The following is a 449,795-nucleotide window of genomic DNA, read 5'->3' on the forward strand; positions in this document are numbered from 1 at the left end:
CGGTCTCGTCGGTCTACGGCGGCCGGATGGTGCATGTGCCCGAATGCGCCGCCTGGACTTGGGACGCGCGGCCTTACCCGTTCTTCCCTGCGCTCACGGATGTCTGGACGGACGGCGGGAACTGGCGGCTCGGACACTGGCTGACTGGGCGTCTCGGCGCGGTGTCGCTGGCCGCACTGGTCCGGCACCTTTGCCTGCGCGCGGGGCTACCCGAGGACCGCATCGACGTCACCGGGCTTTGGGGCGCGGTCGAAGGTTACGCCATCACAGCGCTGGAAAGCCCGCGCGCGTCGATCGCCACGCTGGCCCGGCATTTCGGCTTCGACGCGGTCGAGACCGAGGGCGTGATCCGGTTCGTGATGCGTGGCCGGGCGGCAGTGGCGAGCGTCTCACCGGAGGACCTGGTCGCCGCTCGAGAAGGCGAAGTCGTGGAACTCACCCGCGGTCAGGAGACCGAACTGCCGCAGGCCCTGAAGTGGCAGGTCGCCCGCGCCGACGAGGACTACGAGGCCGCGCAGGTCGAGGCCCGCCGCATCACCGTCGACACCACCCGGATCCCGTCCGAACCCTTCCCCATGGCGGTGCCGCCCGAGGAAGCCGAGCGCTGCTGCCGCCGTGCGCTGATGGAAGCGTGGGTGGGGCGCGAAACGGCGGCGTTCCGTCTGCCGCCGTCGCGCCTCGCGCTCGATCCGGCCGACGCGATCCGGCTGGAGCATGACGGGCGGCTGGTCGACCTGCGGCTCGTCTCCATCGCCGACGCCGAGGCGCGCGGGATCGAGGCGGTGCGCCAGGACCGGGAGGCCTACGACCTGCCGCCGGGAGCCCCGCGGCCCTCGGCGCTGTCGCAGGTGGTGGTGTTCGGCCCGCCCGAGGCGGTGCTGCTCGACCTGCCGCAGCTCACCGAGGACCAGCCGGCGCATCGGCCCGTCGCTGCCGCCCATGCAACACCATGGCCGGGCGCGATGGCGGTGTTCCGCAGCCCCTCGGCGGACGGCTTCGAGCTGCTCACCAGCTTCGGAACGCGCGCAAGGATCGGGACGCTTGTCTCCGACTTCTACGCCGGACCGACCTCGCGCTTCGACCTGGGCAACGTGCTTGTGGTCGATCTGCTCACCGGGACACTGGAAAGCGTGACCGACTTGAGCCTCTTCGGCGGTGCCAACGCGCTAGCGATCGAGGGCGCGCCCGGCACCTGGGAGATCGTCCAGGCAGGCGCGGCCGAACTGGTTGCCCCGGGCCGGTACCGGTTGACGCGGCTGCTGCGCGGCCAGCGGGGCACGGAAGGCAGCATGGGCAATCCGGCGCTAGAGGGCGCGCGGGTGGTGGTGCTGGGCGACAGCCTCGCCTCGCTGCCCATTGCAGAGGCGGACCTCGGCATCCCGTGGAACTGGCGCATCGGCCCCGCGAGCCGTCCGGTCAGCGACAAGACCTATGTGGCAAAAGCCTTCACGCCTACGGGTGTCGGGCTGCGGCCATTCTCTGTCGCGCATGTCGCGCAGCCGTGGCGCAGGCCGCGTACTGTCGGCGATCTGACGATCCGCTGGACGCGCCGGTCCCGCGCGCTCGCAGCGGACAGCTGGGGCGGGCTGGAGGTGCCGCTGGGAGAAGAACAGGAAGGCTACGATGTCGAGATCCTCGACGGCGCGAGCGTGAAGCGCATGCTGACTGCGACCACCACCAGCGCGGTCTACACCGCCGCCCAGCAGACCGCCGGCTGGGGCGCGCCGCTCGGGCCCGGCGACACGCTCGACGTCCGCATCTACCAGCTCTCCGCCCTCGTCGGGCGGGGCGCGCCCAAGACCGTCACGCTCACGCTCTGAAAGCCAACCCATGTCCGACGCCACGACCCATCTCCTGTTGCCCTACATCCTCGCGGCACAGGCCCAGAAGCATGTCACCCACAACGAGGCGCTGCGGATCCTCGACGGGCTCGTCCAGCTCTCGGTTATCGACCGCAACCTGACCGCGCCGCCTCCCAGCCCCGCCGATGGCGACCGCTACATCGTCGCCTCGGGTGCGACGGGCGACTGGGCGGGCTGGGATCTGAACGTCGCGCTCTGGACCGACGGGGTGTGGCTGCGCCTTCCGCCGCGCACCGGCTGGCGTGTGTGGGTCGAGGACGAGGGGCTGCTGCTGGTCTACGACGGCACGGGCTGGGTCGGGACAACCCCGGACACGCTGCAGAACCTCGCGCTGCTTGGGCTGGGCACGACGGCGGATGCGTCGAACCCGTTCTCGGCCAAGCTCAATGCCGCGCTCTGGACCGCGAAGACCGTCGCCGAGGGCGGCACCGGTGACCTTTTCTACACCATGAACAAGGAGGCGGCAGGCGACGATCTCGGGCTGACGCTGCAAACCGGCTTCGTGACCAAGGCCCTCGTCGGCCTCTTCGGGTCGGACCGCTTCCGGCTCGCGGTCTCCGCCGACGGCAGCGCCTTCTTCGACGGGCTCAGCGTCGACAACACCACTGGCATCGTCGACCAGCCCCGGCTGCCGCGGTTCAAGGCGTACACGAACTACGACAACTATGTCGGCGTCGGGACCTGGACGAAGATCGGCCTCAACAACACTAACTACAATGACCAAGGGGCCTTCGACGCTGCGAACAACCACTTCGTGGCGCCCGCAGACGGCACATACCTCTTAGGCGCGACGCTGATGTACAAGGTCAACGCTAGCACGTCGGCGCGGATGAGCGGGCGGCTCGCTTTGAACGGCACGACCGAGATCCGCGGTTCGCGCGGCGAGATAAGCGGCGCGCATTTCTCCGAGTCCACGGCGCTCTGGCTACAAACGATGATCGCGCTCACCGCCGGCGATACAGTCGAGCTGCAGGGTAACTTCCGCGCCGCGGATGGCTATTTCGCAGCCGATCAGACCTCGTTCTGGGGCTGCAAGGTCGGTTGAGCGTGCGTCCAAGTTAAGGGGCATCTCATTGCGGCTACGCGTCTCTGGCGCCGATTTCGATGTCGTCTTTCTCGGATCGCAGCCATGCCGACAGGCTGTCTAACGACGCGACAATTTGATCCGGTTTCCGAAGCGCGCACTCCCACACGGTTGCAACGCGCCAGCCGTCGTTCAGAAGCTTCCCGCGAACCGCTGCGTCCCGAGCGACATTCGCGGTGAACTTGGCCTGCCAGAACGCCTGGCGGGTCGATGGTGTGGTGGTGTAGCGGCACCCCTCGTGACGATGCCAGAAACAACCATGTACGAAGACGACGGCGCCATACTTCGGCAGAACGAGGTCCGGTCGACCGTGGACCGTCTTCGAATGGAGCCGGAATCGGAAACCGCGCGCGTGCAACGCCCGTCTCAGCGCTAGCTCGGGCTTCGTGTCCTTCCCCCGGATCCCAGACATCATTCGGGAGCGGGTCTGCTGATCCACAATATCTGTCACATGCGTCCTGGTTTTTGTCCCTGAACCTGGTATACACCGGCTGAATGAAGTTCGTCAGGAGCCTGATTTGCCTTCGACTTTCGGCATCGTCGATCTGTTTGCCGGCCCCGGCGGACTTGGCGAGGGGTTTGCATCCCTTGTCGAGGAGAGCCACGCGCCGTTCAGGATCGGAATTTCGGTCGAAAAGGAGGCTTCGGCGCAGCGCACTCTGACGCTGCGCGCGTTTCTGCGCGAGTACCGGTCGCGTCATGGCAGCTTGCCGCAGCAGTTCATCGATTTCCATGCGGGTCAAACTTCTGAACCGGACTGGGCGGAAGTCGACGCGTCTGCTTGGCGGTTGGCCACCGAGGAGGCCCGCGGTCTCGAACTTGGCACCGAGGCCGCAGCAACGGCGATCGATGCCGCCATCGAAAAACTGAAGTCGGGGTACGACGACACGATCCTGATCGGCGGCCCGCCGTGTCAGGCCTACTCCCTCGTGGGTCGGGCTCGCTCGAGGGGCAAGGTCGGGTATGTGCCTGAGGAAGATGAACGGCACTACCTGTTTCGCGAGTACATCAGGGTGCTCGACAGGCTTCGGCCGGCAGCCTTCGTGATGGAGAACGTCAAGGGCATGTTGTCCTCGACGGTCGAGAGCAGGCTCGTGTTCGAGATGCTGATGGAGGACCTCACCTCCTTGGGGAGTGGTCATGGCCATCAATACGAACTCCGTGCCATTCGGGTTGAAGGCGGGCAGGTCAACCTGAGGGAGGCGGTGCGACCTTCGGACTTCGTCGTGCGCGCCGAAGAGTTCGGGGTTCCGCAGCGGCGTCACCGGGTGATCCTCGTCGGGATCAGGTCTGATCTGGCTGGCAAGGCGGCGGGCGCCAGCATGGCCGTTTCCGAGCGGACGCGGACGGTCAGTGACGCTATTGGCACGATGCCGTGCTTGCGCAGTGGCATCAGTCGAGGGGCGGATAGCGCGGCAGACTGGCGGCAGGAGGTTGTCGAAGCCGCGAGACTGCTGGCGCGCATTTACCCCGAGAAGGAGAGCGAAGCGCTCCGGAAGGCATTCTCTTCCGTTGCAAGGCGCATGGCGAAGGAAGCCCCGGTCAGTCGGAAGGACACGCGACTTTCTGACGGCTACGGGAGTTCAAACGATGAACTGCTGAACTGGCTAGAGCGTCCGGACCTTCGCGCAATCGCCCAGCACGAGACGCGGGGACACATGGCGTCTGATCTTGGCCGCTACCTGTTCGCCTCCGTGTTCGGGGCTGTCCGCGGCTATAGCCCAAAGGCCGCCGATTTTCCTCTCGTGTTAAGCCCGGATCATCGCAACTGGCACAGCGGGGTGTTCAATGACCGGTTCCGGGTCCAGCTGGCCGATGAGGCCTCAACCACTGTCACGAGCCACATTTCGAAGGATGGTCATTACTTCATCCATCCCGATCCTCTGCAGTGCCGCAGCCTGACGGTGCGCGAAGCTGCGCGACTTCAGACATTCCCCGACGACTACCTGTTCATGGGCAACCGGACCCAGCAGTACGTCCAGGTCGGGAACGCCGTGCCGCCGTTTCTGGCACGCCAGATTGCAGGGCTGGTCCTGAGCGCGCTGGCTTGAGGGCAGGATGCTCAAGCATCCGGCAATCCCTCCGACAACCACTTCGCCTCCGTTGGCGATGACACGACGCACAGATATGCCCGCGCCCTCGAGAAAGCGACATAGGCAAGTTCGCGTCGGTCCATCTCGTCGCCGCTGACGATCAGCACTATTGCAGGTCGTTCGAGCCCCTTGAATCGGCGCACGGTGTCCACGACCACGTCCTCGAGTGCCATGATCTCGGCATCGGTAAGCGGAATGCTGGTCCCGCTGCTTCTCTCGAGGAAGCTCGCCCGGGCGGCAGGGCCGTTGACGAGCACAGCTATGTCACCGGGGGCTACTTCCTCGTTGAGAACGAGCCTTCGAAGCTCCCGGTACGCCGCCTCGACCTTCGCGTCCGGACTCTCTGCGCTGACCCACGACACTTCCAGGCCATCGGGCCCGTCCGCGACAATGTCTGGTCCCGAATAGTGCACCGATGCAGCCTTATGGATGTTCTTCGTATTCCTAAGGTTTCGGGAAAGGCGAACCGGAACCACGCTTAGATCGCGAGCGCCATCGCCAGCACTCTCGTAGACCCGTTGATTGCTGTCCATGAATACGCGGATACGTCCATCGGGCAAAAGGCATGCATCCAGTGCGATCCACCAGTCGTCGCGGAAATCCTGACCTTCGTCGACGATGACGGTGTCCCATCGGAGTGCAGGCTGAGCCTCCATCGCGCGATAGAGAGCATTCGGAAGCGCGCTCTCGTAGAGTTCCCTTTCGCTGATCCCGGAAGGCGCCGAGATGCCTGTCTGCCGTGAGATCCGCCCGCACAGTGCATGAAATCCGGCAACGGTGAGGTTCTCGACGTTCTTCAGCTTTCGTTCGAGATTCCTTGCCAGCGGACGACTGTGACAGGTCAGGAGGGTCTTTCGCCCGGCCTCCGCGGATCTGAGCGCTTCCTCGATCGCTACAACCGTTTTACCAGTACCTGCACCACCCCGAACAAGTGCTCGCGGGATATCGGCGATCATGTCGAGGATCTGGTACTGGGACGGCTCAAGGACGCGAAACTCCGTATCGGCTTCAGCCAGCGCGGCCCCAATCCGGAAGCTCAGCGTAAAAGGATGCGCGAGAAGGCGTTCCAGCGCAGCAATGCCATCACGCCCGAGCGGCTCGCAGTTGTCGGGGCGCTGGCCAGCCTTGAGACGCTCGGAAATCCATGCGTCAAGCCCAGCGTGAAACTGCCGTGAACAGCAGAAGATCCGGGTCGGCCGATCCGCGCCAAGATTGCCGGGAGGCGCGCCGGCGCTTGGGAAGATCACCCCGTGAGCAGCATGAACAAAGCGGCTTCGCCACCTCGGTGAATCATTCAGCCGTTTCAGGATCTCATGTTTCGCGCTGCGCGCTTGTGCAACAGGATCCTTGATCTTGTGGACGAACCTGCCGTGATCCGTGCTGCGCCATTGGCCGTCTCTCGGGTCAAACGAGATTTCCCTGCCGCCTTTCACCTCGATTGCGAGGATGCCGTGCTCGGGATGTGCGATCAGAAAATCGCATTCGCCATCCTTCTCGTTTCCGAGCCTGTCGGTGCCCAGCCAAGGGCTCGAGTAGAAGACATGGAAGCTGTCGTCGAGCACCTCGGCGAGGCGATCGTAGACGCGAACCTCTGCCTTTCGCCTCGGATCGTCGAGGACCGAACGAGGAAGTTTTTTGGGCCAGAGCACTGCCATCAGCTTCTCCGAAGCATCTCTTCAAAGTAGCCGAGACCCGAGCCCGTCCCGTCGCCGGTGAGGAGCGCACGGTCGAGGAAGCTGTTGAACGCTTCACACGACGTCTCCGGGACAAAACAGCAGGCGTGGCACACCGAATGGGAGTAGCTTTTCTCGGCTCCCATCATGTCGGTGATGCAGAGCGGGTCCGAAGAGCACCATTCGATCGCATCGATTGCACGTTGGAGGATGCCTGCAATGCGCCCCGCCTTCCCCTGACGTTCAAGCCCACCGAGCGTCCCATCCGAGTCCGGGGTCGCGGTATAGATGAGAAGTCCCGCCATCTGCTCCTCGCCAGTACCGGCATAGATCCTCTCCTGGAGAGATGCCGAGGAGTAGCCGCATTCGAGGGTAAGCTGACGCATGAGAGCGTGCGCGAGGGTGTGGCAGAGCATGTATCGCGGGGTGATCGCCTGAGGTGGCTTGGCGTCTTCTCCGTACCGTTCCTTCCAGTCGGCCTGATGCCGCGTCTCGCACTCGGAAACGCGCGCCACGACGTCTGGTCGGTTTTCCCAGCTTGACAGGCGCTCCTCGTTCAGAGCGAGAAAGATGCCCTCGCCGCGAACCTCGATGGCTGGTAGCCATTCAAGCGGCTCCTTGGAGAGACGAGCCACCTCTGGCGAGTCTGGATCGCCTGGTGGGTTGATGCGGGTGAATCCCTTGATGGCTCGCACCTCTCTTAGCCGGACAGCCCTCACGACCCTTGCAATCCACGGGGCGATTTCCGCGGCGACCGCCTCCCGGCGTGTCTCGAAGTCGATGTCGGGGGTTCGACTGCGACCGGGTTCCGTGACGAACTGTCGATACTCTGCTGGTCTCAGATCATCGGTCCGCAGCTGTCCGTAAGACGTCAGGCGGGCACGGATCGCTTCCGCCAGTTCGGCAGGGGACATTTCGAGTTCCTTTAGAACGCTCTCAAGGTCGCCCTTCGCAAGGAAGTCGATGTATTCCTCGAGCTTCGACAGGTCGTCGAGGTTCGTCAGAGAACTCCACCAGTCACCAAGCACCTCCTGAAGGCGGTCTGACCAAGGTGGAATGCTCAGCGCTGACTCCGTCACGGCGAAATACAGGTTCGACGCTCCTCGTTGAACGGCGTACTGCTCCTTGCCGCAGTTCTCATTGCCATCGGCCAGCCATGGTCGATGGCCGCGGCATTTGGGGCCGCGTTCCCACGTCTTCTTGGAAAAAACGCCATCCATAGATCGGCGTGCGCCGCACTTCGAGCAGCTGAGGATCAGACCGGCGAGGCCTGGTCTCTCTGACCGCAGGACAAGCCCCGGATGGCGATCCGTGTTTTCCCGTTTAGCGACTGAGCACTCCGGCTTGTGTCCGACCCACCAGTCCCACGGAAACTCGTCAACATGCCCATGCTTGCATGCCATGACGAAGCGAACAGGAATGACAAAGACCTTGCTGTCGCCATGGGCCTTTTCGGTGCACGTCGGGCAGTAACGGTAGGCCTTTCCCGGGTCGTTCTTCCATCGGCGCTCCGGCTTTATGACATCGCAGCTGGGGCATTGCAGCCATTTCGGGAAGCGCACGGCAACCAGACGCCGGGTATCCGGATCGTCATCCTTTCCCCGCTCCAGCGTCACAGGGGGCGTTCTGAATCCCTTGACGCGGAGCTTTTTCTGGAGGCGCGTCTCGCGGATGACCTGCGGGTGCGCCAGTCCCGCCGGAGGGAAGGACTGATCCCATTCCTCGAGCCCTGCAGCGATGCCAGAGACGGCTCCTCCACCTGCTCTGAAGTCCACGACGGAACCGGGACCAAAGGTAGAAACGACTGCGCTTCGCCGCAGCTCCTGCAACTCATTCTTCATGCGTATCGTCCTTTGCCCTCAGTACTGGGGCCATCCTGAATGGGGTTCCGGCTTCGACGGTCCGCATGGAGTTGAGGGTAGGCCAGGCGGCGCCAGCATCGCGGCCGGCAGCTCGACGAGCGGCAGCGCGCTCTGCGCTCTGCAGAAGGGATTTCCCTCCCTTGTAGTCGCTCCAGTAGACCGTCGGCGATCTTGCTCGCCATATATCGAGGCGCCGTTCGAGTTCATCCCGCACGGCCGTCTCTTCCGGATCGATGCGTTTTGCCCGCTCTACAAGGAGGTCGATGAGATCCATTGCCTCGTCTTCCGCCTCGTCTTCCATTCGAGGGGAGTCTAGCATGTCCGGAACCAGATGGCGTACTGCCGCCACAAGAGCGGCATGCAGCGCCCTGTCGCGAGCACGCGAGGCGAAGGGTGTGACGCTTGTCGCCTCAACGTCCCTGTACAATGTGCGGTGCCAGCTGCAGAACGTCTCGAAATGCGAGCGATCCCTTGCCTTGGCGTTGTTTAGGACCGAAACGACCAAGCCGCTCACGTCACCGCGCCCGACGCGGCTCGTTGACTGGATGTACTCTGCGATCGTCTTTGGTTGCCCGTTGACGAGCATCAGTCCCAGTCGGGAGATGTCGACGCCGACACTCACCATGTTAGTCGCAAGCACCGCATCGACTGCGCCAGGAGCCCCAACCTTGATATCGAGAAGATCGAGCATCTCGCGGATCTCCTCCTGCGTCCGGCGAGAGGTGAGTTCTTCGACGTTGCTCAGAGGGCGCTTCTCTTCCGAGCGAGCGTTCGCGTAGAGCGCGATACTGTCGGTGACGTCATCCTGCATCAGTACAAGGGCGCCGCCGAGCTCCCGAAGGGAGTTGAAGTAGCCGACAAGTGTCCAGTAGGCGTCCCGACGGACATCGTCGCTAAACGCTCCGAAGACAGTCTGCAGCAGGGAGCCAGCCACTGCCTGAAGGGTGAACTTCGCGGATCGGCCCGCTGTCGTGACCCCGAGATATCGCCGTCCTTTGGCGCTGGGGCGGCGGTCGCGCACCGCAAACCCTGAATCGTCATGGTCGATGGCCGGCGGCGGAAACTGGAACGCCTCGCGATCGAAAAGCGCCAGAACCTGTTCCGGCGCCCTGCGGATCGTAGCCGTCGAGCCGATGACCTTGGCGCGATGTCCGCGCGCGGCGAACATCAGGTCGAAAGCGGACTCATAGACGCCAGCAATTGTCCCAAGCGGACCCGAAATGAGATGAAGCTCGTCCTGGATGATCAGGTCAGGAGGGGACCCTTCCGAGACGGCAAACAGGCTGTTGGTTCGCTTTTCTCGGACCACCTGCGCGAACTTGTCTGCCGTTCCAATGATCAGCGTCGGGCGGATGTCGTAGACATCATCGTCGACGGTATGGACCGGAAGCAGCCCGCACATCGCGCATTCGGGGTTCTCGCACGAAACCTCCACACGCGATGTCGGGCTTGCTATCGACCAGTTCAGCTTCGAATCGCAGGCAGGGCAACGCGCGAGTTGCTTTGGCGAAGCCACCTCCTGCGAACGCTGGACGATGGAAGCGTAAGCGGCGGTCCGCTTGTTGGGGGTGGCATCACCACCAACCCACAGGCCTATCGAGAAAGGCTCTCCGCCCTGAAGCGGCAGTCCCTCGGGTGCGGCTACCCGACCAGTGCGGATGGCCTCAAGGGCCACGATCATTGCGGCGGAACGCGCAAACTGCTGGGTTGTAAGAAGACGAAGGGTGTAGCGCATTAGGGCGCAAACGCCGCTGTGGTCGTCCGCATTGTCTGAGAGGCGGCGGTAGACGGCGATGCACGCGATCAGCGCCAGATAAGCCTCGGTCTTACCGCCACCCGTCGGGAACCAGAGCAGGTCCATGACTCCTCGGTGTTCGTGATCCCGGATCACCGACGACGGTGCGCTCAGAAGCAGAAAGCCCAGCTGGAACGGGCGCCAGCGGAGGGAGCCGTGACGGCTCTTCGACTTGTCCCACGAGTGCTGCAGGTGCATGGCGAAGTTTGCCAGCTGGAACGCTCTCCGCAGCCTCGGGTTGGCGCCGAGTTCATCAACCGAGGCTCGCATGCGATCCAGAGCCTTGTCGCACTGGATGAGATGTTCCTCGGCAACATGCTTCAATGCAGGGGCGACGTCCCCGGCATCTTCCAGCCGCTTCCTCTGCGTCTCGATCCACCGTGCATAAGCGTCGCAGAAGGTGACAAGTCCGTTCCTAAGGGTCGTCGGGTCGGCAGAGGCCAGCGCCTCGGCCAGGAGGGGGTCGAAGGTCCCGCGCTCACTCCCCAGCTCGGCGAAATATGGATGACCATTGGGATCCACGCCCTCGACAATGGCCGAGGGTAGCCATGTTGCTGCAACCCATAGAGCATGGGGGCGTGAGCCTGCTGAAGCCTCTGCCTCTTCCCACTCGGCCGAACAGACGTGGCCGACGGCAAACTCTGCGACGTTCCTGTAGAGAAGCGCTCCGCTTTCTTCGTCTGTCAAAGTGTCCGTTTCGCCGCCAGTCGTCGGTCTATCCGGAGCTGTACGCCTTGCAGGTTTCGGGACCAGAAGAGTACCGACGCAGGGTTCTATGCGGAGCGAGGTCTGAAAAAGAGATGCCGCCTCGATCTCGTTTCGGTCTTGTTCCGGCACCATCGAATTGACCAGAGCAAGGGTTACCAGGACCGTATCCGCAGCCTTGATGCATCTGACACTAAGGGAAACGTCGGGAAGACCTTCGCTGTGTTCGGCGAGCCGGATCTCGCGCGTCGGGCCGGGCGATAATTCGAGGGCTGCAATCTCGACACTGTGAGATTGCCGAGTCCATACGTCGCCATCGTCGCGTTTCTCGGCCCGATAGGTCCCAAAGCTGCAGACGACGCGTACCTGCGCGATACCGTCCGCCTTTGCGCTGAAGGATATGCCAGCGACGGACGGTTTCTGGACCGATCCGGTCCGGACCGCATCGCTTTCGCCATTGCTCTCCTCCGCGGCGCTCGCACCTGCTGTGCCGAGGCGATCGTCATCCTCACCCGACATGCTAGTTCGCTGGGGCCAGAGGATGCCGGTCAGGTAGACATCGGAAGGCCGGGCTGGAAGTTCCTCGTCTTCGGCGCGGGGGCCGACAAGGTCTTGGGCGAGCCTGAGCGCAACGACGTCTCTGTCCTCTGATCTGTCCTGCATCGATATTACTTTCGTTGAGTCTTGTAAGTTGGGAAAGCCGCAAGCCTTGGCTTGAGAATAAATCCAGTAGACGCCCATGGCTCATGTAAAGATGCAACTGTTTCATCTTCCGGCGAGAGCACAATCGATGAACAGCCTTGCGCCCGGACACTTTCGATTAACTCAGGGGCATTGTATGCTTTACTGCTAGTGGTGCAGGATAGTTCCCGGACATCTCGTGAGAAGTTGTCCGACATCATGCCAACGCACCTAGCGGTATCATCAGTGTCAATACCATATTTGAAGCCCACGCCTTGTCGGCGAGAAAGGCGGAAAACCATGACGGATTGCGCCGAGGCAGCTAGGTATTTTTGAGCGGCTGACGCTTCAGCGCGTTGAAACCCTTGCATTCCGACAAGCCCACTCACCTCAATGTCGCCGTTTCGACCGACTTCAATTGAAACCCGCTGCTCAGAAAAATTCTGACTGGAATGGAAATTACGCCCCGAATATAGCTTTTGAGCCCAAGAATGTTCTCGTGGCACTACGTATAGCTCCTTGCGCGCACGCGTCGCACCGACAAAAAGAACGCGCGCCTCTTCCACGACGTCCTCCACGGAGCGCAATTTGCGTGCCGTTGGCATCATGAGAATTACTACGTCGGCCTCGCGTCCCTTGCTGGCGTGGATCGTACTTAACGTGAAGCCTTCCAGTCCAAATTCAGTTTCAGCGATTTCAATGGGAGGACGCCTTCCTGCCAACCGGCGCCTTAGCTGAAGAATGTCTACTACATCGCCACGCCGACCCGCCAACTTCAGCAGTGCATCCCAAGCGAGAAGCCACCCCTCTCTGGCAGAACTCTCCTCGCCAATATTGCCGCGCCAAAGCTCAGAAAACCTCTCCCGAGAGACAAATGGCTCTCGAAAATCCGAGAAGCATAGAGCCAGCCAAGCGGGTAATCCCGGCTCATACCCCGTCAAACGAAGCCTGTGCGCATCCATCTGCCCTTGCGAGAACTCAAGGACATCCGCCCGGTTTCGAAATAGAACCAAGAGGTCCTGCGGCGCATCCTTTGGATATTGCTTGAGGAAGCTTTCAATGTCACCGGCGGACAGGTTTTCGATTGCACCCGCTACCCACTCGCGGAGCTCCATCACTTGGTGCTCCGGCTTCATCAATTCCGTCCGCAATTCGGAGTAGATTGTCTTGAGTTGCGGGGTTGACGTTCTGTGAACTTCACTCAGAGATAGCACAGAAAAGTGACCGCAGACACCTGCGCGAACACGAACCAGCAGAGAGCTGTCCGTCTCCAAGTTATTGCGTCTAGATTTTCTTTTTGAGAACCCATATATTGCTTGGGCTTCGTCCGCGAATACCGTTACGCCGCAATCAGGCGGGAGAAGCTTGATCATCGTTGCGATAAGCTCTGCACGACGGCCCTCAATGTCCTGCGCCTCATCAATAACTACATACTCAAGTCTCGACTGTTCCTCGGCCACGTCTTCATCAGTTTTCATTAATGAAATAACGCGATCAATGTTATCATCATAGGACTGCGTCACGCGAGCATTTGGATCGTGGCCTGATCTGATTGTCCAAGCGTGTGAGTCAATAGTTGCATTGCGAACAGCATATGAAGCCTCTCCGACATACGAATACAAGCGTTTTCGTATTTCTGCCGCCGCTGCTCGCGTGAAGCTGATCATCAATATGTTGCTTGGCTCAATATCTTCATTTGCGATCAGGTGTGCAAGGCGAGCGCAAGCAACAGCAGTCTTGCCTGTCCCTGGGCCTGCTTCAACGACCAAGCGAGCACCACTGCTTTCAGTGATTACACGCAACTGATCGGCGTCCCATTCTGTGATCAGATGGCTTGCTTCGGGGGGCTTTTGTTCGTTCAATATTGCTTCTCACTCGTAAACTCGCCTCGCAATTGCGTTCGACGGCCCGTGTAGTTTGTTCGTCGGTCAGGGTTTTTCGCTACTGCCTCCGACGAAAAAAGAAGAAGGGGGGGAACGCCGCGATCCTCGGTGCGAGCACGAAGCCCGATGAGGCCCACGGTTCATTAAGTGTCTCGAGGTCGCTGTCATCGGGACCCAGCACGATTGTCGCGCTGCCCTGACCCCGGACATGGTTCACGTAGCCAGGCGGCTTGTGGCTGTGCCTCTGCTTTCTTTTGTCGAGTATCTCCCACAGGTCAAATGTCAGACTACGCGACATGACCCCAACACAGGGACCTCCGTCGCCGACCCGGATCCTGTAGCGCCAGTCGAGTTCGGGATCTGCTTCCAGCTTGTAAGACGTGACCACATCCGCAGCTTTCGCGAGGAAAGCCTGACCGGTTTTCGCGTCGGCCGCACTGAACTCGCTGCGGCCAACAAGCCCGCGAGCGGTGATGTCGCCATCGCGACCGACTTCAACCATCGTGGACTTGCCGTTCCTCGCAGACCTATGAACTCGGCCCGATGCGAGCGTTGACGCTCGAAAAGCGTTGCTTTCCCCGACGATAAGGGACGTACGCGCGCGTGTGGCGCCGACGAAAAGGACTCTTGCTTCCTCGGCCTCGTCCTCGATCGCCTCGAATTCTGCGCCGTTTGGAAGCAGCAACACGACGTTGCTCGCCTCACGCCCCTTGCTGGCGTGGATCGTTCCGACGATCGGTCCCTGAAGGCCATACTCGGGGAGGGTCAGTTCCACCGGAGGACGGGCCTGGCCCAGCCGCCTTCTAAGCTTCTGCATGTCGACAGAGCCATCTCTGCGCCCTGCAACGCGCAAGAGGTGCTGCCATGCGTCGGCCGGCCCATAGTGCGGCGCAGCCTTGTTTTCGATCCGCGTAGCCCAGAGATCGAGGAAATGCCGCTCGGCCAAGTACGGCTCGACGAAATCCGAGAAGCAGATTGCGAGCCACGCCGGGAGCGTCGCTCCGTATCCCGACAGGCGCAGCCGATGAGGGAGGTCACAGAACTGTGCCGCCATCAGCACTTCGCCGCGGGTTCTGAAGAGCAGAAGATCGTCTCTTGAAAAGTCGGCGACCTTCATCTCGGTCCACTTCAAGCCCTTCCTGTCCGCAAACTCCCGGATTCTTTCCGCCGTCTCGGCGTGAAAGCCGTCGCGATGCCTGTTCTTGTCGAGGACATCCTTGCGCAGGTCGGAGAAGATCTTTTTCAGTCCCGGCGAGGACGTGCGATAAATCTCCTTCAGGATCAGCGACTCGAAGCCCAGAGATCTTTGTGCGCGTAGCCTTTCGAGAAGCGTCCTCCCGGGCTCGGCAGCGCCGCCCTTGCGATTTCCGAGGCTGTCGTCCGAAAACCCATAGATGGCTTGGGCCTCGTCAGCGAAGACTGTGACACCACAATCAGACTGCAATCTCTTCAACAGTTCTTCGATCAGGTCTGCCCGCTGTCCTACGAGGTCCTGTGCCTCGTCAATTACGACATGCTCGACCTGTGACAGTTCATCGGCCACATCCTCGTCAGACTTCAGGAGATCGATGATCCGGGCGATGTTCTCCTCATAGGACCCGGTCAGCCTCGCATTCGGATCGTGCCCGGAGTGGATGGACCATGCGTGAGAGTCGATCGTCGCTATCCTGATCGCAAAGGAGGCGTCGCCGACGTAGGAATGCAGCCGCGCACGAATTTCTGCTACTGCGGTCCGGGTAAAGCTGATCATCCAGGTATTGCTCGGCTCGACATCCTCCTCACTGATCAGGTGAGCAAGGCGCGCGCAGGCGACGGCAGTCTTGCCGGTTCCGGGGCCCGCTTCGACAACAAACCTGGCATCTGCTTCAGCCTCGATCACTTTAAGCTGTTCAGCGTCCCAATCAGCATCCAGAGCCGCCTGATTGACAATGTTCATGCTGACAAAATCCCTGCTTGAAACACTACATGCCCGTTAGATGACTGCTCACCGCGCTCGAACTCGATATGCCGATAGCGTCCTTGTTCAGCAGCACGATCTGCTGGTTCTGCGGCTTCCTCGCCGCCGGATCTGTGTCGAGTCCAAGCCTCCTCAGCGCGTAGTAGAGCAGCGCGCGCCGGACCTTGACCGTAGCCTTGCCGCTTCGCATGCCGTAGTCGAGCGCGATGACCTTCGCCTGCGTTTCCGAGAGGTCTGGATGGGGGGCGATCTCCAGCGTGATCTCGGAATGCCAATCGCTGTCGTTGGCAGCTGAGGCTTCGCTTTCCCGTGAGCCTCGGATCTTTAGCATTCGCGACAGCAGGAAGTCCTTGAAGCACTCGTCCGTCAGACAGAACGCTCGAGTGTGCCAGCGGAAGCCGTCGAACGCGATGGCGTGGGGCGCGATCCAGCGCCAGCGCGGCTCCGGGCTGGACAGTGATTGGTACTTCGCCTCGACCGCCTCTGACCGCCGTATGGCGCCAACGACCGAGCGGAGCGTCTCCGGGTTAACTCCACGTACCGGCGTCGGGGCGGACGCGTAGGGCGGGAGATTGGCTATCCAGGAGTCCTCCCGGTCGAGGATCCCGTCAGAGAGTGAGCGTAGCTGCGCGAGGTAGCGGCTCGCATCGGGCTGAAGGAACTGCGCCTTGAAGTCCGAGCCGCGGACATACGTCCGCGCGCTCTTGTCGTAGACCATGTTGTCCGGCGCGAAGCCGATGTAGCGATTCAGGTCGGTGGACGCCTGGTTCACCGATACCCCGAACTGGTCCATCAGATCTCTGCGGTTCACATGTCCCTCCCAGAACAGGCGGAACTCTATGAATTCAAGGCGTTGCTCGACGCCCCAGCGAAGTTCCGACCTGTCGTTTTCCATTACGCTCCCCGGATCGGGCAGTGCGCACCCTAACTATGCGCGCCCATTTTCTGGGCCTAAGGCGAGGCTAGCCGATCTGGGGATGTGGCGCAATCGGAATGCCACGCAAATCAGAGCTTTGGAGTAACACCACGGATGTGGAGGACGAGGTCAGCGTCAGTTGGCCGGGACGTTCTGATCAGACGTGGCATTCATTACGTCGCGTTCGAAGGCCTCGATATCGGCGATGCGGTAGACGACGCGCCCTCCGATCTTCATGTAGACGGGTCCTTCGCCGGCCCACCGCCACCGCTCCAGGGTGCGGTGCGAAATGGTCCAGCGTTCCGCGAGTTCTTTCTGGTTCAAACAAGTTGGTTTCATCATCGTCTCCTTCTTCGCAACGCACAGCGGTTGCAGAAGGACGAAGGCGTGAAAGAAAAAGAGAGGCAAGTCAGTGTCTCGAGGCGCCCTGCGCAAAGGCTCCGCGGCCAGCGCAGAGCCGTCAACGCACCCGGCGAGAGCGAGAGAAAGTAATCGTATCGGACGCTATTCCCAGAGAAACGTGGCAGGTGGTCGGAATTTGAACCTGCCCGCTGAGCGGAGTTTTTGCGTATCGCCTTCCCTCCGCCACCGCACCCCCAACCCTTCCAGTTCTCGCGCGTCGCGGGCCCGGTCAGGATGCTGCCCAGGCGGCCATCGCGGGCAGCAGGGTGTCGAGGATGGACTGGAAGGCCGCGACGATGTCGGCCGGCTCGTCGCTTGCGGCGGCGATCCGGTTCTTGAAGTCGCGGGTCTTGATGACCCGTTGATCGCGGTCGCGCAGCAGGGTGAGGCTGATATCGACGTCGGCCATCACCGCCTCGCCCAGGATCTCGACCTGGAAATCGTCGATACGGGTCAGCAGGGCGAGATCGGGCACGGGTCCGCCTTCGCTGGGGCCGACATAGCCCATCCGCCCCGTCCCGGCGATCGAGCGGACGAGGAGCGACTGCATGACCGCGGGCAGGGTGTCGGCCCAGCGGGCCTCGGGGAGATAGGTGATGGCCACCGGGTCGGGCTTGACCATGATGCGGTCGGTGGCGATGGCGGCGGGCGCATTGGGCAAGGGCACCAGGAGGGTGCGGCCCGATCCACCGCGCGAGGCCGATCCCTGCGGCGGCGTCAGGTCATAGGTGTCGAGCGGCGTGGCCGCGGTGTTGAGCGAGCTGATCGCGCTGCATCCGCCGAGCGAGGCGACGGCGCCCAGCATCGCGGCGCGGCGTGTGAGGGTCAGGGCGGGCATCATGTCATCTCCGATATTCAGGGACGCGGTCATCCAGGAGGAATCGCGCAGGGTCTCGTTCGATGCGGCGCACCAGCTTCTCGAGCGACTGGACCAGGGTCCGGGCCTCGCCGCTGAGGCGCCCCAGTTCGTTCAGGCCGTTGCCGGTGAAGTTGCGTATGCCGGGGGCGGCGGCGGTGACGGTGCTTTGCACCTGCGCCACCACGTTGTCGGCCCGCGCGATGAGCGCGCGCAGGTCCGAGGTGATCTTCGGCAGGTCGTCGGAAACCTGGTCCGCCGCGCTCCCGATCCGGTTCGTGGCCGCGCGGATATCGGCCAGAACGGGGGCGAGATCGGTGGATATGGCCGCGTCGGCGCTGTCGAAGGCGCGCTCGGCCGAGCCCAGCGCGCGATTGGCCGCCACGAGCGATCCGTCGATCCCGTCGAGCGTGGCCGAGGCGCGCTCGAAAAGCCGGGTGGCGGTGTTCATGGCGCTCCTCGTGTCCTCCGCCAGCGGCGTGAGCTGGTCGGAGAAGCCGGTCAGGTCATCCGCCGCCCTCTCGACCGCATCCGAAGCGGTCGAGACGGCGCTGCGGATATCGCCCATGACGGCGGGCACGTCATCGTTGATGATCGCCTCGACCTTGACGATGGCGTTGTTGGCATTCGCCAGCACCTCGCGCGCGTCCGCGACCAGGCGCGTTCCATCGCCCGCCACCAGCGTGCTGACGCTGTCGGACGCGGTCGTCAACGCGTCGAACGAGGTGCTGGCATCGGCGAGCGTCTTCTCCAGTTCGGCAAGCCGCGCGTTCAGAAGCGTCGCCGTTTCGTCGAAGCCCTCGAGCGTGCTTTCGGTGCGGGTCGAAATGCTGTCCACCGCGGCGTTCAGCGCCTCGACGGTATCGCCGATCTGCGCGACGATGACCGGCACCTGCTCGCGCATCAGGGTCTCGGCCTGGGCGAAGGCCGCGCCGGCGCTGTCGATGGCGGCGCGGGAGTTCCCGATGGTCTCGTTGGCGGTGTCGAAGGCGCCCGTGGCCGCGTTCAAGGTGCGGTCGGCATTGGCCAGCGTGGTCTCGGCCGCGGCGCCCAGCGTCTCGAGCCGTTGGCTGAAGCCCGATATCTGCGCCGTCGCCTCGGACACGGTCTCGGTGATGCTGGAGAAATCGCTCAGCGCCTTCTCGAGCCCGCCCGAGGCGTTGCTGAGGTTGCGAAGCGTGGTTTCCACGTAGGCCTGGTTTTCCGGGCCGGCGATCTTCTGGAACCGCCTGAGAAGCTCGGTCGCCTCGGCGATCAGGTCGGGCGCGTCCTCGACCAGCTGTTGCACGGTGGAGCGGCGCGAGGGGATGATGGGCGGCGTCTCGTCGGGCGAGGTCAGGGGCGGCGCGTCGGCGTTCGGCGTGGTGAGCGAGATATAGGCCACCCCGGTCACGCCGGAGGAATTGAGCTCGGCCACCGTGCTCTCGAGCACGGGCGTCGTCGCGTCCACCTCGATGCCGACATAGACCTTGGAGGGGTCCGGCTCGTGAATGCGCAGGTCAATGACGCGGCCCACGTTGATGCCGTTGAAGACCACGTCCCCCGAGGGCGAAAGGCCCGAGACATCGTCGAAGAGGATCGCGTAATAGGCATACTGGCGGTCGAGCTGCACGCTCGAGAGCCACACGGCAAAGCCGAGGCTGCCGATGATCCCGAGGAGGGTAAGCGCCCCGATCAGGATGAAATTCGCGCGTGTTTCCATTACCGCATCTCCTCGGTTCCGGCCGTTCCGAGAGCGGCGCGCGCACGGGGGCCGTGAAAATATTCATGGACCCAAGGATGATCCACCTTCAGCATTTCCTGCATCGTGCCGACCGCCAGCACCTTCTTCTCGGCCAGGACGGCGATACGGTCGCAGATCGCGTGGAGCGAATCCAGATCATGCGTCACCAGGAAGACCGTGAGGCCCAGGGCCGCCTGCAACTGGCGGATGAGCGTGTCGAAGGCCGCCGCGCCGATCGGGTCCAGCCCCGCCGTCGGTTCGTCGAGAAAGACGATCTCGGGGTCGAGCGCGATGGCGCGGGCAAAACCGGCACGCTTGCGCATCCCGCCCGACAGCTCGGAGGGGAACTTCGTCAGGGCGTTCTGCTGCAAGCCGACCATGCGCACCTTGATCCCGGCCAGCGTCTCGCGCAGGTCGTCCGGCAGATCGAGCTGTTCGCGCATGGGCGCCTCGACGTTCTGGCGCACGGTCAGCGACGAGAAAAGCGCGCCGTCCTGGAACATCACGCCCCAGCGGCGGCGCAGGGCCCGGTATTCCTCGGGCGAGGTGCCCTGCACGCTCTCCCCGAAGACCTCGATGCGGCCCGCGTCGGGTTTCAGAAGCCCCACGATCTGCTGCAGGAGCACCGATTTGCCCGTGCCCGAGCCGCCGACGATGCCGATGATCTCGCCGCGCTGCACGTCGAGGTCCAGGCCGTCATGCACCACGTGATCGCCGAAGGCCTTGACCAGCCCGCGCACCTTGATGATCGGCGCCCCGTTATCCGTGTTTGGCGCGTCCATCAGATGCCTATCAGCGCGAAGATGACGGAAAACAGCGCGTCGGCCACGATCACCATGAAGATCGACAGCACGACCGAGGTCGAGGTCAGCCGCCCCAGAGATTCCGCGTCGCCCCCCACCTTGAGCCCCTCGTAGCAGCCGATGATCCCGATGATCAGCGCGAAGAACGGCGCCTTGATCATGCCGACCAGGAAATGCCAGACATCCGTGTTGCTCACCAGCCGCGCCTGGAAGACGGCGGGCGACACGCCCAGCTCGATCCATGACATGATCGCACCGCCCACCAGCCCCGATATGTCCGAGATGAGGCCCAGCACCGGCAGCATCAGGATCAGCGCCAGCACGCGCGGCACGACGAGGATGTCGATGGGATCGAGGCCGAGGGTGCGCATCGCGTCCACCTCCTCGCGCATCTTCATCGAGCCGATGGCGGCGGTGTAGGCCGACCCGGACCGGCCCGCGACAATGATGGCGGTCAGCAGGATCCCCAATTCGCGCAGCACGGAAATCGCGATCAGATCGACGACGAAGACCTCGGCGCCGAACTGTCGCAACTGCACCGAGCCCTGGAAGGCCAGCACGACCCCGATCAGGAACGACATGAGCGCCACGATGGGGATCGCGTTCCAGCCGACCTCCTGCATGTGGTGCACCAGCGACGTGAGGCGCAGCCGGCGCGGATGCAGGAATGTGTTTCCCAGCGAGGCGATGACCTGCCCGAGAAAGCTGGTCAGCTCGACCGCGATCTTGCCACTGACCGCCGTCTTGCGCCCCAGCGCCTCGAGCCGGTCGGCCAGGCTGCGGCGGGGGGGCTGTGGGCCTTCCTCGGGGGGCATGTTGCGCCGCACCGCCTCGAGCAAGTGGTGCTGCGCATCGTCCGCGCCCTCGATCGGCACCTCACCGCCGGTCGCGGCCAGGCGCTGCTGCATGTCGACGACATACCACGCACCGGCGGTATCCATGTGGTGGATGTCGGAGAGGTCGATGACCTCGGCGCCCTCGGCGCTGCGCGTCAAGCTGGCGACGTTCTCGATCAGGAGACTGCCGGACAGCAGCAGGCGCCCGTCCGACACGGTCGCAGCCGGGGGTCGCGGACCCCCGCCAGCGCCCTCCCCGCGCCGGTTCATTCTGTCACCTGACCGGTCCACGAACCGCTTTCCTCCATTCCTCGCCCCGGCCTGCAACGCCCGAGCGGCAGAAAACGGCCATCGAGTTGATATGCCCTGAACGGGCAGGGTATGCCAGCGGCGGCCGAATATCCATCACGCCTTCCAGGTTGCCTGCGCGATCCGCCGCAGGATCATCGCGGTATCCCGCATCATCGGCGCCGCGACGCATCGCCGCGCCTGCGACGCTTTTCCCGGCCCTTCAGCGCCTCGAACCCTACGATCACGTCCAGAAGCTCGGTCGTGATCTCGCTTTGGCGGACCGACCGGGTTTCGCCTTCCAGCTCCTCGAGGTTCTCGTCCACCGACTGTTCGGCCTGCTGCATCCGGGCGAGGCGGGCGGCGTTTTCCGTCACCAGTGCCTCGGCCGCCGCGCGGTAGAGCGTGGCAAAGACCAGGTTGCGCACCAGGGCGGCCAGGAGATCGGCGGCGGGCATCGAGAAGCGCGGCAGGCTGCGCGACACCCAGGGCCTCTGCGCCAGGTCGTCCAGCATCCGGGGGTCCAGCGGCAACAGCGTTTGTGTCACCGGCGCCTGAAGGCCATGCGCGCCGCGCTGCGTGTAGATCAGCGTGGCGGCCAGGTCGCCCGGTCCCGCCTCGGCGCGCAGCGTGTCGAGCCGCGTGACCAGCTGGCCCGCGAGGCGGATCAGCCCGTCCACGTTGGCGGGCGGCAGCAGCGTGACGGCGGGCGTCACCCCCTCGCCTCCGAGCGCGTCCTCCATCTGGGCGCCGACGCAGATGACCCGTGCCGTGGCCGCGTGCGGATGCGCCGCCACCTCGCGCGCCAGCAATTCGTTGTAGTTCCCGCAGAGGCCGTGGTCGGAGCCGAGCACGATCAGCACCCTCTCGGACCGATCGGTGGCGGCCTGCACGATGGGGCCGTTGCAGCGCAGGAAGCCGTGGAGACCGTCGAGCACCGTCTCCCGCCAGGCGTCGATCGCCTCGGCGGCCTGTTCGTAAGGGGCCGCGTTGATCGCCGACATCGTCTTCATCGTGCGCACGATGCCCCGGATGCTCTTCATCGTGGCGGTGCGGCGGGTCAGCCGTTCAAGCGTCTGTGCCATGGGCGGCCTCCGACAATGCGGCGCGGGCGGCATCCACGATGCGGGCGCGGTCCTCGTCCCCCAGGCTGCGGCCCGAGGCGATGATCCGGGCGGTCTCGCTGTCGTTTTCGCGCGTGTCGCGGCGGATCCGGTCCGTCGCGGCGGCGATGTCGCCCTCGGCCACGTCATCCAGCAGGCCCGCCATCGCGCTCAGCAGCACGGCCAGTTGTTCATCGGCGGGCATCGGATCGCGCTCGGGCTGGCGGAGGGCCGCGCGCACGGCCGCGCCGCGCGCCAGCCTTCGGCGCGTGTCGTCGTCGAGGCGTGTGCCGAAGCGCGCGAATTCCTCGAGCTCCTCGAATTGCGACAGGGTCACGCGCAGGTTGCCCGCCACCTCGCGAAAGGCGCGCGCCTGTGCCTTGCCGCCCACGCGGCTGACCGAGACGCCCAGATCGACCGCCGGAAACTGGTTGCGCCGCACGAGGCGCGGCGAGAGGTAGATCTGCCCGTCGGTGATGGAAATCAGGTTGGTGGGGATATAGGCCGAGAGGTTCTCGGCCTGCGTCTCGACCACCGGCAACGCGGTGATCGACCCGCCCCCGACATGCTCGGCGAATTGTCCCGCCCGCTCCAGAAGGCGCGCATGAACGTAGAAGATATCGCCGGGGAACGCCTCGCGCCCCGGCGGGCGCCGCAGGAGCAGCGACAGCTCGCGGTAGGATTGGGCATGATGCGTGAGGTCGTCGAAGACGATCAGGACGTTGCGCCCGTCCGCCGCCAGGTCCTCGGCCATCGACATGGCGGCATAGGGCGCGACATAGGAGAGGCCCGGCGCCTCGTCGTCACCGGCGGCCATGACGATGGTGCGCTCGCTCATGCCGCCGTCGCGGATCGCCCCGATCACCTTGGCCACCGCGTCGCCGCGCTGGCCGATGGCGCAGTAGATGCAGAGCACACCCGTGTCCCGCTGGTTCAGGATCGTGTCGACGGCGATCGAGGTCTTGCCGGTCTGCCGGTCGCCGATGATGAGCTCGCGCTGGCCCAGCCCCACGGGCACGGCGGCATCGACGGCCTTGAGCCCCGTGGCCAATGGCCGCGAGACGGGCGCGCGGTCGAGGATGCCGGGGGCTTCCATCTCGATCGGGCGGGTGCGGTCGGACCGCACCGCTTGCACCCCGTCGCGCGGACGCCCCAGCGCGTCGACGACGCGGCCGAGCAGGGCGTCCCCCACCGGCACCGCCATCACCCGGCCCGTCCGGCGCACATCTGCGCCCGGCACGATGCCGCCCGTCTCGCCCAGGAGAACGACGCCCAGGCGGTCCTCTTCCAGGTCGAAGACGACGCCCATCAGTCCGCCGCCCAGGTCCAGAAGCTCGTTCACCAGCGCGCGGGCGAGACCCGTGACGATGGCGATCCCGTCACCCAGTTCGGCCACCTGCCCGATCTCGCTCAGTTCCGGTTCGGGCGCGGGGGCGTCGAGCAGGGTTTGCAGGAGGCTGTCTTCATGCGGCATCGGCCCGCCCTCCTCCGTGTCGCGCATCCGCCAGTATCCGTTGCAGACCGTTGACATAGCTGTCGGCCGTCCATCCCAGTTGCGCGCCGCCCACGCGCAGGTTGAGGCCCGGCGACTGGTCGGGATCGGTGCGGAAGACGACGCTCGTCCCGGGCATCGCCTGCGTGATCCGGCGGGTCAGATCGCGTTGCAGATCGTCCGGCAGCGCGGCCTGCGTGGTGATGACCGCCTCGGGGCTGTCGCCCGCGGCGTCGGCCAGGTCTCCGGCCATGTCCCGCAGGCGCTCGGCGGCGCGCGCGACGATGCGCTGCTCGAGCGTCTCGCCCGAGAGATCGCGCAGCGCCTTGCGCAGAAGGGCAAGCAGCGCCGAGACGCCGCGCAGTTCCAGATCGGCGGCGAAACGGCGCGCTTCGTCGGCGCGGGCCTGCTCGAGCGCGGCCTGCTCGCGCTCCAGCCGCGCGCGGGTGGCGGCCAGGAGCGCGTCACGCTCGGCCTCGGCCTCGGCGCGCACCTCCTCCAGCACGCCTTCGCGGCCCGCCTTCAGCCGCGCGATCTCGGCGCGGTGCTCGGCCTGCGCCGCCTCGGCCTCGGCGCGGATGCGCCCCGCCTCCGCCATGCGCTCGGTGATCTGGCGCTCGCGCGCGTCGATGCCGTCGAGGATCGGGCTATAGAGAAACCGCTTGAGCAGCCAGACCAGCACCAGGAAGTTGACGATCTGCGCCGCGACGGTGATCCAGTCGATGGACATGGCCTAGCCGCCCGTTCCCGGCGCCGCCGCCTCGAGCGCCGCGTTCCAGAACGGGTTGGCGAAGAGCAGGATCATCGCCACGACGAAACAGTAGATCGCGGTCGACTCGATCATCGCGAGGCTGACGAAGAGGGTGCGCGAGAGGGTGCTGCCCGCGTCGGGCTGCTGCGCGATGGCGCTCAGCGCCGAGGCGGCCGCCCGTCCCTCGCCCAGCGCGGGACCGATGGCGCCGATGGCGACGGTCAGCCCCGCGGTGATGATCGAGACGGCGGCGATGATGGAAAGATCGGTCATGTCTGCTCCTTTGCATTCAGGGTCTCGGGATCCGCCGTGGCGGACGAGATGTAGACGGTGGCAAGGATGGCGAAGATGTAGGCCTGGATGACGCCGGTCAGCAGGCCCAGCATGTCCATCACCACCGGAAAGAAGAACGGCGCGACGCCCAGGAGGATCGCGGCGATCACCGCGCCGCTCATGACGTTGCCGTAAAGGCGGATCGCGAGGCTGATGCCGCGCGACACCTCGCCGATGATATTGAAGGGCAGCATGATGATGTTGGGCTCGATATAGCTGCGCAGATACCCCCCGAGCCCGCGACTGCCGATCCCGAAGAGCGGCACCGCCACCAGCACCGCGAGCGCCAGCCCCGCCGTGGTCGAGAGCGACGCCGTGGGCGCCTGCCAGCCGGGCACGATGGCCAGCATGTTCGACACGATGATGAAGAGAAAGAGCGTGCCCGAGAAATAGAGCAGCCTCCGGTCGGGCCGCGCGCTGATCTCGTCGATCTGGCCCTGGATGGTCAGCACGATGGCCTCCAGCACCGTGCGCCAGCGGTTCGGCGGCACGTCGGGGCGCAGGTTGCGGGTGACGAGGATCGAGGCGCCGGTCAGCAGGGCCATCACCGCCCAGGTAAAGACGATGGTCGCGTTGATGCCGACACCCGCGATGGTGAAGAGGATCGTGTCGTCAGGCGTCAGTTTCATGACCCGATCCTCTCCGCCGGGGCGGTCCGCACCGCGCTTACCAGCAGGAAGCGCAGGACCACGAAGGCCAGCGCGAACCCGACGATCGCCGCGGCGCCCAGTTGCGCGATCGCCCAGCCCGCGGCCAGCAGAAGCGCGATACGGATGGCCGCGCTCGTCATCAGCACGGCCGCGGGGCGCGCGCGCCGAAGCGCCAGGCGCATCCCCCAGGCCAGCCCTGCGAAGTAGAGCGCGCCCGAGGCCGACCCGGCCAGCGCGCCGATGGCAAGGAGGGTCCAGTTCATGCTTTCGATCATTCGCCCTTCTCCTTCTCGATCCATGCCCAGGCCAGCGCCGCGCCGAGCACCACGCCGCCGAGGATGAGCGCGATGGTCCAGCGGAACTCCTGCGGGTAGGCGGCGTCCAGCCACAGCCCGAGGAACGCGCCCGCCACCGTGGGCACCGCGACCGACCAGCCGATGACGCCGAAGACCCCGATGCCGCGCAGCGGGCTGGGGCCGGGATTGTCGCGCGCCTTCTGCTTGCGCGCGGCGCTGCGCGCGATGCGGTCCGCGGTCTTGCGATCGTCGCTCATGGCTGCGTCCTCAGCCCCGCGAAGCGGCGCACCATGTCCGCCTCGAGACGCGACAGGGCGGCGCGCGCGGCGCGCTCTTCGTCCTCCATCGTGTCGAAGAAGTCGCCCACCACCGCGTCGAGCGACGCCATGTCCGGCGCCTCGACCCCGCGCTGCACGGCGATGTCGACCTCATGGCCCTTCTTGACCAGCGTGCCATCGTCGATGCCGAAGATCCGCTCGCGCCCGTCCCCCTGCGTCACCAGCAGGACCGAGGGCACCAGCGCGGTCACGAAATCGACGTGATTGGGCAGGATGCCGAAGCCGCCATCCGCCGCGACACCGCTCAGCCGCGTGGCGGGGCCATCGAACAGCGCCGTGCCGGGCAGCCGGATCCTGACCTGCATCTCATCGGCCATGCTCATGCCGCGTCCTCCAGCTCGCTCAGCGCGCCGATCATGTAGTAATCGCTTTCGGGACGATCGAAGCTCTCCTGGTTCAGGATCGCCTCGCAGCCGTCGAGCGTGACCTCCATCGGCACCAGCTTGCCGCCCGCGCCGGTCGCGCCGGCGACGGTGGTGAAGGGCTGGGTCAGGAACCGTTCGAGCCGCCGGGCGCGCGCCACGATGGCGCGGTCGTGCGCCGACAGTTCCTCGATACCGAGCATCGCGATGATGTCGCGCAGATCCTCGTATTCGGCCAGCGTGCGGCGCACCGCTCGGGCGATGTCGTAATGGCGCTGGCCCACCACGCCGGGCGTCAGCATCACCGAGGCCGAGGCCAGCGGATCGACCGCCGGGTAAAGCCCCTCGCTCGCGCGTTTGCGCGACAGGACGACCGAGGCCGAGAGGTGCGAGAAGATATGCGCCGCCGCCGGATCGGTGAAATCGTCCGCCGGCACGTAGACCGCCTGAATGGACGTGATCGCGCCCTTGCGGGTCGAGGCGATGCGTTCCTGCAATTCCGCCAGTTCGGTCGCCAGCGTCGGCTGATAGCCCACCCGGCTGGGCATCCGGCCCATGAGGCCCGACACTTCCGAGCCCGCCTGCACGTAGCGGAAGATGTTGTCGATCAGCAGCAGCACGTCCTGACCGCGATCGTCGCGGAACCATTCGGCAATCGTCAGCGCCGCCTTGCCCACCAGGAAGCGCACGCCGGGGGCCGCGTTCATCTGGCCGAAGAGCATCACCATCTTGTCGCGCACGCCCGCCTCGCCCATCTCGCGCCACAGCTCTTCGGCCTCGCGCGACCGCTCGCCGATGCCGCAAAAGAGGCTCACGCCGTGGTGATGCTCGACCGTGTTGTGGATGAGTTCGCTGAGCAGCACCGTCTTGCCGACGCCCGCGCCCCCGAAAAGGCCGGTCTTGCCGCCGCGCTCGATGGGGGCGAGAAGGTCGATGGCCTTGATGCCGGTCTCGAGCACCTCGGCGCGCAAGGTCCGGTCCGCGAGGCGCGGCGGCGCGCCGTGGATCGAGCGGCTGTCCGCCCCTTCGGGCGCGGGCAGCCCGTCGATGGGCGCGCCGAAAACATCCAGCATCCGGCCCAGAACCGCCTCGCCCACCGGCACGCGCACCGGGCCGCCAGTGGCGCGCACGGGCGTGCCGAGGCCGAGCCCCTGCACCGCGCCCAGCGCGATGCAGCGCGCGGCGCCGCCCTCGACGAAGCTCATGACCTGCAAGGCCACGTCACCGGCATGGAGCAGGTCGTCGATCTCGGGGCCGTCCGCGGGGAAGAGGACATCGACGATCCCGCCGCGCACCGCGACGATATGGCCCATGGGCCCGGGATCGGAGGCGTCAGGCATAACGTGCCGCGGATATCGCGCCCTTCAACCGCGGCGAGAGACCGACCAGCAGCACGCCGAAGACACCGAGGAGCGCCGCGTCGATCGCGGAGCCACCGGGCAGGTAGGCCGCCGCGATGGGGATCAGCAGGAGGAACGGGATCGTGCAGGTCGTCGGAAAGCGCGTTTCCGGGGCCAGGTCATGGTCGGAACGGGGCGTGGGATCGAAGGACATCGGTCAGCTTCCTTTCGCAAGGGGCGCGCGCGCCGAGACGGTATCGCGGGTTTCGACGGACGGCTCCGTGGCCATCTTCTACCGGGCGGGAAGGCGGCTCATTAACCTCGGTCAATGACCGGTTCGGTGGCGGCGCGGAACCCCGCGATGCCACGTCCGGCCCGCAGGCTGCGCTACGGCCAGTCGAGCCTCAGCGTCGTGCCCCCCTCCCCGCCCGTCAAGGTCAGGGTGGCGCCGATACGCGCGGCACGGCGGCGCATCGACGCGAGCCCGTGGCCGCGACGCGCCGGCGCCTCCATGTCGAGGCCGCGCCCGTCATCGGTGAGGCAGAGGTGCCGTCGTCCGGTCTGCACGGTGATGCAGCTTGCCTGCGCGTGCTTGCTCGTGTTGGTCACGAATTCCTGCACGATGCGCAGCAGGTCGATGTTGCTGGAGGGGCCGGGATCGGGCATCTGCGGCTCGTCTTCCACCTGCCAGTCGAACCGCAGCCCCTGCCGCTCCAGCATCGGCTCGAGCCGCGCGCGCATCATGGCGAGCAACCCGGCCACGTCGCCGGGATTGTAGAGGCTGTCGATGATCAGGCCCATGTCGGTCTGCGCCTCTTCCAGCAGGTCGCGCAGATGGGGGTCGGCATTGTCGGAGTGGCGCAATCCGGCCAGCGCGTTCACGAGGTGCCCGCCCACCCCGTCATGCAGGTCCATCATGATGCGCTGGCGTTCCGCGGTCAGCAGCATCTCGCGTTCGCGCGCCTTCAGCGCATCGGCGGTGCGGCGCAGGGTCTGCGAGCGCAGGATCACCCGCTCGCGCAGCTTCGCGGCCAGCGCCTCCTGCCGGCCGAGCGCGGTCACGAGTTGCATCAGGACCAGCCAGCCGGTGACGAACATGAACACCATCGGCATGAACTGCCCCAGTTGCATCGCGACGGGCGGCGGGCGGAGGTAGAAATAGAGCGCATCGTGCAGGGCGAGCGCGGCGGTGACGCTCATGGCGACGTAGAGCGTCGCGAACCGGCCCGGCGTGGTGAACCGGCGGTCGCGCAGGAAGATCGACAGCAGGTAGATCGTGATCACCAGGGCCACCGCATGCACCAGCGCGGAGGCGGCCAGCAGCCACTGGGGCCAGGCCAGGGCCATGACGAACATGACCGGCACCGAGCCGAGGGCGAAGGCCAGGGTCGCGGTCTCGAACCCGTCGGGCCGGCGGCGCAGGAAGCGGCGGATGAACCGGTGCAGCGCCGCGATCAGGATCGGGACCGACACGGTCCAGAGCGCCTGCCAGAGCGGCGCCGGAAGAGGTGGGCGCGTCGAGGCGTAATGCAGGCTCAACACCGTGGCCGCGGCACCCGCGATCGCGGCCCAGCGATAGACCTTGTCGCCCCGCCGCGTCACCGCGAGGCCGGTCATCCCCACGGTGCAGAGCAAAGCCAGAAGCAACCCGAACCGCGCCACGTCACGGGTCAGCGTGGCCCGCCACAGATACGCGTCGCGCAGCGCCGCGTCCGGCCCCGCGTGAAATGGCATGAGCGACACCTCGAACCAGGGCGCGCTGCGCAGCACCAGGTCGACCGGCGCCTCCCCGGCCTGCAACGGCTCGGGGACGCGGACATAGGCCGGACGGTTCCAGTGCCAGGGCGTTTCGGCGCCCGTCGCGGTGCGCAGCACGGGCGTCTGCCCCACGAACACGGTCAGCGCGTCGCTGAACAGGGGGAAGAACATCGCCTGCGGCCCGTCGCCCCCTTGGGCCGTGGCCCCGGCGGTCACGCGCAGGCGCACCACGTCGCCGACGGCACCCGAAAGACCGCCGAAAAAGGGCAACGGAACCGGATCGCCGACGCATTGCGCCTGCGGTGCGGGATCGGAACAGAGGATCGCCCGGTCGATCATCGTCGCACCGGGAAGCGGCGTGACGCGGCCGGGCGCCAGCCAGACCAGCGCCGCCAGCAGCGTCAGCGTCAGCAGCACCGAAAGGGTGCCGCGGGCCAGACCGCGGCCCGCTCTCACAGAAGCCCGAACCGCGCCGCGATCGCCACGGCCTCGATGTTCGAGCGGGCCTCGAGTTTCCGGTAGATCGCGTTGATGTGGGTGCCGACCGTGCTGATCGAGATGGAAAGCCGCTGCCCCACCTCCTCGCGCTTGTAGCCGCGCGCGACGAGACGCAGGATCTCGAGCTCGCGCGGGGTCAGTTCGGGCGCGTCACCCCCTGCCGCCTCGGGCTGCACCCGGTCGACCATGGTCAGAAGGTGGCGGGCGACCTGCGGGCTGATCGGGCTGCCGCCCGCCAGCACGGTGCGAACCACCTCGGCGGCGCGGTCCAGCGCCTCGAACTTGAGCATGTAGCCCCGCGCGCCTGCACAGATCGCGTCGACGACATTGCGTTCCTCTCCGAAGACGCTGACGACGATGGTCTCGCAGGGCCAATCGGCCTTCGCGACGGCGCGCACGATCTCGAGCCCCGATCCGTCGGGCAGGCCGAGGTCGCTCAGCACGATACGCGGACGCAACCGGTGGAGCGCCTCGAGACCGTCCTCGACGCTGTGGGCAACGCCCGCCACCCGCAGTCTCGGAGAGGCGGCGATCTCGCGTCGCAACTGCTCGGCCGTCTGGTGCCGGTCCTCGACGATGAGAACCGATGCAACGGCGTCCGGGGACGAGGAAGCGTCGTTGGTCATGTGACGTCGATGTCCGAGCATGAGAACCAGATGCCGAGGTTACTTGAGCGCCCGTCGATTCTACAATCGCCGGATCCGTCTAGGGGCGCGAGAAAAATCGCGCCGTCCGTCTCACGTCTCCGCGGTTTTCCTGCCCCCTGCCGCGCGGCGGAAGATGCGGGTGACGATGACGAAGAAGAGCGGCACGAAGATCACGCCGAGCACCGTGGCCGAGATCGTGCCGCCGAGCACGCCCGAGCCGATCGCCGTGCGCCCGCCCGAGCCCGCGCCGGTGCTGAGGACCAGCGGCAGCACGCCCAGCGAGAAAGCCATCGAGGTCATCAGGATCGGGCGGAAGCGCTGTTCGGCCGCGATCGCCACGGCGTCGATGATGCGCTCGCCCTCCTCGTATCGTTCTCGGGCGAATTCCACGATCAGGATCGCGTTCTTGCCCGTCAGGCCGATCACCGTGAGGATCCCCACCTGGAAGAACACCCCGTTCTCGAACCCGCCGAGCCACGCACCGACGAGCGCGCCCAGCACACCGATGGGCATGGCGAACATGACCGCGAAGGGGATGGACCAGCTTTCGTAGAGCGCCGCGAGCGACAGGAACACCACGGCGAGCGACAGCGCGTAGAGCAGCGGCGCCTGGTTGCCCGACTCGCGCTCCTCGAGCGAGAGGCCGGTCCAGGCGAGCGCGTAGCCGCTGCCGAGTTCGGCCACGATGCGCTCCATTTCGGCCATCGCCTCGCCGGTGGTGACACCTGGCGCGGGCGTGCCCTGAAGCTGCATCGAGGGCACGCCGTTGTAGCGGTAGAGCCCCTGCGCGCCGTATTCCCACCCGGCCTCGGAGAAGTTCGAGAAGGGCACGAGGCCGCCCATGGCGTTGCGCACCCGCCATTTGTCGATATCCGACGGCACGGCGCGGGCGTCGGGTTCGCCCTGGACGTAGACGCGCTTGATGCGGCCCTGGTCGATGAAGTCGTTGACGTAACGGCCCGCCCAGGCGATCTGGAGCAGTTGCGCCACGTCCTCGGGGGTGAGGCCCATCGCGCCGGCCTTGCGCCAGTCGATGTCGAGATTGAACTGCGCCGCGTCCTCGAGCCCGCTGGGACGCGCGGAGGCGATGAGCGGGCTTTGCGCGGCGGCGCCCAGCACGCGGTTGCGCGCCGCGACAAGGTCGGCGTGGCTCTGCCCGCCGCGGGCCTGGAGGTAGAAGTCGAAGCCCGAGACGTTGCCGAGCTCGATCACCGAGGGGGGCACGATGGGAAAGACCTGCGCATCGCGGATCTGGCTGAAGGCGCCGAAGGCCCGGCCGGCGACGGCCTGAACGCTCTGGCCCGGTTCCTCGCGCTTCTTCCAGTCCTCGAGCTGCACGAAGGCGATGCCCATGTTCTGGCCGCGTCCCGCGAAGCTGAACCCGACGACGCCGAACATGGATTTGACCACCCCCTCCTCGGCCACGAGGAAATGATCCTCGACCTGTTCGAGCACGTCGAGCGTGCGTTCCGCCGAGGCGCCCGTGGGGGCCTGGATGAGGGTGAAGAGGATGCCCTGGTCCTCGTCAGGCAGAAACCCCGTGGGCGTGCGCGCGAAGAGCGCGACCATGACGCCCACCAGCACGAGATAGACGACGCCCACCCGGAAGGGCCGCCGCACGCTCCAGCGCACGGTGCCGGTATAGCCGCTGGTGAGCGCCGCGAACCCGCGGTTGAACCAGCCGAAGGGCCCGCCCTTGCGGCCATGCGCCTCGACATCCTTGGCCTTGAGCAACGACGCGCAGAGCGCGGGTGTCAGGGTGAGCGCGACCACGACCGAAAGCGCCATGGCCGAGACGATGGTGATCGCGAATTGCTGGTAGATCACGCCGGTCGAGCCGGGGAAGAAGGCCATCGGCACGAAGACCGCCGAAAGGACGAGCGCGATCCCGATGAGCGCGCCGGTGATCTGGCCCATCGACTTGTGCGTCGCCTCGCGCGGCGAAAGGCCCTCCTCTTCCATGATGCGCTCGACATTCTCGACCACGACGATCGCGTCATCCACCAGAAGCCCGATGGCGAGCACCATGGCCAGCATCGTCAGCGTGTTGATCGTGAACCCCGCCGCCGCCAGCACGCCAAACGTGCCCAGAAGGACGACCGGCACGGCAAGCGTCGGAATGAGCGTCGCGCGGAGGTTCTGGAGGAAGAGGAACATCACCAGGAAGACGAGACCGATGGCCTCGAAGAGGGTCTTGACCACTTCCTTGATCGAGATCTCGACGAAGGGCGTGGTGTCGTAGGGGATCACGTAATCGACACCCTCGGGAAAGAAGGCCGCGAATTCCTCGAGCCGCTCCTTCACCGCCTCGGCGGTGTCGAGCGCGTTGGCGCCCGAGGCGAGGCTGATCGCCATGCCGGCCGCCGGATCGCCGTTGAACCGCGCGATGGTGGCATAGCTTTCGGCGCCGATCTCGACCCGCGCCACGTCGTCGAGCAGCACGAGGCCGCCATCGGTCTCGGAGCGCAGGACGATCTGGCGGAAATCCTCGGGCCGGCTCAGCAGCGATTGCGCGGTGATCGTGGCGTTGAGCTGCTGGCCCGCGACGGCGGGGCGATCCCCGAAGGCGCCGGCCGAGATCTGGGCGTTCTGCGCCGAGACGGCAGCCACCACGTCCGACGGGGTCAGCTCGAACGCGGCGAGCTTCGACGGATCGAGCCAGATCCGCATGGCGTATTGCCCGCCGAAGACGTTGACCGACCCGACGCCCTCGATCCGACTCAGCTCGTCCACGAGGTTCGAGACCATGTAGTCGGCGAGATCGACCTGTTCGAGCGCGCCATCGGTCGAGATGAGGCCCACGACCATCAAGAAGCCCGCCGAGGATTTCTCGACGGTGATGCCCTGCCGCTGAACGGGTTCCGGCAGGAGCGGCGTCGCCCGGCTCAGCTTGTTCTGGACCTGCACCTGGGCGATGTCGATGTCGGTCCCCGTCTCGAAGGTGAGCGTGATCTCGGCGCGGCCCGCGGCGGTGGAGTTCGAGGAGAAATACCGCAGGCCGTCGAGCCCTGTCATCTGCTGCTCGATCACCTGCGTCACGGTGTTGGCGACCGTGCTGGCCGACGCGCCCGGATAGGTGGCGGCGACCGATACCGAGGGCGGCGCGATCTGCGGATACTGCGCCACCGGCAGGAGCCGGATCGCGAGAAGGCCCACGCCCATGATGAGGATCGAGATGACCCAGGCAAAGACGGGGCGGTCGATGAAGAAACGGGGCATGTCAGGCCGGTCCTCGCGCGGGGATCATTGCTCTGCGGTCTCGGGCGCGGACTGCGCCTCCGCGTCGCCCCCGGGCTCGGCGTCGGCATCGGCAGCGCCGCCCGCCTCAGGCGCCGCACCGTCGCCATGGGCTTCGGCGCGCGGCTCGGGGGTCACGGTTCCGCCCGGCGCGGTCTTCTGGAACCCGGCGACCATGATGCGTTCGCCCGGTTCGAGCCCGGCCTCGAGCACCCAGTCGCTGTCGCGATCCTGGATGATCTCTATGGCGCGCTCCTCGACCGTGTCGGCGTCGGTCACGACCCAGACGATGGGCCGCCCCCGCCGGTCGCGCTGCACCGCCTCCTGCGGGACGAGGATGACATCCTCGGCCTTTTCCACCGGCATCTCGACCTGCACGTACATTCCCGGCAGCAAGAGAAGATCGGGGTTGGCGAACTGCATCCGAAGCGTCACCACGCCGGTTTGCGGGTCCACCTTGGGCTCGGCCGCGTTGAGCCGCCCGGTATGGGCATAGTCGGTCCCGTCGGCCAGCGTGAGCCGCACCGTCCCGTCCGCGCCCGCAAGCGCCTGCTGCGTCTCGCCCCGCCGCCAGCGCAGAAGCTCGGCCGCCGATTGCGTGACATCCACGTAGACCGGATCGATCCGCCGGATCACCGCAAGCGGCTGCGCCTGGCTCGCGGTGACGAGCGCGCCCTGGCTCGTCTGCGAAAGGCCGATGCGGCCCGAAAGGCGCGCGCGGATCGTCGTGTGCGACAGTTCGATCTCGGCGGCGTTGAGCTGCGCACGCGCGAGCTGGAGCCCCGCCGCCGCCTCGTCACGCGCGGCGATCGCGTCGTCGAGGGCGCGTTCGCTCACGATGTTGCCGGCCTGCAATTCCTGCAGCCGCGCCGCCTCGCGCGCGGTGGCACCCGCCTGCGCCTCGGCCTGCGAGACGCGGGCGCGGGCCTGCTCGACGGTGGCCTCGTAGCTCGCCGGATCGATCCGGTAGAGCGCGTCGCCGGTCTCGACCTCGCCGCCCTCCTCGTAAAGGCGCTCGATGACGATTCCGTTCACCTGCGGGCGCACCTCGGCCTCGGCCGAAGCCGCGACACGGCCGGGCAGCGTGGTGGTGAGCGTGACGTTCTGCGGCTCGACGGCGATGACGGTGACGGCGGGAGGCGGCGGCGCACCTTCCTGCGCGTGGGGGGCAAGCGGCACGAGGGCCACGAGGAGGAACGAGAGCAGACGGGCGAGTCGGGACATTGCGATCCTCGCATGGGGACGACGCGAAGCGGGCCCGCGCGGATCGGAAACGATGCGTGCGGCGGCGGCGCCGTCGGCGTGAACGGACGGGTCTGGGCGTCACGTTGACCATGTATCGCAAGCAAGAGCAAGCCCGCACCACGGCCGATGGCCGGGGCCCCGCGCGAAAACGCCAGCCCGCAAGGGCTGGCGCTTCGACAGGGTCATGACCTGGAACGGTCAGTCCTTCCACTCGGGAAGTGCCTTCATCTCGTCCTCGGTCATGTCCACGATCATGCGGTCATTCTCGCGCGAGATCTGGTCGAGATTGATGACCACTTCCTTCTCGCCGATGCCGAGGAAGCCGCCCACTTCGGCGGAAACGGCCATCGCCTTGCCGTCGCGGGTGAAGAGCACGTCCTCGATCTCGCCGATCTTGTCGCCGCCGGTGGTATAGATGTCTGTGTCCTCGATCTTCTCGACCGTGGTGCCGAAAGGTTCGATGACGACCTTGTCGAATTCCACGAGGTCGGTCGCGGATTGCGCGGTGGCGACCCCCGCGATGCCGGTGGCCATGATTGCGGCGAGTGCGGTTGTGGTGAGCGTCTTCATGTCGTTCCTCCTTTGCGTGTCGGTGACAGTTGCAAGGCCAACGGCCACCGCGCGCGCATGTTCCAGCGGCGTGGCGCAGAATCTCCGGGCACGGCGCGATGCCGCTCAGCGATGCCGCTCACCGGACGCGCGGAGCGGTCGCGAAGGGCGCGTTTCGCTTGGCCCTTGCGCCTCTTCTCCCAGCCGGTCGAGCCAGGCCCGGCCCAGCCGCGCGGTGGTGGCGGCGAAACCGGGGGCGAGCTTTCGCGGCTCGGGGGCCTCGATGTGGCTGCCGATCCACGCCAGAAGCGCCATGCGACGCAGCATGACGAACGTGTCGATCTCGGCCTCTTCCCCGGGCGAGAGGTCGCGGACCGAGCGGTAGCCCCGGACCCATGCGGCCTTGATCGCCGGGATGCGGGGGTCGTCCTCGATGAAGCTGATGGCGGCCGCGAAATCGTAGAGGAACCAGCCCCAGCCACAATCGTCGAAGTCGATGAGGCGCGTGCCGCCCTCGTCCACCAAGAGGTTGGCGAGGCGCATGTCGGCATGGATGAGGTTGAAGCGGTCGGGCGGCCGGCCGAAGGCGTCGAGCCGCGCGCGCACCCTCTGCTCGACGCGCTCCAGCACCTCGCGGATCTCCCCGGTCACTTCCGGCGCGTCGCGCCAGTCGCCCCAGGTGGCGCGGGGGCCGAACACCGCCTCGGCGTCCCAGGTGAGACGCTCGAACCGGGCGGGTTTCTCCCAGTGCAGGACATGCGCGTGACAGCGCGCCGCGATGGCGCCGAGTTCCTCGAATCCCGGCGTCAGGTCGCCCCTCTCGTCCGGCGCGGTGCCCTCCACGAAATGAAACAGCACCATGTGGCGTGGCGCATCGAGCCCCTCGGCGCGGCCCGTCTGGATCGGGTCTCCGTTGCGGCCCGGATAAAAGCCCGGAGTCGTGACCACCCCCGACGCGCCGAGCGCCTCGAGCCAGGCCAGCTCGCATTCGATGGCGCGGCGGCTGTGGTAGTTCTCGCGATGGATGCGCAGGACGGCCCGGAAGCCGCCGGCGCCTTCGACGAGATAGGTGGCATTCTCGGCCACGTTGAACAGTCGTGCAGTCGCCCCCTCCGGCACCGCGTCCCAGAGCGGCAGCGCGGCTTGCGCCATTTCGCCCAGATGGCGCAGAAGTTCTGCCAGCGGCATGTCCGGCGTCGACATCTCGTCTCCCGTCACGTCTTTCGCGGCCTCGCTATACAGACCTCTGCCGTCGCGGCCTAGATCCCCCCGAACACGGCCTCTCCCGCCACGTATGTCGCGACCACCCCGATCTCGTGGATCCGCTCGGGCGGACAGGTGAAGATGTCGGTGTCGAGGATCGCGAAATCGCCCAGCATCCCCGGCACGAGCCGTCCCTTGAGATGCTCCTCGCGCCCCGCGAAGGCGCCGAGCGTGGTGTAGGCTTCGAGCGCTTCGTGCACGCTGACCGCCTGGCTCGCGTCGAGCGATGCCCCCGACGACGTGACGCGATTGACCATCGAATGGATGCCGCGCATCGGGTTCGGGTGGCAGACCGGCGCGTCGGAATGGCCCGGCGCGATCACGCCCGCGTCTATCATGTCGCGGTGCGGCCACATGTGGCGCATCGCCTCGGCGCCCCGGTTGGCGATGTAGGCGTCGCCCAGATCATAGGCAAAGCCGGTGGCCGACGAACAGATCACCCCCATCCGCTTCAGCCGGTCGAGGATCGGAGGCGTCACGTTGCAGCAATGCTCGACCCGCATCCGGTGATCGTCGCGCGGATGCGCGTCGAGCGCGGCCTGGAACCCGTCGAGGACGAAGTCGATGCCCCGGTCGCCCACCCCGTCCGCACCCACCAGCAGCCCCGCGCCATGCGCCTGCGTCACCCGCTCGTTGAAATCGCCCTGTTCATAAAGAAGCATCCCGCAATTGTTCTCGGGCTCACCCAGCACGCGCTGGCCGACATAGGGCGTGTAATAGGCCGCCGTGCGCCCCGAGGTGGAGCAATCGGGGCACCATTCGACCCCGGTGAGGCGGATCCACTCGTCGCCCATGCCCGTGCGCCAGCCCGCGCGGATGATGGAGCGGATGAGCTCGTCCTCCCGCCCCGAGGCGAGAAGCCCGACGCGCAGGCGCAGGTCGCCCGCCTCGCGCATCATCTGGTAGGCCTTGATCCCGTTGGTCGAGGCGAGAGAGTTGTGCACCGAGGTGATGCCGAACCCCGCGAACCGGTCGAAGACCTGTATGAGGCCGCTCGCGAATTGTTCGGGAGTATAGCCGTCCTGGATGTGGTTCACGACCTCGTGCGCCGCCGTCTCGCGCAGAAGCCCGGTGAGGCGGCCCGTCGCGGGATCGCGGTCGAGCTTGCCGAAGGGCGGGTCGGGGCTGTCGTCGGTATAGCCCACCGCCGCCATCGCCGCGCTGTTGACGAGGCCCAGATGCGCGTCGCGGCGATAGATGAAGACCGGGTTGTCGCCCGCCGCGGCATCGAGTTCCGCAAGCGTCGGATAGCCGCCCATCCGCGTGTCGTCGAAGCCGAAGCCCACGAACCATTCGCGCGCCGGCTTGCCGCGCAGGTCGCGGCGGATGAGGCTCAGCAGGCCCTCGCGGTCGGGACGCAGCTCGCCCAGGTCGATCCAGCGGCCCAGCCGCGCGCCGTGCATGTCGGGGTGACAATGGCTGTCGATCAGCCCCGGGATGACCGTGCGCCCGCCACAGGCGATCACGTCCGCGTCGGGCGCGAAGGCGCGGATGTCGGCGGTGGCGCCGGTCGCCACGATCCGCCCGCGCGAGAGGGCCATCGCCTCGGCGAACTCGCCCTCGCGCCGCATGGTGGCGATCTTGGCATCCACCACGATGGTATCCACGCGTTCCGATTGCATGATCCGTCTCCTTCCCAGGTCGGCGGGAGCGTGGCACGGAGACGCCCGGTCGGGCAAGGGGAAGGATCAGGCGAGGCGCGACAGGAACCCGCGCAGGGGCGCAAGGAAGAGGTCGGGCCGCTCGACAAGACCCAGGTGCCGCAGCCCCGGCAGGATCACCACGTCGGCCTCGTCCATCTCGCCCGCGATGGCCCAGCTCATCGCCGGGGTCGAGCCGATATCGTCCTCGCAGGTCATGACGAGCGCGGGATGGCGCAGCCGCGGAACCGGGCGGATCAGTTCGGTCACACCTTCCGCCAGCACGCGGCGGGCGGCGGCGTAGCCCTGGGGATCACAGGCCAGCACCGCCTCGCGCACGCGGGCGACGCGCTCGGGTTCGGCGTCGCGGAAATCCTCGGTGAACCACCTTGCGAGCGCCGCGTCGAGCGTGGCGGCGGGGCCGCCCTCGGCGCTCGCGCGGGCCTGCGCCTCGACCTTGCGCTGAAGTGCCTCGCCCCGTTCGTGCGGCGAGTTGAGGATCGCGAGGCCCGAGACGCGGTCCGGGTGGTCCATCGCCACGCGCCGGTTGATCATCCCGCCCAGCGAGAAGCCCACCAGCGCCGCGCGCGCGATGCCCGCCGCGTCCATCAGCGCCGTGACCTGCGCGCCGAGCGCCGCCAGGTCGAGCGCGCCTTCGGGCGGCGCGCTCTCGCCGTGGCCCGGCAGGTCATAGCTCAGGACGCGGTAATCGCGCGCGAGCTGCGGCGCGATCCGGTCCCATGTGACCGCGCGCGACAGCCCGAGCCCGTGGATCAGGACCACCGCCGGTGCGCCCTCGGGCCCGGCGAGATCATGGGCGGTGGCCACCGTCACGTCAGGTTGAGCGCCCATCCGAACCCCTCCTTCAGCGTGCGTTTCGCGAGGTCTCCGGCCTAGACACCCGCGGGGTTGTCGACGTCATGGCCCATCTCGCGCAGGTCGGCATAGCGGTCGCCGATGCGATGATTGGGATGTCCGCCGATCGACGCGCCCAGTGCCACGACGATCTCGTCATCGGCGGGGGCGTCGGGAATGACCGTGTGGATCGTCTGGTAATGCGAGCGTTTCCCGCCATCGTCCTTGTGCATGAGCGGGATGACGAGCGCGGTGCCCGGTCCGCCGCGCGTGTTCGAGAAGACGAGGTAGGATTTCGCGCCCACCGCCTCGCGATAGCGGTTGCCGAACCAGAGCGAATGGGTCAGGCCCTGCCCGTGCTCGTTCTCGCCGCCGATGCCGGTGACGGACGCCTTGCCGTATCCCTCGAGCCGGTCGCCCGTGACGGTGAGGATCATGTCGGTCAGCATCTGGCCCAGCACGGGGCCGTGTTCGCGGATCTCGGGGCCCAGGTCCTCCACGTGGCCGCGCCCGAACCACGGGTTGCGGATGATCGCCATGGCAGCGACGAGCGTGGTGGGCTCCGCCACCTCCTTCCAGCCTTCCTTGTGCGTGGTCTGCACGAGGGTCAGCGTGCGGCGGATCTCAACCGGCATGGGCCATCTCCTTCGCGTCGGCGAAGGCGGGCATCACCTTGTCGATGAAAAGCCGCAGCGAGCGTTTCTGTTGCTCCATGTCCATGCCCATCGAGGCGTAGTAGATGAACGCGTCCACGCCCAGCGCCTCGTAGGCGCGCAGCTTCTCGGTGACCGTCTCGGGATCGCCGAAAAGGAGGTTTTCCTCGAGCATCGCCGGATCGACACGGGCATTTCCGTCAAGCTCCTCGAGGGGGACTTCCTCGGGGAAGCCGTTCACGACCTCGCCCTTCTTCATCATCAGGTTGCCGAACTGCGCGAGAACGTGACGGATGCTGCGCAGCGCCTCCTCGCGGTCCTCGCTGGTCTCGTAGACCGCGCTGTGCCGCATGAGCGCCCAGGTCCCGTCAAAGCCCTTGCCGTGCTTGGCGACCGCGTCGTCGAGCCGCTGGCGATAGGTCTCGGCCTCGGCCATGGGCATGGTGAGCGGCCAGCTCATGATGTTGCAGCCGTGCTCGACCGCGTAGTCGAAGGTGATGGGCGCGCGCGCGGCGACCCAGACCGGCACGCGCTCCTGCACGGGCTTGGGGCAGGACGTGGCGGTGGGGAACTGCCAGAACTCTCCGTCATGGGCGTAATCGCCCTCCCAGAGCTTCTGCACCACCGGTAGCATCTCCTGCATGTAGCGCCACGAATCGCGCTGATCGAGGCCCGGCTTCATGCGGTCGAACTCGCGCTGGTAGGCACCCGAGCCGATGCCGAACTCGAGCCGGCCGTCGCTCAGCAGGTCGAGCAGCGCGGCCTCGCCGGCAAGGTTGATCGGGTGCCAGTAGGCGGCGTTCACCACGCCCACGCCAAGGCGGATGCTGGACGTGTGTTCGCCCCACCACGTCAGCATCTGGAACGGATTCGGCGCGATGGTCATCTCGATGGCGTGGTGTTCGGCCGCCCAGGCGATCTCGAACCCGGCCTCGTCGGCCATCTTCACCATCTCGAGCGTGTGATCGCGCACCGCCTTCATGTCGGTCTCGGGGCTCATCCGCTCGAGGTTGATGGCAAGGTGGAATTTCATCGCGCGTCTCCTTTCGTCATCTCATCTGGAAGGGGTTGGACATCGGCGTGTCCGAGGTGTTCATCCACACGGTCTTGGGGCGGGTGTAGTCATAGACGGCCTGGAACCCGCTCTCGCGGCCATGCCCCGACGCCTTCACGCCGCCGAACTCGGCGATGGGCGAGACCGCGCGGTAGGTGTTGACCCAGACGATCCCTGCCCGCACGCCGCGCGACATGCGAAGCGCGCGCGCGCCGTCGCGGGTGAAGATGCCCGCGGCCAGCCCGTGCTCGGACCCGTTGGCGAGGGTGAGCGCTTCGGCCTCGGTGCGAAAGCGCAGCACGCTCAACACCGGGCCGAAAAGCTCAGTATCCACGATGGCGAGGTCGGGGCGCGGACAGTCCACGATCGTCGGTTCGAAATAAAGGTCGCTCCCCTGCCCCGCGGCGCGCTTGCCGCCGCAAAGGACGGTCGCGCCCTCCTCGGTGGCGCGGGCGATGTTGGCCTCGATCGTCTCGACCTGGCCCGGCGTGCAGAGCGGTCCCATCTGCGTCGCCTCGTCCATCGGGTCGCCCAGCCGCACCTCGCGCGCGATGCCGGCCATGCGCTCGAGGAACGCGTCGGCCACATCCTCGTGCACGACAAGCCGCGAGCCCGCGACGCAGGACTGTCCCGAAGCCCCGAAGATGCCCGCCACCGCGCCGTTGACCGCGCTTTCGAGATCGGCGTCGTCGAAGACGATGAAAGGCGACTTGCCACCCAGCTCGAGGCTCACCTGGGCAAAATTCGAGGCCGAATTCATCAGCACGTGCCGCGCCGCCACCGGCCCCCCGGTGAACGAGATCCGCGCGACGAGCGGATGCGAGGTGAGCGTGCGCCCGCAGGGATCGCCGTGCCCGGTCAGCAGGTTCACCACCCCGTCGGGAATGCCCGCCTCGGCAAAGAGCCGCCCGAACTCGAGAAGCACCGCGGGCGCGTGTTCCGAGAGCTTGAGCACCACCGTGTTGCCGGCGGCGAGCGCGGGGCCGAGCTTCACCGCGGTAAGGAAAAGCTGGCTGTTCCACGGCACGACGCCCGCCATCACGCCCAGCGGCTCGCGGCTGGTGAAGACGAACATGTCGGGCTTGTCGATGGGCAGGGTGTCGCCCTGGATCTTGTCGGCGGCCCCCGCGTAGAAATGGAAGAATTCGCTGATGTATTTCGCCTGCCACCGCGTCTCGGCAAAGAGCTTGCCGGTGTCGCGCGTCTCGATCTCGCCCAGGCGCTCGGACTGATCGGCCAGCAGATCGCCCAGCCGGCGCAGGCAGCGCCCGCGCTCGGTCGGCGTCATCCGCGCCCAGGGCCCCTCGTAGCAGGCGCGGTGGGCGGCGCGCACGGCGCGGTCCACGTCCTCGGCGGTGGCCTCGGGCACGCTGGCCCAGACCGCGCCGGTGGCCGGGTTCATCGTGTCGAAGCGCGCGCCGTCGCCCGCATCGACCCACGCGCCGTCGATCAGCATCTGGTAGGTTTTCGTCACTGTGGATACCCTGTTCGTCGCATCGGCGCGGACAATCGCACAGCGGATCAATTCTTGAAAATGAAATGTTTCGCTTTACAAGTTCGGAAACTTCGAATTTGGAGCCCGTCCCGATGAACATCACCTCGCTGCGCACCTTCATCGCCATCGTCGACACCGGAAGCCTCGTGCGGGCGTCGCAGGTGCTCCATGTCACGCAATCCACCGTGACCGCGCGGCTCAAGACGCTCGAGGACGCGCTGGGCCAGCAGCTCGTCAACCGGCAGAAATCGGGCGTCACCCTGACGCCCGCGGGCACCAAGCTGCTGCGCTATGCGCGGATCATGACGGGACTCTGGCGGCAGGCGCAATACGAGACGGCGCTTCCGGCCGGGCTGAGCTCGGTCTGTACCTTCGGCTGCGACCGCGAGCTCTGGCACGGGCCGGGACGGGCCTTCTTCGACGGGGTGGTGTCGGGTCATCCGGACATGGCCGTCTCGGTCCAGCAGGGCAGCGGGCGCGACCTCGAGGACTGGCTTGCCTCGGGACAGGTGGACGTGATCCTGACCTACGACGCCATCACGCGCGGCAACCAGACGGTGCATCCGCTCCCGCCCGAAGAGCTTGTCCTCTACTCGGACCGGCCCGAGACGCCCATCGACTCCGATCCGCGATATGTCTTCGTCGATCACGGCGAGGAGTATCGCCGCCAGCATGCCGAGACCTACCACGATGCCGGGATCGCGCGGATCAGCTTCGACAGCTCGTGGTGGGCGCTGCAATTCCTGCTCGAGCGCGGCGGCTCGGCCTACCTGCCGCGCGCGCTGGCCGCGCCGCATGTGGAACGGGGCGCGCTCCACGTGCTCGAGGCGCCGGTCTACCTGCGCAAGAAGAACCTGATCGTGACCGACACGGCGGCGGAGAACTGGCCCTGGTTCGACGCGCTGGTCGAGACGCTGAAGGCGCCCCTGCACGCCTGATCCACCCGGCCGGGCTCGGCAGGGGGCACGCCCCCTGCATCATCCGGGGCGCGGCTTACTTCTCGGTGTCGTCCATCTTCGAGGCGTTCAGATGCGCGTAGTTCTGTTCGCCCACGCGCTCCAGCAGGTCGAGCTGCGTCTCGAGGAAGTCGATATGTCCTTCCTCGTCATAGAGAAGCTGGTCGAAAAGGTCCTTCGAGGTGTGATCGCTCACGCTCGCGCAGTATTCCCGCGCCTCGGTATAGAGCGCGCGCGCCTCGATCTCGGCGGCGAGGTCGCATTCGAGCGTTTCCTTGGGCGTCTGGCCGATGCGCAGCGGATCGAGCTTCTGCAGGTTCGGGTGGCCCTCGAGAAAGATGATCCGCTCGATCAGCTTGTCGGCGTGGTTCATCTCCTCGATGCTTTCCTCGCGGCTCTTCCGGGCCATCGCGCCGAGGCCCCAGTCCTCCTGAAGCTTGTAGTGGACCCAGTACTGGCTGATCGCCGTCAGCTCGCTGCGGAGTGCCTTGTTGAGGTATTCAATGACTTTCTTGTCGCCCTGCATATCTCTTTCCCTGTGTTGCCGGGGCCCGCAGGCCGCGGAGTTCCATCGGTATCTCGAGGTTATCGTTTCTGCGCATGGTGGCAAGGAAGAGCGGCATGCATCCGCCACAATCGGCCCGCTTGCCCAGCGCGCGATAGACCTTGCCTGCGGTGACGAGTGTCGCGGGGTCCGAGGCACGCATCCAGTCGATGGCGGCGTCGATGTCGCGGTCGGTGATGTTCTGACAGTGGCAGATGATCATGCGTGTGCGTCCCGGCCCCGCATGGAAATCATTTCGTCAGGATGAGCTTGCCCGCGCGGGTGATGCGCAGGGTATAGAGCTGATCGCCGAGCTGGATGCGCGCCTGGTCGCGCCCCTCGGTCAGGTCGGTGGCCTTGTAGACCGGAAAGCTCTCGACGGGCGGATTGGTGGTCTGCTTGATCATCATGGCGGTATGCTCCCTATGTCGCTCGGGGGCGTCGAGATGGTCGAGCACGGTCTCGAGGCCGAGGCCCGTCATCTCGCAGCCGATCACGGCATCGAGGATCTCGGTCCGCTCGCTCTGCGTCGCTCTCATTCGACGTGTCCCTGTTCGGCGCTGGCATCGGGCTTGCGCGGTCTGCTGAATCTGGCGTCCGGCTGGCCGCCCCGTGCGGGGTGGCGTGGCTGACGAGTCTTTTTCTGATTTATTTGCTCAGGTATGTCAATCCGGGTTTTTCACTCGGGCTTTTTTCCGCCCTCGAGAAGCTCGAGCACGGCGCGCGCGGCGGCCTCGGCGCCGGGCCGCGCCTGCATCGCGCGCGACGCCGCGCCAAGGCGGTCGCGCATCGCCCGGTCGGCCAGAAGCCCTTCGATCGCCGCGCGCAATTCTGCCGCCTCCCAGCCCCGCCGGACCATGTGACGGCCCGCGCCCACCGCCTCGGCCCGCTGCGCGTTGTCATGCCCGTCCCAGCAATAGGGCATCACCAGCGACGGCACCCCGTGATAAAGCGCCTCGCAGAAGCTGTTGTTGCCGCCGTGATGGATGAAGAGCGCGGATTGCGCGACGACCGAAGGCTGCGGAAACCATCCGGCGAGATGGACGTTGTCGGGCACCGCGTCGAACGCCTCGATGAAGGCGCCCACATTGACCAGAAAGCGCGCCTCGATGCCCGCGAAAACCTCGATCATCGCCTGCGTCAGCGCCGTGTCGATGGCGCCGAGGCTGCCGAAGCTCATGTAGACGAGCGGACCCTCGGTGCCCGCCGGAAAGGCGGGCGGGTCGAAGCGTGCCTCGTCGCGCACGCAGCCCTCGAGAAAGACGAAGCGCTCGGGCGGCAAGGGGGCCGCGCGCGGATAGCGCACGATGCCGGGGGCGAGCAGGAGGTTGAGATGCGGCGACGTCTCGAGAAAGCAGCCCTCCGGCAGGGGCGCGAGCCCGTGGCGCGCCCGGAACGCGGCATAGCGGTCATGCGGGGCCCGGGTCGCGCGTATGTATGCCGCTTCGAACGCGGCGCGGGCCCCGGCATCCTCGGGCGGAAGGCCCGAAAGGTAGGGTGGCACGTTCGGGTCCGGTATCTCGGTCTCGGCGCAGGACACCACCCGCACCCAGGGCACGCCCGCCGTCGCGATGGCGGGAAACATGATCACGTTGTCGAGCAGGATCGCGTCGGGCCGGATCCGCTCGAGCAGCGCGGCCAGCCCCGCCTCGGCGGCCTCGACCGTATCGACGATCGCCTCCCACGTGGGCGCCACGTAAGTCGGAAGCTGCGCCACCGGGTCGAGGTCGAAATGCGGCAGGTGGGTTGTGATGAAGCCCTGCCAGTAGTCATCGGCCTCGCCCGGCCCGTCGCCACCCGCCGTGTCGGGCAGATGGTATTCGCGGAAGCCGTATTCGGCGAAGACACCGGTGAAGCCCGGATGGCAGATGAAGACCGGGCGCGCGCCCATGCGCCGCAACTGCTGGGCAATGCCCACGCAATTGAGCGCGGCACCGAAGCTCGCCTCGGGGAAGAGCGCGATCACCGGCCCGCTCATCGGCGTGCCCCCCGCTTCATCGGGGCGAAGCCGCGCGTGGCGGCCTCGGTCCGGCGCGCGCGCGACCGGCGCAGGTGCAGCACCATGTGATCGGCCGCAAGTTCGAACTGGCCCCGCTCGAGCGCGTCGAGAATGTCGAGATGCTCGCCCAGCGCCTGGCGCAGGCGGAACTCGGGGATCGTGGTGTCCTTCTGGGTGGCCTGGCGCAGCCGGTGATGGGTGAGCAGGGTGCCCCGCAGGAACCGGTTGCGGCAGCTTTCGGCAAGCGCGCCGTGAAACTCGCAATCGAGGCGCAGGAAGCCCTGTGCCGTGAGCGCGACCGGCCCGCTTTGCAGCAGGTCGTCGATCTGACCGCGCAGCACGTTCGCCCGCGCCGGATCGAGGGCGAAGCCGGGCGCGAGGATCGCCTGCGGCTCGAGCGTGAGGCGCATCGCGTAGCTGTCATCGATGGCCTTGGGAGAATCGAACATCGGCTGAAACGCCCAGGCCCGGCCCGGAAGCTGCGCGACGATCCCGTCCCGCGACAGTATTTTTAGCGCATTTAATACCATGTGACGTGACGTGCCATACCGCCGCGTCAATCCGCTCACCGACTGCACGTCGCCGATCCGCCGCTCGGCCCGGTCCGCCAGGATGCGCGCCGCGAGCGACCCGTCCTGCGCGTCGAGCGCGCTCGCGACCCGCGCCAGGTCGTCGGGTTCGGCCCGGCGCAGGAAATACCCCTCCTCTTCGCGCCATTCGAGAATCTGCTTGCTTTCAAGCAGCTTGAACGCTGCGCGGATGGGTGTCCGCGACACGCCGCAGGCGGTCGAGAAGCGCTGCTCGGGCAGGTGGTCGCCCTGCCTCAACCCCTCTTCGAGCACCACGCCCAGCACCTGCTGCGCGAGCGCGATGTGGTTTTGCCTTGCGTTGCGCCGGGTCTCGGCCATGCCCCTCACCCTTTGCCGCCCAGGCCGGGCCCCGGCGGGCGTCGGACAGAACAGCGAATACAAGTTGACGTATTTTTTCAGTCAAGAATACTTACTGCATAACGGTCAACAAGAACCGTGCCAAATCATTTCGCGAACGCGCCCCGCCCGGGCGCCCGCGGGTCCGACAGACGAATGGAGGTTTCGACCCATGATCCGACAAAGTTTCACCGCCACGGCCACCCTCGCGCTGGGCCTCGCGGCGCTGCCCGCGATGGCCGCCGATCTCACGGTCTCGAACTGGGACGGCTACATGGCCCCCGACGCGATCGAGAGCTTCAACGAAGAGACCGGCCACGACGCCGAACTTGTCCTGCACGCCACGAACGAGGAGATCATGGGCAAGCTCATCGCCTCCAAGGGCAAGGGCTATGACGTGGTGTTCGTCTCCTCGCCCTTCGCCGAGGTGCTCCACAATCTCGGCCTCGCCGAGGAGCTCGATCACTCGAAACTTCCCAATCTCGAGAACCTCTACGAGGAGGCCACCCGGCTCGAACACGATCCCGGCAACCAGTTCTCGGTGCCCTACGCCTGGGGCACGACGGGCCTCTGCTATCGCTCGGACCTCGTGGACGAGCCGGAAAGCTGGATGGCGCTGCTGCAACCCTCGGACGACCTCAAGGGCAAGACCACGATGCTCGCCACCGACCGCTGGCTTCTGGCTGCGGGGCAGTTGGCCAAGGGATATTCCGTCAACGAGACCGACCCCGACAAGATGGCCGAGGTGCGCGACCTGCTCATCGACGCCAAGGGCACGCTGCTGGCCTATGACGACACGACCTTCTACGCCAAGCTCGTGTCGGGCGAGGCCGAGATGGTCCATGCCTGGGACGGCTGGTGCAACTACGGCATCGCCGAGAACCCGGACATCAGGTACACGATCCCCGAAGAAGGCTCGGACCTCTGGGTCGACACGATGGTCATCCTCAAGGCGTCCGAGAACAAGGACGCGGCCTATGACTTCGTGAACTACATACTCGGCGCCGAAACCCACCGCTGGGCGGCCGAGAACATCCTCTACAAGGTGCCGAACGAAGCCGCGATGGAGGGGCTCGACCCGTCGCTCATCGAGACGTTCCCCAACATGGGGATGAGCCCCGCCGAGATGATGCAATACGAACAGCTCCGCGACGTGGGCGAGGCGCAGCGCGACTATTCCCGCACCGTCTCGGAGATCAAGGCGGCGAACTGAGCGCGCCTTGACCAGAGCGGCCGGCGCGCTCTCCCCGCGCCGGCCCCACCCTGCCACCGTCCTTTCGCGTGTGTGATCCGTAACCGATGCAAGACCGCAAGCCGCTCACCCTCATGACACCGGCGCTCGTCTGGCTGAGCGCCTTCATGGTCGTGCCATGCCTTCTGATCCTCGCGCTGGCCTTCTTCCGGCGCGGCCTCTACGGCGGGATCGACTACACGCTGACGCTCGAGAACCTCGCGCTGGTGGTCGATCCGCTCTATGCGTCGATCTTCCTGAAATCGGCCTGGATCGCGGGGCTCGCGGCGCTCATCGCGGTGGTCATCGGCTATGCCGCCGCCTATGCCATTGCCGCCATGCCCCGCCGGCATCAGCCCTGGCTTCTCTTTCTCGCGGTGCTGCCCTTCTGGTCCAACTATCTCGTGCGGACCTATGCCTGGATCGTGCTCCTGAACCGCGAGGGGCTCATCACCGGCCTTGCCCGGTGGATGGGGTTCGAGGGCGAGTTGCCCAAGCTTCTCTATACCGAGCCCGCCGTCGTGGTGGGACTGGTCTACAACTACCTGCCCTTCGTGATCCTCGCCTGCTACGCGCCGCTCTCGCGTCTCAACCCCGAGATCGAGGAGGCATCGCGCGACCTCGGCGGCTCGGGCTGGACCACGTTCCGGCGCGTCACCCTGCCCATGACGGTGCCGGGCATCGCCACCGGCTTCGTCTTCGTCTTCGTCCTCTCGATCGGCAATTTCGTGACGCCCGCGCTGCTGGGCGGCGGACAGTTCCAGATGATCGGCAACCTCATCTACGCGCAGTTCCTGACCGCGAATGACTGGCCCTTCGGCGCGGCGCTGTCGATGGTGCTCATCGCGATCATGATGGTCCTGCTCACCGCCCAGACCTACGCGGCCGAGCGCGGCTCGGGCGCGCGGCGCGAGGAGGGCTGAGATGAAATCCGCGCCCCTGCCCCTCATGCTCACGATCCTCGGGCTCACCTTCGCGTTCCTCTACGTGCCGATCTCGGTCCTCGTGGCGCTGTCGTTCAACGAAAGCGGGTTGCCGACCGCCTGGACCGGGTTTTCCGTCAAGTGGTATGGCGAGCTTCTTCGCAACGGTGACATCCTCAAGGCCGCGGGCAACACGCTCATCGTGGCGCTGGCCTCGACCCTTCTCGCCACGCTCCTCGGCACGCTCCTGGCCGTGGGGGTCGAGATCCGGCGGCGCAAGGGCCGGTTTCTCGAGACCATCATCTTCGCGCCGATGATCATTCCCGACATCGTGCTGGCCATCGCGCTGCTAAGCTTCTTTTCGCTCCTGAACGTCACCATGGGGCTGCACACGATCATCGTGAGCCACGTGGTCTTCAACCTCGCCTTCGTCTGTGCCGTGGTGCGCGCGCGACTGAAAAGCTTCGACTGGTCCATCGTGGAGGCTTCGGCGGACCTCGGCGCGGGGGCGGTCACGACGCTGCGGCGCGTCGTGCTGCCGGTGCTCAGCCCCGCGGTGATCGCGGGCGCGCTGCTGGCCTTCACCCTCTCGGTGGACGAGTTCATCATCGCCTTCTTCACCGCGGGGGCGGGGCGCGATTCGATCACGCTTCCGATGCAGATCTTCGCCATGATCCGTTTCGGCGTCACGCCCGAGATCAACGCGCTCTCGACCATCGTGATGGCGCTCTCGGTCGTGATGCTCACGCTGTCGCAGCGTCTCAACCGCGGGAGGCTGCCGGGCCAATGACCGAACCGCTTCTTGCACTCGATCGCATCACAAAGGATTTCGGCGCGGTCCGCGCGGTGGACGGGGTGAGCCTCGACATCGCCGAGAACGAATTCTTCGCACTTCTGGGCGCGTCCGGCTCGGGCAAGACCACGCTCCTGCGGATGCTCGCCGGGTTCGAGACGCCGACAGAGGGCGAAATCCGGCTGGACGGCCGCGACATCTCGCGCGTGCCGCCCAATCACCGGCCGGTCAACCTCATGTTCCAGTCCTACGCGCTTTTCCCGCATATGAGCGTGGCGCAGAACATCGCCTACGGGCTCGAGATGGAGCGCCTGCCGCGCAGCGAGATCAGGGCCCGCGTGGACGAGATGCTCGAGATGATCCAGCTTGCCCCGCTGGCCCGCCGCAAGCCCGATCAGCTCTCGGGCGGTCAGCGGCAGCGCGTGGCGCTGGCGCGCGCGCTGGTCAAGCGGCCGCGGCTCCTGCTTCTGGACGAACCGCTGGGCGCGCTCGACAAGAAGCTGCGCGGCGCGATGCAGCTCGAGCTGAAGCGCATCCAGGACCAGTTCGGGATCACCTTCATCGTCGTCACCCACGATCAGGAAGAGGCGCTCGTGATGGCCGACCGCATCGCGATCCTGAAGGATGGCGCGCTTCTCCAGTGTGGCACGCCGCGCGACATCTACGAGCGTCCCGCCAGCCGCTTCGCCGCCGACTTCATCGGGGTGATGAATTTCCTGCCCGCCCGCGTCGACCGGGGTGCCCTCGTGGCGCGGGACGGCACCCGCATCGCGGCCTCCCTGCCCGAGGGCGCCGGCGAGGGCAGCGAGGTCGCCGCCGCGATCCGGCCCGAGCGTCTGCATCTCGGTGCGGAGGGGCACGACAACGGCGTGACGGGCCGTCTCGTGGCGATGGCCTATCACGGGCTTGACCTGCAACTCCATCTCGAGACCCCGCTCGCGCCCGAGCCGCTTCTCGTGCGGCTGACCGCGGGCGAGGCCGAGGGGCGCGAACTGTCCGAGGGGACCGAAATCACCGTGGGCTGGTCCGCCCGCGACACCCGCGTCTTCAAGACCTGATTAACCAATGCACCGACGTCATACCGACGTGGATACCGACATGGATACCGACGCCGAAAACCGACAGGAGAGAGACCATGGCACAGAAAACCTTCGCATTCTTCCCCGAGGCCGCCTTCGGCCCCGCGCTCAATTCCGTGGGCATCGCCCAGGCCGTCGAACGGATGGGTCACAAGGCCGTCTTCCTCAGCGATCCGGGCTTTGTCGAGGTCTACGAGGGCTACGGCTTCGAGGCGCATCCCGTGGCCCTGTCCGAGCCCATGCCGCCCGAGAAGATGGCCAAGTTCTGGGAGGATTTCATCAACTCCCATATTCCCAATTTCCGCAAGCAACCCATTGATCAAATTGACAATTACGTCAAGGAATGCTGGGAGGCGATCGTCGACAGCGCCAAGTGGGCCGAGAAGGACCTGCCCGGTGTCCTGGCCAGGATCCAGCCCGACGTGATCTCGGTCGACAACGTGATCCTGTTTCCGGCGATCAAGCAATACGGCGTGCCCTGGGTGCGGATCATCTCCTGCTCCGAGAACGAGATCGAGGACGAGGCGATCCCGCCGCACCTGTCGGGCATGTCCGAGGACGACACCGAGGGACACGCGAGATTCCGCAAGAAATTCAACGAGGTAATCAAGCCCATCCATGACGATTTCAACGAGTTCCTGAAATCCACCGGCGAGGATCCCTACCCCTTGGGCGAGTTCTTCGAGCCGTCCCCATACCTTAACCTGCTGCTCTATCCCGAGCAGGTGAAATACGATCGCGCCAAACCGCTCGACCCCGAGAAGTTCCAGTATCTCGAGGGCTGCGTGCGGCAGGATGAACCCTACGAGGTTCCCACCTTCGAGAAGAACAACGACGGCCCGCTCCTCTATGTCTCGTTCGGCTCGCTCGGGGCGGGCGACACGGACCTGATCAAGCGGATCATCGACGTGATCGGCAACTCGCGTTACCGCGCGCTGGTCAACGTGGGCGACTACATGGAGGAGTATGGCGAGACCCCCGGAAACGTGCACCTGGCAAGCTGGTATCCGCAGCCCTCGGTCATCCCGCAGGTCGATGTGGTGATCCACCACGGCGGCAACAACTCCTTCACCGAATGCCTCTATTTCGGCAAACCCGCGATCATCATGTCCTATGTCTGGGACGGGCACGACAACGCGATGCGGGTTCAGGAAACCGGCCACGGCTTCCGCATGGACCGCTATGACTGGTCCGAGGACGATCTGAAGGAAAAGATCGAAAAATGCCTTTCCGACAAGGAGATGCAGGCCAGACTTGAGAAGACGTCGGCGCATATGCAGGCGCAGAACGGTCAGGAGAAGGCCGCGCGCCTGTTGATCGACCTCGCGGAGAAAAAGGGATGACGAAGCTCGACTCCTCGGCCCCGCATATCCACGGGGCCACCACCTTTGACGATCTCGTGGACTGGGGGCCGCAACCCGACATGCTCGAGGGGCAATCGCATTCGACCGGGCGGCTTCTCTACAAGGGTCCGGGCAACTCGCCCGAGACCGGCATCTGGGTCTGCACCCCCGGGCGCTGGCGCCTGAGCCTGCCGCGCGACGAGTTCTGCCATTTCGTCGCCGGTCGCGCCACCTATCGCTCGGACAGGGGTGAAGAGATCGAGGCAACCCCCGGAACCTGCGTGCTTTTCCCGCAAGGCTGGTCCGGCGAATGCGAGGTGCACGAGACCTTGCGCAACATCTACATGCTGACCTGAAGGAGGCCCGTAATGACAACGACACCCGTGATGCGAAACCCGCTCGACGTGACCGACACGGTGGACTGGGGGGTCATCCCCACCATGATCGAAGGCGAAAGCCGCACCTCCGGCAAGGTGCTCCACAAGGGACCGAACGGCGAAAGCGAATGCGGCCTGTGGATCTGCACCCCCGGAAAATGGGAGTGCCACGTCACCTCGGACGAGTTCTGCCATTTCCTCGAAGGGCGCTGCACCTATGTTCATGAAGAAGGTGAGATCATCGAGATAACTCCCGATACCGCCGCGTTTTTTCCGAAGGACTGGAAAGGTTTCTGCACGGTCCACGAGACCGTCAAGAAGGTCTACATGATCCGCTGACCGAAAGGAGGGCGCCATGACCGGCATGACCGATCCGCGCTACTATCTCTGCCCCCGCTACCATTCCAGCGACGGGCCGTCCCGCGACGTCATCGACCCTGCCACGCTTGCGCGGGTGGGCGGCCGGGCGGAGGTGACCGAGGACGAAATGGCCGGGGTGCTGGCACGTCTCAACGCGGCCCAGGAGGGCTGGGCTGCGACCGATGCCAAGAGCCGCGCGCAGGTTCTCCACCGCCTTGCCAACCGGATCGAGGCCACGGACGTGACCGACTGCGCCGTCCTGATGAGCCGCGAGATGGGCAAGCCTTATCCCGAGGCCATCGGCGAGGTGGCGAACTGCGCGCCGGTCTTTCGCTACTTCGCCGAAATGGCGCGGGACGAGGCGGGCAAGGTCGCGGGCACCACGCAGACCGGATCGCTGCAATACGCGCGCTACGAGCCGCTGGGGGTCTCGGCGCATATCATGCCGTTCAACTTCCCCATCCTGCTCATGTGCTGGACGGTCGCGGCCTCGCTCGCGGCCGGAAACGCCTGCGTGATCAAGCCGGCGGAAGCCACGACGCTCTCGACGCTCAAGTTCATGGAGGTCTTCGACGACCTGCCCGCGGACCTCGTCGCCTGCCTGCCGGGCGGCGCCGACCTGGGCCGCGCCTTGGTCGAAAGCCCGCACACCCATGCCATAGCCTTCACCGGCTCGGTCGCGGGCGCCAAGGCGGTGGCGCAGGCCGCGGGCGCGCGCCTCAAGCCCGCCGTGATCGAGGCCGGCGGATCCGATCCGATGATCATCAGCGCCTCCGCCCCCCTCGACGTGGCGGCGGCCGGCGCGGTCACGGGCGCGTTTCACATGTCGGGCCAGGTCTGCACCTCGACCGAGCGCATCTACGCGGTGGACGCAGTGCATGATGCCTTCGTCGAGGCCTTCGCGGCCGAAACGGCGCGGCTGCGCATCGGCAACGGCCTCGAGAAATCCGAGATCGGCCCGCTGGTCAGCGAAGCCGCGCGCGACAAGGTCGAGACGCTGGTGGCCGACGCGCTCGACAAGGGCGCGACGGCCGTCTGCGGGGGGCGGCGGCCGGCCTCGCAGAATACCGGCTGGTTCTACGAGCCAACGATCCTCACCGGCTGCACGCCCGAGATGGACATCCTGCATCACGAGGTCTTCGGCCCCGTGGTCGCAGTCGTCCGCGTGCCGGATTTCGACGCCGCGATCGCGGGGGCCAATGCGTCGCCCTTCGGGCTGGGCGCGTCGATCTTCACCACCGACCTGGCCGAGGCGCACGAGGCATCCGAGCGGTTCGAGGCGGGCATGGTCTGGATCAACAATCCTCTCATCGACAACGATGCCCTGCCCTTCGGCGGCTGGAAGTCCAGCGGTCTCGGGCGCGAGCTGGGGCGCATGGGGCTCGACGCGTTCCGCCGCACCAAGATGGTGATCCTCGATCACAAGCCCGTCCGGCAGGACTGGTGGTATCCCTATCCCGACGACTGGTTTCTCGAGGGGGGCGGCCGGAGCCATGTCTGACGCGGCGTCCCGTGCGGCCCGCTTTCGGGAGGCGGAGCGCGACCCCGTGTGGTTCGCGGCCCTTCCCGCGCGGCCCTGCACGGCGCTTGACGGCGACGTCGAGGCGGATCTCGCCATCGTCGGGGGCGGTTTCACCGGACTCTGGACGGCGCTCGATGCGCGCAGGAGGTGGCCCGAGGCGCGGATCGTCATGCTGGAGGCGGCGCGCTGCGGCCAGGCGGCGAGCGCGCGGAACGGTGGGTTCTGCGCGCCGAGCATCTCGCACGGGGTGGGCAACGCGCTCGCCCGATGGCCGGACGAGGCGGCCACGCTGATCCGGTTGGGACGCGAAAATCTGGACGCGATGGAGGCCGACTTGGAACGGCTGGGCATCGACGCCGATTTCGCCCGCCCCGGCAAGCTCACCGTTGCGGCTCGGCCGTGGCAGGTGGCGGGCCTGCGCGAGATGGCCGGGAGCTATGCCCGCTTCGGCATTGAATGCCGCTTGCTCGAGGGGCGCGCGCTGGCCGAGAGGCTCGACAGCCCGGCCTATGCCGCGGGGCTTTTCGAGCCGAACTATGCGCTGGTGCATCCGGGCAAGCTGGTGGCCGGGTTGAGGGATGCCGCGTTGTCGCAAGGCGTGGAGCTTTTCGAGGAAACGGCCGTGACCGCGCTTGCGCGCGAGGGCGAGCGCATCCGGTTGACGACACCTACCGGGACAATGCGCGCGGCGCGTGTCATGCTGGCCACCAACGCGGCCGAGCCGCTTTTGCGGGGGTTGCGCCGGGCCATCGTGCCGATCTTCGACTACACGCTCGTCACCGCGCCGTTGAGCGAGGCACAACTCGCCCGGACGGGCTGGACCGGCGGGCACGGGATTGCCGATAGCGGCAACCAGTTCCATTACAGCCGCAAGACCGCCGACAACCGCATCCTCTGGGGCGGCTTCGACGCCGTCTACCACAAGGGGAGCCGCCGCGATGCCACGCTCCTGAATCGGCCTGAAAGCTACGAGCGGCTTGCGGCGAATTTCGACAGGGTTTTCCCGTCGCTCTCGGATGTGAGGTTCGAATATGCCTGGGGCGGCATCATCGACACGTCGGCGCGCACGACCTTCTTCGCGGGCACGGCCCATGGCGGCAGGGTGGGCTACGCGATGGGATTCACGGGCCAGGGGGTTTCGGCCACGCGGTTCGGGGCGCTCACGGCTCTCGACCTGCTCGAAGGGCGCGAGACCGAGCGGACCGCGCTTCGCATGATCCGCCGCCCGGTGCGCTTCCCGCCCGAACCGGGGCGGTCGCTTGCCATCCGCCTCGCGCAGCGCGATCTCGCACGGGAGGATCGCACCGGGCGTCGCTCCCTTTTTCTTCGGGCTATGGATCGGTTCGGGATCGGGTTCGACTCCTGACGTCAGTGGTCGAGATTGTCGAGCCTCGGGTCCTTGGCCTCGTCGTGCATGGCGGCAAGCTCGCCCAAGGTCACGGGTTTGAGCGGGGGGCGAATGCGCAGATACCCCGTTTCGTCTGGTGTCTGGCCAGTCGCCTCGGCCAGAAGCGCGGTGACGGCCAGACCGCAATATCGCCCCTGGCACGGTCCCATCCCGGCACGGCCGAACGCCTTCGCCTGGTTCGGGCCGAGACAGCCGAGCGCGGCATAGCGGCGAATGTCGCCCGCGCGCACCTCCTCGCAACGGCAGATGATCGTGTCGTCCTCCGGCAAGAGCGCGGCGGCATTGGGCGGATATGCAGCGTCGAGAAAGGGCCGGATCGCACGTTCGGCGTCGAGCTGGCGGAAGAGCGGCTGGGCGAGCGCATCGCGCTGACCCTTCGAGAGCGCGCCAAGCCGCATCGCGATGTCGAGGGCGGCGAGACGTCCGCCGATCTCGGCGGCGCGGGCGCCCCCGATCCCCGCCCCGTCGCCCGCCACGTGCACCGTCGTCCGCTCGGTCGCGCCCCAGCGATCCACGACCGGCGCGAAACAGTGCTGTGCGGCGTCCCAGCGATGGGGAACCCCGAGCGAACGCGCGGCCTGCGTGTTCGGGACGACACCGTGGTGCAGATAGACGGTCTCGCAGGCGACGCGGCGCGCCTTGCCGGCCAGCTTGAAACGGACGGCTTCGGCCCGCGCGGCACCCTCGATGACGATATCGCGCGCGCCCTTGTGGCGCGGCACACCGGCCCGCCGAAGCTCGGCCAGAAGCGACATCCCCTTGCGTAGATAGGGCCAGCCGCGCAAGGCACCCCCCGCGTGGCGCAGGGCACGGGCCGTATCGGCGGTGGTCTGCGTCTCGATCAGCGCGAGGGGGGGACTGCCCGCGCGCACCATCTGGACCGCGACCAGGTAGAGAAGCGGCCCTGCCCCCACGAGCACCGCGCGCCGCGCCGCCACGCCCGATTGCTTGAGCAGGATTTGCCCCGCACCCGCCGTCATGACGCCCGGCAGGGTCCAGCCCGGCACCGGCATCGGCCGTTCGAGCGCGCCCGTGGCCAGCAGCACATGGGCGCCCGTCACCTGCGCCGCGGCGCCGTGCCGCGTGTAGGAGACCACGCCGCCCTCCTCGATGGCCCAGACGACCGCACCTGCGAGATGCGTGATCCGGTCTTGCGCAAGTGCGCGAGTCAGGCGGCGGCCCTCGGTATACTCCGCCCCCAGACGCGCCGCGCGCGACTCGGGCACATGGTCCACGTCGCGATAGATCTGCCCGCCGGGTCGGGCCTGTTCGTCGAGCAGCGTGACGGAAAGCCCCTGGTCGGCGGCCGTTCGCGCAGCGGCCATGCCGGCCGGACCTGCGCCGATGATGACGAGATCACTCCGGGTCACGCCAAGCCTCCGAACTGGGGGCGCGAGAGATGTGCAGACCATCGCGCACCTCGGTCATGCAGGCCTGCCGCGTCACGCCATCGATCTCGACAAGACAGTCGAAACAGGCGCCCATCATGCAGAACGGCCCGCGCGGCGCACCCGAGACCGGCGTATCGCGAAAGCGCGAGACGCCTGCAACCAGGAGCGCCCCGGCCAGGTTCGCACCCTCTGGCAGGTCGAGCGGCGTGCCGTCGAACCAGACGCGTACCCGCGCGCCACCCGGCTCGGTTTCAAGAAAGGTCGAATCTGTGCTCACCGAACACCTCCAGGTCGGGCGCATCCTCCGCTGCTTCGAGCCAATCGGGCAAGCGTCGGGCATGCGCGGCGGCAAGGGTGATGCCGCTGTGACAGGTCACGAGGAAGGCACCGGGCATCGTCCTGCTTTGCGCGTAGATCGGCAGGCCGTCGGGTGACAGGACCCGCAGCGCGCCCCAACTGCGGACAAGCTGCGCGCGGGCGAGCGCCGGGTAGGCGGCGATGGCATCGGCGGCTAGAAACGAAAGGCCCGCCTGTGTCACGCGGTCGTCCCTGCCCACCTCCTCGTTGGTGGCGCCGATCTGGATGCCGCCCTCGTTCACTTGCCGCGCGACAAGCGACGGGCGGCGGATGATCGGCGGCAGTTTCTCGGTGATGAGCACCTGGCCTCGCTGGGCGCGTATGGGGGCCTTGAATCCCAGTTTCGGGCCGAGCTCGGCAGCCCCGAGACCGGCGGCGAGGACCACGCGGTCGGCCGCGACCTGCGTGCCATCGGCGCAGGAGAGCCGGAACCCGTCCGGCTTCGTCACGTCCGTCACGGTCTTGCCCGTCAGCACGGTGCCCCCGCGGCGGCGCACGTCATCGGAAAGCGCCATCAGGAGGTTCAGCGGATTGGCGTGACCGTCCTGGTGGTGAAGGATCGCGCCCGCCACCTTGGGGCCGATATGCGGCTCTTCGCGGCGCAGGGCGTTGTGGCCCAGCACCTCGAACGGGTAATCCCCGCCGAGATGCGCCTTGAGCGCCTCGTATCGTGCGACCGTCGCGTCGAGCGTGTCCTCGGAGAAATGGAGATCGAGCCCGCCGCGCTGCTCGAGCGCCGGATCGCGGCCCGTGGCATCGTGGAGCTCGGCCGCGAAATCCTTCCACGCCCGCGCCGAGTCCTGCGACCAGCGGGCGTAGCGCGGCTCCTTCAGGCCCTTGCCCTGGATCCAGACGAGACCGAAATTGCCCCGGCTCGCCCGAAAGGCACCGTCGCCGCCATCGAGGACGACGACGCGCTTGCCCCGGCCCAAAAGACCCCAGGCGACCGACAGCCCGACGACACCGCCGCCGATGATGGCATAATCCGCGTCCAACCGGCCTCGTCCCTTTCCTTGCAGCGCCGCCGCGCGGGCGACATCGCTGCCCGCTCACACGGCCCCATTTGCAGGATTGCGCCGCGGTTTGTCGAGCGGCATCTCGCAGTATGGGCCGATCATCGGGGTCCTGGCCGGCATCGGTTTGGAACCGCTCTGGCCCACCCGCGTTGATCCCCCGATCTCGAACTGCCCCGGGTCCATCGCCATGCTCGACCATCGCCAGCTTCCTGTTGGACCTGCCGTCTGCGACCTCCCGGCGCGTTTCCCCTCCTCGCTCACCCTACGATCGAACCGAATACCGCCGATCTCGTCCTTGCCGCGCCGCGCATCCGCTCCGCTCGACCTCGAAAATCCCTAGAAAGCATTTCCCGATCATGTTGGACCTTCTCAAGAGATTCGTGATTCCGATCACCGCCGCCATCCTCGCGATCGCGGCGCTTGTGCTGTCGCGGATCGACACCTCGTGGCTCTGGCTGCTGGTGATCGCCGTGCCGGTGGTGGTGCTGGGCATCTTCGACTTCATGCAGCGCACCTGGGTCATCACCCGCAACTATCCGGTCGCGGGTCGCCTGCGATGGCTGTTCTACAAGCTCAGACCCTACCTGCGGGCCTATATCGTCGAGGATGACCTGAGCGGCACGCCCTACTCTTTCGAAGCACGCAACCTCGTTCATGCCCGCGCGCGCGGCGAGACCGACACCAACCCTTTCGGCACCGAACGCAACACCGACGATGCGAATTACCACTGGCTGCTGCATTCGATCGACGCCACCGAGAACCCCGAGAAAAGCCCCCGTGTCGATGTGGGAAACGACCAGACGAGGAAGCCCTATTCGGCCTCGATCCTGAACATCTCGGCCATGAGCTTCGGCTCGCTCAGTGCCAACGCGATCAAGGCGCTGAACCTCGCGGCCAAGACGGGGGACTTCTACCACGACACCGGCGAAGGGGGCTTGAGCGACCATCACCTCTGGGGTGGTGGCGATGTCGTCTGGGAACTAGGCTCGGCCTATTTCGGGGCGCGCGACGAGGACGGCAATTTCGACCCGGAGGCCTTTGCCGACAAGGCCCAGAACGACGCGGTGAAGATGACCGAGATCAAGCTGAGCCAGGGCGCGAAGCCCGGTCACGGTGGACTTCTTCCCGCCGCGAAGGTCACCGAGGAGATCGCGAAGGTCCGGCAGATCGACGCGCACCAGGATTGCCTGTCGCCGCGCAGCCATTCGGCCTTTTCCACCCCGATCGAGATGCTCGAATTCGCCGCGCGGATGCGCGATCTTTCCGGTGGCAAACCGGTGGGGATCAAGCTCTGCGTGGGTCAGCCCTACGAGGTCTTCGCCATCGTCAAGGCCATCCGCGAGACGGGCATCACGCCAGAATTCATCGTTGTGGACGGTGGCGAAGGCGGCACCGGCGCGGCCCCGCTCGAGCTGTCCGACTGGGTTGGTCTGCCGTTGCAGGAAGGCTTGATCCTGATGCGCAACGCGCTCGTGGGTGCGGGGTTGAAGGACAAGATCCGGCTCGTGGCGAGCGGAAAGGTCTATTCCGGCATGGGACTTGCGCGCAACATCGCGATGGGCGCCGATTGGTGCAACGCCGCGCGGGCCTTCATGTTCTCGATCGGCTGCATCCAGGCACAGCGTTGCCACCTCGGGACCTGTCCCACCGGCGTGACCACGCAGGACGCCTGGCGCCAGCGCGGCCTCATCCCCGAGGTGCAGGGCGAGCGCGCGGCGCGGTTCCACGCCAAGACGCTCAGCTCGCTATCCGAGATGGTGGCCAGCGCCGGCCTCACCCATCCGCACGAGTTGCAGCCGCATCACATCATGCATCGCATCGGGCCCGAGAAGGCGGCGACCCTCGACCGCGTCCACGCCTTTCTGCCCGAGAACGCGCTGATCGAGGCGCCCGACGACACGATCTATGCCGAGTGGTGGAAGGCCGCGCGGGCCGAGAGTTTCAAGCCGGCGACCGACCTGGTGACACGACGATCCAGCAACGAGCCCGCGATCGCGGCAAGTTAGGAGGACCCCATGAGCAAGACGGTTTCCGAGATCATCGTCGACACGCTGCAACAGGCCGGCGCACGCCGCGTCTGGGGCATCGTGGGCGACACCATCAACCATTTCACAGACGCGGTGCGCGAATCCGACCTCCGCTGGCTCCATGTCCGGCACGAGGAGGTGGGGGGATTTGCCGCCGGCGCCGAAGCCTATGCCACCGGCGAGCTTGCCGTCTGTGCGGGAACCTGCGGGCCGGGCAGCCTGCATTTCGTGAACGGCATCTACGAGAGCCACCGCAACGGGGCGCCGGTGGTGATGATCGCGACGGACGTGGCGCGCAGTGAGGTGGGCCTCGGCTTCCCGCAGGAGGTGGATCAGCGCAAGGTCTACGAGCAATGCTCGGTCTTCTGCGAATACATCTCGCATCCCGACCAGGCGCGGCGCATCACGGCGATGGCGGCGCAGGCTGCCCTGAACGAGCGCGGTGTGGCCGTGGTCATCGTCAACGGCGACATGTTCCCCGAGACGCCCGACGATGACCTCGCGTGGTCCGTGCATCGGCCCGCGCCGGTCATCCGACCCTCCGACGCCGACCTGCAACGACTGGCCGAGGCGGTGAACGAGGCGCAGAAGGTGACGATCTACGCCGGGATCGGCGCGCGTGGCAGCGGAGGGCAGGTGGTGGAACTGGCCCGGAAGCTGAACGCGCCGGTGGTCCACAGCACGCGCGCCAAGGAGTTCATCGAGCCCGACAATCCCAACAACGTGGGCATGACCGGCATCCTCGGGAACGGCGCGGGGCTGAAGGCGATCGAGGCGTGCGATCTCATGCTCTGTCTCGGCAGCGACTTCGCCTACACGCAGTTCTGGCCCGACAAGGCGAAGGTCATCCAGATCGACACCGATGCGACCCACCTGGGCCGGCGTGCGCCGGTTCACATGGGCCTCGTGGGCGACGTCGGTGCGACCCTCGACGCGCTCATGCCGAAGGTCGAGGCCAAGGAAGATGACGCGCATCTCGCCACGGCCCTCGATCACTGGAAGGACGACCGCGAGACCTACGAGAAACGCGGGCGCGAACACGATGCGGATCTCATCCATCCGCAATTCGTGACCCAGATGCTGGACCGCCTCGCGAAGGACGACGCGGCCTTCACCGCCGACGGGGGCAGCCCGATGGTCTGGGCGCTGCGGCACCTCACGGCGACGCGCGACCGCAGCTTCCTGATCAGCCTTCTGCATGGCACGATGGCCAATGCCTACCCGCAGGCGATGGGCCTTGCCGCCGCCTACGAGGGGCGGCAGGTGATCGCGATGTGCGGCGACGGCGGGCTCACGATGCTGCTGGGCGATCTCCTGACGCTCAGGCAGGAGAAACTGCCGGTGAAGATCATCGTCTACAACAACGGCTCGCTCGCCTTCGTCGAGATGGAGCAGCGGGTGGAGGGGCTTCTGGACGCGTACACCGATCTCGAGAACCCGGATTTCGCCGAATTGGCCCGCGTCTGCGGCATCGCGGGTCACAAGGCCACGAGCGCGGACGACCTCGAGGCGGCGATGACCGCGTGGCTGGCCGAGGACGGCCCTGCCCTGCTCGACGAGCCGGTCAACTCCATCGAGCTTGTCATGCCCCCCGAGGTCGAACCGGGCCAGGTTCTCTCGACCGCGCTGTTCGGGGCCAAGGCGGTGACACACGGCCGGATCAGGGAGGTGGTCTCGCTCCTGCGGGACAACTTCCTGCGGTAGGGGCGCGATCATGGCCCGCGTGATCATGGCGCCCGGAAGGAGGAGAGACGTGAGCCCGCGCATGCTGTTTGCCATCCTCGCTGTCGCGCTGCTCGCCTGTCCCGTGCCGGCGCTGGCCCAGGACAGTTTCCTGACGCCGCTCGGGCCGGTGGCCGAGGCCCAGCGCGGCCACCTGATCCGCGTCACGCTCGTCACCATGATCGCCATCGTGCCGGTGCTTATCGCCACGCCGGTGATCCTCTGGCGGTATCACCGCACGCAGGATCGCGCGAAGTATCGCGAGGACAGCCTCTACCGCCCGGACTGGCAATTCTCGGGCCCGCTCGAGGCGGTGATGTGGGGCGTGCCCTTCGCCATCATCGCGGTTCTCGGCTGGTGGCTCTGGCACGAGACGGACCGGCTGGATCCCTACGAGGCGCGCGGACCCGACCCGCTCGAGGTGCAGGCGATCGGGCTCGACTGGAAATGGCTGTTCATCTACCCGGACGAGGAAATCGCCACGCTGAACGAACTGGTGATCCCGGTGGATCGCCCGGTGCGCGTGGCGCTCACCACCGATACGGTGATGCAGAGCTTTCGGATCTCGGCGCTTGCCGGGCAGATCTACGCGATGCCGGGAATGCGGACCGAGCTGAATTTCAGCGCCTCCCGCCCCGGCACCACGCGCGGCGAGAACACGCAGTATAGCGGCAAGGGGTTCGCCGAGCAGAGCTTTGCCGTGACCGCCCTGCCCCGTGACGACTGGCGCGCTTGGCGCATGGCCGCCGCGGACCTGACGCTCGACCGCGCGATCTATGCAACGCTCGGTCGCGCGGCCACCCCGTCCGAGACGATGGAGATGCTGGGCCTCGGCGACCGAAAGGCGGCACGGTTCGACCTGGCCCTGCCGGGCCTCTTCGACGAGGTGATGGCGCGCTACCATCAGGGTGCGCCGGTGCCCGCGCGGCGGCAACCCGGCGCCCCGAGCTACGCGGGAGGCGTCGATGAGTGATCCCGTGTTCGGCCGGCTGGATTGGCGCGTCACGCCCTTCGACGATTTCTGGCGCAATCCCACCGCCAACGAGGCCGTGGCCTCGGGCGCGGCGCTGGTGGTGATCCTGGGCGCGGTGGCGGTGGCATGGTTCCTCACATCACGACGGCTCTGGCGACCGCTCTGGCGCGACTGGCTGACCAGCGCGGATCACAAGAAGATCGGGATCATGTATGTCGTTCTGGCCGGCGTGATGTTCCTGCGCGCGGTGGCGGAAGGGTTCGTCATGCGCACCCACCAGGTCACGGCGCTCGACGGCGGGTTCCTGTCGCCCGATCATTTCGCGCAGCTTTTCAGCACGCACGGCACGATCATGATCTTCTTCGTCGCAACACCGCTGATCACGGGTCTCATCAACTTCGTGGTGCCGCTTCAGATAGGCGCGCGCGACATGGCGTTTCCGGTGATGAACCAGGTGAGCCTCGGTCTCACCGCGGCGGGCGCGGGGCTCGTCATGATATCGCTCGTCGTGGGGCAATTCGGCACCGGCGGCTGGACCATGTACCCGCCCTACACCGGCGCGACATTCAGTCCTGGCCCGGGGGTCGACTACTGGATCTGGGCCATCGGCATATCGGGGATCGGCTCGACCCTGTCGGGGATCAACTTCGCGGTGACGATCTACAAGATGCGCGCGCCCGGGGTGCGATTCCTGCGGATGCCGATGTTCACCTGGACCGCGCTCACCACGGCGATCATGATGGTCTATGCATTCCCGCCGCTCACCGTCTCGAACGCGATGCTGGCCCTCGACCGGTATCTCGATTTCCATTTCTTCACGAATGACCTTGGCGGCAACATGATGCATTATGCCAACATCTTCTGGATGTTCGGCCACCCTGAGGTCTATATCGTCGTCCTGCCCGCCTATGGCGTCTTCTCGGAGATCTCGTCCACCTTCGCGGCCAAGCGGCTCTATGGCTACAACAGCCTCGTGATCGCGACGCTGGCGATCGCGGTCATCTCCTTCTGCGTCTGGCTGCACCACTTCTTCACGATGGGCCAGGGGGCGAGCGTCAACGCGGCCTTCGGAATTGCCACGATGATTATCGCGGTGCCCACGGGGGTGAAGGTCTATGACTGGCTCGCCACCCTCTACGAGGGTCGCATCCGCATGAGCGTGCCGATCATCTATCTCACGGGGTTCTTCATCCTCTTCGTCTTCGGCGGGCTCACGGGCGTCATCCTCGCCAATCCGACACTCGACTACCAGGTGCACAACTCGCAATTCCTCGTCGCCCATTTCCACAACGTACTGATCCCGGGCACGCTCTTCGGCGTCTTCGCCGGTATCCATTACTGGTTTCCGAAGGCGTTCGGCTTCCGCCTCGACGAGCGGCTGGCGCGGCGGGCGGCCTACCTGTGGTTCGCGGGCTTCTGTCTTGCCTTCCTGCCGCTCTACTGGCTCGGCCTGATGGGGATGCCACGGCGCGCGGCAAGCTACGAGAATGCGGCCTTCGAGTCCGTCATGTGGCTCACCTTCGCAGGGGCCGTGATCGTGCTCGCGGCGCTTGGCACGATGATCTGGACCTTCGTGGCAAGCGCGCGCAACCGGGCGGCACTCGCCTGCCCCATCGGCGACCCCTGGGACGGACGCAGCCTTGAATGGGCAACCGCGGCACCCGCACCCGAATGGAACTTCGCGGCCACACCCGAGGTCGAGGCGCTCGACCCGTTCACCATCGAGAAGGCCGAGGGCGAGCCCTATCAGCCGGCCGAGTGCTACGAGGACATAGAAGTTCCGAGAAACACGGCGATGGGCGTCGTCATCGGGGGCCTGACGGGCGTGATGGGCTTTGCACTCGTCTGGTGGATGTGGTGGCTTGCGGCACTGGCGCTCGCTGGTGTGGTCGCGGCAATCGTCGCGCGGGCCTTCGTGACCGACACCCACCAGCGGATCGGCGCGGATGAATTGAGGCAGGCCCACCGCGACTTCCTGGACCGGGTGGCGGCAACCGAGCCGGTGAACCGCGACCTCGAGATGACATCGCGCAATCGCGGTCGCGCCGACCCGGAGGCCCCGGCATGAGCGAGAACGTCCATCCCGGCATCAACCTCGGCGCCAGTCACGGCGAGGCGCATCACGGGTCCGAGCGCACGGCCTTCGGGTTCTGGATCTTCCTGATGAGCGATCTCGTCATCTTCGGTATCCTCTTCGCAACCTATGTCGTGATGCGGCCCAACCTGGCCGGGGGGCCGGGGCCGAGCGAGCTCTATGACCTCAAGAGCATCGCGAAGCAGACGGGCCTGCTTCTGGCAAGCTCCTTCACCTTCGGGCTGGTGAGCCTTTCGATGAAATACGGAAGCCGCACGGGCGCGGTGGCGTTCTGGCTTGTCATCACGGCGGCGCTGGGCACGGGGTTTCTCTATCTCGAGATCAAGGATTTCGCGCGCATGGCGGGTGACGGCGGCATCCCGCAGCGCAGCGGCTTCCTCTCGTCGCTCTGGGCGCTCGTCGGGCTGCACGGACTCCATCTTGTCGCGGGGCTCGCGTGGATCGGCGTGATGCTGGCCCTCATCACCGCGCGCGGCCTGTCGGACGCGGTCAAGTCGCGGCTGCTGCTGCTCGGGCTCTACTGGCATTTCCTCGACCTGATCTGGATCGGTATCTTTTCGGTCGTCTTCCTTGGAGGCATGGCATGAAACGCGAAGCGAGGTCCGAGTTGCGCCGCTACGTCACCGGCGCCGCGCTGTCGGCAGCCTTCACCGTTCTCGCGTTCTGGGCGGTGATGGGTTCGTCCCTGCCCCGGATGACGGCCCTCTGGGTCGTCGGGCTGAGTGCCATCGCCCAGATCGCGGTGCAGTTGAGGTTCTTTCTGCATATCGGCTGGCGCCAGAAACGCGAGGATCTGCAACTCATCCTCTTCTCGCTGCTCCTGCTTGGCCTGATGATCGGCGGCACGATCTGGATCATGTCGAGCCTCGCCTCGCGCATGTAGCGGACGGGACGGGCGGTCAACGCGGACCGGATCTATCCCGGCGCGCGGAGGCCACAACCGGCTCCCGCAACATGTTCGATCGCCGCCGCGACCCTGAAAGCTCTCGCATCGTCGAAAGAGCGGGCTACGACCTGCACCCCGACCGGCATGCCGTCGGCGTCGAAACCGACCGGCACCGACAGGGAGGGCAGTTCCCCCAGCATGTTGAAATGGGCGGTCGTCACCCAATCATAATCGGAATTGAGGCAAACGCCGTTTACCCGCATCTCGGTCCACGGCATCTGATCCGCACGCACGCGGTTCGTCAGGACCACGGGGCAGATCAGCGCATCGTAACGCGCGAGAACCGGCTCGACCGCACGATAGAGCTGCCTGGCCATATCGTAACTGTCCGTCAGGTCGCGGAGCGAGCAGGACTTCATCAACTCCGCTGTCCATCTGGTGTAGTCGCATAGCTCGTCGCCGTGCCGGTCCATCATGTCGCCGAACCAGGGGGCTGAAAGGCAGGCGGAATGACGCAACGCGAGGTCGCCGACACCCTCGGGCCAGTCGATCTCGGGCTCCTCGATTTCGGCACCATGCGCTTGCAGCTTGGCGATGACACCCCGGATCGCCGCGACGATGCCGGCCTCGGGCATGGTCTTGCCCGGATCAAAGGACGCCGCGAGACGCAAGCCGCCGGGTGCGGGTTCGCGCGCTTTCAGCGTCACCCTCTCGCGCAGGGACGTGATGTCGGCGGGATGCACCCCGCTGATGACGTTCTGGAGCAGCGCACAGTCGGCCACGCTGCGCGCCATCGGACCGATGACGCTGTAGGGGTCGAAGCCTTCGACCGGGTCGGGCACCCTGCCATGCGGCGGCTTGTACCCGACGACGCCGCAAAGGGCGGCGGGCACGCGGATCGACCCCGCGCTATCGGCCCCGATGGCCAGCGTGCTCGTGCCCGCGGCGAGGCTCGCCGCCGCACCGCCGGACGAGCCGCCGGGCGTGCGCTCGGGGTTCCACGGGTTGCGCGTCACACCCCAGAGCCGCGTGGCCGTCACCCAGCCGAAGGCGAATTCGGAGGTGGTGGTGCGGGCGTGGATGATCCCACCGGCCTGCCTCACCCGCTCGACGACGGGATGATCGGTGTCGGCGCGATGACCCTTGAACACCAGGCTGCCGCGCGAGGTGCAGGCGCCTTTCTGATCCAGCACATCCTTGATCGTGACTGTCAGCCCCTCGAGCGGGCGCGGATCGGCGGACCGGGACATGTAGCGCGCCTCCGCCGCCCTTGCCTCGGTCATGGCCGTGTCGAAGAACGTCTCGGTAAAGGCGTTGATCTCCGGTTCGACCTTTTCCGCCCGCGCGATCTGCGCCCGGAGAAGCTCGACGGGAGACAGATCCCGGCTGCGGAACATCTCGAGCGCTCTGACCGCACTCAGGTAGCACAGATCGTCCGCCTCGGTCTGATCGGGCCTTTGGAGCATCATTGCAGCCCTGTCCCCGACCGGCGCTGCATGTTGCGGCTGCCCTGGCTGATCAGGCGGTCGGTGATGATCGACAGGAAGGCGATGCCAAGCCCCGCGACGATCCCCTCGCCCGGCTGGACCTTGGAGATCGCGACGAGCGTGTCATGCTCGAGGCCGCGCGTGCCGACAAGCGCGGTTATGACCAGCATCCCGAAGGCGAACATGATGGTCTGGTTGATCCCCAGCATGATGTCCGGCAAGGCGAGCGGCAGTTGCACGTTCGTCAGCTTCTGCCAGCGGGTGCAGCCGGCCATCTCGCCCGCCTCGATGCTGGATCGCGCGACGTTCTGGATGCCCTGCTTGGTGTAGCGCACGCCCGGCGGCAGGGAATACGCGACGATGGCGACCAGCCCGGCGAACTCGCCGACGCTGAACAGCATCACGACCGGGATCAGGTAGACGAAGCTGGGCAGCGTCTGAAGCGTGTCGATGATCGGCGTGACCACGCGGTCGGCGCCGGGGCTGAGCCCGGCCCAGATGCCGACCGGCAGCGCGATGATCAGCGTGACGATCACCGACAGGAGCACGAGGTAGAGCGATACCATCGCGCCGTCCCAGTAGCCCGTGACGGCAATGAAGCCCAAGAGGCACGCACTCATGACCGCGAGCCGCACGCCGCCGATGGCGTAGGCGACCGCCGCGATGACCGCGACAAAGCCGATCCAAGGCACGTTCAGAAGAAAGGTCTTGGTCGGGCGCATGATGTAGGTGATCGTGGTGTCCCGCAGCGCCGCGATCTGGCTGTAATAGGTATCGCCGATCCAGGTGATCGCGTCGTTCCAGAACGATCCGGTCGAGATCGTAGCGGCCTTCGGGTAGTCGTAAAGCGCGGGAAAAACCTGTCCCAGCAGAACGAGCAGGAGCGTGACCGCGATCCAGCCGGAGATCAGCGGATGACGTTGCCAGAGGGGTTTGGCCGCCGCCTCCACGTGATCCGGGCGGCTGAGGGCGATGGCGCGCGAGATCCGGTCCAGCATGATCGCCATCAGGGTAATGGCGATCCCGGCTTCGACCGCGTTGCCGATCCTGAGCGCCTTGAGTCCCTGATACACCTCGCCGCCCAGCCCGCCGGCGCCGATGACGGATGCGATGATGACCATCGCGAAGGTCAGCATGATCACCTGGTTGAGCCCGATCAGCAGGTTCTGCCGCGCGGCAGGCAGCAGCACCTGCCACATCTTCTGCCGCTTCGTGCAGCCTGCCATGTCTCCGAAATCGGCAATGTTGGGCGGCACGCGCTGCAGCGCCAGCGTCGTCACCCGCGCCATCGGCGGCATCGCGTAGATGACCGTCGCGATCATCGCGGCCACCGGGTTGAACCCGAAGAGCAGCAGAACCGGCACGAGGTAGGAAAAGGTCGGGATGGTCTGCATCACGTCGTAGATCGGCATGAGGATCGCGTTCGCCGTGGCGTTTCGATACCCTAGGATGCCCAGCAGGATGCCCAGCACGAAGCTGACGAACACGGCCACGACCACCGAGGACAGCGTCAGCATCGACGAATCCCAAAGACCGAAGACGACGAAATACACAAGCGAGAAGAGCGAGAAGAGCGCCACGTTGCGCCCTGCGGCCCAGTAGGAGAACGCGGTGAGACCGATGATCACGGAAGGCCACGGCAATCCGCGATAGGTCGTGACCTCGCCGCCCTCGCCGTAGAACTCGAATCCTTCGGACAGGATCCCTTGCAGCAGCTCCATCGGGATCTTGATCAGGTCCGCCAGTCCCCGGGTCATTTCCGCGACGGTGATCCCGCCGATGGCCATGTCGTTCACAACATACTTGACGGCGGTCGTGGTCGCCCCGGCGATGCCCCAGACCCAGGCCTCGGGATATTCGCGCAGCCACGCGAAGGCGTCGCCCGTCATCAGCAGGAGAACGTTCAACAGGATCGCGGCAAGGATCAGGCCGGATTTCAGGCTCATCCCGTCACCGCTGCCGGTCTGTCTGAGGACGCGCGTGTTCATGCGCGCTCGCTGCGATTGAGAAGCACCGCCGTCACAGCCCCCCGGTCGAGCGCGCCGATCACAGCGCCGCCCGCATCGGCCACCGGAAGGGCGTGCGGCGCCGCCAATGCCTGTTCGGCCACGTCGCCGACGAGAGCAGCAGCCTCGACCGGCGGGCCGCTCAGGCCGGGCCGCACCGGCCCCATCACGGACCGCACTGTCACCACCTTGCTGCGCGGCACCTTCTCGGTGAACTTGGCGACGTAATCATCCGCCGGGTTGGTGATCAACTCCTCCGGCGTGCCGATCTGCACCACCCTGCCATCCGCCATGATCGCGATACGGTCGGCCAGCCGGATCGCCTCGTCGAAGTCATGGGTGACGAAGACGATGGATTTGTGCAGCAGGTTCTGAAGCCGCAGGAACTCGTCCTGCATCTCGGCCCGGATCAGCGGGTCGAGCGCCGAAAAGGGCTCGTCCAGGAACCAGATCTCGGGCTCGGTGGTGAGGCTCCGGGCGATGCCCACGCGCTGTTGCTGACCGCCGGACAGTTCGTGCGGCAGGTAGGACTCGCGCCCCTCGAGGCCGACCAGTGCGACCATCTCGCGCGCCTTGGCGTGCCGCTCGGCGCGGGATTTCCCCTGCACCTTCAGAGGGAAGGCCACGTTGTCCAGAACCGTGAGATGGGGCAGCAGGGCAAAGTCCTGGAACACCATGCCCATTACCTTGCGACGTATCTCGATGAGATCCTGGCGCGACGCGGTTCCAAGATCGGTGCCCGAGACCATCAACTGACCCATCGTCGGCTCGATCAGGCCCGTCATGCAGCGCAGGATGGTGGACTTGCCCGACCCGGACAGGCCCATGATGACGAATATCTCGCCCTTGCGGACGTCGAAGCTGACGTCGCGCGCGGCCGGGATGAGGCCATGCGCGGCAATGATCTCATCGCTGATGGCCTCGCCATGGCGGGCGACAATGTCATCGGCATTGGCTCCGTAAAGCTTCCAGACCGATTTGCAACTGATCAGCACCTCACCCGCCGGGATCGTGTTGTCTTGAGTCAAGGCGTGAACCCTCATCATTCGGAATGGCGCGGCATCGGGGCCAGGTCGAGATGCGGACCCGGTTGCCAATGAGCAACCGGGCCAGCGTCGCTTTCGGCTTTCGCCGTTGGGTGTCAGTTGATCCAGGCGGACCAGACCTCTTCGTTCTCGGCCATCCAGGTATCGACGGCGTCTTCCAGCGGGGTGCCGTCCACGTCGATGCTGCGGAACACGTCGGCAAGCTGGCTGTCGCTCAGCTCGAAGGCGTCCATGATCGCCTTGGCTTCGGGTTCCTCGGCCAGCAACTCGGAGTTCGCATAGACCCAGAGCGAGCCGGTCTTGACGCCGCAGTCATGCGTGGCGTCGGGGTTCGTCCCCCACGCGGGATCGGTATAGCACTCTTCCTCGAATTCGGGGAACTGAACGAATTCGCCCTCGTCGCTCATGAAATACCAGTGCGGTGTGTAGCCCCAGCCGATCACCGGCTCGCCGCGCCGGGCGGCGGCGGAAATCGTCGCGACCATGGCGGCCGCGCTGCCCGAGGGGATCGGCTCGACGTCGATGTCGAACGCCGCGGCCATTTCGGAGACGGGCATCACCCAGTCTGCCGGCCCTTCGACGAACCGGGCCTTGGGCGCGGTTTCCGCCGTGGCGAGCGCCTCGATGCAGGCCGGCTCCTTCAGCGCCTTCCAGTCCGGCAAGCCCGGGCAATGCTCCTTCAGGCTCAGCGGGTACCACCAGCCTTCGGCAGAGCTGATGCCGGTCGATCCCACGTTCTCGGCCTTGCCGCCTTCGGTCGCGTCCTCGCACAATTCCCAGGTCGACTGCCAGCAGATTGTGTAATGCAGATCGCCGGTCTGGATGCCGGAAAAGCTCGCCGTGTAATCGGCTTGAACATAATCGACGCGATAACCCGCCTCGGCCAGTGTGCTCCCGAGGATCCTGGCGATCACGTCCGAGGGCGTGTCGCTGACCAGCGGCACGATGACCGGCTCGGTACGGTCCGCTGCAAAGGCAGGTGCGGCCAGGCCGGACAGTGCCATGGCGGCAAGCGCGAGGCCCGTGGATGCATGCAGTTTCATTTTTTCTCTCCCTGTCGATATCGGGCTGCGTTTCGCCGGTGCCTATGAAGGGATCAGACCTTGTCCAGGTCGACCCGCCAGATGAAAGCCCCGTTCGGCATGAGAACGCCCCGTGTCACTCCTGCGATGATGCAGAGAGTCCGATATGTGCAGAAGTCGCTACTTGCGCCTGAAAAGTACACATATAGCGACAGATTTCGCCGTTACCTAGAAGTCCTGCCATGGGTGCCCGATGAAGCCGTCCTCACCGTCGGAAATGACATTCGCAGTGGCGGCCCGGATATCGTCCGGGATCACCGGATCATCCTTGTCGAACAACCCGCAAGCCCCGAGCGTCGCGCGCAGGTCGATATCCTGCCCCAACGCTTCCCACACCACGCGGTAGCAGGCGATGTCGCGGCTGGTGGCGCTGCTGATCCCGAGGCTGAGGCCGGTGAGAACCGCCACCTGGTCCATCCGGGCGGGATAAAGGATGGTTGTCCACATCATCTGCCCGGCCTTCTGCTCGCGCTCATGCACGAAGATCCGCTCGCCGGTGTGGAAGGCGACGCCGGTATATTTCAGCATCCGTCGCGCGCGGCGCTTGGCCAGCGCGTAGTTCTCGATGTTCTTGAGATAGGTAAAACCGCGCTCGGAAAAGAGCCGCATGAGCGAGCACTGTATCTTGCCGGGGAATTCGATCGGCCGATAATAGCACCTGTAATACCCGATATACTCGGCCATGTCGCGCGAGGCGGACGGATTGATCCGGTGCAGCTTGGAGATGTATTCTCCAAAGGGATCGATCTCCGGCCCTTGCGGCTTGCGAAGCGCGACAAGCTGACGAAAGGCATTCTGGTCCATCAGGATTTCATGCTCTTCCACACCGAAGTAATCACAGATCGCCTGCATGTTGGCCAGTGAAGGCCGGCTGCTGCCGTTCAGGTAGCGATGGAACTGTTGGCGGTTGATGCCCAACTGCTCGCAAACGCGGGAAATGGATTTCGCGTAGCTGCAAAGAAGCCGCAGGTTGTTGGGAAAATTCGTGCTCGGCATGGATCCACCCGGTCGTTTCGGCTGCGTGAAGATGGGTGTCACGTTGCCAGCTGCCCATCATCCCGTGGCAACGACAACGGGACGCACCCCCGGCCTCCGGTGTATTCGACCCGGCGCGTCCTGACAAACACGGCGACGGATGGCCTCTTGGCCGGATTGCAGGGGGATCGGGCAAGTGGCAATCGAAATGGGTTTGGCGCCGTCGAGGATGCAGCGCTTGTCCACATCGGCGATGCGTTTCGCAGGGGGAGTCCCGCTCAGGCGGCTTGCGGTTCGCGTGGCTCTTCCGACGGCTTCCACGCCGTTGTCGGTGCCAGGTCGCTGCAGGAGGCACAGGTGCCGGCCTGCGCACGATACCCTTCCGAGCGTTGCGCCGCCTCCTCCGCGGGCAGCATCCTGCCCTTGCGCCAGCGCCCATGCAGATAGAGACCCGCCCCCATCAGCGCCGTTGCAACCATGCCCGCCGGAAAGGCCAGCCACAGCGCGTCCGCGCCCAGCAGCGGATAGAATCCGAAGGCAAAGCCGAGGCGCACCGGGTACATCGAGATCACCATCACCACGAGCGGCCCGATGACATAGCCATTCGCGCGCATCGTCCCGAACAGCACCTGGGCCACGCCGAAGAACAGATATCCCCAGGTCGCGAGGATCTGGATCCGCGCCCCGATGGGCACTGCCGCGCTGTCGCTGCCGAGGAAAAGAGCCAGAACGGTTTCGTCGAACGCCGTGAGCAGTGCAACAACCGTACCCGTGAGCAAGAGGTTGAAGACCAGCCCCCAGCGGGTGATCCGTGACACGCGGTCCCACTTCCCGGCGCCGATGTTCTGCGCCGCCATGGCGCTGGCCGCGGCGCTCAGCGCCATGGCGAGCATTTGCACGTAGGTCCATAACTGCTGGGTTGCGCCGTAGGCCGCCGTCGTCTGGACACCCTCGCGATTGATCAGCGACAACATGGTGAGCGCCGCCGATGAGATGACGATCATCTGAAGGCCCATCGGCAGGCCCTTGGATATCATCGAGATCAGGATCGTGCGGTCCGCCAGCAGATAGCGCAATTCCGGGCCGCGCAAGGCGAGCACGGAACCACGCAGGTAGATCGTGGCGACCATTCCGATCAGCGCCAGCGTATTGGCGGTGGCCGTGGCAAAAGCCGATCCGAATATGCCCCATTCCGGAAACGGGCCGAGACCGAGGATAAGCACCGGCGTCAGGATCAGGTCGATGCCCACGGACACGACCATGAACCACAGCGGCGTCATGGAGTCGCCGGTGCCGCGCAATGCCATCATGAACAGCGTGAACGTCAGCGTTGCAGGCATCGCAGTGAAGATCATGCGCAGATAGGTCAGGGCGAGGTCGGCCGCGCTTGCCGGTGTGCCCAGAAGATCAAGCAACGTGGGCGCAAGCAGCCAGCCGCCGGCGGCGATCAGCATGCTCAGCGGAATGATGCTGCCAAGCGCGGTCCCGATGGTGCGCCGCGCCAGATCCGCGTCACGCCGACCCACCGCCTGACCGATCAGGATCGTGGACGCCATGCCGAAACCGAAGACGAAGGACACCAGCAGGAACATCAGGATATTGCCATTCGCGGTTGCGGCCAGCGCCTCCTCCCCCAGGAAGCGCCCTACCCACACGGCATTGATAGACCCGTTCAGCGATTGCAGCGCCGACGACCCGAGCGTCGGCAGCGCGAACAGGATCATGGTCAGGGCAATCGACCCTCTGGTCAGATCGCGGCGGTTCTTGGCGGGAATACCGGCGTCGGTCACGCGCTGCCCCTTGCTTCACCCATCGAACCCCACGGGTTCGGTTGCTCTGAAAGCTTTCGGCAACGACAGTCTACCGGCCCCGCGGATCGATATCCGAAGACCATGGGCGCGGCGATTGCCGCGCCCTCCGTGCGACGTCAGCCCGGCGGGCTTCGAAGTCCCGGCCACCGAGGGGACCACGAGCGCGGTGGCGCTCGTTTTCAGAAACAGAGGAAATGTCCTGACGCTGACAACGGCAAACGGGAATTCCAACAAGAGGACCGCGTCGGATGGCGCCCCTAGGGGCGTGACGATGCGGGATCGTCGGCGCACACAGTGCCGCGGCAGGCGCTTGCCTACAGACTGCACTCCCCCCGCCCCCGGCGGGCGGGATGCCTCCGCGTGCTATTTTGGAAGTTGCCGCTGTTCCAGCGCCTCCTCCTCACCATCCAGTTTCATGACGTCGGCGCTGAGAGGGTCTGTCGTCATGCAGGGCATCCAGCGGATCGCTGGTCAGCTACGCGGAGCTTTCCGCCCTTCGCCGCGGGTGCTCGGCACTTTTCGCCGCCGGGAAAGGCATCGTAAATAGGGCGGATGGACTAAGCCGCTCCGCGGCATTGGCGTTCTTGACTGATGGCGCGAACCGCCCGTAACGATGCGCTCTTTGCGATCTTCCTGACCTGCCTGACGATTGGGGCCTTCTCAATCGATAGACAGGTGGCTTCCATGACAGAGGAGAGAGCAACACCGCTGCGCCGCCGGATGATCGAGGATATGAACATTCGGGGTTTGGCCGGCTTCACGCTGCGGATATGAGCTTTCTGGGTCCACCGCAGGATGGCCACCGGTGCGCTGCGGCCCGCATCGAAAAACCTTCAGGAAAGCGGTCTTTCGCAGCGCTGTTCACGAATGACCGATATGCGCAGCGATCCGACCCAGACGTGACGGCTGAGAAGCAGGGGCCTGTGATAACGTAGCCAGTTGGCGCCGTTCATTCGCCTTACGGTCCCCTGACGCTCGCACACGGTGTGGCGCTTGCCTGAAAAAGCAATCGTTGCGGAGTTGCTCTTGTCCGCGTTTGGCTCGTAGCAATTTGCAGTTAGACGTCAGAGGGAGGCTCGATCGTGGAGACATTTCATATCTTGATAGGTCAGGACACGCCGCATATTGCTTGGTGGCAGATGAGTATCCGCGCCGGAATCATCTTCTTTTACGCCATCTTGCTTTACCGGGTCGCACCGCGACGATCATTCTCGAATCTATCGGCTCAGGACATTGTTCTGACCGTTGTTCTGGGATCAAGCCTGAGCCGCGCACTCACAGGCAACGCGCCGTTGCTCCCCACGCTCGCGGCTACCGGCCTGCTGGTCATTCTCTATGTTGGCGTGACCGCCCTGGCACCACATTCGAAGACCGTATCGCACCTCGCAAAAGGTCGTCCCATTACTCTGGTTGACAATGGAGACGTCAACCACGGGGCGTTCCGGAAAGCGCATTTCGGCGAGAACGACATCTCGGAACTGTTGCGGCTGAATGGCTTGCGGGACCTTTCGGAGGTCGAGGAAGCACGTCTTGAACGGAATGGGCAGGTCAGCGTGATACCGAAGAGCAGCACCTGAGAGCCGGGGGAAGGATTCTACCCCCGGACCCGACTGGGTTATTTTCCGTTATGGCTATCCACATAGCCCCGCACGAACTCCTCAAGCTCCGGTGTGTCGCATTCAAAGCCCATCTCTTCGGCCTTCCTGATGACCTCGGCGCCGCTCATTCCCTTTTCGCAGCCGATGTGCATCATCACGAACCCGCCGGACCGCTTGCCGGAGGCGCGGTGAACCAGCGCCAGGGCGGGCAGCTCAGTGGCATTTCGGCGGAAGTCGTCGACGAGGTCCACCGAGAGTTTCTCGCCGTCGACCGGATGGTGAAGGAAGGTCAGGCCGGCCTCTTGCGCCTTTTGACCTTCCTCCTGGGTTTCATCTTCAGCTTCTTGTCCTCGTCATCGGTTTGCATGTTGATGAGAGACTGGCAGCCTTCCTGCGCGGCCTGCCGGATTTGATCGGCGTCAGGCGCGAATTTGGCGATCGTGAAGTGATCGTTGATCTGGACTGTATCTTGCATGATGTCCTGCTTAACTCGGCACCTCGATTTCATAGTTGGCGGCCTGCCAGGCTTTCCAGCTTCCGGGTACGTTGCGCACCCGGTCGAAGCCGTTCTTTTTCAGCAGGCTTGCGGCGACCGAGGCGCGAAATCCGCTGGCGCAGTAGGTGGCATAGGGGGCCGAGCGATCGAGATCGTTTATCTTCTCGCGCAGTTCGCCAAGGAAGGCATGTCGCGCGCCGGGGACGTGCCCGCCCTCCCACTCGTCGGGCTTGCGCACGTCGAGCGGCTGCAAATCCTCCGCCTCGTTCAGCTCATGCACGGAAATCTGCGGGATCTGGGCAAACTCTCGCCCGGTTTCGCGCCAGGCCGCCATGCCGCCGGCAAGGTAGCCCCCGAAGTCGGTGAAACCGGTGCGCCACAGCAAGCGCAAGACGTCGGGTAAATCGCCGTCATCGTGCAGAACCAGGTGTATCGGCCTGTCAGGATCCAGCAGCCAGCCAGCCCAAACCGACAGCTCCGGCCGAGCGCCGATATTGAGGCTTCCCGGCACATGCCCTGCGCCGAAGTCCATCATGTCGCGCACGTCGAGAAGCTGCGCGCCGCTTTCCGCGGCCTCGGCAAAGCGGTCCACGGTCATCGGCTCGATCCGGGGCAGGTTGCGCAGAACCTGCGGACCCTTGGAATTCACCTTTTTCATCCGCGGATAATGCGTGGGAACCGGCGGTGCGTCCCCCAGGATCGCTTCCTTGAAGTCCTCCAGATCCTCAATCCGGGCATAGCTGTTGAAGCGCCGTTCGTAGCCGATGGTCGAGGACATCCGGTCGCCGATGTCCGGCCCACAGGCCGAGCCCGCGCCGTGGCAGGGATAGATAATGACGTCATCAGGCAGCGCCATGAAGACATCGCGAACCGTGTGGAAGAGCTTTTCCGCCAATTCCTCGGACTGGTCGTCGCCCAGCAGGTCGGGCCGGCCGACACTGTCGACGAAGAAGGCGTCGCCCGAAAGCACACCCCAGGGCGTGTCCTGGTCGCCGTCGTAGAGCAGGTAAGACATATGCTCCGGCGTGTGGCCGGGTGTTAAGCACGCCTTCATCCGAATGCCGCCAAAGGTGAACTCGTCACCATCCCGCACCGGCTGGTGATCAAAGTCGTATTCAGCGCCGCCCTCGGTACTGACGTACAGTTTGGCCTGCCCGCCAAGCCGATCCACCAGCTCGCGGGCGCCGCTCAGAAAGTCGGCATGGATATGGGTTTCAAAGACATGGGTAATCGCAAGGCCGAAGCGCCGGGCGGTCTCGAGATAGATCTCCACGTCGGGGCGCGGATCGACAACGGCGCAAGTGTGGGTCTCGTCGTCGCCCAGCAAATAAGAACATTCGGCGACGCCATCGGCCAGGATCTGCTCAAAGCGCATGGTCATGATTGGTCCTCCTGTCGGGTAAACTCGTCTCCTTCAAACCAGTTCCGTGCGCCGGGCGGCATTCGCCGGCCCCGAAAACCACCGGCACGGGGCGCCTCTGCTCGGCGCGGGTCCGGGGTCAGCTTTTGCTCGGAAGCGAAGCGGCGGACGCGGCATCATCCCGCTCCTCGCCGAGACTGCACACCGCTTCATGCTGGCTCAGGAAAATCTCCCCCGTCAGTTCTTCCAGCAGGTGGCTGCGCCTCAGGCGGTCCATGACCGGCCCCTTGACCTCGCTCAGATGCAGGCGGATGCCGGATTCGCAAAGGCGCTTGTTGATCACCTCCAGCGACTCCAGCGCCGAAAGATCGACCTCGTTCACGGCGGGGAACATCAGCACCACGTCGGTCAATTCCGGCTTTTCAGCCGCATAGGCGGCAACCTGATCCTCAAGATAGCGTGCGTTCGGAAAATAGAGGCTCTCGTCCACCCGCAATGACAGGACATGCGGCTGGGTCTCGACCTTGTGGCGCAGCACGTTGCGAAAATGCTCGGTGCCCGGCACACGGCCCACCACGGCCATGTGCGGGCGCGATGTCTTGTAGAGGTGTACGAGGATCGAGGTGACGACCCCCGCCGTCACCCCCAGCTCGACCCCCGCCAGCAGCGTCAGCAGAATCGTCACCACAACAGCGGCAAAGTCGGCGCGACTGAAGGCCCAGGCGCGCTTGAGGATCGACAGGTCGACGAGGCTCAGCACGGCTACGATGATCGTGGCCGCCAAAGTCGCTTTGGGCAGATAGTGGATCAGCGGCGTCAGGAACAGCGCCGCCAGCGCGAGGCCGAGCGCCGTGAAGGCACCGGCGGCGGGCGTCTCGGCGCCCGCATCGTAGTTCACCACCGAGCGCGAAAAGCCACCGGTCACCGGAAAACCGCCGGTAAAGGCCGCCCCCATGTTGGCGGCACCAAGCCCGATCAGCTCCTGGTCGGGGTCGATGCGCTGGCGTTTCTTCGCGGCCAAGGTCTGCGCGACAGAAATGGACTCCACAAAACCGATGATCGAGATCAGCAATGCGGGCACCGCCAGTTGTCGGATCAAGTCCGGCGAAATCGAGGGCATTGTCATCGGAGGCAGACTTTGCGGCACCTCGCCCACGATCGCGACACCACGCGCGCCCAGATCGAAGACCCAGACCGCAAGCGTAGTGGCGGCGATGGCCAGAACCGGCCCTGTCTTGGCTCCGATGTCGGCCACCCGCGGGCCAATCCCGAGCCGCCGCAGGAGCGGCTTCAGCCCGCCGCGCACCCAGTAGAGAAAGGCCGTGGCCGAACCACCAAGCGCGAGGGTGATCACGTTTACGTCGCCCAGATGCGCCCAGAGGCTGGCAAGGATCTCGATCAGCGTGTGACCCTCGGCCTCGATCCCCAGGATGTGGCGCAGCTGGCTGGCCGCGATCAGGATGCCGCTCGCGGTGATGAAGCCTGCGATCACCGGGTGCGACAGGAAATTGGCGAGAAAGCCCAGCCGCAACAGCCCCAGGGCAAGGAGCATCGCGCCGGAGAGCGCCGCCAGAGTCAGCGCCGCGGCAGCATAGTCCGCCGTTCCGCTTTCGGCGACGTTACCGACCGCCGCGGCAGTCATCAGAGAAACCACCGCCACCGGCCCGACCGCCAGCGCCCGCGACGTGCCGAAGATCGCATAGAGAATGATCGGCGCGATCGACGCGTAGATCCCGGCCTCGGGCGGCATCCCTGCCAGCAAGGCGTAGGCCAGCGATTGTGGGATCAGCATAATCGTGACGATCACCGCCGCGACGGCATCACCGGTGAAGGCAGTGCGGTCATAGCGGCGCCCCCAGTCGAGGATCGGGAAGTAGCGCGACAGCGACATGGTCTTGGGTCCGGTCATGGTGAAGGACATGCGGGCGGCTGGAAGGCCGCCCGTAAAAGCTTAGTCGAAACGGTTGACCGGCAGCTTCAGGTAGTGATTGCCGTCATCCTCCGTGTGCGGCAGCCGGCCGCCTCGTAGGTTGACCTGAAGGGCCGCGAGGATGCGGTCCGGCAGCGGCAGCGTCGCGTCGCGCTCCTGTCGGCGCTTGATGTAATCATCACGATCCGTGCCGTCCTTGACGTGCTTGTTGTTCGCCTTGTGCTCTGCAACCGTCGCTTCCCACATCGGCTCGTCGCGGTCCGGTCCGCCGTAATCGTGACCTACGAAGAGGCGCGTGTCCCCGGGCAGCCCCAGGATGTCCTGGATCGAGTCCCAGAGCTCGGTCGTCTTGCCGCCTGGGAAGTCCGAGCGCGAGGTGCCGATATCAGGCTGCATCAGCGTGTCGTGCACAAAGGCCGCGTCGCCACAGACATAGGTGATCGAGCCCAGCGTGTGACCTGGCGACAGCATGACCTTCACCTCCAGTTCGCCAATCTTGAACGTTTCGCCCTCCTCGAAAAGGCGGTCGAAATCACGCTGCGGATCGAAGGCCTCAGGCAAGTTGTAGAGGTCGGCCCAGATCTTCGCGATCTCGGGAACCAACGCACCGATGGCGTTGGGCGCGCCGGTGCGCTCCTTCAGATGAGCCGAGGCCATGACGTGGTCGGCATGGGGATGTGTGTCGAGAACCCACTGCACCTCGAGCCCATTGTCTCGCGCGAGATCGAGCACTTGGTCCATGCTCTCGGTCGAGAAACGATAGTTCCGGTGGTCGAAGTTCCAGGCCACGTCGATCAAAGCGGCCTTCTTCGTGGTCGGATCGGCGCAGATATACTGGATGGAGCCCGTGTCAGGTTCGTAGATCCCCCAGATATCGGGGCTGCCCTTTCCAGTCGAAGGCGAATGGCGGACGACCCGGGATTTCAATGGGTCACTCATTGCGTTGCTCCTCTCGTTGCAAGAGGGTTGTCGGGAACGTGGCGGGCTGCCCACATGCCGATCAACATGAAGGGCACGAAGACCAGCGTGCCCGTGGCGGCGATGGGCAGCGCAGTCAATGCCGGGCCGGGGCAGAAGCCGCCTAGCCCCCAGCCAATGCCGAAGATGGTCGCGCCGGCGATCAGCTTGGGCTCGAGGTCGCTTTTCTCCGGGATGCGAAACTTGCTGTCGAAAAAGGGCCGGCTGCGCGAGCGGGTGAGCCAGGCGAAACCCGGCGCCGTGACAAGGATGGCGCCGCCCATTACGAAGGCGAGGCTGGGGTCCCAGCTGCCGAAGAGATCAAGGAAGTTCAGCACTTTTGCCGGGTTCGCCATGCCCGAGATGATCAGGCCAGAGCCGAACATCAGGCCCGAGAGCAGTGCGAATATCTGTTTCATCAATCAGACCTCAGATCAGGTGGCGGGTGACGAGGACGGTCGCGATCGCCGCTGACATGAAAACGATCGTCGCGACGATGGACCGGGCCGAACCGCGGGAGATACCGCAGACCCCGTGGCCGGACGTGCAGCCGCTTCCGAACACGGCGCCGAAGCCCACAAGAAGACCGGCCACGGCCATCAGGATCGGGTTGGAGGGCACCCATTGCTGTGGCCACTCGCCCGTAACCAGCAACCAGAGCGGTGCAGCGAGCAGCAGGCCAAGCACGAACAGCGCCGAGACCCCACGCGCCTCACCATCGCTGCTTCGCGCGAAGATGCGCGAGGTCAAACCGCTGATACCGGCAATACGCCCGTTCGTGGCCATCAGCAGCACTGCTGACGCGCCGATCATCATGCCTCCGCCCAGCGACAGCCAGGGTGTGAATGTAGTCTCCATATCTCGCCTCCGTGACAGCACGCGGGGTCGTGCGCGCTTGATGTTGCCTACCACCGAATATATATCGACTTTTGAATATTCAAGACGGAGAATGTAAATGTCCGGTGAAGACCTGCTCGAAGGCGACATCAAGAGTGCCTCTGAGTTGATGAAGATGTTGGCCTCTGAGGCTCGCCTGCGGATATTGTGTCGTCTGGTGGAGGGCGAGCGCTCGGTCGGCCAGCTCGCGCAGGCCTGTGGTGTCGCGCAGCCCACAATGTCGCAACAACTCAAGCGACTGAAAGATGCCGGCCTGGTCGACAGTCGTCGGGAAGCTCAGACGATTTACTATAGGCTGGCAGGAATTGAAGCCGCCGCCGTGCTGGAAACCCTGCACAGGTTGTATTGCGCGCGTCAACGCTGATTGCTGTCCACTGAAACGACCATGGCAACTTGAACAAGAAGGTCGATAAACGGCTTGCCTCGCTGGGCACTATTCCTATCGCGGGAGAAGCCTCCCACCTCACCAAGCTCGGAGTGTCAGCTGTTGGCAAAAATGGGCAATTCTTCTGACCAGCGGGAGAATTGAGCAATGTTGGGACCGAGACAGGAAGCGCAGGCCGCACTCTTCTACGAGTTCTCGCTGGAGGATCATGTTCCCCAAGATCACCTGCTTCGGTCCATTGATCGGTTTGTCGACCTGAGCAGCATCCGCACCCATCTTGCCGGTTTCTACAGCCATACAGGTCGTCCGTCGATCGATCCCGAACTGCTGATCCGGATGCTGCTGGTGGGGTATTGCTTCGGCATCCGTTCGGAGCGGCGGCTGTGCGAAGAGGTGCATCTGAACTTGGCGTATCGCTGGTTCTGCTGCCTTGACCTGAGTGACCGGGTCCCGGATCACTCGACGTTTTCGAAGAACAGACACGGCCGGTTCCGCGACAGCGAATTGCTACGCCACCTGTTCGAGACGACCGTCGCGCGGTGCATCGAGGAAGGGCTCGTGAGCGGGCAGCGCATGGCGGTCGATGCCAGCCTGATCGAGGCGGACGCGAACAAGCAGAACTCGACACCGAAGGAGGACTGGGACTCGGCGCGGATCGACCCGGCCGATGCGCCCCGTGCGGTTCGCGAGTATCTCGACACGCTGGATGAGGCCGCGTTCGGTGCCGCCAGCGAAGTGCAGCCCAAGTTCACGTCGCATTCCGACCCCGCCAGCCAGTGGACAGCGGCGCGCAAGGGTCCGGCGTTCTTCAGCTATTCCGACAACTACCTGATCGACACGGATCATGGTGTCATCGTCGATGTCGAGGCGACAAGATCGATCCGGCAGGCCGAGGTCGGCTCGACGGAGACGATGCTCGATCGGGTGAAGACCAGGTTCGACCTGCATCCCGAACGCCTGATCGCCGACACTGCGTATGGCACCGCGAAGACGCGCGCCAGATCGCGCGCGACATCGCCAAAACCAAGCAATATGAAATCTCGATGAAGCTCCGAAAGAAGATCGAGATGCTCTTCGTCCACCTCAAGCGCATTCTCGGCCTCGGACGACTCCGATTGCGCGGCCCATGCGGCGCGAACGACGAATTCCTCCTCGCCGCCACCGCCCAGAGCCTCCGGAAATTGGCCAAGGTCTTTCCCGCACCGCAGCAAACGCGAAAAGCGTAACAAGCAAGGCGCCTGCGCCAATCACGAGCGCCAACAGTCTGCGCTCGCGAACAGTTGTTTTTCCACGGAATCGGCCGGAACCGGACAATCGACATCGCGCTGAAGCCGATCGTTCCAGATGATGCCGTGCTATGCAGCGACGGCCTCAAGTCCTATCGGGCTTTCTGCAAGAAGCACGGCCTTACGCACTACGAGGTCGCGAACAAGTCTGGCCAACGGGTCGTCGCCGGGGCATTCCACATCCAGAATATGAATGCGCTTCACTCGCGATACGACGCCTTCATCAGGCCGTTCTGCGGGCCGGCGACGAAGTATCTCTACCGCTACCTGAGGTGGTTCCGGCTCCGCACCAAGATCACACCAGAAGCCGCTTTCAAGAGGATCCTTGAGGCATACTGATCAGGAGCCGGAACATTCCCAACACGGTATCGCGACACAGCCATTTTTCTTGGTCCAGGCGACCAGTTCGCCGTGTCCCGAAAATGCGCTCGCCTCTTGCTCCAGTCGACCAAAAAACGACCGCACTGATCGTTCGAATATCTCCTGTCACCGATAATTGCCTGGTGCGAAGTAACCTCTACCGCGCCCTTCCGCCTCAGGTGGACGCAGCCATGGCAATCCTGCGATAACCGGCCTCGCCATGGTAGAAGCCATTGCTGAGCCCCGCATCCCCGATCAGCGCCGCGAGGCGTGCATCGGCCTCCCGCAGCGGTACTTGCCCGTCCAGGGCGTCGCGAAAGACCTGGGCCACGGAGACCATGTCCACCGCCTGGGGCATCAGGCGCAGGTGGCTGACACCATCCGCCACCAGTCGCGAGGTTTCCGGTAGAAGGTCCATGTAGCTTTCGGACTGGGTCTGGATGCCGTTCACCCGCAAGATCGGCTGTTCATCGCGGGTGCGTAGAGGCATGCCGTCGGGATCCTCCTCGCAGACGAATTGACAGTTGTCCTTGGTCCGGCCATGAGCACGGGCGTGGTAGCAGCGTGCCGAGACGGCGAGAGAGACGCGGCCAAAGACCTGAACTTCGACGCCAAGCCCCAGGTCGCGGGCCGCGCGCGCTGCCACAGCAATGGCCGGGGCCGGCATTTCGGAAGGCAGGCAGACATGGGTCGCGCCCTGCGCGGCCATCCATCCGATCGTCGCCTCGTTGTAGGCATTCATGAAGGGGCCGATGCGGTGTGGTTGCCGACCCCGCGCAAAGAGGCCCGCCGCGTTGTTGATCTCGATCTCGGGCGCGTCCATCGCGGCCAGATCTTCGGTCGCCTTGCGCTCGCGCTTCAGCATCACCTCGGCCAGCGTGGACAGGATCACCCGCTTGCCCGCCCGCTCCAGCCGGTCGATGGTGGCGGGCAGGTCGGCCTCGTGAAAGGGCGCGCGCTTGGAGCAGATCACCTCGCCCAGATAGACCTCGTCCACCGGGGCCTCGTCGGCGATGCGCGCGTAGAAATCGCGGCGCTCTTCGGCGGACCAGTGATACGCGATCGGGCCGAGTGTCAGTTTCGTCATGTCGTTCACCGCCATTTCTTGGTCTCGAATGCGCCTTGCGTCTGTTTCTGCCCCTCGGTCAGGGCGATCAGGTCGGCCATGTTCGGCTCGCGCCCCGCGCGGATGTCGTCCACCGCCGCGCGGAAGGCGCGCACCACCCCCCGCACATAGCTTTTCGAGCGTTGCCGGCCCTCGATCTTGAAGGCATGCACGCCAGCGTCGATCAACTCGGGCAGGAGGCGCGAGAGGTTCAGGCTGATCGGCTCCTCGAAGGCGTAATAGCCCTCGGGACGGTTCGGCGCGGTGTAGCGACCCTTGCAGATGGTCGGGTAGCCGGCCTTTTCCTCGGGACCGAAACGGTCGATGGTGAACCCGGCCAGCTGCGAGGACATCGAGCCGTCATCGCCGCGCCGGTATTCCACGTCCGACGCGGGCGAGCAGACGCCGTCCATGTTGGTCGATTGCCCGGTCAGGTAGTTGGTCAGGCTGCACCGCCCCTCGACCATCAGGCCGTGGTTGCCGAAGATGAACGTCTCGATCTCGCAGGGGATTTCCTTGCGGATCTGGCGGATCTCCGGGATCGTCAGGATGCGCGGCAGCACGACACGCTTGACCCCGAAATTCTCGCAATAATACCGGATTGCCTCGGGGCTGGAGGCGGCGGCCTGCACCGACAGGTGCAGCCTGACTTCCGGATGGGTCCGCGCGATGTAGTCGGCCACGCCCATGTCGGCGACGATGAAGGCATCAACGCCCAGCTTTGCCCCGGTATCGGCGGCTTGGCGCCACAGATCCACCTTGCCTGCGGGGGGATAGGTGTTGAGCGCCAGCAGCACCTTGGTGCCGCGCTCATGCGCGTAGGCGACCGAGGTCGCCAACTCGTCCGGCGTGAAGTTCAGCCCCGGAAAGTTGCGCGCGTTGGTGGCGTCCTGGAAGCCGCAATAGACCGCGTCGGCCCCCGCGTCGACGGCGGTGCGCAGCGCGGCCGGCGTGCCCGCGGGGCAGATCAGTTCGGCAAGGCTCATGTGTTGTCCCGTTCTCTCATGTCGTCAAGGTAACTCCGCCGCAGGCGCGCCAGGATCGCGCGGCCGGGACGGCCGAACATCGCCGCCGTCTCCTCGGCGAGCGAGCCGTCCATGTCGTCGAGCGCATTGCGCAGCCGCACGACCGCCTCGGTGTCGCCGCTCACCTCCAGATCGCGCGAGAAGAAGGCCGCATCACCGTCCTGTTCGGCGTCGATCAGCTCCAGCAGCAGCAGGAACCGGCCGCGGATCGTGGCACCGGCCCGGGGTGCCGCATCGCGCGGCACGGCGCGCAGGACCAGGGCGTTCGGATCCGGGCGCAGATGCAGCGCGAACGGCAGTTCCTGCGGATCGATCAGGAAGTCCGTCGCCTGATGCGCCCCGAGCCGCGCAAAGAGCGAGGGATGCCGCACCGCGATCTGGCGGACGATCCGCGTCAGGATCGGCTGCACAGCGAGGCAGGACAGCCGCGCCACGACCCCTTCACCGGGTCGGCGCCAGGCGGGCGTTTCGCTGCTGATACTCATTACCGATCCTTTCGTTGCGCGGTTGGGACTGTCCCGATCAAGCCTGTTCCTCGAGCCGCGGAAACAGCACCTCGTCCTCCAGATACCTATGCTCATCGAGATCCTCCGCCAGCTTGCCAAGCCCGGCGTAAAGGCGCCGCCACGTTGCACAGGCATTGCGGGGCAAGCGGAAGCCGTGGGTGATCGCCGCGATCCGGTTCAGCGCGCTCTGCTGACTGTCGTGGTCCTTGTTCAGGTCCGGAATCGATACCACTGCGTCCCGGACGGTTCCGGATCGGAACGCGGCAAAGACTCCGTCCTCTTCGGCGCGCATGTGCGCCTCCAGCTCAGTGGTCATCGCTTCCAGCGCCTGCGTCAGCCCGTGCGGCGTGTCAATGTCTTCGGGATGGGCCTTTTCGACCCTTCGGGCGAGTGCGATCAGTTCAGGCAGCTCGCGCCGGTGTGTGTCGTGAAAACGGACCCGGATATGGTCGATCAAGGCTTCGGTCCGGATAGGCGTCTCGGCGGCGGGCATTCAGACCTCCTCTGCTTGGGACTCTTCGAGGTTAATGACGGACCGGCACCAATCGAGGATGGCCGTCTCGTCGGGCTCCAGCGGGCGGGCCATGCCTTCCGCGAAGTCTTCGAAGGCCGCGAGATGGGTGTCGGAGAGGCCGGTCAGGACCGGCACTGCCCGCGAGAGCGCTTCGGCGATCAGCGCGCTGAACCCGCGCCCCTGTGCTTCGCTCAGGACGAACTTGTTCAAAACGACGATGTCTGCGCCCTCTGCCTCCGGCCGCGCGCACGCCGGTCCGACGGCGTCTTCCAGCGCCCCGGCATCCATCCGGCAAGACGCGGAACCGGCGCCCAGGTCCTGCGTGATGCGGGTGAACGGGGCGACGGTTTCGGTCAGCAGCTGATCGGTCATCCCGCGCGCCGGCGCGGACATGCTCGCCAGCGTTGTCATGGCCGTGCCTCGCCTTTGAACCTCGGGCAAGTACGTCGTTCTCCGGCAGATTCGACGTCGACAAGCGCGCCGGTCGCGCTCGGGACGTGGGCTTGTGGATGGTCAATCATCGCAGGCGCTCTGTCAGGTGTGCCGCCGCGTCTTGCTCGGGCAGTCGTGAATTAGTATCTGAAATGCGCATATCACTGTCGGAATGCGCATTTCAATTACCAAACTGGGACCGCGACCTCGCGCCTCACCTCCTTCACCGACCACGGCGTGCGCGTTCTGATGCGTATGGCGGGCGAGCCCGACCGACCCGTCACTGGGGCCGGGTTGACAGTTGCGCCTCGATCAGCGCTTCCAGGCGCATGTTCGGTTCGGGCTTGAAAGAGTGTTCGGTTCACGGGCTACGCAAGGCCGCCGCCGCGCGCCTGGCGGAGTTGGGATGCACCGAACAGGAGATCATGGCGATAACCGGCCACCGAACCAGTAAGGAAGTGACGCGCTACACCAGAGCGGCGAGTCAAAAGATCCGCGCCGAAAGCGCGCTCCGCCGCCTGTCAGGAGAACAAAGCTAAGACAAAAGTGTCCCACCTTTTCCCGACATGTCCACCAGTGGGACAAAATCGGGGTCTAAGTATCTGAATTTACTTTGAGGTTTTTTATAATGGTGCCCGGGGGCGGAATCGAACCACCGACACGAGGATTTTCAATCCACTGCTCTACCCCTGAGCTACCCGGGCACGGGGAACGGAGGGCCGTTCGGGTGCAGGCGTTCTAGGGCAGCGTCGGGGGGGTGTCCAGAGGGTTTTCGTCGAAAAACCTCAATGCGGTTTTCCATCGGGATCGGTGTCGCGTTCCAGCGTCGCGTCGAGAGCGGCCTCGACGTCCTCGGGGTCCGTCGAGGGAACGGCGTATTCGCCCGAAAGCCATTTGCCGAGATCGATCCGGGCGCAGCGCCGGGAACAGAAAGGGCGCATCGTCCGGTCGGTGGGTTTGCCGCAGATGGGACAGCTCATGTCAGGATCTCCGCCAATGGCATCCGTTCGCGCTTTCGTTGAAGTTCGAAGTGCCCAAGCGGCGTCCAGCCGACCAGCGCCGTTTCGATGCGGTCAGCACGAAACGCCGCGCGCAGGGTGCTCTCGAAGAGTTTCCGGTCCTTCTTCGCCATCGGCGCGAGATCGAGCGTGACCTGTCCGCCCAGGCCCCGCAGCCGCAATTGCCGGGGCAGATCGCGGGCGGCGGCAAGATTGACCTTGAGCGCGGCGGCGGGCGACGTGTCGCTGCCGGCGTTGACGTCCACGGCGATGAGCGCGCGGGTGGGCTCGATCCACATCGCGCCATCGCGGCCCAGTGCGACCCGCGGTGTCCGAAGCCCGTCGATGAGGTCGAGCACCCCCTCGGTCTCGAACGCCCCGGCCCGGGCGATCACTGTGGCCGGCATCGACCATTCCCGCCAGGCGAAGGCATGGGGTCCATCACCGTCGAGCAGGGTTTCGGGCGCGCCTTCACGCTCATTCGTGATCTTCTCGGCCACGTCTGCCATCGCCGTGATATCCTCGGCTATGGCCTCGTCGTCGTTCTCTTCCTCACAGGAGGAACGCAGGATGAGACCCATCGGCCGCCCGCCCATCATGTCATGAGCAAGCTCCAGGAGCGCGTCTCGTCGCGCCTCGTCGCGGATGGCGCGCGAGATGTTGAGGCCCGGCGCGTCGGGGGTGACGATCGCGTAGCGGCCCTTGAAAAGGAGTTTCGAGGTCACGGGCACGGCCTTCCCCTGCTCGGCCCGGCCGGACACCTGCACGAGAAGCGGCTCGCCGGGCCGCAGCCCCTTGGCCTGGCGCAGGAACGCGGTGCCGTCGGGAATCTTCAGAAAGCTGCCCCCCTGCCCCTTCACCGGCCGGTCGATCGTGGCGCGGTATATGGTGCCCACGGGCGGAACGGTCTCGTCCGCGACGATCAGGTCCGCAAGCTGCCCGTCCTCCAGCAGCGCCGCCGCCTCGCGTCCGTCGAGCTGATCCAGAATGATCGTGTGAGAGCTCATCGGGCTCCTTTCCAGACGGGATACCCCGCTGCCATCAGAAGGTTGGCCGTCTCGGCGAGCGGCAGGCCCACCACGGCGGAGAACGAGCCACTGATCCACGGGATGAAGGCGCTGGCCGGTCCCTGGATGGCATACCCTCCGGCCTTGCCCTGCCAGTCGCCGGTCGCCACGTAGCCCTCGATCTCGGTCTCCGAGAGGCGCTTCATCCGCACGGAAGTGACGACATCACGCTCCCAGCTTTGCGAGGCGCGGCGCAGGGCGATGGCGGTGATGACCCGGTGACGGCGTCCCGACAGCATCCGCAGGAAGGCGCGCGCCTCGTCCGCGTCCGCCGGTTTGCCCAAAATGCGGCGCCCCACCGCCACGGTGGTATCGGCCGCGAGAAGCAATTCGCCCGCGCCGCAGGAAACCGCCGCGGCCTTTTCCGACGCCATGCGCCGACAATAGGCGCGCGGAAGCTCGGCGCGGCGGGGGGTCTCGTCGATATCGGCCGGCCGCAGATCGTCCGGCGTCACGCCGATCTGCGCCAGAAGCTCGCGGCGTCGCGGGCTCGCCGAGGCGAGAACCAGGCGGGGTGCGGGATCGTGGGAAACTGTCATCATTGCACCCGCTCGGCCTACGGGGTGCGACCGCACCCCGCCAGCGGCGAAACACCTTGCCGCACGAGGCGAAGCGCCGGCTCCGCCCTATTTGAAACGATAGTTGATCCGACCCTTCGTGAGGTCGTAGGGGGTCATCTCGACCTGCACCTTGTCGCCAGCCAGAACACGGATGCGATTCTTGCGCATCTTGCCTGCCGTATGTGCGATGATCTCATGGCCGTTCTCAAGCTCGACCCGGAATGTCGCATTGGGCAGGAGTTCTTTCACGACACCGGGAAATTCGAGCGTATCTTCCTTGGCCATGTTGTCTCCTTGCTAATGGGGCTCCGCCTATCCTGCGGAACGCATCTTAAATGGTGCGGTTTCGCGGCATATTCAAGCGGATTGTTACCTGAGCGCCTCAGGTGTGACCCGCGCGTCGCGCCCTGTCTGCTCGTCCCAGTGCGTCCGGTTGAGCACGATACCGTCGCGGCGCACATGCTCCACCGCCGCGAGGTCGATCTCGCCCACGGTCCAGCCGGGCGTATCGAGCGTGCCTTCCGCCAGCACCCCGGTCTGGGGAAACCCGGTATCGGGCGGGCCGAAGATGCCGCCCATGCCGGTGTTCTGATCGACCGCGTAACACCACTCGGCCGGCCCGACCACCGACGACATGACCGAGACGAACTGCTGCTCGAGTGCGCGCGCCATGGCGCCGATGCGCACTCGCCAATACCCCGCCAACGCCTCGGTGCAGGAGGGCACGAGCAGGATGTCGGCGTCATGAAGTGCCCGCCCGAACGCGGGATATTCGCTGTCATAACAGATGAGCACGCCGATCTTGCCCAACGCGGTGTCGAACAGGCGCAAGGGGCCGCCGGGCACCACGTCCCAGGGGTCGCGCTCGAACCGGGTCATGATCTGCTTGTCCTGGATCCCCATCGCGCCCGTCGGGGTGAACAGGCGCGCGCGGTTCACCGGGCGCGGACCGTAGGTTTCATCGAAGACCGGGGCCGAGCCCGCGAGAATGTGGACACCATGCTTGCGCGCGAGTTCCGAATGAAGCGAATCCGCGTCGGGAATCCGGTCCGAGACGGCATGCAGGCAGCGCTCGAGGTCGTTCGCCACGTCCGGTCCCGACAACATGGCCAGCTCCATCGCGCCGTATTCGGGAAAGACCAGAAGCTCCGCTCCCGTCGCGGCGCCGTTCGCGACCCAGTCAGTCAGCTTCTCGGCATAGGCGCTCCAGCTGTCCAGCGGATCGAGCGGATAGGCGGCGGTGGCGACTTTCATCGGAATCGTCCTTTCGCGGAATTGGATGCGGGTCAGAGGTAACGCGCGCCCCGGCCCTTCGCAATGGGCGGGCGTGCTCAGGCGGGTTCGCCGTCGGTGAACTGAAGCCGCGCGAGACGGGCATAGAGCCCCCCCTCGGCCACGAGGCTTTCATGCGTGCCCATGGCCACGATGCGCCCCTCGTCCATCACGACGATGCGGTCGGCCTTCTTCACCGTGGCAAGGCGGTGGGCGACGATGACGGTCGTGCGGGTGCGCGCCATCGCCTCGACCGCCCGTTGCACCGCCTGCTCGCTTTCGGCGTCGAGCGCGCTCGTCGCCTCGTCGAGAAGCAGGACCGGCGCGTCGCGCAGGATCGCGCGGGCGATGGCGATCCGCTGCTTCTGTCCGCCCGAGAGCATGACGCCGCGCTCGCCGACATAGGTGTCATACCCCTCCGGCAGCGCCTTGATGAAGTCATGCGCGGCGGCGGCGCGGGCGGCATCCTCGACCTCGTCATCGGTCGCGTCCAGCCGGCCGAACCGGATGTTCTCGCGCGCCGAGGTGGCAAAGATCACCGGGTCCTGCGGGACCAGCGCCATGTGCGCGCGGAAATCCCGGCGGAGCATCTTCGACAAGGGCACCCCGTCGAGCGAGACGGTGCCCGCGTCGGGATCGTAGAACCGCTGCAGGAGCTGGATGATCGTCGTCTTGCCCGCGCCCGAAGGCCCCACCAGCGCGACGGTCTCGCCCGGCGCGATATGCAATGTCAGGTCGCGCAGGGCCGGCAGGTCACGGCGCGCCGGGTAGGAGAACTGCACATCGTCGAAATCGAGCGCGCCCTTCACCGGGGTCGGCACCGGCTCCGGCTTCGCGGGGTCGCGCACCGCGTCCTCGGCGCCCAGCAGCTCGACCAGCCGCTCGGTCGCGCCCGCCGCGCGCTGCAACTCGCCCCAGATCTCCGAGAGCGCCGCCACCGATCCCGCCACGAGGATCGCGTAGATGACGAACTGTACGAGCATCCCCGCGCTCATCACGCCTTCGCGCACGTCCCGCGCCCCGATCCAGAGCACGCTGACCACGCCCGCGAAGACGAGGAAGATCACGATCACGGTCATCACCGCCCGCGTCAGGATGCGCCGCCGGGCCGCGTCGAAACTCTGCTCCGTCAGCACCGAGAAGAGCTTGCGGCTGGCGGTCTCGTGGGTGAAGGCCTGCACCGTCTGCACGCTCAGCAGCGCCTCGGACGCATTGCCGGAACTCTGCGCGATCCAGTCCTGGTTCTCGCGGCTCAGCACCCGCAGGCGCCGGCCGAGCGTGAGGATCGGCACGATGATGAGCGGCACGATGAGAAGGACGAGTCCGGTGAGCTTGGCCGAGGTGAAGACCATCAACACCAGCCCCCCCACGAAGATGAGGAAATTGCGCAGCGCGATCGACACCGAGGAGCCGATGACGCTGAGGATGAGCGTCGTGTCCGTCGTGATCCGGCTCAGCACCTCGCCGGTCATGATCCGCTCGAAGAAGGCGGGGCTCATTCCGATCACGCGATCGAACACGGCCTTGCGGATATCGGCCACCACCCGCTCGCCCAGCCGCGTTACGAGTGCGTATCGCAGCCCCGTCCCGAGCGCGAGCAGCCCCGCGACAAGAAGCGCGGCGGTGAAATACTGATCGAGGATTTCGCCGTTCGCGGCGTTGAAATTGTCGACCACCCGGCGCACCGCCATCGGCAGGATGAGCGAGATCGTGGCCGTCAGCACGAGCGCCAGGATCGCGGCGCCGAGCAGCAGCTTGTAGGGACGCAAGAACGGCCAGAGAGCCGAGAGCGACCCGACCCGTTTCGACCCCTCGCGTTCGGCAAGTTTCGGATCGCTGTCGGCGCGCCGTGGCATCACAAGCTCCTTTTTTTCGGGCCGTTCTTGGAGAGATCGCCGGACGGGGTCAAGCAACTAGGAAGAAAACCTTCCCGCCCGCGACGACCGGCCTCACTGGTTGGCGCGCTCGGCCTCGATCTCACGCCAGCGCGCGACGTTCTCATTGTGCTCTTCCAGCGTCTCGGCGAAGGCATGGCCGCCGGTGCCATCGGCCACGAAGAACACGAAATCGGTCTCGTCGGGATTGGCCGCCGCCCTGATCGCTTCCTCTCCGGGGTTGGCGATCGGCGTCGCCGGAAGCCCGTCGATCACGTAGGTGTTCCACGGCGTCTCGGCGCGAAGCTCCGACTGGCGCAGGCCCCGGCCCAGCGTGCCCTGCCCTTCGGTGATGCCGTAGATGACCGTCGGGTCGGTCTGAAGCCGCATGCCGCGGTTGAGACGGTTGACGAAGACGCTCGCGACCCGGCCGCGTTCCTCTGCGATGCCGGTTTCCTTCTCGACGATCGAGGCCAGTTTCAGGAGATCCTCGGGCGTCTCGAGCGGCAGGTTCGGATCGCGGTCCTCCCATGCTGCGGCAAGGATCGCCTCCTGTGCCTCCTGCATCTTGTTGAGCAAACCGGCGCGGTCGTCCCCCTCGCGCACCTCGTAGCTGCGCGGCGCGAGCATTCCCTCGGGTGGAATGGCCTCGATCTCGCCCTCGAGCACATCGACGGATTTCAGGGCATTCGCGATCTGCCAACTGGTCGCGCCCTCGGCGATGGCTACGCGGTAGCGCGTGTCGGCCTCCTCACGGACCTTGAGGAATTCGGCGGGCGGTTCATCCTCGCCGGGGGTGAATTCGGCCTTCTCGACAAAGCGATCCGTCGCGGGATCCAGCTCGCGCACCTCGACCTCTGCGTCGGTCACACCGATGCGATAGACCACCTCGGTGCCGCAGGTGCTTGCCCCGCCGCGCGTGATGAGGTCGACGATCTCGCTCATGCTGGCACCCTCGGGAATGAGCCAGCTTCCGGCCTTGAGCGCCTGCGTCTTGTCCGCGTAATCCGCCCCGATCCGAAGAAGCGAAGGATAGGTGATCGCCCCCTGCTCTGCCAGATCCCGGGACACGGTGCGCATGTTGGCACCACTCTTGACGCGCAGGCAGACGGGTTCGTCGAGCGGCCCCTCCGCGGTGTATTCGGCCTGCCCCCAGATGATCGCGCCCCCGAGCAGAAAGGCGATGACGACGAAGAAGGTAAGCGCGTTCGAGGCAATATGCCGCCACATCAGCGGGGCGTCCCGATACAGAGGCTCGCGTTCGTGCCGCCGAAACCGAAGCTGTTCGACATGGCCACGCGCACCTCGCGCTCTTTCTTCTGGTTCGGGACAAGATCGAGCGGCGTCTCGACCGCCGGGTTATCGAGATTGATCGTGGGTGGCACGACCTGGTCGCGCACGGCGAGGATGGCAAAGATCGCCTCGATCGCGCCCGCGGCCCCCAGCAGGTGGCCCGTTGCGGACTTGGTGGAACTCATCGCGGCCTTGCCGGCGGCATCGCCCAGCAGGCGTTCGACGGCCTTCAACTCGATCGTGTCGGCCATGGTCGATGTGCCATGCGCGTTGATGTAGTCGACTTCGGACGGGTCGATTCCCGCATGACCCAGCGCCATCTTCATCGCGCGATAGCCGCCGTCGCCGTCCTCGCTGGGTGCGGTGATGTGATAGGCGTCGCCCGACAGGCCATAACCCAGTACCTCGGCATAGATCTTGGCGCCCCGTGCCTTGGCGTGTTCGTATTCCTCGAGCACGACGATGCCTGCGCCCTCGCCCATCACGAAACCGTCGCGGTCCGCGTCATAGGGCCGGCTTGCGGCCTTGGGATCGTCGGCACGCTTGGTGCTGAGCGCCTTGCAGGCGTTGAAACCGGCGATTCCGATCTCGCAGATTGCCGCCTCGGCCCCGCCTGCGACCATCACGTCGGCATCCCCGAACATGATCAGCCGCGCCGCATCGCCGATGGCATGTGCGCCGGTAGAGCAGGCGGTCACGACCGAATGGTTCGGCCCCTTGAAGCCGAAGCGGATGCCGACCTGCCCCGAGATGAGATTGATCAGTGCGCCCGGGATGAAGAAGGGCGACACGCGGCGCGGCCCCTTCTCGTGGATGAGGAGCGTCGTCTCTTCGATCGAGCGCAGCCCGCCGATGCCCGACCCGATCATGACGCCGGTGCGCAAAAGGCTCTCCTCGTCCTCGGGCATCCAGCCCGCATCGCGCACGGCCTGGTCGGCGGCGGCGATACCGTAGAGGATGAAGTCGTCGACCTTGCGGCGCTCCTTCGGCTCCATGTAGGCGTCGGCGTTGAACGTGCCGTCCGAGCCGTCGCCCAGCGGCACTTCGCAGGCATAGGTCGTGGCCACCCGGGAGGGATCGAAGCGCGTGATCGTTCCCGCGCCGGATTCGCCCGCCAGCAGACGTGACCAGGATTTCTCGACCCCATCCGCGAGCGGCGTCACCAACCCGAGACCCGTTACGACGACACGACGCATGCAGTTGCCCTCTTTTCACACTCGTTTGCGCCTCTTACCCCGCCTTGCCCCCGATGGGCAAGACCGGGCGGCCCGGCGGATCGGGAACCCGCCGGTCATGCAGGCATGCAAATCGTCAGGTGAATTCGGCCGTAGGCTCCGAGGAAGGCTGCGCGATCGCCAGCGCCTCGGCCAGGTCCACGTCGCGCGCCATGAGAGCACGTCCGATGAGGGCGCCCGAGATGTTGGGCACGTAACGTAGCCGGGCCACGTCGTCCACCGTCCGTATGGTCCCCCGCGCGATCACGGGGTGGCGCGTTTCCGCCGCGAGGCGCGTGATGAGACCGAGGCTTGCATCGCTGTCGCCGATATTGGCGTCGATATCCGTGACGATGATTCCCGCGAGCGGCGCCGTATCGAACGCCTTGATGAACTCGGCCGGGTCGAACGCGCTCTTGCTGCGCCAGCCCTCGGTCATGACCGAGCCTTCGAATATGTCCACCGCAAGGACCATCTGGTCGGGATGATACTTCGCAAGCTCCCGCAGCAGGTCCGGGTCGTGCGCCGCCATCGTGCTCACCACGATGCGCCCCGCGCCCTTGTCGATCCAGCGCTCGACCTGGTCGCGCGCGCGGAAACCGCCGCCAAGCTGCACGGGAATGCCCACCGTGCGGATGATTTCCTCGATGAGCTCGTTGTTGCCGTTCTCACCCTGGAGACCGTCCATGTCGGTGATATGCATCCATTCCGCACCGGCCTCCACGAAGCTGCGCGCGGTCTGGACCGGATCGACATGCCACAGCACCGCCTCTTCGAGACGCCCGCGCGTCAGCGTGACGCATTTGCCCTGTTTCAACTCCAGTGTCGGATAGATGATCATTCCTGCGGCCCCTTTTCACTCAACCGGCTGTCCGGCCCTGCCGAAGCGTCCCGGCCCCGGCATTATGCAATGTCCGCGAGGGCGCGAGTTATCTCAAATCGGCATCGCGCGGTCCAATCGCGGCGCCCCGCGCATTTCCCTCCGGCCGGGACGGAACGAAACCGCGCATCGGCGGTTGTCCCGTCGAGCCGGTCGAACGGACCGGCGTGGAACACAAGACGATTTGGACAGGAAAGGTATCTGACCATGAAACTACTCACGACAAGCGCACTTGCCCTCACCCTCGGCGTGACCGGAGCGATGGCACAGGATGCCCCGAGCTCGGACGAACTCGCCGGGATGAAGGGCGACCTGATCCGCAGCCGCGACATCACCGACGCGGAAATCTACACCACGAATGCCGCGGATGACGAAGGCTGGGACGATGCGGACTATACCGCGGTCGATCCCGAGTGGAACCAGATCGGCGAGATCGAGGATCTGGTCCTGTCGAAGGACGGCAAGATGATCGGCATCGTGGCCGAGGTCGGCGGTTTCCTCGACATCGGCGACAAGCATGTGGCCCTCTCGGTCGACGATGTGAAGCTCGTGCCGGTCGACGACAAGTCCTTCGTCTACGTCACGCGCTACAGCGAAGAACAGCTCGAGGCGCTGCCAAGCGTCGACGAAGGTTTCTGGGACTGATCCATCCGGTCCGCGGAAAAACAAAGGGCGAGGTGATCCGTCACCTCGCCCTTATTCCGTTCTGTGGCCCGCCTCGGAAAGAGGCCGGCCGGATCGCGCTTATTGCGCTTCCTTGATGAACTTCACCGCATCGCCGAAGGTCTGGATGTTCTCGGCCGCGTCGTCGGGAATCTCGATGCCGAACTCTTCCTCGAAGGCCATGACAAGCTCGACCGTGTCGAGGCTGTCGGCGCCCAGATCGTCGATGAACGAGGCGTTTTCCGTGACCTTGTCCTCTTCGACGCCCAGATGTTCCACAACGATCTTCTTCACGCGCTCTGCGATATCGCTCATGCCAAAATCCTTTTCGTTTCTTGGGCTCCTGGCCCGTTCGCCGGCCCGGCTCACTCCGGCTCCGGGGGTTTCATTTTGCCCAACGGGCAGAGTTCACGGCCCGGCCCGCAAGGGGCCGCCCCGGCCAATCAGCGCCGCCTATAGCATATGGCGGGCCGTTGGCAAACGGTTTGTCCAGAATGGGCATTCCCATCCGCAATGACAAGAGGCCGCGCCATGGGAAGGCGGGCTAGAGCATCGCCATCCCGCCGTTCACATGCAGTGTTGCGCCGGTGACATAACCTGCCTCGGAACTGGCCAGATAGAGCACGGCCGCGGCGATTTCCTCGGGCGTTCCCATGCGCGCGGCCGGGATCTTGTCGTTGATAGCGGCCTTCTGATCGTCGGTCAGCTTCTCGGTCATCGCCGTGGCGATGAAACCGGGCGCCACGGCATTCGCGGTGATTCCACGGCTCGCCACCTCGTAGGCGATGGATTTGGTCATCCCCACCATCCCCGCCTTGGACGCGGCATAATTGGCCTGGCCGGGATTCCCGGTGGCGCCGACGATCGAGCTGATGTTGACGATCCGGCCCCAGCGGGCCTTCATCATCGGGCGCATCACGGCGCGACAAAGGCGCATCGTGCTGGTGAGGTTCACGTCGATCACCTGCTGCCATTCCTCGTCGGACATCCGCATGAAGATCTGGTCGCGCGTGATCCCCGCGTTGTTGACCAGGATATCGAGCCCGCCCATCGCCTCGATCGCCTGTTTCGGCAGCGCGTTCACCGCCTCGGCATCGCCCAGGTCACAGGGCAGGACATGCGCGCGGTCGCCCAGCTCGGCGGCCAGCGCCTCGAGCGGACCCTCGCGCGTCCCGCTCAGCCCGACGCTCGCGCCCGCGCCATGCAGCGCCCTCGCGATGGCCCCGCCGATCCCGCCCGATGCGCCGGTCACGAGCGCGCTTTTCCCTGTCAAATCGAACATGCTGGCTTCCTTTCTGCCTCATCGCCGGATCACCCGGCGTTCAACGCCTCGACCGCGGCCTTCACGTCTTCGGGCGTGCCCACCGCGCGGCAGGTCGCCTCCCGCGAGATGCGCCGTATCATCCCGCTCAGCGCCTTGCCCGCCCCGATCTCCCAGAACTCCGTGACACCCTGCGTGGTCATGTATTCGACGGACTCGCGCCAGCGCACCGAGCCGGTCACCTGGCTCACGAGGAGCGAGCGTATCGTCGCCACGTCCTCGACCTCCTTGGCGAAGACGTTGGCGATCAGCGGCACGCGCGGTGTCGCGATCTCCACGTCGTCAAGCGCCTCCGCCATCACCCGCGCGGCGGGCGCCATCAACTCGCAATGAAAAGGCGCGCTGACCGGCAGGAGCATCGCGCGCTTGGCGCCCTTTTCCTTGGCCAGATCCACGGCACGCTCGACCGCGGCCTTGTCACCCGAGACGACGACCTGGCCGGGATCGTTGTCATTGGCCGCCTGGCACACGTCCCGCCCGGCCGCCTCTGCCGCGATCTGGCGCACGGTGTCGAAATCGAGGCCGAGGATCGCCGCCATCGCGCCCGCGCCAACCGGCACGGCCTCCTGCATCGCGGTGCCGCGCGTCCTGAGAAGCCGCGCGGTATCGGCCAGGCTGATGGATCCGGCGGCGGCCAGCGCGGAATATTCACCCAGCGAGTGCCCTGCGACGAAGCTCGCGGCCTCGACGCTCACCCCCTCGGCCTCAAGCGCGGCCATCGCGGCGAGCGACGTGGCCATCAGCGCGGGCTGTGCGTTGCGCGTCAGGGTCAGTTCATCCTGCTCGCCCTCCCAGATCAGGGAGGACAGCTTTTCGCCTAGCGCCTCGTCCACCTCGTCGAAAACGGCGCGCGCCTGCGGGTAGGTATCGGCGAGGGCACGGCCCATCCCGATGGTCTGGGCGCCCTGGCCCGGAAATACGAATGCTCGGGTCATGCTCTGCGCCCCCTTCCCTATCTTCCCTGTTGTTGCATGCAGGCGTTACCGTGCCACGCGGAAGGGCGCAACGCAAATGGCGGCGCAGAGCCGATGTGCGCGGGTGCGGATTGCCGGCGACCGCGTCGGTGCTAAGATCAAACGACACGCATCCGACCGGAGCCAACCCATGCCCCTCGGCAACAGCCACACGACCTACGGATCCGTCACCAAGACCTTTCACTGGCTGACGGCGCTCCTGATCCTCACCAATCTCGGGCTCGGGATCTGGGCCACCAACATCGCGCAAGCGATCGAGGCGCCCGACGTCGAGACGACCGACGCGACCGTGGCGCGAGCGACCTTCCTCTTTTCGCTGCACAAGACCATCGGCGTCACCGTCTTCTTCGTCGCGCTCGCCCGCATCGCCTGGGCCATCGTGCAGCCGAAGCCGGGGCTTCTCAACGGCGACGATCCGCTCGAGGCACGCCTGGCCGAGACCGCGCATTGGCTCCTCTACGGCTCGATCGTCCTTGTTCCACTCACCGGCTGGGTGCACCACGCGGCGGCGACGGGGTTCGCGCCGATCTGGTGGCCCTTCGGGCAAACGCTGCCCTTCGTGCCGAAGAGCGAATACGTCTCCGAGTTCGCCTCGACGCTGCACTATATCCTGCAATGGGTGCTGATCGGAACGATCGTCGCCCACGTCGCCGGCGCGTTCAAGCATCACCTGATCGACGGCGATGCCACGCTGCGGCGGATGCTGCCCGGGCATGGCGGCGCCGAACCCACGGCCCGGCAACCGGGCCATGTCCTGCCGGTGATCGCCGCGCTTGCCATCTGGGCCGCGGCGCTGGGCGGCGGGGTTTGGCTTGGCTGGTTTCCCGAGCGTCACGCGGGCGCCGCCACCGCCGCGTCAAGCAGCGCCGAGAGCGACTGGCAGGTGCAATCCGGCACGCTTGCCATCGAGGTCATGCAAATGGGCTCGGCCGTCGAGGGGCGGTTCTCGGACTGGAGCGCCGATATCACCTATGACGAGACACCGGACGCCGAGGGTCGCCACGGCGACGTCACGGTCACCATCGCCACCCCGTCCCTCACCCTCGGTTCCGTCACCGAGCAGGCGATGGGCAGCACCTATCTCGCGGCCGAGACACATCCGACGGCACGCTACGAGGCGGACCTGGTGGACCGGGACGGCACGCTCATGGCGCTTGGCACGCTTACCATCAAGGAACAGGAACAGCCGCTCGACTTTCCCGTCCAACTCGAGATCGACGGCGACACCGCACGCGCCTCCGGCACCGCGGTGGTCGACCGGCGCAGTTTCGATATCGGCGGGAGCGTGAACGATCCCTCATCGCTCGGCTTCGACGTCACGATCCGCTTCGAACTCACCGCGACGCGGGCCACCGAATGAAAAAGGGCCGCCCGTCACGGGGCGGCCCTGAAACTCCGGTCTCGGACCCGATCACTCGGCCTTCTGCGCCTCGATCGAGATCGTGACATCGAGCTCATCGCCGACGTTGGGCGCGAACTTGCCCGCGCCGAAATCGGACCGCTTGATCGTCGTCGTCGCCTCGAACCCGAGCGTCTCCTTGCCGTTCATCGGATGCTCCGCCACCTTGTTGAGCTTCGCATCCAGCGTCACCGGCTTCGTCTCGCCGTTGATGGTCAGATCGCCCATGATCTTGGCCGTGTCATCGCCCGTCACCTCGATTCCGGTCGACGTGAAGCTCACCATGTCGCCCTCCGCAGTGCCGAGGAAGTCCTCGGACATCATGTGCTGGAACCGCTCTTCCCAACCCGTGTAGAGCTTGTTGGTCGGGATCGACACCGAGACGGACGAGCTCGCCGGGTCCTCCGCATCGAACATGATCTCGCCTTCGAAGCCCGAGAAGGCGTTGTAGGTCTTGGAAAATCCGAGGTGGTCGTAGGTGAACATCACCTGGCTGTGCGCGGGATCGAGCATGTACTTCTCTGGCGCGGCCAAGGCCGCCCCGGCGCCAAGAACAAGGGTCGCTGCGGTCGCAAAAACGATGGATTTCATTCCCAATCTCCCGAAAATAGGTTTTCTTATGGAAGGGAGTGTAACCCGGTTCGACCACACGGCAATCCCGCAGGGCTCAACAGACCCTGTGTGTGGGCAAACATCCGCGCGTGATGTCAGCCGAGGTCGAAGGCGTCCTTGAGGGCGCGTGCCATCTGCGGATCGGCCACGGGCAGCGACAGGACCCGGCGTCCCGCCCCGTCATGCGCCGTCATCCAGCCGTCGCGCAGCACGACTTCCCGGAGCGCGTCGAAATCATGCGCGATCTCGGCCCGGACGTGGCCGGCCCGGTCGAATTCGATCATCGTGACGCGGCGGGCCTCTGGATCGATGCGGATCTCGGGAAGGGCATTGCGGCGCCCGGCGTTCAGACCGTAGATCGCGGCGACCCCGAAGCCGACCGAGAACGCGGCCCGGATCACGTGGACGATGACGTCGCCTGTCTCGACCGGCATCATCCAGACGCCCAGGGCCGCGAGGATCGCGACAGCCGCGATGAACCGCCAGCCCAGCGAGGTCAGGAAGGCAGAGCCGCTCCCGGTCTCGGCAAGCCTGATCTCGGGCATCTGCGGCAGGGCGCGGTCGGGCATGATCGTGTCGGGTAGGGATGTCATCGGGGTCTCCTCGTCTGTTGCGTTAACCTTGACCACCGATTGCGACGCGATTGCGGCGGCAGGCGGGCGTTAATCGGACACCTGCTCGGCACCGGCCCTCCCCCTTGTGCGCAGGCGCGATCCGGGGTATGTGCCCGCGTCCGGCTGCAGAGTTTTTGAACCGCGCAGTCTCTCGTGGATGGGCCGCAGCCGGGTTTACCGCGTCCATCCTTTGAAATGCGCCTTGATAGAAATGGAGTTTCCATGCCGCTTTACGAGCATGTGTTCATCTCGCGCCAGGACCTGTCGAACACGCAGGCCGAGGGCCTCGTCGAACATTTCGGCGGAGTCGTGACCGACAACGGTGGCAAGGTCGTCGATACCGAGTACTGGGGTGTCAAGACGATGGCCTACAAGATCAACAAGAACCGCAAGGGCCACTATGCCTTCATGCGCACCGACGCACCGGCCGAAGCCGTGCAGGAGATGGAGCGCCTGATGCGCCTGCATGACGACGTCATGCGCGTGCTGACCATCAAGGTCGACGAGCACGAGGAAGGCCCCTCGATCCAGATGCAGAAACGCGACGAACGTGGCGACCGCCGCGAACGCCGCCCGTAAGGCAAGGAGACGAACCCATGGCTGCAAAACCGTTTTTCCGCCGTCGCAAGGTCTGCCCCTTCTCGGGCGAGAACGCGCCCAAGATCGACTACAAGGACACCAAGCTCCTGCAACGCTACATTTCCGAGCGTGGCAAGATCGTGCCCTCGCGCATCACCGCCGTCTCGGGCAAGAAGCAGCGTGAACTGGCCCGCGCCATCAAGCGCGCCCGCTTCCTCGCCCTGCTGCCCTACGCCGTGAAGTAAGGAGAGAGACATGCAAGTTATCCTTCTCGAACGCGTGGCCAAGCTGGGCCAGATGGGCGAAGTCGTCGACGTCAAGCCCGGCTATGCCCGCAACTACCTCCTGCTTCAGGGCAAGGCGCTCACCGCCTCGAAAGAGAACATCGCCGCCTTCGAGGACCAGAAGGCACAGCTCGAGGCGCGCAACCTCGAGACCAGGAAAGAGGCCGAGAAGATGGCCGCCGATCTCGATGGCAAGCAGTTCGTCGTGATTCGCCAGGCCGCCGATTCCGGCGCGCTCTACGGGTCTGTCACCACGCGCGACGCCGCGCAGACCGCCACCGACGAGGGCTTCTCGCTCGATCGCAAGCAGGTACTCATCAAGCAGCCCATCAAGTATCTGGGCCTGCATGACGTCCACGTGACGCTGCACCCCGAGGTCGAGGCCACGATCACGCTCAACGTCGCCCGCTCGCCCGAGGAGGCCGAGCTTCAGGCGTCGGGCAAGTCGATCCAGGAAGCGGCAGCCGAAGAAGAAGCCGCGGCCGATTACGAGATCGCCGAGCTCTTCGAGGATATCGGCTCCGCCGCCTCCGACGACCAGGACCTCGCGGAAACGGTCGAGGAAGTCCTGCCCGAGACGGAAGGCGACGACGAGGACGACAGCTCGAAAGGCTGATCCCCCTCGACACCGGACATGAAAGGCCGCGCATTTCCTGCGCGGCCTTTTACGTGCGGCCCCACTTTCACGTTCCCCCGCGGCTCATGTCGGGGGCTTCACCCCCGCCCTCGCGCCGGATATGGTCACGCGAGCTTTCGAAAGGGCATATGTCATGAAAGTTGTCGTCATGGGCGCCGGTGTCATCGGCGTCACAACAGCCTACTATCTCGCCAAACATGGTGCCGACGTGGTCGTGATCGACCGCCAGACCGGGCCGGGCCTCGAAACGAGCTATGCCAATGCGGGGCAGCTCAGCTATGGCATGACCTCGCCCTGGGCCGCGCCCGGCATCCCGATGAAGGCCGTCAGGTGGATGTTCATGAAGCGCCGCCCGCTCTTCATCTGGCCGCTCATCAGCCCGACCATGTGGAAGTGGTGCGTGCAGATGGTGCGCAACTGCAACGAGGAAAGCTACAAGGTGAACAAGGGCCGCATGGTCCGCGTCTCGAGCTACTCGCGCGACGTGATGCCCGATCTCATCGCCGAGACGGGCATCGAGTATGACGGCCGCGCGCAGGGCACGCTTCAGCTTTTCCGCACCGAGAAACAGGTCAAGGCATCGAAGGCCGACCAGGAGATCCTTGCGGAGTACGATTCGCCCTACGAGGTGCTGGACCGCGACGGGTGCATCGCCGCCGAACCCGCGCTGGCACATGTGCGCGAGAAATTCGTCGGCGGGTTGCGCCTCACTGCGGATCGCACCGGCGATTGCCGCATGTTTACCATCGCGCTGACCGAGAAATGCGTCGAGATGGGCGTCGAATTCCAGTATGGACAGACGATCAGGTCCATCGCGACCGAGGGCGACCGGATCACCGGCGTGGATACCGAAATCGCGGGACGGATCACCGGTGACGCCTACGTCTGCGCGATGGGAAGCTACGCGGTGCGCGTGCTCAATCCCATCGGGATCAAGCTTCCCGTCTATCCGGTCAAGGGCTATTCGGTGACGCTTCCCGTCGTCGATGACGCGGGCGCGCCGCAATCGACCGTCATGGACGAAACGCACAAGGTCGCGATCACGCGCCTGGGCGACCGCATCCGCGTCGCGGGCCAAGCCGAGATCGCGGGCTATTCCAACCGCCTCGGGCCGCACGCGACAGATACCGTCAAGCACGTCATCGGCGATCTTTTCCCCAAGGGCGGCGACCTCTCGCGCGCCGAGGGCTGGACGGGCCTGCGCCCGATGACGCCCGACGGAACACCGGTGCTGGGACCGTCGCGTTACGAGAACCTCTTTCTCAACACCGGGCATGGCACGCTGGGCTGGACCATGGCCTGCGGCTCGGGCCGCGCGGTTGCGGATGTCGTGCTGGGCCGGACGCCGGAAATCTCGTTCGAGGGGCTGACCGCCGCGCGTTACCAACGCTAGGCGGCGACGCGGGGGCGGGGCATACCGGCCCCGCTCGCGCACCGACACGATACCGACGTGGATACCGACGTAGATACCGACGTGCGAAAATCGCCCGGTTCAGGTCATCCCGAGCGCTTCCTTGTACATCTCCAGAACCGCCTCTTCCTCGGCGATATCATCCTTGTCGCGCTTGCGAAGCGAGATCACCTGCCGCATGACCTTGGTGTCATAACCCCGCGCCTTGGCCTCGGCCATGACCTCTTTCTGCTGATCCGCGATATCCCGTTTCTCGGCCTCAAGCCGTTCGAAACGCTCGATGAATTGACGAAGTTCATCCGCGGTCACGCGGTAATTGGCTTCCGTGGCGTCCTGCATCTGCTCGCTCTCCCTAGCTGCTGCCCAGCCCGAAACCGGGCCGGCCGTTGAGGGAAAACATCACGACCGCCGCGTCCGGGCGTTCGACGGTTTAAGGCGATTTCACCATCCGCCGCAACCGGTCAAATGACCCCCGCCTTGCCCTGCCCCCCCGACTGCGATAGGCCACCCCAGCACAGCCACGGGACTTGCAACATGGACACTTTGATCTGGCTCGGCGCCGCGACCTCGCTCATCGGCCTTCTGGGCCTTGTCTGGTGCATCTGGCGTGTCTGGACCGTGCGCCGGTCGGGGCTGTCTGACGACGCGCTGAGGCGCGAGGTTCAGAAGGTCGTGCCGGTCAATACCGGCGCGCTGTTGCTGTCGATGGCGGGTCTCATGCTGGTGATCCTGGGCATTATTCTGACGTCCTGAGAAACGCGTCGAAATCGAAGGGCCGCGCGAAGAAATCCCGTCCCTCCAGAACCATCGCTTCCCAGGCCGGCACCGGTCTCAGCGTGCTTCCCTGCCCCGCGCCGAGTGCTTCCAAATTCCTCAAGAGGGACAGAAGGCCTTCTTCATCGGCCTGAAACAGCATCCCCCCGCGCGCGGCCTCGACGCGGGTCAGATGGACAAGTAGCATCTCCGCGTCGGCAGGTCGGAAAACCACGCGATGGCAAAGCGCGTGCAGCACGACGTTCACCATGGCACCAAGCAAACCGCGCTTTGGTGAGATGATTCCGGGCCCATCTCCCGAAGCCTGATCGTCCGGTGCGCGCCAACCAGCGCATTCCGCGAACCACGCCAGCTCCCCGGCGGCCCGATCGGTGCCCAGCCTCCGCATGATTTCAAACGGTCCTCGTTCAGCACCGAGGGTCTTGGCGGCCCCGTCGATTTCCGTCTCGGACCAGCCCATTGCGCGAAGGTCGAAGGCGGCGGCAAGATATCCGGCCCCGAGCCACCGGGTTGCACAGCCGGCGCCCCGTCCGCTCCGAATCACCACCGGACAAACAGACCGCGCGAACGCCGCCGCGCGGGCAAGATCACCCTCGCTCGAAACCGGACCCGACAGCTCCGCAACGGTGACGTCATCGTGGGGCGTGCCCATCCAGAGCGCGGGGATCGTCGTGTCCATGGTCAGGCCAAGCCGAACCGTGCCTTCCGGAGCCGGCGTTCCGGCGTAAAGCGTGATTACGCCATCGTCGGCCGTCGCACCATTCAATGCCAGCCTGCCCAGGGCCGCGTCCCGCTCCTCGCCCGCGACCTTTCCGCGGGACACCGCCCGGTCCAGCGTCTCTTTGATCCGCCGCGCCAGTTCCTCGGATTTTTCCGATCGAAACTCCACCGTCCAACCCTTCACGAGCGCTCTCGACCCGAAGGCGACAACCTCCCCATCTTCGCCTTCCAGGGACATTCGGCCAGGATGGGTGACTTGAGTCGAGAGATGCGCCGGAAGCCGGGCTTGCTGCGCCACGATGGCCATGTGGCGCGCGGCCCGCGCACGCGGCGCGTCGCGGCATTCCGCGCCGAGGCAGCTTTCGAGCGCGACGCCTTGCTCGAACGGCAGGAGAAGCGCGGCCTCGACCGTGCGCAGGGCCGCGCCCTCGGGGCTCGACATGTCGGACATCCGGGATTGGATATCCCGCACGGACTGAAGATAGGTGCGCGGATCGTTGAGCCCCATCCTGCGATCCCTGGTCCGGCGCGGCGACGTCTTTTTCGCAAGAAACCGCACAGCCTCATCCACCGCGTCACTCTCGGCAAGATGATCGACCAAAGGCCGCGCGACCGGATCGGTGGCCCGGACGGCCTTGGCCGTGAGCATGAGACGTAGCGCGGTCTGCGCCCCGACGAGTCGCGGAAGACGCTGCGTGAGGCCACCGCACGGGATCATGCCAAGCTGCAACTCGGTCACCGCAAGCCGGGCCCGTGGTGTCGCAACCCGGAAGTGGGCCGCCAAGGCGAGCGAGAGAGCGGCGCCACTGACCAGTCCGTCGAGCAGGATCGCGACGGGGACCCGCGCGGCTTCGATCCGGTCGCAGAGAGCGACCATATCGCCGATGGTCTCCGCGTCGCCATAGGCCGCGATATCGAGACCGGCCGACAAGCGTCCGTTTGCGCCCGCTATGAGGATGCCGGTAGTCGAGGTTTCCGCGAAGGCCGCGTCGAGGGCGCGCGAGAGATCGTCGCGCATGGATGCGCTGAGTCCGTTCACCGGCGGGCACGAAAGCACGAGTGTGACGATGCCATCGCGCTGAGATGTCTCGACCCTCACGGATTCGATGTCATGGCGATCCCCATGTGGCACCAGTTCGATTGCGCCGGGGCCGAACGGTCAGCGAGAGGTTCGGCACCTCGATCCGGTCCCATTTGACGCGAAACCCGCTCACCTTGGCAAGGTTGAGTTGAGGGCGGCGTGATCGCCGGGTCACCTGTCACAGCTCAACGGTCCCCACGGAACGACGCATGGGATCGCTCCGCCCACGCGGGCTTTCGACGCTGGTCCCTAGGATTTCATACCGGCATGTTGTCGAAGATCGCCTCGACGGCCTCTTCCTCGAGCGAGCGCAACATCTGGCGCGCGCCACGTGGTGGCATGTCACCCGAGGCTTCGCGCATGGCGATCATGTAACGCAATTTCGGAATCTTCGAGAAGCGTTCTTCGGGCGAGTACGCCTCGAGCGTCCGGATGAGGCCTGAAATGCTTTCCTGTGACATGGTGTTCATGATTCCCCCCTTTCAGCAGCATCAGCATCGCATGTCGGTTCGCGCATCTTCTCGACCGTGCGAGACAGGTCGCCGAGCCGGGCAGCATTCGGGGCCTGTCGAAACAACCATACCATGTTTCGGGCGCACCCAACTTGCGCTTTGTCAAAGAAGGACGTTCTTTTGCGAATTTCCGCCCGTGGCTCACACCGTTGTCATCGTGTTTCCGCCGATAGGGCGTTGAACCCGGTTTTCAGGCATCGAGAGGATAGGTTTCCTGCGGATCAGCCGCCTCGGGGCGCGGAGTGTCCTCCTCATGGTCCGCCAAAGCGGACGTGCCGGCCGGATCTGTCTCATTCGGTTTCGACGCTGTCACCGCGCCTTCCGTGGCTGCGCGGTCGCTCGTTTGGGAGACAGGCGGTGGCATCGGCCCGGCACCATCCGTTCGTCCACTCGATCGACGCGGTGTTTCCGACGAAACGAGTCGCACCGCGCGAGCGCCGTTCATCTGGCCAAGCCGCGCGCCGGAAACGAGGTGACGCCCCACGCCTTCGACACGCAGCAGGAGATCCGGTCCGATGTCGAGCGGAACTCGATTGCCGACCGCGAGCTTCATCACCTCGTCGATAGGCATGGACACGCGGTCGAGGACTGCATCGAATGTGACCGTAGCCTCCACCACGACGGATGCGAGCGCTCGCCCCCGTTCGGGCGCCGCCCCCTCGCCGTCGCGCTCTTCGGGCGGCAGGTCGACAACCGGCAGCGCGATTTCGATGAGGCCCAGGCGCATCCCGTCGGCGAGCGAGGTGGAGACGCGGAACAGGTGGAACTCCTCGGACTCGAGCGACAGGTCGAGATCATGCGCGTTTTCCAGCATGGCACCGTATTCATAACCGCGCCATGTTTCCGCCCCCTCTTGATCGGAGAGGAATCCGGCCAGGCGCGACAGGGTGTCGTCCAGAAAGGACGCCACCAGTGCGGCATCCGTGCGTGTCACCGGCCGTTCGCCAATGGCGCGGTCGGTCACGCGCCCGATGGTCTGCTGCTCGATGATGGAGGCCAGCGCGCCACTATCGAGCCGCGCCGCCCCGCGCCGCGCGCCCTCGATCAGGATCAGCAGCCCCGGGGCCGCGAATGTCTTTATCAATTCGCCGCGCGACACCTGCGATTGCTCGAGCGTTGTGACAGCGAGCGCGAGGTCCATGGTGGCGTCCGCGGCCTTGGCGAGCGCCAGGCGAAGCGCCTTGGCGGGTGACATGGCGCGCGCTTCGAACCCTTCCCGCGCGGTGCGGGCCTTCCTCGAGATCACCCTGTCGGAGGCGTCGGCTTCCATTCTTGATAAACCCGTAGCGATCTGCGTTGCCGGGCCACTCTACCGCGCGTTTGGTTACCAATCCCCTTACAGCAACCTCACGCCGCCCGGGGTCTCGCCAGCATCTCATTGGAAAGCTCAACCCGGAACGCCGGTCGTTCGGCATCGGCAAGATAGCGGATCTGCCCCCCGAGCCGCGCCATGATCTCGCGGCAGATGGCGAGGCCGAGCCCAGCTCCACCGGCCCGCGTCTCGCCCACGCGGGAAAATTTCTCGAAGATCAGTTGCTGGTGATCCGGCGGCACACCCGAGCCGTTGTCGATGAAATCGAGTGCGACGCCGCCGGGGATCTCGTGCAACTCGAGCCAGAGCTGCGGGTCGGGCGCATCGCAGTATTTCTGGGCATTCGACACGAGGTTGATGAAAACCTGTGCCAAGCGGTCGAGATCGGTGTCCAGCACCACGTCTTCCGCTCCTTCGGCCGGATGTACGACAAGCGCGCTGCTTTCTCCGCCCGTTGCGGCAATGGCGCGGTCCAGCAGATCCGATAGACGGCCCTCACGCCTGTTCAGGACGATCTCGCCGCTCTCGAGAACGCTCAGGTCGAGGAGGTCGTCGAGAAGCCGCGTGAGCCGCTTCGCCTCGTCGTGGATGATGCCGGCATAGCGGGCCTGGTCTTCCTTGCCGAGGCCGTCGGCATCACGGAGAATTTCCGAGAAGGCGCGGATCGAAGTCATGGGGGTCCGGAGCTCGTGACTGATCTGCGACAGAAACCCGTCCTTCTGGATCGAGATCTGCGTTAGCTTCGCGTTCACTTCCTGCAATTGGCGGGCCGTATCGGCAAGCTCGGCGGATTTCGCCTCGAGCCGCGAGGAATACTGCATGATCTGCGCGGTCTCGTCCGCCACCGCAAGAAGGTCGTCGACCGAGACATGCGCGCCGCCGATGATCTGGGATATCATCGCATGCGCAGTGGCCGATCCGACGGAACCCGCCAACTCGCGCTCGAGCAACTCGATGAAATCGGTCGTGGGTTCCGGCAGGAAGCCGGAAAGCCCCTGGATCGCCGCCGCTCGGCCAAAGAGCTTCCGCGCCTCCTCGGGGCCCATGATGCGCTGCGCCATGATGAGAAGGTCTTCGCTCTGGGCCATGCCGGCATGCCACCCGCCCGAGATACGCGAATGCTCGAAGACGTTGACGAACTGCGCGCCCTGGAGCCGTTCCTGCGGGGAGGGGAACCCCAGGATCGACACGGTGACGAAGGTCAACAGGTTGAGAGATAGGCTCCAGAGCATCGCGTGGAGCACCGGATCAAGCCCGCGCGCGCCGAACATGGCGTACGGCCTGAGCCAGCCTTGGCCAAAAAGACCGTTGTCCATCACGTCCTGCGGGATGACTGCGCCCGCGCCGAGGCCGGGCAGGAACAGGCAGTAGAGCCAGACGGCGAAACCGATGGTCAGCCCTGCCAATGCGCCGCTCCTCGTGGCGCCACGCCAGAGAAGCCCGCCGACGAGCGCGGGAAGAAACTGCGACACGCCGACGAAGGCGATGAGCCCGATGGCTGCAAGCGCGGTCCCCCCGCCCGATACACGGAAATAGAGATATCCCAGCGAGACCACCGCCGCGATGGAAAGCCGCCGTGCAATGAGCGCGACGCTGCGGACATCCCCCGACATTACCGCCGTTCCCCCGGTCATCTTCAGCCAGATCGGCATCACGATATGGTTTGACACCATCGTCGAAAGCGCGATTGAGGCCACGATCACCATGGAGGTCGCCGAGGAAAAGCCGCCGATGAAGCTGAAGACGGCAAGCCCATCCTGGCCGGCCAGCAGAGGAAGGGTCAGGACGAAGAGATCCGGGTTGGACCCTGCCGGCAGAAGCTCGAGCCCCATGACGGCGATGGGCACCACGAAAAGACTCATCAACAGGAGATAGGTCGGAAAGGCCCAGGCCGCGGTGCGCAGGTGACGCTCGTCCTGGTTTTCGACCACCATGACCTGGAACATGCGAGGCAAACACAGGAAGGCGGCGGCCGACAGCATGGTAAGACCCACCCAACGCCCGCTCGAGACCTCCCATGTGGCGATCTCCGACGCGTCGATCCGCGACAGGAGGTCCACAGGCCCCTGCCCCAGCCCCCAGACCACGAAGATGCCGACGGCAAGAAGCGCGCAGAGCTTCACGACCGCCTCGAGCGCGATCGCCATCACCACCCCGTGATGGCGTTCGTTCACATCGAGGTTTCGCGTTCCGAAAAGGACCGTGAACAACGCAAGCCCTGCCGCGATCCACAAGGTCGAAAAGCCGGAGGTCGCTGCGGGATCCGAGGCCGGATCGGTCTGGGCAAAGGCATTGATCGAAAGCGTGACGGACTGCAACTGCAGCGCGATGTAGGGCGTGGTGCCGATGACGGCGATCAAAGTCACGAAAACGGCAAGCAGGTTCGACTTGCCATAGCGCGACGACATCATGTCGGCGATCGACGTGATGCGCTGCGCGCGTCCTATCCGCACCATCCGGCGCAGTATGGTCCACCACCCGATCATGACGAGCGTGGGGCCGAGATAGATCGTGACGAATTCCAGCCCCGAGCGCGCCGCGAAGCCGACCGCGCCGTAGAAGGTCCAGGCCGTGCAATAGATCGACAGAGAAAGCGTGTAGATCACGGGCGAGCGCAGCCATGCTCCCCGGCCGCGCCGGGCCGCGCGATCCGCGGCGAATGCGACGCCGAAGAGCAACACCACGTAACCCAGCGACACCGTCAGAAGCAGGTTGAGAACGCTCATCTCTCGTCGGCTTCCTCGTCCGGTGGGCGCTCCGCCATCTCCTGCGTTCCGTCCTCTTCTCCCGACTCAAGGTCACGCGAAACGATGACGGACAGGACGCACAATCCGGCCCAGACCGGAAAGAGAAAAAGGATCACCGTGCTTGTCCGCAGATCCGGCCCGCCCCAGACCATCGGCAACAGAAAGAGGCCCGCACCGAAGAATGGCAGGAGCGTCGCCGCGTCGGTCATCCTGCGCCTGCGATAGGTGCGCCGTTCGGTGAAAACGGGATCGCGCCAGCGTTTCATCCGTTCATCAGATCCTGCACGGCCTCGAGCACGGCGGCATTTGCGAAGGGTTTGGTCATGTAGCGACTGGCACCCGCGCGTTCGGCCATATCGCGGTCCCGTTTCTGCCCGCGCGCGGTAAGCATCAGGACCGGGATGTTCCCCAACTCGTCATCCTGCCTGAGTTCCTGGAGAATATCGAAGCCGCTCTTGCCCGGCAGCATGACGTCCAGAATGACCACGTCCGGCCTTTCGCGCCGCACCGCCTCGACCGCATCGACGCCGTTCGAATGGGTTCGGACGGTAAGGCCGTTGCGCTTCAGAACGAAACCGATGGCTTCGATTATGTTGGGCTCATCCTCGATCAGAAGCACGTTTGGTGCCATTCAATCGGCCTCCCCTCCGATCAAATTCTCCGGGCCCACTATCACGAATGGTTTTCGCCCTGTCAAAAGGCGTCTCGAAGGATCGACGGCTCTCGCCGCGCGGTGCAGTCAGGACGTGGACAGATCCGGCAGGTGATGCCGGTATCCAGCGTCGGCTCGTGATCGTCGGGAGGGCGAGATGCCGGCACCAGAAGCATCTGCGCGCGCCTCAGCGGTGGCATCTGGTAGCCCGAAGGGGGTTCGACCTCGGAAACCGCGAAAGCCGTCATCCAGCGTGGATCGCGACCGGTCTGCCGCACGGCCAGTCTCAATGGCTGGCCCGGTTGCCCCAGCGCCAGGTAAAGCGGCCAGAGCGGACAGGCCCCCACCCCGCGCGGCACCGCGAACCCCGCCACCGGGCGGCGTTGCGTGACCGCCCCCGCGCCGTCGCATGCCACGTGCCCAAGCTCTCCGACGAGCGCCTCGGGCAAATGCGCGAGCCTGCGCATGACATCCGGCAGACCCACGCCCAAGTCGCCGGCAAGCGCCACCGGATCGACGCCCACGCGCCCGATCATATCGGTCATCTGCCGAAGTGGCAGTTCGGAGGCCAATTCGTCGTAGGCCTTCAGCCATTCGAGGGCGAGAGTGCGCCCACCGTCCGAGCGCAGTTCCTCCGCACCCTCGACGATCTCGGCGGGGGCCGCCCCCGGCTGCTCGAGCGCGGGAAAATGATGGCCGCGTGCGTCGAGAAATGCGTCGAACTCCTCTTGCGGGGTCAGCGTGCCGGTGTGTTCGCCCGGAGGCGTCTCGAGATACGAGACGAGCGCGGCCGCCCCTTCGGCAAGTCTGCGGCTATCCTGATGGATGTTGCGATGGAACCTGTCGAGCCACCCGGTCTCGAGATCGGGCGTCTCGACCAGGATCGACGCGGTGGATCGGATCGCGGTGACAACGCTCAGCACCTCGTGCAGTTTCCCGGCCAGATCTGGGTCATGGCTCAGACGATCGGTCAGGGCCTCGACTGCCTGTTCGAGCCGACCGATCTCGCGTCGCCCCCGGATGAGAAGCTCGGCCCAACCGGGAAATCGTTCCGCGAATTCCTCGGCGGCGGCGAGGTCGAGGCCCTCGTCCGCCACCGCCTTGGCAGCCTCCCGCAACCCGCCCACAAGCGCGGCCGCCGGTCCGCGGGTCAGCAGGGCGGGTTCGACTTTCAGGGCATCCGCGATGTGAAGAACGAGACCGCCCGCGATTCTGCGCCGGTTGTGCTCGATGAGATTGAGATAGGAGGGCGAGATACCGACCTCTTCGGCAAGATGCGCCTGCCTGATGCCCAGCGCGAGACGACGCTCGCGGATCCGGCTTCCGACGAGGCCGATTTCCCTCGCGTCATTTTCCCCCATGAATCAAGGTCCTAGCCGCTCTCTGACAAGTTTTTTACAGATTACCTGATTTTTGTTTTCATTTCTTTACAAAATTATCATGACTTCAGAATGACTTGTTGAGTAATTTTCGGAATGCGCAAATCATGCATTTGCATTTTCATGCCGTCCCGCCGCAGCACGTTGAGGAGCCTGCTGCCCGGTGACGTTCAACACACTGGGAGGACTTCATGTCAAAATCCAATTTCACGCGTCGCGGCCTGCTCAAGACCGGCACCATCGCCGGTGTCGGCCTCGCGATGCCGACGATCTTCACCGCATCCTCGGCGCGCGCCTTCACCAATGAACCGACGGGCGATACCGTCACGCTCGGCTTCAACGTGCCTCAGAGCGGCCCCTACGCCGACGAGGGCGCGGACGAACTGCGCGCCTACAAGCTGGCGGTCGAGCACCTGAACGGCGAAGGCGACGGCGGGATGATGCAGACCTTCTCGTCCAAGGCGCTGCAAGGCAACGGCATCATGGGCAAGAAGGTCGAGTTCGTCACGGGCGACACGCAGACCAAGTCGGACGCCGCCCGCGCATCGGCGAAGTCGATGATCGAGAAGGACGGGGCGGTGATGATCACCGGCGGGTCGTCTTCGGGCGTGGCCGTCGCCGTGCAGGCGCTCTGCCAGGAAGCGGGCGTCATCTTCATGGCGGGCCTCACGCACTCCAACGATACCACGGGCAAGGACCGCAAGGCCAACGGCTTCCGCCACTTCTTCAACAGCTACATGTCGGGCGCGGCCCTCGCGCCGGTACTCGCCGAAGCCTATGGCAAGGATCGCAAGGCCTATCACCTGACAGCCGACTACAACTGGGGCTATACCACCGAAGAAGCCATCAGAGACTCGACCGAGGCGATGGGCTGGGAGACTGTGAACGCGGTCAAGACGCCGCTCACGCAGACGGACTTCTCATCCTACATCGCACCGGTGCTTCAGTCGGGCGCGGACGTGCTGGTGCTCAACCACTACGGCGGCAACATGGTCAACTCGCTCACCAACGCGGTGCAGTTCGGCTTGCGCTCGAAAGAGGTCAACGGGAAGCAGTTCGAGATCATCGTGCCGCTCTACTCCGAGCTCATGGCGCGGGGCGCGGGCGAGAACATCGCCGGCATCCTCGGCTCGCAGAACTGGGACTGGAAACTCGAGAACGAGATGGGTGACCGCTATGTCGGCACCAACGCCTTCGTGCAGTCCTTCGGCGACAAGTACGGCTTCCCGCCCAGCCAGGCGGCGCATACCTGCTACGTGCAGACCCTGCTCTATGCCGATGCCGTCGAGCGCGCCGGCAGCTTCGATCCCTGCGCGGTCGTCGAGGCGCTCGAAGGCTTCGAGTTCGACGGTCTGGGCAACGGCCCGACGCTCTACCGCGCCGAAGACCACCAGTGCTTCAAGGACGTCGTCGTCGTGCGGGGCAAGGAGAACCCGGAGAACGAGTTCGACCTCGTGGAGATCGTCAAGGTCACGCCGGTCGACCAGGTCACCTATGCTCCCGACGCCCCGCAGTTCGGCGGCGCGGAGGCAAGCCTCGGGTCCTGCAGCACCGGCGCGTAACGCGCGCTGAAAGGCCGGTCATGGCGACGGCTCGCGTCGCCATGACCCTCCCCTTCCATCCGGCCGATGGGCGCATCTTCACGGGCGCGCTGCCATCCCGGCCACCTCTCCGGCAGCTATCGGCCCGGAGACCCCCTGTTACCGTGGGACGGAACACATGGACGCATTTCTGCTGCAAATTCTCAACGGGCTCGACAAGGGCTCGGCCTATGCGCTCATCGCGCTCGGCCTCACGCTGATCTTCGGCACGCTCGGAGTGGTGAACTTCGCGCACGGCGCACTCTTCATGCTGGGCGCGTTTTGCGCGGTGACGGTGAACAAGCTGCTGACGCTGGGCTTCGTCCCCGAGGAGGCTGAAAACACGAGTGTCGGCGGCTTCAGCTTCGGCGCGGCGAAAGAGACGCCATATGTGGAATACTGGTTCGGCGAATCCGTCGGATCGGCCCTCGTCGACTGGGCGGTACCACTCTCGATACTCTTTGCCATCCCGGTGATGATCGGCATCGGCGTCGCCATGGAGCGCGGGCTTATCAAGCATTTCTACAAGCGCCCGCATGCGGACCAGATCCTGGTGACTTTCGGTCTCGCGATCGTGCTTCAGGAGATCATCAAGTATTTCTACGGCGCCAACCCCATTCCCACGCCCGCGCCCGACGCCTTTCGCGGCTCGTTCGATTTCGGCGCGATGCTGGGCTTCGATCCCAACACGATCATCTATCCCTACTGGAGGCTCGTCTATTTCGCCTTCGCTGCAGTCGTGATCGGCGCGGTCTTCGCCTTCCTGCAATTCACCACCTTCGGCATGGTCGTGCGGGCGGGCATGGCCGACCGCGAGACGGTTGGCCTCCTCGGGATCAATATCGACAAGCGGTTCACGATCATGTTCGGCATCGCGGCCGCCGTCGCGGGGCTTGCGGGGGTCATGTATACGCCGATCAACTCACCGAACTACCACATGGGCATGGATTTCCTCGTGCTCAGCTTCGTGGTCGTGGTGGTTGGCGGCATGGGCTCTCTTCCCGGCGCCGTTCTCGCGGGATTCCTGCTGGGCATCCTCGAAAGCTTCGCCTCAATGGCAGTCGTGCTCGAGACCCTGCCCGGCATCAACCAGATCGTGATCTACCTGGTCGCCATCATCATTCTGCTCACGCGTCCGCGTGGCCTCATGGGCCGCAAGGGCGTGATGGAGGACTAACACATGCTCGGTCTGAACAAGAAAGACTTCCTGCTTCTGCTCATCGTGACGGCGCTCGCGATCCTGGCGCCCTTCATTCTGAACCCCTTCCCCGAAGGCTCCACCATGGCGCAGTTCAACGCGGGCTATCCCGACCTGATGCAGCGCTTCGTGATCTTCGGCATCTTCGCGATCGGCTTCAACATCCTCTTCGGTCTGACGGGCTACCTTTCCTTCGGGCACGCGGCCTTCCTCGGCGTCGGCTCCTACGCGGCGATCTGGATGATGAAGCTTCTGACCATGAACGTGCTACCTGCGATGTTCATGGCCATCGTCGTGGCGGGGATCTTCTCGCTGCTGGTGGGCTACATCTCGCTGCGGCGGTCGGGGATCTACTTCTCGATTCTGACCCTCGCCTTCGCGCAGATGTCCTACGCGCTGGCCTATTCGGTGCTGACGCCGATCACGGGCGGCGAGACCGGGCTTCAGCCCAAGCACACCGATCCGCGGATCCTCGACGGCGCGAGCGACGGCTTCCTGCCGCAGGCCAACCTCTTCGGCCTAGACATGGGCGCCAGCCTCGAGATCAACGCCGGCAGCTGGCTCTTCACGCTCAACGCGGGATACTACCTGGCCGCCTTCATCATGCTTCTCAGCTTCTATCTCTCGATCCGTATCTTCCGCTCCCCCTTCGGCATGATGCTGCGCGCGGTGAAATCGAACCAGCAGCGGATGAACTACACCGGTCTCAACACGCGGCCCTACACGCTCGCGGCCTTCGTGATCTCGGGCATGTATGCGGGTCTCGCCGGCGGGCTGCTCGTGGCGATGGACACGCAGGTCGGCCCCGAGCGGATGTTCTGGACGGCCTCGGGGGAAGTGGTGCTGATGACGATCCTCGGCGGCGCGGGCTCGCTCATCGGGCCGGTGCTGGGCGCGGGCATGATCCGTTACATGGAAAACATCGTCTCCAAGATCAATGAGGGCATCCTGCATCAGTGGTTCTCGTTCCTGCCCGACGGGCTCGAGGACGTCATGGTCGCCATCGTCTATCCCTTCGTGGGCAAGGGCTGGCACCTGACGCTGGGTCTGATCTTCATGCTGGTGGTGATCTTCCTCCCCGGCGGACTTGTCGAGGGCGGGCAGCGCATCGGCCGACTGTTCCGCCGCCGCGACAAGAAGGCGGGCGGGGTCGAGGACGACGCCGCCCAGCAACGCAACCCCGCCGAATAAGGAGGCGCGAGATGGGAATTCTCGAAGTCAAGAACGTGAACAAGCGCTTCGGCGGGTTGAAGGCCCTGAGCGACGTCAATCTCAGCGTCGAGGAAAACACCGTCCATGCCATCATCGGGCCCAACGGCGCGGGCAAGTCGACCTTGCTCAACTGCCTCATCGGCAAGCTCATTCCCGATACCGGAAGCGTCTTGTTCGACGGGCAGTCGGTCCTGGGTCGGAAGCCCTACGAGATCTGCCAGATGGGCATCTCCCGCGTGTTCCAGACGCCCGAGATCTTCGGCGATCTCACCGTGCTGGAAAACATGATGATCCCGATCTTCGCCAAGCGTGACGGGGCCTTCCGAATGCATGCGCTCGAGATGACCGGCAGCGAACGCGAGATCATCGCGCAGGCCGAGAGCATCCTCGAAAGCCTCAACATGGCCGACAAGCGTCACATGCACACCGCCTCGATGAGCCGTGGCGACAAGCGGAGGCTCGAGATCGGCATGTGCCTCAGCCAGAACCCCCGGCTGCTGCTGCTCGACGAGCCGACCGCGGGAATGGCGCGCGCCGACACGAACAACACCATCGACCTGCTGAAACAGATCAGGGACGAGCGCGACATCACCATCGCGATCATCGAGCATGACATGCACGTGGTCTTCAGCCTGGCCGAGAGGATCACGGTGCTCGCGCAGGGCACACCGCTCGTCGAGGACACTCCCGAGAAGATCAAGGGCCACCCCAAGGTCCGCGAAGCCTATCTGGGCGAAGCCGCCTGACGCGGCGAAAGGAACACACCGATGACCGAGAGACCCGATTTTTCCAAGCATGCCAACCAGGCCGCCACCGCGCCGGCGTTCCTGTCGGTCTGGGGGCTGCAATCCTATTACGGCGAAAGCTACATCGTGCAGGACATCAGCTTCAATGTCCACGAGGGCGAGATCCTGGCGCTTCTGGGCCGCAACGGCGCGGGCAAGACCACCACGCTGCGGTCGATCGCGCGGATGGACAATCCGCAGGTGCATCACGGCGAGATATGGCTCGACCATCAGCCGTTGCACAAGATGAACTCGCACCAGGCGGCGGTGGCGGGCATAGGCCTCGTCCCCGAGGACCGGCGCATCATTCCCGGTCTCACCGTCGAGGAAAACCTTCAACTCGCCCAGATCGCCCCGCCGGTCGGCTGGTCCATCGAACGGCTCTACGATCTTTTCCCGCGTCTCGCCGAGCGTCGCAAGCAGGAGGGTGTGACCCTTTCGGGCGGCGAGCAGCAGATGCTCGCCGTGGCGCGTGCGCTGGCACGCGACATCAAGGTGCTGCTCCTCGACGAGCCCTACGAGGGGCTCGCCCCCGTGATCGTTGACGAGATCGAGAAGACGCTGCGCATCATCAAGGAACAGGGGATCACCACCATCCTCGTCGAGCAGAACGCGGTGCGCGCGCTCAACCTCTCGGATCGCGCGATCATTCTCGACACCGGCGGGATCGTTTTCGACGGAAGCGCGACCGAGGTGCTCGAGAACGAGAAGCTGCGCGCCGAATACCTGGCGATCTGACACCTCCCGGCGGTCGCGGGTTGCACTGCCCCGCGCGCCGCTTCAGTATCCCTTACCAAACGTCACCCCCAAGTCAAAGGTGCCCCATGTCCGACAAGACCTATCCGCCCTCCGACGAGATCGTGAAGAACGCCCACGTGGATGCCGCGACCTACGAGAAGATGTATGCGGCGTCCATCGACGACCCCGAGGGGTTCTGGAAGGAACACGCCCAGCGGATCGACTGGATCGAGCCGTTCACCAAGGTCAAGAACGTGGATTTCACGCTGGGCAACGTGTCGATCAAATGGTTCGAGGACGGCAAGCTCAACGTCGCCGCCAATTGCGTCGACCGCCACCTTAAGGACCGCGGCGACCAGACAGCGATCATCTGGGAACCCGATGATCCCGAGGGCGAGGCGCAGCATATCACCTATCGGCAGATGCACACGCATGTCTGCAAGTTCGCCAACGTTCTCAAGGCGATGGGCGTGGGTAAGGGTGACCGCGTGGTGATCTATCTGCCGATGATCCCGCAAGCGGCCTATGCCATGCTGGCCTGTGCGCGGATCGGTGCAATCCATTCCATCGTCTTCGCGGGCTTCTCGCCCGACGCGCTTGGTGCGCGGATCCATGGATGCGATGCCAAGGTCGTCATCACCTCCGATGGTGCGCCGCGCGGCGGACGTGTGACCAATCTCAAGGACAACGTGAACAAGGCGCTGCTGAGCGATTACGACGACGTGAAATGTCTCGTTGTCAAACACACCGGGCAGCAGATCGCCTGGCGCGACGGTCTGGATTTCTGGCTGCACGAGGAGGAGGAGAAGGTCTCCGATGACTGCCCGCCCGAGCCGGTGGGCGCCGAGGATCCGCTCTTCATCCTCTACACCTCGGGATCGACAGGCCAGCCGAAGGGCGTGGTTCACACCACCGGCGGCTACCTCGTCTACGCGGCGATGACCCACGAGATCACGTTCGACTACCATGATGGCGACATCTACTGGTGCACGGCCGATGTGGGCTGGGTCACGGGCCACAGCTATATCGTCTACGGGCCGCTCGCCAACGGTGCGACGACGCTCATGTTCGAAGGGGTGCCGACATATCCCGACGCGAGCCGTTTCTGGCAGGTTTGCGACAAGCACAAGGTCAACCAGTTCTACACCGCCCCCACCGCCATTCGCGCGCTGATGGGCCAGGGCGACGACTACGTGACGAAATGCGATCTGTCGTCGCTCAAGATCCTGGGAACCGTGGGCGAGCCCATCAATCCCGAGGCATGGAACTGGTATAACGAGGTCGTCGGCAAGGGCCGCTGCCCCATCGTCGACACCTGGTGGCAGACCGAGACGGGCGGGCACATGATGACCCCCCTGCCCGGTGCCCACGCGACCAAGCCGGGCGCGGCGATGAAACCCTTCTTCGGCGTGAAACCTGTCGTGCTCGAGCCGCAATCGGGCGACGAGATCCAGGAGAACCCCGCCGAAGGTGTGCTCTGCATCGCCGATAGCTGGCCGGGTCAGATGCGCACCGTCTGGGGCGACCACGAACGCTTCGAGAAGACCTATTTCTCGGACTACAAGGGTTACTATTTCGCCGGCGACGGGTGCCGCAGGGATGCCGATGGCGACTACTGGATCACGGGCCGCGTCGATGACGTGATCAACGTCTCGGGCCACCGCATGGGCACCGCCGAGGTGGAAAGCGCGCTTGTCGCGCATCCCAAGGTCTCGGAAGCGGCGGTCGTGGGCTATCCGCACAAGGTCAAGGGACAGGGCATCTATTGCTATGTCACCCTGATGGGAGGCGTGGAATATACCGACGATCTCAAGGCCGAGCTGCGCAACTGGGTCCGGCAGGAGATCGGGCCCATCGCGTCGCCGGACCTGATCCAGTGGGCGCCGGGCCTGCCCAAGACCCGCTCGGGCAAGATCATGCGCCGCATCCTGCGCAAGATCGCCGAGAACGACTACGGGTCGCTGGGGGACACGTCGACGCTGGCCGATCCGACGGTCGTGGAAGACCTGGTCGAGAACCGGATGAACCGCGACTGACGCGCAGGTCGGATGCGCGGCAAGATCGCCCATCCCCGGCGGGATCAAGCCTCTCGTCGGGGTCGGAGGGCTTGCGCGCGACAGGCATCCCGAGTGCATGGCCCTACGCCGCGGCCCGTGCCGGCGGCGGCGAAAATGGCGCATTTTCCACATCGGTATCCATGTCGGCATCCACGTCGGTATTACGTCGGTGCATTGACCCCTGGCCCGCGAACCTCATCCTCCTGCCGCGCAGCCGGCGAATTCGGCAGAGGCCTGCCGCACAAGTCCGCTTTCCTAGGTCTCGCGCATGGCCTATAAGGGCTGAAAAACCGAACACGGGTTCGGGCCTGTCCCGAAAGCCCCTGCAATGGTCGAGGAACTTGATGGCACAGAACAAGCACGAGGACGACGTCGCCTTCATCAGGGCGCTGGCGGAACTTCTCAACGAGAACGACCTGACCGAGCTTCAGGTCAAGCGCGACTACGGCGAGGATGACAGCCTGAATGTCCGCGTGAGTCGCCGCAAGGAGGTCGTGGCCCATGCCCAGGCCGCTCCAGCGCCCGCCCCTGCCCCCGCGCCGCACGCGCCCGGCGCACCCGCGCAGGCCCCCGGCGCCACCGCGCCGCAGGGCGAAACCGCCGAGGACCCCGCGAGCCATCCCGGCGCCGTCACCTCCCCGATGGTCGGCACCGTCTACATGCAGGCCGAGCCGGGCGCCCCGAGCTTCGTCAAGACCGGAGACCAGGTGAGCGAGGGCGACACGCTGCTCATCATCGAGGCGATGAAGACGATGAACCACATTCCCGCGCCGCGCGCGGGCACGGTGAAACGCATCCTCGTCGAAGACGGCGCCGCCGTCGAATACGGCGCGCCGCTCATGATCATCGAATAAAGGCCACGCCCCTCATGTTCGACAAAATCCTCGTCGCAAACCGGGGCGAAATCGCCCTTCGGGTCATCCGCGCCGCGCGCGAGATGGGAATCAGGTCCGTGGCCGTCCATTCCACCGCCGACGTCGATGCCATGCATGTGCGCATGGCCGACGAATCGGTGTGCATCGGCCCGCCTCCCAGCACCGACAGCTATCTCTCGATCCCCGCGATCATCGCCGCCTGCGAGGTCACGGGCGCGCAGGCGATCCATCCCGGCTATGGCTTCCTGTCGGAAAACGCGAATTTCGTGCAGATCGTCGAGGATCACGACCTCACATTCATCGGCCCCACCGCCGAACATATCCGCGTCATGGGTGACAAGATCACCGCCAAGGACACGATGAAGGCCCTCGGCGTGCCATGCGTGCCGGGCTCGGAAGGGGGCGTCCCCGACCTCGCGGCGGCCAAGGCGCTCTGTGACGAGATCGACTATCCGGTGATCGTCAAGGCCACGGCCGGGGGCGGCGGGCGCGGCATGAAGGTCGCGAAGACCGCCGCCGAACTGGAACGCGCGTTCATGACCGCACGGTCCGAGGCCAAGGCGGCCTTCGGCAATGACGAGGTCTATATCGAGAAATACCTCACCACGCCGCGCCACATCGAGATCCAGGTCTTCGGCGACGGCAAGGGCCGCGCCGTTCACCTGGGCGAACGCGACTGCTCGCTCCAGCGCCGCCACCAGAAAGTTCTCGAAGAAGCACCCGGCCCTTGCATCTCCGACGAGGAACGCGCGCGCATCGGCAAGGTCTGCGCCGACGCCGTGGCCCGCATCAACTACGCCGGGGCAGGCACGATCGAGTTTCTCTACGAGAAGGGCGAGTTCTATTTCATCGAGATGAACACCCGCCTCCAGGTCGAGCATCCCGTCACCGAGGCGATTTTCGGCGTCGACCTCGTGCAGGAACAGATCCGCGTGGCCGAGGGGCTTCCGATGTCCTTCACGCAGGAGGATCTGATCATCAACGGCCATGCCATCGAGGTGCGGATCAACGCCGAGAAGGTGCCCGAATTCTCGCCCCGCCCCGGCCGCATCACGCAGTTCCATGCGCCCGGCGGCCTTGGCGTGCGGATGGATTCGGCGCTTTATGACGGCTATTCGATCCCACCCTATTACGACAGCCTCATCGCCAAGCTGATCGTGCACGGCCCCGACCGCAAGGCCGCCATCGCGCGGCTTCACCGCGCGCTGGGAGAGCTCATCGTCGATGGCGTCGAGACCACCGTGCCGCTCTTTCACAGGCTGCTGGACGAAGAGGCGGTGCTCACGGGCGACTACAACATCCACTGGCTCGAACAGTGGCTCGAGAGCGATCCCTTTTCCTGAACCGCCGCGCCACGGATCGCGGCGGCCTTCGCGAAACAGATCATGTCCGACGCGTTCCGTCTCACCCCCGCCATGCTTCTCAGGGCCTACGCAGCGGGGATGTTCCCGATGGCCGAGGGGCGCGATTCGGACGAGCTTTTCTGGGTCGACCCGGAGGCGCGGGGCATCTTCCCGCTCGAGGGATTCCACGTCTCGCGGAGCCTTGCCCGCCGTGTGCGCAAGGCCGACTACCGCGCGTGTCTCAACGCGGATTTCACGGGTGTCATGCGCGCCTGCGCCGCCCGAGAAAGCACCTGGATCAACGATACCCTACTCAGCCTCTATACGGACCTGCATCGGTCCGGCCACGCGCATAGCGTCGAGATCTACGACGGCGACGGTCTTGCGGGCGGCGTCTATGGCGTGACGCTCGGGGCGGCCTTCTTCGGCGAGTCGATGTTCTCGCGCCGCACCGACGGCTCGAAACGGGCGCTCCTGCATCTCGTGGATCATCTGCGGCGAACCGGGTTCCGGCTGTTCGACACGCAGTTCCTGACCGATCACCTGGCCTCGCTCGGCGCGGTCGAGATCAGCCGCGCAACCTATCGCGCGGCACTGGCCGACGCGTTGGTGCGGGATGCCGACATGACCTCCCGCCCGCTCGACCCGGATCACGCATCGGTGTTGCAGCGCATGACCCAGACGTCATAACGCGGATGGTCGAGCGCGTTGAGCGCGGGCGCCGAGGCGATCATCCAGCCCGAGAAATAGGGCTCGGGGCGATCATCCTCCTGAATGGTGAGAAACGCGTAGGCGTCGCCCGCCGGGTTGCCCGCCGGATAGCGACACTCGCCGAGATTGATCGTGAGCCGCCCGAAGCGCGAGGATGTGGCGTTGGGCATCTCGATATCGCGCACCTCGCCATTCACCTTGTCGAGCGCGCGCAGAAGCGCGCCCGAGCCGGTCTCGGCCTGCTGCTGCGCGGGCGCGAGCGATGCGGCAAACAGAAGCGCGGCCGAGACAATTGCGGGGGCGCGCCTCATTCCCCGGCTCCGTCGCCGCTGTCGTCGCCCGCCACGAATTTCATCAGAAGCGAGATGAGGCTGACCGACCCTTGGGTGAATTCGACCGTGTCGCCGGGGGCGAAGGCGAAGGGGGAGCCGCCGGGCAGAAGTTCCACGAAATTGCCGCCCAGCAGGCCTTCGGAAGCGATCGCCACCGCGCTGTCATCGGGCAGTTCGATCCCTTCGCGCACGGTGAAGGTGGCGCTGGCGCGGAACGTCTCGGGGTCGAGTTCGAGCGCCGTGACGCGGCCCACCTTGACGCCAGCCATACGCACATCGGTGCCCAGATCGACACCGTCGGCCGAGCGGAAACTGGCATGCAGCTCGTAGCCATCCGAGCCGCCGCCCAAGCCGGTCAGCTGGCCCGCATAGACGAGAAAGCCGATGGCGACGGCCAGGACGACACCGCCGACGGCCACTTCGGTCGTGTTTTCGGCCATGTCGCTACTCCGGCTTCCAGGCCTCGTAATCGCGGCGCTCAACGGGGTCGGGCCGGCGGATCGACCCCGCGGGCGCGTAGGCGAGCGCGGTGCCGGTCAGGTTCTCCTGGTGCGGCTTTTCCCAGGGTTTGCGCGGCAGGGGACGCTCGGTCGGCGGCTCCTGGTAGGTGTGGTGGAGCCAGCCGTGCCATTCCGGGCTCACGCGACTCGCCTCGGCCTCACCGTTGAAGATCACCCAGCGGCGCGATCCGTCCGCATTGCGGTAATAGATGTTGCCCTCGTTGTCCTCGCCCACCTTGGTGCCCTTGCGCCAGGTGTAGAACTGCGTGTTGAGCGTGCTGCCATGCCACCAGGTCGCGGCGCGCAGGAGCGATTTGAGAATGCCCATCGGGTCCTCCGGAACGTGTCGGTTCAGATATGCCGCATCGGCGAACAAAGGTCCAGCACTCGAAACCGGTGTCCCCGACCATCGCGACACTCCGCCGGAAAGCGCGGAGTCGCTCGCGACCAGGCGCCTTCCTTTGGAAAAAACACTCGTCCGAGACGGGGCCGGGAACGGCCGGGGTTCGCCGCGCGCCGAAGCCGTGAGGGCCCTCGTGCGAAACCGCTCAGCCCGCGCTGGCGCTCGCCTTCGCGTCCTCGCCCTTCGGGTCGGCGTAGATCATCAACGGCGCCGCGTCGGAGGTCACCGCCTCTTCGTTCACGACGACTTCCTCGACATTCTCCATGCCGGGAAGTTCGAACATCGTGTCGAGCAGGATCCCCTCGAGGATCGAGCGCAGGCCCCGTGCGCCGGTCTTGCGCTGGATCGCGCGTTTCGCGATCGCCGAGAGCGCGTCGTCGGTAAAGCTCAGTTGCACGTTCTCCAGCTCGAAGAGGCGCTGATACTGCTTGACGAGCGCGTTTTTCGGCTCGGTCAGGATCGTGACGAGTGCCGGTTCGTCGAGATCCTCGAGCGTCGCGATGACCGGAAGCCGGCCCACGAATTCGGGGATGAGGCCGAACTTGAGCAGGTCCTCGGGCTCGAGATCCTTGAAGATCTCGCCAACGCCGCGGTCGTCGTTGTCGCGCACGTCGGCGCCGAAGCCCATCGCGCTGCCCTTGCCGCGCTGCGCGATGATCTTGTCGAGACCAGCGAAGGCGCCGCCGCAGATGAAAAGGATGTTGGTCGTGTCCACCTGCAGGAATTCCTGCTGCGGATGCTTGCGCCCGCCCTGCGGCGGCACGGCCGCGACCGTGCCTTCCATGAGCTTCAAGAGCGCCTGCTGCACCCCCTCGCCCGAAACGTCGCGGGTGATCGAGGGATTTTCCGACTTGCGCGTGATCTTGTCGACCTCGTCTATATAGACGATGCCGCGCTGGGCGCGTTCGACGTTGTATTCGCTGGCCTGCAGAAGCTTGAGGATGATGTTCTCGACATCCTCGCCCACATATCCCGCCTCGGTCAGCGTCGTGGCATCGGCCATGGTGAAGGGCACGTCGAGGATGCGCGCCAGCGTCTGCGCCAGCAGCGTCTTGCCGCAGCCCGTCGGGCCGATCAGCAGGATGTTGGACTTCTGCAGCTCGATGTCACCCGACTTGCCCGAGTGGTTGAGCCGCTTGTAGTGGTTGTGCACCGCGACCGACAGAACGCGCTTCGCGATGGCCTGCCCGATCACGTAATCGTCGAGCACGTCGCAGATCTCGCGCGGAGAGGGCACGCCCTCCCCCGACTTGAGACCCGAGGCGCGCGTTTCCTCGCGGATGATGTCCATGCAGAGTTCGACGCATTCATCGCAGATGAACACCGTCGGGCCCGCGATGAGCTTGCGCACCTCGTGCTGGCTCTTGCCGCAGAAGCTGCAATAGAGGGTGTTCTTGCTGTCGCTGCCGGAACTCTGGGACATCTCTTACCTTTCGGGCTCTCACCTTTGGGGGTTGCGGGGCCGGTGGGATGACAGCTTAGGGCAGGCGCCCTGCAGTCACAATCCGAAAATCCGGCCTTCGCGGTCTTATGCCTTGCCGTCGCTCTCGGGCTTCTCGCGGTTCTCGACGATCTCGTCGATGAGGCCCCATTTCTTGGCTTCCTCGGGCGACATGAAGTTGTCGCGCTCAAGAGCTTCCTCGACCTTCTTCAGGCTCTGGCCCGTGTGTTTCACGTAGATCTCGTTGAGCCTGCGCTTGAGCTTCAGCGTCTCTTCGGCGTGGATCATGATATCGGTCGCCTGCCCCTGGTAGCCGCCCGAGGGCTGGTGGACCATGATGCGGCTGTTGGGCAGCGAATAACGCATGCCGGGCGCGCCCGCCGTGAGCAGGAGCGACCCCATCGAGGCCGCCTGTCCGATCACGAGCGTCGAGACCTTGGGCCGGATATACTGCATCGTATCGTAGATCGAGAGGCCCGATGTCACCACGCCGCCGGGGCTGTTGATGTACATGCTGATCTCTTTCGAGGGATTCTCGGCCTCGAGATGCAGAAGCTGCGCGACCACGAGCGACGACATCCCGTCATGCACCGGGCCGTTTAGAAAGATGATCCGCTCCTTCAGGAGGCGCGAGAAGATGTCATAGGCCCTTTCGCCGCGGCTGGTCTGTTCGACCACCATCGGCACGAGGGTGTTCATGTATGTCTCGAAAGGGTCCGTCATGTCCGCCTGCCTCATCCTGTTTCGCCGGACCTTACGCCCGATATCCTAACGGAGTCTTAGTATCGCGCCCAAGGCGCCGCAAGGGGCGGAATCCCCGGCAGGCACCCCGCCGGCCCTCACGTTTGCTTGTGATCGCGCGCTGCAGGATACATGCTCGCGTATCCGCGCAACCAGCAGCAGGAGGACGCCATGGCGCGAAAGAAAGGCCGCAGCTTCGCCATCATCGGTCTCGGAACCTTCGGCACCGCCGTGGGGCGCGAACTCGCGCGGTTCGGGAACTACGTGCTCGGGATCGACACCGACCCCGCCGCGGTCAACCACCTGGCCGAGACCCTGTCGCAGACGGTGGTCGCCGACGGCCGCGACGAAGACGCGCTCAAGGAAGTGGGGATCGGCGATTACGACGTGGCGCTGATCGCCATGGGCGAGCATCTCGAATCGTCGATCGTCACGGCGATCACGCTCAAGATGTCGGGGGTTCCCGAGGTCTGGGCCAAGGCCGTGAGCCGCACCCATCACCGGATCCTGAGCAAGCTCGGCGTCGACCGGGTGGTCAACCCCGAGGAGGAGATGGGCCGCCACATCGCGCAGATGCTGCACACGCCGCTCGTGCGCGACTATCTCAGTCTCGGGAACGGCTATCACGTGGTCAACATCGTCGTGCCGGAGCGCCTGGCGGGCAAGACGGTGGGCGACCTGGACCTCGGCGAGACGTTCGACCTGCGGTGCATGGCGGTGATGGACGGCAGCACCCACAAGGGCACGGGAGACGACCTGCGCCTGGCCGAGGGCGACCGCTTCGTCCTTCTGGGCGCGCGCGACAACCTGCGCCGTTTCACCGACACGGTCTGAGCCGGGCCGGATGACACGCAGCCCGCTTTATCGCCGCCTGCAAAGGCTGCCCGCGCCGGCCCTGCTGGCGCTTCTCTACCTGGTGCTGGTGGCGACGGGGTTCGTGGTGCTGCAACTGCCCGTGTCGCACAATGATGCCGTGGGGTGGTCCGAGGCCCTCTTCACCGCGACCTCCGCCGTCACGGTGACGGGGCTGACGGTCGTCGATACGGGCCGGGATTTCACCCTTTTCGGCCAGATCGTGATCGCCGTCCTGATCCAGCTGGGCGGCATCGGCCTCATGACCTTCGCGATGCTGCTTCTCTCGGCGCTGGGTATCCCGATCGGGATGCCGCAGCGGATGGTGGTCCGCCAGGAACTGAACCAGAGCTCGCTTTCCAACCTCGCCATCCTCGTCCGCCGCATCGCGATCACGGCGCTTGTCGTCGAGACGCTTGGCGCGGTGGCGCTGCTCACGGTTTTCGTGCCCGAGTTCGGCTGGACCGCGGGTCTCTGGCACGCGATCTTCCACTCGGTCTCGGCGTTCAACAACGCGGGCTTCGCGCTTTTCTCCGACAGCCTGTCGGGTTGGGTGACGGACCCGGTGATCAATACCGTGATCCCCCTCATGATCATCGTGTCGGGCCTCGGCTTCGTGGTGATCGGCGACATGATGCAGACGCGCCAATGGCGGCGTTTCTCGCTTCACACGAAGCTCATGCTGACCGGGACGCTGGCCCTGATCGTCTGGGCGACGGGGACATTCGCGGTGCTGGAATGGACGAACCCGGCAACGCTTGGCGGGCTCGACACGGTGGGCGGCAAGCTGACCGCGTCCTGGTTCCAGGGTGTGACCCCCCGCACGGCCGGCTTCAACACGATCGACACCACGGCCATGCGCGACGAGACCGCGTTCATGACGATCGCGCTCATGCTCATCGGAGGCGGCTCCACCTCGACGGCGGGAGGGATCAAGGTCACGACCTTCATCGTGCTTCTGCTGGCCACCGTCGCCTTCTTCCGTCGCCGCGAAGAACTTCATGCCTTCGGGCGCAGCATCGGCACCGAGGAGGTGATGAAGGTGCTGGCCCTCACGATGATCTCCATCCTGCTCATCATGGTGACGCTGTTCCTCCTGATGATCCTCGAGGACAACGATTTCATGCATCTCAGCTTCGAGATCGTATCGGCCTTCGGGACCGTCGGGCTGACCATGGGTGCGACCGGGGACCTGAGCACGGCCGGGCGGTTCATCGTCATCTTCGTGATGTTCGTGGGCCGCGTCGGCCCGCTCACGTTGGGCTTCTTCCTCGCGACCCGGTCCCGGCCCCGCGTGCGCTACCCCGACGGGCAGGTTTACCTGGGATAGCCGGCGCTCCGAACTCTGCAGGTCGTTCGCGCGCCGGTTCTCTACCCCGGCTTGACCGCGGCGCCCATGCGCGCCGCGCGGCGGCCCGGTTCCTCGCGCCCGATCGAGCGGCAGAGGATCAGCACCGGGATCAGCCCGAAGGCCATGAGCGCGAGCGAGGGCACAGCCGCCTCGTTGAGCCGCTCGTCGGCGGCGAGGCGATGCGCCTGGACGGCGAGCGTCTGGAAGTTGAACGGGTGCAGGATCAGCGTCGCGGGCAGTTCCTTCATCACGTCGACGAACACGATCAGGAGCGCCGTCATCACGCTCGTCCGCGCCACCGGCAGATGCACCCGCATCAGGAGGCGCGGACCGCTTTGCCCCAGCGACCGGCCGATGGCGTCGAAATGCGAGGGGATGGTGGCCATGCCGCTGTCATAGGCATTGAGCGCGGCGGCCATGAAACGCGCCATGTAGGCCAGCACCATGAGCCAGATCGACCCGGTGATCAGAAGCCCCGTGTCGATGCCGAAGCGCGCCTCCATGACCGCGTCGATGGCGTTATCGAGCGCGGCGAAGGGCACCATCAGCCCGACCGCGATCACGCCACCGGGCACCGCGTAGCCAAGGCCGGCGCCGATCACGAGGCCCTTCGAGACGCGCGTGGGCCGGGTGCGCGCGCGGTAGCCGATGACGATGGCTCCCGACACGGTGAGCACGGCCGCCAGCGATGCGAGCATAACCGAGTTCAGCATGAGGTCGCGGTAACGCGGATCGAGAAGGCTCTGCCCGCTGCCGAGCGCCATGCTGCCCAGCATCACCACCGGGATGACGAAGCCCACGATGACCGGCGCCGCGCAGAAGGCGGTCGCGGCCCAACCCCGCGCGCCCCTGAGCCGGCCACGCTCCATCGCGTCGAAGCGGGCACCGCGCCCCGCGGTGCGCACCTTGCCCCGCTGCGCCCGCTCGAGCCCCGCGATGAGCAGCGCGAAGCTCAGCAGGCAAAGGGCCAGTTGCGCCGCCGCCGCCCGGTCGCCCAGGCTGAACCACGCCTGGTAGATCCCCGTCGCGAAGGTGTCGACGTTGAAGAAGGCGACCGTGCCGAAATCGGCGATGGTCTCCATGATGGTCAGGAGCACGCCCCCCACGATGGCCGGCCGTGCCATGGGCAGCGCCACGCGCCAGAAGGCGGCAAAGGGCCTGCGCCCCAACGTCCGCGCGACCAGATAGGCATTCGAGGATTGTTGCCGGAAGGACGCGCGCGCCAGCAGGTAGACATAAGGATAAAGCACCGTGGTCAGCATCGCCGCCGCGCCGCCGATCGAGCGTATCTCGGGAAACCAGTAGTCGCGCGGCCCCCAGCCCGTCACGTCCCGCAAAAGGCTCTGGACCGGGCCGGAATGGTCGAGGAACGAGGTATAGGCGTAGGCCAGCACGTAGGCCGGGAAGGCGAGCGGCAGCGCCAGCGCGATCTCGAGAAGCCGCGCGCCCGGAAACCGGTAGACGGTGACGAGCCACGCCGTGCCGGTCCCGATCACCGCCGTCGACGTGCCCACCACCGCAACGAGCACGAGCGTCGTCGCCGTATAGCGCGGCAGGACCGAGGCAAGCACGTCGCGCCAGACCTCGAGATCGCCGGTGACCGCCGCGAGCGCCGCCGCCACGATGGGCGCGACGCACAGGATCGCGACGATCCAGGCCAGTGCATTGAGCAGACGTTCGATCTCGTGCCTCCTTCCGGGCCCCGTGGTGCGCGAGGCGCATCCCGCGCCCGGCCCCTTTCCCGACGCTTTCGATCAGTATTCCCGCCCGCCGCCGGCGTCAATCTCGCCTCTTGCGGGTGATTCCACCCCCGTTCGGCCCCGCGCCTCCAATCGGCTTGAAACATTGACAAAGACCACGGGACCGGCGGGAGTGAAAGATTTCGCCGGGCGCGACCCGCCTGACGTAAAGTTATCTCTGCCGCCCTGCCCTTTACACGCCCCTGCAATTGCGACAGGCTCACCGGCGATCGCCGGAAAGCTCCGCTCCGCGGCGTTTTCCCGCATCCACTAGGGAGATATCACATGAAGACAATCCGCAATCTTGCCACCGCCACGGCGCTCATGCTGGGCGCGGCGGGCCTCGCGTCGGCTCAGACGCTCAATTTCGCCTATGACGCCGATCCGGTCTCGCTCGACCCGCATGAGCAGCTTTCGGGCGGCACGCTGCAGCTTTCGCACATGGTCTTCGACCCGCTCGTGCGCTGGAACAAGGACCTGGGCTTCGACCCGCGCCTCGCCGAAAGCTGGGAGCGCGTGGACGACACCACGATGCGCTTCAAGCTGCGCGAAGGCGTGAAGTTCCACTCGGGCGACGAGATGACCGCCGAGGACGTGGTCTACACGATCGAACGCCTGAAATCCTCGCCCGACTTCAAGGGCATCTTCTCGGGCTGGACCTCGGCCACGGCGATCGACGACTACACCGTCGAGGTCAAGACCGATGGTCCCTCGCCGCTCATCCTGCACACGGCGACCTACGTGTTCCCGATGGACAAGGACTTCTATACCGAGGGCGGCGACGAGATCGCCAAGCACGGCGACAGCTTCGCAAGCCAGAACATCTCGGGCACCGGTCCCTTCACCGTGGCCGAGCGCGAGCAGGGCGTGCGCGTGGTCTTCGAGCGCAACCCCGACTACTGGGACAGCGAAAGCCCCGGCAACGTGCAGACCGCGATCCTGACACCGATCAAGGAGGCACCCACGCGCGTCGCGGCGCTTCTCTCGGGAGACGTGGACTTCATCGCGCCCGTTCCGCCCACCGATCTCGAGCGGATCGAGGCGGACGACAACGTGAACCTCGTGACCATGAGCGGCACGCGCGTCATCACGCTTCAGCTCAACCAGAAGCGGAACGAAGCCTTCGCCGATCCCAAGGTCCGGCAGGCCGTGGCCTACGCCATCAACAACCAGGGCATCGTCGACAAGATCATGAAGGGCTTCGGCACCGTCGCGGCGCAGAACTCGCCCGAGGGCTATCTCGGTCACAACCCCGATCTCGAGCCGCGCTACGACCTCGAGAAGGCGCAGCAGCTCATGAACGAGGCGGGCTACGAAGACGGTTTCTCGGCCACGATGATGTGCCCCAACAACCGCTACGTGAACGACTTCAAGATCTGCGAAGCGGCGGCGGCGATGCTGGCCAAGATCAACATCGACGTGGACCTCACCACGATGCCCAAGGCCCAGTACTGGCCCAAGTTCGATGAACGCGCGGCGGACATCATGATGATCGGCTGGCACGCCGATACCGAGGATTCGGCCAACTTCTTCGAATTCCTCAACATGACGCCCAACCCCGACACCGGGCGCGGTCAGTACAACTCGGGCAACTACTCGAACGAGAAGGTCGACGAGATGACCATCGCGACGCTGACCGAGACCGACCAGGAGAAGCGCGCCGAGATGCTCCAGAAGATCGAGAAGATCCTCTATGACGACGCGGCCTTCATCCCGCTGCACTGGCAGGACCTGGCCTGGGCGGCGCGCAAGGGCGTGAATATCGAGCCCGTGCTCAACGTCATGAACTTCCCCTATCTCGGTGATCTCGTGATCGAGGAATAAGACATTCGGGCGGGCCGGTTCCCCGGCCCGCCTGTGCTATCCGTACCGGATCAGGTGCGGGGCAATCTCGCCGAGCCCCACGCCGCCTGCCCCCCTCCAGCCGCTGCCAGAGACACCACAGCTCATGCACATCATCGCCTTTCTCATCCGTCGCGCCATCCAGGCCGTGATCGTGATGTTCGTCATTTCGCTCATCGGCTTCTCCATTCAGGACAACCTGGGCGATCCACTTCGCGAGCTCGTGGGTCAGTCGGTCTCGGAGGCCGAGCGCATGGCCCTGCGCGACCGGATGGGCCTCAACGATCCCTTCTTCGTCCAGTATTTCCGTTTTCTCGGAAACGCGGTTCAGGGCGACCTCGGCACCTCCTACTTCTTCAAGCGCCCCGCGCTCGACGTCATCATGGACAAGTTCCCCGCCACGTTCGAGCTCGTGCTGGGCGCTGTTTTCATCTTCCTGTCGCTCTCCATCCCCGGTGGCATCTACTGCGCCATCCACCGCGACTCGTGGATCGCCAAGACCATCATGACCGCCTCGATCGTGGGCATTTCCATCCCGGTCTTCCTGACCGCGATCCTTCTCGTATGGCTCTTCGGGGTCGAACTGGGCTGGCTTCCGGCCTTCGGACGCGGCGAGACGGTCGAGCTTCCTTGGGGTTGGGACACCGGGTTCCTCACGCTTGACGGCCTGGCACACCTGATCCTGCCCTCGATCGCGCTCAGCTCGATCATGCTGCCGCTGTTCATCCGTCTCATCCGGGCCGAGATGATGGAGACGATGGGCACCGACTACGTGCGCTTCGCCCGCGCCAAGGGGCTCTCGACCGCGCGGGTGCGTTACGTGCACGCCTTCCGCAACACGCTTCTGCCCGTCGTCACGGTGGGCGGCCTGATGATCGGGACGCTCATCGCCTACACGATCCTGACCGAGACGGTGTTCCAGTGGCCCGGCATGGGCTTTCTCTTCCTCGAGGCGGTGAACCGCGTCGATACGCCGCTCATCATCGCCTACATCATCGTCGTGGGCCTCATCTTCGTGGTGGTAAACACCATCGTCGACTTCATCTACACGCTCATCAACCCGATGGTGAAACTGCCGGGGGCCAAGGCATGATCAACTGGAACACCATTGTTAAGCGTTTCTTCGCGGATCCGGTCGCCATCGGGGCGGGCGTGGTCCTGCTGATCCTGACGCTGATGGCCGTCTTCGCGCCGCTCGTCGCGCCGCAGAACCCCTATGACCTGATGCAGCTCGACATCATGGACAGCGAGCTTCCGCCGGCCTGGGCGCCGGGCGGTGACGACCGCTACCTGCTCGGCACCGACGCGCAGGGGCGCGGGGTGCTCTCGACGATCATGTACGGCACCGGCATCTCGCTCATCATCGGCATCGGCGCGGTGATCGTGCAGGGCGTGCTCGGCGTCACGCTGGGTCTCATCGCGGGCTACAAGGGCGGCTGGATCGACAGTTTCCTCATGCGGCTCGCCGATATCCAGATGTCGCTTTCGACGCTGATGATCGCGATCATCGTGCTGGCGCTCTTCCAGGCCGCGTTCGACGCGAACATCTACGCCGACTGGGCCATATTCATGCTGATCCTGATCATCGGCATCGCCGAATGGCCCAAGTTCGCACGGACCGTCCGCTCGTCGGTGCTGGGCGAGCGCAAGAAGGAATACGTGGACGCCGCGCGCGTCATCGGTCTTCCCGCGCGCAAGGTCATGTGGAAGCATATCCTGCCCAACACGCTGACGCCGGTGCTGGTCATCTCGACCATCCAGGTGGCCGAGGCGATCATGACCGAGGCGGCGCTGTCGTTCCTCGGGCTGGGCATGCCGGTCGACCGGCCCTCTCTCGGCTCGCTCATCCGGTCGGGGTTCGAGTTCATCTTCTCGGGTCAATACTGGATCACGCTCTATCCCGCGCTCGTGCTGGTGGCGCTGGTTCTGGCATTGAACCTTTTGGGCGACTGGCTGCGCGATGTGCTCAATCCCAAACTGCGGCGGGGGGACGACTGATGGCGATGCTGGAAATCGACGATCTGCGCGTGGCCTTCCCGCGCGGCAAGACGGACGAGATCGAGGCGCTGCGCGGTGTTTCCCTGCGCCTCGAGCGGGGCGAGCGACTGGGCGTCGTGGGCGAGAGCGGTGCGGGCAAGTCGATGCTCGCCTTCGCGATCCTGAACCTCATCGCCGAGCCGGGCCGCGTCAGCGCGGGCGAAGTCCGCTTCGAAGGCGAGAACCTTCTGAAACTCTCCGACCGGCAGATCCGCTCGATCCGCGGCAACCGCATCTCGATGATCTTCCAGGATCCGATGGTCACGCTCAACCCGGTCCTGACCATCGGCGACCAGATGATCGAGACGCTCAAGGCGCATCGCCGCATTTCCCGGCGCGAGGCGCATCGCCTGTCGGTCGAGAAGCTCAAGCTGGTGGCGATCCCCTCGGCCGAAAGCCGGATGGACGCCTATCCGCACGAACTTTCGGGCGGGCTCCGGCAGCGGGTGGTGATCGCCATCGCGCTTCTGACCGATCCCGAACTGATCATCGCGGACGAACCCACGACCGCGCTCGACGTGACGATCCAGGCCGAGATCATGGCCCTCATCCTCAAGCTCTGCCGCGAGAATGACGTGGCGCTCATCCTCATCACCCACGATCTCGGTGTCGTGGCCGAGGTGACGCAGAAGATCATGATCATGTATGCGGGCAAATGCGTCGAGACCGGCGAGACGCGCGCGATCATCGACAACCCGCAGCATCCCTATACCTCGGGGCTCCTCCAGGCGCTTCCGCAGAACTCGGAACGCGGCGCCAAGCTTTACCAGATACCCGGCTCCATGCCGCCGATCACCAATCTGCCCACGGGCTGCCCGTATCACCCGCGCTGTCCGCGTGCGACCGAGGAATGTCGCGCCTTCATGCCCGATCTCAAGAACGGCGTCGCCTGCTATCACCCGCTTCTGACTCCCGAGGAAACCGCATGACCGAGGTTCAGACCGCCCCCGACACGCGCGACGAGGCGAACACCACGCCCCTCGTCGAAACCCGCGGACTCGAGGTGCGTTTTTCGCTGCCCACCCACTTCCTCAGCCGCGAAAAGCCCGTGCTGCACGCACTCAACACCGTGGATGTCGCCATCGAAGCCGGTGAAACCTTCTGCGTCGTTGGCGAATCGGGCTGTGGCAAGACGACACTCGGCCGCGCGATCATCGGCCTTCAGGAGCCGTCGGCGGGCGAGGTTTACTTCAAGGGCGAGCGCATCGACCAGATGGACGAGCGCCGGCGCAAGCCGGTGCGCCGCGACATGCAGATGGTATTCCAGAACCCCTATGCGTCGCTCAACCCGCGCCGCAACGTGTTCGACACGCTGGCGGAACCCGTGCGCCACCTGATGCCCGAGAAATCGAAGGACGAGGTGCGCGCCATCGTCGAGGACGTGCTCGCCGCCACCGGCTGCGATCCCTCGTGGCAGCGCCGCCTGCCGCACGAGTTCTCGGGCGGTCAGCGGCAGCGGATCGCCATCGCCCGCGCCCTCGTGACGAACCCCGCCTTCATCGTCGCGGACGAGCCCATCTCGGCGCTCGACGTGTCGATCCAGGCGCAGATCCTGAACCTGCTGACCGATTTGCAGGCGGAACGCGGGCTGACCTATCTTTTCATCACCCACGATCTGAGCGTCGTAGAGCATTTCGGCACCCGCGTCGCCGTGATGTATCTCGGGCAGGTTATGGAGCTTGCCGATACGCGCACGCTGTTTTCCACACCGAAGCACCCCTATACACGCCTCCTGCTCGAGGCGATCCCGAAGCTCGAGGGCGGATCCTTCGACAAGCCGCGCACGCCCGGTGAATTGCCAGATCCGGTCAACCTGCCGGTCGGCTGCCCCTTCGCCCCGCGCTGCCCGCTCGCGACCGAGATCTGCCGCAAGGAACGTCCGCGCCTGCGCCGGCTCGAGACGACGGCGACGGACGTGGCGTGTCATCACACCGAGTGATTTCACCCAAATATCGCTTTTGTACTGTTCGGGGCGGAACTCCTGTGGATAACTCAACGCTCTCGGGCGCTTGAGATGCTGCCGCGAGGCACCGCCGTCGCCTTCAGGATGGCGTGAACCTCCGCGCCGGGGCGCAACTCCAGCTCCTCGGCCGCACGCGCCGTGATGCGCGCGAGGATGCGGTCGCGGCCCATCGCGAGTTGCACGGCGACCCCCGGCCCCTCTCCGCGGTGAAGCGCCGTGACCACGGCGGGCAGCACGTTGCGCGACGACAGCCCCTCGGGCCGCCCGCGCGCGATCAGGACATCGCTTGCCAGGATACGCACACGCACCCGCGCGCCCGGCCCGACCCCCAGGGCGGGCAACAGAAGCTCGCCGGCATCGAGCCGCAGCCGCGTGAGCCCATCCGCCTCGTGCGCCGCCACGGTCGCGGTGAGGATCGCACCCGCCTCGCGCACGCCGACAAAGGGCAGCGCGGCGGGATCGCTCAGCACCTCCTCGACCGGACCCTCGATCACCACGCGCCCCTCGTTCAGCACGATGATCCGGTCGGCAAGCCGCGTGACCTCGGCGAGCGAATGGCTGACATAGAGGATCGGGCAGGCCGCGTGGTCGCGCAAACGCTCGAGATAGGGCAGGATCTCTTCCTTGCGGGGTGCATCGAGCGCCGCGAGCGGCTCATCCATCAAGAGGATGTCCGGCCGCGACAACAGGGCCCGCGCCAGCGCCACGCGGCTCGCCTCCCCGCCCGAGAGCGCGCCGGGCCTGCGATCCATCAACGCACCGATCCCCAGCATCCCGATCACCGCCATCTCGTCATTTTCTCCGGCGGGCGCGAAACGCTGGCCGAAGCGGATATTGCGGGCGACACTCATGTGCGGAAAAAGCCGGCTGTCCTGGAAGACGTAGCCCACGCGCCGCTTCGCCACCGGCACCGCCACGCCACGGTTCGTGTCGAGCAGCACGCGCGCGCCGAGCGTGATCCGCCCCTCGTCAGGGCGCAAGAGCCCCGCGACCGCGTTCGCCACGGTCGTCTTGCCCGACCCCGACGGTCCGAAAAGCGCAGTCACGCCCGCCCCCGACTCGAACTCCGTCTCGAGCGTGAAACCCGCGAAGCGATGGCGAAGCGCGACCGAAAGGCTCATGCCCGCCCGATCCCGCGCGCCACGCGCCGCGCCAGCCATTCCGAGATCAGCACCGCGCCCACCGCGACGATCACCGACAGGATCAGGAGCCGCATCGCCGCCGTCTCGCCGCCCGGAACCTGGAGCCAGGTATAGATCGCCGTCGGCAGTGTGCGCGTCTCGCCGGGGATGTTGGCGACAAAGGTGATGGTCGCGCCGAACTCGCCCATAGCCTTGGCGAAGCCCAGCACGACGCCCGCGAGGATCCCCGGCGCGATGAGCGGCAGCGTGACAAGCGCGAAGACATGCAACCGCCCCGCGCCAAGCGTCTCGGCCGCTGCCTCGAGCTTGGGATCCACCGCTTCAAAGGCGAGACGTATTGCCCTGACCATCAACGGAAATCCCATCACGCCCGCCGCCAGCGCCGCGCCCGTCCAGCGAAAGGCAAAGACAAGGCCGAACTGTTCGAGAAACCCGCCGATCGGCCCCTGCCGCCCGAAGGTCAGAAGCAGCAGGTAGCCCGTCACCACCGGCGGCATCACCAGCGGCAGATGCACCAGCGCGCTGAGCCAGGCCTTGCCCGGAAACTCGCGCCGCGCCAGCAGCCACGCCACCCCGACAGCAAGCGGCAGCGCCACGAGCGTGGCCCAGATCGAGACCTTGAGCGACAATGTCAGCGCCGCCCATTCCTCGGGCCGGAGCGTCATGGTGCCGCCACCGGCAGGAAGCCGTGCCTTCCGAAGATGGCTTGGCCCTCCCCCAGCATGTAGTCAACGAATTCAGAGGCTTGCGGATGATTGCTCGCCCGGGTGATCGCCGCGCCGTAGCGGATCGGGCTGTGCAGGCTCTCGTCGATCTCATGGAGCACCCGCACCCGCGCGCCCTTCGCATCGCTGGCATAAACCACACCGAGTGGCGCCTCACCGCGCTCGACCAGCGCAAGTGCCGCGCGCACATCGCTCGTCTCGGCCAGATGCGGCGAGAGCGCGCGCCAGAGCCCGGCTGCGTCCATCCATTCCTTCGCGTAGATCCCGGCCGGGACGGACAGGACCTGCCCCACGGCCATCCGCCCATCACCCAGCCGGTCCAGAAGCGCCTCCGGCGTCAACTCGGGCAGGTCGGCCGCGCCCTCCGGCGCGATGAGCACGAGCCGGTTGCCCAAGAGCGTGAGCGTCGCGCCCTCTCTCAGCGCGCCTTCGGCCTCGAGCCAGTCGATCCACGCCGTGTTGGCCAGGATCACCACGTCGGCGGGCGCACCCTGCGCGACCTGCCGCGCGATGCTGCCCGATCCGCCGTAGGAGATCACCGCGTCACCGGGCCATGCGACGCGCATCTCCTCCAAGGCCCCGCTCAGCGACGCCGCGGCGAAGACCCTCAGCGGCTCGGCCCCGGCGGCCTGGACCGAAACGAGGCAAATACTTGTGAGAAAGGCGAAAAAACGGATCATGGGCCGCAGTATTTCGCAAAGCTTCCCCCCGCACAAGCGGTGGCGGCCTGTGGCCCCTTTGCCGAACCGCGCCGCGCCCTGCCCGCTTCCCTCTGGCGAAACCGGGGCGATCCGCAATATCCTGCGGGAAAGATATTGAAGTCCACCAAGCGGATAGGCACCATGGCCGGTCAGGCCCCCATCGCCCTCGAGGGCTACGACAAGAGCGAGATGCGGTCGCAATTCGCGGCGCTCTGCTTTCGCATGCGACAGGACAAGCCCGAGATCCTGCTCGTCACGACGCGCGGATCGGGGCGGTGGATCCTGCCCAAGGGATGGCCCATGCCCGGCAAGACCCCGGCCGAAGCCGCCCTCATCGAGGCGTGGGAGGAAGCGGGCGTGAAGGGCAAGGCCTATGATCGCTGTCTCGGCGTGTTTTCCTATGCCAAGTCGCTGCACCCGTCGCACGAGGCGCCGTGCCTCGCGCTGGTCTATCCGGTCAAGGTCAAGACCCTGCTCGCCAAATTTCCCGAATCCGATCAGCGCAAGCGCAAGTGGATGCGCCCGAAACGCGCGGCCAAGGCCGTCGCCGAACCCGAGCTTGCGCAGCTCCTGCGCAATTTCGACCCGCGCGTGCTGGACAAGCCCGCGCATAGTTCAAGTTGAATTCGCACCCCGGATCGCTATCTAATTCCCTAGCTGTGCAACCGGAAGAGACATGATCAAGTTCACCCTCAGATGCCCTGACGACCACCGCTTCGAAAGCTGGTTCAAGTCGGATGCCGCCTACGACGCGCTGCGGGAGTCGGGCCATATCTCCTGTGCCGTCTGCGGCAGCACCGATGTCGAGAAGGCGCTGATGGCCCCGCGCGTGCAGGAAAGCCGTGCCCGCCCGGCCCGGCCCGAGGCACGCCCCACGCCCGAGACGATGGCCCGCGCGATCGCCGAGATCCGCAAGCATGTCGAAGCGAATTCCGATTATGTCGGCGGCAATTTCGCGCGCGAGGCACGCGACATGCACGAGGGTGTCGTGCCCGAACGCGCCATCCATGGCGAGGCCCGCCCCGAGGAGGCCCGGCGCCTGATCGAAGATGGCGTGCCCATCGCCCCCCTGCCCTTCACCCCGAAGGCCAGGATCAACTGAAAGGCGAAGAGATGCATGTCGTCATCACCGGGGCCAGCCGGGGCATCGGCAAGGCGCTGGCCGAACGCTACGCCGGCGCTGGCGCCCGCGTGACTGGGACGAGCCGGTCGGACGGCGGCGATGCAACGCTCGACGTGACCGACCCCAAGAGCCATGCTGCCTTTGCAAGCTCGCTCGGCCACGACGCGGTCGATCTCCTGGTCTGCAATGCAGGCATATATCCCGACAAGGGAGAGACGCTCGACACGGGCTATCCGCCGGCGATGTGGGCCGAGGCGATGGCCACCAACGTGACCGGCGTTTTCCTGTCGATTCAATCGCTTCTCCCGCATCTTTCGCGCAGTGACCGCCCGCGCGTCGCGATCATCTCGAGCCAGATGGCCAGCGATACGCTCGCGCCGGGCGGAAGCTATGTCTACCGCGCGTCGAAGGCCGCGGTGCTCAACCTCGGCCGCAACCTAGCCACCGACCTCGCGCCGCGGGGCATCGCAGTGGGCATTTACCATCCGGGCTGGGTGCGCACGGACATGGGCGGCGACAGCGCCGCCATTTCACCCACCGAGTCCGCCGACGGGCTGCATGCGCGGTTCGATGAGCTCGACCTCGACACGACCGGCTGTTTCAGAACATGGGACGGACGGGAGCACCCGTTTTGACCTCTTTCAGGATCAGGCAATGACCGGCGGCACCGATCTCGACGCGCTTCTGGCGGGCATGCGACCCACGCTCGCGCCCGAAACCTATGTCTTCGCCACCCGGCCCGATGGCACATGGCCCGATACGCTACGCCCCCGCATGATCTTTCACGAAGCCGAGGGCACGACCCTCGTCATCACGCGGTCCGAGGCCGAAGCGGCCGGGCTGGATCACGAATTTCCCTGCCGGATGATCACGCTCGACATCCATTCCGCGCTTCATGCGGTGGGCTTCATCGCCCGCATCGCGACCGAACTCGCGGCGCACGGGATGGGGGTGAACCCCGTCGCGGGGTTCTTCCACGATCATCTTTTCGTGCCCGAGGACCGGGCCGGGGATGCCATGGCGATCCTCGAGAATCTCTCGCGCGAAGGCTGAACCGGAGGGCGTGAAAAAGCCGCGCGGAACGCTCTTCCGCGCGGCACCATCTGTCGGATCGCCGCACGCCGTGGCGCGCGGCATCGCGGGCCTTAATGCACCGTCACCGGATGCAGGTCATTCTGCCGCGCCAGCACGAAGGCCATCCCGCGCTCCCGCACCAGGGCGAGTCGCTCGCCCATGGCGCTGTGAACGGCATAGATCGTCTCGGCACCGGGCAATTGCGCCCGGATCTCCTCGGGCAGTTCCGAGACGGCGACGGGGCGGACATAGGCGATGCGCGCCTCGTCGGTCATGTTGAAGTCATAGGGCGTATTCATGACGTCTGTCCTTTCTCTATACGTATGGTCTGAACCACCTTTTCGGGTTCCGCGCGGGTGAGGTCGATGTGCAGCAGGCCGTTTTCCATGATCGCGGCCCCCACCTCGACCCCGTCGGCAAGGACGAAGGAGCGATGGAATTGCCGCGCGGCGATGCCACGATGCAGGAAGATGCGATCGTCCGCCTCGTCCCGCTGGCGCCCCCGGATGACAAGCTGCCGGTCCTCGACCGTCACCGACAGATCGCCCTCTCCAAACCCCGCCACGGCTAGCGTGATACGGTAGGAATTGTCCGAGGTCTGTTCGATGTTGAACGGCGGATAACCTTCGTTGCCGGACTTGGCACTGCGTTCCAGAAGGCGCTCGAGCTGTTCGAAGCCGAGCATGTAGGGGTGCGCCCCCAGAGAAAGCTTGGTCATTGACACGTCCTTTATCAAGCGACTGGTCCATATGCGCGGCCCCTGTCAAAGGCGACCACTTGACCTGAATATGGGGCGTTGCGGCACCCTCTGCAAGGTTTCGGATGCAGGAATGGTTAGCACGCCAACCCGTCCGGGCCGGATCGCGGCATCGTCGCAACCACGGGATTTACTTGGAAAATTTTCGGTTTTGCACTATAATCCGGCGGCAATCCCGTGAGAATCAGACAAGGATCAGATCGGCAATGACGGCATTCGGCGATCTCTCCATGAAATCCGATGACGTGCTGCGCGTCGAACTGATCGAATTCAAGCGGCAGCACCACGATCTCGACGTCGCGATCCAGGCGCTCGAGGAACGCGGCGCGCGCGATGCGCTCACGATCAAGCGTCTCAAGCAGCAGAAGTTGCGCCTCAAGGACCGCATCACCTGGATCGAGGATCGGCTCACGCCCGACATCATCGCCTGAGCCGCGCCCCGGGGCCGGACCCGGGCCTTGCTGCACGCGCGCGCAGCTCCCTCATCGCCCGCTTGTCACCGTCCGCTTCATGCGTATAGTGCCGCACTCCATAACCTTGGGAAGGGGCGCGAACATGGTCAGCGTGGGCATCATCATGGGCAGTCAGTCGGACTGGCCCACCATGCGCAAGGCCGCCGAGATCCTGGACGAGCTTCAAGTTCCCTACGAGACCCGGATCGTCTCGGCTCACCGCACGCCCGACCGGCTCTGGGACTACGGCAAGACCGCCGCCGAGCGCGGTCTCAAGGTCATCATCGCCGGTGCGGGGGGTGCGGCGCACCTGCCGGGGATGATGGCCTCGAAAACCCGCGTCCCGGTCGTGGGGGTGCCCATCGAAACCCGTGCCCTGAAGGGCGTCGACAGCCTTTATTCCATCGTCCAGATGCCACGCGGCTATCCCGTGGCCACCATGGCCATCGGCGAGGCGGGCGCGATGAACGCGGGGCTGATGGCCGCCGGCATCCTCGCCACCACCGACGCGGCGCTGGCCCGGCGGCTCGACGACTGGCGCGCGGCGCTTTCCGCTTCCATCCCCGAGGAGCCCTCCGATGACTGATCCGCTCGCCCCCGGCGCCACCATCGGCATCCTCGGCGGCGGTCAGCTTGGCCGCATGCTCTCGGTCGCCGCGGCGCGGCTGGGGTTCAAGACATGCATCTTCGAGCCGGGCGGCGACTGCCCGGCGAGCCACGTGGCCAACTACCACTTCAAGGCGCCCTATGACGACGAGGACGCCTTGCGCGCCTTCGGCGACGCCGTCGATGTCATCACCTACGAGTTCGAGAACATCCCCACCTCGGCGCTCGACATCCTCGAAAGCCTCGCCCCGGTGCATCCGGGCCGCGAGGCGCTCCGTGTGAGCCAGGACCGCATCACCGAGAAGGACTTCCTGACCGATCTCGGGCTTCGCACCGCACCCTATGCGCAGGTCGACGACGCGGCGGGCCTTGTCGCCGCGATCGACCGCATCGGCACTCCCGCCATCCTCAAGACCCGCCGTTTCGGTTATGACGGCAAGGGTCAGGCGCGGCTCTCCTCGCCCGACGATGCCGAGGCGGCCCTCGCCGACATGAACGGCGCGCCCTCGGTGCTCGAGGGGTTCGTCGCGTTCAGCCACGAGGTCTCGGTCATCGCCGCGCGCGGGATGGACGGGTCGGTGGCCTGTTTCGATCCCGGCGAAAACGTGCATGAGGGCGGCATCCTGCGCACGACCACGATCCCCGCGCGGCTTTCGACCTCGCAGCGGACCGACGCGGTGCTCCTTGCCGGCAGGATCCTGAACGCGCTCGACTACGTGGGGGTCATGGGGGTCGAACTCTTCGTCACCGACGATGGCCTCATCGTGAACGAGATTGCGCCGCGCGTGCACAATTCCGGGCACTGGACGCAGAACGGCTGCGCCGTCGACCAGTTCGAGCAGCATATCCGCGCGGTTGCGGGCTGGCCACTGGGCGACGGCTCACGGCACGCGGACGTGGTGATGGAAAACCTCATCGGCGATGACATGGACCGCGTGCCCAGGCTCGCGCGCTCCCCCGACTGCGCGCTGCATCTTTACGGCAAGGCCGAGGTGAAGCCGGGGCGCAAGATGGGCCACGTCAATCGGATCGCGAGGCCCGAGCGCCCGGCCTGACGCCTGCGGTCGATGTCCGGACCAATCATGATCCGCCGCTCACGAAACGCGCGGCGGCCTCGCCGCTCATGTAGCTGATACGCCCGCCCGCGATCGTCGCGACGACCCTCAGACTGCCGGGCTCGAGCACCACCAGGTCGGCGCGCCGACCGGGCTGTAGCGAACCGCGATCGGTGAGCCCGAGAATACCCGCCGGCCCTTCCGATATGAGCCGCCATGCGTCGGACAGGTCCAGCACACCCGATCCGACCAGGAGCCGCACCGCGCGGGTCAGAGACGGATAGTGATAATCCGAGGCGAGCGCCGTCACCTGCCCCATCATGACCTGCTCCGCGGCGCTCACGTTGCCGTTATGCGACCCGCCGCGCACCACGTTGGGCGCACCCATGACAACCGGATCGCCCGCGTCCCGCGCGGCCTCGACCGCCTCCGCCGTCTCGGGGAACTCCGCCACGCGCACGCCCCGCCCGCGCCACTCTGCCAGCGCCTCGGCGGTCCGGGCGTCATGACATCCCATCAACACCCCGCGCCGGCCGAGCCGCGCGCAAAGCGTGTCGAGCGCGACGGGCACCTCGTCCATCCGCGCATGCATGGCCTGCATCATCTCGAGGTGCCGCTCGGGATTTCGGCCCACCTTGAGCGCCTGCCCCGTCAGGCGCGGCGGGCGCTTGCCCTGCTCGAGCGCATCGTGCGGCAGGTGATCGTTGAAGACAACGAACCGCACGCCATGGCGTGCCACGACCTCTTCGGCCGCGCCGTAATCGTCGAGCATTGCCACCTCTAAGCGCATCTGCAGATGCAGATCGGTCGCAACCCGCGCCCGCGCGGCGGCGACGCCGCCAAAAACCGCCTCGGCGAAGTCCGGGCCGCGCATCCCCCCTTCCCAACTGTAGAACTGCGCGAGGACGGCACTCGTGATCCCGTTCGCGGCCAGTTCCGCCTCGGCCGAGAGCAACCCCGCCTCCACATCCTTCATCGCGCCCCGCCGCGGGGCAAGATGGCGCTCGAACCCGTCGCCGTGAATATCCACGATGCCGGGGGCCACGAGAAACCCGCCGAGGTCGATCTCGCGCCCCGGCGCATCCGAGACGATGCCGCCATCCGCCAGGCGCACGGGCGCCTCCGCCACCCCGTTCGGCACGAGCACATCCGCGCCGACGAGCCGCAGGTCGAGCGTGCTCACCGCTCCACGTCCAGGAATTCCGTGCCAAGGTCGATCACGTCCGAGAACCCCAGGTCCCGGTCGAACTTCCCGTCGCGCAGGAACGCCACCACCTGCGCGATCACCAGCGGGTTGTTCATCATGAACGTATGCGTCACCGGCAAGGTGAGGTGATCCGCCATCCCCTCGACCTTGGTCGAGGCGACCGACACCTTGCCGTCATCCGGCCCCTCGATGAGGCTCGAATAATAGGGGTTGAGCGAGCGCGATCCCGCGATCACGCCAAGCTCGAAATCGACATCGGGCAGGTTCTCGGGCACGCCCTCCGGCCCGGTTTCGAGCTGCGCGCCCGCGGGTCCGTTGATCCATGCGAAAAGCTCCAGCCCCCCCAGCTCGTCCACAAGTTGCGAGCCGTGGTTGGGCGGGCCCAGCATCACGACGCGGCCCAGCCGCTCGGGCCGGTTGTCGCGCAGCCAGTGCCGCAGCAGGATGCCGCCCATCGAATGCGTGACGAAGTGGACCCGTGACTCGCCGCACCGCGAGATGGCCTTGGGCAGGGTGTCCGTGGCCAGACGCTCGATCTCGGCCCGCGTCGAGGGATAGCGCGGCGCGATCACGTCATATCCCTGCACCTCGAGCGTCTCCTCGAGCACCCTCATGGAATTCTCGGTGCGCGCCAACCCGTGCAACAGCACGACGCAATCCGCCATGGCGCCCGCGGGAACCGACACGAAAAGGAAAAGGAGGATGAGCCGCACCATGCCCCCTAGATAGCGATCCCCCCGCGCCGCGCAATGCCGCCCGTAACGGCACTTCGCGCGACCTGCCGAAAAATGCTCACGGTTCCGCGATATCATCTCGCATTCGGGCCCCGCCGTTGCCGCGCGGGATCACGCCCGGCAGGTCAGGTGAACCTGTTGTCCCTCGGGAAGCCGCGCGGAGCCATGCGACCCGCGCTCGCGCGTTTGCCGACCCATTCGGCCAGCGCGGTCTCGGTGCGCGTCCGTCCGGCCGGATCGTGCCAGCTCAGCCCCTCCTCAAGCGTGAAGGTTATCGCATCCGACAAGCCGCCGTCCTTGTACTTTTGCAACCTCACACCCTTGCCTCTTCCCATTTCCGGCAGATCTTCCAATGGAAAAATCAATACTTTGCGATTTTCGCCCACAACGGCCACGTGATCCCCCGTGGCGGGCCTGCAAAGTCGCGCCTGCGCCTCGCCCCGGACGTTGAGCACCTGTTTCCCGGCCCGCGTCTGCGCCAGAACCTCGTCTTCGGGTACGATGAAGCCGTCGCCTGCCGAGGACGCCACGAGGAGTTTCCGCCCCGGCACGTGGATGAAGAGATCGACGATCTCGGCCTCGTTGGGCAGATCGACCATGAGGCGCAGCGGCTCGCCCATGCCCCGCCCGCCGGGCAGCGCCGCCGCCGACAGGGTGTAGAACCGCCCGTTCGACCCGAAGACCAGCAGGCGGTCGGTCGTCTCGGCATGGAACATGAAGCGCGGACCGTCGCCATCCTTGAACTTCAACTCGCGGGCCAGGTCCACATGGCCGGACATCGCCCGGATCCAGCCCATCTGGCTGCACACGACCGTGATCGGCTCGCGGTCGATCATCGCCTCGAGCGGCACCTCCTCGATCTCGCCCGCCTCGGCGAAGGTCGTGCGGCGCGCGCCCACGTTGCGCCCGTCAAGCGTGTAGCCCTTGCCGAAGGTCGCCTTCACCTCGCGAAGCTGATCCGCGATCGCCGCCCATTGCAGCCCGACGTCCTCGAGCAGGTCCTCGAGCCCCGCACGTTCCTCCATCAGCGCGTCACGCTCGGCCAGAAGCGCCATTTCCTCGAGCCGCCGCAATGCGCGCAGCCGCATGTTGAGGATCGCCTCGGCCTGCACGTCGCTCAACCCCTCGTGATCGCCCGGCGCGGGCGGCACGTAGTCCGCCTCGTCGCGGGCGCGCACGAACTCCCGGCCCCAGTCCTCGCGCATGAGCGCGGGTTTGGGCTCGTCGTCATAGCGGATGATGTCGATCACGCGGTCGAGATTGAGGAAGGCCACGATCAGCCCCTCCAGCACCTCGAGCCGATGGTCGATCTTCTCCATCCGGTGCCGCGAGCGGCGCTCCAGCACCTCGCGCCGGAAATCGAGAAAGGCGCGCAGCACCTCCTTCATCGAGCAGACCTTGGGCGTAAGGCCGTCGATGAGCACGTTCATGTTGAGCGAGAAGCGCACCTCCAGGTCGGAGTTGCGGTAGAGCATGCCCATCAGCATCTCGGGATCGACGTTCTTCGAGCGCGGCTCGAGGATGATGCGCACGTCATCGGCGCTCTCGTCGCGTATATCGGCGAGCACCGGGACCTTCTTGGTCTGGATGACCTCGGCCAGCTTCTCGATCAGCCTGGATTTCTGCACCTGGTAGGGGATTTCCGTCACCACGATCTGCCACTGGCCACGGCCAAGATCCTCGGTCTCCCAGCGGCAGCGCAGGCGGAACGATCCGCGCCCGGTGCGATAGGCTTGCGCGATGTTCTCGGCCGGCTCCACGATCACGCCGCCCGTCGGGAAGTCGGGGCCGGGAACATAGTTGAGGAGCGTGTCGTCGCGCGCATCGGGCGTCTTGATGAGATGCAGGCAGGCGTCGATCAGCTCGGCGATGTTGTGCGGCGGGATGTTGGTCGCCATCCCCACCGCGATCCCGCTCGACCCGTTGGCCAGAAGGTTCGGGAAAGCCGCCGGCAGGACCACCGGCTCGGTCAGCGTGCCGTCGTAGTTGTCGCGGAAATCGACCGCGTTCTCGGCCAGCCCCTCGAGCATCGCCTCGGCCACGGCGGTCATCCGGGCCTCGGTATAGCGCGAGGCGGCCGGGTTATCGCCGTCGATATTGCCGAAATTCCCCTGCCCGTCCACCAGCGGATAGCGCACCGCGAAATCCTGTGCGAGCCGCGCCATCGCGTCGTAGATCGCGGCATCCCCGTGCGGATGGTAGTTCCCCATCACGTCGCCCGAGATCTTGGCCGACTTGCGGAACCCTCCCGTGGAACCCAGGCGCAATTCGCGCATTGCATAAAGGATGCGTCGGTGCACGGGCTTCAGCCCGTCGCGCGCATCGGGCAGCGCCCGGTGCATGATCGTCGAGAGCGCATATGTGAGATAGCGCTCGCCGATGGCACGGCGCAACGGCTCGGCCACCTCGTCGGGGGTCATGTCGGGATCGTCCAGAAGGTCGCTCATGACCGACCTGATAGCTTCGGGCGATGCGACGGTAAAGGCGCTTCGGAACGAGGCGATGGCGATTTCCCGTCAGGGGCCGGACCGAATCGTGTAGGATGACATAAGGGCGGCGGTATTCGCCGCTCCCGTCCGGGGGGATGATATGTGGCGTTTCATAGTGGTGAGCTTCGGCTTTCTGGGGTTTGCGTTCTACGAATTGAGCGGCGGTGCCGACTACCGCCCGCACGAGGATTCTCTCCAGGCGCACATGCAGCGTGAGCGCGACAGGGCAGCGACACTGACCCGCGTGGCCGAGGCCGACGCGGCCACCCCGGCCCGACGCACCGACAAGGGCGACAAGGGCGACGAAAAGGCAGACGATTTCGACGTGGCCACGACGCGCACCATGACGCGCGACACGGACGAGGTCGATGCCGCGGCCATCGATGCCGCCCTCACGGCCGCGCTCGAGAAGGAAAAAGGCGCCGGCATCACCGCCACCACCGAAGCCACCGTCATTCCCGCAGCGGCCACCCGTGAGGCGGACACCCCTGCTGCCGGCGTCACGACGTCGGTCATCGGGCTTTCCGAAGTGACGCAGCAGGCGGATGATGGCGCGCAGGTAACACTTGCCTCGTCGGGTAACGCCAACGGGTTCGGCGCCTTGGGCGCGGCGCTCAGGATCGACATGACCGGCGCCTCCGGTGCCGGTGACGAAGGCAGTTCCGCCTCCGGGGTCACGCAGGTCGCCGTGGCCGACAGCGCCGCCGCCGATATCCGCCGCGTGACCGGCAATCTCGTCAACATGCGGGCCGGGCCGGGAACGTCCTATGGCCGCGTCGATCAGCTCGCCGAAGGCGCGCGCGTGCGCGTGCTCGAGGATCTGGGCAACGGCTGGCTGCATCTCGAGGTCGAGGAGACCGGCCAGGTGGGCTACATGGCCGACTGGCTCGTCACCGCCAGCAACTGAGTGCCGCCACGCCGTTTTTCGTTGCGCCGTCCGCGCAGTCCCCGCATGGTCGCGCGCATGAGTGACAGAAGCATTCTCATCACCGGCTGTTCCTCCGGTATCGGGTACGATGCCGCCCACGGTCTCCGGGCACGTGGCTGGCGCGTCTTCGCGGCCTGCCGCAAGGAGGCGGACTGCGACCGCCTGCGCGCCGAAGGCTTTGAAAGTCCGCGCCTCGACTACCAGGACGAGGCCAGCATCCACGCGGCCCTGACCCAGGTGTTGGACACCACCGGCGGACGGCTCGACGCGCTTTTCAACAATGGCGCCTTCGCCAATCCCGGCCTGGTCGAGGATTTGCCCACCGATGCGCTCCGCGCGATCTTCGAAGCCAATCTCTTCGGCTGGCACGCGCTGACCCGCGCCGTGATCCCGGTGATGCGCGCGCAGGGGCATGGGCGGATCGTGCAATGCTCCTCGGTTCTGGGCTTCGTCACGATGCCCTGGCGCGGCGCCTACAACGCCTCGAAATTCGCGCTCGAGGGTCTCTCGGACACGCTGCGGATCGAGATGCGCGGCACCGGCATCCATGTCAGCCTGATCGAACCCGGCCCCGTCACCTCGAATATCCGCGAGAACGCGATCCCCCATTTCGAGCGCTGGATCGACTGGGAAAACGCCCCCCGGCGCGAAGATTACGCGCGGCTGCGCCACCGTCTCTACGAAAGCAGCGGCCCCGACACGTTCGAGCTGCCGCCCTCCGCCGTCACGCGCAGGCTCGTCCACGCGCTCGAGGCGCGTCGGCCCCGCGCGCGCTACTACGTGACGACGCCGACCTACCTCATGGGCACGCTGAAGCGGCTCCTGCCGACCCGCTGGCTCGACGCGGTGATCGCGAAGGCGGGTTAGGGCAGCGCCTGACGCAAGGCCCTGGTCCGGCCTTGAAGCCGACGGGAGCGCTTGCCGCTTGACCGGGCGCGGGTGGCGGGGCATCACTTCGGGTCATGATCATCTTGAAGATATTGCGGCGATCCGAATGGGACCGGCTGCGCGCCGAGGGCCACAGCGACGGCGCCCCGGTAGACCTCGCCGACGGCTACATCCACTTCTCGACCGTGGCGCAGGCGCCCGAGACGGCAAGGCGCCATTTCGCAGGCGCGGGCGACCTGATGCTCGTGGCCGCCGAGAGCGAGGCGATGGGCTCGGAACTGAAGTGGGAGCCCTCGCGCGGCGGCGAGAATTTTCCGCATCTCTACCGCGAATTGCGCCTGACCGACGTGATCTGGGCGCAACCCCTTCCGCTCGTCGGCGGCCAGCATCAGTTTCCCCCCGGCCTCGCATGAGTGCGCTGGAACGGCTCGGCCTCTACGCGCTGCACCGGCTCGACCCCGAAACCGCGCATGACTGGGCGATCCGGGCGCTTCGCGCGGGCCTTGCGACCGGTCCGGGCACTGTGACCTCGCCCCGGCTCGCCAGCACGGTGGCCGGGCTGGCGCTTCCCAATCCCGTGGGCCTTGCCGCGGGGTTCGACAAGAACGCTCGCGCGCTGCATCCGCTGGCCCGCGCGGGTTTCGGCTTTGTCGAGCTGGGCGCCGTCACTCCCCGCCCGCAACCGGGCAACCCGCGCCCACGGCTCTTTCGCCTGGCCGAGGATCGCGCCGTCATCAACCGCTTCGGCTTCAACAATGACGGCATGGAGGCGGTCGCGCGGCGCCTGGCGCAACGGCCCGAGACCTGCGTCATCGGTCTCAATATCGGCGCCAACAAGGACAGCGCCGACCGCGCCGAGGATTTCGCGCGCGTGCTGGCCCATTGCGGACGCCACGTGGATTTCGCGACGATCAACGTGTCCTCGCCCAACACCGAACGCCTGCGTGATCTTCAGGGCGCCGAGGCGCTCCACGGCCTTCTGGGCAAGGTCATGGAGGCGCGCGACTGGCTCACCGGCGAAACCGGCCGCGGCCTGCCCGTCTTTCTCAAGATCGCACCCGACCTCGACGAGACCGCCCTTGCCGAGATCGCCGAAGTGACCCGCGGCGCCGGCATCGCCGGGATCATCGCCACCAACACGACACTTTCGCGCGATGGCCTCGTCAGCGCGCATCGTGACGAGACGGGCGGGCTTTCGGGCCGGCCGCTCTTCGAGCGGTCGACCCGCGTTCTGGCCCACCTGTCGCAGGTGACCGGGGGCACCTTGCCGCTGATCGGCGTCGGCGGCGTCGCCTCGGCCGAGGACGCCTATGCCAAGATCCGCGCGGGCGCGAGTGCCGTGCAGCTTTATTCTGCCCTCGTCTACGAGGGGCTGAGCCTCGTGCCGCGCATCGCGCGCGGGCTCGACGCGCTCCTGGCGCGCGACGGGTTCGCGAACGTGGCCGAAGCAGTGGGAACCGACAGGGAGACTTGGCTGTGAGCACGATCATCTGGCACAATCCGCGCTGCTCCAAATCGCGCGATACGCTGGCGCTTCTCGAGGCGCGGGACGAGGCGCACGAGGTGCGGCGTTATCTCGACGACCCGCCCTCCGAGGCCGAACTTCGCGAGGTGGCGAAGATGCTGGGCACCGGCGCCGGAGGCCTGTTGCGCGCGGGCGAGGCGCTGGCCCGAGAACTCGGACTGCGCCGCGATGATCCCGAGGATCGCCTTTTCGCCGCCATGGCCGCGCATCCCCGCCTGATCGAGCGGCCCGTTGTCATCAAGGGCGACAGGGCGCGTCTCGGACGCCCGCCCGAACAGGTGCTGGAAATCCTGTGAAGGCGCCTGCTGCTCTCGTTGCGCTGATGCTGATCGTGCCGGGCATGGCCAGCGCCATGTGCCTCTGTCTTCGCTGCGTGACCGGCCCCTATGACCGCTACACCGCCGCGTCGGCGGACATGAGACCGACGATCGAACCGGGCCAGTGCATGATCTTTCACACCGCGCCCGCGCCCGAGGAGATCGCGCCGGGGCGGGTGATCGCGTTCACGCATCCCGCTGCCGACAGGCAATATGTCAAGAGGATCGTCGCGACCGCCGGACAGACCGTGGCGCTCGAGCGCGGCGTGATCCTCATCGACGGCGTGCCGGTATCGCGCCGGAAAACCTCCGACTACCACCAGAGCCGAGCGGCGGACGGACCGTCCGACACCCTTCCCCGCTGCGATCCATCCGCCGCGAGGGGCGAGACCTGCGCCATCCCGCGCTTCACCGAAACGCTGGGCCGCGCGGCCTACGACGTGCTCGATCTTGGCGAGACATGGCTCGACGACATGCCCCCCGTCACCGTGCCCCGGGGCCACGTCTTCGTGCTGGGTGACCATCGCGACAACTCCATGGACAGCCGCCAGCCGCTCGCGGCGGGCGGGATCGGCCCGGTGCCGGTCGGAAACATACGCGGCGTTCTGGACGAGATCCGGGAGTGACCCGCTAATCGCCCGACGCCCGTTCGAGCGCGGGATATCTCAGCCCAAGCGTCACGCCCCGCGCCACGAAACTGATGAGAAGCGCGCACCACAAGCCATGATTGCCGAGCGTCGGCACCAGTGCCAGGGCTGCCAGCACGTAGATCAACAGGCTCACCGCCATCATGTCGCGCATGTCGGCCGAGCGGGTCGCGCCGATGAAGATGCCGTCGAACATCCACGCCGCAAGACCCACGAGAGGCGCGGCCACCATGTAGGGCAGGAAGACACGGGCCGCCTCGCGCACCTCGGGCGCGGTGGTCATCACGTCGATGATCGCGCCCCCGGCCAGCGCGAAGGCGAGCGCCAGGCACAGGTTCGATCCGAACGCCCATTGCGAGGCGACGATCGCCGCGCGCCGCACCCGGGACCGGTCACGCGCCCCGAAGGCCTGTCCCACCAGCGCCTCCGCGGCGAAGGCGAAGCCGTCCATCGCGTAGGCGGTCACGCTCAGGAATTGCATCAACACCTGGTTCGCGGCCAGCGTCACGTCGCCGAACCAGCCGCCGAGCAGCAGGAACGAGACGAAGATCGTCTGGATCATGAGCGAACGCAGCAGGATATCCATGTTGACCGCCGTCATGTTCGACAAGGCGTCGGCGTCGAAGACGCGCGGCCAATCGCGCCAGGCGGGCACCCGGAACGCATCACGGCAAAGCCAGAACCCGAGGGCAAGCCCGCTCCACTCGGCCATGAATGTGGCGACTGCCACGCCCTCGACGCCCCAGCCGAGTCCCAGCACGAACCAGAGGTCGAGCACGATGTTGAGCCCGTTCATCCAGACCTGGAGCATCAGAACCGCGCCCGTCCGCTCGAGCGCGACGAGCCAGCCCGTGATGCCGTAGATCGCGATCATTGCGGGCGCGCTCCAGACGCGGATGGCCATGTAGTCGCGGGCCAGCCCCTCGACCTCCGCGCTGGCCGGCGAGACCCGGAAGGCGGCCCAGAAGATCGGCCATTGCAGGACGATGATGGCCGCGCCGGCTCCCAGCCCGATCATCAGCGCGCGCGTGAGCATCGCGGCCACCTCGCCCGTGCGCCCGGCACCCTGCGCCTGGCTCGTGAGACCCGTCGTGCCCATCCGCAGGAAGCCGAAGATCCAGTAGATCGCGGTCAGGATGATGGCGCCCACACCCACGGCGCCGATCGGCGCCGCCTCGCCCAGCTGGCCCACGACGCCCGTGTCCACCACGCCCAGGATCGGGACCGTGGCGTTCGAGATGACGATGGGAAAGGCGATGCGCGCGACGCGCCCATGCGTGATGGGCCGCGCCGGTTCAGCCATCCTGCCGGGGCATCAGGAAATGCCCTTGCGCCTGCGCGAAGGGGCGCTCGCGGTTGTCTTGCCACGCCTCGACATGGACCGAGCCATAGCGCCGCCCCGAGCGCGTCACACGGGCGCGCGCATAGGCATCACGCGGCAAGCCCGAGCGCAGGTAATCCACCGTGAAGTCGATGGTGCGCGGCAGGCGCGGCATCGTGCCGCCCGCCATCGCCTCTGCATCCACCTCGCCGCTCTCGATCAGCGGCCAGAGCGTCGCCCAGCTCAACCCGATGATCGCCGTCGTCTCGAGAAAGGCCGCCGTCGCGCCGCCGTGCAGCGCGGGCAGAAGGGGGTTGCCGATCAGCTTGTCGTCATAGGGCATCAGCGCCGTGAGCTCGTCACCCCGCCGCTCGAACACGATGCCGAGGAAGCGGATGTAGGGCACGCCCTCGACCAGCGCGGCTAGGGCCGCGTCGCGCCGTTGCTTCACCTGCTGCACCGGCTCGGGTTTTCTCGGTCCGCTCATGGCCCCCCCTGCACGGTGAATGTCCCGGTCGCGGTCGCGACGGGACGGTCATCGTCGCCATCCGTGGCGGTGGCGCGCACGAAGGCCACGCTTCGGGTGATGTGGTGGCATTCGGCCCGCACGCGGATGGTGGCGCGCGGCGTCGCGGGACGCATGTAGTCGATCCTGAGCCCGATCGTCGCCGTCGCGCCCATCAGCCTCGGATGCGACATCGCGGCCGCCCCGCAGGCGGTGTCCATCAGGGCGCTCACCGCGCCGCCGTGGATCACGCCGGTCTCCGGGTCGCCCACCAGGTCCTCGCGCCAGGGCATCGACATGATCGCCACGCCACCCCCCATGTCCTCGGGCTCCATCCCGAGGGCAACGGCATGGGGCAGCGCGGAAAAGAACTTGCGCGCCTTCTCGAGCCGTGCGGCGGCGTCGCGCTTGTCGGTCATGGCGGTCACGCTCCGCGTCCTGGGGTCCGGTCGCGCCTTCAATAATCCCATCCGGACCCGTTCGCCACCTCGAATGCGGCCGATCCCGGCCGCGGGGGTTTATTCGGTCCCGGATTTGGGGCAAGCTGGGGCTCCGACACACCTTTTCCCCTCCACCGGGGCAATCGCCATGTCCGACAAACGCCTGTCACTCAAGGAAATGTGCGCGAAATTCGATGTGACGCCGCGCACCCTGCGCTACTACGAGTATATCGAGCTTCTCGAGCCGGAGCGCGAGGGCCGCTCGCGCTTCTACGGCCCGCGCGAACGTGCGCGCATGACCCTCATCCTGCGTGGCCGGAAATGGGGCTTCTCGCTCGAGGAGATCCGCCAATGGCTCCTGATCTACGAAAGCGAGGGCACCGAGGCCCAGATGCGAAGCCTGATCGAGCTTGCCGACCGTCAGCTCGAGGACTTGGCCCGGCAGCACCGGCAACTGTCCGAAGCCATGACCGAGCTGCGCGAGATGCGCGACAAGGTAGCGGGCGACTTGCCCGACACATGACCCGCGCAACAGAAAAGGCGGCCGCAACCGCGACCGCCTTTCCCTGTTCATGCTCTGAAACTTAGCCGTCGAATTCGGGCTGCGCCTCGAGCTTCTCTTCGGTCGAGTCGATATAGACCCTCAGGTCATCGCCTTCACCGCGCAGGATCTGCAGTTCGTCGAAGGTCACGGCGATCTCCTTCTCGCCGATCCCGAGGAAGCCACCCACGTTGATGACGGCCTGCTGGACCTTGCCGTTTTCATCGAGCACGAGATCACCGACCTCGCCGACGCTCTCGTCGTTGATGCCATAGACCGACTGGCCGACCAGCGCATCCGAGGTCAGTTCCTCGACCTTGGTCACCTCGGCATAGCCTTCACGCTCGACATTCGGGCGCGTCAGCATCGGGCGATCCATTGCCGTTTCGGTGCCGGCCTCGCTTTCGAGATTCTGCTCTGCGTTCTCGGCAGTCTGCTCGGCTTCGTCCGCCGCACTTTCGGCAGTCTGCTCGGCTTCGTCCGCGGCGTTCTCGGCGCTCTGCTCCGCTTCTTCCGCAGCATTCTCCATGTTCTGCTCTGCGTTCTCGGCGGTCTGCTCCGCGTCGTCCGCCGCGTTCTCGGCCATCTGTTCGGCCTCGGGCTCGGCGTTGACAGTGCCGTCGGTGTCGGCATTCTCCATGCCGTCACGCTCGCGTTCGACACCCGGCGCGTTTTCAAGCTCTTCCTGGGACACGTTCACGACCAGGAACCGGCCCGCGCCCTCGCCTTTCTCATGCAGAACCTTGATCTGCTCCATGGGCAGCGCGACGTTCTTTTCGCCGATGCCGAGGAAGCCGCCGACGCCGATGATGGCGACCTGCACTTCGCCCTCGGAGTTGACGATGAGATCGTTGATTTCGCCGATGTTATCCCACTCGCTCGTCGCTTCCGCTTCGATCTCGGTTTCCGCGGCCATCTCCTGCTCGGAGCTGTAGACGCGCATCCCGATCAGGTCCGATGCGTAGAAATCGGTCTCGGCGTTGTACTCATATGCGCCCATCGCGTCGTGGTTCTCGGCATAGGCCGTGCCACCGCTCAGGACGAGAGCTGTTGCAGCTGTTGTCAAAAGACGTTTCATTGTTACCTCCGTTACGTGTCACTTCGAAACTCGTGATCATCCAACGTGGAAACATGCGGGCTGTTCCGCCCCCGCTCACGTTTTTTTGAGATCGCGCGAGCAATCGCCCCGGGAGGGGCTTGAAATTGACGCAACGTAGCACTTACGTAAACGTCAATCGACCTTTATGGTGCCGCTCGACCTTCCTCGACCGGGCGCCACACCCCCGTGACCACAGGACAGAAACGATGACCAGCACAGACCAGGAATTCACCACCATCCGCGAGATGTGCGACACGTTCGACGTGACGCCGCGCACCTTGCGTTTCTACGAACAGAAAGAGCTTCTCGCGCCGCGCCGCGAGGGACAGAAGCGCCTTTTCACGCGCCGCGACCGCGCCCGGCTCAAGCTCATCCTGCGTGGCAAGCGCTTCGGCTTCAGTCTCGAGGAGATTCGTCAGCTTCTCGATCTCTACGATACGGGCGATCAGCAATATACCCAGATGAAAGAGACGCTCGCCGTGGCCTCCGAACGCCTCGCGGCGATGCAGGCGCAGCGCGACGAGCTCGATCAGGCCATCGACGATCTGCGCGAACAGATGGATTGGGTGCGCAATATCCTGCGCTCCATCGAGCCGGCCACGAAGGCCGCGGAATAATCAAGACCGACAGAGGACAAGACGCCATGCCCCGCTACACCGCCCCCGTCAAAGACATGCAATTCATTCTTCACGACATGCTTGACGTGTCATCGGACAAGACGCCGGGCTATGGCGAGCTCGATCGCGATTTCACGTCCGCCGTGCTCGACGAGGCGGGCAAGCTGGCCTCCGAGGTCCTGTCCCCGCTCAACGTCGTCGGCGACACCGAGGGGTGCCACCTCGAGAACGGCGTCGTGCGCACGCCCACGGGCTTCAAGGCGGCCTTCGACCAGGTGCGCGAGGGCGGCTGGACCGCGCTCGACCTGCCCGAGGAGTTCGGCGGACAGAACATGCCGTATATCCTCGCCACCGCGGTGGGCGAGATGTTCTCGGGCGCCAACCAGGCCTTCACCATGTACCAGGGCCTGACCCACGGCGCGGCCTCGGCGATCCTCGCCCATGGCACCGATGACCAGAAACAGACCTACCTGCCCAACATGGCCTCCTGCGAATGGACCGGCACCATGAACCTGACCGAGCCGCATTGCGGCACCGACCTCGGCCTCATGCGCACCAAGGCCGAGCCGCAGGATGACGGCAGCTACGCGATCACCGGGCAGAAGATCTTCATCTCGTCGGGCGAACATGACATGGCCGACAACATCATCCACCTCGTGCTGGCCAAGATCCCCGGCGGCCCCGAGGGCATCAAGGGCGTCTCGCTCTTCATCGTGCCGAAGTTCCTCGTGAACGACGATGGCAGCCTCGGCGAGCGCAACGGCGTCTCCTGCGGCAAGATCGAGGAGAAGATGGGCATCCACGGCAACTCGACCTGCGTGATGAACTACGACGGCGCCAAGGGCTGGCTCCTGGGCGAGGAGCACAAGGGCATGCGCGCCATGTTCACCATGATGAACGAGGCCCGCATCGGCGTCGGGATGCAGGGCGTGGCCCAGGCCGAGGTCGCCTACCAGAACGCGCTCGACTACGCCAAGGACCGGCTCCAGGGGCGTGCCGTCACCGGCGCCGAGAATCCCGACGGCCCCGCCGACCCGCTCATCGTGCATCCCGACATCCGCCGCAGCCTCATGGACCAGAAGAGCTTTGCCGAGGGCGCGCGCGCCTTCCTGCTCTGGGGCTCGCAGCTCATCGACCGGGCCCATCGCGGCGGCGACGAGGACGCGCATGGCATGATTTCCCTGCTCACCCCCGTCATCAAGGGCTTCCTTACCGACGAGGGCTACGACATGACCGTGCAGGCCCAGCAGATCTATGGCGGTCACGGCTATATCGAGGAATGGGGCATGTCGCAGTTCACCCGCGACGCCCGCATCGCCATGATCTACGAGGGCGCGAACGGTGTGCAGGCGCTCGACCTCGTGGGCCGCAAGCTCGCCCAGGACGGCGGCAAGCACGTCATGGCCTTCTTCGACATGGTCAAGACCTTCTGCAAGGAGAATGACGGCGAGCCCATGGCCGACTTCGTGGAACCGCTCAAATCCGCGTCCAAGGATCTTCAGGCGGCCGGCATGTTCTTCATGCAGAACGGCATGAAGAACCCCAACGCGGCACTTGCGGGCTCGACCGACTTCATGCACCTCTTCGGCCATGTCTGCCTCGGCCTCATGTGGGCGCATATGGCGAAAGCGGCGCAGGCGGCACTGGCCCGCGGTGACGGCGACGCCGATTTCCTCGAGGCCAAGCTCGCCACCGCGCGCTACTACATGACCCGCCGCCTGCCCGCCACGAAGATGCATCTCGCGCGCATCGAAAGCGGGGCGGACCCGGTGATGACCCTCGCCGCGGAGCAGTTCTGACGGCATGATGGGCAGAAGACCCATCCGACGCGTCCGGCGGGCAGATGTCCAGCCGGGCGCCCGGGATGGGAAGGACGCATACCTCACGCGAAGGACCGGACCATGCCGAAACGCTTCCGCCTGACCCGCCGCTTCAACGCCGCGATGACCGAGGACGGCTATCGCCGGCTCAAACGCTTCGCGCAGGAGGCGGGCCTCGACGAGGGCGAGGCGCTCTCGTTCCTCTTCGAGAATTTCGACAGCGTGATCGACGAGGACACGTTCGGCCACCGCCTGCGCATCTTCAATTCGGAACTCGAGGCGCGCAAGCGATGATCCCGGGCGCGTGCGGCATGGGGCGGGACCGCCTTCGGCGAGAGTATTCGGGGCAAGATGAAGGGGCGCGCGTCCACCCCGCCCCGGGCACGGGCCTCATGGCACCGGTCTCGGGAGCGGGGCTTCACCTTGCACGCCCATCGGCTCTCCAGCCTGTGACGCACGGCCAGATTGGCACGTCAGCGTTAACGAGAGATGAACGCGCCCCTTCATCTTGCGGAAAATACTCCACGGGGGTGCGGGGGTGTGAAACCCCCGCCTTCGACGGTGCATCCCGCGCACAGAGAGGAAACTAGGACCATGACCACCCGACTTCACTGCTTCGGCGAATCCGGCAATGCCTACAAGGCCGCGCTCGCGCTCGAACTGTCGGGTCTCGACTGGGAGCCCGTCCACGTGGATTTCTTCGGCGGCGCCTCGCGCACCGAGGAGTTCCGCGCGCTCAATGTCATGGGCGAGGTGCCGGTCATGGTCGACGGCGACGTGACGCTGACCCAGTCGGGCGTGATCCAGCTCTATGTCACCGAAAAGACCGGCCGCTTCGGCGGCGCCACCCCCGAGGAGGCGCGCGAGGTGATGCGCTGGATGTTCTGGGACAACCACAAGCTCTCCAGCCAGGCCGGCATGACGCGCTTCCTGATGAATTTCCTGCACGAGGAGAAGCGGCCCCGGGATGTGATCGGTTTCATGCAGGGCCGCCTCAAGGCCGCCTACCAGACCCTCGACACGCATCTCGCGGACCGCGACTGGATCGTGGGCGAGGACGTGACCAATGCCGACCTCTCCTGCTGCGGCTACCTCTTCTACCCCGAGCCCTTCGGCTTCGACCGCGCGGACTGGCCCGAGATCGACCGGTGGCTTTCGAACATCGAAGGCCTGCCCGGCTGGAAACACCCCTATGACCTGATGCCCGGCAGCCCCGCTGACCGTGCCTGAAGAAGGAGACGAGTAACATGACCGACGCCTATATCTACGACGCCGTGCGCACCCCGCGTGGCAAGGGCCGCAAGGACGGTGCGCTGCACGAAGTGACCGCCGTGAAACTGTCGACCGAGGTGCTGAACGCATTGAAGGACCGCAACGGACTCGAGGGCCACGCGGTCGAGGACGTGATCTGGGGCAACGTGACCCAGGTGAAGGAACAGGGCGGCTGCCTCGCGCGGACCGCCGTGCTGGCCTCCGATCTCGACGAGAGCATTCCGGGCCTCGCCATCAACCGCTTCTGCGCGTCCGGCATGGAGGCCGTGAACCTCGCCGCGAACCAGGTGATGGGCGGCGCGGGCGACGGCTATATCGCGGGCGGGGTCGAGATGATGGGCCGCGTGCCCATGGGCTCAGACGGGGCGGCCATCGCCGTCGATCCCTCCGTCGCGATGGAGACCTATTTCGTCCCCCAGGGCATCTCGGCGGACATCATCGCCACGGAATACGGCTTCACCCGCGATCAGGCCGACGCCCTCGCGGTCGAATCCCAGAAACGCGCCAAGGCGGCCTGGGATGACAAGCGGTTCGACAAGTCGATCATCGCGGTGAAGGACCAGAACGGCCTGACGATCCTCGATCACGACGAATACATGCGCCCCGGCACCGACATGCAGGCGCTTGGCTCCCTCAACCCCAGCTTTCAGCAGATGGGCGAGGTCATGCCGGGCTTCGACGCGGTCGCCAAGCTGAAATACCCGCATCTCGAGAAGATCAATCACATCCACCACGCCGGCAACTCCTCGGGCATCGTTGACGGCTCGGCCGGTGTGCTGATCGGGTCCAGGGCGTTCGGCGAGAAATGGGGCCTGAAGCCCCGTGCGCGCATCCGCCAGACCTGCAAGATCGGCACCGATCCGACGATCATGCTCACCGGCCCGGTGCCCGCGACGCAGAAGATCCTTGCCGATTCCGGCATGAAGATCGGCGATATCGACCTCTTCGAGGTGAACGAGGCATTCGCATCCGTGGTCCTGCGCTTCATGCAGGCCTTCGACGTCGATCCCGACGTGGTCAACGTGAACGGCGGCTCGATCGCCATGGGCCACCCGCTGGGTGCGACGGGGGCGATCATCATCGGCACGCTGCTGGACGAATTGGAGCGCACCGACAAGGAAACCGGCCTCGCCACGCTTTGCATCGCGTCCGGCATGGGCGCGGCCACGATCATCGAGCGGGTGTGATGTCTGCAGCCCTCCTCCCACGATATGCCCCCCTCCCTGACCCTCCCCACGAGGGGGAGGGAACGGACAGGGCGCAACCGTGCCGCGCAACCCTCCCCTCCCCCTCGTGGGGAGGGGCCGGGGGTGGGGGGCCGCTGCAATGACCGGGATCACGCCGGAAACCCGCGCCCGCGCGAAGGCACTCCGCCGCGACATGACGTCTGCGGAAAGAACCGTCTGGCGCGGCCTGCGCGATCTCAACCGCGCCTTCGGCTTCCACTTCCGCAGGCAAGCTCCAATCGGCCCCTATATCGCCGATTTCGCCGACTATTCCGCGCGGCTGGTGATCGAGATCGACGGCGGACAGCATGATGCGGAACAGGACGCACCGCGCACCGACTGGCTGACCGGCGAAGGCTTCCACGTCCTGCGCGTCTGGAACAGCGACGTGACCGACAACACCGAGGGCGTGCTGGCACGCATCCTCGAGACACGACTGGAAAGGGAAACGACATGACCGATTTCACCATGAAAACCGGCGCCGACGGCGTCGCCATCATCACCTGGGACACCCCCGGCAAGTCGATGAACGTCATGAGCATGGAGGCCTGGCCCCAGCTTGACGCGCTCATCGACGAGGCGCTCTCGGATGACGCCGTCAAGGGCATCGTCATCACCTCCGGCAAGGACGGCTCCTTCGCCGGCGGCATGGATCTCAACGTCATCGCCAAGATGAAGGAAAGCGCGGGTGACAATCCCGCCCAGGGCCTCATGGACGGCCTCATGGGCGCCCACGCCATCCTGCGCAAGATCGAGCGCGGCGGCATGGACGACAAGAACAAGGGCGGCAAACCCATCGCCTGCGCGCTCCCGGGCACCGCGCTCGGAATCGGGTTCGAGATCCCGCTCGCCTGCCACCGCATCTTCGCCGCCGACAACCCCAAGGCCAAGATCGGCCTGCCCGAGATCATGGTCGGCATCTTTCCCGGCATGGGCGGAACCACGCGACTTACCCGGTTGCTGGGCGCGATGGCGGCCTCGCCCTTCCTGCTCGAGGGCAAGCTCTCGGACCCGAAGAAGGCCAAGCAGGCCGGCCTCATTCACGAGGTCGTTCCGGCGGATGAGTTGATCGACAAGGCCCGCGAATGGGTTCTCTCGGAGCCTTCGATCGTCAAGCCGTGGGACGAAAAGGGCTACAAGATGCCCGGGGGCGAGCCCTACCACCCGGCCGGGTTCATGACCTTCGTGGGCGCCTCGGCCATGGTCAACGGCAAGACGCAGGGCGCCTTCCCGGCGGCCAAGGCGCTCTTGTCGGCGGTCTACGAAGGCGCGCTCGTGCCCTTCGACACCGCGCTCAGGATCGAGGCGCGCTGGTTCACCAACGTGCTGATGAACCCGTCCTCAAGCGCGATGATCCGCTCTCTCTTCATCAACAAGGAGGCGCTGGAGAAAGGTGCGAACCGCCCCGACGTGCCGGACCAGCGGGTGAAGAAGGTGGGCGTCATGGGCGCGGGCATGATGGGCGCGGGCATCGCGCTCGTCTCGGCCATGGCGGGGATGGAGGTCGTGCTCATCGACCAGAAGCAGGAGGCGGCCGACCGCGGCAAATCCTACACAGCCCAGTACATGGACAAGGGCATCAAGCGCGGAAAGGCGACCGAGGAGAAGAAGGCCGACACTCTGAACCGCATCACCGCGACCACCGACTACAGCGCGCTCAAGGGCGCGGACCTCATCGTCGAGGCGGTGTTCGAGGATGTGGGCGTCAAGGCCGAGGTCACGAAAGAGGTGCTGAAACACGTCGGGAAGGACTGCATCTTCGCCACCAACACCTCGACCCTGCCGATCACCGAACTGGCCAAGGCCAGCGACAACCCCGAGCAGTTCATCGGCATCCACTTCTTCAGCCCCGTGGAAAAGATGATGCTGGTCGAGATCATCAAGGGACAGAAGACCGGCCCCCGCGCCGTGGCCAAGGCGCTCGACTACGTGCGCCAGATCCGCAAGACGCCCATCGTGGTGAACGACGCGCGGTTCTTCTACTGCAACCGCTGCATCATCCCCTATATCAACGAGGGCCTCCGCATGGTGGGCGAGGGCGTGGCCCCTGCCCTCATCGACAACGCCGCGCGGCAGCTGGGCTTCCCGGTGGGGCCGCTGCAACTGGTGGACGAGACCTCGATCGACCTCGGCGCCAAGATCGCCCGCGCCACGAAACAGGCGATGGGCGACGACTACCCCGACGAGGCGGTGGACGAGATCATCTTCTGGATGGAAGGCGAAGGCCGGCTGGGCCGCAAGTCGAACGCGGGCTTCTTCGACTATGACGAGAAGGGCAAGCGCCTCGGCTACTGGGAAGGTCTGGCCGAGAAATACCCCCATGCCGAGGAGCAGCCCGACCTCATCGAGGTGCAGCATCGCCTGATGTTCGCACAGGTGCTCGAGGCCGTGCGCGCGCTCGAGGAAGGCGTGCTCGAGGACATCCGCGAGGGTGACGTGGGCGCGATCCTGGCGTGGGGCTTCGCGCCCTGGTCGGGCGGGCCATTCTCGTGGCTCGACATCATCGGCGCACCCTATGCCGCCGAACGCTGCGATGAGCTGACGAAGGCGTTCGGCGCGCGCTTCAGCACACCCGACCTCCTGCGCGAGATGGCCGAGAAGGGGCAAGACTTCTACGACCGCTTCGACCAGCAGAAATCGGCGGCCTGACCTCCGCCACGCGCGCGCTCCGGCCACCTGCGACCGGGGCGCGCGACCCTTGTTTTCCCCGCTTGAACAACCCTGCCCCCGGTGGCTAATGTCGCGCAGTCATCGCGCCTAACCGGAGCGTCCGAGGTGAACAGGAAACACTCAGCCCCCGAGACCGGGCCGCTTCACACCCTGCTTTTCGATCACGCGCCCAACGCCTACCTGGTGCTCGATCCCGATCTGGTGATCGTGGGGGCCAACCGGCGGTATTGCGAGATGACGGGCCACGCCGTCGAGGATCTCGTCGGGAAGTTCCTCTTCGACGTCTTCCCCGAGGATCCGGACGACGCGGACTCCGATGGCGGCGGCGCGATCGAAAGATCCCTCGACCGGGTCCGCGAAACGATGGAGACCGACGACCTTGGCGTCGCGCGCTACGACATCCGCGACATGTCGAACCCCGACAAGGGATATGCCGTGCGCTATTGGCAACTGAGCCACATTCCCATCGTCGAGGATGGCCGGCTGATCGCGATCCTCCAGGACGGGCGTGACGTGACCGAGGATCACCTCAACCAGCGCAACCAGTCGATCAAGCTTCGCCTCGCCGCCAAGATCTCAGGCGTGGGCTATGGCGAGTTCGATTTCGCAACCGGCCTCGCCACCGTGTCGAGCGAGGTCGCCACGCTCTTCGGCTTCGACGAGGGGGAAACGACGCACCCGATCAAGGAATTCTTCGACCGCATCCACCCGCAGGATGTGGACCGCGTGCAATTCGCCATCGCCAAGGCCACGTCGGAGAGCGGGAACAACCTGCCGCTCAACGTGGACTACCGGATCCAGCTGCCGGGCGGAGCGATACGCTGGGTCAACACCCGCGGCGAGATACTCGTCAGCGCCGGGCAGCCGACCCGCTTCATCGGCGCGACCATCGACCTCACCAGGTCGAAGGAACGCGAACTCCTCCTCGAGGAAACGCTGGAGGAACGAAACAGGCTGCTGGAGCAAAAGGAAATCCTTCTCGGCGACGTCAATCACCGCGTCAAGAACAGCCTGCAACTCGTCTCGAGCATCCTGCGGATCGAGGCCGGCTCTGCCAGGGGCGCCGATCTCAAGGCGCATCTCAACCGCGCCGCCATGCGGGTGCAGGCCGTGAGCTCGGTGCATGAGCTGATCTATCGCTCCTCGCAGGTCTCACATGTGGAGATCGAGGATTACATTCCCCAACTGGCCGAGTTCCTCGAAGAGGGGCTGTCGGCCCGAAGCCGCAACATCCGCATCTCCGCGCGCGCCGCACCGCTGCGCCTGCCCACCGATCTCGCCATCTCGCTCGCGCTCCTGATCAACGAACTCGTGACCAATGCGGTCAAACATGCCTTCGCCGGGCGGGAACAAGGCCAGATCGAAATCGTTGTCTCCGCTGAAGAGGGTCGCCTCTCGGTCCGGGTCTCGGATGACGGCACCGGGAACACGGCCGCCCCCGGCAGTGACGGCCTCGGAACCCGCATCATCGCGGGCATCGTTGATCAGATAGGTGGAACCATGACGGCGGAAAATGCGAAGACCGGCTATCGGGTCGCCATCGTGGCTCCCCTGCCCCCGGCGTGAGCCTCGATATCCTCATAGTCGAGGATGAATTCCTCATCGCGCTCGACCTGCAGATGGAGGTCGAGGCGCTGGGCCATGTTGTCCTGGGGCCCGCTCGCGATGGCGAGTCCGCGCGGGCCGTCCTTTCCGAGACACGTCCCGACATGGCCTTCATGGATATCCGCCTTGCCGGCGGCGACAGCGGGATCGACGTCGCGAAATGGCTCTACGACACGCACGGCGTGCGCTGCATCTTCATGAGCGGCAATCTCGATCAGCAGGTCATGGACGCGGCCGCCGAGTTCGAGCCCTACGGCTTCCTCGGGAAACCGGTCTTCATGAACCAGGTCGGCCCGCTTCTAGACTACGTCCAGACCACGATCGACGCGCGCTGAGCTTCCGCCCTACGCCGCCGGTTGCCGAAGCGGCGCCTCACCCGGCGCCATCGCCGCGATGACGTCGCGCGCCAAGGTGTCGGGCAGCACTTCGTATCCCCCGTCATTCGCGTCGAAATCGAGGAAATCGCGCGACGCCGCGCACAGGTAGAGGGCGCCCGACTTCGAAAAGACGACCTCCTCGGACGCGAAGCGCAACACCACGCTGGTGACGCGCCCGTCGATGGGCGATCGCTCGACACCGGGAACATCGGCCAGCGCGCGCGCGGGAATGACGACGAAGGCATCGCCATAGAGCATCTCGGCCTCGTCGCTTTCCACCATCAATGCCTGGCCGGGCAGCAGGCGCACCGGCGCGTCGTTGCCGATCATCTCGGCGGGCACGTCCACGGCCCAGAAATCACGGGGGCAATGCGCCTCCCCGGTCCAGACCACTTGCCGGTCCACCCGCGTCACCTCCTGCATCCCGTTGTCGAAGGTCAGCACCCGGTCGCCCGGCTCCAGCGTCTCGACCCGCCGCCAGCCGCGCGGCGTGGCGACAAGTGTGCCCGCGATGATCCCGGACGTGAGATGCAGCGCCCCGCCCGTATCCTGCCGTTTTTCGCGTATCCTCTCGCGCGCGCCACTGAGCGCCGTCTTGCGTCCGAACATCGTCCTCATCCCCTCGTGGTGTCGGCTTTCGCGCCGGTTTTTCTTGAGCAGCCGGAGAATCATTCGGCGCGATTCGAGACCCTCCAAGGTCTGAATTGGGGCAAGTTTCCGGCATTGATGCGTCAGACGGGACAATGCCGGTCAAATTTTAGTCAAAGTTTCCCGAAACGTCGTCAAACCCGTATCCGAAGCGCGCGATATCCCCGGCGCATATCCGGGCCAGCCGCGCCGCGTCCGCATCGCTGTAATAGACGCGATGATCCCGCTGCCGGTCGGACGCGTTGGCCTCAGGCAGCGTCAGGTCGAACCCCAGGTGCGCCTCGAACGGCGCCACGTCTTGCGCGAAATGTTCCAGCCGCACGAAAAGATCGCACCGCTCCACGCCCCCGGCGGTGGTCACGTAACGGCCGTAGGGGTTCGCGGCGAAGCTGGCTTCGGTCTGCGGGTGGTGCAGGAATTCCGAAAAGGTCAGCCGTTGCGCCAGCGCGACGGCGGGATGCGCAAAGCCCTGCCCACGCAGCCAATGGTAATAGCTTACCATCCGGTCCCAAGGGTTGCGCACCATCGTGACGACGAAGGCCTCCGCGATCGTCTCGTCGCTCACCAGTCCCGGAATGTCGTCGAGGCGCGAATGTTTCCAGAGCCGCCCCCGCGCCGTCACCCCCTCGATCCGGCGTCGCCGCCTGCGCGCCTTGGGCGTGTCGCCGATCAGGAGGTCGTCGCGCATCGCCCGCGCCTCGAGCGCGAGGGCAAGCGAGGTGCCCCCGGTCTTGGGTATATGCACGAAGATATAGCGGCGGCCGGGCGAGACGATCATGTTCCGACCCTATGGCGAAACAGCGGCCGAAACCATCGTCCCGGCAATCGGCAATTTGACGACCCCGAGAAACGCAATAAGCTCGGAAAGCCGCGACGGAATCAGGGAGGGCACGATGGGCTGGATGAAGGACGAAACCGGGCTCGACCGCTGCAAGGCGAATTTCGTGCCGCTCACACCCCTGTCGCACCTGCGCCGCGCCGCCCATGTGTTTCCCGATTACGAGGCGCTGGTCTACGGCAAGACCCGCCTCACCTACCGCGCCTACCACGAACGCTGCACGCGGCTGGCCTCCGCACTGGCGGGCCTCGGGATCGGGCCGGGCGACGTGGTGGCCACTCTCATCCCCAACCTGCCCACCCATGCCGAGGCGCATTTCGGCGTGCCGGCCTGCGGCGCGGTGCTCAACACGATCAACACCCGGCTCGAGGCCGACACCGTCTCCTACATCTTCACCCATGGCGAGGCGAAGGCGGTCCTGGTCGATCCGCAGTTCCTTCCCCTCGCCGAGGCGGCGATCGGGGCGATGGAGGGCGACGGCCCCCGCATCATCGAGGTTCCCGACCCCGAGGCGGGTCTCACGGTCAGCGGACGGCACGAGGATTACGAGCGGTTGCTCGCCGAGGCCGACCCCGAGTTCGACTGGATCATGCCCGAGGACGAATGGGAAAGCCTCGCGCTCAACTACACGTCCGGCACGACCGGGCGGCCCAAGGGCGTGGTCTATCACCACCGCGGCGCCTATCTCATGACCATGGGCACCGCCGTCACCTGGCCCGTGCCGCGCCACGCGCGCTACCTCTCTCTCGTGCCGCTCTTTCACTGCAACAACTGGAACCACACGTGGCTGATGCCGATGCTGGGCGGGACCGTGGTCTGCTGCCGGGACGTGACCGCGGCCAATATCTACAACGCCATCGCGGACGAGGGCGTGACCCACATGGCCGGCGCGCCCATCGTGCTCAACATGATCGTGAACGCCAAGGAAGGCGACCGCCGCCCCTTCGACCACCGCGTGCAGACCTTCACCGCCGGCGCCCCCCCGCCCGCCGCCACGCTCGCCGCGATCGAGCCGCTGGGCTTCGACGTCTGCCAGGTCTACGGCCTCACGGAAACCTACGGCCACGTCACGGAATGCATGTGGCACGAGGCTTGGGACAAGGAAGACGACGAAACCCGCTACGCGATCAAGGCGCGCACCGGCATCCTCATGCCCATGATGGAGGAGATCACCTCGATGGATCCCGAGACCATGGAGCAGATCCCCATGGACGGCGAAACCCAGGGCGAGATCATGATCCGCGGCAACTCGGTGATGAAGGGCTATCTCAAGAACCCCGACGCCACGCGCGAGGCCTTCAGGGGCGGCTATTTCCACTCCGGCGACATCGCCTACCAGACCCCGGACGGCTACCTGAAGATCGCCGACCGGGCCAAGGACATCATCATCTCGGGCGGCGAGAACATCTCTTCGATCGAGGTCGAGAACGCGCTCGCCCGCCACCCCGCCGTTTCGCTCTGCGCCGTGGTCGCCAAGCCCGACGAGAAATGGGGCGAGGTGCCCTGTGCCTTCGTGGAACTGAAGGAGGGCGCCGAGGTGGACGAGGCCACGCTCATCGCCTTCACGCGCGAACGCCTGGCCGGGTTCAAGACGCCCAAGCGCGTGGTGTTCGAGGAGCTGCCCAAGACCTCGACCGGCAAGATCCAGAAATTCGAACTTCGCAAGAAGGCGGCCGAGATCTGATCGGCCCTCGGGTCCGGCCCGCGGGGCGCCTCAACTTCTCGAGATGCTCTCGAGCCGACAACCGCTGAACCGGCCCAGTGCCGCCCGGATCCCGGCCTCGGTCGGGTAGAGGCAGGCAGCCGTCGAAAGCGCATCCGCAAGGCCCGCGGACCGCGCCGAAACCGAGATCTCGCGCCACCGCGCGGGCACGGGTGCGCCGCGTTTCGGGTCGAGGATGTGGCTTTCTCCACTCAGCCCTTCTCCGAAGGTGGTGCCGCGCGGCGCCGACGTGGCCAGGGCCCGCGATCTAAGTGGCACCTCGCCCCCCGCCGCGAGGCGCACGGGCCAGTCGCCGCCTCGCGGATCGCCACCCAAAGCGCGGAATTCGCCCGTGTCGATCAGCACGTGGTCGAGCCCCTCCGCCGCCAGAAGATCGGCGATGCGATCCGCGATGACCCCTTGCGCGATCCCGTTGAGCGTCAGCGCCGCACCGGGCCGGAGCGTGATCCGGTCCGGCGCGATCTCCACGCCGTCCCAGCCCATCACGGCGCGGGCGCGGTCCAGGTCGGCGGCGGATGGCGCGCGCCCCGCGATGGCGGCCTCCGCGTGAACGCGCCAGAGCGGTTGCACCGTCGGGTCGAACCGCCCTTCCGTGGCGTCATGAACCCGCCCGGCCAGCGACAGGCACTGCAAAAGCTCGAAGGGCGGGGTCTCGAGCGTGCCCTGCCGGTTGAGTCGCGACAGCGCGCTCTCCGGGCGGAAAAGGCTGAACACGTCCTCCAGCCGGTCGATCTCGGCCGCGACCCGCGCCGAGATCGCGGGGGCATCGGCATGGGCCAGGCGCAAGGTCGCGCGCGCGCCGAGCGCCCGCCCCTGCCACGTATGCAACGGCAGGTCGGACCCGGCGAGTGCGGCGGCGGGCAAGGCCGTGGCCGCGGCGAAGATCGTCAGGACCCGGCGTCGGGATATCGTGCTCATCTCAGTCTCCAATCTTGTCCGACAGGTCGCGCAGACGCTCCTGGAACGTGCTGTCGTCGCTGTCCGGATCGTCGCTGTCTTGGATCAGTTCGACCGGCGCGAGGACCGCCGCGTCGGGTATCTCGTCAAGGGTCATCACGGTGCCGCCATTGGCCGCGGCGAAGGCCCGCGCCGCCTCGCGATCCGAGAAAGGCACCAGCTCCGGCGCGCCCATGCCGCCCACCACGTCGGCACCGACGACATAGACCGCCTCTTCGGCGTCGATCCAGTTCCGCGCGCCCGGGGCCTCCCAGCTTGCGCCGGGCGCGCCCATGTCGTTGACCCAGACCGCGACGACCTCGTGGCTCTGCTCGGGCATGCGGAGGTAGGCCACCACGTCGCGAACCTGGCTGAAGAAAAGCGGCGCACCGGGCAGCCCGCCCAGGTGGGCCTGTGCCTTGGGCCCGTCATGCTCCATGAGATTCATCTGGCAGTAATGCCCCACCGCGTCCGCGCTCAGCGGCACCGGCGTTACATCCTGCGCCGCCTCTTCCTTGCAGGCCGCGAGCAGCAGGCAGATCAGGACAAGGCCCAGGCGTTTCATGCGTCCACCTTCCGGAAGGTCAGCGCCGCCAGAAGCAGCGCGACGAAGGGCCAGATCACGACCGAGCCGAGGGATTGCCATTGCGGAATGGCCCGCGCCGCACCGGCCACACCGGACGCGGCGGCGCTGGCCTCGGCGGCGCTCAGGTTGAAAAGGCGAAACGCATCGGCCGGATTGGCCAGCAGCGCGACAGGAAAGACCTGCCTTGTGAAGAAGCCGCCCTCGTCGGCCACGACCGCCGCCAGAAGCCCGAGATCGTAGAGCACGACGAGGCCGAGCCAGACACCGATGGCCAGCCCGGCAGCGCCCGAGGCGCGCCGCGAAAGCGCCGAGACCGCGTAGCCGATCCCGAGGAACGTGGCCCCGAGCAGAACCGAAGTCCATGTCAGCCGCCAGAGCGCGTCAAGGCCGGCGACCGCGCCCGCATCCGCCGAGATCGCCACGATGGCCGCGGCGCCGTAGCCCGCGACCAAGGCCACGATCAGGATGACCACATGCGCCAGCAGCTTGCCCGCCAGCACCTCCCACCGCGCCACCGGATAGGTCAGCAGCAGCGGCAGCGTGCCGCGCTCGACCTCTCCGGCGATGGCGTCGAAGGACATGAGCAGCGCCACCAGCGGCACGAGATAGACCGAGAGCGAGGTGAGCGAGGCCACCACGACCGACAACCTGTCCGCGCCGAGCGCGCCGGTGGGGGCCGAGCCCGCCGCCGACAGCACCAGCGAGAAGACGACCATCAGCAGCACCGCGATCAGCACCCAGCGGTTGCGCCTTGCGATGTTCGCCTCGATCCGGGCGGTGGCGAGGATGCGCGCGATCATTGGCCGTCCCTCCGGCTGAAATGGCTGTAGATGTCCTCGAGGCTGGGCGGGATCACCTCGAGATCGGCCACCTTGCCGCGCATGACGGAAATCCGGGCCAGCGTGTCGAGCTTGTCCTGCTGCGCGCAGGTCAGGTGCAGGCCCTTGTCGGTGCGGATCGCGCCCGGAAACGCCTCGATGAGGTCCGAGGCGTAGCCGTTCATCGCCGTCACGTGGAGCGCCACCGGCAAAGCCGCTTCGCTCCGCAGGTCCGAAAGCGTCCCCTCGGCCACCATGCGCCCGCCCGACAGGATCAGCAGCCGGTCGGTGCGCGCCTCGACCTCGGTGAGCGCGTGGCTCGACAGCAGGATCGCGGCCCCCTCGGCGGCCAGCCCGTCGAGCAATTCGTAGAAATCGCGCCGCGACACCGGGTCGAGCCCGCTCGTCGGTTCGTCCAGCACCAGCAGGCTGGGGCGCCCGATCAGGGCCTGCGCCAGCCCGACGCGCTGCCGCATCCCCTTGGAATAGGTGCCGATCCGGCGCTTTGCCGCGAAGCCCAGCCCGACGCGCTCGAGAAGGTCCATTGCGCCCGATGCGTCCTCGCCGCGCAGCCGCATGTAGAAGGCGATCTGCTCCAGCCCCGTCAGCGCCGGATGGAACGCGGCGTTCTCGGGCAGGTAGGCCACTTTCGACCGCGCCACCGCAGCACCGGGGGCGCCACCGCAGACGGTGATCTCGCCGCTGTCGGGCGCGATCAGGCCGAGGATGATCTTCATCATCGTCGACTTGCCGGCCCCGTTATGGCCAAGCAACGCCACCCGCTCGCCGGGGGCGACGGAGAGCGAGACATCGGACAGGGCATGCACCCCGCCGAAGCTCTTAGTGAGCCGAGAGATCGTTAACGTCGATGTCATTCATATCGCTTTCATCACGGCGGGCGGCGGCTTCGGCCTCCATTGCCGTGTATTCTTCGGGCACCGCGATCTGCGGCGGGTTCATCAGGGGGGCGCTGTCCACGACACCGCCGGGCAAGGTGGCCGGGAAACTGGACTGCGCCCAGCGGATCAGCTGCACCGCCGGCGCCCCGGTCAGCAGCTGCGCGGCGGGTTGCGACCACAGGATGTGGTCCATGAGATCATTGGGCCTGAACGGACTGTCGGCGATCCCGTCGCCGTCGAGGTCGAAACCGGGATGGTCGGACCAGTAATTCCCGCGCTCCTCGAAGCTCCACTCGATATCGCGGGTGCCGACGTATTTCACCTGCTCGCGGTTGCCGATGAAGGCGTTCCCGGTCAGCACGTTGCGCTCCGACCCGGCGGTGAAATGAATGCCGATCTCGCATCCCTCGAAACGGTTGTCGTAGATCAGGTTCTTGTGCGCGTTGTAGATGAAGGTGCAGCGGTTCGCACCCCCCCGCACGAGGTTGCCGGACACCTCGGCGTTGTTGGCATAGTTGAGCATCACGCCGTGACTGATGTCCGACAGGCTCAGGTTGTCCTTCACCACGATGTTGTTCGAGAACATGATGGCATAGCCGAGGCCGTTGCCGATGGACACGTTGCCCGACACCTCGGAATCGTTGGTATACATGTAATGCACGGCAAAGCGCAGATCGCGGAACAGGTTGTTGCGATAGGTGCCGGTGCGCGAGGTGTTCGAGAAGATGCCGTCGCGCCCCCAGCGCACGGAATTGCCCTCGACCAGCGTGCCGGGCGAGTTCCAGACATAGATGCCGTTGCCCCGGTCGTTGACCCGCTGTTGCCGGGTGCCCTCGATCGTGTTGCCGATCACCTGCGCGTCGCGGCCGCCATGCACGTCGACCCCGTGCAGGTTGCCCAGTATCCTGTTGTTCTCGACGATGGCGCGGTCCGCGCCCTTCAGGATCTTGACTCCGGCGTCGAGCGCTTCGCTGTTCATCCCCGACCCGGTGACGGTCAGGTCGCGGACCGTCACGTCCGGCGCATCGATGGTGACGACGGTGCCCTGCCCCATGCCGTCGATGACGGCGTCGCCGGATCCGCTCAGGGTCAGCGGCCGGTCGATGGTGACGGCGCCCTCGTAGCGTCCGTCCGAAAGAAGCAGCACATCGCCGGGTTCGGCCCCGGCGATGGCCTTGGCAAGCGTGCCCTGCCCGGCCGGCACGGCCGTTTCGGCCGCCTGGAGGGGCAGCGCGAAAAGCAGGCTCAGCACAAGGGGCAGGACACGCATCATGGCTCAGCTCGCCCGCGGTTCGACGAACATCCGGCCGCGCATCTCCATGTGGAGCGCGTGGCAGAACCACTGGCAATAGTACCAGAAGACGCCCGGCTGCGCCGCGGTGAACGTGACCGAGGCCGTGGCCTGCGGCGCAACCTCCATCGCGACACCGTGGTTGCCCATGGTGAAGCCGTGGGTCAGGTCGTCGATGTCATCGAGGTTGGTGACATAGACCGTCACCTCGTCCCCCTGCTGCACCGTGAACGACTCCAGCGAGAAGTTCGGCGCCTGGCTCGACATGTAGACGCGGACCTTGTTGCCGTCACGGATCACCGTGTCCTGCCAGTCGTCGAGGTCCACACCGTCGGCCTCGGCCTGCCGGCGCGCATCTTCCCACATCGGGTCGTTGCGGTCCCAGACCGATTTCGGGCTGACCTTGGACGGATCGACGATGATCGAGTCGTGCGGCTCGGCGAAGGTCGGGCCGTCATGGATCAGCGTGAGGTCGTCGCCGTCGATGGCAAAGAGCTGCTCGTTCTCGGGCTTGAGCGGTCCGACATTGAGGAACCGGTCCTTGGAGAACTTGTTCATCGTGAGATAGTACTTGTCGGTCGCCTCCAGCGTCTCGCCCATCACGGTCGAGTTGTGGCCGGGCTGGTAGTGCACGTCCTTCTTGACGATGATCGGATCGACGTCTTCGCCATTGTAGAGCTGGATCGCCTTCTCGATGTTCCACTTCACCACCTGGCTGTCGAGGAAGAGCGTGGTGAAGGCGTTGCCCTTGCCGTCGAAACAGGTGTGAAGCGGCCCGAGGCCCAGTTCGGGTTCGGCCACCACGGCATCGCGCGGCTCGATGGTGCCGGCGAAGACATCGTCGAGCTTGCGCACGTCGATCACCGAGACCGTGGGCGACAGCTTGCCCGCGATGCAGAGGTGGATCTTGTCGGGCGCCATGTTGATGCCATGCGGGTTGTTCGGGATCGGGATGTAGCGCGTGTAGTTCTTGTTCTGGCCCTTGCGCCCGTCCAGAACCTTGACGCCGTTCAGCTCCTGGTAGTCGCCTGCCTCGATGCCCTTCTCGATCTCCTTGATGTTGAACACGACGACGTGGTCCATGTCCTTCTCGGTCATCTCGGGCAGGGTCATCCCCATTTCCGAGTTGTAGGAGGTCGAGAAGGCGTATTTGCCATCGTAGTCGCAGTCGGTGTTGTCGAGGTTGCCCGACACCATCACCTGCCACGCCACGGTCATCTCGTCGGCGTCGATGGCGGTGTAGAAGTTCACGTATTTCTCGGGCTCGTCGAGGATCTGGCCGTCATTGACCATCGGCACCTCGTCCTCGCCGTTGGCGAACACGTAGTTGGTGCGCGGCCATTTCTGCGGGCGCAGACCATGGATCGCCTTGGCGTTGGGGATCTCGATGATCTTGTCGCATTTCATCACGTCACAGCGCACCCGCGCGACGCGCGTGTTGGCCTTGTCGTTCATGAAGAGGTAGCGCCCGTCATAGGTGCCTTCGGTGAAGGACATGTGCGGGTGGTGCAGGTCGCCGTTGGGCGGGAATTCGTGACCGTTGGCCGCGAGGTATTCCTTGGTCTTCTCGGTCAGGCCCTCGGTGAGGATCTTCTTGGATTCGTTGGTGATGCCCCAACCCGTCGCCGAGTCGATGTTGAAGACCGGCACGCGCATCAGTTCGCGCATCGACGGGATGCCGAGGATACGCATCTCGCCGCACTGGCCCGAGGACCAGAAGCCGTAATATTCGTCAAGCTGGCCGGGCGCCACCTCGGCCCCGGTGGCGGCGCGAGCGCTCGTCGTGCTGGCAGCCGTGGCCGCGCCGACGGCGGCGGTCCCGGTGAGCATCGCGCGCGATCCAAGGGCCCCGGCAAGCGCCGCGCCCCCGGCCGTGGCGCCCATCAGGGCCCGGCGTGTGATTGGCAGTTTCTTTCCCTCAGACATAAAATATCCTTTCAGGTTGCAGGGTCAGTTTTCGGGTGGTTCGGATGGCCTCTCAGGTCGCGGCCCAGATCGGGCGCGGCCGAGACCTTCGCGCGCCGCTTCATCTTCTTGATGACGACGGGGCATTTGGTGGTCGACTGGTACAGGACCTGGCAATGCAGGCAGTTGATGCACTCGTTCGGATTGATCTCCCCGGTGGGGTGGATGGCCTGGACGGGGCATTCATGCGCGCAGGTCTGACACGGATTCCCGCACTCGTGATAGCGCTTCAGCCAGTCGAACATGCGCAACCGCGCCGGGATCGCCAGTGCCGCGCCCAGCGGGCAGAGATAGCGGCAGAAGAACCGCTCGACGAAGAGCCCGGCGATGAGCAGCGCGGCGGCATAGGCGACGAAGGGCCAGGCGCGCACGAAGTTCAGGATGATGGCGGTCTTGAAAGGCTCGACCTCGGCCAGCTTCTCCGCCTGTTCGATGCTCATGAGCGAGACCCCGAACAGGCCGAGGAAGATCATGTATTTCACCGGCCACAGCCGTTCGTTGAGACCCCAGGGCAGCGTCCATTGCGGAATGCGCAGCGCGCGCGCGATCTGGTTCAGAAGCTCCTGCAACGCGCCGAACGGACATAGCCACCCGCAATAGGCCCCCCGCCCCCAGAACAGCAGCGCGGCGGCCACCGCGAACCACAGGATGAAGGTCAGCGGGTCGAGCAGGAATGCCTGCCAGCTGAAATCCGAGGTCAGCGAGTTGAAGAGCGCGATGAGGTTCACGACCGACAATTGCGCATTCGCGTACCAGCCGAGATACACGAGGACGACCGTCAGGAAGCCCATGCGGAACCAGAAGAACCCGCGCTCGTTGCGCGTGGCGATCCCCTGGAAGAAGAAAACCGCCGTCAGAAGCACGAGCATTCCGACCACGACCGCGATCTCCGTGGTCTTGTCGGCCCAGATGCGCTTCCAGAGGGCCTGGTGCGCCTGGTCTTCGGATTGCGTGGTGACTTCGGTGACGGCCGACGGCACCTCGGGCGCAGGCGCGGCCGCGACCGGCTGCAGGTAGCGCTCGGGCAACTGGTAGCCCAGGTCGAAGGTGGTGAAGATCTTCTCGATCGCGCCCACCTCGCGCTGCACCAGGAGCTGGATGCGGAAGGGCTCGGTCGGGTCGAAGCCGCTGTCGGCGGGAATCTTGAACAGGTCCATTTCGCTGAACTGCGGGGCGCCGCTCGCATCTATCCCGTTGATCCGCTGATGCATCCGGTCGCGGAAACGCACCGAGATGTCATCCTGGATCAGGACGATGCGGTCGAAGATGCCGCCGCGCACATAGCCCGATCCCTTGAAGGAATAGATCCCCCGCCCGAAGATCGCCACCGCGTGGTCGCCCTCGTCCAGCCAGGATTGCAGGTTCCGGGCCCGCGCCTCGCCCAGGAGCGCCTCGGCGATCGCGGGATGCGAGATCAGCGTGGCCTGCATCTCGATGAAGGTGGTCTCCGGCGGCTCCGTCAGCGCGCGGCTTTCGGCACGGGGGTCGTCCATCGCCGCGAAGGCCGCGTTGACCTGGCCCACGTCAAGCGACAACCGCCGCAACGTGCCGTCACCCTCCAGCGTCGTCCAGTCCTGCGCCGCCGTCGCATCCGGGTCGATCTCGAAACGCGGCCCGCTCTCGACCTCGACGTCGAGCCCGCCAAGCCCGAGCTGCCGCGCGACCTTCAGGCCCGCGCGGATGATCGAATCGTCGATCACCATGATCGTGACCGTCGCGCCCGAGATGATGTCGAGCTCATGCGACGTGCCGCCGGATTCGGCCTCCGCCACCAGGTCGAGGCCGCGATAATTCTCAACCAGCGCCTTGACCTTGGCATCCGGGATCCCGATCAGGACGATCGGTTCGTAATGTTTGACAAGCTCGACACCGATCACCTGCGCCGCGTCATCGACGGCCACCATCGTGTGAATCGGTTTGCCGGAATAGCCCGTGGTTGAAACGAAATCCGACGTGATGAAGGCCCAGCCGATCTGCTCCTGATCGCGCAGCACCTGGACGACGGGAAGATCGTCATGCACGCGCCCGAACCCCGTGGCCCCCTCGACCAGGTCTTCCGCGGCAATGTCGGGCAGAAGCCGCGTCAGTTCGGATTGTGCCTGCGCCGCTTGCCCGAGAATGAGCATGGCAAGACACAGGAGCGGCACCCCGAGGAGGGAACGAAGAAAGATCATGAGCGGATTTCCGTTTGGTCAATCTGCCCGGTCCACGCCGCCGGAGGGCCGCGCGGATCGGCAAGGAGGTATTCGATTCGGGTGGTCGTGGAACCGGTCGCGCGCGGCGCCGCGACCTCTTCGACGACGAGGGCCGTCACCGCGGCCAGGATGCCCGGCAGGGCCGCGTCGTCCGAGACGATGCAGCAGGCGTGAGCGGCGTCGCAATCCTCCCCGGGTGCCACCGGCTGGCCATCGCGATCCACGCGCACGACCTGATCCACCCCGTCAAGGCACAGCTCGGCCAGCGTCTTCCCCGACTGCGCCATGCCGCGCGATACCGGCCCCGACAGGACCAGCGCGAGCGATAGGATTGCCAAGGCAAAGGTGGATACGAAGATTCGCATGTGTCTTGTCTATTCGGTCCGAAGATCGCCGACTTTGATTTAGAGCAATAGAAATCCCGCGGATCGCCGTCCGGCCTCGAATCAGCGGGAAACGCTTCCCGGGGCCGACGCGTGAGCGCGCATCATTCCACCGGCTCGGCGACGCTCGCCCGGTCCAGTGCTGCCCGGCACCAGTCCAGTATGGCCGCGGCGTCGGGCTGGAGCCGTGTCGCCATGCCGCCCGCGAAATCATCGAACGCGGCGCGATGGGTCTCCGAAAGGCCGAGCACGACAGGAATGTCGCGGGCCAGCGCGTCGGCGATGAAGGCGCGGAACCCGCGCCCCTCCGCCTCGCTCAGGCCGAACTTGTTGAGGATGACCAGATCGACCTCCTCCGAGGCCAGTCGCGCCGTCGCCACGCCCACCGCCTCTTCCAGCGCGCCGGCATCCATGCGGCAGGCCGCGGACCCACTGCCCAGATCCTGCGTGATGCGGATCTCGGGCCCTTCCGGCAGGAGCAGGAGCGTGCTTTCGCACTGCTCATCGGGATGGGCGGGGGCGCCCGCGCGCACCGCGCCCAGCATCCTGACGCCCTCTTGCCGCAATTGCGCAACGGCCGAGGCCAGCAGCCTGTCCGTTTCTCCCCGACGCGTTCCCGTGAGTGTGGCGAGCTTCATGTGGCAACCTCCATACTGGCAGACTGGTCGGTCTCTTCGGCGCGAAATGCGAAAAAATGCGCCGCGCGTCCCGACCGCGTGGCCGGGCCGCCGATTTTCACGTTACATTCGAGCCTATGCCCGCTAATACGTATTGTAAATGCCGGTTCATCAACGGGATGACGCATGCGTCTGACGTCTTTCACCGATTACGGCTTGCGCATGCTGATGCGCCTGGCCAGCGCGCCGGACCGGTCCTTTTCGACCGCGGAACTGGCCGAGGAATTCGGGCTGTCGCGCAACCATCTGAGCAAGATCATGCAGCAATTGGCCCGGGCCGGCATCGTCGTGACGCGCCGTGGCGGTGGCGCCGGCGCGCGGCTGGCGCGGCCCGCCTCGGAGTTTCTGCTGGGTCATCTCGTTGCCGTGCTGGAAGCCGACCAGGCGCTCGTCGAGTGCTTCGGGCCCGGAAAGACCTTCTGCACGCTCGACCCGCAATGCCGCCTCAAGGCCCGGCTGCGTTCGGCGGAAAGCGCCTTCATCGCCGATCTCGATCGCTCCACCCTGGCCGATATCGCCTTGGCCGAACCCCGGAAAACCGCGTGACCGAAACCTCCTCGAACCGAAAGGATCTGCCATGACAAGCTGGCTTCCAACCCTCATCACCGCGACCCCCGAAGAAGGCTATGACCTTGCCGTCAAGCTCGCTCGCATCGCGGTCAAGAAGACCCAGCCCGATGCCGACATCCGCGACCGCCTGCGTCCCGAATACGCCGAGGATGCCGATTCCCTCATCGCCGTGAGCCAGGTCGTCGCGACCCATTTCGCCACGATCTCCGCGGCGAACGGCTATTGGCGCGACGCTTCCTGAGTTGCTGCCTTGCCCCGCTCACGTGATCAGCGGGGCAAGGTAGAGGCCCAGCATCAAGAGGCACAAGGCGGTCAGCGCCACGTCGAATCCGCGCCGCCAGCTCGGCGCCTGCGCCAGTTGCAGGTATTGCGCGAGGATGATCCGGGCCTTCTGCCACGCCAGCGCCATCACCGCCACGCCGGCCGCTACGGGCCATTGCACCCAGACCCCCGACAGCGACAGGAGCGTCGAGCCGAGGCTGAGGACGACCAGCAGCGCCCAGGCGATAAGGAGCGAACGGCGCGTCATTGCAGGAGGTAGATCACGGGAAAGAGCAGCACCCAGATCAGGTCGACGAGGTGCCAGAACGCGGTCGCATCCTCGATATTGTCGACGTGATCGCGCCACGCCACCAGAAGCAGCAGTACCACCCCCGCCACCACATGCGCGGCGTGAAACCCGGTCAGCATGAAGTAGAAATTGAAGAAGACATGCGTGTCCCAGACGATGCCGCTCGCCGCCTTGGACGCGTATTCCATTCCCTTGATCCAGAGGAAAAGGATCCCGAGCATGGCCGCGGCGACCAATGCCAGCCGCGCCCGTCCCCGCGCGCCGGCCCGGCGCAGATGGCATGCCAGCGCCGCGAGAAACCCGCTCGTGATCAGCACGACCGTGTTGATCCCCGCGCCCGTGCGGTCGAGCATGTCCTGCGCCTCGGCGAAGCCCGCCGGGTCCGTCATCCGAACCGACAGGAACACGATCAGCCCCGCCCCGAACACCAGCAATTCGCTGATGATGAGGATCCACATCAGCAACTCGCCGGGCAGTTCGTCGAGGACGCTTGCATCTGACATCGGGCGGCCACCTTTCGGGGAGTCTCCGTCGCCGGCCGAACTAGTATTTCATCTACCCATTCGCAAGCTCTAAAGAAAACCGGAGACGCGCGCTCATATTTTGAGCGCAGTTTGATCCAAGGCAAAGTCGGCATCCCGATTCCCGCGCAAAAGCGGCGCATGGAACATATAGATACCCTCAAGGCGCTCGGCCTTTTCGATGCGCGCGTGCCGCGCTACACGTCCTACCCGACGGCGGCGGTCTTCTCGCCCGCGACGAATGGCGCCTTTCAGAAAGCCGCGCTCGAAAGTCTCGACCCGACGGATCCGGTGTCGGTCTACATCCACATCCCGTTTTGCGAGCGCCTGTGCTGGTTCTGCGCCTGCCACACGCAAGGCACGCAGACCCTCGGCCCGGTGGAGAGCTATATCGGAACGCTGGAGGCAGAGCTCGACCTGCTCCGGCGGACCCTCCCCGAAGGTCTGCGCATGGGCCGCCTGCATTGGGGCGGCGGAACGCCCACGATCCTTCCACCGCCCCTGATCCACCGACTGGCCAAGGCGATCCGGTCCGTCTTCCCCCCGGCCGCGGAGTTCGAGTTCTCGGTCGAGATCGACCCGACGATGGTCGACCGGGCCAAGATCGACGCGCTGGCCGACGAGGGACTGTCTCGCGCCTCGATCGGCATCCAGGACTTCGATCCCAAGGTGCAACAGGCGATCGGTCGCCTGCAATCGTTCGAGGTGACGCGCGCCTGTGTGGACGATCTGCGCGACGCGGGGATCACCTCGCTCAACACGGACCTGGTCTATGGCCTGCCGCATCAGAGCCTGGCCCGGATCGAGGACACGATCGACAAGGTCCTGACCTTCGCGCCGGACCGCGTCGCGCTCTTCGGGTATGCCCATGTGCCGTGGGTGTCCAAGCGGCAGAAGCTCATCGACGAGGACGCGCTGCCCGACGATCTGGCGCGCTACAGGCTGGCCACCCGCGCCGCCGAGCGCTTCGTCGACGCGGGCCTGACCGCCATCGGCATCGACCACTTCGCCCGCCCCGGCGACGATCTCGCACTGGCGCTGGATGCCGGGCGGTTGCGCCGGAATTTTCAGGGCTACACCGCCGATACCTGCCAGACGCTGATCGGGCTCGGCGCCTCGTCGATCTCGCGTTTCCCCGACGGCTACGTTCAGAACGCCCCGGCGACCGCCGCCTATATCCAGCGGATCGAGGCCGGCGAATTTCCCGGCGCGCGCGGCTATCACATGACGGCCGAAGACCAGCTCCGCGCACGCGCGATCGAGCGGCTCATGTGCACCTTCACATTGGACCTCGACGATCTCGGCGCGGAGTTCGGGCCGCCCGCGCAAAGTCTCGCACCTGCCTTGGCCGCCATGGCCGCGCGCTTCGCACCCTTCGCCTCGCTCGAGGGCGGGCGCCTGCGGATCGCGCCCGAAGGCAGGCCCCTGACCCGCATGATCGCGTCGGTCCTCGATCAGCATGTGCCCGAAGGCGTGAGATACTCGCGCGCCTCCTGACCACCGGCCCCACGCGGTCCGGCATGTAAAAAGCCCCGCCCGACAGGACGTCGAGCGGGGCGGAAAGCCGTTCAGCCGAAGCCGTCTTTTATTCCCGGGCGCCCAGGAGGTTCAGCAGCATCATGAACATGTTGATGAAGTCGAGATAGAGGCTCAGCGCCCCCATGATCGCCGCCTTGCCCAGCCATTCGGTATCGCCGTGATGGGCGTGGGCGAGGTAGGTGTTCTTGATGTTCTGCGTGTCATAGGCCGTCAGCCCGGCGAAGATCAGCACGCCGATGATCGAGATCGCGAACATGATCGCGGGCGAGCCGAGGAAGATGTTGATGATCGACGCCACGATGAGGCCGATCACGCCCATGATCAGGAACGAGCCCCAGCCCGAGATGTCCTTCTTCGTGGTGTAACCCCAGAGCGACAGGCCCGCGAAGGCCACCGCCGTGGTCAGGAAGACCTGCGCGATCGAGAAATCCGTGAAGACCACGAAGATGTAGCTGATCGAGACACCCATGACGGCGGAGAAGGTGTAGAAGAAAAGCTGCGCCGCCGCCGCCGAAAGCTTGTTGATGACCGCGCCGAAGGCGAAGACCATGATCAGCGGCGCGAACATGACGATCCAGCGGGTGAACCCGGTGAAGAGCGTCTCCATCATCGCCGCGTTGTTGCCCACGGCCCAGGCCGCGAGGAACGTCAGCAGCATGCCCACGGACATCGTGCCGTAGACCTTGTTCATGTGGGCGCGCAGACCCTCGTCAATCTGTGCGGTGCGTGTACCCGCACGCGCGCGGATTGTGTCAAATTCAGCCATCAAAGCCTCCGATATGTGGACCTATCCTGCCGGGTGCTCCGACAGTTTGACTTGAATATCGGTGACAAGGCCCCTCAATTCAAGGGTTTCGGAGACCCCTGCGTGCGGAATTCGCATCGGAATCGAACGAATCCCGGCACCGCGGCTCAAATGTCCCAGAACGGGCGGCGCGCTTCGCGCAGCGCGGCGTCGCGGCTGATGCCGATATCGCGCAGCGCGCGGTCCGAAAGACGCGCCAGCGCGCGACGCTCGCGCAGAATCGCGAGGCGTGTCAGGACCGAGACGGTCCGGCGGCGGGGACGCATCGGGCGAAAAGCGGTGCAAGCGTGGGAGGTCATGATCGGCCCCTTTCTTCATTTTGATACGTTAGTGCGTTTTCATTATTTTCTGTGATATACTAGGCATATCTGTTACATCAAGAAAAACGAATGTTTGAGATTTGATCCATCACGGGAGTTGATATGAGAAATCTGGACATGGTCACGCTCCGCTCCTTCCTCGCCGTGGCCGAACAGGGCGGCGTGACGCGGGCGGCGACCGCACTCAACCTCACGCAATCCGCGGTCAGCATGCAGCTCAAGCGCCTCGAGGAGGTGCTGGGCATCGGCCTGCTCGACCGCTCCGGACGGCGCATCGCCCTCACCGCGGCAGGCGAGCAGCTTCTGAGCTATGCGCGGCGAATCGTGTCGCTCAACGACGAGGCCGTGGGCCGCCTGACCGAGGATCTCTACGAGGGACAGATCACGCTCGGCGTGCCGCACGATATCGTCTACCCGGTCATCCCGCGCGTCCTGAAGACCTTCAACAGCATGTTTCCCCGCGTGAAGGTGCAGTTGCGCTCGTCAAGCACCGTGTCGCTGCGCGAGGCGCTGGCCGGGGGCGCGCTCGACCTGATCCTGACGACCGAGACGGACGTGTCGCCGGGCGGCGAAACCCTGACGCGGATGCCGCTGCGCTGGACCGGGGCCCCGTCGGGCACGGCGTGGAAGACGCGGCCGCTCAGGCTGGCCTTCTGCTCCTTCTGCATCTTCCGTCCCGGTGTGCTGCGCCGGCTCGATGCCGCCGGGATCGACTGGGAGCTTGCGGTCGAATCCGACGATGATCGCGCCGTCGAGGCGCTGGTCAGCGCGGACCTGGCCGTGGGCGCCCTGCTCGAGGACAGCATCCCGCCGCATCTCGAGCCGCTGCCCGCCTCCTGCGATCTACCCGACCTGGGCGACCAGGCGATCAACCTCTACTGCGCACAGGCCGAGCCCGACGTGGTGATGCGCGAGCTGATCGCGATGCTGCGGCAGGGCTTTGCCGCCGGCCCGGCGCCGGTGATGGCCGCGGCCCCCGGCGAGAGCGTCACGGCGTGACGCTCACCACCACCTTGCCCGTCGATTTCCGCGCGCGCAGCAGCTCGAGCGCCTCGCCCGCCTCCTCCAGCGGATAGCTGTGGCTCACATGCGGCGCGATGCGGCCCGCGCCATACCACTCGAGCAGCGTGGCAAGGCTCTCCGTCACCACATGCGGCGCGAATCGCAGGTAGCCACCCCAGTAGAGGCCGATCACGGTGAGGTTCTTGACCAACAGGTGATTGGCCGGGATCTGCGGCACCTCCCCGCTCGCGAACCCGATGGGAAGAAGCCGCGCACCGGGATTGCAGGCGCGGAAGGCCGCCTTGAACTGATCGCCCCCCACCGGATCATACACCACGTCGGCCCCGCCCAGCGCCTTCACCTCGGCGCGGATGTCGGCCTCCCGCGCGTCAATCAGGTGATCGGCCCCCGCCCGGCGCGCCACCTCCAGCTTGTCGGCACCCCGCGCGCAGGCGATGACGCGCGCGCCCATCGCGTGCCCGATCTCGACCGCGGTGAGGCCCACACCCCCCGCCGCGCCCAGCACCAGAAGCGTCTCGCCCGGCCGAAGCCGCGCCTTGTGGTCGAGCGCCACGTGGCTCGTCCCGTAGGCGATCTGGAACGCCGCGGCATCGGTCCAGCCCATCGCGTCGGGCAGCACGACGGCGCGCTCGGCCGGGAAACATCCGTAGTCGGCCAGCCCCCCCTGCCCTCCGAAGACCGCCACGCGCGTGCCGATGGCGGGGCCCTCCGTGCCGGGGCCAAGCGCATCCACCGTGCCCGCCACCTCCATCCCGAGGGTGTAGGGCGGCTCGGGCGTGTCCTGGTAGGTGCCCTTCGCCATCAGCAGATCGGCGAAGTTGAGCCCGCAGGCCGCGATGCGCACGCGGATCTCTCCCTCTCCGGGCTCGGGGCGGTCGATCTCGCGAAGCGCGGGCGGCGTGTCGAACGAGGTGATCTGGAAGGCGCGCATGGGGGCTCCATCGGCGTGGATTGGCTGGCCCCATGGGTGCCCCAGCGCGCCGCGAATGTATAGGGGCCGGGCCGGGCCGCTTGAAACTTTCGCAACACAATACAACGCTCGCGCTATAATTGTTTCAATTTTGACTGAATACCTTCTCGGATGACAGTTTTCGGTGTAGGTTGCACCCAAGCCGTCGATTTCGATTGTGCATCTTGTGGGATGCGAGACGAAGGGAACGTCCCGCGGGTCGCACGATCCGTGGCGGTGGCCGGGACGACAACAGGGAGCAACAGGATGCCTCATCCAGTGGACGTTCACGTGGGCAAGCGAATCCGCCATCGCAGGTGGCTCGTCGGCATGACACAGCAGCAACTTGCCGAAAGCGTCGGGATCAAGTTTCAGCAGATCCAGAAATACGAGACGGGGGCCAACCGGGTCAGCGCGTCTCGCCTCTGGGACATCGCGGCCTCGATGGACGTCGACGTGAGCTTTTTCTTCGAGGGGATCGAGCGGAACGCCGGCGCCGAGAGCGACGCCACGCGGCGCAACGGCGATCTCATGGGGGACAAGGAGGCGCTCGATCTCGTGCGGTCCTACTACGCGATCCCCGAGAATTAGCGCCGCCGTCTTTTCGAACTGGCCCGCGTCCTCAGCGACGTGGCCTGACCGGACGCGCATGTCTCGGCCGCGTCCCCGGGCACGGGGACGCGCGAAACGTGACGACCCGACGCCGAAGCGGGTTGCATTCGGGGCACGCCCCGTCGCAGGAATGGTGCGACAGGATCCGTGCGCATCCGCGCCGGACGGTTGAGCCCGGAGGCCCGCCAGTTGGACAAGGATGACCTCATCTCCACCGCGCATGCGCTGGCAGATGCCGCGCGGGCGTCGGTTCTGCCGCATTTCCGCCGCGCGGGACTGTCGGCCGACAACAAGGAGGCCGCGGGCTTCGACCCCGTGACCGAGGGCGACCGCGCCGCCGAACGCGCCATGCGCGCGATCCTCGAAACCCGGCGCCCCGATGACGGCATCCTGGGCGAGGAATACGGGCGCGTCGACGGCACCAGCGGCCTGACCTGGGTGCTCGACCCGATCGACGGCACGCGCGGCTTTCTCTCGGGCACACCCACCTGGGGCGTGCTCATCTCGGTCGCGGATGCAAGCGGCCCGCTCTACGGCCTCATCGACCAGCCCTATATCGGCGAACGGTTCGAGGGCGGCTTCGGCCGCGCGCGCGTCGTCGGCCCCCGGGGCGAGGCACCGCTCGCGGTGCGCGGCGGCCGCCCGCTGGACGAGGCGATCCTCTTCAGCACCTTCCCCGAGCTCGGCAGCGCGCCCGAGGCCGACGCGTTCCGCGCGGTATCGCAAAAGGCACGGCTCACGCGCTTCGGGATGGATTGCTACGCCTACGCGCTGATCGCGGCGGGGCAGATCGACCTCGTGATCGAATCGGGGTTGCAGCCCTACGACATCCACGCGCCCATCGCGGTGATCGAGGCGGCGGGCGGCATCGTCACCGACTGGCAGGGCAACCCCGCCCATCACGGCGGCCGCGCCATCGCCGCCGCCGCCCGCGAACAGCACGAGGCCGCGCTCGAAATCCTGTCGCGCATCCCGTGACCCCCGATCCGCATGAAAGGCGACACCAGATGAAACTCACCGCTCCGGGCCTCCTTGCCCTCGGCCTCGCCCTCGCCGCCTGCGGCCCGCAGGACGGTCCCGTCACCACCCGTCCTACGACGATCGGCGCCAGCGACAGCGCGCAGGCCGGTGACGTGACCCGCGACGCGCTCGCGCGGATCAACGACTACCGTGCGCAGGCCGGCGCGCCCCCTCTCCGTCTCGACGCGACACTCGCGCGTGTGGCAAGCGCGCACGCCACCGAGATGTTCACCTCCGGCCGCTTCAGCCACACCGGCGCCGACGGATCGAGCGTCGGCGACCGCGTGCGGCGCGCGGGCTACGGCTTCTGCTTCGTGGCCGAGAACATCGCGCAGGGGCCTTCCGGCGTGGACGAGGTGCTGTCGGGCTGGATGCAATCGCCCGGCCACCGGCGCAATATGCTCAACCCGCAGGCCGACGGCGTGGGCCTCGCCCGGCGTGGCGACCTCTGGGTGATGGTCCTGGGCCGCCCGGGCTGCTGACCCGCTCCGCGCGCCCCGCCCGAAAGGTGCAGAATTCAATACAATCCGCCGGGGAAACCCGCTAAACCCCGCCCTGCGAGCAGATTTCACCAGAGGGGGGCGCGGATGGCCGAATTCGAGGACGAGCATCAAGCCGAGACCGAGGCCGAGGAAGACGCCTACGTGCTCAGCGACCAGTTGATCACGCGGATCATGCAGGCCGTCGATCAGCAGGATCGCGACCGGCTCTGGGCCGAGATGGAGCCGCTGCACCCCGCCGACATCGCCGACCTCCTCGAACAGCTCGGCGCCTTCGACCGCGCGCGCCTCATCGAGCTCTACGGCACCGAATTCGACGGCGACATCCTCTCCGAGCTCGACGAGTCGATCCGCGAGGATGTCATCAACATCCTCAACCCCGAGGTTCTGGCCGAGGCCGTCCGCGAACTCGACAGCGACGACGTGGTCGACCTCGTGGAGGATCTCGAGGACGACCGCCAGCGGGCCATCCTCGAGGTGCTCGAGGACAGTGACCGCGTCGCGGTGCAGCAATCGCTCACCTATCCCGAATACTCCGCCGGCCGCCTCATGCAGCGCGAGGTCGTCATGGCCCCGGAACACTGGAACGTGGGCGAGGCCATCGACTATCTCCGCGACCAGGACGAACTGCCCGACCAGTTCTATCACATCGTCCTCGTCGATCCCCGGCTGCGCCCGGTGGGCAACGTCACGCTGGGCAAGCTCATGGCCTCCCGGCGCGAAGTGCTGCTCTCGACCCTGGCCGAGGAGACGTTTCACGTCATTCCCGTCACGCAGGACGAGGAAGACGTGGCCTATGCCTTCAACCAGTATCATCTCATCTCGGCGCCCGTGGTGGACGAGAATGACCGCCTCGTCGGCGTCATCACCATCGACGACGCCATGGCGGTGCTCGACGAGGAACACGAAGAGGACATCCTGCGCCTCGCCGGCGTCGGCGAGGGCGGCCTCAACGACAACATCGTCGAGACCACGAAACAGCGCTTCCCCTGGCTCGCGGTGAACCTCCTGACGGCGATCCTCGCCTCGATGGTCATCTCGATCTTCGAGGCGACGATCGCGAAATTCGTGGCCCTCGCGGTGCTGATGCCCATCGTCGCCTCGATGGGCGGCAACGCGGGGACGCAATCGCTCACCGTCGCGGTGCGCGCCATCGCGACACGCGATCTCACAGGCCGCAACGTGTGGCGCGTCATCCGGCGCGAGGTTCTGGTGGGCCTCGTCAACGGGCTCGCCTTCGCGCTCGTGATGGGCATCGTCGGGGTGATCTGGTTCGGCGGCCCTGAACTCGGCTACGTCATCGGCGCCGCGATGGTCATCAACCTCGTCGTGGCGGGCTTCGCCGGAACGGTCATCCCGGTCCTGCTCGAACGGATGGGCGTCGATCCGGCGCTCGCCTCGGGCGCCTTCGTGACGACCGTGACCGACGTGGTGGGCTTCTTCGCCTTCCTCGGTCTCGCGGCGATGTGGCTCCTGTGAGCGACCCGGGACAGATCAAGACCGAGGCGCGGCGCGCGGCCTTTGCCCGGCGCAAGGCGGCGCATGCCATGGCCACGCCCGGCGCGGCGGGGCGGCTGTCGGAGGTGCTCGCGGGCTATCGCGGCGTGCCGCTTGCGGGCTACATGCCGATCCGCACCGAGATCGACCCCCTGCCCGCCATGGCCGAGGCCGCGGCGCACGGCCCTGTCGGCGTCCCCGTGATCGTGGCCGAGGGGGAGCCGCTGCGGTTCTCGCGGTGGGAGCCGGGCTGCGAGATGGTCGACGGCCCCTTCGGCGCGCGCATCCCCGCCCGCGAGGATTTCTTCGAGCCCGAGCTTCTCATCGTGCCGCTGGTGGCCTTCGACCGCGCGGGCGGGCGGCTGGGCTATGGCGGCGGCTTCTACGACCGCACGCTCGAGCGCCTGCGCGCCCGGCGCGCGACGCTCGCCATCGGCTTCGCCTACGGCGCGCAGGAGGCCGAGAACCTGCCGCTCGAACCCACGGATCAACCGCTCGACATGGTCGTCACCGAGGCCGAGGTCATCACCTTCGGGGGCGCCCATGGCCGATCATGACTATACCGCGCGCATCGTCTGGACCGGCAATCGCGGCCAGGGCACGGCGCATTACCGCGCCTATGCCCGCACCTGGAATGTCGAGACACCGGGCAAGCCCGTCATCCGCTGCTCGAACGATCCGCTGCTTGGCGGCGATCCGACGCTGCACAATCCCGAAGACCTGCTCATCTCCGCGCTCTCGGCCTGCCACATGCTCTGGTTCCTGCACCTTGCCAGCGATGCGGGCCTCGTCGTCGAAAGCTACGCCGACACGCCCCTCGCCGTGGGCGAGGTGCAGCCCGGCGGCGCGGGCCGCTTCCTGCGCGCCACGCTGCGCCCCGAGATCGTCCTGCGCGCGGGTGCCGACACGGCACGCGCCGAGGCCATCCACCACGAGATCCACGATGTCTGCTTCATCGCGCGTTCGGTGAACTTTCCGGTGACGATCGACGCCCGCCACCGCATCGCCGGCGCGGCCTGACGTCGCAGCCCGGCGAATACCGCGCGCGGACACCGAACCGAAACCCGTCTCGCACGTTGACCGGCCGAACGATGTCATCAACAGAAGGAGACATGTCATGCCCGAGAAATTCGCATCCGGTATCGAGGACAACACCGCCAAGAAGATGGTCGGCCTGCTCAACGAGTGCCTGGCCGAGACCGTCGACCTGACGCTCGCCGTCAAGCAGGCGCATTGGAACGTGAAGGGCCAGAACTTCATCGGCGTCCACGAACTTCTCGACGAGGTTGCCGACCGCCTGCGCGACATCTCCGACGAGATGGCCGAGCGCGCCGTCGTGCTGGGCGGCGTCGCCAAGGGCACCAGCCAGGTGGTCTCGGACGCGTCCCCGATGGAGGCCTACCCGGTCGAGGAAACCGACATCAAGGCGCATCTCGACGCGCTCACCGACCGGCTCAAGGCGCTGGGCGGCCGCCTGCGCAAGGCGATCGACACGGCGGGCGAAGCCGGTGACGAGGACACCGCCGACCTTCTGACCGGCGCGAGCCGCACGGTCGACAAGGATGCCTGGTTCATCGGGGCCAACCGCCCGAACTGAGCGGGGCGCCGCTTCGGGCGAAGGACGGTTTCCCATCGGTTCGCCCGGACCACCCGACCAGAAACGGAAAAGCCGCGCTCACCATGGCGCGGCTATTCTCAATCCGTGGAAAGGGGCAGGATCTACTTGATCTTGCCTTCCTTGTATTCGACATGCTTGCGCGCGACGGGGTCGTATTTACGCACGACCATCTTTTCGGTCATGGTGCGCGCGTTCTTCTTGGTCACATAGAAATGGCCCGTGTCCGCGGTCGAGTTCAGGCGGATCTTGATGGTCGTCGGCTTCGCCATTGGTGTTCTCCTGGCAGACGGGCGGCACGGCGGCCTCGTTCCCGTGAAATCTCATCGTGAAGCCCGCCTTTTACCCGCATCGGCCCCCGAGTCAACCACCCTTTCGCCCCGCGGACGCGAAAACACCACCGCCGTTCCACCCAGCGCCAGCGCGAGCCCCAGGAGCGCGCCGGCACCCCATTCGTAGCCCTCGAACCGGGTCGAGACGCTCATCGCGATGAGCGGAAACAGCACCGTGGCATAGGCGGCCCGCGTCGCGCCTTCGCGGGCGATGAGCGCGAGATAGCTCAGGAAGGCCAGCACCGACGAGATGACCGCGAGAAAGATGAGCGCGCCCCAGAAGACCGGCGCGCGCGGCAGGGTGAACGCCTCCCCGGTCACGAGCGCCACCGTCCCCGCGATCGCGGCTCCATGGAGCATGCCCCAGGCAACGAGGCTCGCCCGGTCATGGGCCTGCCCCATCCGCGCCGAGACGAGATTGCCCAGCGAGAAGAAATACGTGCCCATGAGCGACAGGCCCAACCCGATCCAGACCCGGGTGCGCAGCGCGGTATCCTGCAATTCGGGCCAGATGAGCAGCAAAAGGCCCGCGATCCCCGCCACCGCCGCCCCGATCACCCGCAGGTCGAGCGGCTCGCGCAGGAAGATCCGCGCATTGACCGCGTTATGGATCGCCGCCGTCGCGAAGACCACCGACAGTATGCCCGAGGCCACGTAATGCGCGGCGATGTAATAGGCATAGAAATTCAGGCTGAACAGGCACGCCCCCAACACCAGCAGCCAGCCATGCGCGCGCCACGGGATAACCCGGAGCCGCCCCGTCGCCGCCAGCCCCGCCATGAGCAGCCCGCCCGCCAGCGCAAAGCGATAGGCCACCGCGACGCCCGGCCCCACCTCGCTCACCTGGAGGGTGATCGCGAACCACGACAGGCCCCATGACAGGACCACGATGATGAGAAGAACATAGGACATGGGCCCGCACCGCGTGGTTCGACGCGCCTTCATGGCCCGCCGCGCAGGGGGCGACAAGCGGCTTTTGCGGCGGGAGAGGATGCGCGGAGGGGCTGTAAGCCGGATTCTGTCGTAGGCATCGCCCGAAGACGATGCCCGGGATGACCATTCATCTGGACGCGCAGTTGCCTGCGCGCCTCAAGCTGCCTACCCGGATCTGCTGGGCCGAGGTGGCCTGCGGGGGATGTCCCCCGCGCGCGATCCCTATTCGGCATTGCTCCCGGTGGGGCTTGCCATGCCGGTCCGGTTGCCCGTCCCGCGGTGGGCTCTTACCCCACCGTTTCACCCTTGCTCGGGGGGAACGCGATGCATTCGCCCAAAGCGGTCTGTTCTCTGTGGCGCTTTCCCTCGGGTTGCCCCGGCCGGGCGTTACCCGGCACCGTTACCTCGTGGAGTCCGGACTTTCCTCGACGCGAAATTTGGGAACCCAAATTTCGCATCCGCTGCGAAAGTGGCTTTTCCAAAGGAAAAACACGTCAGCAGCCCCGGTCGAAATTCAGGCACCAAATGCCACGCCGCGGCCATCCGCCCCTCCGCGCATCCCCGATCTAGGCATCCGCCCCCTGCCGGTCAACGGGAAACCGCGCGGCCACGTCCCGCAGCACGGCGATATCGCCCGCCCCGAGCGGCCCCCGCGCCCAGGGCCGGAACCGCAGCCGCACCGCCTTCAGCACGTCCTCGTCCGAGAACTCCGGCCGGTATCCCACCGCCGTGGCCAGCGCCCGGAACGCGCCCGGGTCCTCGTCCCCGCGCTCCCCGGTCTCCGGCCACACGGCAAGGCCCTGCCGCGCCAGCCTGCGCCAGTCGAAACGCGGGCCGGGATCGTCCTTGCGGTCGGGCGCCATGTCCGAATGGCCGATCACCCGCTCGGGCGGGATCTCCCAGCGTGCCATGATCCCGCGCAGCATCGGCTCCAGCACGCGCATCTGCGGCTCGGGAAACGGCACGACGCCGGAATTGGCAAGCTCGATGCCGATCGTGTGGCTGTTCATGTCCTGCGCGATCCGGCCCCAACCGCCAAGCCCCGCGTGATGCGCGCGCGCCTTTTCCTCGACAAGCTGCCAGCACCGCCCGTCCTCCGCGATGACGTAATGGCACGACACACCCGCCTCGGCACAGCAAAGCCGCTCGACCGCCGCCTCGGGCGTCGCCATGTTGGTGAAATGCACGATGATCGCGTCGGGCGCACAGGCGCGCACCCCCTGGTTGGGCGAGCGGCGCCGGATCATCCCCTCCGGCAGCCCGGTCATCCCGGCCTCAGCCCCCCACCGCGGTGCGGAACGGCGCGGGGTTCCAGCCGCAGGCATACCCGTCACCATCGGGGTCGAGCCCCTTGCGGTCCCGCGTCGGCCCGCCCGAGGCGAGGAAATCCTCCTGCGCCTTGTCGGCCGAGGGGTATTGCGCGCAATTCCGGGCATAGCGGTTGCCGCTCGCGAGGTTCAGACGCCGATAGACCTGCGTGCCGATCGGATGCTTGTTCTGAAGCGCATAGGCCACGATGTTCGGCGCCTGGTCGCCCGTCCGCGCCGGAAGCGCCTTGGGCTGGACCACCTCGTATTGCGCGCGGTTCGCGGCGACACGGGCCTTGTCCTCCTCGATCGAACGCTCCGCGCCCACGGCGTCGAAATCGTTCTCCTGGCTGATCCCGGCCGCGTTCGAGACCGTGGGCGGCGGGTTCGCCGGATCGGCCTCGAGCGGAAGTTCGCCCGAATTGGCCTCGGCCCGCGCGCGGTCCGTGGCGTCGAGCGCGGCAAGCGTGTCGGCCCCCACGTCGCCCGTCTGCGCCGTGGTGCTCGCCGCCGCCGCGCTTGCAAGCGCACCCTCGGATTGCTCGCCGCTGATCGCACCCGCGGGCGGCAGGGCGGTGTCACCAGCCAGCGCCGCGTCGCGCCGCGCCTTCTCGGCGGCATAGGTGTCGTAATTGCCGAAACCGACGCCCGAGCCCCGCTCGGGATTGCTCTCGGGAATGGCCGTTCCGCAGGCCGCCAGCGCCAATAGGCTCAATCCCGCAAATACGCGTCGCATGTCACTCACACCCTTTCGATGTCGCAGGGGCCGGTCGGGCCCATCCGACAGGCATCTACCACCATTTCGCGGGTTTTTCCACAAACCCCGCCGCCTCTTCCAGCGCGTAGGCGCAATTCAGCAAGTCGCCCTCTTCCCACGGCCGCCCGATCAGTTGCAGACCCAGCGGCAACCCCTGCCGATCCAGTCCCGCGGGCACCGAGATGCCCGGCAGCCCGGCAAGGTTCACCGTGACGGTGAAGACATCGTTGAGATACATCTGCACCGGGTCCGCATCCTTCATCTCGCCAAGGCCGAAGGCCGCGCTCGGCGTGGCCGGGGTCAGGATCGCATCGACACCCGCGTCGAACGCCTCGTCGAAGTCGCGCTTGATGAGCGCGCGCACTTTCCGCGCGCGGTTGTAATAGGCATCGTAGAACCCCGCCGACAGGACATAGGTGCCCACCATCACGCGCCGCTGCACCTCGGCTCCGAAACCCTCGGCTCGGGTCTTCTCGTACATCTCGGTGATGCCGTCCCCGGCCTCGAGCTTGGCGCGATGCCCGTAGCGCACCCCGTCATACCGCGCGAGGTTCGAGGACGCCTCGGCCGGCGCGATCACGTAATAGGCAGGCAGCGCGTATTTCGTGTGCGGCAGGCTGATCTCGCGAAGCTCCGCGCCCGCGTCCGCCATCATCTCGCGGCCCTTGGCCCACAGGTCGTCGATCTCCTCGGGCATGCCATGCATGTGATACTCGCGCGGGATGCCGATCACCTTGCCGCGAATGTCGCCCGTCAGCATCGCCTCGAAATCCGGCACGGCGAGGTCGGCGCTCGTCGAATCCTTCGGATCGTGGCCGCACATCGCCTCGAGCATGATCGCCGCGTCGCGCACGCTCTTCGTCATCGGCCCCGCCTGGTCGAGGCTCGAGGCGAAGGCCACGATGCCCCAGCGCGAACACCGCCCGTAGGTGGGCTTGATGCCGGTGATGCCGGTGAAGGCCGCCGGTTGCCGGATCGACCCGCCCGTGTCGGTGCCGGTGGCGCCCAGGCACAGGTCGGCGGCGACCGCGCTGGCCGACCCGCCCGACGATCCGCCGGGGGTCAGCTGCGCGTCATCGTTCCCGCGCCGCCACGGGTTCACTGCGTTGCCATAGGTGCTCGTCTCGTTGCTGCTCCCCATGGCGAACTCGTCCATGTTGAGCTTGCCCAGCATCACGGCGCCCGCGTCGAAAAGCTGGCTGGTCACGGTCGATTCGTATTCCGGCCGGAATCCCTCGAGGATGCGGCTCGCCGCCTGGCTCGGCACGCCCTTGGTGCAGAACAGGTCCTTGATGCCCAGCGGAATGCCGCACATCGCCGGCGCATCCCCCTGCTTCAGCCGCGCATCCGCCGCCCTCGCCTGCTCCCGCGCGAGGTCCGGGGTGTGATGCACGAAGGCGCCCAGCGCGCCCGCTCCCTCGATCGCGCCGAGACACGCCTCGGTCAGCTCGAGCGACGTCACGTCCCCCTTGCGCAGGGCGTCGCGCGCATCGGCAATGGTCATCCTGTTCAGATCGCTCGTCATTCCACCACCTTCGGCACCGCAAAGAACCCCTCTCGCGCATCGGGTGCATTGGCCAGCACCTTCTCCTGCTGGTGTCCGTCCGTCACCTTGTCCTCGCGCCGCTTGAGGCGCATGGGCGTCACGCTCGTCATCGGCTCGACGCCGGTCACGTCCACCTCGTTCAACTGCTCGATGAAACCGAGGATCGTGTTGAACTCTTCCGCCAGCGCGGGCAGCGCCTCGTCCTCGACCCGTATACGGGCGAGCTTGGCCACGCGCGCGGCCGTTTCGCGGTCAATCGACATGGCTGAAATCTCCCGGCCTGTTCCGGCCCCGCGTTTACCGCCCCCCGCGCCCGCTCGCAAGCACCGAGGCGGGCGGCGGGGCCCCGAGAACGCGCGCCCCGTTAACGATTGGTGCGACTCACCCTCCACCGACGCGATACCGACATGGATACCGACGTGGATACCGACGTGGGGTTCGGCGGATTAACCATTCGTTTGCCGCGGGTCCACGAGCGCCCTATCCTCAGGGTCGACCACCCAATCACAGGAGATCATCATGCGCATCACGTGGCTCGGCCATTCCTCCTTCCGCCTTGAAATCGCTGGCGAAACCCTGCTCATCGACCCCTGGCTCGACGGCAATCCCATGCTGGACGAGAAACACCACGACGCGGCCATCCGGGGCGCCAGCCACATCCTGCTCACCCACGCCCATTTCGACCACGCCTCCGAGGTCGTCCAGATCGCCAGGAAGGGCCTCACCGTGGTGGGTCAGTTCGACCTGATGAGCCATTGGGAAGCCACTGAAAACCTTGAGGTAATCGGCTTCAACAAGGGCGGCACGATCAGCATCGGCGACGTCTCCGTCACCATGGTCCATGCCACCCATTCCTCGAGCTTCTCCACCGATGACGGCCCCCATGTTCCGGGCACCGAATGCGGCTTCATCATCGCAGGCGAGGGCCACACGATCTACGTCTCGGGCGACACCGACGTGATGGCCGACATGGGCGTCTTTCACGATCTCCATGCACCCGATATCGGCATCCTCTGCGCCGGCGGGCATTTCACCATGGACATGAAACGCGCAGCTTACGCGGCGAAAAAATTCTTCGATTTCAAGACCGTGATCCCCTGCCACTACAAGACCTTCCCGGTCCTCGAACAATCCGCCGAGGCGCTGGTCGAGGCCCTGCTGGGCGTGAACGTGATCGAACCCGAGGTGATGAAACCCATCGAGATCTGACCGCCATCGCGCCCTCTCAGGTTCCGGCGCGGGCCAGGTCGTCCGCGTCGTCCACGTCGCGCAACCTCTCCACCAGCGCGTGAGAGGCCCCTCCAAGCGTCCCGATACTGTCCGAAAGCGCGTGCTCGCTCGACCACCGCACCCCCTCGAAGAGACGCGGCGGCAGGGCGCGCCTCCCGCGCCAGCCCACCAGCCAAAAGCCTCCGTCTTCCGCCGGGCCGAACACCGCGTCGTGGCGCCCCAACACCTTGAAAGCATGGGCGATATGGCGCGCCCGCACGCCCGGCACATCGCCACCGATCACGCAGGCCGGGCCGGGCCGCGCGTGCCGCATGACCCGCGCCATCCGCGCGCCCAGGTCGCCCTGGCCCTGCGCCACGCGCGGCAGATGCGCGGGCCAGGTCCGCGAGGTCATCGCGCCCTCCGGCGCCACGGCCAACGTCACCGACCAGCGCGGGTCCTCGACCTCGCGCAAGAGGCGCCCCACCTGGTGGCGAAACCACCACGCGGCCTCCACCATGCCGATCTCGCGTCCGAGCCGCGTCTTGACCCGGCCGGGGCGCGGCTCTTTCAGCATGATGTAGAGCTGCCCCCGCATGTGCCGTCAGGAGAAGTAATCGCGCAGGATACGCGCGTAAATGGCCTTGAGTTGCGTGATCTGGTCAATCTCGACCCGCTCGTCCACCTGGTGCATCGTGCGCCCGACAAGGCCGAATTCCACCACCGGGCAATGATCGCGCACGAAGCGCGCATCCGACGTGCCGCCCGATGTCGAAAGGACCGGCGCCACGCCGGTCTCCGCCTCGACCGCAGTCGCGACCAGCGATGACAGCTCTCCCGGCGGGGTAAGAAATGATTCACCACTTACCTTTACCCTCATCCTCGCCTCGACATCGAACTCGCGCGCCACGCGGTCCAGATGGTCCTGCAACCACGCGGTCAGGCTCTCGCCGCTATGCGCGTCGTTGAACCGGATGTTCACCGTCGCGCGGGTTTCGGCGGGGATGACGTTGGTCGCCGGGTTCCCGGTATCGATCGTCACGACCGCAAGGGTCGAGGCGTCGAAATGCTCCGTGCCCTCGTCCAGCGGGTGCGACGACAGCCGATCCACCAGCCGCGCCATCGCGGGCAGCGGGTTCTTCGCGCGATGCGGATAGGCCGAATGGCCCTGCTCGCCCCTGACGGTGATCCACGCGGTCATCGAGCCGCGCCGCCCGATCTTGATCATCTCGCCCATGCGGTCGGGGCAGGTGGGCTCGCCCACAAGGCAATGGGTCATCGCCTCGCCTTGCGCCTCCATCCAGTCGAGAAGCGCGCGCGTTCCGTGCTCGGCATCGCCTTCCTCGTCGCCCGTGATGGCAAGGAGGATCGCCCCGTTCCCTGCCGGCGCGCCGCGAACATGGTCGATCGCCGCCGCCACGAAGGCCGCGACGCCCGATTTCATGTCCGTGGCCCCGCGCCCCCAGAGATAGCCGTCGTGCATCTCGGCCCCGAAGGGATCGACGCTCCACGCGCTTTCGTCGCCCACCGGCACAACGTCCGTGTGCCCGTTGAACCCGAAGCTGCGCGCCGCGCCCTTTCCGCCCCAGCGCGCGAAAAGGTTGGCGATGCCCTCCCGGTCGACCCGCGTGCAGTCGAACCCGGCCGCCTCGAGGCGCTCCTGCAACAGGCGCAGCGCGCCGCCCTCCTCGGGCGTGACCGATGCGCAGCGCACAAGCTCCGCGGTCAATGCGACGGGATCCGTCGGGGTGTCGCTCATCTCTCTTTCCTCCGGGTCTGGACTTGTTTTCCGGCGTAGCGGGTTTGCCCGCCCCTCGCAATCGCCGCGCCTGCGCCCCCTGCGCAAAGATGCCACAGGTTTCCCTCATCGCGCCCCGGACGATAAAAAAGTTACCAATTCAGCGCCTTGCTAGCCTAAATTGAGGCAAAACAATGACACCCGAGGCAGGGTAACAGGCAGGCCGCAAAGGCCACAGGGTCGAGCAGGCACGAAAAATCCGGCCCAGATTTCGCGGAATTTCTCCGCGGCCCATCGCCATGTTGCGCTGTCTCCCACCGCGAGGCCGGAGCAGATAGAGACATGGTTGCAGGCGTAGAAATTCCCATCGACCGCAATGCCAGTGCCGTGCAGATGGCGCAGGAAATCTTCGGGTCGGGCGTCACCATCAACAGCGCGTCCTATACCGGCGACCGCGACAGCTCGGGGATATGGTCGAACGGCGATGCGATCTCTCCCGGTGTCATGCCGGGCGACCGGGGGGTCATGTTCTCGACCGGCGATGTGCGCGGCTTCACGAATAACGGCTCGCAGTCGAACTACTACAGCAACCGCACCACGAATTCCTCGGGCGAGAACAACAATCCCGACTTCAACGCGGCCGCGGGCACCAACACCTACGACGCCTCCTATCTCGACGTCGATTTCACCCCCACGGGCGACATGATGACGATGCAGTTCGTCTTCGCGTCCGAGGAATATCCCGAATACGCGGTCGGCGCCTACCAGGACTTCGTCGGCGTCTGGATCAACGGCACGCAGGTCGAACTCGGCGTGGGCGATGGCGATGTCGACCCCAACAACCTCAATGCCGGTGCCAACCAGAACCTCTTCATCGACAACACCTCGGACCAGTACAACACCGAGATGGACGGCTTCACCGTCAAACTGACGCTCAAGATCCCGGTCAACAGCGGCCAGGTCAACTCGATCCGCATCGGCATCGCGGACGTGCTCGACAACCGCTACGATTCAACGCTCCTCGTCGCGGCCGACAGCGTTCAGACCACGCTCATCGCCAGTGACGACAGCACCAACCTCTTTCCAACCGGGTCCAAGATCATCGACGTGCTGGGCAACGACACGAACAATGGCCTTGGCACCATGGTCGTGACCCATATCAACAACCAGGCCGTGAACCCCGGCGACAGCGTCACCCTCTCGACCGGGCAGACGGTGCAGCTCAACTACGACGGCACCCTTACCGTGACCGGGGACGGCGACACCGAGCAGTTCAACTTCACCTACGAGGTCAGCAACCAGACCGGCCAGACCGACACCGCCTTCGTGCTGGTCGATTCCGTGCCGTGCTTCGTCGCGGGCACCCGGATCAGGACACCGGATGGCGAGGTGCCGATCGAGACGCTGGCCCCCGGCGACCTCGTTCTCACCCGCGACAACGGCCCGCAACCGCTTCGCTGGATCGGCGAGCGGCGCGTGCCCGCCAAGGGCGATTTCGCCCCGATCCACTTCGCCCCCAACACGCTGGGCCGGCATGGTCGGCTTTTCCTCTCGCCGCTCCACCGGGTGCTCATTCGCGACGCGGTGGCCGAGTTGCTCTTCGGCGAGGACGAGGTGCTCGTCGCCGCGCGCGACCTGGTCAACGACCGCACCATCCGCCGCGTCGAGGGCGGCATGGTCGATTACGTCCATATCCTCTTCGACCGGCACGAGGTCGTCTTTTCCGAAGGGCTCGAAACCGAAAGCTTCCTGCCCGGTCCCCAGTTCGCCAACAGTTTCGAGGCGGAGATCGTCGAGGAGATCTGCACCCTTTTCCCCGAGATCGACCCGGCGACCGGCGCAGGCTACAGCCCCGCCGCGCGCAGGACGCTCAAGCCCTACGAGGCCGCGCTTCTCACGCCGGCCCTCACGCGGGTCGCCTGAGACGCATGGCCTGGATCGCCATCGCCGACCACGACGGGGGGCGTTACGCCCCGGGCGGGCTGGGCCGCGGCTCGGCACGAACGCCCGACCTGTCCGCGGACACGCTCGTCCGGCGCGGCACGATCATGGTCGAGACGCGCTTCTCCGCCACCTCGCGGCCCCAGACCCTTCTCGCCTTCCGCCACGCCTACCCGAACGAGGGCGGCTTCTCGCTCCGCGCCCTTCCGCGAGGCGGCGTCACGCTGGCACAGAATTTCGGCTCCGAGCTTCTTCACACCACGATCCCGCATGGCAAGGATGCGCGCTCGGACCTCGTGCGCATCATCTATTGCTGGGATTGCGCCGCGGGCGCGGCGCGGCTGACGATCGAGGGGCTCGACGACGGACACCGCGTCACGCGCGAGCTGTCGCGCGCCTGCCCCATCCCGCTCGCCGACATGCGCCGGCTCGGACAGGCGGGCGGCGTCTGCGAGATGGACAGCGAGGTCGTCTTCGCCGCGATGGCCGATCACATGCATCCGCTGGGCCCGTTGCCGGGGCTTGGCGCGCATGTTCCGGTGATGACGCCCAATGGCCCGGTGCGCGCGTCGCTCCTGCGGCGCGGAGATACCGTCTGCACGGCCGCCGGCGATGTCGTGCCGATCCTTCAGACAGTGCGCCTCACCGTGCCGGCGCGCGGTGCGTTCCGGCCCGTGCGGCTTCGCGCCCCGTTCTTCGGGCTCGACCGCGACACTTTCGTCGCGTCCCACCAGAGGCTCGTCATGTCAGGATCGGACGTCGAGTACATGTTCGGCACCGAGGCCGTTCTCGTCCCCGCGCGCTGCGTGGTCAACGACAGTTCCGCCTTCTTCTGCGATCCGGCGCCGGACGCGCCCGACGTGGTGACCTATCACCACGTCCTCCTGCCGAGCCACCAGGCGATCCTGACCGACGGATGCCGCCTCGAAAGCCTCTACATAGGACGCCTCCGGCGCGACAAGGCGACGCTCGCCCGCAGCGTGCTCGCGCATTGCCGGCACGCCCGGCTCCCCGAACATGCGCGCCCGCTGTCACCTGTGCTGAAACCGTTCGAGGCCATCACCCTCGTGCGCGCCAAGGTCGCCTGACAGGCGCCGGGCCACCCTCGCGCGGGTCTTGGGCCTAATCGTCGAAGGGCGTCACCTGCGCCACGATCACCGCGTTCTCCTCGAGCGCACGCATCATCAAAGCACGCTCCTCCGCGTCGATCTCGTGCCCTTCCGCCTCGCGTTCCTCGAGCGTGCCGTAACCGGTCACGTCAAGGGGCGCGGTATCCGCCTGCTTCAGGATCGCCACCGTCTCGCGCACCGCCTCGGCCTCGTCCACGCCCGACGCATAGACGACAAGCGCCGCACCGCTCGCACCCTCGGGAAGCCCGTCACCGGCCTTCCGCCCGATCTCGACCACGAGAGTATAGACCTTCTGCTGTCTGTCCTTGCTCATGGCCACTCTTTCGCGCCCGGCCCCGGGGGTGTCAACCGCCAAGTCCCGCCACCTCGACCGCGACCGCACAGCCATAGACCACGAAGATGAGAACGCTCTCGACCCCGATCCGCGCCGGCCCGTCGCGTTGCCGCAGGATCAGCCCGCCCAGAAGGATCGCGGTCATCAGCATCCCGGTCGCCAGCCAGTAGAGATCGTTTGGCGTGGCCGCCGCGAAGATCGAGCCATCGCGATACGCCACGTCGGACGCGACGAGGAACAGCGTGTCGAACGTGTTGCCCCCGATGATGCCGCCCACGGCCAGTTGAAGCGCGCCGCGCCGCACGGCGACGAGCGTCGTGACCAGTTCCGGAAGCGAAGTGATGATCGCCGTCATCAGCGCACCCACCAGCGACGAGGAAAGCCCGTAGCGCGTGATGAAGGTCGCCCCGATCTGGCTGATCACCCAGCCCGAAAGTCCCATCACCATGACCAGCACCACGAAGATCATGGCGGGTTTCCGGGCGGATTTGCGCGCCTCGGCCTCGCTCTCGGGTTCGTCATGGCGCGTCTCGCGCGTCTCGACCGGCCGCCACATCGGCTCGTCGCTGACCTGCGACGAGAGGCGCACACCGTAGAGATAGGCAATGAACATCACGAGCGAGACGGGATGCACGCCGAAATACGCCACGTCCGGGCCCGCCATCGCGGCGATGGGCAGGCTCAGCAGGATGAGCAGCATCACCGCTTGGAAGAGGTTCGCAGGCTCCGCCGCGGCATGTTCGAGATTGGCGTTCTTGTGCAACGTGTCCGCGACGGCAAGAAAGAGTGTCTGCGCCGCGATCCCGCCCACCGCGTTCGAGACGGCGAACGAGGCGTCGCCGCTGCTGGCCGCGCTGACCGAGACCACGACCCCGGCGAGCGAGGTCGCACCGCCAAGCAGGATGCCGCCCGCCATCGCCTCGCCAAGCCGGGTGCGGTCCGCGATGACATCGGCGAGCGCGGTGGCCCGGATCGAGGCCGCCACCACGATGAGGGCTGCGACCGCGAACACGGCCAAGAGCCATGCGAGCGAAAGATCGTCGATCACGCGACGATCCGGGGGGGATTGAGACGCTTCATCGCAAGGCCAACCCGTCCCTCCCCGCCGGGTTCCCGCGGTCTCCTCCGTTCCGGGCCATATCGAGATGGTTCTCCGGCTCGGGTCGCGCCTCGGGTTAAGAAATTATTCGTATTCGTCGGGCAATCTCCGCGAACACAGCCTCACCCGGATCCCGCATGCCGTCACGCTTCGACTCTCTCGCACCGCTGCTGCCCCTCCCGGGGCCGGCCCCGGCCCGTCGCGACATGACGGGCGATCCGGCGGTCACCCGGCTCATGGTGTCATGGCTTGTTGCGCTCGACGGCACGACCTCCGTTCTCACGCGCGACGGGATGCGCCCCGCGGGTGAGCTCTCGACAGGCGATCACCTGGTCGCGCGCGGCGGCGACGAGGTCGCGTTGCTCGCCACGCACCGGCTGCACTTCCGCGCGCTGGGCGACCTCGCCCCGATCGAGTTCGGCCGCGGCGTGTTCGGCGCCACGGCCGCGACGCGCCTTCCGCCGGCCCAGCGTCTCCTCCTGGAAGGCTGGCGCGCGCAACAGGCCTGCGGACAGGTCGCCGCGCTCTTCGCCGCGGGCGACCTGGTGAACGGGATCAGCATTCGGCGCTGCGCCACCGGCACCGTCACCTCGGCGGTCTGTCTCGTGCCCGAGCGGTCGGCGACGGTGTCCGTGAACGGGCTCTGGATCCGTTGCCGGGGCCTCGACGACCCCGATCTTCCCGGAGCGCTGCGCGCGGTACTCCCGCCGCCCGATCCTTTCATGCGGCCCCGTGCGCCGCTCGAGCTGCCGCTCGCGGGGGCCGAGCAGGCGCGCGCCATATGCGACGCGCCGCCCTGACACGGCTCGATCCGGTCGCGGTCGCTCTCCGGTCGCTCAGTCGCGCAGAAGTTCGTTGATCGACGTCTTGGAACGGGTCTGCTCGTCGACGCGCTTGACGATCACCGCGCAATAGAGGTTCACGCCGTTCTTCGACGGCATCGACCCGGACACGACGACCGACCCGGAAGGCACTTCGCCATACATGACCTCGCCGGTCTCGCGATCCACGATCTTGGTGGACTTGCCGATATAGACCCCCATGCCGAGGACCGACCCCTCGCGCACGATGCAGCCCTCGACCACTTCCGAGCGCGCGCCGATGAAGCAGTTGTCCTCGATGATCGTCGGCCCTGCCTGCATCGGCTCGAGCACGCCGCCGATCCCCACGCCACCCGACAGGTGCACGTTCTTGCCGATCTGCGCGCAGGAGCCCACCGTGGCCCAGGTATCGACCATCGTGCCCTCGTCCACGTAGGCGCCGAGGTTGACGAAGGACGGCATCAGCACCACGCCGGGCGCCACGTAGGCCGACTTGCGCACGATGCAGTTCGGCACCGCGCGGAAGCCGGCGGCCTTCCACTCGGCGTCGCCCCATCCGGCGAACTTGCTGTCCACCTTGTCCCACCAGCCGCCGCCCTGCGGGCCGCCCGGCTGCATCTCCATGTCCTTGATCCGAAACCCCAGCAGCACCGCCTTCTTGGCCCACTGGTTCACCTGCCATTCACCGTCATCGCCGCGCTCGGCCACGCGCAGCTTCCCGCTGTCGAGCGCGTCGAGCGTGTCCTCGATCGCTTGCCGCGTCTCGCCGCCGGTGGCGGGCGTGATCGTGTCGCGCGCGTCCCACGCGGCTTCGATGGCGGTTTCCAGGTGGGCAGTCGACATGGCGGGCGCTCCTCGGTCGGGTCAAAGGCTCCACCGGCTATCGCGCAAAGTGGCGCGGGCGTCCAGACGATTTGCGACGCCCCGCGCCTGCCTTGCGGCGTGGCCCGGTCAGGCCAGGTCCTTGTAGCTCACTTCGGGCTTGTCGCTCCCGGTCTTGCCCCGCCGCGTGATCAGCCGGTTGAGCGCGTTGATATAGGCGCGCGCCGAGGCGACCACGGTGTCGGTATCGGCCGACTGCCCCGTCGCGATCTTGCCGTCTTCCTCGAGCCTCACGCTCACCGTCGCCTGCGCATCGGTGCCCTCGGTCACGGCATTGACCTGGTAGAGCAGGAGCTTCGCGGCATTGGGATAACATTCGCGCACGGCCTTGAAGGTGGCATCGACCGGCCCGTCGCCCTGGCAGGTCGCGGATCGCTCCACCCCCTCGACCTCCATCTCGATCGCGGCCTCCGCCGGCCCGGTGCCGCAGATGACCTTCAGGTTGATCAGTTCCAGGTGCATCTCCGCCTCACCGGCGGTCTGGACCAGCGCGAGGATGTCCTCGTCATAGACCTCCTTCTTGCGGTCGGCCAGATCCTTGAACCGCACGAAGATGTCCTTGAGCTGGTTCTCCCCCACCTCGTGGCCCAGCTCCTTCAGCTTGGCGCGCAGCGCCGCGCGGCCCGAATGCTTGCCCAGGGGCAGCGAGGTGCCGGTCATCCCCACATCCTCGGGGCGCATGATCTCGAAGGTCTCGGCGTTCTTGAGCATCCCGTCCTGGTGGATGCCCGACTCGTGGGCAAAGGCATTCTTGCCGACGATCGCCTTGTTGAACTGCACGTTGAAGCCCGACACCGCCGCCACCCGGCGCGAGATATGCATGATCTTCGTCGTGTCGATGCCGGTGGTGTAGGGCATGATGTCGCCACGCACCTTCATCGCCATGACCACTTCCTCGAGCGCGGTGTTGCCCGCCCGTTCACCCAGGCCGTTCACCGTGCACTCGATCTGCCGCGCGCCGCCCGCGACGGCGGCCAGCGCGTTGGCCGTGGCCATCCCGAGGTCGTTGTGGCAATGCGTGGCGAACACGATCTCGTCCGCGCCCGGCACCGTCTCGATCAGGCGCCGGATCAGGTCGGCGCTCTCGACCGGCGCGGTATACCCCACGGTATCGGGAATGTTGATCGTCGTGGCCCCGGCCTTGATCGCGATCTCGACCACGCGGCAGAGGTAGTCCCACTCGGTCCGCGTGGCATCCATCGGCGACCACTGCACGTTGTCGCAGAGGTTGCGCGCATGGGTGACGGTGTCGTGGATGCGGTCGGCCATCTCGTCCTTGGTCAGGTCGGGAATGGCGCGGTGCAGCGGCGAGGTGCCGATGAAGGTGTGGATGCGCGGCCGCTTCGCATCGCGCACGGCCTCCCAGCAGCGGTCGATATCCTTGAGGTTTGCCCGCGCCAGGCCGCAGATCACCGCGTTCTCGGCCTGCTTGGCGATCTCGTTCACCGCGCGGAAATCACCCTCCGACGCGATCGGGAAGCCGGCCTCGATGATATCGACGCCCATCTCGTCCAGCAGCCCGGCGATCTCGAGCTTCTCGTCATGCGTCATGGTCGCGCCGGGGCTTTGCTCACCGTCGCGCAGCGTGGTGTCGAAGATGACAACCTTGTCCTTCGCCCCGTCGCTCACAGGGGTTTTCGTCGTCGTGTCGGTCATGTCTGATCTCTTTTCTTGTCCTAAGCCCATGGCGCGAAACGGCACATCCTCTGAGCGGTCGCGCCGGGGAACGGCACGCTCAGAGGCGGCTTAGGAGAAGCAGGGCACGCGCACGGCTCCGGCGAACGCCAGGCGTGAAATCCGCGATATGCCCCTTACGTGTCATGCGCGCGACTATAGGATCGCGGCCGCGCGAAGAAAACCCCTCAAATAGCGGCGCGACGCGGCCGGCGAACCGGATGAAATTTCCGGGTGGCGCATTGATCGCGCCGTCCGGCCATCTAGGTCTTCGCCCATGGAAAACGCACTCATCATCGGCGCGTCGGGCGGGATCGGTCAGGCGATCACCGCCAGCCTGCGTCAGGCCGGAACGGCCGTCACCACCCTGTCGCGAAGCGAGGACGGGCTCGACATCACCGACGAGGCAAGCGTCGAGGCGGCATTGTCCCGGCTGGGTGAGCCCTTCGATCTCATCTTCGTCACCACCGGCGCGCTTGTCATCGACGGGGCCGAACCCGAGAAGGCGCTCGACCAGGTGACGCCCCGCGCCATGCTCGACCAGTTCAGGGTCAATTGCATCGGGCCGTCGATGGTGCTCAAGCACGCCCGGCACCTCATCCCCCGCGACCGCCGCGCGGTTTTCGCCGCGCTCTCGGCGCGGGTGGGGTCGATCGGCGACAACGGCATCGGCGGCTGGTATTCCTATCGCACCGCCAAGGCCGCGCTCAACCAGATGATCCACACGGCCGCCATCGAACTCCGGCGCACGCACAAGCAGTCGATCTGCGTGACCCTCCACCCCGGCACGGTGGCCACCGACCTCACCGAGAAGTATCTCGGCCGCCATTCCTCGGTAAAACCGTCCGAGGCCGCCGGGAATCTCCTGCGCGTCATCGAAGGTCTTGAGGCGCAGGATACGGGGCTTTTCTTCGATTGGGCCGGGAAGCGGGTCGAATGGTAGAACGGCTTGTACTGGTCCTGGGCGATCAACTGAGCCACGATGTCGCCGCGCTGCGCGACGCCGACAAATCCGCCGACGTCGTGGTCATGGCCGAGGTCACCGACGAGACGGGCTATGTCCCCCACCACCCGAAGAAGATCGCGCTCGTGCTATCGGCCATGCGCCATTTCGCACAGGAGCTTGAGGATGACGGCTGGACCGTGGCCTATACCCGCCTCGACGATCCCGACGCCTCCAGATCCATCGTGGGCGAACTCATGCGCCGCGCCGAGGAACACGGAACCACCGACATCCTCGCGACCGCTCCCGGCGAATGGCGCCTGCGCGAGGCGCTCGAGAACGCACCCCTCTCGGTCCGCACCCTCCCCGATGACCGCTTCATCGCAAGCCAGCGGGAGTTCGACGACTGGGCCGACGGGCGCAAGAGCCTGCGCATGGAGTATTTCTACCGCGAGATGCGCCGCAAGACCGGCCTTCTGATGGAGGACGGCGAGCCCGCCGGCGGCAAATGGAACTACGACCACGAGAACCGCAAGCCCGCCGACCGCGACCTCTTCCGCAGCGAGCCGATGCAATTCACGCCCGACGACGTGACCGAGGACGTGCTCGCGCTGGTCGAGGACCGTTTCGGCGACAATTTCGGCACCCTGCGCCCCTTCACTTTCGCTGTCACGCGGGCCCAGGCGCTGCGCGCGCTCGATCATTTCGCGAAACGGCAACTGCCCGAATTCGGCGACTACCAGGATGCGATGCTCTGCGACGACCGCTTTCTCAACCACTCGCTCCTGTCGCCCTACATCAATCTCGGCCTGCTCTCGCCGCTCGAGGTCTGCGAACGGGTGGCGGAGGAATGGAAGGCGGATCGCGTGCCCATCAACTCTGCCGAAGGCTATATCCGGCAGATCATCGGGTGGCGCGAATACGTGCGCGGCCTCTACTTTCACGAAGGACCCGACTACCCCACCCGCAACGTGCTGGATCATGACCGCGATCTTCCGTGGATGTATTGGGGCGGCGAAACGCGGATGAATTGCGTGGCGCACGCCGTGGGGCAGACCCGCGACGAAGCCTATGCCCACCACATTCAGCGCCTGATGGTCACGGGCAATTTCGCGCTCCTGGCGGGGATCGACCCTCGGCAGGTCCACGAATGGTATCTCGCGGTCTATGTCGATGCCTACGAATGGGTCGAGGCGCCCAATACCGTGGGAATGAGCCAATGGGCCGATGGCGGCATCATCGCGTCGAAACCCTACGTGAGTTCGGGCAACTACATCGACAGGATGTCGGATTACTGCGCGTCCTGCGCCTACAAGGTCAAGGACAAGACGGGCGAGGATGCCTGCCCCTTCAACCTGCTCTACTGGCATTTCCTCGACCGGCACCGCAAGCGGTTCGAGAAGAACCCGCGCATGGCCCAGATGTTCGCGACCTGGGACCGGATGGACGCGGAGCGTCGCCGCGATGTGCTGAAAGGCGCCCGGCGCATACTCGACCGGCTGGATGCGGGCGAGATCGTCTAGGTCTACTCGGCCGGATCCTGGACGATTTCGGCGGCCGGCTCGGTCTCGTTTGCGTCCGGTGCGGCGGTTTCCTCCGCCGTGCTTTCCGCTTCGCCGCGCGGAGACGGCGTCGCCGCCTCGTCCGCCGTGGCTTCGCCAGATCCGCCCTCGGTCTCGCCCGTGACGATCATGGTGTCCTCGTCGGGCTTACCGTCGACCCACGTGCCGGTCACCTCCTCGCCGCTCGCATAGCGCATCGTGCCTTCGCCCTGGCGTTTGCCGTTGCGGAAGTTTCCCTCGTAGACGTCGCCGTTCGCGTAGGTCGCGACACCCTGGCCGTTGATCTCGCCATCGCGCCATTCGCCCTTGTAGGAAAAGCCCTCGGGCATGATGATCTCGCCCTCGCCATGACGCTGGCCGGCCTTGAACTGCCCGGTATAGACCGTCCCGTCGGGATAGGTCGCGACACCGTCGCCCTCGCGCTGGCCCTCGACCCAGTTGCCCTCGTAGCGATAGCCATCGGCGTAGGTCATCGTGCCGAAGCCGTGGTTCTGGGCGTTCTTGAAGCTCCCCTCGTAGACGAGACCATTGGGATAGGTGGCCTTGCCCTCGCCCTCGATCACGCCTTCGACCCATTCGCCTTCATAGGTCGCACCGTCGGGATAGGTGATCTTGCCGGTGCCATGCGCCAAGTCGTTCGCGAATTCCCCCTCGTAGACCGAGCCGTCGGGATAGGTGACCTTCCCCTCGCCCGCGATCTGCCCATCCATCCAGCTGCCGGTATACTTGTAGCCGTCCGTGCCGGTGAAGGTGCCCTGGCCGTGGCGCTTGTCGTCCTTGAACTCGCCCTCGTAGACATCGCCGTTCTCGTAGGTGACGGTCCCGCGCCCCTCGCGCTTGCCGTTCGAAAGCTCGCCTTCATAGACATCGCCATTGGGCTGCGTCAGCGTGCCTTCACCTTCGATCTGTCCATCGACCCACCGGCCCTCGTAGACAAGGCCATCGGGCATGGTGAGCTTGCCCTGCCCGTGCCGCGCCCCTTTCTTGACTTCGCCCTCGTAGACGGCGCCATCGGGATAGGTGATCTTCGCCTCACCGTCCTTGACTCCGGCCACCCAGTCACCCTCGTAGACGTAGCCGTTGGGCGACGTCATGGTGCCGCGCCCCGAATGCATCGCGTTCGAGAACCCGCCCTCGTAGCGCACCCCGTTGGCATAGTTGGCCACACCCTCGCCGGTGATCTTGCCATCCTCCCAGGTGCCTTCATAGGTGCCGCCGTCGGTAAAGGTGATCTTGCCCACGCCGTTGGGCTTGCCCGCCACGAACTCGCCCTCGTAGACCGAGCCATTGGGGAACCGGGCAACGCCCGTGCCGCGGATCTCGCCATCCACCCAATCGCCGGTATAGGTATAGCCGTTCGGCAGGGTATAGGTGCCGGTGCCGTGCTGGAGCCCGTTCTTGAACGTCCCCTCGTAGACACCGCCGTCGTCATACTGCTTCGTGCGGATCTCGTCGTCCTGCGCCCAGGCCGTCCCCGCCGGACCGATGCCAAGCGCCACAACGACACCCGCCACCCACGCATTCCTGACCGAATTCTTCATGCAAACCTGCCCCGATTGCCCGCGCCCCGCGCCGCCGGGGCGCGGGTCTGGGGAAATTTAGTGGACGCGCGACGCGGTGACAACGCACTTTTCCGAAATCGGCTTTCCCTCGCCCGGTCGAGCCGGTAATCACGAGGGCGATCCCGCCGCCCGGAGATGCCGCAAGATGCCCGACCGCTTCCGCCTCACGCTGGCCCAGCTCAACGCCACTGTGGGCGACATCGACGGCAACGCGGCCAAGGTGCGCGCGGCCTGGCGGGAAGGACGCGCGGCGGGCGCCGATCTCGTCGCCCTGCCCGAAATGTTCATTACCGGCTACAACACGCAGGACCTGGTGATGAAGCCCGCCTTCCATCAGCACGCCATCGCCGCGATCGGGCAACTGGCCCGCGACTGCGCCGATGGCCCCGCCCTGGCGGTCGGCGGCCCCTGGCTCGAGGGGGCCGAGCTCTTCAACGCCTACTACATCCTCTCGGGCGGCAAGGTGGTGCGGCGTGTGCTCAAGCACCATCTGCCGAACGAGACCGTCTTCGACGAGGAACGCCTCTATGCGTCCGCCCCCATCGGCGGCCCGTTTGCCCTCGATGGCGTCCGAATCGGCAGCCCGATCTGCGAGGACGCCTGGCACGAGGACGTGCCCGAGACACTGGCCGAGACCGGCGCCGAGTTCCTGCTCGTTCCCAACGGCTCGCCCTATTATCGCGGCAAGATGGACACGCGGCTCAACCTCATGGTCAGCCGGGTGATCGAGACCGGCCTGCCGCTCATCTATCTCAACCTCGTGGGCGGGCAGGACGACCAGGTCTTCGACGGGGCAAGCTTCGTGCTCAACCCGGGCGGAGAGCTCGCGCTCCAGATGCCCGCCTTCGAGGAGGCGATCGCCCATCTCGACATGCTGCGCGGCGATGACGATCGCTGGCGGGCCGACCCCGGCGCCCGCGCGCCCCTGCCCGACGCGTGGGAGGCCGACTATCACGCCATGACGCTCGGCCTGCGGGACTACATGGCCAAGACGGGCTTCCAGAAGGTGCTCCTCGGCCTCTCGGGCGGCATCGACAGCGCCATCGTCGCCGTCATCGCCGCCGACGCGCTCGGCCCCGAGAACGTGCGCTGCGTGATGCTGCCCTCGGAATACACGTCCCGGGCCTCGCTCGACGACGCGAAGGCCGTCGCCGAGAAGCTCGGATGCCGCTACGACTTCGTGCCGATCTCCGACGCCCGCGCCGCCGTGACCGAGACGCTCGCACCGCTCTTCGGGGGAACGGAGCCGGACCTCACCGAGGAAAACATCCAGTCGCGCCTGCGCGGCCTCATGCTCATGGCGCTGAGCAACAAGTTCGGCGAAATGCTCCTGACCACCGGCAACAAGTCCGAGGTGGCGGTGGGCTATGCCACGATCTACGGCGACATGGCGGGCGGCTACAACCCGATCAAGGATCTCTACAAGACCCGCGTGTTCGAGACCTGCCGCTGGCGCAACGCCAATCACCGCGACTGGATGATGGGGCCCGAGGGCGAGGTGATCCCCCCTCGCGTCATAGACAAGCCCCCCTCCGCCGAGCTGCGCGCCGACCAGAAGGACAGCGATTCCCTGCCCGACTACCCGGTTCTCGACGCGATCCTCCACATCCTCGTGGACCAGGACGGCTCCATCGCCGATTGCGTCGCCGCGGGCTTCGACCGCGATGTCGCGAAACGGGTCGAGCACCTGCTGTTCATCAGCGAATACAAGCGTTTCCAATCCGCCCCCGGCCCGCGCCTGACGAAACGCGCCTTCTGGCTCGACCGGCGCTACCCGATCGTCAACCGCTGGCGCGATCCGGGTTGACGCGGGCGAAGGTTGCCGTTCGCGGCTGGGTAAGGCACCTTCGGCCCAGTTCCCGTATCGAGGTGACACATGTTCCGCATCCTGCCCCTCCTCACGCAGCTCTCTCTCGTTGCGTTCCTTCTCGTGCTCACCGCGGGACAGGCCGCGGCGCGCTGCGCGGGCACCGACCTGATCAAGGCGATGCCCGATCACGAGCGCGAGACCCTGCTCGACCGCGCGGGGCGGATGCCCTATCCCGAGGGTCTGCTGTGGCACGCGGTGCGCGGCAACACCCGCATCACGCTCTTCGGCACCTACCACTTCCGGCATGACCGGACCGACGCTCACCTCGCGGCGCTCGCGCCTTTCATCGACGCGGCCGACAGCGTGTGGCTCGAGGTCTCGAACGACGACACGCGTGCGCTCCAGAAACGCATGGCCGAGGATCCCTCGCTCATGTTCCTCACCTCCGGCCCCACCCTCATCGACCTTTTGGGCGACGAAGACTGGGAAAAGCTCGCCACCGAATTCCGGGCACGCGGCATCCCGCCCGTCATCGCCAGCCGGTTCAAGCCGATCTGGGCCGCGATGCTGCTGGGCGTCGGCCCCTGCGAGGCGCAGGCGGGCGTGTTCGAAGCCAAGGGGATCGACGAGTTGATCGGCGCGCGCGCCGCGGCCAACGGCAACCCCAGCCGCTCGCTTGAGGACGCGGTCGCGATCCTCGGCCTCCTCGACAGCTTCCCGCAGGAAAAACAGCTCGACATGCTGCGTCTCTTCTTCGATTTCGACGTCGATCCCGACGATCTTTCCCACACGATGAAGGCGCGCTACCTTGCCGGGCAGACCGCGCTGCTTTGGGAATTCTCGCGCAAGATATCGCTGGAGCATGGCGGCGCCACAGCGGCCGAGGATTTTGCCACCTTCGAGACGGCGTTTCTCGACGCACGCAACCGCGACTGGGCCTCCCGCATGACACGCAAGGATTTCTCGGGCGACATCTTCATCGCAGTAGGTGCGGCGCATCTTCCGGGTGATACGGGCGTGCTCAATCTCCTGGCCAACGAAGGGTTCGCGATCACCCGTCTTCCCTTCGCTCCGTGATCGCCGCGCGACCCTCCTCGGTCAGCGTGTAGATCCCGCGCCGGACCCGCACGAACCAGCCGTAGTGATTGTCGGCCATGATCGCGGTCGCCCGCGCGACACCGATCTCGCGCACGATCTGCGCGCCTTGGGCCTCGCCGGCCTCGGCCACGTAGCCTGCCACGCGGATCGCGTCCTGCCGGTAGGCGGTCATCACCTGTCCGCGCGTGCCACCCTCCGTCGTGTCGCCCTCACGCCGCGCGAATTCCGCGCGCAGCCGGGCGAGCTTGCGGGGCGACTTGCGCGGCTGGAAGGGTGCCGGGTCCGCATGGACCTCGACCGTGCCGCATGCCGCCACCGTCATCACGCCCAGCCCCAAGCGACGGCAAAGCCCCAGGTTGCCGCGAAAGGCCCGCCACCCCGCGCGCCCGCTCCAGCGCGGCACCGCGACATAGACCGTATCTGTGACCGCCTGCCGCGCGATGGCCTGTTGCAGCAGGATGAGCGAGAACCCCGTCTTCAGCTCCACGATGAGCGGCGGCTCATCGCCGCGCATCGCCACCACGTCCGCCGCGCCGATCTCGCCCTTGACCTCGTATCCAAGCCCCTCGAGAAACGCCTTGACCGGCGGGTAAAGCTCGGTTTCGCGCTCACGTCCCATATGCCCACTCTCGCGCCCCCGGCCCCCCGTGACAAGCCCTCCGCGCTTGCCTATAACGCCGCAAAATCGTTTTCCCACGCCAAGGACACATGATCCCATGACCACGCTCGTTTTCGGCCACAAATCCCCCGACACCGACTCCACCGGCTCGCCCATCCTCTGGGCCTGGTATCTCAGCGAGATCGAGGGCGAGAAGGCCGAGCCGGCCCTCCTGGGAGAGCCCAACACCGAAGCGGCCTTCATGCTGAAATACTGGGATCTGCCCAAGCCGCAGATCATCTCGGACGTGAAGGACGATCAGCCCTGCGTGATCGTCGACACCAACAATCCCGCCGAGCTGCCCGCGAACATCAACAAGGCCGATATCCGCGCCATCATCGACCATCACCGCCTCGTCGGCGGGATCGAGACCCGCGCGCCGCTTTCGATCACCGTGCGCCCCCTGGCCTGCACGGCCACGATCATGATCGACCTGATGAACGAAGAGGCCTTCGACAAGATGCCCAAGCGGATGAAGGGTGCCGCGCTCACCTGCATCCTGTCGGATACGCTCGAATTCCGCTCGCCCACCACGACCCCGCATGACCGCGCCACCGCCGAGCGCCTGGCCAAGGATCTCGATCTCGACATGCACGATTACGCCGCCGAGATGTTCGCCGCCAAGTCCGACGTGTCGGACTTCTCGGACGCCGAGCTTCTGCGCATGGACAGCAAGGAATTCGAGCTGGGCGACACGAAATTCCGCGTCTCGGTGCTCGAGACCACGGCGCCGCGCGTCGTTCTCGAACGCAAGGACGGGCTGGTCGAGGCCATGCAGACCGTCGCCGCCGAGGATGGCGTCGATCAGGTACTGCTCTTCGTCGTCGACATTCTCAACGAGGAGGCGACGCTTCTCGTCCCGAACGAACTGGTAAAGACCATCGCCGAGAAATCCTTCGACGTCACCGTCGAGGGCGAGACCGTCGTTCTTCCCGGCGTTATGAGCCGTAAGAAACAGATCATCCCGGTCCTCAAGATGTAAGCGCGGCTCAGCCCCGCGCGAGGCACCCGATCGCGTTCGCGACGATCCGCGCGGCGGTCAGCGCGGCGATGCCGTTCGGATCGCGCTCCGGCACGAACTCGACCACGTCGAAGCCGACAAGCCGCGCCTGCGCCGTGACCGCGTGGATCAGGTCCACCACCTGCCAATAGCTCAGCCCTCCGGGGCTGGGCGCCACCACCGCCGGCATGATCGACGGGTCGAGCCCGTCGCAATCGAGCGTGATCGCGCAGGCCGCCCCCGGCGCCACGTGCTCCAGCACCGACGCCAGCCCGGCTTGATGCACCTCCCGCGCCATGACGATCCGCGCGCCCCACGCCCGCGCCTCCTCCACCTCGCGCGCGCGGGCCGAGCCGATGCCACGCATCCCCACCTGCACGATCCGCTCCACGTGGCCCATCTCCGACGCGCGCCGCATGGTGCTCGAGAACCCCATCGGCTCGCCGAACCGCTCCTCGCGCCAGTCGATATGGGCGTCGATCTGGATCACCGTCAGCGGCCCGCACGCGGCCAGCCCCTTGAAGAACGGGATCGGCACCGAATCGTCGCCACCAAGCAGGATCGGCACCGCCCCGCGCCCGGCGACCGCTTCGGTCGCCTCCCGGATCATCCGCCGGTTTCCCGGCCCGTCCTGCGGCACCGTCGCGAGGTTGCCCGCATCCGCGACGGCGATCCGGCCCTCCCCGTCGAACGGCCCGCCCAGGTCGAAATCCCAATGGTCGGTCCAGCCCGCATCCACCGCCAGCGCGCGGCGCAGCGCGTCCGGCGCACCGGCATATACCCCGTTGTCGATACCCTTGTAGGGCGTGCCATGCGGCGCACCGAAGATCACCACGTCCGCCGCGCCCGGATCGACATCTGGGCGCGCGCCCATGAAGGGTTGTCCTGCCGCTCGAAACATTCCACGTCCTCCCCTGCTACGCCGCCACGCGCGCGCGCCAGAGCGTGAAAAGCCCCGCGCTCACCACGATGGCGGCGCCGAGCAACACGTTCGCCTCGAGCGTCTCGCCGAAGACGAAGAGGCCCAGCATGCTCCCGAAGACAAGCTGGAAATAGGCGAAGGGCTGCACCGCGCTCGCCTCCGCCACCTCGTAGCACTTGATGAGCGTGAAATGCCCCAGCACTCCCGTCACGCAAAGCGCCCCCATCCACGCCCAGTCGACCGGCACCATCGGCTCCCAGAACCACACGCCGACGGCCGTCATTCCCAGCGATCCGACCGTCCCCGTCCAGAAGAACGAGGTCGAGGCCCGGTCCCGCCGCGACGCGTAGCGCGTGAGCAGACCGTAAAGCGCGAACATGAACGCCGCCATCAGCGGCACCACGGCTGCGGGGTTGAAGACGCCCAGGCCGGGCTTGAGGATGATGAGGATACCGATGAACCCCACCCCGATCGCGGCCCAGCGCCGCCACCCCACGTATTCGCCCAGCACCGGCCCCGACAGTGCGGCCACGAGAAGCGGATAGGAGGCAAAGACCGCATGGGCCTCGATCAGGCCCAACAGGGTAAAGCCGTAGACAGCGACACAGATCTCCGAGACGAGAAGCAGCGCGCGGAGCGTCTGCACGACGGGCTGTTCGGTCCGCGCGGCGGCCCGCAGGCCACCGGCCTGCCGCGAGGCGATGGTCATCACGAAGGCCGCGAAGAACCAGTAGCGGATCATCACCACCATGTAGACGTTGTATTCGCTCGCGAGATGTTTCGAGATGCCGTCCTGCACGGCAAAGACGAAGGTGGTCGCCACCATGAGCAGGATGCCGAGGCGCACGTTCTGTTCGGTCATCTCGCCACCTTTCGCGCGGTCGTCATGTGCCGCTTGCGCCCGTAGCCCGGCACCCGCGCCACGTCAAACCCGGCCTCGGCAAGATTGCGCCGCACGAAGCCCGCCGCCGTATAGGTCGCCACCGTTCCATCCGGCGCGGTATGGCGCCCGACCTCGGCCAGCAGGTCCGCATCCCAGAGCTCGGGATTCTTCGCAGGTGAAAACCCGTCGAGGAACCACGCATCCGCCATGCCGTCCCATGCCGGCAGCGTCTCGCGCGCGTCGCCCTCGATGACGCGAAGGTGCAGGTTGCCGGGCAGCACAAGCTCGCGCCGACCCTCGCGCCACGGACCGGTCAGCGCATCGGCGATCCCCGCCACCTCGGGAAAGGCCGCCAGGGCGCGCGCCATGTCCTCCGCCGCCATCGGATACGCCTCGAACGAGGTCATGTGGACCGCGCAACCTCCGCCCATCGCCGCGCAGTCCAGCGCGAGCGTGAGCGCATTGAGCCCGGTTCCGAAACCCAGTTCCGCCACCCGGAACCCCTCGCCCAGCCGCCCGGGCAGGCCGTTGCCCGCAAGGAATACGTGCCGGGTCTCCGCCAGCCCGTTCTCGAGGCTGAAATACGGATCGTCGAACCGGGTCGAGACCGGCACGCCGCCGTCGCGCCATTCAAGTCCGGCCGTCTGGCCCCGCATGGCCTCATCCTCTAAGAAGGTGGTCACATCGCGGCGGACCATGCAAGGAGGGGCGGGGATTGGCAATGGTGGACGTGACCGTGCGCGGCGCCGGCATCTTCGGTCTCTCGATCGCGTGGACCTGCCTCGCGCGCGGTGCGCGGGTGCGCGTGGTCGACCCGCACGGCCCCGGCGCGGGCGCCTCGGGGGGGCTCGTGGGCGCACTTGCCCCGCATGTCCCCGAGAACTGGAACGACAAGAAACGGTTTCAGCTCGAAAGCCTGCTCATGGCCGAACCCTTCTGGCGCGCGGTCGAGGCCACCGGCGGTGTCGATCCCGGCTACGCGCGGCTTGGCCGGGTTCAGCCCGTGGCGGACGACGCGGCTCTCGCCTTGGCCCATCGCCGGGCCGGGACGGCGCGCGATCTCTGGGGCGATGCGGCCACCTGGTCCGTCCTCCCCGAGGCCGGGGTTCCCTGGGCGCCCCGCTCGCCCACCGGCATGGTCATCCTCGACACGCTGAGCGCCCGGCTCCACCCGCGCCGGGCCTGCGCCGCGCTGGCCGCCGCCATCCGCGCCCGCGGCGGAGAGATCGCGGCCGAGGCCCCCGACCGGGGCCGTGTGATCCACGCCACCGGTATCGCCGATCTCGAGGCGCTCTCGGTCCATTTCGGCAAGACGGTCGGCAGCGCGGTCAAGGGACAGGGCGCGCTTCTCCATTTCGACGCGCGCGACCGGCCACAGCTTTTCGCGGACGGGCTGCACATCGTCCCGCACGCCGACGGCACCACCGCGATCGGCTCCACCTCGGAACGCGATTTCGACGATGCGCACGCGACCGACGCGCAGCTTGACGAGCTGATCGACCGCGCCATGCAGGCGGTCCCGATCCTGCACGGCGCCCGCGTGGTGGAACGCTGGGCCGGCCTGCGGCCGCGCTCCCGCTCGCGGGCGCCGATGCTCGGGCCGCACCCCCTCCACCCGGGTCAGTTCATCGCCAATGGCGGCTTCAAGATCGGCTTCGGCATGGCCCCCAAGGTGGCCGAGACCATGGCGACGCTCGTGCTTGACGACCGCGACACCATACCCGAAGCTTTCCGCCCGGAGGTGTCGCTATGACCCCGCTCGACCTTGTTCTGACCCCGCGCGGCCTGCGCTTTCTCGGGCGGCTCTATCCCTGCACTATCGGCGCGGGCGGCATTGCCCGCGACAAGCGCGAGGGCGACATGGCCACGCCCGTGGGCGTTCATCACATCACCGGAATGTTCTATCGCCCCGACCGCATGGCGCCGCCCGCCCCCTGGGCCGAGCCGATCCACCCCCGCGACATCTGGTCCGACGACAGCGACGATCCGGCCTACAACCACCTCGCACGCGCGCCGCATGCTTACGGTCACGAGGTCATGCGCCGCGCCGATCCGATGTATGATCTCGTCCTCGCGACCGACTGGAACTGGCCCGACGCGGTGCCGGGGCGTGGCTCGTGCATCTTCGTGCATCAATGGCGGCGACCCGGCTATCCGACCGCCGGCTGCGTCGGCCTGAGGCGCGACCACCTGCACGACATCGCCGCGCGGATCACGCCCGGCACCCGCCTCATCGTGCGCGGCTGAGGCATCACCCCTCCGCCGGGCGCTCCCCGAATATGGCCGACCCCACGCGCACATGCGTCGCACCGAGCGCGATCGCGCGCTCGAAATCGCCGCTCATGCCCATCGACAGGCCCTTGAGCCCGTTGCGCGCCGCGATCTTGGCCAGAAGCGCGAAATGCAGGCTCGGCTCCTCGTCCACGGGCGGGATGCACATGAGCCCCTTCACCGGCAGATCGAGCTCCCGGCATTCCTCGATGAACCCATCCGCGTCGTCCGGCAGGACACCGGCCTTCTGCTCCTCCTCTCCGGTGTTCACCTGGACGAAAAGATCGGGGCAATGCCCCTCTTCCTGGGCGATCCGGGCGATGGTCCGGGCCAGCTTGGGACGATCGACCGAGTGGATCGCCTGGGCAAGCTCCATCGCCTGCCGCACCTTGTTGGTCTGCAGGGGCCCGATGATATGAAGCTCGATCCCCTCGAACCGCTCGCGGAATCCCGGCCACTTCGCCGCCGCCTCCTGCACGCGATTCTCGCCGAAGATGCGATGGCCTTCTTCGAGAACGGCCTCGACCCGCGCGTCGGGCTGCTTCTTCGACACGGCGATCAGGGACACTTCCCCCGCGTCGCGGCCGGCCTCGCGGGCGGCGTCCGCGATCTTCGTTCTGATGTCGCTCAATCCCATCCTGGCCCCCTTTTCTCGCTCCATGCCTCGCGGCTCAATCTGGCGCGAAGCCGACCTTGTTGCAACGTCCCATTCCCCGAACGAGGCCCCCCTGCATTAACGCCTTGCCCCATGCGGCGCCGCCCGGTAGTAGAAGGGAAAGGCTAAAGCGGACGACCACATGACCTTCTCCACATCGAAGACCGTGTTGCTGGCTCTGACATGCGCAGCGCTCGTGGCCGGGTGCAGCCGTGACAAGATCGGCCCCACCAACCCCGACGCCTATACCGTCAGCAGCGGACGGGAAACCAAGAGCCGCGTGAACTCGGGCACCTCCATCCTCGACATCTTCCGCGGCGGCAAAAACCAGGTCAAGGTCAACCGCTTCCTTTGGACCGCGTCGCTCGACGTGCTCGACTTCCTGCCCATTCAGGCCGCGGACCCCTTCACCGGGGTGATCTCGACGGGCTACGGCGTCCCGCCGGGCGGCGGCACGGCCTATCGCGCGACGATCCTCATCAGCGATCCGGCGCTCGACGCCCGCTCGCTCAACGTGGCGCTGCAAACCCGCGGCGGCCGCCCGGTGAGCACCGAAACACAGCGCGCCGTCGAGGATGCCATCCTGAGCCGCGCGCGCGAGCTGCGCATCAACGCGGGCCGCTACTGAGCCGCAGGTCGCCGGCGACCGTTTCCACGATACGAACGGGGTGTGCGTTTCCGACTCGTGCGCCGGATCGGGTCAAGGGCCCGATACGACCGGCATCTTGGCCAGCGCCTCGACCCACGCCATCTGCCGCGGCAGGCACACCGTGGCGAGGTCATATTCCCTGACCATCATCGCCCGCGCCGCGCGCCCCAGTCGCGCGCGCTCCTCCGCGTCGTCCAGCAACCCGCAGACTTCCTCGACCAGCGCCTCGCGGTCGAAGAAATCGACCAGCCGCCCGGTCTCGCCGTCGCGGATCACCTCGCGCACCGGCGCCGTGTCGCTCGCCACGATCGCCGCCTCGCAGGCCATGGCCTCCATCAGGCTCCAGCTCAGCACGAAGGGATAGGTCAGGTAGACATGCACCCGTGAAAGCTGAAGCACGCGCGTGAACTGGTCGTGGGGAATGCGGCCCAGGAAATGCACCCGGTCCCAGTCGTCATCCGGGATCTGCCCGCGCACCTCGTCTCGGTAGATCTGCTTCCACGTCTGACCCTTCGGAGGCTGCGCGCCATAACTCACCTCGTCGCCCCCGATGATGATGACCCGCGCCTCCGGCCGTTCGCTCAACAGCGCGGGCAGCGCGCGCATGAACACGTGATATCCGCGGTAGGGCTCGAGGTTGCGATTGACGAAGGTGATCACCTCGTCCGCGCGGCTAAGCGGGGCATGGCCCTTGAGCTTGAGCGACACGCCCGGATCGGGGCGCGAATAGGCGGTGTCGATCCCGTCATGCGCCACGGTGATCCGGTCGCGAAACTCGGGCGGGAAGGTATCCGCCTGGAACCGCGTCGGGCTCAGCCCGGCCTGCGCCACCGGGAAATGCAGATGGTTGTTGATGTTCTTCAACCGGATGCGCAGCGGTCCGATATCCGGGTCGGCCGATGGAAACTCCGGGTCGAACTCGAGATGCGGATACCCCGCCTCGTGATAAAGCTCGCAGTAGAGGCCCATCCGCGCCTCCGGCCACAGGTCGCGCAGGAACATGGGCTCCCCCCATCCGTGATGCGCGACGATGAGATCGGGCACGTAGCCCTCGGCCCGCATGTCCCGCGCCGCGCGCCAGCATGCCTCGGCCCGCGTGACCTTGGTGTCGAGATCGAGAAGCCACGGATGCACCATCTGCGCGCGACGCTTGGGCAGGCCGTAGGGCAACATCTTCACACCCTGCCACTCCGTCGCCTCGGCCACCTTCAGCGTCAACGCCGTGCACTCATGCCCCTGCCGCGCCAATGCGGGGGCGAGATGCTTGAACTGGCCCGGAAAATTCTGATGGATGAAGAGGATTTTCATGCGGTGTCTTTATCTCTTTTCCGTCCGTGGATTCGCTCGGGGTTCTTCGAGCAGGTTCAGCAATATCCGCCCGTCGCGGTCCTGTCCGTCGAAAAACGCCGCCGGATCCTCGATCGTTTCGGATGCGCCGTCCCTTCCCACTGGACCCCGCGCGCCCACCCGCATATCACGCTTCCCGAAGACGACCTAAGCGCAGGGGCAGGGAATCATGGCCTATTCCGCATCCGAGATCGAAGCCAAATGGCAAAAGGCGTGGGATGACGCCGGCCTCTTCCGTGCCGAACGCTCGGCGGACAAGCCGAAATACTACGTGCTCGAGATGTTCCCCTACCCCTCGGGACGCATCCACATGGGCCATGTGCGCAACTACACGATGGGCGACGTGATCGCGCGGCAGAAGATAGCGACCGGCCACAACGTCCTGCATCCGATGGGCTGGGACGCATTCGGCATGCCGGCCGAGAACGCCGCGATGGCCTCCGGCGGCCACCCGAAGGACTGGACCTATTCCAACATCGCGGACATGCGCGCCCAGATGAAGCCGCTCGGGCTTTCGATCGACTGGAGCCGCGAATTCGCCACCTGCGACCCCGAGTATTACGGCCAGCAGCAATCGCTCTTCCTCGACTTCCTCGAGAAGGGCCTCGTCTATCGCAAGAACGCGGTCGTGAACTGGGACCCCGTGGACATGACCGTGCTGGCCAACGAACAGGTCGAGGACGGGCGCGGCTGGCGCTCGGGCGCGCTGGTCGAGCGGCGCGAGCTGACGCAATGGTTCTTCAAGATCTCCGACTTCGCCCCCGACCTGCTCGAGGCGCTCGACGGGCTCGACGACTGGCCCGCCAAGGTCCGGCTCATGCAGGAGAACTGGATCGGGCGGTCGCGCGGGCTGCAATTCGCCTTCGGTCTCATCGACGGCCCCGACGGACATGACCGGATCGAGGTCTACACCACCCGACCCGACACGCTGTTGGGCGCGTCCTTCGTCGGCATCTCGCCCGACCATCCCCTCGCCCGCCAGCTTGAGCGCGACAACGCCGACCTCGCCGCCTTCAACGCCGAATGCCGCCGCATGGGCACCTCCGAGGAGGAACTTGAGAAAGCGGAGAAGCGCGGCTTCGACACCGGCCTTCGCGTGCGCCACCCGTTCGACACGGCATGGGAACTTCCGGTCTATGTCGCCAACTTCATCCTGATGGACTACGGCACCGGTGCGATCTTCGGCTGCCCCGCACATGACCAGCGCGACCTCGACTTCGCGCGCAAATACGACCTGCCGGTCATGTCCACCTATGCGCCGGCCAAGGACGAGGGCATCCCCCTCCCCGAGGACGGCGGCGAGGCCTATGTGCCCCCCAAGACCGAGACGGTCATCTATATCCGCGGCTTCGCGGGCGAGACCGAGCAGACCGGCAACGAGGCCATCGAGGCCGCCATCGACTTCTGCGAGGCCAACGGCGTGGGCCAGGGCGTGACCAAGTATCGCCTGCGCGACTGGGGCCTTTCGCGGCAACGCTACTGGGGCTGCCCGATCCCGGTCGTGCATTGCCCGACCTGCGGCGTCGTTCCCGAGAAGAAGGAGAACCTGCCGATCCGCCTGCCTGACGACGTGAGCTTCGATCAGCCCGGCAACCCGCTCGACCGACACCCGACCTGGGCCGACTGCGCCTGCCCATCCTGCGGCGAACCCGCCCGGCGCGAAACCGATACGATGGACACGTTCGTCGATTCGTCGTGGTATTTCGTTCGCTTCACCGCGCCCCATGCCAACACCCCCACGGTGATGGAGGAGGCCGAATACTGGATGAATGTCGACCAGTATATCGGCGGCATCGAACACGCGATCCTGCACCTGCTCTACTCGCGCTTCTTCGCGCGCGCGATGCATGTCTGCGGCCACCTGCCGGCCAAGGCGATCGAGCCTTTCGACGCCCTCTTCACGCAAGGCATGGTCACGCACGAGATCTACCTTACCCGCGACGACAAGGGCCGCCCGGTCTACCACCTCCCCGAGGACGTGACCGACGGCAGGCTCGCCGACGGCACCCCGGTCGAGGTGATCCCCTCTGCCAAGATGTCCAAGTCCAAGAAGAACGTGGTCGATCCCGCGACGATCATCTCGGCCTACGGCGCCGACACCGCGCGCTGGTTCGTCCTGTCGGACAGCCCGCCCGAACGTGACGTGGAATGGACCGCCGCCGGGGCCGAGGCGGCCCACAAGCACCTTGCCCGCGTCCACCGCATCGTTTCCGACATCGCCGCCGGCAGCGAGGGCCCGGCGCCCGAGGCCGACGAGGCGCTCCTGCGCGAAATGCACAAGACCATCCACGAGGTGACGGGCGGCGTCGAAAGCTTCGGCTTCAACGCGGCCATCGCCAAGCTTTACGCCTTTACCAACACCCTTTCGAAAAGCACGGCCGGATCCGAGGCCAAGCGCCGGGCCGCCGGCGCGCTCGCGCAACTCATGGCGCCCATGACCCCGCATCTCTCCGAGGAACTGTGGCACATGCTGGGCCACGAGGGGCTTGTCACCGCCGCGCCCTGGCCCGTCGCCGACGAGGCGATGCTCGTCTCCGACAGCGTCACGATGCCCGTCCAGGTCAACGGCAAGCGCCGCGCCGAAATCAGCGTGCCGCGCGACATGCCCGACACCGAGGTTGAAAAAGAGGCGCTGTCGTTGGAAGCTGTGCAAAGGGCGATGGACGGGGCCACGCCCCGGAAAGTCATCGTCGTCCCCGGCCGGATCGTCAATGTCGTTGTTTAACCGCCGCCTCTTCTGCCTCACCGGCCTCGCCGCACTCGCCGGGTGCGGCTTCTCGCCGGTCTATGCACCGGGCGGTGGCGGCGCGATGCTGCTCGATTCGGTGCGCCTCGACGACCCCAAGACGCGCGCCGACTTCCTTTTCGTCCGCACGATGGAGGAGCGGCTGGGCCGCCCGACAGATCCGGCCTATGCCCTGTCCTACGCGATCACCCTCCGGGAAGAAGCGATCGCCATCTCGGCGGCGGGCATCAATACGCGCTACAACATCATCGGCTCGCTCACCTACGCGCTGCGCGACCTCTCGACCGGGGCCGTGGTAACGTCGGGCAAGTCGCGCAATTTCACCGGCTATTCCGCCTCGGGCACCACCGTCGCCACGCAGGCGGCACAACGCGAGGCGCGCGCGCGGCTGATGACGATCTTCGCCGATGACGTGACGACCCGCCTTGCCGCGGCCCTCACCCCACCCGGTTCATGAAGCTCTCGGGCCGCGATGCTCCGGGCTATTTCGCGCGCCCCGAGCCGGGGCGCACGGGCCTTCTGATCCACGGGCCCGACGCGATGCGCGTGGCGCTGCGCCGGCAGGAGGTGATCGCGGCCCTTATCGGCCCGGCGGGCGAGGAAGAGATGCGCCTCACCCGCCTTCCCGCCGCCGAGCTGCGCAAGGATCCCGCGCTGCTGGTCGATGCCATCAAGGCACAGGGTTTCTTTCCCGGCCCGCGCGTCGCCTTCGTCGAGGACGCGACCGAGACCGCCGCGCCCGCCATCCTCGCCGCGCTCGACGAGTGGCAGGAGGGGGATGCCCAGATCATCGTGACCGCGGGACAGCTCAAGCCCACGTCGAAGATCAGGAAGGCCTTCGAGGGCCACACGAACGCCTACGCCGCGGCCATCTACGACGACCCGCCCTCGCGCGGAGAGATCGAGGCGCAACTGAAGAAATCCGGCCTCAAGGACATCTCGTCCGATGCCATGGCCGACCTCACGGCGCTGGCCCGCGCGCTTGATCCCGGCGACTTCCGCCAGACGCTCGAGAAGATCTCGCTCTACAAGCTCGACGATCCCACGCCCCTCTCGTCCGACGACGTCGCCGCCTGCGCGCCCCTCTCGACCGAGGCCGAGCTTGACGACATCCTCAACATCGTGGCCGAGGGCCAGTCGGGCGAGATCGGCCCGATGATGAAACGCCTCCGCGCCCAGGGGGTGCAGCCCGTGACCCTCTGCATCGCGGCCACCCGGCATTTTCGCACGCTCTATGCCGCCGCCGCCCATCCCGGCGGCGCCTCGCAGGGAATCGCGAAGCTGCGCCCGCCTGTCTTCGGCCCGCGCCGCGACCGGATGCTGCGGCAGGCCCAGGGCTGGGGCGCGGCCAAGCTCGAGGATGCCCTGGGGCTCCTGCTCGAAACCGATCTCTCATTGCGGTCGGCCGGTCAGACCGCGCCCGACGGCGCCCAGGTCGAACGCGCGCTCATCCGCCTCGCCATGCTCTCGCGCCGCTGAACGACGCGCACACCACGCCTACCGCTTCCGTCGGTTGCCCGGCGTCTTCGAGTGAAATGTCGGCGGACGCTTCGCCACCCACCGGACGAACTTCGCCAGCCGGGGATGCCCGCGCAGCTTCTCGGGCGTGTCATAGTCGCGGGCAAGCTCCGCCTCGGTCAGCGTCGCGTGGATCTCGTTATGGCAGATCTGGTGCAACCGGACCACCGGCCCGCCCTTCCCGCCCTTGAGCTTCGGGACAAGGTGGTGAAGGCTCTGCCTCGCGTCCGGCGGGATTGGGCGCCCGCAAAGCGGACAGATGGGATCGGTGTCGTCGCTCACTTGATCGGCCCGTCTGGTTCGGCCAGGAGGATGGAATGGTTGACGGGAAAGTAAAGCACGCCGCGTTCACTTCGAGGTAACACATGCACCGACGTTATACCGACGTGGATACCGACATGGATACCGACGTTGAAAATCGGGGCTTTCCGGCATGACACGCGCCCTCGTCATCGGCGCTGGACCGGCGGGATTGATGGCCGCGGACATGCTCTCGCGGGCCGGTCATTCGGTGCTCGTGGCCGATGCCATGCCGTCGCCCGCGCGCAAGTTCCTGATGGCCGGAAAGTCGGGTTTGAACCTCACCAAGACCGAGCCGTTCGACCAGTTTTGCAAGGCTTTCGGCCCGTCCCTGCCGCGCCTGCGGCCGATGCTCTCGGCCTTCGGCCCAGAGGAGGTCTGCGCGTGGGCGGGCGCGCTCGGCCAGCCGCTTTTCACGGGTTCCACGGGCCGCGTGTTCCCGACCGCGATGAAGGCCTCCCCCCTCTTGCGCGCGTGGCTCGAAAACCTTTCCGATCAAGACGTTACGATCAAGACCCGGTGGCGCTGGATCGGCTGGGACGGGCGCGCCTGCGTCCTCCGGACACAAGAGGGCACGGAGCGCCTCACTCCCGACGCCACGATCCTCGCCTGTGGCGGGGCAAGCTGGTCCCGGCTCGGATCGGACGGGGCATGGGCGGCCTATCTGCCGGAGAAGGTCGCGCCCTTCCGGCCCGCGAACATGGGGTTCCGATTGGAGTGGAGCACGCATATGCGCCGCCATTTCGGAAGTGCAATCAAGGGCATAGCCCTCTACGCCGGCGCCCAGACCTCGCGCGGCGAGATCGTGATTTCCGCCCGTGGTCTCGAGGGTGGTGGCCTCTATGCCCTCTCCTCCGCACTGCGGGACGGCGCCGCGTTGACGCTTGATCTCGCTCCCGACCTGGGCGCGACGGAGGTGCGTGCCCGTCTCACCCGGCCCCGAGGGAAAAACAGCCTTTCCAACCATTTGCGCAAGACCTTGCGCCTCGACCCGGCCAAGATCGCGCTCCTTACCGAATTCGCGCGCCCTCTGCCCGACGACCTCGCTCCGCTCATCAAGTCGCTTCCCGTCCCGCATCTCGGGCCCCGCCCCATCGACGAGGCGATCTCGACCGCCGGCGGCCTGCGCTTCGACACGCTCGACGAGGGCCTCATGCTTCTCGACCGCCCAGGCACCTTCGCCTGCGGCGAGATGCTCGACTGGGAGGCGCCCACCGGCGGCTACCTCCTCACGGCCTGCCTTGCGACGGGTCGCTGGGCCGGCCTATCGGCGGCGCACTACCTTTCCGGCGCCTCCGGCAACCCATAGCTGCCATCCGCGTCATGCACCTCCCGCCCGGTCAGGGCCGGGGTGAACACGCAGACGATCCGCATATCGCCTTTCAAAGCCCTCAGGAGATGCGGCTCGTGGTTATCGAGCACGTAGAGCGATCCCGGTCCAAGGGGGAAGACCTCTCCGGTTTCGAGGTTCTCCACCTCGCCCTCCCCTTGGAAAACGTAGTTGCTCTCGACGTGGTTCTTGTAGTGAAGGCGCTGCTCGGTGCCTTCTCTGACGAGCGTATCGTGCAGCGAATACCCCACGCCGTCCTGCGCCAGGAGCATGCGGCGGCTCTCGAACGCGTCGCCTTTGACATGCGCGTCGGTATCCAGAATTTCACTCATGTGCCTCACGATCATGACCAATCCTCTCTCATGCAATCATCGCAAACGGATTCGCATATCCAATCGCGCGCAGCTCGCTCAGTCGATGCCCTTCAATCCCGATTTCAACGTCTTCCCCTTCAATTCCTCGGTGAAGGGTATCGGCAACGGATCCCGCCCCAGGCGCGCGCGGTAGACCGGCAGGCTTTCGGTCACGCGCTGGACGTAATTGCGGGTCTCGCTGAAGGGAATCTGCTCGATCCAGTCCACGACATCGACCCCCGGGGCGCGCGGGTCGCCGTATTCCTCGATCCATCGCTCGGCCCTGTGTGGCCCGGCATTGTAGGCGACCGAAACGAGGACGACATTGCCGCCGAACCGCTCGGCCATCTGGGCGAGATACGCGGAGCCGAGCTTCGCGTTATAGGCCCAATCGGTGCGCACCTTGATCCTGTCGTATGCCACACCGGTATCCCGTGCCACGTCCCGGCCGGTGCCGGGCATCAACTGCATCAATCCCTCCGCGCCGGCCCCGCTTCGGACGAACGGATCGAATTCGCTTTCGCGGCGGGCTATGGCCAGGGCCATGTCCATGTTGATAGGCAGGTCCAGTTCCGTCATCGGATGCAGCGCGTAATAGGTCGCCTCCGCAACCACCGTGTCCTGCGCCGCGCGTTTGCCGACCATCACCTGCAAATGCGGCTCGCCCATATCCTCGAGCGCACGGCCCAAGAGCGCCACATCGTCGCGCTCCATGCCTTCGGCGAGATGGGTGAAGAATTGTTCGGCCTGCCAGTTCTCCCCTGCCTTCAGAAGGAGTTGCCCCGCCTGAAATACATCGCTCGCCGCGAAATCGGCATCGCGCCAATCGCCCGCTGTGCCGGTCTCTCCCAGGCTCTCCGGAAGCGGCAGGCCCGCGCGTTCGGCGGCGAGGATCCCGTAGAAGCTCGTCGCGTGCTCGGCGGCTTCGGCATAGGCGATCTCGGCGCCCTCCGCGTCGCCCAGAGCCTCCTGCGCGCGCCCGATCCAGTAGCCGGCCCGCCCGCGCGATATGGGAGATCGCACCGCGGCACTCAGTCGCTGGAAATGATCGCGCGCCAGCTCGGCATCGTCGAGATGCCGCAACGCGATATACCCGGCAAGCCATTCCAGATCGGCGAATGACCCACCCCCCGTCAGCCCGTGCACCGCCGACAACTCGTAAGCCAGGGCCGCATCGCCATCCCGCAAGAGGCGCCGCGCGAGAATACGCCGCCAACTTGCCCACCGGTCGGGAACGCCCAACCCTGACTCCGATCGGCTTTGCTCGACAAGCAGCGCCACGGCCTCGTCGGTATCGTTGCGGTCGAGGGCCCGCTCGAACCGGCGATATGCCAGCAGGGGATCGGTCCGCAACCGCTCGGCCAGCGCCGAGATGTCCGCGTCGCTCACCGGCTTTCCCCGCTTCGCCTCGTCACGCAGATCGGCAAGCTCGCGATACTCCTCTCCGACCAGCTGACGCATCAGGTCCGCATCCTTGAGACCGCGCCACTGGGCCATGTCGAGCCTGGCCTCGTGATGCGGCTTCAGAAGGTCTCCGTATTGCGCGAGGAACAGGTCATGTTCTTTTGTGCTGAGATCCAGCGTCCGCCATGCCAGCACGATCCCGGCCTGAGCCTCTCCGGTCTCTCCAGCGTTGCCCTGCGCCTCGGCCAGTCGCAGCGCGCCCGCGCCGGTCCCCGGGCGATAATCGCGGTAGAAGCGCAGAACCTGTTTATCGGTCGCATCCTCGAAGGACGATTCCACCGCGGCCTTCAGCCCATCCAGGCCGGGCCAATGGGGCCGCGCATCAAGGAAATCCAGCACCTCGGCCGCATCCGCGCGGCCGGTCCGCAGGCGCTGCCATTCGATCAGGGTTTCTGCTGCCGGTCCGGCCCGAGCCGCCAGGGCCGCCGCACGATCCCACCGGCCGCCCCGCGCAGCTTCGAGCGCGCTCGAAAAGGGCCGCGGCGGCATGTCGGCGAGCGATTGCGCAAACGCTGCGCCGGACACCACACAACCGATGAAAACACCCAGGATCGCTCGTTTCACAACTTGCATTTTGCCGTCCGGCCCTTGATAGACGGGCGCAGCCTATGCGTCTGCCGGCCTCGCGTCCATTCTCGATCTCGTGAGCGTGTGCGGCAAATCGCCGGGCCGGTCGCCACCGCCATCGGGCCTGTCGCCCGCCATGACGAATGAAAGGAGCGTGTCATGTTGAAAGGTTCAATGCCTGCCCTCGTCACGCCGTTCAAGGACGGCTCGCCGGATATCGAGACGCTCAAACACCTGGTCGAATGGCATATCGAGCAGGGCAGTCACGGCCTCGTGCCGGTCGGCACCACCGGGGAAAGCCCGACGCTCAGCCACGAGGAACACGAGCAGGTTGTCGAAGTCGTCGTTCGCGCCGTCGCAGGCCGGATCCCGGTCATCGCGGGTGCCGGCAGCAACAACACGGCCGAGTCGCTGCGCTTCGTGCAGCACGCCGAAAAGGTCGGCGCCGATGCCGCGCTCGTCGTGACGCCCTATTACAACAAGCCGACGCAAGCGGGACTCATCGCGCATTTCAAGACGTTGCACGATGCCACCAACCTGCCGATCGTCATCTACAACATTCCCGGCCGCTCGGTCGTCGACATGAGCCCGGCCACCATGGGTGAGCTTGCACGTCTGCCGCGTATCATCGGTGTCAAGGACGCGACGGGCGATCTCGCGCGGGTCTGCGCACAGCGGATCACCTGCGGCAAGGATTTCCTCCAGATCTCGGGCGAGGATGCCACCGCCCACGGGTTCAACGCGCAGGGCGGGGTGGGATGTATCTCGGTCACGGCCAATGCCGCGCCGAAGCTTTGCGCCGAGATGCAGGAGGCAACGCTACGCGGCGATTATGCGCAGGCGCTGGAGCTTCAGGACCGGCTGATGCCGCTGCATCGCGCCATCTTCACCGAACCGGGCCTCTGCGGCGCCAAATACGCGATGTCCCGCCTCGGGCTCTGCTCGGAGGAGGTGCGTCCGCCGCTTCTGCCGCTGACCGACGGCACGAAATCGCTCGTGGACGACGCGCTTCGGCACGCGGGACTGCTGAACTGAGCCAAGAGGGTTTTCCCGCTCCCCGTCTCAGTCGCGGCGACGGACCATCATCTGGTTGTTTTCCTTGCGCGTCTCGAACACCTTGATCGCGGCCACCAGGTCGCTCAGCTTCTTGTGCCCATAGCTGCGCGTGTCGAAATCGGGGTTGGCGGTGGTCACCTGCTGACCCAACCGGCCGAGCGCATACCAGTCGCCTTCCTGATCCAGGCTGTCCATGGCCTTGAACAGAAGATCACGCGCCTCGCTCAGGTTCTTGCCCGATGCCTTTTCGACGGTCTCGGGCGCTCCGCTGAGGTTTTCAAGATAGATGAACCGCTTGCATGCCTTGCGAAACGCCTCGGGCGTCTTGCGCGCGCCGATACCGAAAACGTCGAGGCCCTGCTCGCGCAACCGGCTTGCCAGCCGCGTGAAATCGCTGTCGGACGAGACCAGCACGAACCCGTCGAACCGGCCCGAATGCATTAGGTCCATCGCGTCGATCACGAGCGCGATGTCGCTCGCGTTCTTTCCGACGGTGTTGGCCGGTGAATGATGCGGCACGAGGCCGAACTCTGCCTGCACCCGATTCCACCCCGTCATCTGCTGTGACGAGAAGTCGCCATAGCACCGCCGGACCGACGCCTCTCCCATCCCCGCGATCTCGTCGAAGATGGCTTGCGTCCACTTGGGCGAGGTGTTGTCGGCGTCGATGAGAACAGCAAGAAGCGGGTTATGTTCGGGCATGCGCGGAAGGCTCCTTTTCCTTCCTTCATGCCCTAACCGAGGGCCTGACGAAAGCCATAAACTCGCCGATGTGATTTCTGAAAATTCGGCTCGAATCCTTCTCGAAACGCGACGCCGGATAAACCCGAAGTTAACCCATGCCGGCGCAAGGTGCCGACCAACCGTTCAGAGGTGGGCATGACCGTCAATCAGAGGATCATCGAAGGCAGTTCCTGCCCGGCGAGCGACACGCATCCGTCCCCCGAGGCTGCGGCGGTCTCGCTTCTGATCGTGGATGAAGGGGGACTCGTGGAATACGTGACCTCGAATTTCCTCGCACTCATCGCCGCACCCGACCCCGAGCCCGCGACATGGATCGGGCGGGGGTTCGGGGAATGTTTTCCCGGCAACGACCTTCCTGTCGTCCCATCGGATACGTGCCACGCCGCGGGGTCGTTTCGGGGTTTCGACGGGCTGTCCTGGCCGATGGCGTGGACGCATCTGCCGGGCGGCAACTGGATCGGTGTGCACAGCGCCGCGACCCGGCCCGAACGCGGTCCCGGCCAGACCGATGATCTGACAGGGCTCGGCAATCGCAGCCATCTCAAGGCCGCCTTTACATGTCTGCTCGGCCGGCAGACAGGCGCCGACACCGCGCTGACCGCGATCTATCTCGATCTTGATCACTTCAAGCGGGTCAATGATTGTCTCAGCCACGCGGTCGGCGACGGGTTGCTGCGCAAGGTTGCAGAGCGGTTGCGCAAGATCCTTCGTTCCGAGGACATCCCCGTCCGGCTCGGCGGAGACGAGTTCGCGATCCTCATTCCCAATCTCGACGTTTCGGCCGCCGAAGAGATCGCGCAGCGGATCATAAAGATGCTGTCGCGGCCATTCCTCGTGGACGGACATCAGATCACCATCGGGGCGAGCCTGGGCCTCGCCCGGTATGACGCGCATGACGAGGGGCTCGAACCTCTTCTGCAACGTGCCGATATCGCGCTCTACGAAAGCAAGCGAAAGGGACGTGGCCGCTTTCACTGGTATCGTCGGGAAATGTCCCGAGCCTTGAAGGAGCGGCGCGAAATCGAGAACGATCTGCGCAAAGCGCTGGATCTCGATCAGTTTCAGCTCGTCTTTCAGCCGCAATACTCGTTCGAGAAGGGCCGGGTCAGCGGGTTCGAGGCCTTGATCCGATGGCAGCACCCCGATCGCGGGCTGGTCTCTCCGGTCCAGTTCATCGCGATCGCCGAAGAGATCGGCCTGATCGTTCCCATCGGTTCCTGGGTGCTCGAGACCGCCTGTCTCGCCGCGTGCGAGTGGCCCGCAGAAATTTCGGTCGCGGTGAATGTCTCGCCATTGCAGTTCGAAAGCGATGGCTTCGTGGACACGGTCGCAGAGGCACTATCCGCGTCCGGTCTTGCCGCCGAGAGGCTCGAGCTCGAGATCACCGAGACCACGCTTCTGCGCAACGAGGCCAGCGTCATCGATGTCATGCGCGAGCTTCGTGCGCTCGGCGTGAGGATCTCACTCGACGATTTCGGCATCGGATATTCCTCGCTGAACTACCTTCGCAAGTTTCCCTTCGACAAGATCAAGATCGACCAGTCCTTCGTGCGTGAACCTTTCGCCGACGCCTCGGCCCATCAGATCGTGCGCGCCGTGGCGGAACTCGGCTCCGCTTTCGGAATGAGCGTCCTCGCCGAAGGGGTCGAAACCGTTGATCAGCTTTCCCGCATACGCGCACAGGGCTGCTCCGCCGCCCAGGGCTATCTGCTGGCGGCGCCGATGCCACCGGCCGAGATCGACGCCTATCTTCGCGCGCGCCGCCCCGGCACGCGTGACAGGGATCTTCCCAACGACAAGGAAATGATCAATGACCCCGACCGACCGTGACCTTCTGAGGGTCATGTATTACAGCCACCGCGCCGACCAGCCGACTGCCGACATGTCGTCCTGGGAGCTCGATGCCATACTGGAGGCCTCGCAACGAAACAACGCACGCGTCGGCGTGACCGGCGCCTTGATCTTCAACTCGGGAGTTTTCGGCCAGATCCTGGAAGGACCCTCAGGCGCGGTCGAGGAGACTTTCGAGCGCATTCAGACGGATGAGCGCCATGAGAGGATCACCGTGCTCGACATCGCCCGCATCGAGGAGCGCGCCTTCGCGCACTGGTCCATGGGTTTCGTCGGAACCGATGCGCTGGTCGCCGAGATGTTCGGTCACCTGGGCTCCGCGACGGGTTTCGACATCGCACAACTCGCCGCGCACGAGATGTTTCGCACACTACACAGCTTGAGCCTGCGCAAGGAGATCGCGACGCGCGCGGCCTGACGCCGCTGGCACCCCGAGGCGAAAGCCGCTCACGTCCTGCCGACGATCAGTCGCCGCTGCCGATCTTGTCCTGGGTTTTCGTATCGAAATCCTCGGCCGAATGACGCTCGTGCAATTGCTCTTCCGGTTCACCGAAGGTGCGATTGACCATTCGGCCCCGCTGCACCGCGGGCCGTGCATCTATGCGTCTGGCCCACTCCATGACGTTCTCATACTCATGAACGCTCAGGAACGTCGCCGCATCACCATAGGCACGCCCGAGGGTCAGGTTGCCATACCACGGCCAGATCGCCATGTCCGCGATCGAATACGCATCGCCCGCGATCCAGTCCTTGTGGGCAAGCTCCCGGTTCAGAACGTCGAGCTGACGCTTGGTCTCCATCGCGAAGCGGTTGATGGGATACTCGTATTTCTCGGGCGCGTACTGATAGAAATGTCCGAACCCGCCACCGAGATAGGGCGCGCTCCCCATCTGCCACATCAGCCAGTTGATGACCTCGGTGCGGGCCGCGCCCGACCGCGGCAGGAACGCCCCGAACTTCTCGGCGAGGTGCATGAGGATCGAACCGCTTTCAAAGACACGCACGGGCTCGGGGCCGCTGCGATCCACCATGGCGGGGATCTTCGAGTTTGGATTGATCTCGACGAAGCCGCTGCCGAACTGGTCGCCCTCGCCGATCTCGATGAGCCACGCATCGTATTCCGCGTCATGACCGGCCTCGAGCAACTCCTCGAACATCACGTTGACCTTCACCCCGTTCGGCGTGGCAAGCGAATAAAGCTGGAAGGGATGCTCGCCCACCGGCAATTCCCTGTCATGCGTCGGACCCGCGATGGGCCGATTGGTCGAGGCGAAGGCGCCGCCGTTCTCCTTGTCCCAGGTCCAGACCTTCGGCGGTTCATAGCTGTCGTCGCTCATTTCTCGTCTCCTCGGTTCATGCAATCCGTTGCGCTCAACATATTCCCCGCATCATCCCCTTCAACGCGAAAAGCCGCACATCGGCATGTGCGGCTTTCCTTGGGCCGGTGACCCGGCACCGAGCTATCAATAGATCACGACCGATCGGATGCTCTCGCCCGAATGCATCAACTCGAAGCCCTTGTTGATATCGTCGAGCGGCATGGTGTGCGTGATCATCGGGTCGATGTCGATCTTGCCGTCCATGTACCAGTCCACGATCTTCGGAACGTCCGTGCGCCCCCGCGCCCCGCCGAAGGCCGTGCCGCGCCAGACCCGCCCGGTGACAAGCTGGAAGGGACGCGTGCTGATCTCGGCACCCGCCGGGGCCACCCCGATGATGACGCTCTCGCCCCAGCCCTTGTGCGCCGCCTCCAGCGCGGTGCGCATCACGCCCACGTTGCCGGTTGCGTCGAAGGTGTAGTCCGCCCCGCCGCCCGTAAGCTCGACCAGGTGCGCCACCAGGTCGCCCTCGACTTCGTCGGGATTGACGAAATCCGTCATGCCGAACCTGTCGGCCATCTCCTTCTTCGACGGGTTCAGATCGACACCCACGATCTGGTCCGCCCCCGCAAGGCGGAGACCCTGGATGACGTTGAGGCCGATGCCGCCCAGTCCGAACACGATCGCCCGGCTGCCGATCTCGACTTTCGCGGTGTTGATCACGGCCCCGATGCCCGTCGTCACGCCGCAGCCGATATAGCAGATCTTGTCGAAGGGCGCGTCCTTGCGCACCTTGGCCAGCGCGATCTCGGGCAGCACCGTGTGATTGGCGAAGGTCGAGCAGCCCATGTAATGCAGGATCGGCGTGCCATCGAGCATCGAGAACCGGCTCGTCCCATCCGGCATCACCCCCTTGCCCTGCGTCTCCCGGATCGACTGGCAGAGGTTCGTCTTGGGGTTGAGACAATACTCGCATTCCCGACATTCCGGCGTGTAGAGCGGAATGACGTGATCGCCAACCTCGAGCGAGGTCACCCCCTCGCCCACCTCAACCACGACGCCCGCACCCTCATGGCCCAGGATCGCCGGAAACGCCCCCTCCGGGTCCGCACCCGACAGCGTGAAGTCGTCCGTATGGCAAAGACCGGTCGCCTTGATCTCGACCAGCACCTCGCCTCGCTTCGGACCATCCAGGTTCACCTCCATGATCTCCATCGGTTTTCCCGCCTCGACGGCAACGGCTGCACGCGTGCGCATGATCTCACTCCTTGTCTTTTACTCGTTCCGACCTTGGGCGAAATGCCGCGGGGTTTCAACACGCAACAGGTGACAAGGCTTGCAATTCGCCGGCCGCCCCACAACGTTCAGAAAGAGCGAATGTGAACGACATCGGAGAGCAACCATGCGCAGCGTTCTTTTGGCCGGCGCGGCCCTGATGGCCCTGTCAGCCTGCCAGACCGGAGAAGACGACAGCGACGCGACCGGCCCGGAACAAGATGCCTGCGGCGCATCGCAATACGCCGATCGCATCGGAACCGACCATGAGCAATACGATTTCACCGCACCCGATCGCCCGTTGCGGATCATCCCGCCCGACAGCGCCGTGACACTCGATCATCGTCCCGAGCGGTTGAACGTAGACATCGACGAAGACGGCAAGATCACGCGTATCTGGTGCGGCTGACAAACCGCACAAGTATCAGCGGCTTTCGACCTCGGCCGAAGACGGGGCGTTGTCGGGATCGAGTGCGCGGATGCGATAGGCGGGGGCCTTCGGCAACCAGTCGGCCAGAAGCTCACCCATTTCCATGATCGGATCTTCCGAACGATCAATCCTGAGGTCGACATCGCACAGCTCGTCTGCCCCCATCACGACGAGCGATGCCGATTGCAGCGGCTCCCTCTCGCTGCCGGCCGCCTCGCCTGCGCGGATACCGGCGAGAAGACGCTCGGCAAGATCTCCGTTCGCCGCCGTGAACGCGTCGATCATGGCGGGCAAGACCGTGGCGCTACCAAGGAAATTTCCAAGTGCGAGCGCGTCCTTTCCCACGGCCGCGCCGCAATGGTCGAGACAGGATGACCCGGTATGATGCGCCGGGTCACCATTCCGGGGAAGGACGCCCAGTTGCCGCCAATGGGGTGCGACCGCCGCATCGCGCATGGCCCGCAAGGCCGCGTCCGGGTTGCCACCCGAAGCGTCAAAACCCTTGATACCGATCTGATGAAGCCTCGGATCGGTGCGGGCTTGGGAAAAGACGACGCAGTCCCGCGAAATTGCGCCGACGCGCGCACCGACGCAGACCGAGGAGGTTGCCACCACGTATCCCAGCCGCCCCGTCTCGAGACACCGGCCCGCCAGTGAAAACGTCATTCCGGCACCTCCACGCCCGTCTGGGACGTGATGAGACCATAATGTTCGATCCGGCGATGGCGCGCGAAATCGAAGACCGACCGCCTCAGGTAGGCGCCGAGATCTAGATCGCAATCGAAGGTGATCACCTCGTCCTCTTCCGTCGCGGCGCGGCACATGACCTCGCCCGTGGGGGCCACGATCATCGAACCGCCGATCATCGCGAACCCGTCTTCCGAACCACATTTGGCCGCGGCCATGACCCAGGCGGCATTCTGATACGCCGCGGCCTGAAGGCTCAGCCGATGATGGAATTCCCGCAGATGCGCCGCCTCGGGATGGTGGATGTTGCGCGTCGGCGTGTTGTAGCCGAGCATGAACAGTTCCGCGCCCTGAAGCGCCATCACGCGAAACGTCTCGGGCCACCGGCGGTCGTTGCAAATGCACATGCCGAAGCGGCCCGAAGGCGTCTCGAAGGTGGGAAACCCCAGATCGCCAACCTCGAAATATCGCTTCTCGAGGTGTTCGAACTCCGGATCGCCGATGGGTTCCGCCGTGCCGGGCAGGTGAATCTTGCGATACTTTCCCAGCACCTCGCCTTTCGGCCCGACGAGGACGGACGTATTGAATCGGCGGGTGCGCCCGTCCTGTTCGAGTTTTTCGGCGTACCCGAGGTAGAAGCCGACGCCCAATTCTCCCGCTGCCTCGAATAGCGGTCGCATCGCGGGCGACGGGAGGCCCTCTTCGAAGAAGACGTCGTATTCCTCGGGCGTATCGTAGAGGTAGCGCGGAAAGAACGTGGTGAGCGCAAGTTCGGGGAATGTGACCCATTTTGCGCCCCGGCCATATGCCTCACGCAACATGCCGACGAGACGTTTCACCACCGCTTCCTTGGAGTCGCTCAGATGAATGGGTCCAAGCTGTGCAACGGCGTGTATCTCGCGGCGGCTCATCGACAATTCTCCGGATCATGACGCGGACAGGACAAGATGGTCCCTCGAAGGACTAGACCGCCACCATATCAGTGTGAAATAAAATTTCGAGGTCATTGGATAATTCAAGGTTATCGACATGATAAATGCACGTCAGCTCGAGGTGCTCTGCGCCGTGATCGAGGTCGGAACGACCGCGAAGGCGGCCGAGCTGCTTGCCGTGAGCCAGCCCGCCGTGAGCAACATGGTGCGCCACATCGAAACCCTCGTGGGACTGGAGCTCTTCCGTCGTGAACACGGTCGCCTCGTTCCTACTCCCGAGGCCCGGCATATTGCGCAGGAAGCTCAACACCTCTTTGCCCAGCAACGACGCATCGCGTCGGTCGTCGAGGAGATCAAGGGCGGTTCGATCGGCCGATTGTCGATCGTGGCCACGCCCTCCATCGGTCAGATCATCCTGCCGCGCGTATTGGCCGCGTTCACGAAGGACCGCCCGAAACTTCGGGTCTCGGTCGATCTAGGCCACACCGAGCAGATCGCCGCCCGGCTCGTGAGCGGACGCGCGGAGCTTGGCCTTTCCATAAGCCAACCCCATCATTCAGCTCTCTCGGTCAAGCCGATCGCCCAAGGACGCCTGGTGTGCGCATGTCCCCCCGATCATGAATTCGCCTCGGGCGAAAGTGTTCGACTGGCCGATCTCAATCATACGCGGCATATCTCGTATTCCGCCGAAACCCCGCTCGGCCGGGTGATCGACGCGGCCTACTCCGCACAGGGCATTTCGAGGCGCTACTCCTTCGAAGTGCGCCATACGATCGCCGCGCTCGAACTCGTCAAATGCGGTCTCGGCGTGGCACTTGTCGATTCGTTCGTCACACCCGGCTGCGACTCGCGGAAGGTGGCCTTCCGCACGACCGATCCCGATCTCCGTATCGAAGCGCATTCCGCAACGTCGAACCTGTTTCCGACATCGCGGCTGGCTCTCGAGTTTCAGATGTTCTTTCGCGACTACGTGTCCGAACATCTCGAACAATTCCCCGCGGGGATATAACTCTTCATTATATTCTTGCCCCTACTTTTAATTTCCAAGAGGCGGTGAGCTGTGTTTCTGATTGACCGACTGATCCCATTCGATCCCGAGCGTCCGAAACGAGAGTCTCCGCCCGATGTCCACTCCGATACTGACCATCCGCGACGCGACCAAGCGATACGGGAGCGTGAACGCGCTCGACCGGGTCGATCTGGACGTCGAGGAAGGCGAGTTTCTCACGCTACTCGGACCTTCCGGTTCGGGTAAGACAACTCTTCTGTCGGCGATTGCCGGCTTCGCGCCGCTTACCGAAGGACGTATTGACCTGAGGGGCCGCGACATCACGCGCGAGCCACCCGAGCATCGCGATTTCGGTATGGTTTTCCAAGGTTATGCGCTTTTCCCCACGATGACGGTGGGCGACAACGTCGCCTTTCCGCTCAGGGTCCGGAAGGCGCCGAGATCCGAGGTCGAAGCACGCGTGGCCGAATGCCTCGCGCTTGTGCAGATGGAAGAATTCGCCGACCGCATGCCGACCCAACTTTCGGGCGGCCAGCAGCAACGCATCGCGCTTGCGCGCGCCCTTTCGTTCAAGCCGCAGGTCCTGCTTCTGGACGAACCGCTGTCGGCGCTCGACAAGAAGCTGCGCGCCGATCTTCAGTGGGAGCTCAAATCGCTGCACGACCGGCTGGGCGTGACGTTCATCTACGTCACCCACGATCAGGACGAGGCGCTGTCGATGTCCGATCGCGTGGTCATTCTGCGCGACGGACGCATTCAGCAGGAGGGCCTGCCAGAAGAGCTGTATAATCGTCCGCGAACGCGGTTCGTCGCCGACTTCCTGGGCAAATCCAATTTCATGACCTTGCCCGTGCGGACCCGGTCCGGCGACACCATCACCTCTGCCTTGGGCGACACGGAGTTTCCGGTCGATGCGCCCGCGGACGTGACATCCAGCGAGACGATCGAGGTCGCCCTTCGCCCCGAGCGCATTCGCCTTGCCGAACCGGGACGCGAGATGCTGGAGGGCACGGTGCGGCAGGTGAGCTATCTGGGGGAACGCTGCCAAGTGCTTGTCGATCAGGACGAGGTCGGGACCCTGATGGTTTCGCGACCGACATGGAAAGTTGGCGTGACGCCCAAACCCGGATTGCCGGTCAGCCTCGGCTGGGACCGCGATGCATGCGTCGTGCTGGCGCCGGACAAGACAGACGCGTGAGGAATCGCATCGAAACAGGGCGCGTCCAATCATCGCGCGCGTTCCACATCCAAGGAGGAAAGATCGAAATGACCGACTTCAATGACACAACAGATCACGAGGTCAAGGCCGACCTCATCGAGATCGCCGCATACAAGTACAAGGAAGGGCTCCTGACGCGCCGCGGGTTCCTCTCGGCGATGGCGGCACTTGGCGTGCTGCCAGCGCTCGGCAGCAAGGCCATGGCGCAAGCCAACGAGATCATCGTCGTGAACTGGGGCGGGAAGGCCTCGGAGGTTCTCCAGGAAGTGATGTGCGACACCTACACCAAGGAAACCGGCATCCCCGTGACCGTCGACGGCTCGGGGCCGTCTGGCGGCAAGATCCGCGCCATGGTCGAAAGCGGCGCAGTGGTATGGGATGTGTGCGACAGTGGGATGGGCACGGCCCTCATCCTGACCGAACAAGGTGTGATCCAGCCCATCAACTATGACATCGTCGACAAATCAAAGGTTCTGGAGCAATCGATCTACTCCCACGGGGTCGGGAACTACATCTATTCCTACGTGCTGGCCACGAACCCCAGGATGCTCGGCGGCAATGTTCCGCAAAGCTGGGAAGACGTGTGGAACGTCAAGGACTTTCCGGGCATGCGCACGTTCCGCAAATCGGTGCGCGGAATGCTCGAATCCGCCACGATGGCGCAGGGTGTCGCACCCGAGGAGGTCTATGACGTACTGAGCACGCAGGACGGCATCGACGCGGCCATCGACAAGTTCCGCCAACTGCGGGAGAACATCATCGTCTGGGGGTCGGGCAGCGCCAGCCAGAACCTGTTCCTCCAGGAAGAGGTTGCGATGGGCAACATCTGGTCGACCCGCGCGCACCTGCTCAAGGACCAGATGGAAGAAGGCAGCTTCCAGGTCAGCTTTGACGGGGGCGTGCTCGCACCCGGTGTCTGGGTCGTTCCGAAGGACAACCCTGCCGGCAGTGACGAGGCGATGAAGTTCATCGCGCATGCCCAGGATCCGGAACTGCAGGTCCAGTGGCTCGAAATGATCGGCTGCGGACCGGCCAACCCCGAGGCCGCCGACATGGTTCCCCCGGAGCTTCAGAAATGGAACCCGTCCAGCCCCGAGAACCTCGCCAAGCAGATCTTCTACAACGACGAATGGTACGCCAAGAACCAGGTCGCCGCGGAAGAGGCCTATGTCGATGCACTGATCAACTGACACTGATCCCGGACGCGCGGGTCGCGGCTTCCGGCCGGTCCCGCGCGTTCATCTCTCCGAGGTTTTCCATGTCCCGACTGCCCGATTCATATAGATACTGGTTCCTGGTGCTTCCCGCGCTGGCCACCATGATCATCTTCTATATCTGGCCGCTCGTCGGAATCTGGAAGATCTCCGTCACCGAGCCGACGGCAGGGATCGAGAACTATACCCGGATGTTCGATTCGAACGCGGTGACAACGAGCTTCATCATTACCTTCCGAATTGCGGCGATCACCACGATCGGATGCCTGGTGCTGGGCTACGTCGTGGCTTACGTCATCTCGAACTTCGCGCGTCGGGTCAAACCGCTGATGGTGGCACTGGTGCTGCTGCCCTTCTGGGTTTCGGTGTTGATCCGGTCGTTTTCATGGATCGTGCTGCTGGGGCGTTCCGGCCTCGTGAACGACACCCTGCGCGACGCCGGACTTATCGACGCACCTCTCAAGCTCATGCATAACGAGTTCGGCGTCATCCTCGCGATGATCCACGTCATGTTGCCTTTCGCCGTGCTGCCGATGATGGCCAACATGCGCGGCATCTCGGGGTCCTACGTCGATGCGGCGCGTGGCCTTGGCGCAAGCGAATGGACGGCGTTTCGGCAGGTTTATTTTCCGCAGACACTGCCCGGTGTGTTTTCGGGCGCGCTTCTGGTCTTCGTGCTCTCTCTGGGCTTCTACATCACGCCGGCCCTGCTGGGCGGGGGCCGCGTGCTGATGATCTCGGAATACATCACCTACCAGATCCAGGAATTCCTCAACTGGGGCCTCGGCTCCGCACTCTCGGTGGCCCTGCTCGTGATGACGGCGCTCGTCATACTCGTCGCCGCGCGCTTCGTGAACCTGCGCAGCGCCCTTCTGGAGCGGAAATGATGCGTATCTCGACCTTTCGCATATTCTTCATGACGCTGGCGTGGATGGTGCTTGCCTTCCTGCTGTTGCCGATCCTCGTGGTCATCCCCGTCTCGCTGACGGACACAAGCTATATCGGCCTGCCCAAGGAACACCTTTCGTTCCAGCACTACGTTGCCTATTTCCAGGATCCGCGCTGGCTTGCCGCAACCTGGACAAGCATCTGGATCGGCATCGTGGTCGCGATCTGCGCGACGGCGCTCGGCACGGCCTTCGCCATCGGCTGCTGGAACCTCTCGAACCGCGCATCCACGATCGCGCGCTGGATCCTGATCACGCCGATCCTGGTGCCGCCTGTCGTGCAGTCGCTGGGCTTCTACCGTTTCTGGGTGACCCTCGGGCTCATCGATACGCATGGCGGGGTCATCCTCGCCCACACGCTGCTGGCGCTGCCCTACGTGTCGATCTCGGTATTCGCCGCCCTCGCCAATCTCGACCGGCGCATTCCGCAGGCAGCGCGATCCCTCGGCGCGTCGGTTTGGCAGACCTCCTGGAAGGTCGTGATGCCCGCCGCCTATCCGGGCATGATCACCGGCGCCATCTTCGCGTTCATCGTCAGCTTCGACGAGATCGTGGGCGTTCTCTTCATCACCGTCCGCAACGTCTCGACCCTGCCCAAGAAGATCTGGGAAGGCATCCAGGAAAGCATCGACCCCACCATCGCCTCGGTCGCCACGATGCTCGTGCTTCTCACATTGATCGTGACCGGCTACGGCATCTTCCGCAATCGCGAGTTCCGGCAATGACGGACCGCGTCCTGCTGCGAAACGGCCTGCATATCGCGCATGAAGGTCGCATGCCGGTTCTGCGCACGGGCGACATCGCTATCGAGAACGGCACCATCGTCGCCATCCGCGACGGCGTCGACGGCAGCGCGTTCGAGTCCTTCGAACCGGTCGACATGTCGGGCCGTCTGATCGCGCCGGGGCTGATCAACAGCCATACACATGCCGTGCTACTCGTGTTGCGCGGCACGGTCGAGGACATCGAGGGCAACCTCGTCTATCAGTACATGGTGCCGGCTTCCTACCTGCTCGAACCTCGGGAGCGTGCGGCCATCGCACGCCTCGCCTGCGCCGAAGCGATCCGGTCGGGCACCACCACCATGGTCGACCCCCTGCGACATGTGGCCGACTACGCGCCCGCGATGATCGAGACGGGACTGCGCCTCTGGCTCGCCGAAAGCTGTGCCGATGCCGTGACCACCGAGGTGGGGCGCGGCACCTATCGGTTCGACCGCGAATTCGGCGAGGAATTTCTCGATCGGACCCGCGCACTGATCGAGCGATTCCACGGCGCCGAGGACGACCGGGTCCGCGTCATGATCGCCGCTCACGCGCCCGACAATTGCAGTCCGTGGATGCTGGGACAGTTGAACGACCTCGCGCGTCGTCACGGCCTGCGCCGCACCGTTCACCTGAGCCAGATCATCAGCGAGAAACACCAGGTCGAAACGCTGCATGGATGCACGTCGACCGAGTACCTGGCCCAGAACGACTTTCTGGGCGACGATCTGCTTGCCGTACACTGGACCTTCTGTTCGGACACCGACGTGATGACCTTGGCGAATACCGGAACTCGCTTCGTGCATTGCCCGGCCTCGATGTCCGCGAAGGGTCCGCACCCGCTGCCGATGCGCGACATTCTCGACAGCAACGTCCGCATCTGTCTCGGCACGGACAACATGACCGAGGACATGTTTCACGCCATGAAGACCGCACTAATGCTGAACCGCGGCGCCTACGGACGGGCGGTGACCCCCACGCCGGCCGATGTGCTGAACTACGCGACGATCAACGCCGCCGAGGCGCTCGACCATGACCGTATTGGACGGATCGATCCGGGAATGTGCGCCGATCTCGCCGTTTTCGACCTGGAAACGCCCGCGATGAGCCCGCGTGTCTCGGCGATATCGAACCTCGTGCACTACGGTCATCCGGGCATCGTGACCGATACGATGGTCGCGGGCCGCTTCCTGATGCGCGACCGCCGCCTGATCACCATCGAAGAAACCGACACAATAGCCGAAGCCCAAGCGGCGACGGATGCCATGTGGACACGCTTCGCGGCCAATGAACCGGGCGTGCCCCTGCCCCACCGCGACGCCGTCTGACAAAGGAGAGAAGCCATGACCTTTTCCATTATCGGCCGGTGCAAGCGAACCGGCGCATTCGGTGCCGCAATCTCGACCTCGAACCTCGCCGTCGGGCACCGCTGCATACGGCTTGCACATGGCAAGGGCGCCGTGCTGTCGCAGCACAGAACGGACACCCGCCTAGCTGAACTCGGGATCGAACTATTGCGCGATGGACGCGATGCCGGTGACACGCTGGACGAAATCTGTGCTTCGACCGATCAGATAGAATGGCGACAGGTGGGGGTGCTTGACGCCGATGGGCGCGCCAAGGCTTATCATGGGCGGCGCATGTATTCGATTTACACCCACACCGCCGGCCGGGACTGCCTCGCGCTCGGCAACATCCTCGACAACGACGAAGTAACGACCCGCATGGCCGAAACCTTCGAGAACACCGATGGCGAACCGCTCGGCGAGCGGCTGATGCGTGCGCTGGAGGCGGGACGCGACGCGGGCGGCGAGGTGAAGGATGCTCTGCGCTCCGCGGCACTGCGCGTCACCGGCGAGCATGGGATCGACGCCTGCGATCTTCGCGTCGACATCTCCGAGACCGACGCCATCGCGGATTTGCGCAAGCTCTATACCGCCTTCAACGCCGAGGCCGAGCTGATGCGGGACATGGCACTCGATCCCGACCGGGTGCCCGTCTCTCGCGCGCTTTTCGATGCGAGTGCCGAGCGGATCTTCGAGCTTGGCCTCGAGACGCGCTTTCCTGCCGCGCGCAATCCCGACAACTGGACCTTTCGCTAGGAGCGCATGTTGCCCTTTCCCGGTGAACGCATCTATTGGCTCGACCATACCGAGGCACCGCCCGAACCGTCCACTGCGGCCATCCCGCGGCGCGTGGATGTCGTTGTGGTGGGTGGCGGCTTCACCGGGCTCTCATGCGCCCTCCACCTCGCGCGGTCCGGGCGCACTGTTGTATTGTTCGAAGCGGAGAGCATCGGCCACGGCGCATCGTCCCGCAACGGCGGGATGGTCGGCCCGGGCCTGCACAAGCTCGGGATCACCGGCCTTGTCTCGACCTACGGAGAAACGAAGGCGACGGCCATCCTTCGCGAGGGATTGCTTGCGCTCGACTACTTGGAAGAGCTCGTCCGCAGCGAGCGGATCGACTGCGACCTTGCCCTGACTGGGCGCTTCCGGGGCGCGCGGACGCCCGCGCATTACGAGGCTTCGGCCCGCGAATGCGACTGGCTTGCCAAGCATGTCGGCCTGCCCACCCATGCCGTGCCGAAATCCGAACAACGCACCGAGATCGGCAGCGATTTCTATTGTGGCGGCACGGTTTACGAGCGCGACGGCGGCGTGAACCCGCGCAAGCTGGTGCTGGGACTCGCGGCCCGGGCGCGCGACGCGGGCGTCGCGATCCACAACAACTGTGCCGTTACGAGGTTGCAACCTGCCGCCACAGGCACCGAGGTTCAGACCGACCGCGGCACACTTACCGCAGGCGCGGTCGTGCTCGCGACGAACGGTTACTCGGATGGGCGGTCCCGCGCCCTCAACCGCCGGATCGTCCCCATCGAAACCGGCGCATCCGCCATCGGACCCCTCTCTCCCGGGCTGATGGCGGAGCTTACACCCAAGGCCCGCGTGCATGGCGAGACAGGGCGCGTCTTCATGTGGTATCGACCCACCCCCGACGGGCGTTCCTTCATCTTCGGCGGCCGGTTCGGCGCGGGCGGCATGCCGCTGGCCAAGCGTCAATGGGCGTTCCGCCGCGCGATCACGCGCGTTTTCCCGCAACTGCACGACGCCCCGTTTTCGCATGTCTGGTCAGGCAACATCGCCTATACCACCGACCATTCCCCGCATCTGGGCCACCACGACGGTGTCTGGTTGGCAGGCGGCTACTGCGGCTCGGGCGTGACGCGCAGCGTCTATTTCGGAGCCAAGCTCGCACGCCGCATCCTCGGCCAATCCGACGCGGAAACCGCCTTCGACGACCTGCCCTTCGCCCCGATCACCCTGCGGCCCCTCGCGCCGATGGGGGCGGCCATGCTTGCACGCTGGTACCAGATGCAGGATGCTCGCGATCTCAGGAAACGTGACAGGCAGACGGAGTGACGCGATGAGCTTCGACACGGTGATCCACGACGGGACAATCGTCACCGCCAGCGGCAGTTTCGAGGGCGATATCGGCATTTCCGACAGTCGCATCGCAGCTCTGGCCGAAAGAATCGAGGGTGGCACCCGGCGGATCGACGCGGGCGGCCGGCTCGTCATGCCCGGCGGGATCGAGGCACATGCCCATATCGCGCAGGAAAGCTCGGCCGGGATCATGACCGCCGACGACTACCGCTCGGGCTCGATCTCGGCAGCGTTCGGCGGCAACACGTCCTTCGTGCCCTTCGCGGCCCAGCATCGCGGACAGAGCATCGAGGACGTGCTCGCCACCTATGACGCGCGCTCGAAATCCTCGGTCATCGACTACTCCTACCACCTCATCGTCTCGGACCCCTCGGACGAGGTGCTCACGCGCGGCCTTCCTGCCGCTTTCGCGCGCGGGATCACCTCGCTCAAGGTCTTCATGACCTACGACCTGATGAACATCGGCGACGCGGGCATGCTGTCGATCCTCGACGTGGCGCGCGAGAATGGCGCATTGACCATGGTGCATGCCGAGAACAACGATATGGTCAAATGGATGAACGCGCGCCTTGCCGATCGCGGGATGACGGCGCCGAAGTACCACGCAATCTCGCGCCCCGAACTGGCCGAGGAGGAGGCGATCAATCGCGCAATCTCCCTCGCCCGGCTCGCCGACGCGCCGCTCTTCATCGTGCATGTCTCGACAGAAGGGGGCGCCGCCCTTGTCCAGAAGGCGCGCCTCGGGGGCGCGAAGCTCTTTGCCGAGACCTGTCCGCAATACCTCGCTCTCACGCGCGACGATCTCGACCGGCCCGGAATGGAAGGCGCGAAATACATATGTTCGCCTCCCGTGCGGGATCATGAGACGCAAGAGGCGCTCTGGCGCCACATCCGCGCAGGCACCTTCGACAGCGTCAGCTCAGACCACGCGCCCTACCGCTTCGACGACACCGGCAAGCTGGTTCACGGGACCGAACCGCCCTATCCCAAGATCGCCAACGGCATGCCCGGCATCTCTGCGCGTCTGCCGTGGCTTTTCTCCGAAGGCGTCATCAAGGGACGGATCACGCCCGAACAGTTCGCGGCGCTCTCCTCCACCAACGCGGCGCGCATCTTCGGCATGTCGCGCAAGGGCCGGCTCGCACCGGGAATGGACGCCGACATCGCGATCTGGAACCCCGAAACACGACGCAAGATGACGCTCGAGGATCAGCACGACAACATGGATTACACGCCCTTCGAGGGCATGGACCTGACCGGCGCGCCCGAGATCGTCATGACCCGCGGAGAAGTAGTCGTCGAACATGGCAAACTTCGCGCTACAGAGGGTCAGGGCCGCTTTGTCGCGCGAGATCGCGTAGACCTGTCGGGCGTGCCGGGTATCCCCGTCAAGGAAACCGCGCTGATGCACGCCGAGGCCGGACGATGACAGGCCCCATACTCTTCATCAATCCCAACTCCTCGCGCAAGGTGACGGACGGCATCGCCGACGCACTCGCACCTCTTCGTCTTTCGAACGGGCCCGGCTTCGAGGCCGCGCAGATCGACGACGGCCCGGCCACGATCGCCAGCGCCGAGGACGTGGCGCGCGCGTCCGTCGATGTGCTCGAGATGGCCCGCTCGCGACCCGACTGCACGGCCTTCGTCACCGCGTGTTTCTCCGATCCCGGTCTCGACCTTCTGCGCACGACCCTGCCGCAACCGTCATTCGGCCTCATGGAATGCGGCATCTTCACCGCCATGGCGCGCGCCGACCTCTTCGGGATCGTGGCACTCGGTCCCGGCTCGGTCGCACGTCACCGGCTGCGAATCCGCGCGATGGGCGTCGAGGGACGGCTTGCCGGAGAGCTTGCCCTCGACAACGTCTCGGCAGAAGCGACCGGCCATGACGACACGGTCTTCGAAGCGACGCTCGAACTGGGCAAACGGCTCAAGGCGCTCGGCGCAGGTGCGCTCGTACTGGGTTGTGCCGGCTTCGCCCCCCGCCGCGCCGCCCTCGAGGAGAAACTGGGCATCGCCGTCATCGACCCCGTGCAGGCGGCCGGCGCGATGGCTCTGGGGGCCGTTCTGAAAAGCTGAAGCGCGCCCCGTCGGGATCGCCTTTCGCGTGCTCCCATGCGCAGGAAGCCGCGCCACGACCTTCGTTTTCTCTTGCCAAACCGCGCCGCAGCCGCAACCTTTCATCCATGACATTCCAGACGCATACGCCATTCTCCGAAACGGGCGGCGAGGCGCAGGTCGCCTTTCATCGGACCGAACTCGCGGTGATCCTGTCGCTCTATGGCCGCATGGTCGCAGCAGGTGAATGGCGTGATTACGGGATCTCCTGCCTTCGCGACATGGCGGTATTCTCGGTCTTTCGCCGCACGGCGGAACATCCGCTCTATCGCATCGAAAAACGTCCCAAATTGCGCAACCGGCAGGGTCAATATGCTGTCGTCGGTATGGATGGCCAGATCCTCAAGCGCGGCCATGATCTCAAATCGGTATTGCGCGTGCTGGAACGCAAGCTCATCCGGGCCGTCGAATGACCATCGTGAATTCGGAACAGGCAGAGTACTGGCAGTCCGAAGCCGGGCGCAAATGGATCACGTATCAGGCCGCGTTCGACACTCTTCTGTCAGGCGCCCTCGAAGCATGTGTCGAGGTCGCACGCCCCGAGCCCGGCGAAACGGTGCTGGATGTGGGGTGCGGAACGGGGGCCAGCACGCTTGCTTTGGCGTCCAAGGTTGGGCCTCAAGGCCACGTCACCGGCCTCGACATCTCTTCGCTGCTTCTTGATCACGCCCGATCACGCTCGGATGCGCCAAACGTGGAATTCGTTCAGGCTGATGCGCAGGTGCATACACCGCGCCGCTCCTTCGACCTTCTCTTTTCGCGCTTCGGCGTCATGTTCTTCGAAGATCCTGTTGCGGCCTTCGCGAACCTGCGCGACGCGATAAAGCCGGGCGGACGTCTTGCGATGATCTGCTGGCAGGGCATGCCGGACAATCCGTGGTTCCAGATCCCCTTCGCAGCGGCGGTCGAGCGACTGGGCCGCCCCTCGCCCCTGCCGGAAAACGCGCCGGGCCCGACGGCCTTCAAGGATGTGGAGAGGGTCACCGGCATTCTGACCGAGGCCGGCTGGGCCGACGCGCGCGGCGCCAGAACCGAGGTCGATCTCATCCCGCCTCAGGAGCTCTCCGATGCGGCCGATTTCGCCGCCACCATCGGCCCGGCGTCGCGCACGTTGAGTGAGAAAAACGGCACCGAAGCAGATCGTGCCGCCATTGTCGAGGCCATCATGCGGGCGTTCGAAGATTACCGGACGCCCGCCGGTCTCCGCGTTCCCGGCCGTTTCGTGATCTACACCGCCAGGAAGGGTTGATCGCTCAACTGCCGGTCAGTTGACCGGCGATCACGCAAAGGATCTCGTACATCACCGAGACCCCGAGAAACGCGGTGCCGCCTGACGGGTCGAACGGCGGAGAGACCTCGACCATATCGGCTCCCACGATGTTGACGCCCTTCAACTCACGACAGACCTGCAACGCCTGGTAAGAATTCGGCCCTCCGACCTCGGGCGTGCCGGTTCCGGGCGCGAAGGTGGGATCGACGAAGTCGATATCGTAGCTGACATAGGTGTCTCCATCGCCCGCGATCTCGCGCGCCTCGGCCATCACGTCCTCGACACCGCGCCTGTGAAACTCCTCGATCAGAATCAGGCGAATACCCTCCGCCTTGGCGAAATCGCGATCCTCCTCGTCATACATCGTCCCGCGAATGCCGATCTGGACCACGCGTTTCGGGTCAAGAAGCCCCTCCTCTACCGCGCGTCGGAACGGCGTGCCGTGGGTGTACATCGTGCCACCGAAGTAACTGTGGAAAAGGTCGGTGTGACTGTCGAAATGGATCATCCCGACGGGCGCCTTCCTTGCCACCGCGCGCAGAACCGGGAGCGAGGTCAGGTGATCGCCCCCCGCTGTCAGCGGAAGGATGCCCGCCTTTACCACCTCGTCATAGAAGGCCGTAATGCGGTCCATGCTGTCGTTGATGTCGGCCGGGTTGGGACCCACGTCGCCCAGATCGGCGCAATTGACGGTCTCGAACGGTCTCACGCTACTCACGGCGTGTTGCGCACGCATCATCGTCGACGCATCGCGAAGCTGCCTTGGACCGTGGCGCGGGCCGGGCCGGTTGGTCGTCCCGCTGTCCCACGGGACGCCGATCAGGCCGACCTGAACGTCCTTCCACCTCTCATGTCCCTGCGGCACATGAGGCAGCCGCATGAAGGTCGGCACCCCGGCAAAGCGCGGCAGGTCGAACCCCGACACCGGATGGAAAAACTCGTCGTTCATCTGCTCACTCCCATTCTCTTTCTCGATGTAATCCCGCCCTCGCCCTGACCGTGGATGCGCCCGATCGCATCTTTCAGCGGCTCATATGCAACGGCCATGTGATGTGCGTTTGCATGCAGCAGCGTATCGTGATCCGCGATCCATCCCACATGCCCTTTCCAGAACACGAGGTCGCCGCGCCGCAGCTCCGCATCCTCGGGCAGCGTAGTCCCCAGGACCGCCTCCTGCATGTCGCTATCTCCCGGACACGCGAGCCCACAAGCGAGGCACGCGATCTGCACCAGTCCCGAACAGTCAATCCCGAAAGCAGAGTTGCCACCCCACAGGTAGGGCGTCCCGATCAGCCGTGCGGCCACTGCAACCGGGTCGGTTTCGACGTCGTCCGCCGGACGAAGATGAGAGGCAGGCACGTAGAGATCTGTCGCTCTCGCGCCCCGCTCCCAGGCCACGCGCATCCAGCCGTTCTCTTCTCCGAGCGCGACCAGCCCCGCTCCAAACGGCAAGGCCGTCACGCGCCCCATGGTCTTCAGCCCCGGTGTCGTCTTGCCATAGCTTCTGGCGACGGCGACGCGATGGGTCGGGCGCTCATCCGGTCCCGACCGGAACGCCGCCTCCTCGACCCATCCGCAATACCCGTCCCGGTCCGCATAGCCGAAGACATGACCCGCACGTGCATCAAGCACCGTGAACGCCTCGCCCCGCAACATCTGGCGCTCCCTTGTCCCAGCGGGCGCATCACAGATATCGGCTACGATCGCCGCGACCCTCTGCATCTCACCGTCGACGAAGGTCTCTGCCGGGACCTGCCCGCGCAGCGACACATGCGCCACCCGGCCATTGAAAGGAGTGATGCGCGCGTCGCTCAAAGCTTCAACATCTCCGGCAACGCGCCCAACAAAGCGCGCGCGCCCATGCCGACGCCCCCCTTGGGCCGGGCCGGGGCCGCGTTCGGGTTCCAGCCGTAGATGTCGAAATGCATGTAGCGGACATCCCCCGAGAACCGGCGCAGGAACAGCGCGGCCGTAATCGCGCCGGCAAAACCGCCCTTGGGCGCATTATCGAGATCCGCGATCCCCGGCTCGATCATCGTCTCGTAAGGTGCATGGAACGGCAACCGCCATACCGGGTCGGCCACGTCCCGCGCCGCGCGGTCCAACGCATCCGCGTCCTCCTCCACATCGGTGAAATATGGGGCGAGGTCGGGACCCACCGCAACCCGCGCCGCCCCGGTCAGTGTCGCCATCGACACCATGAGATCAGGCGCGTCCTCCGCCCCGAGCGCCAGCGCATCGGCAAGGACGAGACGCCCCTCGGCATCCGTGTTGTTGATCTCGACGGTAAGCCCCTTGCGGGACTTGAAAATGTCCCCCGGTCGAAACGCGTTGCCGGCCACCGCGTTCTCGACCGCCGGGATGAGAACCCGAAGCCGCAGAGGCAGGCCAAGACCCATGATCATCCGGGCAAGACCAAGCATTGTCGCCGCGCCGCCCATATCCTTCTTCATCAGGCTCATCGAGGAGCCGGGCTTGAGATTGAGTCCCCCGGTATCGAAACAGACACCCTTACCCACGAGGCAGAGAAGCGGCCCTTCTTTCCCCCACCTCAGGTCGAGAAGGCGTGGCGTTTTCTCTGCGGCCCGACCGACCGTGTGGATCAGAGGGAAATTCGCTTCCAGCAATTCATCGCCGACGGTCACGGAGAGATGAGCGCCATGGGCCACGGCCAGGTCTCGCGTCGCCGCCTCGAGCGCGTCCGGCCCCATATCCTCCGCAGGTGTGTTGATCAGGTCGCGAGTCAGCGCCTCACCGGCGGCGATGGTCTCCAGCCGCGCGGCGTTCACACCTTCCGGGCAGACGAGCCGCGCCTTCGCGGGTTTCTGCTCGGCATAGCGATCGAACGTGTAGGCCGAGAGGAGCCAACCGAGCGCCTCTTCTTCCAGCCTGTCTTCCGGCAGGCCGATCAGGCGATACACGCCCTCGGGCAAGCCGGTCGCGACTTGGGCAAGATGAAACCGCCCCCTCGCGCGGGCCTTGGCATCACCATAACCTGCAAGAGCCATCGCGACGCCGCCATTCTCGTCCGGGATCAGCAGGCTCGATCCCAGACCGGCCTTGAAAGCCGACGCACGCACCCAGGCGGAAACCCGGGGGGCCTGATCGGCGCACCATGCATCAAGCGCGTCGCTTTCCATCACGTGGAGAGGAGTCGCCCGTGGATCGTCCAAGGCAAAGGTCAGGGTCATGTGCGTGCCTTTCGATGGGCAACCGGCAAACTCGGGTGCCGCTGACACCCTAAACGCCCGCTCCCCGACCGCAAGCCCCGGCGCTCAAAGCGTCACATCCTGCAAATCCCAGACCTCGCTCAGTGAACGTTCGCCGATTCGAACGAGGCGCATCACCGTGGCCGCCTGCGCGTTCGCATCGCCGCTGTCGACACAGACCGTCACGTCGCGCGCCACCTCCGCCAGCGTGTTCAACCCGATCTGATCGGCGATCGCGATCAGGCCGCGCGCCGATTTGCGCATCTCCGCAAGACGGCCCTCACGCCAGGCGCGCTCGGTCTGCGCCAATCGCAAAGCCAGCTCCTCGAGCGCACGACAAACCACATCCTCGGCGCCCGCCTCGCCCAATTGTTCATAGAGTTTTTCAAGCTGGCCGGAATCGAGGCGCACAGCCTCATCCTGCTTGAGCATCGTCACCTGTTCCACGTCTCTCACCCATTTTCGGTCCACCCCCAGAAGATATCGGCACCCTAATGATGCGATCTTCCCAAAAGGTTTCGCGGCGCAGGGATTATCTCTCGAATTCTCGTGGAATTCCGTCTAATGACACATCACTATCCGCACGCCACCAAGCAGCGAGGTCCAAATGAAAAACGCGCGCCCCCTGCCCTCCTATCTTGTCCAGCGCTATCATGGCTGGAAGGCAACGAGCTATGCAGAGAACCAGAGCTGGTATCGCCGCCTTGCCGAAGAAGGACAGCATCCGCGCGCGATGATCATTTCCTGCTGCGACAGTCGCGTGCAGGTCACCTCGATCTTCGGTGCCGACCAGGGCGAGTTCTTCATTCATCGCAATATCGCGAACCTTGTCCCACCCTACGAAACCGGCGGTTCACGGCACGGCACCTCGGCGACCATCGAATACGCGGTCACCGCCCTGAAGGTCGCGCATGTCATCGTCATGGGGCATTCGAATTGCGGCGGCGTACAGGGATGCCTCGATATGTGCGAGGGATCCGCACCGGCGCTCGAGAAGAAGTCAAGTTTCGTGGGCCGCTGGATGGACATCCTGCGCCCCTCCTATGAGAAGGTGAAGGACATCCCCGATCCGAACGATCGCGCCCAGGCCCTCGAACACGAAGCCGTGCTGATCTCGCTCAAGAACCTGATGACGTTTCCCTTCGTCGCGTCCGAAGTCGAGGCAGGACGGCTCTCTTTGCATGGCGTCTGGCTGGATATCGGGCCCGGGGGGGTTCTGCACTATATCCCCGAGCACGACAAATTCGTCGCCGTCTGACGAGAGGCTCGAGAGACCACGAAGATGCCGGAAATCCTTGCCCTCGCGGCATCGAACATAATCTCTCCCATCGTCCTGTCCTTCGCCTTGGGACTCGCAGCCGCGCTGGCGCGGTCGGATCTCTCGATCCCCGAGGCCGTGGCGAAGGGCCTCTCGATCTACCTTCTCTTCGCGATCGGCTTCAAGGGCGGGGTGAGTGTAGCCGATCACGGCATTGATGCGCGTCTCGGCCTCTCGCTATTGGCAGGTGTCGCGCTCTCGGCGTTGCTGCCTTTCCTGGCTTTCGCGCTTCTGCGGCTCATGTCCCGGATGAGTGCGCTCGACGCGGCCGCCGTGGCCGGACATTACGGCTCCATCTCGATCGTCACCTTCGTCGCCGCCACCTCGATCCTCGACGGGCGCGGCATCGCCTCCGAAGGCTATATGGTGGCGGTCGCGGCGGCCATGGAAGCACCAGCCATCCTCTCGGCGCTCTGGCTCGTGTCGCGCGGCTCGAACGGGCGGCGCATCGGCGGCGATCTCTGGCGCGAGATCCTGCTGAACGGCTCCATCGTGCTCTTGGTCGGGTCATTTCTTATCGGCTGGGTCACTGGTCCGAAGGGACTGGCGGAAATCGAGGCGTTCATCGTGGCCCCTTTCAAGGGTGTGCTCTGTCTATTCCTACTCGACATGGGGCTCGTGGCCGGACGCGGCATGCGACAGGGGCGTGATGCTCTGGGCTTCGGCGCCATCACCTTCGGTATCCTCATGCCCTGTCTCGGCAGTTTCGCGGGGCTTGCCTGCGCGCTCGTCCTCGGTCTTTCAACTGGCGGCGCCCTGCTTCTGATGACACTGGCAGCCTCGGCCAGCTATATTGCCGTGCCGGCCGCCATGCGCGTCGCCCTTCCCGAAGCGAACCCGTCGATCTATCTCACGCTTTCACTCGGCGTGACCTTCCCCTTCAACCTGACGGTGGGCATCCCGCTCTATCTCGCGCTGGCCCAATCCGCGACAGGAGGCTGAGACCATGCAGACGCATCTTGCCAAACGAGTCGAGATCACCATCGAGACGGTCATGCAATCGCGTCTCACCGCGGCGCTCATCGACGCGGGCGTCACCGGCTACACGATCCTGCCGGTTCTGGGTGGGTCCGGCCGATCGGGTGAGTGGAGCCGTTCCGGTCAGGTGAGCCGGGCAGGCGGGATGGTGCAGGTCATCTGCATCATTCGGCCGGAGCGTCTCGACGAGTTGCTCGATGCAGCATTCGCCGTGGTTGAACGTCATATCGGCGTCGTCTGCGTCACCGACTGCGAAGTGCTGCGCGCCGAAAGGTTCTGAACACCGGGTTTCAATGGAAATCGCGTGATTTCGGGATCACCCTCGCATTGCGTGGATGTCCCTGCGGCCCCTGCGGCACGGCTTTTCTGACCTCGTCGGCCCGCGCCAGTGGCGGCTCCATCATATCGTTCGACAACCGTTCAAGCGCATCGCTGCGATCCTTCAGGTGGTGCGCCACCACGTGAATGACCTCCTCGCTGCGTTGCACCACGCCCTTCACGTCAATGATCCGCGCGCCCATGACGACCTTCCGAAACCCTTCCATCGTCTTGGGCCACACGACAAGGTTCGCCACGCCCGTCTCGTCCTCCAGCGTGATGAAACATACGCCCTTCGCGCTTCCTGGCCGCTGCCGGATGAGAACGATCCCGGCCAGCCGGACGGACTGCCCGTTACGCATGTCCTGCAACATGGCGGCCGAGGCGTATCCTTGCCGTGCCATGCTCTTGCGCAGGAATGACATGGGGTGCGCCTTGAGCGAAAGGCGCGTGGTCTGGTAATCTGCCACCACATGCTCGCAAATCGGCATCTTCGGCAGATCGAAACGCAGCTCTTCCCCCTCATCTCTTTCGGCAAAAAGCGGCAAATCGGGCGCATCGCGCAATGCCCGCGCGTCCCATAATGCCTGACGGCGATCGAGCATCATCGACCGCATCGCATCCGCCGCCGCGAGCTTGCGCACCGTTCCCGCATCGAGGCGCGCACGCATCTTCAGATCCGCCAGGTCGGTGAAAGGCCGTGTCCGCGCTTTCATGATCCGCTCGGCCATCCTGCGCGCCACCCCATCCACCTGCCTCAGTCCGAGCCGCACGGCAAAAACACCGGGGCGCACAGGTTCGAGCGTGCTGTTCCAATCGGAATAGTTCACGTCGATCGGACGCACTTCGACCATATGTTCGCGCGCGTTCCGCACGATCTGCGCGGGCGCATAGAACCCCATCGGCTGCGAATTCAGCAGGGCGGCGCAAAAGACCTCTGGATAATGGCACTTGATCCAGCTCGAAACATAGACCAGGTGCGCGAAACTCGCCGCATGACTTTCGGGAAAACCGTAATAGCCGAAACCCTTGATCTGGTTGAAACATCGCGCGGCGAATTCGGGATCGTAGCCGCGCCTGACCATCCTCCCGGTCATCTTCTCCTCAAGCGTCTCGATCTGTCCTTTCGAGCGGAAGGTCCCCATGGCCTTGCGCAACTGGTTCGCCTCTTCCGAAGAAAACTCCGCCGCGACCATGGCGATCTTCATCGCCTGTTCCTGAAAGATCGGTACACCCATGGTGCGGCCCAGAACCTTGCGCAGCTCATCCGGATCATGCGGCGGGGCGGGGGCGGGATAGTCTTCGGGCTCCGCTCCGCTGCGCCGGCGCAGATAGGGATGCACCATGTCGCCTTGGATCGGCCCGGGACGCACGATCGCCACCTGTATGACCAGGTCGTAGAACTCGCGCGGTTTCAGGCGCGGCAGCATGTTCATCTGCGCGCGGCTTTCCACTTGGAAGACACCGAGGCTGTCGCCCCGGCACAACATGTCATACGTCGCGGTATCGTCATCCGGGATGCCGGCAAGGGTCAATTCCCGGTCGTGATGAACGCGAATGAGATCGAATGCCTTGTGAATGCAGGTCAGCATCCCGAGCGCCAGGATATCCACCTTGAGAATGCGCAGCTCGTCGATATCGTCCTTGTCCCATTCGATGAAGCTCCGCTCCGGCATGGCGCCGTTGCCGATGGGCACGGTGTGGGTCAGTGGCTTCTCCGTCAGGATGAAGCCCCCCACATGCTGCCCAAGATGACGCGGCATCCCGATCATCTGATCGGCTAGCCGGATGGTCCGCGCCATCAGCGGATCGCCAAGATCAATCCCCGCCTGCGCCGCTTCCCGCGCACCCATCTCGCGGCCCCATGAGCCCCAGATGGTCTTGGCCAGCGCGCTGGTGACGTCCTCCGACAGCCCCATGACCTTGCCCACCTCGCGCACGGCCATGCGCGGGCGGTAATGGATCACCGTCGCACAAAGCGCGGCCCGGTCACGACCATACTTGTCGTATATGTGCTGAATTACCTCCTCGCGCCGCTCATGTTCGAAATCGACGTCTATGTCCGGTGGCTCCTTGCGTTCCTCGCTGATGAATCGCTCGAACAGTAGATCGTTCTTCGCCGGGTCCACGGCCGTGATACCCAGAACATAACACACCGCCGAATTGGCTGCCGATCCCCGCCCCTGGCACAGGATCGGCGGATCGCATTCGTACCGCGCGAATTTCACGATCTGCTCGATGGTGAGGAAATACTGTGGGATATCAAGCTTCCGGATGAGATCGAGTTCCTTCCGCAAGGTCTTCTCGAGCTTGGGCGAAAGCCCTTCGGGATAGCGCCGCGCCGCCCCTTTCCAGGTCAATTCCTCGAGATATTCCTGCGGCGAACGTCCGTCGGGCACCGTCTCCCTGGGGTAGTCATAGGCCAGTTCCCTCAGATCGAAATCGCAGGCATCCGCAATGTCACGCGTGGCCTTTATGGCGTGCGGCCACTCGGAGAAAAGCGCCTTCATCTGCGCAGGCGATTTCAGGTGCAATTCGGCATTCGGATTGAGCAGGAAACCCGCCCTGTCGATCGTCGTCTTGTGCAGGATGCAGGTCATCACGTCGAGAAGCGGCCGGCGCTCCGGCACGTGATAGCGCACGTCGTTGGTGGCCATGATCGAAAGCCCATGGCCGCGTGCAAGCCGGTCGAGCCGATTTATCCGCGCCCTGTCATCCCCGCGATAGAGATAGCTTGCGGCGACATGCTTCATCGTCGGCAAGGCGCGCACCAGCCGCGCCAGGTTCGCCGCGAACCGCGTCAGGCTTTCGTCCGGCACGACGACAAGCTGCACGTCCGCGCCATGCCGGGCCAGATCTTCGATCGTGATGTCGCACGCCCCCTTGGCCTGCCACGCACCTTCGGCGTCATGCATCTTGCCCTTGGAAAGAAGTGCGCATAGCCGGCCATAGGCTGCCCGATTGCGTGGATAAGCAAGGAATTCCTCGCCGGTGACAAGCCGTAGACGGCACCCGATCACCGGCCGCATCGCGGCCTTGAGGGCCTCGGCATGAAGCCGCACGACCCCGGCCATGGTGTTGAGATCCGCACAACCCAGCCTGTCGTATCCCAGCGCATGTGCCGTGGTGGTCAAATCGACCGCGTCCGAGGCCCCTCGCAGAAAGGAAAAACACGTCGTCACGCCCAGTTCAACGTACTCGGCAGGCGGGTTCGGGATGAACGCACCTGCCTCTATGGTGCGGCGCGGATGCTGGTGATCGTTTTCAGGCATACCAAAACCGCTCGCTTGCAGATTGCGGGCACCTCCTCATGCAAAGAACCCATGCACGAACCAGTGCGGCTCGCCGCCCCGGCCATCGCCATGCACGCCCTCGCGATAAAGCCAGATGCGCCGCCCGTTCTGATCTTCGATCTTGAAGTAATCCCGCAACCGGGTGCCGGGCCGGTCCTTCCACCATTCCGGCGCGATCCGCTCGGGGCCCGCGTAGCGCACGACACGATGCGTCTGGCGTCGCCAGACGAACTGCGCCGGCGGGCCTTCAGGCACCTCGTAGAGAACCTTCACCTCCTCGGGACGGTCCAGAAGACGGATGGGCCGCTCTTTGGCCACGGGCAAGGCAGCCGTCTCCGGCTCGGCAAGTGCGGGCGCCTGCCTTTCGGCCCGTTCGGGCACGTGGCTTTCGCAAAGCACCGTTCGCGTCACGGCGCGCGCACCGAATTTCGCGGTCAGTCGGTCCACCAGACGGTTGATCTGCACATCTTCGTCCGCTTCGCCATCGAGCCTCTTCTGCACGGTCTGTTCGCGCTCCACCCCTCCCGCTTCCAACGTGATCAGGTCAAAGCCAAAACCGGGATTGATCCGCTCGATCCTGTCGCGGAACAGGCTGGCCAAATGGGCAGGATCGCGCGTACTGACCGAGGTGGCGACCTCCAGGCGGCTCACCTCGCCATCCGTGTGGTAAACGTTAAGATAAAGTCGCCGGCAAACCTCCCCTCGCGCGCCAAGTGTCGTGCAAAGCGCCTCGCACAGCTCGGGGACATGCGGCGCGGGATCGAGAATCGGTTCGGCAAGGCGGCTCTCCACCCTGGGATGCGGCTTGATCTCGACGCTTGCCACCGGCTCGGCCAGTTTTCCCAGTGCCTGATCAAGCCGCATCAGCGGATTGGCCTCAAGCGCCGTCCGGACGAATCGCCGGGCCAGCGAGAGGCGCGGCACCTTCATGAGCGCGCCGATGGTCTTGAGCCCCAACCGTCGCAAGAGCAGGAGAGTCTCGGGCTCGAGACGCAGCCCGTCGACCGGCAGGTTCGCCAGCTTGCGCTCCACTTCTCCTGTTGCGCAAATCGACCGCACCGGCCCAAACCGCGCCAGGGCCCAGGCCGCGCCCCATGTAGGCGCCACGGCCAAGTGCGATGAAAGTCCCAGCAGGGACAATTTTTCTTCCATGTCTCTCAGCATTCCCGCCTCGCCGCCCATCAGGTGATCCGATCCCGTGGTGTCGAGGATCAACCCGTCCTCTCCATCCCGCACCGTCCACGGGCACCAGCGCCGTGCCCAGATCGCCAGCCTGTCCAGCGCCGCCCTGTCGCCACCCGGATCGGCGTATTCGACCTGCAATTCGGCGCACACGGCGCGCATGTCGACGATCCGCGCACCGGGACCGATGCCCATGCCCCGCGCGGTGCGGTTGGCGGCATGGATGACCGGCCCGTGCTGTCCTTCGCGAGCCAGAACCAAGGGCACGTCATCCGGTGGTGCGTCGCCCCTGCGCTCCATATGTCTCTGCCATCTCTCCATCGCGAAATGCGGCAGAGAGATCGAGACGATCCGTCGTCCGGTCATAGCTGGCCACCCATTGCCCCGGTTTCGTCCCCCGCGACCGGAAAAGATCGAGCGACCACCGCGGCGCGCCCGGTGATCTCGCGTCGTGCGGATGCCGAGCCGAAGGCAATGACGCGATCCGCCACCTGTCCCGCGCCGCGCTCAGATCGGGCGAGGCGGCGTGGCGGACAAGCCAACACGGAACCTTCGCCGCTTCCGACCGCATGGCCAGCCGTTTGGTCGCGGTGAAATCCACCTTGGCAGGGTTGCCCCATATCTCTCCGATCACGGCTCCGAGGCCACGACATCGCAAGCCGTCTTCCATCGCCCAGAGCACATCCGTCTCGCGTGTCAATCCGACCATGATGATCGGTCGTTCGACTCCGATCCCCGTCAGGTAGGGTCGCCCCGCTTCCTTGCGCGAAAGCCGGTCCTGAACCCACAGGATAGGCGCGTCGCCCCGCGGAAGGCGCGACAAGACATAACCCACCGCGCCGGCATCCATCGCCGAGGCGGAAAACACCTCCGAAAGCGTCACGCCGAACGGAGTCGGACATGCCCTCTCTTCTGCCAAACGCTTTCCCGATTTGATCAACTTCATCCACGCGACACCGAATCCCGGCACATGTTCACTATTTGTTCTAATCAGTGATCCGGGTTTGTCAAACCTCGCCGTGTCAGTTGCCTTTGATCGTGAAGTCCGGCGTGCCGGCCCATGTCAAGGTCCAGTTCGCTCCCGGACGCACGTTCTGGATGATGCCCGGATCGAAAGCCACGAAACAGCGTCCGCCCTCGTGCCGCACCGAAGGGTAGACCAGCCCGCGATATCCCTCGGCACGCAGATCGGCAGCCAACGCCTGCCCCGCCGGATACCCCACGTTCGGATCGGGATCGAGCGCGGGGTGCACCTCGTCGCGAAGATCAGGAAAATCCCCGATGAAATCGGCCAGAAGCTCCACGTATCGCGCCTCGTGTTCGAACCGGCCTACGAAGTTGAGCTCGCGCGTGCGGTGATATCCTACCTCCTGCGCGCTCGTCAGCATGTCCCACGCACAATACCACGCACCCCGCTCGCCCGTATTGAAACGGTTTCCCGTGGGTCTCGTATAGGTGAAGGCCGCGTTGATATGACTTTGCCCATAAAGCCTCAGGTCACGTGACCGGCGCGCGAAGGCCAGTTCCCTGCGATCGAGCGCCGGACTGCCCTCCCGCTCCGCGACCAGACGCGCGCTCGTTTCGCCCTCAATCTCGGCCAAGACCGCCGCCTCCTCGTCGCTGTCGACCAGCCCGCGCAGAACCGGGGGCTTGTGATGCGTCTCGGAAATAAGTCGGACAAGCGCGCGGTCGTTGAGCGTGGTGACCCTCACGCCCCGCCCCTGAGCGCGTCGACATAAGATCGCACGCGCAGGATCTTGGGCAATCCGCCTGCGATCATCGCATCCACGGGCCGCACCCCGTCGAATTCCGGCCCTGCATTCGCCAGCCGCACCCATTCGCGTGAGAGGGGCGGATCGAAATAAAGCTCAAGCGACTTGTAAAGCCCCACGAGTCCGCTCAGCCGAAGCATCTGGTCCCGCGACAACTGCCCGGCGAATGTCGGCTTCTTCGCGCGTTTCCATGTGGATTCGGTCATATCGGCCAAGGCCGCCGCCTCGCGCAGGGTCAGACCCCACTGCTCGGCGATGCGCCCATACGCCTTGAGCGCCACAGCCTGGCGATCAGGCGCCGCCTGCTCCATCACGAGATGTTCCATGGCTTGCTCCTTACCGTTCAAGCCACAATATAAGACCATATGACCCAATTATCAAGTTCATATGGACAATTTCGAGATTACTCAATCCGGCTGACCTGCACCAGTGCCGTATGCGCGCTGCTCCCTTGCCCCAGGCGCGAGGTTCCCCGGTCGAGCGTCAACACGTTTGGATTGCCCTGTGGATCGGTATTCTCGCCCGGATCGCCAAACCATGCCCCCGTAGGCAGCGCGACGACACCTGGGTGGATATCGTCCGAAACGGACGCCCGCGCGAAACAAGCCCCCCGAGCGTTGTGAAGCCGCACGATTTCCCCATCCGCGATTCCCCGGGCCTCCGCATCCACCGGATGCAGGGTGACACGCTCAGGCCGCGCACCTTCCTCGTCCGCGAGCGCGGCTTCCAACTGACTATGAAGCTTGTCCCCCGGCTGTGGCGAGACAAGATGCAGCGGCGCGCTTTCCTCAGCGGCTCCCAACCACTCCGCCGGAGGCAACCAGACCGGATGACCGGGACAGTCGTCGTAACCGAACCCCGCGACTTTCTCCGAAAATATCTCGACCCGACCCGACGGCGTGGTGAGTGCATGTTCCTCGGGATCCTCGCGAAAGCGGGTCAGGAACGACGGCACGTCCGTTTCCGGCTTGATCGGCAACTGCATCCAGTTCTCTTCGCGCAAGGCATCGAACGCCGGCACATCCACTCCCACATCCGCCGCCTGCTCACGAAACGTCCCGTAGAGATGGCGCAGCCAGCCCTCCACGTCCCGCCCCTCGGTAAACGCTTCTCGCACGCCCAACCGTTCGGCCAGGCCGGCGAAGATGTCGTAATCATTGCGCGCCTCCCCCACCGGCTCGATCAGTCGCGGCATGTAGAACAGGTAATCGTCCAGGTTGGCCCGCCCGATATCCTCGCGCTCGAACGGTGTGGTGGCCGGAAAGACGATATCGGCGCGCTTGGCCGTCGCGGTCCACCACGGCTCATGCACGATGATCGTTTCCGGCCGCAGCCACGCCTCGTGCAGCCGATTGAGGTCCTGATGATGATGGAACGGATTCCCCCCGGCCCAATAGATCAGCCGGATATCAGGATAGGGTGCCCGCCGCCCGTTGAAATCATACGGCATTCCGGGGTTGAGCAGCATATCCGCGATCCGCGCCACGGGAATGACCTCCCCGACCGGGTTCACCCCCTGATCGAGCGCGAGCCCGCTCAGCCGCGTGAAGGACTTGCCGATCCCGCCGATCGCGCCATAGCCATACCCGACCCCGCCGCCCGGCAGGCCAATCTGTCCCAGCATCGCGGCCAACACGGCCGACATCCAGTAGGGCTGCTCCCCGTGCTCGGCCCGTTGCAGCGACCAGGCCACGGTGATGAGCGTACGGGTGGTGGCCATGCGGCGCGCGAGCGCACGAATGTTGTCGGGCGCCACTCCGCATAGCGGCGCGGCCCATTCCGGGCTCTTGGGGGTTTCGTCGCTCTCACCCATCAGGTAGGGCCGGAACCGCTCGAACCCGGTGGTATAGCGCTCCAGGAACGCGTGATCGCTCAGCCCTTCGCTCTCGAGCACATGCGCCAGCGCCAGCATCAACGCGGTGTCGGAAGCGGGCCGAACGGGAATCCACTCGCAGCCCTCGGGAGCATCGGTGCGCTGCGGCCCGATATTGATGCAGCGCATCTTCGGATCGTTCAGAAACCTCTCGAACCAGCCGCCGGTCTCGTGCTCGGTGATGCCACCCATGCTCACCTGCGAATTTTTCGGATTGATTCCCCCGAACATCACAAGCGTCTCGGTATTCTCCGCTATGCTGCGCCAGCTATGCTGCGACCCGTATGTGTATTTGAGGAAGTTCACCCCAAACACATGCGGCATGATCGCCTGTGCACAGCCGGTCGAGTAGCTCCCGAACGACGCCACATAGCCGCCGATACTGTTGAGGAACCGGTGCACCTGGCTTAGCGCGTGGTGAAACCGGCCGGCAGAGGCCCAGCCATAGGATCCGCCGAAAATGGCCTTGTTGCCATGGACCTTGCGGACACGATCCAGTTCCTCCGCCGCGATATCGAGCGCCTCGTCCCACGGTAGCGCGACGAAATCGTCCTGTCCCCGTTGCGCCCGATCCCGGTTTTCCAGCCATCCACGCCGGATCGAAGGCCGCTCGACCCGCGTGCGATGATGCACGGCCTTCGGCAGGATGCGCGAAATCTGCGAAGGGCCGGGATCCCCGGCAAAGGGTCGCGCCCCCACGATCCGGCCGTCGCGCGTCTCAATCTCGACCGCGCCCCAGTGAGTCGAAGTGACGCGCGTTTGGATCGAAGTATCGCTCATGGCCCGTTGTCCTGCTGTCCAGTCGGTTCAACCAGCATTCGGGCAAGAACGGGAGGCAGTCAACACGCGGCGGTCCGCTCTAGACGGCCGGAACCCCTATCACCACAGGATGCGCGGCAACGAGCGCTGCGAATAGGACCACGCCCGCAGCCAGCCGAAAGAGGAACATCGGCAAGGATCTTGGCCGATACAATTTCGGAGCATCGCGAACCGCTTGCCTCAGCCGCGTCCACTTCTCGGTCCCCAATTCGCGACGCTTTCGCCGGTCCACGAGGCGCCCGCCCATCAAGGCGAATCCTCCCAGCACACCGAACAGCAGCACATGCGCCAAATCACCGTTCGGCAATAGATGAAGCCCCGCCCAAAGCGCCAGCGCGACAAGAAGTGGATGACGCACCCACCCGACTATTCCGGGCCTCTCGGGGTCGAACACGCGGCTCTTGGCACCGCCGAAGGAAAAGGGGTTGGGCTGCGCAATCGATAGTCCGAGCAGAAGGCAAACCACCAGCATACCGAGGTGAACGACATGCCTCTGCCACATCATCTGCGGCCAGAGCTCGACATATGGCGCCCTTCCGGCCGCATGTATCAGAAGCGCAAGCATTCCCAGCGACAAGGCCGAATAGGCAAGCATGTAGCCTCGTGCACCCAGCATCGCCGTGCCACGGGCCCGGACGGGCGGACGAAGCGGGATGGAATGGGTAATAAAAAACGCAACGAAGGTCAGTGCGAAGCCCGTCCAGCCCATGTGTCAGCCTTTCTCACGCCGCGTCAGGAGAAGCGGGCCATAAAGCAAGGCGAACCCGCCGAAAGCCGCGATCCAGAGGAATCCCGAAAGCGTCATCAACTCGGGCCAGGCCCCTGCCGCCACGCGCACCAGAACCGCGCCGAAGAGGGCGAGATAGATCAAGACCGTGCCACGTCCGGCCTCGAGCGGTTGCCCACTATGGCCCAGTGTCGCGCGTGTCATGACCGCGAGCGTCATCGCCCCGATGGCGCCTCCCATCCAGAAATGCTGTGCCGCTACCTGGCTCGGCGCGCCGAGAAGAAGCTCCGCGCCCATCACGAGCGCCCCGAGCGGGACGAACGCATAGGCCACGTGCAGCACCCAGACCAGCGGCTCCGCCCCCGTTCGATGGCCCTGCCAGCGCAGCAGCCGCACCAGGTGCAGAACGCCCATCAGGACGAGACCGATCGCGGTCAACCGTTCCATCGGGAGCGCGATCCAGAGCGCAAGCACCGCGAGGCTCAGAATGAGGGTGATCTTGTCGAATCGTTGCATGGGTGGCGCGGGCCGCGCCTCGTCCCCGCGCCGGACCAGCCAGTTGCGCGTGAAGGATGGCAGAATGCGCCCGCCGATCACGGCGATCATCATCACCGCACTCGCCAGCCCCATCCGAAGACCGATGCCGTGTGCCGCGTACTCGCCTCCTGCCGCCTCGACGTGGAAAATCAGGTTCGCAACGGTGAGGACGCCCAGAAGCCCCACGACCATGAGATTGCGCCAGTTCTTCCCCGCTACGATCTCGCGCACGAGAACCGCCGCGAGCGCCAAGGGAAAGGACAGATCCACCGCCACGCTTACCCAAAGGGGCAACAGCCCGCCCACCAGAATAGTGATCCGGCCCGCCACCCAGAGGCAGAAAAGCGCGCCAAGCGGCCAGCCCACGATCGGAAGCCGCCCGGTCCAGTTAGGCACGGCGGTCAGCAGAAAGCCCGCCACGATGGCGCCGAGGTAGCCGAAGAGAAATTCGTGCGCGTGCCACGAAACGGGATCGAACCGCATCGGAAGCTCGAGCAAACCCGAGAGCAGCGCAACCCACAGAAGCATCGCGACAACGGCCCAGACCGCCCCGAAAAGGAAGAACGGGCGGAACCCGAAACCAAGAATGGCCGGCCCGGTCCACGCCCGCATCCGCTCTGCCGACGACATCGTCATGTTTCCTCTCCATTGCGGTCCGCCACATCCATGAGATGCCTGATGTGACGTGCGAAATACCAAGTGGCCGGAACACCGATCACGGCACCCAGCGCGATCGACCAGCCGGCGCTCAGGATGGGTCCCCCCATCCAGCTGAAGATGAGCGAGGCGAAGAAGACGTTGATCGCCGCCGCGCCCGCTCCGAACGGATAGAGCGCGACCGCGATCCGCCTCGCGGACCAGCCGCTTCGGCTCATCGCCGAGTCACCAGCCAATGCACCGCGTAGAGCGCGGCCAGAAGCGCGAGACAGGCGAAGGCAAACCACACCTCCGCCGTGGCGGATTGGGCCTGCGGGATGGGCCGGTCGAATCCGGCGGCATGAAGGGGGGCCGCCGCCGAGACGGCGAGAAGAACAAGGCTGAGAAACCGCATGTCAGGTCTCCTTTGTAAGTGTCTGGTAGATGTCGGGCAGCACCCGCACGAGCCGTCTGGGGTCCGGGAGAAGGGCGAACCCGCCGCGCCCGAAGATACGCGCGAACCAGTCCTGCCCGTCCTCGTCGATGACGATCCCGAAGACGCTCTGTCCAGTCGCCCGCGCCTCCCGGACAGCCATGTGACTGTCCTCGATCCCGTGCTGGCCTTCGTAGTGGTCGAGGTCGTTGGGCTTGCCATCGGTCAGCACGATCAGAAGCTTGCGCGCACTGGGCTCATCCGCGAGCTTCGCGCTCACATGCCGGATTGCCGCGCCGAGTCGCGTGTAATGCCCAGGCGTCAGCGCGCCGATATTCGCCACTATGTCAGGACCCATATCCGCATCGAACGCCTTGGCGCAGGTGACGAACACCCGATCTCGGCGCAGCGACGAGAAACCCCAGATCCCGAGGCGATCCCCGGTGGCGGAAATGCCGGCCGCAAGGGCCGTTGCGGCCTCGCGCGCCACCTCGATCACCGATGTGTCCCCGATCGCGGCCTCCGTCGATCGCGAGGTATCGACGAGAAATGCCACCGAAAGATCGCGCTCGATCTGCCGCGCGGCCTGCCAGATGCGGTCCGAGCCGCGCCCGGTGGCGACGAGGTCGGCACGCGCCGTCAGAAGCGCATCGAGATCGAGCTCGTCGCCCTCCACCTGTCGCGGCTGAAGGACGCGCTTCGGTCTCAAGGCTTCGAATTGGCGGCGTACTTCACGAATACGGCGCGGTTCAGGCTCGTTCGCACTGTTCTCGGGCGGCGCCGCGGGCGCTTCGAGCACCCGCACGTGATTCTTTAGATATTCACGCGTGCGGTGGTTCCACTCGGGATAAGTATACTCACCGGCGAGCGCCTCGTGCTCCGCATCCGACGGAGAAAGGTCAAGATGCAGCCGTAGCTTGGTCGCGGCCTTCCGGTCGTGCTTGGTCAGCGTGATGCGGTCCTGGTCGTCCGCGGCCTTCTGCGCACTCTCGTCCTCGTCGTCATGAACGCTGCGGCTGATATTCATCGATTCGACCCAAGACAGGATCGCTTCGAAGCGGTGCATTATGAAACTGTCACGACGGCGGGTCTGGTCGTGATCCTCACGCGCGCCGATCTTGCGATCCGTGCGCGCCGCCATGGGCGGCGGCTCGGCACTCGCCTCCTCTTCCTCCCCGGTTGCGGCATCGCCCGAGCCCGGATGCGCGAAATCGAGCCAGATCGGCACCGGTGCGAAAGGCATGTAGCCCCGGGCCTCCTCGGTCACGGAGATGTCCGCCTCCTGCCCGCCAAGCTGATCGCGAACCGCCCGCTCCATGATTGCCTCCCGCGCGGGGCGGCGCAGTTCGGGTCGCGCCTCGGCCGCGAGACGGGCCATTTCGCCATAGGCCGCCCGTAGCCCTGGACAGGTCGAGAAGGCCCGATCGGCCGCATCCGCGTTCAAGCGGATCTGTGCGCAATCGAGCGCCGGACCGGCGTGCGGGATGGCGGCCGCGGCCGGATCCGACACCGCAGCAAGCGCCGTGAGCCAGAAATAGGCGGCCCGGTTGAGCGCCCTGTCGGGAAAGGCCGCCATGATCGGCGGAAGCGACAGGCGTTCTCCATCGAACCGCGCACGCCATTCCCGCTCGCGCTCGGCACCCACCTTGCTGGAAAGCGCCCGGCGGTGCCGCACCGGTGTCAGCGGCGCTTCCACGATCTCCACGCCGCCGGCACCGCCGAGCGCGCGAAACAGGATCGCGACGCTGGGGCGCACCGAGGCCAGCGACACCGCGGCATCCAGATGGCCCGGCTTCTCGCCCATCCGGCTCGCAAGATCGTGCCAGATGTTGCCGACCGTCTCTTCCGGCTCCATGAGATCGAGGAGATGCATCGCCCGTTACCCGTAGATCGTGGTGACAAGATCGCGGAGCGCCACGGCGACATCCGGCTCGTCGGTCAGTGGCTCTATGATCGAGGCTTCGAGCGCCTGGTCGATGCTCATACCGCCCGCCATCATCGTGGCCGCATAGATCAGAAGCCGCGTCGAGACACCTTCCTCGAGATCCATGCCCGACAGCGCGCGGATCCGCCCCGCCAGTCGCACGAGCGGCGCCACCCGTCCGGGCTCGAGTCCGCTTTCCTGCGCCACCACGGCGATCTCGGTCTCCGCGTCGGGAAAATCGAAGGTCATCGCCACGAATCGCTGGCGTGTCGACGGCTTGAGACGCTTGAGCACGTTCTGGTAGCCGGGGTTGTAGCTCGCCACCAGCATGAAGCCCTCGGGCGCCACCAGTTCCTCGCCGGTCCGGTCGATCATCAGCGTGCGCCGCGTGTCTGTAAGCGGGTGAAGCACCACTGCCACGTCCTTGCGCGCTTCCACCACCTCGTCGAGATAGCAGATACCGCCTTCGCGCACGGCGCGGGTCAGTGGCCCGTCCACCCACACCGTCTCGCCTCCCTTGAGCAGGTAGCGCCCGATCAGGTCCGCCGCGCTAAGGTCATCGTGACACGCGACGGTATAGAGCGGCTTGCCGAGACGTGCTGCCATGTGCTCGACGAAGCGCGTCTTGCCGCAGCCGGTCGGCCCCTTCAGAAGAAGGGGCAAACCGTTGTCATGGGCCATCTCGAACAGTTCGCACTCACGCGCGACAGGCCGATAGAATGGCAGATGGGGTTTCGCTTGCATGTTCATCGCTCACTCTCCTGCGACGGGATTCGCGGACCCGGGCTCGATCACTTCGCGCTTGCGCACGACGAAGATCGAGTAGATGAAGACGAACGCGCCGATCACCACCGCGACACCCGCACCGAAGCGCATCAGGTAGAAGAGCGCGAGCCCGTCCTGCACTTCCATGTAATAGTCGCCCACAACGCGCTGCATATGCGTCTGGATCGTTCCCGCGAAGGTCAGCACGAAAGTCATGAACGCCATGCCGCCCGTCATCAGCCAGAAGCTTCCCATGTTGAGCACCTGGTTGTAGGGATCGCGCCCCCGCAGGATCGGCATCGCGTAGGTGAAAACCGCGAGGTTCAGCGCGACATAGGCGCCGTAGAACGACAGGTGCCCGTGCGCCGCGGTGATCTGTGTGCCGTGGCTGTAGAAGTTGACCCCGTGAAGCGTATGGAGAAAGCCCCAGACGCCCGCCCCGAAGAACGCGACGGTTGCCGCCCCGAGCGACCACAGAAGCGCCGCCTTGTTGGGGTGGTTCTTGCGCCCCTTCCAGACCATGACGAACGCGAAGGACATCATGAGGAAGAAGGGCACCACCTCGAAGGTCGAGAAGATCGAGCCGACCCACTGCCAGTAGCCCGGAAGACCGATCCAGTAGAAATGGTGCCCGGTCCCGAGGATCCCCGAGAAGAGCGCCGTGGCCACGATGACGTAGAGCCATTTCTCGATCACCTCGCGGTCAACGCCCGTCAACTTCAGAAGCAGGAAAGCCAGGATGGAGGCCATGACCAGCTCCCAGGTCGCCTCGACCCAGAGATGGACGACGAACCACCAGTACATCTTGTCGAGGCTGAGGTTGTCGGGGTTGATGAACGCGAAGATCCACAGCAGCGACAGAAGCCAGAGCCCCATCAGCAACACGCTTGTGATCGCCGTCTTCTTGCCCGCCAGCACCGTCATCGAGATGTTGAAGAGGAAGATGACCGCCGCCACGAGAATGCCGAACTTGACCCACAGGGGCTGCTCGAGAAACTCGCGTCCGCCGTGGATACCGACAAGGTAGGACCCCACCGCGCCCAGCGTGCCCACCACGAGGATGATAAGCTGGAGATAGGCGAGCTTGACCGAGTAGATCTCGCGCTCGCTTTCCTCAGGCACAAGGAAATAGGCCGCCCCGAAGAACCCGAGCAGAAGCCACACGATCAACGCGTTGGTATGGATCATGCGGATGATGTTGAACGGCAGAAGCTCCGAGAGGAAGTTGGGCGAGACATAGATCCACCCGGCGATCAGACCGCCCAGAACCTGGATGCCGAAAAGCGCAAGCGCACAGACGAAGTAGGCCAGCGCCACCTGTTGAGATTTGTATTTCATCGTTTCGATCTCCTTAGCCCGCGTCGGTGGGCGGCCAGCCCTGCGTGTCTGTCTGGTCTGCCCAGCGCAGGAATTCCGCAAGCGCGCGGGTTTCTTCCTCGGTCAGCTCGAAAAGCGGCATCTGCCGCCGTCCCTCGATCCCCGAGGGTTGCGACTGCATCCACGCGTCGAGAATTTCATATGCGCCTTCGGAATCCTCGAGGACCCCCCAGCGTGTCATCACGTTGCCGAGTTCGGGCGCGAAGTAGGCGCCCTCACCGTGGAGACTGTGACAGTTGATGCACGAATGGCGCTCCCAGACGTGCTTGCCGTGAACCACCTCCTCGCTGAGCGGCATTCCCGCCGTCGAGGTGTTGACCACGTATCTGTGACTGTGGACGGTCATCGCCACGAAGACCACGACGAAAAAGATCGAGCCCCCGTAGAAGATGTTGCGCGCCCTAGATTTCGTCAGAATTTCAGCCATGTCTTGGCCTCCTTGATCTCGGGATGCCCCCTTCTATCGCCCACCTGTCTCTAAAAGTTTGCGCCAGCGCAACCTTTGAAGGGGTCGTGCAGGTTAGCTTGGGCGGGACAAGGGAGATGACAATGCGCAGTCCACGCCTCGATGACCCCGATCTGCCGGTTTCCGACCTGATGACACACTGGCCGCAGACGATCGGCGTCTTTCTGCGGCATCAGATGCTCTGCGTCGGCTGTCTCGTGGGACCGTTCCACACCGTGATGGACGCGTGCGACGAATACAACCTCGACGAAGACGCGTTCTATGCGGAACTCAAGGAAGCGATCGAGGCGGATCCTAACCCTGGCTCAGAAGCATGAGCTTGTGCGGATCGCGCACCGTGATTCGCTTCCTCTTGCTCGCCACGAGACCGCGCTTTTCCCATGCACTCAGAAGGCGGCTTACCGTGTGGAGAGTGGTCGCGGTCAACTCGGACAGGTCCTGCCGCGTGATCGGAAAATCGATCTCGATCCCGTCGCTGACCTTGCGCCCCGTCTGGTTGATGAGGCGCAGCAATGCATTCGCCACCCGCTGCTCGACCTGCTGCGTGGCAAGCTCCACGATGCGCGTGTTCATCTCACCCATCCGGTTGCCTATGGTCTTGTAGGTCTCGGTCGCGAAGCCCTCGTATTCGGCCACGAACTGATCCCAAAGACGCATGGGCCAGCTCAGCACGATCGACTCAGCCGCCGTGATGGCCGTTGCCGGATAAGTGTCACGCCCAAGGGCGCGCGCGATCCCCAGAAGCTGGCCCGCCGGGATGTGAAGCGCCGTAACCTGTTCGCCATGCGGCGTCACGCGCACCACGCGCACGTACCCGTCAAGCAGCATGTAGAATCGTTCGGCCGGATCACCCTCGTCGAAAAGATGGCTATTCGCCTCGTATCTCCGGGAGGTCGCCTGGTCGAGGATTGTGCGGATCTGCTGCCGCTCGAGCCGCGAAAAAGGCGGCAGGTGCGAAAGCAGGCTCTCATCGAGTCGCGGCAGCGTCTTTTTCGAAGCGTTTTCGGTCATCCTCGCTCTTTGCCACAGGCTTTTCGTCAAGGCCAGATCAAGCGCACCACGAAAAGTCGCCGATAACTTGCGCCAGCACAAAGTGCTGCGCTGCAGAAATGCTAGATTCAACCTCGAAAGACAGTTCAGGAGAAGGACGAAAAATATGATCCGAACTTTCACAGCCGGTCTCGCAGTCGCGGCATTGATGAGCGGAGCCGCCATGGCGGAAACCTTCGAGGTGCAGATGCTCAACAAGGGGTCCGATGGCGAGCGCATGGTTTTCGAGCCAGCCTTCATTCAGGCCGAACCCGGCGACACGATCAAATTCATCGCGACCGACAAGGGCCACAACGCCGAAACGGGCAAGGATATGCTCCCAGAAGGTGCAGAGGGCTTCAAGGGCAAGATCAACGAAGAGATCGAAGTGACGCTCGACACCGAAGGCGTCTACGGCGTCATCTGCAAGCCGCACTATGCCATGGGCATGGTCATGACCATCGCCGTCGGCGATGTGGTGCCGCCCGAGGATTTCCTCGAAGGCCGCGTGCCGAAGAAGGCGATGGAACGCTTCGCGGAACAGCTTGAGAACTTCTGAGAGATTCCGGGACGGGCCGGATAGCGGCCCGTCCCCTTCAACCAACCTCATCCAAGGACAGGATAAATGACACGCTTTATCAACCCAGGGCTCATGAAAACCAGCCGCCGCAACGTGCTTCGCGGCTCCATGCTGGCGGGCGCCGCGGCGATGACCGGCGGGGCCGCCATGGCTGCCGCCCGTGCACCTCAGCCGCGCAAGGCAGATCAGGTGTCGCGCAATCTCCACAAGGCCGCCGAGAAGGTCAGCGCCGACAGCAACGCGAAACCTGCGGACCTTTCGGGCTACACCCGCGTCAAGCAGGAGCTCGTCGCACCTCCCTTCGCGCCCGAACACGAACAGGTGGCGACTGGCGGCCCCAAGATCGTCGAAGTGACAATGGACACCACCGAGAGGCTCATGGTCGTGGACGAGGATACGGGCGCATCCGTCTGGGCGCTCACCTATAACGGGTCGGTCCCCGGCCCGCTCATCATCTGTCACGAAGGCGACATGGTCGAGTTGACCCTGCGCAACCCCGCAGACAGCATGATGGAGCACAACATCGACTTCCACGCGTCCACGGGCGCGCTGGGCGGCGGCGGTCTCACCCACGTCTATCCGGGCGAGGAATGCGTGCTGCGCTGGAAGGCCACCAAGGCAGGCTGCTTCACCTATCACTGTGCGCCGGGCGGGGCGATGATCCCCTACCACGTCTGCCACGGGATGAACGGCGCCGTCATGGTCCTGCCCCGCGACGGCCTCAAGGACCGCGACGGGAACCCGCTGCGCTATGACAAGATCGCCTATATCGGCGAGCAGGACTACTACCTGCCGCGCGACGAAAACGGCGACTACAAGTTCTACGAGGCCGCAGGCGACGACTATGCCGACAGTCTCGAGGCTATGCGCACGCTCACGCCGACGCACTCGGTCTTCAACGGTGCCGTGGGCGCCCTCACGGGCGAAGGCGCGCTGAAGTTCAAGGTGGGCGAGACGGTGCTGATGGTTCACAATCAGGCAAACCGCGACACCCGTCCGCACCTCATCGGCGGCCATGGCGACTATGTCTGGGAAACGTCCTTCGGCGACGCGCCCCTCGTCAACATGGAGACCTGGTTTGTCCGGGGCGGCTGTGCGGCGGCGGCGATGTATACCTTCGAACAGCCGGGCGTCTATGCCTACGTGAACCACAACCTGATCGAGGCCGCGCTTCTCGGCGCAACCGCCCACTTCATCGTCGAAGGTGAATGGGACAACAACCTCATGGAACAGGTTGTCGAACCTCGCCCATTCTCGACCTGACGAAACCAGCCCTCAGAGGAGGCTGAAGAAATGACCACCGCCGCGATCCGTTTCCGTTCTCGACCCGTGTCCCTTCGTCCGGTCGTGGCGGGGCTGGTCGCGGCCCTGGTCATCGTCGGGGCCGCGCAAATGCTGCGCGGCCCCGCACCGCAAATGGAGAACCTGCCCGAAATGGCCGCGAAACCGTTCGTCCTCTCGGACGGGCGCGCCATTCACGTTCAGCGACACGAGGTCTCCGTTGCCGAATGGAACATCTGCCACGAAGCCGGCGGCTGCACGCTCGCCCTTCGAACACGGCCCGGTCAGGACGCCGCGACGACGCCTGCCACGGGGCTCAGTCATGCCGACGCAACCGAATACGTGAGTTGGATCTCCGCCGTGACCGGGCATGACTTCCGCCTGCCCACCGATGCCGAATGGACCGAGATGGCAAGCCCCGTGCTGCCCGAGGCGCCCGATCCGCTTTTCACCGATCCATCGCTCACCTGGGCGTCGTCCTATCTTACCGAAGGCATCGCTCCCCGCGCGCTCAAGCCGCAGGGCAGTTTCTCGACCTCGTCCGAGGGCATAGCCGACCTCGACGGCAGCGTCTGGGAGTGGACTTCGACATGCTACGCGGGTGAAGGCGGCGCCGCCGACCCCTCCCGCTGCCCCGCCTATTTCGTCGGCGGCGAGCATGTAGCGGCCATGTCCTACCTCGAACGCGACCCCGCACGCGGCGGCTGTGCTGTCGGCACCCCGCCCGCGCATCTGGGCCTCCGGCTCGTTACCGACGACCCCTTGCCCCGCTGACCCGCCTCAGATCGACTTTATCGATCCGCCATCTATGCGGATCTTGCTTCCCGTGACATAGGACGCGCGTTCCGAACACAGGAATGCCACCACGTCCGCGAACTCCTCGGGCCGGCCATACCGGCCCGCCGGGATCGCAGCGGCCGACGCGGCCGCCACCTCCTCGACCGGCTTGCCCGTCCGCTTCGAAGCCGCCGCATCAAGCTCGTCCACACGCTGAGTGTGAATACGCCCCGGCATGACCACGTTTACCGTGATCCCGTCGGCCGCCACCTCGTTCGAGAGCGACTTGGACCAACCCACAAGCGCCGAGCGCAAACCGTTCGACAGCGCGAGATTCGGAATGGGCTGCTCCACGCCTGACGAGGTGATCGTCACCACCCGGCCCCAGCCACTCTCCCGCATCCCCGGAAGCACCCGATTCGTCACGTGAATGAGGTTGGCCACCATCGTCTCGAAATGGCCCATCCAGTCCTCGCGACTTGCATCCGTCGTCTTTCCGGGTGGCGGCCCGCCCGCGTTGTTCACCACGATGTCGATGCCGCCCTCGGCCAGGAGATCGTCAAGCGCGGCATCTATCGCTCCCGCATCGGACAGATCGAGGCCGAGCGCCGTGACCTTGCCATCGGTCCCGTCCGCCCAGTCGCGGATCTTGTCCTCGCTTCGGGCTGCGGCCACCACCTCGGCCCCCTCCTCGGCCAGGACCCTCGCGATCGCGGCCCCCAATCCGCGGCTCGCGCCAAGAACCAGGGCTCGTTTTCCGGTCAATCCAAGGTCCATCAGGTCAACTCCTTCAATCTCTTGTCCTGACGCGCCAGAAGACGATCCACCTCGGCCTTCGCCGCCTCGCTCAGACCCGCACCGGGCTTGCGCAGCGCCGCGCTCTCGAGGATGCCCCGCTTCTTCAGCACGTATTTGCGCACCGCAAGGCCAAGGCCCGGCTGCTGTTCGTAGCGGATCATCGGCAGGTATGCGTCGAAGAGATCATGCGCGCGTTCCATGTTGCCCGCTTCCGTCGCGGCCACCACGTCGCGCATCATCTCGGGGAAGGCGAAACCGGTCATCGCGCCATCCGCGCCGCGCGCCATCTCCTCGGGCAGGAACACGCCGCCGTTTCCGCACAGGATCGAGATGCGACGCTCGAGTGCCCCCTCCTTCCTCAGCGCGGTGATCTTCTCCAGGCCGGGCCAGTCCTCATGCTTGAGACAGACGCAGGACGGCACCTCCCGCACGATGCGCATGATCACCGATACCGGGATCTGCACGCCTGTCACGAGCGGAAAATCCTGCAAGACGAAGGGCGTATCGCCGATCGCCTCGGCGGCCTGCGCGTAGTAGGTGAAGATCTGGTCGTCCGACCGCAGCGAGCCGGGCGGCGCGATCATCACACCGCCGGCCCCCTCGCCCATCGCCATATCGGTCAGCTCGCGCATCTGCGCGAAGCCGGGCGAGGACACACCCACCACCACTGGCACCCGCCCATCGACGCGCGAGAGCACACGCGCCACGAAATCGCGCGACTCCTTCATGCTGAGCTTCGGCGCCTCGCCCATCATGCCCAGCACGGTCAGACCCGTGGCCCCCGTCTCGAGATAGGTATCGATCATCCGGTCCGTACTCTCGAGATCGAGTGCGCCATCCTCGTGAAACGGTGTGGCGGCGATGACGTAGACGCCCCGCGCCTCTTCGGTCAGTCGGCTCATGCAGGCTCCTCCCTCCGGCTGCGATCCAGGATCATATGACGCACCATGTCCCGAAGCGTCGGGGATCACAACTGCATCAGCCGACTGCCCCGGCTCAGTCCCAGGGCTTCGGATCGTCTGGATGCGCCGAGGGGCCGCCGGGGCGGAACCGCACCGTGATTCCCCCGCTCAGGTCGATGTCCTGGTAGATGATCACCGGCGGCATGTTGATGCGCACGCGCTTGCCGGCATCCGCCGCGCGCCACGGGCGTTCGATCACCACGCAATCGGCCTCCATCCCGCCGTAGTCCCGCGCGGGCGGCACCTTGCGGAGGAACTGCAACCCGGTCAGAAGCGCCTCGTTGCCGAGGATCACCGCCGCAGGGTCAAGCACTCTCTGCGCGCGATTCTTGGTCAGGACGGACTGGTTCTCGCTCTCGGCCCAGACGCCGCAAATACCTGTTTTCCCACCTATTTCCTTCACCTCTGCGGCCACCGACACGCCGCCCGGCGACGTGAAGGTGCCCCCCGCGACCGCCGGGTCCGGACCGAGCCGCATCGACGCGACCGGCGTGCGCACCGTGCATCCGGCAACCACCGCAAGGCATAGCAACAGTGACAGTCTTCTCATCGAACCCTCCAGGCTCCCTGATCCCGAACCTAGCACGCCCGACCGCGAAAGCCATCATCCGCCCCGGGCGAACTCTTCGGTGGGTTTCAGCATTTCGGGATACCATTTCTCGAGCGCCGGCAGGAATGCCTCGCGGATGCGGCCGACCTGGGCAGGCGTCAGGTCCTCGCGCCAGACATCCGCACGCCCCTTGGCAAAGAAGCTCACCATGCCCTCGGGCCGCTCGGTAAAGCCCTTTTCCTTCTCCTGATTCTGCATTTTCGAGAATTCCGTCGCCTTGATCGCCGCGGCCAGCTTGCGCGCATCGACCTCCTGCCCCAGGAAATGCCCGATCAGCGCGCGCATCTCCCGCGCTGGTTTTGCCAGCATGTCCTCATAGCGGATCACCCGCTTCTTCAATCCCTCGGCCCCGGTCCAGTGACGCACGTGATCGTCCCACCGCCCGAGCAGGTCGAAAATGCCCGTGGGCGTGCCCATCACCGTGTCGGGATTCGCCATCCGGTCGATCGCGGTGTCGATATCCGCCGACTGGTGGCGCGCGAAGGACGGTGCGAGGTCGAAGGGATTGCGCAGGATATAGATCGCACCAGCGGTCACTTCCGGCGGAATGACATGGTCGCCGCCAAGGATCACCGGCTGGCAATGGGTCTTGACGAAATGATGCGTGGGCTTCGAGGCCGCGATGAGGCGTAGCGCCTTGCCACGCACCTTCATCCAGTCCACCAGCGTCTCTCCCCGATAAGGCGTGCCATTGGCCGCATCAAAGAAATCCTGCCGCACATCGGCGGTCGTGAACTGCCGCAAGTTATTGATATCCGGCGCCTTTCCGGGCGGCATGAAGTAGTGCGCCAGAAGGCTGCGCATCCAGGTATTGCCCGATTTCGGATAGGAGGCGATCCAGATCACGCGCTTGAGATTGCTCATCACCAATATCCGTGTTTCTTCATCGTCTTCTTGTGAATTCGCCGCATCTTCGTCACGAGATCCGGGTCGAGTTCCGTGCGCCACTGATCCTTCTCGCCGCGTGCGAAGAACCTCTCGCTTTGCGCCGATTTCTCGACGAAACCGCTCGTTTCTTCCTGTTTCGCGAGTTCCTTGAAGCTTGCGAAACCGACCGCCCGGTCAAGTCGCGCGGCGTCGACCGGGATGCCGATATGTTCGAGAACCTTGGTGAATTCGCCCTGCGGATCGGCAAGCATATCCTCGTAGCGCAGAACGAGCGTCGGGAACCGCGAGTTCTCGGTCCAGCTTCTGACGTGGGTCGACCATGATCCGAGATATTGCGCGACGGTCTCGTCATCGGGCGCGTTCGCGTTGTCGTCACGGCAGACATGCTCCACCGCCGTGGCATGGTCCATCCCGTAATGGCGCGCATAGGACAGCACCATGTCGAGCGGATTGCGCATGATGTAGATCGCGGACCGGGTCATCTCTCGCGGGATGAGCTCGACATGCTGAGCCCCGACGGCCACGTTCAGGTTGTGCGTCTTGACGAAGTTGACATCCGCGTTGTTCGCCACGATTCCGCGCAACACGCGCGGTCGAAGCGCCAGGATGCCGTCGAGGTCCCGGGTATCGACCGGCCTGCCCGCGACCATCCTGTAGGTCTTGGCGATCGTATCCCCCATGCAGAACCGGTGCGCCTCGTTGATGGCGAGCGGTTTCTCGGGGTTGGCCAGATAATTCGCGAGGAAGATCCGCGTCCAGGTGTTGCCCGACTTGGGATAGGACGCCAGCCAGATAATGCTTTTCTTCATCGCGGAATGGCTCCTTCGACTGGACCGCGCAAACGAAAACGAGGGGGGCTTTCGCCCCCCTCGCCTTTAGCAAACCAATCCGAGGATTAGAAGCTCAGGTTGATCGCGGTGCCGATGACCGTACCTTTGACTTCGGTGCCTGCCGTAGCTTTGTCATCAGCTTCGGCATAGATGGCGTAGATGTCCCAATCGACACCCGGGCCCAGGTCGCGGCTCGCGCCGATGCGGTAGGCGTTGTATTCCTGATCGCCAGCGGCGATGTCATACTCGCCCATGAATGCCAGGGCTTCGAAAGACCATGCGCCGGGGGCGTCATAGGTCGCGCCGATGCTCCAGCTTTGCTGGTCGACTTGGCCAGCGGCAAAGGGAGTGGAGCCCTGGTCGTTTTCGGCATAATGGGCGCCGACCGTGAAGTCGCCGAAGCCGAGTTGCGCACCGATACCCCAGGTTTCGGGATCGCTCGCACCTGCTGCAACAGCATCGGCGATACCGTAACGTGCACCGATGGTGACGCTGGTCGTGCCGAAGGTCTGGCTGTAGTAGGCGCCGATGTCCCAGATGTCCTCGAGCGTGGCGACGGTGTTGTTGTTGTGCGAACCAACCGCGTTGCCGCCGTTGTTACGCGCATACGAGATACCGAGCGTCAGACCGTTGAAGTCCGGCGTGTAGTAGCTGATGCGGTCCACGTCGTTGTTGCCACCGACTTCGGTGTAGGCCGAAACGCCGGCCTGACGGAACTGCCACGGCAGAGCGTTCGACAGCGGGATGAAGGCCGAGATCGAAGGCGAGTTGATGTACATCGAGGTGACGCCGGGAGCGGCAACCATCGACTTGTAACCAGCCGAGTTTTCCGAACCGACTTCGATGCGGCCAAGCGTGTCGCCCGAGATGATCATGTAGGTTTCGTCGATGCCATCGGCACCGCCGCCGCCATTTTCACCTTCGAACTGAACGTTGATACCGAAGGTCAGGCCGTTGTCGAGCGTGATCGACGGGGTGAAGTGGATCTCGGTCGAGCTGTGGAAAACCACGCCGTCGAAATCGTTCACGGCGGTGTTGTCGGTGACGTCGGCGAACGCGACGTGCTGGCTCATGAAGCCGCCCCAGTCCAGGTTCCACTCTTGAGCGGAAGCCGGAGCAGCAGCAGCAACGCCAAGGGCGATCGCGCTGGTGGTCAGCAGATGCTTTTTCATAGGTGTCCCTCCTAATAGCAGGAATGTGTTCAAGGTCCGCCGACCCGGAAGGGAACCGGCTTGACGTTGGAATGCGCCATTTGCCGTTTCAGGTCAACGAAGGCCCATCGCTTTGCCTGCATGTCGCCTCCGTTGTGGCGTTTTAATCACACGGATCATCCCCGCATCGAGCAAAAGCCGTGTTTTCACTGTGTTTACGCGTTTTTGTGTCGGACCGCCCCTCGCCGATTGCGGCGAAATCAAGGCAGGCGCAAAGCCCTCCTGTTGCCCGGAAGACGCGCTTTCGGCGTTCCCTCGCGGGGAATCGCGTCTGGCCACCGGGACGGTCCCCGATTCTCCCTCACCGTTCACGGGCTCACAGCGCCCGTAGCACCAACTCGACCACGATGACCGGGACCAGCAGGACGTGAAGCACGTGGTCGAACCAGTTGCTGCTCCCGAGCCGCAGAACCCACATTGCCTGTCCGGCGACCGCGACCACCGCGAGCGTGAGGTTGCCCGCCAGAAGCGCGAGGATGCAAAGCGCCAGCACCATTCCCGCCACCGGCCCCGCGCGATACCCAAGCGGATAGAGCGACAGTCGAAAGACGCCCATCGCCCCCGCAAGGAACCCGAGATAGGCAAGCAGGATCGTCAGAAGCTCCCAGCCGCTCCAGTCACCCAGTACCGGACCCGCCTCCGGCACCGCCGTGACCGCCATGTGCCGCAACGCGAGAATCGGCAACACCACGCCCAGCGGCTCCAGAACCGCCACCGCTCCGCGCACCACGACGCTGTCACGCAATCCCACTGTCGTCCCCACGCCGAGGACGACCCCCGCGAGCACCGCCATCTGCGCATCCGCCCAGGGCAGGATCAGCACGAAGCCAAGCCACCATGCGAGGATCGCCACGAAGACGAGGCTCACGATAGTTTCGGTGCGGCCCATCATTCCGCCTGCGCCTCGATCCAGCCAAGCGTCATGAGATGCGCCCGGATCCCCCGCTTCGTCCCGTGCGAATAACAAAGCGCGATCCGCCCCGCGCCCAGCCCGCGCAGCATCGGGTACCGCAGCGCCTCGCCATCTCCTTCGAAGCGATGACACCGCGTCCAGCTTTCTCCCCCATCCGCGCTCAGGCTGAGACAAAGGTCGTTCGGCGCCTCCGGGTCGTCATTCGCCGCCATCAGGATGCGCCCGTCCCCCAGGGCCAGCGCGGCCACCGGCGCGCTCGGGTTGAAGATCCCCGTCTCACGCACCTCGCTCCAGCTCCGGCCACCATCCTCGGTGCGACACGTCAGCAGCCTTTGACGTGTCACGTCGAAATCTCTCAGGAAAGCCACCGCGTGGTGCGTGTCGAGCGGCACCACCATGGGTTGGATGGGCTTCAACCCGCGGCCGTCCATCCGCCGCAGGTCGGCCACGCGCCCGTCCCGCGCGAATCGCACCCACAGCCCGTGCATCTGCCCCATCTCGAAATAGGCAGGCAGGGCGTGCGATCCGTCCTCGTAAGCGACCATCGGCGATTTCACGAGGTTCGAGCGCCCGAGGACCGGCGACATATCGAGCCGTCGGGCATGGATCGGCCCGGTCGGCCCCATCGTGACCCGCGCGACCGAAGCCATGGCCCAGCCGCCCACCGACACCACCGTCACGAAAAGGCCGCCCGGCGTCGCCTCGTCCTCGATCGTGTTGCCAAGCGTCACGACAAGCTGGCGGGGCTCCATCGCCTCTCCCAGTGCCGCGCGCGTCACCCGCCGCTCCGCCGCGCCGGCGATCCAGCGGCCGTCGGCCGCCCGCGTGATGCTCACCTCGAAGAGGTCCACATCCGCCTGCGCCTCCGCCGATCCTTCGAACCACATGACCGAAAACCCGTCCGCCCGGGTCAGGATCGAGGGGGAATGCGCCTGTCCGAGCGCGCTGTCATGATCGAGCACCGTCTCGAACTCCGCGCTGCCACTCGCGATCCGCGGCACGTCGGCAAACCGCCATCCGGACGCGCCATCGCTTCGCCATAGCCGCCACAGGCTCAGCGCCACGCTCACCGCCATGAGCGTCAGAATCGCCCCCGTGCTCACGCCTCCGCGTCGACCTTGAGGACGATCTTGCCGATATGTCCGCTTTCTTCCATCCGCGCATGGGCCTGCGCGGCATCGTCCAGCGCGAATTCCGAATCCATCACCGGCTCCACGCGCCCCGCGTCGAGAAGCGGCCAGACCTCGCGCTCCAGCGCCTCGGCAATACGCGCCTTTGCAAGATCGCTCTGAGGGCGCAGCGTGCTGCCGGTGATGGTCAGCCGCCGCACCATCACCTGCGCGAAGTTCAACTCGACCTTCGAACCTTGCAAGAAGGCGATCTGAACCAGCCGTCCGTCATCCACCAGGCACTTCACGTTGCGCGGAAGGTAGTCGCCCCCCACCATGTCGAGAACGAGATGCGCCCCGCCCTCGCCCCTGACGGCCTCAACGAAATCCGTCTCGCGATAGTTGATGGCCAGGTCCGCCCCCAGGTCGCGGCAGGCCCGGCATTTCTCGTCGGAACCCGCGGTCGTGAAGACCCGCGCGCCCCGCGCCTTGGCGAGCTGGATCGCGGTGGTGCCGATCCCGCTCGATCCGCCATGGACAAGAAAGCGCTCGCCGGCGCGCAATCCGCCGCGCTCGAACACGTTCGACCAGACGGTAAAGAAGGTCTCGGGCAGGCAGGCCGCTTCGCGAAGGCTCATCCCTTCCGGCACCGGGAGGCAATGCGCCGCGGGGGTCGCCACGTATTCGGCATAGCCGCCACCGGGCAGCAACGCACAGACCTTGTCACCGATGGACCAGCGGCTCACCCCCGGGCCCGTGGCGACGATCTCGCCCGCGCCCTCGAGCCCCGGAAGATCACTTGCTCCGGCGGGCGGCGCGTACATGCCCGCCCGTTGCAGCGCGTCTGGCCGGTTCACCCCGGCCCATGCCAGCCGGATCACCACCTCGCCCTGCCCCGGCTCGGGAACAGGCCGTTCGGTCGGGGTCAGGACGTCGGGCCCGCCCGGCTCGCGGATCTCCACCGCTCTCATCATCTTGCCCATTCGGCGAAACTCCTTGACTGAGGCTCAGTTCGGACCTGACCAGCGGCCCGGCATCCCCGTGCGTGCCGCCGACTGCGGCGCACGCACGCGGCTCATCAGGCGCTTCGGCCCGGCCAGCAGCGTCGACAGCACCTTGTTCTCGCGCATATCGGCCTTCACCTTCTCGATCTGCATCACGTCGTCGATGCGCCGATCAACGAAAGCGCGCGTCGCCTCCATGTTCTCGCTCGCATCGCCCAGCCAATAGAGAACCGCCGAGCTGTAGACGGCCGAAAGCGTCGCGCGCTTGGTATACCAGTTGATATCGCGTGACGTGTCGCCCAGCGCTGTCCAGATCCGGTCGCATGTCCCCCAGACCAGGCGCGCGCCCTCGCCCGCGTGGATGGGCTGCGCATAAAGGGTCATGCCGCGCCGCACCAACTCGCGATCCTCCACGACCTCCAGCCGCCAGAGGATCGCCGTGGCGATCCGGTCGCGGAAGCGCATGTTGCCGAGATCCGCCTCGGCGAGCCTCGCCTCCATCCGGGCATCGCCCTCCTCGTGGAAGGCCCGCGCCAGATCGACCGCGCCTCTCGGACAGGCCGCGTGCGCCACCGACATCTCGATACCGGCCTCCTGCGCCGCGGCGCGAAACGCCGCCTCGCTCCAGCCCTCGAACGGCACATGTGGCTTGATCGCCTCGAGAAGTCTTTCCTTAACGGTGGCTCCGGTCATTCCGCACCCTCCTTCGCTTCACCCCGAAGCTTACCGCGCACTCCGGACCGGCGAAACCGTTTTCCCGCCTCACACGTTCCCCCGTTTCTTTCCCGGGTAGAGTATTCCGGTCGAAGGCGTGGCCAGCCGTCTTCCCGTCTGGATGGCAACGGCTGCACGCGTGCGCATGATCGACCCTTCCACTCGATTTCACGTATAGACGTAAATGCTGTTGAGATGTTTCTTGGGAGGGATCGCTGGCCCGCTCTCGCGAACAGCGAAGCCGCAAGAAGAAGAGGTACTCGATGCACGTTCTGAACGGTGCGGATCTGGTCGAAGTCCCGTGGAAGAACGGGGGCGGCGTCACCCGCAACATCGCCGAGGGACGGATAGGCGAACAAGGCACCTGGCGTCTCAGCCGTGCGGACGTGGCCGAGGACGGCCCGTTCTCCAACTTCGCCGGCTTGCGCCGCATCCTCACCGTCGTGTCGGGTGCGGGGATGGACCTGGTGCATCCGGGCGGCGCGCTGCGCGCCGCGCCATTTGCGCCGGTCGCCTTCGGTGGCGGGCTTGCCGTCACGGCGCGACTCTGGGACGGGCCGCTCACGGACCTCAACCTGATGTTCGACCCCGCACTCTGCGACGGCACTGTGGAGTTGCGACGCGGCCGGGAAACCCGCAGGACCACGCCGCCGGACCATGGCCTGACCGCGCTGCACGTCCTCTCCGGGCAGCCGCGAATCGACGAGGCGTCATTCGTGATCGCGGACACGATATTCCTGACAACGCCCGTAATGGTAACGTTGCAGGACGGCGACGCCCTGCTCGAGATCACCCTGCGCAGCCTGTCCCCGAGCGCGCACATGCGGCTTTGCATCGTCGGGCGGTAGCGCGCGGCTGATGCTGCGCCGGCCCGCTACCAGCCGCCGAAGCGCGGCCATTCCATCAGCGGCCCGCCCTCTGCCGGAAGCACGTGATAGCTCGTGTGTTGCGCCGCCGTGGCACAAGCGTGGTTGGGCAGGATGCGCAGGCGGGTGCCGATCGGCAGATCGGGCATGGACGCACCCGACCCGGGCCGCAGCGCGATCGTCCCATGTTCCTGACTGGTCTGCGTGACGATCAGATCGGGGATCGGACGCCCCGTCTCGTCGCAGACCAGACCATAGCCCTGATCGACCTCCTGCGCCGCCGTGCCGCGATCGCGCGAAAGGGCCATCCAGCCCGCGTCGACCATGATGGATCCGCGTGCGGGCTGGTGACCGATGACCGTCGTCAGAACCGAAAGGGCAATGTCGTCCACCGCGCAGACATCGATGCCGGCCATGACCAGATCGAAAAAGACATAGACACCGGCACGCAGCTCCGTCACGCCGGTCAGGTCCTTGGCAACATGAGCCGTGGGCGTCGATCCGGCGCTGACGACGGGACACGGCAGGCCGTTTGCGCGCAGGGCATCGGCCGCGGCCACCAGCGCCGCGCGCTCGGCCTCGGCGAACTCGGCCTGGGCCGCGCGGCCCACCGCGCCATAGCTCTGGCCCGCGTGGCACAGAACGCCCGCAAGCTCTGCGCCGCCGCCATGCAGTATCTCTCCGATCTTGATGATCTCGGGATCATCAGGCGCAAGACCGCTGCGATGCCCATCGCTGTCGATCTCGATCAGCGCGGGGATCGCGATGCCCGCGTCGGTCGAGGCGGCCGCAACCGCGCGCGCCTGCACGTCGGAATCGACCAGCACGGTCAGGCGGCAGCCGGCGCGGTGGAGATCGAGAACGCGCTCCAGCTTGTTCAGGCCGATGCCGACGCCATAGGTGATGTCGCGAATCCCGGCGGCGGCGAAGACCTCGGCCTCGGCCAATGTCGAGACCATGGCTGGCCCGGTGCCGTCCGCGAGGACACGGCGTGCGACATCGACGGATTTCGCGGTCTTGAGATGCGGCCTCAGCGGCACGCCGAGACGCGCGGCATGGGCCGCCAGCCGCTCGATGTTCCGCGTCATCCTGCCCTCATCAAGGATCAGGCAGGGCGTCATCAGCTGCGCAAGTCTTACATCGGTCACGGCGATTCTTCCTTTGTGAGAGATTGATCTCAGTAGCGGGTCGTCATGCGGTGACCGGGCCGGTATGTCAGCTTGACGAAGGTATTTGCATCCCCCTCGAACCACGTCGCCCGTTCGATCGTGAAAAGGGGTGCGCCGGCGTCGCAGCCGAGAAACTCGGCGAGTGACGTATCGGCTAGTGTCGCCGAAAAGCTGATCTCCGCGGTCGAGAAGGGAATGGTCGCGACCAGCCATTCGTTCGGGCCCGTTTGCATGAAATCAGCCTCGCGCGCCTGCGGCAACGCCTCCAGGTTGATCCACCGATCCTCGTGCTGGAAGGGATCGCCGTTGGCATAATGCATGCACACGAGATGCAGCGCTCGCGCCCCCTCATCCAGTTGCAGACGCGCGCGGAGCCAATCTGGCGCCTCCTCGATCGCGCGCGACGCAAGGCTATAGCGATACTCGGCCCCCTTGTCCTCGATCTCGCGGCGCACCAGTGGAATGTCGAACCGCGCCTGCCGTACCGGGCTGGACCGCACGCGCGTTCCGGCCTTGCGACGCCGCTCGATCAGCCCGTCATCGGCCAGCTCGCGCATCGCCCGATTGACCGTGGCCCGCGCGCACCCGTAGCTTTCGGCAAGCTCGATCTCGTTCGGAATGAGGCTTCCGGGCGCCCAGTGGCCCTTGGTGATCTTCGACAGGATATCCGCTTTGACCTCGCGATAGGTAGCTTTCATGGCGGGGGCCTTCGCTTAAGTTCATGCTATTGAGCTTATAATCTAGATTTTTCACCGCACCAAGCCCGCCCCGCGCAAGGATAGTTGAGCCAAGCTAAACGGCGACGCAGCGCACCTGCACTTGTCGGCCTATCGCCATAGCGGATCGCCCCATATGATCTAGACATAACCCTCTTTCTGCGGACAAAACTGGCGTCATGAAAGCAATTCTGTCGATCATCCTGAAGCGATTGCTCGTCGGCTGCGTCACCCTCTTCGTCGTGACACTCATCATCTTCGGCGCGATCGAAATGTTGCCCGGCGACATCGCCACCGAGGTTCTGGGGCAGGCCGCCACCGAAGAGAGCCTGAACGCCTTTCGCGAGAGATACGATCTGAACCGTTCGCTTCCCGAGCGCTACCTGTCATGGCTGGGCGGCGCGGTGACGGGTGATTTCGGCATCAGCCTCGCCAATCAGCGCCCCATTTCCGAGCTGATCGGACAGCGCGCGGCCAACACCTTCTTCCTCGCAGGCTATGCAGCGGCGATCGCAGTCCCGATTGCGGTGGTCGCCGGGATGCTGGCGGCGCTCTATAACGGGTCGCTTTTCGACCGGATGCTCAGCAGCTCGACCCTCGCCGCGATCTCGTTTCCCGAGTTCTTCGTGGCCTATATCCTCATCCTCATCTTTGCCGTCGCGCTCGGCTGGTTCCCGAGCCTTGCCAATGTCGATCCCGGCATGGGGCTGGGCGAGCGGCTGTATCTGACGTTCCTGCCGGCGATGACGCTTACGCTGATCGTGCTGGCTTACATGATGCGGATGACGCGCGCGGCCATCCTGAACCTTCTGGCCCTGCCCTATATCGAGATGGCGCATCTCAAGGGGATGAAGCGCTGGCGCGTGATCGCGGTCCATGCGTTGCCGAACGCGCTCGCGCCGATCATCAACGTCATCGCGCTGAACCTCGCCTACCTCATCGTGGGCGTCGTGCTGGTCGAGGTGGTATTCGTCTATCCCGGCCTCGGCCAGATCCTCGTCGATGCCGTGTCCAACCGTGACGTGACCGTGGTGCAGGCGGCCTGCCTGATCTTTGCTGCCACCTACATCCTGCTCAACCTTGTCGCGGACATCCTGTCGATCATCGCCAACCCGCGCCTTCTGCATCCGAGGTAGCAGCCCATGCAACAGATACTCCACGCGCTGCGCGATGCGCCGGTCTCGGCATGGGTCGGAATCGCCATTGTCACTCTCTACGCCATCCTCGCCATCCTCGCGCCGCTGCTTGCGCCCTTTCCCGAGGCGGCGTCCATCGGTGCGCAATACCAGCCCTGGGAGGCGCCGCACTACCTCGGAACCGATGCACTCGGACGCGATGTGCTGTCGCGGCTTATCTACGGCGCGCGCAATACGGTCGGCATCGCCCTCGTGACGACGGCGCTCGCGTTTCTGCTGGGAACCAGCATGGGCCTCTTGGCGGCGATCATCGGCGGCTGGTTCGATGCGCTGACCGCGCGCGTGGTCGATGTGCTGATGGCGATCCCGCCGCTCATCTTTGCCCTCCTGATCCTGACGATCACCGGCACCTCCGTGCTTGCGCTGGTGCTGGTCATCGCCGTGCTGGACAGCACGCGCGTCTATCGCCTCTCGCGGGCGGTGGCGCAGGGGATCATGACGATGGATTATATCGAGGTCGCGCGGATGCGCGGCGAAGGGCTTGGCTGGTTGATCCGGCGCGAGGTGCTGCCGAACGCCGCCGCGCCGCTCATCGCCGAGTTCGGGCTGCGCTTCTGCTTTGTCTTTCTATTCATCTCGGCGCTGTCGTTCCTCGGGCTGGGCCTGCAGCCGCCGACCGCCGACTGGGGCGGCATGGTCCGCGAGAGCGCCAAGCTCATCGGTTTCGCCAATTTCTCGTCCTTTCAGGCGGCAACCTTCGGCCTCGCGCCGTTGCTGCCGGCAGGGGCCATTGCCCTGCTGACCATCGGGGTGAACCTGATCGTCGACTGGGTGCTGCACATGTCCTCGGGCCTCAAGGAGTAACGCATGACCGACCTTCTGCTGGCCATGACCGATATCCGCATCGAAGGCCGCTCGGACCGGCGGTGGAAACCGATCATCAAGGGCGTCGATCTGGCGCTGAACAAGGGCGAGATCCTCGGCCTCATCGGCGAGAGCGGCGCGGGCAAGTCGACGCTCGGCCTTGCCGCGATGGGCTATACCAAGGGCGGCTGCCGCATCTCCGGCGGTTCGATCAAGTTCGACGGGAAGGAGCTGGTCGGCGCAGGCAAGAACACCCTGCGCAAGCTGCGCGGCAAGCGCATAGCCTATGTCGCGCAATCGGCGGCAGCGGCCTTCAACCCCGCCTACAAGCTGATCGACCAGTACTGCGAGGGCCCGGTGAAACACGGCGTCATGAGCCACGCCGAGGCCCAGCGCGATGCGGTCGAGCTTTATCGCAAGATTCGCCTGCCCGACCCCGACCAGATCGGCTTTCGCTATCCGCATCAGGTCTCGGGCGGGCAGCTGCAGCGCGCGATGACGGCGATGGCGATGTCCTGTCGACCCGACCTCATCATCTTTGACGAGCCGACCACCGCGCTCGACGTGACGACCCAGATCGAAGTGCTGGCCGCGATCCGCGACATCGTCCGCGAATACGATACGGCCGCGATCTACATCACCCATGATCTCGCGATCGTCGCGCAGATGGCCGACCGGATCAAGGTGCTCTTGCGCGGCGAAGAAGTCGAGGACGCGCCCGCGCGTGAGATGCTGGCGAACCCGCGGGAGGATTACACCAAATCGCTCTGGGCCGTGCGCGATTTTCGCCGCGCGCCGATGCCCCTGCCCGACATGGACGCGGCGCCCCTCCTGCAGATCGACAACGTCACGGCCGGCTATGGCGCAGTAAATATCCTGGAAGACATCAACCTCAGCATCACCCGCGGCTCGACCGTCGCCATCGTCGGCGAGAGCGGGTCGGGCAAGTCCACGCTGGCGCGGGTCATCATGGGTCTCCTGCCGCCGTGGGAGGGATCGATCCAGTTCGATGGCACGCCCCTGCCCCCGTCCAGCCGCGATCGCACGCCGGATCTGCAGCGCCATGTGCAGATGATTCACCAGATGGCCGACACCGCCCTCAACCCCAAGCAGCGGATCCGCGACGTGATCGGCCGTCCGCTCGAGTTCTTCCTCGGGCTCAAGGGCAAGGCCAAGGAGGCGCGCACCCGCGAATTGCTGAGCCTGATCGAGCTTGACCCCGACGAGTTCATCGACCGCCTGCCCGGTGAGCTTTCGGGCGGGCAAAAGCAGCGGATCTGCATTGCGCGCGCACTGGCCGCCGAGCCCGAGTTCATAATCTGCGACGAGGTGACATCGGCGCTGGACCAATTGGTCGCCGAGGGCATCCTGCGCCTGCTGGACCGCCTGCAACGCGAGATGGGGCTGACCTACATGTTCATCACCCACGATCTGGCCACGGTCCGTTCGATCGCGGACGAGGTGGTGGTGATGCAGCATGGCCGCATTGTCGAGCAGGGCAGCAAGGACGATATCTTCTCGCCGCCACACGCCGAATATACCGAGCTGCTTTTGTCCTCCGTGCCCGAGATGGACCCCGACTGGCTGACGAACCTTCTGGCCGAAAGGGGCGTGCAATGAGCCTGAGTTTCGGAACCGTGGCGAGCACGCTCGACCTAGACAGCCCCGGCAAGCGTGCGGGGCAGTTCGGGCTGACCCATTCAGGCAACCGTTACGCCTTTTCCACGATCCGGGCTCCACTGGGCGTCATCCGCGGCGGGGACGGCCCCACCGCGCTGGTCTGCGCAGGCAATCACGGCGACGAATACGAAGGGCAGATCATCGTGCGGCGCCTCTATGAGCGGCTCGCGCCCGAGGATGTTGCCGGCCGGCTCATCCTCGCGCCGGCGCTCAACATGCCCAGCATCGAGGCGGCGCAGCGTGTCTCGCCTCTCGATGGCGGCAACCTCAACCGCAGCTTCCCCGGCGCCCCCTTCAGCGGGCCGACGCGCGAGATCGCGGGGTTCGTCGCCACGCAACTGATGCCTCTGGCCGATCTGGCGGTGGATCTGCATTCGGGCGGGACAGGCTGCAACTATCTGGACGCGGCCTATCTGTGCCTCACCGGCGATGCCGCGCGCGATGGCCAGACGCGCGATCTGGCACGCGCAATGGGCCTGCCATTTGCCATGGTCGTCCCGCCCAGCGACACGCCCGGCGATTTCGACAGCGCGGCCCATGATGCGGGCTGCGCGATGCTGTCCTGCGAGCTGGGCGGCGAGGGCAAGGTATCGCTCCGCGCGCTCGAGGCGGGCTGGCAGGGCGTGCTGCGCGTGCTTGCGGGTCAGGGTCTGCTGGCGGACGGGGTGGCCGAGCGGCTGGGCGCCGCCCCCGGCCCGCAGACACGCTTTCTCGACCTCGGCGCGGGCGCGGCGCATGTTACATCGGATCACCACGCGCTGGCCGAGCCGCTGGTGCGGATCGGGCAGAGTGTCGAGGCGGGCCAGCCCGTCGCGCTTCTGCGCGATCTCCACAGGCTGGACGCGGGCGCGCATGACTTGACGGCGTCCCGTGGCGGGGTGGTGGCGATCCAGCGGTCAGGCGGCATCGTCGCACCGGGCGACCATCTGGCGGTCATCTGCCCCGAATTGGACGCGCGTGGCCTCGATGCGCTGCTTGCGCAGGCAGGCGCCGCCTGATGCCGCGCCTGAAAGTCAGATATCCAACACCACCGGCCCCTTGGGACGCGCGCAGCAGATCAGGACCTTGCCCGCCTCGGGCGGGCTGAGCGGCTCTTCGAAATACTCGACCTCGCCGGAAACAAGCCCGCATTTGCAGCTGTTGCAGATCCCCGCGCGGCAGCTGAATTCAGGGTTCAGCCCCGCATTCTCGGCCAGCTCCAGCAGGGAATCCGCTGCGCCATCCCACTGCTCCGATACCCCGGACCGTCGGAACCGCACATCCGCCTGCGCAACCTCGGGCGAGGGCTGCTCGGCCACTTCGACAACGGTTTCCTCGGTCGCCCATGCGTCGGGATCGGTCAGGTTGACCAGCGAGCGGATCGCGGGCGCCGCATTGCGCGCGGGCGCCCTTGCCGGCGCTGGCGCCTCTGCAAGCTTGTCGAGAGACGTGGCCTTGCCGAAGAACTCGTAGGCAATCCGGTCCTTGGGCAGCCCCAACTCCCGCAAAAGCTGATACATCGCCGCCATGAAGGGCGCGGGGCCACAAAGGTAGACCTCGTAATCGCCGAGCGGCAGGTGGCTTTGCAGGAATGCCTTGTCGATCATCCCCTCGGCATGAAACGCGCCGGCGCTGCGATCCGCCTCACCCGGCGCGCGATAGACAAAGAGGGTGCGAATATGCTCATCCGCCAGAACCGTCACCTCGTCCCGCAGCGCGTGGACGGCGCCGTTTTCACAGGCATGAATGAAATAGACATCGCGGCCCGTCCCCTCGAGGCTGTGCAGCATCGACACCAGCGGCGTCAACCCGACCCCGCCCGAAAGCAGCATAACCGGGCGCCGGCTCTCTTCGTTCAGCACGAAATGGCCTCGCGGCGGAGCGATCTCGATCTCGTCGCCGACCTCGATCCGGTCATGCAGCCAGCACGAGCCAAGACCATCGGGCGCGCCGTTCTGGCCCGCCTCGCGCTTGACCGTGATGCGGTGATGCTCCGTCTCGGCGGCGGCGTTCGAGACCGAATAGGTCTTGAGCACCGGCGCGCCTTCACCCGGCATTTTCAGCGTCAGATACTGCCCCGGCCTCACCGGCCAAAGCGCACCGCCATCCACCGGCACCAGGTGAAAGGACGTGATGATATCGCTCTCGCGCCGCTTGTCGGCGACGCGAAAGGTCCGGAAACCGTCCGCCATGTTACTGGCTCAGCTTGGCGTCGACCATGGCCTCTTCGGCGATCATCGCCTCGAGTTGCCGGCGGAAGCGAAGTTGGCCCGCGTCTATGTGCAGGTCGATATGCGGCGAGGTTTTCTCGGTCATGCCGATCTGCACCTCGTTGAGTACCGCGCGGTCCTCTTCGAATGCGCCCCGCACGTCCTCGCTCATCATCTTCGACAGCTCTTCGTCATCGGGGCGCACGTTGCGCAGTTGGAACCAGTAATAGCGCGTTTCGGTCTCGGTCGTTGGCGTCATGAAGTTGTAGCTGTCCATGACAAATGTCTTGTCGTGCAGCGGCCCATCGACGCCACCGGTACCCGCGGGGGTGAACACCGCGCGGATGAGCGCATGGCTGGGATAGCGGACCTCGTAATGCTGCAGGCGGTCGCAATTGCCCTCGAACTCGATGACCTTCTTGTAGAACGGCGCCGGCTCGTGATCCATCATCCAGCGATGCACGATGACGCCCGTGTCGGTCTTGGTCACGCGCAGGGGCGTATCCTTGGTCGCGTCTGCCGCAAAGGAGGATTCGTGGACCCAGGCGACATGGGTGGGATCGAGCAGGTTGTCGCACATCAGCAGGTAGTTGCACTTGAGCTCCATCGCCGCGCCGCGATTGATCCCCCAGTCGGGGCTGTCGAAGTTCGGAATGTCGATGATCTCCTCGGGATCCGCGATGGCGGCATTGCCCATCCAGATCCAGACCAGACCGTACTTCTCGTGCACCGGATAGGGGCGCACCTTCGCCGCCGAGGGGATGCGCCCGCCGCCCGGTGCCCAGACGCACTGGCCCGCGCAATCGAAGGTCAGGCCGTGATAGCCGCATTCGACATTGTCGTCCTTGATGCGCCCCTTCGAGAGCGGCAGCTTGCGGTGGGGGCAGGCATCCTCCATGGCGATCACTTCGCCCTCGGAGTTGCGGAACATGCAGATCTTCTCGCCGAGGACCTTGACCTGCTGAAGCTCGCCGACGATCTCGTCACTCCATGCGGCGACATACCAGGCATTTTTCAAGAACATACGGGGGGCCTCCTCACTGCGGTGCGTTTGGCTGGGATTGACTGAGCTATATGGAAAACGGCGCGGAAATAAATGCCGATATCCAGTGAAACTGTTTAGATTTTCTACGTCAGTCAGCCCGCGCCTCGGACAGGATCCAGTTCAGGAACGAGCGCGCGACCTCGTTCTCCAACAGCATGGGCGCCCAGCAGATATGGTAGGGGTCGGGCATCGGAATACTTGCTTCCGACAGCCGGACGAGACGTCCGAGGCGCAGGTCCACCGACGCGAAGGATTGCTGCGCCAGCGTGATGCCCTGCCCGCCCGCCGCCGCCTCGAGCGCCGAGCCCGAGAGGGAATGCACCGACAACGGCTTGACGCGCGGACCGGGTGCGCCCTGCGCGGTCAGCCAATCGCCAAGCCGCGGGATGTTGGCGTAGGCAGGACCCCAGTCGATATCGATCCACGGCAGCGCATTCATCGTCTCGGGTTCCGCCGCCTCGGGATGACGCGCCAGAAAATCGGGCGAACATACCGGGAAGCAGACGTCGTGAAAAAGCGCCCGGCGATGCGGATGCGCCTCGGAGGCGGCACCATAGGTCAGGCGAAACATGCGGTTCAGAAACTGCACCTCGGGCTCGACATGCGTGGCCTCGAGGCGGAACGAGACGGCCCGGTCGGGCGCGTCGAAGCGATGCAGACGCGGGTTCAGCCATTTGAGCAGCAACGTCGGCAGACCCGATATTTCCACCTCGCGGTCGGCCATGCGCTCGGTCAGCAATCCCTGCGCTTGCCGCAGTTTCTCGAAGCCGGACGATAGCAGCTCATGATAAGATCGCGCGCCGGGCGCGAGCGAAGCGCGGCGTCCGTCCTTCATGATGAGCGGTATCTTGAGCTGTGCTTCGAGAATCTTGATCTGCTGGCTGATGGCTCCCGCCGTCACGCCCAGTTCCCGCGCCGCGGCGGTCACCGAGCCGAGACGCCCGAAACTCTCGAAGGCTTGCAGCGCGCGCAACGGCGGAAGAGGAGATTGCATAGCCTACCTATATGATCGGTTGAGGTGGGTGCCTTTAGAATGCCTAAAGAGCGTAGGCGCAAATCTGATTTGTCACAAGATAAGACCCGAACTTATCATAATAACAATAGACATAATAGAATGCCTTCTGTCACCGCATCAAGCGGTGACGTCCGACGGCCGATCACAGGGAACCAATTCATGACATTTTCGATGAACCGACGCAGTCTTCTCCTGGGTGCCGGCGCCATGGGCGGCGCTGCAATCCTCGGCCTTTCGGGGCAGCCGCTGCGCGCCGCGACACCGCAGGCCGGCGGAACCCTGCGCCTCGGGATCGGCAGTTTCGATTCGGGCGAAACGCTGGATCCGCAGGTGAACGAGACGAAGTTCATGCAGAACCTGCAATGGCAGCTGCGCAACAACCTGATCGAGATCGGCGCCGGCGGCGTTCTCGTCCCCGAGCTGGCGACCAGCTGGGAGCCGAATGACGACATGACCGTCTGGGTGTTCAAGCTGCGCCAGGGCGTCGAATTCCACAACGGCAAGACGATGGACGCTGACGACGTTGTCTTTTCGATCAACCTGCACCGCGGTCCCGACACCATCAGCCAGACCAAATCGCTGGTGGCCGTTATCAAGGACGTGCAGGCAACCGCGCCCGACGAGGTGACGATCACCCTCAACGAGCCGAATGCCGGCTTCCCCCCCGTTCTGGCGCTGACCACCATGCTCATCGTGCCCAAAGATGACATGAATTTCGACGCCGGCATCGGCACGGGCGGCTATATCCTCGAGACCTACGAACCGGGCATCAAATCCATCGCTAGGAAGAACCCCAACTACTGGAAAGAGGATCGCGCCCATTTCGACGCCATCGAGATGCTGGCGATCCGCGACGTCAACGCGCGCACGACCGCGCTGCAGACCGGCCAGATCGACGTCATGAACTCGGTCGATCCGACCACCGCGAACCTCATGGCGGCCATGCCCGGCGTGGACCTCGTGCAGACACAGGGCAAGGTGCATTACTGCTTCAGCATGTACACGACCGATCCGCTGTTCCAGGACGTGCGCGTGCGCAAGGCGATGAAGCTGGCCATCGACCGTCAGGACATGGTGGACAAGGTGCTGAACGGCTATGGCTCCATCGCCAACGATCAGCCGATCTCCGAGGCGTATCGCTATCATAATCCCGACCTGCCGCAGCACAGCTATGACCCGGAACAGGCCAGAGCGCTGCTGAAGGAGGCCGGCTCGGAAGGTTTGACGACCACGCTCCACGCGTCGAACACGCCCTTCACCGGCGCCGTCGAGGCCGCGCAGCTCTTTGCCGAGCATGCGGCGAAGGCAGGCATCACGATCAACGTCGCGCGCGAGCCCGAAGATGGCTACTGGTCCAACATCTGGGGCAAGAAGCCGTTCTTTGCCTCGCGCTGGTCGGGCCGTGCCAACGAGGACCTGATGCTCAGCCTCGCCTATTCGCGCGAGGCCCTGGGCGGTTACAACGCGACCAACTGGGACAACGAGGCGTTCAATACCGCGCTGATCGCCGCCCGCTCGGAGAGGGATGATGCCAAGCGCCGCGAACTCTATTATGAATGCCAGCGCATTCTGTCGGATGAGGGCGGGCTGATCGCACCGGTCTGGGCCGATTTCCTCGATGCGAAGGCCTCCAAGGTGGGCACGCCCGAAGAGATCTCGGGTGACTGGGATCTGGATGGAAACCGCTGCGGCGAGCGGTGGTGGTTCAACGCCTGATCGCTAACGACTTTCCGAACGCGGGCCGCCCGAAACGGCGGCCCGCATCCGTAACCCAGCCCGAGGCGCGCAAATCCGATGCAGACATCTCCTGTGGCTGACCGCCTCGCCTGCGCATTGGATGACCTGCATCCTCTCTTCGGCGATCGCCTGCTGACATCGGACGCGGCACGCGAACATCACGGCAGCGGCGAATCGCATCTGCCTGCGCAATGGCCGGATGCGGTCATCATGGTGCAATCCACCGAAGAGGTGGCGGATGTGCTCCGCGTGGCCCACCGGCATGGTGTGCCTGTCATCCCCTTCGGCGCCGGATCGTCGCTCGAAGGACAGATCCACGCACCCCATGGCGGGATCAGCATCGACCTGTCTCGGATGGACGACATTATCGCGGTCAACGCGGAGGACATGGATTGCACCGTGGCCTGCGGCGTCACCCGGCAGGCGCTCAACGAACATCTGCGCGATACCGGTCTTTTCTTTCCCGTCGATCTGGGCGCCCATGCCAGCCTCGGTGGCATGGCCTCGACCCGCGCCTCGGGCACGACGACCGTGCGATACGGCTCGATGCGCGATCTGGTGCTGGGCCTGACTGTGGTCATGTCCGACGGGCAGATCATCAGGACCGGGGGGCGAGCGCGAAAATCCTCCGCCGGGTATGACCTGACGCGGCTGATGATCGGCTCCGAGGGCACCTTGGGTATAATCACCGAGCTGACCCTGCGCCTTTTCGGCATCCCCGAGGCCGCGCAAAGCGCGATGTGCAGCTTTGCCAGTATCGAAAAGGCCACCGAGACAGTCGTCGCGGCCCTGCAATGCGGGCTCTGCCTCAACCGGATCGAGCTGGCCGATACTGTGCAGATGCGCGCGATCAACAGCTATTCCGCCACCGACCTGCCAGAGCATCCGACCCTCTGGATCGAGCTGACCGGCTCGGGCGCGCAGGTGGCGCATGACATGGAGGTGCTGCGCGATCTGGCAGAGGGCGCGATCCGCTTCGACACGGCCGGAACAGCCGACGAGGCGACGCGGCTCTGGCGCACCCGGCACGACGCGCTTTATGCCGCGCGTGCGCTCCGGCCCGGCATCAAGGGGATCTCCACGGATGTCTGCGTGCCCGTGTCGCAGCTTCCGGACTGCATCAGCGGTATCATGGACGTGATCGCCACCACCTCGATCATCGCGCCACTGATCGGACATGTGGGCGACGGCAACTTTCATCTGGTGCTGCTCTACGATCCTGCCGACCCCGACGAAGTTCGCGAGGCGCAGCTTATCAACAGCAGCCTGGTCAAGATGGCCATCGCGATGGGTGGCACCTGCACCGGCGAGCATGGGGTCGGCCTCGGCAAAAAAGCCTATCTGGACGCCGAACACGGCCCCGCGCTCGACGTGATGCGCCGCATCAAGTGCGCACTTGACCCGGCAGGCATCATGAACCCCGGCAAGATCTTCGACCTTTGACGCCAAGGACACCCGCCATGAACTCACCCCTGCCCCACGATCTGATCCGCAAGGAGGTTCGTGACCTGTCCGAATACAATGCCGGCCTCGCGTTGGACCGTTTCCGCGACGCCTATGGCATCGATTGCGTCGCCAAGCTCGACAGCAATGAAAGCCCCCTCGGCCCCTCGCCCCGCGCGATCGAGGCCATGCGCGAAGCGGCACAGGGCGTCGCCCGCTATCCCGATGCGGCCAGTGGCGCCCTGCGCGCCGCCATCGCGCGCAGCACCGGCGCCGAGGCGGATCGCATCATCATCGGCAACGGGTCGGAAGATCTGATCGGCGTGCTTTTCCGGGCCATCATCCGCGCGGGCGATCATGTGGTGACGATCTGCCCCAGCTTCGGCTTGCACGAATTCGGCGCGCAGGCCTTTGGCGCGCGCGTGACGAAACTGCCATTCGAGGCGGACTGGTCCTTTCCGGTCGAAGCGATGAAGGCCGAGTTGCGCGGCGCGCCGCGCGTCCTGATCTTCTCCTCGCCCAGCAACCCCGCCGGTCCCGCGATACGCGAAGAGGCGTTTCGCGCCATCGTGACGGCCGCCGACCCCGCGACGCTGATCTGTTTCGACGAGGCCTATGTAGAGTTCATCGAAGCGCGACACCGTTTCGACGCTCTGGGTCTCCTGCAAGCGTCGGGCAAGCCTTACATCGTGTTGCGCACGTTCTCGAAGGCTTACGGCCTCGCCGGTGCACGGGTGGGATATGGCATCGCCAGCTCTGCCGAGATGATCAAGGCGCTGATGAGGATGCGCAATCCCTTCGGCGTCAACGCGATGGCCGCCGCGGGGGCGATCGAAGCGATGGCAGACACGGCCCATCTGGAACGCGTGCTCGAGGATGCGACAACCGAGCGCCAAAGGGTTGCCAGCGCCCTCACCGGGAAGGGCTATGCCTGCGCGCCCAGCCAGACGAATTTCGTCTTCTTCGACACGGGGCGTCCCGCCTCGGAATTCACCGAAGAGCTTCGGCGCAAGGGTATTCTCATCAAGGGTTGGCAAGAGCCGCCCTTTACCACCTGGGCGCGCGTCACCATGGGCACGGAGGCCGAGAATGATGCCTTCCTCGCCGCCCTGCCCGATATCAGCGGCAAGGCGGCCTGACCGCCTCGGCGTTCTGATCGGCAAAGGCCTCGACCGCGTATCTGCAGAACGCATCGGTCAGAGCGTCCGCCTGCAATCGCTTGGACCGGACCAGCGCGATACGGTGCGACGCTAGGTTGCCCGCAAGCGCCACGCGTATGATGGCGCGGCCGTCATAGGCCGTGCCATGCGGGATATCCGTGGCCAACAACCCCACGCCCATACCGTTGGCCACCATGGATCGCAGCATCTCGACCGAGCCGGTCTCGTGGGCGACCTGGGGCGTGACGCCCTGCATCTGGGCCAGCGTCAGGAAATAGCCCCGACTATGCGGCAGGTTCATCAGTATGAGCGGATCTTCCAGCAGCTCCGCCAAGCCCACCTCGGAGCGTCCCTCCAGCCGGTGGCCCGCGGGCACCAGCCCGTAGGGCCTCACATCGGCAAGGGGAAGGACCTCCCACGTGGACGGCAGGCCGAAATCATAGGTCAAAGCCACGTCGATCTGACCGCCCTCCAGCCAATTGGCCAGCGCCTCGATATCGCCTTCGTGCAGACGTATCTGCGCGCCGGGATGGGCCTCTTCGAACTGGCGCACCAGAGACGGCGCGTATCTGGGACCAAGCGTCGAGAACACGCCCAGATCCATCACCTCCCGCCCCTGCTCGCCGCCGAGAAGCACAAGCTCGGCCCGCGCGCGCAGCTGCCGGTACTCGCCCAGCTTCAGACGCCCGAAGGCCGTCGGCACCACGCCTTGCCCCGCCGTGCGAACAAAGAGCGCGCGGCCAAGATGCGCTTCGACCTTGGCAATGGCGAGCGAGACCGAAGGCTGCGAGACGCTCAGCAGACGCGCGGCAGCGGCCGTGCTGCCGGTATCGGCGGTGGCGATCACGTAGTCGATCTGCCTGAGAGCTATGGGTATAGGCTTCATCAATAACCATATTTGCACACTATATTTCAGACTATAGGATGTTCCCCGTATCTTCCAGCCGAATTCATGGGAGATGCGCCGTGCAGCCAGATACTGATGACACTGCCGCCAAACCGCTTGCCAGTATACGCGTTCTCGACTTTACCCGCGTTCTGGCCGGTCCCTATTGCACCGCGATGATGGCCGATCTCGGCGCGGAGGTCATCAAGATCGAGACCGCGCAGGGCGATGATTACCGCCATATCGGCCCCTTCCGCGAGGGTGAGAGCCTGCTCTTTCAGACCGTGAACAGGGGCAAGCGCTCGATCGTGCTGGACCTCAAATCCGACGATGGCATCGCCACTGTGCGCGCCCTTCTGGCCGAATGCGACGTGCTGGTCGAGAACTTCCGCCCCGGCGTCATGGACAAGCTGGGCCTCGGCCCCGAGGCGCTGGCCGAGGACTTTCCCGCGCTGATCTACGTATCGGTCTCGGGTTTCGGACAGACCGGCCCCAACGCGAAGAAACCCGCCTATGACATCATCATCCAGGCGATGAGCGGCCTGATGGACGCCACGGGCGAACCGGACGGCCAGCCGACCATGGTGGGCGAGGCGCTGGCCGATGTGGCGGGTGGACTCTTTGCCGCCTGGGGCACGATGGTCGCGCTTTTCGACCGCAGCCGGACCGGCAAGGGGCGCCATGTCGATGTGGGCCTTTTCGATGCGCTGACCTCGATGATGCCCACCCTGGCCTGCCGCACGCTCATGGGTGGCGAGACGCCCACGCGCACCGGCAATCGGCACCCGCTCTCGGCCCCTTTCGGCACCTACGCGGCCAGGGACGGGCATTTCGCCGTCGCGGTTCTCAATGACCGCCTCTTCGCGACATTCTGCGACGTGATCGGCGAACCGGACCTGACCGAGGATGCGCGCTTTGCCAGCGACACGCTCCGTCGCGAGAACGAGCCGGCCCTTGCCCGGCACATCGAAGCATGGGCCGGCCGGCACGGGACCGGCGAAATCGTCCGGTTGCTTGCGGATGCCGGCATCCCCGCCGCCGAGATCCAGTCGGTCGCTGAGGCGTGGAATTCGCAGCAGGCGCTGGATCGGGGACTGGCCTCGGACGTCGAGCATCCCCTGCTGGGGCGCCTCCGCATGCCGGAACAACCCGTCCATTTCAGCGGCGTCGCCCGCGCAAACCGCAAAGCCGCGCCCGCGTTGAACGCGGATGCGGCGGATATTCTGGCCTCGATCGCCAAAGGAGACTCCACATGATCTATCCCATGAGCGACGACGAACGCGCCGTGATCGACCAGATCGAACGCTTCGCCGCCGAGGTGCTCGCACCCGAGGCCGCGCGGCTGGACGAGGAGTCGCTCTTTGCCACGCGGCACCTGCCCGCAATGGCCGAGATGGGCCTCATGGGCATGAACCTGCCCGAGGAATATGGCGGGATCGGCCTTTCCGGGCCGGCCCTCTATGCGGCGGTCGAGGCAATTGCGGGCGCCTGCGGGTCCACCGCCTCGATGCTGACCGCGCATTTCCTCGCGACCGATTCGATCCTTCTGGGCGGCGATGATGCGATCAAGGCGCGCTACCTGCCGGACGCGGCAACGGGCAAGACGCTGGGCGCTTTCGCCCTGACCGAGCCGCAAGCCGGCTCGAACCCCGCCGATATGTCGACCCATGCGCTCCGAGACGGCGACGGCTACCGGATCAAGGGATCGAAATGCTTCATCTCGAACGCCGGTGCAGCCGATTTCATCGTGGTTTTCGCCAAGACCGACCGGGAGGCCGGCGCGCGCGGTGTCAGTGCCTTCGTCGTCGAGCCGGCCGGCACGAAGGGCGTCGATGTCGCCTCGCATGAGCGCACGATGGGCCTCAAGGGCGGCCATGTCTTCGGCATTTCCTTCGATTGCCATGTCCCTGCCGAGAACCTCGTCGGAGCCGAGGGCAGCGGCTTCAAGACCGCCATGAAGGTGCTGGATAACGGCCGCATCGAGGTCGCCGCACAGGCCACCGGCATCGCCGCCGCCGCGCAGGCCGCCGCGATCTCCTACGCCAAGGAGCGCAAGGTCGGCGGCCACCCCATCGCCGACTTCCAGGGCCTGCAATGGATGCTGGCCGACAACGCGACCGAGCTGGCGGCCGCGCGCGCATTGGCCATGCAGGCCGCCGTCAAGCGTGGCTCGGGCGAGCGGTACTCGACAGAATCCGCGTTTGCCAAGCTCTATGCGTCGGAAGCGGCCTGGCGCATCGCCGACCGTGCGCTGCAGATTCACGGCGGCTACGGTTATACGCGCGATTTCCCTCTCGAGCGCTATCTGAGGGATCTGCGGATCTTTCGAATCTACGAAGGATCGTCCGAGATTCAGCGGACGATCATTGCGCGGGGATTGCTGGTCTGACATTTACATGTCTAGATTAAAGACCAAGTCGGACATGATTATGACTCGGACCGCACAGCCAACCAACAAGGAGAGACCCATGCAGAGACGTAAGTTCCTTCAGGCCGGCGCAGTGGGCGCTGCCGCCACGGCACTCGCCAGCCCCGCCATCGCGCAGGACAAGCGCCAGTGGAAAATGGTCACCGCATGGCCCAAGAACCTTCCCGGGCCGGGCGTCGCGGCGCAGAACCTCGCCGACCGGATCACCGCCCTTTCGGGTGGCCGGATCGAGGTCAAGCTCTTTGCCTCGGGCGAGCTGGTGCCCGGTCCCGGCGTCTTCGATGCCGTCAGTGAAGGCACGGCCGAGCTCTATCACGCGGTTCCGGCCTATTGGGGGTCCAAGTCCAAGGGCATCCTCCTTTTCGGCTCGCAGCCGTTCGGCCTGCGCGCGGATGAACAAGTGGGCTGGCTGACGCATGGTGGCGGGCAGGAGCTCTATGACGAGATGTATGGCCGCTTCGGCATCAAGCCCTTCCTCTGCGGCAATTCCGGCCCGCAATGGGGCGGATGGTTCCGCGAGGAACTGAACTCGGCCGAGGATCTCAAGGGCATGAAGTTCCGCACCACGGGCCTCGCCTCCGAGATGATGAGCAAGCTGGGCGTCGCCGCCGAAGCCATGAGCGGCCCGGCCATGTTCCAGGCGCTTCAGACCGGCGCGCTCGACGCGGGAGAGTTCATCGGGCCCTGGACCGACTCGGCGCTCGGCTATTACCAGGTGGCCAAGAATTACTACTGGCCCGGCGTGGGCGAGCCATCCTCGGCCGAGGAATGCGGCGTCAACACGGCGGTCTATTCGGAGCTGCCGGACGATCTGCAACAGGCCGTCAAATACGCCTGCGAAAGCCTCTACAACCCGGTCTGGACGGAATACACGACCAAACACGCCCAATCGCTCAAGTCGCTGGTCGACGAGCATGGCGTGCAGGTCCGGAAATTCCCCGACGACGTGCTGAGCGCCATGGGCGAGGCCGCCAAGGAGGTCATCGACGAGCTGCGCCAGAACGACGACGAACTGGTCAAGCGCATCACCGAAAGCTTCGTCGCCTATCGCGACAGCGTGGGAGGCTACATGACCTACGCGGATAACGGGCAGATGAACGCCCGCGCGGACCTCTTCGGCTATTGATCCGGCTCCGGTGCGCGGAAATCTTCGCGCACCGCCCTCGCCAACATCACAGGGGCGCACATGAACCGCATCGCCGCCGCGATCGACACCCTCAACACTCAGGTCGCGCGTGCCGTGCGCTGGCTGGCGCTCTTCATGGTGCTGATCCAGTTCGCCATCGTGGTGGGCCGCTACGTGTTCGGCGTCTATTCCATCGCCGCGCAGGAAAGCGTGCTCTATCTCCACGCGACGCTTTTCATGCTCGGCGCGGGCTACACCCTTCTCGTCGACAAGCATGTGCGCGTTGACGTCTTCTTCGCCAAGCTCAGCGCACCGGCCCAGCGCCGGATCGACATCTTCGGCCACCTGTTCCTTCTGCTGCCCTCGATGGCCGCGCTGCTCTACTGGTCCTGGCCCTCGGTCCGCAACTCCTGGAAAATCCTCGAAGGCCCGATCTCCGTCGGCGGGATCGAGGCGGTCTTCCTGCTCAAGACGCTTATTCCGCTCTTTTGCATCCTGGTCATGCTCCAGTCGGTTTCGCTCCTGATCCGGCTTCTGAACCCGAAGGCGCAGCAATGATCGAATATCTCGACCTGATCATGTTCGCGGCGCTGATGGTCGCGATCCTCTCGGGCTTTCCGGTCTCGTTCAGCATCGCGGGTGTCGGCATCCTTTTCGCCTATCTGGGCTGGGCGCTCGGGGTCATGGACATCTCGCTGCTGGGTTCGATGGGACAGCGGGTGTTCGGTCTCATCAGCAACCAGGTGCTGATCGCCATTCCGCTGTTCGTGCTCATGGGCGCACTCCTTGAGAAAAGCCGCATCGCCGAAGAGTTGCTGGACACGATGGGGCGCCTCTTCGGTCAGCTGCGCGGGGGCCTGGGCATATCGGTCGTTCTCGTCGGCGCGCTTCTGGCGGCCTCCACCGGCATCGTCGGGGCGACGGTGGTGGCGATGGGCATGATCGCCCTCCCGACGATGCTCAAGGCCGGCTACAACCCGCGCGTCTCCAGCGGCATCGTCTGCACCGCGGGCACGCTGGGCCAGATCATCCCGCCCTCGACGCTTCTCATCATCCTCGCCGACGTCATGTCCAACGCCTTCCAGCAGGCGCAATACGAGCAGGGTATATTCTCGGTCGAGGCGCTGTCCGTGGGACAGTTCTTCGCCGCGGCGATCGCGCCGGGGCTGGTGCTGGTCTGCCTCTATCTGGTCTACATCCTCGTGCGCGGCGTCCTGCGCCCGCAAGACATGCCGCCCGCCGCTCTGGATCAGCCGAAACCGGACCGCGCCGAAGTGATCGGCGCCATCATCCCGCCCATCCTGCTGATCTTCGCCGTGCTGGGCGCCATCCTCGGCGGTATCGCCACCCCCACGGAGGCCGCGTCGGTGGGGGCCATCGGCGCGCTACTGATGGCCGGGGTCCGCCTGGGCGTCAACCGCAAGCTGATCCTGCTGGGCACCGCCGCGCTCGTGGCGCTGGGCATATTCGCCGGTCTCTTCCCCGTCCGCCTGCAGCGCAGCGATCTCGGGGCGGCGTCCTACATCGCCGGCGGCCTATACATCGCGCTGGCGATCATCGGCGCCATCGCCATCGCGCTTGCCCTGCGCTCGGCGCTGCGCAAGAACGTGGTGCAGGAGGCGATCGGTTCGACGCTCACCATGACATCCATGATCTTCGCCACGATCCTGGCGGCGGGAATATTCTCGCTTGTCTTCATCGGGCTTGGCGGCGAGGAACGAGTTGCACAGCTGCTGCTCAGCATGCCCGGCGGGCCGACTGGCGCGCTGATCTTCAGCATGGCCTTCATATTCGTACTGGGCTTCTTCCTCGATTTCGTGGAAATTTCGGTCATCCTCCTGCCGCTGGTCGTGCCGCCGCTGATCCTGATGGGCCATGATCCGATCTGGCTGGGCATCCTCATCGCGATCAACCTCCAGACCAGCTTCCTGACGCCGCCCTTCGGCTTTTCCCTGTTCTACCTGCGCGGCGCCGCTCCCAAGGAGGTGACGACGGGGCATATCTATGCAGGCGTCATTCCCTTCATCGGCTTGCAGGGAATCGGTGTGCTGCTGATCTGGTTCATTCCGAGCTTGGCGACCTGGTTGCCGGCCATGATTTTCTAGACACCGATCGTCGCGCTTATCGGTGGCGGGGCACTGGACATATCGCTTTCGCGTTGCTATATCGCGGTTTCCTGCAAAAACTTGCAACTCTAACTTAGGAAGGTGGTGACACCACATGCAGGTAAGTGTTCGCGACAACAACGTCGATCAGGCGCTCCGCGCTCTGAAGAAAAAGCTGCAGCGCGAAGGCGTGTTTCGTGAAATGAAGCTCAAGCAACATTTCGAGAAACCGTCCGAGAAGAAAGCACGCGAGAAGGCCGAGGCCATTCGCCGTGCCCGGAAACTGGCGCGCAAGAAAGCCCAGCGCGAAGGTCTTCTCTGAGCCCTGAAGCTCGGAACACGATCAAAATGACGAACCCCCGCAGCAGTCCGCTACGGGGGTTTACTTTTTCCGGGTCTCCCCGAACGGCGTCAGACCGGCATCTTCGTCTTGCGCAGGTAGGGCAGCACGGCGTCATACTCGCCGAACTTCGCCTTCGCGTCCTCGTCGCTGACCGACGGCGGAATGATCACGTCCTCGCCCATCTTCCAGTCCGCCGGCGTGGCCACGCCCTTGCCGGTCGAGGTCTGAAGCGCGTCGAGCGCGCGCACGATCTCGGCGAAGTTGCGGCCCACGGTCATCGGGTAGGTCATCGACAGCTTCACCTGCTTGTCGGGCCCGATGATATAGACGCTGCGGACCGTGGCACTGTCGGCGGGGGTGCGCCCCTCGGGCAGATGCGCCTCGGCAGGCAGCATGTCGAACGCCTTCGACACTTCCAGATCGTCATCGGCGATGATCGGGAACCCGGCCTTCGCGCCGCCCACCTTCTCGATGTCGGTCTTCCACTTCTTGTGGTCCTCGACCCCGTCGACGCTCACACCCATAACCTTCGTGCCGCGTTTCTCCCACTCGTCGGCAAGCCGCGCGACCGCGCCGAACTCGGTCGTGCAGACCGGGGTGAAATCCTTGGGATGCGAGAACAGGATCGCCCAGCCGTCGCCGACCCAGTCATGCAGGTTGATCTCGCCCTGGTCGGTGGTCACGGTCAGATTCGGGATCTCGTCGTTGATGCGCAATGCCATGGCAAAGCTCCTTTCAGATGCAGATTCGGTTGCGTCACCTCCCAAGATAGGCAGCATTCGGGCGATTTGCACCCCACATGCTTGCCCCTGCCGCAGGCCAATGACAATGTGGCGCCAAATCCGCCGGAGGCAGGCCCCTGCCCGGGCGAACACGGTGAGCTGAAGGAGCTTTGATCATGATCGAGAAGACGCAATTCTACATCGATGGCCAGTGGACCGACCCCAGGGATGGCAAGCCCCACCAGGTCATCAATCCGTCCAACGAGGAAGCGTTCGCCACGATTTCCCTCGGCGGCCAGGCCGACACCGACGCCGCCGTCGCCGCCGCGCGGCGCGCGCTGAAGGGCTGGATGACCACCCCGGTCGAGGATCGTATCGCCGCGGTCGAGCGGCTGGCCAAGGCCTACGCCGATCGCGCTGACGAGATGGGCGAGGCGATCAGCATGGAAATGGGCGCGCCCATCGACATGTCGAAGTCATCCCAGGTCGGCGCAGGCAGCTGGCACATGGAAGGTTTCATCAAGGCCGCGCGCGAATTCGAGTGGATCGCACCGCTGGGCGATCACGCCCCCAACGACCGCATCGTGCACGAGGCCGTGGGCGTCGTCGCGATGATCACGCCCTGGAACTGGCCCATGAACCAGGTCTCGCTCAAGGTCGCGGCGGCGCTCATCGCGGGCTGCACCATGGTGCTCAAACCGTCCGAGGAATCGCCCCTGTCGGCCATGCTCTTCGCCGAGATGGTCGATGCCGCCGACATTCCGCCGGGCGTCTTCAACCTCGTCAATGGCGACGGTGCGGGCGTCGGCAGCCAGCTTTCGGCGCATGAGGATGTCGACATGGTCAGCTTCACCGGCTCCTCGCGCGCGGGCAAGCTCATCTCGAAGGCCGCCGCCGACACGCTCAAGCGCGTCTCGCTCGAACTGGGCGGGAAAGGCGCGAACCTCATCTTCGCGGATGCCGACGACAAGGCCGTGAAACGCGGTGTCCTGCACTGCATGAACAACTCGGGTCAATCCTGCAACGCGCCCACGCGGATGCTGGTCGAACGCAGCATCTACGACAAGACCGTCGAGACCGCCGCCGAGGTCGCCAACTCGGTCGAGGTGGGCCCCGCCGACAAGCCGGGCAAGCATATCGGCCCGGTCGTGAACGAGACCCAGTTCAACAAGATCCAGGATCTCATCCAGAAGGGCATCGACGAAGGCGCGCGCCTCGTCGCGGGTGGCGTGGGACGGCCCGAGGGCCTCAACCGCGGCTTCTTCGTGCGTCCCACTGTCTTCGCCGACGTCACCAACGACATGACCATCGCGCGCGAGGAGATCTTCGGGCCCGTCCTTTCGATCATGGCCTTCGACACCGAGGACGAGGCCTACGAGATCGCCAACGACACGCCCTACGGCCTCACCAACTATGTCCAGACCCAGGACCCCGAGAAGCTCAAGCGCGCGGCACTCTCGCTACGCTCCGGCATGGTCGAGATGAACGGCCACGGCCGCGGTCAGGGGGCGCCCTTCGGCGGCATGAAACAGTCGGGCAACGGCCGCGAAGGCGGCAAATGGGGCATCGAGGACTTCCTCGAGGTCAAGGCCGTCTCGGGCTGGCCCGAAAAGGCCTGACCAGACGTGGAGATCTGCGCCTTCATCCTGCATCTCACGCGCGCCAGCGCGCGGCGGGAGAACGCGCAGAGCCTTCGCGACACCTGCGGCCTGCCCGCCGAGATCTGGCCAGCCGTCGATGGCGCGGCCATGTCCGCCACAGAACTCGAGGCCCGCGTCGACGCGGGCCTCTTCACGCCCACCTACCCGTTCTCCTTGCGCACCGGTGAAATCGGCTGCTTCCTGTCCCACCGCCAGATCTGGGCCGAGATCGTCCGCCGCGACCTGGACGCCGCGCTGATCCTCGAGGATGACGCGGGGCTCGACCCGGTGCTGTTCGACCGCGCGCTCGACCTTGCCCGCGTGCATGTCTCGGCATTGGGCTACATCCAGTTCCAGACCCGTCCGCCCCGTTCCAATGCCCGTCTCATAGACACCAACGATCCATGTCAGCTTCTGCTTCCGGTCGTGGGCGGGCTGCGCACCACCGCCCAGATCGTGCATCATGAAGCCGCCCGTCGACTGCTCGAGACCTCCTCGCGCTTCGACCGCCCCGTGGACACCTTCGTGCAAAGCCATTGGCAAACCGGGATCAGGCCGGCGATGATCCTTCCCTCGGGCATCTCCGAGATCGCCGACCGGCTCGATGGCTCGACGATCCAGGGCACGGGCAAATCACTCGCGGAGAAAGCATCGCGCGAGGTGAAGCGCGGGCTTTATCGACGGGCCGTCGCACGCGCATCGCGCCATTCCCCGGCGCATGAACCGGAGACGACACATGACTGATCCGGCCCAAGCGATCACCACCCGCCTCTTCGGAGGCGCGGGCAACCAGCTTTTTCAGTACGCCGCCGGACGCGCGCTGGCCGACCGCCTCTGCTGTCCGCTCATCCTCGATGCGCGCTATGTCGCCGGCAGCAAGGACCGCGGCGATTGCTTCTCGCATTTTCGCGACGCGCGCTTCACGCGCGAGGCACCGCTTCCTCCCGCCAAGGATGACGGCCTCCTGCGCTACGGGCTCTGGCGTCTCTTCGGGCGCGCGCCGCGCTTCCATCGCGAGCGCACGCTCGCCTTCGATCCGGGTTTCTTCGATCTCCCGCGCGGCACCTACCTTCACGGATACTGGCAGTCGCCCCGCTACTTTGCGCCGATCGTCGACCGGCTCCGCGATGATCTCGCCTTCACCACGCCACTAGATGCCGCCAATGCCGAGATGGCCACGCGCATCGCCGCCGCGCAGACACCTGTCTCACTCCATGTGCGAAGGGGTGACTATACGGCGACGGGCGCCTATGCGCATTGCCCGCCGGACTACTATCGCGACGGTGCCGCCCGCATCGCGGAGGCGACGGCAGCAAAGCTCACCTGCTTCGTGTTCTCCAACGATCCCGAGTGGGCACGGCACAATCTCGATCTCGGGCACGAGACGGTCATCGTCGATCTCAACGACGAGGCGACAGGCCATTTCGACATGCACCTCATGTCGCTTTGCGCACATCATGTGATCGCAAATTCGACCTTCTCATGGTGGGGTGCGTGGCTCAACCCGTCGCCCGAGAAGATCGTGGTCGCCCCGCGCAACTGGTTCGCAACGCCGAAACTGGCCAATCCCGACCTGATCCCCGACGATTGGATAAGAGCGTGAGCCCGAAACCTTCCCGGCGATGGGATGCACCAGGCAAAAGTGCCCACGCCCTTCCCTGATCCGCCGGTTCCCGCTACACCCGCGACCATGACCCACACACCCCCCGCCGATGCCCGGTTCATTCCCGAAACCGTGCTCAAGCGCGACATCTTTTCCGAGACGATTTCCGGCCATCTCGACGGTGCGCCCGACCTGCCGGTCGTCCTGCGCAAGCTCGACGGCGTGCCGGCCTATGCCCGCCCCCTCGCTTGGTGGCTTGCCCGCAAGGAGATCCGGGGCCTACGCGCCGTGCGGGGCATCGAGGGCTGCCCGGAACTCATCCGCGCCGACCGCGTCGGCCTCTTGCGCAGCTGGACGCAGGGCACCCCGTTGCAGCTCGCCAAACCAGACGACCCGGCGTGGTATGCCGACGCCCGCCGCCTCCTGCGCGAGATGCGCCGCGCCGGTGTCACCCATAACGACATCGCCAAGCCGCAGAACTGGCTCATGACGCCAGAAGGCCGCGCCGCCGTCATCGACTTTCAGCTCGCCTCGGTGCACCGCCGCCGGGGTCGCCTCTTCCGCATCATGGCGCGCGAGGATCTGCGCCACCTCCTGAAGCAGAAGCGCGCCTACGCCCCCCATCTCCTCACCCCGTCCGAACACCGGATGCTCGCGCGGAAATCGCTGCCGTCGCGCGTCTGGATGGCGACCGGGAAACGCGCCTACAACTTCATCACCCGGCGGCTCATGAACTGGTCCGACGGCGAAGGCACGGAGGACCGGATCGAGCGCGACGGCCCGGCGCTCCGCGCCGCGTGGCTTGCGCGGCCCGACGTTTCGGAGGTGGCGCTCTGCACCTATGCCCGGCCCGCCAAGGGTGTCGGCCTCTATGCCTTCGTGGAAACCACATGCGACGAGGCCACGCTGCGCGCCCTTGCGCCCGAACCCCGGCCCGATCTCATCCAGCCCGTCACCCTGCTTCCCCGCGACGCCGGCGGCGCACCCCGGCTCGACGCGCTCGCGCTCATCGCCGCCAACCGCCTCGACGAGCTCGAGCTTCTGACGAAAGCCGACCCCGAGCTGGCCAGGGATGTCGCGCCCATCGTCTCCGCCCGCCTGAACCTCACCGATCGCGATCGCGGCGCATGAGCGTGACTGCGGGCGCAATCGCCCCGGCTCAGAACGGCGCCTTCGCGCGGAACCTCACCCCCTCGCCCCCGTCCGGGTGGCGCAGGCGAAGCTCCTCCGAATGCAACATGAGCCGCGGATGCGCCCGCGCCGCGCCCTCGGCATAGAACGGATCGCCCAGGATCGGGTGGCCCAGCGCCAGCATGTGCACCCGAAGCTGATGGCTGCGCCCGGTCCGGGGAAAGAGGCGCACGCGGCTCTCTTTGTCGGCTGCCTTGAGCACGCGCCAATCCGTGACTGCCGCACGCCCCGTCTCGTGACACACCTTCTGTCGCGGCCGGTTGGGCCAGTCCACCACGAGCGGCAGATCGACGGTGCCGGCCTTCGGCTCGAGCCGTCCCGCGACCCGCGCCACGTAGGTCTTCTTCACCTGCCGTTTCTCGAACTGAAGCCCCAAGTGTCGCTGCGCATGCGGGCTCAGCGCAAAGACCATCACGCCCGAGGTGTCCCGGTCGAGCCTGTGCACGAGCAGAGCCGTGGGAAACACCGCCTCGATCCGCGCGAGCAGGCAATCCGCGAGGTGCGCGCCCTTTCCCGGCACGCTCAGCAGACCGGCGGGCTTCTCCACCACGAGGATCTCGTGATCTTCGTGCAGAACCGCGAGCGGCGTCTCGGGCGGGCGATACTCGTCATTCATCCCGCCGCCTTACAAGAGGCGCCGCGCCCGGTCCAGAGCACGCGGCGGCCATCGCTTCGCGGGACTACCGCAAGGGCCGGACGCGTTACGCCTTCACCCGCTCGCCTTTCGGATCATACATCGGCCGCAGGCTCGCCTCGGCGCGCACCCGTGTGCCCGCCACGTCGATCTCGTAGCGCGACGCCAGCACATCCTCCGCGCTCTCGCTCTTGCAGGGCACATAGCCCATCCCGATCGCGCCGCCGAGGTGATGGCCGTAATTCCCCGAACTAAGGTAGCTCACGATCTCGCCGTCCCGCAGGATCGGCTCATGGTGATAGAGCAGCGGCTCGGGATCGGTCAGGCGGAATTGCACCATCCGGTGCGAAAGCCCCGCCTCCTTCTTGCGGAGCACCGCGTCGCGCCCGATGAACTCGGGCTTCGCTGTCTTCACCGCGAAGCCCAGCCCCGCCTCCAGCACGTGATCCTCGCTCGTGATGTCGTGGCCGAAATGGCGAAAGGCCTTCTCGATGCGGCAACTGTCCATCATGTGCATCCCGCAGAGCTTCAGCCCATGCGCCGCGCCCGCCTCCCAGAGCGTCTCGAAGGCGTGGCCTGCCATGTCCGCGCTCACGTATATCTCCCAGCCCAGCTCGCCCACGTAGCTCACCCGGTGCGCCCGCGCGAGTCCCATGCCAAGCTCGATCTCGCGCGCCATGCCGAAAGGATGCGCCTCGTTCGAGAAATCGGCAGGCGAGACGGCCCGCATCACCTCGCGGGCCTTCGGACCCATGACCGCCAGCACGCCCTCGCCCGCAGTCACATCGGTGATGACGACACCGAAATCTCCCCTGTGGCGCTCCATCCATGTCTGGTCGGCAAGACGCGTGGCCCCCGGCGTCACAACGAGATAGGCGGTCTCCGAAAGACGCGTCACCGTCACATCCGCCTCGATTCCGCCCCTCGCGTTCAGGAACTGCGTATAGACGATCCGCCCCACCGGCACCGAGAAATCGCCGCCGCCCACATGGTTGAGAAAGGCCTCCGCGTCCGGCCCCTCGACCCGCAGCTTGCCGAAGGACGACATGTCGTACATGCCCACGCCCTCGCGCACCGCCCGGTGTTCGGCAGCGGCATTCTCGAACCAGTTCTGCCGGCCCCAGGAATAGACATATTCGCGCGCCTGCCCCTTCTCGGCAAACCAGTTGGCCCGCTCCCACCCCGCCGTTTCGCCAAAGACCGCACCCCGCTCCGCGAGGTGCGCGTGGAAGGGCGAACGCCGCACCCCCCGCGCCGTCGCCTTCTGGCGATAGGGGAAATGGTCGGCATAAAGCAGGCCCAGTGTCTCCTTCGAGCGCTCGAAGAGGTAGTGCCGGTTGCCCTGGAACGGCTGCATCCGCGAGATGTCCACGTCGCCAAGGTCGAAGGGTTTCTCGCCGCTCTCCATCCACAGCGACAGGGCGTGTCCCGCCCCGCCCGCGCTCTGGATGCCGATGGAGTTGAACCCGGCGGCAACCCAGACATTGTCCATTTCGGGACACAGGCCCAGGTGATAGGCATCGTCGGGCGTGAAGCTTTCCGGCCCGTTGAAGAACGTGTGAATCCCCGCCTCGGCCAGGATCGGCATCCGGTTGCACGCGGCTTCGAGGATCGGCTCAAAATGGTCGAAATCCTCGGGCAACTGGTCGAATTCGAAACTTTCGGGAATGCCGTTCATCCCCCAGGGCTTCGATTTCGGCTCGAACGCGCCCAGAAGGATCTTTCCCGCATCCTCTTTGTAATAGGCGCATTCGTCCGGCACCCGCAGGACCGGCAACTGCTCGAGCCCCTTGATCGCCTCGGTCACGATATAGAAGTGCTCGCAGGCATGAAGCGGGACATTGGTGTTCAGCATCGCGCCCACCTCCCGGCCCCACATGCCGGCACAGTTGACCACGTGGTCGCAGGTAACATGGCCGGTCTCGCCGCCTTCATCGGCGGTCCAGTCCACGCCCGTCACGCGCCGCCCGTCCCGGGTGACACCCGTGACCTTGATCCGCTCCTTCACCAGCGCGCCGCGCTGCCGCGCGCCCTTGGCGAGCGCGAGCGCGATATTGGCCGGGTCCGCCTGCCCGTCGGTCGGAAGCCAGACGCCCCCGGTGACATCCTCGACGTTGAGATGGGGGTATTTCTCCTTGATCTCGGCCGGCGAAAGTTCTTCCACCGACACGCCGAAGGCCCGGGCCATCGCCGCGGCACGGTGAAGCTCTTCCAGCCGCTCCCCGGTCAGCGCGGCCGACACCGAGCCGCATTGCCGCAACCCGGTCGCGACACCCGTTTCCTCCTCGAGCCCGCGATACAGTTCCGCCGTGTAGCGCGCGAGCTTCGTCATGTTGGACGACGCCCGCAACTGTCCGATCAGGCCCGCCGCGTGCCATGTCGTCCCGCTCGTCAACTGCTTGCGTTCCAGCAGGACGACATCGCTCCAGCCCAGCTTCGCCAGGTGATAGGCGACCGAACAGCCGACAACGCCGCCTCCGATTATGACGACGCGCGCGTGGGTTGGCAGGGACATGATGGCAGGCTCCGATCTCGTGGGTTGCCGCCCGACCATGCCGCGCATTTCCCGGCCCTGCCCTATGCAAAAGCGTCACTCAGACGGTGAAATTCAGCACCAAGCCGACAGCGCGGGCGGCCCGGGCGAACTCCATCTCATCCCGAACCGCCTGCCTTGGCGCCCTTGTCCACCGCTCGCGCTGGCGAAAACCCGCCGCAGCAGGCCCGCAAAGCTTGCGCGACCGCGATTCGATCCGCAGAAAAGGCGCGTATTCACTTGGAACATCGGTCCCATGCGCCACACGCTTCTCGTTCTCACGCTCCTGCTCACCGCCTGCTCCGCAAGGATGCCCGAAGTGGCTCCGAAGCCCACGGCCCTCGCCCTCCATCCGGGCGAAACCCCGGAAATCCGCGCCCTCGTCAACAAGTATGCCGACGCCTACGAGGTGCCGCGCCCGCTTGTGCATCGCGTGATCCAGCGCGAAAGCGACTATCGTCCGGGCGCCCGCAACGGCCCCTATTACGGCATGATGCAGATCCTGCCCGAAACCGCCGGCCAGATGGGCTTCCGCGGCAAGCCCTCGGATCTTCTCGATGCCGAGACCAACCTGAAATACGCGGTCAAGTACCTGCGCGGCGCGTGGCTCGTCTCGGACGGAAGCATGGACGACGCGGTCATGTGGTATGCGCGCGGCTACTACTACCAGGCCCGCAACCGCTGCCAGCTTGTCGAGACGGGGCTTCTCAACCGCGAAATCGCCAAGCACTGCCGCTGATCGCGGCTGCGGCGAGGGCGCGTCAGTAGAGCGAACGGCGGTAAAGCGCGTCCACGCCCGCTTGGCTCGTGTCCTCGACCTCGACCTCGGCATGGTCCCGCACGATCTCGGAGAGCGTGTCGACCGGGCGGGTTGGGGCCCAGGTTTCGGGCGTCCACAGCCCCCCGCGAAGCGGTGCCTTGCCACAATGCAGGAATATCTCGCGCGCCGCCACCCGCAGCACCGTCCGGGGCGCACGCCCCTTGATCGCGAACCGCGCGCAAAGCTCGGAGCCTTCCTCGATACTGGCCCGGCCGTTGACGCGCAGCGTCTCGTCCACACCGGGGATAAGGAAGATCACCGCCACCTCGGGATTGCGCAACAGGTTCAGCATCCCGTCCAGCCGGTTGTTGCCCGGCCGGTCGGGGATCAGCAGATGCCGGTCGTCCTCGACCTCCACGAACCCCGCCGGATCGCCCTTGGGCGACACGTCGAGCGTCTCTCCATCCGTCGTGGCGATGACAAGGAACGGGCTCGCCGCGATGAACTCCCGGCAGTGCCGGTCGAAGCGGTCGATGGCCTTCGCCGCCGCGCGCGGGCTCGCCTCGCCGTAAAGCTCGCGCAATCTCGCCTCGGTCATCATGAACCCGGTCCTCCATGCGTCGCCTCGGCCGGGATCGTCCCGCTCGGGGTCGGCCCGCTCACCGCAACACCTTTCCCTCCGGCCACTCCAGCTCCTGTTCGAGCGTGATCACCTGTGTCTCGCCCGGGGCAATGTCAAAGCGCCATTCGAGGATGCCGCGCTCGCCATCCACGTCCCGGGTGTCGGGCATCGGTGTCGCTTCCCAGTCGATCTCCAGGTCTTCCTGCTCGGTATAGGGCACGCGATCCGTAAGGCGCACGGGCCATGCGCGCGCCGTGAGGTTCTCCACCTCGATCCGCACCCTCTCGCTCAGGTCGTTCGACCGGCTGATCACGCCCCGGTCCCCCTCCTCGCGGTCTTCGACCTGACGCTTGAGGCGCAGTCCCTCGATCGGGCCGAAGGCGATGTCGGTCTCCGCGCCCACCGGGACGAGATCGGTGAAGCCCCGCCCCACGTAACGCCCATCGAGATATTTCATCACCTCGCCGGGCAGGATCAGTTCGCCCGTCTCGTTGGTCATCCCGGCCACCAGGAAGGCGGTGCGATCGGCCAGCGGCACGGCGCGGGCATAGACCTCCGTCTCGGTGGTCAACTCGCCCAGGGTCACCCGCACCCGGTCGGCCCCCGAGGCAAGCGTCACGGGCTCGGGATAGCTGTAGGTCACCGCCAGCCCGTCATAGTCGGCATCCGCCACGATGACCGGCGCGGGCGCCTCCGCCATGTCACCCTCGGCACGGCTCTCGGAATAGGCGGGCTCCATCTGCAGATCGGTCACGGCCCCGTGGGTCTGGCGCTTCACCTGCGCCTCGTCCTCGATCCAGCGCCGCCAGGGATGTATCTCGCTCGGATCGGTCTGGTCGCTCGGCCGCACGGTGGAGAGGCTCAGGGCAACCCCTTCCCAGTTCTCGCCGGTGGCCTGTGCGACATAGGCGCCGCGCTCGATGGTGAGCGCTCCGCTTTCGCGTTCGAGCCGCATGTCATAAACCGGGCCCCAGGATGCCTCTGCCACGTTGTAGGTCAGCGTCAGGCGCCCCTCGCCCGCCGCCTCCGCCTCGACAGCCACGGCCAGCAGGGCACGCGGGGTGTCCTGCGGCACCAGCGCGGCCAGCGCGTCGCGCGCCTTCTGCAACGCCTCGCGCGTGTCCTCGAGGTTCCGTTCCGCTTCCTCGGCGCGAAGCCGCGCCTCATGCGCCGCGACCTTGGCGGCAAGCGTCTCTTCCCCGATCATCCGCGACAGGTCGCGCAGGGTGGTGACGTCCATTCCCGCCACACCCTCGCCCGAGCCGAGATATCCCAGGAACGCGATGCGCGCCGCCGCAGCCTCCTCGGCCAGTTCGATACGCCGGATCTCGGCCAGCGCATCGCGCAGGTCCTCTTCCAGCCGTTCGACCTCGGCCTCCGCGGCCTCGATCGCGGCGGATTTCGTATCGTCCCTCGGCGGAACATAGTCCTGCCGCGCCGTCACAGCGCCCAGCGTCGCGCCCTCGACCGCGACGCGCACCGAGCCCAGGTCCGTGTTCCGCGGCAGGTCGAGCACGATCAGGTCGTGGCTCCCCTCGGTCACATCGAAGCTCGCCTCGCGGATCACCGTCCCGCCCCTTGGGTAAAGGGTCACCGTGCTCACATCGGTCTCGACCGGGATGTCCGCGGCCCAGATCACCGAGGGAAAGACCGCGAGAATGAGGGGAAGGGCGCGCATGGAAAATCCTCCTTGGAATACAGGGCGCATGATCGCAGTCGGCTGGCCGATTGCAAACACCGCCCCGCATCATACGCGAAAAAACGCGCGCCGTGATCGCTTTCCCGAAAGGAAAAGGGGCCGAGATCCCCGCAAGATCCCGGCCCCGTCTCTCGGCCTGCCGGGCTCCCGCCCGAGCGTCACCGCTCAGCCCTTCTTCAGGACCCGGTTGCCCAGCGTCTCGGCGATCTGCACCGCGTTGAGTGCCGCGCCCTTGCGCAGGTTGTCACTGACACACCAGAGGTTGAGGCCGTTCTCGACCGTCGTGTCCTGGCGGATGCGGCTGATGAAGGTGGCGAAATCGCCCACGCATTCCTTGGGCGTGACGTATCCGCCGTCCTCGCGCTTGTCGATCACCATGATGCCGGGGGCCTCGCGCAGGATATCGCGGGCCTCGTCCTCGTCGAGATATTCCTCGAACTCGATGTTTATCGCCTCCGAATGGCCAACGAAGACCGGCACCCGCACGCAGGTCGCCGTGACCTTGATCGCGGGATCCACGATCTTCTTGGTCTCGGCCACCATCTTCCATTCCTCCTTGGTCGATCCGTCCTCCATGAAGACGTCGATATGCGGAATGACGTTGAAGGCGATTTCCTTCTGGAACTTCTTCGGCGGCACCTCCGAGGTGGGGTTGTAGACCGATTTGGTCTGGTCCCAGAGCTCGTCCATCCCGTCCTTGCCCGCGCCGCTCACCGACTGGTAGGTCGAGACGACCACGCGCTTGATCCGCGCGCGATCATGCAGCGGCTTCAGCGCCACGACCATCTGCGCGGTCGAGCAGTTGGGGTTCGCGATGATGCCCTTCTTGGCATAGCCGTCGACCGCCTCCGGGTTGCACTCGGGCACGACCAGCGGGACGTCCGGGTCGTAGCGGTAGAGCGAGGAGTTGTCGATCACGACGCAACCGGCCTTCGCGGCCTTCGGGGCATATTGCTTGGTCGCCTCCGATCCGATCGCGAAAAGCGCGATGTCCCAACCGGTGAAATCGAACGCGTCCAGGTCCTTTGTCTTCAGGGTTCGGTCACCGAAGCTCACCTCGGTCCCGAGCGACCGGCGCGACGCGAGTGCCGCGATCTCATCGACCGGAAACTGGCGCTCGGCCAGGATGTTCAGCATTTCGCGGCCCACGTTGCCCGTGGCGCCCACGACGACGACCTTGTAACCCATGGTGTTCCCTCCGGATGCTGGGGGTTGGCCCGCGCCTCATATCCCCAACGCGGGGCAAGGGGAAGGGGGCGGAGCGGCTCAGCGCGCGGCGTCGCGGCTCCAGAGGTAGACGAGCGTGCCCAGAAGCGCGCTCAGTCCGAAGAACCCGAAGAGCGCCGCGTAGCCCGCCTCGACGCCCGCGCCCTGCTGAACCGCGCGGTAAAGCGGGGCGGTGCCGAATTGCATGATCCCCGCACCGCCGATCCCGAACAGGTTGAGAAGCGTCACCCCCCGCCCGGCCAGGTGCGGCGGCACGAAGGCGCGGGCATGGGCGATCACCACCGGATAGCTCGCCCCGCTGAGCCCGATCAACGCGCAAAGCGTCACCGACAATCCCACGCTCACCCCCACGCTCATCGCCAGCGCGAGGCACAGCAGACCGCAGGCGAGGTTTGCGCCGAAACACACCCATTTCTGCGTGCCCAGCAGCCGGTCGAGCGGCCCGATCAGGAACGTGCCCGCGATCATCGCGCAGCCCATGATCAGCGTCGCCTGTCCGATCTGGCTTGTTCCGAGGCCGTGGACATCGGCCATGTAGGGCCCGATCCAGAGCCCCCGGATCGCCGCGGTCGGACCATAGGCCACGAACATGAGCGCGAGGATCGGCCAGAGGACCGGCATCCTCAGCAAGTCGAGGATCGACCCGCGCGCGTCGCCCTCCACCGCGTCCGGGTCGCGGACCACGACCCGGATGCCGATGCCCACCGCCGCCGACAGAAACGCCAGCCCCCACATCGCCTCGCGCCAGCCGAAGGTCTCGGTCGCCCAGGCCATCGGCCACGCCGCCACGAGGTTGCCCAGCGAGCCCACGCCCAGCATCACGGCTGCCAGCGTCGCGAACCGGACGGGCTCGAACTGTCGCGCGATGATGTAATAGGCCGCCATCAGGACCGGAGAGCACCCCATCCCGATCAGCCCCATGGCAAGCGTCACGTGCCACGGGTTCGCCGCCAGTGCGAAAACCGCGGCCCCGCCGCCCCCGCCCAGCGTGAGAAGCACCGCCGCCGTCCGGCTCGGCCCCAGCCTGTCAAGCGCCCAGCCGACCGCCGGCTGCATTCCCGCGAATACCGCGAACCAGACGCCCGACGCGAAGGCCAGGTCGCCCGGCCCCGCCCCGAGGTCGCGCCCCAGCGCCTCTCCGAGAACCGCGAGGAACGCCCGGAAAAACTGGCTCAGCACGTAAGCTAGGGTCAGAAGGGCAAGGCCCGCGCGCATCTCCGCTCGGTCTCCGCAAGGATCGGGTCCGCGATGCGTGGCATGCCGCACCGGAATTGACAAGTGCGCCCTTGGCCGAAGCCCCGAGCTAGATCGGATAGCTCGGCAACTTGCGGAACGCATCCTTGAGCGCGTCGCCCCAGGTCTCCGAGATCCGCTGGTAGATGCTGTCGGTGCCTTCGACCCGCGTTCGCCGGTCCGAGCTGAACGATCCGGTCTCGTACACCTCCACGTCGAAGGGAAGACCCACGCCGAGGTTGGCCTTCACGGTCGAGTCGAACGAGATGAGCAGGAGCTTCACCGCGTCCTCGAAACTCATCGCCGGATCGTAGGCCCGGACGAGGATGGGCTTGCCGTATTTCGTCTCCCCGATCTGGAGGAACGGGGTGTCGGCGGTGATCTCGATGAAGTTCCCCTCCGGATAGACGAGGAAGATGGTCGGCTCGCCGCCCTTGATCTGCCCGCCCACGATGACCGACGCGCTGAAGCGGTCTTCCGAGGCCTGTCCGTTCGGACTGCTCGAGGCGATCACTTCCTTGAGCGTCGATCCCACGAGGCGCGCGACCTGGAACATGGTGGGCTGCCGCAGGATGCTCGGGTCACGCTCCTCGGCCTGGACCGAGCGTTCCTCCAGCAGGCTGACCATCGCCTGTGTCGTAGCGAGGTTGCCCGCCGTCATCACGGTCAACTTTCGCTCGCCGGGAACGGTCCAGGTGAACATCTTCCGCGCGACCGAGAAATTGTCCACGCCCGCGTTGGTGCGTGTGTCCGACATGAAGACCAGACCGCTCTCGATCCGCATGCCAACGCAATATGTCATGGTGATTCGCCTGTAGGAAAGGGGTTCGCCCTGTCTATTGCTGCACTTGCAGGGATACAATCATCGCTTCATCCGACGACCCGAGACGCATCCCCGAGACCGGTGCCGCACCCCGCGCATCGCGGCCCATCGCGATACGCACGTATTTCTCGTCCGGCGACACCCCGTTCGAGACGTCGAACCCGACCCAGCCGAGGCCGTCCACATGCGCCTCCGCCCAGGCATGGCTCGCGTCCTGGTCGACCTGCTCGTTGAGCATGAGGTAGCCGCTGACGTAGCGGGCCGGGAAACCCGCCGCACGGGCCGCGGCGATGAAGATATGCGTGTGGTCCTGGCAGACCCCGCGCCCTATCCCCAGCGCCTCCTCGGCGGTGGTATCCGCGTTCGTCGGCCCAAGCTCGTAGGGCGCGGCGGTCAGGATGGCCGCCGAAAGCGCGTGCAGCCCTTCCAGCGTCGTCTCGTGCCGCGCCACCTGCTCGGCCAGCTTCGCGATGCGCTTGCCGGGCAGGGTCACGGGGGTCGGCTGCCTGAAATGCCAAAGCGGCGCCCTCCCGTAGACCCGGCCCAGAACGCCCGAGCCATCCTTCGTGATCGCCGTGCCCGACGCCGTGATCCTGAGCGTTGTGGCCCCCGGATCGGTGCTCACGAGGTCGGTGTGGTTGCCGTAATGATCGCGATAGCTCGCCTCGATCCGCCCCCCCTCGATGGCAAGATCCCACTCCGCGATCTCCTGGACGGGCCAGTCGGTCGGACGAAGCCGGACCTTCTGCAACGCGTAATGCACCGGCTCGTCGTAGTCGTATTGCGTGGTATGGGTGATCCTGAGCTGCATCTACCGATTGAACCTGTAATCCTGCTCGAGCTGTTGCCCGAGCGCTGCGACATCGCGGATCACGGACCCCAGGAACTCGTGCAGCCCCTCGTCGAAGATTGCCGCGATATCGCGTTTTTCCAACCGCGCGTTGAGCGCATCGGCCAGCTCGTGGGTCCTGACCCGTTCCCCGTAATCGTCGGCGAGATACCCCAGGCTCGCCACGATCTGCGCGACGCAGAACGACAGCGAGCGCGGCATCCGCCGGTCGAGGATGAGAAATTCCGCGATGGCCGGCGCGGTGTAATCGCCCTCCACGGCCCAGCGAAACGCGCGATGCGCCGAGACCGAGCGGAGCAGCGTCTCCCATTGCACGTTATCGAGCCGTCCGCCCACCAGCGACGAGGCCGGCAGAAGCGCGTGATACTTCACGTCGATGATGCGGGCGGTGCTGTCGGTGCGCTCGATATGGATGCCGAGCTGGCAGAAATGATAGCTGTCCTTGCGCAGCATCGTGCCGGTCAGCGCCCCGCGCACCAGCGCGCATTGATGCCGGATCGCGGCCAGCACCTCGGGCAACTCGGTCTCCTTCACCGGCTTGGCCAGCAGGTCGACAAGGAGCATCCAGGTCTCGTTCACCGCCGACCACACCTCGGTCGTGAGCGCCGTGCGCACCAGCCGCGCGTTGTCCCGCGCGATCTTGACCGACGACAGCACCGAACCCGGATTGTCGGGATCCCGCAGAAGGAAATTCGTGACCTGCGCACTGTTGTAGCCGTCGTGCTTCGCCTCGTAGGCCGCCTGCGCCGCCGAGGTGACGATGACCGATTTCCACTCGCCCTCCGCTTCGGTCGAGCGCGTCAGCGCGATGCGGAAGCCCGCCTCGATGAGCCGCGCGGTGTTCTCCGCCCGCTCCAGCGAGCGGAACATCCAGTAGAGGCCACCTGCGGTCTTGCCCAGCATCAGTCTTCCAATACCCACGTATCCTTGGTGCCGCCGCCCTGGCTCGAGTTGACGACAAGGCTCCCCGCCTTGAGCGCCACCCGCGTCAGGCCGCCGGGGGTGATGTTGATCCCCTTGGGCGACACCTGCACGAAGGGGCGCAGATCGACATGGCGCGGCGCAAGACCCTTCTTCTTGAAGATCGGCACGGTCGAGAGCGACAGCGTCGGCTGCGCGATGTAGTTGGCGGGCCGTGCCTTGAGCTTCGCGGCGAACTCCGAAAGTTCCCGCTTGCTGGCCGCCGGACCGACGAGCATCCCGTATCCGCCCGAGCCATGCACCTCCTTGACCACCAGCTCGGCGAGGTTGTCGAGCACGTAGTTCAGCGCCTCGGGGTCCGAACACCTGTGCGTCTCGACATTCTTCAGGATCGCCTTCTCGCCGGTGTAGAATTCCACGATATCGGGCATGTAGCTGTAGATAGCCTTGTCGTCGGCCACCCCGGTGCCGGGCGCGTTGGCGATGGTGATATTGCCCGCACGATAGACATCCATGATCCCCGGCACACCCAGCATCGAGGACGGGTTGAACGTGAGCGGGTCGAGAAACTCGTCATCCACCCGGCGGTAGAGCACGTCGATCCGCCGGTAGCCCCGCGTCGTGCGCATCGCGATATACCCGTCCACGACCCGCAGGTCATGCCCCTCGACCAGCTCGACCCCCATCTGGTCCGCGAGGAAGCTGTGCTCGTAATAGGCCGAGTTGTACATGCCGGGCGTCAGGACCGCGACGCAGGGCCGCCCGGTGCAGCTTTCGGGCGCACAGGCCCCCAGCGAGCGTCGCAGGTTCTTGGGATAGTCGCTGACCGGCTGGACCTTGATCTTGCTGAACAGTTCCGGGAACATCTGGAGCATCGTCTCGCGGTTCTCGAGCATGTAGCTCACGCCCGAGGGCGTGCGCGCATTGTCCTCGAGCACGTAGAACTCGTCCTCCCCGGTGCGCACGATGTCGGTGCCGACGATATGGGTATAGACACCCCCCGGCGGGGTAAAATCCATCATCTCCGGCAGAAACGCGTCGTTCTGCGCGATCAACTCCGTCGGCACGACACCCGCGCGCAGGATCTCCTGCCGGTTGTAGATGTCGTGCAGGAAGGCGTTGATCCCCTGCACCCGTTGCTCGATGCCCCTCGAAAGCCTGGTCCACTCCTGGCTGGACAGGATACGCGGCACGAGGTCGAACGGAATGAGCCGTTCCTCCGCGTCACTGTCGCCGTAGACGTTGAAGGTGATCCCCGAGCGCCGGAAGAACGCCTCCGACTGCGCCGCCTTCTTCTCGAGCCGCGCCGCATCCTGCTCCGAGAACCAAGCCGCGTAGGAGGCATAGGGGGGCCGGACACCCTCCGATGTCTGCATCTCGCTGAAGTGCGTCTCGTCTGAACTCATGCCCAAACCATTGCAGGTTTGCCCCCGCATGGCAACTTGGCTCGATTGCGGTCACGTTCCAGAACCCTTCCAAGCCTGCGCGAACAGTTGAAAATTCTTGCATTCCGCGAGTAACGGCGAATGTTGGGGGTGCGGTCGCGCCACCTGCGCGGAAACGATCAATGACGCCAGGAAAGGTTCGTCCAGTTGGAAATAGGATTTCTTGTTCTTTTGGTTCTCGCCGTCGTCGCGCTCGTTCTCTCGAGGAGACGACGAGGAAAATTTGACGGGGCCGAGGTTGTCGGCAAAACCCCGCGCGCAACCGCGCGGCGTGTGCGCCCCTTCGACCCAAGCAAGGCCGCACCGCAACCTGCGACCGAGATCATCGAGGGACCGGCCTACGTCGTCGATGGCGATACGCTGATCATAAGAAAGACACAGATACGTCTTTTCGGCATCGATGCACCCGAGATTGACCATCCCTATGGAAAAAAGGCGAAATGGGCCTTGGTCGCCCTTTGCAAAGGAAGATCAGTCCGCGCACGAGTGATTGAGCGGGACACCCATGGTCGCACTGTCGCGCACTGCTGGCTGGAAGATGGCAGCGATCTGTCCGCGGAAATGGTCAAGCTCGGCCTTGCTATCGACTGGCCCAAGTTCTCGGGTGGCCGCTATCGCGCGCTGGAAACTCACGACGCCCGCAAGAAGATGTGGTTGGCAGACGCCCGTCAAAAGGGACGTCTCCACGTGTGGGAACGGTTCGAGGAGCGGAAAGCGACCGGTGCGCAGAAGCGATAAATCTCAGGTCACTACCCTTTTAGCGGCCTCGATCAACGAATCCACATGCGCCGCCGCACTCCGGCCCAGCGCGTCGAGGTCATAGCCACCCTCGAGGCTCGAGACCACGCGCCCTCCGCAGACCTCCGCCGCGAGCGCGCAGATCGCCGCCGTCACCCACTCGAAATCCGCCTCCGTCAGGTCCAGCGAGGCGAGCGGATCGGCACGATGCGCGTCGAACCCCGCCGAAACCAGCACGAGTTCCGGGCGGTGCGCGCGCACGGCGGGCAATATCTCCCGCTCCCAGACCCGGCGGAACTCGGCGCTTCCCGTCCCCGCGCGCAGCGGCACGTTCATCACCGTGCCATGCGGCCCGGTATCATGCGCGGCCCCCGTGCCGGGGAAAAGCGGGCTCTGGTGCGACGAGGCGAAGAACACCCGCGCATCGTCCTCGAGCAGGTCCTGCGTGCCGTTCCCGTGATGCACGTCGAAATCGACCACGGCCACGCGGCTCAGCCCGTGGTGGTCGAGCGCGTGTTTCGCCGCCACCGCCACCGTCCCGAAATAGCAGAACCCCATCGCCGTCTCGCGCTCGGCATGGTGGCCGGGCGGACGCATGGCGACGAAGGCATTCACGGCCTCGCCCGCCATCACCATGTCGACCGCGCGCACCGCGCCCCCCACGGCACGCGTCGCGGCCTCGAGCGTGCCGGGCGACATGAAGGTGTCCCCGTCGATCTGGGTCCACCCCTCGTCGGGGCCGGCCCGCCGCAGCGCCTCGAGATATCCGCGCGGATGCACCCGCAACAAGTCGTCCTCGGCCGCCAGCGGCGCGCTCACCCGCGTCACCTCGCGCCCCTCCAGCGCCTTCAGGACATGCACGATCCGCGCCACCTGTTCGGGATGGCCGTCGGGGTTGAGATGGCGCGTGGCGGCATCATGGGTGACAAGGGCCGTGGTCATGGCGCGCTCCTCCGCGTGGGTGTCGACCCGACGAAAACACCGCAAACCCGCGCGGTTGTCCACCATTGCGAGGCTTGCGCGCCGACACGGCCCGGTGCACTCTGACCGTCATGGAACGCGATGCCATCGACCTCACGCGCGCGGTCGACCCCGACGCGCTCAGCGAGAATGCGCAGGAAATCGCGTTCACGCTCTGGAGCGAGGTGCAGAACCTCGTCGAGGGGCTCATGCGGCCGTGGAACGCCTACCAGATCGTCATCTTCGCCGCGATCTTCCTTGCCGCCCACCTCCTGCGCCGCGTGCTGGGCCCGCGCATCCACGCCTGGATGCGCACCCGCGAGGGATGGCCGAAATGGCGGATGCGCCTTCTGGTGATCCTCCATCGCAGGCTCAGGCTCATCTTCGTGGTGCTCATCACCTGGCCCATCGTCTGGATCATGCGCGAGGTCACTTGGCCCAGCCGCTCCTATCTCTTGGCCATCGCCGGGAGCCTCGCGCTCGCCTGGCTGGTGATCGCGATCGTGACGCGGCTGATCGCCAACCCGTTCCTGCGCAAATGCGTGCGCTACCTCGGCTGGACATGGGTCACGCTGATGATCCTCGATCTCACCGACGAGGCGCGCGACCTGATGGACAGCGCGGCCTTCACCGTGGGCGAGACACGCTTCTCGGCCTGGATCCTGTTCCAGGGCCTGTTGATCATCGCCGCGCTCATCTTCGTCGCACGCTTCGTGTCGCGCACCACCTCGGCCCGCATCCGCCGGAACGAGGACATTTCGCCCTCGATGCAGGAACTCGTCCTCAAGGTGATGCAGATCGTCCTCTACGGCGCCGCCTTCTTCATCGGGTTGCGCGCCGTGGGGGTGGATCTGACCGGGCTCGCGGTCCTGTCGGGCGCGATCGGCGTCGGCCTCGGCTTCGGCCTTCAGAAGGTGGTCTCGAACCTCGTCTCGGGGCTCATCATCCTTCTCGACAAGTCGATCAAGCCCGGCGACGTCATCTCCATCGGCGACACGTTCGGCTGGATCAACAGCCTCGGGGCGCGCTACGTCTCGATCACCACGCGCGACGGCAAGGAATACCTCATCCCGAACGAGGACCTGATCACCGGGCAGGTGGTCAACTGGTCCCATTCCAACGATTTCGTGCGGCTCGACATCTTCTTCGGCACCGCCTACAGCGACGACCCGCACCTGGTGCGCCGCATCGCGATCGAGGCCGCGCAGGGGGTCGGGCGTGTGCTGAACACGCAACCGCCCGTGTGTCACATCGTGGGTTTCGGCGACAGTTCGGTCGACTACATCCTGCGCTTCTGGATCACCGATCCGACCGGCGGCCTGACCAACATCCGCGGCAACGTCTATCTGGCGCTCTGGGACGCGTTCAAGGAACACGACATCTCGATCCCCTTCCCGCAGCGCGAGGTGCGCCACCTCAACTCGGCCACCGGATCGGACGCCGCGCCCAACGCGTAGGCCCGCCCCGTCAGACGAGCTTGCGGCCCTCTTTCTTCGCCTCGCGCATGTCCTTCCGGAACGTCGCGACGATGATCGCCAGGATCACGGCCGAGATGACGGGCCAGACCAGTATGTAGAATGTCAGCATCTTGCTCTCCTTTGCCACGCCATGCGCCGGCTTACCCCTTGAGCGCCTCTGGCTCGGGAATGTCCTCGAAATTGTCGATCCGCTGGCTGATCAGGTCGAAATCGAACTCGCGCCGCACCACGAGGCTGAGCGCGACGCAGACGATCGTGCTGGACCCATAGGCCGTCAGCGAGGCGAGGAGCACCGGGTAATCCCGCAGGAAGCCCGCGAAATACCAGCAGCCCGCGACCGCGCCTATGACGCCCACGAGAAGCCCCATGGTCCGCCCGAGGAAGCCGAACGCCATCAGCCCCACCACCACGCCACCGCCCACGCCCGCGACGATCTCGAAGAAATAGGCCGTGAACCCCGTCATCGTCAGAAGCTCGAAACGGACCACGCAGAACAGCAGAAGCGCCACCGCCACGGCCCAGACGAAGGCCGCGTTGGTCACCCGGTTCCAGTAGCAACTGGCGATCACCGGGAACACGATCGCCCCCCAAAGCGCACCGACGAAGACCAGCATCACGAGGATATCGAGCGAGAAACTCGCGAAGATGAGCCCCGCGGCGGTGGCCACGATCATCGTCGCCCGCCCGAGAAGCAGCATCTTCTTCGTGTCGGGCTTCCCCTTGGCAAGGTTGCGGCCATAGACATCCGTCATCATGATCGCGCTCAGCGCCGACAAGTCCGAATCCGCCGTCGAGGAAAGCGACCCGATCACGAGGATGAAGAACAGCGCGATCATGAAGGGCGGCAGATAGCTCGACGCCATTTGCGGGATGATGTTGTTGACGTCCCCGTTCATCGGCTGCACCCCGAGGAAAAGCGCCATCATCCCCAGCATCCCCAGCCCGATCACGATCGAGCCATAGCCCAGCGTCGCCGTGATGAAGGTGGGCTTGATGAGGTCTTGGCGCACGGCGAACAGGCGCTGCGCGATGGTCTGGTTGCCGATCGCGTAGGCCAGCACCGCCACGAAGAACGGCGCCCCCTGTTCGAGGATCGCGGTGCGCGAGAAGAAATCCGCCTGCTCCGCCGTCACCTGCGCCATCCCCTCGCGCAGCGCATCGGCGCCGCCCGCGTTGAAATAGACCCACGGGATGATGATGACCGCGATGCCCATCATCGCCACCACCTGCGCGAAATCCGTCAGGATCGACGCGCGGAACCCCGACCAGAGCGTGTAGGACAGGACGCCCACGCCCGCGATCAGCACGCCGGTCTGGAACGACAGCGGCGACAGGACCGAGACAAGCGCGCCGGCGGCGGTGAAGTTCACCATCAGGCTGATCACGCTGCCCAGGAGGTTCGAGATCGCGAGGATCATCTGGCTGCCGGAACCGTGCCGCGCGTGCATGACTTCCGCCAGCGTGTGCGCGTTCGGCGCAAGCTGGCGGAAGCGCAGGCCGAAGGGATAGATGAACAGGATCATCAGCGCGCCCCAGAGGCCGTAGTGAAGGGGGCCCGACAGACCGTAATTGTATCCCGAGATCGCCGCGCCGTAGAAGGAAGCGGCCCAGATCCAAGTGGCGGTCATGCTCGCCGCCGAGATGCCGAAGCCCACGCGACCGCTCGACACCATGTAGCCGTCGACGTTCTCCTCCTTCTGGTTCACGAAGGTCGACATGAGGAAGGTCGCCCCATAGAACCCGACGAGAAGCAGGATCACGGTCAGCGTCGAGAACTGGAAGATTGCAGGATCGTTCATGGGCTGTCCCCCGTTGGTCCCCACGTCACGGTAACGCGAATCCGCGCGCAGATCATCGTTTACGTTTGCAAGCCGGTGCCGTCTCGCGGACGGGCGCCTCTTGACCGGCACGCTACAGGTCTCCGGCGCGGAGTAAACCCATGATTGCGCCAAAATGACGCCGGTCTGCGCCAAAATCCGCATAAACCGAACCGAAACTGAACCAAAGCGGCAGGTTCTCCCGGTGGTGACTACATATCACGCATGCGCCCCAATTCGCCGATGACGGGTGCTATTCATTGAAAAGTCACCCTGACGTGGCTACCTTTGGGTCAGGCCCGGCACCGGGGCGCGATCAGGTGCGCAACCAAGGAGGACATCGTTCTGTCCACGACGACCCACGCGGCCCTGGCCGCATCCACAGGCGCCCAGGTGCCGCCCGCGCCCGGCGCCGGAAGCGACACGCAGCTTGCGCGCATCCTCTCCTCTCTTTCCGACGACAAGGCCGAAGACATCGTTCAGGTGGACCTGCGCGGCAAGACGGCCATCGGCGACTACATGGTCATCTGCTCGGGGCGTTCCTCGCGGCAGGTCGCCTCGATCGCCGAGAAGCTGATCGAACGGCTCAAGGCCGACCTCTCGGTGTCGGCCCGGATCGAGGGCAAGGACGCGGGCGACTGGGTGCTGATCGACACGGGCGACGTGATCGTCCACGTCTTCCGCCCCGAAGTGCGCGAGTTCTACCAGCTCGAAAAGATGTGGCTTCCGGGCGACAAGCAACCCGCCTCCGCGTCCTGAGCGGCGGATGCGGCTGCATATCTGCGCCGTGGGCCGGCTTCGCCCCGGCCCCGAGCGTGAACTTGTCGATGACTACCTGGCACGCCTCGATCGTACCGGGCGGGCCTTGGGCCTCGGTCCCGCCACCGTGATCGAGGTCGAGGACAAGAAGGGCGGCGGCATGGCGGCCGAAGCCGCGCTTCTCGACCGCGCCATTCCCTCCGGCGCCGTGGTCGTGGCGCTCGACGAACGCGGCAAGACCCTCGCCTCCCCGACATTCGCACGAACCCTCGCCGACTGGCGCGACGCCGGGCGTGGCGATGCGGCCTTCGTGATCGGCGGCGCCGACGGGCTCGACCCCTCGCTACGCGCCCGCGCCGACCTGTCGCTCTCCTTCGGCGCGATGGTCTGGCCCCACATGCTCGTGCGCGTCATGCTCGCCGAACAGCTCTACCGCGCCGCCTCCATCCTCGCCGGCGCGCCCTATCACCGCGCCTGACTGCGGCACATGTCCCATCTCCCATTGTCGCGAGATCCGCCGATGCTCTCGGGGATCACGCGCCTGTCAGCCTCGAACCGGCCAAGCTTGCCGATGTCGTGATCATTCAGGTCACCTGCGCCTTGACTCGGATGCGGCGAACGGGTCAACCGCCCGCGCAGGGAACGAAACGGACAGGCGCACCCATGCTCGACATGCTCATCCTCGCCCTCGCGGCCTTCGGCGCGGGGGTGCTCAACACGATCGCGGGCGGGGGCACCTTCCTGACCTTCCCGGCTCTCGTCTTCACCGGCATCCCGCCCGTCGCCGCCAACGCGACCAGCGCGATGGCCGTCTTTCCGGGCTATCTCGGCGGTGCGGTGGGATTCCGCGCCGAACTGGCGTCGATCCCCCGCACACGGCTGATCCGCTTGGTGCTCGTTACGCTCGCGGGGGGCGCGGTGGGCTCGGGGTTGCTGCTGGTGTCGTCCAACGCGGCCTTCTCGGCCATCGTGCCGGTTCTCCTCCTCGTGGCGACGCTGGCCTTCCTCTTCGGCGATCCCATCCGCAACTGGGCCGCCGCCCGCGCCCGCAGCGTCACTCCCGAAGGCGCCGCCGGCCTCTTCGCCGTCGCGGTCTATGGCGGCTATTTCAACGGCGGACTCGGCATCGTGCTGCTGGCGCTCTTCGCGCTCTGGGGCATGACCGACATCCACCGCATGAACGGGCTGAAGAACGGGCTCAGCTTCGCGCTTTCGGCCATCTCCGTTGCGATTTTCGCGCTGGCGGGCCTCGTGGCGTGGCCGCAGGCGGTGCTGATGATGGTCGCCGCGACGCTTGGCGGCTACGCCGGTGCGCCCATCGCCCGCGCCCTGCCCCGCCGCGCGGTGCGCGCCATCGTGACCCTCGTCGGCTTCTCGATGAGCGCGGTCTTCTTCTGGCGGCTCCTCGGCTGACGGGCGCGCGACCTGCCCTTGCGTCACCTTGATCCGGCGGCAGGCCCGCCATGCGCAAACGGCAGAGGTCAGGCCTTTCTTTCGCTCTTACAAGGGCTTATCTACCCCTATAAAAGGAGCAGGACATGCAGGACGTTCCCCAACATTCGATCCTCGACCAGGATCTCGCCCGCGCCGAGATCCGCCGCCTCTGGCCAAGCGACCGCCCCGAGATACTGGGCCACTTCCTTCGCCTCGACGCCGAAAACCGCCGCCTCCGCTTTGGCGCGCCGATGAGCGACGACGCGGTCGCGCGCCATGTGCGCGAGGTGATGAAGGGGCCCGCCCGCCTCTACGGCGCCTATGCCGACGGGCGCCTTCGCGCCGTGGCCGAACTCTGCCTGATCGAGACCACCACCCCCCCCACCGCCGAAGCCGCCTTCTCGGTCGAGCCCGACTATCAGAACCACGGTATCGGCGACCGCCTGCTGCAACGCGCCATCACGGCCGCCTGCGCGTGGGGCGTCACGCGCGTGCTGCTCGTCTGCCTGCGCGAGAATGACCGGATGCTCCGCCTCGCCCGCAATCATGCCGCGCGGCTCGAGATGGACGCCGACATCGTCGCCGCCTCGCTCACCACGCCGCGCCTCACGCGCCGCGCGCGCTGGCGCGACAGGGCGTCGGATATCCTGGGCCGGATCCGCCTGGCCTTCCGCGCCGTTCCGGGCAGCATGCCGCCGCTGCCGCCCTCCTACGGCTAGGTGCCGGGGCGGCGTTACCGATAACGCGGTTCACCCTGCCCGCGCGACGCGGTAGAACCCCCGCAAACCACGAGGCAGGAATCGCGCATGACATCCCCCAAACCGGTCGTATTGTGCATTCTCGACGGCTGGGGTCTGTCTCCCGAGACCGAGGCCAACGCCCCCTACCTCGCGCGCACGCCCACCATGGACCGGCTCATGGCCACCTGCCCCAACGCGACGCTGCTCACCCACGGGCATGACGTGGGCCTGCCGGCGGGGCAGATGGGCAATTCCGAGGTCGGCCACATGAACATCGGCGCCGGCCGCGTGGTCGAAATGGATTTGCGCCGCATCGACCGCGCCATCGAGACCGGCGCCTTCGGCTCGCTGCCGGGCATCCTGCGCTTCGTCGAGGCGCTGAAGGCGTCGGGCGGGACGGCGCATGTGCTGGGCGTGCTGTCCGATGGCGGGGTGCACAGCCATATCGACCACATGATCGCCACCGCAGAGGCACTCACCGCCCACGGCATTCCCGTGGCGATCCACGCCTTCACCGACGGGCGCGACGTGGCGCAGGTGTCGGCGGAAACCTATCTCGAGGAACTTCGCACCGCCCTGCCGGCCGGTGCCTTCATCGCCACCGTCTCGGGCCGCTACTACGCCATGGACCGCGACAACCGCTGGGACCGGGTCAGCCTCGCCTTCGAGGCGCTCGCCAACGCGCGCGGCTACACCGCCGCCACGGCCTCCGAGGCCATCGCCCACGCCTACGGCAAGGGGCGCACCGACGAATTCATCAAGCCGCGCGTGCTGGGCGACTACGCCGGGATGAAGGACGGCGACGGCATCCTCTGCCTCAACTTCCGCGCCGACCGCGCGCGCGAGATCCTCGCCGCCTTCGCGGACCCCGACTTCTCGGATTTCGAAACCGGCCCCCGGCCCCGCTTCGCCATCGTGTCGGGCTTCACCGAGTATTCGCGCCGCCACACGGCCTACATGGATTGCATCTTTCCCGACGAGGCGCCCGAGAACACGCTCTCGCAATGGATCGCCGCCAAGAGCCTGCGGCAGTTCCACGTAGCCGAGACCGAGAAGTATCCCCATGTCACCTTCTTCCTCAACGGCGGGCGCGAACGCCCCGAGAAGGGCGAGGCGCGGCACATGGCCCCCTCCCCCAGGGTCGCGACCTACGATCTCGCCCCCGAGATGTCGGCGGGCGAGGTGACGGATCACCTTGTCGCCGCCATCGGCGAGGGCTACGACTTCATCGTGGTGAACTACGCGAACCCCGACATGGTCGGTCACACCGGCGACCTCGACGCCGCCATCGCGGCCTGCGAGGCGGTGGACGCGGGGCTGGGCCGCGTGGTGGCCGCGCTCGAAAAGGCGGGCGGCGCGATGATCGTCACCGCCGATCACGGGAATTGCGAGGTGATGGTCGATCCCGAGACGGGAAAACCGCACACGGCGCACACCACGAACCCCGTGCCGGTGATCCTCGTCGGCGGTCCCGGGGATGCGCGCCTGCGCAACGGGCGCCTCGCCGATCTCGCACCCACGGTGCTCGAACTCATGGGCCTCGACCAGCCGCCCGAGATGACGGGGATCAGCCTGCTCGCATGACGGTGCGCGCGCTCATAACCGCGCTCGTGCTCGGGATCGGGGCAGGCCCAGGCAGCGCCGACACGCCGCTCGATGCCGCCGAGGCCGCCCGCCGCGCGGCGCAGGCGCTCGAGGCCGCGTCCCGGTCGCTGGACGAGGCCGAGGGCGCCCGCAACCGCGTCAGGGCCCTGACCGAGACGGTGCGCGCCTACGAGGACGGGCTCACCGCCATGCGCGACGGCCTGCGCCGCGCCGCCATCCGCGAAGAGGCGCTGACACGTGAACTCACCGCCTCCGAGGCCGAGATCGCGCAGCTCCTGGGGATATTGCAATCCATGGACAGCGCCCCCTCCCCTGTGCTGCTCCTGCACCCTTCCGGGCCGCTCGGCACGGCGCGCTCGGGGCTCATCCTCTCCGACGTCACGCCCGCGCTCAACGCCGAGATCGAGGCGCTGCGGTCGCGGCTGTCGGACCTCGCCGTGCTGCGTGCCCTCCAGGAAAGCGCCGCCCAGACACTCCGCGACGGGCTCAAGGGCGCGCAGACCGCCCGCGTCGAGCTGAGCCAGGCCATCGCCGACCGCACCGACCTGCCCCGGCGCTTCACCGAGGACGCGACGCGCACGGCGCTGCTGATCGCGGCCACCGAATCGCTCGAGGGTTTCGCCTCTGGCCTGAGCGAGATCGCCGTCGACGAGGCCCCCGGCTCGCTCCCCGACATCTCCGACCGAAAGGGCACCCTGCCGCTTCCGGTGGAGGGTCGCATCCTGCGCCGCGCGGGCGAGGCCGACGCGGCGGGCATCACCCGCCCCGGTCTCATCATGGCCACGCCGCCCAACGCGCTCGTGACGACCCCCACCGCCGCCACCCTGCGCTATTCCGGGCCGCTGCTCGATTACGGAAACGTGGCCATTCTTGAACCGCAGGCGGGCCTTCTGCTGGTGTTCGCCGGGCTTGATGTGGTTTATGGTGAGACGGGCGAAGTTCTGCCCGGCGGAAGCCCGGTCGGCCTCATGGGTGGCGACGGGGCCGATGCCGATGGCATCCTTCCGGGTGACGCGGACAAGGCGGGGTCGGATTGGTCGGAAACGCTCTATATTGAAGTGCGCGAACAGAACGAGCCGGTGGATCCCGAAACCTGGTTCAGAACAGACAAAGGATGAGTGAGCGATGAAGAAATTCCTGATGGCGGCCGCGGCCGGAACCCTGGCGGGCGTCGTGGTGACCACGCAGGTGGCCGCGCCGCTTCTGGCCCAGGAGGCCGAGAAGAGCACCAATGTCTATGAACAACTCGATCTTTTCGGCGACATCTTCGAACGCATCCGCGTGCAATATGTCGAGGAGGTGGACGAGGCCGAACTGATCGAGGCCGCGATCAACGGCATGCTCACCTCGCTCGATCCGCATTCCGGCTACCTCCCCCCCGAGGACGCGGCCCAGATGCAGGAACAGACGCGCGGCGAATTCGGCGGTCTCGGGATCGAGGTCACGCAGGAGGAAGGCTTCGTCAAGGTCGTGTCCCCCATCGACGGCACCCCCGCCGACAACGCGGGCATCGAGGCGGGCGATTTCATCACCCATGTGGACGGCGAATCGGTCCTCGGCCTCACCCTGAACGAGGCGGTGGACCTGATGCGCGGCCCGGTCGGTAGCGAGATCGTGATCACCGTCGTGCGCGAGGGCGAAGAGCCGTTCGATGTCTCGATCATCCGCGACACGATCGAACTGACCGCCGTGCGCGCCCGCACCGAACAGAACACCGTCGTGCTTCGCGTGACCACCTTCAACGACAACACCTTCCCCAATCTCGAGGAGGGGCTCAAGGAACAGGTCGAGGCCGCCGGCGGCTGGGACAAGGTGAACGGGCTGGTGCTCGACCTGCGCAACAATCCCGGCGGGCTCCTCACCCAGGCGATCAAGGTCGCCGACGCCTTCCTCGACGCGGGCGAGATCGTCTCGACCCGTGGCCGCGACCCGCAGGACGGTGAGCGGTTCAACGCGACCGAGGGCGACCTCTCCCAGGGCAAGCCCATCGTCGTGCTGATCAACGGCGGCTCGGCCTCGGCCTCCGAGATCGTCGCCGGTGCGCTTCAGGATCATCGTCGCGCCGTGGTCGTCGGCACCAAGAGCTTCGGCAAGGGTTCGGTTCAGACCGTGATGCCGCTGCGGGGTGACGGTGCGATGCGCCTGACGACCGCGCGCTACTACACGCCCTCGGGCCGCTCGATCCAGGCGCTCGGCGTCTCGCCCGACATCCTCGTCCCGCAGCCCCGCCGCACCGAGGAGGACACCGAGGAAGACGAGAACGCGAGCCCCCTGGGCCCGTCACGCTCCGAATCCGACCTGCGCGGCAGTCTCGACAATGACAGCCTCTCCGAGGACGAGATCCGCCAGATCGAGGAGGACCGCGCCCGCGCCGAGGAAGCCGCCAAGCTGCGCGACGAGGACTACCAGCTCGCCTATGCCATCGACGTGCTGCGCGGTCTCGCCGCTCTCAAGAGCGAGCAGAACTGACACGGCGGATTTTCCGCCAACCGTCACCTCGGGGCCGCCCGGATCGTCCGATCCCGGCGGCCCTTTTCGTGTGCGTGCCCGGTCCGTTCCCTCCGCACGCCCGGTTAACCTTCCGCATGTCATGCGATTTGCACCGACGCGGTACCGACATGGATACCGACGTGGATACCGACGTCGGAAATCCCTTGTTCGATGGGCGTTAACCCCCGATTCGCCGCACCCCCGCCGCGTTCGCCGCGCGGCGCGTTAACCCCTTTCACGCGCGAACGCACTGGATCATCCGGCGCGAAGGCCTTATTTCCTTGGCAAAACACTTGGTCCCAAGGGATGAACATGACCACCGACGACATCGCCCGCCTGCCGTACCGCCCCTGCGTCGGCGTCATGCTCGCCAATCCCGAGGGCCGCGTCTTCGTCGGCCAGCGCATCGACAATCCCGGCCCCGCCTGGCAGATGCCCCAGGGCGGCATCGATCCCGGCGAAAGCCCCCGCGACGCCGCCCTGCGCGAGCTGCACGAGGAAACGGGCGTCGCGCCCCATCTCGTCGATATCGAAGCTCGGACGCGCGAACCGGTGCGCTACGACCTGCCCCCCGATCTCGCGGGCAAACTCTGGAAAGGCCGGTACCGCGGGCAGGAGCAGACATGGTTCCTGCTGCGCTTCCGGGGCACCGACGCGGATATCGACATCGCGACCGAGACACCCGAGTTCTCGCAGTGGAAATGGCTCGCCCCGGAACATCTCGTCGAGGCGATCGTTCCCTTCAAGCGCGAGGTCTATGCCCGCGTCCTCGATGAGTTCGGAGACCTCCTATGATCCGCAAGACCCTTTGCCTCCTGGCCCTTCTCGCCCCCGGCCCCGCGCTCGCGCTCTCCTGCATGCCCCACGACGTGGCGCAGGTGTTCCAGCGCGCCGACGAGGCCGAGGCGGTCTATATCGTCGTTCACGGACGGCTCACCTTCGATGAGTCACGCCTCCCCGAGGTCGACATGTCGAACCAGCAGGCCACCCCGCCGCACACCCGCATCCCCGCGCGCATCACCGGCAAATCGCTGGGCAAGGACGGCTTCACGCGCGACTTCTCCGCGCCGGTCACGCTCGACGCGCAATGTTTCGGCCCCTGGTGCGCCCAGCCGCGCTCGGGCGTGCAGTACCTGGCCTTCCTGGCCCGCGACGCCGACGGCTCCTACGATCTGGCGGCCGACCCCTGCGGCGGCGACCTTTTCGGAGAGCCCACGGCGCAGCAGCTCGAGACGGTGAAGACCTGTTTCACCGGCGGCCCCTGCAAGCCCGAATTTCCGCGCTGAAAACCGGGGGCCGCCGCTTCACCTTCGCGCGCGCCTCTGGTTAACCTTCCGTTACGACTTGTCGCGCAAGGATACCGCAAGCATGAGCCAGCACCGCCGCCTGATGTCGCCCCTCACGATCGGTGGGATGGAGCTACGCAACCGCATCGTCTCGACCGGTCACGACACCGTGCTCGCACATGACGGCCATGTCAGCGATGCGCTCATCGCCTATCACGCCGCGCGGGCCCGCGGCGGCGTCGGCCTGATCGTGAGCCAGGTCACGGGCATCCATGAAACCGCCCGCTATACCAGCCATGTCCTCATGGGCACCGATGACGACTGCATCCCCGGCTTCCGCCGCCTTGCCAGCCAAGTGCACGACCACGGCGCGCGCATCGTCGCACAGCTCTTCCACCCGGGGCGCGAGATCATGGAGACGGCGGACGGCACGCTTCCCGTGGCCTACGCCCCCTCCGCGGTCCCGAGCGAGCGGTTCCACACCATCCCGCGCGCGCTGCCGAAGGGAATGATTCACGAGTTCGTGCAAGGTTATGCCCAGGCCGCCCGCCGGATGGAGGAGGCCGGGCTCGACGGGGTCGAGATCGTGGCGAGCCACGGGTATCTTCCCGCGCAGTTCCTCAACCCCGAGGTCAATCTGCGCGAGGACGAGTATGGCGGCGACCTCGCCGACCGCGCGCGCTTCCTGCTCGAGGTGCTCGAAGCCGTCCGCGACGCCACGGGCGCGGGCTTCGTCGTCGGCCTGCGCATCACCGGCGAGGAACATGACGACACGGGCTGCGAGCCGTCCGAGGTGCTCGAGGTCGTCACGCGGGCCGCGCCGCATCTCGATTACGTCTCGGTCGCCGCCGGCACATCGGCCACGATCGCGGGCTCGGTCCATATCGCGCCGCCCATGTATTTCGAACCGGGCTACCCCAAGAGCTTCTCCACCCGCGTCAAGGAGGCGGTCGATCTGCCCGTCATCCTCACCGGCCGTATCAACCAGCCGCAGGAGGCCGAGGCCGCGCTCGAACGCGGCGAGGCCGATCTTTGCGGCATGACCCGCGCGATGATCTGCGATCCGGCCATGCCCCTCAAGACCCGCGAGGAACGGCTCGACGACATCCGCGCCTGCATCGGCTGCAACCAGGCCTGTATCGGTCATTTCCACAAGGGCGTGCCGATCTCCTGCATCCAGCATCCCGAAACCGGGCGCGAACTCGCTTATGCCGAGATACCGCCCGCCGACACGTCCCGCCGCGTCGTCGTGGTGGGCGGCGGGCCGGCCGGCATGAAGGCCGCCGCCATCGCCGCGTCCCGCGGCCATCAGGTCACGCTTCTCGAGCGCGGGAAGCAGCTCGGCGGCCAGGCTCTCCTCGCGCAGCTTCTCCCCGGGCGGGCCGAGTTCGGCGGCATCGTCACCAATCTCGCCCGCGAGATGGAGAATGCCGGCGTCGACGTGCATCTGAAGACCGAGGCCACGCACGACAGTCTCGCGGACATGGCGCCCGACGCGGTCATCATCGCCACCGGCGGCACCCCCCGCCGCCCCGTGGCCGAGATTTCCGATGACGTCCACCTTCTCGACCCGTGGCAGGTGCTTCGGGGCGAGGCCAATGTGGGCGGCGCGGTGCTCATCTCCGACTGGCGCGGCGACTGGACGGGGCTCGGCCTTGCCGAGAAACTCGCCGCCGAGGGCCGCTCCGTCACCCTCGCCGTTACCGGCACCATGGCAGGCGAAGCCCTGCAATCCTACGTGCGCGACACGATGCTTGCCCGCGTGGCGCGGCTCGGGGTCAAGGTCGTGCCCTATGCCCGCCTCTACGGTGCGGACGGAGATACCGTTTATCTTCAACACCTTGCAAGCGAAGAGCCGATGATATTCGAAGGTATCGACACCCTCGTCACCGCGCATGGACAGGCGGCGTCCACCGCGCTTCTCGATACGCTCGACGGCGCGGCGTTCGAGGTGACGGGCATCGGCGATTGCATGGCCCCCCGCACCGCCGAGGAGGCCGTGCTCGACGGCCTCCGCGCAGGCGTCGCGGTCTAGAAAACCGCAACCCCGTCAGCTACTTAGCGCCGCAAATCGCTCAGAAGCTGCTTCGAAGGATAGCCGTCGGTCGCAAGGCCCCGCGCCTTCTGATAGGCCACGATCGCGTTGGTGGTCTCGGGGCCGACCACCCCGTCCACCGCGCTGATCGCGAACCCCTTGCGCTTCAGGAGAAGCTGGATCTCCTTCTTCTCCCGCTCCGAGGTCGACTCGTATTGCCGCGGCCAGCTTGCCTGGATCGGCGGTCCACCCCTGATCCGGTCGGCAAGATGCCCCACCCCGATCACGTAGGCATCGGCCTTGTTGTAACGCTCGATCACCCCGAAATTGTGGAAGATCATGAAGGCCGCGCCCTGCGGCCCGGCAGGCAGCAGGATCGAGCCGGGGCCATAGTTCGGCACCGGCCGCCCGTCGATGCCCACCACGCCCTCGGCGGCCCAGGCGGCGGGGTTCTGTTTCAGGCTCCGGCTTGCCCGCGCGGCATTGAACCCGCGCGGAAGGCGCACTTCCACGCCCCACGGATGCCCCTTGCGCCAGCCGAACCGCTTGAGATAGGCCGCCGTCGAGGCCAGCGCATCGGTAGGATCGTCCGACCAGATGTCACGCCTGCCGTCGCCCGTGAAATCAACGGCATAGGCTTCGTAGGATGTCGGGATGAACTGCGTGTGACCCATGGCCCCGGCCCAGGAGCCGGTCATCCGGTTCGGCGCCACGTCGCCCGACTGGATGATCTTGAGCGCGGCGATGAGCTGTTTCTCGAAGAACCGCCCGCGCCGCCCGTCATAGGCCAGCGTCGCAAGCGAGCTGATCAGGGGCATGTCGCCCCGCCGCGCGCCATAGGCGCTTTCCATCCCCCAGATCGCCGCCACGACCTCCGCATCGACGCCGTAATGCGCCTCGATCCGCTGAAGCGTGCGGCCATGCGCACGCATCATCTTGCGCCCGTTCGAGACCCGGCTATCCGACACGGCAAAGTCGAGATATTCCCAGATTTCCTTCTTGAATTCCGCCTGGTTGCGGTCCTTCTTCACGACGTCCGGGTTGTATTGCACGCCCTGGAACGCCCGGTCGAAGGTTCGCGCCGAGACACCGGCGGCCAGCGCGCGGCCGCGGAACCCCCTGATCCAGTTGGCAAATCCCGGATGACTGACCGAGGCCTCGATGGCGGCGCCGGGCTGCACCGCATCCTCCGGGCGCAGCACGGGCCGCACCCCGCCGAGCGAGACGAGCGTCACCGCGCCACGGCTCACCTCCTGCGCGTCACCTGCCTGTGCGGGCCGCGCGATGGGGCGCAGCGATGTCTCGATCGCGGACGCCGTGGTGGCCTCCGCGAGCGCGGGCGCGCTGCAGCCCAGTATTGCGCCCATCATGGCGCCGATCTTGCGTTTGCGTGTCATGCTCTGGCCCTTCCCTGTGACCTTTTTCCTCTGTCCCGATCGTAGCGCGAGACGCCGAAAATCGAAAGTGTGTTGCGCCCCCCGCGCGCAGACAATCGCCTATCTCCCTGGTCCGGCGCGGTTCTTTCCCGGGTTCGAAACCCGCGCGGCGCTTCCTATTTCTCGGTGAATTTCAACTCGATCCGCCGGTTCTGCGCCCGCGCCTCGGGGCTGTCGCCGGGGTTCACCGGCTGGTGCTCGCCGAACCCGTTCGCCGCCAGCCTGTCGGGCGGAATACCCAGGAAGTCGATCATGTAGCGCACCACCGAAAGCGCCCGCGCCTGGCTCAGCTCCCAGTTATCGGCGAACTGGCTCGAACTGCGGATCGGCACGTCGTCGGTATGCCCGTCCACACGGATGACCCAGTCGATCTCGGGTGGGATCTCGTCGGCCACGTTGCGCAGTATCTCGGCCACCTTGGCGATCTCGTTCTTGCCTTCGCTGGACAGCGTGGCCTGCCCCGGCGGGAACAGCACCTCCGAGGAAAAGACGAACCGGTCGCCCTCGATGCGAATGCCTTCCTGTGTCCCGAGAAGGTCACGCAGCCGTCCGAAGAATTCCGAGCGATACTTCTCGAGGTCCTTCGCCTGTTCCTCCAGAAGGGCGGCCTTCTCCTCCTGCAATTCGCGCCTGCGCTTCTCCTCGGCGGCCAGCCGCGCCAGCGCCACGTTGAGATCCTTGCCCAGCGACTGAAGCTGGATGTCCGACGTGGCCTCCCGTGCGGCGGCATCGTCCAGGAGCGCCTGCAACTCGCCCAATTGCTCGCGCAGCGCCTTCACCTGCTGGTTCAGGAGCGCCTGTTCGCGCCGGGCCTCCTCGGTCATGGCCTCCTGCTCGGCCAGTGTCTCGCGCGCCTTGGCCAGCAGCACGGCGCGTTCCTCGGCCTCGCTCAGACGGGTTTCGGCCTCCTGCTCGGCGGCAACCTTGGCGGCCAGCGCCGCCTTGAGCGCGGCACGCACCTCCTCCTCGGTCATGCTCAGTTCCTCGGCCGACGCCACCGCCTCGGCGAGGCGTGACCTCAGCGCGGCCATCTCGTCCTCGCGGTCGGCCAGTGCCTTGCGCAGCGCGGCGATCTCGGCCTCAAGCGCCGCCTTGTCATCCAGCGTCTCGGCATTGGCGCTCTCGACATCGCTCAACTGCGCGCGGAGCGCCGCGATGGTGGCGTCGCGTTCCTCCACGGCATCGAGCGTCGCCTGCAACTGTTGCGCCAGTTCATCGCGCCCCTTGCTCGCCTCCTCGAGCGTTTCGACACGCGCGCCCGCCGCCTCGAGATCGGCTTGCAGCGCCGCGATCCGCTCCTCGCGTTCCTCGCTCGCCAGCAGCGCGGCCAGAAGCCGGTCGTCCAGATCGTCGCGCGCCGTCTCCGCCGCCGCCAGAAGCGTCAGCGTTTCCTCGGCGCGCTTGCGTTCCTCCTCGAGCGCGAGGGTCATCGCGGTCAACTCGCTTTGCGCGTTGGCCAGCTTGTCGCGCAGCGCCTCCGCGGCGGCCGCCTCGGCAAGCCGCGCGGCCTCCTCCTCGCTCAACTCGGCCTCGAGCGCCTCGACCCGCGCACCAAGGGCCGCCTCGGCCTTCTCCGCTTCCTCCGAGCCGGCGCGCAAGTCGGCAATTAGCGCCTCCAGCGCCTCTCGCTTCGCGGCGGCGAGCCGCGCGGCCTCGGCCTGCGCATCCACCTCGTCGCGAAGGCCCGCCAATGCCAGTTGAAGCTGTTCCTGCTCGCTCAGGAGCGTCTCGCGCTGGCTCTCGAGGTCGGCGATGGTGCCGAGATTGCCCTCCCGCTCCGCCAGAAGGCTCGCCACCTGCTCCTCGAAGCTCGCGATCCGAGACGACGCGGCCGCGAGCGCCTCGGCCTGCGCATCCCGCTCGCCCTCCAGCGCGGCGATCCGTTCGGCCTGCTGCTCCTGCCTCTCCCGCGCATCGCTCAGCGTGGTGGTCAGCGCGCCCACCCGCTCGGTCAGCGTGGCATTGCGATCCTGCTCCAGGCCCAGCGCCCGGCTCAGCGCGGCGATCTCCGCGCCAAGCTCATCGAGCTTGCTCGCCTGCCCGCTGATCGTCTCGCGCAGGACGAACTGCACCACCATGAAGATCGTGAGCACGAACATCAGCACAAGAAGCAGCCCGGTCATCGCGTCGACGAAACCCGGCCAGATCGAGGCCTGGAACCGCTGTCCTGTCCTGCGGGAAAGCGCCATCCCTACCGCTCCGGCCCGCGCGGATCCGCATCGCCACCGCCGTCGCGCATGACGCCCCGGCGATCACCCATGATCCGCATCAGCGCGTTCAGGTCGGTGCGAAGCTCGGTCATGGTTTCCTGCCGTCCGGCGCTGATCTCCTCGAGGATACGCAGCATCTGGACGTCGATCGACCGCAGCCGCATCCGGCTTTCGGCGTCGAGACCGACGGAGCCGACCTCTTCCGCCCGTGCCTCCAGCCGCTCGATCAATGCGCGCTGCCCCTCGGCCACCTGCGCGAGCGCCCGCGCCTCGGGGCGGCTTTCGCCCATCCGGTCCGCCATCCGCTCGATCGCGTCGGCCAGCACGCCCAGCTTCTCGTCGACCATCGCGCGGCTGATATCGGTCTGGGTCATCATCTGGCCCAGCGCTTCCATCTGCTCGCTCATGTGATCGACCACGCTGCCCAGCACGTTCTGTTCAAGCGTGCCCTCGCCCTCATGGCTCGCGAACCCGACGCGGGTGATGGTCGACATCCACTCTTCCAGCTCGCGGTGGAACCGGTTCTGGCCGTGGCCCGCGAAGAGTTCGAGCAATCCCACCACGAGCGACCCGGTGAGCCCCAGCAGCGACGAGGCGAAGGCGACGCCCATACCGCCCAGTTGCGCCTCGAGGCCGGTCATCAGCCGGTTGAACACCTCGACCCCGCCCTCGCCGTCCTGCGGCGCGAGGCTTCGGATCGTGTCGACCACCGCCGGCACGGTCGTTGCCAGGCCGTAGAACGTGCCGAGAAGCCCGAGAAAAATCAGCATGTTGACGATGTATCGCGTGATCTCGCGCACCTCGTCTATCCGCTGCGCCACCGAGTCGAGGATCGACCGCGCCGAACTTTGCGCAATCTGCATCCGCCGCGTGCTGCGCTGCCGCAAGAGGCTCGCCAGCGGCGCCAGGAGCTGCGGCGCCGCCACCTCCTCGTGACCGGGACGCCGCGCCGCGAAATCCTCGATCCAGCGCACCGAGCCGATAAGCTGGAACACCTGCCAGAAACAGGCGACCACGCCGATCAGGAAGACGAAGAAGATGAAGCCGTTGAGATACGGATTGGCGAGGAAGACAGGCAGAACCCGCGGCAGTGCCACGAAAACCCCGAGCCCGGTCAGGACCAGCACGATCAGCATCAGCACGATCTGCCGGACGGGCGTTGAAAACTGCGGCTCGACCTCGCGGTCCGGCTGGTCCATCTGGACGCTCCCGACACGGATTTTCATTGCGCGAAGCCTACGCGCTATCGGCGTCCAATGAAAGGGGTCAGGCCGCGATCTGCCGGACTCGCTCCACCAGCCATTCGAGGTCCGGGTCGCGAATGCCGAGCTCCACGAGATGCGAGACCGTGTTGTAGAGATACTCGGTGTTCGGTCCCCGCCCGCCCACGGCGCGGGCGATGATGCGTGCCTGCTCTTCCAGATCGACACCGCCGCAATACTGGACATGCTCCGCATCGACCACGTAAGTGACCGCCTCGACCTGCCGCCCGTCATGAAGATCAAGCGGCAGAACCTTCTCCACGTAGGCGGACGAGATCAGTTCGCGCTCGCGCAGGTAATCGAGCGTCGCCTCCTCTCCGCCATCCGCGACGCGCAACCCGAGGCCCACGCAGAACTCCTTCGGATGCGCGTCGAGCGCCAAGACGAGGCCCGGATCCGTCTCGGTGCCACGATGATGGATCGAGCGCATGCAGAAGCTGCGGGAATAGCCCGGCAACGTGCCGATGACCCGTTCGGCCACGTCGAAACCCGGGTTCCACACAAGCGAGCCATACCCGAAAACCCACATCGCCATGATCCGCACTTGCCCCCTGTCTTTTGCCAAGCGCGCCCTATAAACACCATCACGACGCGCAGCGAAAGGGCCGAGACATGCGACGGATATTCACGATTGTGGTACTCGCCGCGCTCGCATGGGGGGGCTACTGGTTCTTCGGCTCCGACGCCGCCGAGACCGCCTTCGAGAACTGGTTCGAGGAGCGCCGCGCCGAGGGCTGGGTCGCGGAATACGACGAATTGCAGGTGCGCGGATTTCCCAGCCGTTTCGACGCCGGTTTCGAAGGGCTCCGGCTGGCCGATCCCGACACCGGCCTTGCCTGGACGGCGCCCTTCTTCCAGATCCTCGCGCTCAGCTACAGGCCCAACCACGTGATCGCCGTCTGGCCCGACAGCCATCGCGTCGCCACCCCGCTCGCCAAGTATGACGTGACAAGCGAGGACATGCGCGCGAGCCTCAAGGTCGAGCCGCAGACCGACCTCGCCCTCGAACGGCTGAGCCTCACCGCCAATGCCCTTTCGGTGCTCGAGGTGGGGACCGACTCGCCGGTCCGGGTCGAGGCGCTCTCCCTCGCCATGGAACAGACCGAGATCGAGGACGCACCGCGCTACCGGCTCGGCCTCTCTGCGCAGGATCTCTCGCCCGGCGCCGACTGGCAGGCGCGTCTCGACCCGCGCGACCGGCTTCCCGACCGCCTGGGCGACGTGCGCGTCGACATGACGGTCCTCTTCGACAAACCCTGGGATCTCGACGCCATCGAGGAGGCCCGCCCCCAGCCGCGCGAGATCGACCTGCGGCTCGCCGAGGCGACCTGGGGTTCGCTGCGCCTCGCGATCGCGGGCGAGGTGGAGGTGGACGAGAGCGGCCTTCCCACCGGCGACATCATGGTCAAGGCCCGCAATTGGCGCGAAATCCTCGAGGTCGCGCGCAATTCCGGGGCCCTGCCCGACGGCCTTTTCGAGCCGCTCAGCGAGGGGCTGGGCATGTTGGCACAGCTTTCGGGCAACCCCGAAACACTCGACATCCCGCTCGCGCTGCGCAACGGCCGCGTCTGGCTCGGTCCCGCGCCCATCGCCAAAGCGCCCGTCCTGCGGCTTCGCTGAGACCCGTCATCGGCTTGCGCAAATGCCACAGCGGACGACCTTTCTGACCGGGTCACCGGGTTTTCCGGCTCGCCATGCGCGCGCGAGGTTTGCTATGGCCTTCGGGCCGGGGGCCAACACAGGGAAACGAACCAGGATGCACCGCCTTCTTGCCGCCGTTCTGGCTGGCCTCCTTCTGACATCGACCGCCCCGACGATCGCCCCCGCCGAGGGTCGGAGCTATATCGGGCACGGTCGGCTCGTCACGAACGACCTTCTGTTCGACCGGCGCGACAGGTGGCGCACGGGGTCCGTGGCGGGAAGCTATGTCTGGGGCCCGGAATGGACGGGCGCACTTCCGCAGAGCTTCGGGCAAGTGCTCGAGTTCCGCATCAACGGCGAGATCATCGCCCCCGAGAATCTCAGCTTCCCCGCACCGGGCGACCGGCCCTTCGCGGGTGCGCTGTCGCTCGGCCTGCACACCCATCACCGGCGCGGCCGGACCGAGTTCGCGCTCGGCGGCGACCTGGTGATCACCGGGCCGCAGACGGGATTCGACCACCTTCAGGACGCGCTCCACTCGGTCCTCGGCGGGCGCAAGGTCACCTCGCGGACCCGTAACGGGCAGATCGGCAACGACATCAACCCCACCATCGTCGCCGAAATCGGCCACGTTCTCGACTTCGGCGACGGCGGCGCCTCGCTGCGCCCCTTCGTCGAGGCGCGCGCGGGGGTCGAAACGCTTGCGCGCGCAGGCGTCGACTTCAGCTTCGGGCGCACCGGGCAGAACGAGCTCCTCGTGCGCGATCCGGTCACCGGCCACCGCTATCGCTCGATCTTCACCGAGGGCCGGGGCCTGGGCTTCGTTCTGGGCGGCGACATTGCCAAGGTCGACCACAGCGAGTTCCTGCCGTCCAACCGCGGCTACGAGCTGACCGACTGGCGTCCGCGCATCCGTGCCGGCGCACATTGGCAGAGCCGTTCCGGACATCGCCTCTTCTACGGTCTCACCTGGCTCGGCAAGGAGTTCGAGGGACAGCGCGACTCGCAGGTGGTGGGTTCTTTGCGCATCAATCTCAAATTTTGATCTTCGCTCTTGACCGACATGGTTGAAGAATGAAGATCGCCTGTTAACCTCCCCGCATAAAAAGAATAAAAGGCAGGAAAGAGCAGGCATGAAAACGGGCTTTCGAGGCACGTTTGTCATTTCCTGGTCGCAAACGGAAGTGGACGGGTTTCCCGCCGACGGGCTCGGCGCGATATCGGTTGGGGTGACTTGGGCATGGCACGGCGACACCGTGCGGGTCGACGGGCCAAAAACCGTTCTGCGGCTGGACAGGGCAGACAACGGCGCAGGTACACGCAGGCGGGCCGCACGGATGGTGCGGCGCATGGTCGGGGCGGCGCTCACCGGCAGGACCGACCTGTCGCGGGTCGAGGTGGACGAACCGCTTCTCGATCACGGGTTCGTGGTCACGGACGGATCGCAAAGCTACACCGTCACCGTGATCGAGGTGGATGGCGGCACGCCGCCCCTCCTGATGTTCCACGACGAGATCCCTCCCAGGGATACCGAGATGTGGGTGGTGCATCACAGTCTCGACACCAACCACGCCCCCTCGGGCGGACCCGCCTCGGGCGGGGTCATCTGCTTCACTCCCGGCACACGCATCGCCACGCCCGACGGCCCCCGCCTCGTCGAGGATCTGCGCGAAGGCGACCGGGTCGCCACCAAGGACAACGGCGCCGAGGAGATCCAGTGGATCGGCCGCCGCCGCATGACCGGCGCGCGCCTCTTCGCGATGCCGAACCTGCGCCCCATCCGTATCGGGGCCGGTGCCCTGGGCCATCTCCGGCCGGATCAGGAACTTCTGGTCAGTCCCGAGCACCGGATGCTGGTGCAGGGCGACGTGGCGCGGGCGCTGTTCAACACCGACGAAGTGCTCGTGTCGGCCAAGGACCTGGTGAACCAGGAGACCGTCACCGTCGATCTTTCGGTGCGCGAAGTCACCTACGTGCATCTCCTCCTGCCCCGGCACCAGGTGATCTGGGCCAATGGCGTGGAAACCGAAAGCTTTCACCCCGCCTCCGCCGCGCTCTCGTCGCTGGCCGAGGACGACCGCGAGCGGCTCCTGGCGCGCAACCCCGCGCTGGAATACGAACCGCACGCCTATGGCGGGTTCGCGCGCCGGTGCCTCTCGGGGTCCGAGGCGGCGATCCTCACGCACGAGGCGGCCTGACGCGCCCCGGCCCGTCCCGCGGCGGCTCGCCCGCCTTTCGCGCGGATTCGCGAACGCGCCGTTGACACTGTCCGAAACCCCTATATAAGCCCGGCTTCATTGGTGTTGGTGGACCCCGCGAGGGGAACCCTGTCGCTCCGGCAAATCCGGTAGAGAGGACAACGCCCTTCACACGCCTTATCCCGTGAGGCGACACATTGATTGAAGGAGATCAGCCGTGACCAAACGCACGTCTGCCAAGTACAAGATCGACCGCCGCATGGGCGAAAACATCTGGGGTCGCCCCAAATCCCCCGTCAACCGCCGCGAAAACGCGCCCGGCCAGCACGGCGCCCGCCGCAAGGCCAAGATGTCGGACTTCGGTCTGCAACTGCGCGCCAAGCAGAAGCTCAAGGGCTATTACGGCGACCTGACCGAGAAACAGTTCCGCCGCATCTATGCCGAGGCGGAACGTGTGCAGGGTGACACCGGCGAGAACCTCATCGGCCTGCTCGAGCGCCGTCTCGACGCCGTGGTTTACCGCGCGAAATTCGTGCCGACCATCTTTGCCGCGCGCCAGTTCGTCAACCACCGCCACGTGCGCGTTAACGGCCAGCTCGTGAACATCCCCTCCTACCGCGTGAAAGAGGGCGACGTGATCGAAGTGCGCGACCGCTCCAAGCAGATGGCCGTGCTTCTCGAGGCCACGCAACTCGCCGAACGGGACGTTCCCGACTACATCGAGGTGGACCACTCCAAGATGACCGCGAAATTCGTGCGCACGCCGGCCCTTTCGGACGTGCCCTATCCGGTCATGATGGAACCGAACCTCGTCATCGAATTCTACGCGCAGAACTAAGGCCACGCGCCACGTCTGCGAGGGAAGGGCCGCGACGGGAGACCGTGCGCGGCCCTTTTGCCCGGGTGAGGGCGAAAAACCGGAACTATCCGCACCAATCTCGATGAAAAGTCACGCGTATGAGCCAACGGGCTTTTCCAGCCGCAAAACTGCCACTAGAACGGCGTTCGGGGGAGACATGGCCATGACGAAAATCACACCGCAGCCCGGCATCATGGAGATCGCCCCCTACGAGGGCGGGGCAAGCCATGTGGCGGGCATCGCCAATGTCGTGAAGCTCAGCTCGAACGAAAACCCCTTCGGTCCGAGCGACAGGGCCCGCGAGGCCTATGCCAAGGCGGCCTACAGCCTGCACCGCTATCCGTCGTCGGATCACGCCGCCCTGCGCCATGCGATCGCCGAGTTGCACGGGCTCGACCCCGCCCGCATCATCTGCGGCGCCGGAAGCGACGAGATCATCGCCTTCCTCTGCCAGGCCTATGCCGGCCCCGGCACCGAGGTCATCCACACCGAGCACGGCTTCGCCATGTATCGCATCAGCGCGCTGGCGGCCGGGGCCCTCCCCATCGAGGTGCCCGAGCGCGAGCGCGTGACCGACGTGGACGCGATCCTCGCCGCCGTGACCGACGCGACCCGCCTCGTCTTCATCGCCAACCCCAACAACCCCACCGGCACCATGATCGGCGAGGGCGAGATCGCGCGCCTGGCCGAGGCGCTGCCGCCCCATGTCCTGCTCGTGCTCGATGGCGCCTATGCCGAGTATGTCGAGGGCTATGACGGCGGCGCGGGCCTCGTGGACAGGCGCGAGAATGTCGTGATGACGCGCACGTTCTCCAAGCTCTACGGGCTGGGCGGCCTGCGCGTCGGCTGGGCCTACGGCCCGGCGCACGTGATCGACGTGCTCAACCGCATCCGGGGCCCCTTCAACCTGAGCGCCCCCGCGCTCGCCGCGGCCGAGGCAGCGGTGCGCGACACCGAATGGGTCGCGAAATGCCGCGCCGACAATACCCGGCTCCGTGCATGGCTGGCCGAGGCACTGGCCGAACACGGGGTGCCCTCCGACACCTCGACCGCGAATTTCATCCTCGCGCGCTTCGCCAACCGCGCGCAGGCCGAAGCCTGCGACGAGCATCTGCGCGCGGACGGCCTCATCGTGCGCCGCGTCGCGGGCTACAACCTACCGCAATGCCTGCGAATCACCGTGGGCGACGAGGCGAGTTGCCGCCGCGTTGCCCACACCATCGGTCAGTTCATGGGAGCAGGCGCGTGAGCGTGATCTACGAGCGCGTCGCTCTCATCGGGCTGGGCCTGATCGCGTCGTCGATGTTCTGGGCGATGAAGCGCGCGGGCGTCGCGGGCGAGGTCACGGGCTATGCCCGCTCTGCCGAAACGCGCCGCACCGCGCGCGAGATCGGCCTCTGCGACCGCGTCTGCGAGAGCGCGCGCGAGGCCTGTGAGGGCGCCGATCTCGTCGTGCTTTGCGTGCCCGTCGGCGTCATGGGCGCCGTCACCGCCGAGATCGCCCCCGTGCTCAAGCCGGGCGCGACGCTGAGCGACGTGGGCTCGGTCAAGCGCGCCGTGATCGAGGCGGTGTCCCCCCATGTCCCCGACGGTGTGCATTTCATCCCCACCCACCCTCTCGCCGGGACCGAACAGTCGGGCCCGACCTCGGGGTTCGCAGAGCTTTTCGACAATCGCTGGACCATCATCCTGCCGCGCGAGGACGAGGACGAGGCCGCAACCCGGCGGCTCGAGACGTTCTGGCAGGCGCTCGGCGCCCTGACCGAACGAATGGACGCCGATCATCACGATCTCGTTCTCGCCGTCACGTCGCATACCCCTCACCTCATCGCCTACACGATGGTGGGCGTCGCCGACGACCTCAGCCGCGTGACCGACAGCGAGGTCATCAAGTATTCGGCGGCGGGCTTTCGCGACTTCACGCGCATCGCGGCCAGCGATCCGACCATGTGGCGCGATGTCTTCCTGAGCAACAAGGACGCCACGCTCGAGATCCTCGGCCGCTTCACCGAAGAGCTCTTCGCGCTGCAACGGGCCATCCGCAAGGGCGACGGCGATCATCTCCACGCCTATTTCACCCGCACCCGCGCCATCCGCCGCGGGATCATCGAGGCCGGGCAGGATACCGACGCGCCCGATTTCGGCCGCGCGCCCAAGGGGAAACGCGCATGATCCGGGGCATCACCCTGATACTCTCGCTGACACTCGCCGGGGGCGCTTGGGCCAGCGCGCCCGATACCTCGCCCCGGCCGGTGGCAAGACCGGCCGCGCCCGCCACCACGACAGAAGCCCAGACGCAGCCCGCGGCATCTGCCGCGCCGCGTGTCGCGCGCATCCGCCCGCAAGCGCGGCCCGCGGCCCAGAGAACAGAGTCCACCGCCCGCACCGAACCGGCCCGACAGCCCGCCCAGCACCAGGTTGCGAATGCCGACCCGCAAAGCCCGCAACCCGCGCAGGAACCGCGGACCAAGGCCGCCGATCTCGATCGCCCCGGCGCGAGGTCGAAGCCCAGGTCGGGGTCCGAAAGCGGCGGTCTCCTCAGTTCGCTCCGGCCGCTCCTGCGCTCCGACAAGGTCACGAACGAGGCCCGCGCCCTCAAGCAGGCCCGCCAGAAGGGCGCCGTTTGCGGAGATGTCGCGATCCAAGGCACACCCATGGGCCGCGTGACCGGCCAGATCGGGGGCTGCGTGATCGAGAATGCCGTCGCCGTCCGCTCGGTCAGCGGCATCGGCCTGACGCAACGCGCGACAATGGACTGCACGACCGCCAAGACGCTGAAACGCTGGGTGGAAAACGGTCTCAAACCCTCTGTCGGCGGTCGCGGCGGCGGCGTGGCGAGGATCAAGGTCGCCGCGCATTACGCCTGCCGCGCCCGGAACAACCAGCGCGGCAGCAAGCTTTCCGAGCACGGCAAGGGCCGTGCCATAGACATCTCCGGCTTCCTGCTGCGGGACGGCACGGAAATCTCGGTGCTGAAACACTGGAACAGCAAGGCTTATTCGCAAATGATGCGCAACATGCACCGGACCGCCTGCGGGCCTTTCGGAACGGTGCTCGGGCCCAACGCGAACAAGTTCCATCGCGACCACTTCCATTTCGACACCGCCCGTTATCGCAGCGGCTCCTACTGCCGCTGACCCGTCTCAGAGCCGCCGCATCCAGAATTGCAGCGCATGGTCGGTCTCGCCCGGCTGGTCGAGATCCTTCCATCGGAAATGGGCCACCGCCCCCTCGACCGGCGCGTATCCGCGCTTGCGCCAGAACGGATCGAGCGGTTGGTAATCCTGCGGTTTCAACGGGTGATCGTCGGGCCGGATGACCCCGCAAAAGGCCGAGTATCGGCGCCCCAGGTCGCGCGCATGTGCCTCGCGCAGGTCGAAGAACCGATGGCCGATGCCCTGCCCCCGGTACTCGGGCAGAAGCACGCTTTCGGCGCAATAGAATATCTGGTCTAGCGCCGTATCCTGCCCGGCGAAAGCCGCCGCGAAATCGTCCGCGTGATCCTCCATCGGCGTGCCCGTCGAGGCCCCCACGAGCCGCGCTCCGTCGAACGCCCCCACGAGGATCGCGTCGGCGCTGTCGCGGTAGGTCTGAAGATACCGTGCCTCGTAGGCCGCGTCCCCGTCATAGAGATAGGGCCACTTGCGGAACACCTCGATCCGAAGCCGCGCGACATCGTCCAGCGCCGCACCGAGCGCCTCTCCCGAGAGTCGCTCGACCCGGATCATTGCACCTGCCGCATCCAGTCCGCGAGGTTGTAATAGGTGACAACCCGCGTGATCTTGCCATCCTCGAGCGAAAAGAACGACCCGGCCGGCAGGCGGTAGGTCTGGCCTCGCGCCTCGGGCAGACCCTCGTCGGTCTCGAGATAGGTGCCGTTGACGACGAACTCGGCCGCACCGCGCGTGCCGTCCTCGCCCTCGAAGATGACGAGATCGGTCAGTTCTTCGCGATAGGTGCGGCTCATATGCTCGCAGAAGGCCCGGAACTTCTCCTTGCCGTGGCGCACGCCGCCTTCGTTCACGTGATGCGCGACGTCGTCGGAGAGGCAGGCGAGCATGCCCTCGATGTCGCCCCGGTTGAAAGCGTCGAAATAGGCTTCGATGGTCGTGGTCATAGCGGCTCCTTCGGTGGCCCCCACCTTTCGGTGAGGTGCGAAATGATCTGGTCTCGGGTCTGCCGGTAGGCGGCGAGTTTCGCCTCCCGCCCTTCCCCCAGGCCCGTCGGGTCCATGATGGGCCAGTAGATGACGTCGAGATGGTAGAGCCGCGTCAGGTCGAGCGCGCGACGCTGGCTTGCCGGGCTGAGCGCCACCACCAGGTCGAAGGAGCCGAGATCGTCGCCCCATTCCTCCATCTCGTCGAAGCTCCGCACCCGGTGACGCGACAGCTCGACGCCGATCTCCTCGCAAACGGCGATGGAAAAGCCGTCGATGTCGAGATCGCTCTTCACGCCCGCCGACTGCACGTAGGTGCCGGTGCCGTAGAACCGCTTCATGATCCCCTCCGCCATCGGCGAGCGCACCGCGTTGTGATCGCAGCAGAAGAGCACCGATTGCGGCAGGTCTTCGGGCATCGCTCAGCCCCCGAAATGCAGAACGCAAATCAGGGTAAAGAGCCGTCGCGCCGTATCGTTGTCGATCTCGGCCTTCCCGTCCAGCCGTTCCTCGAGGACGCGCGCGCCTTCGTTGTGAATACCGCGCCGCGCCATGTCGATGGTTTCGATCTGCGCGGGCGCGAGGTTCTTGACCGCGTCGAAATAGCTCTCGCAGATGGCCCAGTAATCCTTGACCACCTGCCGGAACGGGCTCAGCGACAGGTGGAATTCGGCCGCGGGCGTCGCGTCCTCGGTCTTCACGTCGAAGACAAGGCGCTTGTCGCGGATCGACAGGCTGAGATTGTAGGGGCCCTCGGGCACGTCCCGATCGGCGCGCGCGGGCAGCACGAAGGTGTTGTCCTCCATGAGGTCGTAGATCGCCACCTTCCGCTCCTGCTCGATCTCGGGCGTGGGCGGCGGAAGGTTCGAATCGTCGAGTTCGATATGACAGATGCGGCTCATCGGGGGTCTCTCGAAATTGATGCCATTTGCCTAGCGCAGCGCGGCGCGTGGGGCAATGCCTACTCGTTCAGCCGGTCGAGCCGCACGCGCACCGAAAGCCCGTGCGCCTCGAGGCTTTCGGCATGGGCCAGCGTCTCGGCGGCGGGCCCGATCGCGCGAAGCGCCTCCGGGCTCATCCGTGCCAGCGTCGTGCGCTTGAGAAAATCGAGCACGTTGAGCCCCGACGAGAACCGCGCCGACCGTGCCGTCGGCAGGACATGGTTCGGACCCCCCACGTAGTCGCCGATGGCCTCCGGGGTCCACGACCCGAGGAAGATCGCACCGGCATGGGTGATCCGCTCGGCCAGCGCATCGGCCTTCGCGACGCAGAGCTCCAGGTGCTCGGGCGCCACCCGGTCCGAAAGCCGCGCGGCGGTCTCGAGGTCGGGCACCGTGATGACCGCGCCGAAATCGCGCCAGCTCCGGCCCGCGATGTCGCGCCGCGCGAGCGTCTCGAGATGGCGTTCGATCGCGCGGGTGACGGCCCGCGCCATCTCGGGGTCGGTGGTGATCAGGATCGACTGCGCGCTCTCGTCATGTTCGGCCTGGCTCAGCATGTCGAGCGCGACCCAGTCGGGATCGGCGGTGCCATCGGCGATCACCAGGATCTCGGACGGGCCGGCGATCATGTCGATCCCCACGCGCCCGAACACCTGCCGCTTGGCCGCCGCGACGAAGGCATTGCCGGGCCCGGTGATCTTGTCGACCGGCGCGATGGTCTCGGTGCCGTAGGCCAGCGCCGCGATCGCCTGCGCGCCCCCGACGCGGTAGATCTCGTCCACCCCGGCCAGCCGCGCCGCGAGAAGCACGAGCGGATTGGCCTGACCATCGGGCGTCGGGACCGTCACGGCGAGCCGCGGCACCCCGGCCACCTTGGCGGGGATGGCATTCATCAGGACCGACGACGGGTAGGAGGCTAGCCCGCCCGGCACGTAGAGGCCCGCCGCGCCGACCGGCCCCCAGCGCCAGCCAAGCGTCGCGCCCGCCGCATCGGTCCAGCTCGCGTCCTCGGGCATCTGCCGCGCGTGATAGGCGCGGATCCGCTCCGCGGCCAGCTCGAGCGCGGCGCGCTCTGCCGCCGGCACGCGGGCGACCAGGCTCTCGATTTCCTCCTCCGCGAACCGCATCGTGCCGGGGGTGAGCGTCACCCGGTCGAACCGTTCGGTCAACTCGATCACCGCCGCGTCGCCCCGCGCCCGGACATCCGCGATGATCGCCGCGACCGCATCGTTCACATCCGCCGCGTCCTCGCGCTTCGAACTCAGGAGCGCCCGGAATTCCGCCTCGAATCCTTCCGCGCTGGCATCAAGAAATACCGGCATGCCGACCCTTCTTCTTGCTGTAAATATCCCCGCCGGAGGCTCCCGCCACCGGCATCACGCGCCGTGATCCGGCACCTTGCGCGACGGCGCCACATAGGGCCGCGTGACGTCGCGCAGCCTCAGTTCCAGCGCCTCGACCGCAAGCCGGATCGCCCCGTCCCCGGCCAGCGTCAGCAGGACATGGCCCGTCCCGTCCTCCCCCGGCTCGAACGTTACCGAGAGAAGCGACAGGATCAGATCCCCGTCATGCCGGTCGATCCCCTGGCTTGCCACCCGCAGCACGTTTTCCACCACCAGAAGCGACTGCACACGCTCGGGCTCGTGCCGCTCCCGCCCGCGATCCTCCCAGCGGAAGCGGTTGAGCAGAAGTGCGAAGCGCCGCTCGCCCGCGCGCCACGACATCTCGGATGCGGGAAAGACCGCGTCCTGCGCCAAGGCCGAGAGCACCGAAAGGTCGTCGGGGTCCCAGGCCCCGAGATCGAGCGGGGCCTCGCGGCCATCCTCGAACCTCGCGTCATTCTCGCTCATGGCGCTTTCACCCTTTCGATCCTGGCGCCCACGGCGCGCAGCTTCTCCTCGACCCGTTCGTATCCCCGGTCAAGGTGATAGACCCGGTTCACGACGGTCTCTCCCTCCGCGGCAAGCCCCGCGAGGATGAGCGAGACACTCGCGCGAAGGTCCGTGGCCATAACCGGCGCGCCCTTCATCCGTTCCACGCCCGTCACCGTCGCGGTGCCGCCATGCACGTCGATCTCGGCTCCCATCCGCACGAGTTCGGGCGCATGCATGAACCGGTTCTCGAAGATCGTCTCCTCCAGCACGCTTTCGCCCTCGGCGGTGCACATCAGGGCCATGAACTGGGCCTGGAGGTCGGTGGGAAATCCCGGAAAGGGCTCGGTGGTGACGTCGACCGCCTTCACCCGGCCGTTGCGGCGCGTCACCTTCAGGCCCCGCTCGGTCTCCGTGACCTCGACCCCCGCCGCCTCGAGCCTTTCGCAGAACGCCTCGAGAAGATCGCGCCGGCCACCGATGCACTCGACCTCGCCGCCACAGATCGCGGGGGCAAGCATGTAGGTGCCAAGCTCGATCCGGTCGGTCACGACCGGGTGCGTCGCGCCGTGCAGGCGCTCGACCCCTTCGATCGTGATCTCGCTGGTGCCGTCGCCGTCGATCTGCGCACCCATGCGCCGCAGGCAGGTGGCGAGGTCCACGATCTCGGGTTCCCGCGCGGCGTTGCGCAGCACCGTGGTGCCCTTGGCCAGCGTCGCGGCCATCATCACGTTCTCCGTGGCACCGACCGAGGCGAATTCGAACTCGATCTCGGCACCCCGAAGGCCGTTCGGCGCCTTCGCGTGCAGGTATCCGTCGCGCAGCTCGATCTCGGCGCCGAGCGCTTCGAGCCCATGGATATGAAGGTCCATCGGGCGCGCGCCGATTGCGCAACCGCCCGGAAGCGAGACGACCGCGTGCCCCAGCCGCGCCAGCATCGGCCCCAGCACGAGGTTGGACGCCCGCATCTTGCGCACGATATCGTAGTCGGCCACGTGGTTGTTCAGGTCATGGCTCGACATGGCAAGGACCTGGCCATCCTGCATCGTCGTGACCTCGGCTCCGAGCGATCGCAGAAGCTCGGCCATCGTCTTGATATCCGACAGGCGCGGCGCATTGGTCAGCGTCAGCGGCTCGTCGCTCAGAAGCGTCGCGGGCATGAGCGTGAGACAGGCGTTCTTGGCCCCGGCGATCGGGATCTCGCCCGAGAGCGGGCCGTTGCCCGTGACGACGATACTGTCCATTGCCTTACCCTTTGTCCTGCTCGGTCTTGTTTGTCTTGGCCTTGCGGGCCCGGGCCTGTGCCTTGCGCCGCGCGAGGTTCGCCTTGAGCGCGGCCTTCAGCCGATCCTCGCGCGCCACGGCGCCGCCGGCCTTCGTTTTATCGTTGTCCCGCTTGGTCATGTCCACTCTCTACAGCACGGCTCGAAGGGGGTCCAGATTGGGGTTGCGCCGTGGAATGTTTGGAGCTATCAGCCGCACCACTTGTGCTGCTGTAGCTCAGTGGTAGAGCGCACCCTTGGTAAGGGTGAGGTCGGGAGTTCAATCCTCCCCAGCAGCACCATTCTCCGCCTTTCCGCTCCGCCGCCTGCCGTCAGGATGCGCCTGCGTCCTGTCCGGGCGACGCCGGTCGGCGAAGAACGCGCGCAGCATCTCCTCCGACGCCTCCGCCGCGATGCCCTCCACCACTTCGGGGACGTGATGGCATTGCGGATGCGAAAACACCCGCGCCCCATGCGCCACGCCGCCCGATTTCGGATCGCCCGCGCCATAGCAGACCCGCGCGATCCGCGCCGCCGCGATCGCACCCGCGCACATCGCGCAGGGCTCGAGCGTGACCCAGAGCGTCGCACCGGTCAGCCGCTCCGACGCCACCGCCGCACAGCCCTCGCGGATGGCCAGCATCTCGGCATGGGCCGTGGGGTCGTTCAGCTCGCGCGTCCGGTTCCCGCAGACCGCGAGGACGCGCCCGTCCGCGCCGACAAGCACCGCGCCCACCGGCACCTCGCCCCGCGCGCCCGCGTCCCGCGCCGCCCCGAGCGCTTCATCCATGTAGCTTCTGAACGCCATGCCTCTCCTTGCCCGCTCATCGCCGCTTTCGCAACCGCGCGCGATGGGCTACATCGCCCCCCATGTCCGACAGAACCCCTCCCGGCGACCGCATCGCCAAGGTCATCGCCCGCGCCGGTCTCGCCAGCCGCCGCGAGGCCGAGCGCATGGTCGAGGCGGGCCGCGTCGCGGTCAACGGCCGCGTGATCGACCGCGCCGCGCTCAACGTCACGGCAGGCGACCGGATCACCGTCGACGGCCGCCCCCTCGACGCGCCCGAGCCGCCGCGCCTCTGGCTCTATCACAAGCCCGCGGGCCTCGTGACGACCACGCGCGACGAACAGGGGCGCGAGACGATCTTCGACGCGCTCCCCGACGACCTGCCCCGCGTCCTCAGCGTGGGCCGCCTCGACATCAATTCCGAGGGGCTCTTGCTGCTCACCAATGACGGCGCGCTCAAGCGGCGGATGGAGCTGCCCTCGACCGGCTGGCTGCGCCGCTACCGCGTGCGCGTGAACGGCCGCCCCGACGACGCCACGTTCGAGCCGCTGCGCCAGGGTCTCGTCCTCGACGACGAGAAGTTCCAGCCGATGCAGGTCACGCTCGATCGCCAGAAAGGCGCGAATGCCTGGGCGACCGTCGCCATCCGCGAGGGCCGCAACCGCGAGGTCCGCCGCGCGATGGAGGCCGTGGGCCTCACGGTCAACCGCCTCATCCGCGTGTCCTACGGCCCGTTCCAGCTGGGCCAGCTCAAGCCCGGCGCCGTCGAGGAAATCCGCCCCCGCATCCTGCGCGATCAGCTTGGGCTCGACGCCCCCGAGGAGGAGACGAAGGGCACGAAACCCCGCGGCAAGGGGCAGAAGGCCGGGGCGAAACCGGGATCGAAACCCGTCCCTCGCCGCCGCCGGAAGTAGCGCCATGTCCCTCGTCGTCACTTGGACGGCGCCACGCTCCAACTCCGCCGATACGCCCCCGGCGACATGCCATAGCGGCGCCGGAACCTCTGGGCCAGTTGCGAGGTGCCGGAAAACCCCGTCGCGGCCGCGATCTCCCCGATGCCGAGATTTGTCTCGTTGAGCAGCGCATAGGCCCGCGCGACCCGCAGGTCGATGTAGTATTCCACCGGCGAGACGCTCGTATGCTGCCGGAAGAGCCGCTCGAGCTGGCGGCGCGAGATGCCCACCTCGTCGGCGATTTCGAGGATGTCCACCGGCGTCTCGATATTCTCCTGCATCATGCGGATCGCGGCGATCAGATGCGGATTGCGGCTCCCCAGCGCGGCCGAATAGGCCGAGCGCTGCGCCACGTCCTGTCCGCCGCTCCGGGCATGCAGGCACATGTCGGCGACGATCTGCGCCAGGTCCTTGCCGTGATCGCGCTCGATCAGGCTCAGCATCATGTCCGTGGCCGCACTTCCCCCGCCGCAAGTCAGAAGGCCCCGGTCGGCCTCGTAGAGGTGGCCCGTCGGCGTGAGATCGTGAAAGATCTCCTGGAACGCGGGCTGGTTCTCCCAGTGAAGCGTGAACCGCCGCCCCCGGATCACGCCCGCGCGCGCCAGCGCGAAGGCCCCCGTGCAGATGCCCCCCACCTCGCAGCCATGCGCCGCCTGCCGGCTGATCCACGCGACCGCACGCGACGAGACGGTGGTCGCGGGCTCGATCCCGGCACAGACGAAGGCCGCCGCCTGCCGCGGCACGTCCTCGAGCGCGCTGTCGGGGGTGATCCGGACACCGCAGGAGCATTGCACGGGCTGGCCGTCCTCGGTCATCAGGAACCAGCGATAGAGCGCCTTGCCGCTTACCTGGTTCGCGATCCGAAGCGGCTCCACCGCGGCGGTGAACGCCAGAAGGGTGAGTTTCGGCAGAAGCAGGAAATGATAATCCCGCGGCGGCCCGTCATAGGCCACCGAAAGGCTCGCCGCGCCCTTGGGGATGAAACTGCGATCGATCATGCGCTGATCTACCCCCAACGCGGTGTCGCAAACAAGTGCGTTGACGCCGCTCATCACGGGCGCGACCCGCCCGATTTTCATCCGTCCGGTATTATTCTTTGATTCAGGTTCGAACCAAAACCCTGTAAACCCGTTCAAGGACAGTGAACTTCATAGCGGGAACCGACCGACATGACCGACCTTCTGACCCTGGAGAACCTGGGCAACCTTCTGATGCTCTGTTTCCTCCAGGCGGTGCTGGGCTTCGACAACCTTCTCTACATCTCCATCGAATCGCAGCGCGCGCCCGTGGCGCAGCAAAAGGCGGTGCGCTTCTGGGGCATCGTGCTGGCGGTGGTGCTGCGGATCGTGCTGCTCTTCGTCATGGTCCGGCTCATCGACGCGCTGGCCGAGCCGTTCTTCGTCCTGAACTTTCCCGGCATCCTCGAGGGCGGCGTCAACTTCGCCACCTGCGTCTTCGTCTTCGGCGGGGTGTTCATCATCCACACGGCGGTGCAGGAAATCGCCCACATGCTCACGATCGAGAACCTCGGCACCGACATGAGCGACCAGCGGGGCAAACCCGCATGGAAGGTCGTGACCCTGATTGTCATCACGAACCTCATCTTCTCCTTCGACTCGGTCCTCTCGGCGCTCGCGATCACCGACGTGTTCCCGATCCTGGCTTTCGCGATCATCCTGTCGGGCCTCGCGATGCTCGTTCTCGCCGACGGCGTCACCGCCTTCCTCGAGAAGAACCGCATGTACGAGGTGCTCGGCCTCTTCATCCTGCTCATCGTGGGCGTCGTCCTGCTGGGCGAGGCAGGTCAGGCCGCGGCGCACGCCATGCATGACGACAGCCTCGCCCTCAGGGTCTTCGGCTACGAGATCGTGCCGATGTCCAAGACAACCTTCTACTTCTCGGTGGTCGTGCTCGTCCTCGTCGAGGTCATCCAGTCGGGCTACACGCGCAAACTCAATGCCGAGCGCCGCAGCGGCCGGCGGCACTGACCGGATGGAGGCGCGCCGGGCACGCCCCGTTTGCACTGGCAGCGGCGCGCGTCCATCCTTATGTTGAGGCCCGGAGGTCACGATGGCGAGACTGCTCTTTTTCGGACTGCTGGTGCTGGCATTCATTGCCTGCCTCGTCATCATTGTATCCGCGGCGACCCGCGCCCTCGATGCGGGCGGGCGCGCGCTCGGCACGGCCGCCGCATCCGGCAGGGGAGAGATCATGGTCCCGACCACGTTCCAGAAGATCGCCTACGCGGCCCTCGCGATACTGCTTCTCGGGGTCAGCGTCGGCTGGCTCGGGGGCATGTGACGATGGCCCGGCGCTTCGGCGGAAAATACAGTCCCGACGGCGACGCCGACGCCGACGGTCCCGCTCCGGCGGCGGGCTCCGACATGACGCCGCGCGTCAACCCGGTGGGCGCGCGGGCCAACCTGCTTTTCGTGCCGCCGATCCTGCTTCTCTTCACCACGCTCACCGATGGCCCGGTGCCGATGACGCTGGGCCTTGCCGGCGCCGGTGCCCTGACGCTCGGCGCTTGGCTCCTGCGCGGCGGGCTCGAGGCAGAGGCGGCCTATCACACCCGCAAGATCGCGCGCCGCCCGGCGCTTCCGCGCAAGATCCTCGCGGCCTGTCTCGCCGGGGTCGGCGCGGCCCTTGGCGTCATGGCCCACGATGGCGCCGTGACCATTCTCGGCCCGCTGCTCTATGCCGTCGCCGCCGGCGCGCTTCACGTGGCCGCCTTCGGCACCGACCCCCTTCGCAACAAGGGCATGGAAGGCGTCGATCAGTTCCAGACCGACCGCGTCGCCCGCGTGGTCGACAAGGCCGAAACGCACCTCGCCACCATGCGCGCCGCCATCGAGCGTACCGGCGACCGGCAGGCCGAGGCCCGCGTCGAGCGCTTCCAGTCAAGCGTGCGCAACATGCTCCGCACGGTCGAGAACGACCCGCGCGATCTCACCGCCGCGCGCCGCTATCTCGGCGTCTATCTCAAGGGCGCGACCGACGCGACGCTCAAGTTCGCCGAGGTCTACGCCCGGTCCCGCGACAAGGCCGCGCGCGACGACTATCTCACGCTTCTCTCCGATCTCGAGGAGAACTTCTCGGCCAAGACCCGCACGCTCCTCGAGGACAGCAGCACCGATCTCGAGGTCGAGATTTCCGTCCTCCGCGACCGGCTGAAACGCGAAGGCATCCATTTGAACCGCGATTGATACCGCACCCGATTCGAGGAAAGGGAACCGCCCCATGTCAGATACCACCCGCGCCAAGGCCGAGGCCACGCTTGCCGAAGTCGAGGAGGTCAGCGCCGTGATCCTGCCCGAACCCAAGGACGCCAACGCCGTCGTGCCACTCAAGGATGCCGACGCGCCCACCAGCGCCGAGATCAAGCGGCGCATGGACGAGATCGACATGTCCGACACCAACTCCATCGTGTCCTTCGGATCGGCCGCGCAGGCCGAGTTGCAGCAAATCTCGCAATCCATGCTCGAGGGCGTGCGCAACAAGGACGTGGGCCCCGCCGGTGACAGCCTGCGCTCCATCGTCACCACCATCCGCGGTTTCTCGGTCTCCGAACTCGACGTGCGCCGCGAACGATCCTGGTGGGAGAAGCTCCTGGGCCGCGCCGCGCCGGTCGCCAAGTTCACCGCCCGCTTCGAGGAGGTGCAGGGCCAGATCGACCGCATCACCGACGAGCTTCTCAGCCATGAGCACACGCTCCTGAAGGACATCAAGTCGCTCGACCTGCTCTACGAGAAGACGCTCGATTTCTACGACGAGCTGGCGCTCTACATCGCGGCGGGCGAGGAAAAGCTGCGCGAGCTGGACGAGAAGGACATTCCCGTTAAGGAGTCCGAGGTCGAGGCCGCCCCCGAGAAGGACCAGGTGATGAAGGCGCAGGAACTCCGCGACCTGCGCGCCGCGCGCGACGATCTCGAACGCCGCGTCCACGACCTCAAGCTCACGCGCCAGGTGACGATGCAATCCCTGCCCTCGATCCGCCTCGTGCAGGAAAACGACAAGAGCCTCGTAACCAAGATCAACTCCACCCTCGTCAACACCGTCCCCCTCTGGGAGACGCAGCTTGCCCAGGCCGTGACGATCCAGCGGTCCTCCGAAGCCGCCACGGCCGTGCGCGAGGCCAACGACCTCACCAACGAACTGCTGACCGCAAACGCGCGGAACCTCCGCGAATCCAACAAGATGATCCGCGAGGAGATGGAGCGCGGCGTTTTCGACATCGACGCGGTCAAGAAGGCCAATGCCGACCTCATCGGCACGATCGAGGAAAGCCTCCAGATCGCCGACGAGGGCAAGGCGAAACGCGCCGCGGCCGAGCAGGAGCTCAAGAAGATGGAGGCCGAGTTGCGCGACACGCTCGCCTCCGCCAAGGCCCGCCGCGACGGCACCGGCGACACCGCCGGCACGGCCGTGCCCAAGGCGTGATCGACCGCCGCGCCATATCCCGCGCTCTTGCGGGCGCGGTCCTCGTGGCTGTCGCCGCCTGCACCCCCGTGCCCGAACGGCCCCAGGTCACGCCGCAGGCACGGCCCGCGGGCCTCGTCCCGCCCAAGCCCGCCGCCCGCCCGGGCCCTTCCGAGCGGAGCCTCGCGCTCGCCCGCCGCTACGAGAAGCTCGAGATGCATCTCGTGGCACAGGGGCTTCTGCGCACCGATGGCGGCGGCCCGGACACCTACTATTCCGACGCCGACCTCCTGCGCAATTTCGAGCGGATCGTCTTCTACGACGAACACGACGTCGGCGGCGGGGTTCAGCGCGCCTCGAACCGCCCCGGCGTCCTGCGCAAGTGGGAGGGGCCCGTGCGTCTCTCGGTGGCGTTCGGGTCCGGCGTCGCCCCCGAGCAGCGCGCCGCCGATCGCGCCATGGTCGCGCGCTACGCCCGGCGCCTCGCACGGGTCACGGGCCACCCGATCGCGATGTCCGACGACAATCCGAATTTCCAGGTCTTCTTCATGACCGTCGATGACGGCGACGAGGCGCAGGCGATGCTGCGCGCCATCTCGCCCAACGTGAACGTGGCCACGCTGTCGCTCGTGGGCAACCTGCCGCAATCCATCTACTGCCTCGTCACGGCCTTCGGCGGCAACGAGAACCGGGCGAGCTATGCCCGCGCGGTGGCCTTCGTGCGCGCCGAACACCCGCCCCTGATGCGCAAGGCCTGCGTCCACGAGGAGGTGGCCCAGGGCCTCGGCCTCGCCAATGACAGCCCCCGCGCGCGGCCCTCGATCTTCAACGACGACGACGAATTCGCGCTTCTCACCACCCATGACGAGAAGCTGCTCGAACTCCTCTACAACCCCGCCCTCCGCCCCGGCATGACCATCGACGAGGCCCGCCCGATCCTGCGCCGCCTCGTCGCTGGCGAAGACGGCACGATCTAGACAAGGGAGACCCCAATGGGCATTTTCGACTTCCTCTCAGGCGAATTCATCGACGTCATCCACTGGACCGACGACACGCGCGACACGATGGTCTGGCGGTTCGAGCGCGAGGGCCACGAGATCAAGTACGGCGCCAAGCTCACGGTGCGCGAGGGGCAGGCGGCGGTTTTCGTCCACGAAGGACAGCTGGCGGACGTGTTCACCCCCGGTCTCTACATGCTCGAGACCAACAACATGCCGATCATGACGACGCTCCAGCACTGGGACCACGGCTTCCAGTCGCCCTTCAAGTCCGAGATCTATTTCGTCAACACCACCCGCTTCAACGACCTGAAATGGGGCACGAAGAACCCGATCATGCTGCGCGACCCCGAATTCGGGCCGACCCGCCTGCGTGCCTTCGGCACCTACTCGGTGCGCGTCTCCGACCCCGCACGCTTCCTGTCGGAGATCGTGGGCACCGACGGCGAATTCACCCGCGACGAGATCAGCTTCCAGATCCGCAACATCATCGTGCAGGAATTTTCCCGCGCCATCGCCTCCTCCGGCATCCCGGTGCTCGACATGGCCGCCAACACGCGCGAGCTCGGCCGGCTCGTGGCCGAGGCGATTTCCGCCACCGTGGCGGAATACGGGCTCACCATCCCCGAGCTCTATATCGAGAACATCTCGCTGCCCCCCGCGGTGGAGAAGGCGCTGGACAAGCGCACCTCCATGGGCCTCGTGGGCGATCTCGACCGGTTCACGCAGTATTCCGCGGCCGAGGCCATGACCGAGGCGGCCCAGAATTCCTCGGGCGGCGGCATGGCCGCGGGCCTCGGCGCCGGCATGGGTCTCGCCATGGCGCAGCAGATGGGACAGGGCGGTCCCTGGGGGGCACGACCCGCCGCACCCGCCGCATCGGCCCCGCCGCCCCCGCCCCCGGTCGAGCATGTGTGGCACATCGCCGAGAAGGGCGAGACCCACGGCCCCTATTCCAGGGCCCGTCTCGGGCGCATGGCGCAGGAGGGCACGCTCACCCGCGACACCCATGTCTGGACCCAGGGCCAGGACGGCTGGATGCGCGCGGGCGACGTGCAGGAACTGGCACAGCTCTTCACGGTCCTGCCGCCCCCGCCCCCGCCCGCCTGACACGGCGCCGTCTCCCTCGTTCTTTCCGGTTCCAAGTACCCAGAATCCGACCGTCACAGCCCATGCCTACGACCGGCCATTCCCCGAAACCCGTCGCACATCGCTTTCCCTGCGACAATTGCGGTGCCGACTTCCGTTTCGACCCGGAGGCGGATCGGCTTGTCTGCGACCATTGCGGCAACACCGGCGAGATCGAGACGCCGACCCCCACCCGCGCCATCCGCGAGCTCGACTTCCGCGCGGCCCTCGAGGAACAGCTTCCGGCGCAGGAAATCGAGGAAACCCGCGTTCTCAAATGCCCCAATTGCGGCGCCGAGGTGGAGTTCGACGCCGATACCCACGCCTCCGAATGTCCCTTCTGCGCCACGCCGGTCGTCACCGATACCGGGACGTACCGCCATATCAAGCCGCGCGGCCTGCTGCCCTTCGCGCTCGATGAACGCGCCGCGCGCAAGGCCATGACCGACTGGCTCGGCCGGCTCTGGTTCGCCCCCTCGGGGCTGAAGGACTACGCGCGCAAGGGGCGCCCGATGCAGGGCATCTACGTCCCCTACTGGACCTTCGACGCCGACACGAAATCGGACTACGCGGGCGAGCGCGGCACGGTCTATTACGAGACCCGCACCGTCACCCGTAACGGCAAGCGGCAGCGCGTGAAGGTCGCCAAGGTGCGCTGGCGCGGGGTCTCGGGGCGCGTCGCGCGGTTCTTCGATGACGTGCTGGTGCTGGCCTCCACCTCGCTCCCCAAGAGCTATACCGACGCGCTCGAGCCGTGGGATCTCGCCGCGCTCGAGCCCTACCGGCCCGAGTATCTGGCCGGCTTTCGCGCCGAAGGCTATACCGTCCAGCTTGCCGAGGGGTTCGACGAGGCGCGCGCGCATATGGACCGGGTCATCACGCGCGATGTGAAATTCGACATCGGCGGCGACCGGCAGCGCATCCACCGCATCGACACCAACGTATCGGCCGTGACCTTCAAGCATATCCTGCTGCCCGTCTGGCTCGCCGCCTACAAGTATCGCGGCAAGAGCTACCGCTTCGTCGTCAACGGCCGCACCGGACGGGTTCAGGGCGAGCGGCCGTGGTCCGCCATCAAGCTCGCCATCGCGGTGGTGCTGGGCCTCATCGTCGCGGCGGGGGTTGGCTACGTGATGGCGATGTCGGGATAGGGTCGGGGTGGCGGGCTGATCCGGTTTTAGCTGCAAAGCTGCCCCTCGCATGGAACGCAGCGAGTGGCGGGAAGGAGCCCTTCCACGACATCCGGATTGAGCTGCCGGAGCATATAAGAACCGACCCCACGCAACATCGGAAGATGTGGAACCGAGCCTTGGCGGGAACATTACGGGATGGAGGAGGGCAGCATCATCAAACCGTTCTGGAGCCTGTCCGCGGCCGGCTTCGCCGCAACCGCCGTCGCCTTCGGGCCTGGACGCATGGGGTTTGGCCTGTTCGTCCCCGAGTTCAGGTCGGCGTTCTCTATGTCGACCTCGACCGTCGGCTTCGTTTCCAGTCTCAGCTTCCTTGGTTTCTTCATCGGCCTTCTGATCGCGCCAGTTCTCCTTGCCCGGCAGGGGCCGGAATCCCCGGTGTTGGTCGGCCTGGCTGCCGCCACGGTCGGAATGGGAGTCGTGGCCTCCGCGCCGAACGTGCCCGTCGTGGCGGTCGGGGTGTTCCTCGCGGCTTCGAGTGCCGGCCTTGCCTGGACCCCGTTCAACGACGCCATACACCGCAAGGTCAAAGACGATGACCGGCCGGGCGCGCTGTCGGGCGTCAGCACCGGCACGGGCGTCGGGATCGTGCTGGCTGGGCTCGCGGCGCTCGTCATGGTCACCGGCGGCTTGTCGTGGAGAATTTGCTGGGCGTTCTTTGCGGGGGCGAGCGCCTGTGCCTTCCTTGGCAACTGGATCGCCTTGAGGGGCGTCGAGAAAGATCCCGAAGGAAGGCAGGAGAAGGAGTGGAGGGATCTGGCTGCCACCGCAGCGATCCCACTCTACGCAATTGGCTTTGCCTACGGCACGAACTCGGCGATCTACATCTCCTTCGCCGCCGATCACTTGGTCGAGGCCGGCGGTGTGCCGGGCGTTCCGGTTGGCGTCACACCCGCGCTCGTCTACATCTTCTACGGTCTGTTCGGCCTCGCCGGCCTTTTGACCGGACGCATCAAGGATATGATGGGCCTGCCAATGCTGCTGCGTGTTCTCATGCTGGCTGGCGCCCTGTCCCTCGCTCTCGTGGCGATCGCACCGGGGACCTGGGCCGGGTTGATATCGTCGGCCGGCCTGCAAGGCCTCCATGTCATGATGACGAGCGCGGTTCTGGCGTTCTGGTCGGAGCGCCTGTTTCCGTCGCTCCCGTCGCTCAGCTTCACGGCTGCGCTCTTGGCCGCCGCGGCAGGCAGCGTCCTGGGACCGGCTATCACGGGGCTCGCGTCCAGTGCCTTCGGAGCCGACGCGATGTTTCTCGGCACAGCCGCACTGCCAGCGGCCACGGCAATTCTACTGCGCAACCGCCATGCTCAGGAGCGTCCGGCAAGAACGACATCGCCGACGTCTGCATAAGTCGCTTCCGGCCTTCGTCTGACCTGCGTCCAGACGCCTTTTTGAACGGCGGAAAGGTCCCGTCACCGGACCGACATCCGCAGACCCCGATCCTTCGCACCAATCCCCTCACCCGCCCCCCGGCTTCCGGAACAGGCGCGTCTGGTCGAAGATGCGGTCCAGCTCCTCGTAGCGGTCGCGCGCCTCGGGCCAGCGCGCCTCCTGCACCGCCGCGATCATCGCCTCGAGAAGCATCATGGTCGCGATGTTGCTATCCCACCCCGAGGGGATCTCGACCCAGCAGGTGAAGGCATGGTCGGCCACCCGCGCCACCGGCGATGTCCACTGGTCGGTGATCAGCACCACCTTCACCCCCCGTTCCGACGCCAGTTCCGCCAGCCGCAGCAGGTTCTGCTCGTAGCGGCGGATGTCGAAGATCAGGAGCGTATCGCCCGGCCCCATGTCGAGCACGTAATGCGGCCAGGTGGCGGCCGACGAGGTCATGTGGACGACCCCCGGCCGGATCGCCTGGAAATGGGTGAAGGCGTAATCGGCAAGGCTCCGGGTGATCCGCCCGCCGACCACGTATAGCTGCCCCTCGCTCCCGGCCAGAAGCGCCACCGATGCATCGAAACTCGCACTGTCCACATGCGAGAAGCTCTGCGCGAGGTTATGCGTCACCGCCTGCGCGAACCGGTTGAGCAGATGCGTCTCGGGCGCCTCGGTGGCCCAGGCCGCGCGGCGCTGCGTCGGACCGGACACCTTGGCCTGCAACTCGTCCAGCAGCGCGCGGTGGAACTGGGGAAATCCCTTGAACCCCAGCTTCTGGACCATGCGCGCGACCGTCGGGGTCGAGACATCCGCATTCGCCGCCACCTCGGTGATCGAGGCAAGCCCCGCACCGGGATAGTCCTGCAGGAGCGCGTTGGCGAACTTGCGCTCCGACGGCGTCAGCCCCTCGTATTCGGCGCGGATGAGGTCGCGGACACTGGGGCTTTTCTCTGGCATCGGGATGACCTGCGGCTCGCCTGTGTGAATATATTGACACATCGCGCCCCGTGTGAAAACATTTTTTCAGACAGGGGAGGGAACGCGGTGCAAGACGCGGCGAAACACGATGAAATGCAGGCCGTGGAGCGCGTCAACACCGATGGCGCGGGGCCGGCGGTGATTCTCTGCGAACACGCCTCGAACCGTTTCCCGCCCGCCTTCGGGACGCTCGGCCTGTCCGAGGACGACCGCCAGAGCCACGCCGCCTGGGATCCGGGGGCGCGGGCCGTGGCGCTCGGGCTGTCGCGGGCGCTCGATGCGCCGCTCGTCGCCTCGACCGTTTCGCGGCTCGTCTATGATTGCAACCGTCCGCCCGACGCCCCCACCGCCATGCCCGCGCAGTCCGAGAAGATCGCCGTGCCGGGGAACGCCGGCATCGACCCCGCGGCGCAGCAGGCGCGCATCGACGCGGTCTACACCCCCTTCACCCGCGCCGTGACCGACCTGCTGGCCCGTCGCCGCGCGGCCGGTCGCCCCACCGCGCTCGTCACGATCCACAGTTTCACGCCCGTCTTCAACGACCGCCCCCGCGCGGTTGAGCTGGGCATCCTGCACGACAGCGACACCCGGCTCGCCGACGCGATGCTCGACATGGCGCACGCGCTGCCCCACCGCCGGATCGAGCGCAACGCGCCCTACGGCCCGCAGGACGGCGTCACCCACTCGCTGGCGCTCCACGCCCTGCCCAACGCGCTGCCGAACGTGATGATCGAGATCCGCAACGACCTGCTGCAAACCCCCGAGGACGAGACGGCCATCACCGGCGAGATCCTGACGCTCCTTCGGCCCGCCCTCGCGCGCGTGGGCCTGGACAGGGAGGGCGCGCAAGATGCCTAAGGCGATCCTCGGCTATATCCGCGGCATCGACGCGATGAACCGCGTCATCGGGCGGATCACGATGTATCTCATCTTCGCGCTGATCGGCGTGCTGCTCTGGTCCTCGGTCTCCAAGACCTTCTTCGTCCCGTCGCTCTGGACGCTCGAGACCGCGCAATTCGTGATGGTGGCCTATTACGTGCTGGGCGGCCCCTACTCGATCCAGATGGGCTCGAACGTGCGGATGGACCTCTTCTACGGATCGTGGTCGACGCACACCAAGGCCTGGGTGGACGCTTTCACGGTGCTCTTCCTCATGTTCTATCTTGGCGTCCTGTTCTACGGGGCCGTGGGCTCCACGGCCTATTCGCTGGGCTATTTCGGGACCGAACCCTTCTCGTTCTTCTGGGATCTCCTCGTCACCCTCGTCACCGACGGCGCCGATGCCGCGCGCGAGAAGATGGGCTACATGGAACGAAGCTCGACCGCGTGGCGGCCCTTCATCTGGCCGGTCAAGGCGATCCTCTGCGTGGGCGTCTTTCTCATGCTGCTTCAATGCCTTGCGGAGTTCTTCCGCGATATCGCACGCCTGCGCGGGGTGGAGGTCTGATGCCCTATGAAATGATCGCCCTGCTGATGTTCAGCTCGATGATGCTGATGCTCCTGACCGGGCAGCGCGTCTTCGGCGCCATCGGCTTCGTGGGGGCGGTGGCGGGGCTGCTGCTGTGGGGCACCGGCGGGGTGGACGTGCCCTTCTCGGCGGCGATGAAGCTGATGAAATGGTATCCGCTGCTGACCTTGCCGATGTTCATCTTCATGGGCTACGTCCTCAGCGAAAGCCGCATCGCCGACGACCTCTACAAGATGTTCCACGTCTGGATGGGGCCGGTGAAGGGCGGCCTCGCCATCGGCACGATCGGCCTCATGGTGCTGATCTCGGCGATGAACGGCCTTTCGGTGGCGGGCATGGCCATCGGCGCCACCATCGCCCTGCCCGAGCTTCTGCGCCGCGGCTATGACAAGATCATGGTGACGGGGGTGATCCAGGCGGGATCGTCCCTCGGCATTCTCGTCCCGCCTTCCGTGGTGCTCGTCCTCTACGCGATGATCGCGCGGCAACCGGTGGGTCAGCTCTGGCTCGCGGGCGTCATGCCGGGCCTGCTGATGGCCACGCTCTTTGTCATCTACATCTATGTCCGCTGCCGGATGCAGCCGCATCTCGGTCCGGTCCTGCCCGCCGAGGAACGCGATCTTCCCATGTCCGAGAAACTGCGCCTCCTGCGTGCGGGCCTCCTGCCGCTCATCATCTTCGCCACGATGATGATCCCTTTCGTCAAGGGCTGGACCTCGCTCGTCGAAAGCTCGGCCATCGGGGCGCTCGCGGCGTTCCTCGCGGCGGTGCTCAAGGGGCGCATGACCCGCGAAGTGTTCGAGAACTCGGTGCGCAACACGCTGGGCATCTCGTGCATGTTCATGTGGATCATCCTCGCGGCCCTGGGCTTCGGCGCGATTTTCGACGGGCTGGGCGCCGTGAAGGCGATCGAGGATCTCTTCACCACGCAACTCGGCCTCGGTCCCTGGGGCATCCTCATCCTGATGCAGCTCAGCTTCATCCTCATGGGCACGTTCCTCGACGACACCGCCATGCTGGTCATCGTGGCGCCGCTCTACGTGCCGCTCGTGGGTGAGCTCGGGTTCGACCTCATCTGGTATGGCGTGCTATACACGATCACGACCCAGATCGCCTACATGACGCCGCCCTTCGGCTACAACCTCTTCCTGATGCGCGCCATGGCCCCGCCCGAGATCGGACTGCGCGACATCTACGTGTCGATCATCCCCTTCGTGCTGGTGATGGTGGGCGCGCTGTCACTCGTCATGATATTCCCGCAGATCGCGCTCTGGCTGCCCGAATACATCTACGGAAAATAACCACCAAGAGCCCCGGCCAGGGGACGTCACCTCAACAAAGGAGAGAAGACCAATGACCACGAGACGCAAGTTCCTCCAGACCGCCGGTGTCGGCGCCGTCGCGGCCCCGCTCGCCGCTCCCGCCATCGCCCAGTCCACGATCACGTGGCGCCTGCAAACCTATGCCGGCGCGGCGCTGGCCGAGCACGTGGCGAAACCCGCGATCGACATGTTCAACAAGATCGCCGGCGACCGCATGCAGATCGAGCTCTACTTCGCCGATCAGCTCGTGCCCACGGGCGAGCTCTTCCGCGCCATGCAGCGCGGGACGATCGACGCCGTCCAGTCGGACGACGATTCCATGGCCTCGCCCACCGAGGTCACGGTCTTCGGCGGCTACTTCCCCTTCGGTTGCCGCTACTCTCTCGACGTGCCGGTGCTCTTCAACGAATACGGGCTCGACGAGATCTGGAAGGAAGAATACGCCAAGGTCGGCGTGCAGCACATCTCGGCCGGTGCCTGGGATCCCTGCCACTTCGCCACGAAGGACCCGATCAACAGCCTTGCCGATCTCGAAGGCAAGCGCATCTTCACCTTCCCCACCGCCGGGCGCTTCATGTCGCAATTCGGCGTGGTGCCGGTGAACCTGCCCTGGGAGGATATCGAGGTCGCCGTCCAGACCGGCGAGCTTGACGGAATCGCGTGGTCCGGTATCACCGAGGACTACACCGTGGGCTGGGCCGACGTGACCAACTACTTCCTCACCAACAACATCTCGGGCGCCTGGATCGGCCATTTCTTCGCCAACCAGGGCCGCTGGGACGAACTGCCGGAGGATCTCAAGACCCTCTTCAAGGTCTGCTGCGAACAGTCCCACTACTACCGCCAGCACTGGTACTGGGGCGGCGAGGCCAAGCTGCGCGTTAACGGCGACAAGCTCAAGCTGACCACCATCCCCGATGCCGAGTGGGAGAAGGTCGAGGAAGCCGCCGAAGTGTTCTGGGACGAGATCGCCGCCGAGTCCGAGGTGAAGGCCAAGGTGGTCGGCATCTTCAAGGAATACAACAAGACCATGCGCGAGGCAGGCCGCCCCTATCGCTACGGCGTGACCTGATCGCATAGCCTGATCCGGCCCGGACCCCGATCCGGGGCCTCCCTGACAGCACGGGAGGTCCCGGACCAGGTCCGGGACGGGCTTTCCCTGTTCAATCCCTATTCAAGAGGCCGCCATGCCCGCACAGCTCAGCTTCGATGATCTGAAATCCCGCGTCTCCGACGGCGACATCGACACCGTTCTCGTCTGCTTCGTGGACATGCAGGGCCGGCTCATGGGCAAACGGTTCCACGCCGGGCATTTCGTGAACGGGGCCTACGAGGAAACGCATTGCTGCAACTACCTGCTCGCCACGGACCTGCCCATGTCGACCCCCTCGGGCTACAAGGCGACCTCGTGGGAGCGCGGCTATGGCGATTACGTGATGAAGCCCGATCTTTCGACCCTGCGGCCCGTCCCATGGCTCGACGGCACGGTCATGGTGCTCTGCGACATCCTCGACCATCACACCCACGAGGACATCGCCCATTCCCCCCGCGCCATGCTCAAACGTCAGCTCGCGCGGCTGTCCGACATGGGGCTGGAGGCGATGATGGCCACCGAGCTCGAATTCTTCCTTTTCGAGAAAAGCCACGACGAGATTCGCAAATCCGGCTTCCGCGACCTGACCCCGATCTCGGGCCATAACGAGGATTACCACATCCTCCAGACCACCAAGGAAGAACACGTGATGCGCCCGATCCGCAATCACCTCTGGACGGCGGGCATCCCGGTCGAGAACACCAAGGGCGAGGCCGAGCTGGGCCAGGAAGAGCTCAACATCAAATACGCCCCCGCCCTCGACACGGCCGACTACCACACCATCGCCAAGCACGCGATCAAGGAGATCTCGTGGCAACAGGGCCACGCCGCCAGCTTCCTGCCCAAGCTCCACGCCGACAAGGTCGGAAGCTCGAGCCACATCCACCAGTCGCTCTGGCAGGGCGGCAAGCCCGCCTTCTTCGACGAGAGCGACGATCTGGGCATGTCGCAACTGATGAAACACTACATGGCCGGCCTCCTGAAATACGCGCCCGACTGCACCTATTTCCTCGCGCCCTACATCAACAGCTACAAGCGGTTCCAGAAGGGCACTTTCGCGCCCACCCGCGTCATCTGGTCGGTGGACAACCGCACCGCGGGCTTCCGCCTCTGCGGCGACGGGACCAGGGCCATCCGTGTCGAGAACCGCATCGGCGGGTCGGACATCAACCCCTACCTCGCGATGGCCGCGCAACTGGCCGCCGGGATCAAGGGGATCGAGGACAAGCTCGAGCTGGCGCCCGCCTTCGCGGGCGACGCCTATGCCGACGACGCGGGCGCGATCCCCTCGACCCTGCGCGACGCGCGCGAGGCGCTTCTGGGCTCGGACATGCTGCGCGCGGCCCTGGGCGACGAGGTGGTCGAGCACTACGCCCGCGCGGCCGAGGTCGAGATCGAGGATTTCGACCGCGTGGTCACCGATTACGAGATCGCGCGCGGATTCGAACTGGCGTGATTCTGGATATTTCCGGCAAGATGAAGGACCTGCCATGACGACCCTTCAATGTATCTCTCCCATCGACGGCACCGTATTCGCCGAACGCGAGACGCTCACGCCCGACGCCGCGTCCGACGCGGCGCGGCGCGCCCGGGCGGCGCAACCCGCCTGGGCCGCGCGTCCGCTTCAGGAACGTATCGACCTCGTCATGGCGGCCGTCGCCGCCGTGGGCGCGATGAATGACGAGATCGTCCCCGAGCTCGCCCGCATGATGGGCCGCCCCGTCCGCTACGGCGGCGAATTCGGCGGCTTCGAGGAGCGCGCGAGCCACATGGCCCGGATCGCCGAGGAGGCGCTCGCCCCCATCGAGGTGGGCGAGGACGCGCGTTTCAAGCGCTATATCAAGCGCATCCCGCAAGGTGTGGTCTTCGTCGTGGCGCCCTGGAACTATCCCTACATGACCGCGATCAACACCGTCGCGCCCGCGCTCATCGCCGGCAACACAGTGATCCTCAAGCACGCGACCCAGACCCTCCTGGTGGGCGAGCGCATGGCGCGGGCCTTCCATGGGGCGGGCATCCCCGAGGATGTCTTCCAGAACGTCTTCCTCGACCATGACACCACCTCGTCGCTCATCGCCTCGCGCGCCTTCGACTTCGTCAACTTCACCGGCTCGGTCGGTGGCGGGAAGGCGATGGAGCGCGCGGCGGCGGGCACCTTCACCGGGGTCGGCACCGAGCTTGGCGGCAAGGATCCGGGCTATGTGATGGAGGACGCGGACCTCGACGCCGCGGTCGATACGCTGATCGACGGGGCGATGTTCAACGCCGGTCAATGCTGCTGCGGGATCGAGCGGATCTATGTCCACGAAAGCCTCTTCGACGCCTTCGTCGAGAAAGCGGTGGCGATCGTGAACGGCTACACGCTGGGCAACCCGCTCGACGAGGTGACGACGCTCGGGCCCATGGCGCACAGACGGTTCGCCGACGAGGTGCGCGCGCAGATCGACGAGGCGGTCGGCATGGGCGCGAAGGCCCATATCGAGACCTTCGCGGCCGACGATGGCGGCGCCTATCTCAGCCCCCAGATCCTTACCAACGTGACCCACGAGATGCGCGTCATGCGCGACGAGAGTTTCGGCCCCGTCGTCGGCATCATGCCCGTCAAGGACGATGACGAGGCGATCCGCCTCATGAACGACAGCCAGTTCGGCCTCACCGCCTCGCTCTGGACGCGCGATCTTGCCCGTGCCGAAGCCGTGGGCGACCGGATCGAGACCGGCACCGTCTTCATGAACCGCGCCGACTATCTCGATCCCGGCCTCTGCTGGACCGGGTGCAAGGATACCGGGCGCGGCGGCGGCCTTTCGGTCATCGGCTATCACAATCTCACCCGTCCGAAATCCTACCATCTCAAGAAGGTGACATCATGAGCCTCGTCGGAAACTGGTCCTACCCCACCGCCATCAAGTTCGGCCCCGGCCGGATCAAGGAGCTTCCCGATGCCTGCGCACAGGCGGGGATCACCAAACCCCTGCTCGTGACCGACAAGGGCCTTGCGGGCCTTCCGGTCACCGCGCAGGCGCTCGACATCCTCGACGCTGCGGGACTTGGGCGCGCGATCTTCTCCGAGGTGGACCCGAACCCCAACGAGATCAATCTCGAGGCCGGGGTCGAGGCCTACAAGTCGGGCGGCCATGACGGGGTCGTGGCCTTCGGTGGCGGCTCGGGGCTCGACCTGGGCAAGATGGTGGCCTTCATGGCGGGCCAGACGCGCCCCGTCTGGGATTTCGAGGATGTGGGCGACTGGTGGACCCGTGCCGATGCCGACGCGATCGCGCCGATCGTGGCGGTGCCCACGACCGCCGGCACCGGGTCTGAAGTCGGCCGCGCAAGCGTCATCACCAATTCGCAGACCCATGTGAAAAAGATCATCTTCCATCCTCTCGTCCTGCCCTCCGTCGTGATCTGCGATCCCGAACTGACCGTGGGCATGCCCAGGTTCATCACCGCGGGCACCGGTCTCGATGCCTTCGCGCATTGCGTCGAGGCGTTCTCGTCCCCGCATTATCACCCCATGAGCCAGGGCATCGCGCTCGAAGGGATGCGCCTCGTCATCGAGAACCTGCCCCGCGCCTACGAGGACGGCAGCGATATCGAGGCGCGCGCCAACATGATGAGCGCCGCCGCCATGGGTGCCACCGCCTTCCAGAAGGGGCTGGGCGCGATCCACGCCATGAGCCACCCCATCGGAGCCGTCTTCAACACCCATCACGGCACCACGAACGCGGTCTGCATGCCCGCCGTTCTCGACCTCAACGCGCCCGCGATCGCCGACCGGTTCGACCGTGCCGCCTCCTATATCGGGGTCGAGGGCGGCTTCGACGGCTTCCGCACCTTCGTGCAGGAGTTCAACGACAGCTTCGGCATTCCGCGCAAGCTCTCCGAGATGGGGGTAAGCAAGACCAGTATCGACGAGCTCGTGACCATGGCGCTCGACGATCCGTCCTGTGGCGGCAACCCCGTGCCACTGACCCGTGAAAACCTCCATCATCTGTTCGAGGCGACGATCTGAGAGTCGCGCCAGGTGATGTCACCCTGACCGACCCGGGTTTCGATCGGGTTAACGCGGCGCGCTTGCGCACCGACGTGATACCGACGTGGATACCGACATGGATACCGACGTTGGGGGCGGCGCCGCGCTGCCCCCGACATCTCGTGCCCATGTCCAGATGTGGTGGCTTCGCTCAGGCCGGCACCTCGGCCAGCAATTCGCGCCAGCGGTGACAGGCCACCTCGTGTTCCGTCCCCGCATGTTCGAGCGCCGGCTCGACCTCTCGGCAATGGTCGATCGCGTGCGGACAACGGGTGTTGAACTTGCATCCCGGCGGCTGATTCATGGGCGACGGGATCTCCCCCTCGAGCTTCTGCGCGCTGCCCCTGTCGTCGGGATCGAGCGAGGGGATCGCCGAGAACAGCGCCTTGGTATAGGGATGCTTCGGCTCGGCGAACAGGGACCTCGTGGGCGCCGTCTCGACAAGCCGACCGAGATACATGACCGCCACGTGATCACAGCTATGCGCCACCACGCTCAGGTCATGGCTGATGAACATGAAGGTAATACCGAGGTCGCGCTGCAACTCCTTGAGAAGATTGAGAACATCTGCCTGGATCGACACGTCGAGCGCGGCCACGCTTTCGTCCGCCACCACGAATTTCGGCCCTGAGACCAGCGCGCGGGCGATGGAGATCCGCTGTCTCTGGCCACCGGAAAAGGCATGTGGAAAGCGCCTGAGATGTTCGAGGTTGAGCCGGCATTTCGCCGCGATCTCGCGCACCCGCGCATCCGTCTCCTCGCGCCCCTTCGTCAGGCCCATGACCTCCAGCGGCTCCGCGATGATATCGCGCACGGTCATGCGCGGAGACAGGGCGGCATAAGGATCCTGGAAGATGAGCTGCGCCCGCTTGCGATAGTCCTTGAGGTCGTTTCCGTCCAGCGTGGCAAGGTCATACCGCACCTCGCCATCGTCGTAGGTCGCCTCGCCGCCGGTGATCGGCACCGCCTTGAGAAGCGCCCGCCCCAGCGTCGTCTTGCCCGACCCGCTTTCCCCCACGATGCCGTAGAATGACCCGCGCGGGATGTCGATGTTGACCTTGTCGACCGCCTTCAATACGCGCTTGCCGAATAGCGTCCCGCCGATATTGAACCCCACCGAGAGGTCCCGCGCCCTGATCAGGTCGTTGCCGCTCATGCGTCCTCCCCCTCGTAGATGTGGCACGCAACCTCATGATCCGGCTCGGGTTTTCGGATAATCGGCTCGCGCATCCTGCACACGTCGCCAAGGTATTTCGGACAGCGCGTATGAAAGACGCAACCCGAGGGTCGTTCCAGCGGCGAGGGAATGTCACCGGGCACCGGGACCAGCGGCGCATCGAGATCGTCGAGCGTCGGCAGGGCCGCCAGAAGCCCTTGCGTATATGGGTGTTTTGCATCCCGGATGACGGGCCGGACCGGCCCTTCCTCGATCAGGCGGCCAAGATACATCACCGCCACCTTGTCGGCGGTCTGCGCCACCACGCCGAGATCGTGGGTGATGAAGATGATGCCCATGTGAAACTCGTTCACGAGGTCCTTCATCAGGTCGATCACCTGCGCTTGGATCGTGACGTCGAGTGCCGTGGTCGGCTCGTCCGCGATAAGCAGCTTCGGCCGTGTCGACAGGGCCATCGCGATCATCGCCCGCTGCCGCATCCCGCCCGAAAGCTCGAATGCATACTGGTTGAACCGGCTCGGGGCATCCGAAATCCCGACGCGATCCAGCATCTCGATCGACACCTCCTTGGCCTTGGCCTTGGACATGTCGGAATGAAGCTGCAATTGCTCGACCATCTGCTTGCCGATGGTCAGCGCGGGCGCGAAACTCGCCATTGGTTCCTGGAAGATCATGGAAATCGCCCCGCCCCGCACGACCTTCAAATCCGACGGACGCCGCAGCGACAGCACGTCGACCGGCCCGGTCTCCGTGTGCAGCGTGATCCGGCTTTCGGGGCTGTAGACCGCGTTCCTGGCGTTGAGATGCATGAGCGACTTCGCCGTCACCGACTTGCCCGAGCCGCTTTCGCCGACAAGGCCCATCACCTCGCCCCTGTCGAGCGTGAAACTCACGTCATCCACCGCCGTCACCAGCCCCTCGTCGGTGCGGAACTTCAGCGTCAGGTTCTCGACTTCGATCAGCGCGCTCATCTGGAATTGTCCGAATAAGGGTCGGCAGCGTCCCGCAGGCCGTCACCGACGAAAACGAAGGCCATCACCAGCGCGATGAAGAACAGCACCGGGATGAAATACCATTGGTAATTGAGCAGGACGTCCGCGCTCGTCGCCTTCTGGAGCATGACGCCGAGGCTCGATACCGGATCCTTGAGACCCAGCCCGATGAAGGAAAGCGCGGTCTCGCTCAGCACCATGTAGGGAAACGAGATCACGAGGTCGACGATGATGTAGCTTGTGAAGCTGGGCAGCAGGTGCTTGCGGATCACGTGCCCCGACGACGCGCCGCAGAGCTGTGCGGCCAGCACGTATTCCTGGTTCCGCTCGGTCAACAGATGCGTGCGAACCCGCCGCGCAAGCGTGGGCCAGCCGATCAGGCCCAGGATCATTGATATGTAGAAAAACCTCGCCTCCGCGGTCATCTCGGGCGGCATGAAGGCCGCCACCGCCATGAAGAGCGGGATCGCCGGCACCGTGCGCACCGCGTCGGTGATCATCTGTATGACCCCGTCGATCCATCCCCCGTAGTACCCCGAGATCCCGCCGATGATGAGGGCCAGAACGAAGGCGATGAAGACCCCGATCGTGCCCACCTGCATCGACGTCCAGATCGCGTGCAGCGTTCGGCTGAAGATATCCTGCCCGTCCTCGTCGGTCCCGAAGATGTGAATCTTGGCGTCCTCGACCCCGAAGAGATGCGTGTCCATCGGGATGAAGCCGAAAAGTTCGTACCGGTCGCCCTCGACGAAGAAGCGCAGGTAGTGGCGCTTGTCCTCGTTGACCTTCGTCACCCAGCGGAAATTGGTCGCGATCGAGCGTTCGCGCTCGACCGCGTGGATGAAGGGGCGCGCCGAGCAACCGTTCTTGTCGCAGAACTGCGGCAGTTGCGGTGCGCCGTTGGTATAGTCCCTGTCCCGGCCCGCGATGGTCGGGTCATAGGGCGACAGGAACGGCGCGAAGAGTCCCGACAGGACCAACACCACCAACACGATGGCCGCAACCATCGCCGCGCGCTGCTTCTTGAACCGCGCCCAGATGAGCTGGCTCTGGGAGGCAGTGAAATAGGCCTCCTTGGCGCGCCGTTCGACCGCGTCCTCGGTCTCGACCACCTGCACATGAGGTCCGGTGGTTTCGGCGAGGTTGGGCTTGAGGGGATCGGGGGGGTTACTCATGGCCGCTCACCTCAGGATGCTCTTGCGGACGCGCGGGTCGATCACCGCCAGAAGCACGTCGGTCAGGAAATTGAGCGTCACGATCGACGCCGTGAGAAGGAAGATGATCGCACCGGCAAGTTGCTGATCGTTGGACCGTGCCAGCGCTTCGATCAGAAGCGCGCCCGCGTCCGTCATGACCAGGATCAGCGCGACGATGGGCAACTCGTTGAAGATGCGGTTCAGGTCAAACCCCAGGCTGTTGATGATCGGCCCCAGCGCGTGCCGCGCCGGGTAACGCCAGAGAAGCCTTCGCCCATGTACCCCCCGCGCCGCGGCGGCGGTGACGTAGAGCTTGCCGATCTCGTCCGACATGAGCGCCCGCACGGTCTGAAGCGCGAAGGCGGTGGCGGACCATCCCAGGATGAAAACGGGCAACCACGCGTGTTTCAGCAGGTCCACGAACTTGTCCCAGTCCCAGGGCGCATCGCGGTATTCCTTGCTGAAAAGACCGGTCAGCGTCTCACCGAACCAGACGGTCGAGATCAGCATGATGATCAGCGCCAGGAGAAAGTTCGGCATGGCAAGGCCAAGGTAGCTGAAGAGGCGAAGACCGTTGTTGAGATACGGGTTGTTCGTCGCCGCCGAAAGGATCCCCACGGGGATCGCGATGGCATAGGCAAGGGTAAGCGACGCAAGGCAGATGCCAAGCGAAAGCCAGAACTTCGATCCCAGAAGCTGCGCGATGTTCACCCGCAGGATGCAACTGTCGCCGAATTCGCCCTGGAACGCGTTCACGATCCAGAGGCCCCACCGCGTGAGGAACGGCTGATCGAGGCCCAGGCGCTTGCGCTCGGTCTCGATATCGGCGACCGAAATGCCCGAGCCTTGGGTGTTCTTGAAAGCCAGATACCGCTCGGCGCAGTCTCCCGGCACAAGCTCCATCAGCGAGAAGACCACCAGCGACACGATGATCAGCGTGATCATGGCCATGATGGCTCGTGTCACCACGAAGCGGCTGAAATTCAGCATCGCGTTTCCCTGTTGTCCCCGGGGCGGGTGCATGCCCGGCCCTTGTTATCGTTGGGAGTGCACCGGGCGAAACGAGCCGCCCGGCGCAGGTATCCATTTGACCGGCCTACTCTTCGAGCCACCACTGCGTCGCGCGGTAGGGGTAGGTGCGGTAGTATTCGTAGGAATGCGTCTTGAACTCGGTAAAGTTCTTGAGCCGATCCGAGTGGAAGATCGGTGCCGGCGCATTGACCGTCCCGATGAAGAACAGGTTCTCGGTCATGTTCTTCACGAGACGCTCCCCGAGTTCCTTGAACTCATCGCTTTCCTGGTCGGCGGACTGGAAGGCATTGATATCCTCGATCAACTGCTTCACGTCCTCCGGCGGCTCGACGCCCGCGGCGCCGTCGCTGTCGACCCATTCGGCCCAGAGCATGCCGTTGCGGTTGCCGAAATAGTTCTCGAAGGGCGGCACCCAAAGCTCGTTGTTGCCAAGGACGATCGCCATCGGCTGGCCCTTGCGCCACATCGACACGTCCAGCTGGTTCGACGACTGGGCCGAGCGATACTCGTCCGGCGTCACCTCTTTCACGACCGAATCGATCCCCACATCCCGCCAGTACTGCGAGACAAGCTCGACCGTCTGCCCGGCGACGCCTTGCGTCGAATAGTTGAGGTTCAGGACAAGCTTGTCGCCATTGGGCAATTCGCGCATCCCGTCGCCATCCTTGTCAACGACACCGAGCTCATCCAGCCGCGCCTTGGCCCCCTCCGGGTCATACTCGGCCATGTAGCTTTCCCATTTCGGGTCCACGAATTCCGGCAGCGGCGAGAAGCCCACATATTGCTTGGGCTTGCCCTGTCCGAAGAAGCCCGTTTCGTTGAGCTCCTCCCGATCGATGGCCAGAGACATCGCCTCGCGGAACTTCACATCGCCGAACACCTCGCGCTTCTCGGGATCCTCGTGCGTGACGTTGAAGCCGAAGGCACTCATCGTGATCTCGGGTTTGAGCTGGATGCCATAGCCGCCCTTCTCCTGGTTCTCGAGCAGGATCGGTGCGGATTCGAGTTGCAGCGATTGAGACTTGTAGTCCACTTCGTTGTTCACGAGCTTGAGGATGCGAACCTCGTTGTCGTTGATGTAGACCTCGTCCTGCTCGCTGATATACGGAAGCTGCTGGCCCGTCGGATCGACCTGGAAGAAATAAGGGTTCGCGACCAGGTGGCGCCCCTCGGTCGTGTCGGTCACGTAGATATGGCTCTCGAGCGTGGGATAGGTCGCCTTAGGCAGATCATCCACGAGTTCGGGCTTCGACAACATCGGCGTGGGCGTGTCCGTCCAGTCCGAGTTGCCGTAATAGGCCTTGATCGCGTCATAGCCGTTCTCGAAGCCCAGGCTTTGCGCGTAGCTGTCCGCATCCTCGCTCACGTCCGGGTGGAACTTGCCCAGGAAATGCTTCGGCTGGAACGGCTGCGAGTAATGCGTCGCGAAATGCGCCAGCAGCCCCGGCTTGGGTGCGGGCAGCTTGAAGATCACCGTGACGTCGTCGGGTGTCTCGACGGTCATCGTCTCACCGCCGACGGTGATGTAGTCCTTGGGCGTTTCGAAGATGTTGGTGTCGAGCATCAGGTTGTCGTGATAGAATTTCACGTCCGCGCTGGTGAACGGCTCCCCGTCCGACCACTTGTGCCCCTTGCGCAGCGTTATCGTAAGCTGGGTGAAATCGTCATTCCATTCCCATGATTTCGCGACATTCGGCACGATGGTCTGAAGGTCGTCGGAATAGCGGACGAAGCTCACATGCCGCACCGAGAGGAAGTCGGACGTGCCCGCTTCGGTCGCGTTCGACAGGACGTCCAGGGTGCCGCCATACTCGCCAATGCTGTTGTAGGGCACCACGACAAGCGGCTCTTCCGGCAGGCGTTCGGCCAGGGGCGGCAGATCGCCATTCCCCTTGATCTCGGAATTCAGCGCCTCGATATCGGGGTTGGTCGTGAACTCCATTTCGCAACCGGCGGCCTCCTCGAAGGCGCTCAGCTCGTATTGCTGCGGGTAGGCGCCCGGCGCTATCCCCTGCATGTCCTCGAGGGTGATCGCCGGGCAATTGGCCAGCGCCGCCGCAGGCAGCGCGAAGAACGCCACCCCTGACAATAAAATCCGTTTCATATCCTCTCCTGTTCCTTGGTCGGTTGATTTATGGCGGGGGTCTTCTGCCCCTCGTTCTTCGACCGTAAGCCGCGATGCTATGCGGCGCATGGTCGACTTGAATACGTCCAGTTGACCCGAAGGCTTAGGGCCAGCCGTCCTGATCATCCAGTCTCTTGCGTTTCTCCCCCTTGTCGAAACCCCGGTCCTCGCCCTCCGAAAGCGGCCGCGAGCCACGTCTCTAGGCCATCGCCGGAACGCGTCTTGCTGGGTTTCCCGAATGCCTCACGCGCGCTGGCCGGCCCGCTCGCGGATCGTCCCTTATCCGCGGCGAACGCCCTCCGCGGTGATCATCGTTCTGGCGAACCGCCCCTCGGCATGGCGCATGCGATGGTTCAACATTGCTTGCGACATTTCCAGAAGAATCTTGTCATCCGCCTCGGCGATGCGCTCCTCGCCGGTGTTGTCGCGCTCCAGAAGGACGGGCGGCAAGCCGCCGTTGAAGTGCACGAGCGCCCTGTCGCGCGTGCGCAGAATCGCAAGGTTCGCGTCATCCGCGCCCAGCCCCAGCGCCTCCTGCCAGAGGGTCGGATCGACCGGATCGCCGAAATCCAACTCGGAAAAGCTGTGCGTCCGCCACCCGTCGGGCTGCACGCCCTCGAGAAACGGCCGCAGGCTCACGCCGTCCATCGTGTCGGGCACCTCCTGGCCGATCAGATCGAGGATCGTGGGCGTCACGTCGACCGATTCGGTCATCGCCTCGACGCTTGTCCCGAACGCCTCCGTATGGCGCGGATCACGGACGATTAGCGGAACATGATAGGCCGCGTTGCGATATGTCATCTTCCCCCACTGGTGATGATCACCCAACATCTCACCGTGGTCCGCTGTCAGGATGATGAGCGTGTCGTCATACTGCCCTGTCTCCCGCAAGAAGGCGATCAGGCGCCCGATATGGTCGTCCACCTCCCGCGCAAGCCCCAGATAAAGCGCGCGCAGCATCCTGACGGTTTCGTCATCGTCGGGCAGATCGGGAAATCCAACGACATTCGACGCGATGCGCTTGGCCTGCAGGGTCGGCGCGTTGAAGGGATGGGCCGAAGCCTCTGCGTCGCGTGGGACCGGGCGATGCGCCGGCGGGACCACACCCCGATCCACGCAATCATTGTAGGGCGCTGGCGCGACGAGCGGTGGATGCGGCCGGATATAGGTCACGTGGGCGAACCAGCCAGGCGGCCGCACTCGCAGCTCCTTGATCACCCGGTCAGTCAGAAAGGCCGTATCGCTGTCCTCGGCGGCATAGAAGGCCGGCGCATCCGGTCGGTCTCCATCGGGACGAAATATCTCGGGATATGGCGGCACCGCGTGGCCTTTCGCCGCAAGGTGCGCACGCCAGGGCCAGCTTTCCTCGAGCCGCATCTCGACCGCCTCGTCGAACCCGGCAAGCACTTCCTCGTAGGTATGAAGGCGCGGGTCGTTCGGATCGTGCAGGCGCGGGTCCGCGGTGACGTCGGTATAGCCATAGAGAAGCGGCGCATATCCCGCCTTGCGCGCCTCGGTCGCGATGTTCGGCAGATCGTGCCGCAGGGGCGTGCCGTTGCGCACCGCACGATGGTTCATCGCGTATTGGCCCGTCAGGATCGAGGCTCGCGACGGGCCACAAGGGCAAGTGACCGTATGGTGATACCGGAAACTGACAGCCTCATCCGCAAAGGCGCGCAGGGTCTTGAGATCGGCCGCCTTGGCAAGCGGGCCGAACAGGCAATCGGCGCGAAGCTGGTCGATGATGACGAAGAGGACATTCATGCGGTCGGTCACGGTGGGCTGGCTCCGGCTTTTGCGTCGCGGGTCAGCAAACCCGCTCGCCGGGCCGGCATCAAGGGGATTGTGCGGGCCTCTCCGGGCGCCTTGTTCGTCCTGCCGTGTTTCCACAGACCCTTCGTCTCGGGAGCCCGATATCCGCAAAAACATGCAAATTCCCACATTTCCCCTTATGGCGATCTCGACACCCGCAAAAAAGGGTCTATTGTGCGGTAACACATCCATAACTCACGCCACGATGATCAAACCCGCGGACACCCATGCCACCCATCGCGAGGTGGAACTTCTCGACACGCTGCGTGCCTGTGGCGGCTCGGCCCGCACGGCCGCGCTCGCCGAGGAGCTGGCCGTGTCGGAGGAAACCGTGCGGCGCACCGTCAAGTCGCTGGCCAAGGCCGGGCTGGTGCACCGGGTGCATGGCGGCGTCTACCTCGCCAATACCGACGCGGCCTCGCCGGTCATGTCGCGGCTCGAACGGAACGCGGCGGAAAAGGCGCGCATCGCCTCGGCCGCGGCACGTCTCATCCCCGATGGCGCCTGCGTGTTTCTCGACGTCGGCTCGACCACGGCCTATGTCGCGGAGGCCCTGCGCGATCATCGCGGCCTGACCGTTGTGACGAACGGGCTTTACGCCGCACAGGCGCTCGTGCGCCGAAACGACAACATCGTCTGGCTCGCGGGGGGCGAGCTGCGCGAGGCGGAACTGGGAACGTTCGGCGCATCCGCCGAAGCTTTCATCGGCCAATTCAACATCGACATGGCGGTGCTGAGCGTCGACGCAGTCGATCCCGTCTCAGGCTTTCTTCTCACCGGCGCAGCCGAGGCCGAACTTGCCCGGAGCGTCACTGCCCGCGCAAAACGCTGCCTCGTCGCGGTGGGCCACACCAAGTTCGGCCAGACCGCCCCGATGGTGGCCTGTCCGCCCGAAGCGGTAGACCTTCTCGTCACCGACGCCGAGCCCAGGCCCAACTTCCGCGAGCGGCTCGAGCATTGGGACATCGAGCTGGTCGTGGCGAAGGCGAAGAAATGAGAGGGGACGACTCATGGCGCTTCTGAGCTTCCTCACTCAGCTCGCGGGTGCGACGATGCTCCTGCTTTTCGCGGTGCGCATGGTGCGCACGGGTATCGAACGCGCCTACGGTGCCTCGTTCCGCCGCACCGTGACCGCGGCGCGCAACCCCGTCGGCGCGGCGGGCGCCGGGATGATCATGGCGATCATTCTCCAAAGCTCGGCGGCGGTGGCGCTTCTCGTGGCGGGCTTCGCGGTCTCGGGCGGCCTCGGCTTCGGCACGGGCCTCGCGATGATCCTGGGGGCCGATCTCGGTTCGTCCCTGCTTATCCAGGTGCTCTCGCTCAAGCTCGACTGGCTCGTGCCCGTCCTGCTGGCCGGCGGTGGCTTTCTGTTTCTCAAGTCCTCGCGCCGCGGTCTCAAGCAGGCGGGGCGGATCATCCTCGGTATCGCCTTCATCCTGATCGCGCTGCGTTTCCTGCGCGAGACGATGGACCCCATCCGCGACAGCAGCTTCCTGCCGGCCATCGGCGGCTACCTTGCGCGGGACTTCATCACCGCGTTCCTTACCGGGGCGGCATTGGCTTTCGTGATGCACTCCTCCGTCGCCACCGTGCTCATGTGCGTCACGGTCGTCAGCATAGGGGCGCTTCCGCTGAGCGTCGGCATGTCCCTCGTCCTTGGGGCGAACCTCGGCTCGGCGCTCATCCCGGTCTGGCTCAGCCGTGGCTTGCCGCCCATCTCGACACGCCTGCCGCTCGCCAACCTGATCCTGCGCGGGACATTCGCATTCATCGCGGTGATCGCGGTCAACCGCACCCCGATCGTGAGCTACCTTCCCGACATGAGCGCGGGCCAGACACTCATCGTGCTGCATATCCTCTTCAACGCGTCGTTGCTTCTTACCCTTCCCTTCTGCGCCCGCCTCGAGGGACCACTGCGCCGTGTCATGCCCGATCCGCCGTCACAGCTTGACGACGTGCCGATGCACCACCGCTCGGTGCTTGACGAACACGCGCTCGCCTCGCCCGCGCAGGCGCTCGCCTGCCTCCGGCGGGAGGTGCTGCGCATGACGCAGGTGCTCCAGGAGATGGTCGAGCCGGTCATGAACCTATATTCGGAGTTCAGCACCTCCGAGATGCGCGCGATCCGGGCCAAGGACGAGATCCTGAACACCGCGCTCGATGACATCCGGCACTATGCCGCCGAGATGCACAAGCACGAGATGCCCAAGCGAATGCGCAAGGATCTGCGCGAGCTGATGGAATACGCGATCGCGCTCGAGGCGGCAGGCGACATCGTCGTGAAGCGGCTGACCAGCCTCGCCGCGGACAAGTCCGAGCAATCGCTCACCCTTTCCAAGACCGGGCTCGACGAACTGACGGCGATGCATGATCGCATCCTGCAAAATCTCGCACTCGCATCGAACGTGCTTATCTCGGGCGACGTCGAAAGCGCGCGGTTGCTGCTCGAGGAAAAGACCGAGATGGCAAGACTCCACCGCCAGACGCGAAAGAAACACCTCAAGCGCCTCAGCGCCGGCAGCGGGATCAGCCTCGACAGCAGCGACATCCATCTCGAGACCGCGAATGCGCTCAAGGACATGAACAGTCAGATCGCCTCGCTCGCCTACCCGATCCTCTATCGTGAGGGGCAGTTGCTCGATACCCGCCTCGTTACCACGATGCGGCCTGAACATTCGGAGGAGGAGTGAGAGGATGCGGCTCCAGGGGAAAACAGTCATCATGAGCGCGGCCGGCGCGGGCATCGGCCGGGCGAGCGCGCTTGCCATGGCGCGCGAGGGCGCGACCGTCCACGCGACCGACATCGACGCCGGCGCGCTCGACACGCTCGCGCAGATGCATGAGAACCTCCGCTGCTCGGTGCTTGACGTGACCGACGCAGGACAAGTGGCCGCCTTCGCGGAAGCCGCGCCCGCTCCTGACGTCCTCTTCAACTGTGCGGGCTTCGTTCATGACGGCACCATTCTCGAGGCGAGCGATGCCGATTGGGAGCGGACCTTCGCGCTCAACGTCCGCGCGATGGGCCGTATGATCGAGCTGTTCCTGCCACGCATGGTCGAGAACGGCGGCGGGTCGATCATCAACATGGCAAGCGTCGCCTCCTCGCTCAAGGGCGTCACGCGGCGCTGCATCTACTCGGCGTCCAAGGGGGCGGTTCTGGGCCTCACGAAATCCGTCGCAGCCGACTTCATCCGCGAGGGCATCCGGTGCAACGCGATCTGCCCGGGCACCGTTCTCACCCCTTCTCTCAAGGCGCGCATGGCCGCCGGTGGCGACTACGATGCGGCCTACGCGGCCATGCTCGACCGCCAACCCACGCGGGAGATGGCGAGCCCCGAGGACATCGCCGGAATGGTCGTCTACCTCGCGTCCGACGAAAGCCGCGTGGCCACGGGTCAAGGATTCGTCGTCGATGGCGGATGGTCGCTATGAGCGGTTCGGACGACCGGATCGGCCTCGTGGGTCTCGGCGCGATGGGCGCGGGGATGGGGGGAAATCTCCTCGCCGGAACGGGCGAACTTCACATCTGCGCCAACCGTACCCGCACCGTTGCCGATCACCTGGTGGCCCATGGCGCGACCGAACACCCCGACCCGCAAGCGCTTGCTTCCGCCTGCGACGTCATCCTGCTTTGCCTTCCTGATTCCCACACGGTCGAAACCGTCATCGACGCCATGCGCCCTGCCCTGACGCCCGGCATGGCGGTGGTCGATACCGGCACGTCCTCGCTCGCCTCGCTGGTAGCTCTCGAGAACACGCTCTCCGCGCAAGGCGTCGCTTTCGCCGAAAGCCCCCTCACCGGCGGCGCGGCACAGGCCCAGGAGGGAACGCTCGGCGCGCTCGTCGGCGCCGCTCCCGATGTCTTCGGCCGCATCGAGCCGATCTTGGGCCACTTCTGCGGAACGGTGCAGCATTTCGGTCCGGTCGGCGCCGGGACGCGCGCGAAGTTCGCGAACAACTACATGGTCATGGGCATCATCGCCCTGGTCATCGAGGCGTTTCATATGGCCGATCTGAACGGCACCGATCCCGCCAAGCTCTATGATGTGGTGACGCGAGGCTCCGCCGACTCCGGCGCGCTGCGCCGGATCATCGGAAACGCTCTCGAAGGCGACTATCGGGGTTATCGGTTTTCGGTCGGCAACGCAGCAAAGGACATGCGATACATCATGGAAATGATGGACGACCTGAACCGCGACACGACCCTCGCAAAGGCCGTCCAGGCATTTTTCGAGGATGCCACGAGGGCCGACCTTTCCGACCGGCTCGTCAGCGAGTTGATGGACCCCGGTATCCGCGCGCGCCTTTTCGGCGGCTGATCACCAGCGCTGTGGTGGTGCGAGCGGCTTGCCCTCGAGGTTCAGATCGCCCGACACCCTGAGCCGAACTTGCGCGGCATCCGCCAGCGCCGTGCAATCCGCCAGCGCCTCGCCAAGGCGCGCATGGCTGAACTCGGTCAGAACGCCCTTGGCAAGCTCCTCCTCGTCCGCCTTCAGCAGGATTTCAGCGGCCCGTTGAAGATCAGGCAGCCGCGCGTTCACATCCCTCTCGACGGCGCGCCAATGGTCCCAGACCTCGCCCAGGAGCGGGTCGATCTTCTGAAAGGCCAGATGCATGAGCCGCTTGAACTCCCGCACGGCGGAGGTGCCCGTCTCGACACCCTGCGGTATCTGCGAAACCGTGTCGGGGTCCTTGTCCTCCTTGCGACAGTCCAGGAACCGATGGCTTTCCCCGGTGGTCAGGTAGCGATGTTGCCGGTAGGCCGCCGGCACCTCGTCCATCCCCATGAACACCGGCAAGAGCGGCGCCGTCACCGGTCCGACGGCTGCGTGCCACATCATCCGAAGCGCGGGATGGGACGGATGCACAAGAGGCACGACCTGACCATACCCCGCCGTATCCCCGGTCAGCGTCTCGGTCGAGATCGACCAGAACACGTCCTCCAACGTGATCTTTCCCGGCCGCGCCGCACGCCGCGTCATCTCGTCCTCGACCCAGGCGAGACCCTCCCAGCGACCCTTACCGTCGCCATAGACCGCGTTCACGTCGAAGGCACCACCGCTCCACCAGCCTTGCTCGCGCGCAACGTCATGGAAATGCGGCGGGTAGAGGAAGTCGTCCCCCGGCGCGCCCGGCACCTCGCCGATATAGCCGGGGCGCGAGGCGCGGATGCTGTCCGGGCCCAGCCGCTCGGCGCACCAGAGCCCGCGCCCACCAGCGAACTCGATCACGACCCAGGCTTCATCCGGGTCCGCGATCATGTGCGAATTGCCGCCATAGGTCGAATAGCCATGCTCGGCGATCAGCGCGCCGATGATCTCCACGCCCTCGCGCGCCGTGTGCGCGCGCTCGATCACGATACGTGCAAGGTCGGAATAGTTGGGTCCCGTCTGATCTTTCGGCGTCATCTCGATCAACTCCGCCCGCGAGGTCGACCAGATGTCGCGCACCGCGACTCCGTGCTCGTTGAGTCCGCCATTGGTCAGCGGTGCGGGCACGCCGAGGTAATAGCTGTAGCTCACGCGCATGTTCCGGGCCGTGACGGGCGCCTGCGGGATCTCGGTCAGGCGGCCCGGCATGTCGGCCTGCGGGGTCACGCCCACCGTGATCGTGGCCCCATCCTCATGGCTGGCGCGCGGCATGATCTCGAGCCAATGACTCGACGGCTCGTCGCCATAGCCCGCCAGGTAGGGGATGCCGTCGGCGGTGTGGTTCCGCCCGATATAGATGCCATAGCTCATCGGATGCTCGTCGTGTTGATGTCAGGTCAGCGGAAAGAAACAGGCGTGGCTGCGCCCGTCGTCGGACTGGAAATGCGGAGGCTTCTCGCGGCGGCACTTGTCCTGCACGTAGGGGCAGCGCGTGCAGAAATCACAGCCCTCCGGCCGGTTGAGAAGGCTGGGCACCTCGCCGGAGATCGAGACATGCGCGCGGCGGCGGTCGGGATCGGGTTGCGGCACGCCTTCGACGAGTGCTTGCGTGTAAGGATGCAGCGGACTGGCGAAAACCCGGTCGGTCGGCCCCTCCTCGACGATTCGTCCCAGATACATGATCGCCAGCCGGTCCGCGATGTGGCGCACCACGGGCAGGTTATGGGTGATGATCAGGTAGCCCAATCCGTGCTCGGCCTGCAGATCGGCCATGAGGTTCAGGATTTCGCCCTGCACCGACACGTCGAGCCCCGCCGTAGGTTCGTCGGCGATGATGAGCTTGGGGTTGAGCGCGAGTGCACGCGCCACGCCCACGCGCCGCGCCTGTCCACCCGAAAGCTCGTGCGGATAGCGCGACAGCAGCGGCTTGGGCAGGCGGACCATCTCGGCCAGCCGCTCGGCCTCGGCATCGAGGTCGATGCCGGTGATACCGTGGATCTGGTAGGGTTCGGTGATGAGCGCGCGCACCGACTTGCGCGGACTGAGTGACCCCACGGGGTCCTGGAACATCATCGCCATGTCGCGCCTGAGCGGCTTGAAGCGCCGCTCGGCCATGTTGCGTATCTCGTTTCCCTCGAACAGGACCGATCCGCCCTGCGCCGGCGTCAGGTTCAGGATGGTGCGCCCCAGCGTCGTCTTGCCCGAGCCGCTTTCCCCCACGAGACCCACCGTTTCCCCGGGCCTGACCGTAAGACTTACGTCGAGCACCGCGTCCACGTGGCGCTGGTCTATCCCGTTCAGCGCCGCGCGCAGGCGTCCCACGGTCTGGAACTGCACATTGAGGTTGCTCACCTCGAGAAGCGGCTCATCGCTCTTCTTGGCCTTCAGCTTTTCCTCGACGTCCTCGCCGCGATAGACCGTGAGGACGTCCGGCGGCGGGGGCCAATCCGGGTCCGCGTGCGGACCGCCCAGCAGGTGACACTTGGCAAAGCTCGCTTCGCCGCGCGCGATTGTTGGTGGAACCTCGTCACGACAGACCTCCATCGCCCGCTGGCAACGCGGCGCGTAGATGCAGGCGGGTTGCGGGCGCGCGAGATCGGGAATGTCACCGGGAATGACCGGAAGCTTGCGCGACACGTCGTCGATCCGCGCCGGGTCGCATTCCAGCAATGCGCGCGTATAGGGATGCTGCGCATTGTGGAAGATCTCGCGCACGTCGCCCGCCTCGACCACGTCGCCCGCATACATCACCACCACGTCATCGCACAGCTCGGCGATAAGCCCGAGGTTGTGCGACACCACCACGACCGTGGCATCGAGCTCGCTCTTCAGCTCCTGCAGAAGGTGGATGATCTGCGCTTCCATCGTCACGTCGAGTGCGGTCGTCGGCTCGTCCGCCAACAGGAGCTTGGGACCGGTCAGAAGCGCCATCGCGATCCCCACCCGCTGCCGCATTCCGCCCGAGAAATGGTGCGGATACTGATCGATGCGCCGGTCAGGGTCGGGAATGCCGACCTTGCCCAGCATCTCGACCGCCGCCTTCCGCTTCTCGGCGGCGCTCATGCCGGGGCGGCGGTAGAGGATATCGAGCATCTGGCGACCATAGGTCAGGACGGGAATCTGGCTCGTCATCGGATCCTGGAAGACGACCGAGATTTCCTCGCCGCGCGTTGCGCGCAACCGGGCCTCGCTGGCATGAAGCAGATCGCGATCCTCGAACAGGATCTCTCCGCTCGTCACCTCCGCGTTCTGCGCAAGAAGGCCCAGCATCGCCCACAGAACCGTCGATTTGCCCGACCCGCTTTCGCCCACGATGCCCACGATCCTGTTCTTGCGGATCGGGAAAGAGATGTTGCGCAGCGCCTTGATCCGGCCGCGAGATGTGCGGAAATCGACCGACAGGTCGCGCACGTCCATCAGGATATCGTTGCCCTCGATCATGTCCTTGGCCATGTCAGCGCCCTTTCGCCATACGCGGATCGAAGATGTCGCGCAGGGCCTCGCCCAGGAAGGTGAAGCCAAGCGTCGTGAGGATGAGCGGGATGCCCGCTGCCACCACCATCCAGGGCGTGTCGCGAATGACGAGATACCCCTCGTTGAGGATCGTGCCCCAACTCGCCGTGGGCGGCAGGACGCCAAGACCGAGGAAGCTCAACCCGGCCTCGACCGTCACGACCACCGGCACGTCCATCGCCGCGAGGATCAGCAGGGGGCCGACCACGTTCGGCATGATGTGATGCCACAGCAGGCGAATATGCCCCGCCCCGAGCGATTTCTCGGCGAGGATGAACTCCGAGTTCCGCAAGCTCATCGTCGCCGTCCGCGCCACTCGCGCGTATTGCGGGATCGACGTGATGATCACGATAGCCAGAACCAGCTCGAGGCTCGGCCCCGTGAGCGCCACGGTCGCGAGCGCCAGCACGATCGTCGGAAAAGCGCGCACCGTGTCGAAGAGAAGCAGCAGCAGGTTGTCGAGCCAGCGCGGTCCCGCGCCCGCGATCATCCCGAGGACCAGTCCCGTGACAAGCGCCACCGACACGCCGATGGCCGCGATCTTGAGCGCCACGCGCCCCCCGTAGAGCAGCCGCGAGAAGGTGTCGCGCCCCAACTGGTCGGTCCCCGCGAGGTGATCGAGCGTGGGCGGCGACAGGCGCGCTGGAATGTCGAGCGCATTGGGGTCATAGGGCGCGAGCCATGGCGCGAATATCGCGCTGGCGAAGAAGAGCAGCACGAGGATCAGGCCGGTCAAGCCCTGCCAGTTACCCAGGAAAGCCTTCAGCTTCTCGCGCCGTTCGCGCCCGGCGCTTTCCCGCACCGCCGCCTCGGTAAGGTCGTCGGGCACGCTCGCATCGAGCTGCGGCGCCCCGGTTTCGGTATCAGAGCGATTCACGGACACGGGGATCAAGCCAGGCTATGAGAATATCGGAGAAAAGAACGACGAGGATGTAGAGTCCCGTGGCGACAAGGACCGCGCCCTGGACCACCGGGAAGTTCCGCGCCATGACGGAGTCGAAAATGAGCTTGCCCACCCCGGGCCGGGCAAAGATGATCTCGGCGAAGACGGTAGCCGAGATAAGCCCTCCGAACCCCATCCCGATCAGCGTGATCGTGGGCAGGATCGCCACCCGGAGCGCATAGCCATAGACCACCTTGCGGGGACGCAGTCCGAAGGCGCGGGCCGAGCGTATGTAGTTTTCGCCCATGACCTCCAGCATTGAGGCGCGGACCATCCGCGCGAGATACCCCACCCAGCTCAGCCCGATGGCGAATGCCGGAAGGATGAGATGGGTAAGCTGATCGCCCAGGTCGCCCGGCTCCCCGGCACCGATCGCCGGAAGCCAGCGAAGCTCGACCGCGAAGATCAGGAGCGCCCAGATCGCCACGAGGAACGAGGGTAGCGCGATACTCCCAACCGACAGGACGCCGGTGATCCGGTCCAGCAGGCTGTTGGGCCGCACCGCCGCCAGGCACCCGAGCGGAATTCCCAAAAGCGCGGCCCACCCCATGCTCGCGAAGACAAGCGCCAGTGTGAATCCCAGTCGCTCGAGGATGATCGCCGCCACCGGCCGATCCGAGAACACGTCGAGCCCCAGGTCGCCCGTCGCGGCATTGCCGACGTAGATCACGAATTGCTTCCATATGGGCTCGTCGAGATGCATCTTCTCGGCATAGCGCGCCACCGCCTCGGGCGTCGCGCGGGGGCCGAGAGCGATCGTCGCCGGATCGCCCGGAATAAGGTGCAGGAGCGAGAAGAGCACCAGCACCACGAGGCAGATGACGACGACCGCAAGGCCCAGGCGTTTTATGAGATAGACGACCATCGCGTTTCACCGCTGCCCCGGCCCAATGCGCCTCGCGCGCAAGGCCGGGGTCGCGGTCTCGACCATCAGACCATCTTGAACCGGCGATAGTTCAACTCGCCCGAAGGCGCCGCGTTGATCTCGATCGTGTCGACATGTGCATAGGCTTCCGGTTCGTGGTTGATCCAGACATAGGCGCCCGTGTTCTCCATGATCTCCTGCATCCGCAGATAGATCTCGCGGCGCTTGTCCTCGTCGTCCTCGGCGATGCCTTCCTTGTAGAGGCGGTCGTATTCCTCGTCGGTCCAGCGCTCCCAGTTCCAGATGCCGACTTGGTCCGAGACGAACCACTGCGTCGCCTCGTAGGGGTCGGGCGTGGTGCCGAAGCGCATGAGCCAGAGCTCCAGTTCCTTCCAGGTGTCACCCTTGCTCTCCTGACCCATTTCCCAGAAGGGCCCGCTGTCGAGCGGCATGACCTTCACGGTAATCCCCACCGCGGCGAGGTTGGCCTGGATGATCTGCGCGGCCAGCATCCGCTCCTGGATGTTGAGCGTGCGCAGCGTCAGTTCGAGGCCCGAGACACCCGCTTCGTCCAGAAGCGCGCGAGCTTTCGCCGGATCATAGCTGTAACCGGACTGCTCGCGCTGACCCAGCAGGCCGGGGCAAATGATCCCGTGCGATTTCGTGGTGGTGTTGGAGTAGGCCCCGGCGAGGATCGAATCCACGTCGACCGCATGCTGGATCGCCTGCCGAACCTTGAGATCCTGAAGTTTCGGATGCTCCGTGTTCATTCCCATCCACATGTATTGAAGCTCACCCGCCGTGGTGACCTTCACGCCCTCCGGCATGTCTGCAAGATACCGCGCCAGCGTATCCGGGCCAAGCTCGGTGCTGTCGAGCTCGCCCGCATCGAACGCCAGTTCCGACGCTTTCACCTCGGTGATCACGTTGGCGATGACCTTGTCGAAATCGGGCTTCGGACCGGTCCATTCGGGGTTTCTCTCGAACAGGACGCGCTGACCGGGTTTGTAGTCATAGGTGTAGGGGCCGCAGATCGCCGGGAAGTCGATGGTGAACTTGCCCCCGGCCTCCTCGGTCGCCTTCTTGCAGACGATGGCTCCCGGCCCGTGGCAGAGCGTCACCATGAAGAAGGGTGCGAATGCCTGCGTGAGCACGATCGTCCCGGTCAGGTCGCCGGTGACTTCGACACTGTCGAGCGCCTCGAAATACCCCGCCCAGTCGCCGTCCTTCATACGCTCGTAGGAGTATTTCACGTCCTCCGCGCTCAGCGTGCCGAAGCCGTTCGACCACTTGAGACCCGGTTTCAGCTCGAAATCGATATGCGTGGGATCGCGCAGTTCCAGCTTCTCCACATACATCGTCGGTCGCCAGGTGAAGCTGCCATCTTCCTCGACATATTCCGCGAGGAACGGAAGACACTGCTTCTGCGCCTCGACCTCGGTGCCACCCACCATGTAGGCCGGATCCAGGATGGCGTTGTCGCCGTCCTGCCGCACGCGCAGCACCTTCTGCCCGTTTTCCTGCGCGACCACCGCGCCGGTCCAGGCCGGTGCGACACTCAGCGCGCCGAAGGCTGCCGTCTTCCCGAGGAACTGGCGGCGGGTTGTGTTGAACGTGGTCATGCAAGATCTCCCATGTGTCTGTTCTTCTTTTTCGTTGTTCGTGATTATCCACGGCAGCCGGAATTTATCCATTTCGCACGCTTTCGCGATGTGACGCATTTCGGGCGAGGATTCGCGACATCATACCATGTTTCTCGGGATCGCCTCGTCCCATTCGATCTCCTTGACCAGGCTATCGCCCTCCCATGCGCGCAACTTGGCCACGATGTAGAAATTTTCGACATCCGAGGTCATCGTCGTCTCCGTCTCCGAGCGCGCGGACCAGTCGTCCCGCTCGAGTCCGATGGACCACCGGAAATGCGCGCGCGCCCTGGTCACATCGTCATGCGGGACGGTGAAGGTCTCGTATCCCTGTTCGTGAACCGTCAGGCCGTTATCCTCCAGGCGGTATCGTCCATCGCCATCGCCGATCTGCAAGCGGGTCTCGTTCGCGGCGGCGTCTTCCACGATGAGGTAGCGCAAATCGGGCTCCTCGAGCTGTTCTATCCCGCGCTGCGGCGCCGTCTCGACCTCCTCGAAGGGCGGCAACGCAGCGTCGATCTCCCGCCTTGGCCGCAGCGGCAGGTCGAGCGAACTGCCCTCGGCGTGCAGGATCAGGCGCACGGGTTCGGGCGCGGGCCAGATCATCGGGAAGTAACTGGTAGAGATCGCAAGACGCAGTCGATGCCCCTCGGAGATTCTCTGGGCCACGTGCTTCATCGGGATGGTGATCTCGTAGATCTCGCCGGGCTCGAGCGGCTCGGGTGCCTCGTGGCCGTCGCGATGGGTGAGGTTCAGGACACCGAAGGAAACCCGCGTCGACCGGCCATCGGGATCCACGTCGCACAATCGTGCGGCCAGTTGGGCGACCGGCTTGTCAACGCTCACCCGCAGCCGGACCTGGGCATCTCCCGCGAATTCAAGCGCCTCCTCGAGCGGGACGGTGTCGAAACAGAGGCTTCCCGCGTCCTCGGCACGCTGATCGACCGGGGCATCGCCCGGCGCGGAATATGCGCACCACCGGCCCGACGCCATGCCCACCGTGGCCGGCGACGTGATCGCCACCGATCCACGCTTCCTCGGTTCCGCCCGGTCGAGCGATCCGTCCGACCCCAGGTGGAACGCGGTGCGGCGGATGTTCGGCGAGGGCCAGGACGGCTCGGCGATCCATCGCCCCGGACGATGCCCATACCAGCCCCGCGGCGGCACGCTGTCCTGCATGTAAAGGCGCAGTTGCGGCTCCTCCATGATCCCCGTGTCGCGGCCCTTCATCCACTGGTCGAACCAGCGCACTTCCTCCTGCAGGAACCCGATGGCCGGCCCAGGCTCTCCGATATGTGGATAGCGATGCGCCCACGGCCCAACGAGACCTTTTTTCGGACCTTGCAGGTTTTCCATCAGGCGAAAGACCGCCCTGCAATAGCCGTCGGCCCAGCCCGAGACGGCATAGACCGGGATCTGGATTTTCGACCAGTCCTCGCAGATCGAGCCATGCTTCCAGAACTCGTCGCGTGTCTGATGCTCCAGCCAGGTCTTGAGCCACAAACCGCTTCCCTCGAGCCGCTCCATCCACATCTCGCGCCACTTGTCGCCCACATTCGCGGGGTCTGGCGCCAGGCTGTTGCGCGCGAACATGATCGAGGCCCAGCTCGGATGCTCGCCCAGGACGCAACCGCCCATGTAGTGAATATCGTCCGCGTACCGGTCATCCGTCGAACAGAGCGTGATGATGGTCCTGAGCGCAGGCGGCTGCATCGCGGCGATCTGCAGTCCGTTGAACCCGCCCCACGAAATGCCGATCATCCCGACATTGCCATCGCACCACGGCTGATCCGCGATCCACGCGATCGCGTCATAGCCGTCCTGCAGTTCCTGCGCGGTATATTCGTCCTCCATCAAGCCTTCGGAATCCCCCGCTCCGCGCAGGTCGAGGCGGATCACCGCGTAACCATGCCCGGCCAGGTAGGGCTGCATCGGCGCGTCGCGCCCGGTCGTGAAATCGTTCTTTCGATAGGGGAGGTATTCGAGGATCGCCGGCACCGGCGCCTCCTCGGCATCCGCGGGCATCCAGATGCGCGCGGCCAGCTTGCAGCCATCGGGCATCTCGATCTCGGTATGGTGAATTTCCTTCACCGTGTTCTGAAAACGATCCACCTCGGTCATGTCCATCCTCCGCCATTCATGTGAAGACCCGCGCCGAATTGCGCCACCAGGCCAGCGTCCGTCGTACCCCGGCGACTCGCAATTTCGCGCCCCTTCGCGACTTGACACTGAACCCGCTTCGGTATGCAGTCCGGCCATGTCCGACGAGTTTGAAAGAAACCTGGCGCTCCTGTGCGGATACCAGCCCTCGATCGCCGAGGTCTGCCGCAGGATCGGACTGAACCGGCAGCAATTCAACAAGTATCTCGCGGGTCACTCGCGTCCCTCGCGGCACAACATGCGTCGCATCTGCGATTTCTTCGGCGTGACCGAGGCCGAACTACTGTCGGATCCTGCCAGGTTCGAGGACATGATCTCGCTCAAACGCAGGCCCATCCGGCACGGCGGCGACAAGGCGCTGTTTCACCTCGAGCAGCTTTACCGGCGCAGTCAGAGCCTGGAGAAATATGTCGGCTATTACTTCCGGTATTTCTATTCCTTCGGCAACCAGGGCAAGGTGTTCCGGTCGATCGCGTCGATCCATGCCGAGGACGGGCGCTATTTCTGGAAGAACATCGAGCTTCTGCGGGATCCCGCCACCGGGCGAAGTCGCGGGCTCAACAAGTACGAGGGCGCGATCTTCTACCTCGCCGATCGCATCTACGTGACCGAGTATGAGACGCTCGAGAAGAACTCCGTTACACAGATGACGCTCTACCCCAGCCATCAAAGCCGTCTCGGCACCCTCGTCGGCATCCAGACCGGCGGCCCCACCCGGCGCGGGCGCAAGCCGGGAGCATCGCGGGTGGCGCTGGAGTATCTCGGTCGCGACATCGACCTGCGACAGGCCTTCCGCCGCATAGGTTTGTTCGACCCCGCCGATGGCCACATCCGGCAGCAGACGCTCGACCTCATCCGCAACGACCTCGCCCCGGGCGCCTTCGTCCTCGACGTGGAAGAACCCTGACGCCCCGCTATCGAGTCTTGCCCGCCACGTACCCGGCATCGGGTCTCCTCTCTGCGACGGCTTTGGACGTTCAAGGTTCGAACCGGACGGACGGCGAGAGCTGATCAAGAGCGTCGAACTTAACGCTCCCTGTGCCGATGACCTTGATCGTTCCGATGGCGCTGTCTAGCGTGCCACCAATGCCCCTCCCGCCGAGAGAGAGAAATCACCATGAGCCGCGATCCGCTTCTCCAACCCTACACGCTCAAGCATCTCACGCTGAAGAACCGGATCATGACCACGAGCCATGAACCGGCCTACCCCGAGGACGGGATGCCCAAGGAACGCTACGCCGCCTACCACGCCGAGCGCGCGCGCGCCGGCGTCGCGCTGGCAATGACGGCCGGATCGGCCGCGGTGTCTCGGGATTCTCCGCCGGTCTTCAACAACATCCTCGCCTACAAGGACGAGGTGGTGCCGTGGATCCGGCAGTTGACCGATGCGTGCCACGAACATGGCTGCGCGGTGATGATCCAGCTCACTCATCTTGGCCGCCGCACCGGCTGGAACAAGGGCGACTGGCTGCCGTCGGTGTCCTCTTCCAAACACCGCGAACCGGCGCACAAGGCGTTCCCGAAACTCGCCGAGGACTGGGATATCGAGCGGATCATCTCCGACTTCGCCGATGCCACCGAGCGCATGAAGGAGGGCGGCATGGACGGGATCGAGTTGCAGGTCTATGGCCATCTGCTCGATCAGTTCTGGTCGCCGCTGACCAACGACCTCGACGGCCCCTATGGCGGCGCCACGCTCGAAACCCGCATGGCCATGCCGATGGCCGTCCTGCGCGCCATCCGCGATCGCGTAGGTGACGATTTCATCGTGGGCGTGCGCTACACTGCGGACGAGGCGGCGACCGGGGGCATCACGCCCGAGGAGGGTCTCGAAATCTCCCGCCGGCTGGCCGACAGCGGCATGGTCGATTTCCTGAACGTCATTCGCGGCCGCATTCACACCGATCCTGCGATGACGGACGTGATCCCGATCCAGGGCATGAAGAGCGCGCCGCATCTCGACTTCGCCGGTGCGGTCCGGAAGGCCACGGGCATGCCCACCTTCCACGCGGCGCGCATTCCGGACGTGGCCACCGCCCGGCATGCCGTCGCCGATGGTCTTCTGGACATGGTGGGGATGACCCGCGCGCACATGGCGGATCCGCATATCGTCAAGAAGATCGTCGAAGGGCGCGAGGAGGATATCCGCCCCTGCGTCGGCGCGACCTACTGTCTCGACCGCATCTACGAGGCGGGCGACGCGCTTTGCATCCACAACCCGGCAACCGGACGCGAACTTTCCATGCCGCACACGATTACCCCCGCCGGCACCCGCCGCAAGGTGGTGATCGTCGGCGCCGGTCCGGGCGGGCTCGAGGCCGCGCGCGTCGCCGCCGAGCGTGGTCATGACGTGACCGTCTTCGAGGCGCAGCCCGATCCGGGCGGCCAGGTCCGACTGACCGCGCAGAACAAGCGGCGGCGCGAGATGATCGGCATCATCGACTGGCGCATGGCGCAATGCGCGGCGCGCGACGTCACCTTCCATTTCAACACCTTCGCCGAGGCCGGCGACGTCACCGCGCTGTCGCCCGACATCGTCATCGTGGCGACGGGTGGACTGCCCAACATGGAACTCTTCGAGACCGGCGAGGAGCAGACGCTGGCCGTCAGCGCCTGGGATCTGATCGCGGGCGACGTCAAACCTGCCGAGACAGTCCTGATCTACGATGAAAGCGGTGATCATCCCGGCCTCATGGCCGCCGAGGTGGCGGCAGAGGCCGGCGCGCGGGTCGAGGTGATGACTCCCGACCGCACTTTTGCCCCCGATATCATGGGGATGAACCTCGTGCCCTACATGCGCAGCCTGCAGGACAAGGACACGATCTTCACCGTCGCCCGCCGGCTTCTCGACATCACCCGCGAGGGGAACCAGCTCAAGGCGACGATCGGCACCGACTACAGCGACCATCGCGTCGAACAGTTCTACGATCAGGTGGTGGTGAACTATGGAACGCTTCCCATGGACGAGCTCTATTTCGCGCTGAGGCCGCTGTCGTCGAACGAAGGGGCCGTTGATCACGACGCGCTCACGTCCGGGCGACCGCAAAAGGTGTCACGCAATCCCGACGGCAGTTTTCAGCTCTTCCGCATCGGCGATGCGGTCAGCGCGAGAAACACCCACGCGGCGATCTACGACGCGCTGAGGCTGATGAAGGATCTGTGACCGGGCGGAGCGTCCGGCAGTCCGTGGCGCCGGCGATGTCCCGAGCTAGGCGACTTCCCAGGCGGTCTCCCACGGGCCGGCTTGTGCCACGGCAGCGCCGTCGAACTTGACGCCCGCGTCTATCATACGGGAATCCGCCGCGATATCCGCGGACGGCACGGCCCAGTTCAGCCCGTCACTGTTCCCCCGGAAATGCAGCCCGACCACGCTTCCGCCTTGCAGGTCCACGACCGGCGATCCGGAATTGCCGGTCAGGGTGGAACTGTCATGTCCCAGCGCTCGAACCGTCTTGCCCTGGAAGGTCTTGACCTCGACGGCGTCGATGAAGCCGGGCGAGACGTGTTTGCTGTCGAATGCGCTGATCAACTGCTGCTGAACCGCGACATCCTCGTCCGGGTTCAGGGCCGGATAGCCGACGATGGCGACCCGGCTGTCGAGCGTGGACGCCGCATCGCCCACCGAAAGCGCCAGCGGATCGACCCCGTCCAGCCCTCCCTCGATCCTCAGGAGCGCGAGATCGAACCAAGGATGGATCATCGCGATTTCGGTGATGGTTCTCGTGGAACTCGGGTCGCTGTCCCAGCGATCCCGCTCCCGGCAGAAATTCACCCGCGCCGAATAGCCGAATCTCATGAAATTCCCGATTCCCCGCACCGACATCGAGAAAACATCCGCCACGTGCCGATTCGTCAGAATCAGGTCCTCCGCCACGAGGAAACCGCTGCCATAGGATTTGAACTCCGCCCCGGAACTGTATTCGATGCGCCCCGTTGCCCTGCACGCCGCCTCGAGCGTGCCTTGCGCTGCGTCTTCGTTGAGGTCGAGCCAGAGCGGATGGTCCGTCTGTTCCGGTCGATCGTCTACCACGGGGATCGCGGGCCGCAATTCGGGCGATATGATAGAAAACAGAATGAGTTGCTCGGGCTCGTCCAATGTTTCTCCAGCCCGGAACCGTTCCACGACGCGCTCCAGTCGCGCGACGTCGATCTGCTGAAGCCGTCGGCGCGCGACCAGCTCTCTGGGCCGGGTGCCGCCCACCCTCTTGAGAATGCGTTTCTGATGTTCAAATCGGCGATCGGCCATGACCGTTTCCTTCAATCTGAAATAAGTTTCTTTGTCGCGAAGCGATTCTCGCGTAACGTGTAAGCATACCACATCGAGCAGGTCGTTCTGCCTCCCATCCGCGCGCGGCCGGGAGGATCAAATCCTATACCCTCGAGGTATGTCATGACCCGATTCTCGCCGAATTTATTTCGTCTGTCCGCCGCTCTTGTCATAGTGTTTTCAACATCTTACGGAAAAGCGGCTACCGCCGCCGACCAAGGCGCACCTTCCGCAATGGAATGCGTGGCACAACATGAACAATTCTCCGATCTGGATCTCGAGCGGACCGTCTGCGCCGATGTCGTCGCGCTGGATCAGCTTCTGGTCTACAACCGATTTGGCTCGTTCAATCCCTACGGAATGATCTTCGCGCTCCGGCGCGATGTCGCCCCGATGAGCAAACTGCCCGAGCATATCACGGCTGACGCATGCGATACGCTTCTGGGAACCGAGGCCGGAGGGGGCGTGCTCGAGCCCGGCAAAGTCCGGCTGAAGGATTGCAAGCGCCCACGGCCGCTGACGCTGCGTGCGAATGTCGGCGATCTGCTGCATGTGCGGCTGGACAATCTTCTGCGCGAGAGCGCGCCGGGGATCTCGGAAACCTTCTGCCGCACGCCGGAAAACGAAAGCAGTGGAGTGCTGAGGCGCCTGCGGGATTGGGTGAGCCGCGGCGACGAGACGCAGGTCGGTCATGGCGAGGCCCTGTGCGACGAGGCGAAGCTGCCGCAAAGTCCCGACCCGACGGCCGAGGGCGGCGACTGGCCCGCGACGCGCACGGTCAATTTCGCTATCCAGGGGTTGCGCGCCGTCGTGCCGGGTGGCGGCACGCCGGATGACCGCTGCGTCGGGCTGAAACCCGTGCTGCAGGGCGATCCGGTCGACTGCTATTACGCCGTGCTGCGCGAAGGACCGTATTTCCTTGCGTCGACGGCGGCGCCATCGGGTGGCGAGGGCGACGGGGGATCGCTGACGCACGGGCTTTTCGGCGCCGTCGTGGTGCAGCCGTCCGACACCGACTGGTATCGCAGCCAGGTCAGCCGGGCCGCTTTCGACACCGCCTGGACGGTCAGCCGGCTGGGCGATGGCCGGCTCGACGCCGTTTCGGATGCCGGCGATTTGTCTCCCTACGAGGCGGAAGACCCCGACACCGACGTTCCCATCCTGAACATGCTCCAGGAAATCGAGGACGACGCATATCAACTCGTTCATAGCGACCTCAACGCGATCATCCACCGTCCGCCGGGCAACCGGGACGATGACGATGACGAGGATGGGGATGACGATTACGCCGCGCGCGAGAAGAACGGCGAAGAGGGGAAGGACGACGACGATGATGATGATGATGACGACCGGGATTCCGGTGACGACGGCGACGAGGGCGTCGTCTATCGCGAGTTCTCGGTCTTCTTTCACGACGAGCTCAAATCCTTCGTGACCCGCAACTACGAGGAGCTCGGCCTCTTCGCAGAAGGGCAACTGGCCGGGGTGAAGGACGGGTTCGCGATCAATTACGGGGCCAGCGGCATGGGGGCGATGGTCGTCGCCAACCGCAAGGGCATCGGACCCGCCGCCGACTGTATCGAATGTCTCTACGAGGAGTTCTTTCTCACCTCATGGGCCAACGGTGATCCCGCCCTGCTGGAGCAATTCAGCGACGATCCCTCCAACGTCCACCATTCCTACCTCAACGACCCGGTCGTTTTCCGAAACTTCCACGCCGGGCCCAAGGAAACCCACGTCTTCCATCTCCACGCGCATCAATGGTTCAGCGGGAACGACACGAACCGCGGCGCCTATCTCGACTCCCAGACGGTCGCGCCGCAGCAGGGGTTCACTTATCGCATCTATGGCGGCGGCATGGAGATCTACCGTCGCGGGCAAGACGGCGAAGGCGGCTGGTACGACACGCTGGGATCGGGCAATCGCAACCGGACGGTGGGCGACTCGATTTTCCACTGCCATCTCTACCCCCACTTCGCCCAGGGCATGTGGGAGCTTTGGCGCGTCCACGACACGCTGGAAGACGGCAGCCGGAAACTGCCCGACGGTCAATCCGAACCGGGCCTTTCGCTGGCCGAGATGGCGCAGGAGGTCCGCGCCATGAGCCGGCCCGGCTCGGTCGATCCCGTGACCGGTGCATGGAACGCGCCGCAAACCGACGCGGACGGCGAGCCGGTCGCGCGGGCGCTCGGCACTCCGATTCCCGCCATCGTGCCGCTTCCGGGTCAGCCCTGGCCCGTGCTCCCCACCTATGGCGACCCCGACACGCCCGCGGATGCCGAGGTCGTCGATGCGATGCCGGGCTATCCCTTCTACATCGCCGGGCGCCCCGGCCATCGCCCCCCGCAGCCGCCGATGGACATCGCCCGCGACCCCGTCGACGGACCCGGTGACGAGTTCCTGGACGGCGGGCTTCCGCGCCACGTGGTGGCCTCGGGCAACCGCAAGTTCCCCTTCGATATCCCCGACCTCGCGCCCGACCCGACAGCTGGCTCGCTCGAAGAGGCCTGGAACGGCGGTGCGAAATCCCCGCGCGAGATCCGGCAGGAACAGATCGTCGCCAAGGCACTCGCCCTGGGCGACATGTCCATGAAGATCGACACGATGACCCTCGACCTGCTCGAGTATGACGGCACCCCCCTCGAACGGGCGGCGATGGCATTCCACCACGACGGCGCGGGCCTGACGCTCAAGGCCGCGGACGGGTCTCCCACCACGTTCGACCCGACCGGGGGTGGCTACGCGTCGCCCGGCGGGCTCTACGCGGTGAACGGGGCGCCGGGCAAACCGGGCGCGCCCTATGCGGATCCATGCGGCGCGCCGGATTCCTACGCCAATGTCTCGGCCTCCGGCGGCACCTACGAACACCAGGGGCGCACCGTCTTTTTCGTCGATGGCGATGTGGATCTGACCACCACGGTGATCGCCGAAGCCGACCGCAAGGAAGCGACCGCGCTGGAGGTGACGCGCTGGGTGAGACGCCTGGCGCCGGATGCCGCGCCGGCAGACCGGCCGAGGCTTTACACGGTCGATGCGGGGGGCGACCAGGTCGAGATCACGGGGCCCGTGCAGATCGCCGAGGCCGATCCCCTTGTCGCCGGCACCGACCTGGCCGGGATCTTCACAGCCGAGCCCGCGGTTGTCGGCTACCGCCGTTACGAGGCGTCGGCGGTGCAGCTCGACCTCGTGACCAATCGCGCGGGCTGGCACGATCCGCAGGCGCGCATCAACGTGCTGACCGCCAATTCCGGCGGATACAAGGACGACACGCCGGCCGGTGAAGGCCGGATATCACCCGTCATCAGCGCAAGCGAAGAGCCTTTTTTCTTCCGTGCCGTCTCGGGCGAATGCATCGAGTTCCGGCACACCAACGAATTGCCGAAAGAGCTCGAACTCGACGACTTCCAGGTCAAGACCCCGACCGATACGATCGGACAGCACATCCATCTCGTGAAGTTCGACGTCACCTCGTCCGACGGCTCCGGCAACGGGTTCAACTACGAGGACGGCACCTTCGCGCCCGACGAGATCGCGCTGCGGATCTGCGCGGCCAAGAACGCGGGCATGAGCACCAATCCGAACCGCGCGCCCTCCGCGCTGGAACTGCGCGAACTCGATGGGCTTTGCGTACAGGAGGATGGCGTCTGGCATGTCGCGGATGATTTCAAGGATATCTGGAGAAGGGAACTCCAGGCCGGCGAGAACCGGAAGCTGTTCCAGACCACCGTGCAGCGCTGGTTCGCCGATCCGATCCTGAGCGCGACCCGCGCCGATGGCGAGGGCGACGGCATGGCCGACCGGACGCTCAAGACCGTCTTCAGCCACGATCATTTCGGCCCCTCCTCCATCCAGCAACACGGCTTCTACACCGCGTTGGTGATCGAGCCGCAGCGCTCGCGGACCTGTCCCCCGGACAGCGCCGGGACCGGGACCGGATGCACCGATCAACGCAACGACCGCGCCCTCGTCGTCGCGGACGACCGCGACGTGGGTGTCCGCAAGGTGATCTTCGATCCCGACGCGGTCGACACGTTCGACCCCACGCTGCTTGATCCCGATGTGCTCGCATCGCTGGGCGGACCGGCCAGCATCGAGGACCGGACCTACCGCGAATTCGCGCTCGCCGTCGCCGATTTCGCGCTGCTCTACGATCCACGCGATCAGCTCACCGTTGCCGAATTCGAGGATGCCCTCGCACCGGAGCCGGGTCTCGGGGCCGACGAGCAGGAGGGCCATTCGTTCAAGGGCATGGGCACCCTGGTGTGCGAGGCCACGTACCAGGGCGATCCCGAGAAGCTCAAGGATGTCTGCGGCTCCGCGATCGAGGTCGATGGCTCCCGGCCCGACGTTCTCTTCGCGCCGGGCGGGAATGCCCCACCGGCATGGATCGCGAACGGTCGAGCAGGCGACATCAAGGGCGTGGCCGGCCTGCCGGACCATGACCTTTCGCCCGGCGCCGCCATCACCGCGAGCGAGCTGGAGGGTCTGAGCGCCCATATGCTGGCCTACCGGCAACGGGCCGCGGGACATGATCCGCAGGCCAATCCCGATGCGCCGCTTGCCAAGCCCGTCGTCGCACCGCAACGCCCCGAAAGCATATCTGTCGACCACCATGACCCCTATCTCGTCAACTACCGTGGCGAACCCATACCTCTGCGCATCGGCGAAGGCGCTTCGGCCAGTGAAAGCTGCGCGCTCAAGGCGCCCGAAGACTGGGTGTCGGACCTTCAGACCGGCGTAACCGACACCTGTTCGGTGCGAAAGCAGCGCGCGGGCGACGCAGGCGACATGGCGAATGTCTTCCTCTCCCAGGTGCATGGCGACCCTGCCACGCCGATCTTCGAAAGCCTGTCCGGCGACAAGGTGCAGTTCCGCCTGATCCAGGGTGCGCAGGAAGTTCAGCATACCTTCAAGCTCGAAGGCTACACTTGGCCCCGCCACGTAGATCAGTCCTTCCCGACCGGTTTCCCCGGCCTCGACGACATCACCCCGGACGGAACGCTCACCCATGCCTGCGCGCGCCTGGATGCCGCGAGGTCGGGCCGGCCGGACCAGTATTCCACCTGGCTCCGCCTTGGCCCCGATGCGTTCGCGGACGGAAGCGATCACGACTACTGGTCCGAGCACGAGAGCTTCCTTGCCGAATGCTTCAACGCGACGGGCCGCATCCCGGCACAGGAAGTCGGCATCTCGGAGCATTTCGAGTTCCAGGGCGTGTTCCGGCAGGAGGCGTCCGGTCTCGAAGCGGCGCAGGCCACCGAGGACCGCCCCTCGGACACGCTTCTGCATTTCGGCTCGATCGACGCGCTCTGGAACGGCGCCTGGGGCATCTTCCGGGTTCACAAGAGCGCCGCGGAAACCGGGCTCGTCGCTCTCGAGGGCGGCAGGGAAAGCGCGCTCGGACCGGACACCTTCCCGGCCACGCAGGTCTTCGGCTGTTCGCAGGACGCTCCCCGCGTTCACGCCGCCGCCATCGCCATCGAAGCCGGCACAGTGTTCGGCCAGCTTGCGGAAGCCGGCGATTGGGGCACTCCTTACGGTCCGCGCCATTTCGACCGCAACGGCCTGTTCCTCGCCCTTGTCGACCCGCGTATCCTTCTTGATCCCGACGATCCGGGTTCCGTCACACCGTCGGAACTGACCGATACGCAAAGCTGGCAGGATATACCGCTCGCCGTCATCAAGACGGCCATCCTTGACAAGTATGATCGCCCCGAGCCCTTCGTCCTGCCGCTCAACGCGGGCGACTGCGTGAAGCTCGTCGTTCTCAATGCCTTGCGTGACACGGGGGAAGGCGATCCAAGCGGGCTCCCGGACGATCTCGGTGATGCCCGGATGCCGCCCATCGTGCCCTTGAACGTCGAACCGGTATGGCAGCAGATTGCTGGCGGCGAGAACAGCCCGGCCACGTATGAGCAGGTCGAAACGGTCAACATCCGCCCGTCCTCGCGTCTGGCGCTGACCATCCCGCTTCCGATCCTGAACCATCGCCAGAATGTCTCGACACCCTTCGGCGGTAACGGAACGTGGGCGCTTGCGGGGATATCCCCGGACCCGGACGCGACCTTGTCGCTCTGCAACGTGCCGGGCGGCGGTGGCGCACCGGGCGCCTGTATCGACCAGCCCGACCAACCGCGGGAGAGCCAGATAGAACTTCTCACGTTCTATGCCGGGCGAGCCTCGGCGCCCAAGGATCTTGATTTCGATCCGCTGCCCGGAGTGTCCGACGCCTTCGAACCCGCATTCACCTCCGGCGATCCGGCCTGGACACAGATCCGGTCGGCCGCCGAAGCCGAGGGCTTCGCGGCATTCGGCGAAATCAGCCCAAGCGAACAGCCGGATGCCGTCTTCCGCGTTGCCGGCCGCCCGGTGGATATTGGTGTCCTGGTGATGACGGGCGGCACGCCCCAACCCCAGGTCCTGCGCAACGTCCTTCCCGCCGGGCTACACCCCGCCCTGCAATCCCTGCTCGACGACCTGACGGACGAGGCCGAGGCCGAGATACGGGACCGCGTCCACTTCATCCCCTACGCCTATGGCGCCCTCCCCATCCAATCGGTCGGCGACATCGTCGGTCACGCGACGCACGGCCTATTCGGATCGGTCAACATCATGCCGCAAAGCGCGCGCCTTCAAAGCGGACAGACCCTCACCGAGATCTCGCCGAATAACTTCGTCGTCGCACCCGTGGCGTCAGCGCCGGTCTGGAGCAGCCGCATTGAAACCACGTTCGATGGGGAACAGCACCAGATCCGTCAATTCACCCTGTTCTGGCAGGATGGCCTGAACCTGCGCGACAGCGACTCCGCGGATGTGTTCAACGGCTTCCTGCCGCCGGGTGAAACCACGCCCACCACGCCGCAACTCGTCGCTGAGTGCGAGGTCTGCGACGACAGCTACGACCTCGGCGACCAGGGCGTGAACTACCGCAGCGCCAGTTTCGCGCGCGAACTTCGCGGCGTGAACGGGAACGGGCCGACGGTCGAGCGGCACTACAATCTCAACGCCCTGGATTTTGGCGACGGGGTATTCCGCGCCGACGCGGCCACCCCGGTCCTGCGGGCCGAGGCCGGGGAGGAGGTCGTCATCCACCTCGTCCACCCCGGCGGGCGTGCGCGGCAACGCGCCTTCGTGACGGTGGCGCAGGATTACGACGATCTCTTCCCGGGCTTCGGTTTTCCGCATTCCGCCCTGCTCGCGCCCGGCAAGTCGACCACGGCCAGCCTGACCGAGGTGATGCGCGAGGGATGCTATGTCTGGTTCGACGGGCCGCTGCACCTGCGCTCGGGCGGCACATGGGGGCTGCTCGACGTTGTGCCGGCGGGAAGTATCGGGGATGCGGATGTCACAAGTTGCCAATAAAACGGCCACGCTGCTGCTTGCCGCACTGATCGCCCTGCCGACCGTCCCAGGCGGTGCAGCCGCGCAGGACGCCCGCGCCAGCCTCGCCGCCGCGCTGGACTTCTTCGACCCTGTGACGCGCCGGTCGATCCGGCCCGAGGCCAACATCCCCTTCGGCGTCCGCGTCTCGCTGACAGATGTCACGACCGGCCGCGCGCCGCGTGGCCTGACCCTGGCCGGCTGGGTCCGACCGAAAGCCGCCGGCAATTCCTCCTGCGAAGCGGCGGCCCAGGCGTTTCGGGTCACGTCGCAACCGCCTCTCGGATCATTCGATCTCAACGGCATCCTCGTCGTCACGATGAACGAGGACGCAAGCATCGGTGTCATCGATCCGAAACTGAACCTTCGGTCGTCCAACATGATCGCCGCGGCCAATCTCGATCGGCTGCCTTCGGCCATGGCGGTCGATCCGCGCAGGTTCAGCGCCCATTTCGTGACCTCCGGGCAGACAGGCCTGGCTTCCGTGTCGCTCCTCACCGGAGAAACCGATCGGCGGTTCGAGGACATGCCCGCACTCTCGGACGTCGCCGCCAGCGCGGAAAGCGGCACCTGGGTCGGGCGCATGGACGGCGTGATCTTCCCGCTCGACGCGCCCCATGGCCTGCGGCCGGTCGGCGAAGGCCCCGTGTCCCTTCGCACCGCGGCAGAGCCGGAAAGCCCGCTTCTGGCGGCGTTCACGTCGATGGGCGGTCTGCTCGTGTTCGACGGTGCGACGGGCACCACGCTGCTCGATCTGCCCCGCATGACCCCGCTCACCGACGTCGCCTTGCTCGCGGAAGGGTCGGTCATCGCGCTTCCCGAAGGGGGCGATCTCGCCCGCATCATCTATCGCGACGCACCGGATCGCCCGGTTGACATCCGCTTGGGCTTCGGGGCGCGCCGCATCGTGGCCAGTCCCAGTGGCCGCCACGCGATTGCTTACGCACCCGGCGGTCCCGCCGCGGTCATAATCGACGTCGCAAGGGCCGCAGTCGTCCAACCCCTGCAACTGACCGATGGCGTCCTGAGCGACGTGGCCTTCACCGACGACGCCGCCTACCTGCTCAGCCTCGATGGTGGCTTTGCCGGGCTGATCGACCTGGCCTCGGTCGCGCCCGGCCGGGCCGCGCAGATCCGCAAGATCGACCTCGCCCGGAAATCCGACCGTCCCCACGCGGGCGCGGGATTGCTCGTGCCGCTCTGGCCATCGCCACAGGTCATCGCGGTTTCGCCAGAGACGCAGACCGGGTGGTTGCTTCACGACGATCAGGCGGTCGGGGAAATGCCCCCGATGGATTCCCTGCGACTTCGCGGAGGCGTGCCGGCCCGCGTCGCCGTCATCGACCGCAGCCTCCGGGAGACGGAGCCCGGCGCATTCGAAACCGTGACCTCCCTGCCCGGCGGTCAGCAAGAGCTGGTCCTCACGACCGGCATCGGAGGCATGACCGCCTGTCTCGATTTTCGCGTGCGTGGCCCGTCCGCCACCACCAGTGTCGATCTCATCACCCTCGACCTCGAGACCGGGGGCGCGCACGTCGTCCCCGGCAAGGACGTCGAGCTTTCGCTCACGTTCCGCGACAGGTCGGGCGACGTCATCCGGGTCGAACACGCCGAGTTCCTCGTCGCCAGCCTGTCGTCCTCCTGGATGGGTCGGATGATCGCCCGGCGCGTGCCCGACGGCTCGCTCAAGGGACAGGTCCGGTTTCCGCATCAGGGCCCCTATGCCCTTCACCCGGTCGCGCTGCCCGAAGACCTGCAACTGAAAAGCGCCATTCTCATCGAGGTGCCGTCATGACCCGCAAGATACTCCTCCTCGCCACGCTCGCCGTCGCGTCGATGGCCGCTCTCGGCGCCGCGATCCACGCGGCGAACCCGCGAGCGCCCGAGAATTTCCGCGAAGCCAGCATTCAATTGCCCAACGCGGACATGCTCGACGCGGCCGCCCGCCCCTTCGCGCTGCGCGACGACATCGAGCAGGACGCGATCGTCGTGATCAACTTCAGCTACACGACCTGCGATTCGATCTGCCCTCTCGGCAACCAGATCCTTCAGTTCGTTGATGACCGCCGGCACGAGGTCACCCGCCCGGTTCACCTTCTGACCATAACCATCGACCCGGCAAGCGACACGCCCGACAAGATGCGCAGAACTGCCGAGGCCTTCGGTGCCAGCGAAAACTGGCATTGGCTGACTTCGTCCCCGGCCGTGATCGCCGATATTCTCGAGGCCGCCGATGCCGATGTGACCGACATCGAGCTTCACGATCCGGTCTTTCTCGTCGGCGAGATGGAGACGGGCCGCTATTTCCGCTCGCTATCCATGCCGGACGCGGATGAAATCCTGGCGATGCTCGGCCATTTCGATGCATGAGACGGCTGTGGACCGCGATACTGGCCCTTCTGCTGGCCCATCCGGTCGCCTCAGACCCGCTTCGCGAGGGGCGCGCGGTGTTCCTCGGCCTGCCGGACGCGCCGGGCCAGGTCGCGATCGGGCGCGACACGGCACCGGTCGCGCGCTTCCCCTGCCATTCGTGCCACCGCCGCGACGGGCGCGGTGGCGGCGAGGGGGACGCTCCTCCGATCGCCTGGGAGGAGTTGACCCGGCCGACCGCCGCGCGTCCCGCCTACGATCCCGAAAGCTTCGCCCATCTGCTCGCGACCGGCGAAACACCCTCCGGCCGACAGCTCAGCCGCCTCATGCCCAGCTACCTGCTGGAGCCCGAGGTCATCGCGGCGTTGATCGGATATCTCGGCGCGCTCACCGCCGAGCAGAAAACGGGGATCCATCACGACCGGATCATCTTCGGCGTGCCAGTCGACGCCGAGAACCCGGCAAGCGGCCAACGTCTCGCTCGGGCTCTCGAGACCGCGCTGGCCGCGAAAATGCCCCCCAACGGGCTGCATGGCCGCCACGTGGAAATTCGCCCGCTCGTCGGGACGGCGCAGGAGATACTGGACCTTGGCAAAACCGAGGTCGTCGCGATCCTCTCGCCCCCGCCGTCCGCGAAGATCGACCTTTCGCGTTTCACCAAGGCAGGCGTGCCGGTCCTCTTCCCCCTCGAGGCCGTGACGGAAAGCACCGATCCCACCCTGCTGCGAAGCCTCTACGCCTCGCGCGAGCGTCTGGCCGAGCGCCTCGTCCAGGGGGCCATCGCCGACGGATGCGACCATCCGCGTATCGCCGCCGAGACCAAGGTCCGCGCCACCGATCTACTGGCCCTATTTCCTGACCGTCACCCTCTTTCCTCCGGCGATACGCCGGATTGCCTGCTCATCACCGGCGGAGACGCCGCTAGGGGTATGCGCGACGAAGCCCGGACCATCTACACGACCGGCGACATCGCGATCGGAACACCGTCGCTGTTCCGAGCCCATCGCGGAAAGATCATCATCGGCCGCCACGAAACCGCGGCCCTCGAGCTTGCCCTGACGAGAAATATCAGCACCACGAGCGCGCACGCGACCCTGGTGTCGGAAATTCTGCACGACGCCCTTCTCGCCGCCGGTCGCGATCTGACCCGGACAAGCCTCCTGTTGCATATCGGCTCCGTCTCCCGGCCCGACCTCGGACTGACCTTTTCGCAAGGTGATGCCTTCGGATCGAAGACCGTCACACTCCAGACCTTCACGATCGCAGACTAGCCTGAGTGCCCGTTAGCGACACCACGGTTTTCCTATGCGGCGCCGTCTGTCACCGTGGCCGCTGCACGGGTCCGCCAGCCCGTCAGGTGATCGAGGATCGCGACGAGATAGGCGGCGGTGAAGGCACCCGCCAGCGTCAGCAGAACCCGGCTGACCACGGCTTGCCCCAGGTCCTGCGTGCTCAGCGCCCCCGCGATCAGCGCAAGAGCCGCCGGATAGGCGTTCTGGTAGGCCATGTGCGGCCGCGGGTCGTGCAATACCTTGGTGCCCACCCAGAGCCCCGCGAGAAAGACGAGACCCAGAAGGATCGGCAGCTTGGGCGACAGCGGGTAGACCGCCACCACCGCCACGGCCAGCGCGCTTCCGTAAAGCGTCGCGCGCATGCGTTGCCGCGCCTCGAAGAAGACCGCTCGCCGCGTCGGAAAGACCAGCACCATCGCCGCCATGATCGCCAGCATCATGTCCGAGGGTGGCATCACCGCGTAGAGCCAGAAACTGAGCGCCAGAAGCACGCTCGCACGGATCGCGGCACCCATCACCGCATCACCGCCCGGCGGGACGGGGGTGTCGACCTGCATCTCGCGTGTGCGCGCGGGTACCAGCGCATAGGCCAGCGGGATCACCACAAGCGCCACCAGCGAGGTTGCGAAGAACGCGTCCCTCAACACCGCAACCGCAGCGCTACCGCTCATGCCCACGACCGAGAACAGCACGGCCATGATCACCAGCAGCATGCCGAACGGCGCGCCGGTGCCCAGGATCATCCCGAAGCCCAGGAAATAGACCAGCCACATCGTCCCCGCATAGACGACCGGCAATGGTTGGAACACGTTCACGAACCACGCCATGAGTGCCGCCATGACACAAACCATGACCGGCGCCGCGATCACCCTGACGGGCGCGAATGCCTTGCGCTGCCCTGCAATCAGCCCGACGGGCAGCGCCGCCATGACCGTCGGCATCGCGGGGTCCAGCAGCGCCACGGCGCCGAAGGACAGCGCCCCCGTCAGGCCCAGCCTGATGCCGTAATGCGGATCGTCGGCGACGCTGGGGCGGGGCGGGACATACATGGCTCAGTGCAGGAAACTGGCCCAGGAGCGCAGCCGTTGCATCCCCCGTGCAAGAAGGGCGAGCGGCCCGCCCTCGCTCTCGGCAAAGATCACCACGTGGGCCTTGCCGCCCACCCGCGCGGCATAGGGCCAGTCCTGCATACCGCCCTCCAGCTCGATCCGCACGGGGATGCTGCGCGCGGGCTCGAACCACGTCTTGGAGGACTGGTTCACCACGAGCCCGCCCTGCACGTTGCGGCCCGGCGCGATCCCCCAGGCAACGCTCTGGACCCGCCCGCGAAATATGCGGCCCGGCAGCGCGTCGAAGAGGACATGCGCCGGATCGCCCGGCTCGACCTTCTGCAACTGGTTCTCGCGCAGGTCCACCGTGATCCAGCCGGCCTCGGCGTCGATGAAGGTCAGCGCAGGATTGCCCGCCGCGATGAACTGGCCTTCGGCCAGCGTCAGGTTGGTCACCGCGCCGCGGTGCTGCGCGCGCACTGTGGTCGAGGCCAGATCGTATTGCGCCTGCTCGAGCTGCGCGGCGGCGGCCTGGAAGGCGGGGTTGTCCTCGCCTTCGGGACCGAGCTGTGCCTGCGCACTCTCGAGGTTGGCCTCTGCCTGGTCCAGCGCCGCCTTTGCCTCGGCCACGGCGGCGCGGGCCTGGTCGCCGCGCGCTGCAGCGACAATGCCGCGTTCCTCCAGCTTGAATGTGCGTTCGGCCTCGGCGCGGGTATTGTCGAGCGCGGTGCGAGCCTGCGTGACGGAAGCCTGCGCCGCCACGATCGACGCGCTCGACGCGTCCACGTTCTGGAGCGCGCTCGCGACATTCGCCTCGGCCTGCCGCACGGCCAGCTCGAAGGGCCGCGGATCGAGCGAGAAAAGCGCATCGCCCGTCTCGACGATGGCATCGTCCGCCACGTGAACCTGCGTCACGGTCCCCGAGACGCGCGGCGCGATCTGCACGACATAGGCCGAGACGACGCCCCGCGCACTGCCGGGCACGCTGCGGTCCATAACCGCATAGATCGCCGCGACGACGATCAGCAGGAGGATCACACCGACCGCAACGATCCGTGCGCTCGTGGGCCGACTGGTCGGGGTTGTGGCTTCACTCAAATCCGGTCCTCTCGCGACGCCGCGCCGCACGGGCCCAGATTACCCAACCCCGCAGCGCGCGCAAATGCAATCGCGTGTAACCTTGCCGCTGGTCGTTTCGCCTCAATCGGCCTCGGCGCCGCTCTCACGCAACCCTGCGACCGTATCCGCATCCACGGGGGGCGCGGAGTTGCTCCACCCGCTGCGCACGAAATTCGCCAGCGTCGCCACCTCGTCGTCCGACAACCGGTCGGCAAAGCCCGGCATGCGCAGACGCATGGGTCGTATCTCGGTCGATGGCGTTTCCGCACCGTGCAGGATGATATTTATCAGGCCCGTGCCTCCCGGCGCGTTGACCAGCGAATTGCCATCGAGTTCGGGAAACACCTCGTTCCCGCCCAGACCATCGACGAAATGGCAGGCATTGCAGTTGTCGAGGTAAAGACGCGCGCCCAGATCCATATCCGGATCGGCGGAGGCAAGCAGCGCCTCGGTCTCGCCCGACGTCTCGGGGCGCGCCCGGGGGGTCTCCGGCGCGGGACCATCGCGGCCGATATGGCGCAGATACGCGACCATCGCGGCGACATCCTCGTCAGTCAGATATTGCAGGGATTCGCCCACGACCAGCTTCATTTCACCGCTCACGCCGGCATGGTTGTTGCGCCCGGTGCGCAGCCAATGGGCCAGTTGCTCGGCGGCCCATTTCTGGGGCGCGCTGTTCGGCTCGCGCAGGTCGGGCGCGTGCCACCCGGCGATCTCCCCACCGGCCATGAACCGGTCATCCGCCGCCGTGTATCCCGCCTGCGCGAAGAGAGCGGTGCGCGGGCTGTGACAGGCGCCGCAATGGCCCGGCCCTTCGACCAGATAGGCGCCGCGATTCAGCTGCTCGTCATCGAATTCCGGCGTGAAGCCGGCCTCGCCCAATGCCACCCATTTCCACGCCCGAATCCCCCAGCGCTGATTGAAGGGGAAGGTCAGGTTGGTCTCGGTGACCGCATGGCGCACCGCGGGAACCTCGTCCATGAAATACGCGTAAAGTGCGCGCACGTCACGCTCGCTCAGCTTGCGGTAATTGGCATAGGGCATGGCCGGGTAGAGATGTTCGCCATCCTTGCCGATGCCGTCGTAGAGCGCGGCGCGGAACTGGTCCAATGTCACGCCGCCGATGCCGGTGTCCGGATCTGGCGTGATGTTGGAGGAATATATGACACCCATCGGACTTTCGATCGCCCGCCCGCCGGCAAAGCGTTCGCCCCCCTCTGCCGTGTGACAGGCGGCGCAGTCGGCCAGTTGCATGGCATATTCACCGGCGCCCTCCGGCACCTCGTAATCGGCGGGCAGATCGGCTTGCGGCGGCGTCGTCTGAACCGGCCAGAAGATGAACGCGGCCAGCGCCACGATCCCGACAAGGACAAGCGCGGGCAGAATGCGGAGAAAAGTCTGCATGATCGTATCTCCTCAGACCAGGGGCCGCGGATTGGTCAGGTAATCCTTGCGGATGGCATCGCTTGCCCAGTAGGCCAGCGCCCCGACGACGCCGGTGGGGTTGTACTGGATGTTCTGCGGAAACGCCCCTGCCCCCATGGCGAAGACGTTATGCACGTCCCAGCATTGCAGATAACGGTTCAGCACCGAGGTCTTGGGATCCTCGCCCATGATCGTGCCACCCACGTTATGCGTCGTCTGATAGGGCCGGATGTCATAGCGCGCGCCCTCCTGCTTGTAGCCCGAGGCCCACGAGGTGGGGTTCATCGACTGTGCGATGGGTTCGATCTGGCGGCGCATGAACTGGGTCATGCGGATATCGTTGTCCTTCCAGTCGAAGGTCAACCGCATCAAGGGGCGGCCATGCGGATCCTTGTAGGTGGGATCGAGATCGAGATAGCAGTCGCGATAGGCCATGTTCGACCCGTGGCTGCCGATCGACATGGAATGGCCGTACCATTTCTTGATCCCCTCCTTCCAGCCTGCGCCCCATTTCGGCACATCGCCGGGCACGCGCATCGACCGGATCGGCTGCCCGTTGGTCTGGCTGGTGCTGATATAGCTGCCGCCGATGAACCCCTCGGCGGCGAAATCGATCTGGTTGATGGCGTAATCGTCGATGCAATAGCCGTTCGACCCGGCACCGACGAAGGGATTGAATTCCACGTCCTCGAAGAACATCGAGGTGCCACCGCTCATCTGGTAGGCATAGTTCTTGCCGGTCACGCCCTCGCCGGTCCGCGGGTCGTAGGGCTCGCCCAGCCCCGACAGCAGCATCAGGTGGGTGTTGTGCAGCTGATAGGCCGCAAGGATCACCAGGTCGGCGGGCTGAAACACCTCTTCTCCGGCCTCTTCGTCCCAATAGGTGACGCCGGTTGCGGTCTTGCCATCGGCGGCCTTTTCCACCTTCAGGACCTCGCAACGGGTGCGATAGCTGAAATTGGGCCGGCGCTTCAGCGCGTCCAGGATACAGGTCTGGGGGGAGGCCTTGGAATAGTTCAGGCAACCATAGCGTTCGCAGAAACCACAGTAGTTGCAGGGGCCAAGCTGCATTCCGTATTCGTTGACATAGGCCTCGGACGCGTTGGCGGCGGGGCGCGGAAACGGGTGCAGACCCATCGCCTCTGTGGCGGCCTTGAACATGCGTCCGTTCAGGGTCTGGGGCAGCGGAGGCATGGGAAAATCACGCGACCGCGGCGCCTCGAACGGGTTGCCGCCGGGAATGATCTCGCCGTTGATGTTGCCCGCCTGGCCGGCGATCCCGGCCATGTACTCGAACCGGTCGAAATGCGGCTCGAGTTCTTCGTAGGTGACGCCCCAGTCCTGGATCGTCATGCCCTCGGGAATGATGTCCGCGCCGAACTCTTCCTCCACATAGGACCGCAGGCGGAACTCCTCTTCCATCGCGCGCCAGTTGTGGCCGTTCCAGTGGATGCCCGCACCACCAACGCCGTCGCCGGGCAGGAACGACCCGAGCTGCCGATACGGCAGGGCAGTGTCATCAAGGCCGTGCCGCAGGGTGATCGTGGAGTTCCTGGGCTTCTGCATGAAGCCGTAGCGGATGCCGTAGCGCAATTCGTCCGCCACGTCGGGATACTGGAAATCGGGAACCGTGTCGCGATCGGGCCCGCGCTCCAGCGCCAACACCTCAAGGCCCTCATCGGCCAGTTCGATCCCCAGGATCGAGCCGGTCCAGCCCAAACCGACGATCACCACGTCCTTGCGCTTTTCTTCACGTGCCATGGTTCAAGCCCTCTCGCCCGAGATGGAAACCGGCCCCAGCGGATAGGGCACGTCGTCCTTTGACGGGTCCGTCCATTCCAGGAAACTCGCCCGCGCGCCGGGGAACCCGATATGGACCCAGGACGCCATGCCGTGATTGCCGCCGTGACGCGGATCGGCGAAATAGCCTTCCTTCGTATTCTGAAGCAGCAGGGCAAAGAAATCGCGCAGTTCCGGGGCAAGCGGCACGTCGCCCGCCTCCAGCGCGGTCAGCGCGGCGTCCTGCGTGTCCGCGTCGAGATCGGCAAAGCCTGCGCCATGCTCCGAACTGCACCACTCGTTGAATGCCGCGATGCCTCCCCGATACACCTCGGCGGGGCTCAGCGGCGACTGGTATCCAAACAACGGTGCGGCATCCGGCTGATGCGGGCCCTCCATGTACCAGGTGGCGGCCTGCCCGAACTCGCCCGCCATCTCGCGGTCGATGAAGACCGGCACGCGGGTCTCGAGCGCGCCGGGGCCGTCGCCCTCTGACGGGATCAGCCGCGCGGTGGCCGCCATCACGAACGCCCATTCGCCCGCGTCGAAGAATTCGGCCTCATACTGCTCAAGCGGAACCGGCGGCTCCTGCGCGGCAAGGGGCCGGGCAACCGTGGACAAAGCCGCACCGGCGGCCCCGCCCTGGAGGAACTGTCGGCGAGTTGATCGGAAATCGCGGGTGGACATGGAAAAGCTCCTTCGGAGCCGACGCAGGCAGGACGGCGCTGGCAAATTTCTACCAGGCTGCGATATTACGTAACGGAAAGCAACCGGAGGGTGTTCGGTCGCGAAAACCGGGCGTTTCGGCCCGGGGTCAAGTCACGCTTGCCGGAATGTCAAGAAAATCTCCTTGAAAGAACAAATAGTTCTCTCGGCTTACAACTGTAACGCCCGTCCCCGTCACCCGCACTTGCTGTAGCCGCACGCGCCGCAGGTGAGGCAGCCTTCACTCATCCGCATCTCGTACTCGCCGCAGGCCGGGCAGGCGGCGCCGCGGCTGCCGGGAAGGTTCACGACCTCGGCACGCGGATCGGTCTTGAGGCCCATCCCCTCGCCCTCGAGAAAGCCGATACGGATCATGTGCTGTTCGAGAATGCCGCCGATCGCCGCGAGGATCGAGGGCACGTATTTGCCCGCCATCCACGCACCGCCCCGCGGGTCGAACACGGCCTTGAGCTCCTCGACCACGAAACTCACGTCGCCGCCGCGCCGGAACACCGCCGAGATCATCCGCGTGAGCGCCACGGTCCACGCGAAATGCTCCATGTTCTTCGAGTTGATGAACACCTCGAAGGGCCGCCTGTGCCCGCCCAGCACGATGTCGTTCACGGTGACATAGATCGCGTGGCTGCTGTCGGGCCACTTCAGCTTGTAGGTCGCCCCCTCGAGCTCCTGCGGACGGTCCAGCGGCTCGGCCATGTAGATCACATCGCCATCCTCCGATACGCCCACGCCCCGGACCTGATCCGGGGCCTCCTCGGTCTCTCTCACACTCAGCACGCTTCCCGTCACCTCGTTCGGCCGATAGGTCGTGCAGCCCTTGCAGCCCAGGTCCCAGGCCTGCATGTAGACGTCCTTGAAATCGGCGAAGGAGATGTCCTCGGGGCAGTTGATCGTCTTCGAGATCGACGAATCCACCCATTTCTGCGCCGCCGCCTGCATGCGCACGTGATCCATCGGCGCAAGCGTCTGGGCGTTCACGAAATGGTCGGGCAGGGGCGCGTCGCCCATCATGTCGCGCCACATCTGCACGGCGTAATCCACCACCTCCTCCTCCGTTCGGCTGCCGTCCTTCTGAAGCACCTTGCGGGTGTAGGAATGGGCGAAGACCGGCTCGATCCCGCTCGAGACGTTGCCGGCATAGAGGCTGATCGTGCCCGTGGGGGCGATCGAGGTCAGAAGCGCGTTGCGGATGCCATGCGTGGCGATGGCTGCGCGCACATCCTCGTCCATGCCCTGCATCGTTCCGCTGGCAAGATACGGCTCGGCCTCGAACAGCGCGAAGGCACCCTTCTCGCGCGCAAGCTCGACCGAGGCGAGGTAGGCCGCCCGCGCGACCGCGCGCAGCCAGCTTTCGGTCTGCGCCGCGGCTTCCTCGCTGCCATAACGCAATCCCACCATCATCAACGCATCGGCGAGCCCGGTGACGCCGAGGCCGATCCGCCGCTTGGCCTTCGCCTCGGCCTCCTGCTCTGGAAGGGGAAAGCGGCTCGCATCGACGACATTGTCCATCATCCGCACCGCGACGGACACCAGTTCGGCCAGTTCCGCCTCGTCCACCCGCGCGTCCCCACCGAACGGGTCGCGCACCAGCCGGGCGAGGTTGACCGAACCCAGAAGACATGCGCCATAAGGCGGGAGCGGCTGCTCTCCGCAGGGATTGGTGGCCGCGATCGTCTCGCAGTAATGCAGGTTGTTGGCGGCGTTGATGCGGTCGATGAAGATGACGCCCGGCTCGGCGAAATCATAGGTCGCCTGCATGATCCGGTTCCACAGGTCGCGCGCCTCGAGCGTGCGATAGACCTTCCCGCCGAAGCTGAGCTCCCACGGCCCGTCGGCCTTGACCGCCTCCATGAACGCATCCGTAACCAGAACGCTCAGGTTGAACATGCGCAGGCGCGCGGGATCGGCCTTGACCGCGATGAACTCCTCGATATCCGGGTGATCGCAGCGCATCGTGGCCATCATCGCGCCCCGGCGCGATCCGGCGCTCATGATCGTGCGGCACATCGCGTCCCACACGTCCATGAAGCTCAAGGGGCCGCTCGCATCCGCGCCCACACCCTTCACATCCGCGCCCCTGGGGCGGATGGTCGAGAAATCATAGCCGATCCCGCCGCCCTGCTGCATGGTCAGCGCGGCCTCGCGCAGTGCATCGAAGATGCCGCCCATGTCGTCCGGAATCGTGCCCATGACGAAACAGTTGAAAAGCGTGACCGACCTCTCGGTGCCCGCCCCCGCGATGATCCGGCCCGCGGGGAGAAAGCGGAAATCCTCGAGCGCCTCGTAAAAGCGGTCTTCCCACGCCTCCGGCTCCGCCTCGACCGCCGCCAGCGCCCGCGCGATACGCCGCCACGTATCCTCGACCGTGGCGTCGCGGGGCGTGCCGTCCGCGTCCTTGAAGCGGTATTTCATGTCCCAGATCGACTGGGAAATCGGGGCGGCGAATCGGGACATGCGGGGGCCATATCTGGGGTGAACAGAAGGTAAACAGACTACCCCTTGCGGGTGGTCCGGTCAACCGTCCCGCACCGTGCCCGGAGGGTTCCGCGTCCTGAAACCTGCGCCTCCGGCGGGAGTATTTGAGAGCAAGATGAAGCGACGGGGCGGGACAATTTAACGCTAACACCACCCCCGGGCCGCGTTTTGCACCTTTCAGCCTGCGCCGCCCCCCTCTATATCCCGGCCCAAAGCCACCATCGAGGAGCACGCCATGACCATCAAAGTCGGGATCAACGGGTTCGGCCGCATCGGCCGCTGCACGCTCGCGCATATCGCCCAGTCCGGGCGCGACGACATCGAGGTCACGAAGGTCAACGCCACCGGCCCGCTCGAGACCGCCGCGCATCTTCTCAAGTATGACAGCGTGCATGGTCGTTTCACGAACCCGATCGCGCTCGGCGACGGCACGATGGATCTGGGGCGCGGCCCGATGCAGATGTTCTCGACCTACGAGATGGACGAGCTTGACTGGTCGGGCTGCGACGTGGTGCTCGAATGCACGGGCAAGTTCAACGACGGCGAGAAGGCGAAGACGCATCTCGAGCGGGGCGCCGGCAAGGTGCTCCTCTCGGCGCCGGGCAAGAACGTGGACCGGACCGTGGTCATGGGCGTCAACGACGGCGACCTGACCGCCCAGGACCGCATGGTCTCGAACGGCTCCTGCACGACGAACTGCCTCGCCCCGGTCGCCAAGGTCCTGCACGAGGCGATCGGCATCGAGAGCGGGATCATGACCACGATCCACGCCTACACGGGCGACCAGCCCACGCTCGACCGGCGGCACAAGGATCTCTACCGCGCCCGCGCGGCGGCCATGTCGATGATCCCCACCTCCACCGGCGCCGCCAAGGCCCTGGGCGAGGTGTTGCCCGCGCTCAAGGGCAAGCTCGACGGCTCCGCCATCCGGGTGCCCACGCCCAACGTCTCGGCGGTAGACCTTACCTTCGTGGCGTCCCGCGAGGTGACCGAGGCGGAGGTGAACGCCGCCGTCGAGGCTGCGGCCTCGGGCCCGATGAATGGCATCCTGGGCTACGACCCCGAGCCCAAGGTCTCGATCGATTTCAACCATACCGAGGAAAGCGCGATCTTCGCGCCCGAACAGACCAAGGTGATCGGCGGCCGACTGGTGCGCGTTCTGGCCTGGTATGACAACGAATGGGGCTTCTCCGTGCGCATGGCCGACGTGGCCGTCGCGATGGGCAGGCTTGGCTGAGGACCGGCGCTTCTTGCGCGGATGCGTCCCGTCGGGCATACCCGGCGGGACGTTTCGCATCCGGGGGGCGCCCGCGCCATGACCAACCGCATCGCGCTCGCGCTCGGGCTCATCATCTTGGTCCTTCTGGCCCTCGACCGCAGCTACCAGGACTGGGCCGGCACGCTCTTCGTTGCGCGCAAGTTCGCGGACATGATCGAATGGCTGGCCTTCTGGCGGTAGATCGAGAAGGCCCTACGCCGACCCGTCGAATTTCTCTCGCAGCGCCTCGCGCACGGCCGGCGTCACGAACTTGCGCACGTCCCCGCCCAATCGCGCGATCTCCTTCACCAGCTTGGATGCGATCGCCTGATGTTCCGCGTCGGCCATCAGGAACACCGTCTCGACCCCGTCATCGAGCGCGCGGTTCATGCCGACCATCTGGAACTCGTACTCGAAATCACCCACCGCGCGCAGCCCGCGGATCATGATCTGCGCGTTCACGTCCCGCGCGCAGTCGATCAGCAGGTTCTCGAACGGGTGCACCACGATCTCGATGCCCGTCTGCTCGCCGAGCTTGGCGCATTCCGCCTCGATCATCGCGACCCGTTCCTCGAGGCAGAACAAGGGCCCCTTGTCGCGGTTGATGGCCACCCCGATCACGAGACGGTCGACCAGGACCGCCGCCCGCCGGATGATGTCGATGTGGCCCAGCGTGATCGGGTCGAACGTTCCGGGGTAGAGGCCGATGCGCATCTGGTCGCTCCGTTTCGATGGTCCGGCGCAGGCAACACCGAGACGCCCCGCATTGCAAGGGGCCACGCCCGGAAAATTCCGGGTTTCCGGGGGTGAAGCCCGTCACGATGCCCGGCGCGTCACCGCCCCATGATCATCCCTTCGAGCGCGTCTTTCTCCATCGAAAGCTGGCTCAGCCGCGCCGACACCACGTCGCCGATGGTCACGATCCCCGCCAGCTTTCCGTCCTCGACGACCGGCATGTGGCGAAAGCGGCCCTCGGTCATCCGCAGGAGCACCTGGTCGGAGGTATCCTCGCGGCTGCAACAGACCGGGTTGCGCGTCATCAGGTCGGCCACCTTGTCCTCGAGACAGGTGGCACCCCGTGCGGCCAGCGACCGCACGATGTCGCGCTCCGACAGGATGCCCTCGATCGAGCTGCCATCGGTCGATACCACGAGTCCCCCGATCCGGCGCTCCGCGAGGATCGCCGCGGCCTCGGAAATGAGCATGTCGGGCGTGGCCGTGATCACCTTGCCCCCGCCCTTGCCGCTCAGTATCTGGCTCACAAGCATAGCGTCTCTCCCTCGTGGTTGCTGGGTGTCAAGCGTCGTGCATCCCCCCCCACCTGTCAAGCCAGCGCCTCGAGCCGCGCCACCTCCCGCCGCATGCCCTCGGCCAGCGCCGCCGCGAACCGGTCGAGCCGCTCCAGCCGCAGGTTGTCGGCATGCCGGATGAGATAGAAGCTGCGCGTCAGGCTCACTTCGTGGGTCAGGATTCGCTCCACCCCCGGCGCCGAGGGAATGGCGAAGTCATGGACCACGCCCACGCCTGCGCCCTGCCGGATCCAGTTGAGCTGCACCGAGACCGAGTTCGAGGCCAGGTGCACCGCGTCAAGCCCCGCCTCGCTCAGGTAATCGAGTTCGCGGTCGAAGATCATGTCCTGGATGTATCCCACGATCCGGTGCCGCGAGAGGTCCCCGAGGGTGCGAATCGGCGGCGCGGCGTCGAGATAGGCGCGCGAGGCGGCCAGATGCAGCCGGTAATCGGTCAGCTTTTCGACCCGAAGCCGCCCCGCCGTCGGCGCGCTTACGCCGATCGCCATGTCGGCCTCGCGCTTGGACAGGTTGAAGACCCGCGGCAAGGCCACGATCTGCACCTCGAGATCCGGGTTCTGCGCGGCGATCGCGGCACAGACCTGCGGCAGGAGGAAATTGGCCGAGCCATCCGGCGCCCCCAGCCGGATCTGCCCCGTGAGCTGTCCGGCCTCGGCATCCAGTTCCTCGAAGGCGCGCGCCATCTCTTCCTCGGCGCGCGCGGCCTGCGCCATAAGGCGCTGGCCCTCGGGCGTGAGCGCGTAACCCTGCGGCGACCGCGCGAAAAGCAGCGCACCCAGGGCGCGCTCCAGCCGGGCGATGCGCCGGCCCACGGTCGCCGGATCGACCCGCAGGCTCCGGCCTGCCCCGGTCAGGCTCTCGGCCCGCGCCACGGCGAGAAACACCTTCAGATCGTCCCAGTTCGGTCTCGCCATCCGCTCTACCTCCACACGTGCGTCTTGCATTTCTGCAAGACCCCTTTTGATGCATTGCCTCTTTTCCTGTCAATTCTGCAACGCTACCTTCTGCGCGACAGTTCTCGAACCGAGGAGACCGACCATGCAGGACCTTCATCATTTCATCGACGGCAAGCGGACCAAGGGCAATTCCGACCGCTTCTCCGACGTCTACAACCCCGCCACCGGCGAGGTGCAGGCACGCACCCCCCTCGCCACCGTGGCCGAGCTCGACGCCGCAGTCGCCTCCGCCGCCAAGGCCCAGAAGGAATGGGCGACCGTCAACCCGCAGAAGCGGGCGCGGATCATGATGGAATTCGTCCGCCTGGTGAATCGCGACATGGACAAGCTCGCCGAGGCGATCAGCCGCGAACACGGCAAGACCCTGCCCGACGCGAAGGGCGACGTGCAGCGCGGCATGGAAGTCGTCGAATTCTGCATCGGCGCGCCGCATTTCCTCAAGGGCGAGTATTCCGGTGACGCCTCCACCGGCATCGACATCTATTCCATGCGCCAGCCGCTCGGCGTCGTGGCCGGTATCACGCCCTTCAACTTCCCCGCCATGATCCCGATGTGGAAGATGGGCCCCGCCCTCGCGGCCGGCAACGCGGTCATCATCAAGCCCAGCGAACGCGATCCCTCCTGCCCGCTCATGCTGGCCGAACTCTGGCAGGAAGCCGGACTTCCCGATGGTCTTTGCCAGGTCGTCAACGGCGACAAGGAGGTCGTGGACGCGATCCTCGACAACGACACGATCCAGGCCGTCGGTTTCGTCGGCTCGACGCCGATCGCGCAATACATCTACGGCCGCGCCTGCTCGAACGGGAAGCGCGCGCAGTGCTTCGGCGGCGCCAAGAACCACATGATCATCATGCCCGACGCCGACATGGACCAGGCGGCGGATGCGCTCGTGGGCGCGGGCTACGGCGCCGCGGGCGAACGCTGCATGGCGATCTCGGTGGCGGTGCCGGTGGGCGACGAGACCGCCGACCGCCTCATCGAGAAGCTCGTGCCGCGCGTCGAGAAGCTCAAGGTCGGCCCCTACACCTCGGATACCGAGATGGATTACGGCCCCGTCGTCACCGCCGAGGCCAAGAAGCGCATCGAGGGCCTCGTGCAATCCGGCATCGACCAGGGCGCCGAGCTCGTCGTGGACGGACGCGGCTTCTCGCTCCAGGGTTATGAGGACGGCTTCTTCGTGGGGCCCCACCTCTTCGACAAGGTCACGCCCGACATGGACATCTACAAGCAGGAGATCTTCGGCCCGGTCCTGTCGACCGTGCGCGCGGGTTCCTTCGAGGAGGCGCTCAAGCTCGCCTCCGATCACGAGATGGGCAACGGCACCGCGATCTTCACCCGCGACGGCGACGCCGCCCGTGAATACGCGGCCCGTGTCAACGTGGGCATGGTGGGCATCAACTTCCCCATCCCCGTTCCGCTCAGCTACTACACCTTCGGCGGCTGGAAGAAATCGGGCTTCGGCGACCTCAACCAGTATGGCCCCGATGCCTTCCGCTTCTACACCAAGACCAAGACGGTCACGTCCCGCTGGCCCTCCGGCATCAAGGAAGGCGGCGAGTTCCACTTCAAGCTCGCCGACTGAGCGCCGAAACCGTCCCGTCCGATCAAGGGCCCTGCCACGCGCGGGGCCCTTTTTCCTTCCTTCATCCCGCCCAGATATCTCCGCCCGCTGCCGGCAGGCGCGCACAACCGCAATGAGGGGAAGCGCGGAAAGTTCGCGCCAATCGTCTTCGACTGCCCCGCCGGCGCGACATTTTCCCTTGGCAGCCCCCGGATTCCGCGCTTTCCTGAGCGGACCCCGACGGAAGGCATGCCATGGCGATCACCGAACCCGACTTCACCATCGGCATCGAGGAGGAATATCTCCTTGTCGATCGCGACAGCATGGCGCTCGCCGAGGGGCCGCCCGACCTGATGGAGGCCTGCCAGTCCGAGCTTGGCGAGCAGGTCGCGCCCGAGTTCCTCAATTGCCAGATCGAGATCGGCACCCGCGTCTGCGCCACCGTCGGCGAGGCGCGCGAGGATCTGCGCCGCCTGCGTGCCTGCGTCTCGAAACACGCCGCGAAACACAATCTCGCGCCCATCGCCGCCTCCTGTCACCCGTTCTCGGACTGGCGCGATCAGAAGAACACCGACAAGGACCGCTACAACACGCTGAAAAGCGATCTCGCCGGCGTGGTGCGCCGGATGCTGATCTGCGGGATGCATGTTCACGTGGGCATCGACGACCCCGACCGCCGCACCGACCTGATGAACCAGCTCAGCTATTTCCTGCCGCATCTCCTGGCGCTCTCGTGCTCCTCGCCCTTCTGGCAGGGACAGGATACCGGCCTTGCCTGCTACCGGCTCACGATCTTCGACAACCTGCCCCGCACGGGCCTGCCGCCCCGGATGGACAGCTTCTCGGAATTCGAGCGCTCCGTCGCCACGCTCGTCGATCTGGGCGTGATCGAGGACAGCTCCAAGATCTGGTGGGATCTGCGCCCCTCGTCCAAGTTTCCCACCATCGAATCGCGCATCTGCGACGTGCAGCCCCGGCTCGAGCACGCGCTCACCCTCGCGGCGCTCACGCAGGCGTTGACGCGGATGCTCTGGCGCCTCGCCACCCGCAATCAGCGCTGGCGCATCTACGATCCCTTCCTCGTGTCCGAGAACCGCTGGCGGGCCCAGCGTTACGGCACGGCGCGCGGTCTCATCGACTTCGGCCGTGGCGAGATCGTGGAGTTCGCCGACCTCCTCGAGGAGATGATCGCGCTCGTCGCCGAGGACGCGAGCCATTTCTCGGCCCTGCGCGAGGTCGAGGCAGCGCGCGAGATGGTCGCGACCGGCGGTTCCACCTCCCGCCAGCGCAGCGCCTATGAAGACGCCCTGTCACGCGGCGAGGACGAGGACGCAGCCCTGCGCGCCGTGGTCCGGCACCTCATCGAGGAATTCCACCACGACCTCTAGGCCCGCCGCCCACCTTGCAACACTCCTGAAACATCTGGTAATTAAACATGCGTTCAATTCCGCCACACCGGGGGCCAGCATGGATTTCGCACTGACCGAGGAACAGACCGCCATCTTCGACATGGCCCATGCCTTCGGGCAGGATCGCATCGCGCCCAATGCGCGCGCGTGGGAGGCCGAGGGCACCATTCCCAAGACCCTCTGGCCCGAGATCGCCGAGCTGGGTTTCGGCGGGCTCTACGTGAGCGAGGAGACGGGCGGCGCCGGCCTCACCCGGCTCGACGCGACGCTGGTGTTCGAGGCGCTTTCCATGGCCTGCCCCTCGGTGGCCGCGTTCCTCTCGATCCATAACATGTGCGCCAAGATGATCGACGGTTTCGGCAGCGACGAGCTCAAGTCGCGCGTCATGCCGGACGTGCTGTCGATGAAGACGGTGCTCTCCTACTGTCTCACCGAACCGGGCTCCGGCTCCGACGCCGCGGCACTCAGGACGCGCGCGGAACGCACGAATGACGGCTACACCCTCAACGGCACCAAGGCGTTCATCTCGGGCGGCGGCTATTCCGACGCCTATGTCGTCATATGCCGCACCGGCGAGGACGGACCCAAGGGCATCTCGACACTGCTCGTCGAGGACGGCACGCCCGGGCTGAGCTTCGGCGGGCTCGAGGACAAGATGGGCTGGCGCAGCCAACCCACCGCGCAGGTCCAGTTCGATGACTGCAAGATCGCCGCCGCGAACCTCGTCGGCGAAGAGGGCAAAGGTTTCAAATACGCCATGGCGGGGCTCGACGGCGGGCGGCTCAATATCTCCGCCTGCTCGCTCGGCGCCGCGCAGACGGCGATGAACCTCACGCTCGACTACATGGCCGAGCGCAAGACCTTCGGCAAACCCATCTCGCAGCACCAGGCGCTGCAATTCCGCCTTGCCGAGAACGAGATCGAGCTCCAGGCCGCCCGCACCTTCCTGCGCCAGGCCGCGTGGAAGCTCGACACCGGCGCGCCCGACGCCACCAAGTTCTGCGCCATGGCCAAGAAATTCGTGACCGAGGCCGGAAGCCGCATCGTCAACGACTGCCTCCAGCTGCACGGCGGCTACGGCTACCTCGCGGATTACGGCATCGAGAAACTGGTCCGCGACCTGCGCGTGCACGAGATCCTCGAAGGCACGAACGAGATCATGCGCCTCATCGTCGCGCGCCACCTCATCGCGGAACACGCCTCCTGATCGCGCCGTTTTCCCCGTGACCGCACAAAAGGAGGATGCCATGATCCACTACGACGACGAAAACGGCCTTCTGCACCTCACCCTCTCGGGCCGGCTCACGACCGAGGATTACGACCGTTTCGAACCCGCGTTCGAGCGTATCCGGGCGCGGCACGAGGGCCGCATGCCCATGCTGGTCGAGATCACACCCGAATTCGACGGTTGGGACGTGGGCGCGCTCTGGCGTGACATGCAGATGGGTGTCGAGTATCGCAACGCCTTCTCGCGGATCGCGATGGTCGGTGCGCAGGACTGGCTGGACTGGGCCACCCGCATGGCCGACGGCCTCTTCCCGCAGGCCGAGATGCGCTATTTCGAGCCCGGCGACATCGCCGCCGCCCGCGCCTGGGCGCGCGGGGCGGCCGACATGAAGGAGTAGCGCGCGTGACCGAGCAGGACACTTCCTCCGACATCCACATCCGCACCGAGGGCCGCGCGGGCCGCATAACCCTGACGCGGCCCAAGGCCCTCAATGCGCTCACCTACGACATGGCGCTCGCCATCGAGGACGCGCTCGACAGCTGGGCCGGGGATGACGGCGTCGCGCTTGTCATCATCGACGCCGAGGGCGACAAGGCATTCTGTGCCGGGGGCGACGTGCAGAAGCTCTACCACACGGGCCGCGCCGGCGATTTCGACTATGGCCGCCGCTTCTGGCGCGACGAATATCGCCTGAACGCGAAAATCGCCGAATATCCCAAGCCTTACGTGGCCTTCATGCAGGGCTTCACCATGGGCGGTGGCGTCGGGATTTCCTGCCACGGCACGCACCGCGTCGTCTGCGATTCGAGCCGCATCGCCATGCCCGAATGCGGCATCGGCCTCGTGCCCGATGTGGGCGGCTCGCTCCTTCTGGCGCGCGCGCCGGGGCGACTGGGCGAATATCTCGCGCTGACCACGGCGCGGATGGGTCCGGGCGACGCGATCTACGCCGGCTTCGCCGACATCTTCATCCCGCAGGACGATTGGCCGGGCCTCATCGCGCGGCTCTGCGAAAGCGGCGACACCGCGGATATCGCCGAGGCCGGCCGAACCCCGCCGCACAGCGCCCTTTCGGACCTCCTGCACGATATCGACGCGCATTTCTCGGGCGACACGCTCGCCGATATACTCGAGGCACTCCGAGGCTCCGACACCGAATTCGCGGCGCAGGCGCTCGAGGCCCTGTCGCGCAACTCGCCGCTGTCGATGGCCTGCGCGGTCGAGATGCTCCACCGCCTGCGCGGCCCCGCGGCCAATATCCGCCGTGCGCTTGAGCTCGAATACCGCTACACGTTCCGCGCGATGGAGCACGGCGACTTCCTCGAAGGCGTCCGCGCCGCCGTCATCGACAAGGACCGCGCGCCCGACTGGCAGCACGATCTCGACACCTTGCCGCCGCACGCCGCGACGGACATGCTCATGCCGCTCGGGGAGGATGCCCTGGGCCTCCACAAGAAGGACGACGACACATGAAGATCGGATTCATCGGGTTGGGCAACATGGGCGGCCCCATGGCCGCCAACCTCGCCAAGGCGGGCCATGACGTGACGGGTTTCGACACGGCCGAGGTCTCCATCGACGGAATCGCCATGGCCGAGGATGCGGCCCATGCCGCCGAGGGCGCCGACGTGGTGATCACGATGCTGCCCAACGGCGGCATCCTGCATTCGGTGGCCGAGGCCATCGTGCCCGCGATGAAGAAGGGCGCGGTCCTGCTCGATTGCTCCACCGTCGACGTCGCCAGCGCCCGCGCCGTGGCCGAGATGGCGAACGACGCGGGGCTGCTCTCGCTCGACGCGCCCGTCTCGGGCGGGATCGGCGGCGCGGAGGGCGGCACGCTCACCTTCATGGTGGGCGGCGACGAGAAGGCGTTCGAGATCGCGAAGCCGCTTTTCGACATCATGGGCCAGAAGGCGGTGCATTGCGGCCCCTCGGGCAACGGCCAGGCGGCCAAGATCTGCAACAACATGATCCTCGGCGCCACGATGATCGTCACCTGCGAGGCCTTCGCGCTCGCCGACAAGCTCGGGCTCGACCGCCAGGCGATGTTCGACGTGGTTTCCACCTCCTCGGGCTATAGCTGGTCGATGAACGCCTATTGCCCCGCCCCCGGCATCGGCCCCAAGTCGCCCGCCGACAATGACTACGTGCCGGGCTTCGCCGCGGAACTGATGCTGAAGGACCTGCGCCTCGCCCAGCAGGCCGCGCAGGATGCGGATGCCGACACGCCGCTCGGCCAGGCGGCGACCGATCTCTACGCGCAGTTCGTCGAGGAAGAAGGCGGCAAGGGCCGCGACTTCTCGGCGATGCTCCCCCGGTTCGAGAAGCGCGGGCGCAGCTGACCTGTCCCGCCCCGGGGGAACTTCCGGACAGTCACGCGCGTTGGGTGGCGATTGCACTTCACGCGCGTGATTTTTTCGGCACATGACAGATTTGAACCGCCTGTATGCCCCCGTCCTCGGCATCTTCATCATCCTGCTCATGGCGCTCATGCTCTGGGCCGCCACGTTCCTCATCCCCGTGACGACCGCCGTGCTGGGCTATTTCGTTCTCAGCCGGCCGCGGCGGCTCATGCGGCGGCTCGGCGTCCCCGACATCGCGACGGCCGCCCTCTTCACCACGCTGATCTTCGCGGGCGCCGGCGCGGCGATCATCTGGTTCGCCGAACCCGTCGCGCGCCTGGTCGAGAACCTGCCCGGCTACGTCAGCGACATCCAGCGCGAGCTTGCCGCGCAGTCGGGCGGCGCGATGGATGCTGTCAACGACGCCGCGAAAGCGGTGGAAGAGGTTGTCGACACCAAGGACGACGAGGCCGTCAACGTAAAGGTCGTCGAAGAGAACAGCCCCGCCGCGTCGATCGTGACCCTTGCCCCGAAGGTGCTCGGGCAGGTGATATTCGCCATCTTCATGATGTTCTTCCTGCTCGCCTCGGGCGACTTCTTCCTCGAACGCACGGTCGAAAGCCTGCCGAACTTCACCGAGAAGCGCCGCGCCGTGGGCATCATCCACTCGATCGAGGACCGGCTCGGGCGCTACCTCGGCGGCATCACCTTCATAAACGCGGGGCTCGGCGTGGCCATCGGCGCGGCGATGCTGGCCTGGGGCATCCCGAACTGGATCGCCATCGGCATCATGGCCTTCGCGCTGAACTACATCCCGTTTCTCGGCGCCCTTGCCGGTGCCGCCATCGCCGCGCTGATCGCCTTCATCACCTTCTCGGACCTCTGGTCCGCATTGGGCGTGTTCCTCACCTACATGGCGCTCACCTCCATCGAGGGTCAGTTCGTCACACCGATGCTGATCTCGCGGCGGATGCGGCTCAACACCCCGGTGGTGTTCCTCGTTGTCGCCTTCTTCGCCTATATCTGGTCGGTCATGGGCATGGTCGTGGCCGTGCCCATCCTGATCGTGATCAAGATCACCTGCGACGAGATCGAGCGCCTGAACCGCATCGGCCATTTCCTGGGCGACGCGGAGGACGCGAAAGGCGTCGCGCGCAAGGCCTGACCGCCCCCGTGCGACCCGTCCCGGCCGGCACGCTCATTCCGCCGCCAGCTTGCGCCCCGACAGCATGTCCTTCAGGTAGCGTCCCGTATGGCTCCGCTCGACGCCGGCCACGTCCTCGGGCGTGCCCACCGCCACGATCTCGCCGCCGCCATCACCCCCCTCGGGGCCGATATCGATGAGCCAGTCGGCGGTCTTGATGACGTCGAGGTTATGCTCGATCACGACCACGGTGTTGCCTTGCTCCACAAGCTCGTGCAGCACTTCCAGCAGTTTTCGAACATCCTCGAAATGCAGCCCCGTGGTCGGTTCGTCCAGGATATAGAGCGTGCGGCCGGTCGAGCGCTTGCTCAACTCCTTGCTGAGCTTCACCCTCTGCGCCTCCCCCCCCGAAAGCGTCGTCGCCTGCTGGCCCACCTTGATATAGCCCAGCCCCACGCGCATCAGCGCATCCATCTTCTCGCGAATGGACGGCACCGCCTTGAAGAACTCCTGCGCATCCTCGACCGTCATATCCAGAACGTCGGCGATGCTCTTGCCCTTGAACCTGATCTCCAGCGTCTCGCGGTTGTAGCGCGCGCCGCCGCAGGTCTCGCAGGTGACATAGACATCCGGCAGGAAATGCATCTCGATCTTGATGACCCCGTCGCCCTGGCAGGCCTCACAGCGCCCGCCCTTCACGTTGAAGCTGAACCTGCCCGGCTTGTAGCCGCGCGCCTTCGCCTCGGGCAGACCGGCGAACCAGTCGCGGATCGGCGTGAAGGCCCCCGTGTAGGTCGCCGGGTTCGACCGCGGCGTGCGCCCGATGGGCCGCTGGTCGATGTCGATCACCTTGTCGAGATGCTCCAGCCCCTTGATCGTCTCGCAGGGCGCCGGAGTCTGCCGCGCACCGTTGAGGCGCATCGAGGCGGTCTTGAACAGCGTCTCGATGGTCAGCGTGGACTTGCCCCCGCCAGACACGCCCGTCACACAGACGAACCGGCCCAGCGGAAACTCCGCGGTCACGTCCTTCAGGTTGTTGCCCGTGGCCTTGACCACCTCGACCGACTTGCCGTTGCCCTCGCGCCGCGTTGCCGGCACGGCGATCTCGCGCTTGCCCGAAAGGTATTGCCCGGTGAGCGACTGTTCGTCCGCCGCCACCTGCGCGGGCAGGCCGTGGCTCACCACGCTGCCACCATGCACACCCGCGCCCGGACCGATGTCAAAGACGTAATCGGCCTCGCGGATCGCCTCCTCGTCATGCTCGACCACGATCACGGTGTTGCCCTGGTCGCGCAGGTTCTTGAGCGTGGTCAGAAGCCGCCCGTTGTCGCGCTGGTGCAGCCCGATGCTGGGCTCGTCCAGCACGTAAAGCACCCCGGTCAGACCACTGCCGATCTGGCTCGCCAGCCGGATCCGCTGGCTCTCGCCCCCCGACAGCGTGCCGGCATTGCGGCTGAGCGTCAGGTATTCGAGGCCCACATTGTTGAGGAATCCCAGCCGCTCGCGGATTTCCTTCAGGATCGCGCGCGCGATCTCGTTCTTCTGCGCGCTCAGCGCCTCCGGCACCCGCTCGCACCAGTCATGGGCCTCGCGAATGCTCATCTGCACCACCTGCCCGATATGGAGCCGCGCGCCCTCGGGGCCGATCTTCACCGCCAGCGCCTCCTCGCGCAGGCGATAGCCTCCGCAGGTGCCGCAGGGCCGGTTGTTCTGGTAGCGCTCGAACTCCTCGCGGATCCAGTTGCTGTCGGTCTCGCGATAGCGCCGCTCCATGTTGGGGATCACCCCCTCGAAGCTGCGCGTCACGTTGTAGACGCGGCCGCCCTCGTCATAGCGGAACTGGATCTCCTCGTCGCCCGAGCCGTAAAGCATGACCTGCTGCACATGCGCGGGCAGGTCCTTCCACGGCGTCTGCGCGTCGAACTCGTAATGCCGCGCGATGGCCTCGATCGTCTGGAGGAAATAGGGCGACTTCCCCTTCCGCCACGGCGCCAGCGCCCCGTCATAGAGCTTGAGCGCCGCGTCCGGCACCACCAGCCGCTCGTCGAAGAAAAGCTCCATGCCCAACCCGTCGCAATCCGGGCAGGCTCCGAAGGGCGCGTTGAACGAGAAGAGGCGCGGCTCGATCTCGGGAATCGTGAAGCCGCTCACCGGACAGGCGAAATTCTCGCTGAAGGTGATCCGCTCTGGCTCACCTTCCTTCGGCGCCGTCTCGAGAATCGCGATCCCGTCGGCCAGGTCGAGCGCCGTGCGGAAACTGTCGGCGAGCCGTGTCTCGAGCCCCTCGCGCACAACGATCCGGTCGACCACCACGTCGATGTCATGTCGGAACTTCTTGTCGAGCACGGGCGGCTCGTCCAGCTCGTAGAAGCTGCCATTCACCTTGACGCGCTGGAACCCCTGCTTGCGCAGCTCCATGAATTCCTTGCGATATTCCCCCTTCCGGTCGCGGATGATCGGGGCCAGGAGATAGCCGCGCGTGCCCTCCTCCATCGCCATGACCCGGTCCACCATGTCCTGCACCTGCTGTGCTTCGATGGGTTTGCCGGTTGCCGGCGAATAGGGCGTGCCCGCCCGCGCGAAGAGAAGCCGCAGGTAGTCGTAGATCTCCGTCACCGTGCCGACCGTCGAACGGGGGTTCTTGCTCGTCGTCTTCTGCTCGATGCTGATCGCGGGGGAAAGGCCGCTGATATGATCCACGTCGGGCTTTTCCATCATATCGAGGAACTGCCGCGCATAGGCCGACAGGCTCTCGACATAGCGGCGCTGACCCTCGGCATAGATCGTATCGAAGGCCAGGCTCGACTTGCCCGACCCCGAAAGGCCGGTGATGACGACGAGCTCGTTGCGCGGAATGTCCACGTCGATGTTCTTGAGATTGTGCTCGCGCGCCCCGCGCACCTCGATATGTGTCTGCTCGGCCATCAGGCATCCCCCAGGTTCCAAGGCCTAACAGATAGTGTATGCGCCCCGAGTCTCCAACCCGCAAAACGGAACGTTGCACGAACACCGCGCGCGGAACCGCCGCGCGGCCGCGGCGTTTCCCGTGAGAAGGAGAGACATCATGGATATCCGCTGCAAACGCGCCTACGACGACCCTGCCGACAATGACGGCCACCGCGTCCTCGTCGATGCCATGTGGCCCCGCGGCGTGTCGAAGGAAGAGGCCCGGCTCGACGAATGGCTGAAGGACGTGGCCCCCAGCGACGACCTGCGCGAATGGTTCGACCACGACCCCGACAAATGGGACGAATTCCGCGACCGCTACCACGAGGAGCTTGACGACAACGACGCCGTCGATGACCTCCTCGACAAGGTCCGCGACGGCCGCGTCACGCTGGTCTACGCGGCCAAGGACGAAGAGCACAACAACGCCGTTGCCCTGCGCGACTACCTCAAGTCCAAGGCGTAGACCGGGCGATCGCCTCGCCGGAGGCCCCCGCCCCTCACTTCTGCGCCAGCGCCCAGGCGCAGATCGGGCAGTCGGGATCGTTCGTCAGATCGTCGCGCTCCGGATCGTATTCCGGCGGCCACGAGTCCTCGAGATTGCGGCGCGCGGCCGCCCTGTTGCCCCATTGCGCGGCGCGCACCTTCCGCGCCTCGAACCCCACTTCCACCAGCAGGTTCCGCAACCCGCGCGCGGTCCATCGCGAGCAATCCATCGGCGCACCGTGGTAGGGCACGAAGAACGGCACGGCGAGCCAGAAATATCCGCCGGGCCGCAGCATCTCGCGCACGTGCCGCGTGGCGGCATAGGGCCGGTCAAGATGCTCCCACACCTGGTTCGCGAGCACGATGTCGAAGGTCAGGATCCGGCCTTCATCATCCATGAAGGGCGCGTCGCAGATGTCGTGTTTCGGGTAGCGGAAGCGCGAGTAGCTCCTGAACGCGTAGCGCCGTCCGTTCTTCCCCGAGATCTCGGCCGCATCCATCTCCGACAGCGGCAGCGCGGTCAGCCACTCCTTCGAGGTCTGCTGCATCACGATCCGGTTGAGACTGGGCATGCCCCGCGTTCCCGCCATGAGCGGGCCTCAGCCCGCCGCTTTCTCAGATGTGGATCGCCCGCCCATAGGCCTGCAACACGCTCTCGTGCATCATCTCGCTGAGCGTCGGATGCGGGAAGACCGCGTTCATCAGGTCTTCTTCCGTGGTCTCGAGCTGCCGGCCCACCACGTAGCCCTGGATCAGCTCGGTGACTTCCGCGCCCACCATATGCGCGCCCAGAAGCTCGCCGGTCTTCGCGTCGAAGATCGTCTTGACCATGCCCTCCGCCTCGCCCAGCGCGATCGCCTTGCCGTTCCCGATGAAGGGGAAGCGGCCCACCTTGATCTCGTATCCCGCCTCCTTGGCCTTCGCCTCGGTCAGGCCCACGCTCGCCACCTGCGGATGGCAATAGGTGCAGCCGGCGATGCTCTCGGGGCGCACGGGATGCGGATGCCCGCCCGCCGCCATCTCGGCCACCATGACGCCTTCGTGGCTCGCCTTGTGGGCAAGCCAGGGCGCGCCCGCCACGTCGCCGATCGCGTAAAGGCCATCGACCCCGGTGCGGCAGTATTCGTCCACGATCACGTGGCTGCGATCCACCTTCACGCCCAGCTCCTCGAGGCCCAGATCCTCGACATTGCCGACGATCCCGACGGCGGAAATCACGGTGTCGAACTCGTGCTTCTCGACCTTGCCGCCGCGCTCGATATGGGCTGTCACCTTGCCCTTCGCACGGTCAAGCTGCTTGACGGTGGACTTCTCGAGGATCGTCATGCCCTGCTTCTCGAACGCCTTCTTCGCGAAACCGCTGATCTCGGCATCCTCCACGGGAAGTACCCGGTCCATCACCTCGACCACCGTCGTCTCGGCGCCCAACGTGTTGTAGAAGCTCGCGAATTCGATCCCGATCGCGCCCGACCCGATCACCAGGAGCTTCTTCGGCATCCGCCCCGGCTGAAGCGCATGCTTGTAGGTCCAGACAAGGTCCCCATCGGCCTCGAGTCCCGGCAATTGCCGCGCCCGCGCGCCCGTGGCCAGCACGATATGCTTCGCGCTCAGCTCCTGCGTCTCGCCCTTGTCGGTCTTGACGCTCACCTTGCCCTTCGCGGGCAGGGTCGCGGTGCCCATGATGACCGTCACCTTGTTCTTCTTGAGCAGGTGCCCCACACCCTGCGTGAGCTGCTTGGCCACCCCGCGCGAGCGCTTGACAACGGCATCGAGGTCATAGCCCGGCTTTTCCACGCTCAGCCCGAATTCCTTCGCGCGATGCATCAGGTGGAACACCTCGGACGACCGCAGCATCGCCTTCGTCGGAATACACCCCCAGTTGAGACAGATGCCGCCCAGATGCTCGCGCTCGACACAGGCCACCTTGAGGCCCAGTTGCGCCGCCCGAATGGCCGCCACATAGCCCCCCGGCCCGGCTCCGATTACGATCATGTCAAAGCTCTGAGCGGCCATGTGCTATCTCCGTCCATTCAACACCAAAACTGGTTTGAAATTAAACTATCATGGCGCCGACCACAACGCGCGGTTCTCCCCGCGTGGCCGCGGCGTCGGGATCACTTTTCCGGATCGCCGCCGAAATGCTCCCAGAACTCCTTCTTCTGATGAAGGCGCGGAAATTCCTCATCGGGCTGCGGCACATTCAGAAAGGCGCAGAGCGGCTCCCACCCCTCGGCCACATCGAAGACCAGCAACCGGTCCGCGGGCACCGCCGCGCGCACCGCCTCGTTGTTGCGCCGGTAGGCGGCTATGGCGCATTCGCGGTCGGTGAAATCTTCGAAAGTCTTTCGCAGGAACCCGTCCCGCATCATGATGAAAAGGTCCGCGACATGCGGCGGCAGGTCCAGATCGTCCACAAGCCGGAAGAACTTGCCGATGGTGCTATCGAAACTGGACCACCATTTGTCTTCGGGCCGTTCGGTATGCAGGACCTTGGCCTCGGGAAAGGCGGCAAGCGCCTGCGGCCAGATATGCGCACCCGGCCAGTCGACCTGGGACCCGTACCCCTCGTAAAGCTGGTTCGGGGTCACCGGACCACCGGCGAAGAACGCTTTCCAGAGCGGCGGCTGCGCTGCATCCTCCATGACGGCGACCATGTGATGACAGGGGCCGAATCCCAGCCGCTCAAGCGCGACCTTCGTCGACATGGTGCCCGTCCGGCCGAAGCCCGAGCCGATAACTTGCAATGTCATGATTGTTCCCATCCATGCGCGGCAATCGGCCGCCATCGGACACTCGAACTGAACCCGCGAATGCTCTCACGTATCCGCCGGATCACCAAGGACTTTCGGCGCCTTCATGTCCGTCCGGGAACCGCCTTCGCGCTCAGGCCGCGTCGGCCGCCTGCAAGGCACGCACCGTCTCGCCATAGGATCCGGCCTCGAGATAGCCGCGCTCGGGGCCTGTCGTGGCCCGGCCCAGCGCCTCGTTGCGATAGGGGAAGCGTCCGAATTGCCGGATGACCTCGCGATGCGCGCGGGCATGGAGAAGCGTGTTCTCGCCCGTCTCGGGCATGCGTTCACAGACAAGGCGGATGCACCGCTCCTGGTCGCAGAGGTTCTCCGAATGCATCAGCGGAAGATAGAAGAACTGCCGCGCCGGTTCGTCGATGGCCAGGTCCCATTTCCGCCCGATCGCCGCCTTCGCCGCCGCAAGCGCGGCGCGGTCGGTGGCAAAGGACGTGGCCTCGCCCCGGAACATGTTGCGCGGGAACTGGTCCATGAGAATGATGTAGGCCAGCGTTCCGGCCGGATAGGTCAGCCAGAGCCCGAAACGACCCTCGCGCGCGGCGTTCCACGCGTCGAGGAACCTGTCCCGGATTTTCGCATCGAGCGCCTCCGAAACCTCGTACCAACCTTCCGGGCCGACCTCGTCGAGCCAGAACTTCAACACATCATCGGGCGACGTCATGGAATGCTCCTCTTCATCCATACGACAGTTTTATAAATGTTAACGCGGCGTTAACTTACAAGGCCAGTCATAAAATGCTTCATTTGCGACATGCCCATCACGTTATCGCAATCACCGCGCCGCTCATGACGCGGCCCGCGCGGCCTCCTCGGCCTCGTCCTCCTCGGCCTGCGCCTCCTCGATCGCCCATTCCTGCGCGATCTCCACGGCCACCGGCGAGGCCGAGGGCATGACCACCACGTAGGGGTCCTGGTCCTCGATCGAGCGCGACGGGCGCTGCGTCATCCGGTAGGCGGCATAGCCCGACGTGGCGAAGCCCAGCACGGCGATGAACATGAAAAAGCCCCACGGCCCCACCTGTCCCATGATCCAGCCCACCGCGAGCGGCCCCATCACCGCGCCCAGCCCGTTGATGAAGATCAGCCCCCCCGCCGCGGCGGCCATGTCGCCATGCTCGAGGAAGTCGTTCGTGTAGGCGATGAGCAGCGAATAAAGCGGGTTCGACATGCCGCCGATCAGCGCGGCCGCCACGCAGAGCATCACGAAGATGTTACCCAGGAAGATCCCGATCAGCGCGCCCAGCCCGATGATGAACGCCCCCACGAGGATCATCAATCGCCGGTCCAGCCGGTCCGACAGCCACCCGACCGGGTATTGCACGAAAAGCGCGCTGATGAAGAAGAACGACACGAAGGTCGAGATCTGCGCGACGCTCAGCCCGGCCTCGGCGCCATAGACCGGCGCCATGCCGAACTGCGCGGCAAAGACCCCGCCCAGCAGGAACATCCCCACGCAGCCCAGCGGCGAGACGCCGAACAGCTGCCTCAGCGTAAGCGGCTTCGTCGTGTCGAAGGCGGGCGTCGGGCTCACCGACAGGAGGATCGGCGCGAAGGCGATCGAGACGAGGACCGACGGCACGATGAAAAGGACGAACCCGCTCGGCTCGCCCAGGATCAGCAGGTATTGCGCGCTCACGATACCGACCATCTGCATGATCATGTAAAGCGACAGCGCCTTGCCCCGGTTCTCGTTGTCCGCCGCCTCGTTGAGCCAGCTTTCCGCCGTCACGTAGACGCCCGAGAAACAGAAGCCGATCAGGATACGCAACAGCCCCCAGGCGATCGGGTCGGTGAGGACCGGGTAGAGGATCATCACCGCCGAGATGAGCGAGCCGAGCGCGGCGAAGACCCGCACGTGCCCCACCCGCCGGATCATGTCGGGCGCCATGCGCGACCCGAAGAGGAACCCCACGAAGTAGCCCGACATGACGAGCGACATCTCCATGGTGGAAAAGCCCTCGATCTCGCCCCGGATACCCAGGAGCGTGCCCTGCATCCCGTTGCCCACCTGCAAGAGCATCATGCCCAGCAGGAGCGCCCATGCGCTCGACAGAACCTTGATCATCTCGGGCCTCCGATGCTCGTTGCGGCCTCCCTGCCACGCCGGCAACGGGCCTGTCCGTCACGAACGCGACTCAACGCGGCTCACTTTCGCCCCCGTGGCAGGGTTTCAGCGCGGGATCAACAGCGATGCATCCCCGTATGAGAAAAAGCGATAGCGCTCGGCGATGGCGTGCTCATAGACCGCGCGCATCCGCTCGCGCCCCATCAATGCCGAGACGAGCATCATCAGCGTGCTCTTCGGAAGGTGGAAATTGGTCATGAGCGCGTCGGTCACGCGGAACTCGAAGCCGGGATAGATGAAGATGTCGGTCTCGCCTTCCCACGGCGCGATCGCGCCCGTCGCGCGGGCCGCCGTCTCGATCAGGCGCAGCGCGGTCGTGCCCACGGGAATGATCCGCCCGCCCGCCGCCCGCGTGGCGGCGATCTCGGCGGCGGCGGCCGCGCTCACCTCGCCCCATTCGGCATGCATCCGGTGCGTTGTCACGTCCTCGACCGTCACCGGAAGGAACGTGCCCGCCCCGACATGCAGCGTCACGTGGCTGAACGCGACACCCTGCGCGGCCAGCTCCGACAGGAGCGCCTCGTCGAAATGCAGCGACGCGGTCGGCGCGGCCACGGCGCCCTCCTTCGCGGCCCAGACGGTCTGGTAATCCTCCCGGTCGCGCGCATCCGCCTTGCGCCGCGCGGCGATGTAAGGCGGAAGCGGCATCGCCCCCGCCTCGGCCAGCGCCCGGTCGAACGCTTCGCCGGCAAGGTTGAAGCGCAGCACGCCCCGCCCCTCGACCTTGCCCAGGAGTTCGGCCTCGAGCCCCGCGCCGAACCGCACCACCTCGCCCTCGCGCAACTTCTTCAGCGGCTTGACCAGCGCGCTCCACGTCCCCTCCGGTCCCGGCTCGAGGAGCGTCGCCTCGATCCGCGCGCCCGTCTCGGACCCCGGGCGGTCGCGCGTCCCGGAAAGGCGCGCGGGTATGACCTTGGTATCGTTGAGGATCAGCCTGTCACCGGGTCTGAGCCATCGCCCCAGGTCGCGCACATGCGCATCCGTCATGTCCGCGCCCTCGGCCACCAGCAGCCGCGCGGCGGGGCGCGGCCGCACCGGCCGCGTCGCGATCAGCTCCTCCGGCAGATCGAAATCGAAATCGTCGAGCTTCATGTCGCCGTCCTGCCTGGCCCCGCGCGGGGGTTACCTCTGCCCCGGCGGCCCGCCCGTGGCGACACCGCTCCGGCCGGTCTCTTCCTCGATCTCGCGCAGCCGGTCCTCGGCGCGCTGTACCCCCGGCGGGGCGCGGCGGAATATGTTGCGAAACATCCCCGGCGTAAAGAGCGTGAGCGGCAGAACCTTGACCCGAGGATCCTTGGCCGGGCCCTTCATCTGGTAGTTGAACCCGATCAGCCCCTCGCCCTTGCGCGTCAGGATGCCGCCGATCGCGTTCACCGCGTAGACGGGCGAGATGACGCCCTGCATGTCCATCCGCCCCTCCTTCAGCCAGTAATAGCCGTCCATCGTGACGCCCATCGACGCACCCGTCGCGCGGCCCTTGTAGAGGGTAAGCTGCTCGGGGCTGAGCTTGAACTGCGCGTCGAGCTCCGCGAAATGGATGCCGTTGCCCGACATCTGCTCCAGAAGGCCCACGCCGCTCATCGCGCTGAGCAGCGCGGCCATCGCCGGCGCGTCGGTGAGCCACAGGTTCGCCCCCTTGAGGCGGCCGTTATAGCTCCCCGCCTCCGTCGCGGGCCGCAGGATAAGCTCCATCGACCCGCCGCGCGCGTTCTTCAGAAGACCCGCCGAGCGCAGCACGCCGCCCGCGTTTTCCGACACGATGCGGAACGCGCTGCGCCCGGCCTCGGGAAGGATGGTGCCGCTCACCTGCGCGCCGTTGTTCACCTTGCCGCTGAACTGCCCGCTCGTGCCGCCGCTGGTGTCGAGCTTGGCGCGGAAATCGGTCAGCATGATCCCGTCCGAGATCGTCAACCTGTCGAGCGCAAGGCTCACCGGCGCGCCCTTCCGGGTTGCCGCACCCGGCCCCGCGCTGAGCGACGTGCGCCGCAGGTCGACGCGCCCGCCCGAGACCTGCACGGCGGGCGTCGCCCCCGGCCCGCGCCCCACGAGCGTCACCGGCGCATCGAGCCATCCGCCCACGTTCACGCGGCTGAACACCGCCCGGTCCAGCACGCCGTCGGGGCGCAGCGTCACCGCACCCACCGCCTCGAGCCCCGGCGCGTCGAGCGCCACGCGGTCAATCGCGGGCGGCTGGCCCAGCCTGCCCTCCACCCGCAAACTCCCGCCGCTCGCCGCGGGCTTCGACCAGTTGAGCTGCGAAAGGCGCATGCCAAGCCCCCGCAGGTCCGAGTTCAGCACGAAATCCCCCGCGCCGCCATCGCGCAGGTCCACGGTGATCTCGCCCTCGGCCTGGCCGGTGATCGACCCCGGCGGCAGGCCGATGCCGAACTCGTCCACGAATCCCTGCGACAGGATCACCGTGCCCGTCACCCGCGATCCGCCCTCGGCCTGTTTCGTCAGCGGCGTGGCGAACTCCCCCTCGAAGGGCACCTGCCCCAGCCGCGCGGCCCCCTCGACGCGCAACCCCTCGCCATCCGCGCGCAGGTCGAGCGTTTCGGCGGTGAGCGTGCGCCCCTCCACCAGCGTCTCGCTGCGCAGGTCGCGCAGCCGGCCCTTGACGTCGAAGACGATCTCCTCGGTCTGAAGCTGCGGCTTGAGCAGGAAATCGAGCCGCCCCTCCAGCGTCGCGCGCCCCTCGGCAAGCGTCACCGGCTGGCCCGCCTTGTCCATCAGGTTGACCGGGTCCGAGTTGAGCAGCGACAGCGCCGCGGTGATCGTGCTGTCGATCTTGACGAGCGCCACCGCCGGACCGCGCCGGATGCCCGCGTCGGGGATGATGAAACTCGTGCCGGCGATGTCGATCCGCCCGCCCTGCGCGGGCTCCACGTAGCCCTCCGTCGCCGTGATCGCGAAGCGGTTGCCGTAAAGCGAGGCCTGCCCCGCCCCTTCCCGGATCGGCGGCATCTCCTTGACGAATTTCGTGGTGAGGTCGTGATAGGCGAAGTTGATATAGGCGTCGGGCACCTCTCCGGGGTCCGAGCGCACGGCAAGCTGGATGTCGCTCAACTGCCCCTTCTCGATATTCTCCACCAGCCAGTCGCGCGTGTTTGCCTTCACCGTCGCGGGCCACAGCTCTACCAGCCGGGCATGGCTCAGCGCATCCATCTCCGCATCGACCGCCAGGTCCCAGCCCGCCTCCACCGCGCGCAGCGTTCCGGCCAGGACAAGGCGCTGGCCCTGGTCCTGCAAGGTCAGTTCCCCCACGGTCAGTTCGAAGGGATCGAGGTTGAGCCGCATGTCCATGCTCGCCGCGTCGAGGCGCACCGGTTCGGGATAGAAATCCATCGGGTTCATCTCGATGTCGCGAAGCCGCATCTGCGCCTGCAACTCGGTGGGCCAGCCGGTTTCGGCCCCGATGAGGAAGGCCTGCCCCTCGGCCCGGACACGGCCCCACTTGCTGTCGATCGACACGTCCTCGAAGCGCAGCGCGTTCTCGCGCGGATCATAGGTGAAATAGGTCCGCGCGCCGGTGAAGGCCACGGGCTGCACCGCGTCATTGGGCTTGAGCACGCCTTCCCCTATCTGAAGCGTCGCGTTGAGCGGCCCGAGCCGGCCATCCTCGTCCACCTGCGCGCGCAACGCGCCCGAGATCGGCGCCTCGAGCGCGCCCAGCCAGGCCATCGCGGGCGACTGCCCCGCGATCTCGTCCGCCGGCATGTCCTCGATGTTGACAGACACCTCCGCCGCCGCCTCGCCGATGCGGCTCGCGAAACTCATCCCGAGACGCGTCGGATAGGCCCGCGCGCCCAGAAGCGTGAAGTCACCGCCGAGCCGCAACTCCTCGCCCTCCCGAAGCAGGCCGAGGCTCCCGCCGTCGACGTTCCACGCGCGCCCCGCACGCGCATCCTCGTAGCGCAGCGTGATGTTGTCGGCCTGCACCTCGCGCAGCGTGGCAAGGCCCGGGCGCGTCATCGCGCGGTCGATCCGCGCGATCACCTCGGCCAGTTGCACGTCGCCCATGCCGCCCCCCAGCGCGAGGTTGATCTTGCCGTCCGCGTCACGGCGCAGGGCCAGCGCCGCACCCGAGACGCGGATCACCTTCGGCTGCAACTCGCCGCGCAGAAGCGGCTTGAGCGCCACCGTCCCGCTCAGTTCCGCAAGCGCCGCGATGGGCTGCCCGCCTCGCTGGGAAAAGGCCACGTCATGCAGCTCGATGCGCGGCTGCCAGCCCTGCTCGACCACCACCACGACCTCGCCCATTTCCACCTCTACGCCGCCCGTCTCCTCGTTGATCCGCTCGATGATCCGGGCATGAAGCCAGTCGGGCACCACGATGGGCGTGCCGAGATAGGACAGGACGAGAAGCGCGCCGGCAAGGACCAGGAACGAGACGCTCAGAAGCGACAGGAGGCCGATCTTCCGCCCCCGCCCGCCGCGCCGCGCGCGCGAACGGCCTTCCGCCGTCTCCACCTTGTCGTCCGATGCCGCCATGCGCCTCTTTCGTCGACCGCTTTGCCACCTGCCCGTCGCGGTCTATCTTCCACTCACATAGCAGCAGGAGCGAGCGTGATATGCCAGAAGTAAGCGAAACCGCACCCGATTTTACCCTGCCCCGCGACGGCGGTGGCGAAATTCAGCTTAGCGCATTGCGCCCCAAACCCGTCGCGCTCTTCTTCTATCCCCGCGATGACACCTCCGGCTGCACCAAGGAGGCCACGGGCTTCACCGCGCTCCGCGACGCCTTCGACAAGGCCGGGGTCGAGGTG

The 449,795-nt window shown here is 65.8% G+C and carries 432 protein-coding genes, 2 tRNA genes, 1 other RNA gene and 2 pseudogenes (2 of these 437 running past the window's edge); 199 read left to right on the forward strand and 238 right to left on the reverse strand.

What is annotated here, in order from left to right:
• Nucleotides 1-1,820, forward strand: a pseudogene (locus K1T73_RS12855) (glycoside hydrolase/phage tail family protein); its annotated part reaches 520 nt to the left of the window's first position; the annotation flags it as partial.
• A gap of 10 nt (nt 1,821-1,830) precedes the next feature.
• Complete coding sequence (locus K1T73_RS12860) at nt 1,831-2,907, forward strand: DUF2793 domain-containing protein (protein ID WP_220601084.1); 1,077 nt, start codon at nt 1,831-1,833, stop codon at nt 2,905-2,907.
• A 34-nt stretch (nt 2,908-2,941) separates the two neighbouring features.
• Here K1T73_RS12860 and K1T73_RS12865 read toward each other — a convergent pair whose 3' ends face one another.
• A complete protein-coding gene (locus K1T73_RS12865) occupies nt 2,942-3,397 on the reverse strand; it encodes a very short patch repair endonuclease (protein WP_220601085.1) in 456 nt (151 codons plus the stop codon).
• A gap of 67 nt (nt 3,398-3,464) precedes the next feature.
• Between K1T73_RS12865 and K1T73_RS12870 the strand changes: the two genes are divergently transcribed.
• Nucleotides 3,465-4,997 carry a DNA cytosine methyltransferase gene (locus K1T73_RS12870; protein WP_220601086.1) on the forward strand — a complete coding sequence of 511 codons (1,533 nt, stop codon included), beginning with the start codon at nt 3,465-3,467 and terminating at the stop codon, nt 4,995-4,997.
• A gap of 11 nt (nt 4,998-5,008) precedes the next feature.
• Here K1T73_RS12870 and K1T73_RS12875 read toward each other — a convergent pair whose 3' ends face one another.
• The 32 genes from K1T73_RS12875 to K1T73_RS13030 form a co-directional block, all read right to left on the reverse strand.
• Complete coding sequence (locus K1T73_RS12875) at nt 5,009-6,694, reverse strand: nuclease-related domain-containing DEAD/DEAH box helicase (RefSeq protein WP_220601087.1); 1,686 nt, start codon at nt 6,692-6,694, stop codon at nt 5,009-5,011.
• A complete protein-coding gene (drmB, locus tag K1T73_RS12880; protein ID WP_220601088.1) occupies nt 6,694-8,553 on the reverse strand; it encodes a DrmB family protein in 1,860 nt (619 codons plus the stop codon). Before drmB ends, K1T73_RS12875 begins: the two co-directional genes overlap by 1 nt.
• Nucleotides 8,543-11,815 carry a helicase-related protein gene (locus K1T73_RS12885; RefSeq protein WP_259400247.1) on the reverse strand — a complete coding sequence of 1,091 codons (3,273 nt, stop codon included), beginning with the start codon at nt 11,813-11,815 and terminating at the stop codon, nt 8,543-8,545. Before K1T73_RS12885 ends, drmB begins: the two co-directional genes overlap by 11 nt.
• Nucleotides 11,743-13,617: an ATP-dependent helicase gene (locus K1T73_RS12890; protein WP_220601089.1), complete on the reverse strand. Its 1,875-nt coding sequence runs from the start codon at nt 13,615-13,617 to the stop codon at nt 11,743-11,745. Before K1T73_RS12890 ends, K1T73_RS12885 begins: the two co-directional genes overlap by 73 nt.
• Before the next feature lie 79 nt (nt 13,618-13,696).
• Nucleotides 13,697-15,574 (reverse strand): UvrD-helicase domain-containing protein, encoded by a 1,878-nt coding sequence (locus tag K1T73_RS12895; RefSeq protein ID WP_220601090.1) that lies wholly within the window; start codon nt 15,572-15,574, stop codon nt 13,697-13,699.
• 25 nt (nt 15,575-15,599) lie between these two features.
• Nucleotides 15,600-16,490, reverse strand: a complete 891-nt coding sequence (locus tag K1T73_RS12900; RefSeq protein ID WP_220601091.1) for a WYL domain-containing protein — start codon at nt 16,488-16,490, stop codon at nt 15,600-15,602.
• Between the two features lie 156 nt (nt 16,491-16,646).
• Complete coding sequence (locus K1T73_RS12905) at nt 16,647-16,853, reverse strand: AlpA family transcriptional regulator (protein ID WP_220603742.1); 207 nt, start codon at nt 16,851-16,853, stop codon at nt 16,647-16,649.
• 289 nt (nt 16,854-17,142) lie between these two features.
• Nucleotides 17,143-17,754: an ABC-type transport auxiliary lipoprotein family protein gene (locus K1T73_RS12910; RefSeq protein ID WP_259400248.1), complete on the reverse strand. Its 612-nt coding sequence runs from the start codon at nt 17,752-17,754 to the stop codon at nt 17,143-17,145.
• Nucleotide 17,755: 1 nt separating this feature from the next.
• Nucleotides 17,756-19,471 carry an MlaD family protein gene (locus tag K1T73_RS12915; RefSeq protein ID WP_220601092.1) on the reverse strand — a complete coding sequence of 572 codons (1,716 nt, stop codon included), beginning with the start codon at nt 19,469-19,471 and terminating at the stop codon, nt 17,756-17,758.
• A complete protein-coding gene (locus tag K1T73_RS12920; protein WP_220601093.1) occupies nt 19,471-20,274 on the reverse strand; it encodes an ABC transporter ATP-binding protein in 804 nt (267 codons plus the stop codon). The genes K1T73_RS12915 and K1T73_RS12920 overlap by 1 nt, the downstream gene beginning before the upstream one ends.
• Nucleotides 20,274-21,401 (reverse strand): ABC transporter permease, encoded by a 1,128-nt coding sequence (locus K1T73_RS12925; RefSeq protein ID WP_220601094.1) that lies wholly within the window; start codon nt 21,399-21,401, stop codon nt 20,274-20,276. The genes K1T73_RS12920 and K1T73_RS12925 overlap by 1 nt, the downstream gene beginning before the upstream one ends.
• Before the next feature lie 191 nt (nt 21,402-21,592).
• Nucleotides 21,593-22,504 (reverse strand): FoF1 ATP synthase subunit gamma, encoded by a 912-nt coding sequence (locus K1T73_RS12930; RefSeq protein WP_220601095.1) that lies wholly within the window; start codon nt 22,502-22,504, stop codon nt 21,593-21,595.
• On the reverse strand, nt 22,488-24,023 hold the full coding sequence (locus K1T73_RS12935) for a F0F1 ATP synthase subunit alpha (RefSeq protein WP_220601096.1): 1,536 nt from the start codon (nt 24,021-24,023) through the stop codon (nt 22,488-22,490). The genes K1T73_RS12930 and K1T73_RS12935 overlap by 17 nt, the downstream gene beginning before the upstream one ends.
• Entirely contained in the window at nt 23,986-24,744 is a 759-nt protein-coding gene (locus K1T73_RS12940) for a F0F1 ATP synthase subunit B (RefSeq protein ID WP_220601097.1), read from the reverse strand. Before K1T73_RS12940 ends, K1T73_RS12935 begins: the two co-directional genes overlap by 38 nt.
• A gap of 3 nt (nt 24,745-24,747) precedes the next feature.
• Complete coding sequence (locus K1T73_RS12945) at nt 24,748-25,038, reverse strand: F0F1 ATP synthase subunit C (RefSeq protein ID WP_220601098.1); 291 nt, start codon at nt 25,036-25,038, stop codon at nt 24,748-24,750.
• Nucleotides 25,035-25,727 carry a F0F1 ATP synthase subunit A gene (locus K1T73_RS12950; RefSeq protein ID WP_220601099.1) on the reverse strand — a complete coding sequence of 231 codons (693 nt, stop codon included), beginning with the start codon at nt 25,725-25,727 and terminating at the stop codon, nt 25,035-25,037. The genes K1T73_RS12945 and K1T73_RS12950 overlap by 4 nt, the downstream gene beginning before the upstream one ends.
• Nucleotides 25,724-26,023: an ATP synthase subunit I gene (locus tag K1T73_RS12955; protein ID WP_220601100.1), complete on the reverse strand. Its 300-nt coding sequence runs from the start codon at nt 26,021-26,023 to the stop codon at nt 25,724-25,726. Before K1T73_RS12955 ends, K1T73_RS12950 begins: the two co-directional genes overlap by 4 nt.
• Complete coding sequence (locus K1T73_RS12960; RefSeq protein WP_220601101.1) at nt 26,020-26,301, reverse strand: AtpZ/AtpI family protein; 282 nt, start codon at nt 26,299-26,301, stop codon at nt 26,020-26,022. Before K1T73_RS12960 ends, K1T73_RS12955 begins: the two co-directional genes overlap by 4 nt.
• Nucleotides 26,298-26,705 (reverse strand): ATPase, encoded by a 408-nt coding sequence (locus K1T73_RS12965; RefSeq protein ID WP_220601102.1) that lies wholly within the window; start codon nt 26,703-26,705, stop codon nt 26,298-26,300. The genes K1T73_RS12960 and K1T73_RS12965 overlap by 4 nt, the downstream gene beginning before the upstream one ends.
• Nucleotides 26,702-28,057: a F0F1 ATP synthase subunit beta gene (gene atpD / locus K1T73_RS12970; RefSeq protein WP_259400249.1), complete on the reverse strand. Its 1,356-nt coding sequence runs from the start codon at nt 28,055-28,057 to the stop codon at nt 26,702-26,704. The genes K1T73_RS12965 and atpD overlap by 4 nt, the downstream gene beginning before the upstream one ends.
• 19 nt (nt 28,058-28,076) lie before the next feature.
• Nucleotides 28,077-28,298 (reverse strand): hypothetical protein, encoded by a 222-nt coding sequence (locus K1T73_RS12975; protein ID WP_220601104.1) that lies wholly within the window; start codon nt 28,296-28,298, stop codon nt 28,077-28,079.
• Nucleotides 28,299-28,471: 173 nt separating this feature from the next.
• Complete coding sequence (locus K1T73_RS12980) at nt 28,472-30,298, reverse strand: sensor histidine kinase (RefSeq protein WP_220601105.1); 1,827 nt, start codon at nt 30,296-30,298, stop codon at nt 28,472-28,474.
• Entirely contained in the window at nt 30,295-30,966 is a 672-nt protein-coding gene (locus K1T73_RS12985) for a response regulator transcription factor (protein ID WP_220601106.1), read from the reverse strand. Before K1T73_RS12985 ends, K1T73_RS12980 begins: the two co-directional genes overlap by 4 nt.
• A gap of 111 nt (nt 30,967-31,077) precedes the next feature.
• Nucleotides 31,078-34,206, reverse strand: coding sequence for an efflux RND transporter permease subunit (locus tag K1T73_RS12990; protein ID WP_220601107.1), 3,129 nt, complete (start codon nt 34,204-34,206; stop codon nt 31,078-31,080).
• Between the two features lie 24 nt (nt 34,207-34,230).
• On the reverse strand, nt 34,231-35,448 hold the full coding sequence (locus K1T73_RS12995) for an efflux RND transporter periplasmic adaptor subunit (RefSeq protein WP_220601108.1): 1,218 nt from the start codon (nt 35,446-35,448) through the stop codon (nt 34,231-34,233).
• A 219-nt stretch (nt 35,449-35,667) separates the two neighbouring features.
• On the reverse strand, nt 35,668-36,039 hold the full coding sequence (locus tag K1T73_RS13000) for a PRC-barrel domain-containing protein (RefSeq protein WP_220601109.1): 372 nt from the start codon (nt 36,037-36,039) through the stop codon (nt 35,668-35,670).
• 105 nt (nt 36,040-36,144) lie between these two features.
• Nucleotides 36,145-37,221: a phosphotransferase enzyme family protein gene (locus K1T73_RS13005; RefSeq protein WP_220601110.1), complete on the reverse strand. Its 1,077-nt coding sequence runs from the start codon at nt 37,219-37,221 to the stop codon at nt 36,145-36,147.
• 56 nt (nt 37,222-37,277) lie between these two features.
• Nucleotides 37,278-38,903, reverse strand: coding sequence for an amidohydrolase (locus K1T73_RS13010; RefSeq protein ID WP_220601111.1), 1,626 nt, complete (start codon nt 38,901-38,903; stop codon nt 37,278-37,280).
• 66 nt (nt 38,904-38,969) lie between these two features.
• Nucleotides 38,970-39,773: an alpha/beta fold hydrolase gene (locus K1T73_RS13015; RefSeq protein ID WP_220601112.1), complete on the reverse strand. Its 804-nt coding sequence runs from the start codon at nt 39,771-39,773 to the stop codon at nt 38,970-38,972.
• Between the two features lie 41 nt (nt 39,774-39,814).
• Nucleotides 39,815-40,411 carry an amino acid synthesis family protein gene (locus K1T73_RS13020; RefSeq protein ID WP_220601113.1) on the reverse strand — a complete coding sequence of 199 codons (597 nt, stop codon included), beginning with the start codon at nt 40,409-40,411 and terminating at the stop codon, nt 39,815-39,817.
• Nucleotides 40,401-41,462: an LLM class flavin-dependent oxidoreductase gene (locus K1T73_RS13025; protein ID WP_220601114.1), complete on the reverse strand. Its 1,062-nt coding sequence runs from the start codon at nt 41,460-41,462 to the stop codon at nt 40,401-40,403. Before K1T73_RS13025 ends, K1T73_RS13020 begins: the two co-directional genes overlap by 11 nt.
• A gap of 16 nt (nt 41,463-41,478) precedes the next feature.
• Nucleotides 41,479-42,939, reverse strand: a complete 1,461-nt coding sequence (locus tag K1T73_RS13030; protein ID WP_220603744.1) for an aldehyde dehydrogenase — start codon at nt 42,937-42,939, stop codon at nt 41,479-41,481.
• A gap of 131 nt (nt 42,940-43,070) precedes the next feature.
• Between K1T73_RS13030 and K1T73_RS13035 the strand changes: the two genes are divergently transcribed.
• Nucleotides 43,071-43,916 (forward strand): LysR family transcriptional regulator, encoded by an 846-nt coding sequence (locus K1T73_RS13035; protein ID WP_220601115.1) that lies wholly within the window; start codon nt 43,071-43,073, stop codon nt 43,914-43,916.
• 55 nt (nt 43,917-43,971) lie between these two features.
• On the opposite strand, the gene bfr is transcribed toward K1T73_RS13035, so the two are convergent.
• The 5 genes from bfr to K1T73_RS13060 form a co-directional block, all read right to left on the reverse strand.
• On the reverse strand, nt 43,972-44,460 hold the full coding sequence (bfr, locus tag K1T73_RS13040) for a bacterioferritin (RefSeq protein WP_220601116.1): 489 nt from the start codon (nt 44,458-44,460) through the stop codon (nt 43,972-43,974).
• Entirely contained in the window at nt 44,435-44,701 is a 267-nt protein-coding gene (locus K1T73_RS13045; protein ID WP_220601117.1) for a bacterioferritin-associated ferredoxin, read from the reverse strand. The genes bfr and K1T73_RS13045 overlap by 26 nt, the downstream gene beginning before the upstream one ends.
• A gap of 28 nt (nt 44,702-44,729) precedes the next feature.
• A complete protein-coding gene (gene hemP / locus K1T73_RS13050; RefSeq protein WP_409077747.1) occupies nt 44,730-44,885 on the reverse strand; it encodes a hemin uptake protein HemP in 156 nt (51 codons plus the stop codon).
• A 272-nt stretch (nt 44,886-45,157) separates the two neighbouring features.
• Nucleotides 45,158-46,456, reverse strand: a complete 1,299-nt coding sequence (locus K1T73_RS13055; protein WP_220601118.1) for a glycosyltransferase — start codon at nt 46,454-46,456, stop codon at nt 45,158-45,160.
• A complete protein-coding gene (locus K1T73_RS13060; RefSeq protein WP_220601119.1) occupies nt 46,453-47,385 on the reverse strand; it encodes a GntR family transcriptional regulator in 933 nt (310 codons plus the stop codon). Before K1T73_RS13060 ends, K1T73_RS13055 begins: the two co-directional genes overlap by 4 nt.
• Nucleotides 47,386-47,575: 190 nt before the next feature.
• Between K1T73_RS13060 and K1T73_RS13065 the strand changes: the two genes are divergently transcribed.
• The 9 genes from K1T73_RS13065 to K1T73_RS13105 all read left to right on the forward strand — a co-directional run bounded on the left by K1T73_RS13065 (nt 47,576) and on the right by K1T73_RS13105 (nt 56,397).
• Nucleotides 47,576-48,616: a spermidine/putrescine ABC transporter substrate-binding protein gene (locus K1T73_RS13065; protein WP_220601120.1), complete on the forward strand. Its 1,041-nt coding sequence runs from the start codon at nt 47,576-47,578 to the stop codon at nt 48,614-48,616.
• 86 nt (nt 48,617-48,702) lie between these two features.
• Complete coding sequence (locus K1T73_RS13070; protein ID WP_220601121.1) at nt 48,703-49,557, forward strand: ABC transporter permease; 855 nt, start codon at nt 48,703-48,705, stop codon at nt 49,555-49,557.
• A gap of 1 nt (nt 49,558) precedes the next feature.
• Nucleotides 49,559-50,347: an ABC transporter permease gene (locus tag K1T73_RS13075; protein ID WP_220601122.1), complete on the forward strand. Its 789-nt coding sequence runs from the start codon at nt 49,559-49,561 to the stop codon at nt 50,345-50,347.
• On the forward strand, nt 50,344-51,408 hold the full coding sequence (locus K1T73_RS13080; RefSeq protein WP_220601123.1) for an ABC transporter ATP-binding protein: 1,065 nt from the start codon (nt 50,344-50,346) through the stop codon (nt 51,406-51,408). Before K1T73_RS13075 ends, K1T73_RS13080 begins: the two co-directional genes overlap by 4 nt.
• Nucleotides 51,409-51,485: 77 nt before the next feature.
• Nucleotides 51,486-52,772 (forward strand): glycosyltransferase, encoded by a 1,287-nt coding sequence (locus K1T73_RS13085; protein ID WP_220601124.1) that lies wholly within the window; start codon nt 51,486-51,488, stop codon nt 52,770-52,772.
• Nucleotides 52,769-53,128, forward strand: coding sequence for a cupin domain-containing protein (locus K1T73_RS13090; protein ID WP_220601125.1), 360 nt, complete (start codon nt 52,769-52,771; stop codon nt 53,126-53,128). Before K1T73_RS13085 ends, K1T73_RS13090 begins: the two co-directional genes overlap by 4 nt.
• 12 nt (nt 53,129-53,140) lie before the next feature.
• Nucleotides 53,141-53,488, forward strand: coding sequence for a cupin domain-containing protein (locus tag K1T73_RS13095; RefSeq protein ID WP_220601126.1), 348 nt, complete (start codon nt 53,141-53,143; stop codon nt 53,486-53,488).
• A 16-nt stretch (nt 53,489-53,504) separates the two neighbouring features.
• Nucleotides 53,505-55,010 carry an aldehyde dehydrogenase gene (locus K1T73_RS13100; RefSeq protein WP_220601127.1) on the forward strand — a complete coding sequence of 502 codons (1,506 nt, stop codon included), beginning with the start codon at nt 53,505-53,507 and terminating at the stop codon, nt 55,008-55,010.
• On the forward strand, nt 55,003-56,397 hold the full coding sequence (locus K1T73_RS13105; RefSeq protein WP_220601128.1) for an FAD-binding oxidoreductase: 1,395 nt from the start codon (nt 55,003-55,005) through the stop codon (nt 56,395-56,397). The genes K1T73_RS13100 and K1T73_RS13105 overlap by 8 nt, the downstream gene beginning before the upstream one ends.
• 2 nt (nt 56,398-56,399) lie before the next feature.
• On the opposite strand, the gene K1T73_RS13110 is transcribed toward K1T73_RS13105, so the two are convergent.
• Genes K1T73_RS13110 through K1T73_RS13120 form a run of 3 tightly spaced genes read right to left on the reverse strand, consistent with a single transcriptional unit; the run spans nt 56,400 to nt 59,182 of the window.
• Nucleotides 56,400-57,809, reverse strand: coding sequence for an NAD(P)/FAD-dependent oxidoreductase (locus K1T73_RS13110; protein ID WP_220601129.1), 1,410 nt, complete (start codon nt 57,807-57,809; stop codon nt 56,400-56,402).
• Nucleotides 57,796-58,107, reverse strand: a complete 312-nt coding sequence (locus K1T73_RS13115; protein ID WP_259400250.1) for a (2Fe-2S)-binding protein — start codon at nt 58,105-58,107, stop codon at nt 57,796-57,798. Before K1T73_RS13115 ends, K1T73_RS13110 begins: the two co-directional genes overlap by 14 nt.
• On the reverse strand, nt 58,082-59,182 hold the full coding sequence (locus tag K1T73_RS13120) for an FAD-binding oxidoreductase (protein WP_220601131.1): 1,101 nt from the start codon (nt 59,180-59,182) through the stop codon (nt 58,082-58,084). Before K1T73_RS13120 ends, K1T73_RS13115 begins: the two co-directional genes overlap by 26 nt.
• A 377-nt stretch (nt 59,183-59,559) precedes the next feature.
• On the opposite strand from K1T73_RS13120, the gene K1T73_RS13125 reads away from it, so the two are divergent.
• From K1T73_RS13125 to K1T73_RS13150, 6 genes are read left to right on the forward strand one after another with little or no spacing between them, the layout of a single operon-like run.
• Nucleotides 59,560-61,209 carry an FMN-binding glutamate synthase family protein gene (locus K1T73_RS13125; RefSeq protein WP_220601132.1) on the forward strand — a complete coding sequence of 550 codons (1,650 nt, stop codon included), beginning with the start codon at nt 59,560-59,562 and terminating at the stop codon, nt 61,207-61,209.
• A 9-nt stretch (nt 61,210-61,218) separates the two neighbouring features.
• A complete protein-coding gene (locus K1T73_RS13130) occupies nt 61,219-62,934 on the forward strand; it encodes a thiamine pyrophosphate-dependent enzyme (RefSeq protein WP_220601133.1) in 1,716 nt (571 codons plus the stop codon).
• A 49-nt stretch (nt 62,935-62,983) separates the two neighbouring features.
• Nucleotides 62,984-63,925: a cytochrome c oxidase subunit II gene (locus K1T73_RS13135; RefSeq protein WP_259400251.1), complete on the forward strand. Its 942-nt coding sequence runs from the start codon at nt 62,984-62,986 to the stop codon at nt 63,923-63,925.
• Complete coding sequence (locus K1T73_RS13140; RefSeq protein ID WP_220601134.1) at nt 63,918-65,993, forward strand: cbb3-type cytochrome c oxidase subunit I; 2,076 nt, start codon at nt 63,918-63,920, stop codon at nt 65,991-65,993. Before K1T73_RS13135 ends, K1T73_RS13140 begins: the two co-directional genes overlap by 8 nt.
• Entirely contained in the window at nt 65,990-66,607 is a 618-nt protein-coding gene (locus tag K1T73_RS13145; RefSeq protein ID WP_220601135.1) for a cytochrome c oxidase subunit 3, read from the forward strand. The genes K1T73_RS13140 and K1T73_RS13145 overlap by 4 nt, the downstream gene beginning before the upstream one ends.
• A complete protein-coding gene (locus K1T73_RS13150; RefSeq protein WP_220601136.1) occupies nt 66,604-66,903 on the forward strand; it encodes a cytochrome o ubiquinol/quinol oxidase subunit IV in 300 nt (99 codons plus the stop codon). The genes K1T73_RS13145 and K1T73_RS13150 overlap by 4 nt, the downstream gene beginning before the upstream one ends.
• Before the next feature lie 32 nt (nt 66,904-66,935).
• Here K1T73_RS13150 and K1T73_RS13155 read toward each other — a convergent pair whose 3' ends face one another.
• The 6 genes from K1T73_RS13155 to K1T73_RS13180 all read right to left on the reverse strand — a co-directional run bounded on the left by K1T73_RS13155 (nt 66,936) and on the right by K1T73_RS13180 (nt 75,292).
• Nucleotides 66,936-68,375 (reverse strand): amidase, encoded by a 1,440-nt coding sequence (locus tag K1T73_RS13155; protein ID WP_220601137.1) that lies wholly within the window; start codon nt 68,373-68,375, stop codon nt 66,936-66,938.
• The gene (locus K1T73_RS13160) at nt 68,372-70,381 is read right to left on the reverse strand and encodes a proline/glycine betaine ABC transporter permease (RefSeq protein WP_220601138.1); all 2,010 of its coding nucleotides are present in this window, start codon (nt 70,379-70,381) and stop codon (nt 68,372-68,374) included. Before K1T73_RS13160 ends, K1T73_RS13155 begins: the two co-directional genes overlap by 4 nt.
• Nucleotides 70,378-71,427, reverse strand: coding sequence for a glycine betaine/L-proline ABC transporter ATP-binding protein (locus K1T73_RS13165; protein ID WP_259400252.1), 1,050 nt, complete (start codon nt 71,425-71,427; stop codon nt 70,378-70,380). Before K1T73_RS13165 ends, K1T73_RS13160 begins: the two co-directional genes overlap by 4 nt.
• Before the next feature lie 113 nt (nt 71,428-71,540).
• The gene (locus tag K1T73_RS13170; RefSeq protein ID WP_220601139.1) at nt 71,541-72,488 is read right to left on the reverse strand and encodes a glycine betaine ABC transporter substrate-binding protein; all 948 of its coding nucleotides are present in this window, start codon (nt 72,486-72,488) and stop codon (nt 71,541-71,543) included.
• A gap of 207 nt (nt 72,489-72,695) precedes the next feature.
• Nucleotides 72,696-73,523: a helix-turn-helix transcriptional regulator gene (locus tag K1T73_RS13175; protein WP_220601140.1), complete on the reverse strand. Its 828-nt coding sequence runs from the start codon at nt 73,521-73,523 to the stop codon at nt 72,696-72,698.
• A 257-nt stretch (nt 73,524-73,780) separates the two neighbouring features.
• Nucleotides 73,781-75,292, reverse strand: a complete 1,512-nt coding sequence (locus tag K1T73_RS13180; protein ID WP_220601141.1) for an MATE family efflux transporter — start codon at nt 75,290-75,292, stop codon at nt 73,781-73,783.
• A 612-nt stretch (nt 75,293-75,904) separates the two neighbouring features.
• Between K1T73_RS13180 and K1T73_RS13185 the strand changes: the two genes are divergently transcribed.
• Nucleotides 75,905-76,087 carry a hypothetical protein gene (locus tag K1T73_RS13185; RefSeq protein ID WP_220601142.1) on the forward strand — a complete coding sequence of 61 codons (183 nt, stop codon included), beginning with the start codon at nt 75,905-75,907 and terminating at the stop codon, nt 76,085-76,087.
• 308 nt (nt 76,088-76,395) lie between these two features.
• Nucleotides 76,396-76,890, forward strand: coding sequence for a DUF421 domain-containing protein (locus tag K1T73_RS13190; protein ID WP_220601143.1), 495 nt, complete (start codon nt 76,396-76,398; stop codon nt 76,888-76,890).
• A gap of 38 nt (nt 76,891-76,928) precedes the next feature.
• Here K1T73_RS13190 and K1T73_RS17930 read toward each other — a convergent pair whose 3' ends face one another.
• The 7 genes from K1T73_RS17930 to K1T73_RS13220 all read right to left on the reverse strand — a co-directional run bounded on the left by K1T73_RS17930 (nt 76,929) and on the right by K1T73_RS13220 (nt 82,512).
• Nucleotides 76,929-77,162 (reverse strand): hypothetical protein, encoded by a 234-nt coding sequence (locus K1T73_RS17930; protein WP_259400253.1) that lies wholly within the window; start codon nt 77,160-77,162, stop codon nt 76,929-76,931.
• Between the two features lie 38 nt (nt 77,163-77,200).
• Nucleotides 77,201-77,386, reverse strand: a complete 186-nt coding sequence (locus K1T73_RS17935) for a hypothetical protein (protein WP_259400254.1) — start codon at nt 77,384-77,386, stop codon at nt 77,201-77,203.
• 10 nt (nt 77,387-77,396) lie between these two features.
• On the reverse strand, nt 77,397-78,788 hold the full coding sequence (locus tag K1T73_RS13200; protein WP_220601144.1) for a rhodanese-like domain-containing protein: 1,392 nt from the start codon (nt 78,786-78,788) through the stop codon (nt 77,397-77,399).
• 118 nt (nt 78,789-78,906) lie between these two features.
• Nucleotides 78,907-80,658, reverse strand: coding sequence for a SulP family inorganic anion transporter (locus tag K1T73_RS13205; RefSeq protein WP_220603748.1), 1,752 nt, complete (start codon nt 80,656-80,658; stop codon nt 78,907-78,909).
• Nucleotides 80,659-80,718: 60 nt separating this feature from the next.
• Entirely contained in the window at nt 80,719-81,636 is a 918-nt protein-coding gene (locus K1T73_RS13210; RefSeq protein ID WP_220601145.1) for an MBL fold metallo-hydrolase, read from the reverse strand.
• Nucleotides 81,633-82,073, reverse strand: a complete 441-nt coding sequence (locus K1T73_RS13215) for a YeeE/YedE family protein (protein WP_220601146.1) — start codon at nt 82,071-82,073, stop codon at nt 81,633-81,635. Before K1T73_RS13215 ends, K1T73_RS13210 begins: the two co-directional genes overlap by 4 nt.
• Before the next feature lie 10 nt (nt 82,074-82,083).
• Nucleotides 82,084-82,512 carry a YeeE/YedE family protein gene (locus tag K1T73_RS13220; RefSeq protein ID WP_220601147.1) on the reverse strand — a complete coding sequence of 143 codons (429 nt, stop codon included), beginning with the start codon at nt 82,510-82,512 and terminating at the stop codon, nt 82,084-82,086.
• 97 nt (nt 82,513-82,609) lie between these two features.
• Between K1T73_RS13220 and K1T73_RS13225 the strand changes: the two genes are divergently transcribed.
• The 3 genes and pseudogenes from K1T73_RS13225 to K1T73_RS13235 all read left to right on the forward strand — a co-directional run bounded on the left by K1T73_RS13225 (nt 82,610) and on the right by K1T73_RS13235 (nt 84,561).
• Nucleotides 82,610-82,915, forward strand: a complete 306-nt coding sequence (locus K1T73_RS13225) for a helix-turn-helix transcriptional regulator (RefSeq protein WP_220601148.1) — start codon at nt 82,610-82,612, stop codon at nt 82,913-82,915.
• A 168-nt stretch (nt 82,916-83,083) separates the two neighbouring features.
• Nucleotides 83,084-84,162: pseudogene (locus K1T73_RS13230) on the forward strand (transposase).
• 54 nt (nt 84,163-84,216) lie between these two features.
• Nucleotides 84,217-84,561: an IS1595 family transposase gene (locus K1T73_RS13235; RefSeq protein WP_220601149.1), complete on the forward strand. Its 345-nt coding sequence runs from the start codon at nt 84,217-84,219 to the stop codon at nt 84,559-84,561.
• 196 nt (nt 84,562-84,757) lie between these two features.
• On the opposite strand, the gene K1T73_RS13240 is transcribed toward K1T73_RS13235, so the two are convergent.
• From K1T73_RS13240 to K1T73_RS13260, 5 genes are read right to left on the reverse strand one after another with little or no spacing between them, the layout of a single operon-like run.
• Entirely contained in the window at nt 84,758-85,669 is a 912-nt protein-coding gene (locus K1T73_RS13240; RefSeq protein ID WP_259400255.1) for a U32 family peptidase, read from the reverse strand.
• 5 nt (nt 85,670-85,674) lie between these two features.
• Nucleotides 85,675-86,673 carry a peptidase U32 family protein gene (locus tag K1T73_RS13245; protein ID WP_220601151.1) on the reverse strand — a complete coding sequence of 333 codons (999 nt, stop codon included), beginning with the start codon at nt 86,671-86,673 and terminating at the stop codon, nt 85,675-85,677.
• Nucleotides 86,670-87,197: an SCP2 domain-containing protein gene (locus K1T73_RS13250; RefSeq protein ID WP_220601152.1), complete on the reverse strand. Its 528-nt coding sequence runs from the start codon at nt 87,195-87,197 to the stop codon at nt 86,670-86,672. Before K1T73_RS13250 ends, K1T73_RS13245 begins: the two co-directional genes overlap by 4 nt.
• 37 nt (nt 87,198-87,234) lie before the next feature.
• Complete coding sequence (locus tag K1T73_RS13255) at nt 87,235-87,711, reverse strand: hemerythrin domain-containing protein (protein WP_220601153.1); 477 nt, start codon at nt 87,709-87,711, stop codon at nt 87,235-87,237.
• The gene (locus K1T73_RS13260) at nt 87,712-88,143 is read right to left on the reverse strand and encodes a DUF2478 domain-containing protein (RefSeq protein WP_220601154.1); all 432 of its coding nucleotides are present in this window, start codon (nt 88,141-88,143) and stop codon (nt 87,712-87,714) included.
• Nucleotides 88,144-88,493: 350 nt separating this feature from the next.
• Between K1T73_RS13260 and K1T73_RS18085 the strand changes: the two genes are divergently transcribed.
• Nucleotides 88,494-88,703: a tyrosine-type recombinase/integrase gene (locus K1T73_RS18085; protein ID WP_409077711.1), complete on the forward strand. Its 210-nt coding sequence runs from the start codon at nt 88,494-88,496 to the stop codon at nt 88,701-88,703.
• A 90-nt stretch (nt 88,704-88,793) separates the two neighbouring features.
• Here the strand turns inward: K1T73_RS18085 and K1T73_RS13265 are convergent.
• From K1T73_RS13265 to K1T73_RS13310, 10 genes are all read right to left on the reverse strand, one after another.
• Nucleotides 88,794-88,868, reverse strand: a tRNA-Phe gene (locus K1T73_RS13265).
• Nucleotides 88,869-88,949: 81 nt separating this feature from the next.
• Nucleotides 88,950-89,144 carry a DNA gyrase inhibitor YacG gene (locus tag K1T73_RS13270; protein ID WP_220601155.1) on the reverse strand — a complete coding sequence of 65 codons (195 nt, stop codon included), beginning with the start codon at nt 89,142-89,144 and terminating at the stop codon, nt 88,950-88,952.
• On the reverse strand, nt 89,141-90,169 hold the full coding sequence (locus K1T73_RS13275) for a ribonuclease E/G (RefSeq protein WP_220601156.1): 1,029 nt from the start codon (nt 90,167-90,169) through the stop codon (nt 89,141-89,143). The genes K1T73_RS13270 and K1T73_RS13275 overlap by 4 nt, the downstream gene beginning before the upstream one ends.
• Complete coding sequence (locus tag K1T73_RS13280) at nt 90,166-90,771, reverse strand: nucleoside triphosphate pyrophosphatase (RefSeq protein ID WP_259400256.1); 606 nt, start codon at nt 90,769-90,771, stop codon at nt 90,166-90,168. The genes K1T73_RS13275 and K1T73_RS13280 overlap by 4 nt, the downstream gene beginning before the upstream one ends.
• Before the next feature lie 84 nt (nt 90,772-90,855).
• Nucleotides 90,856-91,074 (reverse strand): translation initiation factor IF-1, encoded by a 219-nt coding sequence (infA, locus tag K1T73_RS13285; protein ID WP_005978431.1) that lies wholly within the window; start codon nt 91,072-91,074, stop codon nt 90,856-90,858.
• Nucleotides 91,075-91,158: 84 nt separating this feature from the next.
• Nucleotides 91,159-92,043, reverse strand: coding sequence for a carbon-nitrogen hydrolase family protein (locus tag K1T73_RS13290; RefSeq protein WP_220601157.1), 885 nt, complete (start codon nt 92,041-92,043; stop codon nt 91,159-91,161).
• Nucleotides 92,044-92,120: 77 nt separating this feature from the next.
• Nucleotides 92,121-93,917 carry an ABC transporter transmembrane domain-containing protein gene (locus tag K1T73_RS13295; protein WP_220601158.1) on the reverse strand — a complete coding sequence of 599 codons (1,797 nt, stop codon included), beginning with the start codon at nt 93,915-93,917 and terminating at the stop codon, nt 92,121-92,123.
• A gap of 93 nt (nt 93,918-94,010) precedes the next feature.
• A complete protein-coding gene (gene mltG, locus K1T73_RS13300) occupies nt 94,011-95,165 on the reverse strand; it encodes an endolytic transglycosylase MltG (protein WP_220601159.1) in 1,155 nt (384 codons plus the stop codon).
• Nucleotides 95,165-96,424, reverse strand: a complete 1,260-nt coding sequence (gene fabF / locus K1T73_RS13305) for a beta-ketoacyl-ACP synthase II (protein WP_220601160.1) — start codon at nt 96,422-96,424, stop codon at nt 95,165-95,167. The genes mltG and fabF overlap by 1 nt, the downstream gene beginning before the upstream one ends.
• A gap of 115 nt (nt 96,425-96,539) precedes the next feature.
• The gene (locus K1T73_RS13310; RefSeq protein ID WP_220601161.1) at nt 96,540-97,283 is read right to left on the reverse strand and encodes a 1-(5-phosphoribosyl)-5-[(5-phosphoribosylamino)methylideneamino] imidazole-4-carboxamide isomerase; all 744 of its coding nucleotides are present in this window, start codon (nt 97,281-97,283) and stop codon (nt 96,540-96,542) included.
• Between the two features lie 246 nt (nt 97,284-97,529).
• Here K1T73_RS13310 and K1T73_RS13315 point away from each other — a divergent pair, with 246 nt between their 5' ends.
• Entirely contained in the window at nt 97,530-97,967 is a 438-nt protein-coding gene (locus K1T73_RS13315) for a PRC-barrel domain-containing protein (protein ID WP_220601162.1), read from the forward strand.
• Between the two features lie 99 nt (nt 97,968-98,066).
• Here K1T73_RS13315 and K1T73_RS13320 read toward each other — a convergent pair whose 3' ends face one another.
• The 3 genes from K1T73_RS13320 to fabD all read right to left on the reverse strand — a co-directional run bounded on the left by K1T73_RS13320 (nt 98,067) and on the right by fabD (nt 100,241).
• Nucleotides 98,067-98,300: an acyl carrier protein gene (locus tag K1T73_RS13320; protein WP_220601163.1), complete on the reverse strand. Its 234-nt coding sequence runs from the start codon at nt 98,298-98,300 to the stop codon at nt 98,067-98,069.
• A gap of 229 nt (nt 98,301-98,529) precedes the next feature.
• Nucleotides 98,530-99,267, reverse strand: a complete 738-nt coding sequence (gene fabG, locus K1T73_RS13325) for a 3-oxoacyl-[acyl-carrier-protein] reductase (RefSeq protein ID WP_220601164.1) — start codon at nt 99,265-99,267, stop codon at nt 98,530-98,532.
• Nucleotides 99,268-99,296: 29 nt separating this feature from the next.
• The gene (gene fabD, locus K1T73_RS13330) at nt 99,297-100,241 is read right to left on the reverse strand and encodes an ACP S-malonyltransferase (protein ID WP_220601165.1); all 945 of its coding nucleotides are present in this window, start codon (nt 100,239-100,241) and stop codon (nt 99,297-99,299) included.
• A gap of 169 nt (nt 100,242-100,410) precedes the next feature.
• Here fabD and K1T73_RS13335 point away from each other — a divergent pair, with 169 nt between their 5' ends.
• Entirely contained in the window at nt 100,411-101,640 is a 1,230-nt protein-coding gene (locus K1T73_RS13335) for a cytochrome b/b6 domain-containing protein (protein ID WP_220601166.1), read from the forward strand.
• A gap of 51 nt (nt 101,641-101,691) precedes the next feature.
• On the opposite strand, the gene K1T73_RS13340 is transcribed toward K1T73_RS13335, so the two are convergent.
• Entirely contained in the window at nt 101,692-102,270 is a 579-nt protein-coding gene (locus K1T73_RS13340) for a YceI family protein (RefSeq protein WP_220601167.1), read from the reverse strand.
• Between the two features lie 116 nt (nt 102,271-102,386).
• The gene (locus K1T73_RS13345; RefSeq protein ID WP_220601168.1) at nt 102,387-102,884 is read right to left on the reverse strand and encodes a hypothetical protein; all 498 of its coding nucleotides are present in this window, start codon (nt 102,882-102,884) and stop codon (nt 102,387-102,389) included.
• 243 nt (nt 102,885-103,127) lie between these two features.
• On the opposite strand from K1T73_RS13345, the gene rpsF reads away from it, so the two are divergent.
• The 4 genes from rpsF (at nt 103,128) to K1T73_RS13365 (ending at nt 105,798) form a co-directional block, all read left to right on the forward strand.
• Nucleotides 103,128-103,484, forward strand: a complete 357-nt coding sequence (gene rpsF, locus K1T73_RS13350; protein ID WP_220601169.1) for a 30S ribosomal protein S6 — start codon at nt 103,128-103,130, stop codon at nt 103,482-103,484.
• A gap of 17 nt (nt 103,485-103,501) precedes the next feature.
• Nucleotides 103,502-103,729, forward strand: coding sequence for a 30S ribosomal protein S18 (rpsR, locus tag K1T73_RS13355; RefSeq protein WP_220601170.1), 228 nt, complete (start codon nt 103,502-103,504; stop codon nt 103,727-103,729).
• Between the two features lie 10 nt (nt 103,730-103,739).
• Nucleotides 103,740-104,384, forward strand: a complete 645-nt coding sequence (rplI, locus tag K1T73_RS13360) for a 50S ribosomal protein L9 (RefSeq protein WP_220601171.1) — start codon at nt 103,740-103,742, stop codon at nt 104,382-104,384.
• Between the two features lie 154 nt (nt 104,385-104,538).
• On the forward strand, nt 104,539-105,798 hold the full coding sequence (locus K1T73_RS13365) for a D-amino acid dehydrogenase (protein ID WP_220601172.1): 1,260 nt from the start codon (nt 104,539-104,541) through the stop codon (nt 105,796-105,798).
• 99 nt (nt 105,799-105,897) lie between these two features.
• Here K1T73_RS13365 and K1T73_RS13370 read toward each other — a convergent pair whose 3' ends face one another.
• Nucleotides 105,898-106,155, reverse strand: coding sequence for a DUF2312 domain-containing protein (locus tag K1T73_RS13370; RefSeq protein WP_220601173.1), 258 nt, complete (start codon nt 106,153-106,155; stop codon nt 105,898-105,900).
• A 195-nt stretch (nt 106,156-106,350) separates the two neighbouring features.
• Between K1T73_RS13370 and K1T73_RS13375 the strand changes: the two genes are divergently transcribed.
• On the forward strand, nt 106,351-106,569 hold the full coding sequence (locus tag K1T73_RS13375; RefSeq protein WP_220601174.1) for a hypothetical protein: 219 nt from the start codon (nt 106,351-106,353) through the stop codon (nt 106,567-106,569).
• Here the strand turns inward: K1T73_RS13375 and K1T73_RS13380 are convergent.
• The 7 genes from K1T73_RS13380 to K1T73_RS13410 all read right to left on the reverse strand — a co-directional run bounded on the left by K1T73_RS13380 (nt 106,553) and on the right by K1T73_RS13410 (nt 114,975).
• Complete coding sequence (locus tag K1T73_RS13380; RefSeq protein ID WP_310794395.1) at nt 106,553-108,442, reverse strand: enoyl-CoA hydratase-related protein; 1,890 nt, start codon at nt 108,440-108,442, stop codon at nt 106,553-106,555. The two genes, K1T73_RS13375 and K1T73_RS13380, sit on opposite strands and share 17 nt — an antisense overlap.
• A 206-nt stretch (nt 108,443-108,648) precedes the next feature.
• The gene (locus K1T73_RS13385; protein WP_220601176.1) at nt 108,649-108,861 is read right to left on the reverse strand and encodes a hypothetical protein; all 213 of its coding nucleotides are present in this window, start codon (nt 108,859-108,861) and stop codon (nt 108,649-108,651) included.
• Between the two features lie 232 nt (nt 108,862-109,093).
• The gene (locus tag K1T73_RS13390) at nt 109,094-110,173 is read right to left on the reverse strand and encodes a FliM/FliN family flagellar motor switch protein (RefSeq protein WP_220601177.1); all 1,080 of its coding nucleotides are present in this window, start codon (nt 110,171-110,173) and stop codon (nt 109,094-109,096) included.
• A gap of 77 nt (nt 110,174-110,250) precedes the next feature.
• On the reverse strand, nt 110,251-112,941 hold the full coding sequence (locus tag K1T73_RS13395) for an ATP-binding protein (protein WP_220601178.1): 2,691 nt from the start codon (nt 112,939-112,941) through the stop codon (nt 110,251-110,253).
• Nucleotides 112,938-113,228, reverse strand: a complete 291-nt coding sequence (locus K1T73_RS13400) for a hypothetical protein (protein WP_220601179.1) — start codon at nt 113,226-113,228, stop codon at nt 112,938-112,940. The genes K1T73_RS13395 and K1T73_RS13400 overlap by 4 nt, the downstream gene beginning before the upstream one ends.
• Nucleotides 113,225-113,593: a response regulator transcription factor gene (locus K1T73_RS13405; protein WP_220601180.1), complete on the reverse strand. Its 369-nt coding sequence runs from the start codon at nt 113,591-113,593 to the stop codon at nt 113,225-113,227. The genes K1T73_RS13400 and K1T73_RS13405 overlap by 4 nt, the downstream gene beginning before the upstream one ends.
• A gap of 62 nt (nt 113,594-113,655) precedes the next feature.
• Complete coding sequence (locus tag K1T73_RS13410; protein WP_220601181.1) at nt 113,656-114,975, reverse strand: short-chain fatty acyl-CoA regulator family protein; 1,320 nt, start codon at nt 114,973-114,975, stop codon at nt 113,656-113,658.
• A gap of 209 nt (nt 114,976-115,184) precedes the next feature.
• Here K1T73_RS13410 and K1T73_RS13415 point away from each other — a divergent pair, with 209 nt between their 5' ends.
• The 9 genes from K1T73_RS13415 to aat all read left to right on the forward strand — a co-directional run bounded on the left by K1T73_RS13415 (nt 115,185) and on the right by aat (nt 125,471).
• On the forward strand, nt 115,185-116,555 hold the full coding sequence (locus K1T73_RS13415) for a substrate-binding protein (RefSeq protein WP_220601182.1): 1,371 nt from the start codon (nt 115,185-115,187) through the stop codon (nt 116,553-116,555).
• 157 nt (nt 116,556-116,712) lie between these two features.
• Nucleotides 116,713-117,750 (forward strand): branched-chain amino acid ABC transporter permease, encoded by a 1,038-nt coding sequence (locus K1T73_RS13420; RefSeq protein ID WP_220601183.1) that lies wholly within the window; start codon nt 116,713-116,715, stop codon nt 117,748-117,750.
• Between the two features lie 3 nt (nt 117,751-117,753).
• Nucleotides 117,754-118,962: a branched-chain amino acid ABC transporter permease gene (locus K1T73_RS13425; RefSeq protein ID WP_220601184.1), complete on the forward strand. Its 1,209-nt coding sequence runs from the start codon at nt 117,754-117,756 to the stop codon at nt 118,960-118,962.
• A gap of 11 nt (nt 118,963-118,973) precedes the next feature.
• On the forward strand, nt 118,974-119,729 hold the full coding sequence (locus K1T73_RS13430; protein ID WP_220601185.1) for an ABC transporter ATP-binding protein: 756 nt from the start codon (nt 118,974-118,976) through the stop codon (nt 119,727-119,729).
• A 21-nt stretch (nt 119,730-119,750) separates the two neighbouring features.
• Nucleotides 119,751-120,506: an ABC transporter ATP-binding protein gene (locus K1T73_RS13435; protein ID WP_220601186.1), complete on the forward strand. Its 756-nt coding sequence runs from the start codon at nt 119,751-119,753 to the stop codon at nt 120,504-120,506.
• An 86-nt stretch (nt 120,507-120,592) separates the two neighbouring features.
• Entirely contained in the window at nt 120,593-122,542 is a 1,950-nt protein-coding gene (acs, locus tag K1T73_RS13440) for an acetate--CoA ligase (RefSeq protein ID WP_220601187.1), read from the forward strand.
• Between the two features lie 365 nt (nt 122,543-122,907).
• Nucleotides 122,908-123,417 carry an acetyl-CoA carboxylase biotin carboxyl carrier protein gene (accB, locus tag K1T73_RS13445; protein WP_220601188.1) on the forward strand — a complete coding sequence of 170 codons (510 nt, stop codon included), beginning with the start codon at nt 122,908-122,910 and terminating at the stop codon, nt 123,415-123,417.
• A 14-nt stretch (nt 123,418-123,431) separates the two neighbouring features.
• Nucleotides 123,432-124,781, forward strand: a complete 1,350-nt coding sequence (gene accC, locus K1T73_RS13450) for an acetyl-CoA carboxylase biotin carboxylase subunit (RefSeq protein ID WP_220601189.1) — start codon at nt 123,432-123,434, stop codon at nt 124,779-124,781.
• A gap of 42 nt (nt 124,782-124,823) precedes the next feature.
• Nucleotides 124,824-125,471: a leucyl/phenylalanyl-tRNA--protein transferase gene (aat, locus tag K1T73_RS13455; RefSeq protein WP_220601190.1), complete on the forward strand. Its 648-nt coding sequence runs from the start codon at nt 124,824-124,826 to the stop codon at nt 125,469-125,471.
• Here the strand turns inward: aat and K1T73_RS13460 are convergent.
• From K1T73_RS13460 to K1T73_RS13480, 5 genes are all read right to left on the reverse strand, one after another.
• Entirely contained in the window at nt 125,432-125,803 is a 372-nt protein-coding gene (locus tag K1T73_RS13460) for a DUF2155 domain-containing protein (protein ID WP_220601191.1), read from the reverse strand. The two genes, aat and K1T73_RS13460, sit on opposite strands and share 40 nt — an antisense overlap.
• Nucleotides 125,800-126,264: an outer membrane lipid asymmetry maintenance protein MlaD gene (gene mlaD, locus K1T73_RS13465; protein ID WP_220601192.1), complete on the reverse strand. Its 465-nt coding sequence runs from the start codon at nt 126,262-126,264 to the stop codon at nt 125,800-125,802. Before mlaD ends, K1T73_RS13460 begins: the two co-directional genes overlap by 4 nt.
• A gap of 4 nt (nt 126,265-126,268) precedes the next feature.
• Nucleotides 126,269-126,652 carry an NADH:ubiquinone oxidoreductase subunit NDUFA12 gene (locus tag K1T73_RS13470; RefSeq protein WP_220601193.1) on the reverse strand — a complete coding sequence of 128 codons (384 nt, stop codon included), beginning with the start codon at nt 126,650-126,652 and terminating at the stop codon, nt 126,269-126,271.
• Between the two features lie 220 nt (nt 126,653-126,872).
• Complete coding sequence (clpX, locus tag K1T73_RS13475) at nt 126,873-128,150, reverse strand: ATP-dependent Clp protease ATP-binding subunit ClpX (protein WP_220601194.1); 1,278 nt, start codon at nt 128,148-128,150, stop codon at nt 126,873-126,875.
• A gap of 105 nt (nt 128,151-128,255) precedes the next feature.
• A complete protein-coding gene (locus tag K1T73_RS13480) occupies nt 128,256-128,891 on the reverse strand; it encodes an ATP-dependent Clp protease proteolytic subunit (protein WP_220601195.1) in 636 nt (211 codons plus the stop codon).
• Between the two features lie 189 nt (nt 128,892-129,080).
• Between K1T73_RS13480 and K1T73_RS13485 the strand changes: the two genes are divergently transcribed.
• Both K1T73_RS13485 and K1T73_RS13490 read left to right on the forward strand, forming a co-directional pair.
• The gene (locus tag K1T73_RS13485; RefSeq protein WP_220601196.1) at nt 129,081-129,743 is read left to right on the forward strand and encodes a TrkA family potassium uptake protein; all 663 of its coding nucleotides are present in this window, start codon (nt 129,081-129,083) and stop codon (nt 129,741-129,743) included.
• 10 nt (nt 129,744-129,753) lie between these two features.
• Nucleotides 129,754-131,091 (forward strand): TrkH family potassium uptake protein, encoded by a 1,338-nt coding sequence (locus tag K1T73_RS13490; RefSeq protein WP_220601197.1) that lies wholly within the window; start codon nt 129,754-129,756, stop codon nt 131,089-131,091.
• Between the two features lie 41 nt (nt 131,092-131,132).
• On the opposite strand, the gene K1T73_RS13495 is transcribed toward K1T73_RS13490, so the two are convergent.
• The gene (locus K1T73_RS13495; protein WP_259400257.1) at nt 131,133-132,734 is read right to left on the reverse strand and encodes an iron ABC transporter permease; all 1,602 of its coding nucleotides are present in this window, start codon (nt 132,732-132,734) and stop codon (nt 131,133-131,135) included.
• A gap of 402 nt (nt 132,735-133,136) precedes the next feature.
• Here K1T73_RS13495 and K1T73_RS13500 point away from each other — a divergent pair, with 402 nt between their 5' ends.
• The 5 genes from K1T73_RS13500 (at nt 133,137) to K1T73_RS13520 (ending at nt 138,669) form a co-directional block, all read left to right on the forward strand.
• On the forward strand, nt 133,137-134,675 hold the full coding sequence (locus tag K1T73_RS13500; RefSeq protein ID WP_220601198.1) for an ABC transporter substrate-binding protein: 1,539 nt from the start codon (nt 133,137-133,139) through the stop codon (nt 134,673-134,675).
• A gap of 124 nt (nt 134,676-134,799) precedes the next feature.
• Nucleotides 134,800-135,786 (forward strand): ABC transporter permease, encoded by a 987-nt coding sequence (locus K1T73_RS13505; protein ID WP_259400258.1) that lies wholly within the window; start codon nt 134,800-134,802, stop codon nt 135,784-135,786.
• A complete protein-coding gene (locus K1T73_RS13510; RefSeq protein WP_220601199.1) occupies nt 135,783-136,691 on the forward strand; it encodes an ABC transporter permease in 909 nt (302 codons plus the stop codon). The genes K1T73_RS13505 and K1T73_RS13510 overlap by 4 nt, the downstream gene beginning before the upstream one ends.
• Entirely contained in the window at nt 136,691-137,659 is a 969-nt protein-coding gene (locus K1T73_RS13515) for an ABC transporter ATP-binding protein (protein WP_220601200.1), read from the forward strand. The genes K1T73_RS13510 and K1T73_RS13515 overlap by 1 nt, the downstream gene beginning before the upstream one ends.
• On the forward strand, nt 137,656-138,669 hold the full coding sequence (locus K1T73_RS13520; RefSeq protein ID WP_220601201.1) for an ABC transporter ATP-binding protein: 1,014 nt from the start codon (nt 137,656-137,658) through the stop codon (nt 138,667-138,669). Before K1T73_RS13515 ends, K1T73_RS13520 begins: the two co-directional genes overlap by 4 nt.
• A gap of 53 nt (nt 138,670-138,722) precedes the next feature.
• Here K1T73_RS13520 and modC read toward each other — a convergent pair whose 3' ends face one another.
• The 3 genes from modC to modA are packed head-to-tail and all read right to left on the reverse strand — an operon-like array spanning nt 138,723 to nt 141,240.
• Nucleotides 138,723-139,814 (reverse strand): molybdenum ABC transporter ATP-binding protein, encoded by a 1,092-nt coding sequence (gene modC / locus K1T73_RS13525; protein WP_220601202.1) that lies wholly within the window; start codon nt 139,812-139,814, stop codon nt 138,723-138,725.
• Nucleotides 139,811-140,500: a molybdate ABC transporter permease subunit gene (gene modB, locus K1T73_RS13530; protein ID WP_220601203.1), complete on the reverse strand. Its 690-nt coding sequence runs from the start codon at nt 140,498-140,500 to the stop codon at nt 139,811-139,813. The genes modC and modB overlap by 4 nt, the downstream gene beginning before the upstream one ends.
• Nucleotides 140,497-141,240, reverse strand: a complete 744-nt coding sequence (gene modA / locus K1T73_RS13535) for a molybdate ABC transporter substrate-binding protein (protein WP_220601204.1) — start codon at nt 141,238-141,240, stop codon at nt 140,497-140,499. Before modA ends, modB begins: the two co-directional genes overlap by 4 nt.
• A gap of 162 nt (nt 141,241-141,402) precedes the next feature.
• On the opposite strand from modA, the gene K1T73_RS13540 reads away from it, so the two are divergent.
• The 4 genes from K1T73_RS13540 to K1T73_RS13555 are packed head-to-tail and all read left to right on the forward strand — an operon-like array spanning nt 141,403 to nt 143,437.
• Nucleotides 141,403-141,885 carry an NUDIX hydrolase gene (locus K1T73_RS13540; RefSeq protein ID WP_220601205.1) on the forward strand — a complete coding sequence of 161 codons (483 nt, stop codon included), beginning with the start codon at nt 141,403-141,405 and terminating at the stop codon, nt 141,883-141,885.
• Nucleotides 141,886-141,937: 52 nt separating this feature from the next.
• Entirely contained in the window at nt 141,938-142,363 is a 426-nt protein-coding gene (locus K1T73_RS13545) for a DUF1178 family protein (RefSeq protein ID WP_220601206.1), read from the forward strand.
• Nucleotides 142,364-142,374: 11 nt separating this feature from the next.
• Nucleotides 142,375-143,019: an SDR family NAD(P)-dependent oxidoreductase gene (locus K1T73_RS13550; RefSeq protein ID WP_220601207.1), complete on the forward strand. Its 645-nt coding sequence runs from the start codon at nt 142,375-142,377 to the stop codon at nt 143,017-143,019.
• Nucleotides 143,020-143,038: 19 nt separating this feature from the next.
• Nucleotides 143,039-143,437, forward strand: a complete 399-nt coding sequence (locus K1T73_RS13555; RefSeq protein ID WP_220601208.1) for an ACT domain-containing protein — start codon at nt 143,039-143,041, stop codon at nt 143,435-143,437.
• A gap of 92 nt (nt 143,438-143,529) precedes the next feature.
• On the opposite strand, the gene K1T73_RS13560 is transcribed toward K1T73_RS13555, so the two are convergent.
• Entirely contained in the window at nt 143,530-143,757 is a 228-nt protein-coding gene (locus K1T73_RS13560) for a DUF1150 family protein (RefSeq protein WP_220601209.1), read from the reverse strand.
• Nucleotides 143,754-144,176 (reverse strand): Hsp20 family protein, encoded by a 423-nt coding sequence (locus K1T73_RS13565; RefSeq protein WP_220601210.1) that lies wholly within the window; start codon nt 144,174-144,176, stop codon nt 143,754-143,756. The genes K1T73_RS13560 and K1T73_RS13565 overlap by 4 nt, the downstream gene beginning before the upstream one ends.
• A 245-nt stretch (nt 144,177-144,421) precedes the next feature.
• Between K1T73_RS13565 and K1T73_RS13570 the strand changes: the two genes are divergently transcribed.
• The 3 genes from K1T73_RS13570 to K1T73_RS13580 all read left to right on the forward strand — a co-directional run bounded on the left by K1T73_RS13570 (nt 144,422) and on the right by K1T73_RS13580 (nt 146,328).
• Entirely contained in the window at nt 144,422-144,646 is a 225-nt protein-coding gene (locus K1T73_RS13570) for a YdcH family protein (protein WP_220601211.1), read from the forward strand.
• A 124-nt stretch (nt 144,647-144,770) separates the two neighbouring features.
• Nucleotides 144,771-145,253: a 5-(carboxyamino)imidazole ribonucleotide mutase gene (gene purE, locus K1T73_RS13575; RefSeq protein WP_220601212.1), complete on the forward strand. Its 483-nt coding sequence runs from the start codon at nt 144,771-144,773 to the stop codon at nt 145,251-145,253.
• Nucleotides 145,246-146,328, forward strand: coding sequence for a 5-(carboxyamino)imidazole ribonucleotide synthase (locus tag K1T73_RS13580; protein WP_220601213.1), 1,083 nt, complete (start codon nt 145,246-145,248; stop codon nt 146,326-146,328). Before purE ends, K1T73_RS13580 begins: the two co-directional genes overlap by 8 nt.
• Nucleotides 146,329-146,353: 25 nt before the next feature.
• Here the strand turns inward: K1T73_RS13580 and K1T73_RS13585 are convergent, their stop codons facing one another.
• From K1T73_RS13585 to parC, 3 genes are all read right to left on the reverse strand, one after another.
• Complete coding sequence (locus K1T73_RS13585) at nt 146,354-147,511, reverse strand: alpha-D-ribose 1-methylphosphonate 5-triphosphate diphosphatase (protein ID WP_220601214.1); 1,158 nt, start codon at nt 147,509-147,511, stop codon at nt 146,354-146,356.
• Nucleotides 147,508-148,251, reverse strand: a complete 744-nt coding sequence (locus K1T73_RS13590; protein WP_220601215.1) for a triacylglycerol lipase — start codon at nt 148,249-148,251, stop codon at nt 147,508-147,510. Before K1T73_RS13590 ends, K1T73_RS13585 begins: the two co-directional genes overlap by 4 nt.
• Before the next feature lie 143 nt (nt 148,252-148,394).
• Nucleotides 148,395-150,716 (reverse strand): DNA topoisomerase IV subunit A, encoded by a 2,322-nt coding sequence (parC, locus tag K1T73_RS13595; RefSeq protein ID WP_220601216.1) that lies wholly within the window; start codon nt 150,714-150,716, stop codon nt 148,395-148,397.
• A gap of 142 nt (nt 150,717-150,858) precedes the next feature.
• Between parC and K1T73_RS13600 the strand changes: the two genes are divergently transcribed.
• The 6 genes from K1T73_RS13600 (at nt 150,859) to lepB (ending at nt 155,042) form a co-directional block, all read left to right on the forward strand.
• On the forward strand, nt 150,859-151,665 hold the full coding sequence (locus K1T73_RS13600) for an SH3 domain-containing protein (protein WP_220601217.1): 807 nt from the start codon (nt 150,859-150,861) through the stop codon (nt 151,663-151,665).
• Between the two features lie 57 nt (nt 151,666-151,722).
• A complete protein-coding gene (locus tag K1T73_RS13605; RefSeq protein WP_220601218.1) occupies nt 151,723-152,553 on the forward strand; it encodes an SDR family oxidoreductase in 831 nt (276 codons plus the stop codon).
• 95 nt (nt 152,554-152,648) lie between these two features.
• Entirely contained in the window at nt 152,649-152,987 is a 339-nt protein-coding gene (locus K1T73_RS13610) for a DUF952 domain-containing protein (RefSeq protein WP_220601219.1), read from the forward strand.
• The gene (locus tag K1T73_RS13615; protein ID WP_220601220.1) at nt 152,984-154,054 is read left to right on the forward strand and encodes a quinone-dependent dihydroorotate dehydrogenase; all 1,071 of its coding nucleotides are present in this window, start codon (nt 152,984-152,986) and stop codon (nt 154,052-154,054) included. Before K1T73_RS13610 ends, K1T73_RS13615 begins: the two co-directional genes overlap by 4 nt.
• Entirely contained in the window at nt 154,051-154,395 is a 345-nt protein-coding gene (arsC, locus tag K1T73_RS13620; protein WP_220601221.1) for an arsenate reductase (glutaredoxin), read from the forward strand. The genes K1T73_RS13615 and arsC overlap by 4 nt, the downstream gene beginning before the upstream one ends.
• Nucleotides 154,392-155,042, forward strand: coding sequence for a signal peptidase I (gene lepB / locus K1T73_RS13625; protein ID WP_220601222.1), 651 nt, complete (start codon nt 154,392-154,394; stop codon nt 155,040-155,042). The genes arsC and lepB overlap by 4 nt, the downstream gene beginning before the upstream one ends.
• A 4-nt stretch (nt 155,043-155,046) precedes the next feature.
• On the opposite strand, the gene K1T73_RS13630 is transcribed toward lepB, so the two are convergent.
• From K1T73_RS13630 to K1T73_RS13640, 3 genes are read right to left on the reverse strand one after another with little or no spacing between them, the layout of a single operon-like run.
• On the reverse strand, nt 155,047-156,366 hold the full coding sequence (locus K1T73_RS13630; RefSeq protein ID WP_220601223.1) for an MATE family efflux transporter: 1,320 nt from the start codon (nt 156,364-156,366) through the stop codon (nt 155,047-155,049).
• Entirely contained in the window at nt 156,359-156,871 is a 513-nt protein-coding gene (locus tag K1T73_RS13635) for a PaaI family thioesterase (RefSeq protein ID WP_220601224.1), read from the reverse strand. The genes K1T73_RS13630 and K1T73_RS13635 overlap by 8 nt, the downstream gene beginning before the upstream one ends.
• A complete protein-coding gene (locus K1T73_RS13640) occupies nt 156,868-157,308 on the reverse strand; it encodes a PaaI family thioesterase (protein WP_220603752.1) in 441 nt (146 codons plus the stop codon). The genes K1T73_RS13635 and K1T73_RS13640 overlap by 4 nt, the downstream gene beginning before the upstream one ends.
• A 169-nt stretch (nt 157,309-157,477) precedes the next feature.
• On the opposite strand from K1T73_RS13640, the gene K1T73_RS13645 reads away from it, so the two are divergent.
• Entirely contained in the window at nt 157,478-157,852 is a 375-nt protein-coding gene (locus K1T73_RS13645; RefSeq protein ID WP_220601225.1) for a MerR family DNA-binding transcriptional regulator, read from the forward strand.
• A gap of 61 nt (nt 157,853-157,913) precedes the next feature.
• Here K1T73_RS13645 and K1T73_RS13650 read toward each other — a convergent pair whose 3' ends face one another.
• Nucleotides 157,914-158,948, reverse strand: coding sequence for a PRC-barrel domain-containing protein (locus K1T73_RS13650; protein ID WP_220601226.1), 1,035 nt, complete (start codon nt 158,946-158,948; stop codon nt 157,914-157,916).
• A 227-nt stretch (nt 158,949-159,175) separates the two neighbouring features.
• On the opposite strand from K1T73_RS13650, the gene K1T73_RS13655 reads away from it, so the two are divergent.
• The 9 genes from K1T73_RS13655 (at nt 159,176) to K1T73_RS13695 (ending at nt 168,514) form a co-directional block, all read left to right on the forward strand.
• Entirely contained in the window at nt 159,176-159,586 is a 411-nt protein-coding gene (locus K1T73_RS13655) for a MerR family DNA-binding transcriptional regulator (RefSeq protein ID WP_220601227.1), read from the forward strand.
• Between the two features lie 26 nt (nt 159,587-159,612).
• Nucleotides 159,613-161,385: an acyl-CoA dehydrogenase C-terminal domain-containing protein gene (locus K1T73_RS13660; protein ID WP_220601228.1), complete on the forward strand. Its 1,773-nt coding sequence runs from the start codon at nt 159,613-159,615 to the stop codon at nt 161,383-161,385.
• A 102-nt stretch (nt 161,386-161,487) separates the two neighbouring features.
• Entirely contained in the window at nt 161,488-161,700 is a 213-nt protein-coding gene (locus tag K1T73_RS13665; protein ID WP_220601229.1) for a hypothetical protein, read from the forward strand.
• A gap of 300 nt (nt 161,701-162,000) precedes the next feature.
• Nucleotides 162,001-162,636 carry a glutathione S-transferase family protein gene (locus K1T73_RS13670; protein ID WP_220601230.1) on the forward strand — a complete coding sequence of 212 codons (636 nt, stop codon included), beginning with the start codon at nt 162,001-162,003 and terminating at the stop codon, nt 162,634-162,636.
• A 17-nt stretch (nt 162,637-162,653) separates the two neighbouring features.
• Nucleotides 162,654-163,865 carry an acetyl-CoA C-acetyltransferase gene (locus K1T73_RS13675; protein WP_220601231.1) on the forward strand — a complete coding sequence of 404 codons (1,212 nt, stop codon included), beginning with the start codon at nt 162,654-162,656 and terminating at the stop codon, nt 163,863-163,865.
• A 139-nt stretch (nt 163,866-164,004) separates the two neighbouring features.
• Complete coding sequence (locus K1T73_RS13680; protein WP_220601232.1) at nt 164,005-164,361, forward strand: endonuclease domain-containing protein; 357 nt, start codon at nt 164,005-164,007, stop codon at nt 164,359-164,361.
• Complete coding sequence (locus tag K1T73_RS13685; protein ID WP_220601233.1) at nt 164,358-166,553, forward strand: 3-hydroxyacyl-CoA dehydrogenase NAD-binding domain-containing protein; 2,196 nt, start codon at nt 164,358-164,360, stop codon at nt 166,551-166,553. The genes K1T73_RS13680 and K1T73_RS13685 overlap by 4 nt, the downstream gene beginning before the upstream one ends.
• Nucleotides 166,554-166,679: 126 nt before the next feature.
• Nucleotides 166,680-168,140: a sensor histidine kinase gene (locus K1T73_RS13690; protein ID WP_220601234.1), complete on the forward strand. Its 1,461-nt coding sequence runs from the start codon at nt 166,680-166,682 to the stop codon at nt 168,138-168,140.
• A complete protein-coding gene (locus K1T73_RS13695; RefSeq protein ID WP_220601235.1) occupies nt 168,137-168,514 on the forward strand; it encodes a response regulator in 378 nt (125 codons plus the stop codon). The genes K1T73_RS13690 and K1T73_RS13695 overlap by 4 nt, the downstream gene beginning before the upstream one ends.
• Before the next feature lie 9 nt (nt 168,515-168,523).
• Here the strand turns inward: K1T73_RS13695 and K1T73_RS13700 are convergent, their stop codons facing one another.
• Together K1T73_RS13700 and K1T73_RS13705 are read right to left on the reverse strand one after the other, a co-directional pair.
• Nucleotides 168,524-169,165 (reverse strand): Hint domain-containing protein, encoded by a 642-nt coding sequence (locus K1T73_RS13700; RefSeq protein ID WP_220601236.1) that lies wholly within the window; start codon nt 169,163-169,165, stop codon nt 168,524-168,526.
• Between the two features lie 148 nt (nt 169,166-169,313).
• A complete protein-coding gene (locus tag K1T73_RS13705; protein ID WP_220601237.1) occupies nt 169,314-169,982 on the reverse strand; it encodes a sulfotransferase family 2 domain-containing protein in 669 nt (222 codons plus the stop codon).
• A gap of 115 nt (nt 169,983-170,097) precedes the next feature.
• Between K1T73_RS13705 and K1T73_RS13710 the strand changes: the two genes are divergently transcribed.
• The gene (locus K1T73_RS13710) at nt 170,098-171,726 is read left to right on the forward strand and encodes an AMP-binding protein (RefSeq protein ID WP_220601238.1); all 1,629 of its coding nucleotides are present in this window, start codon (nt 170,098-170,100) and stop codon (nt 171,724-171,726) included.
• A gap of 30 nt (nt 171,727-171,756) precedes the next feature.
• On the opposite strand, the gene K1T73_RS13715 is transcribed toward K1T73_RS13710, so the two are convergent.
• The 9 genes from K1T73_RS13715 to K1T73_RS13755 all read right to left on the reverse strand — a co-directional run bounded on the left by K1T73_RS13715 (nt 171,757) and on the right by K1T73_RS13755 (nt 181,476).
• Nucleotides 171,757-172,683 carry an FAD:protein FMN transferase gene (locus K1T73_RS13715; protein WP_220601239.1) on the reverse strand — a complete coding sequence of 309 codons (927 nt, stop codon included), beginning with the start codon at nt 172,681-172,683 and terminating at the stop codon, nt 171,757-171,759.
• Between the two features lies 1 nt (nt 172,684).
• Nucleotides 172,685-173,266: a nitrous oxide reductase accessory protein NosL gene (locus tag K1T73_RS13720; protein WP_220601240.1), complete on the reverse strand. Its 582-nt coding sequence runs from the start codon at nt 173,264-173,266 to the stop codon at nt 172,685-172,687.
• A complete protein-coding gene (locus tag K1T73_RS13725; protein ID WP_220601241.1) occupies nt 173,263-174,087 on the reverse strand; it encodes an ABC transporter permease in 825 nt (274 codons plus the stop codon). Before K1T73_RS13725 ends, K1T73_RS13720 begins: the two co-directional genes overlap by 4 nt.
• The gene (locus K1T73_RS13730; protein ID WP_220601242.1) at nt 174,084-174,980 is read right to left on the reverse strand and encodes an ABC transporter ATP-binding protein; all 897 of its coding nucleotides are present in this window, start codon (nt 174,978-174,980) and stop codon (nt 174,084-174,086) included. Before K1T73_RS13730 ends, K1T73_RS13725 begins: the two co-directional genes overlap by 4 nt.
• Nucleotides 174,946-176,277, reverse strand: coding sequence for a nitrous oxide reductase family maturation protein NosD (locus K1T73_RS13735; protein WP_220601243.1), 1,332 nt, complete (start codon nt 176,275-176,277; stop codon nt 174,946-174,948). Before K1T73_RS13735 ends, K1T73_RS13730 begins: the two co-directional genes overlap by 35 nt.
• A 3-nt stretch (nt 176,278-176,280) precedes the next feature.
• Complete coding sequence (gene nosZ, locus K1T73_RS13740; protein WP_220601244.1) at nt 176,281-178,221, reverse strand: TAT-dependent nitrous-oxide reductase; 1,941 nt, start codon at nt 178,219-178,221, stop codon at nt 176,281-176,283.
• Between the two features lie 11 nt (nt 178,222-178,232).
• Nucleotides 178,233-180,434 (reverse strand): NosR/NirI family protein, encoded by a 2,202-nt coding sequence (locus K1T73_RS13745; RefSeq protein ID WP_220601245.1) that lies wholly within the window; start codon nt 180,432-180,434, stop codon nt 178,233-178,235.
• On the reverse strand, nt 180,431-180,820 hold the full coding sequence (locus K1T73_RS13750) for a hypothetical protein (protein WP_220601246.1): 390 nt from the start codon (nt 180,818-180,820) through the stop codon (nt 180,431-180,433). The genes K1T73_RS13745 and K1T73_RS13750 overlap by 4 nt, the downstream gene beginning before the upstream one ends.
• Nucleotides 180,821-180,942: 122 nt before the next feature.
• On the reverse strand, nt 180,943-181,476 hold the full coding sequence (locus tag K1T73_RS13755) for a DUF2478 domain-containing protein (RefSeq protein WP_220601247.1): 534 nt from the start codon (nt 181,474-181,476) through the stop codon (nt 180,943-180,945).
• 165 nt (nt 181,477-181,641) lie between these two features.
• Here K1T73_RS13755 and K1T73_RS13760 point away from each other — a divergent pair, with 165 nt between their 5' ends.
• A complete protein-coding gene (locus K1T73_RS13760; protein WP_220601248.1) occupies nt 181,642-182,061 on the forward strand; it encodes an Rrf2 family transcriptional regulator in 420 nt (139 codons plus the stop codon).
• 31 nt (nt 182,062-182,092) lie between these two features.
• Nucleotides 182,093-182,326, forward strand: a complete 234-nt coding sequence (locus K1T73_RS13765) for a hexameric tyrosine-coordinated heme protein (RefSeq protein ID WP_220601249.1) — start codon at nt 182,093-182,095, stop codon at nt 182,324-182,326.
• Between the two features lie 18 nt (nt 182,327-182,344).
• On the opposite strand, the gene K1T73_RS13770 is transcribed toward K1T73_RS13765, so the two are convergent.
• Complete coding sequence (locus K1T73_RS13770; RefSeq protein WP_220601250.1) at nt 182,345-182,614, reverse strand: nitric oxide reductase F protein; 270 nt, start codon at nt 182,612-182,614, stop codon at nt 182,345-182,347.
• Complete coding sequence (locus K1T73_RS13775) at nt 182,611-183,159, reverse strand: cytochrome c oxidase subunit 3 (protein WP_220601251.1); 549 nt, start codon at nt 183,157-183,159, stop codon at nt 182,611-182,613. The genes K1T73_RS13770 and K1T73_RS13775 overlap by 4 nt, the downstream gene beginning before the upstream one ends.
• A 159-nt stretch (nt 183,160-183,318) precedes the next feature.
• Here K1T73_RS13775 and hemN point away from each other — a divergent pair, with 159 nt between their 5' ends.
• Nucleotides 183,319-184,674 carry an oxygen-independent coproporphyrinogen III oxidase gene (gene hemN, locus K1T73_RS13780; protein ID WP_220601252.1) on the forward strand — a complete coding sequence of 452 codons (1,356 nt, stop codon included), beginning with the start codon at nt 183,319-183,321 and terminating at the stop codon, nt 184,672-184,674.
• Between the two features lie 88 nt (nt 184,675-184,762).
• On the opposite strand, the gene K1T73_RS13785 is transcribed toward hemN, so the two are convergent.
• Entirely contained in the window at nt 184,763-185,482 is a 720-nt protein-coding gene (locus tag K1T73_RS13785; RefSeq protein ID WP_220601253.1) for a Bax inhibitor-1/YccA family protein, read from the reverse strand.
• 146 nt (nt 185,483-185,628) lie between these two features.
• The gene (locus K1T73_RS13790) at nt 185,629-185,820 is read right to left on the reverse strand and encodes a DUF1127 domain-containing protein (protein ID WP_220601254.1); all 192 of its coding nucleotides are present in this window, start codon (nt 185,818-185,820) and stop codon (nt 185,629-185,631) included.
• Nucleotides 185,821-185,943: 123 nt separating this feature from the next.
• Between K1T73_RS13790 and K1T73_RS13795 the strand changes: the two genes are divergently transcribed.
• Nucleotides 185,944-186,840 carry a LysR family transcriptional regulator gene (locus K1T73_RS13795; protein ID WP_220601255.1) on the forward strand — a complete coding sequence of 299 codons (897 nt, stop codon included), beginning with the start codon at nt 185,944-185,946 and terminating at the stop codon, nt 186,838-186,840.
• On the opposite strand, the gene K1T73_RS13800 is transcribed toward K1T73_RS13795, so the two are convergent.
• Nucleotides 186,830-187,795 (reverse strand): NADPH:quinone oxidoreductase family protein, encoded by a 966-nt coding sequence (locus tag K1T73_RS13800; RefSeq protein WP_220601256.1) that lies wholly within the window; start codon nt 187,793-187,795, stop codon nt 186,830-186,832. The genes K1T73_RS13795 and K1T73_RS13800 overlap by 11 nt on opposite strands.
• 285 nt (nt 187,796-188,080) lie before the next feature.
• Here K1T73_RS13800 and K1T73_RS13805 point away from each other — a divergent pair, with 285 nt between their 5' ends.
• From K1T73_RS13805 to dps, 7 genes are all read left to right on the forward strand, one after another.
• Nucleotides 188,081-188,404, forward strand: a complete 324-nt coding sequence (locus K1T73_RS13805) for a helix-turn-helix domain-containing protein (protein WP_220601257.1) — start codon at nt 188,081-188,083, stop codon at nt 188,402-188,404.
• Nucleotides 188,405-188,614: 210 nt separating this feature from the next.
• Complete coding sequence (locus K1T73_RS13810; RefSeq protein WP_220601258.1) at nt 188,615-189,403, forward strand: inositol monophosphatase family protein; 789 nt, start codon at nt 188,615-188,617, stop codon at nt 189,401-189,403.
• Between the two features lie 29 nt (nt 189,404-189,432).
• Nucleotides 189,433-189,927, forward strand: coding sequence for a CAP domain-containing protein (locus tag K1T73_RS13815; protein WP_220601259.1), 495 nt, complete (start codon nt 189,433-189,435; stop codon nt 189,925-189,927).
• 105 nt (nt 189,928-190,032) lie between these two features.
• Entirely contained in the window at nt 190,033-191,424 is a 1,392-nt protein-coding gene (gene mgtE, locus K1T73_RS13820; protein ID WP_220601260.1) for a magnesium transporter, read from the forward strand.
• Complete coding sequence (locus tag K1T73_RS13825) at nt 191,421-191,999, forward strand: 5-formyltetrahydrofolate cyclo-ligase (protein ID WP_220601261.1); 579 nt, start codon at nt 191,421-191,423, stop codon at nt 191,997-191,999. Before mgtE ends, K1T73_RS13825 begins: the two co-directional genes overlap by 4 nt.
• Complete coding sequence (locus tag K1T73_RS13830; protein WP_220601262.1) at nt 191,986-192,462, forward strand: OsmC family protein; 477 nt, start codon at nt 191,986-191,988, stop codon at nt 192,460-192,462. Before K1T73_RS13825 ends, K1T73_RS13830 begins: the two co-directional genes overlap by 14 nt.
• A gap of 97 nt (nt 192,463-192,559) precedes the next feature.
• Nucleotides 192,560-193,039 carry a DNA starvation/stationary phase protection protein Dps gene (dps, locus tag K1T73_RS13835; RefSeq protein WP_220601263.1) on the forward strand — a complete coding sequence of 160 codons (480 nt, stop codon included), beginning with the start codon at nt 192,560-192,562 and terminating at the stop codon, nt 193,037-193,039.
• Nucleotides 193,040-193,161: 122 nt separating this feature from the next.
• On the opposite strand, the gene rpmG is transcribed toward dps, so the two are convergent.
• The 7 genes from rpmG to gatC all read right to left on the reverse strand — a co-directional run bounded on the left by rpmG (nt 193,162) and on the right by gatC (nt 198,195).
• Nucleotides 193,162-193,329 carry a 50S ribosomal protein L33 gene (gene rpmG, locus K1T73_RS13840; RefSeq protein WP_012179442.1) on the reverse strand — a complete coding sequence of 56 codons (168 nt, stop codon included), beginning with the start codon at nt 193,327-193,329 and terminating at the stop codon, nt 193,162-193,164.
• 51 nt (nt 193,330-193,380) lie between these two features.
• Complete coding sequence (locus tag K1T73_RS13845) at nt 193,381-194,301, reverse strand: DMT family transporter (protein ID WP_220601264.1); 921 nt, start codon at nt 194,299-194,301, stop codon at nt 193,381-193,383.
• A 79-nt stretch (nt 194,302-194,380) separates the two neighbouring features.
• Nucleotides 194,381-194,877: RNase P RNA component class A (gene rnpB, locus K1T73_RS13850), an RNA gene on the reverse strand.
• An 11-nt stretch (nt 194,878-194,888) separates the two neighbouring features.
• A complete protein-coding gene (locus K1T73_RS13855; RefSeq protein ID WP_409077712.1) occupies nt 194,889-195,590 on the reverse strand; it encodes an N-acetylmuramoyl-L-alanine amidase in 702 nt (233 codons plus the stop codon).
• Between the two features lie 7 nt (nt 195,591-195,597).
• Entirely contained in the window at nt 195,598-196,365 is a 768-nt protein-coding gene (locus K1T73_RS13860; RefSeq protein ID WP_220601266.1) for a hypothetical protein, read from the reverse strand.
• Nucleotides 196,366-196,420: 55 nt separating this feature from the next.
• On the reverse strand, nt 196,421-197,911 hold the full coding sequence (gatA, locus tag K1T73_RS13865; RefSeq protein ID WP_220601267.1) for an Asp-tRNA(Asn)/Glu-tRNA(Gln) amidotransferase subunit GatA: 1,491 nt from the start codon (nt 197,909-197,911) through the stop codon (nt 196,421-196,423).
• The gene (gene gatC / locus K1T73_RS13870; protein WP_220601268.1) at nt 197,908-198,195 is read right to left on the reverse strand and encodes an Asp-tRNA(Asn)/Glu-tRNA(Gln) amidotransferase subunit GatC; all 288 of its coding nucleotides are present in this window, start codon (nt 198,193-198,195) and stop codon (nt 197,908-197,910) included. Before gatC ends, gatA begins: the two co-directional genes overlap by 4 nt.
• Before the next feature lie 256 nt (nt 198,196-198,451).
• Here gatC and K1T73_RS13875 point away from each other — a divergent pair, with 256 nt between their 5' ends.
• Entirely contained in the window at nt 198,452-199,141 is a 690-nt protein-coding gene (locus K1T73_RS13875; RefSeq protein WP_220601269.1) for a metal-dependent hydrolase, read from the forward strand.
• A 16-nt stretch (nt 199,142-199,157) separates the two neighbouring features.
• On the opposite strand, the gene K1T73_RS13880 is transcribed toward K1T73_RS13875, so the two are convergent.
• Nucleotides 199,158-199,739 (reverse strand): DUF2064 domain-containing protein, encoded by a 582-nt coding sequence (locus K1T73_RS13880; RefSeq protein ID WP_220601270.1) that lies wholly within the window; start codon nt 199,737-199,739, stop codon nt 199,158-199,160.
• Nucleotides 199,740-199,745: 6 nt separating this feature from the next.
• Nucleotides 199,746-200,900 (reverse strand): succinyl-diaminopimelate desuccinylase, encoded by a 1,155-nt coding sequence (gene dapE / locus K1T73_RS13885; protein ID WP_220601271.1) that lies wholly within the window; start codon nt 200,898-200,900, stop codon nt 199,746-199,748.
• A gap of 321 nt (nt 200,901-201,221) precedes the next feature.
• Between dapE and K1T73_RS13890 the strand changes: the two genes are divergently transcribed.
• Nucleotides 201,222-202,802, forward strand: a complete 1,581-nt coding sequence (locus tag K1T73_RS13890) for a Hint domain-containing protein (RefSeq protein WP_220601272.1) — start codon at nt 201,222-201,224, stop codon at nt 202,800-202,802.
• 5 nt (nt 202,803-202,807) lie between these two features.
• Nucleotides 202,808-203,908: a Hint domain-containing protein gene (locus tag K1T73_RS13895; RefSeq protein ID WP_220601273.1), complete on the forward strand. Its 1,101-nt coding sequence runs from the start codon at nt 202,808-202,810 to the stop codon at nt 203,906-203,908.
• 34 nt (nt 203,909-203,942) lie between these two features.
• On the opposite strand, the gene K1T73_RS13900 is transcribed toward K1T73_RS13895, so the two are convergent.
• Together K1T73_RS13900 and K1T73_RS13905 are read right to left on the reverse strand one after the other, a co-directional pair.
• Nucleotides 203,943-204,263: a hypothetical protein gene (locus K1T73_RS13900; protein ID WP_220601274.1), complete on the reverse strand. Its 321-nt coding sequence runs from the start codon at nt 204,261-204,263 to the stop codon at nt 203,943-203,945.
• Nucleotides 204,264-204,294: 31 nt separating this feature from the next.
• Nucleotides 204,295-205,332, reverse strand: coding sequence for a sodium:calcium antiporter (locus tag K1T73_RS13905; protein WP_220601275.1), 1,038 nt, complete (start codon nt 205,330-205,332; stop codon nt 204,295-204,297).
• 188 nt (nt 205,333-205,520) lie between these two features.
• On the opposite strand from K1T73_RS13905, the gene K1T73_RS13910 reads away from it, so the two are divergent.
• Nucleotides 205,521-206,183, forward strand: a complete 663-nt coding sequence (locus tag K1T73_RS13910; protein ID WP_220601276.1) for a Hint domain-containing protein — start codon at nt 205,521-205,523, stop codon at nt 206,181-206,183.
• A 36-nt stretch (nt 206,184-206,219) separates the two neighbouring features.
• On the opposite strand, the gene dapD is transcribed toward K1T73_RS13910, so the two are convergent.
• Together dapD and K1T73_RS13920 are read right to left on the reverse strand one after the other, a co-directional pair.
• Nucleotides 206,220-207,047, reverse strand: a complete 828-nt coding sequence (gene dapD / locus K1T73_RS13915; RefSeq protein ID WP_220601277.1) for a 2,3,4,5-tetrahydropyridine-2,6-dicarboxylate N-succinyltransferase — start codon at nt 207,045-207,047, stop codon at nt 206,220-206,222.
• Between the two features lie 108 nt (nt 207,048-207,155).
• Nucleotides 207,156-208,742, reverse strand: a complete 1,587-nt coding sequence (locus K1T73_RS13920) for a 2-isopropylmalate synthase (protein WP_220601278.1) — start codon at nt 208,740-208,742, stop codon at nt 207,156-207,158.
• A gap of 295 nt (nt 208,743-209,037) precedes the next feature.
• Here K1T73_RS13920 and K1T73_RS13925 point away from each other — a divergent pair, with 295 nt between their 5' ends.
• Nucleotides 209,038-209,703 carry an SDR family NAD(P)-dependent oxidoreductase gene (locus K1T73_RS13925; RefSeq protein WP_220601279.1) on the forward strand — a complete coding sequence of 222 codons (666 nt, stop codon included), beginning with the start codon at nt 209,038-209,040 and terminating at the stop codon, nt 209,701-209,703.
• Nucleotides 209,697-211,226 (forward strand): cryptochrome/photolyase family protein, encoded by a 1,530-nt coding sequence (locus K1T73_RS13930; protein ID WP_220601280.1) that lies wholly within the window; start codon nt 209,697-209,699, stop codon nt 211,224-211,226. Before K1T73_RS13925 ends, K1T73_RS13930 begins: the two co-directional genes overlap by 7 nt.
• A 2-nt stretch (nt 211,227-211,228) precedes the next feature.
• Here K1T73_RS13930 and K1T73_RS13935 read toward each other — a convergent pair whose 3' ends face one another.
• Nucleotides 211,229-212,806, reverse strand: a complete 1,578-nt coding sequence (locus K1T73_RS13935; RefSeq protein WP_220601281.1) for an MORN repeat-containing protein — start codon at nt 212,804-212,806, stop codon at nt 211,229-211,231.
• Nucleotides 212,807-212,972: 166 nt separating this feature from the next.
• On the opposite strand from K1T73_RS13935, the gene K1T73_RS13940 reads away from it, so the two are divergent.
• Nucleotides 212,973-214,634, forward strand: coding sequence for an NAD+ synthase (locus K1T73_RS13940; protein ID WP_220601282.1), 1,662 nt, complete (start codon nt 212,973-212,975; stop codon nt 214,632-214,634).
• A gap of 69 nt (nt 214,635-214,703) precedes the next feature.
• The gene (locus tag K1T73_RS13945; protein ID WP_220601283.1) at nt 214,704-215,714 is read left to right on the forward strand and encodes a TraB/GumN family protein; all 1,011 of its coding nucleotides are present in this window, start codon (nt 214,704-214,706) and stop codon (nt 215,712-215,714) included.
• Here K1T73_RS13945 and K1T73_RS13950 read toward each other — a convergent pair.
• Nucleotides 215,689-216,354, reverse strand: coding sequence for a DUF2161 domain-containing phosphodiesterase (locus tag K1T73_RS13950; RefSeq protein WP_220601284.1), 666 nt, complete (start codon nt 216,352-216,354; stop codon nt 215,689-215,691). The genes K1T73_RS13945 and K1T73_RS13950 overlap by 26 nt on opposite strands.
• A gap of 97 nt (nt 216,355-216,451) precedes the next feature.
• On the opposite strand from K1T73_RS13950, the gene K1T73_RS13955 reads away from it, so the two are divergent.
• Nucleotides 216,452-217,375: a manganese-dependent inorganic pyrophosphatase gene (locus tag K1T73_RS13955; protein WP_220601285.1), complete on the forward strand. Its 924-nt coding sequence runs from the start codon at nt 216,452-216,454 to the stop codon at nt 217,373-217,375.
• 7 nt (nt 217,376-217,382) lie between these two features.
• Here the strand turns inward: K1T73_RS13955 and K1T73_RS13960 are convergent, their stop codons facing one another.
• The 3 genes from K1T73_RS13960 to mnmD are packed head-to-tail and all read right to left on the reverse strand — an operon-like array spanning nt 217,383 to nt 219,854.
• On the reverse strand, nt 217,383-218,267 hold the full coding sequence (locus tag K1T73_RS13960) for an arginase family protein (RefSeq protein WP_220601286.1): 885 nt from the start codon (nt 218,265-218,267) through the stop codon (nt 217,383-217,385).
• Nucleotides 218,268-218,310: 43 nt separating this feature from the next.
• Nucleotides 218,311-219,177 carry a DMT family transporter gene (locus tag K1T73_RS13965; RefSeq protein WP_220601287.1) on the reverse strand — a complete coding sequence of 289 codons (867 nt, stop codon included), beginning with the start codon at nt 219,175-219,177 and terminating at the stop codon, nt 218,311-218,313.
• Nucleotides 219,174-219,854, reverse strand: coding sequence for a tRNA (5-methylaminomethyl-2-thiouridine)(34)-methyltransferase MnmD (gene mnmD, locus K1T73_RS13970; RefSeq protein WP_220601288.1), 681 nt, complete (start codon nt 219,852-219,854; stop codon nt 219,174-219,176). The genes K1T73_RS13965 and mnmD overlap by 4 nt, the downstream gene beginning before the upstream one ends.
• 65 nt (nt 219,855-219,919) lie before the next feature.
• On the opposite strand from mnmD, the gene K1T73_RS13975 reads away from it, so the two are divergent.
• Both K1T73_RS13975 and K1T73_RS13980 read left to right on the forward strand, forming a co-directional pair.
• A complete protein-coding gene (locus K1T73_RS13975; protein ID WP_220603753.1) occupies nt 219,920-220,951 on the forward strand; it encodes an FAD-binding oxidoreductase in 1,032 nt (343 codons plus the stop codon).
• Entirely contained in the window at nt 220,948-221,445 is a 498-nt protein-coding gene (locus tag K1T73_RS13980) for a L,D-transpeptidase (protein ID WP_220601289.1), read from the forward strand. Before K1T73_RS13975 ends, K1T73_RS13980 begins: the two co-directional genes overlap by 4 nt.
• A gap of 4 nt (nt 221,446-221,449) precedes the next feature.
• On the opposite strand, the gene K1T73_RS13985 is transcribed toward K1T73_RS13980, so the two are convergent.
• Complete coding sequence (locus K1T73_RS13985; protein WP_220601290.1) at nt 221,450-222,106, reverse strand: YggS family pyridoxal phosphate-dependent enzyme; 657 nt, start codon at nt 222,104-222,106, stop codon at nt 221,450-221,452.
• A 160-nt stretch (nt 222,107-222,266) separates the two neighbouring features.
• On the opposite strand from K1T73_RS13985, the gene K1T73_RS13990 reads away from it, so the two are divergent.
• Entirely contained in the window at nt 222,267-222,752 is a 486-nt protein-coding gene (locus tag K1T73_RS13990) for a DUF3576 domain-containing protein (protein ID WP_220601291.1), read from the forward strand.
• Between the two features lie 72 nt (nt 222,753-222,824).
• Here K1T73_RS13990 and K1T73_RS13995 read toward each other — a convergent pair whose 3' ends face one another.
• Entirely contained in the window at nt 222,825-224,081 is a 1,257-nt protein-coding gene (locus K1T73_RS13995; protein ID WP_220601292.1) for a glycosyltransferase, read from the reverse strand.
• On the opposite strand from K1T73_RS13995, the gene K1T73_RS14000 reads away from it, so the two are divergent.
• Genes K1T73_RS14000 through holA form a run of 4 tightly spaced genes read left to right on the forward strand, consistent with a single transcriptional unit; the run spans nt 224,061 to nt 228,345 of the window.
• Nucleotides 224,061-224,342, forward strand: a complete 282-nt coding sequence (locus tag K1T73_RS14000; protein WP_220601293.1) for a hypothetical protein — start codon at nt 224,061-224,063, stop codon at nt 224,340-224,342. The genes K1T73_RS13995 and K1T73_RS14000 overlap by 21 nt on opposite strands.
• Nucleotides 224,290-226,845, forward strand: a complete 2,556-nt coding sequence (leuS, locus tag K1T73_RS14005) for a leucine--tRNA ligase (RefSeq protein ID WP_409077713.1) — start codon at nt 224,290-224,292, stop codon at nt 226,843-226,845. The genes K1T73_RS14000 and leuS overlap by 53 nt, the downstream gene beginning before the upstream one ends.
• Nucleotides 226,832-227,323: an LPS assembly lipoprotein LptE gene (gene lptE, locus K1T73_RS14010; RefSeq protein WP_220601294.1), complete on the forward strand. Its 492-nt coding sequence runs from the start codon at nt 226,832-226,834 to the stop codon at nt 227,321-227,323. The genes leuS and lptE overlap by 14 nt, the downstream gene beginning before the upstream one ends.
• Nucleotides 227,320-228,345: a DNA polymerase III subunit delta gene (gene holA / locus K1T73_RS14015; protein WP_220601295.1), complete on the forward strand. Its 1,026-nt coding sequence runs from the start codon at nt 227,320-227,322 to the stop codon at nt 228,343-228,345. The genes lptE and holA overlap by 4 nt, the downstream gene beginning before the upstream one ends.
• A gap of 18 nt (nt 228,346-228,363) precedes the next feature.
• Here the strand turns inward: holA and K1T73_RS14020 are convergent, their stop codons facing one another.
• Entirely contained in the window at nt 228,364-228,666 is a 303-nt protein-coding gene (locus tag K1T73_RS14020) for an HNH endonuclease (protein WP_220601296.1), read from the reverse strand.
• 151 nt (nt 228,667-228,817) lie between these two features.
• Here K1T73_RS14020 and K1T73_RS14025 point away from each other — a divergent pair, with 151 nt between their 5' ends.
• On the forward strand, nt 228,818-229,993 hold the full coding sequence (locus K1T73_RS14025) for a TIGR03862 family flavoprotein (protein ID WP_220601297.1): 1,176 nt from the start codon (nt 228,818-228,820) through the stop codon (nt 229,991-229,993).
• On the opposite strand, the gene K1T73_RS14030 is transcribed toward K1T73_RS14025, so the two are convergent.
• The gene (locus K1T73_RS14030; RefSeq protein ID WP_220601298.1) at nt 229,963-230,346 is read right to left on the reverse strand and encodes an ectoine synthase; all 384 of its coding nucleotides are present in this window, start codon (nt 230,344-230,346) and stop codon (nt 229,963-229,965) included. The genes K1T73_RS14025 and K1T73_RS14030 overlap by 31 nt on opposite strands.
• Nucleotides 230,347-230,424: 78 nt before the next feature.
• Nucleotides 230,425-232,404 carry a lytic transglycosylase domain-containing protein gene (locus tag K1T73_RS14035; RefSeq protein WP_220601299.1) on the reverse strand — a complete coding sequence of 660 codons (1,980 nt, stop codon included), beginning with the start codon at nt 232,402-232,404 and terminating at the stop codon, nt 230,425-230,427.
• Between the two features lie 153 nt (nt 232,405-232,557).
• Here K1T73_RS14035 and dapA point away from each other — a divergent pair, with 153 nt between their 5' ends.
• Complete coding sequence (dapA, locus tag K1T73_RS14040) at nt 232,558-233,433, forward strand: 4-hydroxy-tetrahydrodipicolinate synthase (RefSeq protein WP_220601300.1); 876 nt, start codon at nt 232,558-232,560, stop codon at nt 233,431-233,433.
• A gap of 27 nt (nt 233,434-233,460) precedes the next feature.
• On the opposite strand, the gene K1T73_RS14045 is transcribed toward dapA, so the two are convergent.
• Nucleotides 233,461-234,156 carry an NYN domain-containing protein gene (locus K1T73_RS14045; RefSeq protein WP_220601301.1) on the reverse strand — a complete coding sequence of 232 codons (696 nt, stop codon included), beginning with the start codon at nt 234,154-234,156 and terminating at the stop codon, nt 233,461-233,463.
• 177 nt (nt 234,157-234,333) lie between these two features.
• On the opposite strand from K1T73_RS14045, the gene K1T73_RS14050 reads away from it, so the two are divergent.
• Together K1T73_RS14050 and K1T73_RS14055 are read left to right on the forward strand one after the other, a co-directional pair.
• Complete coding sequence (locus tag K1T73_RS14050) at nt 234,334-236,028, forward strand: bifunctional diguanylate cyclase/phosphodiesterase (RefSeq protein ID WP_220601302.1); 1,695 nt, start codon at nt 234,334-234,336, stop codon at nt 236,026-236,028.
• Nucleotides 236,009-236,467, forward strand: a complete 459-nt coding sequence (locus K1T73_RS14055; RefSeq protein WP_220601303.1) for a BLUF domain-containing protein — start codon at nt 236,009-236,011, stop codon at nt 236,465-236,467. Before K1T73_RS14050 ends, K1T73_RS14055 begins: the two co-directional genes overlap by 20 nt.
• Before the next feature lie 46 nt (nt 236,468-236,513).
• Here K1T73_RS14055 and yghU read toward each other — a convergent pair whose 3' ends face one another.
• Nucleotides 236,514-237,386 (reverse strand): glutathione-dependent disulfide-bond oxidoreductase, encoded by an 873-nt coding sequence (yghU, locus tag K1T73_RS14060; protein ID WP_220601304.1) that lies wholly within the window; start codon nt 237,384-237,386, stop codon nt 236,514-236,516.
• 126 nt (nt 237,387-237,512) lie between these two features.
• Nucleotides 237,513-238,625: an S-(hydroxymethyl)glutathione dehydrogenase/class III alcohol dehydrogenase gene (locus K1T73_RS14065; RefSeq protein WP_220601305.1), complete on the reverse strand. Its 1,113-nt coding sequence runs from the start codon at nt 238,623-238,625 to the stop codon at nt 237,513-237,515.
• 145 nt (nt 238,626-238,770) lie between these two features.
• Between K1T73_RS14065 and K1T73_RS14070 the strand changes: the two genes are divergently transcribed.
• The gene (locus K1T73_RS14070) at nt 238,771-239,052 is read left to right on the forward strand and encodes an I78 family peptidase inhibitor (RefSeq protein ID WP_220601306.1); all 282 of its coding nucleotides are present in this window, start codon (nt 238,771-238,773) and stop codon (nt 239,050-239,052) included.
• Nucleotides 239,053-239,067: 15 nt separating this feature from the next.
• On the opposite strand, the gene K1T73_RS14075 is transcribed toward K1T73_RS14070, so the two are convergent.
• Complete coding sequence (locus K1T73_RS14075) at nt 239,068-239,739, reverse strand: DUF1028 domain-containing protein (RefSeq protein ID WP_220601307.1); 672 nt, start codon at nt 239,737-239,739, stop codon at nt 239,068-239,070.
• Nucleotides 239,736-240,671 (reverse strand): N-carbamoyl-D-amino-acid hydrolase, encoded by a 936-nt coding sequence (locus tag K1T73_RS14080; protein ID WP_220601308.1) that lies wholly within the window; start codon nt 240,669-240,671, stop codon nt 239,736-239,738. Before K1T73_RS14080 ends, K1T73_RS14075 begins: the two co-directional genes overlap by 4 nt.
• 118 nt (nt 240,672-240,789) lie before the next feature.
• On the opposite strand from K1T73_RS14080, the gene K1T73_RS14085 reads away from it, so the two are divergent.
• The 12 genes from K1T73_RS14085 to K1T73_RS14140 all read left to right on the forward strand — a co-directional run bounded on the left by K1T73_RS14085 (nt 240,790) and on the right by K1T73_RS14140 (nt 252,658).
• Nucleotides 240,790-241,701: a LysR family transcriptional regulator gene (locus K1T73_RS14085; RefSeq protein ID WP_220601309.1), complete on the forward strand. Its 912-nt coding sequence runs from the start codon at nt 240,790-240,792 to the stop codon at nt 241,699-241,701.
• 115 nt (nt 241,702-241,816) lie between these two features.
• Nucleotides 241,817-242,899, forward strand: a complete 1,083-nt coding sequence (locus tag K1T73_RS14090; RefSeq protein ID WP_220601310.1) for an ABC transporter ATP-binding protein — start codon at nt 241,817-241,819, stop codon at nt 242,897-242,899.
• A gap of 68 nt (nt 242,900-242,967) precedes the next feature.
• Entirely contained in the window at nt 242,968-244,110 is a 1,143-nt protein-coding gene (locus K1T73_RS14095; RefSeq protein ID WP_220601311.1) for an ABC transporter substrate-binding protein, read from the forward strand.
• Nucleotides 244,111-244,238: 128 nt separating this feature from the next.
• Entirely contained in the window at nt 244,239-245,021 is a 783-nt protein-coding gene (locus tag K1T73_RS14100; RefSeq protein WP_259400265.1) for an ABC transporter permease, read from the forward strand.
• The gene (locus K1T73_RS14105) at nt 245,018-245,806 is read left to right on the forward strand and encodes an ABC transporter permease (protein WP_259400266.1); all 789 of its coding nucleotides are present in this window, start codon (nt 245,018-245,020) and stop codon (nt 245,804-245,806) included. Before K1T73_RS14100 ends, K1T73_RS14105 begins: the two co-directional genes overlap by 4 nt.
• Nucleotides 245,803-247,173 (forward strand): amidohydrolase family protein, encoded by a 1,371-nt coding sequence (locus tag K1T73_RS14110; RefSeq protein ID WP_220601313.1) that lies wholly within the window; start codon nt 245,803-245,805, stop codon nt 247,171-247,173. The genes K1T73_RS14105 and K1T73_RS14110 overlap by 4 nt, the downstream gene beginning before the upstream one ends.
• A 15-nt stretch (nt 247,174-247,188) precedes the next feature.
• Nucleotides 247,189-247,947, forward strand: coding sequence for a DUF1028 domain-containing protein (locus tag K1T73_RS14115; RefSeq protein ID WP_220601314.1), 759 nt, complete (start codon nt 247,189-247,191; stop codon nt 247,945-247,947).
• Nucleotides 247,948-247,953: 6 nt separating this feature from the next.
• Entirely contained in the window at nt 247,954-249,267 is a 1,314-nt protein-coding gene (locus K1T73_RS14120; protein WP_220601315.1) for an FAD-binding oxidoreductase, read from the forward strand.
• Between the two features lie 4 nt (nt 249,268-249,271).
• Entirely contained in the window at nt 249,272-250,720 is a 1,449-nt protein-coding gene (gene hydA / locus K1T73_RS14125) for a dihydropyrimidinase (RefSeq protein ID WP_220601316.1), read from the forward strand.
• Nucleotides 250,717-251,370, forward strand: a complete 654-nt coding sequence (locus K1T73_RS14130; protein WP_220601317.1) for an aspartate/glutamate racemase family protein — start codon at nt 250,717-250,719, stop codon at nt 251,368-251,370. Before hydA ends, K1T73_RS14130 begins: the two co-directional genes overlap by 4 nt.
• Nucleotides 251,371-251,477: 107 nt before the next feature.
• Nucleotides 251,478-251,822, forward strand: coding sequence for a DUF2794 domain-containing protein (locus tag K1T73_RS14135; RefSeq protein WP_220601318.1), 345 nt, complete (start codon nt 251,478-251,480; stop codon nt 251,820-251,822).
• A complete protein-coding gene (locus K1T73_RS14140; protein WP_220601319.1) occupies nt 251,819-252,658 on the forward strand; it encodes a trans-aconitate 2-methyltransferase in 840 nt (279 codons plus the stop codon). Before K1T73_RS14135 ends, K1T73_RS14140 begins: the two co-directional genes overlap by 4 nt.
• A 4-nt stretch (nt 252,659-252,662) precedes the next feature.
• Here K1T73_RS14140 and speB read toward each other — a convergent pair whose 3' ends face one another.
• From speB to K1T73_RS14160, 4 genes are all read right to left on the reverse strand, one after another.
• The gene (speB, locus tag K1T73_RS14145) at nt 252,663-253,628 is read right to left on the reverse strand and encodes an agmatinase (protein WP_220601320.1); all 966 of its coding nucleotides are present in this window, start codon (nt 253,626-253,628) and stop codon (nt 252,663-252,665) included.
• Nucleotides 253,625-254,494: an NlpC/P60 family protein gene (locus tag K1T73_RS14150; protein WP_259400268.1), complete on the reverse strand. Its 870-nt coding sequence runs from the start codon at nt 254,492-254,494 to the stop codon at nt 253,625-253,627. The genes speB and K1T73_RS14150 overlap by 4 nt, the downstream gene beginning before the upstream one ends.
• On the reverse strand, nt 254,491-255,870 hold the full coding sequence (locus K1T73_RS14155) for a M17 family metallopeptidase (protein ID WP_220601321.1): 1,380 nt from the start codon (nt 255,868-255,870) through the stop codon (nt 254,491-254,493). Before K1T73_RS14155 ends, K1T73_RS14150 begins: the two co-directional genes overlap by 4 nt.
• A gap of 84 nt (nt 255,871-255,954) precedes the next feature.
• Complete coding sequence (locus K1T73_RS14160; protein WP_220603757.1) at nt 255,955-256,320, reverse strand: hypothetical protein; 366 nt, start codon at nt 256,318-256,320, stop codon at nt 255,955-255,957.
• Nucleotides 256,321-256,495: 175 nt separating this feature from the next.
• On the opposite strand from K1T73_RS14160, the gene K1T73_RS14165 reads away from it, so the two are divergent.
• From K1T73_RS14165 to K1T73_RS14175, 3 genes are read left to right on the forward strand one after another with little or no spacing between them, the layout of a single operon-like run.
• A complete protein-coding gene (locus tag K1T73_RS14165) occupies nt 256,496-257,146 on the forward strand; it encodes a carbonic anhydrase (protein ID WP_220601322.1) in 651 nt (216 codons plus the stop codon).
• A gap of 24 nt (nt 257,147-257,170) precedes the next feature.
• Complete coding sequence (locus K1T73_RS14170) at nt 257,171-258,148, forward strand: sodium-dependent bicarbonate transport family permease (protein ID WP_220601323.1); 978 nt, start codon at nt 257,171-257,173, stop codon at nt 258,146-258,148.
• A 4-nt stretch (nt 258,149-258,152) separates the two neighbouring features.
• On the forward strand, nt 258,153-258,464 hold the full coding sequence (locus tag K1T73_RS14175) for a P-II family nitrogen regulator (RefSeq protein WP_220601324.1): 312 nt from the start codon (nt 258,153-258,155) through the stop codon (nt 258,462-258,464).
• A gap of 10 nt (nt 258,465-258,474) precedes the next feature.
• Here the strand turns inward: K1T73_RS14175 and K1T73_RS14180 are convergent, their stop codons facing one another.
• The 14 genes from K1T73_RS14180 to K1T73_RS14245 form a co-directional block, all read right to left on the reverse strand.
• Nucleotides 258,475-261,774 carry an error-prone DNA polymerase gene (locus K1T73_RS14180; protein WP_220601325.1) on the reverse strand — a complete coding sequence of 1,100 codons (3,300 nt, stop codon included), beginning with the start codon at nt 261,772-261,774 and terminating at the stop codon, nt 258,475-258,477.
• A 36-nt stretch (nt 261,775-261,810) separates the two neighbouring features.
• The gene (locus K1T73_RS14185; protein ID WP_220603758.1) at nt 261,811-263,277 is read right to left on the reverse strand and encodes a DNA polymerase Y family protein; all 1,467 of its coding nucleotides are present in this window, start codon (nt 263,275-263,277) and stop codon (nt 261,811-261,813) included.
• Nucleotides 263,246-263,923: an ImuA family protein gene (locus K1T73_RS14190; protein ID WP_259400270.1), complete on the reverse strand. Its 678-nt coding sequence runs from the start codon at nt 263,921-263,923 to the stop codon at nt 263,246-263,248. Before K1T73_RS14190 ends, K1T73_RS14185 begins: the two co-directional genes overlap by 32 nt.
• A 76-nt stretch (nt 263,924-263,999) precedes the next feature.
• The gene (locus K1T73_RS14195; RefSeq protein ID WP_220601326.1) at nt 264,000-264,689 is read right to left on the reverse strand and encodes an RES family NAD+ phosphorylase; all 690 of its coding nucleotides are present in this window, start codon (nt 264,687-264,689) and stop codon (nt 264,000-264,002) included.
• Entirely contained in the window at nt 264,686-265,075 is a 390-nt protein-coding gene (locus K1T73_RS14200) for an MbcA/ParS/Xre antitoxin family protein (protein ID WP_220601327.1), read from the reverse strand. The genes K1T73_RS14195 and K1T73_RS14200 overlap by 4 nt, the downstream gene beginning before the upstream one ends.
• 77 nt (nt 265,076-265,152) lie before the next feature.
• Nucleotides 265,153-267,402, reverse strand: a complete 2,250-nt coding sequence (locus K1T73_RS14205; RefSeq protein ID WP_220601328.1) for a molybdopterin-dependent oxidoreductase — start codon at nt 267,400-267,402, stop codon at nt 265,153-265,155.
• A 79-nt stretch (nt 267,403-267,481) separates the two neighbouring features.
• Nucleotides 267,482-268,150, reverse strand: a complete 669-nt coding sequence (locus K1T73_RS14210; protein ID WP_220601329.1) for an NnrU family protein — start codon at nt 268,148-268,150, stop codon at nt 267,482-267,484.
• A gap of 3 nt (nt 268,151-268,153) precedes the next feature.
• The gene (locus tag K1T73_RS14215; RefSeq protein WP_220601330.1) at nt 268,154-269,341 is read right to left on the reverse strand and encodes an NnrS family protein; all 1,188 of its coding nucleotides are present in this window, start codon (nt 269,339-269,341) and stop codon (nt 268,154-268,156) included.
• On the reverse strand, nt 269,338-269,580 hold the full coding sequence (locus tag K1T73_RS14220) for an NnrT protein (RefSeq protein ID WP_220601331.1): 243 nt from the start codon (nt 269,578-269,580) through the stop codon (nt 269,338-269,340). The genes K1T73_RS14215 and K1T73_RS14220 overlap by 4 nt, the downstream gene beginning before the upstream one ends.
• Nucleotides 269,577-269,756 carry a protein NnrT gene (locus K1T73_RS14225; RefSeq protein ID WP_220601332.1) on the reverse strand — a complete coding sequence of 60 codons (180 nt, stop codon included), beginning with the start codon at nt 269,754-269,756 and terminating at the stop codon, nt 269,577-269,579. The genes K1T73_RS14220 and K1T73_RS14225 overlap by 4 nt, the downstream gene beginning before the upstream one ends.
• 1 nt (nt 269,757) lies before the next feature.
• Nucleotides 269,758-271,647, reverse strand: coding sequence for a nitric oxide reductase activation protein NorD (locus tag K1T73_RS14230; RefSeq protein ID WP_220601333.1), 1,890 nt, complete (start codon nt 271,645-271,647; stop codon nt 269,758-269,760).
• Nucleotides 271,648-271,653: 6 nt separating this feature from the next.
• Complete coding sequence (locus K1T73_RS14235) at nt 271,654-272,448, reverse strand: CbbQ/NirQ/NorQ/GpvN family protein (RefSeq protein ID WP_220601334.1); 795 nt, start codon at nt 272,446-272,448, stop codon at nt 271,654-271,656.
• Nucleotides 272,449-272,451: 3 nt separating this feature from the next.
• Nucleotides 272,452-273,801 carry a cbb3-type cytochrome c oxidase subunit I gene (locus tag K1T73_RS14240; RefSeq protein WP_220601335.1) on the reverse strand — a complete coding sequence of 450 codons (1,350 nt, stop codon included), beginning with the start codon at nt 273,799-273,801 and terminating at the stop codon, nt 272,452-272,454.
• Between the two features lie 13 nt (nt 273,802-273,814).
• Nucleotides 273,815-274,267 (reverse strand): cytochrome c, encoded by a 453-nt coding sequence (locus K1T73_RS14245; protein ID WP_220601336.1) that lies wholly within the window; start codon nt 274,265-274,267, stop codon nt 273,815-273,817.
• Between the two features lie 122 nt (nt 274,268-274,389).
• Here K1T73_RS14245 and K1T73_RS14250 point away from each other — a divergent pair, with 122 nt between their 5' ends.
• Complete coding sequence (locus tag K1T73_RS14250; RefSeq protein WP_220601337.1) at nt 274,390-274,623, forward strand: DUF1858 domain-containing protein; 234 nt, start codon at nt 274,390-274,392, stop codon at nt 274,621-274,623.
• Here K1T73_RS14250 and K1T73_RS14255 read toward each other — a convergent pair.
• Nucleotides 274,601-275,317, reverse strand: coding sequence for a Crp/Fnr family transcriptional regulator (locus K1T73_RS14255; protein WP_409077714.1), 717 nt, complete (start codon nt 275,315-275,317; stop codon nt 274,601-274,603). The genes K1T73_RS14250 and K1T73_RS14255 overlap by 23 nt on opposite strands.
• A 145-nt stretch (nt 275,318-275,462) precedes the next feature.
• Here K1T73_RS14255 and K1T73_RS14260 point away from each other — a divergent pair, with 145 nt between their 5' ends.
• The 3 genes from K1T73_RS14260 to K1T73_RS14270 all read left to right on the forward strand — a co-directional run bounded on the left by K1T73_RS14260 (nt 275,463) and on the right by K1T73_RS14270 (nt 277,970).
• Complete coding sequence (locus K1T73_RS14260; protein WP_220601338.1) at nt 275,463-275,894, forward strand: pseudoazurin; 432 nt, start codon at nt 275,463-275,465, stop codon at nt 275,892-275,894.
• A 66-nt stretch (nt 275,895-275,960) separates the two neighbouring features.
• The gene (nirK, locus tag K1T73_RS14265) at nt 275,961-277,178 is read left to right on the forward strand and encodes a copper-containing nitrite reductase (protein WP_220601339.1); all 1,218 of its coding nucleotides are present in this window, start codon (nt 275,961-275,963) and stop codon (nt 277,176-277,178) included.
• Nucleotides 277,179-277,208: 30 nt separating this feature from the next.
• Nucleotides 277,209-277,970 carry an SUMF1/EgtB/PvdO family nonheme iron enzyme gene (locus K1T73_RS14270; RefSeq protein WP_220601340.1) on the forward strand — a complete coding sequence of 254 codons (762 nt, stop codon included), beginning with the start codon at nt 277,209-277,211 and terminating at the stop codon, nt 277,968-277,970.
• Between the two features lie 6 nt (nt 277,971-277,976).
• Here K1T73_RS14270 and K1T73_RS14275 read toward each other — a convergent pair whose 3' ends face one another.
• From K1T73_RS14275 to K1T73_RS14320, 10 genes are all read right to left on the reverse strand, one after another.
• The gene (locus K1T73_RS14275; RefSeq protein WP_220601341.1) at nt 277,977-278,750 is read right to left on the reverse strand and encodes an SDR family oxidoreductase; all 774 of its coding nucleotides are present in this window, start codon (nt 278,748-278,750) and stop codon (nt 277,977-277,979) included.
• Nucleotides 278,750-279,673, reverse strand: a complete 924-nt coding sequence (locus K1T73_RS14280) for a dihydrodipicolinate synthase family protein (protein ID WP_220601342.1) — start codon at nt 279,671-279,673, stop codon at nt 278,750-278,752. The genes K1T73_RS14275 and K1T73_RS14280 overlap by 1 nt, the downstream gene beginning before the upstream one ends.
• A 94-nt stretch (nt 279,674-279,767) precedes the next feature.
• The gene (locus K1T73_RS14285) at nt 279,768-280,283 is read right to left on the reverse strand and encodes a hypothetical protein (protein ID WP_220601343.1); all 516 of its coding nucleotides are present in this window, start codon (nt 280,281-280,283) and stop codon (nt 279,768-279,770) included.
• A 54-nt stretch (nt 280,284-280,337) separates the two neighbouring features.
• Nucleotides 280,338-281,207: a sulfotransferase domain-containing protein gene (locus K1T73_RS14290; RefSeq protein ID WP_220601344.1), complete on the reverse strand. Its 870-nt coding sequence runs from the start codon at nt 281,205-281,207 to the stop codon at nt 280,338-280,340.
• Nucleotides 281,207-282,040 carry a sulfotransferase domain-containing protein gene (locus tag K1T73_RS14295; RefSeq protein ID WP_220601345.1) on the reverse strand — a complete coding sequence of 278 codons (834 nt, stop codon included), beginning with the start codon at nt 282,038-282,040 and terminating at the stop codon, nt 281,207-281,209. The genes K1T73_RS14290 and K1T73_RS14295 overlap by 1 nt, the downstream gene beginning before the upstream one ends.
• An 86-nt stretch (nt 282,041-282,126) precedes the next feature.
• Nucleotides 282,127-283,233, reverse strand: a complete 1,107-nt coding sequence (locus K1T73_RS14300) for a porin (protein WP_220601346.1) — start codon at nt 283,231-283,233, stop codon at nt 282,127-282,129.
• Nucleotides 283,234-283,588: 355 nt separating this feature from the next.
• Nucleotides 283,589-284,164: a hypothetical protein gene (locus tag K1T73_RS14305; RefSeq protein ID WP_220601347.1), complete on the reverse strand. Its 576-nt coding sequence runs from the start codon at nt 284,162-284,164 to the stop codon at nt 283,589-283,591.
• Entirely contained in the window at nt 284,161-285,288 is a 1,128-nt protein-coding gene (locus K1T73_RS14310; protein WP_220601348.1) for an exo-alpha-sialidase, read from the reverse strand. Before K1T73_RS14310 ends, K1T73_RS14305 begins: the two co-directional genes overlap by 4 nt.
• Entirely contained in the window at nt 285,285-286,277 is a 993-nt protein-coding gene (locus K1T73_RS14315; RefSeq protein WP_220601349.1) for an NAD(P)H-quinone oxidoreductase, read from the reverse strand. Before K1T73_RS14315 ends, K1T73_RS14310 begins: the two co-directional genes overlap by 4 nt.
• 24 nt (nt 286,278-286,301) lie before the next feature.
• Nucleotides 286,302-286,991, reverse strand: coding sequence for a COQ9 family protein (locus K1T73_RS14320; protein WP_220601350.1), 690 nt, complete (start codon nt 286,989-286,991; stop codon nt 286,302-286,304).
• A gap of 284 nt (nt 286,992-287,275) precedes the next feature.
• On the opposite strand from K1T73_RS14320, the gene K1T73_RS14325 reads away from it, so the two are divergent.
• On the forward strand, nt 287,276-287,860 hold the full coding sequence (locus K1T73_RS14325) for a HutD family protein (protein ID WP_220601351.1): 585 nt from the start codon (nt 287,276-287,278) through the stop codon (nt 287,858-287,860).
• Between the two features lie 26 nt (nt 287,861-287,886).
• On the opposite strand, the gene K1T73_RS14330 is transcribed toward K1T73_RS14325, so the two are convergent.
• Complete coding sequence (locus K1T73_RS14330; protein ID WP_310794396.1) at nt 287,887-289,026, reverse strand: alanine racemase; 1,140 nt, start codon at nt 289,024-289,026, stop codon at nt 287,887-287,889.
• Nucleotides 289,027-289,055: 29 nt separating this feature from the next.
• Nucleotides 289,056-289,745, reverse strand: a complete 690-nt coding sequence (locus K1T73_RS14335; RefSeq protein WP_220601352.1) for a GntR family transcriptional regulator — start codon at nt 289,743-289,745, stop codon at nt 289,056-289,058.
• A 197-nt stretch (nt 289,746-289,942) separates the two neighbouring features.
• Between K1T73_RS14335 and K1T73_RS14340 the strand changes: the two genes are divergently transcribed.
• The 4 genes from K1T73_RS14340 to K1T73_RS14355 are packed head-to-tail and all read left to right on the forward strand — an operon-like array spanning nt 289,943 to nt 294,441.
• Nucleotides 289,943-290,899, forward strand: coding sequence for an ABC transporter permease (locus K1T73_RS14340; protein ID WP_220601353.1), 957 nt, complete (start codon nt 289,943-289,945; stop codon nt 290,897-290,899).
• Between the two features lie 6 nt (nt 290,900-290,905).
• Nucleotides 290,906-291,763 carry an ABC transporter permease gene (locus tag K1T73_RS14345; RefSeq protein WP_220601354.1) on the forward strand — a complete coding sequence of 286 codons (858 nt, stop codon included), beginning with the start codon at nt 290,906-290,908 and terminating at the stop codon, nt 291,761-291,763.
• Between the two features lie 3 nt (nt 291,764-291,766).
• Nucleotides 291,767-293,383, forward strand: a complete 1,617-nt coding sequence (locus K1T73_RS14350; protein ID WP_220601355.1) for an ABC transporter ATP-binding protein — start codon at nt 291,767-291,769, stop codon at nt 293,381-293,383.
• The gene (locus tag K1T73_RS14355; RefSeq protein ID WP_220601356.1) at nt 293,380-294,441 is read left to right on the forward strand and encodes a succinylglutamate desuccinylase/aspartoacylase family protein; all 1,062 of its coding nucleotides are present in this window, start codon (nt 293,380-293,382) and stop codon (nt 294,439-294,441) included. Before K1T73_RS14350 ends, K1T73_RS14355 begins: the two co-directional genes overlap by 4 nt.
• A gap of 15 nt (nt 294,442-294,456) precedes the next feature.
• Here K1T73_RS14355 and K1T73_RS14360 read toward each other — a convergent pair whose 3' ends face one another.
• The 3 genes from K1T73_RS14360 to K1T73_RS14370 form a co-directional block, all read right to left on the reverse strand.
• Nucleotides 294,457-295,614, reverse strand: a complete 1,158-nt coding sequence (locus K1T73_RS14360) for a 2Fe-2S iron-sulfur cluster-binding protein (RefSeq protein ID WP_220601357.1) — start codon at nt 295,612-295,614, stop codon at nt 294,457-294,459.
• Nucleotide 295,615: 1 nt separating this feature from the next.
• The gene (locus K1T73_RS14365) at nt 295,616-296,656 is read right to left on the reverse strand and encodes an aromatic ring-hydroxylating dioxygenase subunit alpha (protein WP_220601358.1); all 1,041 of its coding nucleotides are present in this window, start codon (nt 296,654-296,656) and stop codon (nt 295,616-295,618) included.
• A 109-nt stretch (nt 296,657-296,765) separates the two neighbouring features.
• Complete coding sequence (locus tag K1T73_RS14370) at nt 296,766-297,671, reverse strand: LysR family transcriptional regulator (RefSeq protein ID WP_220601359.1); 906 nt, start codon at nt 297,669-297,671, stop codon at nt 296,766-296,768.
• Nucleotides 297,672-297,851: 180 nt separating this feature from the next.
• Here K1T73_RS14370 and K1T73_RS14375 point away from each other — a divergent pair, with 180 nt between their 5' ends.
• The 3 genes from K1T73_RS14375 (at nt 297,852) to hisC (K1T73_RS14385) (ending at nt 302,011) form a co-directional block, all read left to right on the forward strand.
• Nucleotides 297,852-299,408, forward strand: a complete 1,557-nt coding sequence (locus K1T73_RS14375) for an ABC transporter substrate-binding protein (protein WP_220601360.1) — start codon at nt 297,852-297,854, stop codon at nt 299,406-299,408.
• A gap of 78 nt (nt 299,409-299,486) precedes the next feature.
• Nucleotides 299,487-300,872: an FAD-binding oxidoreductase gene (locus K1T73_RS14380; protein WP_220601361.1), complete on the forward strand. Its 1,386-nt coding sequence runs from the start codon at nt 299,487-299,489 to the stop codon at nt 300,870-300,872.
• Between the two features lie 17 nt (nt 300,873-300,889).
• Nucleotides 300,890-302,011, forward strand: a complete 1,122-nt coding sequence (gene hisC, locus K1T73_RS14385) for a histidinol-phosphate transaminase (RefSeq protein ID WP_220601362.1) — start codon at nt 300,890-300,892, stop codon at nt 302,009-302,011.
• On the opposite strand, the gene K1T73_RS14390 is transcribed toward hisC (K1T73_RS14385), so the two are convergent.
• Nucleotides 301,992-302,918, reverse strand: a complete 927-nt coding sequence (locus K1T73_RS14390; protein WP_220601363.1) for a LysR family transcriptional regulator — start codon at nt 302,916-302,918, stop codon at nt 301,992-301,994. The two genes, hisC (K1T73_RS14385) and K1T73_RS14390, sit on opposite strands and share 20 nt — an antisense overlap.
• 80 nt (nt 302,919-302,998) lie before the next feature.
• Here K1T73_RS14390 and K1T73_RS14395 point away from each other — a divergent pair, with 80 nt between their 5' ends.
• The 6 genes from K1T73_RS14395 to rpsU all read left to right on the forward strand — a co-directional run bounded on the left by K1T73_RS14395 (nt 302,999) and on the right by rpsU (nt 308,899).
• Entirely contained in the window at nt 302,999-304,174 is a 1,176-nt protein-coding gene (locus K1T73_RS14395; RefSeq protein WP_259400273.1) for a CaiB/BaiF CoA-transferase family protein, read from the forward strand.
• A complete protein-coding gene (locus K1T73_RS14400; RefSeq protein ID WP_220601365.1) occupies nt 304,171-305,307 on the forward strand; it encodes an acyl-CoA dehydrogenase family protein in 1,137 nt (378 codons plus the stop codon). The genes K1T73_RS14395 and K1T73_RS14400 overlap by 4 nt, the downstream gene beginning before the upstream one ends.
• Nucleotides 305,308-305,386: 79 nt before the next feature.
• Nucleotides 305,387-306,472, forward strand: coding sequence for a TRAP transporter substrate-binding protein (locus tag K1T73_RS14405; protein WP_220601366.1), 1,086 nt, complete (start codon nt 305,387-305,389; stop codon nt 306,470-306,472).
• Nucleotides 306,473-306,532: 60 nt separating this feature from the next.
• Nucleotides 306,533-307,030: a TRAP transporter small permease subunit gene (locus tag K1T73_RS14410; protein WP_220601367.1), complete on the forward strand. Its 498-nt coding sequence runs from the start codon at nt 306,533-306,535 to the stop codon at nt 307,028-307,030.
• Nucleotides 307,027-308,577, forward strand: a complete 1,551-nt coding sequence (locus tag K1T73_RS14415) for a TRAP transporter large permease subunit (protein ID WP_220601368.1) — start codon at nt 307,027-307,029, stop codon at nt 308,575-308,577. Before K1T73_RS14410 ends, K1T73_RS14415 begins: the two co-directional genes overlap by 4 nt.
• A gap of 115 nt (nt 308,578-308,692) precedes the next feature.
• A complete protein-coding gene (gene rpsU / locus K1T73_RS14420; RefSeq protein ID WP_005614280.1) occupies nt 308,693-308,899 on the forward strand; it encodes a 30S ribosomal protein S21 in 207 nt (68 codons plus the stop codon).
• An 89-nt stretch (nt 308,900-308,988) separates the two neighbouring features.
• Here rpsU and K1T73_RS14425 read toward each other — a convergent pair whose 3' ends face one another.
• Nucleotides 308,989-309,642: a peroxiredoxin gene (locus tag K1T73_RS14425; protein ID WP_220601369.1), complete on the reverse strand. Its 654-nt coding sequence runs from the start codon at nt 309,640-309,642 to the stop codon at nt 308,989-308,991.
• 176 nt (nt 309,643-309,818) lie between these two features.
• Between K1T73_RS14425 and K1T73_RS14430 the strand changes: the two genes are divergently transcribed.
• The 4 genes from K1T73_RS14430 (at nt 309,819) to K1T73_RS14445 (ending at nt 314,016) form a co-directional block, all read left to right on the forward strand.
• Entirely contained in the window at nt 309,819-311,261 is a 1,443-nt protein-coding gene (locus K1T73_RS14430) for an aldehyde dehydrogenase family protein (RefSeq protein WP_220601370.1), read from the forward strand.
• Between the two features lie 6 nt (nt 311,262-311,267).
• The gene (locus K1T73_RS14435; RefSeq protein ID WP_220601371.1) at nt 311,268-312,026 is read left to right on the forward strand and encodes a glycosyltransferase family 25 protein; all 759 of its coding nucleotides are present in this window, start codon (nt 311,268-311,270) and stop codon (nt 312,024-312,026) included.
• Nucleotides 312,019-312,885: an alpha-1,2-fucosyltransferase gene (locus tag K1T73_RS14440; protein ID WP_220601372.1), complete on the forward strand. Its 867-nt coding sequence runs from the start codon at nt 312,019-312,021 to the stop codon at nt 312,883-312,885. The genes K1T73_RS14435 and K1T73_RS14440 overlap by 8 nt, the downstream gene beginning before the upstream one ends.
• Nucleotides 312,886-312,972: 87 nt before the next feature.
• Entirely contained in the window at nt 312,973-314,016 is a 1,044-nt protein-coding gene (locus tag K1T73_RS14445) for a serine/threonine protein kinase (protein ID WP_220601373.1), read from the forward strand.
• Nucleotides 314,017-314,044: 28 nt separating this feature from the next.
• Here the strand turns inward: K1T73_RS14445 and K1T73_RS14450 are convergent, their stop codons facing one another.
• A complete protein-coding gene (locus K1T73_RS14450; RefSeq protein WP_220601374.1) occupies nt 314,045-314,692 on the reverse strand; it encodes an RluA family pseudouridine synthase in 648 nt (215 codons plus the stop codon).
• A gap of 85 nt (nt 314,693-314,777) precedes the next feature.
• Nucleotides 314,778-317,225, reverse strand: coding sequence for an FAD-dependent oxidoreductase (locus K1T73_RS14455; RefSeq protein ID WP_220601375.1), 2,448 nt, complete (start codon nt 317,223-317,225; stop codon nt 314,778-314,780).
• Nucleotides 317,226-317,499: 274 nt separating this feature from the next.
• On the opposite strand from K1T73_RS14455, the gene K1T73_RS14460 reads away from it, so the two are divergent.
• Entirely contained in the window at nt 317,500-317,982 is a 483-nt protein-coding gene (locus tag K1T73_RS14460) for a transglycosylase SLT domain-containing protein (protein ID WP_220601376.1), read from the forward strand.
• Between the two features lie 22 nt (nt 317,983-318,004).
• Here K1T73_RS14460 and K1T73_RS14465 read toward each other — a convergent pair whose 3' ends face one another.
• From K1T73_RS14465 to K1T73_RS14500, 8 genes are all read right to left on the reverse strand, one after another.
• Complete coding sequence (locus K1T73_RS14465) at nt 318,005-318,604, reverse strand: pyridoxamine 5'-phosphate oxidase family protein (RefSeq protein WP_220601377.1); 600 nt, start codon at nt 318,602-318,604, stop codon at nt 318,005-318,007.
• Nucleotides 318,605-318,662: 58 nt separating this feature from the next.
• On the reverse strand, nt 318,663-320,303 hold the full coding sequence (locus tag K1T73_RS14470; protein ID WP_220601378.1) for a DUF4139 domain-containing protein: 1,641 nt from the start codon (nt 320,301-320,303) through the stop codon (nt 318,663-318,665).
• Nucleotides 320,304-320,489: 186 nt separating this feature from the next.
• Nucleotides 320,490-321,512, reverse strand: coding sequence for an aspartate-semialdehyde dehydrogenase (locus tag K1T73_RS14475; RefSeq protein WP_220601379.1), 1,023 nt, complete (start codon nt 321,510-321,512; stop codon nt 320,490-320,492).
• Nucleotides 321,513-321,590: 78 nt separating this feature from the next.
• Entirely contained in the window at nt 321,591-322,766 is a 1,176-nt protein-coding gene (locus tag K1T73_RS14480) for an MFS transporter (RefSeq protein ID WP_220601380.1), read from the reverse strand.
• Nucleotides 322,767-322,854: 88 nt separating this feature from the next.
• On the reverse strand, nt 322,855-323,586 hold the full coding sequence (locus K1T73_RS14485; protein WP_220601381.1) for a peptidase: 732 nt from the start codon (nt 323,584-323,586) through the stop codon (nt 322,855-322,857).
• Nucleotides 323,587-323,620: 34 nt separating this feature from the next.
• On the reverse strand, nt 323,621-324,418 hold the full coding sequence (locus tag K1T73_RS14490) for a transglutaminase family protein (RefSeq protein ID WP_220601382.1): 798 nt from the start codon (nt 324,416-324,418) through the stop codon (nt 323,621-323,623).
• Nucleotides 324,419-325,360, reverse strand: a complete 942-nt coding sequence (locus K1T73_RS14495; RefSeq protein WP_220601383.1) for an alpha-E domain-containing protein — start codon at nt 325,358-325,360, stop codon at nt 324,419-324,421.
• On the reverse strand, nt 325,360-326,784 hold the full coding sequence (locus K1T73_RS14500) for a circularly permuted type 2 ATP-grasp protein (protein ID WP_220601384.1): 1,425 nt from the start codon (nt 326,782-326,784) through the stop codon (nt 325,360-325,362). The genes K1T73_RS14495 and K1T73_RS14500 overlap by 1 nt, the downstream gene beginning before the upstream one ends.
• Nucleotides 326,785-326,970: 186 nt before the next feature.
• Between K1T73_RS14500 and K1T73_RS14505 the strand changes: the two genes are divergently transcribed.
• Nucleotides 326,971-327,561 carry a thermonuclease family protein gene (locus K1T73_RS14505; RefSeq protein ID WP_259400281.1) on the forward strand — a complete coding sequence of 197 codons (591 nt, stop codon included), beginning with the start codon at nt 326,971-326,973 and terminating at the stop codon, nt 327,559-327,561.
• A 3-nt stretch (nt 327,562-327,564) separates the two neighbouring features.
• Here the strand turns inward: K1T73_RS14505 and K1T73_RS14510 are convergent, their stop codons facing one another.
• A complete protein-coding gene (locus K1T73_RS14510) occupies nt 327,565-328,503 on the reverse strand; it encodes a histone deacetylase family protein (RefSeq protein WP_220601385.1) in 939 nt (312 codons plus the stop codon).
• A gap of 110 nt (nt 328,504-328,613) precedes the next feature.
• On the opposite strand from K1T73_RS14510, the gene K1T73_RS14515 reads away from it, so the two are divergent.
• Nucleotides 328,614-329,978 (forward strand): mechanosensitive ion channel family protein, encoded by a 1,365-nt coding sequence (locus tag K1T73_RS14515; RefSeq protein ID WP_220601386.1) that lies wholly within the window; start codon nt 328,614-328,616, stop codon nt 329,976-329,978.
• A gap of 10 nt (nt 329,979-329,988) precedes the next feature.
• On the opposite strand, the gene K1T73_RS14520 is transcribed toward K1T73_RS14515, so the two are convergent.
• Nucleotides 329,989-330,108 (reverse strand): putative transporter small subunit, encoded by a 120-nt coding sequence (locus tag K1T73_RS14520; protein WP_220601387.1) that lies wholly within the window; start codon nt 330,106-330,108, stop codon nt 329,989-329,991.
• 31 nt (nt 330,109-330,139) lie between these two features.
• On the reverse strand, nt 330,140-331,798 hold the full coding sequence (locus tag K1T73_RS14525) for a sodium:solute symporter family protein (protein ID WP_259400282.1): 1,659 nt from the start codon (nt 331,796-331,798) through the stop codon (nt 330,140-330,142).
• Nucleotides 331,799-332,209: 411 nt separating this feature from the next.
• On the opposite strand from K1T73_RS14525, the gene rsfS reads away from it, so the two are divergent.
• From rsfS to K1T73_RS14575, 10 genes are all read left to right on the forward strand, one after another.
• A complete protein-coding gene (gene rsfS, locus K1T73_RS14530; RefSeq protein ID WP_259400283.1) occupies nt 332,210-332,575 on the forward strand; it encodes a ribosome silencing factor in 366 nt (121 codons plus the stop codon).
• A 7-nt stretch (nt 332,576-332,582) separates the two neighbouring features.
• Entirely contained in the window at nt 332,583-333,053 is a 471-nt protein-coding gene (rlmH, locus tag K1T73_RS14535; RefSeq protein WP_220601388.1) for a 23S rRNA (pseudouridine(1915)-N(3))-methyltransferase RlmH, read from the forward strand.
• 185 nt (nt 333,054-333,238) lie between these two features.
• Nucleotides 333,239-333,988, forward strand: a complete 750-nt coding sequence (locus tag K1T73_RS14540; RefSeq protein ID WP_220601389.1) for a sulfite exporter TauE/SafE family protein — start codon at nt 333,239-333,241, stop codon at nt 333,986-333,988.
• Nucleotides 333,989-334,113: 125 nt separating this feature from the next.
• On the forward strand, nt 334,114-334,728 hold the full coding sequence (locus K1T73_RS14545; protein ID WP_220601390.1) for a GNAT family N-acetyltransferase: 615 nt from the start codon (nt 334,114-334,116) through the stop codon (nt 334,726-334,728).
• 87 nt (nt 334,729-334,815) lie between these two features.
• Nucleotides 334,816-336,333: a 2,3-bisphosphoglycerate-independent phosphoglycerate mutase gene (gene gpmI, locus K1T73_RS14550; RefSeq protein ID WP_220601391.1), complete on the forward strand. Its 1,518-nt coding sequence runs from the start codon at nt 334,816-334,818 to the stop codon at nt 336,331-336,333.
• Nucleotides 336,330-337,472 carry a murein hydrolase activator EnvC gene (locus K1T73_RS14555; protein WP_220601392.1) on the forward strand — a complete coding sequence of 381 codons (1,143 nt, stop codon included), beginning with the start codon at nt 336,330-336,332 and terminating at the stop codon, nt 337,470-337,472. Before gpmI ends, K1T73_RS14555 begins: the two co-directional genes overlap by 4 nt.
• A gap of 7 nt (nt 337,473-337,479) precedes the next feature.
• On the forward strand, nt 337,480-338,823 hold the full coding sequence (locus K1T73_RS14560) for a S41 family peptidase (protein WP_220601393.1): 1,344 nt from the start codon (nt 337,480-337,482) through the stop codon (nt 338,821-338,823).
• A 333-nt stretch (nt 338,824-339,156) separates the two neighbouring features.
• Nucleotides 339,157-339,639 carry an RNA pyrophosphohydrolase gene (locus K1T73_RS14565; protein ID WP_220601394.1) on the forward strand — a complete coding sequence of 161 codons (483 nt, stop codon included), beginning with the start codon at nt 339,157-339,159 and terminating at the stop codon, nt 339,637-339,639.
• Nucleotides 339,636-340,130, forward strand: a complete 495-nt coding sequence (locus K1T73_RS14570; protein WP_220601395.1) for a hypothetical protein — start codon at nt 339,636-339,638, stop codon at nt 340,128-340,130. The genes K1T73_RS14565 and K1T73_RS14570 overlap by 4 nt, the downstream gene beginning before the upstream one ends.
• 82 nt (nt 340,131-340,212) lie before the next feature.
• The gene (locus tag K1T73_RS14575) at nt 340,213-342,165 is read left to right on the forward strand and encodes an FAD-dependent oxidoreductase (protein WP_220601396.1); all 1,953 of its coding nucleotides are present in this window, start codon (nt 340,213-340,215) and stop codon (nt 342,163-342,165) included.
• A 23-nt stretch (nt 342,166-342,188) separates the two neighbouring features.
• Here the strand turns inward: K1T73_RS14575 and K1T73_RS14580 are convergent, their stop codons facing one another.
• The 4 genes from K1T73_RS14580 to K1T73_RS14595 form a co-directional block, all read right to left on the reverse strand.
• Nucleotides 342,189-343,562, reverse strand: coding sequence for a lytic murein transglycosylase (locus K1T73_RS14580; protein ID WP_220601397.1), 1,374 nt, complete (start codon nt 343,560-343,562; stop codon nt 342,189-342,191).
• A gap of 155 nt (nt 343,563-343,717) precedes the next feature.
• Nucleotides 343,718-345,790, reverse strand: a complete 2,073-nt coding sequence (locus tag K1T73_RS14585; protein WP_220601398.1) for a peptidoglycan -binding protein — start codon at nt 345,788-345,790, stop codon at nt 343,718-343,720.
• Between the two features lie 2 nt (nt 345,791-345,792).
• Nucleotides 345,793-347,010 (reverse strand): biopolymer transporter ExbB, encoded by a 1,218-nt coding sequence (locus tag K1T73_RS14590; protein WP_220601399.1) that lies wholly within the window; start codon nt 347,008-347,010, stop codon nt 345,793-345,795.
• Between the two features lie 67 nt (nt 347,011-347,077).
• Nucleotides 347,078-347,608, reverse strand: a complete 531-nt coding sequence (locus K1T73_RS14595; protein ID WP_220601400.1) for a gamma-glutamylcyclotransferase — start codon at nt 347,606-347,608, stop codon at nt 347,078-347,080.
• A 77-nt stretch (nt 347,609-347,685) separates the two neighbouring features.
• Here K1T73_RS14595 and K1T73_RS14600 point away from each other — a divergent pair, with 77 nt between their 5' ends.
• From K1T73_RS14600 to K1T73_RS14630, 7 genes are all read left to right on the forward strand, one after another.
• A complete protein-coding gene (locus tag K1T73_RS14600) occupies nt 347,686-348,693 on the forward strand; it encodes a DUF2125 domain-containing protein (protein ID WP_220601401.1) in 1,008 nt (335 codons plus the stop codon).
• 136 nt (nt 348,694-348,829) lie between these two features.
• Entirely contained in the window at nt 348,830-349,759 is a 930-nt protein-coding gene (locus tag K1T73_RS14605) for a lipid A-modifier LpxR family protein (protein WP_220601402.1), read from the forward strand.
• A gap of 88 nt (nt 349,760-349,847) precedes the next feature.
• Nucleotides 349,848-350,912 (forward strand): Hint domain-containing protein, encoded by a 1,065-nt coding sequence (locus tag K1T73_RS14610; RefSeq protein WP_220601403.1) that lies wholly within the window; start codon nt 349,848-349,850, stop codon nt 350,910-350,912.
• A 217-nt stretch (nt 350,913-351,129) separates the two neighbouring features.
• A complete protein-coding gene (gene rpsD / locus K1T73_RS14615) occupies nt 351,130-351,750 on the forward strand; it encodes a 30S ribosomal protein S4 (RefSeq protein ID WP_220601404.1) in 621 nt (206 codons plus the stop codon).
• Between the two features lie 184 nt (nt 351,751-351,934).
• Nucleotides 351,935-353,020 (forward strand): histidinol-phosphate transaminase, encoded by a 1,086-nt coding sequence (gene hisC, locus K1T73_RS14620; protein WP_220601405.1) that lies wholly within the window; start codon nt 351,935-351,937, stop codon nt 353,018-353,020.
• A complete protein-coding gene (locus tag K1T73_RS14625) occupies nt 353,017-353,943 on the forward strand; it encodes a prephenate/arogenate dehydrogenase family protein (RefSeq protein WP_220601406.1) in 927 nt (308 codons plus the stop codon). The genes hisC (K1T73_RS14620) and K1T73_RS14625 overlap by 4 nt, the downstream gene beginning before the upstream one ends.
• Nucleotides 353,940-354,908 carry an extensin family protein gene (locus K1T73_RS14630; RefSeq protein ID WP_220601407.1) on the forward strand — a complete coding sequence of 323 codons (969 nt, stop codon included), beginning with the start codon at nt 353,940-353,942 and terminating at the stop codon, nt 354,906-354,908. The genes K1T73_RS14625 and K1T73_RS14630 overlap by 4 nt, the downstream gene beginning before the upstream one ends.
• Before the next feature lie 6 nt (nt 354,909-354,914).
• Here K1T73_RS14630 and K1T73_RS14635 read toward each other — a convergent pair whose 3' ends face one another.
• The 8 genes from K1T73_RS14635 to K1T73_RS14670 are packed head-to-tail and all read right to left on the reverse strand — an operon-like array spanning nt 354,915 to nt 360,143.
• Nucleotides 354,915-355,499: a GNAT family N-acetyltransferase gene (locus tag K1T73_RS14635; RefSeq protein ID WP_220601408.1), complete on the reverse strand. Its 585-nt coding sequence runs from the start codon at nt 355,497-355,499 to the stop codon at nt 354,915-354,917.
• Nucleotides 355,496-355,888 carry a ketosteroid isomerase-related protein gene (locus K1T73_RS14640; protein WP_220601409.1) on the reverse strand — a complete coding sequence of 131 codons (393 nt, stop codon included), beginning with the start codon at nt 355,886-355,888 and terminating at the stop codon, nt 355,496-355,498. The genes K1T73_RS14635 and K1T73_RS14640 overlap by 4 nt, the downstream gene beginning before the upstream one ends.
• Nucleotides 355,885-356,346 carry a low molecular weight phosphatase family protein gene (locus K1T73_RS14645; RefSeq protein ID WP_220601410.1) on the reverse strand — a complete coding sequence of 154 codons (462 nt, stop codon included), beginning with the start codon at nt 356,344-356,346 and terminating at the stop codon, nt 355,885-355,887. The genes K1T73_RS14640 and K1T73_RS14645 overlap by 4 nt, the downstream gene beginning before the upstream one ends.
• Before the next feature lie 3 nt (nt 356,347-356,349).
• Complete coding sequence (locus K1T73_RS14650) at nt 356,350-356,829, reverse strand: UPF0262 family protein (RefSeq protein WP_220601411.1); 480 nt, start codon at nt 356,827-356,829, stop codon at nt 356,350-356,352.
• A gap of 59 nt (nt 356,830-356,888) precedes the next feature.
• Complete coding sequence (hisD, locus tag K1T73_RS14655) at nt 356,889-358,190, reverse strand: histidinol dehydrogenase (protein WP_220601412.1); 1,302 nt, start codon at nt 358,188-358,190, stop codon at nt 356,889-356,891.
• 54 nt (nt 358,191-358,244) lie between these two features.
• Entirely contained in the window at nt 358,245-358,718 is a 474-nt protein-coding gene (locus K1T73_RS14660; RefSeq protein ID WP_220601413.1) for a DUF2948 family protein, read from the reverse strand.
• On the reverse strand, nt 358,715-359,983 hold the full coding sequence (murA, locus tag K1T73_RS14665; RefSeq protein ID WP_220601414.1) for a UDP-N-acetylglucosamine 1-carboxyvinyltransferase: 1,269 nt from the start codon (nt 359,981-359,983) through the stop codon (nt 358,715-358,717). The genes K1T73_RS14660 and murA overlap by 4 nt, the downstream gene beginning before the upstream one ends.
• A gap of 4 nt (nt 359,984-359,987) precedes the next feature.
• Nucleotides 359,988-360,143, reverse strand: a complete 156-nt coding sequence (locus K1T73_RS14670) for a hypothetical protein (RefSeq protein WP_220601415.1) — start codon at nt 360,141-360,143, stop codon at nt 359,988-359,990.
• A gap of 85 nt (nt 360,144-360,228) precedes the next feature.
• Between K1T73_RS14670 and K1T73_RS14675 the strand changes: the two genes are divergently transcribed.
• Nucleotides 360,229-360,303, forward strand: a tRNA-Thr gene (locus tag K1T73_RS14675).
• On the opposite strand, the gene K1T73_RS14680 is transcribed toward K1T73_RS14675, so the two are convergent.
• Nucleotides 360,282-360,809 carry a nucleoside deaminase gene (locus tag K1T73_RS14680; RefSeq protein WP_220601416.1) on the reverse strand — a complete coding sequence of 176 codons (528 nt, stop codon included), beginning with the start codon at nt 360,807-360,809 and terminating at the stop codon, nt 360,282-360,284. The two genes, K1T73_RS14675 and K1T73_RS14680, sit on opposite strands and share 22 nt — an antisense overlap.
• Before the next feature lie 62 nt (nt 360,810-360,871).
• On the opposite strand from K1T73_RS14680, the gene K1T73_RS14685 reads away from it, so the two are divergent.
• Entirely contained in the window at nt 360,872-361,702 is an 831-nt protein-coding gene (locus K1T73_RS14685; protein WP_220601417.1) for a pseudouridine synthase, read from the forward strand.
• Nucleotides 361,703-361,719: 17 nt separating this feature from the next.
• On the opposite strand, the gene K1T73_RS14690 is transcribed toward K1T73_RS14685, so the two are convergent.
• Nucleotides 361,720-362,739 (reverse strand): GlxA family transcriptional regulator, encoded by a 1,020-nt coding sequence (locus K1T73_RS14690; RefSeq protein ID WP_220601418.1) that lies wholly within the window; start codon nt 362,737-362,739, stop codon nt 361,720-361,722.
• Nucleotides 362,740-362,910: 171 nt separating this feature from the next.
• On the opposite strand from K1T73_RS14690, the gene K1T73_RS14695 reads away from it, so the two are divergent.
• The 8 genes from K1T73_RS14695 to K1T73_RS14730 all read left to right on the forward strand — a co-directional run bounded on the left by K1T73_RS14695 (nt 362,911) and on the right by K1T73_RS14730 (nt 370,826).
• The gene (locus K1T73_RS14695) at nt 362,911-363,729 is read left to right on the forward strand and encodes a TerC family protein (RefSeq protein WP_220601419.1); all 819 of its coding nucleotides are present in this window, start codon (nt 362,911-362,913) and stop codon (nt 363,727-363,729) included.
• Nucleotides 363,730-363,811: 82 nt separating this feature from the next.
• Nucleotides 363,812-364,042 (forward strand): hypothetical protein, encoded by a 231-nt coding sequence (locus K1T73_RS14700; RefSeq protein WP_220601420.1) that lies wholly within the window; start codon nt 363,812-363,814, stop codon nt 364,040-364,042.
• A gap of 2 nt (nt 364,043-364,044) precedes the next feature.
• Nucleotides 364,045-364,947, forward strand: coding sequence for a 5-bromo-4-chloroindolyl phosphate hydrolysis family protein (locus K1T73_RS14705; RefSeq protein WP_220601421.1), 903 nt, complete (start codon nt 364,045-364,047; stop codon nt 364,945-364,947).
• 34 nt (nt 364,948-364,981) lie between these two features.
• Nucleotides 364,982-366,181: a toxic anion resistance protein gene (locus tag K1T73_RS14710; RefSeq protein WP_220601422.1), complete on the forward strand. Its 1,200-nt coding sequence runs from the start codon at nt 364,982-364,984 to the stop codon at nt 366,179-366,181.
• Nucleotides 366,182-366,225: 44 nt separating this feature from the next.
• Complete coding sequence (locus K1T73_RS14715) at nt 366,226-367,137, forward strand: DUF2927 domain-containing protein (RefSeq protein WP_220601423.1); 912 nt, start codon at nt 366,226-366,228, stop codon at nt 367,135-367,137.
• 15 nt (nt 367,138-367,152) lie between these two features.
• Nucleotides 367,153-368,268 (forward strand): SPFH domain-containing protein, encoded by a 1,116-nt coding sequence (locus tag K1T73_RS14720; protein ID WP_220601424.1) that lies wholly within the window; start codon nt 367,153-367,155, stop codon nt 368,266-368,268.
• Nucleotides 368,269-368,330: 62 nt separating this feature from the next.
• Entirely contained in the window at nt 368,331-369,437 is a 1,107-nt protein-coding gene (locus K1T73_RS14725; protein WP_220601425.1) for a TFIIB-type zinc finger domain-containing protein, read from the forward strand.
• 177 nt (nt 369,438-369,614) lie between these two features.
• Entirely contained in the window at nt 369,615-370,826 is a 1,212-nt protein-coding gene (locus tag K1T73_RS14730; protein ID WP_220601426.1) for an MFS transporter, read from the forward strand.
• A gap of 108 nt (nt 370,827-370,934) precedes the next feature.
• On the opposite strand, the gene K1T73_RS14735 is transcribed toward K1T73_RS14730, so the two are convergent.
• Nucleotides 370,935-371,813, reverse strand: coding sequence for a MurR/RpiR family transcriptional regulator (locus K1T73_RS14735; protein ID WP_220601427.1), 879 nt, complete (start codon nt 371,811-371,813; stop codon nt 370,935-370,937).
• 114 nt (nt 371,814-371,927) lie between these two features.
• Between K1T73_RS14735 and K1T73_RS14740 the strand changes: the two genes are divergently transcribed.
• The 7 genes from K1T73_RS14740 (at nt 371,928) to K1T73_RS14770 (ending at nt 379,729) form a co-directional block, all read left to right on the forward strand.
• Nucleotides 371,928-372,692, forward strand: a complete 765-nt coding sequence (locus K1T73_RS14740) for an N-formylglutamate amidohydrolase (RefSeq protein ID WP_220603764.1) — start codon at nt 371,928-371,930, stop codon at nt 372,690-372,692.
• The gene (locus K1T73_RS14745) at nt 372,685-373,281 is read left to right on the forward strand and encodes a TRAP transporter small permease subunit (RefSeq protein ID WP_220601428.1); all 597 of its coding nucleotides are present in this window, start codon (nt 372,685-372,687) and stop codon (nt 373,279-373,281) included. The genes K1T73_RS14740 and K1T73_RS14745 overlap by 8 nt, the downstream gene beginning before the upstream one ends.
• Entirely contained in the window at nt 373,281-374,603 is a 1,323-nt protein-coding gene (locus K1T73_RS14750) for a TRAP transporter large permease subunit (protein ID WP_220601429.1), read from the forward strand. Before K1T73_RS14745 ends, K1T73_RS14750 begins: the two co-directional genes overlap by 1 nt.
• A gap of 52 nt (nt 374,604-374,655) precedes the next feature.
• Entirely contained in the window at nt 374,656-375,696 is a 1,041-nt protein-coding gene (locus tag K1T73_RS14755; protein WP_220601430.1) for a TRAP transporter substrate-binding protein, read from the forward strand.
• Nucleotides 375,697-375,811: 115 nt separating this feature from the next.
• Nucleotides 375,812-377,173, forward strand: a complete 1,362-nt coding sequence (locus K1T73_RS14760; protein ID WP_220601431.1) for a glutamine synthetase family protein — start codon at nt 375,812-375,814, stop codon at nt 377,171-377,173.
• Nucleotides 377,174-377,207: 34 nt separating this feature from the next.
• Nucleotides 377,208-378,587: an aldehyde dehydrogenase family protein gene (locus K1T73_RS14765; RefSeq protein ID WP_220601432.1), complete on the forward strand. Its 1,380-nt coding sequence runs from the start codon at nt 377,208-377,210 to the stop codon at nt 378,585-378,587.
• Entirely contained in the window at nt 378,584-379,729 is a 1,146-nt protein-coding gene (locus K1T73_RS14770) for an iron-containing alcohol dehydrogenase (protein WP_220601433.1), read from the forward strand. Before K1T73_RS14765 ends, K1T73_RS14770 begins: the two co-directional genes overlap by 4 nt.
• 172 nt (nt 379,730-379,901) lie before the next feature.
• Here K1T73_RS14770 and K1T73_RS14775 read toward each other — a convergent pair whose 3' ends face one another.
• The 6 genes from K1T73_RS14775 to K1T73_RS14800 form a co-directional block, all read right to left on the reverse strand.
• Nucleotides 379,902-380,906 (reverse strand): ABC transporter ATP-binding protein, encoded by a 1,005-nt coding sequence (locus K1T73_RS14775; RefSeq protein ID WP_220601434.1) that lies wholly within the window; start codon nt 380,904-380,906, stop codon nt 379,902-379,904.
• Nucleotides 380,903-381,898 (reverse strand): ABC transporter ATP-binding protein, encoded by a 996-nt coding sequence (locus K1T73_RS14780; RefSeq protein WP_220601435.1) that lies wholly within the window; start codon nt 381,896-381,898, stop codon nt 380,903-380,905. Before K1T73_RS14780 ends, K1T73_RS14775 begins: the two co-directional genes overlap by 4 nt.
• On the reverse strand, nt 381,895-383,094 hold the full coding sequence (locus K1T73_RS14785) for an ABC transporter permease (protein ID WP_259400285.1): 1,200 nt from the start codon (nt 383,092-383,094) through the stop codon (nt 381,895-381,897). Before K1T73_RS14785 ends, K1T73_RS14780 begins: the two co-directional genes overlap by 4 nt.
• A gap of 6 nt (nt 383,095-383,100) precedes the next feature.
• Complete coding sequence (locus K1T73_RS14790; RefSeq protein ID WP_220601436.1) at nt 383,101-384,105, reverse strand: ABC transporter permease; 1,005 nt, start codon at nt 384,103-384,105, stop codon at nt 383,101-383,103.
• Nucleotides 384,106-384,211: 106 nt separating this feature from the next.
• Nucleotides 384,212-386,251 (reverse strand): ABC transporter substrate-binding protein, encoded by a 2,040-nt coding sequence (locus K1T73_RS14795; RefSeq protein ID WP_220601437.1) that lies wholly within the window; start codon nt 386,249-386,251, stop codon nt 384,212-384,214.
• A gap of 300 nt (nt 386,252-386,551) precedes the next feature.
• A complete protein-coding gene (locus K1T73_RS14800) occupies nt 386,552-388,048 on the reverse strand; it encodes a sulfatase-like hydrolase/transferase (protein WP_310794397.1) in 1,497 nt (498 codons plus the stop codon).
• Nucleotides 388,049-388,289: 241 nt separating this feature from the next.
• On the opposite strand from K1T73_RS14800, the gene K1T73_RS14805 reads away from it, so the two are divergent.
• From K1T73_RS14805 to K1T73_RS14820, 4 genes are read left to right on the forward strand one after another with little or no spacing between them, the layout of a single operon-like run.
• Nucleotides 388,290-389,081: a DeoR/GlpR family DNA-binding transcription regulator gene (locus K1T73_RS14805; protein WP_220601438.1), complete on the forward strand. Its 792-nt coding sequence runs from the start codon at nt 388,290-388,292 to the stop codon at nt 389,079-389,081.
• A 13-nt stretch (nt 389,082-389,094) separates the two neighbouring features.
• The gene (locus tag K1T73_RS14810; protein WP_220601439.1) at nt 389,095-390,774 is read left to right on the forward strand and encodes a Na/Pi cotransporter family protein; all 1,680 of its coding nucleotides are present in this window, start codon (nt 389,095-389,097) and stop codon (nt 390,772-390,774) included.
• Between the two features lie 31 nt (nt 390,775-390,805).
• Nucleotides 390,806-391,516 (forward strand): SDR family oxidoreductase, encoded by a 711-nt coding sequence (locus K1T73_RS14815; protein ID WP_259400286.1) that lies wholly within the window; start codon nt 390,806-390,808, stop codon nt 391,514-391,516.
• Nucleotides 391,513-392,403, forward strand: a complete 891-nt coding sequence (locus tag K1T73_RS14820; RefSeq protein WP_220601441.1) for an NAD(P)-dependent oxidoreductase — start codon at nt 391,513-391,515, stop codon at nt 392,401-392,403. The genes K1T73_RS14815 and K1T73_RS14820 overlap by 4 nt, the downstream gene beginning before the upstream one ends.
• Here K1T73_RS14820 and K1T73_RS14825 read toward each other — a convergent pair whose 3' ends face one another.
• From K1T73_RS14825 to K1T73_RS14850, 6 genes are all read right to left on the reverse strand, one after another.
• A complete protein-coding gene (locus K1T73_RS14825) occupies nt 392,404-393,825 on the reverse strand; it encodes a C69 family dipeptidase (RefSeq protein ID WP_220601442.1) in 1,422 nt (473 codons plus the stop codon).
• Nucleotides 393,826-393,846: 21 nt separating this feature from the next.
• Nucleotides 393,847-395,907, reverse strand: coding sequence for an ABC transporter ATP-binding protein (locus tag K1T73_RS14830; protein WP_220601443.1), 2,061 nt, complete (start codon nt 395,905-395,907; stop codon nt 393,847-393,849).
• 1 nt (nt 395,908) lies between these two features.
• Nucleotides 395,909-396,850: an ABC transporter permease gene (locus tag K1T73_RS14835; protein ID WP_259400288.1), complete on the reverse strand. Its 942-nt coding sequence runs from the start codon at nt 396,848-396,850 to the stop codon at nt 395,909-395,911.
• The gene (locus tag K1T73_RS14840; RefSeq protein ID WP_220601444.1) at nt 396,831-397,775 is read right to left on the reverse strand and encodes an ABC transporter permease; all 945 of its coding nucleotides are present in this window, start codon (nt 397,773-397,775) and stop codon (nt 396,831-396,833) included. The genes K1T73_RS14835 and K1T73_RS14840 overlap by 20 nt, the downstream gene beginning before the upstream one ends.
• Nucleotides 397,776-397,840: 65 nt before the next feature.
• A complete protein-coding gene (locus K1T73_RS14845; protein ID WP_220601445.1) occupies nt 397,841-399,397 on the reverse strand; it encodes an ABC transporter substrate-binding protein in 1,557 nt (518 codons plus the stop codon).
• Nucleotides 399,398-399,517: 120 nt separating this feature from the next.
• Complete coding sequence (locus K1T73_RS14850; RefSeq protein WP_259400289.1) at nt 399,518-401,539, reverse strand: CocE/NonD family hydrolase; 2,022 nt, start codon at nt 401,537-401,539, stop codon at nt 399,518-399,520.
• A gap of 136 nt (nt 401,540-401,675) precedes the next feature.
• Here K1T73_RS14850 and K1T73_RS14855 point away from each other — a divergent pair, with 136 nt between their 5' ends.
• Both K1T73_RS14855 and K1T73_RS14860 read left to right on the forward strand, forming a co-directional pair.
• Nucleotides 401,676-402,485: a helix-turn-helix transcriptional regulator gene (locus K1T73_RS14855; protein ID WP_220601447.1), complete on the forward strand. Its 810-nt coding sequence runs from the start codon at nt 401,676-401,678 to the stop codon at nt 402,483-402,485.
• A gap of 210 nt (nt 402,486-402,695) precedes the next feature.
• The gene (locus K1T73_RS14860) at nt 402,696-404,741 is read left to right on the forward strand and encodes an NADH:flavin oxidoreductase (RefSeq protein ID WP_220601448.1); all 2,046 of its coding nucleotides are present in this window, start codon (nt 402,696-402,698) and stop codon (nt 404,739-404,741) included.
• A 45-nt stretch (nt 404,742-404,786) separates the two neighbouring features.
• On the opposite strand, the gene K1T73_RS14865 is transcribed toward K1T73_RS14860, so the two are convergent.
• Complete coding sequence (locus tag K1T73_RS14865) at nt 404,787-405,824, reverse strand: serine protease (RefSeq protein ID WP_220601449.1); 1,038 nt, start codon at nt 405,822-405,824, stop codon at nt 404,787-404,789.
• A 264-nt stretch (nt 405,825-406,088) separates the two neighbouring features.
• Between K1T73_RS14865 and K1T73_RS14870 the strand changes: the two genes are divergently transcribed.
• Genes K1T73_RS14870 through K1T73_RS14885 form a run of 4 tightly spaced genes read left to right on the forward strand, consistent with a single transcriptional unit; the run spans nt 406,089 to nt 416,866 of the window.
• Nucleotides 406,089-413,207, forward strand: coding sequence for a hypothetical protein (locus K1T73_RS14870; RefSeq protein WP_220601450.1), 7,119 nt, complete (start codon nt 406,089-406,091; stop codon nt 413,205-413,207).
• Complete coding sequence (locus K1T73_RS14875) at nt 413,188-415,020, forward strand: hypothetical protein (RefSeq protein WP_220601451.1); 1,833 nt, start codon at nt 413,188-413,190, stop codon at nt 415,018-415,020. Before K1T73_RS14870 ends, K1T73_RS14875 begins: the two co-directional genes overlap by 20 nt.
• Complete coding sequence (locus K1T73_RS14880; RefSeq protein ID WP_220601452.1) at nt 415,017-415,595, forward strand: SCO family protein; 579 nt, start codon at nt 415,017-415,019, stop codon at nt 415,593-415,595. Before K1T73_RS14875 ends, K1T73_RS14880 begins: the two co-directional genes overlap by 4 nt.
• Nucleotides 415,592-416,866, forward strand: coding sequence for a hypothetical protein (locus K1T73_RS14885; RefSeq protein WP_220601453.1), 1,275 nt, complete (start codon nt 415,592-415,594; stop codon nt 416,864-416,866). Before K1T73_RS14880 ends, K1T73_RS14885 begins: the two co-directional genes overlap by 4 nt.
• Before the next feature lie 32 nt (nt 416,867-416,898).
• Here the strand turns inward: K1T73_RS14885 and K1T73_RS14890 are convergent, their stop codons facing one another.
• From K1T73_RS14890 to K1T73_RS14915, 6 genes are all read right to left on the reverse strand, one after another.
• Entirely contained in the window at nt 416,899-417,936 is a 1,038-nt protein-coding gene (locus K1T73_RS14890; RefSeq protein WP_220601454.1) for an FUSC family protein, read from the reverse strand.
• A gap of 3 nt (nt 417,937-417,939) precedes the next feature.
• Complete coding sequence (locus tag K1T73_RS14895; protein ID WP_259400290.1) at nt 417,940-419,034, reverse strand: HlyD family secretion protein; 1,095 nt, start codon at nt 419,032-419,034, stop codon at nt 417,940-417,942.
• Nucleotides 419,035-419,136: 102 nt separating this feature from the next.
• The gene (locus tag K1T73_RS14900; RefSeq protein WP_220601455.1) at nt 419,137-420,459 is read right to left on the reverse strand and encodes a cytochrome c; all 1,323 of its coding nucleotides are present in this window, start codon (nt 420,457-420,459) and stop codon (nt 419,137-419,139) included.
• Nucleotides 420,460-420,471: 12 nt separating this feature from the next.
• Nucleotides 420,472-422,241, reverse strand: a complete 1,770-nt coding sequence (locus K1T73_RS14905) for a GMC family oxidoreductase (RefSeq protein ID WP_220601456.1) — start codon at nt 422,239-422,241, stop codon at nt 420,472-420,474.
• A 3-nt stretch (nt 422,242-422,244) separates the two neighbouring features.
• The gene (locus K1T73_RS14910; protein ID WP_220601457.1) at nt 422,245-422,946 is read right to left on the reverse strand and encodes a gluconate 2-dehydrogenase subunit 3 family protein; all 702 of its coding nucleotides are present in this window, start codon (nt 422,944-422,946) and stop codon (nt 422,245-422,247) included.
• 213 nt (nt 422,947-423,159) lie between these two features.
• On the reverse strand, nt 423,160-425,436 hold the full coding sequence (locus K1T73_RS14915; RefSeq protein WP_220601458.1) for an adenosylcobalamin-dependent ribonucleoside-diphosphate reductase: 2,277 nt from the start codon (nt 425,434-425,436) through the stop codon (nt 423,160-423,162).
• A gap of 256 nt (nt 425,437-425,692) precedes the next feature.
• On the opposite strand from K1T73_RS14915, the gene gap reads away from it, so the two are divergent.
• Together gap and K1T73_RS14925 are read left to right on the forward strand one after the other, a co-directional pair.
• Nucleotides 425,693-426,694, forward strand: a complete 1,002-nt coding sequence (gene gap, locus K1T73_RS14920; RefSeq protein WP_220601459.1) for a type I glyceraldehyde-3-phosphate dehydrogenase — start codon at nt 425,693-425,695, stop codon at nt 426,692-426,694.
• 78 nt (nt 426,695-426,772) lie between these two features.
• Nucleotides 426,773-426,916: a hypothetical protein gene (locus K1T73_RS14925; protein WP_220601460.1), complete on the forward strand. Its 144-nt coding sequence runs from the start codon at nt 426,773-426,775 to the stop codon at nt 426,914-426,916.
• 12 nt (nt 426,917-426,928) lie between these two features.
• Here the strand turns inward: K1T73_RS14925 and coaD are convergent, their stop codons facing one another.
• From coaD to K1T73_RS14940, 3 genes are all read right to left on the reverse strand, one after another.
• Nucleotides 426,929-427,429, reverse strand: coding sequence for a pantetheine-phosphate adenylyltransferase (gene coaD, locus K1T73_RS14930; protein WP_220601461.1), 501 nt, complete (start codon nt 427,427-427,429; stop codon nt 426,929-426,931).
• Nucleotides 427,430-427,548: 119 nt separating this feature from the next.
• Complete coding sequence (locus K1T73_RS14935; RefSeq protein ID WP_220601462.1) at nt 427,549-427,983, reverse strand: CBS domain-containing protein; 435 nt, start codon at nt 427,981-427,983, stop codon at nt 427,549-427,551.
• A gap of 56 nt (nt 427,984-428,039) precedes the next feature.
• Entirely contained in the window at nt 428,040-428,969 is a 930-nt protein-coding gene (locus K1T73_RS14940) for a LysR family transcriptional regulator (protein WP_259400291.1), read from the reverse strand.
• Nucleotides 428,970-429,063: 94 nt separating this feature from the next.
• Between K1T73_RS14940 and K1T73_RS14945 the strand changes: the two genes are divergently transcribed.
• The 7 genes from K1T73_RS14945 to K1T73_RS14975 all read left to right on the forward strand — a co-directional run bounded on the left by K1T73_RS14945 (nt 429,064) and on the right by K1T73_RS14975 (nt 436,686).
• The gene (locus K1T73_RS14945; RefSeq protein WP_220601463.1) at nt 429,064-430,563 is read left to right on the forward strand and encodes a CoA-acylating methylmalonate-semialdehyde dehydrogenase; all 1,500 of its coding nucleotides are present in this window, start codon (nt 429,064-429,066) and stop codon (nt 430,561-430,563) included.
• A gap of 233 nt (nt 430,564-430,796) precedes the next feature.
• Nucleotides 430,797-431,930 (forward strand): carboxylate-amine ligase, encoded by a 1,134-nt coding sequence (locus K1T73_RS14950; protein WP_220601464.1) that lies wholly within the window; start codon nt 430,797-430,799, stop codon nt 431,928-431,930.
• Nucleotides 431,931-432,009: 79 nt separating this feature from the next.
• Complete coding sequence (locus tag K1T73_RS14955; protein WP_220601465.1) at nt 432,010-433,158, forward strand: acyl-CoA dehydrogenase family protein; 1,149 nt, start codon at nt 432,010-432,012, stop codon at nt 433,156-433,158.
• Nucleotides 433,159-433,198: 40 nt separating this feature from the next.
• Nucleotides 433,199-433,576 carry an STAS/SEC14 domain-containing protein gene (locus K1T73_RS14960; RefSeq protein WP_220601466.1) on the forward strand — a complete coding sequence of 126 codons (378 nt, stop codon included), beginning with the start codon at nt 433,199-433,201 and terminating at the stop codon, nt 433,574-433,576.
• Between the two features lie 5 nt (nt 433,577-433,581).
• Nucleotides 433,582-434,652: an enoyl-CoA hydratase/isomerase family protein gene (locus K1T73_RS14965; protein WP_220601467.1), complete on the forward strand. Its 1,071-nt coding sequence runs from the start codon at nt 433,582-433,584 to the stop codon at nt 434,650-434,652.
• Complete coding sequence (mmsB, locus tag K1T73_RS14970) at nt 434,547-435,521, forward strand: 3-hydroxyisobutyrate dehydrogenase (RefSeq protein WP_259400536.1); 975 nt, start codon at nt 434,547-434,549, stop codon at nt 435,519-435,521. The genes K1T73_RS14965 and mmsB overlap by 106 nt, the downstream gene beginning before the upstream one ends.
• A gap of 82 nt (nt 435,522-435,603) precedes the next feature.
• Nucleotides 435,604-436,686 carry an AI-2E family transporter gene (locus tag K1T73_RS14975; protein ID WP_220601469.1) on the forward strand — a complete coding sequence of 361 codons (1,083 nt, stop codon included), beginning with the start codon at nt 435,604-435,606 and terminating at the stop codon, nt 436,684-436,686.
• A 33-nt stretch (nt 436,687-436,719) separates the two neighbouring features.
• On the opposite strand, the gene uvrA is transcribed toward K1T73_RS14975, so the two are convergent.
• Nucleotides 436,720-439,590, reverse strand: a complete 2,871-nt coding sequence (uvrA, locus tag K1T73_RS14980) for an excinuclease ABC subunit UvrA (protein WP_220601470.1) — start codon at nt 439,588-439,590, stop codon at nt 436,720-436,722.
• 139 nt (nt 439,591-439,729) lie between these two features.
• Between uvrA and K1T73_RS14985 the strand changes: the two genes are divergently transcribed.
• Nucleotides 439,730-440,077 carry a DUF488 domain-containing protein gene (locus K1T73_RS14985; protein WP_220601471.1) on the forward strand — a complete coding sequence of 116 codons (348 nt, stop codon included), beginning with the start codon at nt 439,730-439,732 and terminating at the stop codon, nt 440,075-440,077.
• A gap of 34 nt (nt 440,078-440,111) precedes the next feature.
• On the opposite strand, the gene K1T73_RS14990 is transcribed toward K1T73_RS14985, so the two are convergent.
• The 7 genes from K1T73_RS14990 to K1T73_RS15020 form a co-directional block, all read right to left on the reverse strand.
• Complete coding sequence (locus K1T73_RS14990) at nt 440,112-440,669, reverse strand: class I SAM-dependent methyltransferase (RefSeq protein ID WP_220601472.1); 558 nt, start codon at nt 440,667-440,669, stop codon at nt 440,112-440,114.
• Between the two features lie 43 nt (nt 440,670-440,712).
• Nucleotides 440,713-442,110 carry a dihydrolipoyl dehydrogenase gene (gene lpdA, locus K1T73_RS14995; RefSeq protein ID WP_220601473.1) on the reverse strand — a complete coding sequence of 466 codons (1,398 nt, stop codon included), beginning with the start codon at nt 442,108-442,110 and terminating at the stop codon, nt 440,713-440,715.
• A gap of 101 nt (nt 442,111-442,211) precedes the next feature.
• Nucleotides 442,212-442,847, reverse strand: a complete 636-nt coding sequence (locus tag K1T73_RS15000) for a sulfotransferase family protein (RefSeq protein ID WP_220601474.1) — start codon at nt 442,845-442,847, stop codon at nt 442,212-442,214.
• Nucleotides 442,848-442,980: 133 nt separating this feature from the next.
• The gene (locus tag K1T73_RS15005) at nt 442,981-443,565 is read right to left on the reverse strand and encodes a DUF924 family protein (protein WP_220601475.1); all 585 of its coding nucleotides are present in this window, start codon (nt 443,563-443,565) and stop codon (nt 442,981-442,983) included.
• A 123-nt stretch (nt 443,566-443,688) separates the two neighbouring features.
• Complete coding sequence (locus K1T73_RS15010) at nt 443,689-444,969, reverse strand: MFS transporter (protein WP_220601476.1); 1,281 nt, start codon at nt 444,967-444,969, stop codon at nt 443,689-443,691.
• A gap of 105 nt (nt 444,970-445,074) precedes the next feature.
• Complete coding sequence (gene queA, locus K1T73_RS15015) at nt 445,075-446,121, reverse strand: tRNA preQ1(34) S-adenosylmethionine ribosyltransferase-isomerase QueA (protein WP_220601477.1); 1,047 nt, start codon at nt 446,119-446,121, stop codon at nt 445,075-445,077.
• 30 nt (nt 446,122-446,151) lie between these two features.
• Nucleotides 446,152-449,520 carry an AsmA-like C-terminal region-containing protein gene (locus K1T73_RS15020; RefSeq protein WP_220601478.1) on the reverse strand — a complete coding sequence of 1,123 codons (3,369 nt, stop codon included), beginning with the start codon at nt 449,518-449,520 and terminating at the stop codon, nt 446,152-446,154.
• Between the two features lie 80 nt (nt 449,521-449,600).
• Between K1T73_RS15020 and K1T73_RS15025 the strand changes: the two genes are divergently transcribed.
• Nucleotides 449,601-449,795, forward strand: partial view of a peroxiredoxin gene (locus K1T73_RS15025; RefSeq protein WP_220601479.1) — the beginning only. It continues 267 nt past the right edge of the window; the window shows 195 of its 462 coding nt (coding positions 1-195); it begins with the start codon at nt 449,601-449,603; the stop codon falls past the right edge of the window.

Origin of the sequence: Roseovarius sp. SCSIO 43702 (assembly GCF_019599045.1) — a bacterium.
Classification (GTDB): domain Bacteria; phylum Pseudomonadota; class Alphaproteobacteria; order Rhodobacterales; family Rhodobacteraceae; genus Roseovarius.

Excerpts from the sequence above, each read along its gene's own strand:
- K1T73_RS14335 (WP_220601352.1), bottom strand. The coding sequence starts at position 289,745 with ATGAAAGCTACCTATCGCGAGGTCAAAGCGGATATCCTGTCGAAGATC.
- K1T73_RS14570 (WP_220601395.1), top strand. The coding sequence starts at position 339,636 with ATGATCCGCAAGACCCTTTGCCTCCTGGCCCTTCTCGCCCCCGGCCCC.
- K1T73_RS12975 (WP_220601104.1), bottom strand. The coding sequence starts at position 28,298 with ATGTCCTTCGATCCCACGCCCCGTTCCGACCATGACCTGGCCCCGGAA.
- mlaD (WP_220601192.1), bottom strand. The coding sequence starts at position 126,264 with ATGGCCGAAAACACGACCGAAGTGGCCGTCGGCGGTGTCGTCCTGGCC.
- rplI (WP_220601171.1), top strand. The coding sequence starts at position 103,740 with ATGCAAGTTATCCTTCTCGAACGCGTGGCCAAGCTGGGCCAGATGGGC.
- K1T73_RS13005 (WP_220601110.1), bottom strand. The coding sequence starts at position 37,221 with ATGTCGACGCCGGACATGCCGCTGGCAGAACTTCTGCGCCATCTGGGC.
- K1T73_RS13220 (WP_220601147.1), bottom strand. The coding sequence starts at position 82,512 with ATGGAGACTACATTCACACCCTGGCTGTCGCTGGGCGGAGGCATGATG.
- K1T73_RS14540 (WP_220601389.1), top strand. The coding sequence starts at position 333,239 with ATGCTCGACATGCTCATCCTCGCCCTCGCGGCCTTCGGCGCGGGGGTG.
- K1T73_RS14250 (WP_220601337.1), top strand. The coding sequence starts at position 274,390 with ATGCGCAGTCCACGCCTCGATGACCCCGATCTGCCGGTTTCCGACCTG.
- uvrA (WP_220601470.1), bottom strand. The coding sequence starts at position 439,590 with ATGGCCGAGCAGACACATATCGAGGTGCGCGGGGCGCGCGAGCACAAT.
- K1T73_RS14065 (WP_220601305.1), bottom strand. The coding sequence starts at position 238,625 with ATGCGCACGCGTGCAGCCGTTGCCGTCGAGGCGGGAAAACCGATGGAG.
- K1T73_RS14140 (WP_220601319.1), top strand. The coding sequence starts at position 251,819 with ATGACCATCGTGAATTCGGAACAGGCAGAGTACTGGCAGTCCGAAGCC.
- hemP (WP_409077747.1), bottom strand. The coding sequence starts at position 44,885 with ATGATCAAGCAGACCACCAATCCGCCCGTCGAGAGCTTTCCGGTCTAC.
- K1T73_RS14345 (WP_220601354.1), top strand. The coding sequence starts at position 290,906 with ATGCAACAGATACTCCACGCGCTGCGCGATGCGCCGGTCTCGGCATGG.
- dps (WP_220601263.1), top strand. The coding sequence starts at position 192,560 with ATGCCCGAGAAATTCGCATCCGGTATCGAGGACAACACCGCCAAGAAG.
- K1T73_RS13590 (WP_220601215.1), bottom strand. The coding sequence starts at position 148,251 with ATGGTGCGGCTCATCCTCCTTTTCCTTTTCGTGTCGGTTCCCGCGGGC.
- K1T73_RS13520 (WP_220601201.1), top strand. The coding sequence starts at position 137,656 with ATGACCGAGGTTCAGACCGCCCCCGACACGCGCGACGAGGCGAACACC.
- K1T73_RS14415 (WP_220601368.1), top strand. The coding sequence starts at position 307,027 with ATGATCGAATATCTCGACCTGATCATGTTCGCGGCGCTGATGGTCGCG.
- K1T73_RS14815 (WP_259400286.1), top strand. The coding sequence starts at position 390,806 with ATGAGCGCGGCCGGCGCGGGCATCGGCCGGGCGAGCGCGCTTGCCATG.
- K1T73_RS14590 (WP_220601399.1), bottom strand. The coding sequence starts at position 347,010 with ATGGACCAGCCGGACCGCGAGGTCGAGCCGCAGTTTTCAACGCCCGTC.
- K1T73_RS13310 (WP_220601161.1), bottom strand. The coding sequence starts at position 97,283 with ATGATCATCTATCCGACACTGGAGTTGAAACAGGGCAAATGCGTCACG.
- K1T73_RS13975 (WP_220603753.1), top strand. The coding sequence starts at position 219,920 with ATGGTGGACGTGACCGTGCGCGGCGCCGGCATCTTCGGTCTCTCGATC.
- parC (WP_220601216.1), bottom strand. The coding sequence starts at position 150,716 with ATGAGCGACCTTCTGGACGATCCCGACATGACCCCCGACGAGGTGGCC.
- K1T73_RS14400 (WP_220601365.1), top strand. The coding sequence starts at position 304,171 with ATGATCTATCCCATGAGCGACGACGAACGCGCCGTGATCGACCAGATC.
- K1T73_RS13410 (WP_220601181.1), bottom strand. The coding sequence starts at position 114,975 with ATGGGGGAAAATGACGCGAGGGAAATCGGCCTCGTCGGAAGCCGGATC.
- nosZ (WP_220601244.1), bottom strand. The coding sequence starts at position 178,221 with ATGTCTGAGGGAAAGAAACTGCCAATCACACGCCGGGCCCTGATGGGC.
- coaD (WP_220601461.1), bottom strand. The coding sequence starts at position 427,429 with ATGCGCATCGGCCTCTACCCCGGAACGTTCGACCCGATCACGCTGGGC.
- rlmH (WP_220601388.1), top strand. The coding sequence starts at position 332,583 with ATGCGGCTGCATATCTGCGCCGTGGGCCGGCTTCGCCCCGGCCCCGAG.
- K1T73_RS14915 (WP_220601458.1), bottom strand. The coding sequence starts at position 425,436 with ATGTCCCGATTCGCCGCCCCGATTTCCCAGTCGATCTGGGACATGAAA.
- K1T73_RS12950 (WP_220601099.1), bottom strand. The coding sequence starts at position 25,727 with ATGAAACTGACGCCTGACGACACGATCCTCTTCACCATCGCGGGTGTC.
- K1T73_RS14545 (WP_220601390.1), top strand. The coding sequence starts at position 334,114 with ATGCAGGACGTTCCCCAACATTCGATCCTCGACCAGGATCTCGCCCGC.
- rpsU (WP_005614280.1), top strand. The coding sequence starts at position 308,693 with ATGCAGGTAAGTGTTCGCGACAACAACGTCGATCAGGCGCTCCGCGCT.
- K1T73_RS14100 (WP_259400265.1), top strand. The coding sequence starts at position 244,239 with ATGATCATCTTCTATATCTGGCCGCTCGTCGGAATCTGGAAGATCTCC.
- K1T73_RS13030 (WP_220603744.1), bottom strand. The coding sequence starts at position 42,939 with ATGCTGATCGACGGCGCGTGGGTCGATGCGGGCGACGGCGCGCGCTTC.
- K1T73_RS14500 (WP_220601384.1), bottom strand. The coding sequence starts at position 326,784 with ATGAGTTCAGACGAGACGCACTTCAGCGAGATGCAGACATCGGAGGGT.
- K1T73_RS13815 (WP_220601259.1), top strand. The coding sequence starts at position 189,433 with ATGAAACTCACCGCTCCGGGCCTCCTTGCCCTCGGCCTCGCCCTCGCC.
- hisC (WP_220601405.1), top strand. The coding sequence starts at position 351,935 with ATGACGAAAATCACACCGCAGCCCGGCATCATGGAGATCGCCCCCTAC.
- K1T73_RS12960 (WP_220601101.1), bottom strand. The coding sequence starts at position 26,301 with ATGAGCGACGATCGCAAGACCGCGGACCGCATCGCGCGCAGCGCCGCG.
- K1T73_RS14245 (WP_220601336.1), bottom strand. The coding sequence starts at position 274,267 with ATGGCTGAAATTCTGACGAAATCTAGGGCGCGCAACATCTTCTACGGG.
- K1T73_RS12965 (WP_220601102.1), bottom strand. The coding sequence starts at position 26,705 with ATGAGCATGGCCGATGAGATGCAGGTCAGGATCCGGCTGCCCGGCACG.
- K1T73_RS13400 (WP_220601179.1), bottom strand. The coding sequence starts at position 113,228 with ATGAAACGCTGGCGCGATCCCGTTTTCACCGAACGGCGCACCTATCGC.
- K1T73_RS13315 (WP_220601162.1), top strand. The coding sequence starts at position 97,530 with ATGAAACTACTCACGACAAGCGCACTTGCCCTCACCCTCGGCGTGACC.
- K1T73_RS12995 (WP_220601108.1), bottom strand. The coding sequence starts at position 35,448 with ATGTCCCGACTCGCCCGTCTGCTCTCGTTCCTCCTCGTGGCCCTCGTG.
- K1T73_RS13945 (WP_220601283.1), top strand. The coding sequence starts at position 214,704 with ATGTTCCGCATCCTGCCCCTCCTCACGCAGCTCTCTCTCGTTGCGTTC.
- nirK (WP_220601339.1), top strand. The coding sequence starts at position 275,961 with ATGACACGCTTTATCAACCCAGGGCTCATGAAAACCAGCCGCCGCAAC.
- K1T73_RS13045 (WP_220601117.1), bottom strand. The coding sequence starts at position 44,701 with ATGATCATCTGCCACTGTCAGAACATCACCGACCGCGACATCGACGCC.
- K1T73_RS14470 (WP_220601378.1), bottom strand. The coding sequence starts at position 320,303 with ATGCGCGCCCTTCCCCTCATTCTCGCGGTCTTTCCCTCGGTGATCTGG.
- K1T73_RS14050 (WP_220601302.1), top strand. The coding sequence starts at position 234,334 with ATGACCGTCAATCAGAGGATCATCGAAGGCAGTTCCTGCCCGGCGAGC.
- K1T73_RS14170 (WP_220601323.1), top strand. The coding sequence starts at position 257,171 with ATGCCGGAAATCCTTGCCCTCGCGGCATCGAACATAATCTCTCCCATC.
- K1T73_RS14750 (WP_220601429.1), top strand. The coding sequence starts at position 373,281 with ATGCCCTATGAAATGATCGCCCTGCTGATGTTCAGCTCGATGATGCTG.
- K1T73_RS14390 (WP_220601363.1), bottom strand. The coding sequence starts at position 302,918 with ATGAAGCCTATACCCATAGCTCTCAGGCAGATCGACTACGTGATCGCC.
- K1T73_RS13320 (WP_220601163.1), bottom strand. The coding sequence starts at position 98,300 with ATGAGCGATATCGCAGAGCGCGTGAAGAAGATCGTTGTGGAACATCTG.
- K1T73_RS14565 (WP_220601394.1), top strand. The coding sequence starts at position 339,157 with ATGACCACCGACGACATCGCCCGCCTGCCGTACCGCCCCTGCGTCGGC.
- K1T73_RS14890 (WP_220601454.1), bottom strand. The coding sequence starts at position 417,936 with ATGTATGTCCCGCCCCGCCCCAGCGTCGCCGACGATCCGCATTACGGC.
- K1T73_RS13260 (WP_220601154.1), bottom strand. The coding sequence starts at position 88,143 with ATGACAACGCTGGCGAGCATGTCCGCGCCGGCGCGCGGGATGACCGAT.
- accC (WP_220601189.1), top strand. The coding sequence starts at position 123,432 with ATGTTCGACAAAATCCTCGTCGCAAACCGGGGCGAAATCGCCCTTCGG.
- K1T73_RS14630 (WP_220601407.1), top strand. The coding sequence starts at position 353,940 with ATGATCCGGGGCATCACCCTGATACTCTCGCTGACACTCGCCGGGGGC.
- K1T73_RS14230 (WP_220601333.1), bottom strand. The coding sequence starts at position 271,647 with ATGCATCTCCTCGATCTCATGGAGCCGGAAGAGACGGTCGGCAACATC.
- K1T73_RS14430 (WP_220601370.1), top strand. The coding sequence starts at position 309,819 with ATGATCGAGAAGACGCAATTCTACATCGATGGCCAGTGGACCGACCCC.
- K1T73_RS13685 (WP_220601233.1), top strand. The coding sequence starts at position 164,358 with ATGACCGATTTCACCATGAAAACCGGCGCCGACGGCGTCGCCATCATC.
- K1T73_RS13830 (WP_220601262.1), top strand. The coding sequence starts at position 191,986 with ATGGCCGATCATGACTATACCGCGCGCATCGTCTGGACCGGCAATCGC.
- K1T73_RS13720 (WP_220601240.1), bottom strand. The coding sequence starts at position 173,266 with ATGAAACGCCTGGGCCTTGTCCTGATCTGCCTGCTGCTCGCGGCCTGC.
- K1T73_RS13880 (WP_220601270.1), bottom strand. The coding sequence starts at position 199,739 with ATGCGGGGGCAGCTCTACATCATGCTGAAAGAGCCGCGCCCCGGCCGG.
- K1T73_RS13020 (WP_220601113.1), bottom strand. The coding sequence starts at position 40,411 with ATGCCGGTTGAGATCCGCCGCACGCTGACCCTCGTGCAGACCACGCAC.
- speB (WP_220601320.1), bottom strand. The coding sequence starts at position 253,628 with ATGAACGACGAGTTTTTCCATCCGGTGTCGGGGTTCGACCTGCCGCGC.
- K1T73_RS13485 (WP_220601196.1), top strand. The coding sequence starts at position 129,081 with ATGGCGCGAAAGAAAGGCCGCAGCTTCGCCATCATCGGTCTCGGAACC.
- K1T73_RS13785 (WP_220601253.1), bottom strand. The coding sequence starts at position 185,482 with ATGGCTGAATTTGACACAATCCGCGCGCGTGCGGGTACACGCACCGCA.
- K1T73_RS13550 (WP_220601207.1), top strand. The coding sequence starts at position 142,375 with ATGCATGTCGTCATCACCGGGGCCAGCCGGGGCATCGGCAAGGCGCTG.
- K1T73_RS13570 (WP_220601211.1), top strand. The coding sequence starts at position 144,422 with ATGACGGCATTCGGCGATCTCTCCATGAAATCCGATGACGTGCTGCGC.
- K1T73_RS14200 (WP_220601327.1), bottom strand. The coding sequence starts at position 265,075 with ATGGAACATCTCGTGATGGAGCAGGCGGCGCCTGATCGCCAGGCTGTG.
- K1T73_RS14740 (WP_220603764.1), top strand. The coding sequence starts at position 371,928 with ATGCAGGCCGTGGAGCGCGTCAACACCGATGGCGCGGGGCCGGCGGTG.
- K1T73_RS13650 (WP_220601226.1), bottom strand. The coding sequence starts at position 158,948 with ATGAAACGTCTTTTGACAACAGCTGCAACAGCTCTCGTCCTGAGCGGT.
- K1T73_RS14240 (WP_220601335.1), bottom strand. The coding sequence starts at position 273,801 with ATGAAATACAAATCTCAACAGGTGGCGCTGGCCTACTTCGTCTGTGCG.
- K1T73_RS14830 (WP_220601443.1), bottom strand. The coding sequence starts at position 395,907 with ATGGCCAAGGACATGATCGAGGGCAACGATATCCTGATGGACGTGCGC.
- K1T73_RS14175 (WP_220601324.1), top strand. The coding sequence starts at position 258,153 with ATGCAGACGCATCTTGCCAAACGAGTCGAGATCACCATCGAGACGGTC.
- K1T73_RS14365 (WP_220601358.1), bottom strand. The coding sequence starts at position 296,656 with ATGTTCTTGAAAAATGCCTGGTATGTCGCCGCATGGAGTGACGAGATC.
- K1T73_RS14070 (WP_220601306.1), top strand. The coding sequence starts at position 238,771 with ATGCGCAGCGTTCTTTTGGCCGGCGCGGCCCTGATGGCCCTGTCAGCC.
- K1T73_RS13430 (WP_220601185.1), top strand. The coding sequence starts at position 118,974 with ATGGGAATTCTCGAAGTCAAGAACGTGAACAAGCGCTTCGGCGGGTTG.
- K1T73_RS13910 (WP_220601276.1), top strand. The coding sequence starts at position 205,521 with ATGCCGTCACGCTTCGACTCTCTCGCACCGCTGCTGCCCCTCCCGGGG.
- lpdA (WP_220601473.1), bottom strand. The coding sequence starts at position 442,110 with ATGGCCGCTCAGAGCTTTGACATGATCGTAATCGGAGCCGGGCCGGGG.
- K1T73_RS14085 (WP_220601309.1), top strand. The coding sequence starts at position 240,790 with ATGATAAATGCACGTCAGCTCGAGGTGCTCTGCGCCGTGATCGAGGTC.
- K1T73_RS13150 (WP_220601136.1), top strand. The coding sequence starts at position 66,604 with ATGAAACGCGAAGCGAGGTCCGAGTTGCGCCGCTACGTCACCGGCGCC.
- K1T73_RS14000 (WP_220601293.1), top strand. The coding sequence starts at position 224,061 with ATGGATGAAGAGGATTTTCATGCGGTGTCTTTATCTCTTTTCCGTCCG.
- K1T73_RS14280 (WP_220601342.1), bottom strand. The coding sequence starts at position 279,673 with ATGAGCCGACTGACCGAAGAGGCGCGGGGCGTCTACGTCATCGCCGCC.
- K1T73_RS13375 (WP_220601174.1), top strand. The coding sequence starts at position 106,351 with ATGGACACTTTGATCTGGCTCGGCGCCGCGACCTCGCTCATCGGCCTT.
- K1T73_RS14820 (WP_220601441.1), top strand. The coding sequence starts at position 391,513 with ATGAGCGGTTCGGACGACCGGATCGGCCTCGTGGGTCTCGGCGCGATG.
- K1T73_RS13015 (WP_220601112.1), bottom strand. The coding sequence starts at position 39,773 with ATGGGCGCTCAACCTGACGTGACGGTGGCCACCGCCCATGATCTCGCC.
- K1T73_RS13775 (WP_220601251.1), bottom strand. The coding sequence starts at position 183,159 with ATGTCAGATGCAAGCGTCCTCGACGAACTGCCCGGCGAGTTGCTGATG.
- K1T73_RS17935 (WP_259400254.1), bottom strand. The coding sequence starts at position 77,386 with ATGCAAGATACAGTCCAGATCAACGATCACTTCACGATCGCCAAATTC.
- K1T73_RS14515 (WP_220601386.1), top strand. The coding sequence starts at position 328,614 with ATGGAACGCGATGCCATCGACCTCACGCGCGCGGTCGACCCCGACGCG.
- K1T73_RS13990 (WP_220601291.1), top strand. The coding sequence starts at position 222,267 with ATGACCTTCTCCACATCGAAGACCGTGTTGCTGGCTCTGACATGCGCA.
- K1T73_RS14340 (WP_220601353.1), top strand. The coding sequence starts at position 289,943 with ATGAAAGCAATTCTGTCGATCATCCTGAAGCGATTGCTCGTCGGCTGC.
- K1T73_RS14810 (WP_220601439.1), top strand. The coding sequence starts at position 389,095 with ATGGCGCTTCTGAGCTTCCTCACTCAGCTCGCGGGTGCGACGATGCTC.
- K1T73_RS13060 (WP_220601119.1), bottom strand. The coding sequence starts at position 47,385 with ATGGCCGAGACCCGGCGCAACGCAAGGCAAAACCACATCGCGCTCGCG.
- K1T73_RS13725 (WP_220601241.1), bottom strand. The coding sequence starts at position 174,087 with ATGATCGCGCGCATCCTCGCCACCGCCCGGATCGAGGCGAACATCGCA.
- K1T73_RS14690 (WP_220601418.1), bottom strand. The coding sequence starts at position 362,739 with ATGATCGATCGCAGTTTCATCCCCAAGGGCGCGGCGAGCCTTTCGGTG.
- K1T73_RS12945 (WP_220601098.1), bottom strand. The coding sequence starts at position 25,038 with ATGACCGATCTTTCCATCATCGCCGCCGTCTCGATCATCACCGCGGGG.
- K1T73_RS13240 (WP_259400255.1), bottom strand. The coding sequence starts at position 85,669 with ATGACGAAACTGACACTCGGCCCGATCGCGTATCACTGGTCCGCCGAA.
- K1T73_RS14985 (WP_220601471.1), top strand. The coding sequence starts at position 439,730 with ATGGATATCCGCTGCAAACGCGCCTACGACGACCCTGCCGACAATGAC.
- K1T73_RS13860 (WP_220601266.1), bottom strand. The coding sequence starts at position 196,365 with ATGCGACGCGTATTTGCGGGATTGAGCCTATTGGCGCTGGCGGCCTGC.
- leuS (WP_409077713.1), top strand. The coding sequence starts at position 224,290 with ATGGCCTATTCCGCATCCGAGATCGAAGCCAAATGGCAAAAGGCGTGG.
- K1T73_RS13545 (WP_220601206.1), top strand. The coding sequence starts at position 141,938 with ATGATCAAGTTCACCCTCAGATGCCCTGACGACCACCGCTTCGAAAGC.
- K1T73_RS13875 (WP_220601269.1), top strand. The coding sequence starts at position 198,452 with ATGCGCATCACGTGGCTCGGCCATTCCTCCTTCCGCCTTGAAATCGCT.
- K1T73_RS12925 (WP_220601094.1), bottom strand. The coding sequence starts at position 21,401 with ATGAACCGGCGCGGGGAGGGCGCTGGCGGGGGTCCGCGACCCCCGGCT.
- K1T73_RS14660 (WP_220601413.1), bottom strand. The coding sequence starts at position 358,718 with ATGAGCGAGAATGACGCGAGGTTCGAGGATGGCCGCGAGGCCCCGCTC.
- K1T73_RS13035 (WP_220601115.1), top strand. The coding sequence starts at position 43,071 with ATGAACATCACCTCGCTGCGCACCTTCATCGCCATCGTCGACACCGGA.
- K1T73_RS14640 (WP_220601409.1), bottom strand. The coding sequence starts at position 355,888 with ATGACCACGACCATCGAAGCCTATTTCGACGCTTTCAACCGGGGCGAC.
- gatA (WP_220601267.1), bottom strand. The coding sequence starts at position 197,911 with ATGACGAGCGATCTGAACAGGATGACCATTGCCGATGCGCGCGACGCC.
- K1T73_RS14945 (WP_220601463.1), top strand. The coding sequence starts at position 429,064 with ATGCAGGACCTTCATCATTTCATCGACGGCAAGCGGACCAAGGGCAAT.
- K1T73_RS13365 (WP_220601172.1), top strand. The coding sequence starts at position 104,539 with ATGAAAGTTGTCGTCATGGGCGCCGGTGTCATCGGCGTCACAACAGCC.
- K1T73_RS13170 (WP_220601139.1), bottom strand. The coding sequence starts at position 72,488 with ATGAAACTGCATGCATCCACGGGCCTCGCGCTTGCCGCCATGGCACTG.
- queA (WP_220601477.1), bottom strand. The coding sequence starts at position 446,121 with ATGAAGCTCGACGATTTCGATTTCGATCTGCCGGAGGAGCTGATCGCG.
- K1T73_RS14760 (WP_220601431.1), top strand. The coding sequence starts at position 375,812 with ATGCCCGCACAGCTCAGCTTCGATGATCTGAAATCCCGCGTCTCCGAC.
- K1T73_RS14595 (WP_220601400.1), bottom strand. The coding sequence starts at position 347,608 with ATGGCGATGTGGGTTTTCGGGTATGGCTCGCTTGTGTGGAACCCGGGT.
- K1T73_RS14375 (WP_220601360.1), top strand. The coding sequence starts at position 297,852 with ATGACATTTTCGATGAACCGACGCAGTCTTCTCCTGGGTGCCGGCGCC.
- K1T73_RS13500 (WP_220601198.1), top strand. The coding sequence starts at position 133,137 with ATGAAGACAATCCGCAATCTTGCCACCGCCACGGCGCTCATGCTGGGC.
- K1T73_RS13610 (WP_220601219.1), top strand. The coding sequence starts at position 152,649 with ATGATCATCTTGAAGATATTGCGGCGATCCGAATGGGACCGGCTGCGC.
- K1T73_RS14305 (WP_220601347.1), bottom strand. The coding sequence starts at position 284,164 with ATGATGGGCCGCACCGAAACTATCGTGAGCCTCGTCTTCGTGGCGATC.
- K1T73_RS13700 (WP_220601236.1), bottom strand. The coding sequence starts at position 169,165 with ATGTTCGGACGCAAGACGGCGCTCAGTGGCGCGCGCGAGAGGATACGC.
- K1T73_RS14455 (WP_220601375.1), bottom strand. The coding sequence starts at position 317,225 with ATGTCCCTGCCAACCCACGCGCGCGTCGTCATAATCGGAGGCGGCGTT.
- K1T73_RS14275 (WP_220601341.1), bottom strand. The coding sequence starts at position 278,750 with ATGGACCTTGGATTGACCGGAAAACGAGCCCTGGTTCTTGGCGCGAGC.
- K1T73_RS14475 (WP_220601379.1), bottom strand. The coding sequence starts at position 321,512 with ATGGGTTACAAGGTCGTCGTCGTGGGCGCCACGGGCAACGTGGGCCGC.
- K1T73_RS14880 (WP_220601452.1), top strand. The coding sequence starts at position 415,017 with ATGACCCGCAAGATACTCCTCCTCGCCACGCTCGCCGTCGCGTCGATG.
- acs (WP_220601187.1), top strand. The coding sequence starts at position 120,593 with ATGTCCGACAAGACCTATCCGCCCTCCGACGAGATCGTGAAGAACGCC.
- K1T73_RS14300 (WP_220601346.1), bottom strand. The coding sequence starts at position 283,233 with ATGAAAAAGCATCTGCTGACCACCAGCGCGATCGCCCTTGGCGTTGCT.
- K1T73_RS14865 (WP_220601449.1), bottom strand. The coding sequence starts at position 405,824 with ATGGCCGATCGCCGATTTGAACATCAGAAACGCATTCTCAAGAGGGTG.
- K1T73_RS14295 (WP_220601345.1), bottom strand. The coding sequence starts at position 282,040 with ATGAAGAAAAGCATTATCTGGCTGGCGTCCTATCCCAAGTCGGGCAAC.
- K1T73_RS13435 (WP_220601186.1), top strand. The coding sequence starts at position 119,751 with ATGACCGAGAGACCCGATTTTTCCAAGCATGCCAACCAGGCCGCCACC.
- K1T73_RS14735 (WP_220601427.1), bottom strand. The coding sequence starts at position 371,813 with ATGCCAGAGAAAAGCCCCAGTGTCCGCGACCTCATCCGCGCCGAATAC.
- K1T73_RS13705 (WP_220601237.1), bottom strand. The coding sequence starts at position 169,982 with ATGATCGTCTCGCCCGGCCGCCGCTATATCTTCGTGCATATACCCAAG.
- K1T73_RS13085 (WP_220601124.1), top strand. The coding sequence starts at position 51,486 with ATGGCACAGAAAACCTTCGCATTCTTCCCCGAGGCCGCCTTCGGCCCC.
- K1T73_RS14480 (WP_220601380.1), bottom strand. The coding sequence starts at position 322,766 with ATGCGCGCGGGCCTTGCCCTTCTGACCCTAGCTTACGTGCTGAGCCAG.
- K1T73_RS13480 (WP_220601195.1), bottom strand. The coding sequence starts at position 128,891 with ATGACGGACCCTTTCGAGACATACATGAACACCCTCGTGCCGATGGTG.
- K1T73_RS14440 (WP_220601372.1), top strand. The coding sequence starts at position 312,019 with ATGACTGATCCGGCCCAAGCGATCACCACCCGCCTCTTCGGAGGCGCG.
- rpsR (WP_220601170.1), top strand. The coding sequence starts at position 103,502 with ATGGCTGCAAAACCGTTTTTCCGCCGTCGCAAGGTCTGCCCCTTCTCG.
- K1T73_RS14180 (WP_220601325.1), bottom strand. The coding sequence starts at position 261,774 with ATGCCTGAAAACGATCACCAGCATCCGCGCCGCACCATAGAGGCAGGT.
- K1T73_RS13065 (WP_220601120.1), top strand. The coding sequence starts at position 47,576 with ATGATCCGACAAAGTTTCACCGCCACGGCCACCCTCGCGCTGGGCCTC.
- K1T73_RS14465 (WP_220601377.1), bottom strand. The coding sequence starts at position 318,604 with ATGATGACCGAGGCGAGATTGCGCGAGCTTTACGGCGAGGCGAGCCCG.
- K1T73_RS15005 (WP_220601475.1), bottom strand. The coding sequence starts at position 443,565 with ATGACGTCGCCCGATGATGTGTTGAAGTTCTGGCTCGACGAGGTCGGC.
- K1T73_RS13670 (WP_220601230.1), top strand. The coding sequence starts at position 162,001 with ATGACCACCCGACTTCACTGCTTCGGCGAATCCGGCAATGCCTACAAG.
- K1T73_RS14775 (WP_220601434.1), bottom strand. The coding sequence starts at position 380,906 with ATGAGCGGCAACGACCTGATCAGGGCGCGGGACCTCTCGGTGGGGTTC.
- fabD (WP_220601165.1), bottom strand. The coding sequence starts at position 100,241 with ATGACCCGAGCATTCGTATTTCCGGGCCAGGGCGCCCAGACCATCGGG.
- K1T73_RS13250 (WP_220601152.1), bottom strand. The coding sequence starts at position 87,197 with ATGAGTATCAGCAGCGAAACGCCCGCCTGGCGCCGACCCGGTGAAGGG.
- K1T73_RS14410 (WP_220601367.1), top strand. The coding sequence starts at position 306,533 with ATGAACCGCATCGCCGCCGCGATCGACACCCTCAACACTCAGGTCGCG.
- K1T73_RS14485 (WP_220601381.1), bottom strand. The coding sequence starts at position 323,586 with ATGACATATTGCGTTGGCATGCGGATCGAGAGCGGTCTGGTCTTCATG.
- K1T73_RS14960 (WP_220601466.1), top strand. The coding sequence starts at position 433,199 with ATGATCCACTACGACGACGAAAACGGCCTTCTGCACCTCACCCTCTCG.
- K1T73_RS13510 (WP_220601199.1), top strand. The coding sequence starts at position 135,783 with ATGATCAACTGGAACACCATTGTTAAGCGTTTCTTCGCGGATCCGGTC.
- K1T73_RS15000 (WP_220601474.1), bottom strand. The coding sequence starts at position 442,847 with ATGACATTGCAAGTTATCGGCTCGGGCTTCGGCCGGACGGGCACCATG.
- K1T73_RS13100 (WP_220601127.1), top strand. The coding sequence starts at position 53,505 with ATGACCGGCATGACCGATCCGCGCTACTATCTCTGCCCCCGCTACCAT.
- K1T73_RS14220 (WP_220601331.1), bottom strand. The coding sequence starts at position 269,580 with ATGAGCCGAAGCGGCTGGTCCGCGAGGCGGATCGCGGTCGCGCTCTAT.
- K1T73_RS14075 (WP_220601307.1), bottom strand. The coding sequence starts at position 239,739 with ATGACGTTTTCACTGGCGGGCCGGTGTCTCGAGACGGGGCGGCTGGGA.
- K1T73_RS14045 (WP_220601301.1), bottom strand. The coding sequence starts at position 234,156 with ATGCCCGAACATAACCCGCTTCTTGCTGTTCTCATCGACGCCGACAAC.
- K1T73_RS14120 (WP_220601315.1), top strand. The coding sequence starts at position 247,954 with ATGTTGCCCTTTCCCGGTGAACGCATCTATTGGCTCGACCATACCGAG.
- K1T73_RS14765 (WP_220601432.1), top strand. The coding sequence starts at position 377,208 with ATGACGACCCTTCAATGTATCTCTCCCATCGACGGCACCGTATTCGCC.
- K1T73_RS14670 (WP_220601415.1), bottom strand. The coding sequence starts at position 360,143 with ATGACCAAGCGGGACAACGATAAAACGAAGGCCGGCGGCGCCGTGGCG.
- K1T73_RS13920 (WP_220601278.1), bottom strand. The coding sequence starts at position 208,742 with ATGACCGACACGACGACGAAAACCCCTGTGAGCGACGGGGCGAAGGAC.
- K1T73_RS14105 (WP_259400266.1), top strand. The coding sequence starts at position 245,018 with ATGATGCGTATCTCGACCTTTCGCATATTCTTCATGACGCTGGCGTGG.
- K1T73_RS13175 (WP_220601140.1), bottom strand. The coding sequence starts at position 73,523 with ATGCCGAGCACGAATTTTCCCAACAACCTGCGGCTTCTTTGCAGCTAC.
- K1T73_RS13505 (WP_259400258.1), top strand. The coding sequence starts at position 134,800 with ATGCACATCATCGCCTTTCTCATCCGTCGCGCCATCCAGGCCGTGATC.
- K1T73_RS12860 (WP_220601084.1), top strand. The coding sequence starts at position 1,831 with ATGTCCGACGCCACGACCCATCTCCTGTTGCCCTACATCCTCGCGGCA.
- K1T73_RS14720 (WP_220601424.1), top strand. The coding sequence starts at position 367,153 with ATGGGCATTTTCGACTTCCTCTCAGGCGAATTCATCGACGTCATCCAC.
- K1T73_RS14490 (WP_220601382.1), bottom strand. The coding sequence starts at position 324,418 with ATGCAGCTCAGGATCACCCATACCACGCAATACGACTACGACGAGCCG.
- K1T73_RS13790 (WP_220601254.1), bottom strand. The coding sequence starts at position 185,820 with ATGACCTCCCACGCTTGCACCGCTTTTCGCCCGATGCGTCCCCGCCGC.
- K1T73_RS15010 (WP_220601476.1), bottom strand. The coding sequence starts at position 444,969 with ATGATCAAGGTTCTGTCGAGCGCATGGGCGCTCCTGCTGGGCATGATG.
- K1T73_RS14380 (WP_220601361.1), top strand. The coding sequence starts at position 299,487 with ATGCAGACATCTCCTGTGGCTGACCGCCTCGCCTGCGCATTGGATGAC.
- K1T73_RS12900 (WP_220601091.1), bottom strand. The coding sequence starts at position 16,490 with ATGGAAAACGACAGGTCGGAACTTCGCTGGGGCGTCGAGCAACGCCTT.
- K1T73_RS13770 (WP_220601250.1), bottom strand. The coding sequence starts at position 182,614 with ATGACGCGCCGTTCGCTCCTTATCGCCTGGGCGCTGCTGGTCGTCCTC.
- K1T73_RS14130 (WP_220601317.1), top strand. The coding sequence starts at position 250,717 with ATGACAGGCCCCATACTCTTCATCAATCCCAACTCCTCGCGCAAGGTG.
- K1T73_RS14560 (WP_220601393.1), top strand. The coding sequence starts at position 337,480 with ATGAAGAAATTCCTGATGGCGGCCGCGGCCGGAACCCTGGCGGGCGTC.
- K1T73_RS14635 (WP_220601408.1), bottom strand. The coding sequence starts at position 355,499 with ATGATCCGGGTCGAGCGACTCTCGGGAGAGGCGCTCGGTGCGGCGCTG.
- K1T73_RS14580 (WP_220601397.1), bottom strand. The coding sequence starts at position 343,562 with ATGACACGCAAACGCAAGATCGGCGCCATGATGGGCGCAATACTGGGC.
- K1T73_RS13660 (WP_220601228.1), top strand. The coding sequence starts at position 159,613 with ATGCCCCGCTACACCGCCCCCGTCAAAGACATGCAATTCATTCTTCAC.
- clpX (WP_220601194.1), bottom strand. The coding sequence starts at position 128,150 with ATGTCCCAGAGTTCCGGCAGCGACAGCAAGAACACCCTCTATTGCAGC.
- K1T73_RS13995 (WP_220601292.1), bottom strand. The coding sequence starts at position 224,081 with ATGAAAATCCTCTTCATCCATCAGAATTTTCCGGGCCAGTTCAAGCAT.
- K1T73_RS14755 (WP_220601430.1), top strand. The coding sequence starts at position 374,656 with ATGACCACGAGACGCAAGTTCCTCCAGACCGCCGGTGTCGGCGCCGTC.
- aat (WP_220601190.1), top strand. The coding sequence starts at position 124,824 with ATGTCCGACGCGTTCCGTCTCACCCCCGCCATGCTTCTCAGGGCCTAC.
- rpsF (WP_220601169.1), top strand. The coding sequence starts at position 103,128 with ATGCCGCTTTACGAGCATGTGTTCATCTCGCGCCAGGACCTGTCGAAC.
- K1T73_RS13460 (WP_220601191.1), bottom strand. The coding sequence starts at position 125,803 with ATGAGGCGCGCCCCCGCAATTGTCTCGGCCGCGCTTCTGTTTGCCGCA.
- K1T73_RS14805 (WP_220601438.1), top strand. The coding sequence starts at position 388,290 with ATGATCAAACCCGCGGACACCCATGCCACCCATCGCGAGGTGGAACTT.
- K1T73_RS12990 (WP_220601107.1), bottom strand. The coding sequence starts at position 34,206 with ATGCCCCGTTTCTTCATCGACCGCCCCGTCTTTGCCTGGGTCATCTCG.
- K1T73_RS13075 (WP_220601122.1), top strand. The coding sequence starts at position 49,559 with ATGAAATCCGCGCCCCTGCCCCTCATGCTCACGATCCTCGGGCTCACC.
- K1T73_RS14935 (WP_220601462.1), bottom strand. The coding sequence starts at position 427,983 with ATGCTTGTGAGCCAGATACTGAGCGGCAAGGGCGGGGGCAAGGTGATC.
- K1T73_RS14855 (WP_220601447.1), top strand. The coding sequence starts at position 401,676 with ATGTCCGACGAGTTTGAAAGAAACCTGGCGCTCCTGTGCGGATACCAG.
- K1T73_RS14350 (WP_220601355.1), top strand. The coding sequence starts at position 291,767 with ATGACCGACCTTCTGCTGGCCATGACCGATATCCGCATCGAAGGCCGC.
- K1T73_RS13140 (WP_220601134.1), top strand. The coding sequence starts at position 63,918 with ATGAGTGATCCCGTGTTCGGCCGGCTGGATTGGCGCGTCACGCCCTTC.
- K1T73_RS13755 (WP_220601247.1), bottom strand. The coding sequence starts at position 181,476 with ATGAAGCTCGCCACACTCACGGGAACGCGTCGGGGAGAAACGGACAGG.
- dapA (WP_220601300.1), top strand. The coding sequence starts at position 232,558 with ATGTTGAAAGGTTCAATGCCTGCCCTCGTCACGCCGTTCAAGGACGGC.
- K1T73_RS13515 (WP_220601200.1), top strand. The coding sequence starts at position 136,691 with ATGGCGATGCTGGAAATCGACGATCTGCGCGTGGCCTTCCCGCGCGGC.
- K1T73_RS13735 (WP_220601243.1), bottom strand. The coding sequence starts at position 176,277 with ATGATGCGTGTCCTGCCCCTTGTGCTGAGCCTGCTTTTCGCGCTGCCC.
- K1T73_RS14770 (WP_220601433.1), top strand. The coding sequence starts at position 378,584 with ATGAGCCTCGTCGGAAACTGGTCCTACCCCACCGCCATCAAGTTCGGC.
- K1T73_RS13965 (WP_220601287.1), bottom strand. The coding sequence starts at position 219,177 with ATGACCGAACAGAACGTGCGCCTCGGCATCCTGCTCATGGTGGCGACC.
- K1T73_RS14325 (WP_220601351.1), top strand. The coding sequence starts at position 287,276 with ATGCACGTTCTGAACGGTGCGGATCTGGTCGAAGTCCCGTGGAAGAAC.
- K1T73_RS13750 (WP_220601246.1), bottom strand. The coding sequence starts at position 180,820 with ATGCGAATCTTCGTATCCACCTTTGCCTTGGCAATCCTATCGCTCGCG.
- drmB (WP_220601088.1), bottom strand. The coding sequence starts at position 8,553 with ATGAAGAATGAGTTGCAGGAGCTGCGGCGAAGCGCAGTCGTTTCTACC.
- K1T73_RS13760 (WP_220601248.1), top strand. The coding sequence starts at position 181,642 with ATGCGTCTGACGTCTTTCACCGATTACGGCTTGCGCATGCTGATGCGC.
- lptE (WP_220601294.1), top strand. The coding sequence starts at position 226,832 with ATGTCGTTGTTTAACCGCCGCCTCTTCTGCCTCACCGGCCTCGCCGCA.
- K1T73_RS14235 (WP_220601334.1), bottom strand. The coding sequence starts at position 272,448 with ATGAACATGCAAGCGAAACCCCATCTGCCATTCTATCGGCCTGTCGCG.
- rpmG (WP_012179442.1), bottom strand. The coding sequence starts at position 193,329 with ATGGCGAAGCCGACGACCATCAAGATCCGCCTGAACTCGACCGCGGAC.
- K1T73_RS13555 (WP_220601208.1), top strand. The coding sequence starts at position 143,039 with ATGACCGGCGGCACCGATCTCGACGCGCTTCTGGCGGGCATGCGACCC.
- fabG (WP_220601164.1), bottom strand. The coding sequence starts at position 99,267 with ATGTTCGATTTGACAGGGAAAAGCGCGCTCGTGACCGGCGCATCGGGC.
- K1T73_RS13245 (WP_220601151.1), bottom strand. The coding sequence starts at position 86,673 with ATGAGCCTTGCCGAACTGATCTGCCCCGCGGGCACGCCGGCCGCGCTG.
- K1T73_RS14825 (WP_220601442.1), bottom strand. The coding sequence starts at position 393,825 with ATGAGCTATGGCATCTATATCGGGCGGAACCACACCGCCGACGGCATC.
- K1T73_RS14790 (WP_220601436.1), bottom strand. The coding sequence starts at position 384,105 with ATGCTGAATTTCAGCCGCTTCGTGGTGACACGAGCCATCATGGCCATG.
- K1T73_RS13390 (WP_220601177.1), bottom strand. The coding sequence starts at position 110,173 with ATGGAAGCCGACGCCTCCGACAGGGTGATCTCGAGGAAGGCCCGCACC.
- K1T73_RS13855 (WP_409077712.1), bottom strand. The coding sequence starts at position 195,590 with ATGACCGGGCTGCCGGAGGGGATGATCCGGCGCCGCTCGCCCAACCAG.
- K1T73_RS13000 (WP_220601109.1), bottom strand. The coding sequence starts at position 36,039 with ATGAAGACGCTCACCACAACCGCACTCGCCGCAATCATGGCCACCGGC.
- K1T73_RS14160 (WP_220603757.1), bottom strand. The coding sequence starts at position 256,320 with ATGCTCAAGCAGGATGAGGCTGTGCGCCTCGATTCCGGCCAGCTTGAA.
- K1T73_RS12955 (WP_220601100.1), bottom strand. The coding sequence starts at position 26,023 with ATGATCGAAAGCATGAACTGGACCCTCCTTGCCATCGGCGCGCTGGCC.
- purE (WP_220601212.1), top strand. The coding sequence starts at position 144,771 with ATGGTCAGCGTGGGCATCATCATGGGCAGTCAGTCGGACTGGCCCACC.
- K1T73_RS14845 (WP_220601445.1), bottom strand. The coding sequence starts at position 399,397 with ATGACCACGTTCAACACAACCCGCCGCCAGTTCCTCGGGAAGACGGCA.
- K1T73_RS13415 (WP_220601182.1), top strand. The coding sequence starts at position 115,185 with ATGTCAAAATCCAATTTCACGCGTCGCGGCCTGCTCAAGACCGGCACC.
- K1T73_RS13010 (WP_220601111.1), bottom strand. The coding sequence starts at position 38,903 with ATGCAATCGGAACGCGTGGATACCATCGTGGTGGATGCCAAGATCGCC.
- K1T73_RS13730 (WP_220601242.1), bottom strand. The coding sequence starts at position 174,980 with ATGACATCGACGTTAACGATCTCTCGGCTCACTAAGAGCTTCGGCGGG.
- infA (WP_005978431.1), bottom strand. The coding sequence starts at position 91,074 with ATGGCCAAGGAAGATACGCTCGAATTTCCCGGTGTCGTGAAAGAACTC.
- K1T73_RS12895 (WP_220601090.1), bottom strand. The coding sequence starts at position 15,574 with ATGAACATTGTCAATCAGGCGGCTCTGGATGCTGATTGGGACGCTGAA.
- K1T73_RS14850 (WP_259400289.1), bottom strand. The coding sequence starts at position 401,539 with ATGACCGAGGTGGATCGTTTTCAGAACACGGTGAAGGAAATTCACCAT.
- K1T73_RS13395 (WP_220601178.1), bottom strand. The coding sequence starts at position 112,941 with ATGAGCGTTCTCAACCTGCTTCTGACGGTGTCGCTGGGTTACGTGGTG.
- K1T73_RS14210 (WP_220601329.1), bottom strand. The coding sequence starts at position 268,150 with ATGGGCTGGACGGGCTTCGCACTGACCTTCGTTGCGTTTTTTATTACC.
- K1T73_RS14270 (WP_220601340.1), top strand. The coding sequence starts at position 277,209 with ATGACCACCGCCGCGATCCGTTTCCGTTCTCGACCCGTGTCCCTTCGT.
- K1T73_RS14685 (WP_220601417.1), top strand. The coding sequence starts at position 360,872 with ATGTCCGACAGAACCCCTCCCGGCGACCGCATCGCCAAGGTCATCGCC.
- K1T73_RS13940 (WP_220601282.1), top strand. The coding sequence starts at position 212,973 with ATGCCCGACCGCTTCCGCCTCACGCTGGCCCAGCTCAACGCCACTGTG.
- K1T73_RS14260 (WP_220601338.1), top strand. The coding sequence starts at position 275,463 with ATGATCCGAACTTTCACAGCCGGTCTCGCAGTCGCGGCATTGATGAGC.
- K1T73_RS13680 (WP_220601232.1), top strand. The coding sequence starts at position 164,005 with ATGACCGGGATCACGCCGGAAACCCGCGCCCGCGCGAAGGCACTCCGC.
- K1T73_RS14975 (WP_220601469.1), top strand. The coding sequence starts at position 435,604 with ATGACAGATTTGAACCGCCTGTATGCCCCCGTCCTCGGCATCTTCATC.
- K1T73_RS14035 (WP_220601299.1), bottom strand. The coding sequence starts at position 232,404 with ATGCAAGTTGTGAAACGAGCGATCCTGGGTGTTTTCATCGGTTGTGTG.
- hisC (WP_220601362.1), top strand. The coding sequence starts at position 300,890 with ATGAACTCACCCCTGCCCCACGATCTGATCCGCAAGGAGGTTCGTGAC.
- K1T73_RS13615 (WP_220601220.1), top strand. The coding sequence starts at position 152,984 with ATGAGTGCGCTGGAACGGCTCGGCCTCTACGCGCTGCACCGGCTCGAC.
- K1T73_RS13490 (WP_220601197.1), top strand. The coding sequence starts at position 129,754 with ATGACACGCAGCCCGCTTTATCGCCGCCTGCAAAGGCTGCCCGCGCCG.
- K1T73_RS14605 (WP_220601402.1), top strand. The coding sequence starts at position 348,830 with ATGCACCGCCTTCTTGCCGCCGTTCTGGCTGGCCTCCTTCTGACATCG.
- K1T73_RS14495 (WP_220601383.1), bottom strand. The coding sequence starts at position 325,360 with ATGCTGGGCAAGACCGCAGGTGGCCTCTACTGGATGTTCCGCTCGCTG.
- K1T73_RS14695 (WP_220601419.1), top strand. The coding sequence starts at position 362,911 with ATGACCGACCTTCTGACCCTGGAGAACCTGGGCAACCTTCTGATGCTC.
- K1T73_RS13225 (WP_220601148.1), top strand. The coding sequence starts at position 82,610 with ATGTCCGGTGAAGACCTGCTCGAAGGCGACATCAAGAGTGCCTCTGAG.
- K1T73_RS14585 (WP_220601398.1), bottom strand. The coding sequence starts at position 345,790 with ATGGCGCTTTCCCGCAGGACAGGACAGCGGTTCCAGGCCTCGATCTGG.
- bfr (WP_220601116.1), bottom strand. The coding sequence starts at position 44,460 with ATGCAGGGCGACAAGAAAGTCATTGAATACCTCAACAAGGCACTCCGC.
- K1T73_RS13675 (WP_220601231.1), top strand. The coding sequence starts at position 162,654 with ATGACCGACGCCTATATCTACGACGCCGTGCGCACCCCGCGTGGCAAG.
- K1T73_RS14860 (WP_220601448.1), top strand. The coding sequence starts at position 402,696 with ATGAGCCGCGATCCGCTTCTCCAACCCTACACGCTCAAGCATCTCACG.
- K1T73_RS14255 (WP_409077714.1), bottom strand. The coding sequence starts at position 275,317 with ATGACCGAAAACGCTTCGAAAAAGACGCTGCCGCGACTCGATGAGAGC.
- K1T73_RS13980 (WP_220601289.1), top strand. The coding sequence starts at position 220,948 with ATGACCCCGCTCGACCTTGTTCTGACCCCGCGCGGCCTGCGCTTTCTC.
- gpmI (WP_220601391.1), top strand. The coding sequence starts at position 334,816 with ATGACATCCCCCAAACCGGTCGTATTGTGCATTCTCGACGGCTGGGGT.
- K1T73_RS13215 (WP_220601146.1), bottom strand. The coding sequence starts at position 82,073 with ATGAAACAGATATTCGCACTGCTCTCGGGCCTGATGTTCGGCTCTGGC.
- K1T73_RS14460 (WP_220601376.1), top strand. The coding sequence starts at position 317,500 with ATGCGCCACACGCTTCTCGTTCTCACGCTCCTGCTCACCGCCTGCTCC.
- K1T73_RS14600 (WP_220601401.1), top strand. The coding sequence starts at position 347,686 with ATGCGACGGATATTCACGATTGTGGTACTCGCCGCGCTCGCATGGGGG.
- K1T73_RS14135 (WP_220601318.1), top strand. The coding sequence starts at position 251,478 with ATGACATTCCAGACGCATACGCCATTCTCCGAAACGGGCGGCGAGGCG.
- K1T73_RS13985 (WP_220601290.1), bottom strand. The coding sequence starts at position 222,106 with ATGGGATTGAGCGACATCAGAACGAAGATCGCGGACGCCGCCCGCGAG.
- K1T73_RS13090 (WP_220601125.1), top strand. The coding sequence starts at position 52,769 with ATGACGAAGCTCGACTCCTCGGCCCCGCATATCCACGGGGCCACCACC.
- K1T73_RS14290 (WP_220601344.1), bottom strand. The coding sequence starts at position 281,207 with ATGAGCAATCTCAAGCGCGTGATCTGGATCGCCTCCTATCCGAAATCG.
- K1T73_RS14450 (WP_220601374.1), bottom strand. The coding sequence starts at position 314,692 with ATGAATGACGAGTATCGCCCGCCCGAGACGCCGCTCGCGGTTCTGCAC.
- atpD (WP_259400249.1), bottom strand. The coding sequence starts at position 28,057 with ATGGGCCATATCGTCGCGGTGCGCGGCGGGATCGTCGATGTCCTCTTC.
- K1T73_RS13055 (WP_220601118.1), bottom strand. The coding sequence starts at position 46,456 with ATGAGCGGGCCGGTGATCGCGCTCTTCCCCGAGGCGAGCTTCGGTGCC.
- K1T73_RS14680 (WP_220601416.1), bottom strand. The coding sequence starts at position 360,809 with ATGGCGTTCAGAAGCTACATGGATGAAGCGCTCGGGGCGGCGCGGGAC.
- K1T73_RS14090 (WP_220601310.1), top strand. The coding sequence starts at position 241,817 with ATGTCCACTCCGATACTGACCATCCGCGACGCGACCAAGCGATACGGG.
- K1T73_RS14320 (WP_220601350.1), bottom strand. The coding sequence starts at position 286,991 with ATGACCGGAGCCACCGTTAAGGAAAGACTTCTCGAGGCGATCAAGCCA.
- K1T73_RS13560 (WP_220601209.1), bottom strand. The coding sequence starts at position 143,757 with ATGAATACGCCCTATGACTTCAACATGACCGACGAGGCGCGCATCGCC.
- K1T73_RS14190 (WP_259400270.1), bottom strand. The coding sequence starts at position 263,923 with ATGAAGTTGATCAAATCGGGAAAGCGTTTGGCAGAAGAGAGGGCATGT.
- K1T73_RS12940 (WP_220601097.1), bottom strand. The coding sequence starts at position 24,744 with ATGTCCATCGACTGGATCACCGTCGCGGCGCAGATCGTCAACTTCCTG.
- K1T73_RS14155 (WP_220601321.1), bottom strand. The coding sequence starts at position 255,870 with ATGACCCTGACCTTTGCCTTGGACGATCCACGGGCGACTCCTCTCCAC.
- K1T73_RS14315 (WP_220601349.1), bottom strand. The coding sequence starts at position 286,277 with ATGGGCAAGATGATGAGAGCGGTGGAGATCCGCGAGCCGGGCGGGCCC.
- K1T73_RS14215 (WP_220601330.1), bottom strand. The coding sequence starts at position 269,341 with ATGACGATGTCGTCGGCAGAGCGGATGCGGGCGTGGACCGGGCCGGCC.
- K1T73_RS13345 (WP_220601168.1), bottom strand. The coding sequence starts at position 102,884 with ATGACATCCCTACCCGACACGATCATGCCCGACCGCGCCCTGCCGCAG.
- mgtE (WP_220601260.1), top strand. The coding sequence starts at position 190,033 with ATGGCCGAATTCGAGGACGAGCATCAAGCCGAGACCGAGGCCGAGGAA.
- K1T73_RS14510 (WP_220601385.1), bottom strand. The coding sequence starts at position 328,503 with ATGACCACGGCCCTTGTCACCCATGATGCCGCCACGCGCCATCTCAAC.
- K1T73_RS14285 (WP_220601343.1), bottom strand. The coding sequence starts at position 280,283 with ATGAGAAGACTGTCACTGTTGCTATGCCTTGCGGTGGTTGCCGGATGC.
- dapE (WP_220601271.1), bottom strand. The coding sequence starts at position 200,900 with ATGAGCGACACCCCGACGGATCCCGTCGCATTGACCGCGGAGCTTGTG.
- K1T73_RS13795 (WP_220601255.1), top strand. The coding sequence starts at position 185,944 with ATGAGAAATCTGGACATGGTCACGCTCCGCTCCTTCCTCGCCGTGGCC.
- hydA (WP_220601316.1), top strand. The coding sequence starts at position 249,272 with ATGAGCTTCGACACGGTGATCCACGACGGGACAATCGTCACCGCCAGC.
- K1T73_RS13635 (WP_220601224.1), bottom strand. The coding sequence starts at position 156,871 with ATGAGCGGACCGAGAAAACCCGAGCCGGTGCAGCAGGTGAAGCAACGG.
- K1T73_RS14940 (WP_259400291.1), bottom strand. The coding sequence starts at position 428,969 with ATGCAAGACGCACGTGTGGAGGTAGAGCGGATGGCGAGACCGAACTGG.
- dapD (WP_220601277.1), bottom strand. The coding sequence starts at position 207,047 with ATGTCGACTGCCCACCTGGAAACCGCCATCGAAGCCGCGTGGGACGCG.
- K1T73_RS14445 (WP_220601373.1), top strand. The coding sequence starts at position 312,973 with ATGACCCACACACCCCCCGCCGATGCCCGGTTCATTCCCGAAACCGTG.
- K1T73_RS12905 (WP_220603742.1), bottom strand. The coding sequence starts at position 16,853 with ATGATGAAACCAACTTGTTTGAACCAGAAAGAACTCGCGGAACGCTGG.
- K1T73_RS12910 (WP_259400248.1), bottom strand. The coding sequence starts at position 17,754 with ATGATGCCCGCCCTGACCCTCACACGCCGCGCCGCGATGCTGGGCGCC.
- K1T73_RS12920 (WP_220601093.1), bottom strand. The coding sequence starts at position 20,274 with ATGGACGCGCCAAACACGGATAACGGGGCGCCGATCATCAAGGTGCGC.
- K1T73_RS13845 (WP_220601264.1), bottom strand. The coding sequence starts at position 194,301 with ATGTCCTATGTTCTTCTCATCATCGTGGTCCTGTCATGGGGCCTGTCG.
- yghU (WP_220601304.1), bottom strand. The coding sequence starts at position 237,386 with ATGAGCGACGACAGCTATGAACCGCCGAAGGTCTGGACCTGGGACAAG.
- K1T73_RS12915 (WP_220601092.1), bottom strand. The coding sequence starts at position 19,471 with ATGGAAACACGCGCGAATTTCATCCTGATCGGGGCGCTTACCCTCCTC.
- K1T73_RS13070 (WP_220601121.1), top strand. The coding sequence starts at position 48,703 with ATGCAAGACCGCAAGCCGCTCACCCTCATGACACCGGCGCTCGTCTGG.
- K1T73_RS14115 (WP_220601314.1), top strand. The coding sequence starts at position 247,189 with ATGACCTTTTCCATTATCGGCCGGTGCAAGCGAACCGGCGCATTCGGT.
- K1T73_RS13105 (WP_220601128.1), top strand. The coding sequence starts at position 55,003 with ATGTCTGACGCGGCGTCCCGTGCGGCCCGCTTTCGGGAGGCGGAGCGC.
- K1T73_RS14425 (WP_220601369.1), bottom strand. The coding sequence starts at position 309,642 with ATGGCATTGCGCATCAACGACGAGATCCCGAATCTGACCGTGACCACC.
- murA (WP_220601414.1), bottom strand. The coding sequence starts at position 359,983 with ATGGACAGTATCGTCGTCACGGGCAACGGCCCGCTCTCGGGCGAGATC.
- K1T73_RS13200 (WP_220601144.1), bottom strand. The coding sequence starts at position 78,788 with ATGACCATGCGCTTTGAGCAGATCCTGGCCGATGGCGTCGCCGAATGT.
- K1T73_RS13765 (WP_220601249.1), top strand. The coding sequence starts at position 182,093 with ATGACAAGCTGGCTTCCAACCCTCATCACCGCGACCCCCGAAGAAGGC.
- K1T73_RS13900 (WP_220601274.1), bottom strand. The coding sequence starts at position 204,263 with ATGAGCAAGGACAGACAGCAGAAGGTCTATACTCTCGTGGTCGAGATC.
- K1T73_RS14950 (WP_220601464.1), top strand. The coding sequence starts at position 430,797 with ATGGCGATCACCGAACCCGACTTCACCATCGGCATCGAGGAGGAATAT.
- gap (WP_220601459.1), top strand. The coding sequence starts at position 425,693 with ATGACCATCAAAGTCGGGATCAACGGGTTCGGCCGCATCGGCCGCTGC.
- accB (WP_220601188.1), top strand. The coding sequence starts at position 122,908 with ATGGCACAGAACAAGCACGAGGACGACGTCGCCTTCATCAGGGCGCTG.
- K1T73_RS14575 (WP_220601396.1), top strand. The coding sequence starts at position 340,213 with ATGAGCCAGCACCGCCGCCTGATGTCGCCCCTCACGATCGGTGGGATG.
- K1T73_RS14405 (WP_220601366.1), top strand. The coding sequence starts at position 305,387 with ATGCAGAGACGTAAGTTCCTTCAGGCCGGCGCAGTGGGCGCTGCCGCC.
- K1T73_RS13805 (WP_220601257.1), top strand. The coding sequence starts at position 188,081 with ATGCCTCATCCAGTGGACGTTCACGTGGGCAAGCGAATCCGCCATCGC.
- K1T73_RS14650 (WP_220601411.1), bottom strand. The coding sequence starts at position 356,829 with ATGAGCCGCATCTGTCATATCGAACTCGACGATTCGAACCTTCCGCCG.
- K1T73_RS13955 (WP_220601285.1), top strand. The coding sequence starts at position 216,452 with ATGACCACGCTCGTTTTCGGCCACAAATCCCCCGACACCGACTCCACC.
- K1T73_RS13080 (WP_220601123.1), top strand. The coding sequence starts at position 50,344 with ATGACCGAACCGCTTCTTGCACTCGATCGCATCACAAAGGATTTCGGC.
- K1T73_RS13145 (WP_220601135.1), top strand. The coding sequence starts at position 65,990 with ATGAGCGAGAACGTCCATCCCGGCATCAACCTCGGCGCCAGTCACGGC.
- K1T73_RS13600 (WP_220601217.1), top strand. The coding sequence starts at position 150,859 with ATGTGGCGTTTCATAGTGGTGAGCTTCGGCTTTCTGGGGTTTGCGTTC.
- K1T73_RS13935 (WP_220601281.1), bottom strand. The coding sequence starts at position 212,806 with ATGAAGAATTCGGTCAGGAATGCGTGGGTGGCGGGTGTCGTTGTGGCG.
- K1T73_RS18085 (WP_409077711.1), top strand. The coding sequence starts at position 88,494 with ATGTTCGGTTCGGGCTTGAAAGAGTGTTCGGTTCACGGGCTACGCAAG.
- K1T73_RS13130 (WP_220601133.1), top strand. The coding sequence starts at position 61,219 with ATGAGCAAGACGGTTTCCGAGATCATCGTCGACACGCTGCAACAGGCC.
- K1T73_RS14185 (WP_220603758.1), bottom strand. The coding sequence starts at position 263,277 with ATGGAGCGCAGGGGCGACGCACCACCGGATGACGTGCCCTTGGTTCTG.
- K1T73_RS13095 (WP_220601126.1), top strand. The coding sequence starts at position 53,141 with ATGACAACGACACCCGTGATGCGAAACCCGCTCGACGTGACCGACACG.
- K1T73_RS14795 (WP_220601437.1), bottom strand. The coding sequence starts at position 386,251 with ATGAAACGGATTTTATTGTCAGGGGTGGCGTTCTTCGCGCTGCCTGCG.
- K1T73_RS14025 (WP_220601297.1), top strand. The coding sequence starts at position 228,818 with ATGACACGCGCCCTCGTCATCGGCGCTGGACCGGCGGGATTGATGGCC.
- K1T73_RS14710 (WP_220601422.1), top strand. The coding sequence starts at position 364,982 with ATGTCAGATACCACCCGCGCCAAGGCCGAGGCCACGCTTGCCGAAGTC.
- K1T73_RS13340 (WP_220601167.1), bottom strand. The coding sequence starts at position 102,270 with ATGAAATCCATCGTTTTTGCGACCGCAGCGACCCTTGTTCTTGGCGCC.
- K1T73_RS13210 (WP_220601145.1), bottom strand. The coding sequence starts at position 81,636 with ATGAGTGACCCATTGAAATCCCGGGTCGTCCGCCATTCGCCTTCGACT.
- K1T73_RS14885 (WP_220601453.1), top strand. The coding sequence starts at position 415,592 with ATGAGACGGCTGTGGACCGCGATACTGGCCCTTCTGCTGGCCCATCCG.
- K1T73_RS13710 (WP_220601238.1), top strand. The coding sequence starts at position 170,098 with ATGGGCTGGATGAAGGACGAAACCGGGCTCGACCGCTGCAAGGCGAAT.
- K1T73_RS13645 (WP_220601225.1), top strand. The coding sequence starts at position 157,478 with ATGTCCGACAAACGCCTGTCACTCAAGGAAATGTGCGCGAAATTCGAT.
- hisD (WP_220601412.1), bottom strand. The coding sequence starts at position 358,190 with ATGCCGGTATTTCTTGATGCCAGCGCGGAAGGATTCGAGGCGGAATTC.
- K1T73_RS13540 (WP_220601205.1), top strand. The coding sequence starts at position 141,403 with ATGGCCGGTCAGGCCCCCATCGCCCTCGAGGGCTACGACAAGAGCGAG.
- modB (WP_220601203.1), bottom strand. The coding sequence starts at position 140,500 with ATGACGCTCCGGCCCGAGGAATGGGCGGCGCTGACATTGTCGCTCAAG.
- K1T73_RS12885 (WP_259400247.1), bottom strand. The coding sequence starts at position 11,815 with ATGGGCGTCTACTGGATTTATTCTCAAGCCAAGGCTTGCGGCTTTCCC.
- K1T73_RS14080 (WP_220601308.1), bottom strand. The coding sequence starts at position 240,671 with ATGAGCCGCCGCGAGATACACGCCGTTGCACAGCTTGGACCCATTCAT.
- K1T73_RS14700 (WP_220601420.1), top strand. The coding sequence starts at position 363,812 with ATGGCGAGACTGCTCTTTTTCGGACTGCTGGTGCTGGCATTCATTGCC.
- K1T73_RS13745 (WP_220601245.1), bottom strand. The coding sequence starts at position 180,434 with ATGATCTTTCTTCGTTCCCTCCTCGGGGTGCCGCTCCTGTGTCTTGCC.
- K1T73_RS12985 (WP_220601106.1), bottom strand. The coding sequence starts at position 30,966 with ATGACCAACGACGCTTCCTCGTCCCCGGACGCCGTTGCATCGGTTCTC.
- K1T73_RS13255 (WP_220601153.1), bottom strand. The coding sequence starts at position 87,711 with ATGCCCGCCGCCGAGACGCCTATCCGGACCGAAGCCTTGATCGACCAT.
- K1T73_RS13960 (WP_220601286.1), bottom strand. The coding sequence starts at position 218,267 with ATGGGCGCGCGCCCAGATGTCGATCCGGGCGCGGCGGACGTGGTGATC.
- K1T73_RS14900 (WP_220601455.1), bottom strand. The coding sequence starts at position 420,459 with ATGCAGACTTTTCTCCGCATTCTGCCCGCGCTTGTCCTTGTCGGGATC.
- K1T73_RS13270 (WP_220601155.1), bottom strand. The coding sequence starts at position 89,144 with ATGAGCTGTCCCATCTGCGGCAAACCCACCGACCGGACGATGCGCCCT.
- K1T73_RS13640 (WP_220603752.1), bottom strand. The coding sequence starts at position 157,308 with ATGACCGACAAGCGCGACGCCGCCGCACGGCTCGAGAAGGCGCGCAAG.
- K1T73_RS13025 (WP_220601114.1), bottom strand. The coding sequence starts at position 41,462 with ATGAAATTCCACCTTGCCATCAACCTCGAGCGGATGAGCCCCGAGACC.
- mltG (WP_220601159.1), bottom strand. The coding sequence starts at position 95,165 with ATGTGGCGGCATATTGCCTCGAACGCGCTTACCTTCTTCGTCGTCATC.
- K1T73_RS13895 (WP_220601273.1), top strand. The coding sequence starts at position 202,808 with ATGGCCTGGATCGCCATCGCCGACCACGACGGGGGGCGTTACGCCCCG.
- K1T73_RS13370 (WP_220601173.1), bottom strand. The coding sequence starts at position 106,155 with ATGCAGGACGCCACGGAAGCCAATTACCGCGTGACCGCGGATGAACTT.
- K1T73_RS13125 (WP_220601132.1), top strand. The coding sequence starts at position 59,560 with ATGTTGGACCTTCTCAAGAGATTCGTGATTCCGATCACCGCCGCCATC.
- K1T73_RS14110 (WP_220601313.1), top strand. The coding sequence starts at position 245,803 with ATGACGGACCGCGTCCTGCTGCGAAACGGCCTGCATATCGCGCATGAA.
- K1T73_RS13420 (WP_220601183.1), top strand. The coding sequence starts at position 116,713 with ATGGACGCATTTCTGCTGCAAATTCTCAACGGGCTCGACAAGGGCTCG.
- K1T73_RS13655 (WP_220601227.1), top strand. The coding sequence starts at position 159,176 with ATGACCAGCACAGACCAGGAATTCACCACCATCCGCGAGATGTGCGAC.
- K1T73_RS15020 (WP_220601478.1), bottom strand. The coding sequence starts at position 449,520 with ATGGCGGCATCGGACGACAAGGTGGAGACGGCGGAAGGCCGTTCGCGC.
- K1T73_RS13580 (WP_220601213.1), top strand. The coding sequence starts at position 145,246 with ATGACTGATCCGCTCGCCCCCGGCGCCACCATCGGCATCCTCGGCGGC.
- K1T73_RS13205 (WP_220603748.1), bottom strand. The coding sequence starts at position 80,658 with ATGTCGCTGTCGCGCTACTTCCCGATCCTCGACTGGGGGCGCCGCTAT.
- K1T73_RS13605 (WP_220601218.1), top strand. The coding sequence starts at position 151,723 with ATGAGTGACAGAAGCATTCTCATCACCGGCTGTTCCTCCGGTATCGGG.
- K1T73_RS13425 (WP_220601184.1), top strand. The coding sequence starts at position 117,754 with ATGCTCGGTCTGAACAAGAAAGACTTCCTGCTTCTGCTCATCGTGACG.
- K1T73_RS14780 (WP_220601435.1), bottom strand. The coding sequence starts at position 381,898 with ATGAGCGCGCTGATCGAAGTCGAGAACCTGACGCTGAAGTTCCGCACC.
- K1T73_RS14030 (WP_220601298.1), bottom strand. The coding sequence starts at position 230,346 with ATGAGTGAAATTCTGGATACCGACGCGCATGTCAAAGGCGACGCGTTC.
- K1T73_RS13160 (WP_220601138.1), bottom strand. The coding sequence starts at position 70,381 with ATGAACACGCGCGTCCTCAGACAGACCGGCAGCGGTGACGGGATGAGC.
- K1T73_RS14705 (WP_220601421.1), top strand. The coding sequence starts at position 364,045 with ATGGCCCGGCGCTTCGGCGGAAAATACAGTCCCGACGGCGACGCCGAC.
- K1T73_RS14370 (WP_220601359.1), bottom strand. The coding sequence starts at position 297,671 with ATGCAATCTCCTCTTCCGCCGTTGCGCGCGCTGCAAGCCTTCGAGAGT.
- K1T73_RS14725 (WP_220601425.1), top strand. The coding sequence starts at position 368,331 with ATGCCTACGACCGGCCATTCCCCGAAACCCGTCGCACATCGCTTTCCC.
- K1T73_RS13800 (WP_220601256.1), bottom strand. The coding sequence starts at position 187,795 with ATGCGCGCCTTCCAGATCACCTCGTTCGACACGCCGCCCGCGCTTCGC.
- K1T73_RS13405 (WP_220601180.1), bottom strand. The coding sequence starts at position 113,593 with ATGGCACCAAACGTGCTTCTGATCGAGGATGAGCCCAACATAATCGAA.
- K1T73_RS14645 (WP_220601410.1), bottom strand. The coding sequence starts at position 356,346 with ATGCCCGAAGACCTGCCGCAATCGGTGCTCTTCTGCTGCGATCACAAC.
- K1T73_RS12875 (WP_220601087.1), bottom strand. The coding sequence starts at position 6,694 with ATGGCAGTGCTCTGGCCCAAAAAACTTCCTCGTTCGGTCCTCGACGAT.
- K1T73_RS14840 (WP_220601444.1), bottom strand. The coding sequence starts at position 397,775 with ATGGTCGTCTATCTCATAAAACGCCTGGGCCTTGCGGTCGTCGTCATC.
- hemN (WP_220601252.1), top strand. The coding sequence starts at position 183,319 with ATGGAACATATAGATACCCTCAAGGCGCTCGGCCTTTTCGATGCGCGC.
- K1T73_RS14355 (WP_220601356.1), top strand. The coding sequence starts at position 293,380 with ATGAGCCTGAGTTTCGGAACCGTGGCGAGCACGCTCGACCTAGACAGC.
- K1T73_RS14745 (WP_220601428.1), top strand. The coding sequence starts at position 372,685 with ATGCCTAAGGCGATCCTCGGCTATATCCGCGGCATCGACGCGATGAAC.
- K1T73_RS14925 (WP_220601460.1), top strand. The coding sequence starts at position 426,773 with ATGACCAACCGCATCGCGCTCGCGCTCGGGCTCATCATCTTGGTCCTT.
- mnmD (WP_220601288.1), bottom strand. The coding sequence starts at position 219,854 with ATGCGGGGCCAGACGGCCGGACTTGAATGGCGCGACGGCGGCGTGCCG.
- K1T73_RS13630 (WP_220601223.1), bottom strand. The coding sequence starts at position 156,366 with ATGGCTGAACCGGCGCGGCCCATCACGCATGGGCGCGTCGCGCGCATC.
- K1T73_RS13890 (WP_220601272.1), top strand. The coding sequence starts at position 201,222 with ATGGTTGCAGGCGTAGAAATTCCCATCGACCGCAATGCCAGTGCCGTG.
- K1T73_RS13930 (WP_220601280.1), top strand. The coding sequence starts at position 209,697 with ATGGTAGAACGGCTTGTACTGGTCCTGGGCGATCAACTGAGCCACGAT.
- K1T73_RS14225 (WP_220601332.1), bottom strand. The coding sequence starts at position 269,756 with ATGCGGTTTCTCAGCCTTGTTCTTCTCGCCGTCTCGGCGGCGGCCCCC.
- K1T73_RS13155 (WP_220601137.1), bottom strand. The coding sequence starts at position 68,375 with ATGATGCTCCAAAGGCCCGATCAGACCGAGGCGGACGATCTGTGCTAC.
- K1T73_RS14520 (WP_220601387.1), bottom strand. The coding sequence starts at position 330,108 with ATGCTGACATTCTACATACTGGTCTGGCCCGTCATCTCGGCCGTGATC.
- K1T73_RS13715 (WP_220601239.1), bottom strand. The coding sequence starts at position 172,683 with ATGAGCACGATATCCCGACGCCGGGTCCTGACGATCTTCGCCGCGGCC.
- holA (WP_220601295.1), top strand. The coding sequence starts at position 227,320 with ATGAAGCTCTCGGGCCGCGATGCTCCGGGCTATTTCGCGCGCCCCGAG.
- K1T73_RS13950 (WP_220601284.1), bottom strand. The coding sequence starts at position 216,354 with ATGGGACGTGAGCGCGAAACCGAGCTTTACCCGCCGGTCAAGGCGTTT.
- K1T73_RS14910 (WP_220601457.1), bottom strand. The coding sequence starts at position 422,946 with ATGTCCACCCGCGATTTCCGATCAACTCGCCGACAGTTCCTCCAGGGC.
- gatC (WP_220601268.1), bottom strand. The coding sequence starts at position 198,195 with ATGTCGATTGACCGCGAAACGGCCGCGCGCGTGGCCAAGCTCGCCCGT.
- modA (WP_220601204.1), bottom strand. The coding sequence starts at position 141,240 with ATGATCCGTTTTTTCGCCTTTCTCACAAGTATTTGCCTCGTTTCGGTC.
- K1T73_RS14905 (WP_220601456.1), bottom strand. The coding sequence starts at position 422,241 with ATGGCACGTGAAGAAAAGCGCAAGGACGTGGTGATCGTCGGTTTGGGC.
- K1T73_RS14990 (WP_220601472.1), bottom strand. The coding sequence starts at position 440,669 with ATGCCCAGTCTCAACCGGATCGTGATGCAGCAGACCTCGAAGGAGTGG.
- K1T73_RS13565 (WP_220601210.1), bottom strand. The coding sequence starts at position 144,176 with ATGACCAAGCTTTCTCTGGGGGCGCACCCCTACATGCTCGGCTTCGAA.
- K1T73_RS13470 (WP_220601193.1), bottom strand. The coding sequence starts at position 126,652 with ATGGGCATTCTCAAATCGCTCCTGCGCGCCGCGACCTGGTGGCATGGC.
- K1T73_RS12930 (WP_220601095.1), bottom strand. The coding sequence starts at position 22,504 with ATGGCACAGACGCTTGAACGGCTGACCCGCCGCACCGCCACGATGAAG.
- K1T73_RS14360 (WP_220601357.1), bottom strand. The coding sequence starts at position 295,614 with ATGGCGGACGGTTTCCGGACCTTTCGCGTCGCCGACAAGCGGCGCGAG.
- K1T73_RS14730 (WP_220601426.1), top strand. The coding sequence starts at position 369,615 with ATGGAGGAGGGCAGCATCATCAAACCGTTCTGGAGCCTGTCCGCGGCC.
- K1T73_RS13335 (WP_220601166.1), top strand. The coding sequence starts at position 100,411 with ATGCCCCTCGGCAACAGCCACACGACCTACGGATCCGTCACCAAGACC.
- K1T73_RS14095 (WP_220601311.1), top strand. The coding sequence starts at position 242,968 with ATGACCGACTTCAATGACACAACAGATCACGAGGTCAAGGCCGACCTC.
- K1T73_RS14555 (WP_220601392.1), top strand. The coding sequence starts at position 336,330 with ATGACGGTGCGCGCGCTCATAACCGCGCTCGTGCTCGGGATCGGGGCA.
- K1T73_RS14205 (WP_220601328.1), bottom strand. The coding sequence starts at position 267,402 with ATGAGCGATACTTCGATCCAAACGCGCGTCACTTCGACTCACTGGGGC.
- K1T73_RS13275 (WP_220601156.1), bottom strand. The coding sequence starts at position 90,169 with ATGAGCTCTCACACGATCATTCTGGATCAGCTCGACGGACGCGAGGCG.
- modC (WP_220601202.1), bottom strand. The coding sequence starts at position 139,814 with ATGAGCCTTTCGGTCGCGCTTCGCCATCGCTTCGCGGGTTTCACGCTC.
- K1T73_RS13925 (WP_220601279.1), top strand. The coding sequence starts at position 209,038 with ATGGAAAACGCACTCATCATCGGCGCGTCGGGCGGGATCGGTCAGGCG.
- K1T73_RS13280 (WP_259400256.1), bottom strand. The coding sequence starts at position 90,771 with ATGATGACAGTTTCCCACGATCCCGCACCCCGCCTGGTTCTCGCCTCG.
- K1T73_RS14525 (WP_259400282.1), bottom strand. The coding sequence starts at position 331,798 with ATGAACGATCCTGCAATCTTCCAGTTCTCGACGCTGACCGTGATCCTG.
- K1T73_RS13385 (WP_220601176.1), bottom strand. The coding sequence starts at position 108,861 with ATGAACACCATGTCACAGGAAAGCATTTCAGGCCTCATCCGGACGCTC.
- K1T73_RS13295 (WP_220601158.1), bottom strand. The coding sequence starts at position 93,917 with ATGCCACGGCGCGCCGACAGCGATCCGAAACTTGCCGAACGCGAGGGG.
- K1T73_RS14785 (WP_259400285.1), bottom strand. The coding sequence starts at position 383,094 with ATGAGTAACCCCCCCGATCCCCTCAAGCCCAACCTCGCCGAAACCACC.
- K1T73_RS13185 (WP_220601142.1), top strand. The coding sequence starts at position 75,905 with ATGGCGCGAACCGCCCGTAACGATGCGCTCTTTGCGATCTTCCTGACC.
- K1T73_RS12935 (WP_220601096.1), bottom strand. The coding sequence starts at position 24,023 with ATGCGCGACACGGAGGAGGGCGGGCCGATGCCGCATGAAGACAGCCTC.
- K1T73_RS14610 (WP_220601403.1), top strand. The coding sequence starts at position 349,848 with ATGAAAACGGGCTTTCGAGGCACGTTTGTCATTTCCTGGTCGCAAACG.
- fabF (WP_220601160.1), bottom strand. The coding sequence starts at position 96,424 with ATGCGTCGTGTCGTCGTAACGGGTCTCGGGTTGGTGACGCCGCTCGCG.
- K1T73_RS13290 (WP_220601157.1), bottom strand. The coding sequence starts at position 92,043 with ATGAAAGTCGCCACCGCCGCCTATCCGCTCGATCCGCTGGACAGCTGG.
- K1T73_RS14875 (WP_220601451.1), top strand. The coding sequence starts at position 413,188 with ATGTCACAAGTTGCCAATAAAACGGCCACGCTGCTGCTTGCCGCACTG.
- K1T73_RS13665 (WP_220601229.1), top strand. The coding sequence starts at position 161,488 with ATGCCGAAACGCTTCCGCCTGACCCGCCGCTTCAACGCCGCGATGACC.
- K1T73_RS14055 (WP_220601303.1), top strand. The coding sequence starts at position 236,009 with ATGACCCCGACCGACCGTGACCTTCTGAGGGTCATGTATTACAGCCAC.
- K1T73_RS14165 (WP_220601322.1), top strand. The coding sequence starts at position 256,496 with ATGAAAAACGCGCGCCCCCTGCCCTCCTATCTTGTCCAGCGCTATCAT.
- K1T73_RS14955 (WP_220601465.1), top strand. The coding sequence starts at position 432,010 with ATGGATTTCGCACTGACCGAGGAACAGACCGCCATCTTCGACATGGCC.